We start from the raw sequence: 453,679 nt of genomic DNA, 5'->3' as shown, positions 1-453,679 counted from the left end.
GGGCGTTCTGGTCGAGGCCGGCACGGTGCGCGAAGTCTACAAGAACCCGCAACATCCCTATACGAGGAAGCTGATCGCGGCGGCACCCGGCAAGGGCGAGATGCACGAGCCGCTGAAGGGTGCCGAGCCGGTCTTGAGCGTGCGGGACGTGCGCAAGAGTTACGGTGCCTTTAAGGCGCTCAAAGGCGTTTCTTTCGACCTTCTCGCGGGCGAGACGATGGCCGTCGTCGGGGAAAGCGGTTCCGGCAAATCGACGCTCGCGCGCATTCTGCTTCGCCTCGACGAGCCGGATTCTGGAGCTGCCCTCTGGAAGGGTAGGGACCTTTTCCAGCTCTCCCCGGCCGAACTCTACAAACTGCGCCGCGACCTGCAGATGGTCTTTCAGGATCCAACCCAGTCGCTCAATCCGCGCATGACCGTTTACCAGCTGATCTCGGAAGCCTGGGTCATCCACCCGGACATCCTGCCGAGGGCCAGGTGGCGAGATCGCGTCGCCGAGCTTTTGACCCAGGTCGGGCTCGGGCCGGAGCATATGGGCCGCTATCCACACCAGTTTTCCGGCGGTCAGCGCCAGCGTATCGCGATTGCCCGGGCGCTCGCGCTCGAGCCGCAACTGATCATCTGCGATGAGGCCGTGTCCGCGCTCGACGTTTCGGTCCAGGCACAAGTCATCGCGCTCCTCGACAAGCTGCGCAAGGAAATGGGCATCGCCTTCATCTTCATCGCCCATGATCTGCCCGTCGTGCGCGACTTTGCGGACCATGTGATGGTCATGCAGAAGGGCGAAGTGGTGGAGCTCGGAACCGTACGCGAGATCTTCGAGACCCCGAAGCAAGCCTATACCCAGGCGCTGCTCGCCGCCGGGCTCGATCCCGACCCCGATGTGCAGGCGCAGAACCGAGTCACGCGTCTCAGCCGCGCCTCCTAAGTCAGACAATTCCGGAGAACACCACCATGTCGAAAAAGGCCTTCGTCGCGCTCGTCACCTGTTTCAACGAGGACGAGACGATCAATTTCGAAGCCACGCGCGCGCAGCTTCGCCGTCAGGTGGCAGCCGGCAACAACATCATGTGTGCCGGCACCAATGGTGATTTCAGCGCGCTGACCTTCGAGGAGAAGGTGAAGCTAGCTGAGGCGGTCGTCGACGAGGTTGGCGGCAAGGTCGATGTCATCGTCAATGCCGGCATGCCCGCCACTTTCGAGACGATCAAGCTGGCAAAGGAGTTCGACCGCATTGGCGTGACCGCGATCGCCGTCATCACGCCCTTCTTCATCGCCTGCACCCAGGATGGCCTCGTCAGGCATTTCTCGACGGTTGCCGATGCCGTGAAGACTCCGATCTATCTCTACGATATCCCGGCCCGTACCCAGAACCACATCGAGCCCGACACGGCCCGCAAGCTCGCCGCTCACGGTAATATCGCCGGCATCAAGGACTCGGGCGGCGCCAAGGAGACGCTGGAGGCCTATCTCGCAGTCTCTCGCGACATGCCTGGCTTCGATGTCTATTCCGGCCCCGACCATCTGGTGCTCTGGGCGCTGCAGAACGGCGCTGCCGGTTGCATCTCCGGCCTCGGGAACGCTCTTCCGGATGTCTTGGCCGGCATTCTCAGGGGTTACAACAGCGGTGACATTGCGAAAGCCGAGCGCCAGCAGGCAATTTTCACGGCCTTTCGCACCGATCTCTATGCTCTCGGTTTTGCGCCGGCCATGGTGAAGCGCGCTCTTTATCTGCAGGATACGACCGTCGGTGCCAGCCGACAGCCGGCGCTGCTGCCAGATCCGGAACAGGACGCGAAAATTGCCGAAATCCTTCAGCGCTATGGGGTCGCCGTCAGCGGCTGATTGCTTCGTCGCAAACCGGCACCTTCTTCCGTATCGCCGTTGCGCCGTGATCGCGATGCTGGAGCGCGTGCGGTTCCAGAGTCTGGACAGGTGACAGACGGTGTTCGTCAAGCTCGCGCGCAAAACCAAGAGGGATGGGGCTGTCCCACTGACGCGGTCGTCGGAGCTTCACGCCTACGTCTGTGGCCCGTCGTCATGATTTCGGTTGCGTTTACGTTCTGCGTGATGCCGCCGGTCATTGCATCTGGTGCGAGTTCCGAAACGAAGAACGCGAACCTGACGTGGGTCGGAATTGTTTCCGAAACGATGCTCGCGGTTCTGTTTTTGCTACTGGAACGCCCATCTTCGCGCCGCTGGTCGCCTAGCGCAGTCTTTTCTCTGAACTATGCGCTGTGATCATTATCATTCGACTGCAGGTAGCTGAGCACCGCATCTGTGATCATCATCTTGTGGCGCCCGTAAGTGGCGGGGTCCGACAAGTCTCGCTGGAAGATCGTGCCGAAGGTATAGCGGTTCGAAACCCGAAAGAAACAAAAGGCGCTGATCAGCATATGCACGTCGATCGCGTCGGCGCGGCGCTTGAAGACACCGGTTCTCAGCCCGCGGTCGACGATGTCCTGGATGGTCCGGATGACGGAGACGTTGAGGTCGGCGATCTCGCTTGAGCGTCTCATGTGCATTGCGTGGTGAATGTTTTCGATGCTGACCAGTCGGACGAAATCAGGATTCTGTTCGTCGTGGTCGAAGGTCGTGCCGATCAGCTGACGCAGCGCTTCGTCGGGCGGGAGTTCGGCCAGTTGCAAGTCTGATTCCAGCGACCTGATCTTCCGATAGGCGCGTTCCAGAACGGCCAGATAAAGGCCTTCCTTGCTGCCGTAATAATAGTAGATCATGCGCTTCGAGGTGCGCGTCTTCTCGGCGATTGAATCCACGCGTGCGCCCGACAGGCCAAACTCGGAAAACTCCTCCGTCGCCACATCGAGAATGTCCTCCCTGGTTCGTTCAGGATCGTTCCTGCGCGTATCCTTCGCCGTCTTCGCCATGCATCTCCACCCCGTGTCAGCCTGCACGGTCCCCTGTTCCGCGCGCCGAGCCATCTGTTCATAGAACTCCGGCCCAAAGGCTTCAAGCCTTCGCTGTGTTGACACTAACTAGTTAGTACATTATTGCTGTGATCAGGTTGGGAGGCCGCATGGTGGCAGAGGCATCATGCAGGAGTTATGGGAGCGGGCATGACGCAGCAGCGCAAAGAGGCAAGAGCCGGGTTGATTGGCTTTGGCATCCAGCGTTCGCTCACCCCGGCCATGCATATGCGTGAAGGGGCTGCTCATGGCCTTGCCTACACCTACGAACTCATCGATCTCAACGAGCTGAAGAAGACCCCCGACGATCTTGAAGCCCTGATTTCGGAGGCCGAGGCGCGGGGCTTTTGCGGGCTTAATATCACCTATCCCTGCAAGCAGCGGGTGCTGCCGCTTCTGACCGAGGTTTCAGATGACGCCCGGCGTCTCGGCGCTGTCAACACGGTCGTCCTCACGGACGGAAAGCGGATCGGTCACAACACGGACTGGTCAGGTTTTGCCGAAGGGTTGCGCCGGCAGTTGCCGGATGCCGATCTTTCCTCCGTCGTTCAGATTGGCGCGGGTGGCGCCGGGGCGGCAACGGCCTTCGCCGTGCTCCAGATGGGTGCGGGGAGGCTGACCATCTTCGACATCGACGTGGCGCGCGCCGCGGAACTCGCCTCTGACATGGCCAGGCTGTTTCCTGAGGCTTGCATCGTTGCCGGCGAAGATCTCGAAAGCGCCATGGCATTGGCCAGCGGTCTGGTGCATGCAACGCCCATGGGCATGGACAAGCATCCGGGCTTGCCCCTAGCGGCCGAGTTCTTGAGCCCGCCGCTTTGGGTCGCGGAGGTCGTCTATTTCCCATTGGAGACTGCGCTCCTGCAGGCTGCGAGGCGGCGCGGCTGCCGGGTCGCCAATGGTGGCGGGATGGCGGTTTTCCAGGCGGTCGGGGCCTTTGGCCTGTTTACCGGACTGGTGCCGAATGCGCAGCGCATGCTCGCGCATTTCGCCGAGCTCACCGGCACCGATGAGATCGCTCTGGCGCGGCTTGCCTGACGCGATAAGACTAGGCCGGCCTCTTGCGCCGGCATGAGACGTGTTTCGTCGACCGGCCCCCGCCGGTCAGGGAGAAGAGGATCCCAAAGCCCGAGGAGGGGCAGGGATAAGAGGAGGAAGACATGATGATGGAAATTTCACGCCGCCTGTTTCTGGCCGGTTCGGTCGCGCTCGGCGCAATGACGGCCGTCTCCGGGCCTGCACTTGCCCAGGAGCCGGTGGCGCTCAAGCTGTCGGCCGTGTTCTCCGAGCAGGACATTCGCGCCGGCATGGTCAAGATGTTTGCCGACGAATTGAAGGACGGCTTCAAGGTCGAGCCCTTCTTCGGTGGCACGCTGTTCAAGCAGGGGACCGAACTGGTCGCGCTGCAGCGCGGCAACCTGCAGATGGGCAATATCGCGCCGCAGGATATCGCCAAGCAGGTGCCGGAATGGTCGGTGCTGACCTCGGCCTATCTCTTCCGGGACGCCGCTCATGTTCGTGCCTTCTTTGCCAGCGAGCTCGGTGCTGAGTTCAAGAAGATGGCCGAGGAAAAGGCCGGTGTGCACATTCTCGGACCGACCTATTTCGGTGCCCGTCAGGTGGGTCTGAAGGGTGATAAGAAGATCATGACGCCTGCCGATCTCTCGGGCGTGAAGCTGCGCATGCCGGGTGGCGATGCCTGGCAGTTCCTCGGCGAGGCGCTGGGCGCCAATCCGGTGCCGGTTGCCTATGCCGAAGTCTACACCGCACTGCAGACGGGTGCGATCGACGGTCAGGACAATCCGCTGCCCAATGTCAAGAATATGAAATTCTACGAAGTCATGTCGCAGATCGTCATGACCTCGCATCTGATCGGCTACGACCTGCTGACCATCTCTGCCGAAACCTGGAAGTCGCTTTCGCCGGAACAGCAGGCCAAGGTGCAGGCTGCCGCCGACAAGGCCATGCAGTGGAGCGAAGAGCAGCACATCGCCCAGGAAAAGACGCTGGTCGAAGAGTTCAAGGCTGCCGGCCTTCAGATCTACGAGCCTGATGTTGCTGCCTTCCGGAAGTTCGCCCAGGAGAAGTATCTGGCTTCCGATCTGGCGAAGTCTTGGCCCGAGGGTATCCTCGACAAGGTCGGCGCACTCTGAGCTTATCCCATTGATACCCGGGAGCTGGAAACATTCCGGCTCCCGGCCCATCAGAAAAGGCTCGGCCTATGGACACTCGATTTGCCACCATCGGACGCTGGCTCAGGCATCGGGCGGAAAATTTGCTCGCCATGATGCTCTTGGCGATGTTCTTGATCTTCCTGCTGCAGATCTTATCCCGCTATCTCTTCAACCTGTCGATCGGCTGGACCCACGAGGCGAGCGCGGCGCTTTGGATCTGGATGGTGCTGTTTGGCTCCGCCTTCGTGGTGCGGGAGGTCGATGAAATTCGCTTCGATCTGTTCTGGGGGGCGGCGACGGCACGCGGGCTTCGCGTGATGCAGGTCATCGGTTCGGCAAGCCTCGTCGCGCTCTTCACCTGGTCGCTGCCGGCTGTGATCGATTATGTCAGCTTCATGCGCGTCGAAAGCACGGCATACCTGAAGATCCGCTTCGACCTTCTCTATTCCATCTATGTCGTCTTCGCGATTGCCATGATCGTGCGCCATCTGTGGCTTTGCAAGCTGGCGATCCGCGGCAAGGCGCCCGAGGGCTTCGACCCGACCAAAGCGAGTTCCGGCGTATGAATCTTGCCAGCCCCTTTTCCCTTTCGATCGTCGTCATCACGGTACTTGCCTTTCTCGGTCTTCCGATCGGGCTTTCGATGCTCTGCGGATCGATCCTTTATTTGGCGCTTTCAGGCGCCGACATGGGGATCGTGGCCGAGCAGTTCCTCAATGGCATGTATTCGAACTATGTGATCCTTGCCGTTCCGCTCTTCATCCTGGCAGCCGAGCTGATGAACATTGGCTCCATGACGGAGCGCCTTTTGTCATTCTGCAACGTGTTCGTCGGGCGTTTTCGCGGCGGCCTCGCTCAGGTCAATGTCGTCCAGAGCATCATTTTCGCCGGCATGTCCGGTTCGGCCATCGCCGATGCTGCGGGAACCGGCAGCATGATGCAGAAGCTGATGACGGATGGGAACCGCTACACGCCGAGTTTTGCGGCCGCGCTGACGGCAGTGACTTCGGTGATCGGCCCGATCATCCCGCCGTCGATCCCGATGGTGATCTATGCGCTCGTCTCCGATGCCTCGATCGGATATCTCTTCCTTGCCGGCATGGTTCCCGGCCTGCTGATGGCCGGGCTGCAGATGGTGCAGGTTGCGATCACCGCCCGGCGGCAGAATTTCCCGGTCGAAGAACCGGTGCCGCTGCGCGAGATCCCTGGCATTACCTGGCGGGCGCTGCCTGCGCTGTTCATGCCGGTTCTGCTGCTCGGCTGCATCTATTCCGGGATCACCACGCCGACCGAAGCTGCCGCGCTTGCCGCTGCCTATGCGTTGCTGATCTCCGCCGTCATCTATCGCAGCATCTCGTGGAATGCGCTTTACGGTGCGCTGCTGACGAGCGGCAAGACCACGGCTTCGATCGGCATGCTGATCGCCGGCGCCCTGGTGTTCAACTATGTCGTAACGATCGAGAATATCCCCGAGAGCATCAAGGCGATCCTGACGAGCTGGGAGATGTCGCCGGTCGTCTTCCTGATCTTCGTCAACATCCTGCTTCTGCTGCTCGGCTGCTTCCTCGAAGGCACGACCATTCTCCTGATCGTCGTTCCGGTCCTGATCCCGACGGCGCAGGCACTTGGCATCGATCTCGTCCATTTCGGCGTCGTCGTCGTGGTGAACATCATGCTGGGGCTTGTCACGCCGCCGTATGGCCTGCTGCTCTTCATCGTGGCGAAGATCTCGAGCGCACCGCTGCGCGATATCGTCCGCGACGCCTGGCCCTTCATTCTCTGGATGGTGTTCTGCCTCGGCATAATCACCTTCATTCCGGATACGGTTCTGTGGCTGCCGCGCCTGCTCGGTTATCAGGGCTGAGGAGACCACCATGCCGGAGCATAAGCCACTCTTCATCCTGAACGGTCCAAACCTCAATCGGCTCGGGCGCCGCGAGCCGGAGATCTATGGTCACCATACGCTGGCGGACGTGGAGTACTGGTGCCGTGAGGCTGCAGGCGAATGGCCGATCGTCTTCCGCCAGACCAATAGCGAAGAGATGCTGATCGAGTCCGTTCATGACGCGATCGATGAAGGCTCCGGGATCCTGATCAATCCGGCCGCCTTTACCTTCACGTCGCTCGCGCTTCTCGATGCGCTGAAGATGTTCAAAGGACCGATCATCGAGTTCCACATCAGCAACGTGCACAGGCGCGAGCAGATTTATCACAAATCCCTCGTCTCGATGACGGCCACGGCCGTCATGGCAGGGCTCGGGGCGACGGGATACCCCCATGCGGTCAGAGCTCTGAAGCTGCTTGTCGCGGAAGGCAAACGGTGAAACGCCAACGGGCGAAACGGAGAATGCGGCGATGAAAACCTCGATTGCGACGGTCTCGATCAGCGGCGAATTCGAAGAGAAACTCTCGGCAATCGCGCGAGCCGGTTTCGACGGGATCGAGATCTTCGAGAACGACTTTCTGGCGTTCGACCGCTCACCCGCCGAAGTCGGTCATATGGTGCGTGATCACGGGCTGACGGTCTCTCTGTTCCAGCCGTTCCGCGACTTCGAAGGCATGCCGGAGCCGTTTCGCAGTCGCAACTTCGACCGCGCCGAGCGGAAGTTCGACCTGATGGCCGAGCTTGGCACGGATATCATGCTGATCTGCTCGAACACCTCGCCGGTCTCGCTCGGCGGTATCGACCGGGCAGCAGCCGATTTCCGCGAACTCGGCGAGCGCGCGGCAAAACGCGGCCTGCGTGTCGGATACGAGGCGCTGGCCTGGGGGCGTCACATCTATGATCACCGCGATGCCTGGGAAATCGTCCGTCGGGCCGATCATCCGAATATTGGCCTGATCCTCGACAGCTTCCATACGCTGGCGCGCAAGATCGATGTCAATTCGATCCGCTCGATCCCGGGTGACCGGATCTTCATCGTCCAGCTCGCCGATGCGCCGCAGATCGAGATGGATCTGCTCTACTGGTCGCGCCACTTCCGCAACATGCCGGGCGAGGGTGACCTCGCAGTGACCCCTTTCATGCAGGCGATCGCTGCCACGGGTTATGACGGCTATCTCTCGCTCGAGATCTTCAACGACCAGTTCCGTGGTGGATCGCCCGAGGCGATCTCCCGCGACGGGCGCCGCTCGCTGGTCTATCTCATGGACCAGGTCCGGCGCATCGAGCCGGACATGCGGATCCCGGTCCCGGATATGCCTGCACGCAGTGAAGTCTCCGGCATCGCCTTCGTTGAATTCGCCGTGGGCGATGACGATGGGCGCGAACTCGAGGCTCTGCTTCTGATCCTCGGTTTCAGGACCTTTGCCCGCCACCGCGCCAAGGCCGTGACGCTGATGCGGCAGGGCGACATCAACCTCGTCATCAATCGCGAGGAGAAGGGTTTCGCCAACGCGTCCTATCTCGTCCATGGCGCCAATGCCTATGCCTTCGGGTTGATGGTCGACGATGCCGCGGCGGCTCAAGCAAGAGCGCTCGAACTTGGGTCGGAAGACTTCCGCCAGACGGTCGGGCCCGGCGAGATGCAGGTGCCAGCCATTCGCGGCGTCGGAGGCGGCATCGTCTATTTCCTCGACCAGAAGAGCGCGCTCGCCAACATTTGGGACGTCGACTTCGAAGCGGTTGTCGATCAGGAGGAAAGCCGTGCTCCCGTCGGTCTGACGCGGATCGATCATCTCGCGCAGACGACGCGTTACGAAGAAATGCTGACCTGGCTGCTTTTCTACACCTCGCAGCTTGCGACGCGGAAAACGCCGATGGTGGACATCATCGACCCGGCCGGCGTTGTCCGCAGCCAAGTTGTCGAGACGCAAGACGGAACCCTGAGGATCACGCTGAACGGCGCTGAAAACCGCAATACGCTGGCCGGACGCTTCATCGCCGAAACCTTTGGCTCGGGCATCCAGCATATTGCCTTCGCAACGGACGACATTTTCTCGACCGCTGCTGCGCTGGCGCAAAACGGTTTCAAGTCGCTCGTGATTTCAGCGAACTACTACGACGATATCGAAGCCCGTTTCGGCCTCGCCCCGGAAGTGGTCGAACGGATGAAGGCGTCAAACATCCTCTACGATCGGGACGATTCCGGCGAATACTTCCAGCTCTACTCGCCGACCTATGGCGAAGGTTTCTTCTTCGAGATCGTCGAACGACGTGGCTATGCCGGTTACGGCGCGCCCAATGCCATCTTCCGTATCGCGGCGTTGAAGCGACATCTCAGGCCTAGCGGACTTCCCCGGTGATCGGATTGCCGTCTGAACTCATCTGAATGCAAACGAGGGCCGTAATCGCCTGAGTGACGCCGTGGGGGCGTTTTGAGGTCGTCACTCTGCAGCGTTGCCTTGCGTCCCGCCATGACGACGTCCGAGGAATTCGAAGAGGCGCGCAACTGCCTCTGCGCCGGGATCGACATGCCCCTCCAGCTGTCGGGCGTTGATGTAGGCCGCCCGACCGGCCCGGGCTTTGACATAGGTGGCGGTCAAATCGGCGCCGGCGCGGGCTGCACTTGCCGCCGCGGCGAAGCCCTTGTCGAAGGCCTCGAGCGCCGGAGCCAGCGCATCCACCATCGTGCGGTCGCCGAGACGGGCACCGCCAATTTCCTGCATGCGGGCAAGGCCGGCCTTGAGCGCTTCGTGCATGCTCAGTCCGCTGGAGGCACCGTCGCCTGCGGCGGCAAAGAAGATGGCAAGCAGAACCCCCGATGAGCCGCCCATCGTCTGGCTGAGTTCCTGGCCCATGGCCCGCAGCAGCTGGGTGTGATCGGCGAGCGGCAGGCGGTCGAGGGCGTCGATCAGGGCGCGTGCAGCACTTGAAAGCGTCGAGCCGGTATCGCCGTCACCGGATTTGGCGTCGAGGGCGTTGAGGTCCTTTTCGGCCTCGATCAGCAGCTTGCAGCATTCGGTGAGGAACTGACGGGTTGGCAGGTGCTCGGAGGCGAGCGGTGCAATCGGGGTCAGGCCATCGGGCAGGGCGATGATGTTAACGGGTCGGATGGCCGAGACACCCGGCCAGGCTGCGAGCGCGACGGGCTTGGCCAGCAAGTCGAGATCAGCCTTTTCCGCCGGCATGACGGAGATCGAAAAGCCGTGCATGTCGAGCGAGGTCATCATCGGCGCCGGCCCGACGATATGCGAGATGCGCGTGCCGATCGCGGACTGCACCAGTTCGTTGACGACGACGGCCATTTCCAGGACGGAGGTGCCGCCGAGATTGTTCAAGAGAACGACATGCGGCTTGTTCTCCATGCCTGCGGCGAGTTTTGCCGTCATGGCGGCCACGGCGCCCCGGACGCCGTCATAATCGATCTGCTCGACACCGGCCTCGCCGTGGATGCCGAGACCGAGTTCGGCGCGGCCGGGCGGGATGCGGGCTTCCTTCGGGGAGCCCGGCACCGTGCAGGTGTCGAGCGAGATGCCGATCGAGCGGGTATGGGCGATTACCCGTCGCGCCGTGTCGATGACGGCATCGAGGCTCGCGCCGTTCTCCGCCATGGCCCCGGCGATCTTGTGCACGAAGAGCGTGCCCGCAACGCCGCGCGACTGCGGCAGATCGGGCAGGGCGATGTCGTCGTCGACGATCACCATGCCGACATTCAGCCCGAAGGCACGGGCCCGCTCGGCCGCGAGCCCGAAGTTCAGGCGGTCGCCGGTGTAGTTCTTGACGATCAGCAGGCAGCCCAGCGGGCCGGTCACCGCAAGAATGGCGGCCAGGATCGCATCGACGCTCGGCGAGGCGAAGACATCACCACAGACGGCCGCCGTCAGCATGCCGCGTCCGACGAAGCCGGCATGGGCCGGCTCATGGCCCGATCCGCCACCCGAGACGATCGCGACCTTCGACTTGTCCCAGTCGGATCGCACCACGACGCGGATATGGGGATAGCCGTCGAGACGGCTCAAGGCTCCGGCCGAGGCCATGAGCACGCCGTCGATCGCTTCGGTGACGGCATTTTCCCTGCTGTTGAGGAATTGAGACATGAGATCCTCCCTTAGACGAGACGCTGTCCGGCCGCGTCGAAATAAAGCGGCTCGTGCGGCTGAATTTTGATGATGTCGCCGCCCTTGAGAGCGGTATGGGCATCGGTGACGGTTATGATCGGGTGTTCCCCGAGTATGAGATGCAAACGCGTCTGATCACCGAGATGTTCGACCCGGATCACCTTCGTCTCCTGGCCCTCTCCCTGGCGAATATGCTCGGGTCTCAGGCCGATCGAATGGGCCCTGGCGGGTGTTCCCGGAAAGAGGTTTGCAGGCAGCACGTTGATGCGCGGCTGGCCGAGACGGGTCGCGGCGTAGATGCTGACCGGGGCTTCGTAGATCTCGCGCGGCGATCCGAACTGCACCAGGCGTCCCTCCTTGAGCACGCCGACATGGGTCGCCATGGTCATCGCCTCGATCTGGTCATGGGTCACAAAGAGGAAGGTGGCCCCTGAGCGGGCCTGGATATTCTTCAGTTCGACCCGAAGATCGGCGCGGAGTTTCGCGTCGAGCGAGCTCAGCGGCTCGTCCATCAGATAGATCTGCGGATTGCGGACCAGCGCCCGACCAATCGACACACGCTGCATCTCGCCGCCCGAAAGGGCGGTTGCCCGGTTGTCGAGCTTGTGGGCGATCTGCAGGACCTCGGCGATTGCCTTCACCTTCTGCTCGATCTCTGCCTGCGGCGTGCGAAGTAATGGTGATTTCAGCGGAAATTCGAGATTCTGCCGCACCGTCATGTGCGGGTAGAGGGAATATTGCTGGAAGACCATCGCGACATTGCGCTGTGCGGGCGTCAGCCCGGTCATGGACTGACCACCGATCCGGATGTCGCCGCTATCCTGTGTTTCTAGGCCTGAAACCAGGCGCAGAAGTGTGGTTTTTCCGGCGCCGGTCGGGCCGAGAAGCACGACGAAGGAGCCGTCTGGAACGGTCATCGTCACGTCGTTGAGCGCACAGGTTGTGCCAAACGATTTGCCGATGCTGGAGAGGACGACTTCAGCCACGGGTGAGGACTCCTTCATTGGCTTCGGACACGAGGGCTCTCCCGCTCTTCGCATCAAAAAGGGTGAGTGAGCGGCGATCGAATTCGAGCCCAACGGAAGCGTCCGTTCGGATCGCATCGCTCGACGCCGTTCGCGCCTTGATCTCGCCATGGGAAGTCTCGATCGTGACGATCTGGGTGGTGCCGAGATATTCGACGGCGGCCACCCGTCCGCGGAGGGCGGCCGCATCCGACAGGCGGACATGTTCCGGCCTGACGCCGAGGGTCAGCGCACCCTTGCGGCCTTCGCGGGATATGGGGACCTCGATGCGGGTTCCGCCGATCGTCACCACATTGCCTCCCTCATCGATGGCGCCTTCGAAGTCGAGGAAGGACATGGGTGGCGAGCCGATGAATTTTGCTACGAACTTGGTCGCCGGCCAGTCGTAGATCTGCTGCGGCTTGCCGAACTGCTCGATCACGCCGTGGTTCATGACGACGATCTTATCGCCCATCTGCATGGCTTCCAGCTGGTCATGGGTGACGTAGACGGTTGTCGCCCCCATGCGGTCATGCAGGGCGCGCAACTCCTCTGCCATATGTTCGCGGAACTCCGCATCGAGCGCGCCTAAGGGCTCGTCCATGAAGAAGGCCTTGGGCTCGCGCACGATCGCGCGGCCAAGGGCGACGCGCTGGCGATCGCCACCCGAGAGACCTCCGACCGGTTTATCGAGGATTGTTTCGATCTGCAGGATGCGGGCGACTTCGGCGACGCGACGATCCACCTCCGCGCGTGATACGCCTTGGCTGACCAGGGGGTAGGAGATGTTCTTGCGCACGTTCATGTGCGGATAAAGCGCGAACATCTGGAAGACGAAGGCGATGTCGCGCTCGCTGGCACGCTTCATGCCGACCTCTTCGCCGCCGATGTAGATCTCGCCACTGGTCGGCAGTTCAAGACCGGCCATCATGCGCAGCGTCGTCGTCTTGCCGCAGCCGGATGGGCCTAGCAGCATGAAGAACTCGCCATCCTCGACAGTGAAAGTGGACGACTTCACCGCATTGAAGGCTCCGAAGTCCTTGCGCAGGTTTTCAACGCGAATCTGGGCCATGACCTACTCCGGAAAATGACTGACGACGATGAACATGACGGTTCCGATCAGCGTCACCGGAAAGGAGAAGGTAAAGAGCGTCAGTGAAAGCGGCTGCATCAGCATGACCACGCCGAGCGCGATCAGGCCCGAGGCGAGCAGTTCCCATTCGGACCGGCGAAACCGGCTGAGGCGGGCAAGAAAGTTCATCATTTGCGCACGGCTCCGAAGGTGATGCCACGGAGCAGATGCTTGCGCAGCAGCACGGTGAAGATGACGACGGGCATGAGGAACAGGCTCGCAGCCGCCGCGACCGCCGGCCAGTCGATGCCGCCGCCGACCGACAGGATGGTCGGGATAAAGGGCGGCGCCGTCTGGGCATTGCCGCTCGTCAGCAGGACGGCGAAGGCATATTCGTTCCAGGCGAAGATCAAGCAGAAGATCGCGGTGGAGGCTATGCCCGTTGCCGCTTGCGGAAGCACCACTTTGTAAAACGCCTGGAAGCGGGTGTAGCCGTCGATGAGTGCCGCTTCCTCATATTCGCGCGGAATTTCGTCGATGAAACCCTTGAGCAGCCAGACCGACAGGGACAGGTTGACCGCCGTATAAAGCAGGATCATGCCGAGGTGCGTATCCGAAAGCCCGAGCTGGCGGAACATCAGGTAGATCGGGATTGCGACAGCGATCGGCGGCATCATGCGGGTCGAGAGGATGAAGAACAGGAGGTCGTCCTTGAGCGGCACCTTGAAGCGGCTAAAGGCATAGGCGGCCAGCGTTCCCAGGAAGATCGACAAAAATGTCGAGCCGAAGCCGATGATGACCGAGTTCAGGAAACGTTGCCCGAAGCGCGACGGACCCGAAATGATCATGCCTCTTTCGCGGGTAATCTTGTCGTACCAGGTGGTGGGTGCCGGCAGTTTTGCCAGGTCCTCCGCCGAGGGGCGGGACTGGGTCGTGAAGAGGTTCACATAACCTTCCAGCGTCGGCTGGAAGACGACCTTCGGCGGATAGCTGATCGAATCCGGGCCTGACTTGAAGCTCGTCGAGATGATCCAGAGCAGCGGGATCAGCGTGATCACCGCGTAAAGTCCGACCAGGATGCCGGCAAGCCACTTGGAGGCGGTCGACGGTTCGGTGACGGAATGAGCACTCATCGTTCTTTCACCTTGTTCAGGGCCTTCACGTAGATGGAGGCAAGGCCGAATACCGTGACGAAGAGGACAATCGCGTAGGCGCTGGAATAGCCGGTCCGCCATTTCTCGAAGGCCTCGCGCTTCAGGTCGATCGAGGCGAGCAGCGTCTCGTCCCCCGGCCCGCCACCGGTCAGAAGAACCACGAGGTCGAACATCCGGAAGTTCTCGATGCCGCGGAACAGGACCGCAAGCATCAGGAACGGCAGAGCCATAGGCAGGGTGATCGTCCAGAACTGTCGCCACTTCGAAGCCCGGTCGACTTCGGCTGCCTCATAGATGTAGTCGGGGATGGAGCGCAGGCCGGCCAGGCAGATCAGCATGACGAAGGGCGTCCACATCCAGGTGTCGACGATGACGATCGCCCAGCGCGCCCAGCCGCCCGGGCCGAGCATCGAGAAACTGTCAGCAGGAATGCCGGTCAGGAATTCGACAGCGTAGTTCACGAGGCCGATCTGTGGCTGGTAGAGGAAGGTCCAGAAATTGCCGACAACGGCCGGCGAGAGCATCATCGGGATGACGATCAGCGTCGTCACCAGGTCGTTGCCCTTGAACTTGCGGTTGATCAGCCATGCCAGGGAAAAGCCGATCAGCACCTGGAAGATGATCGTCCAGATGAGGAAATGGGCTGTCGTCTGCATGTTCGCCCAGGTGTCGGCGTCGGTCAGGATGCGCTCGTAGTTGCGCAATCCGACCCATTTGACCTCGGCGTTGGGCTTGTTCGCGGCGAAGTTCGTGAAGGACAGGCGGATCGTCCAGATCAGCGGAAAGATGTTGACCGACAGAAGCAGGAAGATCGTGGGGGCTACGAAGATCCAGGCGATGGCCCGGTCGCTCAAGCCCCGGATGCGTCTGGCAACCGGTTGTGGCGTCGCGCGGGCGAGGCGGTCTGCGGGTGTGTCGGTCATCATCTGGATCCGTATTGCGTTTCCAAAGAGCAGCCGCATGCGGTGCCGTGCCCCATGAGACAACATGGCAAAGCTCGGTTGTGCCGGCAGGCTTCAAGAGTTTCAGAGGTCGATGCCGGCGGCAACGCTGGCTTTGAGCTCTTCCCCGGCGTGGCCGGGGAAGAGATTGGCGCATGCCTCTGGATAGCTGTCCCGAGGCAGCCCTTCCAAGGGTCAGAGTTTGCCTTCGTCCTCGAAGGTTTCCGTCCAGTCGGCAATCAGGCCGTCCAGCGCTTCCTTCGCGGTGCCGTTGCCGGCCACGACATAGTCGTGGAAGCGCTTCTGCGAGGCCTGGAGGAGCGTCGCATAGGACGGCTCGGCCCAGAAGTCCTTCACGATCGCCATGCTGTCGAGGAAGGTCTGCGCATAGGGCTGGCTCTTGGCGAAGTTCGGGTCTTCGACGACGGCACGCAGGCAGGAGAAGCCACCCTTCGACCACCACTTGTCCTGCACGTCCTTCTGGGCAAACCATTTGATGTAGGCCAGTGCGCCGTCCATGTTGTCGGTATTGGCGACGACCGAAATGCCCTGGCCGCCGAGCTGGGCGAATTTTTCGCCACCCGGGCCTGCCGGGTTGACAAGATAGCCGGTCTTGCCGCCTCCGACATTCGGATCCGCCTCGAAGCCCGGCCAGGTGAAGGCGAAGTTCATCTGCATGGCGACCTGACCCGACTTGTAAGCGTCGATGCCTTCGCCCATGTAGGTGTTGGACGTACCCGGTGCGACACAGCAATCATAGAGAGACTTGTAGAATTCGAGGCCCTTCACAGCGCCTTCCGAATTGACGAAGCCTTCCATCTCATAGGGCTTTTCCGGATTGTCATACTTGAAGCCATAGCTATAGAGCACGTCCATCACGCCCATCGTGATGCCTTCCGAGCCACGCTCGGTGTAGATCGAGGCGCCATAGACGGTCTTGCCGTCGATATCGCGGCCCTGGAAGAATTCCGCGACCTGCTTTAACTCGTCGAAGGTGGCCGGCGGTGTCAGGTCGCGACCGAATTTTTCCTTGAAGGCGGTCTGGATTTCCGGGCGCTCGAACCAGTCCTTCCGGTAGGTCCAGCCGACCACGTCGCCGAAGGCCGGAAGCGACCAGTAATTCGGGGTGTTCTTCGGCCATTCTGAATAGCCCGTCACGGTCGCCGGCACGAAGGCATCCATCTTGATGCCTTCCTTGTCGAAGAAGTCGTTGAGCTTCACATACCAGCCGTTCTCGGCTGCGCCACCGATCCACTGGCTGTCACCGATCATCAGGTCGCACAGCTTGCCGCCCGAATTGAGTTCGTTGAGCATGCGGTCGGCGAAGTTCGGCCACGGCACAAATTCGAATTTCATCTTGATGCCGGACGAAGCCTCAAAGTCCTTGCTGAGTTCGACCAGCGCATTGGCAGGGTCCCAGGCGGCCCAGCAGAGGGTCAATTCCTTTTCGTCGGCATGGGCCGTCGCTGCGCCGAAACTCATCGAACAGGCGACCGTTCCGGCAGCAAGCAGGCCTTTCACGTAAAGCGATTTCATCATGTCATCCTCCCAGCGCCGTCCGGTTCCCAGCGGATGGCGAAACGCCCTTGCGGGCCACATGCCGGCTCCAAACCCTAATCTCTGGCCGGCCTCCTCCAGCGGAACGGGCTGCAGTGAATGCATCTCCCCCCGAACCAACAGGGAGGCTAATTGATGTGCGCACCTCAACGCAAGCAATTTTTGAGGTGCGCACATCAATTCTTGCGTTTACGACTGTTTTGAAGGAAAGCTCTGAGGCGCAAATCAGCAGGAAGTCATCATGCGTCCAACAGCGAAAGATCTGGCCGAGGCTGCAGGCGTCAGCCTTGCGACCGTCGACCGTGTCTTGAACGATCGGCCGAATGTGAGCCCGAAGGCTGCCCGGCTGGTCAATGACGCGATCGAGCGGATCGGCTTCGTCCGCAATCCTGCCGCCGTCAGCCTTGCTCGGAACAAGGTCTACCGCTTCCTCTTTCTGCTGCCCGACAGCGGTGATCTCTACCTGAGGGAATTGCTGCGCCATGTGGAGGAACTGACGAGTGCGCTCAAGGGCGACCTGACCGAAGTCTCGTATCGCCAGATCGAGACCGACGACGCGCACGGTCTCGCCAAGCTGCTTTCCAGCCTCGACAAGGAGACTGTTGACGGCGTTGCCGTGATGGCCCCGGAATCGCCCCAGGTCCGCGACGCCATGGCCCGGCTCCTGGAGCGCAACATCAAGGTCGTGCAATTCCTGTCCGGCCAGGAAAAGCTGCCCGAGGCAGACTTTGTCGGCATCGACAATTTCGCGGCTGGCGCGACCGCAGGCAAGCTGATGGGGATGCTCGCGGGTTCACAGCCGGGTAAGGTGATGGTGATTGCCGAGACCATGCAGTCGCTCGACAGCATTCAACGTCGCCTCGGCTTCGATCAGGTGATCAACAGAGCCTTTCCGCACTTGATCTGCCTTCCGTCGATTGAGACCCATGCCGACGAGGCACGCACCCGCCAAGTGGTGTCCCGGGTGCTTGCCGGTAATCGAGACGTTTCCGGCATCTACGTGCTCAGTGCCGAGGCCCGGGCGCCGATCTTGGCGGCTGCCGGAAACGTCGAGCTCGGTGGCATCGCCGTGGTCGTCCACGAGCGAACACCCTTTACGGAACAGGCGCTGCGCGACGACCTGCTCGATGCCGTGATCGCCCAGGATCCGGGCCATGCGGTGCGCAGCGCCATTCGGATCATGCGTGCCCGGTCCGACGCCCGAGAGCCGCTTGCTGCCCAGGAAAAGATCCGTATCGAGATCCTGCTCAAGGAAAACCTGTGACCGAAGTGGCGGGCAGGCCGAGAGGTCGTTCCCGCCGGACGTCCTCCCTCTTCCTTTAATACCCCAGGGCAATCCCATCCTTGCGGGACTCCGATGCCCCCGTCAGGGTGCCATGGTCCCAGTCGATCCGGATGACCTGTGCGCCACCGATCGGATCTTCCGCGGGCACGATTTCGAAACCGCGGCGAGTCAGTTCCGTGAGGGTCTCCGGCGAAACGGTGTGTTCCACCTCGACACGCGGCACCTGGCCGCCGACCGGGATCAGGCGGGGCAGGTCGATCGCATCCTGCATGTCCATGTCGTAGTCGACGACTTTAGAGATGAGATGGGCATGGCCCATGGCCTGGTAGTAGCCGCCCATCACACCGAAGGACATTTCCGTACGTCCGTTTCGAGTCACCATGCCGGGGATGATGGTGTGCAGGGGGCGCTTCTCCGGCGCGATCATGTTGGGGTGGCCACGCTTCAGCGAGAAGCTCTGGCCGCGATTGTGCAGGATCACGCCGGATTGGGGTGCGACAAGCCCGGTGCCGAAACTGTCGAAGATCGAGTTGATGAAGCTCACCGCATTGCGTTCTTCGTCGACGATTGAAATGTAGACCGTGTCGCGATGCAGCGGCATCTCGAAGTCCGGCAGTTCGGTCAGGGCGCGGGTCAAGTCGATCTTCTCGGCGAGACCGCGTGCGAAGCCCGGCGACAGCAGTTCGTCGATCGGGACATTCGCCTTAGCCGGATCGGCGATCCAGGCGTCGCGCGCGGCATAGGCGAGGCGGGTCGCTTCGATCTCTAGATGCAGCCGATCGGGGGACTGAGGTTCCAACGCGTTGTCAAAGTTGGAGAGGATGTTGAGGATCAGCAGCGCGATGATGCCCTGACCGTTCGGCGGGCATTCATGGATGGTGTAGCCGCGGAAATCGGTGGTAACCGGGTCGACATACTCACCTTTCGCCGCTGCAAAGTCCTCAAGCGTGTGCAGGCCGCCATGCGCTTTCAGATGCGAGACCATGTCTTCTGCAACGGAGCCTCGGTAGAAGCCATCACGTCCTTCCGCTGCGATCTTGCGCAGCGTGGCGGCGAGTTTTGGCTGCCGATGCATTTCACCGATCCGAGGCGCGCGTCCGTCGGGCAGGAAGATCTCGGCTGCTGCCTTGTCGGCGGCGAGAAGTTCCTCCTCCTTCGCCCAGTCGCGGTGAACGCGCGGCGTAATGGCATAGCCGTCTTCCGCATAGCGTATCGCCGGGGCCAGAACGTCTGCGAGCGGCAGGCGACCATGATCAGTATGCAGGCGGGTCCAGGCATCGATTGCACCCGGAATGGTGACGGCAGACGGTGACTGCCGGGGAACTTCGGTCAGACCGCGCTCCTCGAACCAGTCAACGGTCAGCGCCTTCGGGGTCCGGCCGGAGCCGTTATACGCCAGCACACGTTCACCACCCTTTGGTGCGTAAAGCACGAAACAATCCCCTCCGATGCCTGTCGAACCGGGTTCGACCACGCATTGAACGGCACAGGCAGCAATCGCCGCATCCATCGCGTTGCCGCCGGCCTGCAGGATGTTGACCGCCGTCAGCGTTGCGTATGGATGGGAGGTCGCAGCCATGGCTTTGGCCGAGACGGCCACCGACCGCGTCGGCTTCTCAAAATTGCGCATCCTTGTCAGTCTCCTCGTATTGTCAGTTGCACCGGTCCTCAGCTGCGGGAGCGGTATGGCGTCATGCGAACTTCCAGGTGGGCCAGTGCCCGGACAATCAGGAAGTTCAGGAACAGGTAGATCGCGCCGGCTGCCAGAAAGACCTCGATGGCGCGGTAGCTTTCGGAGATCAGGTTTCTCGCAATGCCCGTGACCTCCAGTAGCGTGATGATCGAGGCAAGCGATGTGCCTTTGACCATCAATATGATTTCGTTGCCATAGGCCGGGATCGCCTGACGAAGTGCAATCGGAAGGATCACCAGCCGGAGGGTCAAAAGGCGGGTCATGCCGAGCGCCTGGGCTGCTTCGCCCAGCCCGCGCGGGACGTTCTTGATCGCACCGCGCAGGATCTCACTGCCATAGGCGGCGGTGTTCAGGGTCAAAGCTAGGATTGCGCACCAGTAGGGTTCGCGAAACAGGCCCCAGAGCCCGATGGTCTGCAATGCAGGGCGAAACTGTCCGAGTCCGTAATAGATGAGAAAAATCTGGACCAGCAGCGGCGTTCCGCGAAAGACGGCCACGAAGGTGCGGATCGGCCAGATCAGAAGGCGATGCTCGCCCTGTTGCGCGAGCGCCAGCAGCAGTGCCAGTGCGAAGCCGAGCAGCAGGGAAGTGCCGGCCAGCTGGAGGGTGAGCGGCACGCCGGAGAAAAGTTGCGGAAGGATCTGCAAGAAGAAGCGAACGTCGATCATCGATGCAGGATCCCTCGTGAGGTGCGGGTCTCGGCGATGCGAAAGGCCTGGCCGGTGATCCCGGCAATGGCGAAATAGAGGGATGCCGCCGCGATATAGAACAGGAAGGGCTCGCGCGTGGACCCCGCACCGATCTGTGACTGACGCATCAGTTCGACGAGACCGATCACGGAGATCAGGGCGGAGTCCTTGAGAACGAGCTGCCAGACATTGCCAAGACCGGGGATTGCGTGGCGCAGGAGTTGGGGAATGATCACGAGCCGCAGCATTTGGAACCGCGACAGGGCCAGCGCTTTTGCCGCATCGAACTGCCCCCGCTCTACGGCGACGTAGGCGCCCCGATAGACTTCGGCTTGATACGCGCCTGAGATGATGCCGATGGCGATGACGCCGGTCGCAAGCGCGGGAAGGCCGACAAACCCGTCCGAGCCGAAGACCTTGGCAATCGCTGTCAAAGCCACGCTGCCGCCGTAGTAAAATAGGTAGATGGTGAGAAGATCGGGGACCCCGCGGAAAATGGTGCCGTAAACCGAGGCCAGCGATCTCGGCAGCCGTCTGGAGGACAGTCCGCCGCTTGCGCCAAGGGCACCGAAGGCAGCGCCCAGCAAAAAGCCCAACACCGATAGCAAAAGTGTCATGCCCGCTGCGCTGAGCAGGGCGAGGCCCCAGCCGCCTTCGGCGAAACCGAGCAGATACAGTTTTTCAAGCATGCGGGCGAAACCCCTTTATGTCATTGCTGCAGCCGGAGTTGCGGGAACTCCGGCTGCATCGGTTCGCCTTAATTTACTTGACCGGAGTGACGTCTGTGCCGACCCATTTCTCCGAGATGCGCTTGATGGTTCCATCGGCAATGGCCGAATCGATGGCCGCGTTCAGCATTTCCTTGAGCTTGGTGTCGTCCTTGCGCAGGCCAGCGCCGGTGCCGAGGCCGAAGACGCCCCCAACAAAGCCTGGGCCGGCAATGGTGTAATCAGCGAATTCCGGCTTGGCGAGCGTGGCCGCAAGGGCCGTCTGCTGGGCAAAGAGCGCGTCGATGCGTCCGGCGGCGAGATCGAGGTCGTGCTGTTCGGTGGTCTTGTATTCGCGGATCTCAACGGTGTCGCCGAAGTATTTCTTGACGAAATCGAGGTTGGTCGTCGCCGCCTGCACGCCGACGATCTTGCCCTTGAGCAGCGGCTTGAGCTTGTCGATGGCCGCCATCGCCGCCGCTTCATCCTCAAGCTTGAACTTTTCGGCGGAGACGCCGAGCTTGCCCAACTCGCTGTCCTTGGCAACCGCAAAGCCGGATGGGTCGACGGCATAAGGCTGGGTGAAGTCGATCGTTTCCAGGCGCTTCGGCGTGATGAACATGCTTGCCATGATGACGTCATACTTGCCGATGGTGAGGGAGGGGATGAGCCCGTCCCAATCCTGCGCGACGATCGTGCACTTGATCTTCATCCGGGCGCAGAGATCATTTGCCAGCTCGATCTCGAGCCCGTCGAGCTCACCATCGGCATTGGTAAAATTCCAGGGAGCGTAGGCGCCCTCGGTGGCGATCTTGATTTCTGTCGGTGCGCTCTGCGCATGGGCCAGCTGCCCAGATGTCAGTGTGATGAGAGCAGCCGCCAGCGCGGCCATGCGACGGATCGTCATGACTTTTCCTCTTCGTTGTTGAGCCGTTCGTGACGGCGGTTCCCCGCCCGTGCCGGATGTCGTCTCCGGCTACGGACAATCTTTCGGGCGATCTTCAGCGTCCCGGACTGGCGTAGTCGGCCAGCAGGTCCGCAGTCGCAATAATGTGTTCGCGCATCACGGCCTCGGCATGGTCCGGATCCCCGGACCGCAAGGCGTCGATCAGTGTCTGGTGTTCTTCCCGTGCCGACAGCGGCTTGTTCACATAGTCGAACCAAATGCGCATGTAGGGCTCGATGACCACATGGAGGGCCGTGATCTGGCGGATCAGTTTTGGTCGCTGGCTGAGATTGAATATCAGCGCATGAAATTGCTGATGGCGGGAAACCCAGTCGCTGCCGCCCGACCGCCCGTCACGTTCCATGCGGTCGAGCAGGCCCTCGAGCTCCTCGAAGAACTCTGCATTCATGCGCGGCGTTGCGAGCCTGACCGCGAGCCCTTCCAGCACGGACCGGATTTCGAAAGTCTCATGAATTTCGTCAAGCGTCAGCCCTGCGACGACACAGCCGCGATTGGGACGCAAAGTGACCAATCCGTCCGCTGCGAGGCGGCGAAATGCTTCGCGAACCGGCATCCGGCTCATGCCGATCTCAGAGGCGATTTCTTCCGGAATCAGCCGGTCGCCGGGTTTGTAGCGTCCGAGGCGCAACGCCCGCTGAAGGTGAACATAGGCCTCCTGCTCTGCAGTCGAGGCGAGTGGCGCATTGTTGGCGAATGAGCTCGACATTTTGTCTCACTGAATTTTTATATCCAATTATCCAATCATCGCGCCCGAGCTTCGTCAAGTGGCTTCTTCGTTCATTGCCGCCCTTACGGTTTCGTTGCGGGGATTTGGCGCGAGAATTGCTTCTGTTGGACAAGTCTTTCAGCGGGAGAAATCATTGTCCGTCCATGCGCGCTCCATTTCCGTCGCCACAACGTTACGGCTGATCGCCAAGCACTACCGCAGGCGTTCGCGTGGCTGCCGGTCTATGGTGTGACCTGACGATGTCGAAGAACTCGACCGATCTGACGATCCTCGTGATCGACGAGAATGCCATCCGGGCTTCAATCATCGAGGAGGGGTTGAACGAAGCGGGGCACGTCAATGTCAAAGTGATCCATGAGATGCAGGGCGTCGCGCGGCTGATCGAGACGATGGACCCGGATGTCATCATCATCGATATCGAGAATCCCAACCGGGACATGATGGAGCACATGTTCCAGCTCACCCGGATGATTTCGCGACCGATCGCCATGTTCGTCGACCGTTCCGACAGCGCCGCCATCGAGGCGGCCGTCGATGCCGGGGTCTCGGCCTATGTCGTCGATGGGCTGAAGAAGGAGCGCGTGAAGCCGATCCTCGACATGGCCGTAAGCCGCTTCAACGCCTTCAGCCGGCTGCAGCGCGAACTGGCCGAGGCGCGCAACGCGCTGGAGGAGCGGAAGGTCATCGAACGCGCAAAGGGCATTCTGATGAAGATGCGGGGCCTGAGCGAAGAGGAGGCCTTCGCCCTGCTGCGGCAGACCGCCATGAACGAAAAGAAGAAGCTGGCCGACATCGCCCAGAGTGTCGTGACGGCCGCTGGACTGCTGCTGTGAGCGCAGAATGGATTGGAGAATGCTGGTGAACGAGATGGTTTCGACCCAATCTGGTGACGTGTCGGTGCCTGTACCCGCCCGCGTGCATGGCAAGGAGCAGAGAGTGCTGCGAGCGGGCTACATTCCGCTGATGGACGCGTCGATCCTGATTGTTGCTGCAGAGCTTGGTTTCGCCGAAGCAGAAGGCCTGCGTCTCGAACTGGTGCGCGACGTTTCCTGGGCGAATGTCCGTGACAGGCTCGCCTTCCGCCAGTTCGACATTGCCCACATGCTCTCGCCCATGCCGGTCGCGTCCATGCTCGGGCTGGGGTCCAACCCGTCGCCCACCATCGCGCCCTTTTCCCTTGGGCGTGGCGGCAATGCGATTACGCTGTCGCTGCGCATCTTCGAGCGCATGAAATCCTTGACCGGGCTCGGGGACGACGCGGACTCGCTTGCCAATGCCAAGGCCCTCGCAGCCTTGCTGGCCGACATGCGGGCGCGCGGCGAAGCCGTGCCGACACTCGGCATGACCTATCCGTTCTCCTCGCACAATTACGAGTTCCGTTACTGGCTGGCTGCTGGTGGGATCGATCCGGATCGCGATGTCAAGCTGGTAGTGGTTCCGCCGCCGCTGACATCCGATGCGCTTGCCGCCGGCGCAATCGACGGCTTCTGCGTCGGAGCCCCCTGGAACATGATCGCTTCGGAGCGCGGCACGGGTCGCATCGTCGCGGCCAAGCAGGATATCTGGGCGCTGGCGCCTGAGAAAGTGTTGGGCCTGCGTCCCGACTGGGCGGCGGCCAATGCCGATACGGTCTCCCGTCTGATCGTCGCGCTCGATCGCGCCGCCCGCTGGTGCGATGACGCGGATAACCACAATGAACTCGCCGAGATCCTCAGCGCACCGGAATACATCGCCGCACCGACCAGCATCATCAGGAGCGTGTTGAGCGGGGAGTTCAGTCTCGACGCGCGGGGAACCAAGCGGGTCGTTCCCGACTATTTCCTCTTTCATCGCGGCGCGGCAAACCATCCCCGGCCGGATCAGGCAAGCTGGATCTACAGCCAGATGATCCGCTGGGGCCAGACCGAGTTCAGCCCGGAGGGGCTGGCGCGCGCCAGGACGGCGTTCCGCCCCGATCTCTACCGGGTCGCGCTCGGTCGCGATGCTGCGATACCGGATGAGGCAAGCGAAAAGGGAAGCCGCGGTTACGAGGGGTTCATGGATGGTGAGCCGTTCGACCCCGGCAAGATTGAGGCCTATGTCGAGCGTTTTCCAGTCCGCTCGACCTCGGCAGCGCCGTACGGGGCTTCAGAAGCTTGATAGGATGCACTGCACAAACGTGAGGCATTTGCATCCTTGTTGAGTCCTCGTAACGGGCAAGCCTCGCTCCCGCAGAGTTGCAGTTTATAGCCGCGATTGGAAAACAGCGCTTGTAAATCGCGAGTTTAGCAGTCGCCGTCTGAAACTGGCACGCTGCTTGCTTTCCTATTTTTGTCCACGGTCAACGGCGATCGCAGGACGGATGAGCGCCTTCGAGGCGCAGATAACCATCAGACAATGACGTCGCAGGCTTCTTGCTGTCCGGCTCCTCCCGCCAGGACCTCGCAGGAAAGCACGCGGCGTTTTTTCCGTTTTCCGGATCTCCGTCACACAAAGAGGGGCACTCAGTCATGACCAAGACCACAGCAACAGGCATCAGCCGCCGCCAAATCCTCAAGATCAGTTCTGCTGCCGCTCTGGCGAGCGCGGCTCGCATGGCATTTCCATCAGGCGCATTCGCTGCAAGCGCCGGGCCGGAAGTGACCGGCGTCAAGCTCGGCTTCATTGCCTTGACCGATGCCGCACCTCTGATCATCGCCAAGGAAAAGGGCCTCTTCGAGAAGCATGGGCTCCCCGATGTCGAAGTGCTGAAGCAGGCGTCCTGGGGTGCGACCCGCGACAACCTCGTGCTCGGCGGCGAGGCGAACGGCATTGACGGCGCGCATATCCTGACCCCGATGCCCTATCTGATCTCGACCGGCAAGGTTACGCAGAACAACGTGCCCGTGCCGATGTCGATCGTCGCGCGGCTCAATCTCGACAGCCAGGGCATTTCGGTCGCCAAGGAGTACGCCGAGACCGGCGTCCAGCTCGACGCTTCCAAGCTGAAGGAGGCCTTTGCCGCCAAGAAGGCTGCGGGCGGAGAGATCAAGGTCGCGATGACTTTCCCCGGCGGCACCCACGATCTCTGGATCCGCTACTGGCTGGCCGCCGGCGGTATCGATCCGGACAAGGATGTTTCCACCATCGTCGTCCCGCCGCCGCAGATGGTCGCCAATATGAAGGTCGGCAACATGGATGCCTTCTGTGTCGGCGAACCCTGGAACGAGCAGCTCGTCAACCAGGGCATTGGCTTTACCGCCTGCACCACCGGCGAGCTGTGGAAGGGCCATCCGGAAAAGGCGCTCGGCCTGCGCACCGACTGGATCGAGAAGAACCCGAACGCCGCAAAGGCGCTGATGATGGCGGTGATGGAAGCCCAGATCTGGGCCGACAGCATGGACAACAAGGAAGAGATGTCGGCGATCCTCGGCAAGCGCCAATGGTTCAACGTGCCGCCGAAGGATGTCGCCGGTCGCCTCAAGGGCACGATCAACTATGGCAATGGCCGCCTCGTGGAAAACACCGGGCTCGAGATGAAGTTCTGGAAGGACCACGCCTCCTATCCGTTCAAGAGCCACGACGCCTGGTTCCTCACCGAAAACATCCGCTGGGGCAAGTTCGCACCCGATACCGATATCAAGGCGCTGGTCGACAAGGTTAACCGCGAGGACATCTGGCGCGCGGCAGCCGCCGACCTCGGCATCGCCGCCGCCGATATCCCGGCCTCGAGCTCGCGCGGCCCAGAGACTTTCTTCGACGGCAAGGTCTTCGATCCGGAAAACCCGAAAGCCTATCTCGACAGCCTGACGATCAAGGCCGGGGCTTAGTTTGCCTGCCCCTCATCCCTCTGCCGGGAACTTTTCCCCGCAAGCGGGGAGAAGGGGCAAGTGGAAAGGCCGGCGCTCTGACTCCCCTCCCCCCGCTTGCGGGGAGAGGGTGGCGGCAGCCGGGTGAGGGGCAATCTCTCGACATGAACTGAACACCAACCGCCTAAAGGGACCACACCATGACCGCAACCGCCCGCAAGACTGATACCGCCGAGGCGACGGCCATTTCAGCCACCAGAACAGGCACGGTCGTCATGATCGCACAGCGCCCAGCCGCTAAGCTCGACATCCGGAAGCCGCTGGCGGCCATCTGTCGCAATGTATTGCCGCCGTTTGTGGTGCTGATTGCGTTGCTGGCCATCTGGCAGATCGCGTGCTCAAGTCCGGGAGCAACCCTGCCACCGCCGTCGCAGGTCTGGATCGACAGCTATGATCTCATTGCTTATCCGTTCTTCGACTATGGCTCGCAGGATATTGGCCTTGCCTGGCGGGTGCTGATCTCGCTGCAGCGCGTGGCAATCGGCTTCGGTCTCGCCGCCGTGGTCGGCGTCTTCCTCGGTGCCGTCGTCGGCCAATCGGTCTGGGCCATGCGCGGTCTCGACCCGATTTTCCAGATCCTGCGCACGGTCCCGCCGCTCGCCTGGTTGCCGCTGTCGCTCGCAGCCTTCCAGAATTCTAACCCGTCGGCGATCTTCGTCATTTTCATCACCTCGATCTGGCCGGTGATCATCAACACCGCCGTCGGCGTCCGCAACATCCCGGACGACTACCGCAACATCGCCCGGGTGCTTCGCCTCAACCCGATGGAATTCTTCATCCGCATCATGGTGCCGGCCGCCGCCCCTTACATCTTCACCGGCCTTCGCATCGGGGTTGGCCTTTCCTGGCTCGCCATCGTTGCCGCGGAAATGCTGACCGGTGGAGTCGGCATCGGCTTCTTCATCTGGGATGCGTGGAATTCCTCGCGTCTCTCCGACATCATCGTGGCGCTCGCCTATATCGGCGTGACCGGCTTTGTCCTCGACAAACTCGTCGCGCTCCTCGGCAACGTCATCACCCGCGGCACCGCGAAGAACTGAGGAGAGCGACCATGAACGCCTATCTCAAGATCGACCATATCGACAAAAGCTTTGAACGCGGCGGCCAGAAGACCGAGGTCTTGAAGGACGTCACGCTCACCATCGACAAGGGCGAGTTCGTCTCGATCATTGGCCATTCCGGCTGTGGCAAGTCCACACTGCTCAACCTCATCGCCGGCTTGACACGGGTTTCCGCCGGCGCCGTCCTCCTGGAGAACGTCGAGGTGAATGAACCTGGTCCGGAACGCGCCGTCGTCTTCCAGAACCACTCGCTGCTGCCTTGGCTGACCGTCTACGAAAACGTCAACCTTGCCGTTTCCAAGGTCTTCGCCGGTAAGAAGACGAAGGCGGAGAAGCATGAATGGGTCATGCGCAACCTCGATCTCGTCCAGATGGCCCATGCCAAGGACAAGCGTCCGGCGGAAATTTCAGGCGGCATGAAGCAGCGTGTCGGCATCGCCCGCGCGCTCGCCATGGAGCCGAAGATCCTGCTGCTCGACGAACCCTTCGGGGCATTGGACGCACTCACCCGCGCCCACCTGCAGGACGCGGTGATGGAGATCCATTCCCGCCTCGGCAATACGATGATCATGATCACCCACGACGTCGACGAGGCGGTGCTCTTGTCCGACCGCATCGTCATGATGACCAACGGCCCCGCCGCCCGCATCGGCGAGGTGCTTGACGTCCCGATCCCGCGGGTGCGCGACCGCATCGCCCTCGCCGCCGACCGCACCTACCTCAAATCCCGCGAAGCCGTGTTGAAGTTCCTCTACGAACGCCACCGCTTCGTCGAAGCCGCGGAGTAACATCAATGGCTGAGAAACTCGTCATCATCGGCAACGGCATGGCGCCGGGGCGCATGCTGGAAGAACTGTTCGAAAAGGCCCCAGGCCAATTCGACGTCACCATTTTCAACGCCGAGCCGCGCGTCAACTACGATCGCATCATGCTCTCGCCGGTGCTCTCGGGCGAGAAGGCCTATGAAGACATCGTCATCCACAATGACGATTGGTATGCCAGCCATGGTGTGACCCTGCACAAGGGCGCCAAGGTCACCGAGATCGACCGCCATGCCAAGACGGTCACCTCGGCCAACGGCATCACGGCCCCCTACGACAAGCTGGTTATCGCGACGGGCTCGCTGCCCTTCATCATCCCGGTTCCCGGCCATCAGTTGCCGGGCGTCCTTGCCTACCGCGATCTCGACGATGTCGAGAAGATGCTGGCAATTGCAGAGGGCAAGGGGAGGGCGATCGTCATCGGCGCCGGCCTGCTCGGCCTCGAGGCGGCCTATGGCCTGAAACGGCAGGGCATGGATGTCACCGTCATCCACCTGATGCCGACGATCATGGAGCGCCAGCTCGATCCGGCGGCCGCCTATCTCCTCGAAAAGGCACTCACCGAACGTGGCATCGAGATCATCACCAAGGCCAACACCAAACAGATCCTCGGCACCGATAAGGTCGAGGGCATCGAGCTGGAAGATGGCCGCGTGATATCAGGCGACATGGTGATCATGGCCGTCGGCATCCGCCCGGCCTCTAGTCTCGCCAAGGAAGCCGGAATCGCCGTCAACCGCGGCATCGTCGTCGACGACGGCATGATGACCTCGGACCCGAATGTCTTTGCGCTCGGCGAATGCGCCGAACATCGTGGCACCTGTTACGGCCTCGTCGCGCCGCTTTACGAAGCTGCCCGCGTTCTTGCCGATCGCCTGACTGGCGGCACCAGCGAATACCATGGCTCCGTCGTCAACACGAAGCTCAAGGTCACCGGCATCAATCTCTTCTCCGCCGGCGACTTCGCCGAAGCCCCGGACCGCGAGGAAATCGTGCTGCGCGATGCCTCGGCAGGCATCTACAAACGCCTCGTGCTGAAGGACAACAAGATCCTCGGCGCCGTCCTCTATGGCGAAACGGGCGATGGTTCCTGGTTCTTCGACCTGATGAAGCGCGGAACCGATATCACTGAGATGCGCGACACACTGATCTTCGGCCAGTCCTACCAGGGGGGCACCCCGCTGGACCCTATGGCGGCCGTTGCAGCCTTGCCGGATGATGCGGAAATCTGCGGCTGCAACGGCGTCTGCAAGGGCAAGATCACGGGCGCGATCACGGGGAAAGGCCTGACGACGCTCGACGGCGTGCGCGCCCACACGAAAGCGTCTGCCTCCTGCGGCAACTGCACTGGTTTGGTCGAGCAGCTGATGGCGCTGACGCTGGGCGACGCCTACAATCCCGCCGCCGTCACACCGATGTGCACCTGCACCGAACTTGGCCATGACGACGTGCGCCGGCTGATCAAGGCCAAGGGGTTGAAGACCATTCCCGCCGTCATGCAGGAACTGGAATGGAAGACCTCTTGCGGCTGTGCCAAATGCCGCCCGGCGCTCAACTATTATCTCGTCGCGGACTGGCCCGACGAATATGCCGACGATTACCAGTCGCGCTTCATCAATGAACGCGTCCACGCCAATATCCAGAAGGACGGCACCTATTCCGTTGTCCCGCGCATGTGGGGGGGCGTGACGAACGCCGCCGAATTGCGTGCCATCGCCGATGTCGTCGACAAGTTCGAAATCCCCATGGTCAAGGTGACTGGCGGCCAGCGCATCGACCTGCTCGGCATCGAGAAGGAAGACCTGCCCGCCGTCTGGGCCGATCTTGGCAAGGCCGGCTTTGTGTCAGGCCAGGCTTACGCAAAGGGCCTGCGCACCGTGAAGACCTGTGTCGGTTCCGACTGGTGCCGCTTCGGCACGCAGGATTCGACCGGGCTTGGTATCCGCATCGAGAAATTCATGTGGGGTTCTTGGACACCGGCCAAGCTGAAGCTGGCCGTCTCTGGCTGTCCGCGCAACTGCGCCGAAGCGACCTGCAAGGATATCGGCGTCATCTGCGTGGACAGTGGCTTCGAGATCCACTTCGCTGGTGCTGCCGGCCTCGACATCAAGGGCACGGACGTTCTGGGCCTGGTCAAGACCGAGGACGAGGCGCTCGAGCATATCGTGGCATTGACCCAGATGTACCGCGAGCAGGGTCGCTATCTCGAGCGCATCTACAAATGGGCAAAACGCATCGGCCATGACGAGATCCGCCGCCAGATCATGGGGGATGCCGACAAGCGCCGCGCTTACTACGACCGTTTCGTCTTCAGCCAGAAATTCGCGCAGGTCGATCCCTGGTCGGAGCGCGTCTCGGGCAAGGACAAGCACGAGTTCAAGCCGATGGCGACGATCGGATTTTCGGCGGCGGCGGAGTGACTACCTCCCCCTTGAGCGGGGAGGTCGCGCGGAACGCGCGGGTGGGGGTGATCCGCGTTAGCCCGAATGTTCACCCCACCCCGGACCTGCGGTCCGACCCTCCCCCTCAAGGGGAGGGTGAACATCCGCAAGCGCTGAACAACAAGGAGCTTACCCATGAACTGGATTGCAATCGGCACCATTGACGACATCCCGCTACGTGGCGCGCGCTGCGTGAAGACGCCTGAGGGCAAGATCGGGGTGTTTCGCACGGCCGAGAACGAGGTCTTCGCCATCGAGGATCACTGCCCCCACAAAGGCGGCCCGCTCACGCAGGGTATCGTCCATGGCAAGGCGGTGACCTGCCCGCTGCACAACTGGGTCATCTCGCTGGAAACCGGCAAGGCGCTGGGTGCCGACGAAGGAGAAGTTAAGACCATCCCGGTCCGCAACATCGACGGTCAATTGTCCATCATGCTCGAAAGCATGCTGGTCGCGGCCGAGTAAGCGGAATGACCAACGCGCGGAGCCGCAGCCATGCCCTGTGAAACCAAGACGACCTGCCCCTATTGCGGTGTCGGATGCGGCGTGATCGCCGCCGTCGATGATGAGGGCAAAGTCAGTGTCCGGGGTGACCCCGATCATCCCGCCAATTACGGCAGGCTTTGCTCCAAGGGTTCGGCCCTTGCCGAAACGCTCGGGCTCGACGGTCGCGCACTCTACCCGGAGATCCTGGGCGAGCGCACGAACTGGGACCTCGCGCTCGACATGGTGGCGCGCACCTTCAAGCAGACCATTGCCACCCATGGCCGCGACTCGGTCGCCTTCTATGTCTCAGGGCAATTGCTGACCGAGGACTATTACGTCGCCAACAAGCTGATGAAGGGCTTCATCGGCTCTGCCAATATCGACACCAATTCGCGCCTGTGCATGGCCTCGTCCGTCGCCGGCCACCGCCGTGCCTTCGGCGCTGACACCGTACCGGCCTGTTACGAGGACATGGAACTCGCCGATCTCGTCGTGCTCGTCGGCTCCAACATGGCATGGTGCCATCCGGTCCTTTTCCAGCGACTGGCAGCTGCCAAGGCTGCCCGTCCGGCAATGAAGGTGGTCGTGATCGATCCGCGCCGAACTGCCACCTGCGACATCGCCGATCTGCATCTGCCGGTACAAGCCGACGGCGATATCGCCCTATTCAACGGTCTGCTCACCCACTTGGCCGAGACCGGTACGATCGATGAAAACTACCTTGGCAGGCATACTTCAGGTTTCGCTGAAGCCCTGCTTGCCGCTTCGCATGGAAGTCTCTCAGACCTCTCCGAAGCAACCGGCATATCCGGCATGCTCATCCGCCAGTTCTTCCGACTCTTCGCCCAGACTGAGAAGGTCGTCACCTGCTATAGTCAGGGCGTCAACCAGTCCGCCGTCGGCACTGATAAGGTCAACGCCATCCTCAACTGCCACTTGGCGACAGGCCGGATCGGTCGACCCGGCATGGGACCCTTGTCGCTGACCGGTCAGCCGAACGCCATGGGCGGACGCGAGGTCGGCGGTCTCGCCAACATGCTGGCTGCGCATATGGCGATCGAAAACCCTATTCACAGGGAGCGCGTGCAGCGCTTCTGGAAGGCCCCTGTCATTGCCGACAAACCCGGCCTGAAGGCCGTCGACATGTTTGAGGCGGTGGCCGATGGGCGCATCAAGGCGATCTGGATCATGTCGACGAACCCTGTCGTTTCCATGCCCGACGCTGATGCGGTCAAGGCAGCCCTTGCGGCCTGTCCCTTCGTGGTAGTCTCCGACATTCAGAAGGATACCGACACCGCACGTCTCGCCCATGTCCTGCTGCCGGCCACCGGCTGGGGTGAAAAGTCCGGCACCGTGACCAATTCCGAGCGGCGGATCTCCCGGCAGAGGCCATTCTTACCGACGCCGGACGAGGCCCGCCCCGATTGGTGGCAATTGGCGGAAGTCGGCAAGCGGATGGGTTACTCTCGGCATTTCGCCTATGATGGTCCGGCCGCAATCTATGCCGAACATGCGGCGCTGTCCGCCTTCGAGAATAGTGGCGAGCGTGATTTCGATATCGGCGCCCATGCCGGCATCGGCGCGCCGGTCTACGAGGAATTGGTGCCGTTCCAATGGCCTATGCGGCAAGACGGGTCATCGGCTATCCGTTTCTTTGCCGATGGTGGATTTTTCACCACGGACAGAAAGGCACGACTTGTGCCGGTGACGACACCCGCTCCGGAACCAATCGATGAGCGTCATCCCTTCACCTTGAATACCGGCCGCATTCGCGACCACTGGCATACGATGACGCGGACCGGGAAGAGCGCGCGCCTCTCCACGCATATTGCCGAACCCTTCTGCGAGATCCATCCCGCAGATGCAGCTAAGGCCGGCATCGACGATGCCGATCTGGTGCGCATCGACGCCGCCAATGGCCGGTCGATCATCGTCCGGGCTCTTCTGACCGAACGCCAGATAAGGGGCGCGGTTTTCGTTCCCATGCACTGGACGGGAGAGACGGCACCGAGCGCGCGGGTCGACACGCTGGTCGCCTCCCGCAGGGATCCGATCTCCGGACAGCCGGCCCTGAAGATGTCGCGCGTTTCCGTTGTCCGCCATTTGGCTGAGGTTCACGGTTTCCTGGTCACGGCGACCCGGCCGTGTGACCTGCCATTTGGCTATTGGGCGATTGCGAGGACTGAAGGTGGTTATCGTGTCGAATTTGCGGGGGATCCACCGGCTGAGGGCTGGGAGGCCTGGCTGCGGGGCAACCTGCAGCTTGCGGATGAGTTTGAAATCTCTGGCTACATCGATCAGCGAGCCGGTGGCCACCGTGTGCTCGCCTTTCATGGAGAGACGCTTCTGGCGGCTCTGTTCGTCGCGTCCGAACCCGTTCCCGTGTCACGGCAATGGGCCGTCGATCAACTGACGGAAAGCCATCCGGATCGCGCCGCGCGCTTCGCGCTTCTCGCCGGCCGTCCGGCTGCCGGTCGGCCCGACAAGGGCGCGATCGTCTGTTCCTGCTTTTCAGTCGGGGCCAACGAGATCAATGCCGCCGCCCGCGGCGGGTGCCGTTCCGTCGAGACAATCGGTGCAGCACTCAATGCCGGAACCAATTGCGGCTCCTGCCGCCCCGAAATCAGGAGAATCCTCGATGCGACACAACCCATTGCCGCAGAGTGACGGGCAGGAGCGCATTTCGGCGCTCGCCAAGCTCCCGGTCTTTTGGAATCTTCAGGGCAAACGGGCTGTAATCGCCGGGGGATCGGATGGTGCCGCCTGGAAGGCCGAGTTGCTGCAGGCCTGTGGTGCTACGGTCGAAGTCTATTGCGAAACCGATGATTTGAGCGAGACGATGACGGCGCTCATTGCGCGCACCGACCTCCGATACCGTGCGCATCCCTGGCATTGCGGGGTCTTTGCGGGAGCCTCCCTGGCGCTGGCTGATTGCGAGACCGATGACGAGGCCCACGCCTTCTTCTGCGCAGCGCGTGCGGCTGGCGTGCCGGTCAACGTCATCGACAAGCCGGCCTATTGCCAATTCCAGTTCGGGTCGATTGTCAATCGCTCTCCGGTGATCGTCTCAATCTCCACCGATGGGGCCGCACCGATCCTTTCCCAGGCGATCCGCCAGCGGATTGAAACATTGCTACCTACGTCGCTGAAACAATGGGCAGGACTTGCGCAGTCCCTGAGAGAGGCGGTCAACCGCCGCCTGGCACCGGGTGCTGCAAGACGGCTTTTCTGGGAGCGCTTCGTGGCCCGGAGCCTTTCGACCAACGAGACGCCCACCGAAGAAGCCGCTGATGACCTGCTCGCGACGGTAGAGCAGATCGCCTCTGCGCCGCCCGTCGGGTCCGTGACCTTGGTCGGCGCCGGTCCCGGCGATCCCGAGCTTCTCACGCTGAAAGCCATGCGGGCGTTGCAGGCGGCCGATGTCATCCTGTTTGACGATCTCGTGTCGGCAGAGGTGCTGGAACTGGCGCGACGTGAAGCACGACGCTTCCTGGTCGGCAAACGCGGCGGGCGGGAAAGCTGCCGCCAGGACGACATCAACGAGATGATGCTGCGCTTCGCCAAGGCGGGCAAACGGGTTGTCCGGCTCAAGTCGGGGGATCCGATGATCTTCGGTCGCGCCGGGGAAGAAATCGCCCGGCTGCAAGATGAGGGTATCGCGGTCGATATCGTGCCCGGCATCACCGCCGCCTCGGCGATGGCTGCCTCGCTCAAGACGTCGCTCACCCATCGTGATCATGCCCAGCAGGTCCGTCTCGTCACGGCGCATTCCAAACATCGTGAACTGCCGCGCACCGTGGACTGGGCCTCGCTTGCCGGGCCAAACCAGACTTCGGTCTTTTACATGGGCGGACGCATGGCGGGCGAAATCGAGCAGCGTCTCAGGGAAAACGGCATGGATGCCGAAACGCCCGTCGTCGTCATGTCTTCCGTCAGCCGTGCGCGGGAGCGCCGCTGGGCTGGCAGGCTGGGCAGCTTGCCAGATGCCATGCTCGCGATGGGCGTTGCCGAGCCGGTCCTGATCGGTATCGGCGCTGTCTTCGGCAAAGAGGTCGAGGCCAGCGCTCGTGTCGACGGGACGACGCCGAGCGCGAGGTTCGGTGTTGCTGGGGAAGAGCGGCAGAGACGGCTGGCACGTTGATCCAACCGGCGAGCTTCAACAGAAGCGGATCCGTATCCCCTAGACAGGCTGAAGCAGATCAGCTTGTTCGGTGCTCTCGATGAACGGCCGGATGGTCGAGTTACCGTGTCGGGAATTGCTTGGCTCGCCTATTCGATCTCGTATCGCCGTGGCTGTGTCGAAATTACACGCGAGGCGATCGCGACGGCTCGCCCGAGGCTGACCTGCGGCGTCTGGTCGAGGCTGCGCCCCGAGAGGTAGCCCGCATTGAACACGTCTCCGGCGCCAATGGTGTCGATCACTTCGACCTCCGGTGCGGGCGCGCGGTGAAGCGTGCCGGCGGCATCGAGGACGATCGCTCCGCTGCGGCCACACTTTATGACAGTCTCGGCTCCGATCGGCTGGAGGGCGTGGATGGCGTTTGCTGCCGCTTCCAGGGTGTCTGTTTCGCTCAGATGCATGGCTTCGATTTCATTCAGCAGGACGCAATGACTGGCTGAGACGAGGTCTGTGAGAAACCGGCGTGCTGCGGGGGTGAACCCCTCGGTCGGCCAACCTGGGTCGATCGCGATCTTTGCTCCTCGCGCTTTTGCGTTTTCGATCAGACGCCCATAACCCTCCATCAGTCGCTCAGTTTGAAAGGCGCCCGCCAGAAGCACGGTTCCACCGGCAATATGGACAGTATCCAGTTGTGCGATTGCCTCGTCAGCCGAAAAATGGGTGAGATGTCCCCGGGTCGTAAAAAAGGTGCGTTCGCTGTCCGGGTGGGTGATGCCCACCGTCAAAGTGGTGCGTGCTGGGCACCTGACCAGGCGGCAAGTCTCCGGGGCAAAGGCTTGCTCCAGCACCGTCCCGAAGACATCTGCCCCAATAGATCCAATGAACAGGTGGGGGTGGCCGAGAGCCTGGAGCGCGAGCGCCGTGTTGCCGGCCGACCCGCCTACACGTACCTCATCCTGGTCGACAAAAACCTCCGTTCCGACGTCCGGCCATGTCGTCGGGCCGATGATGATATCGATGTTGAGGTTGCCGATGACGATGAGTGGCTTTTGAGTTTCTGTTTCCATTTTTAGGACGCTCAGGTGCGTGCCGCCTCGATGATGGCCTTGAAGAGTGCCAGATCTGCTGCCGATTCTGCAGGTGGAGTGCGGTTTTCGCCACCTGCTGTGACGGCGGCATGAAAGGCACGAAGTTCAACATCGAAGGGATCCTGGTGGAATGGTCCGAGCCGCGTCAAGCTGTTTCCGCTTTCTGTGGATGTCTGGATGTCAAGGGTCATGGGCAGGTTACGGATGTAGGGTGTCGGGTATTCGAAGGCGATGCGCTTCCAGCGCGTGTTGATTTCAAAGCCCGCTTCGAAACGAACGACATCGCCGATCATGCACTCATACAGCGCCGTGAAATGACCATAGTCCAGAAGCGCCGTAATCTGTGTGCCGCCCTGCTTGATGCTAGCAGCCCGCACGGATTTCGGCGCGCCGAACAGATCGCGCATCGCCGAGAGCGAGTGAGAGGATAGTCCGGTCAGTACGGTATAGGCCGTTCTGAGTTCCGCCGATGCGTCTGCGCCGAGTGCGCGGTCCAACATCTCCCTGCGTAGCGCGCCGCCAGCGGCTAGCATGTCTTGCGGCAGGTCGTTTTGTGGCGTGACCACCCCATCAGTCTGGCGAAAATACCAGGGTCCCTCGCAGATCACGTCGCGGACCCGCACATAGGTGATCTCTTCCATTGCCGGCAGGTTTGCCTTCGCGTCCAGGAAGGCCGGCGCGAAGCGACGCATATACCCAACCATGGCCACCTTGCCGGACGCGTCCGCCGTTGTGCTGAGCGATTGAAGGTCTTCAAGTTCCAGGCAGCAGGGCTTCTCGATCAACACATGCTTGCCAGCCTTCAGCGCTGCGCGTGCGTCCCGTCCGTGAAACTGGTCGGGGCTCAGCACCATCACCGCGTCGATGTCCGTTGCCGCGAACATGTCTTCGGCTGAATTGTAAAGTGTTTCGATGCCCCAGCGGGCGCCGATTGCCTGGCTGACAGAGGGCGAGGGGTCATAGGCGCCGGCCAGCGTATAGAGTTCGTTGAGACGCTGCAGGATTGGCAGATGAATGAGCTGTGCGACTTCGCCGAGCCCGAGCAGGCCTAATCTGATCATTATGGAAGTTCCCGTTGCTGATGGTGCGGCAAAGGCGGGTTGGCCACCGGCACCTGTTGCGGACAAATAAATACGTAAAAGAGATTTTATCAAGATGAAATCCGATAGAATGGGACTGAAGTTATCGCGTGGATGAGGATTTCCGTGACCTCTTTTCCGTAACGGGTCCTTTTGTGACGGAAAAATTGATGAAAATCAGCGTGATGTGAATTTTGCGGTATTTTGTCCCTTTCAACATTTGGGCGGATCTATTATGGTAACAGTCGGAACTTAAGGCCATGGAGATGATGATGAAGTTGGCAACGGCGCCGGACGCTTGGGGAGTTTGGTATGCTGAGGACCCTAGGCAGACGCCATGGGAGCGGTATCTGGACGAAGTGCGCGACGCCGGATTTACGGCAACCGAAACTGGTCCCTGGGGCTATCTGCCGACGGATCCCGGGCGATTGAGCGATGCGCTATCGGCGCGAGGCCTCAGCATCTGCGGCTCGGCTCTCGTTCATCTCCTGGCACCTTCTGACGCCATGCAAACCTTGCGGCCGCGACTGGAGCAGACCTGCGGCCTTTTAAAAGCGATGGGCGCGGAATGGGTCGTGTTGATGGACGACAGCGATCTTCCAGCTCCTGGCAAGGAGAGGGCGCTGTCGCCGGAAAGCTGGCGGGGCATGATCGCCAACGTGACCGAAGCTGCCCGTTACGTAGCCGGGGAGCATGGGCTCTCGCTCGTCTTCCACCCGCATGTCGGGTCCGGGGTTGAAACCGAATCCGAAGTCATCCGGCTGCTCGACGAAACGCCTCCAGAGCTCGTCGGTCTCTGCTTCGACTTCGGTCACCATGCCTATACGGGTGCCGATGCGATCTCCTTCATGAAGCGCTATGCCGAGCGCATTCCCTACTATCATTTCAAGAACGTCGATCCGGTGCTGCTCGACAAGATCCAGCGCGAAAACATCGATTTCATCACGGGCTTCCAATCGGGCGTGATGTGCGAACTGGACAAGGGGATGGTGGATTTCCGCGCGGTTGTGGATTTTCTCAGAGCACGCGACTATGGAGGCTATGTGGTGTATGAGCAGGACATGTATCCTTGCCCGCCGGATAAGCCTCTGCCGATTGCGAAACGCAACCGGGAAGCCTTGAAGGCCCTGGGGCTGTGATCGGCGGGAAGCAGGTGAGATGACGAGTTTGAATCAGGCCGGGGCAGGCTCCGGTCCGAGTGCCGGCGACGAGGGCGAAGGACGTATTGCCGGTAGCCGGATCGAAGATGCGCGGATACACAACCGGCGCCTCGTTTTCGAGACGATTTTTCAGCGGGGGCCGATCAGCCGCGTGGAGATTGCCTCCATCATCGGACTGAAGCCTCAGACCATCTCTTCCATCACCCGCGAGCTGCTTGAGCAGGGACTTATCGTTGAAGCGGGACGGTCGTCCGGCATGCGGGGACAGCCACAGATTTATCTTGAGCCAAATGCAGAAGCCGGTTTCTCCATCGGGGTGCATCTCGACCAGAATTTCTGTCACATCCTGGTCTTCGACCTGACACGCAAGGAGCGTGCCCGGCGCATCGCCCGCGTCGACACAAGCGACCCCGCGGCTGCGGTCCGTGAACTTGCGGCCGTGTTGCCGGCTCTGCTCAATTCGCATGGCCTGCCGGCACAACGGGTGTGGGGTGTCGGGCTGGTGCTGCCGACATTCGGATCGGCAGGCGACGAGTTCGATTTTTCCATGCGGCACTGGCAGGCTTGGCGCGATTTTCCGTTTGCAGACGAACTTCAGCGGCTGACAGGATTTCCTGTGCTCGTGGAGAACGATGCAACGGCTGCCGCTATCGGAGAGCGCATCCACCGGCCGGACACGCAGGAAGCCACCTTTGTCTATTATTATATCGGCCATGGCTCCGGCGCCGGTTTGATTATCGATGGCTATCCCTACAAGGGCATGGGGGGCGCTGCGGGAGAAATCGGGCTACTTCCGTTCGCGGGGCTGGGAGGTTCGCAGACATGGCCTGAGACACCGGACGAAACGGCTGCGCAGGGCGGGCTGATCTCCATCGGTGGTCTCGGTCTCGCATGCGGTCTTGGCCTCAGCCCGGAGCCGGAGCAGATCCTGAACCTGCTGGCCATTCGAGACCACAGGTTGATGGACTGGCTGGCTTCGGCCGCACGCCTGATGCGTGACGTGGTGGCCATCATCGAGGTGATGTACGATCCGGCCTTTATCGCCGTTGGCGGTGCTTTGCCGCAGCCCCTGATCGAGCGACTGGTCGACCGCGCCTATCCGTTGCGGCCGACACCTGCTGCCCGGCATGATCGTGTTCATCCGCGTCTGGTCACGGCACGGCTCAGCGAGGATGCTGCGGTAACGGGGGCGGCCATGCTGCCTATCTTCATCAACACCAGCCACAATTTCCGACATCTCTATATCCGTCAGAATCTCGCGGAGGTGCGGCCGTTCGAGATATCGGGCGGCGGCGCATGAAGAGGCCTCACGGCCTGCGTTAGTAACCGGCCGGCCGATTCATCATGCATCTCATCTTAGGCTGCACCGAGCGGTGATGCTTGCGCGGAGCTGCGTTTGGTGGCGGCGTGGCCTTCAGGCTTCATCTGAACGATAAGCGATCCGATCATCCCGGAAGATCTGGTAGCGGACAATGGACATCGGAAGTGCGGCGCCCTCGGTGATCGACGCCGTCTTCGGAGCCTGCACTTTCCACTGAACACCGTTAAGCGCTGCCGTGATCTTGATGAAGGAGCCGTAGTTCACGATGCGCAGGACGTCCGCTTTGGGTGTCATATTGCCGGCACCGAGAACAATGTCCTCCGGTCGTACAGCCAAGGTCGCTGGCCCGTCCGGGAGTGTTGCAGGTAGAGTGATGCCCCCGATGTCGATACCGCCGTTCGCCACGGTCACGTCAATCATGTTCATGTCGCCGATGAAGCTGGCGACGAAGGGGGTCGCTGGTGTGGCGTAGATGTCACCGGGCGTTCCAACCTGTTCGATGCGTCCCATGCTCATGACCACAATCCTGTCGGCGACGGAGAGTGCTTCGTCCTGTCCGTGGGTGACGAAAACGGTTGTGATGCCGAGGGTTTTCTGGATCTGTCGGACTTCTTCGCGCAGTCGATCGCGAAGATGCTGATCAAGGCTTGCGAAGGGTTCGTCCATCAAGAGGATCTTTGGCTCCAGAACGACGCAGCGTGCTATGGCCACGCGTTGGCGCTGCCCGCCCGAAAGCTGGCTGGGCCGTCGCTTGGCATAGTCCTGAAGCCCGACGAGCGCGAGGCCGGCCTCCACTTTACGGCTGATTTCCGTCTTGCTGAACCCTCGCAGCTTTAGCCCAAATGCAATGTTCTCGAAAACCGTCATATGCTGCCACAAGGCATGGCTCTGAAACACCATGGCCGTGGGCCGTTTCTCCGGCGGATCGAATGCAACGTCCACACCGTCGATCAGGACCTTGCCGGAGGTTGGCGTCTCGAAGCCGCCGATGATCCTCAGCAGCGTCGACTTGCCGGAGCCGGACGGCCCGAGCAGGCAGACCAGTTCACCATCACCGATCTTGAGCGAGAGAGGCTCGATGGCGGTCACGATGCTGTAAGTCTTCGTGACGTCGATGAGATCAAGCGTGGACATGGATGAGCCTTACAAGAATGAACAGAAACTAGCCGCCGAGACCTTTGGCGAAAGCGTCGCCACCGATCACGCGTCTGGCCAGCACGATGGCGATCAGTGAGGGAACCCAGAGCATAACCGAGAGCACCGCACCGTATTGCACCACGAGCTGATTGTTGATCATAGACATCATCAACAGGGGCATGGTGCGGATGCGGGGCGCGCCGACCAGCCAGGCGCCTTCTGTCTCATAGAAGGTCCAGACGAAGGTCATCAGCAGGGCGGCGGCGATGGTGGGGAAAGCCTGAGGCAGGGTGATGTGCCAGAAGACGCGAAGCGGGGACGCGCCGACGTCGCGTGCTGCTTCTTCCGTCTCACGCGGTATGGCACGGAATGCGGCGCTTGGCAGCCAGATCATCAGCAGCAGCGTGTTCAGAAACTGGATGATGACGACGCCCTGGAATGTCCCGACGAGATCAAGGGTCAGGAACAGCACGGCGATCGATACAATCAACGCAAAGCGCGGAAAGGCATTGGCCATCAGAAAAGACATCATGAACGCAGACTTTCCAGGGAAGTCCATGCGCGCGAATGCATAGGCCGCGGGAAGGCAGACCACAGCTGAAAGCACGGTGACCGTGGTCGACAGCTTGATCGATGTCACGAATGCCTGCCAGACCTCGGGGCGCGACACGAGTTGTTCCCAGAAGCGAAAGCCCCAGCGCGTCGGCAAGACCGAGGGGTAGAACCACTGTTCCGCAAATGCCCAGAGGAAAACGGTCGCCACCGGTAGAACGATGAAGAAGACGAGGAAAATGAGGATCAGCGGGCCGAAGACATCGTTACGCCGGGTCGTGAACATGTCAGCGCTCCTCTTTGCGTGCAGCGAGCGAGCGTATGTAGATGAGCCCCGCGAGCGAGCAGATCAGGAAGGTGATCGTCGCCTGGGTCGCTGCCTGCAGGGGATCGCGCACGGAGACAAAGGTGCGCAGCATGAAGGGTCCCATCATTTCCGGATTGGTTGGTCCGAGCATGAAGGGCATCAGGACCTGGCCAAAGAAGCCAAGGAAATTAAGGGCCGAGACGATCAGGATCGAATGACTGATCTGCGGCAGAATGATCGACCGGAAAAGGCGCAGCCTGCCGGCCCCGACATCCTTTGCGGCCTCGATCGAGGCATCGGATATGCTGGACAGTCCCGAGATCAGGATCAGCAGCGTCATCGGCATACCGTCCCAAATGAGCCCGATGACCGGACCCCAGGGCGTTGTGATCGGGGACGCGTAATGGGTCATGCCGACCGCGGCGAGCAGGCTCTGCAGCCAGCCATTCGGCCCGAGGTAGCGGATGAGCGCATAGCAGATGATGATGCCCGGCACGAACATTGGAAAGAGCGCAAGGCCCTGGATCAACGCCGCCAGCCAACCCTTGGTGAAGCGCATATAAAGGGCGATTGGCAGATTGACCGCGATAATCAGGACCAGAGCGGCAATCGTCGTCCAGAGGGTGCGAAACAGGTTGGTGAGAGAGTAGGGGTCGGTGAAGAAGAAGACGTAGCTTGAGAAATCCAGCGCTACGCCGCCTTCGGGACGCTGGTGAAAGAGCGTCCCGAAGATGGCAAGTGCGGCGGGATAGAATAGGAAGATAACGATCGCCATGACGGGAATGGCGATGAAGCCGTAACCCAGCCAGTCGATGCCATCGGTCTTTTTCGTCCCGGCCATGAGCACTCCTTAGCGAGCAATATCGGAGGCGACGTTGCGATACCAACCTTCGAACAGCTTCGGTTCCCAGGTGCCGGGGAAGACGGGGATGGATTTCGGCGCCACCTTGGAGAACTTCTCCTGAAGCTCCTTCGAGAGATTTTCCCAGCCGATCGACGGGAAACCACCCAGATCCGTCACCACCTTCTCCTGCACTTCTGCCGAGATGATATAGTCGGCGAGCTTGATCGCAGCGTCCTTGTTCAGGGCAACACTCGGCACGACGACGCCGGAGAAGCCGCCGGTAAACGCCAGATCCTGCAGCTGGGCCACCGCAGTGGTTTCCGGAACCACGCCCTGGCTCATCGCCTGTAGCGCCATGTCCGACCAGGCGACCGTCATCGAGATAGCGCCGGAGGCGAGGAGCTGGATCGAGGCGGTATTGCCGGAGGTGTATTCGCCTCCGTTGAACAGCGACGGCTTGATCTCCTGAAGCAGCGGCCAGAGCTTTTCGAACATCGGGTTCGCATAGTCGTCGGTGTAGTTTTCCGGGAGGAAAAGCTCAGGCTTCTTTCCGGTGACTTCCTGGAGGGCGCGTTCCACGAAGCAAGCGCCGGAATCCCCGAGATCGGGACGGGAGTAGGCAAACTTGCCGGGATTGGCCTTGATCCACTCGACAAGGGCAGGGAAGGTTGTCGGGACGTCCTTCACTTGCTCGGCGTTATACATCAGGACGACCTGCGACCCACGATAGGGCAGCAGGAACGGCGACTGCATGGTGACGGGGTTCACCTTGGCGTAGTTGGAAAGGCCGGCGGTTTCAAAGTTGACCCAAAGGCCCGCTTCAATGGATCCTGCAGGATAGAAGGGCGATGTGGCCTCGAGCATGTCGACTTGCGGGTCCTTCTTGGCCTGGAAGGCAGCCATGGCGCGATCAGCCAGAGCATTGACCCCCGAGCCGCCACCGCCCGGAACGAGGTTCAGGGTCAGCCCATTGTTTGCAGCCTCGAAGCCGGGCTTGATGACGTTCGTCCAGAAGTCGATGATATTGGTGTCGGAATTGAAGAAGATGTCCAGCGTGCCTTCGGCGGCTTCGGAGCTCGAAGGCTTCAAGCCTGCGGCAGCGATGGCCATGCCCGCCGCGGAAAATCTGAGAAAGTCGCGACGATCCATGCGGATAGGTGAATTCATGAAAGTCCTCCATTTGTCATGGTCCTCGCAAGTCGGCTCGCAATGACCTTGTTCCCACAGTCGATAGGATGCGATCTTGTGGCTCGCTCCCCTCTTTTTTTAAATACTTATTGTGAATTATATTGGGACTGTCAAGCGTGGCTCTGATGGATGGCCGCAGCTTGAATACATCGGAGAGGGAGTTTTCAGTGTCTCTTGGCTTCAGCTTTTCGCGCAAGTTCGCACCTGCGGGAGCGGGCTTGTTGCGCTGTTTTTGTTCTGTTGTATTTCTGGCAAATTATTGAAATAAAAGTACTATTTTCCAAAATTTTAAGGTCTGCCCAAATTGGGCAAGGGGGCCCGAATGCTCTGTGATTTACCTGTCTGTGAGCTTGCGGAAATGCGGGCAACATGTTTAATCATCGCAAGGGATTAAATATGCCGGCTCTATGTCGGCCGATGGAGATATGTTGATGAAATCCTATCGCGACCGGCAGCGCAACCTCGAGCAGCTTTCCCGCCATATGGAGGTGTGGGCCGACGAGCTGGGTGCTTTCGAGACACGCGCACTCAGCCCGTTAGGCCCGATCCGAGAACTTTCTCCAGACGGAGCAGCCTCGGTTGTAGCGCCCGGTGCGTCCTGGGCGGGCCGTTTCGGGGTGCATCGCTTTTTCCTCGATGCGCCGGTCACATTGCCAGAAGGGGCTGGTGTCGAGCTACGTCTCGACTTCGGCGGAGAAACGCTGATCCGTCTGGTAGACAGCGCGGGACGGGTGATCGACAGTTTTGCCGGCAACGAGCGTCACAAGCGCTTCGATGCGCCGCGCGGTATTGCGTTCACCATCGAAGCGCAGTCTGTCGCGCGCGGCCTTTTTGGGGTTCCGAACCGCCAGCCGGTATTGCGTGAAGCCGCCGTGCACTATTTTCATCCCGAAGTGCGCGCCCTGCGGCGCCGCATCGAGGTTCTGCGCAATGCCGCGGATACGGTCCATGACAAGGCGCTGGCGCGCGCGTTGTTCGAGGCGGGGGAGGTCGCGCTCGCCGGTTTGCGTTTGCCGACGGTTACCAAGGATGTAGGCCCGCGTCTTGCCACGCGGACCTGGACACTCGATATCTGGGAAAGGAGCTTCGAGCCGACGGACACGCCGGCTCCCGTCGGCGATGAGGCACTCGCGACCGTGGTGGCTGCGACTGCCAAGCTGGATGCGATGCTCGAAGACCTTCGTCGCGCCTATCCCAAGCAAGGGAAGGTTCTCGCCACCGGGCACGCGCATATCGACTACGCCTGGCTATGGCCGCAGCCTGAAACGGTGCGCAAGATCAACCGCACCTTCGCCAGTGTGAACTCGCTGATGCAGAAGCATCCCGATTTTCGGTTCCTGCAGTCCTCCGCACTCTATTATCGGCATATCGAAGAGGAAGATCCCGCGCTTTTCGAGCAGATCCGTGCCCGCATCGCTGAAGGGCGATGGGAGGTGATTGGCGGCATGTGGGTGGAATGCGACACCAACATGCCGTCCGCAGAGGCCTTCCTTCGTCAGTTTATTCACGGACGGCGTTATTTCCGCGACAAGTTCTCGGTCGAAAGCAAGGTGGCTTGGCTTCCCGACACCTTCGGCTTTACGGCTGCGATGCCGCAGATCATGCTTCACGCCGGCGTCGACAAGATGGTGACGATCAAGGTTTCCTGGAACGAAACAAACAAGCTCGACGACAGCCTCTTTCATTGGCAGGGCAATGACGGCTCGCGTGTCCTTGTTCACACGTTCGATGCCTACGACAATGACGGCTACAACATGCTGATGACGCCGGCCGCCCTTCAGGAGGTCTGGGACAAGCATTCTGCCAAGGACATGACAGATGCGGTGATCGCCTCTTATGGATGGGGCGATGGTGGTGGCGGCCCGGACCCGGATCAGATCGAGAGCATCCCGATCATCAATTCCATGCCGGCCATTCCCCACATCGAGCATGCCGCCATCGAACCACATATCGAAATGCTGGCCGGGCAGGCCAAGTCTCTCGCGGTCCCGGTCTGGGCAGGCGAATTGTACCTTGAATATCACCGCGCCACATTGACCACGCAGGGCCGCACGAAGCAGCTCAACAGGCTTGCCGAATACGGTCTCGTGGCAGCCGAGGCTGCAAGCGTCATCGATCGGCTCGATGGTGGAGATACACCGATGCCGGATTTGTCCGCCGAGTGGCAGATGATGCTGAGGAACCAGTTTCACGACATCCTGCCCGGCTCCTCCATTCGCGAGGTCTATGAGCAAACTGAGCCGGAGCTTGAGGCTGTGGTCGCCCGTGCGACTGCGGTGGTCGCGGATCGATTGTCGGCGATCGCAGCGCGGCATAGCGGGGCGGACGAAGGCCTTCTCGTTGCCAACCTCTCCGGGTCCGCCAAATCCGCCTTCCAGATCACGAGCGCGGACCTGCTCCCGGCATCGCTTGCCCCACAGGCGACGGTTGACGGATATGTCACCGCTGTTGATCGGTCCTTGTCGCCGCTTTCTCTTGGTTTCGTCGCAGAGCCTTCCCAGCGTACAGCCACAGCTGCCGTGGAGGGTGGTCGCTACCGACTGGAAAACGAGTTCGTTGCTATCGCGCTCGACGCTTATGGTCGCATCGACAGCTATGTGGACAAAGGGTCCGGCCGCGAGCTTATGGCGGGCCCCGGCAACCGGCTCATGCTCTACCGCAACGACCTGCCGCGCAACTTCGACGCATGGGATATCGAGCCGGGATTCGAACTTGGGGAGGAGGAGTGGCTGTCGCTTGATGACATGACGATCAGTGCCAGCGGGCCGCATCTTGCAGAAATCACGATTACCAGGAGCCATTCGGCGAGCCGGATCGTCCAGCGCCTGCGCCTCTGGTCAAATTCACCGCGCCTGGAGATCGTATCGGATCTCGACTGGCACGACCGGCGCACCTACTTGCGAGCCGCCTTCCCGGTCACGGTTCATGCGGACGAAGCGGTGTACGACCAGGCTGTCGGCGTTACCCGTCGCCCAACGCATGCCAATACGACCTGGCAGCGGGCGCAGTTCGAGGGAAGTGGCCACCGTTTCGTATCGATGTCGGAAACGGATTGGGGGGCGGTCCTCTTGTCGGCGGACAAGTATGGCTTCTCTGCCCGCAACAACGTGATGACGATCAGCCTGATACGCGGGCCAACCTATCCCGACATGCTTGCGGATGAGGGCCATCACCGCTTTACCTATGCGCTGATGGCCCATGACGGACGATGGTGGAGCGAAGCCGTGCAGGCTCAGGCGGATCTGGTGGCGGATCCGCTGCGCTTTGTGCCAGCGAGCGGGAACGGGGCTTACGAAATTCGCCCCGTCGCGTTCTCCGGCCAGCAGGTCCGCTTCCACGCGCTGAAACCAGCCGACGCCGGCGAGAACTATATACTTAGGCTTTCGGAAGTTGCAGGGCGGCGCGGGCGTTTCGGGCTCGATGTGCCGGGAGTTCCAGTTGCTGTCGATGCGATGGAAAATCCGATCGCAGCCGAGCGCCCCGCAATCGAACGTCCGTTCGGGCTGTCGAGCTTCCGTTTCGGTTGATGGCGGCTGCCGAAGGGGGCGGCTGGACGGGGTGGCAGGACCGGTGTTGTAAAGACCGGTTCTACCACCTCCTTCTATCGAGTTGATGGCCTCCTTAGAAAGTCCGTCTAACTGACGGTGGCGTTCTGAAAGTCAAATTCAAAACATTGCGATTTGCGATCGCAAATTTGGCTGGAAGTTCGGCTCGATTTGGCGATAATGCGGATGTTGAGCTGCGAGGATTGGTCGAGCGTTGCGCGACCGATCATTGCTGCTGCAGGTCGAGGCCTAGTGCGACGGTCAGGCCGTTCAGATTCGGGAAGACACATATGAACACCCTTCAGTTTTATATCGATGGCAGCTGGGTCCAGCCGAACTCCACAGACGCCATGGATATCATCAATCCTGCAAGCGGGACTGTCTGTGGCAGGCTGGCGCTCGGCGACCGGACTGACGTGGATCGTGCCGTTGCGGCTGCCGCTCGTGCCTTCGACAGCTGGAGTGCCACGACGCCGGCCGAGCGCAAGGCCGTGCTGCAACGGATCGTGGAGGTGTACCGCCGGCGCCACGACGAGATTGCAGACGCAATCACCATCGAGATGGGCGCGCCGAAGGCGCTGGCCCGTGGTCCCCAAGCGGGCTCGGGGCTGGGGCATCTCGAGGACTTCATTCGGGCCATGGACGACGTTCATTGGGAGCGCCCGCTTTTTCCTGGCGACAAATCCAACCGGATCGTGCTTGAGGCAAAGGGGGTCGCCGCGCTCATCACTCCCTGGAACTGGCCGATGAACCAGGTGACGCTCAAGGTCGGCGCCGCTTTGGCGGCTGGTTGCACCATGGTGTTGAAGCCCTCCGAATTCGCGCCGTTTTCCGCCGCGCTCTTCGCGGAAGTGCTCGATGAGGCGGGTGTCCCGGCCGGGGTGTTCAATCTTATCCACGGCACGGGTGCGGCTGTCGGCGAACGGCTTTCGAGCCATCCGGACGTTGCGGTGATTTCTCTGACCGGGTCCACCCGAGCCGGTGTCGCCGTCAGCAAGGCCGCTGCCGAAACGGTCAAGCGTGTCGGTCTGGAACTCGGCGGCAAGGGTGCCGACATCATTTTCGATGACTGCGATGTGGATGTGGCAGCCGAAGCGACCGCCCGTCACATGTTCCGTAACTCCGGTCAGTCCTGCAATGCGCCTTCGCGTATGCTGGTCCAGCGCAACGTCTATGATCGCGCCGTGGCGGCTGCGGCGCGGGTTGCCAACGAGGTTCGCGTCGGGGACCCGGCGCGAGACGGCATCGAAATGGGTCCGGTTGTCAATGCCGGCCAGTTCGGCCGTATTCGGAGCCTGATCGAAGCCGGAATCGAGGAGGGCGCCAAGCTCGCTGCCGGCGGCCCCGATCTGCCACCAGGGATCGATGGCGGCTACTTCATCCGGCCGACGGTCTTTTCCGACGTGCATAACGGCATGACGGTCGCGCGCGAAGAGATCTTCGGGCCGGTCCTCACCATTCTTCCCTTCGATACGGAAGAAGAAGCGATCGCGATTGCCAACGACAGTGTCTACGGCCTCGCTGCCTACCTCTGGACAAACGATGCTGAAAAAGCCCGTCGCGTGAGCCGCAAACTGCGTGCAGGCATGGTGCGGCTGAATGGAACGGATCTGCCTTACGGTGCCCCGTTCGGTGGTTTCGGACAGTCGGGTATCGGACGTGAGGGTGGCGTCTGGGGTATCGAGGAGTATCTCGAGGTCAAGGCGATCAGCGGCTGGCCCGACGCGGCCTGACGTCGTTGCAGCGAAGGTGTCTCTGTCTTATCCCGTCGTTCGGTGATATCGGGGACATCTACGTTGCCGGCGGCAAGGCTTCGACGTGTCCTCGGCAGACGCATCGAGACGGGAGTAAGCGGTGAAGCCACCTGCGATTATCGGACTTGGAACAGTCGACCTCACGCCTTTGCATGAAGTGGTCTACCAGCGGCTGAACAAGGCCCTAATGGCCGGACAGATCAGGTCGGGACAGAAGCTGACGTCGCGCAAGTTGGCAAAGGAGCTCGGCACGAGCGACATGCCCGTTCGTGCGGCTCTCACCAAGCTTCAGGCGCTGCGCGCACTCGAGCAATTGCCGAACGGTTCGCACGTGCTTCCGCCGATGACAAGGGAGCGTTTTTCCGATCTCGTGCAGAGCCGCATGATCTGTGAACCCGCCCTGACCGAGATTGCTGCGCGCCATATCAAGGCCGCCGATCTTCGTGCCATTCGCAAAGAGGCTTCCGCCCTGACGCAGTCGGCCCGGGATCAGGACATCGACGCTTACCTTCTTCACAATTACGAGTTCAAGTTCAGCATCTATCGCGCCGCCTCTTCCGACAGCATGCTCTTCCTCATCGAGACGATCTGGCTACAGGTCGGGCCTTTCCTCCGGCAGTTCGGCGGACGGTTTGGAGGCAATCTCTCGGGTATCCTCGAGCTTGATTATCACGAAGAGATCGTTGAGGCCCTGGCTCGCGGCGACGGCAAGGCCGCAGCCGAGTTGATGCACAAAGACATTTCCGAGGGATTTGCGTTCCTTCTGCAGAATGCCGATTTTGCGGATCCTTGACGGGGCCAACGGCCTATCCCGACTGAACACCGAGGGCGCCGAATGGGCGCTCTTTTTTTGACTCGCTGACTTCCGGCCGCTTGAAAATTGCGATCGCAGATCGTAAAAATAATTTGATCAAATTTGGAGCCGGCGATGTCGAGTGCGAAGATCTGTTTCGTGACGGTGTCATGTCGAGGATTGAGGCGACTGCCGGTCGAGCCTGTGGCCCGGGGCCCGAAGGTTGTGAGGCACAGGTTGAGCTCCCGGCCCGATGCGGTTTGCGCCGGACCGCTTCACTTGAGGCGCGCTACGGGTGCGTAGACGGCGCTGCTCTCGTTTGTCGCCTCTTTTCCGTTCTCCCCCTCCATCGCAAGAATAGGAGATTGCCTTGTCCCTCTCGAATTCCACGGTAGCGATCCGTCGCCTCGACGCAGCCCATCACCTGCATCCCTTCACCAATGCCCGTGAACTGAACGCCAGAGGTGCACGGGTCATCACCGAGTCGTCAGGGGTTTACCTGCAGGATTCCGAAGGCCATCGTATTCTGGACGGGATGAGCGGTCTGTGGTGCGTCAATGCCGGCCATGGGCGCCGTGATATCATTGACGCCATCTCCCGGCAGCTCGAAGAGTTGACCTTTTACAACACCTTCTTCAACACGACACATCCTTCGGTCGCGGAGCTCTCGGGCCTGCTGAGTGAGATCACGCCTCCCCAGTTCAACTATTTCCATTACACTGGCTCCGGATCGGAATCGAACGACACCATATTCCGCCTCGTCCGCTACTATTGGGAGCTGATGGGCAAGCCGGAAAAGAGCGTCTTCATATCGCGGCGCGGGGGCTATCATGGCTCCACCGTCGCCGCCGCGTCCCTTGGGGGCTTTGGCTCCATGCACAAGCAGGGCGGCCTCCCGATCCCGGGTATCTACCATGCCCCATCGCCGGACTGGTGGAGTTATGGCGGTGAAATGAGCCCGGACGAGTTCGGACGTCATGTGGCAGAGCAGACGCTGTCACTGATCGATGCCATCGGCGTTGATCGTGTCGGTGCGATGATCGGTGAACCGATCATGGGCGCTGGCGGCGTCATCATCCCGCCGAAGACCTACTGGCCGGTGCTGGCGGCCGGACTGAAGGAACGGGATATCCTATTGATTTCGGACGAGGTCATCTGCGGATTTGGACGCACCGGGCAGTGGTTCGGCTGTGAACTGATGGGAACCGAGCCGGATTTCCTTACCATGGCCAAGGGCATCACGTCCGGTTACATCCCGCTCGGTGCAGTTGCTGTGTCGGATCGGGTGGCCCAGGTTCTCATCGAAAAGGGCGGGGAGTTCGCACATGGCCATACCTATTCTGGTCATCCCGCCGCCTGTGCGGCAGCCATCGCGACGTTAAAGATCCTGCGCGACGAAAAACTTGTCGACCGCGTTCGTGACGATATCGGACCTTATCTGAAGGAGAAGTGGCAGACGCTCGTCGAGCACCCGATTGTCGGGGAGGCTGTCATGGAAGGCCTGATCGGAGCCTTCCAGTTTACCAGGGACAAGTCGTCGCGTCAGGGCTTCGACGAGGATGCCCGCATCGGTATGATTGCGCGCGAGCATTCCTTTGCGAATGGCCTCGTCATGCGGGCGGTCGGCGACCGGATGGTGATCGCGCCGCCTTTCACACTGAGCCATGCCGAAGCCGACGAACTTGTGGCGATCGCCAGTAAGGTGATCGACCTGACCTATGCCGATGCCAAATCCGGCGGCCTGATTGGCTAAGCGCTCGCTACGTCGCCATCATACAAAGGGATCAATGGATCGCGAGGGGACAGTTAGTGGGACTATCCCGCCGACACCAAGCGTTCCCTTCTGGGTGGACGGGAGATGACGCGGATGCCATTGCTTCTCTCGATCCGGCAATCAACCAAATGACTCAACAGGGAGCAGATATGACCGCGACAGCCTTGGTCCTGGTGGATTTTCAGAACGATTATTTCGAGGGTGGAGCCTTCACGCTCGTCGGTACCGCCGCGGCGGCCGCGAAAGCGCGCACGGTGCTTGATCGATTCCGTGCCAATCAAGAAACGGTGGTTCATATCCGCCATCATGCGGGTGAAGAAGACGCGACCTTCTTCGTTCCGGGCACGCCGGGTGCCGATATCAACACCCTGGTGTCTCCCGCCGAAGGCGAAACGGTGGTGACAAAAGCGAACATCAACGGGTTTCTCGGGACCGATCTTAAGGCGATCCTTGACGCTCAGGGCGTGACGGACCTGGTGGTCGTCGGAGCCATGAGCCACATGTGCATTGATGCCCTCGTCCGGGCGGCGTCGGACCTCGGATATGCGGTGACGGTGCTCCACGATGCGGTGGCGACCCGCGATCTGGAGTTCGGCGGGAAAACCGTATCGGCCGCCGACGTGCATGCGTCTTTCATGGCTGCACTGGCGTTCGCTTATGCGAATGTCGTGAGCACCGACGACTTCTTGAACAGCTAACGGCAGTGGCTTCGGCCGCTCTCCACAATTTCGGATGGGCGAAGCGTCACGGCACCTTCCGAGGAGGCACGCCGGGCAGGTCGGCGGGCCGCCGACCTGTCCGGCCCTAAACGCGTGCGGTTAGATCAACGCTTCCCACAGTTCGATGTAAACGTGATCCTGATCGTCGGCTTCGGCGAGCGCCGTGCCGAAGTAAACAGCCTTGCCGAGCGAGGCGTGGGGTCCTTCTGGGACCTCCAACGTCGCCCGGGTGCGTCCGTGGTAGCTGCCATCGGTTTGCCGCACCATCCTGCCGGCGTTGTTGACCATCATCGGCGTTCCATCCTCCAGTTCGATGACGTATCGTGCCTCTACGGCGTAGGAACCGTCGGGCAGAGCGATGGCGAAATCTGCTCCGCCTGGCAGGATGCGCCCAGTCAAGGCTCTGCCCTTTGCCTCACCACCGGTAATGGGGAAATAGGCGCGGACGTGGCCCTCCGTTGTTGGATACTCGATCGCAGGACCGATATCGGCGCGGATCACGCAGGCCTTGGCGAGTGTCGGCGCATCAAGGCTCCGGCCCGCGCCCAGGGTCGTCATGTCGAAGGTGATGTCTTCAGGCTTCATGGGTGATCCGTCCATTGCACACGGTCATGACGATGCCGAGCGAGGCGATTTCTTCCGCCGGCGTTGACTCGATGTCGCCCGACAACAGGACGATGTCGGCGAGCATCCCGGCTTTGAGACGTCCCGTTTTCTGTTCCATGTGGCCCGCATAGGCACCGTTGCAGGTGAAGGCCTCGAGAACCTGGTGAAGCGGAAGCCGCTGGTCCGGGAGGCCCGGGAGGTGCGGTTGCCGGGTCAGCGCCGTCTGGATGCCGAGCAGCGGGTCCACCGGCACGATCGGCCAATCCGAGGAAAATGCGACGGTCGCACCGGCCTCCGCAAGGGTGCGCCAGGCGTAGGCATGTGCTGCCCGCTCCGGTCCGATGCTGCGCGAGGTCGGTGTCTCTCCGACCGGGGCGTGAAGCGGCTGGAACGAGGCGATGACGCCGAGATCGGCAAACCGCGGCACATCGGCAGGATCGATCATTTCCACATGCTCGATGCGGTGGCGGCTGTCACGCCGACCGTTCGCGTCACGGGCCGCCTCGTAGCCGTCGAGGGCAATGCGGACAGCAGCGTCGCCGATGGCATGCACGGTGATCTGCAAACCGCGGCGATCGGCTTCAATGGCCGCTTGCCGGAAGCTCTCACGATCGAAGATGGGCTCGCCGCGCAGACCCGGACGGTCGGCATAATCGGCCAGCATGGAGGCCGTGCCGCTTTCTATCACGCCATCTACGAAGATCTTGACGCGACCGCAGCTCAGCTTGTCCCCGGTGAAATCGCGGGTCATGTCGGAGGCGCGTTCGAGCTCAGAGAGTGGCATCTCACGCGTCAGGTGGAAGGGGACCGAGGTGCGGGCCAGCAGTCCGTCTTCCTTTTCGACATCGCGCAACAGTTCGAGCAGGTGGCGGTTCCCGTCCATGTTGTGGATCGAGGTGATGCCCTTGGATGCGACAAAGCGCATGCCTGACTTGAGGATCTCCACGTCCTCCCGCCATTCCGCCTCGGTCGGCGGGATCGGTGGTTCAATGCCGGACATGCCGAACATTTCGCGTCCACCTGACGTGCGAAGTTCCAGCACCGGAACCAATGCGAATTTTTCCCGCAATTCGCCCGTGGCCAGACCATCATCGCCCATGACAACCTCGTTGCCGACAGGCAAGTCGCGTCCATGCAGCAGCCCGGCGGCTTGGAGAGCCGCAGTATTGGCAAACAGTGTATGGAAGTCGTAGGCCATGACGGCCAGTGGACGGTCCGGGCACATGGCGTCGAGGGCATGGCGGTCGAGGCGGGTGCCGGGGCCGAGCAGTTCATAATCCGCACCCTGCGCGAACAGCAGGCCTTCATCTGGACGGTCTGCGGCGAAGGCGGAGACTGCGGCCTTCATCGCCTCGAAGCCTCTGATGTCGGCGAGTTGCAGCAGGGTCTGTCCATAGGCACCGGAAAAGATGTGCACGTGACTTTCCACGAAACCCGGCATTAGGGTGGCGCCTTGAGCATCAACGACGCGGGTTTCCGCGCCGGCATGACTGCGGACTTCATTCTCATCACCGACGGCGATGATGCGGTTTCCAGCAACGGCAAGCGCATTCGCATGCGGTTTGTCCGCATCCATCGTCAGGATGCGGGCGTTGATGAAGAGCAGCGATGCCGTCATGCGGGTTGTCCTTTGCGCTTGGGAGATTTGATGCTCTGCTCATCGAACAACAGGTTCACGAGGGGCGGGATCCGCGTCTGCAAGACGGCTTCATGCTCGGCAAGGCTCTGATCTTCATTGGTGATCAGGCTGATGAAGCAGGGCATCCAGACGTCGTGAAGCAATCTCCCGATGAAGGCAGGTGAAACCTCTCCTCCCGACCGCGTATGGATGTCGAGGTCTGCGATGTATTCCGCGACCACGTTCACCAGTGCTTCTGAAACACTCTGATATTGAACGGCGAGTTCCGTGGCCGGCTGGCGAATGGCTGCCGCTTCCGCGTAGCGCCAGACCCGCTTGTCTGCAATTTCCAGTGTACGGAGCGATACACGCAGAAAAAATCCGACCAAGAGCTCTCCGAGGTCGACCCCTTCGCGCCAATGGAGGTTGCGGTCTTGTTCGCGGGCTTCGGTGGTGCCTTCACTGATCAGCGCGATCAGCACTCCGTCTTTCGACCCGAAATAATTGAAAACCGTCGGAGGCGATATGCCTGCTGCGGCGGCGATATCGGCCATTGTGGTCGCGTCGACGCCTTGCTGATCGAACAATCTCCTGGCCGCCGCAATGATTTCATCGCGCCGCTTGGCCTTCTTCCGACTTCTCAGCCCTGGTTCCCCTGGCATTACGGGGGTCGATACGTCGGTCATGTGCATTTCGCCATAAAATATTTATTACGATAAAAAATTTTATTGACTAAAGATATTTTGTCAATACGCATATTAAAAAGACCTTTGGGGAACGAGAGGCGCATGCTTGATATCCGAGAATTATCGAAGCGGTTCGGTCACGGGAACGGGACGGTCACTGCTTTGCACGAAGTCAGTTTCTCCATCGCAGAGGGCGAGTTTTTTACTCTTTTGGGACCCTCGGGCTGTGGCAAGACCACGCTCCTGCGGTTGATCGCCGGGTTCAGCAGCCCAAGTAGCGGCTCCCTGGTGCTTGACGGGGAGGACATCGCCCAGATGCCGCCCAACCGGCGCCCCGTCAACACGGTGTTCCAGAACTATGCGCTCTTTCCGCACATGACGGTGGGCCAGAACGTCGCCTTTGCACTCGAGGCGCTCGGGCGACCTCGTGCAGAGATCGATCCTGCCGTCGATGCCATGCTGACGCTCGTGCAGCTGTCGCATCTTAAACATCGAAAGAGCGTGGAACTGTCAGGCGGGCAGCAGCAGCGCGTGGCACTGGCCCGTGCTCTGGCCGCCAAGCCGCGGATACTCCTGCTCGATGAACCCCTGTCAGCTCTCGACATGAAGTTGCGCAAGGAGATGCAGGTCGAATTGAAACGCCTGCAGCGCGAAACGGGCCTGACCTTCATCTTCGTGACGCACGACCAGGAAGAAGCGCTGACCATGTCGGACCGCATCGCCGTGATGAGCGGCGGGCGCGTTCAGCAGATCGCGTCTCCCGGTGAACTCTACAAAAAACCGGCCAACCGCTTCGTCGCCGGTTTCATCGGTGAATCGAACTTCCTGACAGGTCAGGCGGCAAACGGTCTTGTCACGGTCGGAGCCGGCCAGATCGCGCTGCCGGGCGCGACAAACGGTGAGCTCACGCTGATGGTTCGGCCGGAGCACGTGGCGCTGGGGGCGAACCTTCCGAATGGGCTCAACCTCTCCGGAACCATCTCCCAAATCGTGTTCCTCGGCACGGACAGTCATGTGCATCTCGCTCTGCCCGATGGAGCTGCGCTCGTTGCTCGTGTGCAGAACAGTCTCAACGGGGATCGCAACTTCACTGAGGGGCAGGCGATCTCGATCGCGCTGCCGGCGGAGGCTCTGCGGATCATTGCCGATGAGGAGGCGCGTCGATGAAATTGTCCGAGACGTCCCGCCGCTGGGGCCTCTTGTTGCCCGCGATCGTGACGATCATGCTGTTCTCGATCCTGCCGCTCGGTGTCGTTCTACTCTATTCGTTCCTCACTCCCGGCGACTTCGGCAATGTCAACTGGATCTTCTCGACAAACGGCTGGTTCTCCGTGCTTTTCGAGCGGGACATTTTCGATGACTCCGTGACAGTGTCGGGGGCCAATCTGGCCATTCTCGGCCGTTCCGTCGGCCTTTCTCTCGCGACCACCATCATAACTCTTATTTTCGGCCTGCCGACGGCCTGGTTCATTGCCACACGACCCCTATCCCAGCGCGGGTTCTGGCTCTTCCTGATTACGATCCCGTTCTGGACAAACCTCCTGGTCCGCACCATCGCGGTTCAGGAAATGATCCGGTCCGAAGGCGTGTTGAACCGGATCCTGCTGGCGGTGGGCATCATTGATCAGCCGTTGCAGTTGATGTTCACCAACTTCGCGGTGCTGCTGGGGATGGCCTATGTCTTCCTGCCGCTGATGGTCTTGCCGGTCTATGCCGCCATCGAGAAGTTCGACTTCACACTCGCAGAAGCGAGTTACGATCTCTACGCTTCGCGTTTCTATTGCCTTCGCCGAGTCATCCTGCCGCTGGTGCGACCCGGCATCATCGCGGGCTCCATTCTGGTGTTCGTGCCGGCACTGGGAGCCTATGTCACGCCGCGCATCATGGGCGGAGGCAAGTCGATGATGCTCGGCAATCTGATCGAAATGCAGTTCGGTCAAGGGCGGAACTGGCCGCTGGGTGCGGCACTGGCGATCACACTGACCGTTCTCGTCCTGCTTGCATTGATCTGGTACACGCGCATCACCTCCGAAAAGAAGGAGCGCAGCCATGGCTGAGGGCACTTTCAGCGTCAAACGGTTGCCCGGGGCGGCATTCCTGGCAATCACCTGCTTCGTCATCCTGTATATTCCGATGGTCATCCTGGTCGCCTACTCGTTCAATTCGGGCAAGGTGATCGGCAACTGGGAAGGCTTCTCCATCCGCTGGTATGAGGCAGCGCTCCAGAACCAGGCGTTCATGGATGCGGCCGTAAATTCTCTCATCCTGGCAACGACGGCGGGGGTTCTCGCGACCATCATGGCGACAATGGCTGCTCTGGCGACCAGCCGGACTGCCGCGTTTCGCGGAGAGGGGATCGTTCATGTCATCCTGAACCAACCCCTGATGGTCCCTGAAATCGTGCTGGCGATCGCATTGCTCATCATCATCGGCCAGATCAAGCAGATCACAGGCTATACCGGGCTCGGCTTTCTCATCGCGGCCCACACCACCTTCTGCATTCCTTTTGCGTATCTGCCGATCCGTGCACGGCTGGCGAGCATGGATATCAGCCTGGAGACGGCTGCCGCCGATCTCTATGCGAGCCGTTTCTATGCGTTCAGGCGGGTGACACTTCCCCTGCTCATGCCCGGTATCATGGCCGGTTTCATGCTGGCTTTCGTGGTTTCGCTTGATGATCTCGTCATGACTGAATTCCTGAAATCTCCAGGGCAGGAAACCCTGCCGACCTATCTGATGGGTGAACTTCGGCGGAATCTCACCTCAGAAATCTACGCCATTTCCTCGCTTCTTCTTCTGATCAGCGTGCTGATCGTGGCCGGGTCATGGGTAGCAACACGAAAGAAAGACTGAACTTTCAGAGGAGAACGCAATGAACATGACATGCAGACTGGCCACCGCAGCAGGTCTCCTGTTGACGACGGCAATCCCTGCCTTTGCCGAAGGGCAGCTGAACATCTTTAATTTTGGCCTCTACACGCCGCCGGACCTGATCAAGAAATTCGAAGAAAAATACGACGTGAAGGTCACCCTCACCGAATACGATTCCAACGAGACCGCGATGGCCAAGATCGAGGCCGGTGGTCATGGCTTCGACATCGTCGTGCCCTCCGCTTCGGTGGTGCCGATCTATATCGAAAAGGGTCTGCTTCTGAAGAGTGAGCCCAATCAAATGGCGAACTTCAAGAACGTAAACCCCGAATGGGTCGATGTCGCCTGGGACAGCGGTCGCCACTATACGGTTCCTTGGGTCTGGGGCACGACAGGGGTGATGGTCAACACCAAGGTGTATAAGGGTGACATCAACACCACCGCCGTGATCTTCGATCCGCCGGAAGAGCTCAAGGGCAAGATCAATGTCGTTCCCCAGATGAACGACGTGATCGACATGGCGATCAACTATGTCGGCGGCGAGGCCTGCACGACTGACAAGGCGATCCTGAAAGCCGCCCGTGACAAGCTGATGGCTGCCAAGCCCTACTGGGCCTCGATCGACTATGCGAGCTTCGAGAAATTCATCAAGGAAGATCTCAATGCCTCGATCTTCTGGTCGGGGGCGGCCATGCGTATCCGCGCGGAAAACCCGGGCTTCGCCTATGGTTATCCGAAGGAAGGCTTTTCGTTGTGGCAGGACAACGTTGCGATCCTCGCTGACGCGAAGAATGTCGATAACGCCAAGCGGTTCCTAGACTTCATCATGGACCCGGAAAATGCGGCCCTGATTTCCAATTACACGCGTTATGGCAATGCCATCGTCGGATCTGAGAAGTTCATGGATCCCGAGTTGCCGAAGGCACCGGAGATGAATATCCCGGCCGAGTTCAAGACTGCGGCCCACTTCCAGGTGACTTGCCCGACCGATGTCCAGCAGATCTACGCCCGAATCTGGACCGATCTGACGAAGTAAGAAGAACATGATCCGGCTGGCTTCGTTGCCGGCCGGATCTTTTCTCTGCCTGCTATGCGGCCAGCGACAACCGCCGAGAACTGGTCAGAAAGCGCTGCCAAGGATCAGCCGCGGGTCAATCCATGGATCCTTTCCTCTCGCGGGTGGCAAAATGGTGCGAAATGTGCCACATGCATCCGTGGAAGGATGATCATGGAAGATGCAAACCTGAGAGATGACACGCGGCTCCGGCAGCCCAGACATCTCGCAGCCGTCATCGTAAGCCTGTTCGCGTCTCTGCTGCTTCTGTGTGGCGGTGATGTTTTTGGCCGTTTCCACCCGGGGATGTCCTCCGCCGGCGCCATCTCGCGTTCGGACAATGGGCAGGTGGTGGCCGGCGGTCATGGCGAAACACGCTTCCTGACTTCCGCCGATCAGTCTGCTCGCCCGAAAATGCGGCCCTGGGCCTCGGGCGATGGCTGTCTTGTACCGGATATTTCGACCTTGTGGATGTGTCGCCATGGCGACCTGATGCAGCGTTTCTCGGTCGCCAATACGCGCCTTGATGCGCCGCAACCCTATTGGTCGCGTGCACCACCCAAAATCCAGCTCACCGCCTGACCGTATCGCCGCCATCGATTGGATGGCTCGACCCGTTTGTACTGCGGCCTTGATGGCTGTGGTGGCAACATGCTGGATTCATAATGAAAAACTCCCTCTTGAAGGTGATGGGCTACATGCTCGTCATCCTGCTCGGCTTGCTCATCGCCTTGCCGAATGTTCTGCCCGACTCGACCCTTTCCCGACTTCCCTCCTGGATGCCGCATCAGCGTGTGTCTCTCGGTCTTGACCTGCGCGGCGGCTCCCATCTCGTACTTGAAGTGGACCGGCAGGCTCTGGTGGACGAATGGCTGCAGAGCCTTACACAGGAGGCTCGGTCGACCCTGGTCGAGGCGCGCGTGCAGACCCGCAGCGTCCGCCGCGATAGCGGTGCCGTCGCCGTGGTCCTCGCCGATCCCGCGCAAAGCCAGGCGGCGATCGAGGCACTTGCGGTGCTGAACAACCCCGCCGTCACGCTGACGGGTACGGGTTCTCCGGAACTCGCCATCACCTCGGACGGGGCGAGTACCGTGAGAATGGCCCCGACAGAGCAGGGCATCACGTCCCGCATGAGCCATGCCGTCGAGCAGAGCCTCGAAGTCATCCGCCAGCGCGTCGATCAGGTCGGCGTCGCCGAGCCGACGATCCAGCGGGTCGGCGCCGACCGTGTTCTCGTGCAGCTTCCGGGGGAGCAAGACCCGTCGCGGCTGCGTGCACTTCTCGGCACCACCGCCAAGATGAGTTTCCATCTCCTGGGCGAAGCCGGAACCGCTGGCGTCAAGATGCTGGCCGACGAGAGCGGTCGCAGCTATCCGGTACAGTCGACCGTCCTGCTGGCCGGTGACCGGCTGACCGATGCACGCGCCCAATTCGATCCGCAGGGCGGCCAGCCCGTTGTTTCCTTCCGCTTCGATGGCGTGGGGGCGGATCGCTTTGCCCGCATCACCCGAGACAATGTCGGTCGCCCTTTCGCCATCGTGCTCGACGACAAGGTGCTGAGCGCGCCGGTCATCCGTGAACCGATTACCGGCGGTGCCGGGCAGATCTCGGGTGCGTTTTCGGTCGACGAAGCCAATACGCTCGCTGCTCTGTTGAGGGCGGGTGCCCTGCCGGCGAAACTTACCGTCATCGAGGAGCGCACCGTCGGTGCCGATCTCGGCAGTGATGCGATCGAGATGGGGATCATGTCGGGTCTCGCCGGCTTTTGCCTCGTGGTCGTCTTCATCCTGAGCCTCTACGGCGCCTGGGGCCTGCTTGCCGTGCTGGCGCTCACGTTGAACGTGATCCTGACCTTTGCCGGCCTCACTCTGATCGGTGCCACGCTTACCTTGCCAGGTATTGCCGGCATCGTGCTCGGGATCGGTCTCGCCGTTGACGCCAATGTTCTGATCAACGAGCGTATCCGCGAGGAGGTCGGAAAGGGGCGAGGGGCTTTTGCCGCCATCGATCACGGCTTCTCAAAAGCCTATTCGACAATCATCGACAGCAACGTCACGGCTCTTATTGCGACCGTCCTGCTGTTCTGGTTCGGCTCCGGCCCGGTGCGCGGATTTGCCGTCACCATGGGCCTTGGCATTGCCATCTCGATGTTCACGGCAGTCTCCGTCGTGCGGGTGGCGATGGTGGCAATCGCCCGCCGCTACAAGCTGAAATCGATCACCATCAAGCCGCTTTTGCCGTTCAAGCTGATCAAGGACGGCACGAAGATCGACTTCATGAAGGCGCGATTGATCGGCATCGGCGTGTCGGCCTTTCTGTCGATTTCGTCTATCATCCTGTTCATTACGCCCGGTCTCAACTACGGCGTCGACTTCAAGGGCGGCATCCAGCTGGAGCTCTCGACGACCGGGCCGGCGGATCTTGCAGGCTTGCGCTCAGGCATCGAGGCATTGAACCTCGGAGAGGTGGCGCTTCAGGAATTCGGAGACAGCAGCCATGTCATGCTGCGCCTCGAACGCCAGCCGGGCGGTGAGCCGGCGCAGACCGATGCTGTCGAGAAGGTGCGTCAGACCATTCAAGCTCTCGATGCTTCCGCCAAGATCGAGCGGACGGAGGTGGTTGGTCCCAAGGTAAGCGGCGAATTGGCCACGGCCGGACTGACCTCCGTCATTCTCGCTTCGCTCGCGATGCTCGTCTACATCTGGGTCCGGTTTGACTGGCCATTCGCGGTCGGGGCGATTGCGACCCTCATCCTCGACGTGACAAAGACGATCGGCTTCTTCGCGCTGACAGGACTCGACTTTAATCTCACCGCGATCGCCGCGCTGCTGACGCTGGTCGGCTATTCCGTCAATGACAAGGTCGTGGTTTACGACCGCATGCGCGAGAACATGCGGCTCTACAAAGCCATGCCATTCCGGGATCTGATCAATCTGTCGATCAACGAAACGCTGGCGCGAAGTCTCTACACCTCAGCCACGGCCTTCCTCGCGATGGTGCCCATGGCGATCTGGGGCGGCAGTGCGGTGGAGAGCTTTGCTGTCCCGATGGTGTTCGGCATCTTCATCGCCGCGTCTTCCTCGGTGTTCATCGCGGCTCCGATCCTGTTGTTCCTCGGAGACTGGCGGACACGTCGGAAGGCGCGCCTGGGCGCGCGTGTCGAGGAGCAGCCGGCTGTCTGAGAACAGCGGGCGAGGCGGATTTTCCGCCTCGCCCGCGTTACTCCTGTTGCGAAAGGCAGCGCAGCCCTGGGCAGCCAGCCACGCGCAGGAAGCTCAAGCCTTCCCGCTCGAAGGCCTGCCGCAACTGCGCTTCGGTGGAGCGATGCAGACCATGCCGCTGCCCTTCGAAGTCGCGTATGGTGCTTCGCGACACATTCGATCGGCTGGCCAGGTCATCTTGGGTCCAGTTGAGATAGCCTCGGGCCGCCCGACAGAGCGCAGGCGAAAAAACAATGTCGTTATCGGGTTGAACCATGGTTAAAATTGCCCATTTAGGGTGATATTGCCTATTTAGGGTGAGATTCATTTATTTTCCAGTCTCGGGCGTGCGCGTGAGGGCTGGTCATGCCGGAGGAACGAAATTTGGGATAACGTTGGACGCTTCGACCATCCTGCTTCTGCTGCTCTTGCTGCCGTTTGTCGGCAGCCTGGCGTCGGCTTTCATCCTGAACACGACCTCGCGCGACCTGCCGGTTTTCGTGGCGGGCGCCACCACCCTTGTGACGCTGATCCTCACCGCAGCGGCCTATCCCTTCGTTCGACATAACGGCGTTCTGCGTTTCACGGCGGAATGGCTTCCGCAATTCGGACTCGATTTTTCCCTGCGCCTGGACGGCTTCGCCTGGATCTTCTCCATGCTGGTCACGTCGATCGGTCTACTGGTGATCCTCTACGCCCGCTACTACATGGGCAAGGACGATCCGATCCCGCGTTTCTTCTCGTTCCTGCTCGCCTTCATGGGCGCGATGCTTGGCATTATCGTCTCCGGCAACGTCATCCTTCTGTCGATCTTCTGGGAACTCACGAGCATCTTCTCGTTCCTGCTGATCAGCTACTGGCACACGAGTGCTGCGGCCCGCGACGGGGCTCGCATGGCGCTGACCATCACCGGCATCGGCGGTTTCTGCCTGCTGGTCGGCATGCTGCTGCTCGGCAAGATCGTCGGCAGCTACGATCTCGACAAGATCCTCGCGTCCGGCGATGTCGTGCGGGCGCACCCGCTCTATCTGCCGACGCTGATCTTCATTCTGCTCGGGGCGTTGACGAAGAGCGCGCAGTTTCCCTTTCACTTCTGGCTTCCAAATGCGATGGCGGCCCCGACGCCGGTTTCGGCCTTCCTGCATTCTGCGACCATGGTGAAAGCCGGCGTGTTCCTTTTGGTGCGCTTCTGGCCGGTGCTGTCGGGGACGTATGAATGGTTCATGCTGGTGGGGCTTGCCGGGATCTCGACCCTCCTGCTCGGTGCCTTCCTGGCGATGTTCCAACGCGACTTGAAGGGGTTGCTTGCCTATTCCACCATCAGCCATCTCGGCCTGATCACCACTCTGCTGAGCCTCGGGAGTCCGCTATCGACGGTGGCGGCTATCTTCCACATGCTCAATCATGCGACCTTCAAGGCTTCGCTGTTCATGGCGGCCGGCATCATCGACCACGAAACCGGAACGCGCGACATGCAGCGGCTGAGTGGTCTCTATCGCTTCATGCCGGCGACGGCGACGCTTGCCATGGTTGCCAGCGCCGCCATGGCCGGGGTGCCGCTGCTCAATGGTTTCCTTTCGAAAGAGATGTTCTTTGCCGAAGCCGTCGAGACCCATGCGGATTCCTATCTCGACGTCATCTTGCCCTATGTCGCGACGCTGGCCGGGGTGTTCAGCGTTGTCTATTCGCTGCGTTTCATTCACACCGTCTTCTTCGGCCCCTTGCCGCAGGACCTGCCGAAACAGACGCCCCACGAACCGCCGCGCTGGATGCGTGTTCCAATCGAGGTTCTCGTGGTCGTCTGCCTCGTCGTGGGCATCGTGCCTACCATCTCAATCGGACCTTTCCTGCAGACGGCAGTTGAGAGTGTCCTCGGCAGTCGGACCCCCGAATACAGCCTCAGCATCTGGCATGGTGTGAATGTTCCGCTGATAATGAGCCTTGTCGCGCTTCTTGGCGGCTTTGCGCTCTATGTTGCCATGCGCGACTACCTGTCCCGCAGTGAGGACGGGCCACCCTACCTCCGCCGTCTGCGGGGGCAGCGGCTTTTCGAGCGCGTGCTCGTGACGGTGTCATGGCGCTGGGCGCGTCTGGCGGAAAGTCGGCTTGGCACCCGTAATCTCCAGCCGCAGTTGCGATGGATCGTGGTCACCGGCTTCGTTGCAGCCGCCCTTCCGCTCTACCTCTCGGGCTTTGAACGCCGACCCGCCGTCTTTTCCTCCATCGATCCGGCCTTCGGTCTCTTATGGCTGATCGGCATGGCACTGGCCATCGGCGCGGCGGTCTCTGCGAAATACCACCGGTTGGCCGCGCTGATCATGCTGGGCGGTGTCGGGCTGATCGTGTGCATGACCTTCGTCTGGCTGTCGGCGCCCGACCTTGCGATCACCCAGTTGCTGGTCGAGATCGTAACCACCGTTCTCATCTTGCTCGGGCTGCGCTGGCTGCCAAAACGGAGCCTCGACCATGGCGAGGTGATGACCCTGCAGAGCCGTTTCCGCCGTTTCCGGGACCTTTCACTGGCAATTGCCTGCGGTGTCGGCATGTCGGTGGTGGCGTTTACCGTCATGACCATGCCGGTACCGGACGCCATTGCGAGCTATTTCCTGCAAAATGCCTATAGCGAAGGCGGTGGACGCAATGTCGTCAACGTGATCCTCGTTGATTTCCGCGCCTTCGATACACTCGGGGAGATCGCCGTGCTCGGTATTGTGGGCCTCACGGTCTATGGACTTCTCCGCCGTTTCCGTCCGGCCGAGGACAGCATGGAGTTGCCGGAGCAGCAGCTGACGCAAAACCGCTTCGATGCCGAACAGCCGGAGCGATCGCCTGGCGACATGATGCGCGACTATCTGCTCGTACCTTCGGTCCTGATGCAGTGGTTGTTTCCTGTCATCATCACTTTCGCCGTCTACCTGTTCATGCGCGGCCACGACATGCCCGGCGGCGGTTTCTCGGCTGGGTTGACCCTGTCGATCGCTTTCCTCCTGCAATATCTCGCTGGCGGCACGCGCTGGGCGGAAGATCGCATCCGTATCCTGCCCCTGCGATGGATGGGGGCCGGTATTCTGATGGCGGCAATTACCGGTATCGGCGCCCTGCTTCTCGGTTATCCCTTCCTTACCTCGCATTTCCGCTATCTGGAAATACCGCTGATCGGCAAGGTACCGGCCGCGTCCGCCCTGCTCTTCGATCTCGGAGTTTTCTCGCTTGTCGTCGGCGCGACCGTCCTGATCCTCGTGGCACTCGCCCACCAGTCGATCCGCATCAACCGCCTCAGGGCCCTTGATGCCAAGGGGGAGAAACGCTGATGGAAATCGTCTTGTCGCTTGCCATCGGTCTGATGACCACCTGTGGCGTCTGGCTCATCCTGCGCCCGCGCACCTATCAGGTGATCATCGGGCTGTCTCTGCTGTCCTACGCGGTCAACCTCTTCATCTTCGGCGTGGGTGGCGTGAAGAGCAACCTGCCGCCGATCCTCGAGGACGGCGTCGTCTCGACGACGCTCAGTGACCCCGTGCCGCAGGCATTGGTGCTGACGGCCATCGTCATCGGCTTCGCCACGACTGCTCTGTTTCTCGTCGTGCTGCTGGCTGCCCGCGGGCTGACCGGCAACGACCATGTCGACGGGAGGAACGAATAGCCGTGACACACTGGAGCCACCATCTCATCGTCACGCCGATCCTCTTGCCGATGATGACAGCGGCCTTGTTGCTGTTCATCGACGAGCGCAACAGAACGGCGAAGGCGCTCGTCAGCCTGGCGTCTGTCGTGCTTCTGCTCGCCAATGCCGTAATCCTGTTCGCGGTCGAGAGCGGGCCGAACAGCTTCGACAATGTCTATCTGCTCGGCAACTGGGCGGCCCCCTTCGGCATTGTGCTCGTCATCGACGGTCTGTCGGCGATGATGCTGTTGCTGACCGCGATCCTGGGTCTTGCTGCGCTGACCTTCTCGCTTGCCAAATGGCATGCGGTCGGGGCGCATTTTCACAGCCTGTTCCAATTGCTGCTGGTCGGCGTCAACGGAGCCCTGCTGACCGGCGATTTGTTCAACCTCTTCGTCTTCTTCGAAGTTATGCTGGCGGCCTCCTATGGTCTGCTTCTGCACGGCACCGGCACCTTGCGCGTCAAGGCGGGGCTTCATTACATTGCCGTCAACCTCGTCGCGGCTCTGTTCTTCCTGATCGGCGTCAGTCTCGTCTACGGCACGGCGGGTACGCTGAACATGGCCGATCTTGCGCTGCGCATGCCCGATATGGAGCCGGATCGGTTGATCCTGATGGAAGCGGGGGCCGCTGTTCTGGGCGTGGCCTTCCTCATCAAGGTTGGAATGTGGCCGCTTTGCTTCTGGCTGCCGACCGCCTATAGCGCAGCATCGGCGCCGGTCGCCGGCATGTTCGCGATCCTGAGCAAAGTCGGCATCTATGTCATCCTGCGCCTCACCATGCTGCTGTTCGGTGAGGGGCCGTCGGCCGGTTTCGGTGCCGAAATCCTGCTCATCGGCGGCATGGCGACCTTGATCTTCGGAACGATCGGGGTTCTGGCTTCCCAGGCTTTGGGGCGTCTCGCGGGTTATTCCGTGCTGGTCTCCTCCGGCACGTTGTTGATGGTTCTCGGTATCAACGATGGCGTGGTTTCGTCTGGGGCTTTGCTCTACCTCGTCAGCTCCACCCTGACGATCAGTGCCTTCTTCATGCTTATCGAGCTGGTCGAGCGCGGGCAGGACGCCGGCGCCAATGTTCTCGCGGTGACGATGGAAGCCTATGGTGATGGGGAGGAGGCGGATATTGAGGATGGCGGCGGCACGCCGATGCCGGGCACGATGGCGATCCTCGGCATATGTTTTGCAGCTTGCGGTATCCTGCTGTCGGGCTTGCCGCCGCTGTCCGGGTTCATCGCCAAATTCGCCATGCTGTCCGCCATGATGGGCACGGGATCGATCGGCACAACGCCTGACGCTGCCGTCTGGGCGCTGATCGTGCTCGTCATTCTCTCGGGTCTGGCTGCGCTGATTTCGATGACCCGGGCCGGGATACGGACCTTCTGGGGTTCGATCGAGGGCGCCGTTCCGCGCGTGCTCGTCGTGGAACTCGTCCCGATCATGCTGCTGCTCTCGCTGACGCTTGCGCTCACCATCCAGGCGGGTCCCGCCATGAGCTACATGGACACCACCATCCGAAATCTGGCGAAGCCCGCGCTTTATGTCGATGCCGTCCGCAATGCCTCTGTCGTCGATCCGCCCAATGCTGCCGGCGCGGCCAATAGCGGAGGTGCGCCGTGATCCCCCATCCGCTGCTGAGCCTATCCCTGCTCGCGATGTGGCTTCTGCTCAACGATGTCACACTCGGCCATCTGATCCTTGGTTCGGTCGTTGCCGTTTTTGGCGGCTGGGCGATGGCATCGCTCAGGCCCGACAAGCCGAAGATGAAGAAGTGGTATCTGCTGCCCAAGCTCTTCTGGCGGGTCTTTACGGATGTCGTTCGCTCCAATATCGCGGTCGCGTTTCTGGTCCTGCGTGGCAAGCGACAGACGCACACGGCCGGTTTCATCACGGTGCCGCTTCAAATCGAGCATCCGATGGCGCTCGCCATCATGGCCGTGATCCTGACCAGCACGCCGGGTTCTGCCTGGCTTGCCTATGACGGGCGCCGCAAGACGGTCCTGATCCATGTCCTCGACCTGATCGATGAGGACGCCTGGGTGGAAAACATCAAGCTCCGCTATGAAAGCCTGCTGCTGGAGATCATCGAATGAGTGTCATCATTCTCTTCACTGCCGTCTCGATCGCCAAGATGCTTCTGGCGGTTGCGCTCATGATTGCGACTGTCCGTATTTTCATCGGTCCGCGTGCCCAGGACCGCATCCTCGCTCTCGATGCCGCCTATGTCATCGCCATGCTTCTGCTCGTGACCTTTGGAATCGGCAGCGGTCTTACGGTCTATTTCGAGGCGGCACTGGTGATCGGCCTCATGGGCTTCGTGGCAACGGTGGCGCTCGCCAAATTCCTGATGCGCGGGGAGGTGATCGAATGACGATGCCGGTCGCCGACCTTCCGCTTTGGGTGGTGCTTGTCGTTTCGGTCCTGCTGCTGCTCGGTTCCGGTCTCACCCTGCTTGGTGCCATCGGGCTTTTGCGACTGCCCAATTTTTACGAGCGCATTCATGCCCCGACGCTTGGAACGAGTTGGGGCGTCGGTGCGATCATGCTGGCCTCTATCCTCTTCTTCTCGATCGTCGGCTCGCGCGTTGTCTTACACGAGATCCTGATCGGCATCTTTGTCACACTGACGACCCCGGTCACTTTGATCCTGCTCGCCCGGGCGGCTCTGCACCGCGACCGTGCCGAGGGAAACCCCTCGGTGCCGAAGGATGGGGCAGAGGCCGGCGAACAGTCCGAACCGAATTGACGACGTCAAGGACCCGGCAGCGGGGCCGGGCGGGAGAATTAGGTCCTTTTGCCTGAAACAGCTTTCTGGGTTGAAACGCTTTCGTGGTTTGTCTTGCTGATAGACGGGGCCGGATCTGAAGGCTTTGCCAAGAAGGTCGTCCAAAGGAAATGAGTTTTCTGTTGACGATTTGGTCAATTGACTATGTCTACTGAATCCATAGGCTTTCCCCACCTGATAACGGAGGAAACGGATGTCTCTCATCTCCAAAAGCCTGGTGGCCGCACTGAGCCTTGGTCTGGCGCTGTCTGGCGCAACGTCTACCTTTGCGCAGACGACGCTGCTCAATGTGTCCTATGACCCGACCCGCGAATTCTACAAGGAGTATAACGAGGCTTTTGCCAAGCACTGGAAAGCAGAGACCGGCGAGGACGTCAGCGTCCAGCAATCGCATGGCGGCTCCGGCAAGCAGGCGCGTGCCGTCATCGACGGTCTGGATGCCGATGTCGTGACGCTGGCACTCGAAGGCGACATCAATGAGATCGTGAAGCAGACGGGCAAGATCAAGGAAGACTGGCGTGGCCGGCTGGAGAACAACTCCTCGCCCTATACCTCGACAATCGTCTTCCTGGTGCGCAAGGGTAATCCGAAGGGCATCCAGAACTGGGGTGATCTGGTCAAGGGTGACGTGCAGATCGTCACGCCGAACCCGAAGACGTCAGGCGGCGCACGCTGGAACTACCTCGCAGCATGGGCCTGGGCCAACGAGGAATTCGGTGGTGACCAGGAGAAGATCAAGGCCTACATCGGCGAGCTCTACAAGCGCGCCCCGGTTCTCGATACGGGTGCCCGCGGCTCGCTGACGACCTTCGCCCAACGCCAGATCGGTGACGTGCTGCTGGCCTGGGAAAACGAAGCCTATCTGGCTGGCCAGGAATTCGGGGCCGACAGCTTTGACATCATCGTTCCGCCGATCTCCATCCGCGCCGAGCCGCCCGTGACGGTCGTTGACGCGAATGTCGATGCCAAGGGTAGCCGCAAGCAGGCGGAAGCCTATCTCGCGTATCTCTATTCCGAGGAGGGCCAGAACCTCGCCGCGAAGCACTTCTACCGTCCGTCGAAACCCGAACTGGTGAAGCCCGAGCTTCTGAAGCAGCTTCCCGACATCAAGCTTGTGTCGATCGACGACCCGCTGTTCGGCGGTTGGGCGAAGGCACAGCCCGAGCACTTTGGCGACGGCGGCATCTTCGACCAGATCTATAAGCCGCGCTGATCCTCCCGACTGCGTGTCTATGGCCCGCTTCGCTTACGCGAGGCGGGCCTTGTCGTGTTTATTCGCGATCATCTTTCGATGAAGCACAATGGGTGCACAGGCCGGCGCGCCTGCGAATGCCAATTCGGGGGCAGTATCAGTTCTCCTCCGGGCGATCGCCCAGCTCGTTCCCGGAACAAAACTCTCTCATTCCGTTGCAACTGCGTCTGATGCCAATGCCTGCCAAGGGTTTGGACGTTTTTTGAAAATGGTTTGACTAAATCAAATTCCGCTGTCACTCTCGGGTATCAGCGGAGGTTTCCATGGCATTGCGGGGAACAAACCAGGAGACGGGTCGGCCGTACAATCGACGGATTGTACTGGAGGCAATCCGGCTTCGTGGTCCTGTGACGCGCGGCGACATCGCGCGCAGTGTCGGCCTCACCGTTCAGACCGTTTCCACGATCGTCCGCGAACTCGAGGATGAGGGTCTCATCCTTTCTGCGCAGAAGGCTCCCGAAGGCAGAGGCATTCCGCCGTCGACCTTGACGATCAATCCGGACGGCGGTCATGCCCTTGGCATTCACGTCACGCCGCTCGGGATCGAGGCAGCCCTCGTCAACCTGCGGGGCGATGTGGTTGAAAGTGTGCGTCGCGATGTCCTCAACGCCGCTCCCGAAACGGCCTTCTCGGTCATTGCGGAGATGGTGGGGCAACTCAAAGAGAGCCAGCGGTGCGGACGTTTGCTTGGTGCGGGGTTGGCGCTGCCGGGGCCGTTCGACGTGGAGTCCATGAGTTTCGTCGGCTCTACCACCATGACGGGTTGGAAGGATCTGGATATACGGCAGCATCTGGCCGATGCGACGGGATTGCCTGCCTTTATCGAGAACGATATGGCGGCGGCCGCTCTCGGCGAGCAGCTCTATGGCCTCGGGCAGCAGCTGTCCGATTATTATTACCTGTTCTTCAGCGTCGGTCTGGGCGGCGCCATGATGCATGACGGAGCCGTGGTGAGGGGGGCCTGGGGGAACGCCGGTGAAATCGGCCATATCCCGGCGGTTCCTGATGGGGAGCCGTGTCCCTGCGGCAATCGCGGTTGCCTCGAGCGTTATCTCTCCCTCGATGCCTATGAGCGTCGCGGTCTGCCTGCCAGCGAATGGGTTGCGGAGGTCGCGCCCTTCTTCCGCAGCGCCGTAAGGACAATCGAAAACCTCTTCGATCCCGAGACGATCGTGCTCGGTGCGCTCGCCCCGCATGCCTTTATCGGCCAGTTGGCGACACTCGTCGACGGGCTGGACAATTCCATCTCCGCGCGGGCCAACCGGGCGATGCCGCGTGTCGTGATGGCCAGCGATTGCCAGCACGCGGCTCTGCGTGGCGCGGCGGCGCTCGCCGTCTTCGGCGTGCTCTCGCCGCGATACGGGCAAATGTTCGAAACACTGGAAAAGGGGACCGCCTGATGACCGAGAAACTGCTCGTCCTGGATAACATCCGCATGCATTTCGGGGCGATCGAAGCCCTGAAGGGCGTCAGCTTCTCGATCGGCAAAGGCGAAGTCGTGGCGCTTCTTGGCGACAACGGCGCTGGAAAATCGACCCTCGTGAAGATCATTTCCGGTGGCCTGCAGCCGACATCCGGCCGCATGCTGTTCGAGGGACGGGACTATCAGGCGAGAACGCCTGCCGAGGCGAAGGCCGCGGGTGTCGAGACGGTCTACCAGGACCTTTCGCTCTGCACCAATGTGGACGTGGTCGGCAATTTCTTCATGGGGCGCGAAATCACGCGCAAGATTGCCGGGATTCCGTTTCTCGACGAGAAGGCAATGGAAGAGGTGACCTCCAAGGCGCTCGCCAGTGCCGGCACCCGCATCCCGTCGATGCGGACGAAGGTCGAGCACCTGTCCGGCGGCCAACGACAGGCCATCGAGCTGAACCGCTTCGTTCATTGGGGCGGCAAGCTGGTCCTGCTCGACGAGCCGTTCGCGGCGCTTGGCGTCGAACAGACCCGACGGGGGCTCGATATGATCCGCCATGTCGCGAGCCAGGGCATCGGCGTCGTCATCATCACGCACATCATGCAGCAGGCCTTTCAGGTCGCTGATCGTATCGTCGTCATCCGCCACGGCGTCGTCGCCGGCGATGTCGAGCGATCCAAGACAAGCCCGGATGCAGTGATCGAGATGATCACAGGGCAAGCCCTCACTGGCGCCGGACCGGTGGGTAAAGAATGAAAAGGGGTCCGGCTCAAACTGGAGAGAACAATGATAAAGCGAATGATGCTTGCATTGCTGAGCGTTATGGTGCTCGGCCTATCCATGCTCACGACCGCTGCCGCTCAGTCGAAAGGCGTCGTCTACTACCTCGTTCCCACCTTGCTCGATGAATTCCAGACCGGATCCGTCAGTGCGCTGGAAATGTTCCTGAAGCAGACCGGTTATGAGATGAAGACGCTCAATGCCGACAACAAGACGGACATGCAGCAGTCGCAGATGAACGATGTCATCGCGTTGAAGCCCAGTGCGATCATTCTCGCGGCGGTCGACTTCAATGCGTTGAAGCCATCCATCGAAGCGGCCCGTGCAGCCGGTATTCCGGTGGTCGAGTTTGACCGTCAGATCACCTCGACCATGTCCGACTTCACCTCTGTTGCCGGTACAATCGAGATCGGTCACGTCGCAGCCGATCAGGCCGAAGCCATGCTGAAGGCCAAGAAGGGTGACGTTTCCGGCAAAATCCTGCAGGTTCTCGGCGATCCGGGCGACCCTTACACGCTCGACATCCAGAAGGGTTTCGAGGAGAAGATGAAGGCCTTTCCGGGCGTGACCATCATCTCGGTGCCTGCGCTGCAATGGGAAGCCAGCAATGCCGGCACGATCGTGTCGGACCAGATGCTGGCCAATCCCGATATCGATCTGATCTTCCTGCATGCCGCCCATCTCTCGGTCGCAGCCGTCGCTTCGCTTGAGGCTGCCGGCAAGAAGCCGGGTGACGTGATGATGATGAGCTCAAACGGCGCGCCCGTCGGCCTCGACCTGATCCGCAAGGGTTGGCTGAACACCGAAGTGGAGCAACCGCTCTATGCACAGGCGGCAGCCGTTGCGATGTTCATGGACAAGATTGTCGGCAAGCAGGAGATCAAGGCCGGCGAATATGATGTGCTTGGCCTGAAGGGCGTGGTGACCATCGAAGCCTGGGGTCCGAATATCAAGATTCCGGGTGCCGCCATCACCAAGGAGAATGTCGACGATCCGGCTTTCTGGGGCAACCTGAAGCCGCCGACCGCCACGGTCGAATCCGTCAAGTAAGACGGCTTTTCCACCCGGGGTCCGAGGGCCCCGGGACCTCCCTTCCTTCACTATGGATTGGCCGTATGCACCCGCGTAGTCGCACCACTCTCGAGTTCATTCTCGACAATCTCGTCTGGTTCATGCTCATCGTGGTTCTGGCGCTGTTTTCGGCGCTCATCCCGAACTATTTCCAGATCGGCATCTTCACCAATATCATCGAGGCGTCGAGCGTGCTCGGTGTCATGTCGATCGGTCTCGCACTGGTCATCATTACCGGACATATGGACCTGTCGGTCGAGTCCGTTGCAGCCCTTTCGGCCATGGCCGTCGGCATCCTCTTCTGCTCTGCAGGCATCGGGCTCGGGATCAAACTCAGTCCCGAATGGCTGATGGTTCCGGTGTCGCTCTCGATCGCGTGCGCCATCGGGGCGCTGATCGGGTTGTTCAACGGTTTCCTCATCGTCAAGCTGAAGATGAGCGCCTTCATCATCACGCTCGCCTCCTTCATCTGGGTGCGCGGGATCGTGCTCGCCGTCTCGGGCGGGCGATCGGCCCAGGATCTCGACCCGGCCATTCGCTGGTTTGCCATCGAACGGTTCGCCGGTATCCCCCTGTCTGCATGGATTGCGATAACCTGCTTCCTGATCTTCTCGGTGATGATGGCAAAGACGCCCTTCGGCCGACATCTCATCATGATCGGCGGTAACGAGACGGCGACCTATCGCGCCGGCATCCGCGTCACCCGCAATCTGATCATCGCCTTCGTCATGGCGGGGGCGATCGCCGGGCTCGCCGGCTGGCTGCTCGCCATCCGTACGTCCGGTGCCACCGCCAATCTCGGTGTCGGCTTGCTGTTCAACGCCTTCGCGGCCGTCGTTATCGGCGGTGTCAGCCTCAAGGGTGGGGTGGGGGCGCTTCCAGGCGTCTATGCAGGGGTGCTGCTGCTCTCTTCGATCAACACGGCCATCAACCTGATGGGGTTGCCAGCCAACTATACCCAGGTCATTCACGGCTTCCTGGTGCTCGCCGCCGTCCTTCTCGACACGTTCAAACAACGGCTCCGCCAGAGGCTCGCATGACAGACAGATTGAAAGACAAAGTCGCCCTCGTCGTTGGGGCCTCCCGGGGGATCGGCAAGGCAGTCGCACTGCGTTTTCTCGAAGAGGGAGCGAAGGTCGTCATCGCCGATCACGAGGCTGAGGAAGGCCGGGATGCAGCCGAAGAACTCGGTGCCGACTTCATTCTGACCGATATCTCGCGCATGGCGGATGCCGTCGCGGCGGTATCGTTTGCCGTCGAGCGTCATGGCCGGCTGGACATCATCGTTCAGAATGCCGGGATCTATCCGTGGCAGCTCATCGAAAACACCGATCCCGATGACTGGGACCGTGTGATGGCGGTCAACCTCAGGGGCTGCTTCAACGCAGCGCGGGCCGCACTTGCGCCGATGAAGGCGCAGGGCTCGGGGAGGATCCTCTTCACCTCCTCCATCACCGGCCCCTATGTCACCAGCCCCGGTCATGGGCACTATGCAGCGAGCAAGGCAGGCATCAACGGGTTCATCCGGTCCGCGGCGCTGGAATTCTCGTCCTACGGGATCAATGTCAACGGGGTCGAGCCGGGCAATATCCTGACCGAAGCCATCCAGCTGCATCGTGGGGCGGCGTTCATCAGCAACATGGAAGCGGCGATACCGCTCGGCCGTCTTGGCTCACCGCGCGACGTCGCCAACGCCTTTCTGTTCCTCGCCTCCGATGACGCGAGTTACGTTACTGGGACGACCATCGTCGTGGACGGAGGACAGTTGCTTCCCGAGGGTGCCGATTTCCGGCTGCTGCCTCCGTAACGAAGCATGGAGGTGGCACGGCGCGATTTGCGCCGTGCCTCATCTTGATCAGAGATCGCCGAGCAGTTCGTTGACGCGGCTTTCGGCCGAGGCGAGCGCCTCGTCGACCGACTTGTCGCCGTTGACGGCAGCACCAACTTCTTCGCCGATGATGTCCTGGATCGGGAACTGGCGCTGAACCTCAGCCGGCAGCGGGCGGCCGATCTGAGCGATCTTCGCAATGTTGTCGCGATGCGGCAGTGCCTTGAATTCCGGCATGTCGAAGACGGCCTTGGCGGCCGGAAGGTGACCGGTGCGTGCCCACTGGAAGTCGTTGTCGGCGAGGAACTTGAACAGCTTGCCGATGGCGGCGATCTGCTCCGGCGAACGGTCCTTCTTCGGCATCACCCAGCTGTGGCCGTCAGCGTAGGTGCTGTCCTGGCCGGGGAAAAGCTGCGGGACAGGATAAACGGTATAGCCCTTGGAGAGGGCGGTACCGTCCTTTTCCGACTGGGCGACATAATCGCCGATCAGCCAGGTGCCGTTGACGGCAATGCCGCCTTCGCCGTTGGCAAAGCCCGAGACAGCGGCTGCGTAGTCGAGACCCGTGGTCGAGATGCCTTCATCCTTGGTCGCCTTCATCAGCTCGACGGCGGCTTTGGCTTCCGGCGTGTTGAGCTTGATGGCGGTCGGGTCGGAGAAGAAGTCCGAATTCTGCTGCTGCAGCAGGGTGTAGAGGATACGGGTATAGGAGGCCGTTTCGTTGGCCATGATCTGGATCAGATAGGGCTTGCCCGTCTTCTCCTTGAACTGCTTGCCCTGGGCGATCAGCTCTTCGCCCGACTTCGGCAGGATCGGCGTACCGTCAGCGTTGACGAGCCCGGCTTCCTTCATCAGGTTCAGGTTGACGTGGAAGAGCATTGTCCAGTTGTCGAAGGGCAGGCCATAGAGCTGGCCGTCCTTGGTCACGCCGTTGCGGCCGGCATCGGTAAAGCTGTCGGGGGTGACACCCTGTGCCGCCAGGACTTCATCGATCGGCTCGATCAGGCCGCGGCTTTGATAATCGGAAATCGCCGAGTAGTGCATCGAGACCACATCGGGTGCTGCACCAGATGCCATCTGTGCGTTGAGCTGGTCGTAGCCCGGCCACTCGACCGTCGTGACATTGACGTCGATATCCGGATTGTCAGCTTCGAACTTGTTGACCAGTGCGGTGATGATGCCGCATTCGCCGACGGCGGCGGACACGTCCGTGACCTTGCCATAGTCCGCTTCGCAGGCACCAAAAAAGCGCTGCAGCTCGATCTTGGTCTGTGCCTGGGCGGAGGCGCCATAGCCCAGCGCGATCATGGCGACGGTGGTCAGAAGAATGCGTTTCATAATGTCTCACTCCCTTAAATCGGGCTGATTGCCCTGTTGAAAAGAAACCGGCCAGCTCCTCCCCGGCCGGGCAGGCTTCACTTCACAGCGCCGCCGGAGACGGCTGTGACGATGTGTTTCTGGAAGATGATGTAGACGATGAGTGCCGGGACGCTTGCAAACACAGCCTGGGCCGCAAGGAAGCCGAGCCCCTCGCTCTGGGCGAAGTTCGACTGCGACGAGGCAAGCCCGACCGTCAGGGTGTACATTTCCTTCTTGGTCGCCGAGATCAGCGGCCACCAGTAGTCGTTCCATCCGTGCAGGAAGGTGAAGATGCCAAGCGTTGCCTGGGCCGGCAGGGTCTGCGGTAGCATGATCTTCCAGAAAATGCGCCACTGCGAGGCGTTGTCGAGCAGGGCTGCTTCGTCAATCTCTTTGGGGATTGCCCGGAAGAACTGCGTCATCAGGAAGACCCCGAAGGCGCCGGACATGCCCGGCAGCATCAGGCCGAGATAGGTGTTGTGCAGGCCGAACCAGTTGAACATCTGGTGGCGGGCGATGATGACCGCCTGTTCCGGAACGGCGAGCCCGAAGAGCACGATGATGAACAGGGTCCGCCGGAACGGGAATTCCAGCCTCGCGAAGCCGTAGCCGGCCAGCGACGAGAGGACCAGGACCATCACCGTCTCGCCGGTGGCGACGACGAGGCTGTTGAAGAACCAGCCGAAGACCTGCGAGGAATGCAGGATGTTCAGGTAGTTGGCGATCGTATAGGGCGCCCGGAACACCGAGTCCGTTCCGATCATCAGGTCCTGATTGCTCTTGATCGAGAGACCGACCAGCCAGGCGACCGGCGCCATCATGACGACCGAGAGAAGAGCGGCGCCCCAGAGCAGTGGCCGATTGGCCGTCAACACGTCTGGTTTGTAGGTGTCGTTCGAATGGCTCATGCTCCGTCCTCCGTCTTGCGCGAGGACACGACATATTGTGCCATGGCCGCCACGAGGATGATCAGGAAGAGGTATTGTGAGGCTGCCGCCGCACGACCGACGTCCCAGCGGACAAAGCCGACCTCATAGATGTACATGACGAGCGGACGCGAGGTCCCGTTCGGGCCCCCATTGGTCATCAGCTGAGCCTGCCCGAAGAGCTGGAACTGGAAAACGATCTGGATGATGGTCACCAGCATGATGGTGCGGGCGATCGAGGGCAGGGTGATCCGTGTCAACACCTTCCATGGGCTGGCATTATCGAGTGCTGCCGCCTCGTAAAGGTCCTGCGGAACTTGCTGCAGGGCGGCAAGGAAAAGCATCATCGGCAGGCCCACACACCACCAGACGGTGGCGACCCCGACGGCAAACAGTGACCAGCCTTTGGTCGAGATGAAATTGATCTGCTCGATGCCGGCCTGCGTGAAAAGCACGGAAAGAAGGCCGTCACCGGGGATGAAGACGAAGCGCCAGATGAGGGTCACGATGGTGACCGACAGCACCGAGGATGAAAAGAAGAGCCCCCTGAAGAAGCTCGTCGTGCGCGTTGTGCGATTGAGGGCGAGCGCCAGGAAGAGCCCGAGCGCCACGAGTGTCGGCACGCTCACCAGCACGAAGACGATGGTATTGCCGAGCGCCTGCAGGAAGACTGCGTCACCCGCCACGCGGATGTAGTTGGTCAGGCCGACGAAGCGGCCTGGCCCGAAGAGATCGACCTTGTGCAGGCTGAGCCACATGCCCCAGAAGAGGGGAAACACGAGCAGCGCGATGAACACCAGGAGATAGGGTAGGATGAAAAGTCCGTTGCTCCATTGGCTGCGGCGATAGCTTTCGGCCATATCACTCCGCCTCCCTCAGATAAGCCCGACCATCGGCGCCGAACAGATGGAAGGCGTGGTCATCGGCCGAAACCGTCACTCGATCATCTGCCTTGATATGCGAGCGACCGTCGGCCTCCACCACAAGCTTGGTACCGTCATCGAGCACGCCATAGACGAGAGATCGATCGCCCAGACGTTCGACCACTTCGGCCGTCAGCGGCACGCCGGGGCGTCCGTCTGTCACCACGGTGATATCTTCCGCGCGGATGCCAAGCGTAGCACCGTCATGGCTTGTCCCGTCGGTCACCTTGAAGCCGGTCTCCACGCGACCGAGGCCGGATGTGGTGACGGCAAGACCGGTAGCGGTATTCTCCCAGGCCGTAACCGGCAGGAAGTTCATAGCGGGAGACCCGATGAAGCTTGCGACGAATTTGCTGGCGGGGCGCTGATAGACATCCATCGGCGTGCCGATCTGCTCGATCTTGCGCGCGTTCATGATGACGATCCGGTCGGCGAGCGTCATCGCCTCCACCTGATCGTGGGTGACAAAGATCATCGTCGAGCCGAGGCGATGGTGGAGCTGTGCAAGTTCGAGCCGTGTGCGGCCGCGCAGGGCCGCATCGAGGTTCGACAGCGGTTCGTCAAACAGAAAGGCTTTCGGTTCCTTGACGATGGCGCGGCCGATGGCGACGCGCTGGCGCTGGCCGCCCGAGAGCTTTGCCGGCTTGCGGTCAAGCAGATGACCGATCTCGAGCGTCTCTGCTGCGGCGAGCACGCGGCGTTCGATCTCGTCCCTGGCCATCCCGATGTTCTCGAGACCGAAGGACATGTTCTGCTTCACCGTCATATGCGGATAGAGCGCATAAGACTGGAAGACCATGGCCACGCCGCGCTTGCCCGGGGGCAGTGTGTCGACGCGCTGGCCGGCCACCGAAATGGTGCCTTGCGTCACGTCTTCCAGGCCCGCGATCATCCGCAGCAGCGTGGACTTGCCGCAGCCCGAGGGACCAAGGAAGACCACGAATTCGCCCGCCCCGATCGACAGCGATATGTCGTCCAGCACGGTCAGCGCGCCGTAGCGCTTGGTCACATTGTCAATTTCAATCGAAGCCGACATGGTTTCTCCTCCCCGTCGTCGATTGGTTACTGGCCGAGCCGGATCATCCGGTAGCTGAGCGGCGCGATCTCTCCCGTGAGGCGTCCGCTCTCGACTTTGATGCCGCTGCCGTCAGCAGGCGCGACCGTCTGCTTGTCTGCACCGTTCACGGCCTTCAGCGCGTGACCTGCGATCACCTTGTCCATGGTCACCTTGCGGTCGCCGAAACCTTCCAGTGCGATGTCGAGGGTGATGGCGTCCGTCTGGTGGCGGTTGACGATGAAGAGGGTGAGGGCTCCATCCGTGTCGCTCTCAACGGCGGACACGTCGAGATAGGGAACGGTCTCGGCGAAGTCCGTCGAATAGCTCGGGCTATCGATCGACAGCTGGTAGGAGGTGCCGCGGCCATAACGGGAGGCAAAGAGGTAGGGGTAGTAGGTCGTCTGGCGCCAGGCCGGGCCGCCGGGTACGGTCATGATCGGCGCGATGACATTGACGAGCTGCGCAAGGCAGCCGACCTTCACCACATCAGCGCGGCGGATGAAGGTGTTGAGAATGCAGCCAACCTGCAGCACGTCTTCGAAATTGTAGATGTCTTCCAGGAGTTCCGGCGCATGCGGCCAGCCATCGCGGCCCTCAAGAACCTTCCGGTCTGCTTCGTTGGAATGGTACCAGACGTTCCACTCGTCGAAGCTGATATAGACGTCCTTCTTCGAGCGCTTCTTCGCCTTGGTCACCTTGATGACGGAGGCGATGGTCTCGATGTAGTCATCAAGGCGGGCGTTCTGCGCCAGATAGGCGGCGGTGTCGCCGGCGTGGTTCTCGAAATACATATGCAGGCTGATGTAATCGACGCTGTCATAGGTGTAGTCGAGAACGGTCGCTTCCCAGGCCGGATAGGTCGGCATCTTCGGTGAGGACGAGCCGCAGACGACAAGCTCAATCGACTTGTCGAAGGCGCGCATGGCCTTGGCGGTCTCGAAGGCGACGCGGCCGTATTCTTCCGCCGTCTTCTGGCCGATTTGCCAGGGGCCGTCCATCTCGTTACCAAGGCACCAGAGCTTGACGTTCCAGGGCTCCTCGCGGCCGTTCTTGCGGCGCAGATCCGACCAGTAGCTGCCGCCGGGGTGGTTGACGTATTCGAGGAAGGCACGGGCTTCGTCGAGGCCGCGAGAGCCGAGGTTCACGGCCAGCATCATCTCGGTGTTGGCGGCCTTCGCCCAATCGGCAAATTCGTGGATGCCGACCTGGTTGGATTCCGAGGTATGCCAGGCGAGATCGAGGCGGACCGGGCGCTCTTCCTTGGGGCCGATGCCGTCTTCCCAGTTATAGGCCGAGACGAAGTTGCCGCCGGGATAGCGGACCACGGGAACATCCAGTTCGCGCACGAGGTCGATGACGTCCTGGCGCATGCCGTTTTCGTCAGCCGTCGGATGATCGGGCTCGTAGATGCCGGTGTAGACCGCGCGGCCGAGATGTTCGACGAAGGAGCCATAGAGACGCGGATCGATCGTGCTGATCTTATAGTCGCGGTGAACGGTGCCGACAGCCCGCATGTGCATTTCCTCCAAATATATCCGTTTTTCGGATATCTATCATAATTGAGGATATGATACACGGGTTCGTCTGGAGGTCAATCCGGCAATATGCACGGGAAATTCCGAGGTTGGTCAGGTCTTGATGCGCAGGACGATGTCCTGATCGTAATTGCCGAAGCCGCGACCGAAGATATTGATTCCACCGGGATGTTCGGCCGTTTCAGGCACCTCGATCCGAACGCGGATCGATCGGTGGTCGAGCAATTCCAGCTCGCCGAGCGTGGTTTCCGACACGCGTACCCCGTCAATGAAGGTGCCGTTTTCCGTCACCCGGAAACTCTTCAGAACACCATATTGGCTGCCGCGCAGCTTCCACCAGTCGGGTGTGAATTTTCCGCGCCGGTCGCCGAAGTCGCCGGGCGAGGTCCAGATTGCGATGGCCTTGCCGTTGATCGAGATGGTGATGTCCGACGGCCAGTTTTCCGAGGTTCCTGGAACTTCGGAGGAGAGTTCCAGGAGCAGTTCCAGTTCGCGGATCGGAGCGCCCTTTATCCGTGCGTTGTTAGGAAACTGATAGTCCACATAGCCCCTGGTGAACCACAACAGGCCCGCTTTCATGCGATCGGGGGAGAGGAAGGTGTCGGGGTTGTCGAGATAGCCAATGATCGCATCCGGACCGCACATGCCGCAGGGGGCGTAGACGTCATAGCCGCTATAGAGGCCGACCGGCATCGAGACTTCGATAGCCTCGTCCGAAGATTCCTTCGGACGGGCAAAGGTCAGGACGATCTCGTCATGGACCGCGTGGCAGATCTTCTGGCTGCCCTTGCGCGCCTTCTGCACTTCGGTGCGGATCAGGCCCGCATCTTCCATCTGGTTGAGGTGCGTCGACGTCGTCGATTGCGGCAGTTCCAGAACTTCGGCGATTTCGTTGACGTTAAGGGGACCCCGTGCGTGCAGGAGTTCCAGAATGGAGAGCCTGGCGGGAGCGGCGAGGCTCTTCAGCACGTCCTTGCCGTCCTCCGGCGTGATCATCAAAAATCGGCTGCTCACATCGATCCTCCCCGTGATCATGGATCTATATCAGGAATTCGGGTTTGATCAACGGGGCGTTATGGTGGCAGGACAGGAATGCATGAGGAGGGGTCGCCAGCGCCCTAGACTTCAGACCGATTCTCGCTCGACCAGCAGACATTCGACCTTCAACTGGTCGTGCGAGCTGTTGAGGCCCCCGGTGATGTCGGAAATCACCTCGACGGCCATGGCGCCCATCTCGAACATCGGTAGATGGAACGTGGTCAGCGGCGGCATGGTGAACTGGGCGATATCGCGGTTGTCGAAGCCGACGACGGAAACGTCGCCGGGGACGGTCTTGCCCAGTTCCTTCAGGGCATCGATGCAGCCGAGCGCCATGAGATCGTTGGCGCAGAAGATGCCATCCGGGGGGGCTGGCAATTTCATCAGGGCATGGGTCTTCTCGTAGCCGGAAGAGGGCTCCCAGTTGCCGTAGTGAACGAGATCGGGGTCGTAGGTGATGTCGTTGCTGGCCAGCGCCTGCTTGTAGCCGCGCAACCGGTCGCGTGGATTGTCCAGGCCTTCCTGCCCGTTGATGAGGGCAATGCGCTTGCGACCGGCGGCGATCAGCCGTTCGGTCGCAGCCCGCCCGCCGGCAACGTCGCCGGGGAGGATCGATGCCAGCCTGCGCTGCTGGTCGTAGCAGTTGACGAGCACCGACGGGGCGCGGAACAACGGTTCGGGCGGTTCGATCTTGCGGGTCAAAATCGTGCCGAAGATATAGCCGACCAGCACCTGTCCATCACAGACGGAGAAGATGCCGCCATCCGGATCCTCGCCCTTGCGAAAGACGCCGAGGGTGACGATGATTCCAAGTTCCAGGGCCTTTTCGCGCGCGCCTTCAAACGCCATGGCCATCCAGGGGTCGGTGGTCAATTCATCGACGACGAAGACGATGACCCGGCTGCCCGTGTTGGCGGGCGCCGCCGATTTGTTGGACAGCCGGTAGCCGAGCTGTTCGGCGGCGTCGAAGACGCGTTTTCGGGTGGCTTCGCTGAAGCGGGCCCCGGAACTGCCGTTCAGAATGAGCGACACGGTCGCCTGCGAAACGCGCGCCAGTGCCGCTACATCCATCATCGTCGGTTTCAAGGCATTCTCCATGACGAACACCGTGTTTGCCGCAGGTCGGAACGGATGTCAGGACCTGAAATGCCTGATCCGGTCGAACGCGACAGCAACCACAATGAACGTACCTATGAACATTCCTTGCCAGAATGTCGAGATGCCTAGCAGGATCAGGGAGTTGCGGATCACTTCTATCAACAGTGCGCCGACGACGGCGCCCAGCGCGTTGCCCTCTCCGCCCGCCAGGTTTGCCCCGCCGATGACCGCGGCCGCAATTACCGTCAGTTCCATGGCCTGGCCGAGATTGGTCGTCACACTGCCAAGCCAGCCGGCCATCAGTATGCCGGCAAGGCCTGCGGTGAATGCCGAGAACATATAGATGCTGACCTTCATGCGCCGCACCGGGATGCCGGTCAGCAGAGCCGCGTTCTCGCTGCTCCCGATGGCGAAGAGGTGTTGGCCCCAGCGCGTCCACTTGAAGGCGAGCGACATTACAATGGTCATTGCGGCGAGGACGTACAACGGGTGCGGTATGCCGAACGTGGATCCGCCCCCGACCCAAATCAGGATGTTGTGGTCGGGGCCAAAGTCCCAGATCATCTTGTTGTCGGAGAGCACCATGGCGAGCGAACGCGCGGCCGAGAGCGTTCCGAGTGTCACGACGAAGGGTGGCATGCCGGCATAAGCGACCAGCACGCCGTTCAGCAATCCGACGAGAAGGGCCGCACCCAGGGCCATCAAAGCCGCCGGCAGGAAGGGGGCGCCCTCCGCCATCGTGACGCTGATAACCATGGCGCTCAGCACGACCGATGATCCTACTGAAAGATCGATCCCGCCAGAGGCGATGACGGCCGTCATGCCGATGGCGATGATGCCGACGAAAGCGAAGTTACGCGCGACGTTGAACAGATTGCGCTCGCTGGCAAAGGCGTCTGTCAGGAAAGTCAAGGCAAGACAGGCGAGGATGGCGGCGAGAAAAACCCAGAACAGTTGTAGGCTCGCGACACGCGACAGCCAGTTCCTGTGTTCGCTTCTCGAAATGACGTCTTCCAGAGTGGTCATCGTTTTTATCCTCTCCTCACGCGGTTTCTATTGCGCCGGTGATCAGTCCGGTCACTTCCTCGGGCGAGGATTGGGCCGCTTTCTTGTTTGCCACGAGTTCGCCCCGACGCAGAACGGCGATGCGATCGGAAACGCCGAAGACATCGGGCATGCGGTGGCTGATCAGAATCACGCTGATGCCCTGATCGCGAAGTCGCCGAATGACATCGAGCACTTCCGCTACCTGACGCACGGAGATCGCTGCCGTCGGTTCGTCCATCATGACGATCTTGGGCTTTGAGAGGAGGGTGCGCGCGATCGCTACGGCCTGTCTTTGGCCGCCGGACATGCGTCGCACCAGATCGCGCGGACGGGTTTCGGATTTGAGTTGTCGGAACAGGTCTGCAGCGACCCTGTTCATGTGGCCGTAGTCTACGTATCGAAAGGGTCCCAGCCGTTTCGTCGCCTCGCGCCCCAGGAAGACATTGGAGGCGGCCGAGAGGTTGTCGCACAGCGCGAGGTCTTGATAGACGACCTCTATTCCTTCCTTCTGAGCGTCGCGCGGGTTGTAGAAGCTCACTGGTTTTCCGTCGATCATCATCTCCCCGGTGGTGGGCGGAAAGTTGCCGGCGATGATCTTCACAAGCGTGCTCTTGCCAGCGCCATTGTCTCCCATCAAACCCAGAACCTCCCCCGGTTCGATCGACAAGGCGACCGAAGACAAGGCCTGGATGGCGCCGTAACTTTTTGAAATTCCATGCAAAGTGAGACGCGACACGCGTGTTCCTCCCCCATCGTTTTCTCCTCCCGCATCAGAATGCCGCTTGCCTCCCGGGTGGTCAACGACAGGCATGATATTAATGATGCTTGACTTAATATTATTACTAAATATTAATTCCAGCAACCAGGGAATGAGGGAGCCAGGGAGGCGTGGAATGAGGTTGCTTGTTACGGGCGCCACCGGAAAGGTGGGGCAGGCCTTTCTGCCTGCCTTCCTGCAAGACCCGCGCTTTGCGGGTTGGAACGTCGTGGCCCTGTGTAACAACCGGGTGATTGAGCCACGGGAACGGCTTTCGGTGGTCAAGGGGTCGGTGGCGGATCCCGAAGTGGTGTCGGCTGCGCTCAGCGGCGTGACGCATGTCCTGCATCTGGCTGCGGTCAAGGAGACACCGGAGCAGGCGATCGACGTGGCGCTGAAGGGGCTTTATCTGCTGCTCGATCGCTTCTGTCGGCTTGATGACGCCAGACAGTTCATCCTGTTGAGTGGCGATTGCGTCGTTGGGCACATCTTTCAGGATTATCCGGAGCCGATTACCGAGCAGTCGCCGCTTCGCGCCTATCCCGGCGTCTACGCCCTGACGAAGGTTCTCGAAGAGGTGATGATCGAACAGGTCGGCATCCAGTCCGGTCTCAAATGGACAACACTCCGCGCACCCTGGATCATGGAAAAAGACGATTTCCGTCATGCTTTTGCGCTTGGAGAGGAGCAGTTTGGTGGACCGCCGTGGTCGAGCTTGGTCGGTCCGCGGCGGCACGAAGAGCTTAGCAAGGGCGGGTACTTTCCGGTCATGCGCGATGCGCGTGGCGGATATTTGAAGCGCAGCTTCATTCATGTGGACGATCTCGTGCGGGCAATCTTGTCGTCGATCGACAATCCCCGGGCCTTCGGTCAGCTGTTCAACATCGCCATGGACGAGCCCGTCGATTACGGCCGCCTTTCCGAGCGAATGAGGGCTGTCGCCGGTCTAAAGCCGGCCGAGATCGATACGCCGTTCCACAGCAATTGGCTCGACAATTCCAAGGCGCGGAAAATCCTCGGGTGGAGGCCCGAGGTCGATCTCGACGCGCTCGTGGAGCGAGCCTGGAATTATCGGCGCGCGGCAGATGATCCGCGCATCGTCTGGTATCCCGGCTGAGCAGGAGGGCTTTCGCCGGCAATTTGGAGGAGGAGAAGAGCAATGAAAATGCGTTATCTGGCATTCACTGCAATACCTGTTCTCATGGCGCTGGCCGGGGAAAGCGCTGCCGAAGGAAAGAAGACGCTGGCGATTGTCGTCAAGGGTCTCGACAACCCGTTCTTCGAGCAGATCAATCTGGGCTGCAAAAAGTGGCTCTCTGAAAACCCCGACAGCGAATACGAATGCCTCTATACGGGTCCGGCATCTTCTGCGGACGAGGCGGGCGAAGTGCAGATCGTCGACGATCTCTTGAGCCGCGGCGTGGCGGCGATCGCCATCTCGCCGTCGAATGCGCCGGCCATGGCAAACCGCGTCCGCGAGATCGCGCCATCCGTTCCGGTCATGACCGTCGACGCCGATTTTCTCGAAAAGGACCATGACCTGCGCAAGACCTATCTGGGTACGGACAACTATCTGATGGGCGTCAAGATGGCAGAAGAGGCGAAGAAGTTGAAAGCAGAGGGTGGGTCCGTGTGCCTGCAGCTCGGCAACGTCGCAGCGGCCAATATCAATGCTCGCGCCCAGGGCTTCCGCGACACCATTGCGGGTGCAAAGGATGTCGAGCGTCTGACCGGCCAGAACGGCTGGACGGAGATCGAGGGCTGCCCGGTCTATACGAACGACCAGGCCGATCTCGCCAACCAGCAGATGTCGGACGTGTTTACCGCGCATCCGGATCTCGACGCCTTCATCCTGATCGGCGGCTGGGCACAGTTTGCGCCCCAGGCCTATACGCAGGTGACCGACCAGGTGATGGACAAACTCAAGTCCAAGGAGCTGATCATCGTTGCCGGTGATACCCTGCCACCGCAGACGCAGGCCTTCCGGGAAGGCCGTAGCCATGCCCAGGTTGGCCAGCGGCCGTTCGAAATGGGCTACAAGGCACCCGACGTGATGATCCAGCTCATCAAGGGCGAAAAGGTCGATGACCCGTTGTTTACCGGTCTCGACGTCTGCAACACGGAAGACCCGGGCTTCTGCAAGGACAACTGATGTGACGGCTGGGGAGCCATGCTCTCTGCGCCATTCAATCGGCATGCGGACGGTCCGGGAGGGGCCGTCCCGCATGCTGCCGTTCAACATGATGGCAGCCCATGGAGAGGGTTGCGGGAGGATAAGATGAAGAGACTATCGATCACGGCTCTTGCGGCCGCTCTCACACTCGCGGCGTCGCCGGTTTTGGCGCAGGAGAAACAGGCACTCGCTTTCGTCGTGAACGCAGCTTCCGACTTCTGGAAATTGGCGGAAGCCGGCGTCAAGGCGGCGCAGGCGGAGCTCCCCGATTTCGAGCTGCAGTTCCGCTACCCGGCTCAAGGGACCGCAGCGCTGCAAAACGCGCTGATGGACGATCTGGTGGCCGCCGGCACCGATGCGATCATGATTTCGTCGGTCGATCCGAAGAATTCGGTTGATGCGTTCAATAAGATCGCCGCGCAGATCCCGCTGTTCACGACGGACAGCGATGCGCCGCAGTCGAAGCGCATTGCCTATCTCGGTTCCTCCAACACCAAAGCGGGCATCCAGGCCGGCGAAATCGCCGTGAAGGCGCTGCCTAAGGGAGGCAAGTGCATGGGCTTCGTCGGTTTCCTCGGTGCCGACAATGCCAAGGAGCGCATCGACGGCTTCCGGCAGGCTGTCGACGGCAAGGGTATCGAACTCGTCGACGTGCGCGGCGATGATGTGGACTTTGCCCGCGCGCGCTCGAATGTCGACGACGTGCTGGCCGCGAACCCGGACATCGACTGCATGGTCGGCTTCTATTCCTATAATCCGCCGAAGATCTACGAAGCGCTCCAGGCGGCGGGCAAACTCGGCGCGATCACCGTTATCGCCTTTGACGAAGACCCGATCACCCTTGGTGCAGTCCGTGAGGGTAGCTTTGCCGGAACGGTCGTTCAGGATCCCTATCAGTGGGGCTATCAAGGCATGAAGCTGATGGCGGCTTATGTGAAAGGCGACAAGTCGCAGGTCCCTGCCGACGGGCTGATCATCGTGCCGACGCAGGTGATCGACAAGGCCAATGTCGATGCCTTCGAAAAGCAGCTCAAGGAGCGTATCGGCGGCTGATCCGGTGCCGTCGATACCCACGGTCTGCGCGGACCACGTGTCCGCGCAGACCAGTGTTCTGCTGCCGAGGAGCATCGCGAATGTCCCCCGATACCCGTATCGCTCTCGACCTCGTCGGGATCACCAAGGTCTATCCAAGCGCTGTTGCGCTGAACGGTGTATCTCTGTCCATCCGCGGAGGGGAGGTCGTCGGACTGATCGGTGAAAACGGGGCAGGCAAGTCGACCCTTATGAAGGTCCTTGGCGGTACCATCGCGCCCGACGAGGGACAAATTGTCATTGACGGCGCCCCCGTGACGGAGATGACGCCGGCGGCGGCGGTCTCGCATGGCATCGCCTTCGTTCACCAGGAACTCAATCCTTTCGCCAATCTGGACGTTGCCGGCAATATCCTGCTGGGGCGTGAGATCCATAGCGGTCCCTTCGGCTTCATCGACCGCAAGGCGATGGAAGACCGTGTTCGCCCGTTGCTGAACATGCTCGGCGCACGTTTTACCGCCTCTACGGCCGTGTCCGGATTGTCTCTCGCGGATCAACAATTGCTGGAGATCGCCAAGGCATTGTCGATCAATGTGCGTCTGCTCATTCTCGACGAGCCAACATCAAGCCTTACGCTTTCGGAAACACAGCGATTGCTCGCAGTCATCCGGCGGCTTCGCGACGAGGGGGTCGCCATCCTGTTCATTACCCATCGGCTGGCGGAAGTGGCTGAGGTGGCGGATCGGGTCGTCGGCCTCAGGGACGGTCGCAATGCCGGAGAACTACCGCGTGACGCCATCACCAAGGATGCGATGGTGCGGCTGATGATCGGACGCGACGTCAAGCAGTTCTATGTGCCACCGGATCGCGAGGGTGGGGCGATCGTGCTGCAGACGGTTGGCCTCCGGACCGCGACCTATCCGGACGCGACCGTCGATCTCGTCATCCGCAGCGGCGAAATTCTGGGGTTGGCCGGATTGGTCGGGGCGGGGCGGACCGAGCTTGCGCGCGCCTTGTTCGGTATCGACCCGGTTGTGGCCGGACAGGTGGAGATCGGTGGGCAGACGGTCGAGCCGGGTTCCGTGCAGGCTGCGATCGGGGCTGGTATCTGCCTCGTGCCAGAGGACAGGAAGACGGAAGGCCTGTTTCTCGACTTCTCGATCTGCGGGAATATCGTGATGCCGAGGCTGGAGGTTTTGGCCAAGCGCGGTTTCGTTGACGAGGTGACCGAGCGTCGGATTGCGGAGGGATTTCGCGAGCGGTTGGCAATCAAGGCGAAGCGGCTGGATCGACCGGTTGCCGAACTCTCGGGCGGCAACCAGCAGAAGGTGGTGTTGGCCAAATGGCTGGGGCTTGAACCCCGGCTTATCATTCTTGATGAACCCACGCGCGGCATCGATGTCGGTGCCAAGGCCGAAGTCTACCGTCTCATGCGTGAGTTGGCTGCGGAGGGGTGCGCTATCCTCATGATCTCTTCCGACATGGAGGAAGTGATCGGTGTGTCGACACGGGTCGCGGTCATGCGCCGCGGTGTGATCGCCGGAGTGCTGGAACGTGAAGATGTCAGCGAGGAAGCCGTTCTCCGGCTTGCCGTCGAGTAAAGGAAGGGCACATGCACAAGAAAGACATCGGGCTTGCCGTTCTCGTGGTGACCGTCGGGGCGATCGTCGCTGCGGTCAATCCGCGCTTCCTCTCCCCGATCAATCTTGCAAACACCGCCAACCTGATTGGCCTGTTCGGACTGTTCTCCATTGCAGAGGCGTTCGTCATCGTCACGGCCGGGATCGAGCTGTCGATTGGTTCGGTCATCGCGCTGCTCGGGGTCATCTTCATTGACCTGATTGCCTCCTACGGCGTGCCCTGGCCAGCGGCGCTCATCATCGTCATGCTACTGTCCGTCCTGATCGGTCTCCTGCATGGCTGGCTGATCACCCGACTGAAGCTGCAGCCTTTTGTCGTGACGCTGTGCGGACTGCTGATCTATCGCGGCGTCGCTCGCTTCTACACCAAGGACGGGACCGCCGGGTTCACCTTCGGGACCGATCTGCCGATGCTGGAGTATCTGTTCGTCGGTCGCACGGCGGGCATACCGCATTCGGTCATTGCCTTTGCCGTCTTTGCCATCCTGGCATGGGCCCTGTTGCACAGGACGGTGTTCGGACGCCATCTGATGGCGGTTGGCAAGAATGAAGAGGCGGCGCGCTATTCCGGGATCAATACGCGGCGCGTTATTCTGTGTGCCTACATGCTCTGCATGTTCCTGACTGGCGTCTCGGCAGTATTCTTTGCCATGTATACGAAGTCCGTCCAGCCATCGTCGCACGGCAATTTCTATGAACTTTACGGCATTGCCGCCGCCGTTCTGGGTGGGTTTTCGCTGCGCGGCGGGGAGGGGTCTATCGTCGGTGTTGTGCTCGGTGTCGTGTTGCTGCAGGTGCTTCAGAATCTTGTGAACCTGCTCGGCATCCCGTCCTCGCTCAACTTTGCGGTGATGGGTGCCGTGATCCTTGTCGGTGTGATCGCTGATACCCAATTTGTCGCCTATCGAGATCGCCGTCGGCAGGCGGTGGCGAGGAACGTTGCAAAAAATAGCCGTGAAGCTGTCGGACAATGACGTAGTTCTCAGCCGCCGATAGCCCGCCTGAATTCTTCCGGGTGCTGGGTTCGTCGCGGCGAAATGCGCGGGATTGTCAGGCAGAATTGAAATGGTTACGGAATGCTCCCAAGGGCGGAACAATCTGCCAAGTGGTTTGACTTGTGCCGGCTTCTTTCGAGTTTCCGGATTTGAGGCTGTGCAGCATGCCATCTCTTAGGTTCGCCAAGCGTGGCTGGCTCACAGGCTCCGGTCGCCCGAGATTACGTCGCAAGGCGATCGCGCTCTTCCTCTTCGTGGCCGTCGGCGCCGCTGTTTGGATTTCGGGATTGCCGGCACTCGCCTATTTCCAGGCAAGCCTGGTGTTCGCTGCGCCACCCGCCGGCCCGACGCTCTCGCTCGGAGACTATGAGGCTGAAGTCCAGGCACGGACGATCACCGGGCTCAGTCGGGACATTTCCGGTCTCACCTATTCTCCGACGACAGGAACTCTCTTCGCCGCTGCCAATCGGCCGCCTCGGATCGTCGAGCTTTCGACAGACGGGAAACTGCTGCGCATGATCGACCTCGATGGCGTGAAGGATCCGGAGGGCCTCACCCATGTCGAGGGTGACCGCTTCATCGTTTCCAGCGAACGCGACCAGAGCTTGCACTGGATCTCCATCGGGCGTGACGCGGCCCGGGTGACGGCCGAGGGAGAAGATCGTCTGAGCCTGAATGTGGGTGTCGTGAAGAACATGGGTTTCGAGGGGCTTTCATGGGATGCCCAACGCAGCCGACTGTATGTCGCGCAGGAAATGTTCCCCGCCCGTGTCCTGCTCGTGGAGGGGTTGGGTTCTGACGCTTCGGGGATGAGACTTGACGTCGGTGAATGGAAGCCAGGTGGGATTGCCGGCGCTTTCATGCTCGATCTGTCGTCTGCGTCGCTACACGAGAAGACCGGCAACCTGATCCTGCTTAGTCACATGTCCCGGATTCTGGTGGAGTTTGCCTCAGATGGAACGGTTCTGAGCTATCTGCCGCTTTGGCGCGGCATGAATGGACTTTCCGCCTCCATCGCTCAGGCCGAAGGCGTCGCAGTCGGTCCCGACGGCGACGTGTTCATCGTCGCCGAGCCAAACCTTTTCTATCGCTTTGGCAAACGCTCCGCCGCAGCAAAAGGGTCCTGACTTCAACAGAAGCCGTTCAACTTGAGGATCTTGTAGGCATCGATCGAAGCGCGGAGCTTGTCTTCCGAGTCCCGGTCGCCCTGGTTGACGTCCGGGTGGTAGATTTTCAGCCGCTCCTTGTAGCGTCGCCGGATCTCTTCCGGTGTCGCCTCGGGCGAGAGATCGAGTTTTTCAAAGGCCTTTGCTTCAAGAACCTTCAGCTTGCGACGCTGCAGATCTGCTGCGGCTGCCTGCCGTTCGGCGGCGCTCTTTCGGGCGTTGATCGCCTTGGCCGTACCGGAGCGGGTCTTCAGCGGCAGGGGTATTTCCTTCGACTGCGTCGTCGCGGTGCCAACGGTCGCGCGGGCTCCGCTTGCGGCTTCCCGCTGATAGCGCGCCGTAACCGGATCGGACAGGCTGGTCTGGTAGTTGTAGCCCTTGTTGTATTCCTTCACATGCTCCTGGCAGAAGAGCAGGTAAAGGCCATCGCCATCGCAGCCGACGGGTGCGCGATGGCCGCCATGCTTCTCGCATCCGTCCCATTGGCACTTGGGACCGCTTTCAACGCGTTGCGCTACAGGCTTTTTCTTTGTCGACCGGAGGCCGACGAATATTTTTGAATCAGTCGTCATCGGGCCATATAGGGCAGTCCCGCCGTGCCGGGCAAGACTTATGACGCATGGCACATATGCCGCGCTCGCCGTGTGTTGCAGTTGGGAAACGTAACCGTGCTCCATGGGCCGTTCCGCGCCGGGACGCAGCCCGGCGCGGTCATCTCAGTTATGCCGCCTTAATCAACTGAGAGCTTCCATCTTGCCGGCAGCGGGAATGTTTGGCGCGGTCTTGTTGTCGACGATGACGAGGTCGAACGTTCCATCGTCCTTGCGGCGCCACTGACCGCCGACCAGCGGTGTCTTGGTGACGTTCTTTGCGGCAAAAGGCGGAACGCCTTGACCGTTCCACTCGACATGGCCGACGATCGTATCGACCTTGGAGGCGGCAATCGCTGCGGCCACGCCTTCCGCGTCGGTCACATCGCTGACGCGGCCCATGACATCGGTTGCCATTTCGAACAGCGAATGGATGAAGCCGATCGGCTGGGCCCAGGGGCGTCCCGTCTTGGCGGTGAAGTCGGCAGCGAGGTCGGCGGCACTCTGGCCGGTGAGTGACGATTTGAACGGATGCTGGGCGGACCACCAGACCTCAGACGACAGATTGTGGCCCGCCGGTCCCAAAGTCTCGACCGATTGCGGGAAGAGGATCGCCTTTGCCACCGTCAGAGCCTTTGGCGTGAAGCCCTGCTGTTTCGCCTGGTTCCAGAAGGTGGTGAAATCAGGTGGGATGACCACGCCGGTGACGATGTCGCAGCCACCATCCTTGAAGGCGTTCACCTGGGCGGTGAAATCGTCCGTCAGGTTCTGGTAGCGGCCGGGATCGAGGAGTTCGAAGCCCGCCTGCGCGAGACCCGGCTTCAGTCCCACATTCGGGTCGCCCCAGGCATTGCCATCGGCATCGTTGGGAAACAGTCCCCCGACCTTCTTGTTGGTGTCGAGTTGGCTCCACATATTGGTGAAGACTGCGATGACATCTTCCAGACCCCAGAAATAGTGGTAGGCGAAGTCGAACGGTTTCCAGCTCTGCGGGTCGCCGGGATTACCCTGCTGTCCGATGAACCAGGGCTGCCAGGGCGCCTTCGTCGAGATGCAGGGGACACCTTCCGCTTCGCAAGTGGTCGCAACCGGATTTGTGGTTTCCGGCGTGGATGCGACGAGCATCAGGTTGATCTCGTCAGACAGGATCAGTTCCTTGGCAACGTCTGCTGCACGGTTCGGGTTGGACTGGCTGTCCTTGACGATGACTTCGAAATTCTTGCCTGCTTCGGTCGCCAGGAACGAGGCGATGTTATAGGCGTCGCTTTCACCGAAGCTTGCCAAGGGGCCCGTCTGCGGACTGACGTAGCCGATCCTGATTTTGGCGCCTTGGGCGATGGCGGGGGCCGCCAGCCCACCGAACCCATAAGCGAGGGTGCCTGCTGCGGTTGCCTTCAAGAGTTTTCTGCGCGTGATCATGCTGTCCTCCCCTTTTTGATGTTTGGTTCTCAGGCGGCGATGCGGCCAAAAGGCCGACTGCCGGCTGCAAGGTCCGTCAGTATCGCGTCAAGGGCCGCGACCTCCATCCCGGAGGCCTGATGTGGGCGCCCGGGGAAGAGTTCGCACCGAAGCCTCGCCCGCGCCCTCCCAAGCGCTTCGGAAGCTTCGGCAAAGGCCGAGACCGGGATCCAGGGATCCTGGTCCGACCCGGTGAGATAAACCGGCAGGCCGTCGAGATCGGCGGTGGGCCTCTCGTCCGTGGGCTGACCGACACGGCAGCCGGTCAGGTTGACCATGGCGCCGTTCCACGGGCCGAATTTCATTGCATATTCCAGCGACAGGCAGGCCCCCTGGCTGAAGCCGCCGAGCAGGAGCGGCTTGTCGCGGCCGCCACGCTCTCGGATGTCCTCGATCAAGGCATGCAGGTAGTCGAGGGACAGGCCCAGTTCGGTCCGCGTGCCGTCGAGAAGGGCGTCGGTTGCGCGTGCCGCATACCAGCTGTTTCCTTCGGCCCGCGGCAGGCAATAGGATACCCGGCCAACGGAGAGCCGGCCAATGACCTGCTCCATCATGTCTTCGGGCGACTGAGTGCGCCCGTGGACGAAGACGCAGAGAACCTCGGCCTCGGCCGGGGATACGCCGCAGCGATGCGGCTCGCCATGGGTTGCCATGCCGACTTCCTCCTCAGAAGTCGGCAGGTTCGAGGCCGGCGATCAGTTCCTCCCTGCGGTCTTCGAACCATGGCGGGAAGACGAGGGTCGTGCCGATCGCATCGGCCGGTTCATCCTTTGCCCAACCTCCTTCGACCGACCAGGCGATTTCGAAGAGTGCGCCGCCGGGCGAGCGGACATAGCAGGATTTGAAGTAGTTTCGGTCTTTCTGATCGGAAACGTCGGTGAAGCCTAGGCCTTCGATATGGGCTTTGAGCTTCAGCTGGTTCTCTTCGTTGCCTGTATTCAGCGCAAGGTGATGGATGGTGCCGCCCGAAAGGGTCCAGGTGCCCTGGGGACCCGTGGGCTGATGGATGACTTCCACCATGCTGGAGGGGCCGCCGGCATTGGGAACGGAGAACATCAGCCCCTCGTCGCTGTCGGCTTCCTTTTTCATGCCCATGGCGATCGTCAGGAAATCGTCCATCGAGGTTCGGTCGAACACCGCTACGGCGGCGCCATAGATGCCGCGGATGCCATGGTGCGGGCCGATGCCCTGTTTTTCATTGGTGATCGGCTCGCGCGTATCCGCCGGGCTTTCCACCAGTTCATGCTCGATGCCGCAGGGATGCGCGAGCGCGACGCGGGTGATGCCGAAACGGCTGGTCATCGAGGCCTTGATGCCGCGCTCGTTCAGCCGGTTGACCCAGAATTCCGAGGAGCCACGCGGGATCGATAGCTGGATGATCTTCGACTGGTTGGTGCCGCGCTTGCCGTAAATGCCCGGCTTTCGGAACGGGAAGGTGGTGACGATGGTCGAAGGGTCGCCATTCTTGGCACCGTAATACAGGTGGTAGACGGGGATCACACCGTCAAAGAGGACCGTACGCTTGATCGAGTGGAGACCCAGCGTCTTGGTGTAAAAGTCATAATCCTCCTGTGCGCCGTCGGTACTCAGCGTCAGATGGTGATAGCCGGAAATGTATGACATGGTTTTCCTCCTCCAAATGCCGTCGTGCGGACAAGCAGGGTCCGCAGACACGAAGCACCGGGAAACAGCCTGGAACGCGAAGACCGGCTGCAATCGTCTCCCATACCGCAGCTTGCTGCGCGTATCTCTCGAGCCCGTCATTCCTGCAGGATGTTCCCTATGCACGCAGAAGATACAGCGTCCGACGGGCTCTGTTGATAAAATTGCTTATGTCCGATATAGCAAATTGCTATGAAAATCGATGAGAGACATCTCGTGCAGCTGGCGGCCGTCGCGGAAACCGGGGGCGTGACCGAAGGCGCTGCCATGCTGGGCATGACGCAGCCCGCCGTGTCGCGCACGCTGTCGATGTTGGAACGACGAGTCGGCGAACCCCTGTTCATTCCGGGCAAACGGCCGATGCAGCTGACGCCGCTCGGTCAACAGCTGGCGATTCAGGGGCGCTCGATCCTGCTTGCCTCGCGCAAAGCGGTGGACATTGTGCGCAGCTTTCAGTCCGGGACCTCGGGACGGATCAAGGTCGGCGGCGTTCCCTTTTTCATGGACGCCGTCATCTCGCAGATGATCGGCTCCTTCCAGATGCGGGAGCGCGACATCCTTGTCGAGCAGTCCTATGGCAATATGCCCGACCTGTTGAACGAACTCGAATCCAGTCAGATCGACATGGCGATCACCCCGATCGGCAGCGCCGAACTGAGGGCCGATTTCCAATTTCAGCCGCTCCTGCCGGGGCGCAATGTATTGACCTGTGCGGTCGGTCATCCGCTGCTGCGCAAACGCACGCTCAGCATCGAAGATATCGTAACCTATCCATGGGTCGCGCCGCTGCCGGGCTCGCCGCTTGTGCTCGACCTGCATAACATCCTGATCACGCTCGGGATCTCGGAACTCGCGATCCGTTATTCCGGCGGGTCTCTTCTGTCGGTGCTGAACTATGTCGCCTCCACCGATGCGCTGGCGATCCTGCCGCATTCGGTGGTCTTTTCCTTTCGCGGGCAGGACAAGATTTCGATTGTGCCCGTCGACATTCCTCAGCCGGAACGTACGCTGGGTATCATCACGCGCCGCAAAGCCTATCCCAATCCGGCAAGCCGGAAGTTTCAGGAGCACATTGTGCGGGCGTTCAAAGACCTGAAGACGATCATCGAGCGTCACGAAAAGGCGATCGTCTGGCGGCAGGGGCCGTTTCTACCCGATCGGGATCGGTAGCGTTTACGGCTTTATCGGGATCTGTAAGCCGATCTTGATGTCGCGCAAAACCACATTGGTGTTCATGCGCTTGATCTGCGGGTTTTCCGACATCAGCTGCGCGCTGATGTCGTCGTAATGCTCGACATCGCGGGCGGTGATGATGGCGACAAGGTCAACCTGGCCAGTCACATAATACACCTGCTGAATGTTGTCCTGCCTGTCGGCCCAGGCGCGGAAGCGGGCGAGTGCATCATAATTGTCGCGCTCGATTTCCATGCCGGTGATGAAGGTCATCGGGTAGTCGGTTGCCTTGCGGGCGACAACAGCAATCTCGGCGGTTATGATGCCGTCGGAGCGCAGCCGTTTCAGTCTCCTTTGCACGGCCGATGGCGACAGACCGACTTTGTCGGCAATTGCCTCGGCCTTCATCTGGCAATCCCGCTGCAGGAGATCGAGAATGCTGCGATCGAATTGATCCAGTTGTTCGACCATGGCTCTCCTCTCCTCAACTCGTCGGGCGGCCGTTCCGCGCTCGGAAAGCACGCTTGCGGGCGCCCGCGCCGATCACGTGCGCCGGCTGCGTCTTTCTGCGGGAATTCCGCACGAAAGGCAAGAAATGCGAAGAAAACAGGCGCGGATGCCCATCTATGGTCTTGCACCATCCGAGTGATTGAAGGACCCCGATGACGACAATCGACAGCGCTGCGCTCTCCGTGACCGACCTCCACAAGAGTTTCGGCCCTCTGGAGGTCCTGAAGGGCGTGTCGGCGACCGCGAAACGCGGGGACGTCATCTCGTTGATCGGATCGTCCGGCTCTGGAAAAAGCACCTTTCTGCGCTGCATCAACCTGCTTGAAACGCCGGACAAAGGACGGATCATCGTCGGCGGCGAAGAGTTGCGCCTGAAGCCATCGCGCAAGGGTGGTCTGGAGGCCGCAGACCGCAAGCAACTGGAGCGGTTGCGCACCGGGCTCGGCATGGTGTTTCAAAGCTTCAATCTCTGGGCCCACCGCACCGTCCTGGAAAACGTCATCGAAGCGCCCGTTCATGTTCTGAAGGTCCCGCGGCGCGAGGCGATCGACAAGGCGGAAGCATTGCTTGCCAAGGTCGGGCTCTATGACAAACGCGATGCCTATCCGGCGTTTCTCTCCGGAGGCCAGCAGCAGCGCGCGGCGATTGCGCGCGCGCTTTGCGTCGATCCGGCGGTCATGCTGTTCGACGAGCCGACGTCGGCGCTCGATCCCGAACTGGTGGGTGAAGTTCTGAAGGTCATTCGCGATCTCGCAGAAGAGGGCCGCACCATGCTCCTGGTTACGCATGAGATGGCCTTTGCCCGCGATGTGTCAAGCCATGTCATGTTTCTCGATCGCGGCCGTGTCGAGGAGGAAGGGCCGCCGGAGCGCGTGTTCGGCGATCCGACCAGCGCCCGCTGCCGCGAATTCACCCGCAGTCTGTCCGGTCGTGCTGCAGGCTTCTGACCGGTCCATCCGAACACCATCCACTCAAAGGGGACAATCCGCCATGAAACTCTTTTCTCTTCTTCTCGCCGGGGCAGCATTTGTCGCAACCGCCGTGACGGCACAGGCCGAAGTCCGCTTCGGCATCATGAACGAGGCCTACCCGCCCTTCTTCGCCAAGGATGCATCGGGCAGCTGGAAGGGCTGGGAAATCGATCTGATGAACGCGGTCTGCGCCGAGATGAAAGAGACCTGCTCGATTGTTGATGTCTCGTGGGACGGTCTGATCCCGGCGCTGCAGACGAAAAAATTCGACGTCATCTGGTCGTCGATGTCGATCACCGATGAGCGCCTGAAGACCATTGATTTCACCGATAAGTACTACAACACGCCGAGCAAGCTGATCGGACCGAAGGACGCGACGCCGGGTGCTTCGCCGGAAGCCGTCGAGGGGAAGACCATCGGCATCCAGGTCTCCACCGTTCAGTCCGAGTATTTCAAGAAGTATTTCGCCGACAAGGCCGAAGAGCAGACCTACCAGACGCTGGACGAGGCCTTCCAGGATCTCGCCGCCGGCCGCATCGACTATGTCTTCGGCGACGCCATCCCGCTTGCCGATTTCTTGAAGACCGATTTCGGCAAAGATTGCTGCGCCGACATGGGAGATGTCGCGGATGACCCGGCCGTTCTCGGCGTTGGCATCGGTGGCGGTCTGCGCAAGGAAGACACCGAACTCAAGGCGAAGCTGAATGCGGCAATCGCTGCGGTTCGCGCTTCGGGCAAGTATGACGAGATCACGAAGGCCTATTTCACCTTCGACGTCTACGGCAAGTAATCGGCGGGGGCCGCAGGCGAGATGGCGACCGGATCAATGACGGCCTGGCAATTGCTGGCGCTCGAGCCTCCTGGCTGGGGCGGCGCGCTGTTGACAGGTGCGGTCACCACGGTCGCCATTTCGGCATCCGCCTTTGCGATCGGGCTCGTCTTCGGGCTCTTCGGCGCCATGGGCAAGCTCTCCGGAAACCGCCCCGTCGGTCTACTTCTGAAGCTCTATACCGGCACCATTCGCGCGGTGCCGGAACTGATCCTGATCGTCGGTCTCTATTATGCCGGCACAGACGGTCTGAACCGCCTGTTGCTCGCCTTGGGGATGCCTCCCGTCGAAGTCAATGGTTTCGTCGCGGCCGTCGCCGTTCTCGGTTTCGTCCAGGGCGCCTATATGACGGAGGTGCTGCGTGGGGCCATTCTCGCTGTTCCTGCGGGACAGATCGAGGCGGCGCGCGCGTTCGGCATGTCGCCCTTCTTGCGCTTCCGTCGGGTCACGTTGCCGGCTCTCCTGCCCAATGCGCTTCCCGGCATGGCCAATCTCTGGATGTCGGTCACCAAGGACAGCGCGCTCGTCGCGGTCGTCGGCTACCAGGAGTTGGCGCTGACCACCCGGCTCGCAGGCGCCAACACAAAGCAGTATTTTCTCTTCTTTCTGGCCGCGGCCGTGCTCTACCTCGTCATCACGCTTGCCTCCAACCTGGTCTTCCACTGGCTCGAGCGTCGTGTGCGCCGGGGTCAGCGGTTGATGACGTAAGGAGGCGCTTGTGACCTTCGACTGGCTGACAAAATACTGGCCGCTTCTGATCGACGGCGCCATCCAGACAGTGGCATTGCTCGTCATCTCCGTCGTCTTCGGCTTCATCCTGGCAATCGGCCTGGCCTTTGCGATGGTGAGTGGCGGCCCCGTCGCCCGCAATCTGGCACGCGGTTATTCGACGGTGTTTCGAGGGACGCCGCTGCTCATCCAGCTTTGGCTGCTCTATTACGGGATCGGTTCGCTGCTGCCGATGGTGCCCGGCCTGCGCCAGAGTTTTCTCTGGCCTGTGCTCAGGGAAGGGTTCTTCTTCGCGGCCGTATCCTTCACGCTGAACTATGCAGCCTATGAGGCGGAGGTTCTGCGCGGCGCTTTGCTTTCGGTGCCGAAGGGCGAGCTGGAGGCCGGCCGCGCGCTCGGCATGAGCCGTTTCCTTCTGGTGCGTCGGATCTGGCTGCCACGCGCCATCCGTACTGCTCTTCCCACCATCGCCGGTGAAGTCGTGCTGCAACTGAAAGCAACCCCGCTCGCCTTCACGGTTACCGTCATGGATCTCTATGCCGTCGCCTATAAGGTACGGCAGGATACGCTCCTTGTGTATGAGCCTCTGCTCGTCGTGACCCTCTTTTATGTCCTGCTGACCACCATCATCACCCGTGCCTTCGGCATCGTCGAGGCGCAGGTGCCGAGCCGTCGCTGAGCGATCCCGAAAGAACAGCCATGCCGAATTCCTTCGTCACGCATGCCTTGCCGTCCACCGCTGGTCCTGAGACCCGCGCGGTTGATGCTGGTCTGCTCATCGATCCGACAACCGGTGCGATTGCGCCCAACATCTCGATGTCGGTCAACAATGCACTGATGCCGGGCGACGGCGCCTTTTCAGCCGATGGCGTGGAGGACCTCGCGGCTCTCCCCTATCTCTATGCCCGCTGGACCAATCCCACCGTCCGCCAACTCGAGCAGCGGCTGGCGGCACTCGAGGGCGGCGAGGATGCGCTTGCCAGTGCGACGGGCATGGCGGCGATCGCCGGGATGATGCTCACGCTGCTGAAGGCCGGCGACCACCTGATCGTGTCCGACGTCTGTTATGCCGGGGCTGCGGAACTGACGCAGCGGGTGCTGCCGGAATTCGGTGTCGAGGTCACGGCCGTCAATATGGCGCGGCTCGACCTGGTCGAAGCGGCGATCCGGCCGAATACGCGGCTCATCCATTGCGAGAGCCCGGTCAACCCGATTCTGCGGGTCATCGATCTTGCAGCACTTTCGGTCCTCGCACGCCGAAACGGTCTCCTGGTTTCCGTGGATTCCACCTTCGCGACGCCGGTTGCCACGCGCCCCCTGTCACTCGGTGTCGATCTCGTCATTCATTCCCTGACCAAGTTCATCAACGGGCATGGCGATGCGCTTGGCGGCGCCGTCATCGGTCGGCGCGAACTCGTGGCGCAGATCCGTGGCCGCGCCGGGGTCTATCTTGGCGCCACCCTTTCGGCGCACTCCGCCTGGCTGATCATGCGTGGGATCGACACGCTCTATCCGCGCATGCGCATGGCCTCCGACACGGCGATGGCGGTTGCCGGCTTCCTCGAGAGCCATCCGCAGGTAGAGCGGGTCCTGTATCCCGGTCTGTCGTCGCATCCGCAACACGATCTGGCCAAACGCCAGATGGATATTTTCGGCGGCATGATCGGCTTTCGAACGCGTGATCCGAAGGCCACGGCCAGCAGGCTCGCGGAACGGCTTCGGGTCGTTCACTACGCCTTCTCGCTCGGCCATCAGCGTAGTCTCGTCGTCCTCCTGGACACGGACGAGATGATGGCATCGACCTATCGGCTCACAGGTGAGCCGCTTGCAGACTACCGCGCCTACGCCGGCGACGGGCTCTTCCGCCTGTCGATCGGCCTCGAAACGCCTGATGACATCATCGGCGACCTCGACCAGGCACTCACTCCCTGACCGCATCTGACGGAGATTTTCCCATGGCAGACACTCTTATCCTGGACGGCGGCATGAGCCGCGAGCTCTTGCGGCTTGGTGCCGAACTCAAGCAGCCCGAATGGTCGGCGCTGGCGCTGATGAACAGCCCCGCGATCGTTCGCCAAGTGCATGAGGAATTCATCGCCGCCGGCGCTGACGTCGTCACGACCAATTCCTACGCGCTCGTTCCTTTCCATATCGGCGAAGAGCGTTTTGCCAGGGATGGGGCAGATCTGATCGCGCTTTCGGGGCGTCTTGCCCGGGAGGCTGCGGGTGCGAGCGGCCGCAAGGTTCTGGTCGCAGGCTCCCTGCCGCCGATCTTTGGCTCCTATGAACCGGAGAATTTCGATCCGTCGCGGGTGCAACACTATCTCAAGGTGCTGGTCGACAATCTCGCTCCGCATGTCGATGTCTGGCTCGGCGAAACGCTGAGCCTGATTGCGGAAGGTGAGGCCGTGCGCGAGGCGATCAAGGCCCATCCCAAACCTTTCTGGATCTCGTTCACACTGGCCGATGACGAAGCCCAGGTTGCCGGCGGCGAGGCCAAGCTGCGTTCGGGAGAAACGGTCAGGGCGGCCGCGGAGTGGGCTGCCGGGTCTGGTGCAGCAGCACTGTTGTTCAACTGCGCCAAGCCGGAAGTGATGAAAAAGGCCGTCGAAACGGCGGCAAGCGTCTTTGCTGAGAAGAGTGTTGATCTGAAAATCGGCGTCTACGCGAATGCGTTCGAAACCGATACGGAGGAAAAGGCGGCCAACGAGGGGCTGCACGACACCCGCCAAGACCTGACGGGTGACGTTTATTCACGGTTCGCCTGCGAATGGGCAGACGCCGGTGCCACGATGATCGGCGGCTGCTGCGGCATTGGGGCCGAACACATCCACCGGGTTGCGACGGCGCTGCATAGGGTCGGTTGAGCGGGCAGTATAGGCTTGAGCTCAGACGTCGAGCGTCGTCGTGCGCTCCCAGGCGGTGAAGTGGCTGCAATAGCTGTTCCACTCGTCATGCTTGAGCTTCAGGTAGGCCTTTGAAAACTCGGAGCCGAGGGCCGACTGCAACTGCTCGTCCATCTCGTAGGCCCGCAGCGCGTCGAGGAGGTTCAGCGGCAGCCGGGGCGCATCCTTCACCGTATGGCCATCGCGGTACATGTCGATGTCGTAATGCGGGCCGGGATCGGCATTGCTTTTCAAGCCGCTCAAGCCTGCTGCGATGATGATCGCCTGCAGCAGATATGGATTCACCGCGCCGTCGGGCAGGCGCAGTTCGAAGCGGCCGGGGCCGGGTACGCGGACCATGTGTGTGCGGTTGTTGCCGGTCCAGGTGACGGTGTTGGGCGCCCAGGTGGCGCCGGAGACGGTGCGCGGCGCGTTGATGCGCTTGTAGGAATTGACCGTTGGATTGGTGATCGCGGCCAGCGCCGAGGCATGTTTCATGATGCCGCCTAGGAAGGTCTTGCCCTTGGCCGAGAGGCCGAAGGGCATGTCCTTGTCGGCGAAGGCATTCACCTTACCGTCGAGATCCCAGACGGAGATATGCGCATGGCAGCCATTGCCGGTCAGGCCCTTGAAGGGTTTCGGCATAAAGGTTGCGCGCAGCCCGTGCTTTTCGGCAATCGACTTCACCATGAACTTGAAGAAGGAATGCTTGTCGGCGGTCTTGAGTGCGTCGTCATACTCCCAGTTCATCTCGAACTGGCCGTTCGCGTCCTCATGGTCGTTCTGGTAGGGGTTCCAGCCCAGTGAGAGCATGTGGTCACAGATCTCCGCGATCACATCGTAGCGGCGCATCAGGGCCTGCTGATCGTAGCAGGGCTTCTCGGCGTTATCGTACTGATCCGAGATCGTTTTGCCGTCCGCGGAGATCAGGAAGAATTCCGCTTCGACCCCGGTCTTCACGCGAAGCCCTAATTCAGCCGCTTCCGCTACCAGCTTCTTGAGCACCACGCGCGGCGCCTGGGCGACGGGCTGGTCGTCCATCATGCAGTCGGCTGCGACCCAGGCGACTTCAGGCTTCCAGGGCAGCTGGATGACGGATGAGGCGTCAGGGATGGCGAAAAGGTCGGGATGGGCGGGTGTCAGGTCGAGCCAGGTGGCAAAGCCGGCAAATCCTGCGCCTTCCTTCTGCATATCGGCGATGGCCTGTGCGGGGACCAGCTTGGCGCGCTGGGCGCCAAAGAGGTCGGTGTAGCTGATCATGAAATATTTGATACCTCGCTCCTTGGCGAAGCCTGCCAGATCCTGTGTCACGTCGTTCCCCTGTTTTTATGGATTGAGACACATCGGTTGAAAGAAGAATGGCCGCATCCGTGGGAGTCGGATGCGGCCATTCAGGTGGTTAGAAACCTCCCTTTCCGGGATACCAGCTGGTGCCGGCAAGGGGTACCTGGGCCATGGCGGCGGCTTCCATGGTGAGCGCGCAGAGGTCCTCCGGCTCCAGGTTGTGCAGCTTGTTCTTGCCGCAGGCGCGCGCGATGGTCTGCGCCTCCAGCGTCATGACCTTGAGATAATTGGCGAGCCGGCGTCCGGCTGCGACCGGATCGAGACGGGCGGCAAGCTCGGGATCCTGGGTGGTGATGCCGGCCGGGTCCTTGCCCTCATGCCAATCGTCATAGGCGCCGGCTGTGGTGCCGAGCTTCTGGTATTCCTCTTCCCACTTCGGGTCGTTATCACCGATGGCGACGAGGGCTGCCGTGCCGATCGCCACCGCATCGGCGCCGAGAGCCAGTGCCTTTGCCACATCGGCGCCGGAGCGGATACCGCCGGAGATCACCAGCTGCACCTTTCGGTGCATGCCAAGGTCCTGAAGCGCCTGAACGGCAGGGCGGATGCAGGCCAGCGTCGGCATGCCGACATGTTCGATGAAGACGTCCTGGGTCGCCGCTGTCCCGCCCTGCATGCCGTCAAGAACCACGACATCGGCGCCGGCCTTCACGGCGAGCGCCGTGTCGTAATAGGGGCGGGCGCCGCCGACCTTCACGTATATCGGCTTCTCCCAGTCGGTGATCTCGCGCAGTTCGAGGATCTTGATCTCGAGATCATCGGGACCAGTCCAGTCCGGATGGCGGCAGGCTGAGCGCTGGTCGATGCCCATCGGCAGATTGCGCATCTGGGCGACGCGGTCGGAGATCTTCTGGCCAAGCAGCATACCACCGCCGCCGGGCTTGGCGCCCTGGCCGACCACGACTTCGATCGCGTCAGCGCGGCGAAGGTCCTTCGGGTTCATGCCGTAGCGGGAGGGGAGATACTGGTAGACGAGCTTTTCCGAATGGCCACGTTCCTCGTCCGTCATGCCGCCGTCGCCTGTCGTGGTCGAGGTGCCGGCAAGCGTCGCGCCGCGGCCCAGCGCTTCCTTGGCATTGCCGGAGAGCGCGCCAAAGCTCATGCCGGCGATGGTGATCGGGATCTTCAGCTCAATCGGCTTCTTGGCAAAACGCGTGCCGAGGACCACCGAAGTGTCGCATTTCTCGCGATAGCCTTCGAGCGGATAGCGGGAGATCGATGCGCCGAGGAAGAGCAGGTCGTCGAAATGCGGGACCTTGCGTTTGGTGCCGCCGCCGCGGATGTCGTAGATGCCGGTGGCGGCCGCACGGCGAATTTCGGCGAGTGTGTGGTCATCGAAGGTGGCGGACTTGCGCGGCGGGGTGAAGGGGTTGTGGTAGCTCATGGCCTGTCCTCGCCTCAATACGCGTCGGCATTGTCGATGTTGAAATTGTAGAGCTTGCGGGCCGAACCGTAGCGCTTGAATTCCTCGGGTTTCGCATGGGTCACGCCTGCCTTGGCGAGCAGCTCGGCAAGTTTTTCGAGATGTTCCGGGCGCATCTCCTTTTCGATGCAGTCCGCGCCAAGGCTCTTCACCGAGCCGCGAACGAAGAGCTTCGCTTCATAGATGCTGTCGCCCAGCGCTTCGCCCGCGTCGCCGCAGACAACGAGATGGCCTGATTGCCCCATGAAGGCCGACATATGCCCGATCGAACCATGGACAACGATGTCGATGCCCTTCATCGAGATGCCGCAGCGGGAGGCGGCATTGCCCTTGATCACCAGCAGGCCGCCGCGGCCGGTGGCGCCGGCATACTGGCTCGCATCGCCCTCGATGACCACTGTGCCGGACATCATGTTTTCGGCGACGCCCGGGCCGGCAGAGCCATGGATGGTGACGGTACCACCGTCATTCATGCCGGCGCAGTAGTAGCCGACCGAGCCCTTCAACTCGACGGTGACGGGTGCGTCGATTCCGACAGCGACGGCATGGTGGCCGCGCGGGTTCACGACTTCGAACAAGGTGTCGTTCGAGCCGGCGCCGAGATTGTGCAGGGCGCTGTTCAGTTCGCGAAGCGGGGTATGGGAGAGATCGAAGGTCGGCATTCAGCAAGCTTTCTTGGTATGTCGCGGATCAGGCAGCCTTTTCGTGGTCCCAGAAATAGACGGTCGCGGGCTCCGGCTCCCAGACGCGGGCCGTCTCGATGCCCGGCAGGTTGACGAGCGCGCGGTATTCCGAGCCGAAGGCGACATACTGGTCGGTCTCGGCCATGACGGCGGGCTTGCAGGCGATCGGGTCGCGCACGACGCCGAAGCCGGTCTTGGTGCCGACGACGAAGGTGAAGAAGCCGTCGAGATCGTCTAGCGCGCCGGTAAGCGCTTCGCCGAGATCCTTGCCCTTGGCCATTTCGGCCGTGAGATAGGCTGCCGCCACCTCGCTGTCGTTCTGGGTTTCGAAGGACATGCCTTCGCGGATGAGCTCGCGCCGCAGGTTGTTGTGGTTCGACAGCGAGCCATTGTGCACGAGGCACTGGTCCGCTCCTGTGGAAAAGGGGTGGGCGCCAAGCGTCGTGACGGCGCTTTCGGTTGCCATGCGGGTGTGGCCGATACCGTGGGTGCCGCCCATTGCGCGGACGCCGAAGCGCTGGACGACATCCTTGGGAAGGCCGACTTCCTTGAAGATCTCGACGCTTTCGCCAGAGCCCATGATGCGGACATTGGGACGGATCTCGGCGAGGATCGTCCGGATATTAGAAAGCTGGCTCGCATTAATCGAGATCACGGCATGGGTGCTCTTCAGGGCAATTTCGGCGTCAATTCCGGTCTTTGCCAGATCCTCGGCGAGGCCCGCAAAATCATTTTCCGGCGCTGCGGACTGGATGGTGACCTTGGCTGACTTGCCGTCCACGCCACCATAGATGGCAATGCCGGCCGAGTCCGGTCCCCGATCGGTCATGGTGATCAGCATATCCGAGAGCAGGTCACCGAGGCGAGGCTCAAGCGCCTTGTCCTTCAGGAATAGACCGACGATTCCACACATGGCCAAGACCCTCCTTATCACCGAACAAGGAGTAGCAGCGCCCAGACAATCGATCAATGCTCAGGAAACTATTTTTCCTCAGGAGTAATTATTTCTGCTGCGTGTACGAGATAATCGAGAGATATCGCGCGGGCAGTTTCACCAGTTCCTCAGGTCCATGAGGAGCATCGGCATCGAAGAACAGACTGTCGCCAGCCTCCATGCGATAAAGTCGGTCGCCATGGCGGTAAACCACTTCACCCTCAAGCATATAGAGGAACTCCATGCCCTCGTGCTGAAAGGTGGGAAAGACGTCAGACTCGGCGTTCAGCGTGATCAGATAGGGTTCAACGACGACACCGGATGTATTGTTCTCGATATGGCCCAGCAGACTATAGTGGTGACCGGCGCGGGTGCCCCGGCGCTCCAGGTTCACACCTTCCCCCGCCTTGACGAAACTTGCGGACTTCGGCTCTTCGAACCCCCGGAAAAACGCGGTGAGCGGGACCCCCAGAGCCTTCGAAAGCGACTGTAGCGTTGTGAGAGAGGGCGAGATGTTTCCATTTTCGATCTTCGACAACATGCCGACGGACATGCCGGTGGCGGCTGCAAGATCGGCCACGGTGATGCCGAGTTTCTTGCGGAAGGTGCGCACCTCGTGGCCGATCGCCATTTCGAGATTGTTGGCGCGTGGCTCGCGTACGGCATGCGGATCTTGCGCGAGCGCTGCCGCACCTGGGTTACCGCCCGCCTTGCCAGGGTTTCTTCTGTCCTTCGCGCTACTCGCCATCCCATTCTCCCCGGTTCGCCGTTCGGCTTCTAGCGGATTTTGCCGTCGGGCCAAACCGGTCTTTCAGGGTGGTGTGGGAATTCGACATTCCCAAACCCCGATGGAGTATGGGAAGTCGCGTGATGTCACGTCCGCAAGACGCGGTAGATGGCCGGGATCACCAGGACAGTCAGCAGGGTCGAGGAGATCAGGCCGAACAGGAGCGAGATTGCCAGTCCCTGGAAAATCGGGTCTGTCAGGATCACGGCGGCCCCGATGATTGCGGCCAGGGCGGTCAAGAGGATTGGCTTGAACCGAACGGCACCTGCTTCGATCAGCACGTCTGTCAGCGTGCGTCCCTCCCGGTTCGCGTGCCGAATGAAGTCGACCAGCAGAATGGAATTGCGCACGATGATGCCCGCGAGTGCGATGAAACCGATCATCGAAGTGGCGGAGAATGGCGCGCCGAACAGCCAGTGACCGCCGAGGATCCCGATAAAGGTCAGCGGAACGGGTGTCAGGATCACGAGCGGGATCTTGAACGAGCCGAACTGCGCCACGACCAGGATATAGATGCCGAGCAGGGCGATCATGAAGGCAGCGCCCATATCGCGGAAGGTCACCCAGGTGACTTCCCATTCCCCATCCCAGAGCAGTGTTGGCTCGTTTTCGCTGTGCGGTTGGCCATGCAGGGCAATGACAGGCTTCGGCAGCCCGGTCCAATCCTGCGCGTCGATCGCCTGCTGCACCGCAAGCATGCCATAGAGCGGTGCCTCGAAACTGCCGGCCAGTTCAGCCGTCACCATTTCGGCGTTGATGCCGTTGTGGCGGAAGATCGGCAGCGCCGTCATTTCGTCACGGACGCGCACGACATCTCCGAGTTCAACAACTCCCTTGTCACCCGGCAGGACATTCGCCGGCATCGGGGTGGACAGGAAACGCTCGTCGATCACTTTGTCGCTGCGAGGGCGTTCCAGGCGGATCGGTATCGGCGGGTGCCCCTCCCCACGATGGGAGTAACCGATCGTTTTGCCATTGCTGAGGATGGCGATCGTATCGAAGACGTCGCTCTCCTCGACCCGGTAGAACTCCGCATCATCTGTCGAAATGACCATACGCTTGCGCGGAGCCGCAACGCCGTAGGAGTTGTCAATGTCCACGATGAAAGGGACCGAGCGAAACGCGTCCTCCACCTTTGCCGCAACCGCGCGGCGGATTTCTGGAGTGGGGCCGTAGATTTCAGCAAGCAGCGTAGCCATGACCGGCGGGCCGGGTGGCGGTTCAACGACCTTAAGGCTGGTTCCCTGCGGAACGGAGATTGCCTTGATGCGCTCGCGGATGTCGAGTGCAATGTCGTGGCTCGTGCGGTCCCGATCATCCTTTGGCGTCAGGTTGATGGCGACATCGCCCTGATGCGATGCCGAGCGCATGTAGGACTGACGCACAAGCCCATTGAAATTGTAGGGTGCTGCTGTTGCGGAGTGGGTCTGAACGGAGATCACTTCTGGCAGGTCTAGTGCCAGTCGCGCGACCGATTGCACCACGGCATCCGTCGTCTCCATCGTCGAGCCTTCCGGAAGGTCAATGCTAACCTGAAGTTCGGATTTGTTGTCGAAGGGAAGCAGCTTTACCGTGACGTGCTTCGTATAGAAAAGTGACAGCGAGCCAAGTGTGAGCAGTCCCACGAGAGCAAGGAACACCCAGCTGCGGGTCTTGGTGGCAAGGATAGGACGTGCGGCGCTTGCATAAATGCGTCCGAGCCGACCGCCGGTTTCGTGATCGGTCCCATGACCGTGGACAGGCACGTTGCCGGCCACCTTCAACATCAACCACGGTGTTACAATGACCGCGACAAAGAAGGAGAACACCATCGCGGCCGAGGCGTTGGCAGGGATGGGGCTCATGTAAGGGCCCATCAAGCCGGAAACGAAGAGCATTGGCAGCAAGGCGGCGACGACCGTCAGAGTCGCGACTATGGTGGGATTGCCGACCTCGGCAACCGCTTCGATCGCGCTTCGGCGACGCGAACGGTCTCCGCTCATTCCCCAGTGGCGGGCGATGTTTTCGATTACGACGATCGCGTCATCGACCAGAATGCCGATGGAGAAGATCAGCGCAAAAAGCGAGACACGGTTGAGCGTGTAGCCCATCAGCCAAGACGCAAACAGGGTCAGGAGAATGGTGACCGGGATGACAATCGCGACGACGAAGGCTTCCCGCCGACCGATTGCCAGCCAGACCAGAGCAATGATGGAAACGGTCGCAAGGCCCAGATGGTAGAGAAGCTCGTTGGCCTTATCGTTGGCTGTCTGGCCGTAGTCCCGCGTGACCTCGACAACGACCTCATCGGGGATCAGCTTGCCTTTGAGGCCTTCAACCCGATCCAGAACCGCGTTCGCAACGACGACGGCATTTGCACCCGCGCGCTTGGCAATCGCAAGGGTGACGGAGGGAACGCGTTTGATCTCGTCTCCCTCTTTTATCACGGTCGAAACGAGAGCGTCGCTGGCTCCCGTGACAAGGCCGATCGTTGCCACGTCTCGGACATAGACTGGCCTGCCATCCCGTGCCGTCAGCAAGAGATTGCCTATGTCGGATGGGGACGAGAGAGTGGCACCGGCCATGACGTCGATCTGCTGCCCATTTGCACGGACCTCGCCGGCCGGGACGGCCGAGTTCGCACCGCCGACTTTCGCGGCGAGTTGCTGAAGGGTGATGCCGTAGAGCGCCAGGCGCTCAGGTTCAGGTGCGATTCTCAGAATTTCATTCGTCTCGCCAACCAGGTAGGTCAATCCAACATTGTCCACCTTGGCGATTTCGTTGCGAACCTCCCGCGCGATCCGAGTGAGATCGTTGGCTGAGACGTCACCTTGCGCGCCGGTCGCCGGCCGGAAGGTTAGCGTCGTGATGGCAACGTCGTCGATACCGCGACCCACGATTTTGGGCTCGGCAATGCCAACGGGAATCCTGTCCAGATTGGCGTTGACCTTGTCATGCACACGGAGCACGGCGGCATCCGGTGACGTGCCTACGAGGAACCGGGCCGTGACGACGACCTGATTGTCCATCGAACGGGAATAGATATGTTCTACGCCATTGATGCTCTTAACAATGGTTTCCAAAGGCTGCGTGATCAGTTTTTCCGCGTCGTCGGCTTTGAGCCCCGGTGCCTGGACGGTGATGTCGACCATGGGGACGGAGATTTGCGGCTCTTCCTCACGCGGCAGCGCCATCAACGCGACGAGGCCGAAGGCCAGCGCAGCGATCAGAAACAGGGGTGTGAGCGGCGATATGATAAAGAAACGTGTCAGATTACCGGCGATGCCCAGGTTGGCCATCGGCGTATCATCCTTTTCGGACTCTGGAAGCACCTGCTTTGTCGGATTGGTCATGGTGTCACCACGATGTCGCCTTCGGCGAGACCAGACAGGATCTCGATCGCCGCATCTCCACCAGTCTCCACGGCTTCGCCAGCGAGTACCGCGCGTTGAACGTTGCTATCGTTCTGCTTTACTGTGACGAAATCGACGCCCGCATGGGTGGTGAGGGCGGCTTTCGGGACTAAGATCGCCTGCCTTTGACCAATCGGCAGTTCGACCAACACCCGACCGCCAACGAACCGCGTTTCGAGATCTGGGACGTCGACATCCGCAGTTACCCTTCCTCCTTCAATCGAGGGATAGAGCTTGGCCAGCGTCCCGGTCAGCGGCTTGCCGGCTGCATCGATCCGGATCGGAGCGCTCTGACGTAGATCCTGTGCGTGGCGCTCGGGAATGGTCAAGCGCAAGAAGAGGCCGCCCCCGGCGATAGCGGCAATGGTTTCTCCTGCCATGACAACGGCGCCTGTTGTCACGGGGACGGCGACCACCTGACCGGACGATGGGGCTATGACGGCACCTTCGGCCGATTGCTGAATGATGACGGACCTTTGGGCTTCCGCTGCGCCAATCTGATTGGCGATCACATCGGCCTGGGTGCGCAACTGGTCCAAGCGTTGTGTGCTGGTGGCGCCGCTGCGGACCAGCCGCTCGGCCCGGTCGAGTTCCGACCTTGCGTCTTTCAGCGACGCCTGAAGGCCGGACAACTGAGCGTCGATCGCTTTTATCTGGAAGTCGAGCTTGTCGTCTTTGATCTCGGCAATGATCTCGCCCGCTTCCACGAAGTCTCCCTCCGTGACCCGCAATTCTGCAACGCTGCCGCTCAACCGAGCGCGGGCGGCCACGCTGTTGCGCGGCTGGATCTGGCCGTAGACCGCCTTCATTTCCGGAACGAGCGTGCTTTTGATGGGGAGCTCGGCTGCCTGAGCCGCCATCGCATAATGGGTAGAAAGAGCAACGGTCAGGACGACAAGAGAGTACGCTTTCATTGGCTATACCTCAGAAGGCCGCGCCTGGGCGAATGCCGAGCTTGCGAAACAGCGCGGCTGCGGGACAAAATCCGGTAAATGCCGATTGCATCAGATTAACTCCGATGAAGACCGTGAACCAGACAAATCCCGGGTGGACGAAGTGGGTGAGGAGAACCGAACACAGGACCATGAGGCCTGCGAAGGCGAGGACGGCGCGATCTACTGACATGCTATTTCTCCTAGATTTGTATCTACGACACTACGTATATATTAGGTAAAAGAAAGTCAATGCTAGTCTGAGACTTTGGAGAGGGATGCTTCCGGCCGGGTCGGCTTATTCGGCGCAGGTGCCGGATTTGCAAAAACTTTCGTAAAGGGTGCTGATCACAGCGCGCGCCGGTCCGCTTTCGATCCTATACCAAATGGTCTGACCGTCACGGCGCCCGGCGATGATCTTCTCGCGTCGCAGGAGGGCAAGGTGTTGCGAGACAGTGCTGTCTCGGATTCCAAGAAACTCCGCAAGCTGCCCCACGGAGTGTTCTCCGTCTGCAAGGCGGCAAAGAATAAGCAGTCGGTAGCGGTTTGAAAGCGACTTCAGAAGTTCGCTCGCCATATCGGCACCGGATTTCATCGATTCAGCGTCTATCTTCATATATACGAATATATATCCATCCTTCGGATATTCAAGCCCTTTCAGTCCGGTGACTTCGGCCTTGTCTCTTCAGGGCAAACCTGCCGGTAGGCGAAGTGCGTCACGGCATCGGTGTATACATTCACCGGCTATATAGGCACATTCATCAACTTTTCCGGCGTTTCCATCAATGGGATTTGACATTCTGTATACAGCGTGGCTCACTGTGAGCGTCTGAGGAGGAAGCAGATATGTCCAAACCCACGTTCCCGTTGAATGCCTGGTACGCGGCTGCCTATGATGTCGAGCTAAAGCGCTCGCTTCTGGCGCGCACGATTTGCAACAAGCCCGTCGTGCTCTATCGCAAGGAAAATGGCAGCCCGGTCGCGCTTGCCGATGCCTGCTGGCACCGCTTGGTGCCCCTGTCGCTCGGGCGGCTTGACGGCGACAATGTGGTTTGCGGTTACCACGGTCTTGAGTATGACGAAACCGGCCGTTGCGTCTACATGCCCTCGCAGGAGACGATCAATCCTTCGGCCTGCGTGAAATCCTATCCCATCGCCGAGAAACACCGTTTCATCTGGATCTGGCCGGGTGATCCGGCGCTGGCGGATCCGGCGCTCATTCCCGACATGCATTGGAACCAGGACCCCGACTGGGCCGCGGATGGGAAGCTCATCGAGGTGAAGTGCGATTATCGCCTCGTCGTCGACAATCTGATGGATCTGACGCATGAGACCTTCGTGCATGGATCTTCGATCGGCAATCGTGCCGTGGCGGAGGCGCCTTTCGAGGCAAGTCACTCCGATCGGTTCGCCTATATTACCCGATGGATGGAAGACATCGACCCACCCCCCTTCTGGCGCAAGCAATATGGCAAACCGGGCCGCGTCGATCGCTGGCAGATCATTCGCTTCGAGGCGCCGTGTACGGTCACGATCGATGTCGGCGTTGCCGAAGCCGGGACTGGTGCGCCGCAGGGCGATCGGTCGAAGGGGGTCAACGGTTATGTTCTGAACACGATTACGCCTTCCACGGACAAGACCTGTCTTTATTTCTGGGCCTTTGCCCGGAATTACGACCTGAAGAACCAGGCGCGTACGCACGAACTGCGCGAAGGCGTGGCAGGCGTCTTCCGTGAAGACGAAGAGGTTCTGGAGGCGCAGCAGCGGGCAATCGATGCGAATCCGGACCATCAGTTCTACAATCTCAACATCGATGCCGGATCCATGTGGGCCCGCAAACTGATCGACCGGATGATCGAAGCGGAGCAGGGGCCTGCACGCCTGCATGTTGCAGCGGCGGAGTGATATGACACAAGCAACGGAATCGGTGCCGAAACAACAGACGCTGAAGGCCCTTTCGGGTCTTCGCGATCTGGTGCTGAAAGGGGAAATCGAGCCGGGTGAACGACTGTCGGAAGTCGCACTGGCCGCGCGGCTTCAGGTTTCCCGGACGCCGCTTCGGTCCGCCCTACAGAAGCTGGAGCAGGAGGGGCTGGTCACGCTCATTCCGTCCGGTGGCTACTCCGTGAGATCCTTTTCCCGCCAGGATGTGATCGACGCGATCGAACTGCGCGGTGTCCTCGAAGGAACGGCGGCAAGGCTGGCCGCCGAACGCGGCGTCGATCCGAAGAGGCTTGAAGCGATTACGGCCGTGGTGGAGGCGCTGGACAGCGTGGTGACAACGGATCCATCCGCGATGGATTTCGGACGCTATGAGGCGTTGAACGCCGAGTTTCACAGGCTGCTGGCCGGTCTCTGTGGCAGCGAAGTCTTGCGGGGCGAGATCGAGCGGATGACGAGCCTGCCTTTCGCCAGCCCGAACGCGTTCGTCAACACGGAGATGGATGTCCCAACCTTCCATCGCAGCCTGCTGGTCGCCCAGGCGCAACACAAAGCGATCGTGGCGGCAATCTCGCTCAGGGAAGGGTCGCGTGCCGAAGCGCTCGCCCGGGAACATGCGCGACTGGCGCGGCAAAATCTGGATTTCGTGTTGGAGGAGCAGCCGGACCTGCGCGGCAAAGTCCTTGCGCTGGCATTGATGTCGGGGTGACCGCCGTTCGGGAGACGGTTGGTCGAGGAGAATGAGGAGGAGGAATCATGCGGTCGAAACTGGAATGGCGTCGTGCCGTGGTCACCGATGTCGAAACACCGGCCGAGGATGTGCGGGCGGTCACCTTCACCGTCGATGGTTTGCGAAGCGGTTTCGACCCGGGTTCGCACACCAATATCAAGGTTACCATTCGCGGCGAACCGGCACTGCGGACCTATACGGTCATACCCAGTGCACCGGGCACGCTGAAGATCGCGGTGAAGCTGCATCCGAACAGCCGCGGCGGATCGGCTTTCATCTGGCAATTGAAGCCCGGTGACGAAACCGAAATGACGGAGCCGGAGAACCGGTTCGAACTGTCCTGGCGGGCGTCGCACTACCTGTTGGTCGCAGGCGGGATCGGGATCACGCCCATTTACGGCATGGCGCGGGCGCTGACCGCGCGCGGGCAATCGGTCCATCTTCTCTACGCCGCACGCAGTCGTGCCCAGATGCCCTTCATTCGCGAGCTTGAAGACCTTTCGGGCCTGGAGATGACCGCTTTTCTTCAGGACGAAGGTCAGATGCTCGATCTCAAATCTGCCTTTGCTGCCCTTCCGCCGGACGGCGAAGTCTACATCTGTGGCCCTCACGGGCTGCTGGAAGCCGCCCGCACAGTCTGGGAAGAGAGCGGGCGACCGATGAGCCGTCTGAGGTTCGAAGTCTTCGGAGACAGCGGACGCTTCATTGAGCAGCCTTTCGAGGTGGAAGTGGCCGGCACCGGACGCCGCGTCAGCGTGCGCGCGGACGAGAGCATGCTTGATGCCCTCATGGAAGCTGGTGTCGACATGATCTACGATTGTCGCAGGGGCGAATGCGGCTTGTGCGCCGTGGGGGTGGTGGAGGCGACTGCAACCATCGATCATCGCGACGTGTTCTTCTCGGCCGAGGAACGTCATGCGGCAGCAAAGATGTGCGCGTGTGTTTCGCGCGTCTGCGGCGGGACAGTGGTAATCGACACCGGATACCGACGGGAGTTCGCGGCCTGACAGCGGGGCGGCCGGGCAACGCAAGAACTTGCAGTCGACGCCGCCTTGCGAATCGTCATGTTATGTTGCCGATCGCAGGGAGTGGAACCATGGACGATGCGCAGGCCGCCGCCAGACAGGGGCACCGTCCGATCCATCCCGGTGTCGAACCATATCTGATGCTCCCTGTGTGGAAACGGGGAACGGCTCTTCTTCAGCACGAGGATTTCGAAGATGCCGTATGGCAATACTGCCGTGCGATGGTCGAGCCCAGCAGCTTTCGCTGGCCGTCCAACAAGATCTTCGCCCAGAAGATGCGCTACCTCACCTGCTACATGCTGATCGGCCTCGAACGACGTGCCCGGATGGGATTGGCGCCCGCACCCAGCATCAGCGATCTGCAGGCGGTGGTGCCCGGCAGTTCTCGCCAGGTGAGCGATCTCATCGCCGGCTTGCGGGCCGGCGGCTACGTGCTCGCGGAGCGGAGCGCGTCGGATCGGCGATCGGTCGAGTTGCGGGCCACACCTGCCTTGGTGCAGGAGGTGGCGCGGTCTCCGCTTGCCTTTCTGGCTGCCTCGGAGTGTCTCCTGCCGCCGGCGTCCTCACTGGCGGGCCGTTTGCGGGCCGATCCGGTGATGCTGGCGGATGTGGTCGGCCTTTCGGTCATGCACTACCAAGAGCAGGATGCGCTCTTCGGGCCCTTCGCTACCGTGGTCGATTTCACCGGCCGAGACAGCGGTTACCTGATCCTCACCGCTGTCATGGGGGCCCATCTGTCCCAGTCCACGGGGCGGATATGGGATCTGCCGCTGAGCTATGATGCGCTCGCCCAGCGTTTTCATGTGTCGCGTCAGCATGTCGGGAACGTCTTGGCCCATGCGGCTCGAAGCGGGGTCTTCATCACCAGGGCTGGCCAACTTCAGTCGATTTCACCGGCTTTTGTCACTGAATTTGCCACTTGGAGCGCCGGCCAGATGGCGCATTATCGCATGCTGGCCGAAACGAGCCTCGCATCTGATCTGCAGGGTTGAAATTTTCACCGGCACGCGGGATTCGTACATAAATTTAGAAATTCATTAAGTGCTGGTGCGTAGAGTGATTCCAGTTGCGCACCCAAGCTATGGTCCGGCTGTGTCGAGTTGCCGGAGTCATCGATACACAGGGAAAGTGCCTGAAGCGTTCCGCGGGAGGACCCCAGATGAATACCACGTCGAATGCCGCTGATGCTCTCGAGATCATCGCGTTCCGTCTCCACCAACAGGAATTCTGCGTAAAGACCACATCCATTCGCGAAATCCGCGGCTGGGCACCGGTCACGCCCATTCCCCATTCTCCCTACGAAGTTCTTGGCGTGATGAACCTGCGTGGCACCGTCATCCCGATCGTCGATCTCGCCGTGAAGCTCGGCATGCCGGCTGCCCAGGCGACCGAGCGTAGCGCCGTCGTTGTTACCGAAGTCAACGGGATGACCGTTGGTCTGCTGGTCGACGGTGTCTCTGACATTCTGACCGTCGCAGGGAGCACGCTGCAACCGCTGCCGGCTGCGACCGGTCCAAGTGCCGCCTTCTCCGACGGCATCATCGCCCACGACAAGAGCATGATCTGCTTCCTCAGCCTGGAGCGTATGTTCGGGGAAGACGATCCGTCTTCTTGGGGCATGGCGGCCTGATCCCAGCGGCTGGCGGACTGACCGCCAGCCTGCTCCCCTCATTGAAGGGAAGCGCCATCTTGCGCGCTGTTCGTCATACTTTATTTGCCATGGTGACAGAACGAGGCACCACCTAAAGGGTGCGCTCACGAAGAATTGCGACTTTTTAAAGATTTCGAGCGCAAATCTCCTCGTATGGCGCTTTCGCAATTCCCATCTTTGGCGCAGGATGATGTCGGAGGACTATCGTGGCTACGCAATCCCCGAATACCCAGACCGAAGAACTGCTCGGGCGCCTGAAAGATGCGCTTGCCGGCACGCATGGCCGTGCCTTCTCGGCGGACGCCGTGCGGACTCTGGTGTCGCTCGAAGTCGCCGAGTGGAACGACGACTGTCGTCCCGAGGACGGCGCCGGCGAAGCCGTCCGCGCCGATGGGCCGCTTATCAATCACCGCATCCGACTCTCGTCCGAGTGACTCTCGGTTCAATTCTGCGCCGTTATGGTGCAGCTGATGCGGCGCCCCTGATACAGGGCGGTTTGATTTCCGCCGAGTTTCGAATTGTTCAGCGGACGGATCGATCCGAGTTCCCTTTCCATCTTCGTATCGTTGCTCAGGGCCACATAGGGTTCGAGCCAGGCGAGGGATGACAAGTTGGCTTTCAGTCCCGGCTTGACCGTCTGGCTCTTCCCGTTGATTTTCTGGACGAGTTTGGGATCCTTGACGGCCTCGATGGAGAAACGCGCCATCGTTCCCAGTTTGCCGATATCCGCACCTCCCTTTCCATAGCCGGCGTCACACAGCCTTGCGACGGATGTGACCAGCGGCGTCATAGCGTGCAACTGGTAATGAAGCGCATACCGCATGCGGTTCATTTCCAGCGGCAGACTGCCGTCCGGGGATGCGCCGTCGATCATGGTCTTGTTGCTCATGATCGCCCAATCCACCAAAGCCCGATCCTCGGTCAGAATACCGACTTCACCCACGCCGAGACTTGCCCAGGCGCGCAGGTTGTTACGGGAAGCGCCCTTGGTCGCCTCGTTGTCGAAGAATTCGACCGTCTCGCGGGCTCTTTTGAGAAGCCAGGACTCGATGGTTCGCTGCTTGTCGCCCAGACCCGGCACCTGGTTGCGGGCCTCGGCATAGGCAATCGCGATGCCGCCAATCCGTGAGGGAACCGACAGCTTGGCGTTGGGCGTTTTCATGTCGTTCAAAGCGTCCGCCTTGGCCCAGACATAGACGTTGTCGATGACGCAGCGCTGGTACAGGCGCCGTGTCGCGATGTCTTTCTCGGTGCCCGCTTTGATCACTTGCTTGGCGAGATCCTGGATGAATTCGTCGATCGGCTTCAGTGCTTTCGTCACCTTTGCGTCGCTGTCTTCGTCCAGATCGGAGCGGGACTTCGAAGCGGCTTCATAGCGGCTGCCGAAGCCGAGGCTCATGACGGGTTTGGGGGCGGGGAAGCAGGTCTGCTCGGCCGCTCCTGCGGTTGTTGCGCCGCCGAGCGCCGTGCCCGCAAAAACCAGCGCCGTCGCTGCGGCTAAAGCGAGCCTGCCTTCAACATCATGCTTCATCGATCAACCCTCCGTTCCTGCCTTGTTGAGCTTCAGCACGTAGGTAGCCTGCGCGTAGCCGGCCTCTGCGGCCTTGGCCATCCAGTGTTGTGCTGCGTCGAGTGCGGGCTTCGTCCCGGAGCCGTAGGCATAGGCCTGTGACAGAAGGAACATGGCTTCACCATCGCCGGCTTCCGCGGCTTTTTTCAGCCAATCGAAAGACGCAAATACGGCTTTGTCGTCTTTCGGGTCGTCACGCATCAGCTTTGCCAGTTCCCGCATGGCGACCGGCTGGCCGAGATCGGCCGCCTTTCGGTAGAGTTCCTTCACGTCGATGCGCTGGGTCACGATGCGTCGGATCTCTGGCTTCATGTTCGACAACATTACCAGCTTGTCGGTCACCGTTTCCGGCTCGGACCGGGCAACCAGATCGACGAAGATGTCGCTCGCCTTCTTCGGGTCGTAGGCCGTTCCGGTGTTGTCAGCATAATGTTTGACGAGGCGATAGAAGGCGGCCGGTTCGCCAGCCTCGCGTGCCTCGGCATAAAGTTGGAGAGCGGTGTTCTTCATGTCCGGCGCATTCAGTGCCATGTACATGTCGCCGATCTTCACCTTGCGCCAGGCGTCATCGCCGGCGATGTGCGAGGCGATGGTCAGCCAATGCTGGGCGTCTTCCGGCTCATGACGCATCGCGAATTCGGCAAGGGCCATGCTGTCATCGTAATCGCACCGCTGGGTGCTGATGGCGCGGTCGTAATAAAGCTTGCGTTCGCCTTCGCTATGCGCATTTTCCGCCAGGAGAAGCTGGGCAGCCATGTCGCCACGGTCGCGCAGGACGGCGGCATAGGTGTCGAGCGGTGACGAGAGCGGATTGAGATCCGATCCGCTGATTTCTTCCAGGAGTTTGACCGCGCGGCCGGAACCGCTCTGCGCCAGAGGGGACAGGATTTCGCGGGCAAGGGCCATGCTTTCCGCATCGCTCGCGTAATTCTTGACGAGGAAGCGGGCGAAGCTCAGACCGGCATCGACCGTCATGCCTTCGCCGGTCATCTGGATGGTTTTCCTCGCCTCGTTGACGTTGCCTTTTTCGAGGTTCTGCTTGAACTCGAGCAAGGCCGCCTCGACGGTTGCACCGCGACGCACTTCTGCCCGCTCAGCCCAGAACTTCAGCACCTGATCGGAATAGCCGGCGCCCTTCAGGTAGCGCTGGTAAATGGCCAAGGCGCTGGCGCGGCCGTAAAGCGCCTGGGTCTGTATCGCCGCGATGACGAGCGGATCCTTGAGTTCGGGCAGTTGATCAATCTGATCCGGCTCCAGATCGAGCGTCTTGTTGCCCGCACCCGCCTCGATGTTTGCCCAGTAGTCGGCCGTCGAAAAATTCGGACCCGCCGGGTCGACGCACAGATACACGCGCTGCAGCTTTGCAATCGCGTTGATGTCTCCGTTGATATGCGTAGCGTTGGTGAGCAGGTCGGCGGAGCGGGCGATCGTGGTCGGCTTCAGATCCGTGCGCAACAACAGTTCGGCCAGATCGATGCCGCCCTCGATGTCACCACGCTTGACGGCTTCTTCGAGAAGCGGGCGAACCGCCGGGGCGGATTTCCAAAGACCTTCACGCCCCTGAATGACACGGGCAAGGCGCGTGAACGCCCAGGCCGGTGGGTCGTTCCTTTCGATCAGTTTATGCACGATCTCTTCGTAGGCTGCGGCATCTTCCGGTGATGTGTCGCGGGTCGCTTCCAGCATTTGCGCCTGCTTGATCAGGCCGGCCTGGTTGCCCTGCTGCTCGGCGGTCTTGAAGTAAGCGAAAGCCTTTTGGCGATCCTGGGGCACGAGTGCACCTTCGGCGTAGAGGCGGCCCATTTCAAGGATCGCGGACATGTTGCCGCCATCTGCAGCCTTCTTCAGATATTTGACGAGAACATCGTTGTTCTTCTGCACCTTCTCGCTGAGAAGGTTGTATTCCGCGACCTTCCAGGCGGCAGTCGTGTCACCAAGATCTGCTGCGAAACGGTACCAGGCAAGACTGAGGTTGGGGTCCTGGACGACAATCTCTCCGCCGTCGTACTCCCGTGCAACACGTCCGACGCGGTCGCAGATGCCTTCGTCCAGGACACCGACCAGTGTGCCGAACGCCATGTTGACCGCCAGTTCCGGTTCGATCTGCCAGCCGTCGATCTGCTCACCGTCCTTCGTCATGCGGGCCAGATCGAGAATGGCGTCGGCGTTCCCTCCATAGGCGGCCTCGACCTTCAGTTTCAGGCCCTTCTGGCGATCGGCCGTGATGCCCTTTCCATCCAGGAGGAAGTCTGCCAGCGTGTTCAGCGAGCCGGCGCTATGGCCACCCATGTCGAGCAGTTTCTGAACCAGTCCCTGGCTCTTTACCTCGTCGGTCTGCCCCATGGCGACCATCAGTTTGACTTTGTCGAACAGGGAATCCTTTTCGCCATAGTTCGCCTTGATGGTCGGCAAAAGCTCCTGGACGCGGCTGATGACGGGTTCAAAGCGTCGGGCGTCGAGGTCGCGCAGCCGGTTCATGTCGCGCGTGATGGTATAGACCTCGCGCTTGGGCAGTCTCTTTCGATCCCAGGTCGTCCAATCCGCGATCATGTCTTCATCCCGAACGGGCGGGCTGCAGATCGGCGCCTTCGGAAGTTCGACGTCCGGCGGCATGAACCGGACGTCGATGGGTTCGCTTCTTCCGGGAGTTCCGGCGGCTATCGTCACTACGCCTGCCATCAGCAGCGATTTCGCCAGTCTTGCAATCGTCATGATAAACCTCCGGAACCTGTCTTTGCGAATTAGCGGGAAATGGTGCTCGGGACGGCCACGGCACCGACCTTGTCGCCGGCGCCGGTCACGACCACAGTGACGCCGGCAAGCCGCTTGAATTCGACCTTGTCGAGCTTGGCGATCTCCTTGTCGCCTTCGCGCACGACAAGGTCGACATTGAGCGGCGCCCTGAGCGCGACCGACTTGGACGCGCCGCTGTCGACGTCGGACACTGCTTCGGCACCGGCCTGGGGCACGAAGAGGTCGATGTCGGCCTTTTCCGTCAGGTTGTAGAGGCTGAGCGTTGCCTTGGACGGGTTCTTGGTCATGTCGTCCTCGATCGTGACGACGTCGCCTTCCGTCAGGATCGCCGAATAGAACTTGCCGGCCGCTGCCTTGACGCTGCCCTGACCCGCGCTTGCTGTCACCGCGATGTCTCCAGGGGCGACAGCAACATAGGGCGAGACGCCGTTTTCAAGCTGGTTGAAGGAGCTGGAACCGACCGTGGCGTTTGAAGCACCCGGTGCGATGACGCGGACGAAAGCCGAATTGGGATCCAGCGGTTTTGCATAGAGGCCGCCGTCATCCGCATGAGCCGGGACGCTGAACGCGAGGGTTGCGGCTACGGATGCGAGCGTGAGAATAGGGGTAATGCAGGTCTTCATGACTGTTCTCCTGTTTTGGTCTTGCAGACCGATAGAGCGGTCGTTTCGCCGACCGGGGCGTCGAAGGAGACGGAAACCTTGCCGAAGGCATCAGCCGGGATTCCGCCGAGCGAGAGGAAGTAGCGGCCGGTTGCGCGCAAGCGGTCGCCGCGTTCCATGGAGCGCGTGCGAACGGTGCCGTCCGCGCCGGTGAAGGTGAAAGTGACATTTCGACTGACATCACTGCCGATGTCGGCGAGAAGCACGTCGTCGCCGCCGAGTTTCAGGGAGGAAAGATCACCAGCAACCGTCTTTTCGTCGACCGGCTTCGCGTCTATCTGTGTCCCACAGTCGCCAAGCGATGCAGCGATGATCTCGGCCCAAGGGGCAGCCCCGAACTGACCAAGATTGTTGTAGATCGGGTTTTCCCAGATCATGAAGCGCGGGCGCTGCTCCTGGAATTCACGCGAGGTGACGTAGGAGAGGATCGAGCCGAACTGGTTGCCGCCCGAGATCGAATAGTTATCGACCGGGATGCCCGTCCAGTGTTCCAGATAGCCGGCGAAGTTGCTGATCGGCTTGTCCGAGTAACTGGTGCCGATAAGGGCTATGGTCGCTTCGTCGCCCCCCCCGAAAATGTCCATCGAGCCGGCGTCTGCCGCAGCTTCCTCGCGCACGGCCTCATAGGCATGGGCTGTTACCGTGGGTACATGGGTGACGCAGTGCTTCTGCAGGAGTTCGCGCATGCTGGAATATTCCGGTTCTGGCTTGACCTCCTGCATGGCGAAACCAACCGGCTTGACGTCCTCATACGCCGGCAAAGTCTTGATCTTGTCGGCGAGAGCCTTGGCCGCGATCCCAGCGCCATGAGCGGTCCAGTGAAAGTCGGCCTGGAAGAAGGCGTATTCGCCAAACTGGTTGCGATTGTTGTTGCGCATCGGCGTTGCGATATCGACCGCCGCGACGCCCTTCGCTTCCAGACGGCGGACCACGTCGTCATAGATCTCGGCGGCAATGTTCGCGTCAAAGCCATAAAGCGCGGCGCGGGCCGGCACCAGTTCGGGCAAGACTTGCGATTTGGTCGGAAGCGGGACGTATATCAGCGTCGTGCCGTTCTTCTCCAGCGCCTTTGCCATGGCCGCCAGATTGTCGATGGTCTGTTCGGTGAAGGCGTGCTGCAGGCGCAGGTCGGCGAGGATACGGAAGAACATGCCGTCCTTGCCCTCGATCATCTGAAGCTCCGACACCTCTTCAAGACCGCTGCAGCCGAAGGAGGAGCCGGTTTGATCCGGGTCACTGCTGCCGGCGGCAAAGGCGCTCGTCGTTGCAGCAAGGCTCAGCACCGTGAGAGCCGTCCCCACTAGATACGCTTGTTTGCGAGTTCTGGTCATTGTTGAACCTCCGCGTTGGTGCCGGTGGCCGGCTGTGTCAGTTGCGCCAGCAGGTTGCTGGCCGCCGCCTTCATCCCGACGCTGCCCTTGTCGCGTGCGATGTCGAGGTAGCGGGTCGCCTGTTCTGTCTGCTCAGGCGTGCGGCTTGGCTGTGAGAGGAGCATGACCGCCATGCGGAAGGCGGTGTCGCCGTTCTTCCTGCCGGCGCCGGATGCCAGCAGGCTTTCCAGTTCATCACGCTTTTCGCCAAAGGGGCGTCCCAGGCTGTAAAGCTCGATAAGCCCATCGACCGCGACCGCATTGCCCTTCCTGGCCTGGGCGCGGAGGGCAGCCTCTGCGCTTGCCAAATGCGACGGGGACAATTCCAGCTGATCGTTGGCGAGAATGTTCAGCATATGACGCACGGCGTAGCTGCGGCCGTCATAGGCCGCGAGCGAGAAGTAATGCAGAGCATGCGTCGCGAGTTTCGGGTCTGCCTGCTTCTGGATGCGTTCGGCCAGCTTGAAAGCACCCACGCCATCGCCGGCGTCAGCCAGAGCCTGGAGCTGCTTATAGGTGACGCGCTTGCCGGCAAGCAGGTTCTTGCGCGTCGCCTGCAGCGCGAGCGGCAGATGCGAGGCTGGCCCCATCGTCTTCTTCCTGACCGGTTTCGCCGGTTCTTCCTTCTTCGTCGAGAAGAATGGGGTCACGGCTTCGGCAGGGGCTGCCATCAGCAGGCCACCGATGAGAGCGGAAAGGAGCGCGCTCCGGGGTAAGAGCTTCCTGGCGTGATCAGACATTGCTGTCTCCCACGCCGCCATGATGACCGCCGCCACCACCCTGGCTCTTGCGTTCCCACAGCGTCGATGTACCGAGATAGCGGATCGGGAACTCCCAGACGACGACGCTTGGCTGGGTGTCCTGAAGGGCTGTGCCTTCCAGAAGATCCATCATCGGGACACCGGGCCCCAGGCCTTCCTTCGCCACGTTGACGACATCGGTCACCAGCGACTGGCGCAGGAAGTCGACGAAGGACCAGTTTTCATTGGCGCTGTAGCTGGTCCCGACCAGCATGACCGGAACCTTGGTTTCGGTACCGAAAAGATCGGTACCTGCCGCATCGGCATCGACCGCTGTCCGGTAGATCGGGATATTCTCCTGCTTCAGGCCGATGCCCGGGGCATAATCGGGAGAGGTGATGTAGGTGGTCAGGTCACCCCAGATATCGACGGGTGTCTGCCAACTCGCCGTCACTGTTTCCGGCGGCAGGGACATGCCCGATGCCTGGATCGTCGACTGGACTGCTTCGGCAGTGATCTTGGCGCCTGTGGGCGTCCAGTGGGTGTCGGATTTCAGGAAGAGTTCGCCGTACTGCTTTGCGGAGAGCATGGCGGCGCGGGTATCGACCACCGTCATGCCCTTCGCCTTCAAGGCGGCCGAGAAGTCGGCATAGGCAACCTGCATGGCATCGGAGCGCATGACGTCTGGCAGATGCTCGGCATAAATATCAGACTTCGCCGGCAAGGGGACCATCACCAGCTGGATACCGGCCTCTGCCAGAGTGGCCCTGACCTGATCGATCTTCGCGACCGCGCTGTCGATGTCGGCGGGCTTGACGCGCTTGAACTCCTCACCGGTGAAGAACCAACCGTCCTCACCGATGATGACACCCCTGCGACCGGAGCCAAGAAGGGCGTAGCGGGCATTGCCGATGACGCCGACGGCGGGGTCGCGGTGCGGCAGTTCACTCTTGTACAGCGCGTCGAGATCCCGTGTCGCCTCGCCGTCGATGACATAAGAGAGCGACAGATCGTTGACCTTGCTTCCCTTGGCATCCGTTGGCGTGTCAAGGAGCATGGTGGAGTTGGCATAGATCGCGTAACCGAAGAAGACTGTCGGCAGCAGCAGGGTTGCGGTGTGCTGGCGTAGCTTGCTCATGTTCAATCTCCCGTCAGAACTGGAAGTAGAGGAAGGGCGAGACCGATTGCTCGGAGAGCCGGGCGACGGTGACCACGAGAAGCAGGCTCATGGCGATCGGATAGGCGAGCGAGGGGCGGGCAACCGCGACACCATTGCCGGTCACCTGGAAGCCGTGGGCTTCCGCCGAGATTTCGGCATCGGTCAGCTTCTTGAAGTAGGGCTCGGCAAAGACCGCGATGATCGCCAGGACCAGGAAGAGAATGTTCTCGCGGGTGACGTTGGCGAGGAACTCGATACCGGGTGCTATACCGTTCAGGCCGAGCATGCCGCCATAGACCGTGAAGGCGCTTTCGACAGTCGCTGCCCGGAACATGACCCAGCCGATGAGCACCAGCACCAGAGTGATGGGCAGGGAGATAAGGCGCGGCGGTGCCTTTTTGGCCCAACCGGTGTAGCGTTCGATGGCCAGCCAGCCACCGTGCCAGGCACCCCAGATGACGTAGGTCCAGGCAGCACCATGCCACAGGCCGCCCAGCAGCATGACCAGGAAGAGGTTGACGTAGGTGCGGGCCGAGCCTTTGCGATTGCCGCCGAGCGGAATGTAGAGGTAGTCGCGCAGCCAGGTGGAGAGGCTGATGTGCCAACGCTGCCAGAACTCGGTGATCGACAGGCTGAGATAGGGCGTGTTGAAATTCTGCTTGAAGCGGAAGCCCATCATCAGCGCGAGGCCGATCGCCATGTCGGAATAGCCGGAGAAGTCGAAATAGAGCTGCAGCATGTAGGCGATGGCGCCAAGCCAGGATTCGACGGCCGTCGGGTTGGCCATGGAGAAGGCCTGATCGGCGATCGGAGCGACGGTGTCGGCGATCAGCACCTTTTTGGCCAGGCCAATGGTGAAGATGTAGAGGCCGGAGGTGAAAATCGGCAGCGAATGCTCGCGCTTGATGAACTGGTCGGTGAGATCACGGAAGCGCAGGACCGGGCCGGCGATCATGTGCGGGAAGAGGGCCATGAAGGCGGCGAAGTCGACGAAGCTGCGGGTCGCCGGCGTATCCTTGCGGTAGACGTCGACGATGTAGCCGATGGCGTGGAAGACGTAGAAGGACACGCCGATCGGCAGGATCAGCTGCCAGTGGTAACCGAGTTCTTCCGGGGTCGTTCCAATCAGGGCAGCAAAGCTGTCCATGAAGAAGTTCAGATACTTGAAGATGCCAAGCACGATCAGGCAGCCGATGACGCCGACGATCAGTGTCGTCTTGGCGCGGGCCTGGCCTTCCCATCGATCAATCAACAGGCCGCAGCCATAGGCCCAGGCGGTGACCGCGATGAAGAGCAGCAGGAAATCGGCGCGCCACCAGCAGTAGAAGATGTAGGAGCCGATAAGGATCGTCCACGACCGCAGGCGTTCCGGCGTCAGGTAATAGGCCGACAGGAACAGGGGTAAGAAGAGGAAGAGGAAAGTCTCGGAGGAGAAGACCATGAACTAGCTCCCAGTCTTGCAGTCAGGCCGGGATGTTGGCCCGGTTGTCGACGTTGCGTTGGGGTGGATGGTGAAGGCTTGCTGCACACCCTCGGGAGACGAGGAGGCGCGGAGAAGTGCGGGAACGTAGTTTGAGAATTCGCCGTCGAGCAGGATGGGTGACTGGCCGGCGAAATCATTGGCGTTCAGGGTCACTTCGCTGGCGGAGCCGCCAAAAACGCCCGATTTGTTGGATGAGAAGGCATTGTCGGCGACCGTGATCACCGCATCTTTCTGCTGGTCGAGGATGGAAACGCCGGCACCGGCGTTGGCGATCAGGTGATTTCTCGACAGGGTCAGCGCATCGCCTGACCGGATCTTGATGCCAACCTGGGCGTTTGAAACAACGACATTGTCGGCCACGTCGATACAGGCGCTGCGCACAACCGAAATTCCGCCGCGACCATTGCCTGCGAGGAGATTGCCGGTGATCGTGACGTCTCGAACGTTATTGGCGACGAAGATGCCGCTGCCGCGATTGCCGAGGATGATGTTGCCGGCAATCTCGACATCGGAGCTGGAATTCTGCACGTCGATCGCCTGGGCCTTTGCGGTGCCGGTCACGACATTGTCTAGAACTCGGCTGCGCGTGATGCCGCTGAAGGCGATTGCGGGACCGGCCATGTTCTGGAAGCGGTTGGCAACGATCGAGATATCGCGCGCATTTTCGAAGGTCAGCGCCCTTACGCTCACGAAACTGCTGTCGATGAAGTGGGTCTGCAACTTTGCCGGATAGAGCGCCGCGCCGATGATCGACAGCCCGCTGGTCACGCTGTTCTCACCGTAGCCAAGATTGGCGAACCGGGCCTTCTGCGCCTGGATCGCGCCGGTCATGGCGGTGGCGAGGAAAGGACGAAAGGCGGGCATTGATGCATTGGTATCCGGTGTGGAGGCCAGACCCGCCTGGTTGATGGTCAAGAGGCCGGAATTGAGAATGAACGCGCCCTCACGGGTCGACAGTTCCAGCGTCTGGCCGGGCTCCACAACCAGGGCTGCGTCCGACCAGATGACGATCGGCCAATGGGCGACATAGGCTCCACCACGACGTTCGATCGCTCCCGGATGTTGTTTCTCGGTGAGCCTTGCGAGCTCGCCGAGCGCGATCGAGCCGCCTCGAACGAAGAGGGCAGTCGCATCCTTGTCAGCAACAGCTTTCTGGGTGTCAGGCGCAAATCTTCCGCCGGTCTGGAGACGCAGCTGCGCCAGCATGAAATCCACCGGGATCGTGTGCAGTGTCGCCCGTCCCGGGACGGTGTCGAGGGGCGGGGTCTGCCGTTTTTTCCAGACGCCAATGTCCCCCAGCTCGTCGGTCAGCAGGGCGGCTGCATCGGACTTTCGGGCGTCGATCGGTGCGAGGCGCCGCCCGATATGGCCGATCGTTTCGGTCAGCCGCGCCAGACCGGCTTGACCGATCTGTTCGGCGCGGGCGCCGACAGCGGTCGAGGCCATCATCAGCGCCAGGAGAATGGGAAGACCCTTCCGCATCTTTTTCCCTCAGCTATGAACGAGTTGCAGGGTGACCGGTGCGTCGGCGACTTCGACAGCGACGTCGCAGACCACTTCCACGAGCTGCATCTCCGCTTCAGGGCCGCAATAGATGACGGCGCTGTCGCCGGCCGCGACTTCGAAGTTGTCGCCGACCCTGACCGGCCGGGTCTGGGTGCCGGTTTTCAGGAGACCGGAGCCGGTGGTCACCGTCACCATGCGATGGACGGCGGGGTTCTGTGCCATGGGCAGCATCGTTCCCGGGCGCAGCGTCATCATGCGCAGTTCATAACCCGGCCCGCTCTGGACACGGCGGACCTCGCCCCAGGCCATCTGGTTGCGCATATGCTGGGCAAGTTCGCGGCGCTTGATCGTCTCGAGCTTCTTGACGATCTGCTTGACCTGCTGTGCCTGGTCACGGGTGGTGATCAGCAGCGCATCGTCCGTATCGACGACGACCACATCCTCCATGCCGACCACTGCGACCAGTTTGCTGGAGGCGCGGACATAGGAGTTGCGGGTGTCGATGCTGATGACATCGCCGCTCAGCACGTTCCCATCCTCATCTTTCTCGGCGATGTGGTGCAGGGCGTTCCAAGCGCCGACATCGCTCCATGCGACGAGCAGCGGTGCGATGACCGTGCGCGGCGAATGTTCAAAGACGATGGATTCCGTCGGCAGGTTGGCGGCGGGAACAAGCGCTTCGGCGTTCAGATAGAGCGCATGTTCCGAGTGCCGCGCGAGCTCGAGTGCCGATGTTACGGCGTCGAAGGTCGTAGGGTCGAGCCGCTGAAATTCGCCGATCAGGACGTCGGCGCGGAAGAGGCTGATGCCGGAGGCCCAGTAGGCGCCTCCTGCATTGATGAGGGACGTCGCGACCTCGACCGGCGGCTTCTCGATGAAGCTCGAGACCTTGCGGGCGCAGGTGAGCGTTTCCAGCTCACCACCATCGACGATGTAGCCATAGCCCGTTTCCGGATATTCCGGGGGCACGCCAAAGAGGACGATATGGCCCTGTTCGGCGGCCTTGCGGGCAGCCAGTACATTGGCCGGGAGGTCACCCTTGACGATATGGTCCGAGGGGATGACGCAGATCAGCGAAGCCGGATCTGTCTTGGCGAGCATCAGGGCGGCCGCGAGCACGGCGGGGCCGGTATTGCGGGAGATCGGTTCCGCGATCACGCGGGCCGGGCATTTCAGGTCGTTCAGCTGCTGCAGAACGGTCGCGACATGGGCGCTGCTGACTGCCACGATCGGATCGGCGAAGCCGGGGGCGCGGTGGCGCTCGACGGTGGCGTGGAAGAAAGTGGTTTCGGAATTGCCGTCGATGCGTTGGAACTGCTTGGGGTGTTCCGTGCGCGAGAGGGGCCATAACCGTGTGCCGATGCCGCCGCAGAGGATGAGTGGGTGAACGTCTAACATGGCTGCTCCTGATAACTCGTTGGAGTGATTGCGCGGATGATCTGCCTAGACGTGTCGGTCAGCTCGTCGACTTGGCGTCGAACCACTGGGCGACCTTCTGCCTGGCGGCGAAAATGTGCCTGTTGATGATGCGGACAGAGACCGGTGCGCCGATCGCGGCCTCGGTGAGGTCCGCCTGTGGGGCGATCAGCGCCCGAACTTCGCCCTGATTGCCGACCGGCTTCAGGGCCTGGGCATCGCGTGCCAAGGTGCCATAGGCAACCTCACCGCCGGCGAGGCTCAGTTCAGCAATGTCGCCGGCGACGAGTTGCTTGGCCTGTTCGGCGGTGACGACCGCCTGGACCACGGGAGCGGTTGCCTTGTCGATGACCTCGACAATGGTGTCGCCGGCCATGACGGTCGAACCCTCTCCGGCGTTCATGGGGAGAACCTTGCAGTTGCAGGGCATGTTGATGCTGAGCGTCGTGCCGGAAACGGACTGGAGGGTGTAGAGGACTTCGCCGCGCTTGGCGCCGAGATTGAGATAGGAGATCTGGCCGCTGGCCACGGCCCTGAGAGCCTGGCCGCCGGTGGAGAGAACTGCCAGTTGCTGCACCTCCTTGGAGAAGACGCGCTCATAGACCAGTTTCACCGCGACACCGGCCAGCGTCAGGCTGAGCGCAACCGTTGCCACCACCTTGACGGTACGCCCGATCAAGTTGCCGATTGTGGCCTGGCCACCCTGCCTTTTGCTTCCCGCAACGGTTGCACGTTCGCGCAGGCTGATGATGCCGTCGACCGAGGTGATGTCGCCGGCGATGTGACTGTTGAGCAGATAACGCAGGGTGGGCAGATGATCGCCGGTGGGCTCCAGGAAATCGAGGCGCAATTCGCCGGTCTCGGCATGAATGCGGCTGATGCGGACATTGACTTGGAGCGAGATAGTGTAGCCGTCGAAATCGAAGCGCAGAACGGCGATGCGCTCCCGGCCTTCCAACTCCGGTCCGGCGAGGCCAGAGACGGTAGCGGAAACCAGTGAAAGGCTCTGGCCGTTGAAATGACGCCCGTCGATGACGGCGGCAAAGGGAATGTTCGTTTTCGGATGCTCGGTTCCGTTGTCCAGGAGGACCGGAAAACCGGTGGACGGCTGCGCAAAGGTTTGAGGGGCGGTGTCGCGGGCGGCTTTCGTATCGATTTCCATGGTCTCTATCCTTCGCGGTTAGATGATGTTGCCGACATAGGCCACGCCGAGGATGAGCCATCCGAGGGCAAGGCAGTGCATGTAGGTGGAGCTGAGGGCGCGCCAGCGTTGGCCGACGGGGAGGGGCTTTCCGCCGCCTGAGGTCGTCTGGCGGGTCCATTTCTGGCGATCGAGGCGGAAGAGGATGAAGCTCTTCACGACGGCACCGCCGACCTGGCTGAAATACAGCAGGAAAGGAAAGGTGATCGGGAAACTGCGGCCACGGAACGCCATGATGACGGTGCAGAAGCCGTAGCGGGTGAACATGACCCAGGCGAAATAGATGGGAAGGATCCAGGGGCTGACGAAAGCAGCTGCGAGCAGGATGCTCGCCGGACCTGCCAGCGTGGTCCAGATCGACAGTGCCTGATCAAGCACGGACCACCAGGTGAAATAGCCGATCTGGGAGGCAGGCAGGGCAAGTGCGCGGCCGTTGGTGCGCAGCATGTTGCCGAACCAGCGGGTCATCAGCACGATCGCCGAGCCGAAGAAGCTGGGATAGGGTTGGGTTTCGATCGACAGCGTGCAGAGATCCGGCAGATAGAGCATCTTGTAGCCGCGCTGCAGCAGCCAGAACCAGGTGGACTTGTCGTCGCCGGTCAGAAAGTTGACGCGACCCAGGCGCCAGTGATCGATGAAATCGTGGCGCACGAGTTCGACAAAACCCGGATCGGTGGCGAGGCTGGCGCGAAAGATCGACATGCGGCCGGTCAGGGTCAGCACCCGTTCTCCGAGGGACATGGACGACATCATGACGTGGCGCTGCGAGAAGCGGAGATCGAACCAATCGCGGAAGAGCCGGCCACCCTGCGTGTCGCTGAGTTCATCAGTCGTCACGGCGCCGACGGCAGGATCCGTGAAGAAGGGCAGGCTGCGGTCAACCACGTCGATCGGTACGCAGCTGTCTCCATCGACGAAGACCACGATATCGTTGCGTCCGGGATTGAGTTTGGCGATGGAGCGCAGCGAGGTGGCGAGGGCATCCCGCTTGCCGGTACCAGCGATCTTGTCGATCTTCAGGCCAACCATGGCCTTGCTGCCGGGATGGCGGGCGGCGACGGATTCCATCACACGACGGATGAGACGTGCATCGGCTTCGTCCACGATCGAAGCGACGATGGTCGCTCCGCCGGCTGCGGTGTAGGCCGCCTCGAAGATGGAGCGGTAGACGCGGGTCGAGATCTCGGGCGCGATCTTGTAGGTCGTTACGAGAAAATAGGCGTGATCCTTCAGGCCGCGGGCGGCATAAGCCTCGGCGGCAAGACGCCGCCGCCGAGGATAGGCGAAGTTGAGGAAGTAGGCGGCCCGCGCCAGGTTGATCCCGGCCCAGGCATAACGCCAGGCTCCGATGAGACCGACAGTGATCAGGGTGCCGGAGACCGCGGATACGGTCGGGTGGGGCACGCTGAGCGCCAGGATCGTCATGGACAGGAGATAGATGACGTGGGCCAACATCTGCGCGCTCCTTACCAGCAGATGCCCTGATAGGTGCCGGACGAGCGGATGCCGGGGCTGATACGCAGCAGGTCAACCATCGGGATCGTGTCGCTCGACTTCTGCAGCATCGGCATGGCCTCGGCATAATGATTGCCGACAAGGATGACGTCAGACGTGTCAATGAGATCGTCGAGTTCTCCGACAAGGCGGTTCTTCAGGTCGATCGCCGTGTCATTGCCGCGACCGGCGCCGCTCATGCCCTCGGCATAGGCCTGCTGGACGAAGGGGTCGTAGATCTTGAGATCATAGCCCTTGGCAATCAGGCGCGAGGCAAGGCTTGCGAGCGGGCTTTCGCGCAGGTCGTCGGTGCCGGTCTTGAAGCTGATGCCGACCATGCCGACGGTCTGGCCGCCCATCTGGGATACCATGGTCTCTGCGCGGTCGATCTGGGCCTCGTTCGCTTCGAGAACCGCATCCAGGAGAGCGCTCTCGACATGGGCTTCCTTGGCGAGGTGACGGAGTGCACGGACATCCTTGGGCAGGCAGGAGCCGCCGAAGGCGAAGCCCGGACGCATGAAGTAGGGGGAGATGTTGACCTTGAGATCCGAGCACAGGATCTTCATCACCTGTTGGCCGTCGACACCGCAGGCCTTGGCGATGTTGCCGATCTCGTTTGCGAAGGTCACCTTGACCGCACGCCAGGAATTGCTGGTGTATTTGATCATCTCGGCAGTGGCGAGCGGCACCGAATGGCAAACGCAGGGCAGTCCGGCGTTGATCTCGTGCAGGATCGCGTCGGTCCGTTCGTCGATCGCACCGAAGACGATCAGGCCGGGGTCGTAGTAATCTTCAATCGCCGTGCTTTCACGCAGGAATTCGGGATAGTAACCCACACCGAAATCGGTCCCTGCCATCATGCCTGTCGCTGCTTCGAGTGCCGGAATGCAGACCTTGTCCATGGTTCCCGGCACGATGGTCGAGCGGACAACAACCGAGTGGAAGCCATCCTTGCGGGCAATGGCAGCACCGATCGCTTCACAGGCTTTGACGACGTAGGTCAGACCTACGGAACCGTCAGCAGCGCTCGGCGTGCCGACGCAAACGAAGGAAAGATCAGTTGCAGCGATGGCCTCGTCGATGTCGAGGGTGGCGCGCAGCTTGCCGCTCGCGACCGTCATCTCGATCAGCGGCTCAAGGCCCTTCTCGACGATCGGGGTCTTCCCACGATTGATCGTATCGACCTTTGCAGAATCGATGTCGACCGCCACGACCTCATGGCCATCCTTTGCCAGGCAGGCCGCCGCCACCACGCCGACATACCCGATTCCGAAAACGCTGATCCTAGCCATCTGCTGCCTCTTATCCTGGAGGGAGGCCCGCTCGCGGACCCGCCGTTGGTTAACATCTGTTAATGTCGACCATAGGATTGGCAGCTCTTTTCCTGCAGACAAAGTCAGGAAAATTAGAGAATTGTCAGGAATTTCCCTGACAAAAATCGCATATTTTCGGAATGCATAAATATTGTAATTTAGCACAAAAAATAAGCCGCAATCTTGCGACTGCGGCTTTCTTGATGTTTTGCAATTTATATTAGTGTTGTAGCCACCCGACACTGATGGCGTAGCTGACGATGTCGGATCTAGTCCTCAAGTCAAGCTTTTTTATTGCCCTGTATTTGTAGGTCTCAACTGTCTTCGCACTCAGTTGAATGTCGGCTGCAATTTCTTTCATCGCCTTGCCTAGGGCGACATGCCGGAGCACGAATTCCTCCTTCAGCGACAATTTTCGCTGGATCGGATCCATCGCCAGTGGCCTCTGGTCGGAAAGTGCCAGGACCGTTTCGTCGATCACCACATCGCCAGCATGCACGCTTTTGATGGCTCGCAGCAGCCTTGGACTGGCAACCGATTTGGTTACCACGCCGCTATAGCCACGGGTGACATAGGTTTCGCCGGGTTGCGTGTCACGGACGTCGCAATAGGCGATCAGCTTGGCCTTGGCTCGCAGTGCGAACAGATCCATGTCACACTCTTCGAGCGTGCGCTCCAGATGCACCGGGTCTGCCACGATGACATCAGGCTCCAGCCGCGTCACGGCTTCATGCAACTTCTGGTCTCGGTTGCTGAGCGTCAGCGCCGCCAATTGACGTGTCGAGTTGACCAGGAAGTTCAACCCATCCACCAACACCGGATTATCGTCCAATACCAGAACCCTGATTTTGCCAGTGCTCTCCATTGCAGCTCCAATCTCTCGACAATGCCACAAATCCCTCGAACCCATCGGACGCTTTCTGTCGGCTCCGTGGTCCACTAGCTCTGTCCCCGATGTTCAGAGAGAACGTCAGGGGTGTCAAGATGTTGCGCTGCCGCGAAAATTAAAGGCAAATTGTTGTTGTGCAACATCGATCGGGCATGTCCGCCGTCACATTCATCAACAAAGAACAAATCAGAACAGCAGGTTGCCGAGAAGGCGTCTGGCAATCTCGTGATTGTGATCGTGTTGCACTGCAATCTTGAGCATGCTGAAACTGTTTCATTTGGAGCCAATTCGCGCGTATTCGAAGTGGATCCTGAAGGACTTACGGATAAAAAATCGGCTCTAATCGGGGCGCTGACCGAGGTGAAATGCGGCGGGAATATGGTGGTTTCGACGCGTCGCCTGCGGTTAATCGTCATCCTGTGGTCCCTTTCGAAGTTTCCGGCGGACACATTGACGTGAATCACGTGTCGCGGTGCCGGACCCTAGGGACGGTATCGGGCGAAAATGCAGCAGCGACAGATTTGTCGCTTTCTGGACAGGAAGGCGCGAGGAAATTCATCGGGAAGCGGTGCCTCCCGATATATGTAATTCACGGCTGAGTTGTGCTGTCCAGAGGTCAGGCCGCGGTTTCGAAACGTGCCAGGTTGCGCTCGGCAGGAGAGGCCGGTTTTGCGGCCGTGCCCGCTGCAATCAGTGCCAGGACGTCATCGGTGTAGTCGGAGGCGTTGGCAATCGCCTTCTCGACATTGCGTCCCTGGGTATCCGGGAGGTCGCGCAGCGGACGGCTCAGATCGAACATCTCGCGGAAGGCGGCGCGCTCGGCAATGGGCGTGTCGAGCACGTTGATCTTCTGCTCACAGAGCAGACGCTTGACTGCCTGCATGGAGCGCGTGGTGATCATGGGGTTGACGCGGGACAGGACCACCGAATGGGGAATGCGAATTCCAGCTTTCTGATCGAGATAGCGCAAGAGGTCGAGTACCTGCGCTCCACCCTGGGCGTCCATGCTGCTTCCCTGGATCGGAACGAGGACGTGGTCCGAGAGGCCGACGGTTGCGGCGAGCAGAGGTGACTGGATGCCTGGCAGGTCCACCACGACGAAATCAAACTGGCTGCGGCGCTCGTGAATGGTTTTTTGGATCGTCGGCGCCGAGACATAGGTTTCGATGGTGAAATTGGGCAGCAGTCTTGCGCCCTGATACCAGCGGGAGAACCAGCGTTGCGGATCGGCGTCGATAACGCAGACGCGATATTTGCGATGGAGGAGTTCGGTCACGAAGAGAAGAGCTGCTGTCGTCTTGCCGGCGCCGCCCTTGGTGTTGGCAAAAGTGATTACTGCCATCGCTTAATCCTGCTGCGTGAAGATCGAGCTACGAATCGCTCTCCAAGGCACAGGCATCGTGCGGGGTCAGATATAAGCAAACGTGGTTAACAAGCCATTACGAGATTTTGGGGTGTGCGTTTGCGCGAGGGCAACCGACCTCATGGCCCTGGGGCGTCTAAGTTAAATGACGGCAAAGAATGGCAGATGGATCCATGCTGCGGTGCACAACATATAATAGTACTTTTGGTCTTTACAGGTTGCGAAGTCTTGCCTATGCATAATGACAGACACCGTGGAGGCGGTGTCTTTCTTAGGGAGGACATCATGAATATTGTACGCAAACTCGCGCTTAGCGCGAGTGTGATTGCACTTAGCTGCACCGCTGCATTTGCTTCAGACCTGACCGTCGGTTTTTCGCAGATCGGTTCGGAATCCGGCTGGCGCGCTGCTGAAACATCCGTCACCAAGCTCGAGGCTGAAAAGCGCGGCATCGAACTGAAGTTCGCCGACGCACAGCAGAAGCAGGAAAACCAGATCAAGGCTATCCGTGGCTTCATCGCCCAGGGCGTTGACGCGATCCTGGTTGCTCCGGTCGTCGCCACCGGTTGGGAAGACGTTCTGACGGAAGCCAAGGAAGCCGAAATCCCGGTCATCCTGCTCGACCGTGGCGTTGATGCTCCGCAGGATCTCTACCTGACCTCGGTCGCTTCCGACCAGGTGAAGGAAGGTCGCGTTGCCGGTGAGTGGCTCGTCAAGACCGTCGGCGACAAGCCGTGCAAGGTCGTCGAGCTTCAGGGTACCGTTGGTTCCACGCCGGCTATCAACCGCAAGAAGGGCTTCGAAGAAGCCATTGCCGGCAAGTCGAACATCACGATCGCCCGCAGCCAGACCGGTGACTTCACCCGCGCCAAGGGCAAGGAAGTCATGGAAGGCTTCCTGAAGGCTGAAAACGGCGGCAAGGACATCTGCGCGATGTATGCCCACAATGATGACATGGCCGTCGGCGCCATCCAGGCCATTAAGGACGCCGGCCTGAAGCCGGGCACCGATATCCTCGTCGTCTCGATCGACGCCGTTCCGGATATCTTCGCCGCCATGGTCGCCGGCGAAGCCAATGCCACCGTGGAACTGACCCCGAACATGGCCGGTCCTGCCTTCGACGCGCTCGACGCGTTCCTGAAGGACGGCAAGCAGCCGGAGAAGTTCATCATCACGGAATCGAAGCTCTACACGCCTGCTGACAATCCGCAGGCTGAGTACGACAACCGCAAGGGCCTCGGTTACTAAGGTAACCCTCCCGGCGCGACCCCGTCATTTACAGGTGGCGGGGTCGTTGCCGCTTTCTCCCGGCATCGATCGGGGATAGTTTTCCGGGAGAGGGGGAAGAGGCACATGACCGACAATCCATCCATCGTGCTCGCGGCTGCGGGCATCATCAAGACGTTTGGCAATCATACGGCGCTGGACAAGGTCGATATCGCATTCCATCGCGGCGAAGTTCATGCGCTGTTGGGAGAAAACGGTGCCGGCAAGTCGACCCTGATCAAGATCCTGACAGGCGCCTATATCCCGGATGGCGGGACCATCACGGTCGACGGCGAAGTTGTCAATTTCACCACGCCCCAGCAGGCCCAGACGGCGGGCATCGGGACCGTTTACCAGGAGGTCAACCTCCTGCCCAACATGACCGTCATCGACAACCTCTTCATCGGTCGCCAGCCCACCAATCGCTTTGGTCTCGTCGACAAGCGCCGCATGGAACGGGAATCCCGCGAGATTCTTGCGACCTACGGCCTCGACATCGACGTCAAGGCCGAGCTTTCCACCTTTTCTGTCGCCGTGCAGCAGATCATTGCGATCGCGCGGGCGGTTGAATTGTCGGGCAAGGTTCTCATTCTCGATGAGCCAACCGCCAGCCTCGACCGTTCCGAAGTCGAAAAGCTGTTCGGGATCGTCCGACAGTTGCGCGATCGTGGTCTCGCCATCGTCTTTATCACCCACTTCCTCGATCAGGTCTTCGAACTGTCGGATCGGGTGACGGTTTTGCGCAATGGCCGTCTCGTCGGTACAGAGGCGATCGCCTCGCTCGACCGCGCCAGCCTGGTGCGCATGATGCTCGGCAAGGATCTCGCTTTCCATCATTCGGATGTGGTGGGAGAAGAGGCGGAAGTCGGCGAAACGCTGATGTCCTTCGAGGGTTTTGGCCTGTCAAACAGCGTCCAGCCCTTCGATCTCAAGATCCATCGTGGCGAAGTGGTCGGTGTCGCCGGCCTGCTGGGTTCCGGCCGAACGGAAATGGCGCGACTGATGTTCGGTATCGATCAGGCCGACAGCGGCGCGTTGAAGATTGACGGTGTGAACAAACAGGTCCGCAATCCCCGCGAGGCGGTCGAGCTCGGCTTCGGCTTCTGCCCGGAAGATCGCAAGATCGATGGCATCTTCGGCGATCTCTCCGTGCGCGAGAATATCGTGATCGCCATGCAGGCGCGGCTCGGCTGGTTCAAGGCGTTGAACCGCGACGAACAGCTCGAGATCGCCGGAAATTTCATCGAGGCGCTCGACATCCGCACGGCGTCTGCCGAGCTGCCGGTGAAGCTGCTCTCCGGCGGCAACCAGCAGAAGGTGATCCTTGCCCGCTGGCTTGCCACCGATCCGCGTTTCCTCATTCTCGACGAGCCAACCCGCGGCATCGATGTCGGCGCGCATGCCGAGATCGTCCGCATGATCAGCCGGTTGCGGGAAGACGGGCTGGCGCTGGTTGTTATCTCTTCCGAGCTCGACGAAATCGTCAGTTACTCTTCACGTGTGGTCGTCATGCGCGACCGCAAGATGGTCGCCGAACTGCACGGCGCCGACATCACCCCCGGCGTCATCGTCCAGACCATTGCCGCCCAGCCGGCGGAGGCCGAGGCATGAAAAGGCTTGCCATGTCCCGCATCATTTCCCCGCAGATCCTGGCTCTTGCCGGTGTTCTGTTCTTCAACTGGCTGGTCTTTCCCGGCTTTTTCAACATTACCTGGCAGGATGGCCGGCTGTTCGGCAGCCTGATCGACGTTATCAATCGTGGCGCCCCCGTCGCGATCCTTGCCATCGGCATGACCGCGATCATCGCCACCAAAGGCGTGGATCTATCGGTCGGCGCGGTCATGGCTGTTGCCGGCGCGGTCGCCGCAACTTGTGCGGTCTCCGGCCAGCCGCTGGTCGTGACGCTGGTTGCGGCCCTTTCCGTCGGTATCCTCTGCGGTATCTGGAATGGCATCCTCGTTGCCTATCTCGGTATCCAGCCTTTCGTTGCGACGCTGGTGCTGATGGTAGCCGGGCGAGGGGTCGCGCAGCTCATCACAGAGGGCTCGATCGTCACCTTTTCGGATCAGGCGCTGATCTTTGTCGGCACGGGCTCGCTTTTCGGCCTGCCGATGCCGGCGGTGATCGCGATTGTTCTGATGATCGCCGCGCATCTCGTCATGCGCCGTACCGCGATCGGTCTCTTTATCGAGGCGATCGGGACCAATCTGTCTGCTGCCAACTATACCGGTCTGCGCAGCAAAGTGGTGATGCTCGCGATCTATGCCTTCGGCGGCTTCTGCGCCGCAACGGCCGGCATTATCGCCGCTGCCGACATTCGTGGGGCGGATGCCAACAATGCCGGTCTGTGGCTCGAACTCGATGCGATCCTGGCGGTCGTCATCGGCGGCACGTCACTGCTTGGTGGACGCTTCTCGATCCCGATGTCGGTGCTCGGCGCCATCATCATCCAGGCGATGAACACCGGTGTCTTGGTTTCCGGCTTCCCGCCGGAATTCAACCTGATCGTCAAGGCTGGCATGATCATCATCATCCTGGTTCTGCAATCGGCCCGGATCGCCCAGGTGCTCGGACGTAAATTCGGCCCGCGCCAGCCGGCCACCCCGACGCCCCAGACTTCAAGCCAAACATCGGGACAGGCACGATGAATCCGCGTTATCGCCCTCTCGCCGCGACCACCCTCATCTTCGTGATCGCCTATGCCGTCTGTATTTTCCAGTATCCCGGCATGTGGTCGACCCGCGTCTTCGGCAATTTCCTCACCGACAATGCGTTTCTCGGCATCGCCGCTGTCGGCGCGACTTTCGTCATTTTGTCCGGCGGGATCGATCTGTCCGTCGGTGCGGTGATCGGTCTTACGGGTGTGGTGACCGCCATCCTGATCTCATGGGTCGGTATGCATCCGCTGGCCGTCTTCGCCATCGTGCTGGTTCTGGCCGCCGCATTCGGTGCCTCGATGGGCGCGGTCATCCACTTCCTGCAGGTGCCGCCCTTCATCGTGACACTCGCCGGCATGTTCCTCGCTCGCGGATTTGCCTCGGTGCTGAGCCAGGATTCGATCCCGATCGACCACGACTTCTACCGGACGATCTCCAGCCTGTATTACAAGCTGCCGGGTGGCGGGCGTCTCAGCGCCATCGGGCTCCTGATGCTCGCAACCTTCCTGATCTGCGGCTTCATCGCCCACAAGACGCGCTTCGGTTCTTATGTCTACGCGATCGGCGGCAATGCGACCTCCGCCTCGCTGATGGGGGTGCCGACGGGGCGTGTGACGATCGGCATCTATGCACTTTCGTCCTTCCTGGGCGGGCTTTCGGGTATCGTCTATTCTCTCTACACCTCGGCCGGCTATCCTCTGGCCGCGGTCGGCATCGAACTTGACTCGATTGCAGCCGTGGTGATAGGCGGAACCCTATTGACGGGCGGTTACGGTTTCATCTTCGGAACCCTGATCGGGGTCATGCTGCAGGGATTGGTCCAGACCTACATCGTCTTTGACGGGACGCTCTCCAGCTGGTGGACTAAAATCGCCATCGGATTCCTTTTGTTCATGTTTATCCTGCTCCAGAAACTGGTCTTCAACGCACAGACCGGGCGGGGCCGGCTGAAGAAGGGCCCTGCATGAGCGAGCCGGGGAGCCTTCTTCGCTCCCTGTCCGGGCGGTCGACGGCACGAAACTTCCATTCGCATGTCATCAACGAAATCGGGGCCGGAGTGATCTCCGGCCGTTATCCGATCGGGACAACGCTGCCGAACGATGCCGAACTGATGGCGGATTTCGAGGTGTCCCGCACCGTGCTGCGCGAAGCCCTGAAGACGCTGGAGGCGAAGGGGCTGCTTGAGGCCCGGCCGAAGGTCGGAACCAAAGTGGCGAAGAAAAGCCGCTGGAACCTCTATGACCCCCAAGTGCTCGCCTGGCATCTCGATGCGCCGCCGGATGCGGAATTCCTCGCGGGTCTTCACGAGGTGCGGCGCTCTCTGGAGCCGATTGCCGCAGCCGAAGTGGCGCGACGGCGGACGGCAGATCAGATCCGCCTGATGCTCTACTGGATCCGGCAGATGGAAACATCGCTGACCTCGCCGCAGAACTTCGCGCTGGCCGATTTCGAATTGCATCGCATCGTGGTCGATGCAGCACACAACCCTTTCATTCGGGCGCTTTACGGCGTCATCGAGCTTGCCCATGCCTTCGCGTATCAGCGGCTGGTCGATACGCCGGAAGAAGACGTACTGCTCGACATTCTCGGCAAGCACAAGATGCTGGTCGAACGGATCGAATATGGCGACGAGGCGGGTGCGCGGGTCGCAATGCTCGATACGATCGAGCACGACCGCCAAGTTGCCTTGCGCGGCTGACTGCGCGGATCCAGGGAGCGAGAACGCTTCTCAGAGTTCCAGGGCGTCTTTCAGTGTCCGTGTCTCGGCAAGCGAGAGATCGAGATCCGCCTCTATATGATCGATATGGTGCAGCATCAGATCCGTGGCCTCCTCGACGTCCCCCCTTTCGAGCGCGTTCAGGATCTCATCGTGCTCGTCATGACCGCAGCTCGATATGCCCGTGCGCCCGTAAAGCGCTATGACCAGCGACGAACGTGCCACCAGTTCGTCCATGAACTTTTCCAGCACCTGATTGGCGGCGACCTGGGCCAGCATCAGGTGAAAATCGCCTGAGGCCTTGATCTCTGCGCGGCGGGCAGAGGCGCCGCGTCCGGCGCGGTACCGCGCTTCCTCCTTCAAGTGTTCGCGCAGTGCTGCGATTTCTTCGGGCGTGATGCGCTCGGCGGCGGCCGCAATGATACCCGCCTCTATCAAACGGCGGGACGCGAAAACCTGGCGGGCCTCTTCCGTACTCGGATTGGAAACGAAGGCGCCACGATTGCGCTCGGTTCGGACCAGTCCTTCAAAGGCGAGCATTTGCAACGCATCGCGAACGACTGTGCGGCTTACGTCGAACAGGGTGCCGACCTCGGCCTCAGACAGCTTTGTGCCAGGCGCGAGACGACGGTCGACGATCGCATCCCGAAGGGCATCCCGGATTGCACGGGCGCGGTCTTCCTGGTTTGGGTCAAGATGTCGGCGCAACGTGCTCTTCGCGGTCATAGGTCGATTCCGTGTCGTCCTTCCTTTTTAGCCAGCATCGCACGCCAGGGGAAGACCATCGGCAAATATTGGTGCGCAGGATTGCATACAATCCGCGTCGGCAATTGATCGCAATCGATTAATTCGTGTGCATGCATTCGTGCGGGCTGCACATTCCTGCAGCGCTGCAGAGCGCGACAAAAGGTATTTCAAAGGTTTGGCGGCGTCCGGCAAAACTGGCACGGCTTATGCATCGTCTACGGCAGCAGAAGGAGCCGTCATGACGAAAGCCGCCGAGATCGAACTTGCAGCTGTCTCGAAAGTCTATGGAGCCGCCACGGCCGTGCATGCCGTCAGCCTCAAGGTGCCTGCCGGAACCTATTGCTGCCTGCTTGGGCCTTCCGGTTGCGGTAAGACTTCGACGCTCCGGATGATTGCCGGCCATGAAAGCGTGTCGTCTGGCGACGTACTTTTCGGCAACGCCAATGTGACCGATCTTCCGCCGGCCAGCCGTGGCACGGCGATGATGTTTCAGTCCTATGCGCTGTTTCCGCATCTCGATCTTGTCGACAACGTTGCCTTCAGTCTGAAGATGAAGGGTGTCGACAAGGAGACTCGGCGGCGCGAAGCGCTGGAGATGCTAAAGCTGATGCAGCTGGAGCCCTATGCGAGCCGTCGACCCGCCCAGCTGTCCGGAGGGCAGCAGCAACGTGTGGCGCTTGCCCGGGCCCTGATCACCAAGCCGGAGGCGCTGCTGCTCGACGAACCTCTGTCGGCGCTCGACCCCTTCCTCAAGATCCGTATGCGGGCTGAGCTGAAGAAGCTGCAGACTTCGCTTGGCATCACCTTCGTGCATGTAACGCACAGCCAGGAAGAGGCCATGGCGCTGGCCGACCTCATCGTGGTGATGAACGAAGGCCGGATTGAACAAGCGGCGACGCCGCGCACGGTGTTCGAGAAGCCTGCCACGGCCTTCGTCGCCCGGTTCATGGGCGATCACAACGTGCTTTCGGGACGCATTGTGGAGCGCTCCGACGAAGGGCTGTTCATCGAGGTGGTCGGTGGCGGGCGCTTCTATGCCGGCGGCACAGCACCCATCGAGCAGGACACTGCAGAGATCGCCATTCGCACCGACCACGTGCGCATCGGCTCCTCGGCGGTCGATGGTCTTGGCTTCGACGGCATCGTTTCCAACGTCGAATATCTCGGCGCCAAGGTGAAGCTGACGGTCACCACGGCCTTTACTGATGAATTTACCGCCGTGCTCAGCGATGCGGCGTTCTTCGCGTCGCCGGTCAAGGTCGGCGAGGGCGTGACCCTGTCATGGGACAAGCAGGATTCGATCGTCCTCGGACGTGTCGAGAAGTGAAACCAAAACCAATAAAACCAGGAGAACAGCAATGACTGCCAGCAAGACCCCCAAAGGCGTATCGCGCCGTACATTCCTGAAAACCGCGTCGGCGGCGGCCGGCCTCGCCGCAGGTTCGGGTGCCATCACCGGCTTCCCGACCATCTGGGCCCAGTCCAACATCACGCTGCGCCAGTTCGGCACCGGCGTTTCGAACATCAATGCGATCGCCGAGCAGTGCAAAAAGGATCTCGGTATCACGCTTGAAATGACCGCAACGGATTCCGACGCGGCCGCTCAGCGCGCCGTTACCCAGCCGAATTCCTATGACATCGCCGACATCGAATACTGGATCCTGAAGAAGGTCTATCCGACCGGCGTCATCCAGCCGATGGAAACGAAGAAGCTGAAATACTACGACAAGGTCGTACCGCTGTTCAAAACCGGCAAGCTGCTGCCGGACAGCGTCATCGCACAGGGGACGGCACCGCACACCGTCGGTTACGTCGAAAGCAAGGATGCCAAGACCTTCGCCTCGGGCGAGACCGAGCTCTTCACGATGATGCCGACCATCTACAATGCCGACACGCTCGGCATCCGTCCGGATCTGGTCGGTCGCGAGATCACCACCTGGGCCGACATCATGGACCCGGCCTTCAAGGGCAAGACCTCGATCCTCAACATTCCTTCGATCGGCATCATGGATGCCGCGATGATCTGCGAAGCCATGGGCATCATCAAGTATGCCGACAAGGGCAACATGACGAAGGCTGAGATCGACACGACGATCGACTTCCTGATCAAGGCCAAGCAGGACGGCCAGTTCCGAGCCTTCTGGAAGAGCTTCGACGAGTCGGTCAACCTGATGGCGTCCGGCGAAGTCGTCATCCAGTCGATGTGGTCACCGGCCGTTGCCGCCGTGCGCTCGAAGGGCATCGCCTGCAAGTATCAGCCGCTCAAGGAAGGCTATCGCTCCTGGGGTGGCGGTCTGGGTCTCGCGTCGCACCTTTCCGGCGCGCAGCTCGACGCGGCTTATGAATACATCAACTGGTATACCTCCGGCTGGGTCGGCGGCTATCTCAACCGCCAGGGCTACTACTCCGCCTGCATGGAAACCGCGAAGGAATTCATGTCCGCGGACGAGTGGGGCTACTGGATCGAAGGAAAGCCTGCGGCCGGCGACATTCTCTCGCCGGAAGGCAAGGTGATGGAGAAGGCCGGTGCGGTCCGCGACGGCGGCTCCTTCGAAGAGCGCATGGGCAAAGTCGCCTGCTGGAACTCCGTCATGGACGAGGACCGCTACATGGTTCGTCGCTGGAACGAGTTCATCGCGGCTTGATTTCCACCCTCCCCTTGAGGGGGAGGGTCGGAGCGAAGCTCCGGGGTGGGGTGAACGCTTCTCGTGGATCACCCCCACCCGCGGCTTCGCCGCGACCTCTCCCCTCAAGGGGGAGGTATATGCTCCCTTCTCCCCGCTTACGGGGAGAAGGTGGCGGCAGCCGGATGAGGGGCAACCTTCCCGGCCCGCTCTTTCCGAAGCGACAGGAGACCTAACATCATGGTGGAAGTGCGATTTCTGGGCGTCGGCGAGCCGAAGCCGAAGCGCGTGATCCGCGTGCCGCTCGGGCTTGTCTCCTATCTGCAGGCGACGCCGCTGGCGCTGATCCTCGGAGCATTTCTGCTCCTGCCGATCCTGATGATCGTGACCGTGTCCTTTTGGGATTACGACTTTGCCCAGATGTATCCTGACTTCGTCACGTTCAACTACACCGAGACACTCGGCTCCTGGGTCACTTGGAAGACCTATCTCAATACGCTGAAGTTTGCCGTCATCGTCTGGGCAATCACGCTGTTCGTCGGTTTCTGGGTCGCCTATTTCCTCGCCTTCCACATCCGGACATCCGCGATGCAGAGCGTGCTCTTTCTTGTCTGCACCGTGCCGTTCCTGACCTCGAATATCATCCGCATGATCTCCTGGATCCCGGTGCTCGGGCGCAACGGATTGATCAATTCGGCGCTCGTCAATGCCGGCATCATTCCGCAGCCGATCGAGTGGCTGCTCTATTCGGATTTCGCCGTGGTGCTCGCCATGGTGCATCTCTACACGCTGTTCATGGTGACCCCGATCTTCAACACCATGATGCGCATCGACCGGTCGCTGCTCGAAGCGGCGCGCGATGCCGGTGCTAGCGGCTGGCAGATCCTGACCAATGTGATCATCCCCCTGTCGAAACCCGGCATGGCGATCGGGACCATCTTCGTCGTGACGCTCGTCATGGCCGATTTCTCTACTGTGCAGGTCATGTCCGGCGGCCAGAGCGCCTCGGTGGCGCTGATGATGAAGAACCAAATGTCGCTGCTGCAATATCCCGCCGCCGCTGCCAATGCCGTGGTGCTTCTGGCACTCGTTCTGCTGATGGTCGCCGCCATCCTCCGCGTCGTCGATATCCGGAAGGAACTGTGAAGATGAATTCTGACAAGCGCCCGCGCGAATTCTATGTGCTCGCTGCCTTCTTCGCCCTCTTCGTGCTGTTTCTCTACGGACCGCTGTCGGCGATCGTTATCCTGTCCTTCCAAGGGCCAAACGGAGGGTTGACCTTCCCGTTGAACGGGGTGTCACTGCACTGGTTCGGCAACCTGTTCGAAACGCAAGCCGTTGGCGATTTCGGCGGCTCGTTCCGGCGGTCCTTCGCACTCGGACTGATGGTCATGGTCGTCACCGTTGTCGTGTCGCTCTTGGCGGGGCTTGCCTTCCGTCGCAAGTTCATCGGCGCGACCCCGCTGTTCTATCTGTCCATCGCCAGCTTGGTTGTGCCCTCGATCATCATTTCGCTCGGCATCGGCGTATTGTTCAGCCAACTTGGCCTGCAACCGGCCTGGTATTCCTCCGCTTTTGGTGCGCATCTGACCTGGACGCTCCCCTTCGGCGTGTTGATCATGTTTGCGATCTTCAACCGCTTTTCGCCGTCCTACGAGGAAGCCGCGCGCGATCTTGGGGCCAGTTCGTGGCAGACCTTTCGGCATGTTGTCCTGCCGATGATCGCGCCGCCGCTGATCGGGGTCGCCCTGTTCGGCTTCACGCTTTCCTATGATGAATTCGCTCGCACGCTCATGACGTCCGGCACCTACAACACGTTGCCGCTGGAGATCTACGGTATGACCACGAATGTCACGACGCCTGTGCTCTATGCACTCGGTACGGTGACGACGCTCTTTTCCTTCCTGGTGATCGCCGGAACGCTCGGCGTCATCATGGCCATGAACCGTCGCCGGGGCCGGGCATAGCCACATGAAGATTGCCGTCATCAATCCGAATACGACTGCCAGCATGACCGCGACGATTGCGGACGCGGCGCGCCGTGTCGCCCATGCGGATACCGAGATCCTGGCGGTTACTTCGTCCATGGGGCCGGTGTCTATCGAAGGCTATTACGACGAGGTCTTCGCTATCCCCGGCCTGCTGGTCGAGATCGCCAAGGCCGAGCGGGAAGGGGCAGATGCGATCGTGATCGCCTGTTTCGACGATACCGGGCTCGATGCGGCGCGGGCACTGGCGGGCATCCCGGTCATCGGTATCTGTGAGGCCGCCCTTTCTGCGACGTCCTTCATCGCCCAACGCTTCTCAGTCGTCACCACCATGGAGCGCTCGCGGCTGCCGGTCGAACATCTCGTGCATCGTTATGGCATGGGCAGTCGCTGCAAGGTGCGGGCGGCGGATGTGCCCGTGCTGTCGCTGGAGGATCCGAATTCGAACGCGCGGGACCGGCTTCGCAGCGAGATCTCCGCAGCGCTCAAGGACGACAGGGCCGAGGCGATCGTGCTCGGTTGTGCGGGCATGGCGGATCTGACGGCATCGCTGCGGCAGGAGTTCGGCGTGCCGGTCATCGACGGCGTGGCTGCTGCCGTCAAACAGGCCGAAAGCCTGATTGCGCAGGGCCTTTCCACGGCCAAACGCGGCGCTTATGCGAGCCCCGTTCACAAGACCTATGGCGGGGATCTCTCGCGTTTTGCGCCCCAGGCGATGGAGGCTTGAGCGTGGCGGATGACGCGGAGATCCGCGTGCTTGAGGCCGGCGAGGTCGAGGACCTTGTCGGTTGGGCAGCACTGGAGGGCTGGAACCCCGGACATGGCGATGCCGCAGCCTTCCGGTCAGCCGATCCGGATGGCTTTTTCGGATGCTTCGTCGACGGGCGGCTCGCTGCCGGAATCTCGGCTGTGCGCTATGGGTCCAGTTTCGGCTTCATCGGTCTTTACATCTGCCATCCGGATTTTCGGGGGCAGGGGCTCGGGCGGCAGGTGTGGGAGGCCGGCATGGCACATCTTGCCGACCGGGTCGTGGGGCTCGACGGTGTCGTGGAGCAGCAGGCAAATTATGGGCGGATGGGTTTCGTCTCCGCCTATGACACGCTGCGCTGGAGCATCGACCGTGTGGCGACACTCCGCTCACCGGATGCCGGTTGCCATGCTGTGCGAGACATTGATGTTCCGGAAATCCTTGCCTTCGATCGTGCCTATTTCCCCGAACGCAGGGAGAGCTTTGTTGCCACCTGGCTGCAGCCTCCCAGGCGTGCGTTTGTCTGCCGGCGTCAGGGGGCTGTTTCCGGTTATGCGGTGGTGCGGCCTTGTCTCAGCGGTTACAAGATCGGGCCGCTCTTTGCCGTCGACGGGCGCACGGCCGAGGATCTCTTGAAGATCTGCCTCACCAGTGTCACGGGTGCGGAGGTCCATCTGGACGTCCCGAGCTATCAGAAGGGTTTCGGCTATCTTCTCGGGCGCCTCGGTTTCAAAGCCGGCTTTAAGACCGCGCGGATGTATTACGGCGCGGCCCCCGAGATTCAGCGCTCCGGTGTCTACGCAATCACCAGCCTGGAGTTGGGTTAGTCGTCAGTCCGACATGCCGGATGGCGAGGCGGTGGGTAGCATGCCGCGATAAATGCCGGGTGAAGAGCCCTCGATCGGGGTGGCGCCCACGCTTCGCTGGTAGAAGTCGACAGGCCCCGCCCCGCCGATAATGGCATAGCCATAACCCTGATCCCGCATGTCGAGCAGCGTTTTCAGCAGCAGTGCGTGACCGATCCCCTTGCCACGTGCGCTCTCATCCACCCCGGTGGGGCCGAAGAAGCCTTTCATCGTGGCCTCGTGGCAAGCGAAACCTAGGAGCCTCTCGCTTTGATGGGCAATCCAGCAGGTGACGGGCTGGCGCAGGATGGCGGCTGTTGCTTCGTCCGCCCAACCGGCGCCGAAGCGGGGGCGGATCCAGTCGCAGATCGGCGTGCGCTCGGGCACGAGTGCGCGGCGCAGAACGATGCCCTGATCCGCCATGCGTTTGTCCAATGCCGGGTCCGGTGCCAGATCGTAAAGCTTCACAAGCATGTCGGCTGCCATGTCAGATCTCCCGATGTTCGGCTGCCAAACCGAGGCCGAGAATGGCCGCGCCAATCAGGCCGGGTTCGACCCGGCAGGTCGCCGGCACAACGATCGGGTGGGCGAACTTGCGCAAGATGCGTCGCCGCAGGGCCACATCAATCGCCGATATGAGGGTCGGCACGTTCGACAGCCCGCCACCGACGGGCAAGATGGTCGTGCCGGTGACATTGACGACCATGGAGAGGGCATCGGTCAGGATGTCGACATAAACGTCGATGGTGCGGGCGGCGGTCGCATCGCCCTTTTGCCAATCGATGAGAATGTCTTCGCTCGTGCGGGTCTCCTTATGCAGTTCACGATGCAGCTTCTCAAGACCGCGAGCGCTGCAGATGGCGTCGATACAGCCGATCTGGCCGCAGCCACACTGGAAACGGGGGATATGGACCGGAGGGGTGCCGGCTTCCGTGGCCTGTACGGGGCCATGGCCCCATTCGCCCGCAAAGCCGCCTGTGCTGTTGATCAGCTTGCCACCAATGACGAGGCCGCCGCCAACGCCGGTGCCCAGGATTACGCCAAAGACGACACGATGGCCACGCCCGGCGCCGATGCCGGCTTCTGCCAGAACAAAACAATCGGCATCATTTGCAATGACGACGGCAAGCCCGAGTTCTCGTTCGAGGTCTGCCTGCAGCGGCCGGCCGTGCACGCAGGGGATATTGGCAACCACGGCATGCAACGTGTCGGGATCGATCACGCCAGCGATCGACAACGCGATGCAATCGGGGCGTTTGCCGGCCTGTTCTTCCGCCGCGGCGATGAGGGCCGATAGCGTGGCGACGAAGGCGTCGAAGTCATGAAGTGGGGTCGGCTGGCGCGGGAAGGGACGGATATCTTCCGGTGAGTAGGCAACCGCGCCCTTGATCGCGGTGCCGCCGATATCAAAGCATACGATCATGCGGTGGCCCTGTCGGCGAAGGAACCCGACTTATGGACACAAGATCCGCCGATCCAGGTGGACAAGAGGTCGAGTTGTTCATCGAGCACGACGAAGTCAGCGCGCTTTCCGGCTTCCAGGATGCCGCGATCACCCGCGCCGATGGCTTCGGCCGGATACACCGTCGCCATGCGTAGGGCTTCCTCAAGCGGCAGGCCGAGTTTTTCATGGACGAAGCGGATGCAGGAGAGCATGTCGATATCCGCCCCGGCGAGGGTTCCGTCGGAAAGCATCAACCGGCCGTCGCGGCGGTAGACAGTTCGCCCGTTGAGGTCGAAACTCGTTTCCTCCGAGCCGATGGTCGACATGGCGTCCGTGACCAGGAAAATGTGCGCCGGTCCCTGTTTGGCGGCGAGCGCAATGCGCATCGAGACCGGATCGACGTGGAAGCCATCGGCGATCAGACCGCAATGAAGGGCGGGCGAGGCGAGGGCCGCGCCGACCAGGCCGGGTTCACGGTTGCCGAGCTGGCTCATGGCGTTGAACAGATGGGTCACCATCCCGGCGCCAGCATTAACATAGGGCGGGACGTCGGCACATGGCGTATCCGTATGCCCAAGGCTCACGCGGTAGCCGGCAGAAACGAGCCGTTCTACCTGCTCGGGCGACACGCTTTCCGGGGCGATCGTGATCATCGCCAGACCGAAGCGGCCGGCGACGCCTTCGAGATACGAGAGATCGGCTTCCGTCATGGGCCGGATGAGGGCGGGGTCATGGGTGCCCTTGCGGGCGACCGACAGATGCGGCCCTTCCAAATGCAGACCAAGAAAGCCGGGCAACGCCTGGGCGGCCGCCTGTTCACCTGCGGTGATCGCCTCTCGTTTCAGTTCCGGGCGGTCTGTAATGAAGGTGACCATCAGAGCCGTGGTACCGTAGCGGGCATGGGCCTCGCAGATCGTCCGGATGCCAGCTGTGCTCGGATGGTTGTTGAACAGCGCGCCACCGCCGCCATTCACCTGCAGGTCGATGAAGCCCGGGGCGATCAGAGCCACCGGCGGCCCGGATCGCGGCATGCCGGCCGGCAGGTCCGGCTGGGAGGTGATGGCGCGAATCTTGCCATCCTCTACCACGAGAGCTGAATCGGCATGCATGCGGCTGCCGTCAAAGATGCGGCGCGCGGTGACGGCAAAGGCGGCAGTCATTGGGTCTCTGTTACCTTTTTCAGCGCGACAGGCTTATCCGGGTTGAAACCCCGGGCGCGCGACAGGGATTCGATGAACCCATAATAGGGCACGATCAACGCCAGTGCATCCGTGATCGGGTGACCGGTCGCAACAAAGGGCAGGCGGTGGCCGCCTTCGCCCAGAGCCGATGTCATGAAGCAGGCCGCATTGCCCGCCGACAGTTTCGATATGGTCTGCACGATCGAGGTTTCCGCCTTGTCCCGCGCTGCGAAGCCGACGACCGGAAAGTCACGTCCCACAATCGAGACGGGGCCGTGTAGGACTTCGGCTGAGGAATAGGCCTCGGCATGCAGTTCGCAGGTTTCCTTGCATTTCAAGGCGGCTTCGGCGGCGATCGCGAGAGCGGGGCCACGTCCCAGCATGTAGAGCGAATCCGCGTGCAGAAGTGGGTCCAAGAGGGCGCTCCAGTCGAGCGCGAGGGCTTTGTTGAGGTGTTCCGGCAGCGCCGCAACCGCGCGCTCGAGTTCGCGGTCCTCACCCCAGGCCGCCAGAATGGCGAGACCCGCGACGATGGAATTAACGAAGGACTTGGTCGCGGCGACCGCAATTTCCGGCCCGGCCATGATGTCAACGGCGTGGTTTGCCGCCTCAGCGAGCGGCGAGGGCAGGGTGTTAACGAGACTTATGGTGGTCGCTCCGCCGTTCCGAGCGCCCTTTGCCATGGCGACGATGTCGGGACTTGCCCCCGATTGCGAGACCGCAAAGGCGGCGGCGTTGTGCAGCTTCATCGGTTGTTCGTAGATCGAGGCTAGCGAGGGGCCAAGGGAGGCCACGGGCAGGCCCAGCTGCAGTTCGATCGCGTATTTCAAGAAGAAGGCTGCATGGTCGGAGGAGCCACGCGCGACCGTGACGACCACGGAAGGGCTCTTGTCGCGCAGGGCTTGAGCGCAATGCGCTATTGTCGAGGCGGACCTGTCGAGGAGACGAGCGGCCGCTGCCGGAATCTCGTCGATCTCCTCTCGCATTTTCGTCGTCATATCTTTGCTTTCAATTTTGGGCTGTCAGTATTGCATTTCCGGGAGAGCGTCAGCTCTGCGGCTTCATTGGCGAGCCGATGCCGAGCTCGGCGACCAGATCGTAGGCGTCGCTGCGATAGAGGGCGGTGGACATTTCCATGACCCGCCCGGTTTCGAGATAGGCGATACGCTGCACGGAAAGGGCGGCGGATCCCGGCGGCACGCCGAGCAGCCGGGTCTCATCGTCCTTCAACAATACGGCGGAGATGCGCTGGTTGGCCCGAACAGGCCGGATGCCGGCGTCGAGCAGGCAGAGATAGAGCGAGTCCTCGATCCGGTCCGGATCGGGCAGTAGATCGTCCGGCAGGCTCGTGCGCTCCAGGGCGATCGGCATGTCGTTTGCCGTGCGCAAGCGGTCCAGGCGCGCGACGCGGGCGCCCCCGGCCAGACCCAGCATCATCGTTTCCTCGGCTGTTGGATAAAATAAGCCGCGGCCCAGCCAGCGGGAACCGGCCACCATCCCGCGTCGCCGCATATCTTCGGTAAAGGAGGTCAGCTGGCTCAACGGCTGCTGCATGCGCTGTACGGGTTTGACGACGAAAGTGCCGGAGCCTCGACGTCGTACGAGGAGGCCTTCGTCGACCAGTTCGTCAATCGCCTTGCGCACGGTGACCCGACTGATCTGCGCCGCCTCGGCAATGTCTCGCTCGGCCGGCAAGGCGTCTCCGTGCTTGAGCTGGCCGGACGCAACGGCATGTTCGATCATCATGCGCAGCTTCATATAAAGCGGCCCGCCGCGTATGGACTGAAGATCGGTCAAGGGAAGAGCTGGGGTCATGCGGCGCGTCCACCTGGGCTGTTGCCGGCAAGCAGGCGGCGTCTCAAGCCGTATGCGCAGATGTCGTCTGACATGGTGGTGTCCCGTGAACTTTGACGAAAACAATACCAACTCAAAACCTATTGCGCAAATGGTTTTGAATTATGGCTGTGCAAACATGTGCTCACCTCGAATTTCGGCTGAAATTCCAGATATTTGGCGAGATATCGTCTGATTTCTGCGAAATTGGCTTTACGATTGGACTTTGTTTGGTATTGTAAATTAACAAATGGTCCAAGGGTGTCATCCCGGCTCCCCTCGCTGCTCCAGCACTCGTGCAGGGCTCTCGCAGGAGGAAGGGTTTGGTTCGGTACCTTTGCCCGTTTCGCAGTGCCCTGAAAATGATTTTCATCATCGCGCCGAATTTTGCGGCATATGTTGACGATCTTCGTTTTTTGACGCAGTCTGCGAAAAAGAATTACGAAAGCAGGGGAATTATCATGAAGGTCGCCATAATCGGACTCGGATTCCGTCTCGGGTATCTGGGTCGGGTGTTTCGAGAGCTCGATCCGAGCTTCGAGATCGTTGGTTATGTCGATCCCGCGCCCGCCGGCATGGCCACGCTGACGGAAAACGGTGTCTCCGCCGGCGCGGCCTACGACACTCCCGAAGCTCTGATTGCTGCTGGTGGGTTCGATCTCCTGATGATCGGCTCGCCCAACCACATGCATCTCGATCACATCCGTCTGGGGCTGCAGGCCGGCCTGACGGTGTTCACCGAAAAGCCTATCGTGACCAGTGTTGAAGAGAGCTATGCGCTAGCGTCGCTGCTCAACACCTATGGTCACGACCGCCTGCTGGTCGGCCTCGTCCTGCGCTACTCGCCGCTTTACCGCGACCTCAGGAAGGCGCAGGCGGAAGGGCGCCTCGGCGATGTCGTGTCGATCGAGGCCTCCGAGCATATCCAGCCGTATCATGGAGCCTTCTTTATGCGCGACTGGCGCCGCTACGGGCGTTATGCCGGCGGCTTCATGCTGGAGAAGTGCTGCCACGACCTCGATCTTTACAATGGTCTGGTCGGTGCGCGGCCGCGTTTCGTGGCAAGCTTCGGCGGGCGCAAAAGCTTCGTTCCGGCGAATGCCCCGCAGAATTCCGGCATCAACGACATGGAGGTCTATCACCGCAAGCCGAGCGGTTGGGAAGGCTCCGACAAGGTGTTCGACAGCGATGGTGACATCGTCGACTACCAGACCGCGATCGTGGAATACGAGAATGGCGTGTCGATGACCTTCCACACCAATCTCAATGTGCCCGACGAGTTTCGCCGTTTCTGCGTGATCGGCTCCAAGGGCATGGCGGAAGGCGATTTCGTGCGCGGCTTCATGGATGTGCATGATGCCCGCACCAATGAAAAGGTCGTCGCCAACAAGTACCAAGCGCCGTCGGCGCAGTCCCATCACTACGGGGCCGACGAGCAGATGGCCGAAGATGTCATTGCCTTTGTGCAAACCGGTGCCAAGCAGCCGGTGTCGGCGATCGATGCGCTCGAAGCCGGGATCCTGGCGCTCGCCATGGACGAGGCGCGCTTCGGTCGCAAGGTCATCGATCTGCAGCCCGTCTGGCAAAAGTTCGACGCCTGCCTTCATGGTGAGACTGCCGCTGTGCGCGCGCGGTCGGCTTAAGGGGGCGGTCGGATGCAAGCTCGCCGAAGCGCCATCCTCTTTGCCTGGTTGCTGATTGCGCCGGCTCTTCTCTATATCACGGTTATCGTTGCATACCCGCTGGTCGAGACTTTCATCCTCTCCTTTACCGATGCGTCGCTGAAGAAGACGACCAACTGGGTCGGCTGGGTAAATTACGAGAAGATCTTCAACGATACCTTTGGCACGGTCATCGTGCGCACCTTCATCTGGACCTTCTTCTCCGTCTCCATCAAGATGATCATCGGTACATTCGGCGCGGCAATGCTGAACTCGGCGGTCCCCGGCCGTACGCTTTTCCGTGTGTTGACGATGCCGCCCTGGATTGTGCCCATGGCGATCGGCATCTTCATGTGGGGCTGGATGTATAACGGCCAGTTCGGCATGATTTCCGGCGTGTTGCAGCGCATGGGCCTGGTCGATGGTCCCGTTGCCTTCCTGGCCTATGGCTCGACGGCCTTCTGGGCGACGATTTTCACCGATGTCTGGATCGGTGTGCCGATGGTGACGCTCTACATGCTGGCGGCCATGCAGGCGATCCCGCAAGACCTCTATGAGGCTGCCTGGACCGATGGCGCCGGCCGCGGCTATCGCTTCCGCCGGATCACGCTACCTTTGATCCTGCCCGCCATGATCACCATGTCGATGCTGTCACTCATCGCGACCTTCAATTCCTTCGACATCATCTGGATTCTCACGCGCGGCGGCCCGAGCGGCGAGACCACCACCATGATCATCGATACCTATCACACGGCCATCGGCTCGAAGAAGTATGGCGAGGGTGCCGCACGCGCCGTGCTGATCTGCATCTTCCTGTCGATCTTCTGCTTTGCCTATTTCCGTGTGACGAGCCGGCTTTCCCAGGAGCACGCCCGATGAGCTACGACAAGACAGCCCTGATCAATCGCTACAAGTGGTATGAGCTGATCGGCATCTATGCGGGCATCGCCGTCTTCCTGACCTTCGTGCTCGCGCCTTTCGTCGAAGGTTTCCTGGTGTCGCTGAAGCCGCTCAGCCAGCTGTTTTCCTCGCCTTACCGTTTCTGGCCGGAAAACGGCTCGTTCGAAGCCTACCGGACGATGTGGGTCAGCGTGCCCGGTTTTGCCCGTTACATCTTCAACTCGTTCTTCATTTCGACCGTCGCAACTGTAGTGGTCTTGATCCTCGTCGTTCCGGCGTCCTATGCCTTTGCCCGTTTCGAATTCAGGGGAAGCGGTCAGCTCCTCGGTGCGTTTCTCGCCGTCAACATGTTCTCGGGCGCGGTTCTGCTGATCCCGCTCTTCCGGCTGATGCGGTCGCTTGGCGTGCTCAACACCTATTTCGCCATGATCGTGCCGGGTGTCGCTTTCCTCATTCCGTCCGCCATCTGGTTGCTGCGCACCTATATGATGCGCATTCCGCGCGAGCTGGAAGAGGCGGCCTATGTCGATGGCGCCGGCTATTTCTACACCTTCCGGCGCGTGGTCCTGCCGCTCGCCACGCCGGGCATCGCCGTGGTCGCCATCACGACCTTCATCGGCGCCTATGCCCAGCAGTTCATCTTCGCCCTCACCTTCAACTCCAAGACGGAATACATGCCGTTGCCGATCGGGCTGTTTGCCTATTTCGGCCGGCAGGAAGTCATCTGGAACGAGTTGATGGCCGCAAGCTTCGTCGGCATTGCGCCGGCGATGATCGTGATCTTCTTCCTGCAGCGCTATCTCGTCAGCGGCTTGACCGCCGGGGCGATCAAGTGAGCTGCCAATAAAATTCGGGTCAACCGGACGCCTTCAACCTGTCAACAAAGGGGAATTACCGATGACGAAAAAACTGACCATGCTCGCAGGCTCGTTTGTCCTGCTGGCCAGCTCGGCGCTGACGACGCTGGCTGCCGACCAGGAGATTTCCTGGATCTATTGCGGCGATAAGATCGACCCGATCCACGAGAAGTACATCAAGGAATGGGAAGGCAAGAACGAAGGCTGGAAGGTCAAGCCGGAAGTTGTCGGTTGGGAACAGTGCCAGGACAAGGCTACGACGCTCGCCGTTGCCGGCACCCCGGTTGCCATGGCCTATGTCGGCTCGCGCACGCTAAAGGAATTCGCCCAGAACGACCTGATCGTTCCGGTTCCGATGACGGATGAGGAAAAGGCTTCCTATTATCCGAACATCGTCGACACCGTGACTTTCGAAGACACCCAGTGGGGCGTTCCGGTCGCCTTCTCGACCAAGGCTCTCTACTGGAACAAGGACCTGTTCAAGGCTGCCGGCCTTGACCCGGAAACCCCGCCGAAGACCTGGGAAGAAGAAATTGCCTTCGCCAAGCAGATCAAGGAAAAGACCGGGACTGCCGGTTACGGTCTGCCGGCCAAGACCTTCGACAACACCATGCACCAGTTCATGCACTGGGTTTACACCAACAACGGCAAGGTCATCGACGGCGACAAGATCGTCATCGACAGCCCGGAAGTTCTGGCCGCTCTGCAGGCTTACAAGGACATTACGCCTTACTCCGTCGAAGGTGCGACCGCTTATGAACAGAACGAAATCCGCGCCATCTTCCTCGATGGCAAGGTCGGCATGATCCAGGCCGGTTCGGGCGCCGCCTATCGCCTGAAGGACACCAAGATCAACTGGGGCGTGGCTCCGCTGCCGAAGGGTCCGTCTGCGAAGGGTGAAGGCACGCTTCTCATCACCGACAGCCTCGCCATCTTCAAGGGTTCGGGCGTCGAGGAAAAGGCTACAGAATTCGCCAAATACATCACCTCGACCGATATCCAGCATGAATACGAGCTGCAGGGAGGCGCAGGCCTCACCCCGCTGCGCCCGGGTGCTGTCGTCGACCAGTTCGTCGCCAACGAGCCCTTCTGGAAGCCGTTCATCGACGGTATCGCCTATGGTGGTCCGGAGCCGCTCTTCACCGACTACAAGGGCTTCCAGAACGTCATGATCGAGATGGTCCAGTCGGTTGTCACCGGCAAGGCCGAGCCGGAGGCTGCCCTCAAGAAGGCTGCCGGCGAACTCGAACAGTACAAGTAATCTCGTCTGGACGAGGCTCCGCGGGCCGGCTTCGGCCCGCGGACTTTAATTGACAATGATCAGGCCGGTCGCTTTGACAGACCGGCACGCGGGGACAGAAGTCGTGGGACAGCTATTTCTCAACAAGGTGCGCAAGTCGTTCGGGCATTTCGAGGTGATCAAGGGTGTCGATCTCGAAGTGAAGGACGGTGAGTTCGTCGTCTTCGTCGGTCCCTCGGGATGTGGGAAGTCGACGCTGTTGCGGATGATCGCAGGCCTCGACGATACAACGGATGGCGACATTGTGATTGATGCCGAGCGGGTCAATGACAAGCCGCCGGTCGAGCGCGGCATTGCCATGGTCTTCCAGTCCTATGCTCTCTATCCGCATATGTCGGTCTTCGAGAACATCGCGTTTCCGCTTCGCGTCGAAAAACTCCCGGAAGAAACCATTCGGCAGAAGGTCGGGGCGGTCGCCAAGATCCTGCAGCTTGAGCATCGCCTGGAGCAACGTCCGGGCATGCTGTCCGGTGGACAGCGCCAGCGCGTTGCGATCGGCCGTGCGATCGTTCGCGAACCGAAAATCTTCCTCTTCGACGAGCCGCTGTCGAACTTGGACGCTGCGTTGCGCGCGGATATGCGCATCGAGTTGACCAAATTGCATCGCGATCTCGAAGCAACGATGATCTATGTCACCCACGACCAGATCGAAGCCATGACCATGGCCGACCGGATCGTGGTGCTAAATGCCGGCAACATCGCCCAGGTCGGTGCGCCGCTCGAACTCTATCACAAGCCGCAGAACATCTTTGTCGCGGGCTTCATCGGCAATCCGAAGATGAATTTCGTGCCGGTTACCTGTGTCGGCGTAGACGCAGCAGGCGTGACGATTTCCTACGATGGCCAGACTGTGCTGATCCCGGTCGATGGCCGTCCCGATCTCGTTGGCAAGAACCTCTCGCTCGGCATCCGGCCTGAGCATACGCGGCTGAGTGACGGTGACCTCAACATCACAGTCACGCCCGCCGTCATCGAGCGGCTGGGGATCAACACCATCGCCTATGCCTCTTTGTCCAGTGGCGAACCCTATTGCGCGCTGCTTCCGGGATCGGCCCCGGTTCGCGCCGAGCAGCCGATGACGACGGGTATCATGGCGGCCGACTGCCATCTCTTCGACGCCGACGGGCAGGCACTGGAGCGCCGCATCGACTGGCGCACGCTCGGACTTCCCGCATCGGTGACCGCCGCCGAATAATCTCCTCCCGGCCAAGGCCAAACCTGGTCCGCCCTCGGGCGGACCTTTTTTCCCTTTGACATTCGTAGCTTTAATCCGGGAAGCCATGGAATTGCGGGAGGTCGTCCAGGATCTCATACCAGGGCGCCTTCGAGCCTACGAAGATGTGCATGGAGGGCCTCATCGACGGTGTGTCGATCAAGGTACCCATTGGGACATGCACTTTCACCGTGCCGTTTTCTGCAATCCACGAATAGACCAGCGAACCGCAGGTCCGGCAGTGCATGTCGTGGATACCGTCAGGATCGCCGTGGCGAAAGAGACTGTCCCGTCCCTCTGTGACATTGAAATCCTCGACCGCCACGCCGGCAATCGGCTTGAAGGCGGAGCCCGTCGTGCGGCGGCATTTCGAGCAGTGGCAGTTGATTGCGTAGAGAAACTTCTCGGAGACCGTGTAGGCCACGGCACCGCACATGCAGCCACCCCTCAGACGCTTGGCCTTTCCGGACCTCATCTCGATTGCCATCATCGTTCTCCCGGCGTCAAACTATCGGGAAGAACGTCCGGTCTGCAAGCCGCTACCAGACCAAGCCGCGTGCGGCGACCTGCTCCACACGGGTGACGACGCCGTCACGGTGGAATGTCATGATGTCGAAGAGGTTGGACACGACGCAGGTGTGGTTTGGGATGATCCTCACCTTTTCCCCAATCTCGGGTCTGCTGCCAGCCACTTTCGAGAGGTCGACCGTGCCATGTTCTTCCGAAAGCCCTGTGATCAAGGCCTCAGGATACTCCACGATGACCCCGTAATCGGTGAAGCCGAGGAGGTCGGAGGTCAGGGCCTTGGAGCCAGCATCGAGGATGGCGCGATCTTCCGTCGGGCGAGAGACGACGGTGGCGAGGATGTGCATGGCGCAGTCGTCCAGCGTGCAGTGGCCGGAGCGGGCCATGGCGCGGTCGTTGTAGACATAGGTGCCGGCGCGATGCTCGGTGGCCGAGGTCACTTTGTGTGCGGAAAACAGGCTGGGAGTGCCGCCATTGGAGACGATGGGGCAGGCAATGCCGCGCGCGGACAGGCCGGCGATGACGGCGGCGAAGAAGGCTTCGACGGCTTCTTCGCTGTCCGCCTTGGGATAAGTGAGGATGCCGCCGAAGGTGAGCCCGGGGGCGGCGGCGATTATCTCGGCCAGCGCAATGGCGGCTTGCGGGCTCTGCACGCCGCAGCGACCGCCGCCGGTGTCGCATTCGACGAGAACAGTGAGCGGGCGCGTCTGGGAAAAGGCGCAGGAAAGGCCGCGCACGGTTACCTCGCTGTCTGCGACGACTTTCAGGCCGGAGATGCGGGCATTCAGTGCGATCAATCTCTGGTGTTTTTCGCTGCCGAGAATGTTGAAGGTGATCAGCAGATCCTCAAAACCGGCGTCAGCGAAGACCTCGGCTTCGGTAATCTTCTGGCAGTTGATGCCTTTGGCGCCGGCCTGCATCTGTGCTGCAGCGATGGAGGGGATCTTGTGGGTCTTGATGTGCGGGCGGAAGGCAATGCCGTGGCCGTCCATATAGGATTGCACCCGCGCAATGTTCGCGCCCAATCGATCTTCGTCAATCAAAGGAAGCGGTGTCGACAGACTTGAAATCGGCTGGCCAATTTTCGGGTATGGGCGTTCCATTATGCGGCCTCGCTGCCTTGGGGTGCATCATGCGGGTTTGCCATGATCGGCCAGATGTCCCGACGTACATGGCGATAGGCGGTCTTGGCCGGATTGTTGGGATAGGGCGTCCCCGCCGCACAGTAAATTATCTCGGATGCGATCTTGGAGAAAGCGGCGTAGAAATGATTGGTGGACTTGATCACCAGAAGGTGCTTTTGCGTCGGATCGATGCCGAGTGCGGTAAAGAGTGACGGGTCATAGCTCTGGACTCGCACGCTCGACAACACGATGTCGATACCGGCGAGACGAATGTGGGCGGCATCGCCAAACGGGGCGATGCTGTCGCCGAAGCGCATCTCGGCGTTGGGCACGACCTTCACCACCTTGACCAGTCCATCGACCGGATGCCCGGTGCCGGGGGCCGATTTCGCGCCAAAGCGCAGCGGGATCTCGGCGCCTTCGCCGGCTGCCATACAGATTTGCACAGCAATGGGGTCCCAGATCATACCAACGGCGGCATTGGTCACACCGCGCGCCAGCATTTCCTCTAGGATCACAGTCGCGTCTCCGGCCGTGCCGCCGCCGGGATTATCCCACATATCGGCGATGACCACCGGACCTTTGGTGATGGCGAGCGCTTGGTCGAGTGCAGCCTTTTCGTCGATCTGCGGCATCATGAAGGTGCCGCGCTTGGCGAAGAGGTCCAATCCCAGTTCGCGGGCGAGCGCCTCTCCCTTTGCGCTGTTGCCATCGGTCACGGCGATGGTCTTTGTGCCCATTTCCGGCACGTCGCCCGCCATAAAGCCATGGATGACCGAGAGCGAAAGGATCTCGGGATCATCGGCTTCCATGGCCATAAGCCTGTCAACAAAGCTGCGCATCGGTTCGCGCGATGTCGGGAAAACATCGATCATTCGGCAGTCGAAGACCGACATGACCGGCGTCACGCGGCCTTCTAGGGTGTCGACCGCGATGCGCCACAGATCTTCGGCACGATCGACGAAATCCGTGTGGGGGAATTCCTTGAAGACGACGAAGAAATCGGCCGCTGCCACGCGCTTGGCCGTGAGATGGCTGTGCGGATCGAGTTCGGCGCAAAGCAGGATATCCGGGCCGATGATCTCGCGGATGCGTGTCAGCAGGTCGCCTTCCGGGTCCATATATCCGTCTGCGACCATGGCGCCATGCAGGCCGAGAACCACTGCGTCGACCGGCATGGCCGCTTTTAACTGGCCGAGAATTTCGTCGCGCAGGCTCTCAAAGGTCTGCCGATTGACCAATCCCGCCGGGTCAGCCCAGGTCGCCGTACCCTCGATTAGCGTCCAGCCCTTTGCGGCGCAGACCTTTCGCCCAACGGTGATCGGCGCCGTGCAGAGCGTCGGGGTTGCGGGATGCTGTCCAGGCGGGGCGTAGAGCGATTCCTCAAAGGCGCGCCGGTCGATGCAGATCGGGGAGAATGTGTTCGTTTCCGTTGCAAGCGCGGCTGTGAAGATGCGCAAGGGTCGACCTCCTGAAGTGATGAACGGGAAGGGCGCCGTTATGGCCTGCCCATCGGGTTGGGCAGATAGCCGGTGAAGCCGGATATCTTCCAGCGGCCGTCGTGCAGGCGGCAGTAATAAAGTGTCTGCCAGCGCATGACATCCAGACTGCCGTCGGCCTTCCTGATGCCGCCGTCGAATTTCTTGCGCACCAGCGCGGTTTCACCCGATAGTTCGATCTCTTCCAGGGTCGTGGTGGAGAAGATCGCCCTGCGCGGGTCTTCTCCGTAACTTTGTGCGGCAAAATCCTTTGCCTGCTTCAGCCATTCGTCGCGGTAGGCGGCGAGATTGGGAAAGGCAAGGCGCCAGTTGTCTGGGTTCGGATCGCGATTGCCGCTGATGCCGATGAAGCCCTCTTCAACGAAATCGCCGGCAACCATGCTCCAGTCGGCAGCCAGGAAAGCGTCGATGTCGCGGGGCACCAGCATTTCCCAGATGGCGTGACGTGCGGTGTCGGATGCCGGAAATGGATTGAGGAAAGGATCGCGCATTTCATCCCCGTGTTGAAATTCTTTTCATGATCACCGTTTTTGTCTGGTCAAAATCCGTTTTCTATGGTGGTTTGTCAACGATCGAAGAAAATAATTTGCATGAGAGGGGCGAATGACGATCAAGCGTTACGGAGCGGAGAAGGCAGGAGCAGGCGGGCAGCGGCTTCCGTTTGCACGCGCGGTCGAGGCTGACGGCTGGCTCTATGTCTCTGGTCAAGTCGCCATGGAAGACGGGGAGATCATTCCCGGCGGTATTATTGAACAGACCCACAAGACGATCGCCAACGTGCTGGCGATCCTCGAAGAGGCCGGCTACGGCGTCGAACACGTCGTGCGCTGTGGCGTCTGGCTTGACGATCCCCGGGACTTCTGGACCTTCAACAAGATTTACCAGCAGTATTTCGGTGAGCATCCCCCGGCGCGCGCCTGTGTACAGGCGTCCATGATGGTCGATTGCAAGGTCGAAATCGACTGCGTAGCTTACAAACCCTCGAAATAGCTGAGGGGTTGGGGCATTGGATATCTTCGCGCGCATACAGGAAGAAGTGGGGCAGTTTTCTGCCTCCGAGCAACGCATTGCGGATATCCTGCTCAACTCCTTCGACTTCGCCGTGAATGCCTCGATCATCGAACTTGCGGAGCGGGCGGAAGTGTCGCCGCCAACGGTGACGCGCTTTTGCCGGCGGCTGGGTTGCCAGAGCTTTGCGGATTTCAAGGTCAACCTGGCGCGCACGGCCTATGTCGGGGTGCGCTATCTCAATCCGGAAACGAAGAGCACCGATCCCGCCGATGTGGCGACCGACGTGATCACCAAGGCCCAGAATGCCATGTTCATGGTGCATCGGGCACTCGATCCCATTGTTCTGGACAAGGTTGCGGACCGGCTCGCCCGGGCCGAAATGGTCTATGCCTTCGGCTCCGGGGGCAATTCCTCGATGATAGCAAGCGAGATCCAGAATCGCCTCTTCCGTCTCGGGTCTCGCGTCACGGCCTCTGCCGACCACAATATGCAATTGATGCTGACGGCCGCCGCGCGGTCTAACGACGTTCTGATCGGCTCGTCGTTCTCTGGGCGTAATAGCGAGCTGGTCAAGTGCTTCAGGCTCGCACGCGAGAACGGGATCACCACCATTGCGCTCACCCAGAGCCAGAGTCTGGTGGCGGAGGCCTCCGAACTTGTGATCGGCATCGACCTGCCGGAGGGCGACAACATTTTCCGGCCGACCTCCACCCGCTTTGCCTATCTCGCCGTCGTCGATGTGATCGCCAGCCTCGTCGCCTATCGCAATCGCAAGCAGTCGCAGGTGACGCTGCGCCATATCAAACAACAGCTGATCGAACACCGCGATGGCGGGGACGACCGGCAACTTCTCGGAGACTAATCCCATGCTCGCATCCTTGTCGGAGATCCGCCGTGACGCATAAGGTTGCCGTGGTAACCGGTGCTGCCGGCGATATAGGACGGGCGATCGCCAAGCGTCTGGCCGACAGCCATGACGTCGTTGTGTTGCTCGACCTCGATGGTCCGGCATTGGACAAGGCAATCACTGAGCTCGGTGGCGATCCGCGCTTCGTGCCGCTCACCTGCGACGTGACGGACGAGAAGTATCTGGCCGAGACCGCTGCTCGCGTGGCCGGCCAGGGGCTGGTTCATACGCTGGTCAATAATGCGGGTGCTGCGCGCGCCGTCAGCCTTGGCGACACCGACGGCGAGATCTGGCGCAAGGATAATGCGCTCAATCTCGAGGCTCCTTTTCTCTGCTTCCGCGCGTTTGAGGAGGCGCTCAAGGCGTCGAAGGGCGCGCTCGTCAACATTTCCTCGGTCAATGGCATGGCCATCTTCGGTCACCCGGCCTATAGCGCCGCCAAGGCTGGGCTCATTCACCTCACCAAGCTGATTGCCGTCGAATACGGTAAATACGGCATCCGCTCCAATGCGGTCGCCCCTGGCACGGTTCGCACCCAGGCCTGGGAGGCGCGCGCTGCCGCCAATCCGCAAGTCTTCGAGGAAGCCAAGCGCTGGTATGCGCTGCGCCGGATCGCGACGGCTGAGGACATCGCCAATGCCGTGTTCTTCTTGTCCAGCGATCAGGCGGCGGCCATCACCGGCGTTTGCCTGCCCGTCGATTGCGGTCTGACGGCCGGTCAGGCCGAGCTCGCCCGAACCTTCTCGCAATCCGACAATTATTGATACCGAAAAGCCAGGAGCATTCCCCATGGCAACAGCCGTTCAGTTCCGTCTCGAAAACGCGTGGCATCCGGTGGAGGGCGACGACTGCGGCGCCTTCGTCTTCACGCTGGTCAATCTCTCCGATGTGGCGCTTACCGATTTCAAGCTCGCCTACACGTCGCTGACCCGCGTCAAGGATACGCAGGAGCCGATCCTCGAGAATGCCGTCTTCCTGAAGCGCAATGCAAACTTCCATCAATTTGCGCCGCCAGCGGGCTTTGTCCTCGAACCCGGCGCCTCCTGGACCTTCCGCGTCGGCGGTCTCTGGCGCGCAGCCAAGCACCGGACGGATGGTGCGAAGTCCGCCTATATCACGCTGTCGACTGGTCAACATGCGGCTGTGGCGGTTGCTGACCTGATGCTCGGGGGTGGTGACAGCGCGCCGCCGCCGCCGCTTCTGCCGGAGGGGCAGGTCACGCAGCCTTTCGCGATGCTGCCCTGGCCGGTCTCCTCCGAGCTTGTGGCGGGCGACGGCTTGCCCGTCGCGCTCTATCCCGCCAGCGGTTCTTCTCTCGTCGAGTTGCGGGAAGTCGAAAATGTCTTGCGGCTCTTCTGCCGCCTGTTTGCCGCCGGTCATGCGCCTCTGTCTCTTGCCCCGGTGCATCAGGGGCGGGCGATCACGTTCCGTGCCGACGAGGCGCTGGGCGCCTCCGCCTACACGCTCACTTTTGCCGCTGACGGCATCACGCTGACCTATGGCGATGTCGCCGGGCTGCAATACGCGCTCACCCTGCTTGCCCAGATGCTGCATGGCGCCCGCACGCAGCCGGGTACCTTCCGCTTTCCGGTCTCGGGCACGATCACCGACAAGCCCCGTTACGGCTGGCGCGGTTGCCATCTGGATGTCTCCCGCCAATTCTACCCGGTCGCTGACGTCAAGCGGCTGATCGACATCATGGCCTGGTTCCGGATGAACACCTTCCACTGGCATCTGTCCGACGATGAAGCCTGGCGTTTGGAAATCAAGGCTTTCCCGCAGCTCACAACCATTGGCGTGCTGCGCGGACCGGACGAACCGCTCCTGCCGCAGCTCGGCAATGGCGCCGAGCCGGTCGGTGGTTTCTATGCCCAGGACGAGGTGCGCGACATCGTTGCCCATGCGGCAGCTCTTCAGGTCGAGGTGGTTCCGGAGATCGACATACCAGGCCACAGTACAGCGATGCTTGTGGCACTGCCGGAATTGGTCGATGGACAGGAAGCACCGGACAGCTATCGCTCGGTGCAGGGCTATCCGAACAATGCGCTGAACCCGGCGATCGAATATACCTATGAAGTGCTGGGCAAGGTCTTCGACGAGATGGTTGCGCTCTTCCCATCCGAGCTCATCCATATCGGCGGCGACGAGGTTGCAGCCAATACCTGGATGGCTTCACCGCTTGCGCGCAAGCTGATGGAGCAGGAAGGGATCGAAGGGACCTTCGGGCTGCAGAGCTATTTCATGAAGCGGATCCAGAAGATGCTCGCCGAGCGCGGCCGCAAGCTCGCTGGCTGGGATGAAGTCAGCCATGGCGGCGGTGTCGATCCCGATGGCACACTGCTGATGGCCTGGCAGAAGCCGGAGGTCGGGCTGGAACTGGCGCGTCAGGGCTATGACGTCGTGATGACACCGGGACAGGCCTATTATCTCGACATGGTGCAGGACGAGTCCTTCCAGGAGCCGGGTGGCAGCTGGGCCGGGACCGTGCCACCCAAGCATACCTATACCTATGAAGCGGTCGCAGAGTTCCCGTCGGAGCTTGCGCCGCGCATGCGGGGTGTCCAGGCCTGCATCTGGTCTGAGCACTTCCTGACACGCGACTATTTCAACCATCTCGTCTTCCCGCGTCTTCCGGCCATTGCCGAGGCCGCGTGGACGCCGAAAGAGAACAAGGACTGGCTGCGCTTTGCGGCCATCGTCCGCCTGAGCCCCCGCTACTGAGGATCTGAATCTCATGACTTTCCGCATCGCCGTCGGCGGTATCCATACCGAATGCTCAACCTCGTCTCCCGTCCTGATGCAGCCGGAGGATTTTCGCGTGCTGCGCGGGGCGGACCTGCTGGCACATGAATACTTCGACTTTCTCCATGCAGATGGCGTCGAGCATCTGCCGCTGCTGCATGCGCGTGCAGTGCCGGGCGGCCCAGTGGCACGTGCCACCTACGAAGCATTCAAGGCGGAGTTTCTCGACCGGCTCAAGGCGGCATTGCCGATCGACGGTCTCTATCTTGCCATGCATGGCGCCATGAATGTCGAGGGCATGGATGATGCCGAGGGTGATTGGATCTCTGCGGCTCGCGCCGTTGTCGGTCCTGATGTGCCGGTTGCGGCGAGCTACGACCTGCATGGTAACGTCACGCAGAAAATCGTCGATCAGCTCGATATCTTCGCCGGGTATCGCACGGCACCGCATATCGATGTGCGGGAGACCATGGTCCGGGCCTGGTCAATGCTGGTGCGGTCGCTGAAGACCGGCGAGAAGCCGGGCGTTGCCTGGGCGCCGGTGCCTGTTCTCCTGCCCGGTGAGCGCACCTCGACCGAGGACGAGCCGGCAAAGAGCCTTTATCTGAAGCTGCCGGAGCATGACGCCGTGCCCGGTATCTGGGATGCCAACCTGATGGTCGGCTATGTCTGGGCTGACGAGCCGCGCGGCACGGCCTGTGCCGTCGTGACGGCCGTCGATAAGGCGGCGGCGGAAAAGATCACGGCTGCAATCGCGCAGTCCTATTGGGACGCGCGCGAGGATTTCCGCTTTGGCCCGGTCACAGGTCCGCTTGAGGACATGCTCGACATTGCCGAGCGCACGGAAACACGGCCGATTATTCTGGCGGATTCCGGCGACAACCCGACCGGTGGTGGGGTGGGCGACCGGGCAGATGTGCTCAAGGCGCTTCTGACGCGGTCGATCGATGAGGTCCTGATTGCCGGCATCACGGATCGCCCCGCCGTCGAGCATTGCTTCGCAGCCGGTGCAGGCGCACGGGTATCGCTGAAGGTTGGCGGTTCGCTCGATCCGGCAAGCCCGTCAGTCGAGGTGGACGCGGATGTGGTGTTCCTAGACGATCCCGGTGCGGCGGCCGAACAGCAGGCCGTCGTCAGGATCGGTGACATTACGCTGGTGCTCGCGTCGCGGCGCAGGCCCTATCACAACATCGCGGATTTCACCCGTCTTGGTCTCGATCCGACCAAGGTTCGGCTGCTCGTCGTCAAGTCGGGCTACCTCTCGCCGGAGCTTGCGCCGATCGCCAATCCCAACCTGATGGCGCTGACGGATGGTGTGATCAATCAGGATATCGAGAACCTGCCGAGCCATCGACGTCATCAGCCGAGCTATCCCTTCGTCAAGGATTTCAGCTATACGCCGAAGGTGTTCTTTTCCACGCGATTCTCCTGAGACACTGATTGCCGTGCCGTCCATCCGGCGGCCCGAACCCCGAACCGATAGTTCTCTTCATGTTGTCCTCCTTTTCGGTGGTCTATCGCCACAAGCCGATCCGGGTCAGTGCGGCCGCGATCTTCTTCTTCGGCTTCTCTGGCGCTGCGACGTCGCCCTACATGTCGCTGATCGGCATCCGGGAACTCGGGTTGTCCGACGCCGTCTATTCGGTGCTGATCTTCCTGGCGGCGGTGGTGAATGTTTCGGCCAGCGTGACGGCGGGCATTGTCGCGGATCGACTTGGTCATTTCCGCTCACCGATGATCCTTGCTTCGATCTTCGGCATTTGCGGCTTCGGGCTTGTCTACGTGGTGCCGACGCCGGTGATGTTTGGCGTCGCGACGCTCGTTCTCATTCCGGTCTTTGGCACGATCAACTCGCTGATCTTCGCCAATGTCCGTGCTGTCTCGACCGACATGCCGGTTCGCGAGTTGATGGCGGTAAATTCTGCCGTCCGCGCGGTGCTTTCCGCCTCCTGGGTCCTGGTGCCCGGGATCGTCGGGGCGTTGCTCGTCGGTCAGCCGAGCATGCTGCCGGCCTTCCTGCTGGCAAGCCTTGCCTGTCTCGTCTGTCTCCTGCTGTTCGTGTTCGGCCTCGACCGTCGACCTCCGGCGCAGGAAGGTGAGCGACAACACTACGCCTTTTTCCGGTCCATCCGGCAGATTGGATCCGGGAGCGTGCTGCCTCGACTTTTGGCGGTCTCGCTGATCTCGGCGATGTTGCATGCCAATGGTACCGTCCTGCCGCTGATCGTTACCGGAAAAGCCGGCGGAACGCCGGCTGATGTCGGGGTTATCGTCGGTATCGTCGCCTTTCTGGAGATCATCTTCATCCTCTTCTGGGGATGGGTCGAAGCCAGAACTTCCATTCTCTTTGCAATGGTTACGGCGGCGCTGATCTATTGCAGCTACCTCGTCTTCCTCGGCCTCGCCGATCGGCCGATGGATGTCTATCTGCTGACGCTGGTGGCTGGCCTCGGGGCGGCAGGCATCATCTCGATCCCCATCACCTATCTTCAGAACCTGATCGCGGACCGGGCGGGCCTTGGCAGCTCGCTGATTGCCGTCAACATTTTTCTGAGCGGTGGCATGGCCTCTCTGATGTTTGCGCTCGGCACCAGCATCAGCGACTATGCGGGCACGGCGATCATCGCCTCGGTCGCCGGCGCTTCGGGCGTCGGCCTGCTCTGGCTGCTCGATCGGGTGCCGAAATCAAATGCACGAGGGTAAGGATCAGGTGGTCTCGACGTTCCGCAAAACAGCTTCAGAACCGCTGCTCGAGATCTGCGTCGACGACATCGACGGGCTCAATGCGGCGATTGCCGGCGGCGCTGACCGTATCGAACTCTGTTCTGCTCTTGGGTCGGGGGGGCTGACCCCCTCGTGCGGTTTCATGGCGATCGCTGCCAAGGCACCGATCCCGAGCCATGCGCTGATCCGCCCCCGTGCCGGTGGTTTCACCTATTCCGAGGCGGAAATCGCGGTCATGGAGGCCGACATCATCGCCGCTCGCGATGCAGGCCTTGCCGGTGTGGTCATCGGTGCGACCACTGCAGATGCGACGCTTGATGTCGCCGTGATCCGTCGACTGATTTCAGCAGCAAAAGGTCTCGACCTTACCCTGCATCGGGCGTTCGATGTGGTCTCTGATATGGATGCCGCGCTCGAGATTGCTGTTGCGCTCGGCTTTTCCCGCATCCTGACGTCCGGCGGTCAGCGGCATGCTGCAGAGGGGATCGAAACGCTGAGGCGGCTTGCGGTCAAAGGAGCCGAGCGTATCTCCATTATGCCCGGCGCCGGCGTGCGGCCAGAAAATGCCAGGGAATTTCTGGCAATCCCCGGCGTTATGGAATTGCATGCCTCGTGCAGCGAGGCGGTCCGGGGAGACGGCAGGCTGGTTGAGCTGGGATTTGAAGCAGACGAAAACCGGAGAACCGATGCCGAAACCGTGCGTCAGTTAAAAGCCTCGATAAGCCGGACACAGTCTTAGGCAATCAGGACGCCAGAGCCTGGGCGTCCTGCACAGCCAGACGTTTGAGGGTTTCATCGGCTGTCATCGGCTTGCCGAAGTAATAGCCCTGCACGGCACGGACGCCCAGATTTTCGAGGATTCGCAGTTCCTCCTCAGTCTCGACACCCTCCACGATCGCTTCCAAGTCCATCTCGGCGCAGAGCGCCAAAACCGACTTGACGATGTTGAAGCTCGTCTTGCGGGTGTGGATGTTGCGCACGAAGCTACCGTCGATCTTGATCTTCGTCAGCGGGAGCTTGTGGACATGGTTCAAGCTCGAATAACCGGTACCGAAATCGTCCAGTGAAATGCCGGCGCCCAATTCCCTCAGCATCTGGATCGATGCGCTGGCCTGCTCGAAGTCGTGCATCACGGCCGTTTCCGTGATCTCGAAATTGATGCGCCGCGGGTCGAAGCCGCTCTTCAAGACGATGGCGACTATTTTGAGTGTGTTTTCCGGCGCCGTAAGATCATGCGGCGAGAGGTTGAAGGAGAGATAGACCCCCTCCGGCCAGCGTGCTGCGGTCTTCAAGGCCCTTCCCAGCAGCATGCGGGTGATCAGGGTGATGCGACCGTTGTGCTCGGCCACCGGGATGAATTCCGCCGGGGAGACCTGACCGATCCGTGGGCTTTCCCAGCGCGCCAGTGCCTCGAAGCCGATGCAGATCCGACGATCAACACAGGTGATCGGTTGAAAGACCAAGGAGAGTTCCTTGTCGAGGTCCGCGGCCACCAGAGCATCCTCCACCACTTTCTGGCGATTGAGTTCGTTCGCCTGAACAGCGTTGAAAATCACCGTGCCGGCACGGTGACGGCGTTTGGCGGTATAGAGGGCATAGTCGGCGAGTTCGTAGATTTCCTGTCCGGTTTGCCCAACATCGGGATAGATGGCGAAGCCGACGGAACCCGTCACCTGAACCATGCCACTGCCAATGTTGATGCGTTCTGCGATGATTTCGCAGACTTTGGCGCCGAGCGCGGCCGCGCTATCCTCACCCACCTCGCCCTGCAGAAGCAGACCGAACTCGTCGCCACCGAGACGATAAACGGAAAGGCGCGGGTCGGCGATGGTGGAGAGGCGGTTGCCGATTTCGATCAGCACCTTGTCGCCGGCGGAATGGCCGTAGAGATCGTTGACCGGTTTGAAGCCGTCGAGGTCAATCACGCCGACTGCCAGCTTGCCACCCGAGTTGCTGGCCCGCGTGAAGGCCTCATCCAACACGTGAAAGAAGCTCCGGCGGTTGGCGAGCAGGGTCAGACTATCCAGGTTGGCGAGGCGCAGGTTCTCATCCGATAGCACCTGCATGGCCTTGTTCTGCTCCTGCAGAGCCTGCTGCTGCAGCATCAGCACGTTGCGCGATTCATGCAGCTGGCGAAAATCCCGGTAATGCGAGATCAGGATCATGATCATCGCCATCGTGACGAGAATGACGTTGACGCCGGTCGCAATGAAGGTCGGCTCGCCGGAAAGGCACATGACCACAAAGAACGGCAAGTTGACCGTCACGGTGACGATCAGGGCTGCCGAGCGTAGATGCATAAGGCAGAAGATGCAGCCGATGACGGTGATCGCCATGAAGAAAGCCACATGCGCCTTCTGGTACGGATCGCCGTAGGGGATGAGGGAGATCGACCAGGCCGTGCAGAAGACCGCGATCGGGAAGGATAAAATGTTTGTCCCGCGCAGCTGTTTGTAGGCTTGCTCAGGCGTGCGTTGGCGTTTGCGGCCCTTCAGCCAGATCAGCGAGCGCAGGGCGAACAGCGAGGTCAGAACGATCGGCAGATACAAAACGAGAAAGTCTGGCGCTGCACCCTGATGGGTCCAGGCGAGGGAAATCATGTTGGTGGACAGAATGAAATACAGGAGCGGCACCTGCTTGGAGAATGCCTCGAACTGAGCTGCCGTCAGCGCCGGATTGTGGTTCGGGACCTTGAGAAGGTCGAACCACCGTGCCAGACGCGTCTGCGTTGTCCGCTGAATGTCCACGGCTACTCGCTTCCTTTTGCTGTATCCAGTTTGAAAGATCTATATGAGACTCCGTTAAAATTGCGGAAAGCCATGTCATAAAAACCGGGGACGGTATGACCTCGCCTGACATCTTCGTTGCAGGGATACTGCGGTGCCGCTATCAGACGCTCGTTGAAGGGAGCCGCGCGTGACCAAACTTGCCTCGCATTTTCGCAAGATCACAGGGTTCAGTCTGCTTCTGGCTGCTGTGCCGGTCATGGCCCAGGAATGGCAGCCGACGGAGAAAGTCGAGCATTATAAGGTGAGCGGCGCCTCGCCGCTGGCGCTTTATCAGTCTATCGGCGAGCGTGGGCCAAAGCTTGGTGGTGGCCGCGTGATCGCCCACACAACGTTCAAGCTCACGTGGCAGCGGGATTACCAGCAGCAGGGGCGGGCCTGCGTGCTTGCATCCGCAAAACCAAAACTGATCATTACCTATACCCTGCCGAAGCCTTCTCAGAAGTTGCCGGCCGATGTGGTGGCAAAGTGGGAGACCTTCTACAACGGCATCGTGGAGCACGAGAAACTGCATGGGCAGTTCATGAAGGACCTGACCCAGCAGATCCAGGATGTGTCGATCGGTCTTAGAGACGAAAACGATCCGGGGTGCAAGAAAGTCCGTGCAGCACTCCAAGCCCAGCTGAAGCCGATTTCGGATGCGCATGTGGCGCGCCACAGCGAATATGATCAGGTCGAGATGTCACCGGGCGGTGCGGTGCATCAACTGATCCTCGCCTTCCTCAATCCCTGACCACAAAAAGGCGCCCGCATGGGGCGCCTTCCATCTGATATCAAACCCGTTCCAGGGCAATTGCAATACCCTGACCGACGCCAATGCACATAGTCGAGAGCGCATAGCGGCCGCCTGTTTCCTTCAGTTCCAGGGCTGCCGTCCCCGCGATGCGGGCGCCCGACATGCCGAGCGGATGGCCAAGCGCGATCGCGCCGCCATTGCGGTTGACGCGCGGGTCGTCGTCGGCGATGCCGAGGTCGCGGAGCGTGGCGATGCCCTGGCTCGCAAAGGCTTCGTTCAACTCGATCACGTCGATCTGCTGCTGCGTGAGGCCGAGACGGGCGAGCAGCTTCTTCGAGGCCGGGGCGGGGCCGAAGCCCATGATGCGCGGCGGCACACCGGCGGTTGCGCCACCGAGGATGCGGGCGATCGGGTTGAGGCCATATTTCTTCACGGCGGCTTCCGAGGCAATGATCAGGGCGGCGGCGCCATCATTGACGCCGGAGGCATTGCCGGCGGTAACGGTCGCGCCGTCCATCTTGTTGACCGGCTTCAGCTTGGCGAGCGCCTCCACCGAGGTCGCGCGCGGATGTTCATCGCGGTCGACGATCACGGGGTCACCCTTGCGCTGTGGCACGGTGACGGCCACGATCTCTTTCGCCAGCCGGCCATTGGCCTGCGCTTCCGCTGCTTTCGACTGGCTGCGAACGGCGAAGGCGTCCTGGTCCTCGCGGGAGACCTTGAAGTCGATCGCGACGTTGTCACCGGTCTCCGGCATGGAATCGACGCCGTATTGCTTCTTCATCAGCGGATTGACGAAGCGCCAGCCGATGGTCGTGTCGTAGATCTCGGCATTGCGGGAGAAGGCCGTTTCCGCCTTGGGCATGACGAAAGGCGCGCGGCTCATGCTTTCCACGCCGCCTGCGATCATCAGCTCGGCCTCGCCCGACTTGATCGCGCGGGCAGCCGTGATCACGGCATCCATGCCGGAGCCGCAGAGGCGGTTGATCGTGGTGCCGGTCACGGAGACGGGCAGGCCCGCGAGTAGAGCGGACATGCGGGCGACGTTGCGGTTGTCTTCGCCGGCCTGGTTGGCGCAGCCGAAGATCACGTCCTCGACGGCTTCCCAGTCAATGCCCGCATGGCGCTCCATCAGCGCCTTCAGCGGCACGGCGCCGAGATCATCCGCACGGACGGAGGAGAGCGAACCGCCGAAACGGCCGATGGGCGTGCGGATGTAATCGCAGATAAAGGCTTCGGTCATGACTTGTACTCCTTACAGCGCGGGCACGACGAGGTCGGCAACCGGACCGTCGGTATGAAGCTTGGCGCCGGTCATGGCCTGCAGCTCGTCCATGGTCATGGGGCCAAGCTTTTCGCGCACGACGAACTTGCCGTCGACGATGTCGATCACGGCATGGCTCGTATAGACGCGGGTGATGCAGCCGACGCCGGTCAGCGGGAAGGTGCAGCGTTCGACCAGTTTCGGCTTGCCGTCCTTGGTGACATGTTCGGTGATGACGACGACCTGCTTGGCGCCGTGCACCAGATCCATCGCGCCGCCGACGGCGGGAACGCCCTTGGAGCCGACGCGCCAGTTGGCGAGATCGCCGTTTTCGGCCACCTGATAGGCGCCAAGGATCGCGACATCGAGATGGCCGCCGCGCACCATGGCGAAACTGTCGGCATGGTGGAAGAAGGCAGCGCCCGGCTTTAGGGTGATCGCCTTCTTGCCGGCATTGATCAGGTCCCAGTCCTCCTCGCCGGCGGGTGGTGCCTCGCCGAAGTTCAAGACGCCGTTTTCAGTGTGAAAGATGGCTTCACGTCCCTCCGGCTGGAACTTGGCCACCATTTCCGGAAAGCCGATGCCGAGGTTCACATAGGCGCCATCGGCGATGTCCTGGGCGGCGCGCCAGGCGATCTGGGCGTTGGAGAGCTTGATGTCCTCGCGGGTGTCGATTGCAGCTGCGTCGCTCATGCGTAAACCACTCCGGCGCGGATCAGCGCTTCTTCCTGTTGCGGGTTGGCGACTTCAACGACGCCATCGACGAAGATACCGGGTGTGATCACCTGCTCGGGATCGATCTCGCCGGGCTTCACGATCTTCGAAACCTGGGCGATGGTCTTGGCGGCGGCCATGCACATCAGCGGATTGAAGTTGCGGCCGGCCATCCGATAGGTGAGGTTGCCCATGGTGTCACCGAGATGGGCCTTGACGATGGCGAAATCGGCCTTCAGCCAGCGTTCCTGCACATATTTGCGGCCATCGAACTCCGCAATCACCTTGCCCTCGGCCAGTTCCGTGCCGAACCCGGTCGGGGTGTAAAAGGCCGGGATGCCGGCGCCGCCAGCGCGAATGCGCTCGGCCAGCGTGCCCTGAGGTACCAGTTCCAGCTCGATCTCGCCCGCAAGATAGCGATCGGTGAAGGCTCGAGGGTCGGAGGAGCGCGGGAAAGAGCAGATCATCTTCTTCACGAGACCGGCGTCGATCATCGCGGCAATGCCGATGCGGCCGTTGCCGGCATTGTTGTTGATGACCGTCAGGTTCTTCGGGCCTTTGTCGATCAGGGCGTGAATGAGTTCGATCGGCGCGCCGGAGCCGCCGAAACCGCCGATCATGACGGTCGCGCCGTCGCCGATCTCGGCCACCGCATCCGCCAGGCTTGCAATTGTCTTGTCCATGGGAACTCCCGTTTCCTCTGGCTGCGGACATGCCGCGTCCTCACCAACAAATAGGTCCGCTCCACCATCGACAGCAAGCGGTTTGTGCGATAATTGATATTTGTTCGATAATCGCACAATACGGAGTGGGTATGGCGGTCGGAGAGCGGGACCTGATGGGTGGTTTTGCCAAGGGGCTGAAGGTGCTCGAAGCCTTTGGGCCGGATCATCAGCGGCTCAGCATCACGGATGCCTCTGACCTCAGCGGACTGGATCGAGCAACCGCCCGGCGTTGTCTGCTGACGCTCGCAGAGCTCGGGTATGCCGACTATGATGGGAAGTTCTTCTCGCTAACGCCGAAGATCCTGCGGATCGGCCATGCCTGGCTGTCCGCCACGCCGCTGCCGGTTCTGCTGCAACCGCATCTCGATCAACTGTCGGAACGCGTCGGCCACAGCGCCTCGGCCTCGATCCTCGACAATACCGAGATCGTCTACATCGCCCGTGCCGCCCAGAAGCGGGTCATGTCGATTAATCTGATGCCGGGGTCGCGGCTGCCGGCCTATAGCGCGTCGATGGGGCGGGTGCTGCTGGCAGCGCTTTCGGATGCCGAAGTGGACGCCATCCTTCAGGTCTCCCAGCTGAAGCCCAATACGCCGCGTACCATCACCGATCCCGTTTTGCTGAAAGAGGAGATCGCCAAGGTTCGGCAGCAGGGTTACGCCGTGATCGACCAGGAACTGGAGATCGGTCTGTGTTCGATTGCCATTCCTGTCCGCAACGATCGGGGCCGGGTGGTGGCTGCCATCAATGTCGGTGCGCCGGCTGCGATCCTGCCTGCCGCCGATCTGCCTTCCCAGTGTTTGCCGGCGATGCTGGAGATGCAGGCGAGGCTCAGGCCGCTGCTGCCGTGAGCGTCAGGCCTTAGCCGCTTCTGCTGCTGCCTCGCGGATGGTGCGCATCAGAAGGGCGAGTGGCATGGAGGGAATGGCGTCCGCCCGGACTGTCAGCCCGACCGGTCCCTTGGTCTCGCTGGTGTCGATCGGAAGTGCCGCCAGCGTCCCATCCGCGATGTCGGTCGCGACGACCCCGGTGGAAATGATCCAGATTGCGTCGGTCTGGCGCACGAAGGCGCGGCCGAAACTGTCGGAGACCGTCTCGATCTGCGTTGGCAGGCCAGAAATGCCGTTGGCGATCAGGAAGCGTTCCACGAAAGGCCGGATGATCGAAGCCCGTGTCGGCATCAACACAGGGTAGCGCTCGAGTTCGCCGAACAGATCCGACCCCGCTGACAGAAGCGGATGGCCGGCGCGGACGCAGAAGACAACCTGTTCGGAATACAGGTGCTCGAAGGAAAAGCCTGTCATCTGCTCGGGGGCCGCAAGACGTCCGACCACGAGATCGAGGTCTCCGACCCGAAGCTGTTCGAGCAGAACGGCGTTCTCGCCCGTCACGATCTTGATGCGGGCCGGCACGTCCTCTTTCAGAAACAGCGTCATCGCCTGCGGGATAATGCGGGTGGAGACTGTCGGCAATGCGCCGATCCGGATCGGCGGGGCGTCGGCATGGAGCGCATGGGACACGGAATCGAAACCCTGGCGGAGCGCGGTCAGGGCGGCGCCGGCATGTTTGAGAAAGGCTTCGCCGTAGCGGGTGATGCGGATGCCGCGACCGTCCTTTTCGAAGACGGCGACGCCCAAAACCTCCTCCAGTTCGCGGATCGTCTTGGTCACTGCAGGCTGGCTGACATGCAGGAGCTCCGCCGCTTTCATGACGCTTTTCTGGCGCGAAACTTCGACGAAGGTCTGCAGGTGGCGAAACTTCACCCGGTTGTCGATCATGAAAGCATAACCCTACGGTTAGGTGTTTCGTGGAAAACATCATTTTACCTAACCAAATCGCATGAGCAATATGGAGGCAACGGAGGAGGATCCCGTGCAGTTCGTTCAGGTCAACGGCGTCAGCCTGCATCACCAGATCATCGGTGGGCCGGGCGACAAGCCCGTCATCGTCTTCATTAATTCGCTGGGAACGGACTTCCGTATCTGGCGCGACGTGATCGTGCGGCTCGCCGGCAGCTATCCGCTGCTGACCTATGACAAGCGCGGCCATGGTCTGTCGGATGTCGGTCAAGCCCCGTACTCGATCGACGACCATGTCGATGATCTGATCGGGTTGCTGGAGCATCTGAAGGTGAGCGATGCCGTCGTCTGCGGGCTTTCCGTGGGCGGGCTGATCGCCCAGGGGCTCTACGCTCGACGGCCGGATCTGGTGAAGGCGCTGATCCTTTGCGATACGGCGCACAAGATCGGTACGGCAGTCATGTGGGCCGCCCGCATCGCCGCCATTGAGGAGAGCGGTCTTGATGGGATCGTCGATGGCGTGATGGAGCGCTGGTTCACGCCGGCCTTCCGCGAAAGCGATCCCTCCTTTCCAGGTTATCGCAACATGATGCTGCGGCAGGCGGTCGAGGGTTACACCGGCACCTGTGCTGCGATCCGCGATGCCGATTACACCGCCGCCGCCGGCGAAATTGCCGTTCCAACGCTTTGCGTCGTCGGCGATCAGGATGGGGCGACGCCACCTGAGCTTGTTCTTTCGCTGGCGAAGCTCATCCCGCGCGCCCGCTACGAAGTCATCGAGGACGCCGGCCATATTCCCTGCGTGGAGCAGCCGGAAATGCTTACCACAATCATCGAGGCCTTTCTCGCGCCCGTCATCTCAGGAGAGGCAGCCCATGGCTGATGCCCGCAGTCCATCCGATCGATACCGACAGGGTATGGCGACCCGCCGGCGTGTGCTCGGCGATGCGCATGTCGATCGTGCGTCCTCCTCTGCGACGCCGTTTGATCAGCCCTTCCAGGAGATGATCACCGAGGGTGCCTGGGGTACGGTCTGGTCGCGCCCCGGTATCAGCCCTCGCGAGCGCTCGATGATCACGATCGCGCTTCTCGCAGCTCTCGGTCACGACGAGGAAGTCGCCATGCATGTGCGGGCGACGGCCAATACCGGCGCCAGCCGTGAGGATGTCACGGAAGCCTTGATGCATGTTGCTGTTTATGCCGGAGTTCCCGCCGCCAACAGGGCTTTCAAGATCGCCAAGCACGTGTTTGATAAGATGGATGCCGGCGAGACCGGGGGAGGGAGCCATGACTGACCTGTCGAACAAGAAGCCGGAAACGGGCGCCTTCTTCCCGCGCGACCGCAACTGGCATCCGCCGGCCTATACGCCGACCTACAAGACATCGGTCCTGCGCTCGCCGCAGAAGGCGCTGCTTTCGCTCGATGGTACCAAGTCCGAAATCACGGGCCCGGTCTTCGGACACTCCATGCTGGGTGAACTCGACAATGACCTGATCCACAATTTCGCCAAGCCCGGCGAGAGCGCGATCGGCGAGCGGATCATCGTGCATGGCCGCGTGCTCGACGAGCGCGGTCGGCCTGTGCCCGGCGCCCTCATCGAGTTCTGGCAGGCCAATGCCGGCGGGCGCTATCGCCACAAGAAAGAAAGCTATCTTGCTCCGCTCGATCCGAACTTCGGTGGTTGCGGGCGCACGATCACCGACGAGAACGGCTACTATGCCTTCCGCACCATCAAGCCGGGGCCGTATCCCTGGCCAAACGGTGTCAACGACTGGCGGCCGGCGCATATCCATTTCTCGATCTTCGGCCATGGCTTCTCGCAGCGCCTGATCACCCAGATGTATTTCGAGGGCGATCCGATGATCTGGAAATGTCCGATCGTGCTGACGATCCCGGACCGTGCGGCAATCGAGCAACTCGTCGCCGCGCTCGACTGGTCGGCCACCATTCCGATGGATGCGCGCGCCTACAAGTTCGACATCGTGCTGCGCGGGCGCCGTTCGACATTGTTTGAAAATCGCATGGAGGGCAACTGATGGTCCAAGATCTCGGCTACCTCAAAGAAAGTGCCAGCCAAACGGCCGGCCCTTACGTGCATATCGGCCTCACGCCGAACTTCGCCGACATCGAGGGCGTCTATCCGGCCGATCTCGGCACTGCCATGGTCAACGACAAGACGCGCGGCGAGCGTATCACGGTGACCGGTCGCGTCATCGATGGCTCCGGTACGCCGCTCAAAGATGCGCTGATCGAGATCTGGCAGGCGGATGCCGAGGGGTTTTACAACAGTCCGTCGGAGACGCGCGGCAGTGCCGATCCGAACTTCACCGGCTGGGGCCGATGCCCGTGTGATCTCACGACTGGCGAATACCGGTTCGAGACGATCAAGCCGGGCCGCGTGCCGTTTCGCGATGGCCGGTTGATGGCGCCGCATATCTCCTTCTGGATCGTCGCGCGCGGCATCAATCTCGGCCTCAACACCCGCCTGTATTTCGGCGATGAAGAAGCCGCCAATGCCGAGGATCCGATCCTCGCGCGTATCGAGCACCGGGTGCGTGTGCCGACCCTGATTGCGCAGCGGGACGGTTCGACCTATCTCTTCGATATCCACCTGCAGGGGGAGAAGGAGACGGTCTTCTTCGATATCTGAGAAGGGCCTCGATAACAGCATGACCGCATCCGTCTTTGACCACCCGATCCTCTCTGGCCTGCTCGGCGACGAGGAAATCGGCGCGCAGTTTGCGGCCGTCGCCGAACTCTCCGCCATGCTGCGTTTCGAGGTGGCACTTGCCGAAGCAGAAGCCGCAGAAGGGCTGATCTCTGGCGCTGCACCTGCCACGATCGCCGCTTTGCAGGAGACGTTCACGGCGGATCTCGATGCGCTCAAGCAGTCGATTGGGCGTGATGGCGTGGTCATTCCGGAGCTCGTGCGGCAATGGCGGGCTACACTGGGAGAGGCGGGCAAGGATCTCCACTTCGGTGCCACCAGCCAGGACGCCATCGATACGGGCCTGATGCTCCGGCTGACGACAGTGCTGTCGATCCTCGATCAGCGCCTCGGCGCCGTCATCGCAGCCCTCGACGGTCTGAACGGGCGGTTCGGTGGCAAGTCGCTGATGGGCCGTACCCGCATGCAAGCGGCGATCCCGATCCATGTCGCCGATCGGTTGTCGAGCTGGAAAACGCCGCTTGTCGGCCATCAGGCGGCTGTTCAGGAGATGCTTTTGGCCGGTCTGCCGCTGCAGTTCGGCGGTGCTGCCGGTACGCTGGAGAAGCTCGGCGACAAGGCTGTCGCGGTTCGCGCGCGACTGTCGGACATCCTGAAGCTGTCGGACCGGCCGCAGTGGCACAGCCAGCGGGCGGTGATCGCTGAGATCGGCGGCTTGTTCTCCCAGGTCACCGGCAGTCTGGGCAAGATCGGTCAGGATCTCGCGCTGATGGCGGATAATGGTACGGCGGTCATTGGTGGCGGCGGTGCATCGTCCGCCATGCCGCACAAGCGCAATCCGGTGAAGGCCGAGGTCCTCGTCACGCTTGCGCGGTTCAATGCCGTGCAGATCTCCGGCCTGCATCAGGCGCTCGTGCATGAGCAGGAGCGATCGGGCGCTGCCTGGACACTCGAATGGATGATCCTGCCGCAGATGGCGATCGCCGCGGGGGCTTCGACACGATTGGCCATTGATCTCCTCCAGTCGGTCGAGGAGATGGGTGACCGCTGATCAGCGCTCGCCCGGATCCGACGTGTCTGTCGCGACATAGCGACGGGTTGCCTTGCGCAACACCCCGATTTGCTTTGCAAAGCCCGAGCAGGCACCGCACTTCATCAGATGCAGCCGGAGGCCGACGGTCTCACGGATGGAAAGGCGCCGGTCCAGCTCATCGGAAGCCAGTTTCGTGGCGTTTTCACACATCATGACAGGCTCTCCTTCGGCGCGAACCAGTGGCCTTCTAGGCAGTTGCGCAGCCGTAGCCGGGCACGATGCATGAGGACATGCAGATTGGTGGTGGTGATGCCGACCTCCGCACAGATCTCTGATGTTTCCATCTCGATGAATTCCCGCATCATGAAGACGCGGCCCTGATCCGGTGGCAGATGATCGAGGCAGGCTTCGAAGACGCGCCAGAAGTCCTTGCCCAGGAGCTCGATCTCCGGATTGCCCCAGTCGCTCGGCCGATTTTCTGGCGCCCAATGCCCCTTGGCGTCGAAATAACGGGGTTCGTCCTCATCCGGAAAATGGCCAAGCGGCATAGCAATCATCTGCGACTGTCGACGCTTGAAGCGGATCTGATCGGCGATCTTGTTGCGCAGGATGGCGAAGACCCAGGTGCGAAAGGCGGAGCGACCGGCGAAGGCCTTGGCGTTTCGCAGCGCACCCGCGAGCGCCTCCTGCACCGCATCTTCGGCCAGACCCGGATCGGCCAGCTGAAGGCTTGCGAATTTCAGCATGCGCTCGCGCAGTTCCGCCATGTAGACCGCATCGGCGAGAAACGGTGCCGCTGCACTCGTCCCACCGTTCAATTCGTGCTCACCCAGATTCCTCATCATGATCCCCCGGACATCGTCCGCGCCTGCCAAGATCCCGTGCGCCACACAGCGCGCTCACCTTTGTCGCGCGTCGCGATCCCGATCTTACAGCATGGACCAAAAAAATCTCATGTCAGGATCATGACCACCGCATAGGCTGCAATCACCAACAGGGTAACATTGCGCCGAAGCGCCAGATACCAGGCGGGTTGATCGCCTCTGCGGTGAATGCTGAGGTCGGCAGGCAACAGGCCGAGAAAGACCGCCACATGCAGCGCCATCGTGATGACAGGTGCGAGCGGGAAAATAAGAAGTCCGCCGATCGCCATCAGTGCGGCGACATTGCTTCCGATCAGCATGATCCTCGGATCCTGGGCGCGGATCTGTGCCTGGCTCCACAGGGTGCCCGCCATGAAGCTGGCGATCCCGGTGCCATAAGCGATGAAGGCCTGAGCAGCGAGGGCGGGTTGATAGCCGAGCACCTGCGCGAGGCCGAGCGCCCAGAAGGGCAAGGCGCCGGAATAGGTCAGGACTTTGGTGAGCGTCGGATCGCGGTACATATCAAGCTCCTTGCAGGCGTTGGGTCAGCAGTTGCGACAGCGCCTGAGCGCTCTCCACGGCCGCCTCGACCCGGTTGCCGAGACACCAGTCGCCGCAGGCGCCGAGGCCAAGGCTTGCGTCAAACAGATAGGGCTGGCCGATGGGTTTCTCGACATTGGCATAACGCCAGCGGTGCAGATCGAGCCATGGAGCAGTCGAGAAATCCTTGCCGAGAATACGGTCGAGGGATTGGAGCATCTCGGTTTTGACGGCATCACGGTCGCGCTCCAGATTGGCCTCGGCCCAGTCGTTGCGGCTGTGAATGGTGAGCGCAGTTTTCGCGGGCCGCCCCGGTTTGCTCGGTTCAACGGCGATCCAACTCAAGACGTCATCCTCGATGCGGGCAGCCTCGAAGCCGATGTCGAGTGGCTCCTCCAGGCCGATCATCAGGGTGAAACAGCCGCTTATTTCGGCAGCCTTGAGGGCGGCATGACCGCTGAAAGTCTCCGGCATCAGCCGGATGGTCTGCGGAGCGGGGGCGGTGGAGATGACGAGATCGAAGCGGCCAAGATCGTTGCCGTCGTTGTCGCCGAGCGCCCAGCCTCCGTCGGCAGCTGAAATCTCCGCCGCGGTCGTCTCCTTGCGGATGTGGAGCCCTTCAGCCAATCCATGGGCAAAAGCGCTCATGCCGGGAGTGCCGACATAGCGCGGCTCCGGTGGGCGCGTGTCGCTCACAAGGCCGTCTGCCTTCAGCGTATGAACCGATTTTGGCCAGATACCGGCATGACCGTCTGCCGCGGCGCTTTCCGCGACCGCCTTGAATGCCGGCGAGCGCGCGGTGAAATACTGGGCGCCGTGGTCGAAGGCAAAGCCCTCGCGGCGCCGGTTTGCCATCCGGCCGCCGAGGCCTCGGCTCTTTTCAAACACGGTGACCTCGGCGTGAGCGGAGAGATTGCGGGCGAGCGTGATGCCAGCAATGCCGGCCCCGATGATGGCGATGGATGTCTTCACGCGATGCCCTTCTCAAATGCTTGATGCGTTTGAGCTTTACGTTGTTCAGGCGTCGGCGGTTTTGCCATCTTCGCTCGCTTCCAGCAATGGCCGGATCAGCGGATTGGGAAAACGCCGTTTCACGGTGACGGCAAAGAAGGATTCGATCATGCCGGGGAGCGCATCGAACTCGACCAGCGTGCCGGCCTCGAGCTCGCCCTTGACGACGATCGGCGGCAGGACAGCGAGGCCCGCCCCTTCGCGGGCGAGAAGACGCATCATCGCCATGTCGTCGACTTCGGCTGCAATCTGCGGGGTAATGCCGAGACGTGCGACTAGCGCTTCGAACTGCGAGCGTACGCCACTTTCGAGCGTCGGCAGGATCACGGGATGCTCGCCCAGCAGGTCGGCGAGCGTCGCGCCGGGCTTGCCGTAAGATGGCCTGCCGATGAGACTGACCCGCTGCTGATAAACGTGCTGTGCAATGAAGGGCGTGACCGAATCCGCCATCGGCGCCTGGTTGAGCAGGACGATGTCGAGGTTCAGCGCTTCGAGCGCGCCGAGTAGCTCGCTGGTGCTGCCGGAGCGCAGGATCATGTCGACGTCGGAGCGTCCCAGGATCGGGCGCAGGAACTCCATCTGGAAGTTGCGGGAGAGGGTGGCGAGCGCGCCAATGCGTATCGCACGGCGGGTTCTGCCGGTTTCCTTCAGCGTCTCGACCAGTTCCTCGCCGGCCGAAAAGATGGTGTCGGCATGGTCGAGCGCGATCCGGCCGGCTTCCGTCAGATAGAGTTGGCGCCCGCGGCGTTCGAAGAGCGAATGGCCCAACCGCTCCTCCAGTTGCTTGATCTGGATGGAGAGTGCGGATTGCGACAGGTTCAGCCGTTCGGCCGTACGCGTGAGGTTGCCGTCATGGGCGACGGCGCGGAAGTAGCGCAGATGGTGATAGTTCAGCTCGGCCATAATTCTATTTTATAGAACGAATTTAGAGAAACAATGAATTTTTCTTGCGATCACGCCGCTGATAACAGGTCCGTGAGATAGCCGCTGCCTCCTCCCAAGCAGTGGCCCAGCCCGGAGACATCTAGTGATCCATATGCTGCCGCTTCTTGCACCGCTGCTGCTTGCCGGTGCGTCCTATTATGCCTTCAAGGCGCCAGGGCTTCGCCCGCGTCTCGCCATCCGCGTTGCGGAATTCGCCGCGCTCGGATCGATCGTCGTTGCGATCCTGTCCGGTGTGGTTCTCTATCTCGAAGGTCCGGGGACGAGCCCGGCGATCGGTTACAGCTACTTCGCGCTGGCCTCGCGGCTCGACCTTGTCAGCCTGGTGATGCTGCTGCTCGTCTCCTTCATGGGCTGGGTGGTGCTGCGATATGCCGGCACCTTCCTCGACGGGGAAGCGCGGCAGGGACCATTCACCGGCTGGATGACGGCGACACTGGCCGCCGTCCTGCTGCTCGTCCAATCTGGCACGCTGCTCCAGCTCCTTGTCGGCTGGGTCGCGACCAGCCTGCTCCTGCATCAGCTTCTGCTCTTCTACCCTGAGCGGATTGCTGCCCAGCGCGCCGCGCGCAAGAAGTTCATCGTCTCGCGCACCGGTGATGCCGCGCTGATCGGCGCCGTCATCCTGCTCGCCATTTCCTTCGGCACCGGTGACATCGCCACCATCCTTGCCGCTGCACGAGAAGGCGAGGGCCTGCCGCTTACCATCACGGCTGCTGCACTGCTTGCCATTGCCGCGCTGCTCAAGTCCGCGCAGTTCCCGACCCATGGCTGGCTCACCGAAGTCATGGAAACGCCGACCCCGGTCTCTGCCCTGTTGCATGCCGGTGTCGTCAATGCCGGCGGTTTCCTCTTGATCCGCTTTGCCGATGTCATGCTGCAGGCGCCGGTGGTGCTGGCGGTGCTGGTCATGGTCGGCGGCTTCACGGCGCTGTTCGGCAGTCTGGTGATGCTCACCCAGTCGGCGGTGAAGTCCTCGCTCGCCTGGTCGACGGTCGCGCAGATGGGTTTCATGATCCTGCAATGCGGTCTGGCTCTCTTCCCGATCGCGCTTTTACACATCGTCGCCCACTCGCTTTACAAGGCTCATGCCTTCCTCGCCTCCGGCTCCGCCATCGAGACGGTCGCCTCGATCAAGCGTCCCGGTCCGGTCGCGATCCCGAATGCCAAGGCGGTCGGACGAGCCTTCCTGCTGGCGCTGACCATCTATGCCGTCATCGGTGTGCTCTTCGGTTTCGCCGACAAGCCGCCGCAGGCGCTGGCGCTCGGTGCGATCCTGATCTTCGGTGTCGCCTATCTGATCGCGCAAGGCTTGGCGGATGCAGCGCCCCGGGCGCTGACCTGGCGCACCTCCCTGTACTCGATCTCTGCGGCCACGGCCTACTTCGCCCTGCAGCGGATTTCCGACAAGCTGATGCTCGGCACGCTGCCGGCCACCCCGCAGCCCGGGCCATTGGAATGGACGCTGATGCTGCTTGCGGTCGTCACCTTCGGCGTGGTCGCCGTTGCCCAGTCGCTCTTCCCGCTCTGGGCCTATCATCCGGCAGCGGCGGGCCTGCGCGTCCATCTCGCCAACGGCCTCTACGTCAATGCCCTCTTCGATCGCCTGCTCGGTGGCTGGACGCTTCCGCGCACCACCTCCGCAACGCCTGCTTCCGTGAAGGAGTGAACCGATGACCGAGATGACCACAATCGACACTTTGCATGGCGAAGCTCTTGCTCGGGCGGCAGATCAGGCAGTGCGGGCGATCCCGCCGGCCTGGCCGCTGACGGCGACCGTCGCCGTCAATCCCTTCCTCGGCCAGATCAGCGAAACGCTTGAACAGACCGCGGCCCGGCTGGGCCGGATCGCTGGCGTCCGGCTGGCGCTGCCACGCAAGCACTATGCCGACCTGTTCGCCAAGGGCGAGATCACGGACGACGATTTGGTGGCAGCACTCCAGTCGAGCACGCTGTTCAACCAGATCGATCTGCCGGCGCTGAAGGCTGCCCTCGCCGAAGAGCCGCAGGCGGTTGCCGCGCTCCCGACCATTGCGGAGCTTGCCGCACGGGCCACGGGCAAGGACTGGCCGGGGCTGGTCTCTGAGCGGATCGGCAGCTTCGCGGCCGGTTTCTTCGATCAGGGCCAGGCACTCTGGGCCGCGTCCCGGCGCAACGGGCTCTATGCCGCCTGGCGCGCCTTTGCCACCCACGACCTGACCCCGGAAATCATGGGCTTCAAGGGCTTCAGCATTCATGTCGACGAAACGCCGGAGACCCCGCATGGGGCGATCGAGCGGGCGGCGGTGTCGCTCGGCCTCGGCGCCGAACCCGGCACCTATTTCCATCAGCTTCTGCTGACTGTCGGCGGCTGGGCGCAATATGCGCGCCACATCCAGTTCAAGGCGGAGGTCGAGGGCCGCACGGATACGACGGCGCTCGAGCTGCTCGCGATCCGGCTGGTCTTCGAAGAGGCGCTCTATGCCCAGCACAAGACCGCCATCGAAAGCGAGTGGCAGCAGGTGCGGCGGAGCCATGCCGAGCCGGTCAGCCCTGATTTCGACACCACCATCGACGGGCTGCTGCAGATGGCGGCGGAGCGGGCCACACAACGCAAGCTCGCTGCAAAGCTCGCGGCACCCTCGACGGTCAAGGTCGCCGAGTTGCGGCCGGTCCTGCAGGCGGCCTTTTGCATCGACGTGCGCTCGGAAGTTTTTCGGCGCTCGCTCGAAAGCGTCGATCCTGCTGTCCGCACGCTCGGCTTTGCCGGCTTCTTCGGTCTGGGCGCCAGCCACAAGGGTTTTGCCTCCGACGTTGCGGAGCATCGTCTGCCGGTTCTCCTGAATCCCTCTGTCTTCAGCTGCAGTGCTGTCGATCATGATCAGGAAGCCGATCAGCAGGCTCGGTTCAGCGCGCGTGCCACCCGCGCCTGGGGCCGGTTCAAGTTGGCCGCCGTCTCCTCTTTCGCCTTCGTCGAGGCGATGGGGCCCGTCTATGCCGGCAAGCTGCTGCGTGATGGTCTCGGCTTCCACAAGAGCAAGGCACCGGATGCTGCCAAGCCGCGCTTTGCGCCGAGCCTTGATTTGGACACCCGTGCGGTGGTCGCCGAAACGGTGCTGAAGGCGATGTCGCTGACGGAAGGTTTCGGCCGCTTCGTGCTGATCGCCGGCCATGGGGCGAATGTGGTCAACAATCCCTATGCCAGCGCGCTTCACTGCGGCGCCTGCGGCGGCTATGCGGGCGATGTCAACGCGCGTCTGCTGGCCGATCTCTTGAACGATCGCGCCGTGCGGGAAAAGCTTGTCGCCAGCGGGATCACCATCCCGGCCGACACCGTCTTCCTCGGCGGCCTGCACGATACGACCACCGATACGGTGACGCTGTTCGAGAATGACCTCGAGAACGACATTCTGCCTCAAGACATCGTTCGGATCCGCCAGTGGCTTGCCCAGGCCGGCAGCCTGACGCGGGTAGAGCGGGCGCGGCGTCTGCCGCGGGCGACGGCTGACCGTGTCATCGAGCGCAGCAAGGATTGGTCGGAAGTCCGGCCAGAGCTCGGGCTTGCCGGTTGCCGCGCCTTTATCGCGGCACCGCGCACGCGGACGGCGGGCCGGTCGCTGGGAGGTCAGGCCTTCCTGCACGACTATGTGTGGAAGAAGGACGAGGGCTTCAAGATCCTCGAACTCATCCTGACGGCTCCCGTTGTCGTCGCGAGCTGGATCAGCCTGCAGTATTTCGGCTCCTGCGTTGCGCCGTCGCTCTTTGGTGCTGGCAACAAGCTCCTGCACAATGTCGTCGGTGGCATCGGTGTCGTCGAGGGCAATGGCGGCAATATGCGCGCCGGGCTTCCCTGGCAGTCGGTGCATGACGGGGAGAATTTCGTCCACGAGCCGCTGCGCCTGACCGTTGCCGTCGAGGCTCCCAAGGAGGCGATTTCAGATATCCTGAAGCGGCATGCGCAGGTTCGCGCCCTCTTCGACAATGGCTGGTTGCATCTCTTCACGCTCGACGAGCAGGGGCAGATGGCCTGGCGCTACGAGGGGCAGGGATGCTGGGTGGAATCGAGGGGTGGCGTAAACCTGGAGAGGGAACCTCTGGTGGAAGCGTGCTGAGTGTATGAAACCCAAGAAGGTTGGGCGGCAATAGCGGATTGCCGTTGTCGCCCACCCACCACCTGCGTCTTGCGTGCAGGTTACGGTAAAGCATGCGACTTCGCATGTTTCTAATTAAGTCGTTGTTAGTCTTCCCCGTCCATTCTTGAAGGGTTGATTAAGGCGTTGCATCGCATTCATTGCCATGTCTGCGTCGGAGGAGAATTCAACCGTGTTCATCGATCGCATCCTGTCCCGCTTCAATATCCAGACCAAGGTGCTGATTTTTATCCTGCCCTTCGTCATCAGCATTTCCGCCGTTGGTTTTACAGGTCTTTATGCCTCCGGACTGCTGCAGGGCCGAATCGAGATTTCGAACAGCGTATTGCAGTCTTTGAGCGGCTTCCGCGATGTCTCGGCCTCGATGACGGACTTCCTGGAAAACACCACTGCGCAAACCCGCGAAGACGTGACGACCCGGCTGAAGCAACAGCAGCAGGACCTGCAGACTACCCTGTCGCAGCTTTCCCCGGATGCCGATGGCCGTGCCGAACTGGAACAGGCTCGTGTGCTGGTCGATACGGTTGTGGGCCGGATCGATGAGCTTTGGCGTTTGCACGAGTCTGAATCGACCCTGATCGCCACGCTTCAGCAGGGGACCGCGCAGGTGGTCACGGCCCAGGAGAAGATCACGTCAGCCATGACGGACCTGGAAAAGGCTGTGCAGGCGGATGATGCATCTGCCAAGTCCATGCTGCGCGACGCCGAGGGGATCCGCAGTTCCGGTACCTTCCTCAGCGAAACCAATTCTGCCTTCACGAAGGCCAAGACACCGGACGAAAAATTCGCCGTCATTTCCAGCCGCCTTCCCGAACTCGTGTCGCGCCAGCAGATGTTGGCCAATGTTCTGCCCCAGGCAAACAAGTCGGCCGCGAAGACGCTGGAGAAGATTGCCGGTCAGCTGAAAGCGGTTCTCGACGCGAATGACCGCTCTGATGCCGTCATCACGGATCTGCAGGGCACGCTGCGCAATTTCACCCAGCTGAATTCCTACCTGGGTTTGGCTGCCCAGCAGAAAATGAAGGACGCCACCATCAAGTTCGGCGAACTGGATGCGCCGCTTGCCAAGGCGCAGGCCGTCATTGTCGATGGGCGCCAGCTCATGTCCGCCGGCTATGGTCTGCAGATCATGATGGCCCGCTTCCTGCTGGAGCCGACAGACGAAAATCGCGGTCGTCTCGATCAGCAGTTTGTGGCGCTCAAGACGTCGCTCGATACGCTTGAAACCAGCGCGGCGGATCAGCCGCTCCTCATGCAGGCTACGGCGGAACTCGCGCCCGCGATCGACAGTATGGCCGCCGCCAGCGCCGAACTCGTCAAGGTCAGCCAGGCACGCAAGGCGAGCTACGATCAGGCCGGCGTCGACCTCAATGTGATCTGGAAGCAATTGACGACCTTTGCCGAGATGCAGAAGGTTTCGGCCGGCGAGGAGCGTCGCGACGCCAACTCCATCTCCATCGGTGCCACCGGTATCGGCATCCTGATCTCCATCTTCGCCGGCATTGGCCTGGTGCTCACCTTCAAGGGCCCGATCGGCCAGATCACCGGCGCCATGCGTCGTCTGGCCGAAGGCGTGCTCGACACCAAGATCAACGGTGAAGCGCGCGTCGACGAAATCGGCGAGATGGCGCGTGCCCTCGGCGTCTTCAAGCAAAATGCGCTGTCGAAGATCGAAATTGAAAGCCGCAGCGAAGCCGAACGGGCCCAGGCCGAGGAAGAGCGTCGTCGCAACGATCTCGAGAAGCAGGAGATCGACCGCCAGATCGATTTCGCGGTCAATGCGCTCGCCACCGGTCTCGGCCGTCTTGCCAAGGGCGACATTTCGGAGACCATCGACACGCCGTTCCACGGTCGCCTGGAGCAACTGCGCAACGACTTCAACCAGTCGCTGGAGCATCTGCAGGATACGATGACGCAGATCCGCTCGAACACCTACATGATTCAGCGGAACGCGGCCGAAATGAGCAGTGCAGCCGATCAGCTTGCCAAGCGTACCGAACAGCAGGCGGCGTCTCTCGAGGAAACGGCGGCTGCCGTCGACGAGATTACCGTCACCGTCAAGTCGTCCGCCGAGCGGGCCGAGGAGGCAAACAATATCGTTGCCGATACCAAGGGTCGGGCGGACACCTCGTCTACGGTCGTTGCCAGCGCCATCGATGCCATGGGCCGGATCGAGGACGCCTCGGGCCAGATCGTGCAGATCATCGATGTCATCGACGAGATCGCATTCCAGACCAACCTTCTGGCACTGAACGCGGGCATCGAGGCCGCCCGTGCCGGTGAGGCCGGCAAGGGCTTTGCCGTCGTCGCACAGGAAGTCCGCGAGCTCGCCCAGCGTTCTGCCGGCGCTGCCCAGCAGATCAAGGACCTGATCCACAAGTCGAGCACCGAAGTCTCCTCGGGCGCAAAGCTCGTGCAGCAGACGGGCGCGGTGCTCGCCGAGATCTCCGCCAACATCATCACGGTCGCCGATCGTGTCTCGGTCATAGCCATGGCGAGCCGCGACCAGTCGAATGCGCTGGCGGAGGTCAACTCCTCGGTCAACGAGATGGACCAGATGACCCAACGCAACGCTGCAATGGTCGAAGAGACCAATGCCGCAACCCGGCAGCTCGCGGACGAGGCGGATGCGCTGATGCAACTGGTCAATCAGTTCAAACTGGCACCGGAAGGGCGTCGGCAGGCTCAGCATTCGCATAGCCGCGCGGCCTGATAGGAACGCCAGGGTTTCGAGCTGCGAGCCGCCGGGACGCCCCCGGCGGCTTTTCCTTTTCCTGAGCTCTGTCGCGCCGTCTTGGAAAGCGCCGGCCGGACCGCTATCCTTCCGCCGGAGGAGGACTGAGGATTTGACGAGCGGAACGCTACCACCCCAACGGCGACTGGCTGTCGCGCGGCGCATGATCGTCGCGCTGGTCCTCGTCCTTGTCGCGGCCAGCATCCTGCTGATGACCGTCGGAAACCGCTTCCTGACGCAGAACGTCATGGCGGAGGCATCCCTGCAGGCGGACAGTGCTCTGCGTCTGGCGACTTCGGCGCTGGCCGGTCATCTCAGTCGCTACGAGACCCTGCCGGCCCTCATCGCCGACCATGAAGACATGAAGGAACTGGTGCTGGATCCCGGCAATCCAAACCTGCGCCAAGCGGCCAATCTCTATCTGAAGGAAATCAATACGCTGCTCGAATCCTCGGACATCTATGTGATGACCATGGACGGCAATACGATTGCGGCCAGCAATTTCGACGCCCCGGCAAGCTTCATCGGAGAGAACTTCATTTATCGGCCCTATTTCTTCGAGGCGGCCGCCGGCAAGCAGGCACGCTTCTACGCGCTCGGCACGACGTCCCTGAAGCGCGGCTACTACTTTTCTTCGCCGATCGAAGTGGATGGCGCGGTGCGGGGTGTGATTGCCTTCAAGGTCGATGTCGAGGGGATCGAGACGTCTTGGCGGGGTGGTCAATACAAGATCCTCGTCCACGACCCTGAGGGCATCATCTTCATGGCCGCAGATCCGGAATGGCTGTATTCCTCGGTGCAGCCTCTCACTCCGGAGCGGCTGGAGCGGACTTCGGCTTCCCGCCGCTATGCCGATGCGGCGCTGCGCGAACTGCCGATCAAGCGCAGCACACTCGGCGAACATGTGCTGATGACTGTCAGTCAGGCCGGTGGCTCGCGGGAATATCTCGTGCTCGAGCAATATATGCCGGGCGCCGATTGGACCGTGAAGGTGCTCTTCGATACGGGCACGATCCATGCCCAGGCGCGCACCATGCTGGTTGCCATTCTCCTGTCGCTCTGCCTCTTGGGGCTGGGGCTTGCCGTCGTCATCCAGCGCCGAGCGCGACTGCAAGAGCGCATGCATATGCAGATCGAGGCTCAGGCCGAGCTCGAACGGCGGGTCGAGGCGCGCACGGCGGATCTGGCGCGGGTCAACCTGCAACTGCGCCAGACCCAGGCCGATCTCATCCAGGCCGGCAAACTCGCAGGCCTTGGCCAGATGTCGGCCGCCTTGTCGCATGAGTTCAATCAGCCGCTGGCTGCCGCCAAAACCTATGCCGACAGCGCGACCATGCTGATCGATCGCGACAGGATCCCCGAGGCGCGGGACAATCTCGGGCGGATCTCCAATTTGATCGACCGCATGGCCTCGATCTCGCGGCACCTGCGCAATTTTGCGCGCAAGCCGAACGAGAAACTCGGGCCGATTTCGATCGAGGAGGTGGTGGAGGAAACGCTCGAGATCGTCTCCGCCCGGCTCGGAACAGCGGATGCGACCTTGTCGATGAACTTCGAGCCAGGGCTGCCGAGCGTCCAAGGCGGCTCGGTTCGACTGCAACAGGTTCTGGTCAACATCGTCACCAATGCCTGTGACGCGGTCGAAGGTCTCGATGACCGCAGGATCGAGCTTTCGGCCCGGCGGGAGCAGGCACGGGTGGTCATCGAAATCGGCGATCGGGGCCCGGGTGTGCCACCGGCGATCATGGAACGCATCTTCGATCCCTTCTTCACCACCAAGGGTGTCGGCAAGGGGCTTGGTCTCGGGCTTTCGATTTCCTACAACATCATCAAGGATTTCGGCGGCAGCCTGACAGTCGGGCAGCGTGAAGGCGGCGGAGCTCTGTTTCGCATCGAACTGCTCGAAGCAGAGGCATTGAACGAGGCAGCAGAATGAATTCGGGACTGGTCTTGCTCGTCGATGACGAGGAGGAACTGCGCTATTCCACCAGCCAGGCACTCGAGTTGCACGGCCTCGAGGTCAAGGCCTATGCTTCGGCAGAAGAGGTGCTGGCCCGTGTCGGCTTCGGCTTCGATGGTGTCGTGGTTACCGACATCCGGATGCCCGGCATCGACGGGATGACGCTGTTGCATCGGATCCGTGAGCTCGACCACGAAATCCCGGTGATTCTTGTGACCGGCCACGGCGAGGTGCAGCTCGCGGTGAAGGCGATGCGCGACGGTGCCTATGATTTTATTGAGAAGCCGTTTGCCAGTCAGGCGCTGGCGGGGGTGGTGCGCCATGCGCTCGACCGTCGTTCGCTGGTGCTTGAAAACCGGCGCCTGAGGGCCGTTGCCGGCAAACGCGACGATATTGAGACGCGCCTCCCGGGGCGGACACCCGTCATGGTCGACCTGCGCTACCGTGTCCGGGCGATCGGGGCGACGGAGGCCGATGCGCTGATCATTGGTGAGACGGGTGCCGGCAAGGAAGTCGTCGCGCGCGGCCTGCACGATGTCAGTGGTCGGGCGAAGGGACCGTTTCTTGCGATCAACTGTGCCTCGCTCCCGGAGACGCTGATCGAGAGCGAACTGTTCGGGCACGAGGCCGGTGCCTTTCCGGGTGCACTCCGTCCTCGCTACGGTAAATTCGAACACGGCCGTGGCGGGACCATCCTGCTCGACGAAATCGGCTCCATGCCTTTCGATCTGCAGGCGAAGTTTCTGCGGGTCCTTCAGGAACGGACGATCACGCGCCTTGGATCGAACGAGATCGTACCGCTCGATGTGCGTTTCCTCGCAACAAGCAAGGTGGACCTGGAAGGCGAGGTGGCGGCTGGCCGCTTCCGGGCTGATCTCTTCTACCGACTGAATGTCGTGACACTTCGGGTTCCGTCTCTGGCCCAGCGGCGGGCCGATATCCCGCTGCTCTTCCTGCATCTGGTGCGCGAAGCCTGCGCCCGCTATGGGCGGGATGACATGGAAGTCGAGCCAGAGATCCTCTCCGAGATCGCCGAGCGCGACTGGCCGGGCAATGTGCGTGAACTGCGCAATGCAGCCGACCGTCTGGTGCTCGGGCTTGAAACCGGGCTCGACAGTGCGGCGGCTCTCGAAAGTGCAAATACTCGGCTTGCCGACAAGGTCGCGGCTTATGAAAAACAGCTGATCGCCAATGCGATCACGGCTCACGGCGGTGCCTTGCGGCCCGTTTATGAGCAACTCGGCATCTCCCGCAAGACGCTGTACGAGAAAATGCAGAAGCACGGGCTGGACAAGAGTCTCGCCATCGATCCGCGCGACTGACTTGCCGGATCCGGCGTCTCCCGTCGTTCGATGGGTGGAAATCCACACATCGGAAAACCGACTTGGGCGGAAACCTACCCATGTTGCGGTGCGACAGTCGAGAAAAGCTCAGCACTCTGTGCCCGGGGCAATTGTGACCCGGCCTCACCTGAAGAAGATCGGGCCATCCAATGCCGGGCGGGAGGAGCCGAACCGGCAGGATCCATCGAACCGGGAGGCTTTCATGACTTTCTTCAAGTCGCTCTTCAGCGCGACTGCCATTGCCGCAACCTTCATCGCCGCAGCCGCATCGGCTCAGACCTATCCCGAGCGCTCGATCACCATGGTCGTGCCGTTCGCCGCCGGTGGTCCGACCGATACGGTCGCACGTCTCGTCGCCGAATCCATGTCCAAGGATCTCGGCCAGCAGGTTCTTGTCGAAAACGTCGGCGGCGCCGGCGGCACGCTGGGCGCCGGCCGCGTGGCGAGCTCCGAGCCGGATGGCTACACCGTCCTGCTGCATCACATCGGCATGGCCACCAGTGCCACCCTCTATCGCAAGCTCGCCTATGATCCGCTCAATGCCTTCGACTATGTCGGTCTCGTCACCGATGTGCCGATGACCATCGTTGCCCGTAAGGACTTCGAGCCGACCGATCTCAAGGGTCTCGTCGAGTATGTGAAGGCCAACAAGGACAAGGTCACCGTGGCCAATGCCGGCATTGGTGCGGCCTCCCATCTCTGCGGCATGCTGTTCATGAGCCAGATCGAGACCCCGCTCGTAACCGTTCCCTACAAGGGCACCGGTCCGGCCATGACCGATCTGCTCGGCGGCCAGGTCGACATCATGTGCGACCAGACCACCAATACGACCAAGCAGATCCAGGGCGGCACGATCAAGGCCTATGCGGTCACATCGGCCGAGCGCCTGCCGGTGCTGCCGGATGTGCCGACCGCTGCCGAAGGTGGTCTCAACGACTTCCAGGTTGGCATCTGGCATGGCGTCTACGTGCCGAAGGGCACGCCGGCCGAAGCGATCGACAAGCTCAATGCCTCGCTCAAGAAGGCACTCAAGGACGAGAATGTCGTTGCCCGCTTCGCCGAACTGGGCACGGCTCCGTCGCCCGACGCCGATGTCACCCCGGCAGCGCTGAAGGCTAAGCTCGAAGGCGAAATCGCCCGCTGGAAGCCGGTCATCGAAGCGGCCGGACAGTACGCCGACTGATCCATCCACATCTGCGCGGATCCGGTTTGACGACCGGGTCCGCGACTTGTCGTGCCGGTCGGTCCGCCCAGGCCCGTCCGCGCCTTTTGTCGGGGGACATCATGAAATCCTTACGCTTCGACACGGCCAACCTCATCTGCGGTCTGCTGTTTATCGGTCTCGGCCTCTTCTTCGTCCTGCAATCTCTGTCTCTGGAACTCGGAACCGCTTTCCGCATGGGGCCGGGCTACTTTCCGCTCGTGCTGGCGGGTGTGCTGACCCTGCTCGGTATCGTCATTCTCGTGCAGTCCGTGAAGGTCACCGGTGAGGTGATCGGTGCGATTGCCTGGCGCGGCATGCTCTTCATCCTGCCGGCGCCGATCGTCTTTGGCCTTCTGGTGCGCGGCGCGGGCTTCGTCCCGGCGCTGTTCGTCGCCGCCTTCATCGCAAGCTTCGCCTCGGAGCGGCTGAGGGTCCCCGCGGCGCTCGCGCTGGCCGCCGGCATCACGCTCTTCTCGGTCCTCGTGTTCAGCTACGGCCTCGGCCTGCCGTTCGAACGCTTCGGCCCCTGGTTCCGTTGAGGAGGCGGCCATGGATTTCATCAGCAATCTCGCCCTTGGTTTTTCGACGGCCGGTTCCATCGAGAACCTGTTCTTCTGCCTGATCGGTGTCATTCTCGGCACGCTGATCGGCGTTCTCCCCGGCATCGGTGCCACGGCGACCATCGCCATGCTTCTGCCGATCACCTTCCAGCTCGAGCCCGTCTCGTCGCTGATTATGCTCGCCGGCATCTATTACGGCGCGCAGTATGGTGGCTCGACCACGGCGATCCTGATCAACATGCCGGGTGAGTCTTCTTCGGCGGTGACCGCGATCGACGGCTACCAGATGGCCCGCAAGGGAAGGGCCGGGGCGGCGCTTGCCATCGCGGCCATTGGCTCCTTCTTCGCCGGTACGGTCTCGACCTTCTTGGTCGCGATCTTCGCGCCGCCGCTGACATCGATCGCACTGGAGTTCGGCGCGGCCGAATACTTCTCGCTGATGATCGTCGGTCTCGTCTCGTCGATCGCGCTTGCGCACGGCTCGATCATCAAGGCGCTCGCCATGGTCGCGCTCGGTCTGCTGCTCGGGCTCGTCGGTACCGATATCTATTCCGGCACGCCCCGCTTCACGATGGGCATCACCGAATATGCAGATGGCCTGAACTTCGTTGCCGTTGCCGTGGGTGTCTTCGGTGTCGCCGAAATCCTGCGCAACCTCGAAAGCGATCGCAATCGTTCGGTGCTGATGACCAAGGTCACCGGACTGATGCCGACGCGCGATGACTTCAAGCGCATGATCTGGCCCGTGCTGCGCGGTACGGGCATCGGCTCGGCGCTTGGCATCCTTCCGGGCGGCGGTGCGATCCTGGCCTCGTTTGCCTCCTACACCGTCGAAAAGCGTATGGCGAAGAACCCGCAGGAGTTCGGCCATGGGGCGATCGAAGGCGTTGCGGGCCCTGAATCGGCGAACAATGCCGGTGCCCAGACCTCGTTCATCCCGCTGCTCACGCTTGGCATCCCTGCCAATCCGGTGATGGCGCTGATGGTCGGGGCGATGATCATCCAGGGCATCGTGCCCGGCCCGAATGTCGCCAGCGAACAGCCGGCGCTGTTCTGGGGTATCATCGCCTCGATGTGGATCGGCAACCTGATGCTGCTGGTCTTGAACCTGCCGCTGATCGGGCTTTGGGTGAAGCTTCTGACGATCCCGTATTACGTGCTGTTCCCGATCATCATGGCCTTCTGCTCGATCGGGGTCTACAGCGTCAACGGCAACATCTACGACCTCTATGCCGTCGCCTTCTTCGGTCTCATCGGCTATGTGCTCGTCAAGCTGCGCTGCGAGCCGGCGCCCTTGCTGCTCGGCTTCGTGCTCGGCCCGCTGCTCGAGGAGAACCTGCGCCGCGCCATGATCCTGTCACGCGGCGATCCGTCGACCTTCGTGACGCGTCCGATCAGCCTGACGCTGCTCTTGATCGCGCTGGCGGTTCTGGTCATCGTCTTCCTCCCGAGCGTCAAGAAGAAGCGCGAAGAGGTCTTCCAGGAAGAAGACTGAGGTCTTCATCTGGCAATTCCCATGGCCGGTGGCGACGCCGGCCATTCTTATTGTTGCGGGGAGCCGGTTTCGAAGAGCGAGGACCAGTTGTTGATGAACCGCTCACGGGTTGCCTGGTCCTGCGCCGCCAGCAAGGCCGGTCCGATGCGGATCGGCCGTCCCACGCCGGACTCGATCAGGGACATGGGACCATCGACATCCGGTGGCAGGGCCGCGCCCTCCGAGAAGAAGAAGGCTTTCTCCCGAGCGACCTTCTGGCCCCGCGCCGAGAGCAGATAATCGAGAAAACGCTGTGCAAGGCCGGGATTTGCCGCGAGCTTCGGAATGAGCGCGCCGCGCGACAGAATGAGTGCGTAATCGCGCGGGATCACCACACGGAGATCCGGATTGCGGCGCGACGCGGCATAGGCATAGGAGCCCAGCACGTTGTAGGCTATGCGAAGCCGGCCATTGGCGATTTCTCCCAGCACCTCGCTGTTGCAGCAGCGGGTGACGACCTCGGCACGGCTGAAGCTTTCCAGCAATCGCCCATAGGTCGTGGGCGCTTGAAGCGCATCGTGGAAGGCCAGCAGATAGCCGATGCCCGAGGCGCGCACGTCATAGGTGCCGATCCTGTTGCGGTAGACATCGGGCTTGGCACGCAGGAGTTCGGCGATTTCCACATGTGATCGCGGAACGTCTTCCGGAGGGACGCGTCGACCGTCGTAAACGATCACAGCCGGTTCGAATGTGAAGCCGAAGACTTCGTCGCGCCAGTTGGCCCAGTCGGCGACGCGTTCGGTCTCGGGTGAGCGATGGTCCTGGGCACACCCGTCATTGGCCAGTTTGACGAGTTGGTCGACCGATGACGACAGGAGCAGGTCGCCGGAAGCGCTCCCGTTGAGACAGGCGGCTTCGGCCTCGCGGAAGAGGTCATTGGTCACGTAGTCGTTGAACTCGACGGTCACCTCCGGTGCCAGGTGCTGGAAATCGAGGATCAGCGGTTTCATTGCATCGACGTCCGTCGCGCCTTTGACGACGAGACGCGCCTGTTCCGTGGCGATGGACGGGAAGACTGTCTGCTCGCCCTCCAGGGCCAGCGCCTGCAGAGATGTCGCCAGAAGCCCGGCGCCGAGACACAAGGTTGACTTCACGATGCGACGCACCGTCATGGCCTTTCCTTTCGCATCAACGGCAGCTCGAGCACCACGGTAAAGCCTCGTTCCGGCGTTTTTTCGCGGAAGGAGAGGGCGCCCTTGAGCGCTCCGGCAACTTCCGACGCAATGGCGAAACCGAGGCCGGAACTGCCTTCACCGGATTTCGACGAGACGAACCGCTGGGTGACATGGGCCCAGTCGGACGGCGGGATCCCGGGACCGTCGTCCTCGACCTCCACCAGGCCGAAATCGCCCCGTCGCGTAACCCGAACCTCCAGCTTGGACAAAGTGCCGTGGCGCAGAGAGTTGTCGATGATGTTGACGATCGCTTCGCGAAGGCTCAGGCCGTCGCCGAGGATGGTCAGGGTCTCATCTGGCGCTTCGAAGGAGACGACCGTATCCGGATCGATGGTAATGGGTACTGCCGCGCGAAACGCCTTGCGGGCGACATCCGTGAGGTCGAGTGGCGAAAGCTGGGCGGAATCGAAGCGGTGGATGACCATCGCGTGGTTGAGCAGTTGCGTCGTGAAGCGCGCAAGCTCGTTGGTGCGATTGCGCACTCGGCTCAGGTGGCGGCGGTCGGTCTCGGACAGCGAGTCTTCATCGATCAGGCTCACCTGCGCCGAAAGCGCGGTCAGCGGCGTGCGGATCTGGTGGGCGCTGTCGGCAATGAAGCGCTGCAGCAGTTTCAGACGTTCATCGAGGCGGCGCATGAAGTGGTTGATTGAATCAACGAAAGGCGCCAGTTCGCGGGGAACATCGACGGCCAGCGGGGTGAGATCCTGGGAGTCGCGGCGGCGCAGGGTGACCCCCAGGACATCGAGTGGCCGCAGCGAATAACGCACCGCGAGCACCGTGCCCGCCAGTGCCAGCAGGCTCATGATGATCACGAGGATCAGCGCGCGTGTCGTTAGCTCCGTCGTGAGGGCCTGGCGTGCTTCCGTCGTCTGGGCAATGAGGACATGAGCCCAGCCACCGACGCTCGGGTCCGAGATCGCCCGGCTGGTCTGGACGAGACGCACCGGCTGGTCGCGGTAGCGGGTGGTTTCAAACAGTGGCGTGCTCAGCGCATGGTCCCTGTCGGTGTTCGCAGCCAGATCATCGTAACCGGTGAGCGTGCTGCCGTCGGGGGCGATGACCCGGTAGAAAATGCGATCGCGCGAGGCCAGGCCCAGAAGTTCGAAAGCGCTGGGAGGCAGGTTCACGACAATATGCCCGTCCTCAACCACGAGGCTTTCGAGGATCTGGATCGCCGCTCCCTGCAGCAGCCGGTCATAGGCCTCGTCGGCCGCTGCGCGGGCGTAAAGCCAGGCCGCGGTCATCAGCACGGCCGCGCCTCCGGCCAGAACCAGCGCGACGCGCCAAACGAGGCGGGAGAAGAGGGACGGCTTAGTCCTCTGCATCGGACACCAACTGATAGCCCATGCCGCGCACTGTCACGATCCGGGCCTTGGCGCCCTCCAGCTTCTTGCGCAGCCGGCCGACATAGAGCTCAATGGCGTTCGGCCCCGCCGCTTCTTCGAAGCCGAACAGCTGGTCGAGAAGCTGCTCCTTGCTGAACACGCGACCGGGGCGGCTTGCCAGGATTTCGAGCAGGGTCATTTCGCGGCGTTTCAACTGAACCTCGCGCTTGCCGACCCGCACGGACCGCTGCGACCGGTCGAGGAGCACGTCGCCGCAGGCGATCACGTTGGTGGCTTCGCCGCCACTGCTTCGACGCATCAGGACGCGGGCGCGTGCTTCCAGTTCGCGGAAGTCGAAGGGTTTGACCAGATAGTCGTCTGCGCCGAGATCAAGCGCGCCGACCCGATCGTCGATTTCCGAGCGGGCCGTCAAGACGAGGACCGGGACGGGGTTCTTGTTCTGCCGAAGGCGCTTCAGGATGGAAAAGCCGTCGAGGCCCGGCAGCATCACATCCAGGATGACCAGATCATACTCGGTAAAATCGAGAATTTCCGAGGCGGTGCCACCGTCCGTCTGCCAGTCGACCGTGTGGCCGATGGTCTCAAAGCGGCGACTGATCGCCTCGCCCACGTCGAGCGTGTCTTCCACGAGCAGAATGCGCATTCCTATCGGTCGCATGTCTTTGAGCGGTGATCAAGCTGCGTCGTGCCCATCCCGCCGTTAACGGGTTTGACAGGATCGTGACAGGATTGGGGCCTATCAATGGTCAGCCGGCATAGGGAGAGAGCTTAAGCCGGCATTCGGGGAGGATCCCGACGCCATCGCCACCAGGACCACGCGGACGCTCGTCTGGCGTGAACGCCTCTTGTTGTGGCCAGGGTCGGGATTGTCCGAGGAACGCTCAGACATTCGGGAGAGAATGATGATCCGCAACACGATGAAATTTCTGGCCGGCGCCGCCCTGATCGGCCTTGCTGCCGCGACCGCTGCCGTCGCCGAGCCGACGAAGCCGGAATGCCTGGCCGGTGCCAAGCCGGGCGGCGGTTTCGACCTGACCTGCCGACTGGCTGCCAATGCCCTGCTTGAAACCAAGCAGATCAGCCAGCCGATGGCCGTCACCTATATGGAAGGCGGCGTTGGCGCGGTGGCCTATAACCACGTGATCTCGAAGCGTGCCAGCGATCCGAACCTGATCACGGCTGCGTCGTCCGGCTCCGCCCTGCTGCTCGCCCAGGGCAAGTTCGGCCAGTACGATGAAAACGCCGTCCGTTGGCTGGGCGCGCTCGGCGCCGACTTCGGCGTGATCGTCGTCAATGCCGACTCGCCCTACAAGACGATGGCTGACCTGGTTGCTGCCTATAAAGCCGACCCGACCACCTTTGCGATCGCCGGCGGCGGTGCCGTTGGTTCGCAGGACTGGATGAAGGGCTCGCTGATCGCCAAGGCTGCAGAACAAGATCCGAAGTCCATGCGCTACGTCGCGCTTGAAGGCGGCGGCGCCGTTCTGACCGCTCTCGAAGGCGGCCATGTGCAGGTCGGTTCCGGCGATGCTGCCGAAATGGGCAAGCATCACCTGGCCGGCAAGGTCCGCATTCTCGCCGTCATGTCGCCCGAGCGCCTGCCGGGTGAACTGAAGGACATCCCGACTGCCAAGGAGCAGGGTTACGACATCGAGTGGCCCGTCTGGCGCGGCTACTATGTCGGCAAGGATGTCTCCGACGCGGATTACGACTGGTGGGTCAAGGCCTTCGACGCCATGAGCAAGACGCCTGAATTCGCCAAGGAGCGCGACGCTCGCGGCCTGTTCGAATTCACCATGCTCGGCAAGGACTTCGATGATCGCGTCAAGAGCGACGTGGCGAAGTTCAAGGTCATGGCGAAGGAAGCCGGCTTCTGACCTGGCCGGGATGCCGCTCTCGGGCGGCATCCCTCTCCCCTGGGCCGATGGGTCGGGGATGCCGAACGCGTAACACCTGCCGCAGCAGAGGCTGCTGGCGTCATGACCCTGGACATCCGTCCCGTTGAACGTGGTGGTCGCTCCGGGTGCGGGAGAGAACCTATGTCTGATAACACGAGAACCACCCTGCTGATCGGGCGCATCAGCGCCCTTGTCCTTCTTCTGCTTGCCGTCGCCTATGGCATTGGCGGCAGCATGATCGAATATGCCTTCTCCTCAGATCCGCTCGGTCCACGCGTGATGCCGGTGATGCTTGCGGTTCTGCTTGGCCTGCTCGCGCTGCTCTATCTGAAGTTCCCGGGTTCGGCCGAAGGTTTCCCGACCGAATCAGCGCTTCTTCGGGTTCTCGCTGTGCCCGCAACGCTGATCGTGTGCGTTGCGCTGTTCGAGCCGCTCGGCTTTACCATCTCGATCTTCCTTCTGACGGCGGTCACCGGCTGGATTTTTGGCGCATCACCCAAGCTGTCGATCATCGCGGCCGTGGTCCACGCCGCCCTCTGGTGGTTCATTTTCTCCTTCTTGCTCGAGGTCTATCTGCCAACCGGCGCCATTTTCGGCTGACCGTCGCAGACCTGAAAGGATACTTCCATGAGTTTCGAATATCTCTGGCACGGTTTCGGCGTGGCCCTCACAGGGCAGAACCTGCTGATCGGTTTCATCGGCTGCTTCATCGGCACACTTGTCGGCGCTCTTCCGGCTATCGGGCCGATCAACGGGATCGCCCTGTTGATGCCGATCGCCTATTCCATGGGCCTGCCGGCCGAAAGCACGATGATCCTGCTCGCGTCGGTCTATTGCGGCGCCGAATATGGCGGCCGTATCTCGTCCATCCTTCTCAACGTGCCCGGTGATGCCGGTGCCGTGATGACGGCGATGGACGGCTATCCCATGGCAAAACAAGGCCGCGCCGGCGAAGCGCTGGCGCTCTCCGGCATCGCTTCCTTTATCGGCGGCATCATCGGCGTGATCGGTCTCGCCTTCTTCGCGCCACTGCTCTCTGGCCTCGCCATCGGTTTCGGCCCCGCCGAATACTTCGTCCTGATGGTCTTCGCCTTCGCCACCCTTGGTTCGATGGTCGGCTCGCAGCCCACCAAGACGCTGATCGGCTGCGTGCTCGGACTGATGCTGGCCACTGTCGGTCTCGACGCCACCTCCGGCGCCTATCGCTTCACCTTCAACGAGCCGGAACTCGGTGACGGCATCGAGTTCGTCACGCTGGTCATTGGTCTCTTCTCGATCTCCGAAGCGATGCTGATCCTCGAGCATCAGACCAATGGCGTCACCGTCATCCGGGAACTCGGTCGCATGACGGCGCGAATGTCCGATGTGATCAAGAGCATGGGAGCAACCCTGCGCGGTTCCTTCATCGGCTTCATCGTCGGCGTCCTGCCGGGCACTGGGGCTTCAGTTTCGAGCGCCGTATCCTATACCACCGAAAAGCGGATTTCCGACACCGAGGGCACCTTCGGCCATGGCGACGTCCGTGGTCTGGCCGCACCCGAGGCGGCCAACAATGCCACAGCGGCCGGCGCCTTCGTGCCGATGCTGACACTCGGCGTGCCCGGTTCCGGGACCACGGCGGTCATGCTCGGCGCGCTGATGCTCTACAACATCCAGCCCGGGCCGATGCTGCTCGTCGAGCGGCCGGAAATTGTCGGCGGTCTCGTCGCCTCGTTGTTCGTCGGCAACTTCATCCTGCTCGCGCTCAACCTGCCGCTGGTCAACATCTTTGCCCGCGTGCTGACCATGCCGAACTGGATCCTCGTTCCCGGCATCCTCGTGCTCTCGGTCATCGGCGTCTATTCAACCCATGCCTCGATCTTCGCGATTTACCTGATGCTCGCGATCGGCATTGCCGGCTGGCTGCTGCGAAAGGCCGGCTTCGACATGGCGCCGATCATTCTCGGTTTCGTGCTGGGCAAGGTGATGGAGGTCAATCTGCGCAATGCACTGGCGATCAGCGGAGGAGATATCTCCATCCTGTTTCAGAGCAAGATCTCGCTGGTGCTGTGGGTCCTTGCCATCGCGGTGGCGGTCCTGCCGGTTCTGCTCGGCTGGCGGGCGAAGCGCCGGCGCCAGCTTGCGGCCGCTGAAGCGTCTGCCCAGTAACATTCACGGCCGGCAGTCTCTGCTGGCCTGTCGCCGATCCTCCCAAGGACGAGACGCCGTGTTCTGCCCTGCAGACGCGGCGTCTATCGTTTGGGGGCTCTCATTCTCCGGCCTGCATCTGGCCTATCGTCGCAGAGGGAGGTGCCGACAGGGCTTCCATGAGCGATTTGACGATCGCTGCCCGCAGGGCATAGGTGTTGGCGGTGGTCTTCTTATGGTCCAGCCTCTGGGCCGCCACGACGAGGTTGGCACCTTGTTGCATGACGATCTGCTGCGCCCGCACCATTGCCCAGGTCTCGATTTCCGTATGGTCAGTCATGTCCGCATCCCCAGCTAAGTCATTTAGCCCGCGCCGAATCCCGAATCGGCCACGAAATCAAGCATATTTGAATAAAATGGAGTTATGAAGCGGCGCCCAAAAATGATCAGGCATAACGATTCGCAGGGGATTGCAATATTCGGAACCGCTTTCGTAGCGGCTTCAGCCTTCCTTAAGCCGTCCGTGTTTTTATCGAGGTTTGCGATAATGGAGAATGCATTGTGTCGTGTCAGGGTTGCCGAGGCAGAGCCAAATTTCCGTTAGCGTTTTCAATGGCGTTCCAGCCTATTGTCGATCTACGTTCGAAGCGGGTCTTTGCGCATGAGGCCCTGGTGCGGGGCGGTGATGGCAGCGGCGCCCATGGCGTCTTGTCGATGGTGGATCCGGCCAACCGTTACGCCTTCGATCAGCTGTGCCGGGTGCGGGCGATCGAGCTTGCGAGCGAACTGTTTCCGCGCGCAGAGAGTCCGTATCTCTCCATCAATTTCATGCCCAATGCCGTGTATGAGCCACGCGCTTGCATCCGCCAGACGTTGGAGACTGCCCGGCGCACCGACTTTCCGCTCGATCGCATCATCTTCGAATTCACCGAAGTCGAAAAGCTCGATACCGATCACATCCTCAATATCCTGCGCAGCTACCGGGAGATCGGTTTCAAAACGGCAATCGACGATTTCGGCGCAGGCTTTTCCGGCCTCAACCTGCTCGCCCGCTTCCAGCCCGACCTTGTGAAGCTCGACATGGATCTGATCCGTGGCATTGATACCGACCCGGTGAAGCGGGTCGTGGTGCGTCACACGCTGGCCATGCTGGCTGATCTCGGCATCACCGTGGTCTGCGAGGGGATCGAGACAGAGGGCGAGCTGCAGGTGCTGACCGAGCTCGGCGTCCATCTGATCCAAGGCTACTACATCGCCCGCCCGACTTTCGAGGGCTTGAGCCCCGTGTCGATCGCCGCCTGAGCGATCACCCGATGGCAAAAGGGCCGCTCGACGAGCGGCCCTCCACAACGTCTCAAGTCCGGAACGTCCTCAAAAGTCCATGCCGCCGGCCGGCAGGGCAGGGGCGGCTTCCTTCTTCGGCTTCTCGGCGATCATCGCTTCCGTGGTGATCAAGAGGCCGGCAACCGAGGCCGCATCCTGAAGTGCCGTGCGCACGACCTTGGCCGGATCGATGACGCCCTGGGCGAAGAGGTCGCCATATTCGCCGGTCTGGGCGTTCCAGCCGTAAGCGAATTCAGACTTCTCGCGCAGTTTGCCGACGATGATCGAGCCTTCGGCACCGGCATTCTCGGCGATCTGGCGCACCGGGGCTTCGATCGCCCGACGGATGATGTCGATGCCGACGCGCTGGTCGTCATTCGGCGCCTTCAGATTGTCGAGTGCCTTGACCGAGCGCAGGAGCGCCACGCCGCCGCCGGGCAGGATGCCTTCCTCAACGGCTGCACGGGTCGCATGCAGGGCATCGTCGACGCGATCCTTCTTCTCCTTCACCTCGACTTCCGTCGAGCCGCCGACGCGGATGACGGCAACGCCACCGGCGAGCTTGGCCAGACGCTCCTGCAGCTTCTCGCGGTCGTAGTCGGAGGAGGTCTCCTCGATCTGCGCCTTGATCTGGGCCACGCGACCATCGATCTCGGTCTTGGAGCCGGCGCCGTTGATGATCGTGGTGTTCTCCTTCTCGATCGACACTTTCTTTGAACGGCCCAGCATATTGAGCGTGACGTTCTCGAGCTTGATGCCGAGGTCTTCCGAGATGACCGTACCACCCGTCAGGATGGCGATATCCTCGAGCATCGCCTTGCGACGATCGCCGAAGCCCGGAGCCTTGACGGCAGCAACCTTCAGACCACCGCGCAGCTTGTTGACGACGAGGGTTGCGAGCGCTTCGCCTTCGACGTCTTCGGCAATGATGACCAGCGGCTTGCCCGACTGGACGACGGCTTCGAGCACCGGGAGCAGCGCCTGCAGGTTCGACAGCTTCTTCTCGTGGATCAGGATGTAGGGATCGTCGAGTTCGACGCGCATCTTTTCCTGATTGGTCACGAAGTAGGGCGAGAGATAGCCGCGGTCGAACTGCATGCCTTCGACGACTTCGAGTTCGGTTTCGGCGGTTTTCGCTTCCTCGACGGTGATCACGCCGTCATTGCCGACCTTCTCCATCGCTTCGGCGAGGTAGCGACCGATCTCCGTGTCGCCATTGGCGGAGATGGTGCCGACCTGAGCGATCTCGGCATTGTTGGAGATCTTGCGGGCATTGGCCTTCAGTTCGGCCACGACAGCTTCGACGGCGAGGTCGACGCCGCGCTTGAGGTCCATCGGGTTGAGACCGGAGGCTACGGCTTTCGCGCCTTCCTTGACGATGGCCTGGGCGAGCACGGTCGCGGTGGTGGTGCCGTCACCGGCGAGATCATTGGTTTTGGAGGCGACTTCGCGCAGCATCTGCGCGCCCATGTTTTCGAACTTGTCTTCAAGCTCGATTTCCTTGGCGACCGATACACCGTCCTTTGTGATGCGGGGGGCGCCGAAGGACTTGTCGATGACGACGTTGCGGCCCTTGGGACCCAGCGTCACCTTCACGGCATTGGCGAGGATATCGACGCCACGCAGCATTTTTTCGCGGGCATCGGTGTGGAATTTCACTTCTTTTGCAGCCATGGTTCACTCCTCAAAGGCAAATGATGACTGATGGTTCTCAGGCGGCTTTCTTTTCGGCAGCCTGGGCTTCGATGATGCCCATGACGTCGGCTTCCTTCATGATCAACAGCTCTTCGCCGTCGATCTTGATCTCGGTGCCGGACCATTTGCCGAAGAGAACGCGGTCGCCGACCTTCACGTCGAGGGCGACCATCTGGCCCTGCTCGTTGCGGGCGCCCGGGCCAACGGCGACGACTTCGCCTTCCTGCGGCTTTTCCTTGGCAGTGTCGGGGATGATGATGCCGCCCTTGGTCTTTTCCTCGGACGAAACGCGGCGGACGACGATGCGGTCGTGCAGCGGACGGAACTTCATGTTTTCCTCCTGGACAAACAAAAATGGAACGTCCCCAAAGGCCGGACCGGATGCGGTCCGGACGGGTTGCCGGACCCTTCAACGGCATCCGGCGCGCGAAGATTTGGTTTTTCCGTTTTTTCGTTTCAAGAGGGCTTCACGAAAAAATCAGCACTCAGTGAGTTCTGCTGCTAACATTCTGAATTCAATGAGAAAAAGATGATTTTTGTTGCCTGTCGCGAATTTTTCGGCAAACTTTTCTCGTCCATAATCAAGAGGGAAACCGCATGAATCCTTCGCATGACTTCACCCTCCAGATGGAGGGGTACGGGCTCACCACCGCGCATATCCTCTACCGCATGCCGGACTTTCGCTCCGTGCTGCAGACCTTCCTCTGGCAGGATTACGATCTGGCCCCTGATTTCCCGCAGATGACGAAGTTCCTGGAGTTCTGGCGCACCAATCTCGATGGCGACCTTCATTCGGTGCGTTTCAGCCACAAGCGCCTGATCGGCCCCAACGAATGGCGCAAGGTGGACGGAGAATTCAGGCTCCACTGAGACGAGCTGCTGGGAACAACCCCGGGTGGGCGGCGTTACGCAGCGTCGCCTAAACTTCTCCCGAGGATGCCCGCATGCCCATTCCCGTCTCGACATACCGTCTGCAGTTTCGAGGCGGGATGGACTTCGACCGTGCCATCGGCCTGATCCCCTATCTGAAACGGCTCGGCATCAGCCACGTGTATGCATCTCCCATCTTCGCCGCAACTAAGGGGTCTACCCATGGTTACGACGTCACGGATGCCAATCTCGTCGACCCTGTGCTGGGTGGCCGGGAGGGGCTTGAGCGGCTGTCGCACGCACTCAAAGCTGCGCGTCTCGGCCTTATCCTCGACATCGTTCCAAACCACATGGCGGCCAGCCTGGAAAACCCCTGGTGGCGCAGTGTCGTGACCTGGGGTGAGGTCAGCCCCTTTGCGCGTCATTTCGACATCGACTGGACCCAGAAGCTGACGCTGCCCTTTCTCGGCTCCAGCTTTGAACAGGTGGTGATGGACGGTTCGCTATCGCTCGTGCTCGATCGGTCCGTAGGAGGGCTGGCACTCAAATATTTCGACAGCCTCTATCCGCTGAACCCTCAAACCTATCCTGCCGTCTTGAGCGAAACGACCGATCCGATGGCGACGCGGCTTGCGGATTTGGGGCGTGCCGCCAACAGCAAAGAGGCCGCTGCCTTTCATCGCGCCGTACTCGACCTTTGCCAAGGTGGGGACTGCGAGGCGCTGCTGCGGACGCTCGAAACACGCGCCCGCGATGCCGATTTCCTCGTTTTCCTGCACAGCCTTCAGCCCTGGCGCCTCATGCATTTCACGGAGGCTGCACAAGGGCTCAACTATCGACGTTTCTTCGAGATCGCGGGACTGGTCGGGTTGAGGGTGGAAGACGAAACGGTGTTCAACGATGTGCACCAGACGGTTCTCGATCTGGTGCGCAGGGATGTCTTGCAAGGGTTACGCATCGACCATGTCGATGGCCTCGCCGACCCTTCAGCCTATCTTTCCAAACTTCGCGCGGCCATTGGCGAGGATGTCTATCTGGTGGTCGAGAAGATCCTGGCGCCCGGTGAAACGCTTCCTTCAGACTGGCCAGTCGAGGGGACAACTGGCTACGAATTCATTGCGTCCCAGGTCCCGGTTCTGCTTGACGCAGACGGGTTCCGTGCTGTCCGCAAGGCCTATGAGCAGGTCAGCGGCGGCGCTTCCGACATCGCTCTGGAGATGCGGGCCGCCAAGCGGCAGATGATCCGGGTGAATTTCGCCGGCGAGGTGAACGCTCTGCTGCGGCAAGGCGTGCGGCTGACCGGGTTCGACAACCAAGTCTTGCGCGGGGCGCTCGAAGAGCTGCTGCTCTGCTTTCCGCGCTACCGGACCTACGGCCGGGACGACGCCATTCCGGCTGGCGATCGCGCCTTGCTGGAGGAGGTTCTTCGCGACGCCTGCCGAAGCCTCTCCGATGACGAGGCTGATGCCGCGCGCAGTCTTGCCGCTAAGCTGAAAGGCGAGGGAGGCGCCTCCGGGCATGACCAGGATATTGCCGAATTCCGTCGGCGATTCCAGCAGCTGACTGGGCCGTTGATGGCGAAGTCCCTGGAAGACACCCTGTTTTTCCGTCACGGCGAATTCCTGGCGCTCAACGAGGTGGGGGGCGAACTGGAGCCGCCCGAGGCGGGGCTCGATCATTTCCACCAGGAAATGGCGCGGCGTGCCGAGGGGCAGCCACAAGGGCTTTCCGCCTCCTCGACGCATGATACCAAGCGCGGTGAGGATGCGCGGGCGCGGCTCTTCGCCTTTGCTGAAGACGCGACCGCCATGGCGGCGCGGATCGCGCGTTGGCGGCAGATGGCGCAGCAAGGAGTGAAGCCGTTACAGGACGGTCCGGCGCCGGAGCCGGAGATCGAATGGATGATCTTCCAGGCGCTGATCGGGCACTGGCCTGTCGATCTGCGCGCGGAGCATCGCGAAGGCGTCGCCGAGTTTGCAGAACGGGTTGTCGCCTTCGTCCAAAAGTCCCTTCGCGAGGCAAAACTCCGCAGCGACTGGAACGCGGTGAATGAGGAGTACGAGACAGCCGCCGAAGATTATGTGCGTGGTCTGCTGCTTGACCACCCGGGATTCGTGACGGAATTTGTCGGCGAGATCCAACCACTCATTGTCGCGGGCCTCGTCAATGGGCTGACGCAGACGGCGATCAAGCTGACGGCGCCGGGAATCCCGGATATCTATCAGGGCAGCGAAGGGATTGATCTCAGCTTTGTGGATCCGGACAACCGTCGCCCGCCGCCTTTCTCGACGCTTGCCCAGTTCGACCCGGATGCCCCGATCGCTTTTTCGGACCCTCAGGCTCTGGCCTCAGGCTGGGTCAAACAGGCTGTGGTCGGGCGCGGGCTTCGTCTGCGCAACCGGCTTCCCCAGCTCTTCGCGGAAGGGAGCTATGTGCCGCTGGTTGCCGCTGGACCCAGAAGCCGCCACATCGTCGCCTTTGCTCGGATGCTTGGCGAGGAGGCCGTCGTCACTGTCGCCTGCCGCCTGCCCCTTTCGATGCTGACGGAGGCTCAGGCCCTTGGGCAAGCCGAGTTCTGGGGCGATACATCGGTGGCGTTCCCTGACGGCTTGGTAGAGGTCTGCTGGCGTGATGCCCTCACGGACCGTGCCATTTGCGCGGGGGCCAAGCTGCTGATGAGCGAAGTGCTCAACGGGCAAACCGTGGCAATACTCTCAGCGGAGCGCACGTGACGGATTATCGTTGATCGCAATGAACGAGGGAACGGGTGCCGCCAATATCCTTGCTGTCGGCGGCAGCAGCCTGCACGCCGGCGCGGCACCAGCAAGGCACATGATGGGTGAAGATTTGCCTGTTGTCGGCGCGAGGGTGTGTCCAGAATGCGGCCACACCCTCAATTCGATGTCTAGTTGGTTCTCAAGCCACCGCGTTGCGGCGCTGCGGCAGGAAACTCACCAGCCTGCCGGGGTCGCTGGCCAGACGCATGCCCGCTTCTTCAGCAGCTGCAATGAAAGCTGCGCGAGCGAGTTCGGCGGCGCGGACACCGCGAAGGGCGTTCCGGCATAGACGCATCGCGCGTTCGTAAGCCGGTCCGCGCCGTGTTGGCCATTCGGCATCGAGAAAATCCAGGGCATCATAGGCGTTCTGGAAACGTCGTGTCAGGCCGCAAGGCAGTTCCAACTCCACGGGGCGGTTCCAGGTAAAATCGTATTCAGTCATGCCTTCCTCCGTATGGCACCCACAAACTCGCCAGGTTTGCGTAGAGTTCCGGAGGGGCAGTCAAATAAAATTGGTTACAGCGTTGATTTTTCAGTTGTCATTGCCGCCGTTTCCTGCTCACGCGCGGCCAGCCAATCGGCGGTCAAGTCGGCGGCTATGCGCACCGCTGCCGCGATATCTGCCCCGCGAAGGAGAGCGTGAATCACCCCGCCGCTGAAGCTGTCGCCGGCGCCGATTGTGTCGCGAACCTGCACCCGCTCTGCCGGAACCACTGTCATTTCCCGCGTGCCGTCATAGATGGAAATGGCCTCCGGTCCATCGGTCATCACGAGATGGCGAAGCCGCTCGCCAGCCAGAGTAACCGCGAGCGACCAGAGATCGGCCATGCCTCTACCGGGCACATCCGCCTTGGAGCCGATCATGATATCGGCCGGTCGCTGATCGGCCCGACGCAGCGGTAGTTGCGATACGACCAACCGTGCCCGGTCAAGGGAGGCCCTGATCGTCTCGGGTAGGAGTGGCGCATTGACGTAGAAGACGGCGTCAGAGAGGGGCCTGGCCAGAGTAAATTCCCGCGACAGGCGTCGTTCGTTCGACAGGATGGTCCGCTCGCCCTTCGGGTCGAGCAGGATGTCGGCAAAATCGGTATCGCCGGTCACGCGGGTGATCAGTCCGGTGTCCAAGCCCTGGGCGTCGAGGTCGGCCATCGCGCGATCGCCGTGGCCATCGGTCATCAGGTTCGACAGGATCGCCACCGGATGGCCGAGATCGTGCAACCGGCGTGCGGTAAAATAGCCGCCGCCACCCAGGCGCGTCTCACGGCTGCTCCAGAACAGGCGCCCTCCGGCCTGCAAAGGTTCGGTGAGCTGCCAAATGCGGTCGTGGTTGACGTGGCCGATGACAACGATGCGTTCCGCAGTCGCCGCTTTCATTCTTCGGCATCCTTGGGGACGGGGCGGCTGGACTCGCGCAGGATCAGTTCCACCGGCCAAAGTTCGGCGATGTCGGTGGCGGGGCGGCCGCTCAACATCTGCAGGAGGAGGTCGGCGATGCGGGTGCCGGCGGAGCGGATCGACGACCGCGTTGTGGAGAGCGACGGCGCCATGTTCTCAGCCGTCAGATAGGGAAAGACGTCGTCATGGGCGATGACGGAAATGTCGCGCCCAACGACCAGGTTCATCGAACGGGCGGCGCGATAGACCCCGAGGGCGGTCATCATCGAGCCGGCAACGAAGGCGGTCGGGCGTGGCCTCTGTTCGAGTGCGGAGCGGGCGAAGCGAAAGCCGATCTCGTCGGTAAAATTGCCGTGGGTCACCAGCTTGGGGTCGAATTCGACGCCGCGTTCGGCAAGTGCGGCCTTGAAGCCGGCGAGCCGATGCGTGGTGAAGGTGAGGCCCGCGCGCCCATTCAGCAATGCGATGCGCCGGTGACCGAGGTCAAGCAAATGCTCCGTGCTGCGACGGATTGCGCCCTCGTTGTCGATGTCGAGCCAGGCATGTGGGACGTCGGTGGCCGAGCGGCCATGGACGACGAAGGGCAGTTTCAATTGGTTCAACAGAGCGATACGGGGGTCATCTGGACGGGGCGAGTGGATGACGACACCATCCACGCGTCGGCTTTCGACGAGCCTGCGATAAAGCTGTTGTTCGTCACGTGCGTCGTGCTCGACCATCGGCGTGATGAGAATGTCGATGTCCTCGCCGCTCAGGCGCTCGGCCATGCCGCTCATGAATTCGGAGAACTGATAGTCGCCTGCTTTGGTCATCACGACGCCGATCGCGCCGGCACGTCCGGTCGCCAGCCGAACGGCATTGATGTTGGGGCGGTAGCCGAGACGGGCAGCCTCCTGCGCGACACGGGTGCGCGTCGCTTCGCTGACTTCCGGATACCCGCTCAAGGCGCGGCTGACGGTTGTCGGCGACAGACCGATGTGCTGGGCGAAATCCTTGAGTTTCATGCGTTCCGTTTCCTCCGTCGGGATATCCGGGAGGCTCCCCCAGATGCTTATCCCACGAGCACGCCGGATCTGGCAAGTTTCGCCCGTCGCGATTTAAAGCGATTACAATTTTGTATTTTCGTAGCCTCGTCATGGTGCGTTTGCGGGATTCGACGAGGTCATATGCTTGGGGATGGTTTGAAATTAAACATGAATATCAGTTATTTGATATGATGTCTTTGGGCATGATGGAACATGGTTTGACTCGGTTGGTGTTTTTTGCCAGTGTTTTGGAACCAAAGCGTTTTCAATTTTATTGTGGAGAGCGGAAACGGCTTTGGTTTCTCGGGAGGAGATATCGATGAAAACACTGTTGAGCGCCGCATTGATCGCGGCCACTGCGTTGTGCGGAAGCGTTCAGGCTGCGGAGATTTCGGTCGCAGCGAATTCGACCGGCAAGAACCTCGACTTCTTGCGCAAGCTGTTTGTGGAGTTCGAGGAAAAGAGTGGTCACAAGATCTCGCTCGTGACCATGCCGCCATCCAGCTCGGAGCAGTTCGCCCAGTACCGACTTTGGCTTGCTGCCGGCAACAAGGACGTGGACGTCTACCAGACGGACGTCGTCTGGGCGCCGCAGCTCGCTGACCAGTTCGTTGACCTCAAGCCGGCGGCCGGCGAGGCGATCAATGAGTTCTTCCCGTCGATCATAGAGTCCCAGACCGTCGATGGCCGCCTCGTCGCAATGCCGCTCTATACGGACGCACCGGCGCTGTTCTACCGGAAAGATCTTTTGGAAAAATACGGAAAAGACGTCCCGAAGACCTGGGCCGACATGGCTGCAGTCGCCAAGGAAATCCAGGACAAGGAGCGCGAAGCCGGCCAGAAGGATCTCTGGGGCTATGTCTTCCAGGCGAATGCCTATGAAGGACTGACCTGCAATGCGCTCGAATGGATCAAGTCTTCGGGCGGCGGCCAGATCGTCGAGCCGGATGGCACAATCTCAGTCAATAATGAGAAAGCCGCTGCTGCTCTCGATCAGGCGAAGTCGTGGATCGGCACCATCTCGCCACCCGGCGTGCTCGCCTATCAGGAAGAGGAGTCTCGTGGGGTCTGGCAGACCGGCAATGCCGTGTTCATGCGTAACTGGCCTTATGCCTTCGCGCTCGGCAATGGCGACGACAGCGCGGTGAAGGGCAAGTTTGATGTCACGACGCTTCCCGTGGCTGCGGCCGGCGACAAGCCGTCCTCGACCCTTGGCGGGTGGAACCTTGCCGTGTCCAAGTATTCGGAGGAGCAGGAAGCCTCGATCGAACTCGTCAAATTCCTCACCTCTGCCGAGGTGCAGAAGCGGCGCGCCATCGAACTCTCGAACCTTCCCACGCGTTCGGCCCTCTATGACGACGCCGACGTCGCAGCCGCCCAGCCCTTCATGCCGCAGTGGAAGCCGATCTTCCAGGATGCCGTACCGCGTCCATCCGCGACGACCAAGGTCAAGTATAACGAGGTGTCCTCGCGCTTCTGGGGCGCCGTGCACAACACGCTTTCGGGCTCCGGCACCGCTGCAGAAAACCTGGAACTGCTCGAGATCGAGCTGAACGAACTCATGGGCAACGGCTGGTGATGTTTTGGCCGGGCGGTCCTTCTGCCGCCCGGCTTCTCACCGCTTTTCGGGAGGACTGCCCATGACCGACATCCCCATCCAGAGAGACGTCCGGCCGGTTACGGCCAGAGCGACAGCCGGCTCCGATCTGAGCGCCCAGCGTACCCGCTCCGCCTGGATCTTTCTCGCCCCGACCCTTCTCGTTCTCGCCATGGTGGCCGGTTGGCCGCTCGTCCGGACGATCTATTTCAGCTTCACCAACGCTACGCTCAACAACCTCGCCGGTGCCGAGTTCATCGGCTTTAATAACTACCTCACCTGGATCACGCTGCAGAGCGGCCGCACCGTTTGGCGCGGGCTGCTGGTCGACCCTGCGTGGTGGGGTGCAGTCTGGAATACGCTGCGATTTACCCTTCTGTCGGTCTCGATCGAGACGGTGCTCGGTCTTATCGTGGCGCTCGTGCTGAACGCAAGTTTCCCCGGCCGCGGCCTCGTGCGTGCCGCCATCTTGATCCCCTGGGCCATCCCGACCATCGTGTCTGCCAAGATGTGGGCCTGGATGCTCAACGACCAGTTCGGCATCTTGAACGATATCTTCCTTAATCTTGGCCTGATCAGCCAGAAGATCGCCTGGACGGCCAATCCGGAGACGGCGATGGTCGCGGTTCTGATCGTCGACGTTTGGAAGACGACGCCGTTCATGGCGCTGCTCATTCTCGCGGGCCTGCAGATGGTGCCGCAGGATATCTACGAGGCGGCGAAGATCGATGGGGTGCATCCGGTCAAGGTGTTCCTCCGGATCACGCTACCCCTCATTCGTCCGGCGCTGATGGTGGCCATCATCTTTCGTATGCTGGATGCGCTCAGGATCTTCGACCTCATCTATGTGCTGACGCCGAACAATTCGCAGACCAAGACCATGTCGGTCATGGCGCGCGAAAACCTGTTCGAGTTCGATAAGTTCGCCTATGGGGCAGCCGCATCGACCATGCTCTTCCTGATCATCGCCTCGATTACGGTGCTCTACATCGTCTTCGGCCGCGTCAATCTTTCGGGGGATCGCTAATGCCGACTCTCGTCAAACAATCCGCCTTCTACCTGCTCGTGGCGATCATCGTCGTCATTGCCGTATTCCCGTTCTACTACGCGATCATCACAAGCCTCAAACCCGGTAGCGCGCTCTTCGACATCAGCTACTGGCCGAGGAACGTGACCTTGGGGAGCTATGAAAGCGTGCTGTCGCGCGGCAGCTTCGTGCGCAGTCTCGGGAATTCGCTGCTGGTGGCCACCGTGGTGGTCGTGCTGTCGCTGTTCCTGGCGGTGACCGCCTCTTATGCGCTCGCCCGTGTCCGGTTCCGGGGAAGGGGACTGCTGCTGCTCACCATCCTCGCGGTCTCGATGTTCCCGCAGATCGCCGTGCTCGCCGGCCTGTTCGAACTCATTCGCTGGATGGGGATCTTCAACACGCCGATCGCGCTGATCTTCTCCTACATGATCTTCACGCTGCCGTTCACCGTCTGGGTGCTCACCACCTTCATGCGGGATCTGCCAATCGAGATTGAGGAGGCGGCGATCGTCGACGGGGCCTCGTCGTGGGTGATCATCACCCAGGTGTTCATGCCGCTGATGTGGCCGGCACTGGTGACGACCGGGCTGCTCGCCTTCATCACCGCCTGGAACGAGTTCCTCTTCGCGCTCACTTTTACCTCGTCGAACACACAGCGCACCGTGCCGGTCGCCATCGCGCTGCTCTCCGGCGACAGCCAGTTCGAAATCCCCTGGGGCAACATCATGGCTGCCTCGGTCATCGTCACCGTACCGCTGGTCATACTCGTTCTGATCTTCCAGCGGCGTATCATTTCCGGCCTCACCGCCGGCGGCGTCAAGGGATAGGAGGATAACCCCATGGCCCATATCCAGCTTAGCAATATCCGCAAATCCTTCGGGGCGCTTGAGGTCATCAAGGGCGTCGACATGGAGATCCGTTCCGGCGAATTCATGGTTTTCGTCGGCCCCTCCGGCTGTGGCAAGTCCACGCTTCTGCGCCTGATCGCCGGCCTGGAGGACATCTCCTCCGGCACGCTCGCCTTTGATGGCGAGGTGATGAACCAACTGCCGCCTGCGAAACGCGGCATCGCAATGGTGTTCCAGTCCTATGCGCTCTATCCGCACATGACCGTGTTCAACAACATGGCCTTCGGCATGAAGCTTGCCGGTCAGGACAAGGCGGAGCGCGACCGAAGAGTGCGGGAGGCGGCGGACATGCTACAGCTTACCCCGTATCTCGAGCGGTTGCCCCGGCAGCTTTCGGGTGGCCAGCGACAGCGTGTGGCGATCGGTCGCGCCATCGTTCGAGACCCTCGCGTGTTTCTGTTCGATGAACCGCTCTCCAACCTCGATGCGGCCCTTCGGGTCGCCACCCGCCTCGAAATCGCCAAGCTTCATCGCAGCATGCACAGTACGACGATGATCTATGTGACCCATGACCAGATAGAGGCGATGACACTCGCCGACCGAATCTGCGTGTTGCGGGACGGAGTGGTCGAGCAGATCGGCACGCCGCTCGAACTCTATGAGAGCCCGAATTCGCTCTTCGTTGCCGGTTTCATCGGATCACCGAAGATGAATTTCCTCGATGGGCGCTTTTCGGACGAAATGGGCGCCCATACCATCGGCATTCGCGCCGAGCATCTTTCGATTGAACAAGATGGCCGCTGGCGGGGTTCTGTCGTGCATTCCGAAATGCTCGGGTCGGACAGCTATGTCTATGTCGACATCGGCACGTCCGAGCCGATCGTCGTTCGGCAGGAGGGCACCGCCACACTGAAGCCGGGTGAAAACGTCGCGCTTTCGCCTGTTGAGCATGAACTGCACCGTTTCGACCGCGATGGCCGCGCCATCGGCCGCGGCCTGATGAAAGGCGCCGCCTGAGCGCCATGATGAAATACGGTCCTCCATGGCGGAGGATCGATACTGAAGGAGAATTCAGATGACGATCAGAACAGTTGTCTGGGGTGAAAACGTTCACGAGCGGGAAAATGCCATCGTCCGGGGGATCTATCCCGACGGCATGCATTCGACGATAGCGGCAGCCCTCAATACCGACAGCGAGATCGAGGCGACCACCGCGACCCTGCAGGAGCCGGAACACGGCCTGTCGGTCGAGCGACTGGCAGAGACGGATGTGCTGGTCTGGTGGGGCCACAAGGCGCATGGCGAGGTGTCCGACGAGATCGTCGAACGCGTTGCCAAGCGTGTTTGGGAAGGCATGGGTCTGCTGGTTCTGCATTCCGGCCATTTTTCCAAGCCGTTCAAGCGGCTGATGGGTACGCCCTGCGCGTTGAAATGGCGCGAGGCGGGCGAGCGCGAGCGGATCTGGACGGTCAATCCGGGACATCCGATCGCAGCCGGCATTCCTGAAAATTTCGTGCTGGAAAACGAGGAAATGTACGGCGAGTTCTTCTCCGTTCCCGAGCCGCTCGAAACCGTGTTCATCTCCTGGTTTGCCGGTGGCGAAATCTTCCGCTCAGGGCTCACCTGGAAGCGTGGTGCCGGAAATATCTTCTACTTCCGCCCCGGCCACGAAACCTATCCGACCTATCACGATGCAACCGTGCAGCAGGTCATCCGCAACGGCGTGAAATGGGCCTACAACCCGATGCCGCATTACGGTGCCGTGCATGATGCCCCGAACGTCCCGGTCGAGAAGGCGCTCGAGCCGATCACCGAGCGCGGCCCGCGTCTCCACCAGGCCGGCGAGGAAGGCTACAAATGAGCAGTCCTATCCGGCTTCTGGTGCTGGGCACCGGCGGCATGGCCAATACCCATGCCATGAATTTTTCCACCATCACTGACGTCCAACTCGTGGCCGCCGTCGATGTCGATCTGGCGAAGGTTCGCGCCTTCGCTGCCCGGCATGACATTCCCAACACCTTCACCAGTCTGGAGGAGGCAATCGCCTGGGGCGAGTTCGATGCGGTCACCAATGTGACGCCCGATCGCATTCACTATGCCACGACGCTGCAATTGCTCGCCGCCGGCAAACATGTGATGTGCGAAAAGCCGCTGGCCGAAAGCTATGCCAAGGCTGACGAGATGGCGACGGCTGCGGAAGCCTCCGGCCTCGTCAACATGGTCAACCTCACCTATCGCAACGTGGCGCAGGTGCAGAAGGCGCGGCAGATGGTACTGGCCGGCGAGATCGGCAAGGTTCGCCACATTGAGGCCTCCTATCTGCAGAGCTGGCTCGTTTCGAAAGCCTGGGGCGACTGGGCAACCGAGAGCCAGTGGCTCTGGCGCCTGTCGACCAAACACGGATCGAACGGTGTGCTCGGCGATGTCGGCATCCATATTCTCGACTTCGTCGGTTATGGCGCGGTCACCGAGATCGATCATGTCTTTGCCCGGATGAAGGCTTTCGAAAAGGCGCCGGGCAACAAGATCGGCGAATATGATCTCGACGCCAATGACAGCTTCACCATGACGGCCGAGTTCACCAACGGGGCCATGGGTGTCATCCATGCCAGCCGCTGGGCGACCGGCCACCTGAATGAGCTTCGGCTCAGGGTGCATGGCGACAAGGGCGCGCTCGAGGTCATCCACCGGCTCGACGGCTCGCGCCTGCGGGCCTGCCTGCAGGAAGATGTCGAGAAGGCCGTCTGGCGCGAGATTGAGGTTGATCCGGTGCAGACGAACTATCAGAAGTTCATCGCCGCCATCCAGTCCGGCTATACGCAGGAGCCGAGCTTCCGGCATGCGGCCAATCTGCAGAAGATCCTCGATCTCGCCATGCTGACAGAAGTCGAGCGTCGCGAACTGGCGGTCTGACCTCCGCCGTCAAAACGAAAACGCCGCCCGAGGAGGTTCGGGCGGCGTTTCCATTCTGCGTGACCTCTCGGCCACGCGGGAGCTTGTGGTTCAGTAGCTGACCGTCACGGCTGACTTGTCCTTGGCCGACTTGACGGCCGCATCAGCGAGCGCCAGCGCGATCAGGCCGTCTTCAGCCGACGGTGCCATCGGCGTGCCGTTGTCGAGCGCGTCGATGAAGGCCGAGATTTCGGCTGCATAGGCGGCCGTGTAGCGGGTCATGAAGAAGTCGTGCAGCGGCGGGCGGGTATAACCGTCCTTGTTGGCGACTTCGATCGAAACCGGGCGCTGGTTCTCGGCCGAGACCGAGCCCAGCGAACCATGCACCTCGATGCGCTGGTCGTAGCCGTAGGATGCGCGGCGCGAGTTGGAGATGATCGCCTGGCGGCCGCTCTTCGTCGTCAGGATCAGCGAGGCGCTGTCGTAGTCGCCGAGTTCGCCAATCTTAGGATCGACGAGAACGGAGGCCGAGGCCTGGACCGTTTCGATTTCTTCGCCGAGCAGGAAGCGGGCCATGTCGAAGTCATGAATGGTCATGTCGCGGAAGATGCCGCCGGAGACCTTGATGTATTCGGCAGGCGGTGCGCCCGGGTCGCGGCTGGTGATCGTCACCATCTCGACCTTGCCGATCGAGCCCTTGTCGATCTCCTTGCGCACGGCCTGGAAATGAGGGTCGAAGCGGCGGTTGAAGCCGAGCATGACCTTGCCGCCGACTGCGCGGACAGTCTCCAGGCAGGCCTTGGCGCGTGCGACATCCAGATCGATCGGCTTTTCGCAGAAGATGGCCTTGCCAGCCTTGGCGAAGCGCTCGATCAGGTCGGCATGGGTGTTGGTCGGCGTGCAGATGATGACGGCGTCGATGTCCTTGTCGGCCTCGATCTCCTCGATCGTCTTCACCGCGCAGCCGGTCTGGGCGGCGATGGCGTTTGCGGCGTCGGCAAAAGCATCGGCAACGGCAACCAGCTTGGCGCGCTTGTCTTCGGCGATTGCCTTGGCATGCACCTTGCCGATACGGCCTGCGCCCAGAAGGGCCAGTTTCGTGACCATGATCATTCCTCCCTGTGCCCGGTCTTCTCGCAGACGAGGCGATTGTGGTGTCGTCAGGCGCTTGCGGCGAGCGCCCTGTCTCTGTTCCATTTCGCGCTGGCAAATGTGACGATTTGGAATATATGTTCTATTTTGCTAGATCGTGACACTGATCATGTCAAGCGAAGTTCAGGCAAACGGGGGCGGGATGAACGAGAGTGTCGGGCCACAGACGATCAAGGCCTTCGAGGACCGGCTGCTGGAGGTGTCGAGCACGCTGCCGAAGCGCCTGAAGCAGTGCGCCGACTATGTGGCGGCCAACAAGGACCGCATCGCCGTATCAACCGTGGCGGAGATGGCGGAAGGGGCGGGCGTGCAGCCTTCGGCCTTCATGCGCTTCTGCCAGATCATGGGTTTCACCGGCTTTTCCGAGATGCAGAAGCTGTTTCGCGAGAGCTTTGTCGGAGGTTGGCCGGATTATTCCACGCGGCTGCAGCACCTGCGGGAGATGCAGGAAGGCACGCCGTCTGCGCTTCTCGCCGAATTCGTCGAAGCCGGCCGCATGTCGCTGGAAAATCTCGTCAAAACCGTTGATCCCCAGGCACTTGAGACGGCTGTCGGGCTGCTGTCCAAGGCGCGGATGATCCATATCATTGGCCTTCGCCGCTCCTTTCCGGTGGCGAGCTACATGGCCTATGCCTTCGAGAAGATGGGCGTGCCGGCCATGCTGCACAGCGTGGTCGGGCGGCTCGACAATCACCATGCCATCCGGGAGGGTGATGCGCTGCTCGCCGTGACCTTTTCGCCCTATTCCGCCGAGACGCTGGATCTCGTGGAGGATGTCGCGAGCAGGGGGATTCCCGTGGTTGCCGTCACCGATACGGTCGTCAGTCCGCTGCGTCGGATGAATGCCACTTTACTGTCGGTCTCGGAAGTGGATTTCGGTGCCTTCCGGTCGCTCTCCGCGACGCTTTGTCTCGCCATTACTCTGTCTGTTGCCGTGGGAACGGCGCGGCAGGAAGATTGAACGTCCGTATTGAAATTCTGAAAAATAGAATTTATAGTCCATTTTGAAGAATGGCCGTTCCATTCCATGGAATGGCCGGTGGAGAGCGGGGCAGATAGATCCCGCAGTAGGGAGGACAATTTGGCTTCGCTCGATCTGATCACGATCGGCCGCTCGTCCGTGGACCTTTACGGGGCCCAGATCGGTGGTCGGCTGGAGGATATGGCCTCCTTCAACAAATATATCGGCGGCTCGCCGACCAATATCGCGGCGGGCACTGCGCGCCTCGGTTTGAAGTCGGCACTGATTACCCGCGTCGGCGATGAGCATATGGGTCGCTTCATCCGCGAGCAGCTTGTGCGCGAGGGCGTCGATGTGCGCGGCGTGAAAACCGACAAGGAGCGGCTGACCGCACTGGTGCTGCTCGGCATTCGCGACGAACACCAGTTTCCGCTGATCTTCTACCGCGAGAACTGCGCCGACATGGCGCTGTCGGAAGACGATATCGATCCGGATTTTGTCGCCGAGGCGCGCTGCGTCTGCGTCACCGGCACACATCTGTCCAACCCGCGCACGGAACAGGCAGTGCTCAAGGCGCTGGCGATTTCGCGCGAATATGGCGGGCTGACCGCGCTCGACATCGATTACCGCCCGAACCTCTGGGGCCTGGCCGGTCACGGCGATGGCGAAAGCCGTTTCGTCGAATCCGAGAAGGTGACGCGGAAATTGCAGTCGACCCTGCATCTGTTCAATCTCATCGTCGGCACGGAAGAGGAGTTCCATATTGCCGGTGGCTCCACCGATACGATCGAGGCGCTGCGCGCCGTGCGCCAGGTCTCGCCGGCGACGCTTGTTTGCAAGCGCGGGCCGATGGGCGCCGTCGTGTTCGAAGATGCCATTCCCGACAGTCTCGATGAGGGGCAGACCGGCGAAGGTTTCCCGATCGAGGTGTTCAATGTTCTTGGCGCCGGCGACGGCTTCATGTCGGGTCTGCTCAAGGGCTGGCTGACCGGCGAAGACTGGTCGACCTCGCTGAAATTTGCCAACGCCTGCGGCGCCTTTGCCGTCTCCCGCCACGGCTGCACGCCGGCCTATCCGAGCTGGGAAGAGCTGCAGTACTTCTTCCGCACTGGCATCCAGAACAAGGCGCTGCGCAAGGATGCGGCCCTGGAGCAGGTGCATTGGTCAACCAACCGCAAGGGTGACTGGTCGACCATGCGGGTCTTTGCCTTCGACCACCGCATGCAGCTCGAAGCCATGGCCAAAGAGGCTGGCGTTTCGGAGCATCGGATCGGCGCGTTCAAGAACCTCTGCCTGGATGCCGCCCTCAAGGTGTCCGATGGCAAAGCCGGTTACGGCCTGCTCTGCGACAGCCGGTTGGGTCGCGATGCGCTGTACCGCGCCGCCGGCACGGGGTTGTGGATCGGTCGTCCTGTGGAATGGCCGGGTTCGCGCCCGCTGACGCTGGAGCCGGAAATCGGTCCCGATTTTGGCGGTCTGGTCGAGTGGCCTGTCGATCATGTGGTGAAGGTTCTCACCTTCTATCATCCTGACGATACGGTGGAGATGAAGGCCGAGCAGGAGCAGACGGTGCTCAGGCTCTTCCATGCGGCGCGCCGCAATCGCCTCGAGTTCCTGCTGGAGGTCATCCCCTCCAAGGTCGGCGCCTGTGACGAGGAGACCACCGCCAAGATCATCGAGCGGTTCTATGAAATCGGCGTCTATCCCGACTGGTGGAAGCTTGAGCCGATGAAGACGGTGGCGTCGTGGGCCAATGCCTGCAACGCGATCGAGCGCAACGATCCCTATACGCGCGGCATCGTCGTGCTCGGCCTTGATGCGCCGCAGGCGGAGCTTGAGGCGAGCTTCCAGCTTGCCGCCGGCTTCGATCTGGTCAAGGGTTTCGCCGTCGGCCGCACGATCTTCGGTGATGCTGCGCGCAAGTGGCTCGCCGGTTCGCTGAGCGATACCGCTGCCGTGGAGGATATGGCCGCGCGTTACCAAAGCCTCTGTGCGATCTGGGACGCCGCGCGGCAGAAGGCGGTTTCCGCCAAGGGAGGAAAAGCATGAAGACGATCCGGCTGACCGCCGCCCAGGCGATGGTGCGTTACCTCGCCAACCAGCTCAACGAAGATGGCGTTCCCTATATCGCAGGCGTTTGGGCGATCTTCGGTCACGGCAATGTCGCCGGCATCGGCGAGGCGCTTTACGGCATCCGCGAGGAACTGCCGACCTATCGCGGCCAGAACGAGCAGTCGATGGCGCATGCGGCAATCGCCTATGCCAAGCAGCTTGGCCGTCGCCGCGCCATGGCGGTGACCTCCTCCATCGGCCCCGGTGCGCTCAACATGGTGACGGCGGCCGCACTCGCCCATGTCAACCGCCTGCCGGTGCTCTTCATCCCCGGCGATGTCTTTGCCAATCGCGGCCCCGATCCGGTTCTGCAGCAGATCGAGGATTTCGGCGACGGCACGATGTCGGCGAATGACTGCTTCCGCCCTGTCTCGCGCTATTTCGACCGCATCATGCGCCCGGAGCAGCTGCTGACTGCGCTGCCGCGCGCCATGCGGACGCTGACCGATCCTGCCGATTGCGGTCCTGTGACGCTTGCCTTCTGCCAGGACGTGCAGGCCGAGGCCTACGACTATCCGGAGAGCTTCTTTGCAAGCAAGACCTGGCGCTTCCGTCGTCCGGAACCCGATGTCGTGGAATTCGAAGCAGCGGTTGCGGCGCTGAAGGCTGCAAAGAACCCTGTCATCGTTGCCGGTGGCGGCGTGCATTTTTCGGGCGCCACTGACACGCTGAAGGCCTTTGTCGAGAAGCACCAGATCCCCGTCGTCGAGACGCAGGCCGGCAAGTCGGCACTGGCTTGGGATCATGGTCTGAACTTCGGCCCTGTCGGTGTGACCGGTTCCGAAAGCGCCAATGTCGTTTCGGAAAAGGCCGATCTCGTCATCGGCATCGGCACGCGTTTCCAGGATTTCACCACCGGCTCTTGGGCGCTGTTCAAGAACCCCAACCGGAAAATTCTGGCGCTCAACGTCCAGCCTTACGACAGCGCCAAGCATGATGCGATCCCGCTGGTGGCGGATGCGAAGATCGGGCTCGAAAAACTTTCGGCGGCGCTTGGTGATCACACGTATGCCGCACCTGATGCCGGTCTCAAGGCCTCCTGGTTTGCCAAGGCGGATGCCGTGACGGCAGCACCCACCGACAGCAATGCGCTGCCGACCGACATGCAGGTGATCGGCGCGGTCCAGCGCGCTTCGCGCGACAACACGGTTGTCATGTGCGCGGCTGGCACGATGCCGGGCGAGTTGCATCAGCTGTGGAAGTCGAAGCTGCCGCTTTCCTATCACATGGAATACGGCTTCTCCTGCATGGGTTACGAGATCGCCGGTGGTCTCGGCATCAAGATGGCCGAGCCCGATCGCGACGTCATCGTCATGGTCGGCGACGGCTCCTACATGATGATGAATTCGGAACTGGCAACGGCTGTCGGCATGGGCGTGAAGATCACGCTCGTGATCACCGATAATAGGGGCTACGGCTGCATCAACCGGCTGCAGATGGGCACCGGCGGCGCGCAGTTCAACAACCTCTATGCCCATTCGAATGTCAGCCCCATCGCCATCGATTTTGCCGCTCATGCGGCGTCGATGGGCGCGAGGTCCCACAAGGTGTCGTCGATCTCTGAGCTGGAAACAGCCCTGGACGCCGCCCGTGCAGCGACCGAGACGACTGTTATCGTCATCGATACCGATCCTTACCCGACCACCGGAGCCGGCGGTTCCTGGTGGGATGTCGCGGTGCCGGAAGTCTCCGCCCGCGCCGAAGTCAATCAAGCCCGCGTTGCCTATGAAGCGGCTCTGAAGGAAAGAACCTGATCATGATCCTTTTCGGAACCAACCCGATTGCCTGGTCGAATGACGACGACCGCCGCCTCGGCGCCCATATCAGCCTCGAACAGTGCCTGGACGAAACCGCCAAGATCGGTTTCGACGGCATCGAAAAGGGCCACAAGCTGCCGACCGATCCGGCGGGATTGAAGTCGGTTCTCGAACCGCGCGGCCTGAAATTCGTGTCCGGCTGGCATTCGCTGAACCTGCTGACCAACACGATCGAGGAAGAAAAGGCCGCCATGCAGCCCTTCCTTGATGTGCTGAAGGCCATGGGCTGCAAGGTCATCATCGTCTGCGAAACCTCGAACGCCATCCATGGCGCCGATGACACGGCTCTTGCCGACCGTCCTGTGCTTTCCGATGCCGAATGGGCCAAGTTCGGCGCCGGGGTCGAGGCGCTGGCCGAATTCTCGGCTTCCCAGGGCATCTCGCTGGTCTATCACCACCACATGGGAACGGTCGTCGAGAGCGAGGCCGAGATCGACAAGCTGATGGAACACACCGGCCCGCATGCCAAGCTGCTGCTCGACACCGGCCATTGCTTCTTCGGCGGCGGCGATCCGGAAGCGGTCGCGAAGAAATACATGAACCGCGTCGGCCATATCCACGCGAAGAATGTTCGTCCCGTGATCGCCGATCAGGTGCGGAGCGAGAAGCTCTCCTTCCTCGAAGGCGTTCGTCGCGGCGTGTTTACCGTTCCCGGCGACAGCGAAGGCGGCGTGAACTTCCCGCCGGTGCTGAAGATCGCGGCCGAGCATGGCTATCAGGGCTGGATCGTCATTGAGGCCGAGCAGGACCCGGATGTGCGCAATCCCTTTGAGTATCAGAGCCTGGGTCTCAAGTCGCTCAAGGGCTTCGCCAAGGAAGCGGGCCTGATCTGATGACACCACGAGGCGGAGCACACCCTCCGCCTCGTGTTTTGACAGATCGCGGTTTTGGGCTCTATTGCAGGCGACGTTTAAAACTCTGACTGCCGGGAGCAGACCTTGAAGTTCCAGATCCTCGATCCGACCCATCCCTTTTTCAAGCCGCTGTGGATCCGCGTTCTCTGTACGGTGTTGCCACTGGCCTGGGCCGGGGTGGAGTATTCGAACGGTGCGACCGGCTGGGCGATGATCTTCGTCGTGACCGGTCTCTATGCCGGTTACGAACTGCTGTTCATGTACGATAACACGATGAAAAAGGCGGCGGCCAAGGCTGAAGCCGAACGGGCGCGGATCGCGGCAGAGGCCGAACGCTCCGACGACGATTGAGCAAGAAACGGGAGACGAGGAATGACCGATCTGTTGCGCAAGCCTGCCGGCAAATCCGGCAAGGTGCATGACATCACGCCGGCCAGCGCTGGCTGGGGTTATGTCGGCTTCGGGCTTTATCGCCTGAAAGCAGGTGAAATCGCTGCCGAGTCGACCGGCGAGACAGAGGTCATCCTCGTGCTCGTCGAGGGCAAGGCCACGATATCAGGCGGTGGCAAGGACTTTGGCGAACTCGGGCAGCGCATGTCCGTCTTCGAGAAGACCCCGCCACACTGCGTCTACGTGCCTGCGGGTGCCGACTGGTCGGCAAAGGCGACGACGGACTGCGTGCTTGCCATCTGCACTGCACCGGCGATGCCGGGCCGCGAGGCGCAGCAGATCGGGCCGGAGGGGATTTCCTTCGTCGAGCGCGGCAAAGGCGCCAATACAAGGCATATCTATCCGATCGCCATGGAAGACCGGGATGTCGCCGATAGCCTGCTGGTGACGGAAGTCTTTACGCCCTCGGGCAACTGGTCGTCCTATCCGCCGCATCGGCATGACGAGGACAATTTCCCCGAGATGACCTATCTCGAAGAGACCTATTACCACCGCCTCAATCCGGCCCAGGGCTTCGGCTTCCAGCGTGTCTTCACCGAAGACGGCTCGCTCGACGAAACCATGGCGGTGTCGGATGGTGATGTGGTGCTGGTGCCGAAGGGGCATCACCCTTGCGGTGTGCCGCATGGCTATGAGATGTATTATCTCAACGTGATGGCCGGCCCCTTGCGCAAATGGCGCTTCGAGAACCATCCGGATCACGACTGGATCTATCAGCGCGACAGCAAGTAAGCGCCTGGAAGACGCTTTCGTCTTCACGAAAGCGTCTTCCAGGAACAATTCCAAATCCGCTTGCTGATCCTCTCCGTAGTGGGTGCACAAACGCGCCAACGATGGAGACGCTCCGATGCCGAAGTTCAGCCTTGCCCTTGTCGGGCTCGCCCTGAGCCTGCTGCCGTCCGCCGGACAGGCAGCAGACAAATTCACCTTTGAAGACTATTTCACCGGCCGCACCGAGGCGGTCGGCTCGTTCAGTGCCATTAATGGCGTGAAGCGGACCTTCACTGTGGATCTGACCGGAAAGTGGGACGGCAAGACCCTGACGCTGCGCGAGGATTTCGTCTTCGATGACGGGACCAAGGACCGCAAGACCTGGCGCTTCACCAAGACCAGCCCGACCACCTATAGCGGCACCCGCGAGGACGTGATCGGCGAGACGACCGTGCGGCTCAATGGTGCCGTCGCGCGCTTCAACTATCTCGTCTATCTCAGCTCCGAGACCCAGGGCAACAAGGTGCGTTTCTGGGACAAGATGGTGCTGCGCCAGGACGGTACGGTGTTGAACACGGCGCTCGTCACCAAGTTCGGCATCCCGGTCGCCAAGACCACCGTCGAGTTCCGCAAGCCGGGTTACTCGCACAAGACGGCAAGCCGCTGAGGCCTCAATCCTGTGACCGCTGAAGCCAACGCTCTATGCCGTTAGCGGCGGCAATGCCGGTCGCAAAGCAGGCGGTCAGCAGATAGCCGCCTGTCGGTGCTTCCCAGTCGAGCATTTCGCCTGCCACGAAGGTGCCGGGTTGAACCTTGAGCATGAAGTCGTCACCGATGGCGTCGAGTGACACGCCCCCCGCTGTGGAGATTGCTTCGGCGATCGGGCGGGGGCGCTTGACCGGGAGCGGCAAGGTTTTGATCCGTGATGCCAAATAATCGGGAGAGAGGCTGCTGACTTCAGGCACGACCTCGCGCAACAGAGCCAGCTTGACCCCATCCAGTCCCGTTGCCTTCTTCACCCGTGTCGAAAAGCTCGCCTTGGCATCCTGTCGGGCAAGGTCGGCCGCAAGCCTTTCCGCCGTCCGGCCCGGTGCGAGGTCGAGGATCAGCGCGGCCTGGCCGTCCCGGTCAAGCGCGTCTCGGAGCGCCGCCGAATGGGCATAGATCAGGCTGCCTTCGATGCCGCCCCGGCTGATGACGAATTCGCCCTGGGTGGTGCCTGCCGCCGAGGTGGCCTTGACCGATTTGACCGGCTGGCCGGAGAAGCGGGTGTCGAAGCTTTCGGAAAAATCGCAGTCGAAGCCGCAATTGGCTGGGAGGATAGGTGTGATATCGATGCCTTCGGCTTCCAGCAGCGGCACCCAGGCGGCATCTGACCCGAGCTTCGGCCAGCTTGCGCCGCCGAGTGCGAGAAGTGTGGCGTCCGCCGTCACGCGTTTTGGACCCTCTGGCGTGTCGAAGGTCAGGGCGTCAGCGTCGAAACCTTTCCAGCGATGGCGGGTGAGAATGGACACGCCCATGCCTTCGAGCCGTTTCAGCCAGGCGCGCAAGAGCGGCGAGGCCTTCATCACTTTCGGGAAGACGCGGCCGGAGGTGCCGACAAAGGTCTCCGTCCCTAGCCCCGCTGCCCAGACGCGGATCGCGCCGGGTGTCATTAGGTCCAGCACCGGGCGTAGCCTGTCGTTGGCCGCGCCATAGCGGGTGACGAAGCGGGCATAGTCCTCCGCATGGGTGATGTTGAGGCCGGACTTCCCGGCTAGCAGGAATTTGCGACCCGCCGTCGGCATGGCGTCGTAGACGGTGACGCGATGGCCCTTGCAGGCAAGATGTTCCGCCGCCATCAGGCCCGCCGGGCCGCCGCCGATGATCGCCACGCTCTTCTTCATCAGTGATCAGTCCGGCTTGAAGGTCGAAAGACGGGAGACCAGCCCTTCGATCGTCGCGCTGTCGGCATTGGCGAAGGCGAAGCGCAGGTAGTCCTGGCAGTCGTCGCCGAAATAGGCGCCCGGGATACAGAGCACGCCAGCCTTCTTCGCCAGTCTTTCCGCGACATGAGCGGAATCTTCGCCCGTGAAGGGATGGCGGATAAAGGCGAAATAGGCGCCGAGTGAGTCCATCTTCCAGGCGGGGAGCTTGGTCATCACGCCTTTCAGGGTTTCGGCTCGCTTCAGGATCTCGATGCGATTGTCCTCGCGCCAGGATTTCAGCGCCGGAATGGCCTTGGCCACAGCCGCCTGCGGTGCGCGCGGCGCGCAGATCTGCAGGTTGTCCATGACCTTGGCGATTTCCGACACGGCCCGAGTACCGGCGGTGATCGCGCCGAGGCGATGGCCGGGAATGCAGAAGGATTTGGAAAAGGAATAGAGCAGGATGAGGTTCTCTTCCCAGCCCGGGATCGACAGCAGATCATGGGGACGATCGCCGCCCGGCAGAAAGTCGCGATAGGTCTCGTCGAGGATCAGGAAGGCACCGGCTTTGCGGCAGGCCTCGAAGGCCTGGTGCAGCAGGTCCGCCGGATAGATGGCACCCGTCGGGTTGTTCGGCGAGACCAGTGCCACGGCCTTGACGCCCTTCGCCAGGACCGCCTCGACGCCCTCAATGGTGGGCACGAAGCCGGTCGCCGGATCGAGCGGGATCAACTCCCGGCGGATGCCCATCATCGCCAGCGTGGTTTCCTGGTTGAAGTAGAATGGATCGGTTAGGGCAACCGCATCGCCGCTCGCCGCGATTGCCTGTACTGTTGCCATGAAGGCCTGGTTGCAGCCGGCGGTGATGTGGATGTTCTCAGCGGTAACAGGCGCGCCATAGACGGCAGCAAGCTCGGCCGCATAGGCCTCGCGCAGTGGCGCCTCGCCTTCGATCGGGCCGTAGCCGGCATTCGCCCGAGCGGAAGCGGCTTCCGCCAGCCACGCGAAGAGATCGGGATGCGGCGGATAGCCGGGCACCGCCTGGCTGAGATCGATTATCGGGCCGCAAGCACCGTCATAGGCGCGCGCCCAGGCAAAGACCGAGGGGACCGGCGGAGCCGAGAGATCAGCGACGAGCGGATTGAAGGGGGCGGCGGGCATGGTCTGTCCTTTGTCGGTGCAATGCTTCCTCGCGAGTCGGGTCAGGCGCTGCGGCAAGAAGGCCAGTGCTACACCAAGCGGACACCCATTTCCAAGCCAATGGCGGGTTCAAGCGGTCAGCGGTGGTCCTCAAGGATCATCGCGGCCGCCTTTTCGGCAATCATCAGGGTCGGGGAATTGGTATTGCCCGAGGTGATCGTCGGCATGACCGAGGCATCGGCGATGCGCAGGCCCTTCAGGGCGCGCAGCCGCAAACGGGGATCGACGACGCTGTCCGGATCCGCCCCCATGCGGCAGGTGCCGACGGGGTGGAAGATCGTCGTTCCGATATCGCCGGCCGCCTTTTCCAATTCGGCATCGCTTTCGAGCGCTGAGCCGGGGCGGTACTCCTCCGGCTGATAGCGGGCAAAGGCGGGCTGGGCGGCGATGCGGCGGGTGAGCCGGATCGAGCGGACGGCAACGTCGCGGTCACCAGGCGTCGAGAGGTAGTTCGGCGCGATCTTCGGTTGGGCGGCGAAGTCCGGCCCCGATATATGCACCGAGCCCCGGCTTTCGGGTCTGAGATTGCAGACACTCGCCGTCATCGCCGGGAAGGGGTGAACGGGGTCACCGAACTTGTCGAGCGAGACCGGCTGAACATGGTATTCGAGATCGGCGGTCTCCTTGTCCGGGCCGGAGCGGGTGAAGATGCCGAGCTGGCTCGGCGCCATGGACATCGGGCCTGAGCGGCGTAGCGCGTATTCCAGCCCGATCATCGCCTTGCCGAAAAGGCTCGATGCACGTTCGTTGAGGGTCGGTACGCCCGTCACCTTGAAGACGAGGCGGAGCTGCAGGTGGTCCTGCAGGTTCTCGCCGACGGCAGGCACCTCGCGAACGGTCTCGATCCCTGTATTTTGCAGGATATCTCCACGACCAATACCGGAGAGTTCGAGGATCTGCGGCGAGCCGATGGCGCCGGCTGAGAGCACCACTTCACGGCTGGCGGCAAAGCGTTTCAACTCGCCGTCGTGATGCACTTCGGCACCGGTCACGCGGTCGCCCTCTATGGTCAGGCGCTTGACATGGGCGCGGGTGAGGATCGTGAGGTTGTTCCGGTGCCGGATCGGTTTCAGAAAAGCCTTGGCCGTGTTCCAGCGGATGCCGGAGCGCTGATTGACCTCGAAGAAGCCGGAGCCTTCATTGTCGCCGCGATTGAAGTCGTCGGTCTCCGGAATGCCGGCCTGTTTGGCCGCCTCGCGAAAGGCTTCAAGCACGTCCCAGCGAAGCCTGGCCTTCTCCACCCGCCATTCGCCACCGGCGCCATGCTTGTCGTCGGCGCCCCGGTGGAAGTCTTCCGTCTTCTTGAAGAGGGGCAGCACATCGTCCCAGCCCCAGCCGTCACAACCCATCTGGCGCCACTGGTCGTAGTCGCGCGCCTGTCCGCGCATATAGATCATGCCGTTGATCGAGGAGCAGCCGCCGAGCACCTTGCCGCGCGGATAGCCGATGGCGCGACCGTTGAGGCCCGGCTCGGCTTCGGTCTTGAAGCACCAGTCGGTGCGCGGATTGTTGATGCAGTAGAGATAACCGACCGGGATATGGATCCAGTGATAGTTGTCGCTGCCGCCGGCTTCCAGAAGCAGCACACGGCGCGTGGGATCGGCAGAGAGCCGGTTCGCGAGCAGGCAGCCGGCCGTGCCGGCGCCGATGACGATGTAATCGTAGGTTTCCATGCTCCTCCCCGAGCGGCCGCCTCTCAACTGTTTCGCAGGCGACCTTCCAGGAGGTCAAGCACGGAGCGTGCGGCATCCATGACATTGGTGCCCGGACCGAAGACGGCGGAGACGCCGCTCTCAAGCAGGAAGTCGTAATCCTGACGTGGAACGACCCCGCCGACGACGACGATCACGTCGTTTGCGCCCTTGGCCTTCAGCGCCTCGACCAGTTGCGGGGCGAGCGTCTTGTGGCCTGCGGCGAGCGAGGACATGCCGACGACCTGCACCTTGTTGGCGACGGCCAAGTCTGCGGCTTCCTCCGGTGTCTGGAAGAGGGGGCCTGCCACAACATCGAAGCCGATATCGCCAAAGGCGGATGCAATCACCTTGGCGCCCCGGTCATGGCCATCCTGGCCGAGCTTAGCTATCAGGATACGTGGCTTGGACGCGGCCTTGCCATAATCCTTGAGGCGGGTCGACAGCGTCTCCATTTCCGGATCGCCCTCGTATGCCTTGCCGTAGATGTCATGCACGACTTCGGGCACGGCAACGTGATCGCCGAAAACGGCGCGCATGGCATCCGAAATCTCACCGACAGTGGCGCGCGCTCGGGCGGCCTCGACAGCGGCCTCGAGCAGGTTATCCGCGCCTGTGCGGGCGATTTCGGTGAGGCGCGCGAGGGTTTCGCTGACCCGCTTCGGGTCACGCTGGCGGCGCGTCTGCTCGATGCGCTTGACCTGCGACAGCCGAACGGCGGTGTTGTCGATTTCGAGGATGTCGATCGGCGCCTCGTTTTCCAGGCGGAACTTGTTGACCCCGACGATCACCTCCTCGCCCCGGTCGACGGCGGCCTGGCGGCGGGTGGCGGCTTCCTCGATCAGGCGCTTCGGCAACCCGTCATCGACGGCCTTGGTCATGCCACCCAGGCTTTCGACCTCTTCGATCAGCGCCCAGGCTTTTTCTGTCAGTTCGTTGGTCAGGCTCTCGACATAGTAGGAGCCGGCGAGCGGATCGACGACCTTGGTCACGCCCGTCTCGTTCTGCAGGATAAGCTGGGTGTTGCGGGCGATGCGGGCGGAAAATTCCGTCGGCAGGGCAATCGCCTCGTCGAAGGAATTGGTATGCAGCGACTGCGTGCCGCCGAGCGCCGCCGACATGGCTTCAAAGGCGGTGCGGATGATGTTGTTGTAGGGGTCCTGTTCGGCCAGCGACACGCCGGAGGTCTGGCAATGGGTGCGCAGCATTAGGCTCGACGCCTTCTTCGGCTCGAATTCCTGCATGATGCGGGTCCAGAGCAGGCGGGCGGCACGGAGTTTCGCGGCCTCCATGAAGAAGTTCATGCCAATGGCGAAAAAGAAGGAGAGGCGACCGGCAAACTCATCGACATTCAGCCCCTTGGCGATGGCCGCGCGGACATATTCGCGCCCGTCGGCCAGCGTGAAGGCAAGCTCCTGCACCAGCGTCGCGCCCGCCTCCTGCATATGATAGCCGGAGATCGAGATCGAATTGAACTTCGGCATTTCCTTCGCCGTGTATTCGATGATGTCGGCGATGATCCGCATCGAGGGTTCGGGCGGATAGATATAGGTGTTGCGGACCATGAACTCCTTCAGGATGTCGTTCTGGATGGTCCCAGACAGTTTTTCGCGCGATACCCCTTGCTCCTCACCCGTAACAATGAAGTTCGCCAGGATCGGGATGACCGCACCGTTCATGGTCATCGACACCGAGATATCCTGCAACGGAATGCCGTCGAACAGGATCTTCATGTCCTCGACGCTGTCGATCGCCACACCTGCCTTGCCGACATCGCCTTCGACGCGGGGATGATCCGAGTCGTAACCGCGATGGGTCGCAAGGTCGAAGGCGACGGAGACGCCCTGCTGACCGGCGGCCAGCGCCTTGCGGTAAAAGGCATTGCTCTCCTCCGCCGTCGAGAAGCCGGCATATTGCCGGATCGTCCAGGGCCGCCCGGCATACATGGTGGCACGCGGTCCGCGCACGAAGGGGGCAAAGCCCGGCAGGCTGTCGAGATGGCCGATGCCAGCAATATCCTCTGCCGTATAAAGCGGCTTCACCGGAATGCCCTCAGGTGTCTCCCAGACGAGGCTTTCGGCGGGACGCTTCAGTTCCTTCTCGGCAAGCGCCTGCCAGTCGGCGATGGTTTTCTTGGTCATCGATGCGATCCTTATCTGAAGGCTGCGCGGTTCGGCGTTTCGCCGAGGGAAGTCAGTTTGACGGGGTTTCCGGTCGGGGCTATTCTTTGAGGCTCAACCGGAGTGCCTTGCCATGACCGTGAAAGCCTCTGTCTCGCTCTCGCCGCAGCAGGCAGCATTCGCCCGCAAGCTGGTCGAGGACGGCCATTTCCCGAGCCTCGCAGCTGTCGTCGAGCGAGGGTTGGATCTGGTGCGCGAAGAGACGGAGATGCGGGATGAGGATCAGGAGGCGTTGCGTGCTCTCCTTCTGCGACGCATGGAAGGTCCGTTTCTCTCGGAAGAAGAGAGCCGGGTGCAGATCGAAGAGATGATTGCCGAGGTGAAGGCGTCCTATGGCCTTTAGGATCGTCCGTTCTCAGGCGAGTACTGAAGATCTCAGGATCATATTCCGACACCTCATCGATAGTTATGTTGCGCTGGGAGATGAGCTCCCGCAGGCAGCCGATCGCGCGTTGCGACGCATGGATGGACTTGAGCGCGACCTGCAGTCGATCGCTCGTGCACCATATCAGGGAACTGTGACCTCTTACGCAGGATTTGAAGCTGTGAGGCACGTGACCAAGAACAAGGTGGTGTTCTATTTTCAGATCCAAGAAACGCAGAAGATGCTCCGGCTGCTCGCCGTTTTCTTCGGCGGACAGGATCACCAGCGGCATATGCTGAAGCGGCTGTCCTAGGCGGCTTTGCATCGTTTGCAGGTGTACCGCGCGGATACCCCCCTCTGTCCTGCCGGACATCTCCCCCACAAGGGGGGAGAGCGGGGTGGGGCCGGCCTTTTGCCCGAAGGGTAACTTGGATTTTGTGAGGCGTTCGCAACGCAAGCGGTCACTCTCCCCCCTTGTGGGGGAGATGTCGACGTAGCCGACAGAGGGGGGGATTCCCGCGACGGACGTCACCCCTCAAACTCCATGATCAGTTCATCCACCGCCAGGCTCTGGCCCGGCTTCACGACGATCTTCTTCACGGTGCCGCGGCGTTCGGCCTTCAGGATATTTTCCATCTTCATCGCCTCGACGGTGGCGAGCGCCTGGCCGGCTTCCACAGTCTCGCCTTCCTTCACCGCAACCCCGGTGATGACGCCGGGCATCGGGCAGAGCAGCATCTTGGAGGTATCCGGCGGCAGCTTTTCCGGCATCAGTTTGGCAAGCGCCGCGACACGCGGCGAGCGGACGCGGGCGGTCAAATCCATGCCGCGCCAGCGCAGCCGGATGGCGGGGCCCTTGAGGTCGATCTTCACCGCAAGCGTCTCACCGCCGATGTCGACGGTTGCCAGCGTCTGGCCGGGCTGCCAGTCGGTGGCGATCACCAGCTCTGTGCCGGAGGCGAGCGAGACACGGGTGTTGCCGGTGCCTTCGTTGATTTCAAGGGCATGGTCCGATCCGGCGAGGTTGACGACCCAGTCCCTGCCGAGCTTGCGGGCGTGGTTGCCGATCGTTCCCGAGATCTGGATCGCGCGCGCCTGCAGGCGATGATGGATGAGGGCGGCAATCGCGGCGAGCTTTTCGGCAGACGCGGCATCTGGTTTCACGCCGCTAAACCCGTCCCTGAACTCCTCGGCGATATAGGCCGTGGTGATTTTGCCGGAGCGGAAGCGGTCCTGGTTCATGACTGCCGAGAGGAAGGGCAGGTTGTGGCCGATGCCTTCGACCTCGAAGCTGTCCAGCGCTTCGCTCATGGCGTCGATCGCTGTGAGACGATCCGGCGCCCAGGTGCAGAGTTTTGCGATCATCGGGTCGTAATACATCGAGATCTCGCCGCCTTCGAAGACGCCGGTATCGTTGCGAACGACGGTGCCTTCTGCGGTCGTGCCTTCTGCCGGCGGCCGGTAGCGGGTGAGGCGACCGATCGAGGGCAGGAAGTTGCGATAAGGGTCTTCGGCATAAAGCCGGCTCTCGATCGCCCAACCGTTGAGCTTCACGTCATCCTGGCCGAATGAGAGTTTCTCGCCCGCCGCGACGCGGATCATCTGTTCGACGAGATCAAGGCCGGTCACCAGCTCGGTGACGGGATGTTCGACCTGCAGGCGGGTGTTCATCTCGAGGAAGTAGAACTTGTTCTGCTTGCCATCGACGATGAATTCGACGGTGCCTGCCGAGTGATAACCGACGGCTTTTGCCAGTGCCACGGCTTGTTCGCCCATAGCCTTGCGGGTGGCGGCATCGAGGAAGGGCGAGGGAGCTTCTTCGATGACCTTCTGGTTTCGCCGCTGGATCGAACATTCGCGCTCGCCGAGATAGAGCGTGTTGCCGTGCTTGTCGCCGAGCACCTGGATTTCGATATGGCGCGGCTCGGTGACGAATTTCTCGATGAAGATTCGGTCGTCGCCAAACGAGTTCTTCGCTTCGTTCTTCGAGGACTGGAAGCCTTCGCGGGCCTCTTCGGCATTCCAGGCGATGCGCATGCCCTTGCCGCCGCCGCCGGCCGAGGCCTTGATCATCACGGGATAGCCGATCTGATCGGAGATTTTTACCGCCTCGTCGGCATCGGCAATCAGGCCCATATGGCCGGGTACCGTCGAAACGCCGGCTTCGGCGGCCAGCTTCTTCGAGGTGATCTTGTCGCCCATGGCCTGGATGGCGCCCACCGGCGGGCCGATGAAGGTGACGCCTGCCTTTTCCAGCGCTTCGGCAAAGGCCGCATTTTCCGACAGGAAGCCGTAGCCCGGATGGACGGCGTCTGCTCCGGTCTGCCTGATCGCATCGAGGATCTTATCGATGACGATATAGGACTGGTTGGATGGCGCCGGGCCGATATGCACCGCCTCATCGGCCATCTCGACATGCAGCGCATTGCGATCGGCATCGGAATAGACGGCGACCGTCTTGATGCCGAGTTTCTTGGCGGTCTTGATGACCCGGCAGGCAATTTCGCCCCTGTTAGCAATGAGGATTTTCTGGATCATTTGCCTAATAACCTTCGATGTTCTTCCGCTGTCTTCATGTCGCCAAGCGCCGCCGAGGACAGGACCATTCCCACATGTGCATCCCGATGATTAGGGTTGAGCTTGAGGGCTTTTTTGAACAATCCAATCGCCAGCCCGTTTTCGCCGCGCTGTTGTAGGATGCGGCCATGATCAGCCAAAAGCGCCGGATCGTTTTTCTTGAGGCTTTCCGCCTTTTTGAAATGCCGCTCAACCGTGGTTAGAGGCGCGCCTTGAATTGCCGTTGCAACGGCAAAACCCCAGTGAATGTCAGGATTGTCGGGTTCAAACAGCCAAGCCTGGTTGAACCGTTTAATCGCCATGTCAGGATCGCCTTGCGCCACAAACTGCCAACCTAACTGGATTGCGCGATAAGTAGCTTGGCCTAGGGAGCCGCCCCCGGCTTTGCGCGCGTCTGCCAGCAGTTGCTTGTCAGCTTCGAGCTGTTGCTCGTTCTTCGTGACGCCTTCCCACATGGGGATTACCTGAGCGTTGACAAGAGAAGCATGGAGCGTGATGGCCATCACGGCCAGATATCGGCAGATGCCTGTGATCATTCTCTTTTCCTCTCGGCCACTCCAGCTTTGCTATGTCAACCCAATGTCCAGGCTTATCTTTTGTGAAACCTATTCCATGCCCTTCTTCTTCAAGCCCTTGGCCACGCTCTGCTCACTCGTGACCTCGCCGAATGCCTCCGGAAAGTTCTTCCGCGCCAGCGGCTCGTTGATCTTCAGCTTGGCGAAGTAGGATTGCGGATCGAAGCCGCGTTCGGCGGCGATCACTTCCCGCCCAAAGAGGCGGCAGAGGCGTTCGCCGTCGAGATTGCCGCGCTCGAAGGGCTCGGTGCCGAAATACTGCCAGAGCGCCTGCATGAAACCGAGGTCGGCGAGTGCCACCGTCTGGTCCATGGTGCGGTGGCGCGGCCAGTTGGTCACCGGCGTCACCTTCGGATTGGCGCGGCGGATCGTATACTGCCACTGCGTTCCAGGCAGACCGAGCGGAAAGCCCTGGTGTTTCGGCATGAGCGGATCTTTTGCCATGGGTTCACACCTCGAACACGTCTTCGAAGGATTCGGGAAAGTTCTTCCGCGCCACCTTCTCGTCGATGACCAGCATCGCCTCGTAGGACAGAGGGTCGAATTCCTTGGTGGCGGGCACCACTTCGCGGCCGAAAAGCAGGCTCAGGCGCGCGGCATCGAGATTGCCGCGCTCGAAGGGTTCCGTGCCGAAATGGTGCCAGAGCGCATGCAGGAAGGCCGCATCGATGCGGTGTTCCTTGGTGCCGGGGCGCGCCTTGCGGGGCAGCGCCTTGATCGGGGTGACGCCGCGTGGATTGGCGCGGCGGATGGTGAACTGCACACCGGTCCCCGGCATGCCGCCGGGGAAACCGCGATGTTTGGTCATGTCGGGGAGGCTTGGCATGGTCTCTCCTTACGCCGCAGCGATCTTGTCCTGCGTCTTCGTATCGAAGTCGGAGGCATCGTGGCGTTCATGCAGCTGTTCGGAGAGCGGGCCGGAGGTCTTGTTGACCATGGCGCCACGCTTCAGAGCCGGGCGTTCTGCGAGCTGCTTTGCCCAGCGCAGAACGTTCTTGTATTCGTGCGTCGACAGAAAGGTGCCGGCATCCGGATAGGATTCGTCCAGTGCCAAACGGCCGTACCAGGGCCAGATCGCCATGTCGGCGATGGTGTATTCGCTGCCGGAGACGAATTCGTTCTCGGCAAGCTGACGGTTCAGGACGTCCAGCTGGCGCTTGGCCTCCATGGCGTAACGGTCGATCGCGTATTGGATCTTCATTGGCGCATAGGAGAAGAAGTGCCCGAAGCCGCCGCCGACAAAGGGGGCCGAGCCCATCTGCCAGAACAGCCAGTTGAGCGTTTCGGCGCGGGCGCGCGGGTCGGTCGGCAGGAAGGCGCCGAATTTTTCCGCGAGATAAGTCATGATCGAGGCCGACTCGAAAAGCCGAACCGGCTTGCCGCCGTCGACAGGCGCATGGTCTGCAAGCGCCGGGATCTTCGAATTCGGGTTGATCTCGACAAAGCCTTTGCCGAACTGGTCGCCCTTGCCGATATTGATCAGCCACGCATCGTATTCAGCGCCGGTATGACCGGCCGCCAGCAGCTCTTCGAGCAGGATCGTCACCTTCTGGCCGTTCGGGGTGGCCAGAGAATAAAGCTGCAGCGGATGTTTACCGACCTGCAGTTCGACCTCTGTCTGCGCGCCTGCGGTCGGGCGGTTGATGCTGGCGAACTGGCCGCCATTGCCTTGCTCCCAGGTCCAGACTTTTGGCGGGACATAGCCTGCTGGCAGGTTCTTCTCGGGCGGGAATTTTTCGTCGCTCATGGGGGAGGATCCTTTCTCGTTCAAGGGAATGCGGTACGCCACACATATAGGCATGTCGTATCGCAATACTTCGATCGAGCTCCTTTTTGTCCGTCAATTCAAAATAATTCAGCGGTCGTTTGGGCGTGCCTCACAGCGGGATCGTGTCGTGCTTCTTCCAATGCGTGCCGACCTGCTTGTTGCGGAGGCTGGCGAAAGCCTTGGCAATACGGCGGCGGGAGGAATGCGGCATGATCACCTCATCGATGAAGCCGCGTTCGGCGGCCTTGAAGGGATTGGCGAAGTTGACTTCGTATTCCTTCGTCCGCGCCGCGATCTTCTCGGCGTCGCCGAGTTCCGAGCGGTAGAGGATTTCGGTCGCCCCCTTGGCACCCATCACGGCGATTTCGGCGGTCGGCCAGGCATAGTTAATATCGGCGCCGATATGTTTGGAGGCCATGACGTCATAGGCGCCGCCATAGGCCTTGCGGGTGATGAGGGTGACCATCGGCACCGTTGCCTGGCTATAGGCGAAGAGCAGCTTGGCGCCATGCTTGATGACGCCGCCATATTCCTGGGCGGTGCCGGGCAGGAAGCCGGGCACGTCGACCAGCGTCAGGATCGGGATCGAGAAGGCATCGCAGAAGCGGACGAAGCGGGCGGCCTTGCGCGATGAATCGATGTCGAGGCAGCCGGCCAGCACCATGGGCTGGTTGGCGACGACGCCGACCGTCTGGCCTTCCATGCGGATAAAGCCGGTGATGATGTTCTTCGCAAAGGCTTCCTGTATCTCGAAGAAATCGCCCTCGTCAGCCAGCGCGTAGATCAACTCCTTCATGTCATAGGGCTTGTTGGATGAGTCGGGGATCAGCGTGTCCAGGCGCATTTCGATGCGGGCGGGGTCATCATGGAAGGGGCGGACCGGCGGCTTTTCGCGGTTGTTCAAAGGCAGGAAATCGAAGAGCAGGCGGACCTGTTCCAGCGCCTCGATGTCGTTCTCATAGGCGCCATCGGCGACGGAGGATTTCTTCGTGTGAGTCGAGGCGCCGCCGAGCTCTTCCGCCGTGACGATCTCGTTGGTGACGGTCTTCACCACATCGGGGCCGGTGACGAACATGTAGGAGCTATCGCGCACCATGAAGATGAAATCGGTCATGGCGGGCGAATAGACGGCACCGCCGGCGCAGGGGCCCATGATCACGGAGATCTGCGGGATGACGCCTGACGCGTCGACATTGCGCTTGAAGACATCGGCATAACCGGCAAGCGAGGCCACACCTTCCTGGATGCGCGCGCCGCCGGAGTCATTGAGGCCGATCACGGGCGCGCCGACCTTCATCGCCATGTCCATGATCTTGCAGATCTTCTGGGCGTGGGTTTCCGACAGCGAGCCGCCGAGCACGGTGAAATCCTGGGAGAAGACATAGACCTGGCGGCCGTTGATCGTGCCCCAGCCGGTGACGACGCCATCGCCCGGCACCTTCTGTTCGGCCATGCCGAAATCGACAGCGCGATGGGTGACATACATGTCGTATTCTTCAAACGAGCCTTCGTCGAGCAGGACCTCGATGCGCTCGCGGGCCGTCAGCTTGCCCTTGCCGTGCTGGGCGGCAATGCGCTTTTCGCCGCCGCCGAGGCGGGCCTCCGCGCGGCGCGCTTCGAGCTGGTCCAGGATCGTCGACATGCTTCCTCCGGAATGATCTGTTTGGCTTTCAAGCCTTGTGTGACACCTAGTCCACTGTGCCGCAGAAGAAAACGGTTGAACAGGTGCATCTGTGGATTTATGAATTTGCAATGTGAAAATTGCGAATTTGCGAAATGGCCATCGGGAAACTCTTCATCGGCCGCAAGGTCCGCGACATCCGCCAGGCGAACGGGGCCACCCAGGCGCAGTTTGCCGATATGGTCGGCATTTCCACCAGCTATCTCAACCAGATCGAAAACAACCAGCGCCCGGTCTCGGCCTCGGTGCTGTTGTCGCTGGCGGAAAAGTTCGGTATCGATATCACCGAGCTTTCCTCCGGCCAAAACGACCGGCTGCTGTCGGCGCTGACGGAGGCACTCTCCGATCCGCTGTTCGAGACCTATTCGCCGAGCCTGCAGGAGCTGAAACTCGTCACCCAGAACGCGCCGGGCTTTGCCCATGCGCTGATTGCAGCCCACCAGGCTTACAGGCGCGGCAACGAGCAGTTGGCGAGCCTCGACGACCGGCTGGGGGCAGCACCCAGCCAGGAAGTGACGCCTTATGACGAAGTGCGTGACTTCTTCCACTTCGTCGACAATTACATCCACGATCTCGACCTCGCCGCCGAGCAACTTGCGACGGAACTGAAGCTCGGGGAGGGGGAGAATTACGCGGCTCTTTCAGGTCATCTTGAAGCGCGCCACGGCGTGCGCGTGGTGCGCGGCGAGGCGGGCGACGAGGCGATCCGCCGCTTCGATCCGGTGGGGCGGATCCTGACCGTCAGCCGCTATGCCTCGGCCCCCACTCGCGATTTCCAGATCGCCATCCAGATCGCCCAGCTCGCGGCTGCCACGAAGATCGACCAGGTGCTGAAACAGGCGAATTTCCGCAGTGAAGAGGCGGTCGAGATCTGTCGCATGGGGCTCTACAATTATTTCGCCGGCGCACTGATCCTGCCCTACCGCAGCTTCCTCACTGCCGCGCGGGATCTCCGCCACGATATCGAACTGCTCGCCGCCCGCTTCGAGGCCTCGCTGGAGCAGGTCTGCCACCGTCTCTCGACCCTGCAGCGGCCCGGCCTCAAGGGCGTGCCGATCTTCTTTGCCCGCATCGACCGGGCCGGCAACATCACCAAGCGGCATAGCGCCGCCCGCCTGCAATTCGCCCGCTTTGGTGCTGCCTGTCCGCTGTGGAATGCCCATCAGGCCTTCGAGACGCCGGGCCGGATCATCCGCCAGACGGCGGAAACGCCCGACGGCGTGCGCTATCTCTGCATCGCGACGCAAGTGTCAAAAGGCTCCGCCGGCTTCCGCGCCGCCAATCCGCGCTACGCCTTGGCGCTCGGCTGCGAGATCTCCTATGCCGGCGCCTTCGTCTATGCCGACGACCTCGACCTCTCCAACCGCGGCGCCTTCGACCCGATCGGCATTTCCTGCCGCATCTGCGAACGCATCAAATGCACCAGCCGCGCCGTTCCGCCGCTGAAAAGAAAGCTGGTGGTGGATCATCGGGTGCGGAACCCGATGCCCTATGAGATTGAGTGAGGGCGTTTGTCTGGTTGGGACCGGGCGCATCGTCGGTCGCATTTGGCCCGAAGCGGACATGGTCGCGTGGCTACATAGGCATGCGCCCCCTTGCTTCCGGGCCTCATCGAAGGAATGGCCCTCAAAGAGACAGCAATCACGGTCGTGGCCGCATCCCCTTTAGTAACCCAGATACGAGACGAATTTTCGCGGCTCAGGTTACTCGCAAAAGCCCATTCGATATTGCCATTGCCTATCTCCTAATAAAATCGCCGTGGAAAACACGTCTAGAAAATGGGATGTTTTCGGTCTCGCCCTTAGCTTGGCTCAAGCCTCTTTCTGGATATACACTTAACCAGCCGAGAAGCTGCGACACACCGCCAGCGGTCGGCGACGCGTTGGTTATCGACATCGTAATGCTATCGAGCCGGTAGCCCGCGCCAAAGCTTGCGGAGAGGTCTGCGGGGCTCAAACGACGGACACTTGCGGGATTTTCGATGTTATCGAATGTGACAAGCACAGGATAAAGACTGCGCGGGAGTTCCCGGGTTTGTCCGCTGCTTGCGTTCACAATTCTTGCTGCATCGATAAGACGTCGGAGGGGCAGATTCATCACAGTTTCCACTCCTGCAAAAACCTGCAATCCGCGCGACTCCGCGTCAGATATCAGCGCAAAGAGATAACGTCCGCCGCCTAAATCCACCACTGTCGCCTCACCCACCGTGTTGTAAAACGTGCTGCGTGCGTTCGGCAAAATCGAGGGTGCAGTCCACCAGGAGACTCTGACCGTCGAACTCCCGCTCCGAAGTCCATTCGGGGTGGAGACGGTCACCGTCGTCGTCTGGCTCCAGGTAAAGCTCGGATAGAACAACCTGTATCCCGAATAAGTGAGCAATAGTGCGACCACTATAGTGACCAGCCACCGCGGTACCCCTGGGAATTTGCCAGCATCCTTCGACTGCAGGTGTTCTGGCTGAGGGATGTCAGAGGTCAAGCGGCGTCTCCTGTCATGGCGAAACGTGAATTCCGAGCAGTTAGAGAGTATATCTTCCATTGGTGGAGTGTCACTCCAACCGGGGCAGATCGCGGCAATGGAGCCCATCTTGGAAGCCCCAATGTCTCCTATTGGCGCAAAGCGGTAGTTCCTACACGGCTCATGGTACCACACGATTGCCATTTTTGCTTGCAGCCAGTCGCTCAAGAACTCTAGCCTCTCCAACCCTACCCAAACAACCGCTCATCCCGCGCCACAAAAAACGCCTCCACACTCTCAGGCGCCACATCCTCCAGCGTCGCAGGCGCCCATTTTGGGTTCCTGTCCTTGTCGATGATCGCAGCACGTATGCCTTCATAGAAGTCGGGGACTTTCACCACCTGCAGGGTGCCGGCGAATTCGCGTTCGAGGCAGGTTTCGAGGTCCCTGGAGCGGCGGGCCTCGCGCAGCATCCTGAGCGTCACCTTGAGGCTGGTCGGCGATTTCGCGCTGAGGGCGGTGAGCGTTCGGGTGGCGAGGTCGGACTGTTCTTTTTCGAGGGCGGCGATTATCTCTTCCACCGTGTCGAAGGCGAAGCAGCGGTCGATCATGGCGCGGCCTTCGGAAAAGATGCCGGTCGGTCCGTCTACCGTATAGTCGCGGATGATCGAGGCCATGGTTGCCCCGAGCGCGGGTGCGGGCAGGGCGGCGATCCGCTCCAGCAGCTCGGCCACGCGGTCCTGCGGCACATACCAGTCGGCAAAGCCGGCGGTGATGGCATCCGCGCCGTTTACCGCCTCGCCAGTCAGCCCCATCCAGGTGCCGAGTTCGCCGGATGCGCGGGAGAGAAGCCAGGTGGCGCCGATATCGGGGAAGAAGCCGATGCCGGTTTCGGGCATGGCGAGTTTCGTGGTTTCGGTGACGATGCGGTGGCTGCCATGGCTGGATACGCCGACGCCGCCGCCCATGGTGATGCCGTCCATCACGACGACATAAGGCTTCCTAAAACGGGCGATGCGGGCGTTCAGGCGGTATTCGGCCTTGAGGAATGCGGATGCCTTGCCGTCGCCGGCCTTGCCGCTTTCGTAAAACATCCTGATGTCGCCGCCGGCGCAAAGCCCACGTTCGCCTTCGCCTGTGACGAGGGCGGCTGCCACTTGGCGGTCGGTCTCGAAGGCATCGAGCGCCTTGCCGAAGGCGAGGACCATGTCGTGGGAGAGGCTGTTCAGCACACGCGGCCGGTTGAGGGCGATCAGCCCGAGCGCGCCTTGTCTTCCCGTCAGGATTTCCTCGCCCTGATAGTCCGCCTCCAGATACCGCATGCCGTCCTCCCTTGTCTTTTGAGAGAGTTAGATATGCGTCGCGGGGAAAGGGCAAGGGCGTTGCATGGGAAACGCACCCCCCTCTGCCCTGCCGGGCATCTCCCCCACAAGGGGGGAGACTGGCTGAACGGCCGGCCCTCACGTTCCTTAGGAGCCGCAATGGGATCGGAAAACGCGGCGCTCCGCTCTCCCCCTTGTGGGGGAGATGTCACGCAGTGACAGAGGGGGGTATCCCCACACGACAGCCTTGAACTGCCTGAGCTGGATCAGCCGACGAGATTGCGCGGGGTTCCCGCGAGAAACAGCTCGATGTTCTCGATCAACTGGTCGGCCAGCGCCTGGATTGCCTCGCGGCTTGCCCAGGCGACATGCGGGGTGAGGATGACGTTTTCGCGTGACGCGATCCGCATCATCGGGCTGTCTGCTGCGGGCGGCTCACCATCGGTGACGTCGAAGCCGGCGCCAGCGATCTGGCCGGCATCGAGGGCTTTTTCGAGGGCCAATTCATCGACGAGGCCGCCGCGGCCGGTGTTGATCAGCAGCGGCTTGCGTTCCATCAGGCCGAATTCGCGCGCACCGATCACGCCGCGCGTTTCCGGCGTCAGCGGGCAATGCAGGGTGATCACGTCAGAGCGCTTCAGGACCTCGTCGAAGGCCGTCTGGCCGGGCTTGAGGTCTGTTGCGCCGCGACGACCGGCGGCCAGCACCGTCATGCCAAAGGCCTCGGCGATCTTTCCGACGGACTGGCCCAGAGTACCATGGCCGATAATGCCGAGCGTCGAGCCGCCGAGATCCGCGATAGGGTAATCGAAATAGCAGAATTGCGCCGCCTGCTGCCAGCGGCCCTCGATGACCGACTGGCGATAGGGCAGGATCGAGCGGCGCAGCGCCAGCATCTGCGCGAAGGTGTGTTCGGGCACCGTGTGCTTGGCGTAGTTCCTGATATTGCAGACGGCGATACCGCGCGCCTTGGCTTCCGCGAGATCGACGATGTCGGTGCCGGTGGCCGAGACGGCGATCAGCTTGAGTTTGGTGGCGCCGGCCAGGGCCTCGGCGCGGACGGGGGCCTTGTTGGTGATCACCACATCGGCATCGCGGATGCGCTCAGCAACCTCATGCGCGGCAGTGCGGGCATGGACCACCATCTCATGCGGCACGGAGGGCGCGCGGACCACGGTTTGCGGCGACAGCGTGTCGCGGTCGAGAAAGACGATGCGGATCATGGCGGACCTCCCTGCGTTGCAATTGACCTAGCCGAGCGGCTTTCGGCCAGCAAGGCAGGTCAATGGTAATCCGGTACGCCCGGCATGGTGATGAAGCCCGGAAGCGCCCGGAAACGGCGCAGCCAGCGGCGAAGGGCAGGGTATTCGTCATGGTCTATGCCGCAGTCACGCGAAAGCGCGAAGCTCGGCAGGAGTGCCAGATCGGCCAGCGTAGGGCTGTCGCCGACGAACCAGTCAAAACCTTCGATCTGCCGCAGCGTCATATGGTCGTTCATGATGCGGAAGGCTTTGCGGGCAGCCTGGAGATCGCTGTCGCTGGCGCCCTCGGGGGTAAAGAGCGCCGCCTCGCGGGCGTCGACGGCGGGTTTCAGCTCGCGGGTGGAGAAGCCCAGCCATTGCTGGACGCGTCCGAAATCTGCGGCATCGGCGGGCAGCCAGGGGCTGTCAGGCGCATGGGCGCGGACGAGATAAACGAGGATCGCGGCGGTGCCGAAGAGCCTGACGTCGCCGTCTTCGAGGATCGGCAGCGTACCGGTCGGGTTGAGCGCCAGCATATGCGGCTTTTCCTGCTCGCGGCCGGGCGCCTTGTCGACGGCGACGGTTTCGAAGGAGAGGCCGAGCATGGAGAGGAGAAGGCGGACGCGAAAACCGTTTTCGTCGAGGTGGTAATCGTAAAGCCTGATCATCACGCGGCCTCCATCGAGCGGGCTTCGATGCGGTTGCGGAGATCCGTGGCCCAGAGCGCGAGGCTGCGGCGGGTGGCCATCGAGATGTCGCCGGTGACGGTCATGTGGAGTGCGCTGCGCTCGGCATTTCGGGCCTGAGCGGCGATCAGCACGGTCGTGCCGTTTCCTTGCAGGCTCACTGTTGTGGCAGTGGTTGCGCCCAGGCTGTAACCTTCCGGCAGCGCTGTCGTGACCGCCGCAAGCGCCGCTTCCGCTGGCATGTCGAGAAACAGGCTGCGAACGGGTTCAGCCGTCTCGGGAAGTGCCGAGAGGTCCGCTGTATTTGCCCCTTCCGGTCCCATCCAGACGATGCCGGCGTGTTCGGTTGCGGCGAAGGTCGGGACCTTGATGGTCTTCGGTACATCGAGATCCGGATGGGCCGGAATGTAGCGACATTGGCCGCCCGTGTCGTAGCGCCAGCCGTGATAGAGGCAGGCGATGTGGTCGCCGCGCACGAAGCCGAAGCTCATGCGCATGCCGCGATGCGGACAGCGGTCCTCCCAGACATGGATTGCGCCCTTGTCGTCACGCCAGACGACGCGCTCCTCGCCGTTGACGAGCGTTCCGGCAGAGGTTCCGGCTTCGATGTCGGCGGAAAGAGCAACGGGGATCCAGGGAGAGGCTGATGTCATGATGCGGCCTTTGCGGGCAGGTCTTCGTCGGTTTGAAATCTCGTCACGTCGAGCACGATGCTGTCATAGGGGCCGAGGCTCACCGCCATTTCGAAGGCATCGATCAGCGCTTCCGGGCCCGACAGCGTCAGGCGACAGCGGTCCCTGTCACAGGAGGCAATGTTCAGGCCGAGTGACAGGCGGGTCGCGCGATGTTCGGCAAACGCGACAAAACCCTGCGGCTCCAACCTTCCGGAAAAGGTGAAGCCGACGGTCATCTGGTCGGCCTTTGCCGTCATCGGATGGGGATCAGTGTTGCCTTGCAATTGTGCGCGCTCTAATTTTTGGGCAATCTACCGGCGGGCGCGATTGGGTTTCAAGCGGTTTCTCCCGTGCTCCAGAGGAAAGACAGACTATGCAGAACGGTATCGACAAGGCGTCGCTCGATCAGTGGTATGTGCTCGATACCGAGGCGGTGATCCCCGTGGGCCGATCGCAGAACCGCTTGCTCGGGACGGATCTCACCGTCGTCAAACAGGCGGATGGGGCGATCGAAGTCTTTGCCGAGGGGCGGGCCGTGCCGCTGCCGCTGCGCCATCGCTTCGGCTTTCTCTGGGCGACGCTGGGTGAGCCCCAGCGCGAGATTTTTCCGCTGCCGGAAGCAGACGAGCCTGACCGACGCTACGTGCCCTGCGGTGTCGTGACCGTGAAGGCATCCGGCCTTCGCATCGTCGAGAACTTTCTCGACATGGCGCATTTCCCCTTTGTGCATACCGATGTTCTCGGTGCGGAGCCGCATACGGAAGTGCAGAGCTACAATGTCGAGATCCGGCGCGAAGAGGACGAGGTCTGGGCGACGAACTGCACCTTCTTCCAGCCACAGGCCGCGCTGTCTGCGACTGATGGCATCACCACGCAATATATGTACCGGGTGATGACGCCGTTCACGACGATCCTCTACAAGACCTGTCCGAATGCGGCCAATCGCTGGGATGTCATCGGCCTCTTCGTCCAGCCGCTCGATCCCGGCCGCTGCCGGGCGCATCCGATCATGTATCTGATCGACGATGTCTCGACGACGACGGAACTCATTCATTTCCAGCAGATGATCTTCCTGCAGGACCGGATCATTCTGGAAAACCAGCGGCCTGTGCTTCTGCCGCTTGAGCCGCGCAAGGAGATCCCGACCCGCGCGGATGCCTCGTCGATCGCCTATCGCCGCTGGCTGAAGGAAAAGGGCGTGACTTACGGGGCGACGACAGTGGCCGCCTGACTTCAGGCAACAAAAAACCCGGAAGCGGGGGGCTTCCGGGTTTCTGGCATCTAAAAACCTGACGGTCTTAGTTGCGGGTCATCCAGTCGTCGATCTCGCGATCGGCTTCTTCCTGGGTCTTGCCATAGGCTGCCTGGATCTTGCCCGACAGTTCCTTGCGCTTGCCGGCGATGACGTCGAGATCGTCACCCGTCAGCTTGCCCCACTGGGTCTGGGCCTTGCCCTTGAACTGCTCCCAATTGCCTTCGATCTGATTCCAATTCATCGGTGTTCTCCCGTGTCTGGTGAATGGTCGAGGCGTCGTGTCCTCGGCCCAGAGAACGTGGACCAGCATTTGAAGTTCCATCGTCTTCATCATCTTCTTGTTCCGGCTTGGTTGGACTCTCATGCGCTTCGGTCAAGAAATCGGCCGACGATGGAACACTCTCGATCGTCTGACGTTTTGACTGCGAACCCGATCATCAATCACCCAAGGGAGAGCAATCATGGCTCAGGTACCGAGCGCTTCGAACAACAAGATCAAGGGCGCAGCAGACAATGTCGCCGATCGCATCGATGCTGCCGCGTCCGCCAGCTCCAGCGCCAATTCGCCGGCGACCGGCAGTGATATTCAGGCCGAGCTTGAAACGCTCCGCAGCGACATCGCTGCCCTGACCCAGACCGTTGCCTCCTTCGGCAGCAGCAAGATCCGCCAGGCCGGCGAGACGTCCCAGCAGTATATGGACAGTGCCCGGGAAACCCTTGCCAATGCCGAGGAAGATCTCGAAGCCTATGTGCGCGCCAAGCCGTTGCAGTCGCTCGCTATGGCTGCTGGTGTGGGCTATGTTCTCGCTCTCCTCAGCCGGCGCTGATCATGCTGCCATTGTTTCAGCAAATCGGCATCCTCGCCTTTGGTAAGGTGAAGCCGACCGCTCGCCGCTTCACCCGCCTTCTGGTCGGTGGGGCGGTGGCTGCCGTTTTCGGTCTCACGGCCTATGTGGGCTTGCTCATTGCACTCGGGCTCTATCTCGCGGAGATGCTCGGCGGCCCGCTGGCTGCGCTGATTGTCGCAGCTGTCGCAGGTGTTTGTGCGCTCATCGTCGTGGCGGTGGTTCAATCGATGAATCGTCGCACCGAACTGAGGGCGGAAGCGCGCCAGAGAGCGGCCAAGGCGAGGCTTCCCGATCCCGTGACATTGCAGTTGCTGGCGGGGGTTCCGGCGCTCTTGAAAGGGCGTTCGCTGATCGGAGTGGCGACTGTGGCGGCGCTTGTCTATGGCGTTACCCGTCTGCAGAACTCAGATCGTGATTATCGCGACTAAGTGGGCGACTGGAGAAGGATCACGTCGAGAGAGCTTGATCCTTCCATTCGCGGTCATTTCTTTGCGTTGGTTTCTGCTTCCTGCAGGCGTTCCAGCAAATCCAGAAGATGGGCGGGCGTGCCTTCGTTGATAATGCCGTCGTAGTAACCGCGGAGCTTCGAGGCGATAAGGGCATTGGCGTTCTGGCGTTGTGTGTCGGAGCGTGTCTTTGATTTTTCCGGTTTGTCCGGAGGGGTGCCAGCCATGTTGTTCACGTTCCATTGTTTTCCCGGCCATTATCCCGGGACGAGATTGTGCGGGTGAGCATTAGCCTGATAAGTTCGATCATGCAAAAAAGTTCCGGACGACGGAACTCTTTTTTGAGCCGCGCGTTTTAGGCCGAGTCCGCACCTTAATATTCTTCGATTGGAGAACTGCATGTCCCTTACTGCCCGCGTCGCCGTCCATCTTCCCTACCTTCGGCGATATGCACGCGCCGTCACCGGTTCGCAGACCTCGGGTGACGCCTATGTAGCCGCAGTCCTCGAGGCATTGATTGCCGATATTTCGATTTTTCCCGATACCGGCAACGACCGGGTCGCGCTCTACCGGCTGTTTGTCACCATTTATGACTCGACCAAGGTGGAGCTGCCACAGATCGTTTCGCCCTTCGCCTGGGAAAAGCGTGCGGCAGCCAATCTCGCAGCAGTTCCCACACGCGCCCGCCATGCCTTCCTGCTGATCACGGTTGAAGGGTTCTCCACATCGGAAGCAGCCAGTGTTCTGGGGGTTTCGGAGGCCGAGTTCAACGGGTTGTTCAACGAGGCATCGATGGAAATTTCCCGCCAGGTTGCAACCGATATCATGATCATCGAAGACGAGCCGCTGATTGCGCTGGACATCGAGCAGATGGTCGAGGACCTCGGCCACCGGGTGACCGGCATCGCCCGCACCCATGCGGAAGCCGTCGACCTCTACAAGCGCACCAATCCCAAGATGGTGCTGGCTGACATCCAGCTCGCCGACGGCAGCTCGGGCATCGATGCCGTCAATGACATTCTCAAGGTCGATACCGTTCCGGTCATCTTCATCACGGCATTTCCTGAGCGGCTGCTGACCGGCGAACGCCCTGAACCGGCCTTCCTGGTCACCAAGCCGTTCAATCCGGACATGGTCAAGGCGCTGATCAGCCAAGCCCTCTTTTTCAACGAACGGGTATCCGAACAGGCATAAAACGCGCGATTATTATGGAATTCGGCGAAACCGCAGGCTCTTAAGCTGCGGTGGGTCGAGGTGCCGACAAACGGCGGAGCATCACACTTGGTACATCGGTTGACATGGTTTGAACCTCAGCGCGGCGAGGATCAGCTGCGTGAGTTCTTCATTACCGCACTGATCGACATGGGTGCCAGTCTGATTCTGCAGGACAGGGATGGGACATATGTCTGTATTACTACCCTGCCATCCCGGTGGAAGCTTACGCCCGGGGTCGTCCCGACCGACGAGTCCATCTTCGGAAAAGAGGTTGGCGAACGTCTGGTCGAGATGAAAGCGGGTCTCCTCAAGGCCGGGGACCGCGCGGAGCTGGAAATCGAAGCCGGCGACGACACCTTCTTCGAGTTCCGGTGCCGCATGGTGGAGATGGACGATCACGATCTTCATCTGATCACGGTGCTGATCGACAGAACGGAAGATCGGCGCCGCGAGCGGCTGCTCAGGGCGCTTCTGCGCGAGGTGAGCCATCGTTCGAAAAATCTATTGGCGATCATCCAGAGCATCGCCTCCCAGACGGCGCGTTATGCCGGGACGCTCGACATGTTCCTCGGGAAGTTCCGTGGCCGGCTGCATGCCCTGTCCCAGTCGCAGGACCTGATCACGGACTCCAGCTGGCGTGGCGCCTATTTCCGCGATCTGTTGAAGCAGCAGGTTGAGCGCTACATCCAGGAGAATGCGGATCTGGTTCACGTCTCTGGCGACGATGTGCTTCTGACGCCGAATGCTTCGCTGCATATTGGCCTTGCCCTTCATGAGCTGGCGGTCAATGCCGTCAGTCATGGGGATTTCCTGCAACGCCGCAAACCCATCTCGGTGAGCTGCCGAAGGCAGGAATTGCCCGACGGTCCGGTCGTCACGATCCTCTGGGAAGAGCCCTTCTCCGGACCCGATGACAGCAAGGATGCAAAGGCGAGCCGGTTCGGCAGCACGGTGCTGGAACGGGTCGTCCCTGCTTCGGTCAACGGCCAGGCCAAGCACGACCTGAAAAATGGGCTGGTGCGGTACGAACTGACATTCCCGCTCGAGACGTTCGACTGACCCAAATCCGCCCTGCGGCTCCTTCTCCTCCGGCTGTGAGACACGTCATGCGCCTGTTTACCTGCAGCAATTGTAGCAACGTCGTGCATTTTGAAAACACGGGCTGTGTCACCTGCGGTGCGCGGCTCGCTTTTCGTCCCTCGGTGCTGGAGATGATTGCGCTCGATGCTGAAGGTACGCCGATCCTCTCCCCTGGCCAGTCCGCGATCGGCGCGGTGGCGTCGTGTTCAAATGCGGACCTCGGCGGCTGCAACTGGCTTGTCGACGACGGCGATCCGTCCGGCTTTTGTGTCGCCTGTCGCCACAACGTCACCATTCCGGACCTCACCGTGGCCGAAAATCTGGCGAACTGGCAGAAAATCGAACTTGCCAAACGCGGCCTGTTCTATTCGCTGCTGCGCTTCCGGTTGCCGCTGCAGACACGAAGCGAGGACCCGGAAAAAGGACTGGGCTTCGCATTCCTCGCCGATGATCCGGAAGCGGAAGGTGAGGAGGGGCATGTGCTCACCGGGCACGCCGAGGGCCTCATCACGCTCAACATCGCGGAGGCCTCCGATCCAGAGCGGGAAGCGCGGCGGGTGGCCCTTGGCGAGCCGTTCCGCACCCTGCTCGGTCATTTCCGCCATGAGGTCGCCCATTACTACTGGAACGTTCTGGTCCGCGATCGTGACGCCTTCGATGCGTTTCGCGCCGTTTTTGGTGATGAGCGTCAGGATTATGGCGAGGCTTTGGAGCGACACTATGCCGAGGGGCCTCCGGCTGGCTGGGAGCTGAACCATATCTCCGCCTATGCTGCGAGCCACCCCTGGGAGGATTTCGCCGAAACCTTTGCGCATTATTTCCATATCGTCGATGCGCTCGATACGGCGGACGCTTTCGGCCTGCGCACCAATCCCGACGTGGAAACGGATGCCGTCGGCATCGAGCTGCGGCGGACATTTGACAGCTACGCCACCGGCACCGTCACATCTCTCATCCGGGCGTGGGTTCCGCTGACCTTGGCGATCAACAGTATCAACCGCAGCATGGGGCAGCCCGATCTTTATCCATTCGTGCTCTCGCAACCTGTGTTCGAGAAACTCGACTATATAAACCAGCTGATCCGGTCGTCTTCGACCAGTCAAGCCGTCTAAATCCAGCATTTCTGGAACATCTGGCTGTTTCTCCGCGTTAACGATTGAGTAACGTGGAGACCGGTCATGAACACTATGGCAGCCCTAATGGTCATCGTAGCTTGCCACCCGCAGGATGCGACTTGTCTTGAGGAGCCGGTTGCAGTGATTTCCTATCAGAGCGACGACGCATGTTTCGCCTCGCTCAGCAAGGAGCTGGCGCGGGCAAAGACCATGGCACAACTCGTCTATGGGGACTGTGTGCCGGTCGACGCGGATCTCGTTGCCGGCAAAACCATCCGTCAGGAAATCGATCCGGTGAAACTTGCCGCTCTCAAGGCGGCACCTGCAGTGGCCGGCGCTGTCGAAGCGCAGGCCCTCACGCCGCCTCTTCCAAACCGCGTGCCTATTCCCATCGAACGGTTTCAGGATATCCGATGACCTCGCCTGACCCTGAATCCGGTGCCAAGGCCGAGGAAAGCGTGGTCCAATACATCGACGCCCAGACAAGGCGTCTGGCGCAGAATGCGGGGTTGGACACGGACCTGGAATCCCAAGTGCCTCCGGGTTACGGTCGCTTCACGCAGCAGATCATCGTTGTGCTGCTAGTTGCTGCCATCGTCGCGCTGCTCTTCATCCTATTTTAATCGCGTCGCCCGCTGAACTTGTCTGCTTTTCGTCATCAGTCGAAAAAAAGGGAGGCCGCGCCTTGGCGACGGCCTCCCTTTTTGGGGCGGTTTGGACGTCAGGCCTGACGGAACAGGCGCATGGCGAGGGAAACCAGGAAGAGAATGATGAAGATGGCGAAAAGGATCTTGGCGATACCGGCAGATGCACCGGCAATGCCGCCGAAGCCGAGAACACCAGCGATCAAGGCGACGACGAGAAAAACGAGAGCGTAATAGAGCATTTGGGGTCCTCCTGTTGCGACGTCGGAAAAACGTGCCCCGCCGTTCTTTGTTCCCTCTTGCTCACACAGGCTCACAATCCATATGCTTGCGATGAAAATTTCGTTTTGCCGGGAACTTTGTGGTGGATCGGGCGTTAGTTGCCGACAATCGCTCAAACCCGTTGGACCACATGACAGAAAACTCTAAGAAAGTGACAGTGCCGGAAGGTCTGCCCGGAATGGCGGCATTCCATCCCGGCGTGTCGGCTCAGTTGCGCGAATTTTACCAGTCGGTCCAGGAAGAAGGCATTCCGCAGCGTTTCCTGGAGCTCCTGGAACGGCTCGATATGGCCGAGCGCCGTGCGGAAGAAAGCATTCAGAACAGGGAAGCTGCTCGATGACTGTTGACGCAAAGTCGAGCGACCATTCGTTCAAGCGCGATCTTCTGGCTGCATTGCCCAATCTGCGCGCTTTTGCCGTCTCTCTGACCGGGCGTCATCATGTGGCGGACGATCTCGTGCAGGACACGATCATGAAGGCGTGGGCGAAGCAGGATCACTTCGAGCCCGGTACCAACATGAAGGCCTGGCTGTTCACCATCCTGCGCAACGAGTTCTATTCGCAGATGCGTAAACGCGGTCGCGAAGTTTCCGATACGGATGGCATTTTCACCTCCCAGCTATCGACTCATCCGCAGCAATACGGATCGCTCGACCTGCAGGATTTCAAGCGGGCGCTCGACCAGTTGCCGAGCGACCAGCGTGAAGCGATCATCCTGGTTGGCGCATCGGGTTTCGCCTACGAGGAGGCCGCCGAGATCTGCGGCTGTGCCGTTGGCACGATCAAGAGCCGCATCAATCGTGCGCGCAACAAGCTGCAGGAGATCCTCGGCGTTAGCGGAGAAGGTGATTACGGGCCGGACGCCAACAGTTCAGCGGTCATCAAGAAGGCTTTTGCTGTCTGATTTCCGGCGACTGGCTGCTTCCATAACGGCGGCAGCCAGTGGCTCCGGCAGAGGTGGCTTTGTCACCACGGCATGGAGGGAGACAATGCTCTGGTTTTGCTCGTGGTCACCATATGACGAGAGAAAAACCGGCTCGGCACCCGCAGCCAAGATCGCATTCACTCTCGATACGTTCAGCGCTTCGTTTCCGGCGACATCGAGGACAACCACGTCGAATTCGCCTGTGGCGAGTTGCTCTTCCATGCGGGCAAGCGGCGCGATGGCGGCCGTACAGGCTATGGTTTCCGATAGCATCCGTTCCACCTCCATCGCGATCAGGTACTGGTTATCCGCAATCAGCACGCGGAGGGGAGATGGGGGCATGTTCACTCCTTCATTCGGGACCGCTTTATGGTCTTCGAGGGGTGGAACGTCATTTAAAAAAGACATATCGGCCTTGAAGTTCCATAAGGGAACAGTGTGGCCACACTGCGAGGTCGTGTATGGTTTCTGAACCGCGTCAAAACCCCGTTCGCGTCAGCTGTTTTGAATGCCCTTTGCGCCGGATGAAGCAGTTTCGCCCCTTCAGCGAAGAGGAACTCGAATTCGTCTCGCAGTTCAAACGGGGCGAGTTGCAGGCCGATCCCGGGACGACGGTCTTGGTGGAAGGCGCGCGAAGCGCGCACCTCTATACAGTGCTGTCGGGCTGGGGGTTCCGCTACAAGATCCTTGAAGACGGACGCCGGCAGATCCTCAACTATGTCGTTCCGGGAGATATGGTGGGCCTTCAGGGTGCCGTGATGGCCGAAATGCAGCACTCCGTGGAGGCAATGACGGCCATGACACTCTGCGTCTTCGAACGTAGCCGGCTGTTCTCCCTTTTCGAACGTCATGCCGGTCTCGGTTTCGACCTCACCTGGCTCGCCGCGCGCGAGGAGGTCATTCTCGATGAGCACCTGCTCAGCATCGGCCGGCGTTCGGCGCTGGAGCGGGCATCTTATCTGCTCGCCTTCTTGTACGATCGTGGGGTATTGGCCGGGCTGCTGGACGAAAACCGGCGCCACATCCCCGTCACGCAGATGCATTTCGCCGATACGCTCGGTCTTTCCATCGTGCATACCAACAAAACGCTGAAAAAGCTCTCCGACCGCGAGCTGATCCGGTGGCGCGACCGGGGCTGTGAAATTCTGGATCCTGAGGGGCTGCGGGCGATCGCCGGTTGGGTGCCGGGCGATTTGCGGATACGCCCCTTCATTTGAGATGATCTTGCCACAAAACAGAAAGGGCTCGCCGTCAGTGCGAGCCCTTTTGCATTGAAGGCCATAGCACCGTCTATGCTGATCAGGCCACGACGATCACGCCGGTGAAGAGTGCGATGATCAGGATGACGAGCACCACGAAGATGAGGATCTTGGCGATTCCGGCCGAAGCACCAGCCACGCCGCGAAAACCCAGCAGGCTGGCGACGGCAGCAATGAGGAGAAAGATCAGGATCCAGTGAAGCATGGGTTTGTTCCTTTCGTTGTTCCATCGGGGAAACAGGGACCGGCAACAATTGTTCCATGCGCACACCGGGCAGTGGGTCGCTGACGCAGTGCAGCAAAAATCGTTTTAAGTTTTTCTGCTCCCACGGAAAGGGACACTTGGGGCCGGATGCGGGCTGGACAGCTGCCGCCTCTTCTGCTCGTCTCCGCAGCGGAGAATCCTGTGATCTACCTCACGGGATGACGTGTGTTGGAGCGAGGGTCACGGAGATGGGATTGAAGATAGGATCGCCAAGGGAGATTTATGCCGGCGAGGCTCGCGTCGCGATGACGCCGGATAGCGCCACCCAGTTGCAGAAACTCGGCTATGAATGCGTGATTGAAAGCGGCGCCGGCAAGGCAGCAGGACTTTCGGACGACGCCTATCGCGCCGCCGGTGTGACCGTGGTTGAGACGGCCGCCGCGCTTTATGAAACGGCCGATATCATCGCCAAGGTGCGTCCGCCGGAAACCTCGGAAGTGGATCGTCTCGGCCCGGGCAAGACGCTGATCTCCTTCTTCTATCCGGCCCAGAATTCCGCTCTGCTCGAACAGGCGAAGGACAAGGGCGCGACCGTCGTTGCCATGGACATGGTGCCGCGCATTTCGCGTGCCCAGAAGATGGACGCCCTGTCGTCGATGGCGAATATCGCAGGCTATCGCGCGGTGATCGAGGCCGGTAACAATTTCGGTCGCTTCTTCACCGGTCAGGTGACCGCCGCCGGCAAGGTGCCGCCGGCCAAGGTTCTCGTCATCGGCGCGGGTGTCGCTGGTCTTGCGGCCATCGGGACCGCCACCTCGCTCGGCGCCATCACCTATGCCTTCGACGTTCGCCCTGAAGTGGCCGAACAGATCGAGAGCATGGGCGCGCAGTTCGTATTCCTCGAATTCGAAGCGACCCAGGATGGAGCGGCGACCGGTGGCTATGCCGCACCGTCTTCGCCGGAATTTCGCGAAAAGCAGCTCGCCAAGTTCCGCGAGCTGGCGCCGGAAATGGACATCGTTATCACCACGGCGCTGATCCCTGGACGTGATGCGCCGAAGCTCTGGCTTGCCGATATGGTTGCCGCGATGAAGCCCGGTTCCGTCGTGGTCGACCTTGCCGCCGAGCGGGGTGGGAACTGCGATCTGACCGTCGCTGACCAGAAGATCGTCTCCGACAATGGCGTCACCATCGTCGGCTACACGGACTTCCCGAGCCGCATGGCCGCACAGTCCTCGACCCTTTACGCCACCAACATTCGTCACATGATGACTGACCTCACACCGGCCAAGGACGGTGTGGTCGTGCACAACATGGAAGACGATGTCATCCGGGGCGCCACCGTTACCAAGGATGGTGAGATCACCTATCCGCCACCGCCGCCGAAGATCCAGGCCATTGCCGCTGCCAAGCCGAAGGAGAAGGTGAAGGAACTGACGGCGGAAGAAAAGCGGGCGCAGGAAATCGCCGCGTTCAAGACGCAGACCCGCAATCAGGTCGCGATGCTCGCCGGTGGCGGTGCGCTGATCCTGCTCGCCGGACTCTATGCGCCTGCCAGCTTCATGAGCCATTTCATCGTTTTCGTGCTCGCCTGCTTCGTCGGTTTCCAGGTCATCTGGAATGTCAGCCATTCGCTGCACACGCCGCTGATGGCGATCACCAATGCCATTTCCTCGATCATCATTCTGGGTGCGCTGATGCAGATTGGATCAGGCAACTTCCTGGTAATCATCCTCGCTGCGCTGTCGGTCTTGATGGCCGGCATCAACATCTTCGGTGGCTTCATGGTCACCCGGCGCATGCTCGCCATGTTCCAGAAGTCTTGAGTTAAGGGAGGGGACACACACATGGAATACGGATTCACCACAGCGGCCTATGTCGTCGCAGCTGTTCTCTTCATCCTGTCGCTCGGCGGCCTCTCGGGTCAGGAAAGCGCCAAGCGCGCCGTCTGGTATGGCATCGTCGGCATGGGGCTCGCGGTCCTCGCGACGCTTTACGGTCCCGGCGCCGGCAACTGGTTCGTCTCGGTCGTGATGATCGCCATCGGTGGCGGCATCGGCTGGGTCGTCGCCCAACGGGTGCAGATGACCGAAATGCCGCAGCTTGTGGCCGCCATGCATTCGCTGGTCGGTCTTGCCGCCGTCTTCATCGGTTTCAATGCCGAAATCGAGATGTGGCGGATTGCCAGCACGATCGCGGATGCGGGCATCGCCTTCTGTGACCCGGCCGTGAATGCGGTCGCTTGCGCCATCCAGGCGGGCCACACCGACCTTTTCAAGGATTTCACCGGCTTTGCGTTGAAGATCGCGGAGAAGACCGGGCCCGAGATTGCCGTCCTGAAGATCGAGGTCTTCCTTGGTGTCTTCATCGGTGCGGTTACCTTTACGGGCTCGGTCGTTGCCTATGGCAAGCTCGCCGGCAAGGTCGATGGCAAGGCCAAGAAGCTGCCGGGCGGTCATCTCTTGAATGCTGGTGCAGCCCTCGGCTCGCTCCTGTTGCTGGTGCTCTACTTCAACGGCGCGGGCAGCTGGACGCTGATCCTGATGACGCTTCTGGCGCTCTTCATCGGTTACCACTTGATCATGGGCATCGGCGGCGCCGACATGCCGGTCGTTGTCTCGATGCTCAACAGCTATTCGGGCTGGGCTGCTGCGGCCATCGGCTTCTCGCTCTCGAACGATCTCCTGATCGTCGTCGGCGCGCTGGTCGGCTCCTCGGGTGCGATCCTCTCCTACATCATGTGCAAGGCGATGAACCGCAGCTTCATCTCGGTCATCCTGGGCGGCTTCGGCGGCACCTCGGGCCCGCAGATGGAAGTGACCGGCGAGCAGATCGCCATCGATGGCGATGGCGTTGCCAATGCGCTCAACGATGCTGACTCGATCATCATCGTTCCGGGCTACGGCATGGCGGTTGCGCAGGCTCAGCAGTCGGTGTCGGAGCTGACCCGCAAGCTGCGCGCGGCTGGCAAGACCGTGCGCTTCGCGATCCATCCGGTCGCAGGCCGCCTGCCGGGCCACATGAACGTGCTGCTAGCCGAAGCGAAAGTGCCCTACGACATCGTCCTCGAAATGGACGAGATCAACGAGGACTTCCCCGAGACGGACGTCGTCATCGTCATCGGCTCGAATGACATCGTCAACCCGGCCGCCCAGGAAGACCCGAACTCACCGATCGCCGGCATGCCGGTTCTCGAAGTCTGGAAGGCAAAGCAGGTCTTCGTCTCCAAGCGCGGCCAGGGCACGGGCTATTCCGGCATCGAGAACCCGCTGTTCTACAAGGAGAATACGCGGATGTTCTACGGTGACGCGAAGAAGTCGATCGACAGTATTTTGCCGCTGATTAAGTAAGGCGGGTACGATTTGAGAAGCAGGAAAGCCGGGTGGTGACGCCCGGCTTTTTTGTTGGCTGCCGAAGCGCCCTCGTGAAAATCTGGCTTTAATAGCCGGCCTCTTTCTGATGCCTGAATGCCAGAATGCGCACGGCATCCTCCGGCTTTTCGTAGTGGTAGAGAGCGACATAGCCACTCGCGCCGAACCCAATCGTCAATTCTCGCAAGCCTGGAAAGCGTGGCAGGGGCCGTCCCCGTTCCGGGCTGCTGGCAAGGAGTTCAAACTGCCGTTTGATTTCTTTCGCTGCCTTTCCGGCGGCCTCCGGTGAGCTTGCCTCAAGAAAGCGACGGCATCTTTCCAAGCCAATCGCCGCTCCTTCCGTGACGATTACTCGTGGCACTCGGGCACCGGTTTCTCGTCGGCTGTGCCCCAGGTTTCGAGCCAGTCGCTCACCTCGTCCAGCGTCAGGTGGCGACCCGTTGCCTTGTAAGCCGTCCAGGATGCAAGTGCCTCGCGCGTGAAGGTCTCACGCGCCTCTTCCCGCTCCACATACTGCTCAATCGCTTCCAGCATCAGTCCATGCGCCGAGCGTTTGCGCTCATTGGCCAGTTGCTGCACCCGCTCTTTCAATGCGTCATCGATTTTCAGCGAGGTCGCCATGGGCGCTCCAGACTACCGGGTGATACCTCATAACAAGATAGTGGGATGGCCAAGACAAGTCCATACGAACGGAGTGACGCTGTCATCGGGCACGCATGGCTTTGAAACGCAAAACCCCGCCATGTTGGCGGGGGTTTCGTATCGGTCGCGGATCAAACATCCGCCTTGAACGTCTGCTTCTGGGTGCCAAGCCCCTCGATGCCGAGCTCGACCACGTCCCCGGCTTTCAGGAACTGCGGGGGCTTCATGCCGAGGCCGACGCCCGGAGGCGTGCCGGTGGAGATGATGTCGCCGGGATGCAGGCTCATGAACTGGCTGAGATAGGAAACAACGTGGGCAACGCCGTAGACCATGGTCTTCGACGAGCCGTCCTGCATCATCTTGCCGTTGACGGAGAGCCACATCTTGAGGTCATGCGGGTTGGCGATCTCGTCCTTGGTGACGAGCCAGGGGCCAATCGGGCCGAAGGTGTCGCAGGACTTACCCTTGGTCCACTGACCCGCACGTTCGGTCTGGAAGGCACGTTCCGAGACATCGTGAGAGACGCAGTATCCGGCGACATAATCCATGGCGTCCGCTTCGGAGACATATTTCGCGGTCTTGCCGATGACGACGCCGAGTTCGACTTCCCAGTCTGTCTTTTCCGAGCCGCGCGGGATGAGGACGTCATCATTAGGGCCGCAGATCGCAGAAGTCGCCTTCATGAAGATGACCGGCTCCGGCGGCACGGTAGCACCCGTTTCGGCGGCGTGGTCGGAATAGTTGAGGCCGATGCAGATGAACTTGCCGGTGCCGGCAACGCAGGCGCCAATACGATCCACCGTGATTTCCGGCAGCGAGGCCGGATCGATGGCCGCGATCTTGGCCAGGCCTTCCGGCGAGATGGCAGCGCCGCCGATATCGGCGACGTGGCCCGAGAGGTCACGAACCTTGCCATCCTTGTCGAGGATCGCAGGCTTTTCCTGACCCAGCGGGCCGACACGCATCAGTTTCATGGTGTTCTTCCTTCTTCAGAATTAGATCGTCCAGCCGCCGTCGATGGCAAAGGCCTGGCCTGAGGTATAGGTGGCGCCGGCGATGTAGACGGCGAGGTCGGCGATTTCTTCCGGCGTGCCGAGCCGGCCCATCGGCTGGCGCGCGATGAAGGCGGCGCGGGCCGCATCGTAATCGCCCTGGGCACGCATACGATCCTGTAACGACGGGCTTTCGACGGTGCCCGGGCAGATCGCGTTGCAGCGGATGCCCTGCGTCACGTAATCGGCAGCCACTGACTTGGTCAAGCCGACAACCGCCGCCTTGGTCACCGTGTAGGCACACCGGTTCGGCACGCCCTTCACCGAGCTTGCTACAGACGCCATGTTGATAATTGACCCTTCGCCGCGCTCCAGCATGGCCGGCAGAACCGCACGGATCGTGCGGATCATGGCGCGCACGTTGAGGTCGAAGGCAAAGTCGAGATCCTTGTCGGCCATGTCCAGAACGGTGCCGCCATGCACGACACCGGCGCAATTGAACAGCACGTCGAAGGGACCGGTCTCGGCGACAACGAGTTGCACTGCCTCGTCGTTCAGAACGTCGAGCTTGCGGGTCGTAATCCCGGCCTCGCCATCCAGCGTTGCCAGGGCGTCCGTGTTGATGTCGGTTGCCACGACCGTCGCACCGGCGCGCGCGAAAGCGAGTGCGCTGGCGCGACCGATACCCTGGCCGGCGGCCGTTACCAGCACATGCTTGTTCTTCAAAGGCAGGTTCATCCTCTTGGCTCCTCCAGCCGATCTCTCGTCACTCGACCCTTGCATATTCCGGCAGAGGATGCGAGCTTCATTCATATGCAAAACATTTATTCATGATCGTCAAGGTCACACTGGCGGGTTCAAGGAGAGAAATGCGTGACTGATCTTGACCAGGACCGCTACCGGGCGCCGGCGCTCGACAAGGGACTCGATATTCTGGAGCTTCTGGCAGGCGTCGACGGGGGCTTGAGCCAGGCTGAGATCGCCAAGAAGCTCGATCGCAGCCCCAATGAATTCTATCGGATGCTCGATCGGCTGGTGAAACGAGGCTACGTCGCACGGCTCGATGGCGACCGTTATGTCCTGACGCTGAAGCTGTTCGGTCTTGCCCAGCTGCATGCGCCCACCCGCCGGCTTGCGTCGCTGGCCATGCCACTGATGCGGCAACTGGCCGATGTCACGCAGCAGGAAAACCACATCGTTGTCTATGACCGGGGCCACCCGGTCGTGATCGCCCAGATCGAGGCCCCCAATTACTGGGGAATTTCCATCCGTGTCGGTTCTCGAATGGGTTTGTTCGACACCGGTTCGGGTCACGTGCTGCTGGCCTTTCGCAGTCCCGAAGTGCGGGCGATGATGGTGGCGGAGCATGTGGCAAGCGGCGGACCGGAGGGCCGGATGACCGAAGCGTTTGCCGCGCGACTGGAACAGATCCGTGCCCGCGGCTACGAGATGATGCCGAGCGCGCAGACGGCCGGGGTCATGAACCTTTCAGCCCCGATCGTCGGCGCCGACGGCGAGGCAATCGGGGCGCTCACAGTGCCTTACATCACGATCATCAATGCCCCCGAAGCGCCCGATATTACCCGCACGGTCGAGGCACTGACGGACACCGCCCGTCGGATCTCAGCGCTGGTGGGAGCCGGCCTCGGAGCGGAGTTCTCTGATACAGATTGACTTTCATCGGCCTTGGGAGGGGCCTGACATGATCATCGATACGCATCTTCACCTGATCTACCGTAACCGACTGACTTATCCCTGGCTCCGGGACGAACCGCAACTCGATGCCGATTTTACCTGGGAGACCTATTCACGAGAGGCAAGGCGGCTGGGGATTTCCTCGGTGCTGCACATGGAGGTGGATGTTGCACCCGGCGATATCGCCGCCGAGACCGATATGGTCCAGGCATTGTCGCACTCAGCCGGAAGCCTCCTGCGTGGCGTGATTGCCTCGTGCCGCCCGGAAGAGGCCGGGTTTGCCGCCTATCTGGAGACGCAGCTCTGCAACCCCTTCGTCAAGGGTTTCCGCCGCGTGCTGCATGTCGTTCCGGACGATGTGTCCGAGGGGGCCTTGTTCCGGGAAAACGTGAAGCGTCTCTCCGGGACGGGACTGACCTTCGATCTCTGCATGTTCCCGCATCAGGTCGACAAGGCAAAGGCGCTGATCGATCTCGCGCCCGACGTTACGTTTATCCTGGATCACTGCGGTGTGCCCGACATCAAGGGGCATGGTTACGAGAGTTGGAAGGCCGGTATCACGGAGATCGCGCAAAGAGATAATGTCCGCGTCAAGATCTCCGGTATCCCCGCCTATGGCGATCGCGAAACATGGACGCTGGAAGATCTGAAACCTTATTTCGATCACACGATCGGGGCCTTCGGTTTCGATCGGGCCATCTGGGGGTCCGATTGGCCGGTCTGCACCCTCGGTGGAGGCCTGTCGACCTGGGTCGCAACCACGCAGGCGCTCTTGCATGGCTGCACGATCGAGGAAAAGGAACAGGTCTTTTCCGAAAATGCCAAGCAGCTGTGGCGATTGGGTTAGAGGTGCTTGTCGCGCTCGGCCAGCAGTCGACGCAGATAGCCGCGCATGGCCACGATCAACGCCTCGATATCGGCATTTGATGCGGTCAGGTCCTGCAGCGCATAGCTTTGCAGAATGATGCCGTCGATGCCGATCAGCATCTGGCGACCGACGGCTCTGCCGATGCGCCGGAGTTCGTCATCGCTGTCGTCCTCGAAGACCAGATGCCCGTAAAAGTCGATATATGCATTGTACTGCCGCGCCGCGAGCCATTCGGAGCCTTTGGTGCGAAGCGCGTAAAGGGTAAGCTCGGTCTGGGCGATCTGCTTGTTGCGGGTGCGCTGGATGTAGCGCCAGCTTGTTCGGATCAGGGCTTCCACCCGGTCCTCCGGCGCCGGCGGCAGGGCGACTTCCTGGCGATAGGCCGTGTCCATTTCCGCCAGCAAGTCTTCGAGGACCGCAATCAGCAGGCTTTCCTTGCTGTCGAAGTAATAGTGCAGGGTCGCGAGCTTCACGCCCGCCGAGGCCGCGATCCGCCGAGTCGTCAGCGCCTCCATGCCGCCTTCCTCGAGCGCTTCGCGCGCGCCGCGGATAATTCGCAGACGGGTTTCAACACCTTTGCGTGTTGCACCGGCCGGGCGTCCGCGGGAAGCGTCGGCCGATGATCTGTCAGTCGCAGCGTCTGCCGCCTTGTTCATCGGCCCCCTCCGGCATCGAAGGTGACGCGACCGTCGCAGATGGTCATCACAGGCGACAGCGAGGCGATGTCGGCCGGCGGGGTGGTCTCGATGTTGCCGGAGAGCACCACGACATCGGCGAGATAGCCGGGTTTCAGGACGCCCTTTCGATCTTCCATGTATTCGACCCAGGCGCCGGTGCGGGTATAGGCGGCGAGGGTTTCGGCAAGGCTCAGGCGCTGGTCCGGCATATCGTCCGCCCAAGGCTGACGGGTCATTGCATCACCGATGCAGCTCAGGGGCGGCAGTGGCGAGACCGGCCAGTCGGTGGCGAAAACGATGGTGGCGCCGGCGTCTACCAATGTCTTCCAGGCAAAGGCATAGGGCCAACGCTCGCGACCGATATAGGTGAGGTAAGGCTCGAGCGGCAGCCCGGCCGAGCCCGGAGGATGCGTCGGCTGCATCGAGGCGATCGTGCCTGTCTCCGCAAAGCGGGGAATATCGTCCGGGTGCACGACCTCGATATGCTCGATGCGGTTACGCATGTCGCTTTTGCCATTTGTGGCAATGGAGGCTTCGTAGCCGTCAAGCACCATCCGCACCGCACCATCCCCGATGGCATGGACCGCGACCGGCATGCCCAGGCGGTTGGCTTCGGTCGCGACCGCATTGAAGGCCTCGGCGGAAAACAGCGGTTCGCCCTTCCAGCCGGGCTTGTGGGCATAATCGTCGACGAAGACGGCAGTTTCGCCTTCGGTCACGCCGTCCATGAACAGCTTGACGAAGTTGCAGCGCAGCTTGTCGGTATCGAAGCGCTTCTTCCAGGCCGCGGCCTTCTCCTCCAGATCGGAGAGCGGCATGAAGTTCTTCATGTGGTAGGGCATGCGAACCCGAACGGGCAGGCCGTCGGTCTTTTCTATCTCGTCCAGCATCTCCAGCTGATAGAGGTTGCCGTCCATGTTCTGGAACGAGGTGATTCCGAGAGACGCGCAATAGGCGAGCCCTTTCTTCAATACGGCGATATCGCCAGCGCGTTCCTCCGACGTGACGTGCGCGGGGTCACCACCGGTGCCCACACCCAGGCTTTCCCGGGCTCCGGTCACGCCCATGGAGGCAACCGGTCTGATGGCGTTGGTTTCGCGCAGTTCGCCATTGGCCAGGCCATCGTCCCCCATGACGATTTCGTTGCCGACACCCACGTCGCCGCCCTTGATGATGCCGGCCTTTTCCAGAGCGATTGTGTTGGCCCAGGCCGTGTGGTGGTCCGGCGCGTACATCAGGAAGGGTCGGTCGGCAATGATGCGGTCAAGGTGGTGGCGCGTCACCCGCTCGGTCTCGGAGAGAATGGTGTAATCTGCCGTTTGGGCAACCAGCAGCGGAAGGTCTGGATGGGCTGCCGCATAGTCGCGCACCGCTTTGTTTAGTGCATCGAAGCCCTTCACGCCGAAAAGCGAGAGTTCTCCCAGCGAAACCGAACCACCGAAGATATGCATATGGGCTTCGTTGAAGCCGGGCAGCACCGTTGCCCCTTTCGCGTCTATGATGCGGGTCTGCGCATCCGCGAGCGCAAGGATCTCGGCATTCGAACCGACTGCGGTCACTTTGTTGCCAGTCAGCGCGACCGCTTCTGCCCTGGGGCGCTCGTCATCCATGGTCAGGACGATTGCATTGTGGATGATGATATCAGCGCTCATGATTGTTCTTTCTCAGGCCTGGAATGTGATGCGACCGTCGCAGATCGTGACGGCGGGACGGACGGTGTCCATGATCTGGTCTGCGGAAACGGTTTCGATGTCCTTCGTCAGGGTCACGACGTCCGCTAGATATCCCGGCTTCAGCATGCCCTTGCGGTCCTCCATGAATTCCACCCAGGCGCCGATCGCGGTATAGGCCTCAAGCGCTTCCTCAAGCGAGAAGCGTTGGTCCTTCAGGCCCTCCTTCCAGGGCTTGCGGGTCAGAGCGTCCTGGATGCACTGGAAGGGTGAGACGGGGGAGACCGGCCAGTCTGACGCGAAGACGACCGGGGCGCCGGCTTCCTTCATCGTGCGCCAGGCATAGGCATAGTCCCAGCGATCTTCGCCGATTTTGGCGGTGGTCGGTTCGGCCGGGAAGCAGGTGCCGCCGGGATAATGGACCGGCTGCATGGAGGCGACGATGCCGAGTTCGGCGAAACGCGGGATATCGTCGGGATGGATGATCTCGATATGCTCGATGCGGTGGCGGTTGTCGTTCTTGCCGTTCGACTTCACTGCAGCCTCGTATCCGTCGAGTGTCTGGCGGATCGCGGCGCTGCCGATCGCGTGGACAGCGATCTGCAAGCCAAGCGCGTCGGCCTTCGTGGCGATCGCGTTGAAGGCCTCTGGCGCGAACAGCGGCTCATAGGTGTATCCGGGACGATCGCCATATCCGTCCAGCATGTAGGCGGTCTGGCTGTCGAGAACGCCGTCCATGAAGACCTTGACGAAATCGCCGCGCAGCATGTCGGTGGTGAATTCTTTTTTCCATTCGGCTGCCTTGTCCAGGTCGGACAGGGCCATGAAGTTCTTCATGTGATAGGGAATGCGAATGCGGCAGGAGAGCTCGCCGGACAGTTCGAGATCCCGCATCAGGCGAAGCTGATAATGGTTGCCGTCGAAATTCTGGATCGAGGTGACGCCCCAGGAGGCGCAGTAATCGAGGCCGGCCTTGAGAATTGCGCGGTCGAGGGCGAACTGCTCGGGGGTGACATTCTCCGGATCCATGCCGGTGACCATGCCGAGTTCTTCACGACCGCCGGTCGAGGCGAGTGCTGCGACCGGACCGAAGGCGTTGCCTTCGCGCAGTTCGCCGCTGGCCAGCCCGTCCGATCCCATCACGACCTCGTTGCCGATGCCGACATCCTTGCCTTGCAGCAGACCTGCCATTTCCAGCGCCATGGTGTTGGCCCAAGCGGTGTGGTGATCGGGTGCGAACATCATGAAGGGACGATTGGGCAGAATGGCATCGAGATGCTGGCGGGTGCAGGGCTCCGTCAGCGAGATGATCGAATAGTCGGCCGAAAAGCCCATCAGCAGCGGCTCGTCCGGGTTCTTAGCGGCATAGTCGAGGATCGCGGATTTCAGCGCCTCGAAACCCTGAACGCCGTGGAGGTTCAGCTGGCGCAGCGACACCGAGCCGGGGAAGATGTGCATATGGGCTTCGTTGAAGCCGGGCATCACGGTTGCCCCGCTTGCGTCGATCACGCGGGTGGACGCAATCGCCAAAGCCTCGATTTCGGCGCGCGTGCCAACGGCGAGGATGCGATTTCCGGAGAGCGCCACGGCCTCGGCGCGCGGGGCCGCTTTGTCCATGGTCAGCACACGGCCGTTGGTGATGATGATGTCTGCAGTCGCTGCCATTTCGGTGTCCTTTGATTTCATGCGGTCCAGGCGCAAAGCGCGCGGAAAAAGGCGAAGTTGTCGTGTTTCAATTCGTCGTCCAGCGGGTTCGGTTGGGACGAGAGCTTGACGATAACCGTCTCCGAGGAGGGGTCGACATAGAGCCATTGGCCGTGGATGCCGATCGCGCAGAAGGCCCCATCGGGCTCGCCCGACTGATACCATTGGCTGCGATAGCGTCCGTTGGGGAAGAAGTTGGATTTTCCGTCGACCCAGGCTTGGTGATCGCCTCTGGTCAGCATGTCGGAGAGCCAAGCGTCAGGGATGATGCGCCGGCCGTCGACCATGCCACCGTTGCGCAGCATCTCGCCGACGCGGGCGAGGTCGCGGGCGGTGACGGAGATGCCACCTGCGGCGCGCGCCGTGCCTTCGGCATCGACGGTGACGCTTGCATGGTGGCGGGCGCCGAGCGGTTTCCACAGGCGTTTGGACAGCGCATCGGCATAGCGATCGCCGGTCGCGCGCTCGATCAGCACCCCGAGCAGGTCAGAATTGGGGGAGGCGTAGAAATGCGCCCCGCCATGCGGGTGGGCGTCTTTCTGAAGGTTCAGCAGGAACGCGAGCAAGGTTTCGTTCGGGCTGGATGGGACGGCCGGGTTCCACAGCGTGGCGCGGCGATAGCGCGCATAGGCGCCGTCCGTGTTCAGATAGGCCTCATCGAAGGCGAGGCTGACGCGCATGTCGAGCACGTCGCGGATGGTGCAGTCGCCATAGGCAGAGGCTCTGGCTTCCGGCAACAGGCTGGTCACCGGGGCATCGGGGTCGATCAAGCCGTCTGATTCCAGCGTTGCGAGGACGAGGGCGGTCAGCGATTTGCTGACCGAGAATACGATATGGCGCTGATCGATGCCCGCATGGGGCGCATAGTGTTCGGCAACGATCTTGCCCGCCTTCATCAGTACGAAGGCATCGGTGTGGGCATAATCGAGATAGGAGCCGACATCCGGTTGCCCGGCCAGCCCTTGAGGCAGCGCCTGATGCAGCAGGTCGGATGCGACAGGCGCGCCTTCCGCTCTCTCTGCGGTCGCGGCAATCGCGGCGCTCGGCACCAACTCCTCGGCATGGCCGAAGCTGAAACGGCTAAAGGGCGCCGTTCGCCAGTTGGCGAGCGTGAGCGTATTCCTTTCGAAGCCATAGGTCTCGGCAAAGCGCGTCGCCATCCGTAAATGCTCCTCCTGCGGGAGGGCCGTTGGCCCTCCCGTTCTTGTCGTTCTTGTGGTTTTCGGATCGACGTTACTTCTGAATTTCGGTCCAGATCTTCGCGTAGAGCTGTGCGACCTCCGGTTCGCAGGTCAGCAGGAATTCGCCGGCCTTTTCCAGTTCGGGCGGAGCGACAAGCTCGGGTGCGTCCTTCATCGCCGGGTCCATGAACGCTTCCGAACCCTTGATGCCGTTGGCATATTTGGCGAAGTTTGACAGCAGCGCGGCATTTTCCGGTGCCATGATGAAGTTCAGGAATGCCTTGGCGTTGTCGGGGTTCTTGGCATCCTTGAGGATCGCGGCACTGTCCATGAAGACGGGATAACCTTCCTTAGGATAGCCGAACTTCACTTCCGGGTTCTGCAGGCGCGAGCGCATGATCGCGCCGTTCCAGTAGTAGACGCCGGCATAGTCACCCGTGGGCAGCTTGTCCGTGACGCTGTAATCCATGGCAAGCCACTTGGATTTCGCTTCGACCAGCTTGTCACGCACCTTGCGCAGCAGTTCCTTGTCGGTGGTGCACCACGAGCCGCCAAAGTACTTGATCGTGGCGAAGAGCACGTCGTTCATTTCCGGCGTGACGTTGATCTTGCCGACCAGTTCTTCCGGTGGATCCAGGAAGATAGCGGAGGTGTTGAGGTCACCCTTGTAGAACTTGGTGTTGACGCCGATGCCGGTCACGCCCCACTGCCACGGAACGGAATAGTGACGGCCCGGATCCCAGGCGACATCCGTCCAGCGCGGATCGACATTCTTGAAGTTTTCCATCTGGTCCGGACGGGACTCAAGCAGCAGGCCTTCGTTGATCCAGATGGGCATGTAGTTGGCGGAGGGAACGACGATGTCGAAGCCGTGGCCTCCGGCGCGGACCTTGGCGAGCGCCGTGTCATTCGAATCGTAGTCAGTCACGGTGACCTTGACGTCGAATTCCTTCTCGAACTTCTTGATCAGCTCAGGGCTGGTGTAGTCCCCCCAGTTGTAGATGTTGAGCTCGCCTGCGGCCGATGCTGCGCCCGCAAGGCTCAGCAGGGTGAGTGTGGCCATAGCCGTCGTCGTCATCCATTTCATTGTCATTCTCCGTTCCTCTCTGTTTTTAAGTCGTTGTCAGGCTTGCGGCTTGCGCCGGTTGATGAAGAAGAAGGCCACGATCAACACCGTCGACAGTGCCAGGAAGATGCTGGCGATGGCGTTGATCTCAGGCGTCGTTTCGCGTCTGATCTGGCCGAGCATGTAGGTGGGAAGCGTGTCCTGCCCGCCGGATTTGACGAATTCGGTGATGACGACGTCATCGAGCGAGATCACGAAGGCGAGCATGAAGCCGGCAATGATTGCAGGACGCAGCAGCGGCAGGGTGACGAAGCGGAACGCCCGCCAGGGGGTGGCGTAAAGATCGGCTGCAGCCCGTTCCAGGGTCAGATCCATGCTTTCGAGACGAGCGCGGATGGGAAGATAGGCAAAGGGGATGCAAAACGCCGTGTGGGCCATGATCAGGTATCCGAGGCCAGAGTAGCCGGTCCATACCTTGATGCGCGAGAAAACGATCAGAAGCGCCACGGCTGTGACGATCTCCGGCACCATCAGGGGCTGGTTGATCGCCGCATATTTCAGCGTGAGGCCGCGATACCCCTCGGTTCGCGTGGTCGCCAATGCCGCCATGGTCGCAACGATCGTTGCGAGGCCGGCTGCCCAGAGCGCGATGATCAGCGAGCGGAGTGCTGCGTCCTGTACCGCACTGTTGTGCCAGGCGGCGGCAAACCAGCGCATGGAGAAGCCGCCCCAAACCGAGAGGCTGTCGCTGGCATTGAATGAATAGGCCACCAGCGCGCCGATCGGCAGGTAGAGCGCAAAGAAGGTGAAGAGCGCAACAAGGCCAAAGCCCGGTTGGCTGCGGATGTCGAAACGACGCTCAGACATGGCCAGCTCCCGACTTCGAAGCATTGCGGACATAGAAGATGAGGGCCAGCATCACCAGAGCCATCAGCGTGATGGACATGGCCGCCCCGAGCGGCCAATTGCGGCCGGAGCCGAACTGCATCTCGATCAGGTTGCCGAGCATCATGTTCTTGCCGCCACCCAGCACGCGTGGAATGACATAGGCGCCGAGCGAGGGGATGAAGACCAGGATGGAGCCGGCAATCAAGCCCGGTTTCACCAGCGGGATGACGATCCGCCACAGCACCTGCAGCCGGTTGGCATAGAGATCATAGCCGGCCTCGACGAGGCGGAAATCGAGCTTCTCGATCGAGGCATACAGCGGCAGCACCATCAGCGGCAGGTAGACATAGGTCATGCCCAGGAGGTTCGCCACGTCGGTATAGATGATCTGCAGGGGGCTATCGATGACGCCGAGCCAGATGAGCACGTTGTTGACGATGCCTTCGTTCCGGATGACCTGCTGCATCGCGAAGGTGCGGATCAGGAGATTGGTCCAGAACGGAATGGTGATCAGGAAGACCCAGATTTCACGGCTCTTTGCAGGGCGCGTGGCGATGAAATAGGCGGTGGGGAAGCCGAGAATCAGGGTAAGGATGGTGGTGTAGAAAGAGAGTTTGAGCGATCGCCAGATGATCGAAAGATGGGCACTGGCGAGGCCGAAGGTGTCGTCGAAGATGTCGCGCTCGAAGAAGACGGAGAACCACCCCTCCATCGAGAACTCCCAGGGCTTGACGTCGCCATAGTCGCCCTTGGCCAGGAAGGAATAGACCAGCATCACGAAGAGCGGGCCGATGGCTGCGACGAAGATGATGAGAAGCGCCGGGAGGCTCAGAAGCCAGCGGTTTCGGATGTCGCGCGATTTGGCAATTTCGGGGGCCGTCTGGATCGCGCTCATTGTCAATCCTTCAGGATCTGGGCGACATCGTCGCTCACGAGAATGCCGACGGATTGACCCTCAACGTAACCGCAGCTGCCGCTACGGCTGTTCTGCTGGCGTACCGTAAACAGCGAGCCGCCGTCGAGGCGTACGTTGATGTTGGTGTCGGTGCCAAGGTAGACGATGCTCTCGATCGTGCCCTGCAGGGTGGCCTCCGGCGATGGAGCGACAATCTCGGCATGTTCTGGGCGTATGACGATTGTGACCTGACCAGAAGGCGTCGTCCGCTCCGGAAAGGTTGCCGGAATTTCGCGGCCCGAGCGCAATCTGACACTGGCTCTGTCGCCATTGACCGATGCGACCTCGACCTGAAGGAAGTTCGTCTCGCCAATGAAATCGGCGACGAAACGTTCCGCCGGACGGTCGTAGATGTCCCAGGGCGAGCCGACCTGACGGAGGCTGCCCGTCGACATGACCGCAATGCGGTCCGACATGGTGAGCGCTTCTTCCTGATCGTGGGTCACGAAGATGAAGGTGATGCCGGTTTCGGCCTGCACACGCTTCAACTCGATCTGCATTTCCTTGCGGAGCTTATAGTCCAAGGCCGACAGGGGTTCGTCGAGCAACAGGACCTTTGGCTTCGGTGCCAAGGCACGGGCGAGCGCCACGCGCTGCTGCTGGCCGCCGGAGATCTGGCTGACCTGGCGATCGCGCATTTTGGTCATGTGCACGAGTTCCAGCATTTCATCGACGCGAGACTTGATCTCTGCTGCCGGCTTGCCCAGCATTTTCAGGCCAAATCCAATGTTGTCGGCGACCGTCATATGCGGAAAGAGCGCGTAGGACTGGAAAACGGTGTTGACCGGCCTTTTGAAAGGCGGAAGCGGGGCAATGTCTTCGCCGTGCAGGAGGATTTCACCCGTCGTCGGGAAATCGAAGCCGGCGATCAGTCGCAAAAGCGTGGTCTTGCCGCAGCCGGATGGTCCCAGCAGGGTGAAGAACTCGTTTTCCCGAATGGTGAGAAAGATCCCGTCCAGCGCGGTGACCTTGTCGTGTCCTGATCCGTAAATGCGGCTGACGCCGCGGATCTCAATGGCTGCCTTATCAGATGCAGAATTCAAGCGGTGCCCCCTGGCGTTCGGGTTATGCGCAATGGACTTGGTTGCGAAGCGATGGTGGCAGTCGTCGTTGCCAATCGCGTCGGTTGGGTCTGGTCACGCAAGTCGTGTGCCAGCTCGAATGCATGTGGAGCCTCCCTCCCGTTTGAGACCGCAGAGGCCGGTAAAACACCGGATTCTGTCGATATCCCGTCGCTTCGACCGGTGTTCCCTTGTCTTCGGCGTCGTGGTCCGGTCGAGGCCACGCACCTGATTTTGGGGCATGTTGCCTCTAAATTGGTCGTATGACCATTTTTATTTTCGTGGTCCGCGAAAATTTGTGTCGACGCATGGCTGGCCTGCGGCAGGCGCTTGGCCGTGCGCTTGACATGGCTTTGTGGGGCACTCCATCCTCGGGCGATGCCATCAGGCGCTTGCGCCGATCCTACCTGCCTTGGAGTTTCCCGTGACCGATTCCACCCGTCTTGGCGCTGCGGCGCTGTCCACTGTGCTTCGATCCGGATCAGTTTCGGCAGAACGGGTCATGCAGGACTATCTGGCGCGGATCGCGACGCTCAATCCGGCGATCAACGCGCTGGTCAGCCTTCGTCCGGACGAGGATCTTCTGGCGGAAGCACGGCTGCGAGATCGGGAGCGCGCCGAGGGTGCGGTAACGGGGCCGTTGCACGGCATCCCAATCGCGATCAAGGATCTCAGCGAGGCCAAGGGTATCCGCTGCACCTACGGGTCGCCACTCTTCCGCGACTTCGTTCCGGATTTCGACGATATTCAGGTCGAACGCATTCGCGCGGCCGGCGCGATCATCATCGGCAAGACGAACACCCCCGAATGGGGTTTCGGATCGCACAGCTATAATCCGGTCTTCGGCGTGACCCGCAATTCCTATGACAAGACCAAGTCTGCTGGCGGATCGAGCGGCGGGGCAGGGGCAGCGCTCGCGGCCCGGCTCGTGCCGGTTGCCGATGGCAGCGACATGATGGGGTCGTTGCGAAACCCCGCCGCCTTCAACAACGTGATCGGTTTTCGTCCGAGCTTCGGGCGCATCCCAGCACTTCCCGGTCGCGATGCCTATCTCAATCAGCTGGCGACGCTCGGTCCGATGGGGCGCAGCGTCGAGGATGTTGTCTTGCTGCTCAATATCCAGTCAGGCTTCGACGCACGCGATCCAGCTTCTTTCGATAGCGAGCCGATCGTGCTCGATTGCGGCCTTGCGGCCAGGGGTGGGCGGATCGGCTGGCTCGGGGATTTCTCGGGTCACCTGCCGTTCGAACCGGGTGTTTTGGCCCTGACCGAAAGGGCTCTCGGGACCTTTGAGGCGTTGGGCTTTTCCGTCGAGCTCGCGACCCCCGCGTTCGACATGGAGCGGCTCTGGTGGGCCTGGACGACGCTTCGCAGCGTCTTCACGGCCGGCAGCATGCGCGACAGTTACGAAGATCCGGCCCGCCGGGGATCGCTGAAGCCGGAAATTCTCTACGAGGTGCGCAGCGGTCTTCGAGTTTCATCCGCCGATGTCTATGAAGCGTCCGCCATCCGCACCGCCTGCTACCAGGCGATGTTGAAGCTCTTCGAGCGCTTCGATTACCTCATCGCACCGGCAGCCCAGGTATTCCCCTTCGATGCGGACATTCCATGGCCGCGCGAAATTGCGGGGCGGCATATGGACACCTATCACCGCTGGATGGAGGTGGTGATCGGCCCGAGCATGGCGGGTCTGCCGGTGGCCGCGCTGCCGGCCGGCTTTTCGGACAGGGGTTTGCCGAACGGCTTCCAGTTGATCGGACCGCCACGCGCCGATGCGCGCGTGCTCTCGGTCGCAGCCGGTTATGAAGCGGCGACCGACTGGCTGGACCGAAATCCGATCCCTGATCCGAACGCCTTCGCGTAACATCTTTGCACAGAATGGTTCCAAGTAAAATTTTTTCACTCTTGAATGCGGGTGTGATTTGGCCCTACGATTTCTAACCGTGGCCAAGCCACTGTTTATCCAGTCTCGCCCCCGGTTTCGGAGGGCGGATGGTTTCCCTGAAATTACGGAACTGCGGAATTTATTTTCATGGACCTGATCTTCGACGGCCACAACGATGTTCTCCTTCGCCTGTGGCGCGGACGCAAAGACGGCGTGGATCCGATTCAGGAGTTCACCAAGGGGACAAGTGCTGGACATATCGACGGCCCTCGCGCCCGGCGCGGCGGATTGGGCGGCGGACTCTGCGCTGTTTACATCCCGTCGCCGCATGATTTTGTGCTGAAGGAGCCGGATGGGAACGGTCACTATCTGACACCGCTCGATCCGCCGCTGGAGCGGTCACCCTCGCTCGACATCGCTCTGGAGATGATCGCGATCGCCCACAAGCTCGATCGCGCCGGCGCCTGGACGCTGTGCCAGTCCACCGACCAGATCCGTCAGGTGATGGCCGACGGTGGATTTGCTGCCGTCTTGCATATCGAAGGCTGCGAGGCGATTGATGCCAACCTCGATGCGCTCGAAGTCTTTTATGCGGCTGGCCTGCGGTCGCTCGGCCCCGTCTGGAGCCGCCACAACATCTTCGGTCACGGGGTGCCGTTCGCCTTTCCGAGTTCGCCGGATACCGGCCCCGGTCTCACGGAACTCGGTCGCGAACTGGTTCGCCGCTGCAACAAGCTCGGCATCCTGATCGATCTCGCGCATATCACCGAACAGGGCTTCTGGGACGTGGCCAAGCTCAGTGATCAGCCGCTGATTGCCAGCCATTCCAACGTGCACGCGCTGACCCCTGTTGCCCGCAACCTGACCGACAAGCAGCTCGACGCGATCCGCGAAAGCCGCGGTCTCGTTGGGCTGAACTACGCCGTCACCATGCTGCGGCCGGACGGGCGCGACAATGCGGACACGCCGCTTTCGCTGATGGTCCGGCATATCGATCATCTGGTGGAGCGCATGGGCATCGATTGTGTGACTCTTGGTTCTGATTTTGACGGAGCCACGATCCCCGCCGCCATCGCCGATGCTGCGGGCAACCAGCGACTGGTGGAAGCATTGCGTGCGGCGGGCTACAGTGCCGACGACCTGCGCAAGATTTGCCGCGACAACTGGCTGCGCGTGCTGGCTTCCGCCTGGCACGAATAAGTTCATACTTGCCTGTCCATAAAAACCAAGAAGGGAACCGTACCGATGACAATGTTCGACAAGCGCCTGAAACTTCTGGCGACCAGCGCCATGCTGGTGCTCACGGTCGCGGCAGCGCCGCAGGCCTATGCCGCGACGCCTGCAGACACGCTCGTCCAGGCCTGGGCGATCGATGACATCATCTCGCTTGATCCGGGCGAAGCCTTCGAAATCTCGACGGCGGAAGTGACGGCCAACACCTACAGCAAGCTCGTGGCGCTCGATCCGGCCGATACATCGAAGATCGTCAGCGACATCGCCGAAAGCTGGGATGTTTCGGAAGATGGCCTCACCTACACCTTCAAGCTGAAGCCGAACCTGACTTTTGCCTCGGGCAATCCAATTACCGCCGCTGACGTCGCCTTCTCGTTCGAACGTGTGATCAAGCTCGACAAGTCGCCGGCCTTCCTGCTGACCCAGTTCGGCCTGACCGGCGACAACGTTACCGACAAGGCCAAGGCTGCTGACGATTCCACCTTCGTGCTCACCGTCGACAAGCCCTATGCGCCGAGCTTCGTTCTGAACGTGCTGACGGCAACCGTTGCTTCCGTCGTCGACAAGAAGCTGGTGATGGAGAACGCCAAGCCGGTCACGCCGACGGAAGAATACAAGTACGACACCGACTTCGGCAACGAATTCCTGAAAACAGGCTATGCCGGCTCCGGCCCATTCAAGATCCGCGAATGGCGCGCCAATGAAGTCGTCGTGCTCGAGCGCAATGACAACTATTATGGCGAAAAGGCCAAGCTCGCCCGCGTCATCTATCGCTACATGAAGGAAAGTGCTGGCCAGCGCCTGGCCCTGGAAAACGGTGACATCGACGTCGCCCGTAACCTCGACCCGAACGATTTTGACGCTGTTGCCAAGAAGGATGGCATCGCCACCACGTCGGCGCCGAAGGGTACGCTCTACTACTTCAGCCTCAACCAGAAGAACCCGAACCTAGCCAAGCCGGAAGTCGTCGAAGCGTTCAAGTATCTCGTCGATTACGATGCGCTCGGCGAAACCCTGATCAAGGGCATCGGCGAAATCCACCAGACCTTCCTGCCGACTGGCCAGCTGGGCGCACTGGAAGACAAGCCCTACAAGCTCGACGTCGCCAAGGCCAAGGAACTGCTGGCGAAGGCCGGTTTGCCCGACGGCTTCACCGTTACCATGGATGTACGTAACACCCAGCCCGTAACCGGTATCGCCGAAAACGTCCAGCAGACGCTCGCCCAGGCCGGCATCAAGCTGGAAATCATCCCGGGTGACGGCAAGCAGACGCTGACCAAGTATCGTGCACGCCAGCATGACATCTATATCGGCCAGTGGGGCTCGGACTATTTCGACCCTAACTCGAACGCCGAGACCTTCACCTTCAACCCTGACAATTCCGACGAAGGCACCAACAAGACGCTCGCCTGGCGCAATGCCTGGGATCCGAAGGAACTGTCGGCCAAGACGGCCGCTGCCCTTCTGGAGAAGGACACTGCCAAGCGTGCGGCCATCTACGAAGACCTGCAGAAGCAGGTGCTCGCGTCCGGCCCGTTCGTCGTGATCTTCCAGCAGACGGAAATCGCCGGCTATTCGAGCAAGGTGCAGAACTACAAGCTCGGCCCGAGCTTTGACACCAACTATGTCAACACGGTCACCAAGGAATAGTCGTCCTTGACCCAAGTTGACAGCCAGGTCGACCGGAGGCGCGCTTCGCAGCGCGTCTCCTCGATCGCCATCACCGTCGGCAAATTCCTGCTGACGGTGGTGACCACCTATCTCGGCCTCTTGGCCGTGACCTTCTTCATCGGCCGCGTGGTCCCGATCGATCCGGCGCTCGCCATCGTCGGAGATCGGGCGCCTGCGCATGTCGTCGAGCGTGTACGCGAGGAACTGGGCCTCAATCTGCCGCTCTGGCAGCAATTCATCATCTATGTCCGGCAGGCCCTGTCGGGCGACTTCGGGGTGTCGGTCCTCACCACCAATCCCGTGATGAAGGACATCGCCCGCGTCTTCCCGGCAACCATTGAACTCGCCACGGTCGGCACCATTATCGGGGCCGTGCTTGGCGTGCCACTCGGGGTGCTGGCTGCGGTCAAGCGGGGCTCGCTCGCCGACCAGATCGTGCGCGTCGTCGGCCTCATCGGCTATTCCGTGCCGATCTTCTGGCTCGGGCTTCTGGCGCTGCTGCTCTTCTATGCCAAGCTGAATTGGGTCGCCTATCCAGGTCGCGTCGACATCGTCTACGAATACAGTTTCACGCCTGTCACCGGCTTCTTCCTGATCGATGCGGCCATGCAGCGGCAATGGGATGTGCTTTGGGATCTATTCCGCCACATCATTCTGCCCGGTGGTCTGCTTGGCTATTTCTCCATGGCCTATATCAGCCGCATGACGCGTTCCTTTATGCTCAACGAGTTGGCGCAGGAATACATCGTTGCGGCACGCGCGAAGGGGCTGTCTGAGACCCGGATCATCTGGTTCCATGCGCTGCGCAATGCCGCCGTTCCCTTGGTCACCGTCATCGCGCTCTCCTATGCCGGCCTGCTCGAAGGGTCGGTGCTGACAGAGACGATCTTCTCCTGGCCGGGGCTCGGCCTTTACATCACCAATTCGCTGCAGAATGCCGACTTGAACGCCGTGCTCGGCGGGACGATCGTTATCGGATCCGTCTTCATCGGCATCAATCTTCTGTCGGATATTCTTTATCGTACGCTGGATCCGAGGACGCGCAGCCGATGACCACACCCGTCTCCGCTTCCGAACAAAGCTGGAAAGGCTGGCTCACCTCCGACCGGCCGCAATCCCGCCTGCAGGCCCGCTGTGGCCGGGCCTATATCATCTGGCAGCGCTTTGCCGAAAACCGACTGGCACTGGCGGGGCTTGCCATCCTGCTCGCCCTGCTGTTCGTCGCCGCCTTTGCCGACGTGCTGGCGCCGCATTCGCCCATCCAGGGGGACTTGCGCAATGCCCGCCTTCTGCCCCCCGGCAGCGCCGGTTATCTGCTTGGCACCGACGATCAGGGACGCGATATCCTCTCGCGTCTTATTCACGGCTCACGGCTCACCCTCTTCGTAGTCGCACTGGTCGCCGTCATCGCCGCCCCCGTCGGGCTGATCGTCGGCACGGTCGCCGGCTATGCTGGCGGCTGGGTCGACGGGCTGCTGATGCGCATCACCGACATCTTCCTCGCTTTCCCGAAGCTCGTATTGGCGCTGGCGCTCGTCGCGGCATTAGGCCCCGGCATCGAGAACGCGGTTCTCGCCATCGCCATCACCTCCTGGCCGCCCTATGCGCGTATCGCGCGGGCCGAGACGCTGACCTTCCGCAATTCGGATTTCATCGCGGCGGTACAGCTCATGGGCGCTTCGCCGTTCCGGATCGTGCTGTCGCATATCGTGCCGCTGTGTCTGTCCTCGGTTATCGTGCGCGTGACGCTCGACATGGCCGGCATCATTCTGACGGCTGCAGGGCTCGGATTCCTTGGCCTCGGCGCACAGCCCCCGCTGCCGGAATGGGGCGCGATGATTGCCTCCGGTCGCCGCTTCATTCTCGACCAGTGGTGGGTCGCGGCCATGCCGGGCTTTGCCATCCTGATCGTCTCGCTCGGCTTCAACCTGCTGGGTGACGGTCTGCGTGATGCGCTCGATCCGAAGGAGGCCGGTCAATGAGTGCGCTTCTGACCGTCGAAAACCTCCGCGTCAGCTTCCCGACCCGTACCGGCCTCGTGGAAGCGGTGCGCGGCGTGTCTTTCACCCTTGGCCGCGAACGGCTCGGTATCGTCGGCGAATCCGGGTCCGGCAAGTCGCAGACGGGGCGGGCGATCATGGGACTGACCTCGCCGCAGGCCAGGATCACGGCCGACCGGCTGCAATTCGGCGACACCGATCTTCTCAAGGCGAGCTCCGCCCGTCGGCGGTCACTGCGCGGCAAACAATTGGCGATGATCCTGCAGGATCCGAAATACTCGCTGAACCCGGTCATGACCGTCGGGCGCCAGATCATGGAGACGCTTCGCACCCATGAAAAGGTGTCGTCCAGCGAGGCGCGCAAACGGGCGCTGGCCATGCTCGAAGCGGTGCAGATCCGCAATCCGGAGCGCGTCTTCGATCTCTATCCGCATGAAGTCTCCGGCGGTATGGGTCAGCGCGTGATGATCGCGATGATGCTGATCTGCGGGCCGGAACTGCTGATCGCCGACGAACCGACCTCGGCGCTCGACGTGACGGTGCAGCTCGAAGTGCTCGCCATCCTCGACGCGCTGGTGCGCGATCGCGGCATGGGCCTGATCTTCATCAGCCACGACCTGCGGCTGGTCTCGTCCTTCTGTGACCGCGTGCTGGTCATGTATGCCGGCCGGGTGGTCGAGGAGATCGAGGCGACGCGCCTTCGCGAAGCGCAACATCCCTATACCCGAGGACTGCTCGAATGCCTGCCGCAGATCGCCGCCGACCGGCATCCCTTGCCGGTCCTTTCGCGCCAAGCGGAGTGGAAGCTATGAGGCCGGTTCTCGCCATCCGAGACATGATCGTCAGCTTCGACGGTTACCGGGCGCTCGACAGCGTCAGTGTCGACGTGGAAGACGGTGCCTCCTTCGGCATTGTCGGGGAATCCGGCTCGGGTAAGTCGACGCTGCTCCGCGCGGTCGCCGGGCTGAACTCCTTCAGCAGTGGAATCCTGTCGGTCAATGGCAGGCTCTATGAGGGCCGCAAGCGCGACAAGGAATTCTATCGCCAGGTGCAGATGGTCTTCCAGGACCCCTATGGTTCGCTGCATCCGCGCCAGACGGTGGATCGGCTGTTGCGCGAACCGCTGACGATCCACGGCTTTGCCGATGCCGAGACGCGCATCGCTCGCGCGCTCGACGAAGTGGGCCTTGGCGCCGGCTTCCGCTTCCGCTTCTCGCACCAGCTTTCCGGTGGCCAGCGCCAGCGCATCGCGATTGCCCGTGCGCTGATCCTCGAGCCAAAGGTGCTCTTGCTCGACGAGCCGACTTCGGCGCTTGATGCCTCGATCCAGGCGGAAATCCTCAACCTCCTCGAACAGGTGCGTCGAGATCGCGGGCTTACCTTCGTCATGGTCAGCCACGACCTCGCCGTGATCAGCCATATGTGCGAGCATCTGGCGGTGATGAAATCCGGCAAGATCGTCGAGACGCTCAGCGTCGAGCAGTTGCGCAACGGCGATTTCTCGACGGATTACACTCGCCAGCTGATGACGGCGAGCGAGGGTTTTCGGCGCGTCTGAGCTCGGGCTATCGAGGCAGTGATCAGGCGACGCGGTGGCCGGAGCGCCAGGCGGATTTCACGAAGGGATGGCCGTCCTGCAGGTCGACGCGGATCAGATCGGCCTTGAGGCCGGTCTTGATGGCGCCGCGATCGGGCAGATTGCCTGCGAGTGCCGGTGTCCGGGTCACCATGGCGACCGCGCTTGGCAGGTCGTAGTCGAGGCCCGGATCGGCCGCGATCATGAAGGCGGCATCGAGCATCGAGCGCGGGACATAGTCTGAAGCCAGGATATCGACGAGCCGTGCGGCGAGCAGATCCCGCACGGCGATGTTGCCGGATTGCGAGCCGCCGCGCACGAGGTTCGGTGCGCCGGCGACGATGTGCATGCCAGCCGTGCGAGCAGCTTCCGCCGCCTCCATCGAACAGGGGAATTCCGAGATCGATACGCCCTCGGCGACACCTTCCTCGATATGGGCGATATCCGTGTCGTCGTGGCTCATCAGCGGCATGGACCGCGCGCGGGCCAGCGCCACGATATCCGGTCGGGTGGTAGCGGCGATATGGCTCTTGTCGGCGACGAGGATCTTGATCTTTTCGCGCACGCGTTCCGGGCTCTCGCCGGTCGATTTGCAGGCTCTTGCCACATAGGCCTCGATGTCGCGGCTCTGGCGGATGCCGGGCAGGTGTTCCATCACCGAGATGACGCGGACGATTTCGCGGTCGATATTCTCGGCCGTCAGCTGCGGCGTCACCGGGTCGGTCAGTTCGCAGCGCAGGTGGACGAGATGTTCGGCCCGCAGCATGCCTGCGGCTTGCGCCTGCTCCAGCGCCTCGATCATCGGTTTGAGGATCTCGGCGCGCTCCGGATTGTCGGTGGTGGCCCCAACGCAGAGGCTGTCGAAGACGGTGGTCACACCGCCGCCGATGATCTGGGCATCATGGGCCAAGGCGGCGCGCATGAAATCCCAGCGCACATGGGCGCGGGGATAGAGGTGCTTCTCGAAATGGTCGGTATGGATGTCGACAAGACCGGGCAAGAGATAGTCGCCGGCGAAGTCGAGCGCTTCTGCTTGGCGTGACGGGCCTTCGTGTATTTCTACGATCTCACCGTTCTCGACCACGACAGAGCCATGCAGCACATGGTCCGGCGTCACGACGCGGGCATTGGAGAGGATCAGAACCTCACCGCGCGTGGCTTCATGGGCTCCACCCGTCGCATCCGTCTGTCGCAGCATGTCCGAGCCTCCATCCGCTTTCGTCGACAGCGTCTCTAGGCGCGTTTCATGACGCTTTGGTGTCAGTTCTGGCGAATGGCGGGATCAGGACAGCAGTTTCAGGCAGTCGTCGGCGATCACCTGTTCTTCGTCGGTGGCGATAACCCGGATCTTCACCCGGCTCTCCTCGCGGGAGATGACCCCTTCATTGCGGTCGTTCGCGTCAGCGTCGAGGAGAAGGCCGAGAAAGCGCAGGCGCTCGATTACCGAGCGGCGGATGGCTGGCTGGTTCTCGCCGATGCCGGCGGTGAAGACGAGCGTGTCGAGGCCGCCCAGCGAGGCGGCGAGCCGGGCCACTTCGCCGGCGATGCGGAAGGTGAAGACATCGAGCGCTTCACAGGCTTCTTTCGACGGCGTTTCCAGGAGCACCCGGCTGTCGGCGCTGAGGCCCGAGAGGCCGAGCAGGCCGGACTGCTTGTAGATCATCTCCTCGACCTGTTTGACGCTCAGCCCGTGCGCGTCGATCAGGTGGAAGAGCACGCCGGGATCGATGGCGCCGGAGCGGGTCGCCATGGGCACGCCGTCTATGGTCGAGAAACCCATCGAGGTGTCGCGGCTCAGGCCATGTTCGAGCGCGCAGAGGCTGGCGCCCGAGCCGAGATGGGCGACCACGGCGCGGCCACCTGCCGTCTCCGGGTCGAGCGTCTTCAGGGCGCCGGCGATATAGGCATAGGAGAGGCCGTGAAAGCCGTAGCGTTTGACGCCCTTGTCGAACCACTCGCGCGGGATGGCGAAGCGTCTGATGACATCGGATTGCGTGCGGTGGAAGGCTGTGTCGAAGGAGGCTGTCTGGGGCATGCCCGGTTTCAGCTCGGCAATCGCGCGGATCAGGCGCAGGTTCTGCGGCTGGTGCAGCGGGGCCAGCGTCACCAGGCTTTCGATGCCGGCAAGGCTCGTCTCGTCGATCCTGACCGCATCGGCGAAGAGATCGCCGCCATGCACGACACGGTGGCCGATCGCCGAGACGGCGTCGAGGTCGTAGTGTTCTCCGAGCCAGTCGAAGACCTCTTCCAGGACGTCGTGCAAGAGATCATCGGTCTTCGCTACGAGGGGCACGTCGAAGACTTGGGGTCCCTCGACCAGATGGAAGGTCAAAGGCTCGGCGCGGAAGTCGATGACGCCCTTGCCGATGCGTCTGGCGCCTTCCGGCTCGCGGGCGAAGATGGCGATCTTCACGGTGGAAGAGCCGGCATTGAAGGTCAGCAGCAGTTTCTGGCTCATGCCTTGCCACCAAGGGCTGCCGCCCGCTTTGCAGCCACGAGTTTTGCAAGCGCTGCCGAGGCAATGCGGACGCGCAAGCTGTCAGAGCGGCTGGTCAGGATGATCGGCACACGGGCGCCGAGCACCAGGCCGGCGGCATCGGCATTGGCGAAATAGAGGAGCTGTTTGGCGAGCATATTGCCGGCTTCGAGATCGGGCACCAGCAGGATGTCGGCATCGCCGGCGACGGGGGAGACGATGCCCTTGGTGCGCGCGGCTTCCATGCTGATTGCATTGTCGAAGGCAAGCGGGCCGTCGACCTTTGCCCCCTTGATCTGGCCGCGCGCTGCCATGACCGTCAGCGCTGCGGCCTCCAGTGTGGCCGGCATCTTGTCATTGACCGTCTCGACGGCCGCGAGCACCGCGACCTTGGGCTCGGCCACGCCCAGCATATGCATGAGATCGACGGCATTCTGGCAGATATCTCGCTTGTGCTCGAGTGTCGGCGCGATGTTGATCGCGGCATCCGTCACGATCAAAAGCTTGGAATAGGCCGGCACGTCCATGACATAGACATGGCTGACGCGGCGTTCGGTGCGCAGCCCAGAGCCACTGCCAACGACGGCGCCGAGCAGTTCGTCGGAATGCAGGCTGCCCTTCATGACAGAGCCGACCTTGCCGGCAACCGCAAGCTCGACGGCCAGGGCCGCTGCCGCATGGCTGTGTTCGGTGTTCAAGATCTCGAAGCCGTCGATGGAAATCCCGGCCTTTTCGGCGGCAGCGCGGATCTTCGCTTCCGGGCCGATCAGGATCGGCTCCAGCAGGCCTTCGTCGCGGATCTCGACGGCACCCTCGATCGCTTCCGGAGAGCAGGGATGGACGAGCGCCGTCTTCACCATCGGCAGGCTGCGCGCCTCGGCGACGATGGCGTCGAAGCGGTCGTGACGCTGCAGGGAGACATCGGGGGGAAGGTTCTCCGACCAGCTGATGCGCTCGATCGGTGCGCGGACTCGGGCCTTGCCGACGAGTACTGGCTCGCCGTGCTGGTTGACGCAGCGGGTGTCGAAGACCAGCGTGCGGCCGTCGCTTTCCTTGCTCATCAGCGTCACGGTCGCGGTGATCCGGTCGCCGGTCGCGATTTCCTTCCAGAATTCCAGGTCCTGACCGAGATAGACGGTGCCGGGGCCGGGAAGGCGGGTGTCGAGCACCGCCGAGATCATGCCGGCCGGGATCAGCGACTGGCCAAGCGGCACCGGATTGTTGTCGCCCGAGAGTGCCGCAAACAGCTCGATGTCATCGGGGCCGATGACACGGGTGAGGCTGGCGGCATCGCCGAGCTTCAGCTCGTCGAACATGCGGTTGGTGAGGACTGGTCTTTCCATGTCGCTTTCGTCTTCCATTGTCGAACCGTCCTCCCCCGATCCGTGTCACTTTGCAGCCGGTCTGCGTCAGAGGCATGACCGGGCTTGGCGGGCAATCTCTGCGGTGGAGGGTGGGTTGTCCTTGACTTGGGTCAAGGGTGGATGAGGCGAAAGTGGAGGGCTGGGAGCCTCTCCCCTTGTGGGAGAGGATGGAAAATCGAAGGCTTAGGCGCGCGCAAGCCGCCTCAACTTCAGATTTTCCCGGTGAGGGGATCGGTGATGGTGGCACGACGAACGGACCCCCTCACTTGCGATTTCTGATGTTTAGGCGGCTTGCGCTCGCCTAATTCATCGAAATCGCTTTCTCCCCCACCAAGGGGGAGAAAGGATCACCCCCACCTGTCACGCCAGGCCGGCTGCGCCTCCGCATAGGGCAACGCCACGGCCTCGAACACCCCGCGCGCAATGGCGCGCGCCGTTACCAGCGTGGCCAGATGGCAGAGTTCCATCCGGTCGGCTGGGCCGTTGCTTTCGCGCTTTCCCGTTGAGGCGGAAAACATCGTGTCGCCATCGAACGGCAGATGTGCCGGCAGAACGGCGCGGGCGAGGCCATCATGGGCGGCGATCGACAGGCGATGCAGTTCGGGTTTGGAAATCGCGCAGTCGGTGACCACGGCGCCGATGGTCGTTGCTGTCAGACGCAGACCCTTGATGCGCATCGCCCGATCCTCTGCACTGACATGTGCGCGTTGGCCAAGTCCGCCAAATTCCTCGCCCTCCTCGAAGGGAGCTGCCCAGAAATGCGGGCCGTCGCCGATCACCACCGAACCCATGGCATTAACGGCGACGAGGGCCGCAATCGTATGGCCCGACGAGGAAATGGCGCTTGCCGAGCCGAGGCCGCCCTTGAGGTTGGCCGTCGTCGCACCCGTTCCCGCGCCCACCGTGCCGAGCGGGAATGCGCCTTTGGTCGCGTTATGATAGGCCTCGTAGCCGAGGTCGCGATAGGGGGCGTGCAGGCCCCAGTCCTTGTCGCCGCCATTCAGCAGATCCATCAGGATCGCCTGTGGCACGATCGGCACGCGCACGGAGCCCACGGCAAAGCCGCGACCCGCAGCGCGCAGACCCGACTGCACGCCGCCGGCTGCGTCCAGCCCGAAGGCCGAGCCGCCCGAGAGCACGAAGGCATCGACCTGTTGCACCGTCATCGAGGGATCGAGCAGCGTCACGTCACGCCCACCCGGCGCACCACCGAGCACGGTGCCCGAAGCGGTCGCCGGTTCGTCGAAGACGATCACAGTCACGCCGGAGCCGAGCGCCAGATCGGTGGCATGGCCGACCGAGAGGCCGTCGATGTCGGTCAGGAGGTTGAGAGGGCCGTGTGGCATGGGGATGTCTCCGGATGGGTGGGCGGAGAGTGGCGAAGATCAGGCACGTCGTCCAGTGCGCCATGGGCTCGTCTTCGATAAGGAGCGAGCGATGCCAATTGCCAGTATGAGTGCAAGTGGTGTCAGGATACCTGTGATCCACATAGTGGAGACCGCGTCACTGCATTGGGTTCCGTTGGGGCACCCCCGGGAACCGTAGTCGGACCATGCGGCAAGTCCGGCAAAGGCCAGAAGCGCGGTTGCCATGAAACAGGCGGCAGCAAGTATCCCCAGTATGAGAGTGACAAAGGCTCTGACAAACGGCAAGTTTCGGGCTCCGGTTCGGTACGACATCATATGGTGTATGCGAGGTTGGGTCATCTCACAATCGGGCCTCGGCAACCGCATCTTTGGCCCCTCATCCGCCTGCGGGCACCTTCATCCCGCAAGCGGGGAGAAGGCCGAGGGGGGCAACCGCGCGTGCCTCCCTCTCCCCGCGCGCGGGGAGAGGGTAGGGTGAGGCGCAAAGCTGCGCGCTTTGCGGAGCCGGCATTTGCTTCTTTCTGAACGCGTGACGAGGATGGTTCAACACGTTGATGGAACAACCGCGATCCGCCCACATTTGCTCCAGCGGTAGCGGTTGACGAGCCGCCCGTACGACGCGATGTAGACCCCGAAGCCACCGATCAGGACCCCGCCCATGCAGCGTTTCAAGCACCATCTCACCCGCATCGCCTCTGCCACCGAACGCCGCGTCTGGTTGACGGCGCTGGTGGCAGCCGTCGTCGCCTATGGCCTGTTCGAACTGACCGGCGAGGTGCTGGAGGGCGAAACGCGGGCTTTTGACGAAGGCGTGCTTCTGATGCTGCGCAATCCGACCGATCCGGCCCTGCCGGTCGGGCCGACCTGGCTCACCAAGATGATGGTGGACATCACGGCGCTCGGTGGTGTCACGGTGCTGACGCTGCTCGTCACACTCGTCGTCGTCTATCTGGTGCTTCGCCGCAAATTCCGCACCGCCGCCTTCGTCACCGTTTCGATCCTCGGCGGCTGGGCCTTGAGCAGCGCGATGAAGATCGGCATCGCCCGCCCGCGACCGGAGGTGGTGCAGCATCTGGTCGAGGTCACCGACATGAGCTTTCCGAGCGGCCACGCCATGCTGTCGGCCATCACCTATCTGACGCTCGGCGCCATGCTGTCGCGCATCGAGGAGACGCCATCGCTGCGCTATTTCTTCCCGCTGGTCGCCGTCTTCCTCACCTTCATCATCGGCCTCAGCCGCATCTATCTCGGTGTCCATTATCCGACCGACGTGCTCGGGGGCTGGGCCGCGGGCACGGTCTGGGCCTGCGCAGCCTGGTTTGCGGCAAGGTGGTTCCTGGGGCGACCAAGTGCTGCATCAGATAACTTGGTTTAGTTGTCAGGCACTTGCGTTTCTTTGGTTGGGTTCTGTTTAAGGCGTTCGCCGAACTCAATGATATCTTTGACCACCAGCGATATCGCAGGCTCTTCATTAGCAATATATGAGTGGCTCTTGTCTTCTATTCGGGGAACTGGTCTTCCCTCGGCCCAATCTTGAGCTTTTCCGCTGGAATCCTTTCTCTTCTTTTTCTCAAATATATCCCTGTATCTCCTAGGCGAAATCCCTATGAAGGGTTCGAACAGCACTTTCGAGCTTGCTTCAGTTGGGGAGAAAGTGATCGAATCTTCATGAAGATCCTTCGCGTGGCTCTTCGGATACGGCTCCAGAAAGACAACCCTTCTGACGCCAGAGGATACTATGTGTTTTGCGCACATATGGCACGGAAAAGTCGTTGTAAATAAAATAGAATTCTCTAGTGGCTTTCCTTTTCTGGCTGCATCTGTAATGGCTGACATTTCTGCATGGATTATTCGACCAAACTCTATTATGTCCATCACTTTGGATTCGGATATAAGTTTTTCCGAAAGCAATTTTGAGACCTGAGTGTAGGTATCGCCTGCATCTTTGATTTTCGTAGACAAGAAGTCCAGTTTTCCGAGACGTTCAACTAAGTCATACAGCAGTTGAACTTTTCGAGCATGATTTCCGTCTTCGCCCTCTTCGAAGTCACGATGTGCTTCAATATTTGGATCGTCGCACCAATATGTTCCGCCGAATGCCTTTGGTACCTCGTTGCATCCAAGCGTAATAACCTCACCTTGTTCAGAGAATATCGCAGCTCCTATCTGCCTAGAAAGGTCCAGGGATCGCAAAGAGGCTGCCGCAGCCGTGTACATGCCATATTCACGCTTTGTCGGTGACATGCCGTTATGGCCGAAGAAAGCCTTTATGAACCTGTCGACAATTTCTTTCGTCGCAGCTACTGAACCACTGGGAACGAAGACGTCGCCCAAGTGAAACGCATCGGAAACCCTTTGTCCAAAGTCATCGTCAACCTCATGGTTGTCCCTGTCGATAAGGGTAATTGCGGTCTTTTCCGCTTCTGAATCCTCTACTAGACTTGTTCTATATTGTTTTATCTTCTTAATCAGGAGCTTTCTGCGATCGTCTGCATCTGCGAAAATTGATATCAAAACGAACTTTCGACCGTAGACCTCACGCAAAAGAGTGATCTCTTCAACGCGCTTAAACTGCCGGACGATGAATGCATGCCCCAGAAGGGGTTCATTTCTGGCATCTTTCGGATCGATATCTTCGTTGCCGTATTCCGCTCGGATGCGACGTATTTCACTGATGGCGACACATGCCAACGCTGCGTTATTCTTGGTTTCGCGCCTAACGCGATCTGCGTTCTCTATCAATGAGTGATAGCGCTCACCGTATGTCGCATCACTCGCCTTTAATGCTGGCAATAAGTCGCTGAGGACTGATGTGATGTGGATTACGTGAGACGTGTAATGGACTTTTGCCAATGCATCCTTCAGGTGGTCAATTACGGTGTCCAAATCGACGCCGATGGGGCCGACTAGTCCAATGACCAATTCGGGATTGTCTACGACAGATTTCGTGTTCAAAGCACACCTTAATTGGAACTTAACGACCACGGCGCAATTTCGATTCCGCGTGCACTCTTTTGATTGTATGGTTGAGTCGTGCACCACCGTGGAGGATATAAGATGACGGATGTAAAAACTGTCAAGAGTGGCGCGTTCTCCGATACAACCAGAGGGCAGCAACTTTGGTCGATTATGACAGATGCCGCACAGAACGTTCTTGATCGCCCTGGAAATCAGAGGGGGCCATATCTGATTAATGACAAAGATTTGAAGCTTGAAAAGCAAGCGTCCGCGCGTTGAGATCCTAACGTGCTTGCGTGCCTTTAAGGTTGCCGAAATAGCATTCGTTGGTACAGAAAAACCTGCATGCGACAAGCTTGCAGGTTTTTCATTTTTGATGAACTGAACGGCAAGAATTTTGAGGCTCCTTTAAAGGAGCGCCGTCCCCTCAATGCTTCAACGCCTTCGGATCGAGCGCATCGCGGATCGCATCGCCGATATAGTTCACGCTCAAGACCGTCAGCGAGATCGCCAGGCCCGGCCAGAGGACGCGCGAAGGGTTGATCTGCAGGAAGTTGGCGCCGTCGAAGAGCAGGCGGCCCCAGGTGGGGAAGTCGGGGGGGAAGCCCAGGCCTAGGAATGAGAGCGCGGATTCGGTGATGATGGCGGTCGCGATGCCAAGTGTCGCCGAGACCATGATCGAGGACATGACGTTCGGCAGGATGTGCTTCAAGATGATGCGGTGTTCGCGCATGCCGCTCGACTTCGCCGCCAGGATGAATTCCTGGCTCTTGATCGCAAGAACATCGCCGCGGACGATGCGGGCCGTATGCATCCAGCTGGTGATGCCGATGACGAAGACGATCAGGATGAAGATGCCGGTTTCCGGGCCGAAGGCCGCCCGCAGCGTGTCGCGGAACAGCATGATGATCACGAGCAGCAGCGGCAGAAGCGGCAGTGCCAGGAAGAGGTCCGTCAGGCGCATCAGCGGACCGTCGAGCTTGCGGGAGTACCCCGAGAGAACGCCGACCAGCGTTCCCACCACGAGCGCCAGCAGCATGGCGGCCATGCCGACGGCTAGCGAAATCTGCCCGCCGGCCAGCACCTGAGCCAGCATGTCCTTGCCGAGATTGTCGGTGCCGAAGGGATGCAGCAGCGAGGGGCCCTGGTTCTTGGCGCGGATGTCGATCTTGTTCGGGTCGATCGTGTGGATATAGGGGCCGATAAACACCGCCAAGACGATGAAGGTGAAGACGATGAGGCCGGCAACGCCGCCGGGATGTCTGCGGAATTGGCGCCAGAGCATGGGCCAGAAACCGCCGCTCTGAGGTTTTGTTGGCATTACCGGTGCGGTCCCGATGGCGGTATCAGTCATAGCGGATCCTCGGATCGAGAATGCCGTAGAGAACGTCGGCAATCAGGTTGAAGAGCACGATCAGGATCGCGAAGATGAAGGTGAGCGTCTGCACGAGCGGGATATCTGCGCCCTGGATTGCGGTGATCAGCAGCTGGCCGAGGCCGTTCACGCGAAACACCTGTTCGGTGATGATGGCACCGGAGAAGATTGTGGGCACGCCGAGCGCGATCACTGTCACGACAGGGATCAGGCTGTTGCGCAGCACATGCACCAGGAGCACGACCTTTTCCTTGACGCCCTTGGCGCGTGCCGTGCGGACATAATCCATGTTCAGGTTGTCGAGCATGGAAGCGCGCACGAAGCGGCTGATCTGCGAGACGTTGAAGAGGGTCAGCACCAGGACAGGCAGGAACATCTGCTTCACCTGAAGGACGAAGCTTTCCCAGCTGTTGACCACCAGCGTGGTGTCGTAGATCGATGGAAACCACTGCAGCCAGGAGGAAAAGATCACGATTAGCAGGACGCCGGTGAAGAAGGTGGGGACGGAATAGCCGACCATCGAGACAAAGGTGCCGATCTGGTCGAACCAGGAATACTGGCGATAGGCGGAGATGACGCCGATCGGGATCGCGATCAGGACGCCGAAGAGGTAGGAGAGACCGATGACCCAGAGCGTCTGCGGCAGGCGCTGGACGATCAGGTCGACCACGGGGCTGCGGGTCGCCCAAGAGAGGACGCGCATGCGCTCGCCGGTGCCGACCGTGATGCCGGTGATCTGTTCGAAGATGTTGAGCGGTTCATTGATGAAGAACTGCTGCAGCCATTTCATGTAGCGGATGATGAAAGGCTGATCGAGGCCCATGGCGGCACGGATCTGCTCGCGCACTTCCGGCGGAATGGTCAGCGGCAGGTCGCTCAGCGGATCGCTCGGGGCGAGATCGAGCAGGGCGAAAATGATGAAACTGATGGCCAGGAGCGTCGGAACTGCGAACAGCAGTCGCCGAACGGTGAAGGTGAACATCGGCTGGTCTCCAGACTGTCGGCAAAAATGCGAACGCCAGGCCCGCCGTTGGAGGCGGGCCCGGCGCTGAGGGCATTACTTGGCGCGCGACCAGTCGGCGACGTTCCAGAGTTCGGAGTCCCAGGCGTTCATCTTCACGCCTGCAAGCGTGTTGTTGACAGCCGAGGGCTGACCGCGGTGGATCAGCGGGATCTGGGCGACATCGTTGGAGAGCATGTCGTTCAGCTTCTTGGCGATTTCGGCACGCTTCTCGAGTTCGCCGGTCTTGCCGAGTTCCTTGACGAGATTGTCGTAGTCGGGGTTGCAGTAGCGGACGATGTTCTCACCCTGCCAGCCGGTGGCCGGGCTCGGGATCTTGTCGCACATCCAGCCGGCCATGTACTTCTCCGGGTCCGTGCCGTCGAAGTTGTTGGTGTACATCTGGATGTCGGCATAGAACTTCTGGAACGTGTCCGGCGAGGCCGGGTCGCCGCCGAAGAAGACGTTGGCGGACACGTTGCGCAGTTCGACCGATACGCCGATCTGGCTCCACATGTCCTTGACCAGCGCCTGGGTGCCCTGGCGGACCGAGTTGGTCGAGGTCTGGTAGAGGAAGGAAAGCTTGACGCCGTCTTTCTCGCGGATGCCGTCGGAACCCATCTTCCAGCCGGCATCGTCGAGCAGCTTGTTGGCGCCCTCGATGTCCTGCTTCAGGCACCAGTCGACTGCGGTTGAGACATAGATATCCGGAGCCGGCAGGATGTTGCAGGTCGGCTTGCCGTTGTCGCCGTAACCGGCTTCGTCGATGATGTCGCGGTCAATGGCGATGGAAAGCGCACGGCGCACGGCCGGGTCGGAGAGCGCCGGGTGCGGGCCTGCCTCCTTGGTCGAGCGCTTGTCGCCGAGCGAGGGGTCGACGCCGTAGGGGTTGATGTCGATACGCTCCACCTGGGTGCCGAAGGCGACTTCGATCTTGCCCTTGCCGGCCGCCATCATCTGGGCGAGGATTTCGGGCTCGACCTGCATGTTCCAGGCGTAGTCGAATTCACCTGTTTCGAGCACCGAGCGAGCGGCAGACGCCGCGTCACCGCCCCCCTTCAGCGTGACCGAGGCGAAGGCGGGCTTGGCCGGATCGCGATAGTTCGGATTGGCCTCGAAGGTCACGACGTCGTTGGCCTTGAATTCCTTGACGACGAAGGGGCCGGTGCCGATGGGGCCGAAATTGGCGGTCGTGCATTCCGGCGCCTTGGCGCCCAGGCAATCCTTGAATTGCGCTGCCTGAATGATCGGCGACTGAGCGCCGACGAAGGCACTGTAGGGATAAGGCTTCGGCTCAGCGAAGGTGACCTTGATGGTCGAGGCATCGACGGCCTCGACATTGCTCACACCTTCGAAATACGCTCCTTGAGCGCAGCCGCCGTCCGGGGCGGTGCAGTATTTCCAGGTGAAGATCGCGTCATCGGCCGTTACTGCCGAGCCGTCGGACCACTTGAGGTCGGGCTTCAGCTTCCAGGTGATGCTCTTCAGGTCGGCCGCGACACCGCCGTTTTCGACGGTCGGGATTTCGGCGGCGAGCATGGGCACCAGCGTGCCGGTCTCGTCGTAGCGGGCCAGCGGTTCGATGACCATGGAGGCCGCATACACTTCCTTGGTGCCACCCGAAAGATAGGGGTTCATGGTCGAGACGGCCTGCCAGAAGATGATCTTCAGGTCGCCATCCGTGCCGCGCTCGGCCAGGGCCGGGACGCTCGACAGGGCAAAGGCGGCAGCCGAGGCCGCCAGAATCCAGTTCCGTTTGTTCATTGTGCTCATTCCCCAGTTCTTGTTTTTTCAGGCGCGGTCGTTGCCGCTCCCAGCCTGTGATGAGGCCCGTGGCTGAACCAAATGTCAACCGTCTATCTTCTTGGATTTTCTCAAAAAATTCGCATAATACGGGAGAATTTCGGGGTGCGTAAGCCGCTCCCGACAAGGCTGTCCTCAGTCGGGCTGGTTAAAATTTAGGCCATGTAACCACACGCCTAATTTCCATGCAAGACGGAAAATTCCGGCTTGCCAAAGTGGAGGATCGAAGAAACAGTATGCGCTAAATCCCGCAGGGAACAACGACTAAAAGAGGTCTTTCATGCCCGTCATCAACCGCGCCAGCGAGCTTCAGCCGGAGGTCGCCGAATGGAGGCGGCACCTGCACCAGCATCCGGAACTCCTGTTCGACGTGCACGGCACGGCGGCCTTCGTGGCGGAGAAACTGAAGGCGTTCGGCTGCGACGTGGTCAAGACCGGGATTGGCCGCACGGGTGTGGTCGGGATCATCAAGGGCAATCGAGGCGACGGTCCGGTCATCGGCTTCCGCGCCGACATGGATGCGCTGCCGATCCACGAGGTTTCCGGCAAGGCCTGGTCGTCGAAAACGCCGGGCAAGATGCATGCCTGCGGCCATGACGGGCATACCGCCATGCTGCTCGGCGCGGCCAAGCATCTGGCAGAGACGCGCAATTTCAAGGGCTCGATCGCCGTGATCTTCCAGCCCGCCGAAGAGGGCGGTGGCGGTGCGCGCGAAATGGTGCGCGACGGGTTGATGGAGGATTTCGCCATTTCCGAAGTCTACGGCATGCACAATCACCCGGGCATGGCTGTCGGCACTTTCGCCACCCGCAAGGGCTCGATCATGGCTGCAGCAGACCAGTTCGACATCCAGATCAATGGCCGCAGCGGCCATGCCGCCCAGCCGCACAAATCGATCGATCCGGTGCTGGCGGCGGCCCAGGTAGTCGTCGCCTTGCAATCCATCGCGGCGCGCGAGACGGATCCTCTTAAGTCGGTCGTGGTGACCGTGACGAAGATCCATGGCGGCGATGCCTACAATGTCATTCCCGACGGGGTGAAGCTCTCCGGCACCGTGCGCACCTTGCTTCCGGAACTGCGCGACATGGCTGAAAGCCGCATCAAGGAGATTGCGACCGGGATTGCCATGGCAATGGGCGCGCAGGCGCAGGTCAGCTACCATCGCGGCTATCCGGTCACCTTCAATCATGCTGCCGAGACGGCCTTTGCACTCGATATCATGCGCAAGGTGGCGGGCGATCAGGCCGTCAGCGACGAGTTTCCGCCGGCCATGGGGGCGGAGGATTTTTCGTACATGCTCGAAGCACGGCCCGGCTCCTTCGTCTTCATTGGCAACGGTGACACGGCCAATCTGCACAACTCGGCTTACGACTTCAACGACGAGGCTATCCCTTATGGCATCAGCTATTGGGTGACGCTGGCGGAGACGGCGCTCGCCGCCTGAGCCGACACCACATCTCGACACGAATAAAAACAGGGGAACGGGATATGGCAGCGGTGGAACAGGGGGCGAAGGCGAGTGCAGAACCGGTGCTGTCGGTTCGCGGGCTGACAACCTCCTTCAGAATCGGCACTGAATGGCGCTCGGTCGTCCGCAACATGAACCTTGACGTTGCGGCCGGCGAAACGGTGGCAATTGTCGGCGAATCCGGTTCAGGCAAGAGCGTCACTTCGCTGTCGATCATGCGGCTTCTGCCGCAACTGACAAGCCGCATCGAGGGCAGCGTCAAACTCGCCGGACGCGAGCTTCTGAGCCTGGATGCCGAGCAGATGCGACAGGTGCGCGGCAACCAGATCTCGATGATCTTTCAGGAACCGATGACCTCGCTCAACCCGATCTTCCCGATCGGCAAGCAGATCGCCGAAGCCATCACCTGCCACCGCGACATCTCCAGCGCCGAGGCCAAGACCGAGGTGCTGCGGCTGCTCGACCGTGTGCGCATCCCGAATGCAACGAACCGCTTTGACGAATATCCCCACCAGTTTTCCGGCGGCATGCGCCAGCGCGTGATGATTGCCATGGCGCTGGCTTCGAAACCGAAGCTCCTGATCGCCGACGAGCCGACCACCGCCCTTGACGTCACGATCCAGGGCCAGATCCTCGACCTGATCAAAACGCTGCAGGACGAGGAGGGCATGGCGGTGCTCTTCATCACCCATGACATGGGTGTGGTGGCCGAAGTCTCTGACCGGACCGTGGTGATGTTCCGCGGTGAGGCGGTGGAAACCGGCACCACGGACGACATCTTCAACCGCGGCCAGCATCCGTACACCCGAGCGTTGCTGTCGGCGGTGCCGAAGCTCGGATCGATGGGTGGTCGCGACAATCCGATGCGGTTTCCCGTTATCGACATCAAGAGCGGCGAAACGCTGGTCGCGGAATCGGAAGCGGCAGGTGTCGACAAAGGCAGCCGGCCGCTGCTCGAGGTGAAGAACCTGACAACCCGTTTCGACATCCGCTCCGGGCTGCTGGGGCGGCGGAGCGGCGCGGTGCACGCGGTCGAGAACGTCTCCTTTGATCTTCGGCCCGGCGAGACGTTGTCGCTGGTCGGCGAATCCGGTTGTGGCAAGTCGACGACCGGGCGTTCGATCACGCGGCTGGTGGAGCCGACTTCGGGGCAGATCTCGCTTGATGGTTATGATGTCGGGCGGCTAGACCAATCCTCCCTGCGCAAGATGCGGCGCAGCATCCAGATGGTGTTCCAGGATCCTTTTGCGAGCCTCGATCCGCGCATGAGCGTCGGCCAGGCTGTGATGGAGCCGTTCATCGAACATCAGTTGGGAACGAAAGCGCAGGCGCGCGACAAGGCGGCGGACCTGCTGGAGCGCGTCGGTCTCTCCGCCGAGATGATGCCGCGCTATCCGCATGAGTTTTCCGGGGGGCAGCGCCAGCGGATTGCCATTGCGCGCTCATTGATGTTGGACCCCAAGGTCATCGTTGCGGACGAGGCGGTTTCGGCGCTCGACGTGTCGATCAAGGCGCAGGTGTGTAACCTGCTTCTCGATCTACAGCAGAGTTTCAATTTGGCCTACCTGTTCATCAGTCATGACATGGCGGTGGTCGAGCGGGTGAGCCATCGTGTGGCCGTGATGTATCTCGGCGAGATCGTCGAGATCGGCCCGCGCAAGGCGGTGTTCGACAATCCGCATCACCCCTATACGAAGAAGCTGATGGCGGCCGTGCCGGTGCCGGATCCGGCGCGTCGGCGGATAAAGCGCAACCTCGCAACGGACGAAATCAAGAGCCCAATCCGGCCACTCGGTTATTCGCCTCCAGTACGACAGTATCGTGAGGTTGGCGCGGGACACCTCGTTCAGATTTAGCGGTGTTTGGGGGGGAGCGGCAAGCCGGCTGATCAGGAAGATGGGCCGTTGCCGAATTCGAGCAGCGAAATCCGGGCGGTCCAGTCATATTTGGTTGCATCGACGATGGCCGGACGCGGGTGGGCGAAGCCATGGAAGAGCAGGGCATAACAGCGCGTCACGGTCTGTCCCGATGCGACGATCTGGTCGTCCCGCAGGTAACCCCGATAGGCGACCGTCGACTGGCCGCGCGGCATGCCGATCAGATCGAAGGAAAGCCGTGTAATCGCTTTGTCTGCGTTGTTCGTGAAAAAGACGGCCACGGGCAGCCCGGGGTCGACGCAGATCGTCGGATCTGCAACCGCGCGAACCGCGACGGCGGCCGCCTCATTGCTTTGACGTGCGGAATTCTCGGCCGTGAAAAACCATACCACAGTCGCGGCGATCGCGATTATCACCGCCAACCCGATCGCCAGAATGCGATTGCGCAGAAGAAGGATGGTGATCAGCGCCAGTAAAGCTGCGATCCAGACCATCAGATGCTTGCTGTCGAGTCGGACGATGTCATGAACCGAAGATAAGCTTCTTCGGGCGAAAGACAACCAAGATGCGGCGATTGCATGCGCCGGCAACGCGTCGGCTGTCCATCATTATCAGACGACAGTCTTCACCAGGCGCACGCGGGGGCGGGACGTCTTGCGCAGCGGAACCTGCAGCAAAACGGCAGGGGCTGCGATCAATGCCTGCTCGATCGTTTTCGGCAGTGTCTGACAGACGAAATCGGCGCCGATTTCAGAAGGCTCGATGCGCGGATTGTCGACGCCGTTGGCGAGCGGGATCAGAATGCCGACCCGCAGGTCCGCCTTCAGGCGCTTGATGCGGCGAACGACGAGGCGCGCATGGGCCTTGGAACTGCCGTTCAGGAACGTCACGACGACGGTCTCCACTCCTTCCATCTGCTGCGGTACGGTGGTGCGTGCCATCAGATCCGCGTGGCTGCCGATCCTGACGGTTGCACCCTCGACCTCGAGAACCTGGGCGAGCATGGCGGCTGCGGCGTCGTCCATCTCGCCCCGGCCTCCCATGGACAAGACCGATCGTCCCTCGCCCGTCGGCCATGCTTCTGCCTTCTCGACGCCAGTTTCCTCACCTCCGGTTTCGATGGGAACCTCTTCGTTTTCTTCTTCCTCGGCGATGTAGGACAGATTGTCGACGAGGGCGCGGCAGTTGGCGGAGAACATGTGCAACTGCCGTTCGGTCATCACGCCGCGCTGTCGGTCGAGTTCCGCCAGGAGAAGTGCCGGCAGTCCGACCTTTTCGTAATAGTCCGCGAGATATTCTTCCTCCAGATATTCCTCGGCGTTCTCGGTGGCTTCGCTCGGATCGCCGGCGAGGAGGCGCTGATACAGCTTCTCATGCGGTTCGAGTACGGCCTCGTTGCCGAGCAGCACATCGAGAAAGGCGAACTGCGGCACGTGGCGACCGAGCACCACGAGACAGACCGTCAGCGGGGTCGACAGCATCAAGCCCAGCGGCCCCCAAAGCCAGGACCAGAAGATCGCCGAGATGATGATCGCCAGCGGGGAGAGGCCGGTGTGAGAGCCGTAGAGCCACGGCTCGATCATGTTGTTGCTGATCAGTTCGATGGTGGCAAAGAGCGCAGCCACCCAAAGGACAAGCGACCAGCCGGGCGCAATGGCCAGCGCAAGGAACAGCGGCAGCACCATGCCGACGATCGGACCGATATAGGGCACGAAGCGGAGGACGAGTGTGAGAAGCCCCCAGAGGATGGCGTTCGGTATGCCGAGAACCCAGAGACCGAGCGTGATGGGGATCGCGTAGAGCGTGTTCACGACGAGTTGCATCAGCAGATACCTGCCGACGCGCCGGCCGGCGTCCTGCAGTGCCGAGGTGGTTCGATGGAGATCGCCGAGACCGACCAGGCGGATGAAACGATCCCGCAGGTCCTCTCGCTCGAGCAACATGAAGACGACGAGCACGACCACGAGACCGGCGGTGGCAAATGGGCTGATCAGCGGCAGGATGAGATTGCCCAGTGTCCTGATCGGATTGGTGCGGGTGATGATCTCGACGGGCATCGGATCGCGATCGACCACCGGCGGCACCGCGCTTTCCCGGCTCTGGTCGGCGTTGATCTGCAGTTCCGAACCGATGCGCTCGGCCACGCGGCTCAGGTGCTCGATCACACCGTTGCCTGATCCCGCATCCCGCAGTGCCTGGACCTTCTCGACGATATTGCGCTGATAGGTCGGAATGTTGGATGCCAGGTTCGCCACCTGGGTGGCCATGATGAAGCTGAAGAGCGCGATGGCACAGAAGGCGGAGACCACGGCGAAGATGACGGCGACGATTTTCGGGACGGCGCGTTTGCGCAGAAACGAAACGATGGGCGCGAGAGCGAAGGTCAGCAAAAGGGCAAGTGCGAGGGGAACCAGAATATCCTGGCCGACCTTGAGGATGACCGCGACCCCGATCAAGATCAGCAGAGTGCGCCCAGAGATCCGGGTGGCGGTTGTGGGATCTGCCGCATGTGGTGCAATGCCGAGCGTTTCCAAATTGCCCGTCTTCGGGTTGTCCATGATTATTCGCCCCCTTGTCACCGCGTGGCCGATTTTCGGCCGAAGCTGGCAACGCTGGCGAGATAACGGCTCTCAGCGATATTTGATCCACCGGCGGCGGACCGAATTTGATCCAATTCACAACACCGTCGGACGTGCCTTGGAGTTGCCGCTTGTCTCGGCTATCCAAGTGGTTCAACTCTCGCGCAAGCCCTCCGTCCGACAGGTGTCAGCATGTTGATCTCTCTCTACCAAATGCAGCCTCTTTCCGGTGACGTGCCGGGCAATATCGGCAAGATCGCCCAGGCCGCGATGGCCGCAGCCGAAATGGGGGCAGAGTTGCTCGTGACACCGGAACTGTGCACCAGCGGCTATGCCCAAGGCGCAGCCTTCGAGGAACTGGCCGAGGGACGGGACGGATCGATCGTCGGTGCGCTCACCGAGATCGCCGCCGATTGTGGACTTGCCATCTGCGCCGGGTTCCCTGAACGGGACGGCAATCGGGTGTTCAACTCTGCCGTGCTCGTGCGACCGGACGGCAGCAAGGAATTCTATCGCAAGAGCCATCTCTACGGCGACGCGGAACGGGCGGCTTTCGCGCCCGGCGACGAGCCACCTCATGTCTTTGAGATCGGCGGCATCAAGGTCGGCATGCTGATCTGCTATGATGTCGAGTTTCCGGAAAACGTGCGCACGCTGGCGCTCGCCGGGGCCGAACTGGTCATCGTGCCGACAGCCCTGCCGCAGGGCAATATCAGCCGGAGGATCGCCGATACGGTGGTACCGGCACGAGCGCTCGAGAACGGCGTCTTCCTCGTCTATGCGGATCTCTGCGGTGTGGAGAACGACCTTTCCTACGGTGGACGCTCTGTGATCCTGGCGCCGGACGGTGATGAATTGGCGCGGGCCGGCATGCGAGAGACACTGCTGGTGGCGGAGGTGGATACGAGTGCCTATGTCGATGCAAAGGCGCAGAACCCCTATTTTGCCGATCGGCGTCCGGCGCTTTACCGCCTCGGATAAACACGGACCGAGCGGTCGTGATTGCAGCCCGGCGGGATCGCTCCTACATCCTGTGCGATGTTCGAAGGAGACTCCGATGATTTTCGACGCCGCCGCGCTCTCCCTGCGCAACCTGTTTGCCCCGGAAACGCGCAATGTCTTCTGGAAGACGCTCGGTCTCACACTCCTCGTTCTGATCGGGCTCTGGTTCGGGCTGCGCGAGAGTTTCATCGCCTTCGTGATGCCCTTCATCCAGGGCTTCATGCCGGAACTGCCGGATTGGGCGGGATGGCTCACCTTGATCTTCGGGATCCTGGCCAGCATCGGGCTCGCGCTCGGGCTGGCACTGCTCTTGTCGCCGGTCACCGCGATCATCGCCGGCCTCTTCCTCGATGATGTGGCTGAGGTGGTTGAGAAGCGGGACTATCCGAACGACCCGCCCGGCAAGGCCATGCCGATGGGGGAGGCAATCGTCGCCTCGATCAAGTTCTTCGGCGTCGTGATCATCGGAAACCTGATCGCGCTGATGCTCCTGTTTATCCCCGGCATCAACATCATCGCCTTCTTCCTGGTGAACGGTTACCTTTTGGGTCGCGAATTCTTCGAGTTCGCTGCCATGCGTTTCCGCAGTGCCGAAGAGGCGAAGCTCCTGCGTTCGCGCCATTCCGGCACGGTGTTCATGGCCGGCTTGGTGATTGCGCTCTTCCTCGCCGTGCCGATCGTCAACCTGCTGACACCGCTCTTTGCCGCAGGCCTGATGGTGCATCTGCACAAGGCGCTGACGGCAAAGGATCCGGCGACCTCATTGCGGCAGGGCTGACGCCTCGTATTGCGCGGCGAATTCGGCGCTCGGCGGGATCGGCTTGATCACGTCGATCAGAACGCCGTTCGGATCAGCGGTGATGAAATGCCGCTGGCCGAACTCTTCGTCCCTGATGTCGAGCAGCATCGGCAGGCCGGCCTGTTTCAGTCTGTCATAAACAGCGTCCACGTCTTCGACCTCGAAGTTCAGGAGCAGGCCGGAGGCCTTCCCGCGATATGCCGACGGGACTGTTTCATGGCGGCCGTCGAGGATTGCGAGCGTTACCTTTTCGTCTTCGGTCGACTGCAGATGGACATACCAGTCGGCGGTGAAGAGCGGCTCGAAGTGGAAATGGCGTCGATAGAAGGCTGCGGTCGCTTCGACATTATCGGTCATGATGACGGGGTAGTAGCTCGTGGTCCTCATCTCTTTCCCTCCGCGATAATTTAACATACAGTCTGCATGTATCTTTGCAATTAACATACATTCTGTTTGTATGTAAAGGGGTGGCGGTGGCGCGTAATACCAGGGAAGGAACCGAGGCGACGCGTCTGGCGCTGATCTCGGCGGCAAGACGGCTCTTCGTTGAAAAGGGCTATGCCGAGACGGCAACGCCGGACATCGTGGCCGCAGCGGGTGTGACCCGCGGTGCGCTCTATCATCATTTCGAGGACAAGAAGGCACTGTTCAGGGCGGTGATCGTAGAGGAAGCGATGGCGGTCGCATCCGACATCGATCGCGGCGCTGCACCGGCTGTGACGCCGAGAGAGGCGCTGCTCTCGGGTGCTTCGGCCTATTTCGCGGCGATGGCGGTGGAGGGCCGTGCGCGGCTTATGCTGCTGGAAGCGCCGGCGGTGCTGGGTGTCGAACGGACGGCTGAGATCGACCGGGACAATGCCGAGGATCGGTTGCTTGAGGGTGTTTCAGACTGTCTCGGAGCGGCGGCATCGGCGGATGAAGTCCGCGCGCTGACAAACCTGCTATCTTCCGCCTTCGACCGTGCGGTTGTCGAAATCGAGCGTGGCGGCGATCCCAGGCTCTACAAGGCCGCGATTGCTCGCCTGATCGACGGGCTCATTCCTCGCTCGCGTTGAAGATTTGTGGTGGCAGCTCGACGAGCGGGGCGGGGACATCGCAGGTCTTTTCCGGCGACTTGCAGATGTCGGCGATGACGCAGCGTTCGCATTCGGGCTTGCGTGCCTTGCAACAGTAGCGTCCGTGCAAGATCAGCCAGTGATGGGCGTGGAAGAGATACTGCTCCGGAATGATCCGCATCAGGATATCCTCGATCTCATCCGGCGTCTTGCCGGGGGCGAGCTTGATGCGGTTGCCGATCCTGAGGATATGCGTGTCGACGGCCATGGTCGGAATGCCGAAGGCCATGGACATGACGACGTTGGCGGTCTTGCGGCCGACGCCGGGCAGCGTCACCAGTTCCTCGCGGGTGCGCGGCACTTCACTTCCGAAGTCGTCGACGAGCTTCTGGCTGAGCGCGATAACGTTTTTCGCCTTGTTGCGGTAAAGCCCGATCGTCTTAATGTAATCGCGGACTTTCTCTTCGCCGAGCGCCAGCATCTTTTCCGGCGTATCGGCCACCTTGAAGAGGGCACGCGTGGCCTTATTTACCCCCGCATCGGTCGCCTGGGCGGAGAGCGCCACGGCAACGACCAGCGTGAACGGATTGATGTGTTCCAGCTCGCCCTTGGGCTCCGGCCTCTGGATCGAGAAGCGGCGGAAGATCTCTTCCAGTTCGGCCCTGGAATAGGCCGTGCGACGGCGTGTCGCCGGCTTGCGACGGGACGTCGGATTTGACTTTTTCAAAGTTTGGGTGCTGGATTTCGGCTTCGGATCGGTCATGCAAAATCTATAGTCGGGTGCGATCATGGAAGGCAATGTCGAGCAGGCTGCGGACCAGCCGATTTTCGCAGCGGAACTGACACCTTATCGGTCGCTCGGCCGCAAGGGTTACCGCGTGCTGTTCGCGATCACCGGCGCGGTCTGTGCCGTGCATGCCGCTTTCTTCATGGCGACGGGCGCCTGGCCGATCGGCCTGTTTTTCGGTCTCGATTTCCTGCTGCTCTACGGTGCTTTCTGGCTAAATTACCGGGCGGCGCGCGCGCGCGAGGAAGTCACCGTGTCGCGCACGAACCTGTCGATCCGCAAGTTCACGCCGGCAGGGCGGATGACCGAGCACCGGTTCAAAACCTTGTGGGCGCGGTTCTTCGTGCATCGGCACGAGGAATTCGGCATCACCGCCATGCGTGTTGCGGGCGAGGGCCGGGTGACGGATATCGGCTCCTTTCTCAACCCTGACGACCGCGAGAGCTTTTCCAAAGCGTTCAAGGGAGCTCTTGCCACCGCCAAGCAACGGATCTGACTTGCCGCCGATCTTTGCAGGAATCGGGTGGTATCGACCGTCTGGTCGTGGTGAAGTCCTGATCAGATGAGGATTTCGCCATGACACTCGCCCAACAGATCGATCTTTCCCACACTACCGACATCACACCCGACGGCTCTGACTACGAGACCGTGCGGCAGGTGATCGAGATGCTGACGCTCGATTATCAAAGCCAGCCCTCGCTGGAACTGATTGCGGAGCGGCTCGGCCAGTCGCCGACCCAGTTGCAAAAGACCTTCACCCGGTGGGCAGGGCTTTCACCGAAAGCTTTTCTCCAGGCGGTCACGCTCGATCACGCCAAGCGTTTGCTCGGGCGAGAGGAGTTGCCGCTCTTGGAGACGTCGCTCGAGCTCGGACTGTCCGGGCCGGGGCGCCTGCATGACCTCTTCGTGACGCATGAAGCGATGAGCCCGGGGGAATGGAAGGCACGCGGGGCGGGGCTGACCATCCGCTACGGCTATCACCCGTCGCCTTTTGGTCTGGCGCTGGTCATGATTACCGACCGCGGACTGGCGGGGCTCGCCTTTGCTGATCCGGGTGGTGAGGTCGCGTGTTTCGAGGACATGGCGCAGCGTTGGCCGAACGCGCTTTATGTGGAGGATGTCGAGGCCACCGCGCCCTATGCGGCGCGTGTCTTCCATCCCGAGCGCTGGTCGGCGGACGAACCGCTGCGGGTCGTGCTGATCGGCTCGGATTTCCAGATCCGGGTCTGGGAGAGCCTGCTCGCCATCCCGCTCGGCCGCGCCGTGACCTATTCCGATATTGCCTGCAAGATCGGCCAGCCCACTGCCAGCCGCGCCGTGGGAGCAGCCGTCGGCCGCAACCCGATCTCGTTCGTGGTGCCCTGCCACCGGGCGCTTGGCAAGAGCGGGGCGCTGACGGGCTATCACTGGGGGCTGACGCGCAAGCGGGCCATGCTGGGCTGGGAAGCGGGGAAGGCGTGAGGGGGGCGCTTCCGGAAATGGCCGAGCTGTGAGATGATGGCGCATGCGCAACACAGTTCAACTCCCTCACGACATCAGCCGCCGGATCGACAGTCTCGTCGAGCGAAGCAATCTGTCCCGCGATCAGATCGTGGAGGATGCCCTTGCCCAGGGACGCTCGCTCGCTTGGCAAGAGCAGTGGGTGGCGGGTGTGCTGGAAGGGCTGGCCGAGGCCGATCGCGGTGACTTCGCTGGTGATACCGAAATCGAGGCCGTGTTGAACAGATACAACGCTCCTTAAAGCTATGCGTATCGTCTGGACGCGGCGTTATCTACAGGAACTCGCGGCCATCGGTGATTACCTCGTCGAACGAAACCCGGCTGCTGCCGCGCAGATCGTGAGGTCAATCCACGGGAGGGCGCTGCGGCTCCTGACGCAGAATGCTTTTCTGGGACGCCGCGGCGAAATTGAAGGGACGCGCGAACTCGTTCTCGCTGATCTAGGATATATCGTCGCCTACCGGGTGCGGGATGATCACGTCGAAGTGCTCTTCGTGCAGCATGGCGCGCGCGCCTGGCCCGAGCAGCTCTAGCCCGCCAGCCCCAGCAGTTCCCGCGCTGCCGCTTCATCCGTGATCAGCGTGTTGCACCCGATCCGCCTGATCGTCGCGCGGATGGCTCTCGCGCGGTGTGCACCGCCGGAGGAGAGCACGATGTGTTTGGCCTTCTTCAGCGTGTCCAGGTCAACCGACATCACCCGCTCGTTGATCGGGTGGGCGACGGAGCGGCCTTCCTCATCGAGGAAGTTGAACATGGTGTCGCAGACGCAGCCTGCGTCGACCAGTTCAGTCAGCGTCTGGTGGCTGATGAAGCCCTCCGAGAGCGAGGTGGAATGCGGGCCGATATCGCCGCAGGAGACGATGGCGAGATCAAGGTTCTCGGCGAGGTCGTAGATCGCCTTCAGCCCGCAGTCTTCGATCAGCGCGCGTTTTGTCGCGACACTGTCGACGAGAAGCGGGGCGAGAAACATGTAGCATTCGGCGCCGAGCTGGCTTGCCAGCCGCCAGGTATAGTCGATCGGATTGGTCTGGCGCACGGCGACGATTCCGCCGAGCAGGGAAACGACCTTGCAGTTTTCGCGGTTCGGCGGCCGAAAACCGGCGAGCGAGGCAGTCATGGTGCGGCCCCAGCCGACGCCGATCGTCATGTCATTGGTGATCACTTCGGTCAGAAACTGGCCGAGCGCCAGACCCACCGCCTTGGCAATTGCGGCAGCATCCTGGGCATCCGGTGAGGGCACAACCACGGCTTCGTCCAGGCCATAGGCTTTTTCCAGCCGAAGCGCGAGATTGACGCAATCGGCAACGCCGTCGCTGATCCAGATCTGCACCTCGGCACGTTTCCGCGCTTCTTCCAGCATGCGGATTACGGTCGACCGGCTGATGCCGAGCCTGTCTGCCACATCCTTCTGCGTCAGGCCCTCGTTGTAATAGAGCCAGGCGGCGCGGATGCGGAGCGCGGCAGCGTCCGAATGGCTTGAATGGGTGTCGCGTCGGAGTTTTGCCAAGTTTCTTCTCAGTTTCGGGAACTTCCAACCCGCACTATCGGTTTGGTTGGTACTTATGTCAAATTCAAAGGACAAATGTCTTGACTTCGCCATCATCAGACGGTGATAGTCCGGGCGACAAGGCCGTTGGTGCGCCAGCGGTCGCAACCCCTTTTCGCACAGCCGAAGGATGACCTGATGACCTCGAAACTCGAACAGCTTCGTTCCATGACGACCGTGGTCGCCGACACCGGCGACATCGAGGCCGTCCGCCGCCTGAAGCCGGTCGATTGTACCACCAATCCGTCGATCGTCTTGAAGGCACTGGGCACCGATGCTTTCCAGGAAGCCTTCCAGGAAGCGATCACGTGGGGCAAGGCCAAGGGCGGTCAGGACGCTGCCGTGATCGGTGCGATCGCCGACCGCATGGCAATCTCAGTTGGCGCTGCCCTTGCAGAACTGGTTCCGGGTCGCGTTTCGACGGAAGTCGATGCCGACCTGTCCTTCGATACCAAGGCCTCGATCGAGAAGGCCCACCAGATCGTTGCTGGCTACAAGGAACGCGGCATCGAGAAGGACCGGATCCTGATCAAGCTCGCCTCGACCTGGGAGGGCATTCGCGCCGCCGAAGTGCTGCAGAAGGAAGGCATCGACTGCAATCTCACCCTGCTCTTCTCCAAGGCCCAGGCGATTGCCTGCGCCGAGGCCAAGGTGTTCCTCATTTCGCCCTTCGTCGGCCGCATTCTCGACTGGTACAAGAAGTCGACCGGTGAGGACTACACCTCGGAAACCGATCCGGGCGTTGTCTCTGTTCGTTCGATCTACAACTACTACAAGGCCAATGGTATCGGCACGATCGTCATGGGCGCCTCCTTCCGCAATGCCGGCGAAATCGAAGCGCTGGCTGGTTGCGACCGCCTGACCATCAGCCCGCAGCTGCTTGACGAGTTGAACGCTGCCGAAGGCACGCTTGCCCGCGCGCTTTCGCCCGATACCGTCAAGGCCGAGCCGCATGTCTCGCTCGATGAGAAGGCCTTCCGTTGGGCAATGAATGAAGACGCCATGGCGACGGAAAAGCTGGCCGAGGGTATCCGCGGCTTTGCCAAGGACCTTGGCACGCTGCGCGGCCAGATCGCCAAGGCGCTGGCTGCCTGATCGGGAAACCGAACAGTTTCTACCGAGTTCGGGAATGGCCGTGGCAAAAGCCGCGGCCATTTCTTATTGTCGATCGATGGATGAGGACCGGAAGGGAGAGCAGATATGGCAATCATTGCGGGAGGCTGCGCTTGCGGCAAGGTGCGGTTCGAAGCGGAGGGAGAGCCTGAGCGCGTCGGCATCTGTCATTGCCTCGATTGCCGCAAGTATCACGGCGCGCTGTTTTTCGCCGCGGCGATCTATCCGAAAGCGCAGGTCCGGGTTTCCGGTGAGCCTCAGATGTATGACGGCCGTTGTTTCTGTGCCACATGCGGATCGCGTGTCTTCAACCGCAGCGGGGCCGAACTCGAGCTTCATCTCGGCGCCCTCGACGACATCAACGTGTTCCAACCGACATACGAACTCTGGACCATCCGGCGGGAGAGCTGGCTTCCCGCGTTTCCGGTTGAGGAGCGGTACGAGCGTGATCGGCCGGGGGAGGAGCGGCGGCAGGATTGACGGCTTGCGCCTCAGGGCCGTCTCGGTTTCCGGAAAGGATCGATGACAATCTCCGGTTCGAAGGATGGATTTCGGATATCGTCAGGCGGGGCAAATCCGGCTTCTTCCAACAGGAACCGGCCATCGACCCAGCCGGATATCCGGGGGCGTGTGACGGTGGCGATGCGGCACCAGTAGCCGCCACGGCTGTCCTTGCAGGTCAGCCTTTCGATCGGCTCGCCCTCGTCGAGCCCGTGGATGATCCTGAAATTTGGGCCGGCGCCGGAATAGACGGCCAGGCGTTGGCCAGGGGGAAGCCCTCGGACGTGCCAGAGGTAGGTGTCCATGGTCCGTCCGCTGCCATCGAGATTGGGCGCGGGAATGACCTGGGGGTCTTCAGCGTATGCCGAGCTATTCAGGGGGAGCGTCGCTGACGCCAGCGCGACAGCCATGATGGCGATCTTGCCGTAGCCGGGTCTTGAGCCTTTTTGATCGCAGCGCATCTCGTTCTCCTGATTCCGCGCCATGATACGAAGGAGAGCGGTGGGGTGCCACCGGTTTGGTCTGTCAGGGTAAACAGGCGCCCCAAATCATCATCCTCGTCCTCCGGTTGATACCTGGGACGAGGATGTTTGCGCAGCATGGAAGGGATGCGGCTTTCTCTTAATGCGCGATCATCACGTGGCGGACGGTCGTGTAGTCCTCCAGCGAGTAGAGCGAGAGATCCTTGCCATAGCCCGACTGCTTCATGCCGCCATGGGGCATTTCATTGCAGAGCATGAAGTGGGTGTTGATCCAGGTGCAGCCGTAACGCAGCTTGGCGGCGGTCTGCATGGCGCGGGAAATGTCCTTGGTCCAGACCGAGGAGGCAAGGCCGTAGTCGCTGTCATTGGCCCAGACAACGGCCTGGTCGGCGTCGGAGAAGCGGGTGACGGAGACGACGGGGCCGAAGACTTCGCGGCGAACAATCTCGTCGTCCTGCGTCGCGCCAGCAATGACGGTTGGCGTGTAGAAGAAGCCCTTGTCGGAGCCGAGCTTGCCGCCGGTGACCACTTCCATGTGCTTGTGTTCAGCCGCGCGCGTAACGAAGCTTTCAACGCGATCGCGCTGGCGCTTGGAGATCAGCGGGCCGATCTCGTTTTCGGCATCGTCGGCCTGATTGAATTTGATGGTCGACACGGCGCTTGCGAGATCTGCGACGAAGCGGTCGTAGATCTTGTCCGCGGCATAGATGCGGCAGGCGGCGGTGCAGTCCTGGCCGGCATTGTAGTAGCCGAAGGTGCGGATTGCCGAGACGACGGCGTCGATATCGGCATCGTCATGGACGATGACCGGGGCCTTGCCGCCGAGTTCGAGGTGCGTGCGCTTGACGGTCTTGGCAGCGGCCGTCAGCACCTTCTTGCCGGTCGCGATATCGCCTGTAATCGAGACCATCGCGATCTTCGGGTGGTTGATCAGCGCATTGCCGACGCTGTCCCCGCGACCGAGCACGACATTGACCACGCCTTCCGGCAGGATGTCGGCCATGACCTTGGCGAGCTTGAGTGCCGTCAGAGGGGTCTGTTCCGACGGCTTGAAGACGATGGTGTTGCCACCAGCGAGTGCCGGTGCGAGCTTCCAGGCCATCATCATCAGCGGATAATTCCACGGCGCGATCGAGCCGATGACGCCGACCGCATCGCGGCGGATCATCGAGGTGAAGCCTGGGAGGTATTCGCCGGAAACGGGCGCCTGCAGCGTGCGGATTGCTCCGGCGAAGAAGCGGTAACAATCGACGACCGCCGGGATTTCATCGTTCAGGACGGCATTGATCGGCTTGCCGCAGTTCAGGCTCTCCAATGCAGCGAAGGCGGCGGCGTCCTTTTCGATCGCGTCGGCGATGGCAAGCAGGTAGGCCGACCGCTGACCAGGCGTGGTCTGCGACCAAGTGGTGAACGCGCCTTCGGCAGCGTCGACGGCGGCTTCGACCTGGGCGATCGAGGCTTCCGGGAGATCAACGATGCCCTCGCCGGTCTTGGGGTTCAGGATCTTCTCTTCCGTCTCGGATCCGGCTTCGAACTTGCCGCCGATCAGCATCTGGGTATCCATGTCGTTCTCCCTTTTATTACACTTCAATTGCGACAGCGCCCCGCATCAGGAGGCGGCGCCGGTGGTTCATTTGCCGCTGCCGGCGATCTGGTCGGTATCGCGGGTCAGATAGTAAGCCGCGAGAATGGGCAGGAAGGTGACGATCACGACAACCATCGCGACCACATTTGTCACGGGGCGCTGACGGGGGCGGATCAGTTCTTCCAGCATCCAGATCGGCAGTGTCGACTGCTGACCGGCGGTAAAGGTGGTGACGATGACCTCGTCGAAGGACAGCGCGAAGGCGAGCATGCCGCCGGCGAGCAATGCCGTTGCGATGTTCGGCAGGATGATATGTCGAAACGTCTGGAAGCCATCGGCGCCAAGGTCCATCGATGCCTCGATCAGCGAACCCGAGGTGCGGCGGAAGCGGGCGACCGCATTGTTGTAGACGACGACGACACAGAAGGTGGCGTGGCCGAGGATGATGGTCCAGAAGGAGAAGGGGATGTCGGCGATCGAAAATGCCGAGCGAAGTGCGATGCCGGTGATAATGCCGGGCAGCGCGATCGGCAGGATCACCAGAAGCGAGATGACTTCGCGGCCGAAGAATTTCGTGCGCGCGACGGCAGCGGCGGCGAGCGTGCCGAGCACCAGCGCAATCACCGTTGCGATGCTCGCAACCTTGACCGACAGCGTCAGCGCTTCCCAGATGTCCGGGCGGTTCCAGGCGACGCCGAACCACTGAAGCGTGAAGCCCGGTGGCGGCCACTGGAAGCTCTTTTCCTCTGTGGTGAAGGCATAGACGAAGATCAGGAGGATCGGCAGATGCAGGAATGCAAGGCCGAGGCCGGCTGCAAACTTGAGACCGAAGCCAGCCGACTGGGAACGATCAGAGTGCATCGAAGGCCCCCATGCGTTTGGCGATGGTGAGATAAATGCCCATGATGACGATCGGCACGACCGAGAAGGCAGCAGCAAGGGGAATGTTGCCCGCGGTGCCCTGCTGGGCATAGACGGCCTGGCCGATGAAGAGGCGCGATGTTCCGACGATCTGCGGGATGATGTAATCGCCCATGGTGAGCGAGAAGGTGAAGATCGAGCCGGCGACGATGCCAGGGAGCGCCAAGGGAAAGAGCACGTGGCGGAAGGTCTGGCGCGGGTCGGCGCCGAGATCGCCGGAGGCCTCGACGAGGTTGCCGGGCACGCGCTCAAGGGCGGCCTGGGTCGGCAGGATCATGAAGGGCAGCCAGACATAGACGAAGACGATGAAGGTGCCGATGTAGCTGATCGACAGCGAATTGCCACCGATAACCGGGATGGCCAGTATGCCGTCGAGTAGCCAGGTGAGGTGCAGTTTCGCGAAAACCCAGTTCAGGATGCCTTCCTTGGCGAGGATCAGCTTCCAGGCATAGACCTTGACGAGGTAACTGGACCAGAGCGGCAGCATGATGCCGAGATAGAAGACGGCCTTCCAGCGGCCCTTGGCATAACGGGCTGCATAATAGGCGATCGGGAAGGCGATGACGGCGGAAGCGAGCGTGACGGCGGCCGACATCAAAAGCGTGCGCAGGATGATATCGAAATTCGCCGGCTGCAGCAGTTGGCCATAGGTTGCCAGCGTGAACTCGTAATTGATCAGGCCCGAGAACTCGTCGATCGAGAAGAAGCTTTGCAGCAGCAAAGCGAGGAGCGAGCCGACATAGATGATGCCAAGCCAGAGCAGGGGCGGCACCAGCATCAGAACCAGCAGCAGGTTGGGACGCCGCCAGAAGAGATCCGAGAGCCGCCCCATCGGGCCCTGACGCCCAGGGGTGATGGCGGGTGCGGAGATCGCCGTCATGCGGCCTCCTCCATATAATGCAGGTCAGAGGGCGACCAGGAGATGCGGATGCTCTCTCCTGTGGTCGGGGCCGGGTGACCGGCCGGCAACGATACGGTGAGGGACGTAACCGCTGTATCGACGAAGAGTTTTGTGGAAGCGCCGAGGAAGCTGGTGGAGCGAACTGTTGCTGCAACGCCGCCTTCCGACACAATGCGGATCGCTTCCGGGCGCAGGCTCGTCCAGCGGGCCTCACCACCGAGTGCCTTCATCGCGTCGGGTGCGATGACATTGGATGAACCGACGAAGTCAGCGACGAAACGGGTACGGGGCTGGTTGTAGATTTCGAAGGGCGTGCCGGCCTGAACGATCTTGCCGTCGTTGAAGACGGCGACGCGGTCGGCCATGGAAAGGGCTTCTCCCTGGTCGTGGGTGACGAAGACGAAGGTAATGCCGAGCGACCGCTGCAGGCTCTTCAGCTCCTCCTGCATCTGTTCGCGCAGCTTCAGGTCGAGTGCGCCGAGCGGTTCGTCGAGCAGGAGGACCTTTGGTTTGTTGACGAGAGCGCGGGCGAGCGCCACGCGCTGGCGCTGGCCGCCGGAAAGCTGGCCGGGCTTGCGGGCGCCGTAGCCGGGGAGTTTTACCATTTCGAGTGCCTGCTCGGCCTCGCGGTGGCGCTCGGCTTTGGCCACGCCCTTGACCATCAAGCCATAGGCGACGTTGTCGAGAATGTTGAGGTGCGGGAAGAGGGCGTAGTCCTGGAAGACCGTGTTGACGTTGCGGCGATAGGGCGGCACGCCCTCGGCGGTCTCGCCGAAGATCTCGATATGGCCTGACGTCGGCTGTTCGAAGCCGGCGATCAGACGCAGGCAGGTCGTCTTGCCGGAGCCGGAGGGCCCGAGCATGGCGAAGAATTCGCCGGGTGCGACCGTGAGATCGACACTGTCAACGGCTTTGACGCTGCCGAAATGGCGCGAGACCTTCGAGAAGGAGACGGCTGCGGTCATGGGGGCTCCAGAATTTCAGTAAGGTGCCGGCAAAACGCCAGCGGGGGCCTACACCCTCCCCTTGAGGGGGAGGGTCGGACCGAAGGTCCGGGGTGGGGTGACCCTCAGTGTTTCGAGGTGCAGTTGATCACCCCCACCCGCGCGTTCCGCGCGACCTCCCCCCTCAAGGGGGAGGTGGGATGTCACCGTCCGCCGATCACGCCGATGTAGTCGGAGACCCAGCGGTGGTAGGGCACGCATTCGCCCTGGCTGCACTTCGAAGTGGGCGTGCGCCAGAACTTGATCTTGTCGAAGTTCTCGAAGCCGTTGGTCTTGCAGCCTTCATCGCCATAGAGCGCATTGCCCTTACACGCGGCGGGAACGGAGGGAACCGTGCCGAACCATGCGGAAACGTCACCCTGGACCTTCGGCGAAAGCGAGTGCTCCATCCACATATAGGCGCAGTTGGGGTGTTCGCTTTCGGCATGCAGCATGGTGGTGTCGGCCCAGCCGGTGACGCCTTCCTCGGGGAAGGTGGAGTCGATCTTTGCCCCTTCTGCCTTCATCAGGTTGACCTGGAAGGGCCAGGAGCCCGAGGCGGCGACGCCTTCATTCTTGAAGTCGTCGATCTGGATCATGGCGTCGTGCCAATAGCGGCCAACGAGCTGGCGCTGGCCGCGCAGCAGGTCGAGGGCGGCCTTGTACTGCTCTTCGTTCAGTTCGTAGGGGTCCTTGATGCCGAGTTCGGGCTTGTGCGCCATCAGGTAGAGGGCGGCATCGGCAACGTAGATCGGGCCGTCATAGGCCTGGACGCGGCCCTTGTTGGACTTGCCGTCGGGCAGGTTCATTTCCTCAAAGACGACCTTCCAGCTCTTTGGTGCTTCGCCCTTGAAGACGTCGGTGTTGTACATCAGGACGTTGGCGCCCCAGACATAAGGCGTGCCGTAGTGAACGCCATCCTTGGTGTGCCAAGGGGCGTTCTGCAGACGCTCGTCGATGGTGCTCCAGGAGGGAATGAGTGCCGTGTTGATCGGCTGGACGCGCTTGCCGGCAACGAGACGCAGCGACGCATCGCCCGACGCGGTGACGAGGTCGAAGCCGCCTTCGTTCATCAGAGCGACCATTTCGTCCGAGGTGGCGGCGGTCTTCACCGAGACCATGCAGCCGGTCTTCTTCTCGAATTCGGTAACCCAGTCATAGTTCTTGTCGGTCTCGCCGCGCTCGATATAGCCGGCCCAGGCGACGATGGAGAGGGCGCCTTCGCCCGGTCCGAGTTCCTTCAGCGGCTCCTGAGCCACGGCGGCGGTGGTCAAACTCAGTACGGAGGCGAGGACGGTGCAGGATTTCAATATCGACTTCATCGCGAGGTCTCCCGTTTGTGAGGCCGCGTTTTTGCGGCCATTGTTCCCGGAGAGAAAGTTGCCGTGAATTAACCGCATTCGCAAATTCATTCGTCAGAATGGTGATATCGGTTTTTCCGATGGGAGGTTCGTCTCCGACCGTCGTTGCTGAACGCCCCTCATCCCCGGCGCAACGAGTTGCGCCTGAGCTGCCGCCACCTTGTCCCCGTAAACGTGGAGAAGGCCGATGGGGCCGCCGTCTCCGCCTTCTCCCCGCTTGCAGGGAGAAGGTCCCGGCAGGGGGATCAGGGCATCTTCCTTGACGCTATGTCGCTGAAGAACTCACCTTACCCGCCCACTCCGACTCGCCTCCGCAATCCCCACAAAGTCCCGTGCGGCCTGCGGAAGGCTCGAGCCCTTGCGCCAGACCATGCCGACCTGCACCACCGGAAGTGCGCCCGAGACGTCGCGGCTTTCGATCCGGTCGCCTTCCAGCGACCAGGGGCGGTAGACGAGATCCGGCAACAGCGCCACGCCGGCGCCGGTGGCGACGAGGCTGCGGACGGCCTCGACCGAGCGGGTGCGGAAGGCGACGTGCGGGCGGGCACCGAGGGCCGAGAGGAGCTTGCCGGTGTTCTCCTCGATTTCATCGACCGTCAGCATGATCAGCGGTTCGCGGGCGATGTCCTGCACGGAGATGATGTCGGCCGAAACCAGGGGATGGCCGATGGGCAGCCAGAGGCGGTAGGGCGAGGTTTCCAGGATTTCCGCCTGCAGCGCCATGCGGTCGCGCAGGTTGGAGATGACCATGACGGCGACATCGAGTTCACCGCCGATCAGCAGGTGTTCGAGATAGGAGCCGTTATCCTCGATCGCCGAGACCTCGACGCCCGGGCAGGCGCGTCGATAGCGGGCGAGCAGATCCGATAGGACGTAGCCGGCAACCAGCGAGGTCACCCCAATGTTGAGCGTGCCGCCGGTACTCGTCTGCGTTTCGGTGAAGACGTTGCGCGCGTCGGATACGCTCGCCAGAATCTTCGTCGCGTGGCGGAGAAACTGGTGGCCGTTATAGGTGATCGTCAGGCCGCGCGGGTGGCGCTCGAAGAGTTCGACGCCAAGATCGCCCTCGAGTTCCTTGATCGCTTCTGTCACCGAGGATTGTGAAATCGAGAGGTTCTGAGCCGCGCGCGTGACCGACCCCTGCTCGGCGACGGCGACGAAATACTGCAACTGACGGAATGTGAAAGCCATAACCTTTTGAAGCATGGCCCTTGTTGTGAAGCAAGGCAGCCGCCGGGGTCTTGCGCCTGAGGTTGTCAGGTTGCAAGGCAGCTGTGCAAAACTGCACTAGGCAACGCGCGGTCAGAGTGTAGGATCAAATGGCCGCGCCGTTGGTTCGTCCACGGTTCCTCTCTCGTGCAAAGCTTCCTTCGACACCATGAAATCGACGCCGCTCGGCTATCTCTTCACTTTTCTCGCGTTTTCCGTATTCGCCATTCAGGACGGGCTCTCCAAGCATTTGGGCGCCACCCATTCGCCGGTGCAGGTGGCCATGGTCCGCTATTGGGCCTTCGTTGCCTTTGCCCTCTTTCTGGCGATGCGTTCCAGCGGTGGCCTGCGCGCCGCAGTCAATACAAAGCGACCTTTCCTGCAGATCCTTCGCGGCCTTCTCTTGTTCACGCAGATTTTGGTGTCGATCGTCGCCTTTACCAAGGTGGGGCTTGCCCAGAGCCAGGCGATCTTTGCGGCTGGGCCGATCTTCGTCGCGCTTCTCTCCATGCCGATCCTGGGCGAAAAAGTCGGCTGGCGGCGATGGACGGCGATCCTGTTTGGTCTTGTTGGCGTGGTGATCATGCTGGCGCCGACCGGCGACAGTTTCAACGCCTATATCTGGCTGCCGCTCATATGCGCTGTCATGGGCGCGGTCTATGGCATCGCCACGCGGCTGGTCAGCCGCGACGATCAGCCATCGACCAGCTTCTTTTATCTGGCGATCGTCGGTTTCATCGGGTCGAACCTGCTCGGGCCCTATTTCTGGACGCCGTTCACGCCTGCGGGCTGGGGGCTGATGATCGGGCTTTGCTGCACGGGCATCATCGGCCATCTCTCGCTGATCAAGGCCTATGAAAACCTCGACGCCGTGATCGTCCAGCCGATCTCCTACTGGCAACTGGTGCTGGGCGCCATGATCGCGGTCACTGTGTTCGGCGAGATCCTGCGCTGGAACACGGTGGTTGGCGCTGTCCTCGTCGTCGGCGCAGGGCTTTTCACCGTCTGGCGGGAGTGGGTGGTGTCGCGACGCGCGCGGCGGGCAGAGGAAGTCGGCCGCGTTTAGGCGCTCGCTTCCGTCTTTCTGTTTCGCATTTGGCCGATCAGGAAAGTCACGACGAAGATGCCGCTCATGATCAGCACGATGGTCGGGGCGGGCGCACTGTCGATGAAGAAACTCAGATAAATGCCTGCGAGTGACGACGTGACCGCGACGATGACGGCCGTGACCAACATTGTTGCATAGCGCTTGGTCAGCAGGAAGGCGATCGCGCCGGGGGCGACGAGCATCGCGACCGAGAGAATGATGCCCACGGCCTTCAGGGCGCCGACGACGACGAGCGAAAGCACGGCCAGCTGACCGTAATGCAGGAGGCGCACGGACAGGCCGATCGCCTGGGCATGCTGCGGATCGAAGGCGTGGGCCAGAAGATCCTTGCGCAAGAGGACGAGGAAGGTCGTTGCAAAAAGCGCGATCAGGCCCGTCTCGATCAGGTCCGACGGCAGGATGCCTAGCATGTCGCCGAAAAGGATGTGGTCGAGATGCACGGAGCTTTCGACCTGCACATAAAGCACGAGCCCCAAGCCGAACATGCCGGAAAAGACGATGCCGAGCACCGTGTCTTCCTTGATGCGGCTGTTCTCCTTGATGAAGCCGGTCAGAAGCGCACAGAAGAGGCCGGCGACGAAGGCGCCGATGGCAAGCGGAATGCCGGCGATATAGGCGATGACGACGCCCGGCAGCACGGCATGGGAGACGGCGTCTCCCATCAGCGACCAGCCTTTCAGCACCAGCAAACAGGAGAGAAGCGCCATCGGCACCGCGATCATCAGCGTGACGATGAACGCCGTCTGCATGAAGGGCAGCTGGAAGGGGAGGAGGGCGAGTTCGAGGGTTTCGCTCATGCGGGGCGCTCCTCGGGCCGGCGATGTGGTTCTGCCGCGGCTGCCTGAGGCATGGGCTGGAGAGCCTCGCGCGCACGACTGCGCGCGGCGAGCATGCCGTGCTTCGGGGCAAAGAGGAAGGCTGCGAGGAAGATCAGCGTCTGCAGGACGACGATTATGCCGCCGGTCGCACCGTCGAGGAAATAGCTCGCATAGGCGCCGACGAAGCTGGTGCAGGCACCGATGCCAAGCGCCAGCAGGATCAGCCGCTGGAAGCGATCGGTCAGGAGATAGGCGGTGGCACCGGGAGTGACCACCATGGCGATGACGAGGAAGGCGCCGACGGTTTGCATGGCGGCGACGGTGGAGGCGGCAAGCAGGGTGAAGAAGATCACCTTTAACCGTTCGGGTTTGAGACCGATCGAGCGTGCATGGTTCTCGTCGAAGAAGGTCACCATCAGGTCCTTCCACTTCAGCGTCAGAACCAGCAGGCTGACGCCGCCGATCAGGACGAGCTGCAGCGTGTCGGCAGGCGTGATCGCGAGGATGTTGCCGAGCACGATGGTCTTGATGTCGATCGAGACGGGCGAGATCGACACCATGAAAAGGCCAAGCCCGAAGAAGGAGGTGAAGATCAGGCCGATGATCGCGTCTTCCTTCAGCTTGGTGCGCTGGTTCAGGAAGAGGATGGCGAGAGCTGCCATGCCGCCCGAGAGAAAAGCGCCGAAGGCGAAGGGCAGGCCGAGCATATAGGCACCGGCCACACCCGGCACGATGGCATGGGAGAGCGCATCGCCGATCAGCGACCAGCCCTTGAGCATGAGATAGGCCGAGAGGAAGCCACAGACGCCGCCAACCAGCGCCGACACCAGAATGGCGTTGCGCATGTAGTCATAGGTGAAGGGCTCAGCCAGGATCGCGAGCATCAGCGGCTCCCGGTTTTGGCTGACCGTAGATCACGAAGGGGCGTTCGTCGTCTGTGATGACTGTGACTTCGCGGCCGTCATCGTCGTCGTGCAGGTCGCGGCCGGCAAGCACGAAGTGGCGCAGTGCGCCGCCAAAGGCGGTCTTGAGGTTGTCTTCAGTGAAGGTGTCTTCGGTCTTGCCGGAGGCAATCACCGTTCCCTTGACGAAGATAGTCCGGTCGCAGAAATCCGGCACGCTGCCGAGATTGTGCGTCGAGACCAGCATGACGCGGCCTTCAGCGCGCAGGTCCTTCATCAGGCCGATGATCTGTTCTTCGGTGGTCACGTCGACGCCGGTGAAGGGTTCGTCGAGCAGGATGACCTGTCCCTCCTGGGCGAGCGCGCGGGCCAGGAAGACGCGCTTGCGCTGGCCGCCGGAGAGTTCGCCGATCTGGCGCTTGCGGTAGTCGGACATGCCGACGCGAGCGAGTGCTTCCTCGACCATCTGGTGGTCTCGCTTCGAGGGTATGCGCAAGAAGCTCATATGGCCGTAGCGGCCCATCATCACGACATCCTCGACGAGAACGGGGAAGTTCCAGTCGACCTCTTCCGCCTGGGGGACGTAGGCGACGAGGTTCTGTCTCAGGGCTTCGCGGACACTCATGCCGAGCACGCGGATTTCGCCGGAGGCGACGGGCACGAAGCCCATGATTGCCTTGAAGAGCGTCGATTTGCCGGCGCCGTTGACGCCGACAAGGGCAGTGATCGTTCCGGGCGGGATGGCAAAGCTCGCATGGCGCAGGGCCGTATGGCCGTTGCGATAGGTGACCGTCACATCCTCGGCGGCGATCCCCTCGCGATTGCGTCTTGCACCCGATCCCATGATCATCCGGCAAATCCCTTCACGATGGTCGAGACCGTCACCTTCAGGAGATCCAGATAGGTCGGGACCGGACCGTCAGGCTCACTCAACGAATCCACATAGAGGATGCCGCCATAACGGGCCCCGGTTTCGGCCGCGACCTGCTGGGCCGGCTTGTCGGAGACGGTGCTCTCGGAGAATACGACGGGGATCTTGTTTTCGATCACCTGGTCGACGACGGCCTTCACCTGCTGCGGCGTGCCCTGGCTGTCGGCGTTGATCGGCCAGAGATACAGTTCCTTCATGCCGAGATCGCGGGCGAGATAGGAGAAGGCGCCTTCACTGGTGACGAGGAAGCGCTCGTTTTCGGGGATTTTGGCAATCTCCGCCTTCATCGGCTCGATCTCGCCCTTGATCTTCAGCGAATAGGTGCGGGCATTGGCTTCGTAGATCGCGGCGTTGGCCGGATCGAGATCGGTCAGGGCCTTACGAATGTTCTCGACATAGATGAGTGCATTCTCCGGCGACATCCAGGCATGCGGGTTGGGCTTGCCGTCATAGGCGCCGCCAGCGATGCTGATCGGCTCGACACCGTCGCTGACGGTAACCGTCGGCACGTCGCCGAGATTGGCGAGGAATTTCTCGAACCAGGCTTCGAGGTTCAAGCCGTTGCGCAGGACGAGATCCGCGTCACGGGCTTTCAGGATATCGCGCGGTGTCGGTTGGTAGCCGTGGATTTCGGCGCCCGGCTTGGTGATGCTTTCGACATCGGCGGCATCGCCGGCGACGTTCTTCGCGATATCCGCAATAACCGTGAAGGTGGTCACGACCTTCGGCCTATCGGCGGCGAAGGACGCTCCCGGCAGCATGAGGGCCAGGACAAAGAGACTGCGGGCAAGCTTCAGCAACATCAGCGGCATCCCGTTCTTGCAAGTCATTCCTATTAAAATCTATCGCGCGCTTTACCGATGTCAATGCATTTGCAAATCATTTGCAAAAAGACCGTCTCGAAGAATGTTGCGAAGAGCTTTCCAGGTCGTGTCGAAATGGCCCGGAGGCGATTAAAGGTTCCGCAAGGAGCCTCGCTTATGCTGACCTCTAGTATTGCGTAAATGTCGGAGTGGGTGTGATGGCGGAGTTGCAAGCGTGAAGGTGCCAAAGCTTCACCTGTCGCGGAAACTCGTGCTGATCGTGGGAGGCGTGCTCGTCCTGTGCGGCGGCACGGGCGGAGCTGCCGTTTATATCGGCGCCGACACGCTGCTCGGTCCTTCCTATGCGGAGTTGAACGGGCTCGAATGCACGGAGGTGCAGACCGTCGAGATCCGCAAGAAGGACCGGTTCTGGATCCGGAAATATGTCACCACCAGCGAGCCCGGCGATGGGTTGACCCGTGTCAAGACGGCGTTGCGCGTCGCAAAAGTCGTGCAGGAAGCCAAGAAGGCGGACCTCGTCCAAGTCGTGGTTCTCGATCCGAATGGGCCAAAGGAACGTGGCCTGATGCGCGGGCGTGCGGTAGGTGCCGATGTCATCTTCGTTCCCGATCCTGCCCGTGTTCCCGAGGCGGCGACCGCACGGATGTTGACGGCTCGCTATGCCGATGGGCCGCCGGCGGCCAACGGAGAATTTTTCGGACCGAAGATCGATATGGTGGAAGACGATATCCAGGCGCTTCTGGCGAAACTGGACGACAGCACCGATTGTATCACGCCGGAAGTGGTTGTGCCGGAAGGCGAAGGTCATGGCGACAGTGGCGGCCATGGCAAGGCGGATGCGCACGGCAAGAAGAGCGAAGGTCACGGTGACAGTGGTGGCCATGGTGATGCCGGCGGACATGGCGAGGCGCCTGCCGAAGGCCATGGTGAGGCTGATGCCCATGGAAAAGCGCCGGCCGATGGCCATGGTGAAGCGCCTGCGGGTGAGCATGGGGCGGAGACGCCGGTCGCCGACCACGGCGGCGAAAGCAAGGGCTGGATGGCCTCGCTGATGGGCATGGTCGGCCTTGGCGGCGACGATGCGCCGGCCGAAGGCCATGGTGGCGCGGCTGATGCTGGCCATGGCGAAGCGCCGGCCGAAGGGCACGGGGCACCGGCCGCGGCCGATCACGGCGATGGCGAAGGTCATGCGGTTCCCGCCGACAGCGCAGGTCTGCCCTCTGATGGACACGGAGCGGAGCCCGCCGTGCATGGTGAGGCGAGCGGCGATCACGCAAAGGCACCGGAAAGCGGTGCGGTGAGCGAACACGGCGACGCGGCACAGGCAGGCGCAAGCGATCATGCGTCTGCGCCCGAACAGGATGGCGGCGACCACGGCAGCGCCGATGGACACGCCGGTGCTGCGAACGGCGAAGAGGTGGCCGCCCCGGCAGTACACGAAACCGAAGTTCCTGTGGTGGAAACGCCGGCGGATGCCGCGACGGGGCACGACGCTGCTGTGCCAGAAGAGGCAAGCCACGAGGCTGCGAGCGCAGAGGCACCTTCGGAAGACGGTGGCTGGTTCTCGTCGCTGAAGAGCATGGTCGGCCTCGGGGGCACCGACGAGCCTGCAGCCTCTGCGGAGAAGGCCGCGCCCGCCGAGACGTCCGGTGAGGCCGGTGCCGGCGGTGCCGATCACGGTGCGGCCTGGCTGGAGAAGATGCGGTCTCAGCCGATCGAGCCGGAGAGTGGCTCGGCTGCGCAGCCGGCGGCTTCGGAACAGCACGGCTCGGCTGCCGATCACGGAACGGGTACGCCGGCAGCCTCTGCCGAGCACGCCGCCGAAGGTTCGATTGCCCCGGCAGAGGACGAAGGGGTGCTGCCGCCGAAGAAAGTTCTACCGGCGGAGGAAGCCAAGGCGGGGCACTGAATTCGAGGTTCATCGACGTCAGCCACTGACGCGATCACGTTCAATCCAGGTTTAAAAACGAAGAAACCCCGGCTTTCGGCCGGGGTTTCTTCGTTCTGAAGCTCCTCCGAGTGCTCAATCCGCCTTGTTGCGGCGCGCCGGGAAGAGGATGACGTCGCGGATCGACGGGGCGTTAGTCAAGAGCATGATCAGGCGGTCGACGCCGATGCCGAGGCCGCCGGCGGGCGGCATGCCCTGGTCGATCGCATCGAGGAACTCGTCGTCGAGCTGCTTGTCCTTTTCGCCGCGCGAATGGGCCTGTTCGAGCTGCTCAACCATGCGCTTGCGCTGCTCTTCTGGGTCATTCAGTTCGGAGAAGGCGTTGCCGACTTCCCAGGCGTTGCAATAGGTCTCGAAACGCTCCACGAGGCGAGGCTCGCCCGGCACTTCCTTGGCAAACGGCGAGATGTCCTTCGGGAAGTGCGTGACGTGGCTCGGCTGGATCAGCGTGCCCTCGACCTTTTCTTCGAAGATGAAGGCGAGGCATTCGCCCCAGGTCCAGTCCTCTTCTACTGCAAAGCCGGCGGCCTTGGCGGCGGTGCGGGCTTCCTCGTCGGTCTTCATCGCCAGGAAGTCGATGCCGGTTGCTTCCTTGACGGCGTCGGGCATCGGTACGCGCTTAAACGGACCCTTGAAGGACAGCGTCTTGTCGCCATAGGCGACGTCGGTCGAGCCGTGGATGGCAACCGCGAGGCTTTCGAACAGGCGCTCGACGAGGCCCATGACGTCCTCATAGTCGGCATAGGCCCAGTAGCATTCCATCATGGTGAATTCGGGATTGTGACGGGTCGACACACCTTCGTTGCGGAAGTTGCGGTTGACCTCGAACACCTTGTCGGCAAGGCCCGAAACCAGGGTGCGCTTCAAAAACAGTTCCGGCGCAATGCGCAGATACATGTCCATTTTCAGCGTGTTGTGGAAGGTCTTGAACGGGTCGGCGGTGGCGCCGCCATAGACCGTCTGCAGCATCGGCGTCTCGACTTCGAGGAAGCCTTCACCTTCCATGAAGCGGCGCAGACCGGAGATGATCTTCGAGCGCTGGAGGAAGCGGAGCTTGGAATCCTCGTTGGTCAGGATGTCGAGGTGGCGCTTGCGGTAGCGCAGCTCGATATCGGCAAGACCGTGATACTTCTCCGGCATGGGGAGAAGCGTCTTGGTCAGCATGGTGATTTCATGGGCGTTGATGGTCAGCTCGCCACGCTTGGTGCGGCGGACCTGGCCCTTGACGCCGATGATGTCGCCAAGGTCGATCATCGGCAGCAGCGCGCGCGCTTCTTCCGGGGTCGTGTCCTTGTGGGAGAAGATTTGGATCTTGCCCGAGGCGTCATGGATGTCCATGAACATGCCGGAATTGCGCGAGGAATAGACGCGACCGGCCACCGTGATGATATCCTCAGACGTCTCGTCCAATCCCAGACCCGAATATTTCTCTGCGAATTCCGCGTTCGTCATCGTGCGGTGGAAATGCGCTGGATAGACGTCGCCGACCTGTTCGCGCAGCAGCGCGAGTTTCTGGCGGCGGACTTCTGTCGGGTCGGAGGAGAGGGCGGTTTCGGTGGTCTGTTCGGTCATGGTGTGAATGCCTCTTGCGGCTATATTCGTTTCAGTTCGCCGGTGCGGCTTGCTCGGCCAACCCTCCCCCTTGTGGGGAGGGTCGGAGCGAAGCGACGGGGAGGGGAGGCGTCTTGCTCGGGGCAAAAACCCCTCCCCAACCCCTCCCCACAAGGGGGAGGGGCTACCCTCAATTCTGTGCACCCGCCATCGCGGTCAGCACCTGAATCGCCACCTTCAACCGCTGGCGCACGACCGAGCGGCCGAGCAGTGCCATACTGTCAAACAGCGGCAGGGAGCGCTGGCTGCCGGAGACGGCGACGAAGAGGGGCGGGGTTACGACGCGGAGCTTCTTGTTCAGGCGCTCGGAGATCGCACGCAGCTCTTCCTCGATGGTCGTGACATTCCATTCGAGGATCTTTTCGAGATCCGCCTGAACGGTGGTGACGATTTCGAGCGTTTCGGCCGGGCTGGTCTTCAGGCCGCCGAAGGAGGCAGGCGTCAGGCCCACGTCGTTCGCCAGCAGGAAGCCGGCGAGCGGCGGGACTTCGCCGAGCTTGGTGACGCGGCTCTGGGCGAGCTTCAGGCCTTCGACCAGGCGGTCATTCTCCATCGACCAGTCGAGCACGCGGGCGACAAAGTCTTCCGGCGAAAGCTTCTCGCGCAGCCAGCGGCCGTTCAGCCAGTCGAGCTTCTGGATGTCGAAGATCGCGCCGGCCTTGGACAGGTTGTCCGGATCGAACTTCTCGATCAGTTCTTCCATCGACAGCAGTTCCTCGCCTTCGGCGATCTGGATGAAGAACAGGCCGAGGAAGTTCATCAGCGCTTCAGGCAGATAGCCGAGGGCCGAGTAATAGGAGATCGAGGTCGGGTTCTTGCGCTTCGACAGCTTCGACTTGTCGTGATTGCGCATCAGCGACAGGTGCATGAACTTTGGCGGCTCAAGGCCGAGATGCTTGTAGATCAGGATGTGCTTCGGCACGGAAGCCAGCCACTCCTCGCCGCGGGCGACGTGGGTGATCTTCATCAGGTGGTCGTCGACAACGTTTGCCATGTGATAGGTCGGCATGCCGTCGCCCTTCAAGAGGACCTGCATGTCGACGCTTTCCCACGGGATCGAGACATCGCCATAGACGCCGTCGTGGAAATCGCAGGAGCCTTCGGTCGGAACCTTCAGGCGCACGACATGCGGCTCGCCGGCTTCGACGCGGGCGGTCACTTCCTCGGCCTTCAGATGCAGGCAGAGGCCGTCATAGCCGGGGGGCTTGCCGGCGGCGCGCTGGGCTTCGCGCATGCTTTCCAGGCGCTCGGGCGTGCAGAAACAGCGGAAGGCACCGCCGTCGCGCAGCATCTGGTCGACGAAGGGACGGTAGATATCCTTGCGTTCGGACTGGCGATAAGGACCGTAGGGGCCGCCGACATCGGGACCTTCCGACCAGGTGAGGCCGGTCCATTTCAGCGCGTCCAGCACCTTCTGCTCGAATTCGGCCGTGGAACGGGTCGCGTCGGTGTCCTCGATGCGCAGGATGAACTCGCCGCCGAATTTCTTGGCGAAGAGGTAGTTGAACAGCGCGATATAGGCGGTCCCGACATGGGGTTCCCCGGTCGGGGAGGGTGCGATGCGGACGCGGACGCCTGATGTGGTCATGGAATTCAGCTCGTGGTGCGTGCGGGGGACCTGGCGCTTGTGCGCCCGATCGGGACAATGTGCGAAATCTGTGTGGCGGCAGGCCGGAAACGGGCGAGGAAACAATGAGGCGCGCGCCGGTTCCACCGGGTGGCCTTAGGCCATATTCAGGCCTTTGCGTCAAGAAAAACCACTGATGCCGAGGTTCTCTGGAGGCTCTCCGAAAAAATCGTCAAAAAAATCTTTAGAGGTGCGGAACCCGAAGCCCTTGCCCGCGTTCTAGTGGCAGAGCGCAGGCCGTGCCAACCGGACGCGACGGGATATGGGGAACACGGGAGTTTTTCCGGTTTCTTTCCGTGGCCAACGAAATGGCAGGCGAGCCCCTTAACCGTCCGGCCTGCGCTCTCCCCCAAGTCCCCGCCCCAAGGAAAACCTGCGTCCCGCCGACGCAGGTTTTTCTTTGCGTGTATTTGCGTTTCGAGCCGGTCAGTTGACCGGCCAGACCATCAGCAAGGCCGGCACGGAAACCAGCACGATCAAGATCGACAACGGTAGACCGAGCCTTGGGTAATCCGAAAACCTGTATCCTCCAGGCCCCATGACCAGCGTGTTGCACTGGTGACCGATCGGGGTAAGGAAGTCGCAGCCCGCACCGATCGCGACTGCCATTAGGAAGGCTTCGGGCTTGTAGCCCAGGCCGGTCGCAAAGCTCGCGGCGATCGGTGCCATGACGAGAACCGTGGCGGCATTGTTGAGGAAGGGCGTGACGGCCATCGCCGTCAGCAGGATCATGGCGACGGCACCCCAAGCCGGCAGTCCGCCGGCCACCGTGTTGAGCCAGCCGGCGATGACGTCGCTACCGCCCGATGTGCGCAGCGTGTCTGCCACGGGAATGAGGGCCGCCAGCATGACCAAGATAGGCCCGTCAACTGCTCGGTAGACTTCGCTGACCGGGATCACGCCGAAGGCCACCATCGCCAGCGCGGCGGTGAAGAAGGCCATGGCGACGGGCGCGATGCCGAGAGCGGTCGCTCCCATCGCGATAACGAGGATCGCGAGCGGAATCAGCACGTTTCGGCTGGTGCCGAGCAAGATCTCCCGCTCGGCAAGCGGTAGGCAGCCGAGTTCGGTCAGGATCGAGGGCATTTGCGCGCGCAGGCCCTGGAGCAAAACCACGTCGCCGGAGCGCAGGGTCAGTTGTCCCAGCCGCTCGCGGATGCGCTTGCCCTGCCGGCTGACGGCCAGCAGATTGACGCCGTAGGTGTGGACGAGCGACAGCTCCTGAGCCGTCTGTCCGATCAGCGGGGACCCCCGGCCGATCACGGCTTCGATCGAGGAGAGATCGCCACGTCCGGCGCGCGGGCTGACATTGCCGGCCAGGCTGAGGTTGGCCTGGGAGACGATCCGGTCCAGCGCCTCGGAAGGGCCCTCGAGCAGCAGGATATCTTCCGCGTGCAACAGGATATCCGGGAAAGGCGACAGGCGGGTCTCGCCGCGCAGCACAGCCGAAGCGGTGACCTCGCCCTCGGCGATCTTGAGCAGCTGGTGCAGCGGCCTCTGGATGAAGGGTGACTGCGGCGGTATGTGCGCTTCCGTGGCGAAGCTGGAGCCTTCCAGCGCTTCCTGCAGCGAGGGGTTCTGGTTCTCCCGGCGCGGAACCAGCCAGTAGAAGAAAATCAGGAAAATGATGCCGGCGACGGCAAGCGTCGCGCCGACCGGCGTGAAGTCGAACATGGTGAAAGGTTCGCCCGTCAGTTCCTGCCGCAGGCGGGAGACTGCGATGTTGGGCGAGGTGCCGATCTGGGTCATCAACCCGCCGAGCAGGGCCGAAAAGGCCATGGGCATCAGGAAGACTGAAGGCGGTACGTTTGAACGGCGAGCGAACTGGAAAGCCACCGGCATCATGATCGCGAGTGCGCCAATGTTCTTGATAAAGGCGGAGAGGACCGTGACGGTAATCAGCAGCAACAGCATCTGACCGTGTAGCGAAGACAGCGCCGGGAAGAACTTCTTAATGGCGAGATCAACGACGCCGGAGCGGGCGACACCGGCGCTGACGACCAGCGCGCTGCCGACGATGATCACCAGATCATCGGAAAACCCGGAAAAAGCGTCCTTGGCAGGAAGCAGGCCAAGGGAGACTGCTGCGATGAGGGCGACGCAGGCGACCACATCATAGCGGAATTTTTCCCATAGGAAGGCCGCCATCATCACGGCGATCAGGCCGAAGGCGAGGATTTGCTCGTAGGTCATGGTGCTCCGGCGGCGGGATGCGGCTCTCGATCATTGCGTCCAATGATCACCGCGGCAATGGGTTCCGTCAAACAAGAATGTCCGCCCGAAGCGCGCTTCGGGCGGAGCAGGATGCGGGAGAGCCAGCTCAGTGCAGCGTGGTCTTGCCCTTGCGGTCGCTCGCGCGTTTGCGCCGGGCGAACATGTTGAGGACCTCGACGAGCGCCGAGAAGGCCATGGCGGCGTAGATGTAGCCCTTGGGCACGTGGAAGCCCATGCCTTCGGCGATCAGCGTGGTTCCGATCATCAGCAGGAAGCCGAGTGCCAGCATGACGACGGTCGGGTTCTTGGCGATGAAATTCGCAAGCGGCGTGGCGGCCACCAGCATGACCGTAACCGCAGCGATGACGGCGATGACCATGATCGGCAGATGCGGGGTCATGCCGACGGCGGTGATGATGCTGTCGATCGAGAAGACCAGGTCGAGCAGCAGGATCTGGCCGATGGCGCTGGCGAAGGTGGTCGTGGCCGAGGAGGCGATGAAATCCTCTTCATGGTCGACCGGATCGACGCTGTGGTGGATTTCCTTGGTGGCCTTCCAGACCAGGAAGAGACCGCCGGCAATGAGGATCAGGTCCTTCCAGGAGAAGCCGTGGCCGAAAACCTCGAAGATCGGCGTGGTCAGCTGGACGATCCAGGCGACGGTGCCGAGCAGAGCGAGGCGCATGATCAGCGCGAGGCCGATGCCGATGCGGCGGGCGCGTTCGCGCATCTCTTCCGGAAGCTTGTTGGTCAGGATCGAGATGAAGATCAGGTTGTCGATGCCGAGCACGACCTCCATCACCACGAGTGTCACCAGAGCGACCCAGGCAGTGGGGTCCTGAAGAAGCGGAAGATAGTCCTGCATGTTTATGGGTTCCGTGCGCGAGGGTCAGCGACGGTGGATGTGGGGCAAAACATCGCAGTTGGCAAGGCCACCCCAGTGGCAATGCCTCAGGAAGCGTCGGGCTTGCGCCTGTATGCGGCCATAAAGACGGCGCGACCGCCGTCGATCACGCGGTCGATCTCTTCGGCCGGCGGCGTCTCGGCGATCTCGTTGAACAGGCGGCCCTTCATGTAGGCCCCCGTCACAAGCTCGATATATTGCATGGCCGCCATGGAGGTGTCGGCGATGTCGAAGTAGCCAGACTTAACATGCGCGTCGAGATAATCCTTCAGGATGGTGCGCGCATTGCTGGGCGACGACGCGAAAAAGCGCTGACAGAGCGTCGGCATGCGGTCGACGAGGCCGAGCAAAATCCGCATGGCCGGGATCATCTCGGATTGAAAGATCTGGCGGATAAAGGCCAATCCGAATTGGCGAAGGCCTTCTTCCGGATCGGGCTGATGGGCCAGCAGGTCGCGAATGCTCTCGGCGAAGAGGCCCTTGGCGCGCTCGATCAAGGCGGCGAAGAGTTCTTCCTTGCTCTGGAAGTAAACGTAGATCGTTCCCTTCGACACACCGGCTTCACGCGTGACATCGTTCATGCTCGCCGCGTCATAGCCCATCTTCATGAACACGCGGTGCGCGCCGTCCAGAATCTGGCCGCGCTTGATCGGGTCGGCGCCCGCGGCAAACCGGCCCATGCCGGCCGTCGGGGCGGCCATGGATTCCGGTATCATCTGCTGGTCAATGCTCAGTTTCGACATGATTTGTCCAAATCTTAACGCTACGCGATTGGAGTGTGCTTTCAGCTCCTTCTTGCCCCTTGATATGAGGTACGGAAGTCTATATGTCAATCGAACCGAACGGTTCAGTTCGAAAGTATTAATCCAATCCCTGGTTCTCAGCCCATGTCCGCGACGCACAGATCCACCGCCCTTCGTTCCACCTCCAGTCCCCTTGAACGGAATGAAGATGCGTCCGAGACGCAGCTCGAACCAGGGACCCCTTCCGCCGAGGCGCAGCCGGCCGCTGCGGCCCAGACGGCCACTGTCAGCGAGGCTGGGCAACCCAAGAAACGCCGCAGCCCGGTGCTGCCGGTGGTGCTCGCCGTTCTGCTCGCGGGTGCGGGTTGGTACGGCTATGAGTGGTGGACCAATGGCCGCTTCATGGTGTCGACCGAAGACGCCTATATCGAAGGTGACATCGCGATCATCTCGCCGAAGATCTCGGGTTATGTCGAGAAGGTGAATGTCGACAGCAACCAGATCGTCCATGCCGGTGACCCCTTGGTCACGCTCGATGGCGGCGATTATCGCATCGCCTATGACCAGGCCGTCGCGAGCAAGCAGAGCGCGGAACTTGCCGTCAAGCGGATCGATGCACAGATCACCGGCGGGGAGGCCAGCGTGGCGCAGGCCAAGGCCCAGCTCGGCGCGCTTCAGGCGTCCGTTCGCGGCGCCGAAATCACCGCGAAGCGGGCGACCGATCTCGCTGCCAAATCTGTCGGCACGACGGCCGATCTCGACAATGCGAAGGTCGCGCTCGATCAGGCCAATGCGAACCTCGTTGCCGGTGAAGCAGCCGTCGCTTCGGCAGAGGCCAATCTCAGCCTGTTGAAGGCGCAGCGCGAAGAAGCGCTCTCCACTGTCCGCCTGCAGGATCTCGCCATCCAGAAGGCGCAGCGTGACCTCGATTTTACCGTCCTGAAGGCACCCTATGACGGTGTCGTCGGCAACCTTGCCGTCCAGGCGGGCGACCTGGTTTCGGCGGGCAAGCGGCTCGCCGCCTTGGTGCCGACCAGTGAGCTCTATATCGAGGCCAACTTCAAGGAGACGCAGATCGCCCATCTGGTGCCTGGCTCCAAGGTCTCGATCCATGTCGATGCCTATGGCGAAGAGCCGCTGGAAGGAACCGTCACGTCGATTGCTCCAGCCTCGGGTGCCATCTTCTCGATGCTGCCGGCGGAGAACGCGACCGGTAACTTCACCAAGGTCGTTCAACGCGTGCCGGTGCGGATCGCCTTGCCAAAGGATGCGCTGGCGGGTGGTCACCTGCGCGCGGGCCTGAGTGTCATCGTCGACGTTGACACCCGCACGGCACCGGACGCGCAAGCGGTCGCTGCCAAGCAGTAAATATATCGGTCGGGTCTCGTCTGGAAAGGGCCGCCCATGGCCACGGTTACATCCCCGGGTGCTGCTCCGGTCTCGTCTGCTGCAGGTCAGTCGGGCGTCGATGAGCGCATGGACCCAAGGCGGGTCTTCGCATTTCTCGCCATGGTGTTCGGCATGTTCATGTCGATCCTCGACATCCAGATCGTTTCTGCCTCGCTGGCCGAAATCCAGGCGGGCCTTGGTGCCGGCTCGGATGAAGTCGCGTGGGTGCAGACGTCCTATCTGATCGCCGAAGTCATCATGATCCCGTTGTCGGGTGTGCTTGCGCGCATCCTGTCGACCCGCGTGCTGTTCACGATCTGCGCGGCCGGCTTCACGCTGTCCAGCGCGCTTTGCGCGACCGCCACCAATATCGAGCAGATGATCGTCTACCGGGCGATCCAGGGCTTTATCGGCGGCGGCATGATTCCCTCCGTCTTCGCGGCCGCCTTCACGATCTTCCCGCCTTCCAAGCGTAACATCGTGTCGCCCATGGTCGGGCTGGTTGCCACGCTCGCGCCCACCATCGGGCCGACGATCGGCGGCTATATCAGCCATGCCATGTCTTGGCACTGGCTGTTCCTGATCAACGTGATCCCGGGCATGCTGGTCGCGGCGGCGGCGTGGAGCCTGATCGATTTCGACAAGCCGGATCTGAAACTCTTCAAGATCTTCGACTGGTGGGGGTTGGCTTCCATGGCCATTTTCCTCGGCTCGCTCGAATATGTTCTGGAGGAAGGCAACAACAAGGACTGGTTCAACGATCAGCACATTGTCATCGGCACGATCACCATGACGGTGGGTGCACTGGTCTTCTTTCGGCGCGTGTTCAAGGCGCAGTTGCCGGTGGTTGATCTTCGGGCCTTCTCCAACGCGAACTTCGCGTTCGGGTCACTGTTCTCCTTCGTCATGGGGGTGGGGCTCTACGGGCTGACCTATCTCTACCCGCTCTATCTCGGGCGTATCCGCGGGTACGACTCCATGATGATCGGCGAGACGATGTTCGTGTCGGGCGCTGCCATGTTCCTCACGGCGCCCGTGGCCGGTATCCTCTCGAACAAGATGGATCCGCGCGCGATGATGATGATCGGGTTTGCCGGTTTTGCGCTCGGCACCTATCTCATGACCGGCATTACTCCCGACTGGGATTTCTACGAACTGCTCGTGCCGCAGATCCTGCGCGGTTGCTCGCTGATGATCTGCATGGTGCCGATCAACAATCTGGCGCTGGGCACACTGCCGCCGGACCGTATCAAGAATGCTTCCGGCCTCTTCAACCTCACCCGAAACCTCGGTGGTGCCGTGGGGCTGGCGATCATCAACACCATGCTGACGCAGCGCACCGACGATCACTATGCGCGTCTCTCCGAGCAGGTGTCGTGGAGCAATCGGGCGGCGTTGGACTGGCTGGCCAGCGTTGGCGCCAATTACGACAGCTACGGCCTCGACGGTACTGCCGTGGCCGTCAAGAAACTGTCGGGAATGGTGACCCAACAGGCCTGGCTCCTGTCCTTCATGGACGTGTTCATGGGGTTGACGGTGCTGTTCACTTGCCTCGTTTTCATGGCGCTTCTTCTGAAGAAGCCGAAGGCGGCTGCGCCCGCCGGTGCCGGACATTAGGTTGCAATAGATTTACTAATCTATTTTTGCGTGTAATTCTAGGTGGCGCACCGACATTCCGTCGGGGTGGCCAACAGAGGAGCATGCAGATGAGTGAACCAATTGCAGTGCAGAAACTGGTGGAGTTCGCCAAACGCTATACGGGGATTCGTCTAGAATCCACTGGCGCCGCGCGCGTGGACTATTCCGGGACCCTCTACAATGTCGACGGCAGCGACGGCGATCCGGAGATTGACAATTTAAGCTGGAAGGGTCTGCTGATTCATTACGGCATAAACGGGCCGTGTTACGTCACCTCTCCGCTACCAGGCGGACAGTCCACGCACCCGCAGTTCAATGTCGGGGGACACATGACCCCCAACTCCGATGGAATAGTCGATGACGGCGGCACCTGTTACCTGATGCCCTTGTGCTCCTGGCACAACAACAAGGCGCGGGATGAAACGGCATTCCACCACGACCTGACCGCCATGTTGCAACTGTCGGGTTACATGGAAGGCGATATTGCTGCGACCTTTCTCGCGCGGATGCCGGGCGACATTCCACTGCGTATCGTCGGCGCCGAGGGAAACACCGTGACCCTTCAGGCGACGGATCCCGACACCTTTGCGCAGGCGATGGCGGTGGATCGCGCGGAGCGATTACCGATTTCCTTGCCACCCTACTATCTGGCATTTCGCCAGGAGGTCGTGGGAGGGCGCATGACGTATCTCATCGAGGCGGCCGCCTTGCCTTAAGCTCATGGGTATGCCGTGATACGGTGACCCGAAAAAAACTGAGGTACGTACATCGAATTCTGATTTACGTACCTCATCCTCTGGTGTAGGAAAGGCGCCGGAGGAGAGTATGAAGCCAACCGTCCACGACATCGCAAACCGTGCGGGCGTGAGCTTGGCCACCGTCGACCGGGTGCTGAACCGGCGTCCGGGGGTGAGCGCGCGCACTCGGGAGAAGGTCGACCAGGCTGTGATTGAACTCGGTTTCGTGCGGGATGTGGCGGCCGCCAATCTTGCCAAGGGTCGGACTTATTCGCTGACCTTCCTCATTCCGTCCAACGACAATTCCTTCATGCGGGGCTTGAGGCTTGCGCTCGACGAGGCGCGAGACCGCGCCGGCGTCGAGCGCGTTGCGATCCGTCTCGTTGATGTGCCGGCCTTTGACGGGCCGGCCCTTGCCGAAGCGCTGAGGGATGCGGCGGCGGAACAGCCCGCGGGCATTGCATTCGTTGCCGTCGATGCGCCCGAGGTCGCGGCTGCGGCAGCCGATGTGGTCGCTGCCGGCATACCGTTGGTGACCCTGGTCTCGGACCTCTCGGGGTCTCAGCGCGATCACTATGCGGGTATTGACAATACAGCGGCGGGGCGCACCGCCGCCAGCCTTCTCGGTCGTTTCGCCGGCGGTCGACAGGGCAAGGTTGCCGTGCTGGCAGGCTCAATGCTGGTACGCGACCATCGTGAACGCTACGAAGCTTTCGCGTCCGTCATGGCTTCGGATTTCGCCCATCTCAACCTGATGCCTGTGCTGGAGGGGCGTGACGATCCCGATGTCGTGGAGCGGCTCGTTTCTGAGATGTTCGCGATCCAGAACGACATCGTTGCTCTGTACAGCCTTGGGGCGGGCAACCGGGGTCTCATCCGGGCGCTTCGGCGGCGACCGGAAGATCGGCGCCCTGTGGTCGTGGCACACGAGCTGACTGAAACGACGCGAGCGGCGTTGCAATCGGGCTTGATCGATGCCGTCCTCAACCAGGATGCGGGTCATGAGGTGCGCAGCGCCATTCGCGTGCTGAAAGCCAAAGCCGACGGGCTGCCGGTCGTGGCTGCCCAAGAGCGCATTCGTATCGACATATTCTTGAAGGACAATCTGCCCTGAGAGGCAGAGCAATGGGAGGTTATTCATGTATCTCGGACTGGATCTCGGCACATCAAGCGTGAAGGCCATGCTGATCGACGATCAGCAGCGTGTCATCGGTGTCGGTCACGCGGCCTTGACCGTACAGCGGCCGCATCCGGGCTGGTCGGAGCAGGCGCCGGGCGACTGGCTGCGCGCCACGGAAGAGGCCGTTGCTGCGCTCAAGGCCTCGCATCCGAAGGAACTGGCAGCGGTGAAGGGCATCGGCCTTTCCGGCCACATGCATGGCGCGACACTGATCGATGCGAAGGATCGGGTGCTGCGGCCCTGCATTCTCTGGAACGACACGCGCAGCCATGCGGAAGCAGCAAGTCTTGACGCCGATCCGCGCTTTCGCGCGCTGACCGGCAACATCGTCTTCCCCGGCTTCACGGCACCGAAACTCGCCTGGGTGAAGAACAACGAGCCCGATACCTTCAGCAAGGTGGCCAAAGTGCTCCTGCCCAAGGATTACTTGCGCCTCTGGCTGACGGGTGAATATCTCTCCGACATGTCGGATTCGGCCGGCACCAGCTGGCTCGATACCGGCAAGCGCGCCTGGTCGAGCGAGTTGCTGGAGGCCACGGGCCTGACCGTCGAGCAGATGCCGGGTCTCGTTGAGGGGACGGATCGCGCCGGCACCCTGCGCGCCGAGCTGGCGGAAAAATGGGGCCTCGGCTCCAACGTCGTTGTCGCCGGTGGGGCAGGGGACAATGCGGCCTCCGCCTGTGGCATGGGGACCGTTGCGGAAGGCCAGGCCTTCGTCTCGCTCGGGACATCGGGTGTTCTCTTTGCCGCCAACGCCTCCTATCTGCCGAAGCCGGAAAGTGCCGTGCACGCCTTCTGCCACGCTCTGCCCAAGACCTGGCACCAGATGGGCGTCATCCTTTCGGCCACTGACGCGCTGAACTGGCATTCTACCGTGACCGGCAAATCCGCGGGCGAACTGACCGGTGAACTCGGCGATGCGCTGAAGGCACCGACAGGGGTGACCTTCCTGCCCTACCTCTCGGGCGAACGCACGCCGCACAATGACGCGAAGATACGGGGTGCCTTTATCGGGCTCGGCCATGAGAGCGACCGCACGGTGCTGACCCAGGCGGTGCTGGAAGGGGTGACCTTCGCCATTCGTGACAGCCTCGAGGCACTGAAATCCGCCCGCACCAGGATCGACCGCGTGACGGCGATAGGTGGTGGTTCGCGCTCGCGCTACTGGCTGTCTTCGATTGCGACGGCACTGGACATGCCGGTCGACATTCCCGCCGACGGCGATTTCGGCGCGGCTTTCGGTGCGGCTCGTCTTGGCCTGATCGCCGCGACGGGAGCCGATCCGCTTTCGGTCTGCACCGCGCCGGAAACGGCGGAGACGGTGGAGCCGGTCAGGGATCTCACGTCGGCATATGAGACGGCCTATGGCCGCTACCGGGCGCTTTATCCAGCGATCCGAGGGATTTGAAAGATTTGCCCCTCACCCTGACCCTCTCCCCGCAGGCGGGGAGAGGGGACGGTAACGGTGGCGGCGCAAGTCCTTCTCCCCGTTCACGGGGAGAAGGTGCCGGCACGCGGATGAGGGGCCGCGAAGCCATCACCCCACCCCGGACCTTACGGTCCGACCCTCCCCCTCAAGGGGAGGGTGGTCACAACACACCAAGGAGGACTACCCATGAGCACAGGTTTCTTCGGCAATATCCAGAAGATCAAATATGAAGGCGAAGGCAGCACCAATCCGCTGGCCTTCCGCCACTACAATCCGGACGAAGTCGTTCTCGGCAAGCGCATGGAAGACCATCTGCGCTTTGCGATTGCCTATTGGCACACCTTCGTCTGGCCGGGCACGGACCCGTTCGGCGGCAATACCTTTGAGCGCCCGTGGTTCAAGGACACGATGGATGCGGCGAAGCTGAAGGCCGATGTCGCCTTCGAATTCTTTCAGCTGCTCGGCACGCCCTATTACTGCTTCCACGATGCGGACGTTCGCCCTGAGGGCAACAGCTTCGCTGAGAACACCAAGAACCTGAACGAGATCGTCGACTACTTTGCCAAGAAGCAGGAACAGACCGGGGTCAAGCTGCTCTGGGGCACGGCGAACATGTTCTCGCATCGCCGCTACATGTCGGGTGCGGCCACAAATCCGGATCCGGATGTTTTCGCTTTCGCAGCCGCGACCGTGAAGACCTGCATGGACGCAACCCTTAAGCTTGGTGGTGAAAACTACGTGCTGTGGGGCGGTCGCGAGGGTTACGAAACCCTGCTCAACACCGACCTCAAGAAGGAAATGGACCAGATGGGCCGCTTCCTGAACCTCGTGGTCGAATACAAGCACAAGATCGGCTTCAAGGGCGCGATCCTGATCGAGCCGAAGCCGCAGGAGCCGTCGAAGCACCAGTATGACTACGACGTCGCAACGGTCTACGGCTTCCTGAAGAACTACGGTCTCGAAAAGGAAGTGAAGGTCAACATCGAGCAGGGCCACGCGATCCTGGCCGGTCACTCCTTCGAGCACGAGCTGGCGCTCGCCAATGCGCTCGGCATCTTCGGCTCGATCGATATGAACCGCAACGACTACCAGTCCGGCTGGGATACCGACCAGTTCCCGAATAATGTTCCGGAAATGGCGCTGGCCTATTATCAGGTTCTGTCCGGCGGCGGCTTCACCACCGGTGGTACCAACTTCGACGCCAAGCTGCGCCGCCAGTCGCTCGACGCTGAAGACCTGCTGATCGGCCACATCGGCGGCATGGACTGCTGCGCCCGTGGTCTGAAGGCTGCTGCCAAGATGATCGAGGACAAGGCCCTGTCTGGTCCGCTCAGCGCGCGTTATGCCGGATGGGACAAGCCGGAGAACCAGAAGATGCTGCGTGGCGAGGAAAGCCTCGATGCCATCGCCGCCCGCGTCGAAGCCCAGAACGTCAATCCGAAGCCGGTCTCCGGCAAGCAGGAACTGCTGGAAAACGTGGTCAACCGCTACGTTTGATTTCGCGGTTCTCGATGAGGCAGGGGCCGGGGCGCGAAAGCGTGCCGGCCTCTTTTAGTTTCAAATGGTCGTCATCCTCGGGCTTGTCCCGAGGATCTACCGAAGTCGGCTGCAGGAGGACGGTTGATAAATGCCGAGCGGGCGCAGCGGTCGCCTGAAGCGTTGAGTTTCCAGCAGACGGCAGTGGATCCTCGGGACAAGCCCGAGGATGACGGTGGTGCGGGCGGTGCCGACCGTCACCCGATCGCGGTAATCTCCAATTCCTGGTCACCGACCGTCACAACGTCTCCCACAGCCTTGCCCATCAATCGACTCGCGACCGGCGAGACAAAGGAAATGGAGCCGGTCTTCGGGTCGGCCTCGTCCTCGCCGACGATGCGGTAGGTCTGCACACGTCCGTCGTCCCGCTCGAAGGTCACCGTGCTGCCAAAGGCCACCACGGCATTGCTCTCCGGCGCGGGGATGACCTGCGCCGTGCGCAGCCGTTCGGTTAGGTATTTCAGATCACGATAGGGCACGGCCGACTGGCGGCGGCGCTCGTTGATGTCCTCGACCGCCTGCGCGGCGAGATAGGCGGCGCGGGCATCTTCGGCTTGAGCCTCAAGCAGCCTCATGCCTTCTGCCGTCACGAGGTTTGGATGAGGTGAGATTGGGCGATCCGGCAGATGGGTTTCTGCTGCGGTCTCCGAACTCTCTTCCTTGGTGAAGGCGACACTCATGAGGGCATTCCGATTGCGGTTCTGTAAACCGACGACCATAGACAACCGGTCTTCAGACGCCAAGCCCCGCCACTTTGCGCGACCTGCTGCGGCGGGTGCGATCAAGCTGTTGACCGTGTTGAGGCGGAAGGCAGTTCGCGGAGGGGAAGGGCTAGGTTCAGCACCTGCTCGCTTCGGTGCTGGCGGCAGAAGCGCATATAGTTCAGCCGCGTGTGCAGGTCGCGGTGAAATGCGAGCAGAATGCCCTTGACGGAGCGAAACAGGGTCCTCGCTCTTTTCCGGCTGCGCTCGGCTTCGAGAAGGCTGCCGCCCAGATTGCTCGCTATCTCGCGAACGGGGTTCCCCGGGATCGACCATATGTCCAGGCCAAACTCCCAGAAGAACTTGATGTCTTCATCGACCACGCGGAACACCTTCTGCCGTTGCAGGAGACGCTTCGCTGCTTCGCGAGACAAGAGATAACCGACCAGCCCGGCGCGGGTCCGCTGCCATTTAACGAGGGGAATGCTGCCGATGTTCATCTCAATTCCCACGCCTTTCGACCGGTCGCGGGGATAGTCGAAGAGCTTGATCATGTGACGTCCGTTGGCGAGTAACGCCGGAGCCTGATCTACGGCTGCTTTAACGAGTGCGGGATCTTCGAGATGGAAATCATCCTCCAGGATGAGGGCATGCTCGCATGGGCCATCAAGCACCGCCTTCCACGCCAGGCGGTGGGTAGCATAGGCAGCAATTTCGCTGCGGCTCGGACTGTCTTTTGACCAGATGCGGGCACGGACCCGGTCGAACAACCGGTCGACTTCGGTATCGCTCCCAATATATCCCTCGACGATCTGGACCTTGTCCCGGGAGAAATGGGTCGTCGCTTGGCGGGACGCATGCTCGACCCTTCCCGGTGGTGAACGTTTGCATGTGAGAATGAGGACCGCAGTCTTGTCCGTTGTATTGGTCTCAGGATGCATGGATCACCTCGACACGCGGAAGGCCGAGGGGGATGATGCCGAGGTCGCGGGCAAGATGGCCGAATGCTTCGGTCTCGACCAAGTCGCGATAAGGCCTCTCGGGAAAATTGATCCCGGCGCGATGCACCGAAGCGTGGACGAGAAGCGCGGTGCCGCCGACGGCGTGGAGGGGGACCCGGTCGAGATAACGCAAGTCATCCAGATGCCGTCGCACCCAGTAGTCCGCCGGCGGCTGTTGGATTCCGTCATGCAGGTGGCGGTAGTATTCGGTGTCGTCGGGGTCCGCGATGTTCAAGAACGCGTTGAGATCGTAGCTTGCGCCTCCCGGTGTGGTGACGCAGTTCGGCGTGACGATCCTTGAACCAGCCGCCATGAGCGTCTGCAGAAGGTCTCGGGGCAGGCCGATGACATCCGCGTCCAGCCACAGGATCCATTCCGTATCGAGTTTCAAGGCCTGGCAGAGGATATCGTTTCTAACGGCGGAGAGACCGAGCCTGCGGCTCCGCTGATATTCGCGCTTCCAACGTTTGTTGTGATCGACACGGGGGCTGTTTCGCCGCGTGGCGATGCTTGCCACGCTTGCAAAGGTGGCTTTGTGCTCGGCGATCAGGGCGGCGACCATGTCGGAGGTGGCGTCCGTGCTGTCACCTTCGCCATAGATCAAATGCAGCCGGTCCTTTGGATAATCAAGCTCCAGAATCTGCTGCAGATTCTGGTGGATCGTTGCTGCGCCGTTCCGGACCGGAATCACTATGGCGACCGTCGGTAAGTCCGATCCCGGCTCACAAGGGGCCTGAAGGGCTGTGCGATCGATGGTCTGGCGAATGGCGTCCAAATGAAGATTGTCATTGCGGTGCAGGTGGTAGTGTTTGCGGGCCGATGACACTATCCGCCTGAGGACGCTGACTTTGCGAGGGCGGTGCCAACTGCCTTTCCAGTGGTGCTCTGAAAAGACGATATCGCTCCACTGCCCGAAACGAGAGCCAGTGGACCCCGCATGTGCCTCGGCAAACAAATGCGAAGAATGAAGCAGGAAGTCCTCTTGCTTCGGCCAGCCTGCAACAGCGGCGCTGAGCAGTATTGGTCCTGTCGTCTCAAGCACATCCCGATCACGACTAGGGTGCATCAGCCGGCAGAGATCGATGACCTTCTTCCAGAACGGGTGACCTGCGGGGCTCGCCATGGTTCCGTTGAACAGAAGCCTTGGTATGCCTCTGCGGTGGGCATGATGTTGATGCTCGGTGGGTTCTTCGCACAGGACGATGCGGTCAGCGTCTGTCAGGGGGGCCAGAGAGGTGAGGCAGCGTGTGTCGATGTCGGCGTAGACACCTCCGAAGCGATACAGAAGGCAATACCGGGCGAGATCCGCTTTCTGGACCATCTTCGGATAGCTGTCGAAAAGCGGAAGGAGATCGGGAAAATGATCCGCCATGAAGGCGCGCAGGGTTTCGTCAGACCAAAAACAGTAGGTCCAGGTTGGGTTCTCCTGTTGCCAACTTCCCGGATTTCCGAGAGATGGGGGTACGTGCTGGCTGGACCACGTCTGGTGGATCAGGCGGGGAATCTTCGGGGAGGTCATGAAACTAATACACGTATTGATAGCAGAAAGGGACGGGCGGGTTTCAGGCCGAGAGCTGCGGGATTTGGCAAATTTTGCCGATATGACCAGAAGTGGCACAGTTCTGCAATTTTTTATCGATGATTTTTCGTACCAAAAAAGGGTGGGAACTCAGTCGTCCACAGTCCTGAGCGTCCCGGGAGGCACGATCGATGCCCTGAACCGCCAAATCGAGATGGAGCAGCCTGACGCAATTGTCTTCGAAGGTGTGGCTTTGCTCGAGGCGATCGAGGCTACCCGGATGCGATATCCGTCCCTGCCGATCATCATCGATTTCCACAACGTGGAAGGCGACCTCTATCGAAAGCTGCGGCATGCCCGGGCTCCCGCATTTCTGCGCCCACTGCTCTGCAGGCTCTCAGCGAGCCAGATTCGGGCAGCCGAGCTTGCCGATCGCCGCGCGGCGGAGCTTTGCAGCATGATTTGGGTCTGCTCGGATGACGACCGGCGGCGCGTTCTGGAGTTTGCGCCGCAGTGCAAGGTGGCCGTCATTGCAAATCCGATCCCGGATCTAGGGCTTCCAGAAGAGCTTGCCTTCGAGGGTGGAAGAAACGAGGTGCTGTTCGTTGGCCATCTTGGCTACGACCCCAATAAGTTCGCGGCGCGTTTCCTTGCCAGGGAACTCGCGCCGCTTCTGGGCAAGAGGCTGCCAGAGGCGAAGCTGCATGTCTGTGGCCGGAACCCAAGCCGCAAACTGATCGATTTGCTGCGCAGCCGTGGGGTCAAGGTAACCGCAAACCCGGAGACTTTGGCTCCCGTTTACGCTGCTGCTGCCGTCACCGCGATCCCGCTCCGCCATGGAGGAGGGACCAGGATCAAGGTGCTGGAGGCGATGTCGGCCGGCTGCCCTATCGTTGCCACATCGATTGCTGTGGAGGGACTGGGAATGGAGCCTGGACGGCACTATCTGCACGCCGAGAGTGCCGAAGACTTTTGTGCCGCCATTGTGCGCGTCTTCGAAGACCCGTCACTGGAGAACGCCCTGCGCGAGACCGGCCGCACGTTCGTGCAGTCGCGCTTTTCCCCCGACGTCCGGGCTCGTGCAGTTCAGGCGGGACTTCAGCGCGTCATCGGAACCTGATCACCTGCAACGCAGGCGCAATGCTAATCTTGGCATGCAAGCTGTGCAATTTACATCTTTGACTGCTTTGCCGGTCCTGTCACCGATCCCCGCACGATGAGATCCGGCATCAGCAGGATTTCCTGGCGCTCGGTTGGCCGGTCCGAGAGCGACTTGATCAAGAGCGCCATGGCCTGGCGGCCGATGGCCGTGCGGGGTTGGCGGATGGTGGTGAGCGCGGGGTTCAGATAGGTCGCTTGGGGTACGTCGTCGAAGCCGATGACGGAAAAGTCGTGCGGCAGGTCGTAGCCACGGGCGGTGAGGCCGTTGATGACGCCGACGGCGGTGGCGTCGTTGACGCACATGAAGGCGGTCGGAAGCTGATCGCGCATGAAGAGCTGTTCGACGGCGAGTCGGCCGCTTTCGATCGTGCCTTCGCCTTCCAGCACAAAGCGCTGGTTCGGCGGGATGCGCGCGGCATCGAGCGCCTTGTCGAAGCCCTGGCGGCGGCGTTGGTGGCCAAGTCTGGTCTTGCTGTCGCCGATGAAGGCGATGGAGCGGTGGCCGGAAGACAGGAGGTGTTCGGCGGCCTTCCTCGCGCCGGCGACATCGTCGACGCCGACATAGGAGATCTTCGAGCCGAAGACGGGTTCGAACACGGCGACCGACGGCGGCAGACGCTGGCCGAGTACCTGATGGCCGAAAGGCTCGTGGCCGGTGAAGAGCACGAGGCCGGTGGCTTGGCCGGAGCTGAGGAATTTCAGATATTCCAGCCCACGTTCGGGATCGTTCTGGGTATGGCCGATGAGCACGCCATAGCCATGGGCGCGGGCTTCGTTCTCCAGCCCGATCAGTGTCGAGGAAAAATTCGGGTCGCCGATGTCGGGCGCCAGAATCAGGATCATGTTCGACCGACCCATGCGCAGCGAGCGCGCCATGGCATTGGTCGTGTAGCCGGTGATGGCAATCGCCTGATTGACGCGCTGGCGGGTGGTCTTGGCCACCTTGTCGGGCGTGTGGATCGCGCGGCTCACCGTCGCGATCGACACTTCCGCGATGCGTGCCACGTCCTCGATCGTCGCTGGTGCTTGTTCAGGCACGCGGCTCCATCCCCCTATCCGCATGGAATCGTTGGAGACCTTACCGTTCCTGTTGCGGCTGCGAAAGCCGGCAGGGCTCACATTGTCCCCATGATGCGATGATGTAAACCTTTACATCGTCCATGTAAAGGTTTACACAAGATGCCAGAGCGGTGGAGGAACCGCCGGGAGGATTGCATGACATCGGTTGGGGGTGAAGCGCGGACACCCGTGCTCGTGGCGGAGCGTATTTCCAAGTCATTTGGCGAGGTCCAGGTGCTGTTCAGCGTCGACTTCGACGTGCTGCCGGGCGAGGTTCATGCGCTGATGGGCGAGAACGGCGCGGGGAAATCGACGCTCGTGAAGATCCTTTCAGGCTTCGAGCAGGCGACGGCGGGCCGTATCCTGCTCGATGGCGAGCCTGTGGCGCTGCCGGCCAACGGTGCCGCCGAAGCGCTCGGCATCGTGCTCATACACCAGGAATTCAATCTGGCCGATCATCTCACGGTTACCGAAAGCCTCTTTCTGGGTCGCGAGGTCACGCGGTTCGGCATGCTTGATCGAAAGGTGATGCGCGCCGAGACGCGGCGGGTCCTCGATCAGCTGGGCTCGAAGATCGACGAGAATGCGCTGATCAGTTCGCTGGCTGTCGCCGACAAGCAGATGGTCGAGATCGCCAAGGCTATCAGCCGCAAGGCTCGCATCGTCTTCATGGACGAGCCGACGGCCGTGCTCTCGCGCGAGGAGACGGAGGTGTTGTTCGATCAGGTGCGCAAGCTGCGCGCCCGCGGCACCAGTTTCGTCTTCGTCAGCCACAAGCTCGACGAGGTTATGGAGTTGACGGACCGGGTGACGGTGCTGCGCGATGGGCAGTGGGTGAAGACCGCGCCGACGTCGGCACTCGACGGTGAAGCGATCGCCCAGTTGATGGTCGGCCGCGAGTTGTCGAGCCTATACCCTAACAAACACGAGCCTGACGTCGACGAGGAGATCGTGCTGTCGGTCAAGGATCTGACGACCGGCTTCGTCAAGAATGCCAGTTTCGACCTGAAGCGCGGCGAAGTTCTCGGCTTCTCCGGTCTGATCGGATCGGGACGGACCGAGCTGATGGAAGCTGTTGCCGGTCTTCGTCCCCGGCTCTCCGGTGAGGTCTGGCTCAAGGGTGCCCTGATCGATCAGCAGGATTTCCGCGAGGCGAACCGGCGCGGGCTCGCCTACATGACCAAGGATCGCAAGGGCAAGGGTCTGCTGCTCGGGGAGGGCATGACCGCGAACCTGACGCTGCAGTCGATGGACAACCACGTGCGCCACGGCTATCTCGACCCCGGCAGCGAGGCCAAGGCCATGGCGCGTGCCAAGCGGCGCTTCGACATCCGCGTGCGCGACGACAGGGTGCGCGTCGGGCGCATGTCCGGCGGCAACCAGCAGAAGCTCCTGCTCGCCAAGATCATGGAAGTCGAGCCTGACGTGATCATCATCGACGAGCCGACACGCGGCATCGATGTCGGCACCAAGCAGCAGATCTATCATTTCATTGCAGCGCTCGCCCGCGAGGGGCGCTCGATCATCGTGATTTCCTCTGAGATGCCCGAGGTGATCGGGCTCTGCACGCGGGTCGCCGTGATGCGGGAGGGCCGGATGGTCGGGCTGCTCGAGGGCGAAGACATCAACGAACAGACGATCATGCGCTACGCCGCCGGCCTGAAAAGGCAGATGGCGAGCTGATCGATTGGGAAGCCTGGCGGCAAGACCGGGCTCGGAAACCAAGACTTCAGGGTGCGCGGCCGTCACGACACGGCGCGCGGGAGGAGACGGGACAACATGACTGCCGAGACTGAAACGACCACCCCTGTCCGTGGCCGCCGCACATGGCGCGACGTCGATCTGCGCGCCGTGGCACCCTTTGCCGCGCTGCTGATCCTGTTGATCGTCGGCGCGCTGGTGAACCCGAATTTCATCGGCCTTACCAATCTCGCCAATGTCGCTACCCGCTCCGCCTTCATCGCGATCATTGCCGTCGGAGCGACCTTCGTCATCTCGTCGGGGGATCTCGACCTCTCCGTGGGTTCAATGGTGGCCTTCGTCGCCAGCCTGATGATCCTGTTCATGAATTCCGGTGCGATCGCCGATCCCGGCCTGATGATTGCAGCCGCCATGGCGCTTGCGATCATCATCGGTTCGCTCTGCGGCCTACTGAACGGGCTAATCACCACCGTCGGCAAGATCGAGCCCTTCATCGCGACCCTGGGTACGATGGGCATCTATCGAGGCCTGACCACCTGGCTCAGCCAGGGCGGTGCAATCACGCTGCGCGACCCGGCACAGCAGGAGATCTACCGGCCCGTCTATTTCGGCTCGATCCTCGGGCTGCCCGTGCCGATCGTCATCATCCTTGTCGTCACGGCAATCGCTGCCGTCATTCTCTATCGCACCCGCTATGGCCGCCATGTCGTTGCCGTCGGCTCGAACCGCGATGTCGCGCGTTATTCCGGCATTGCGGTTGACCGGGTCCGCACGATCGCCTTCGTCATCCAGGGCCTCTGCGTCGCGATTGCCGTGCTCCTCTACGTGCCGCGCCTCGGCTCGACCTCGGCCACCACGGGCATTCTTTGGGAGCTGCAGGCGATCACCGCCGTCGTCGTCGGCGGAACGGCGTTGAAGGGCGGAGCGGGCCGCGTCTGGGGCACGATCTGCGGCGCCTTCATCCTCGAACTCGTCGGCAACATCATGCTGCTTTCGAACTTCATCTCCGAATATCTGATCGGCGCCATCCAGGGCACGATCATCATCATCGCAATGCTCGTCCAGCGGTCGCTGGCGCGCAAGGCGTAAGCAAACGACCGGGCAGAGGAGGGTCGCCCGGTCCGTTCTTCAGTCGACCCTTTGTCACTTTGGGAGGAAACCAATGCACAAGAAACTGTTAGGCCTTGCCGTCGCCATGACCGCGCTGGCCTCGATCTTTACGGCCGCCGAGGCTCAGGAGACGAAGACCATCGGCGTTTCCATTCCGGCCGCCGACCACGGCTGGACCGCCGGCGTCGTCTATCACGCCAACCGCGTTGCCGAACTCCTGATGAAGGAGCATCCGGGCCTCAACGTTGTCGTCAAGACCTCGGCCGATCCGGCCACGCAGGCGAATGCCGTTCAGGACCTGGAAGTCCAGGGTATTGATGCGCTAGTCATCCTGCCGACCGATCCGGATCCGCTGGTCAACGCGATGAAGGAAGTGAAGAACAAGGGTCACTTCGTCACCATCGTCGACCGTGCGCCTTCGACCAACGACAACAGCGTGCGTGACCTCTATGTCGCCGGCAACAACCCGGCGCTCGGCAAGGTCGCCGGCGAATACATCGCCAAGAACTCGCCGGATGCCGAAGTCGTCATCATCCGCGGTCTGCCGATCCCGATCGACCAGCAGCGCCAGGACGGCTTCGATGAAGGCATCAAGGGCTCCAACGTCAAGGTTCTCGACCGCCAGTTCGGCAACTGGAACCGCGACGACGCGTTCAAGGTCATGCAGGACTACCTGACCAAGTATCCGAAGATCGATGTGGTCTGGTGCCAGGACGACGACATGGCCGTCGGCGTTCTCCAGGCCATCGAACAGGCCGGCCGTACCGATATCCAGTACATCATCGGCGGTGCCGGCTCAAAGGACATGATCAAGAAGGTCATGGACGGCGACAAGATGGTTCCGGTCAACGTTCTCTACCCGCCGTCCATGGTCGGCACGGCCATGGAGCTGACCGCTGCTGCGCTCTACGATGCGGTTCCGGTTCACGGCACCTACACGCTTGACGCAACGCTGATCACGCCCGACAACGCGAAGAACTACTACTTCCCGGACTCGCCGTTCTGATCGGCTAAGCCATGCAAGAACAATCTGCCCGGGGTTTTCCCGGGCAGATTTCCGTCCGTCCCATCATTGCGGTTGTGTCGAAATTTGATCTCCTGTAATCGTTCACGGAAACGTTGCAGGAATGCTCAGGGAGGAGAATTCATGAAGACGATCAAAGGGCCGGCGATCTTTCTCGGCCAGTTTGCAGGCGATGCCGCACCCTTCAATACCTGGGATGGGATTACCAAGTGGGCGGCCGACAAGGGCTATGTCGGCGTGCAGGTTCCGACCTGGGCCGGCCAGCTGATGGACCTGAAAAAGGCGGCCGAATCCAAGGACTATTGCGACGAGCTTGCCGGCGTTGCCCGGGCAAACGGCGTCGAGATCACCGAGCTCTCCACCCACCTACAGGGGCAGCTTGTGGCTGTTCATCCGGCCTATGACGAAGCCTTCGACGGCTTTGCGGCACCGGAAGTGCGCGGCAATCCGAAGGCGCGCCAGGAATGGGCCGTTCAACAGGTCAAGTATGCGCTGAAGGCATCGCGCAATCTCGGCATCAAGGCGCATGCGACCTTCTCGGGCGCACTGGCATGGCCGTTCATCTACCCCTGGCCGCAGCGCCCGGCCGGTCTCGTGGAGACCGCCTTCGATGAACTCGCACGTCGCTGGCTGCCGATCCTCGACTATGCCGAGGAGCAGGACGTCGATGTCTGCTACGAGATCCATCCGGGTGAAGATCTGCATGACGGCGTGACCTTCGAGATGTTCCTGGAGCGGGTGAAGAACCATTCCCGCGCCAACATGCTCTACGACCCCTCGCATTATGTGCTGCAGTGCCTCGACTATCTCGACAACATCGACATCTACAAGGACCGGATCAAGATGTTCCACGTCAAGGACGCGGAGTTTAATCCGACCGGCCGCCAGGGCGTCTATGGCGGTTATCAGGGCTGGGTGAACCGGGCAGGGCGCTTCCGCTCGCTCGGCGACGGCCAGGTCGATTTCGGCGCGATTTTCTCGAAGATGGCGGCGAATGACTTCGACGGCTGGGCAGTTGTCGAATGGGAATGCGCGCTGAAGCACCCGGAAGACGGCGCCCGTGAAGGCGCGGACTTCGTCCGGGCGCATATCATCCGTGTAACCGAAAAGGCCTTCGACGACTTCGCATCCGGCGGGACCGACGATGCGGCCAACCGCCGGATGCTGGGGCTCTCAAACTAGACGGCCTTGAGGGCGGCGATGTCGCCGCTCTCGAGGTGGGGCAGGGCGCGTTCGATCCTGTCGAGCGGCCAGTCCCACCAGGCCAGCGTCAGGAGATCATCGATTTCAGCATCCGTGAAGCGTTTGCGGATCAGGGTCGCGGGATTGCCGCCGACGATGGCGTAGGGCGGTACATCGCGGGTGACTACGGCGCGGGCGGCGATGATGGCGCCCGGGCCGATCGTAACCCCCGGCATGATCGTGGCACCATGGCCGATCCAGACATCGTGGCCGATCACGGTGTCCCGGTAGGGCAGATCCTGGTAGCCGTCGATCGTCAAAGGGCTGAAGACGCGGAAGGGATAGGTCGTCACGCCCGACATGGCATGATTGGCCGAGCTGGTGATGACGATCGCCTCGCGGGCGATCTGGACGAAGCGGCCGATCACCAGACGCTCCTGGCTGAAGGGGAAGAGATAGGGCGCAAGAATTGTCGCCGTTTCTTCCGCTCTGCCGGAGTGGGTGAAGTAGCTGCAATCGCCGATCTCCATTTTGGGATGGTCGATGACGGCAGCAAGCTGGACGGTCTCGCGATAGGGCGTGCCGTCGGCAAGCGTGATGGGATAGGGTTGTCTCGGGTCGAGAAAAGGCATGGTCGAGATCCTTGCAAAAGCATGCATTTGGCGTCGCGCTGATCGCTGACGCCGGTTTTTAATGCTTTGCCTCAGAAGAGGCGGATCTCAGATGTTCACTGTCAGGGCATCCTTCTTTACGGATGTCAGTCTAACGGATCTGGAGAGCGAACTCCAGACACCGCATTTCAAGGAGGAAGCATATGGCGATCGAAGCGAGCAAGTCGGGCGAGCGGACACCGAAGATCCGTCTGGGCATGGTTGGTGGCGGGGCCGGCGCGTTTATCGGTGCGGTGCATCGCATGGCAGCGCGGCTTGATGACCAGTATGATCTCGTTGCCGGTGCGCTATCCTCGACACCGGAGAAGTCGGTCGCTTCCGGCCGCGAACTCGGGCTCGATCCGGAGCGTTGCTACGGCTCCTTTGAGGAAATGGCGGAGAAGGAAGCGGCACGTCCCGATGGCATCGAGGCCGTGTCGATCGTGACGCCGAACCACGTGCATTTCCCGGCGGCCAAGGCTTTCCTCGAGCGCGGCATCCATGTCATCTGCGACAAGCCGCTGACCTCCAACCTGGAAGATGCCAAGGCGCTGAAGGCCGTTGCCGACAAGGCCAAGGCGCTCTTCATCCTGACCCACAATTACACCGGCTATCCGATGGTGCGTCATGCGCGCGAACTGGTTCGCTCCGGCGAGCTTGGCGATCTCCGTCTCGTGCAGATGGAGTATCCGCAGGACTGGCTGGCGGAGCCCATCGAGCAGACCGGCCAGAAGCAGGCGGCCTGGCGCACCGACCCGAAGCAGTCGGGCGCCGGTGGCTCGACCGGCGATATCGGCACGCATGCCTATAACCTCGGGTCCTTCATCTCCGGCCTCGAACTGGATGAACTGGCCGCTGATGTGCACACCTTTGTCGAGGGCCGCCGTCTCGACGACAATGCCCATGTGATGCTGCGCTTCAAGGGCGGCGCCAAGGGTCTTTTGTGGTGCAGCCAGGTGGCGACCGGCAACGAGAACGGGCTGAAGGTCCGCATCTATGGCACCAAGGCCGGCATCGAGTGGACGCAGGCCGATCCGAACTATCTCTGGTTTACACGCTTGGGTGAGCCGAAGCAGCTGATCACGCGCGGTGGAGCCGGGGCGAATTCGGCTGCGGCGCGTGTGACCCGCATTCCGTCAGGCCATCCGGAAGGCTATCTCGAAGCCTTTGCGACGATCTACACGGAAGCGGCGGCTGCGATCAATGCGGCGAAGTCGGGTGCTGCGGTCGATCCGGCGGTGGTCTATCCGACAGTCGATGACGGCGTGAAGGGTGTGGCTTTCGTCACGGCCTGTATCGAGTCGGGCAAGAAGAATGGTGGCTGGGTGAAGGTTTAAGCCCACGCGAGCGTGAATTGCCCCTCACCCTACCCTCTCCCCGCAAGCGGGGAGAGGGGGGAATGCTTGGCCAGCGGCGAGGCCTTCTCCCCGCATGCGGGGAGAAGGTGCCCGAAGGGCGGATGAGGGGCCCAGGTCCCAAAGGGCGGGGGCGATGACACTCGACCCATTCTCCCCATCACCCCACCCCGGAGCTTTGCTCCGACCCTCTCCCTCCAGGGGAGGGTGTGAAAACTGCAACGTTGCAGTTTTTTGCTTCCGCCGTCTTCACCCCGTCTTGGCTTTGCTCTAAACCGCTGAGCGACGGATAAGCGGCGGCGGTGTCCGCGCTTGCATGACGAAGGATTTACTCCATGATCGATCCCAAGGCCCTTGCCTCGCGTTTTCCCGGTGACTTCCTGTTTGGTGTCGCCACCGCCTCCTTCCAAATCGAAGGGGCATCGAAGGCGGATGGGCGCAAACCCTCGATCTGGGACGCGTTTTCCAACATGCCGGGCCGGGTCTTCGGACGGCACAATGGCGATGTCGCCTGCGATCACTACAATCGCTGGGAAAGTGATCTCGACCTGATCAAGGACATGGGCGTGACCGGTTATCGCTTCTCGATCGCCTGGCCGCGCGTGTTGCCCGAGGGGACCGGACCGATCAACGAGAAGGGGCTCGACTTCTACGACAACCTCGTTGACGGGCTGAAGGCAAGGGGCATCAAGGCCTATGCGACGCTCTACCACTGGGATCTGCCGCTGGCGCTGATGGGAGAAGGCGGCTGGACGGCGCGGTCGACGGCGCAGGCGTTTCAGCGCTACACCCGCGTGGTGATGGAGCGCCTCGGCGACCGGCTCGATGCGGTCGCGACCTTCAACGAGCCCTGGTGCTCGGTCTGGCTCAGCCATCTCTACGGCGTGCATGCGCCGGGCGAACGCAACATGGATGCAGCCCTGCATGCCCTGCATTACACCAACCTTGCCCATGGTCTGTCGGTTCAGGCGATCCGCGAAATCGCGCCCAAGGTGCCGGTCGGGCTGGTGTTGAACGCCCATGAGACGCTGCCGGGCTCCGACAGTGCCGCTGATCTTGCGGCCGCCGAACGGGCACATCAGTTCCACAATGGCGTCTTCTTCGATCCGGTCTTCAAGGGCGAATACCCGGCCGACTTCCTCTCCGCGCTCGGTCACCGCATGCCGAAGATCGAAGACGGCGATCTCGCCATCATCAACCAGAAGCTCGACTGGTGGGGCCTGAATTACTACACGCCGATGCGTGTTGCCGACGATCCGACACCGGGTGCCGAATTCCCGGCAACAGTGGGTGCGCCGCCGGTGTCCAAGGTCAAGACGGATATCGGCTGGGAGGTCTACGCGCCGGCGCTGAAGTCACTCGTCGAGCGGCTCTATGCACGCTATGATCTGCCGCCGTGCTACATCACCGAGAACGGTGCTTGCTACAACATGGACGTGGAAGGAGGCGAGGTCGACGATCAGCCGCGCCTCGATTACTACGCCGAACATCTCGACAGGGTCGCCGACCTGATCGCGGGTGGTTACCCGATGCAGGGTTATTTCGCCTGGTCGCTGATGGACAACTTCGAATGGGCCGAGGGCTACAAGATGCGCTTCGGCCTCGTGCATGTCGATTACGACACGCAGGTGCGCACCATCAAGAAGAGCGGCAAATGGTATCGCGATCTGGCGCTCGAATTCCCCAAGGGAAACTTCAAGGCCGACTGACAAAGCGGGCATCACGCCCCGCATCTTCGCCGTCATCCCAGCTTGATCAGCTTGTTGCCCGTATCGATCTCGTTTCGCTGATCGAACTCGGCGCGCGCCGTCTGAATGCGTTCGTGATGGGTAAAGACCCAGCCGCCGAGCGCCCGAATCGGCTCGCCAAAGGAGCGGCCGAGATCGGTCAGCGCATATTCCACCTTGGGCGGGACCGTCGGATGTACGGTGCGCTCGACGATGCCGTCTCGTTCCAGTGAACGCAGCGTCAATGTCAGCATGCGCTGCGAGATCCCGACGACCGAGCGCTTCAGGTCGGAGAAGCGCTGCGGACCGTCGCCTAGCATCATGATCACCAGAACCGTCCATTTGTCGCCCAGTCGGGCCAGCATTTCGCTGACAGTCTGGCATTTGTTCGGATCATAGTTGTCGCACATAATGGTTCCAATCGTTCCATCGAGGTAACCTGGTATCAAAAATGTGCCTTCTTGCACATCTCGATCGGTTCCATATCTAGGCCTGGTTACGAATTGATACCAGGCCTCGTCGATGCTGCCAACTCCCGTGGCGCCTGACAGGTCCAACCAGGAGCGACACCATGTCCGCACTCATTGAAAAGCTGAACTGGCGTTATGCCACCAAGAAGATGGACCCGAGCAAGAGTGTGCCGGAGGACAAGGTCGAGCGTATCGTCGAAGCTGCCCGTCTCGCCCCGACCTCCAGCGGCCTCCAGCCTTTCGAAGTCATCGTCGTCACAAACAAGGACGTGCGCGCCAAGATCCAGGAAATCGCCTGGAACCAGGCTCAGGTCACCGATGGCTCGCACCTGCTCGTCTTCGCCGCCTGGGACAACTATACGGCTGAGCGCATCAACCGCATGTTCGACCTCGTCAATGAAGAGCGCGGCTTCACCAACGAAGGCTGGGAAAACTATCGCCAGATGCTGCTGAACAGCTATCCCGGCCGCGATGCTCAGGTGAATTTCGAACATGCTGCCCGCCAGGCCTATATCGGTTTCGGCATGTCGGTCGCACAGGCCGCCTTCGAAGGCGTCGATGCGACGCCCATGGAAGGCTTCGATCCAGCCAAGCTCGACGAAATCCTCGGCCTTCGTGAAAAGGGTCTGCGCTCGGTCACAATCCTGCCGCTCGGATATCGCGCGGATGAGGGCGACTGGCTCGTCAACCTGAAAAAAGTGCGCCGTCCCAAGGACGAGTTCGTCTCCGTCGTCGCCTGACAGAAAAAAAACCGATTACGGGTCGGCACCTCCAGGCCGTCCCGCCAAGGGCTCCGGGAAACCGGGCCCTTTTTTGTTGGATACTGAAATTCGTCCATTAGAATTTCCGCACCAGCCGATATTTATTAGAACTGTCAGTATGTTAAGTCAAATTGAACACATTTTCTGGCAGGGTGCGGCCAAAGCCAGGACAGTATCGCATGCGGCTTCGCAGACTACATAACCGACTGAAGTCGCTTGCAAGTCGCCCGATGGCGGTGGCGGGGATGCTGCTGGTCTTTGCGATGCTGGCCGTCATGGTGACGACCCTTGTCCTGACTGCGCTCGATCGTGTTGCAAGTTATGCCAACCATCTGGACGAGGAACGCTCACGCGAAACCCTAGTCGGCGCGATCCGGACTTTCAAGTTTCAATTGGGCGCCACCCTCAATGACTATGCAGCCTGGGACGACGCCGCAGAGAACATTTACGTGGCGCCGGATCCCGAATGGGTGATCAGCAATTTCGGCGATATGACCTTCGAGAGCGATTTGTTCGATGTCGCCATCGTGTTGGACCAGGAAGGCCGCGCCGCAATGGCCTATTCGGACGGCAAGCCGCTCAAAGACGGCGGGAAGGGTTTCCTGCCCCATGACCTGATGCTGCTGTTCGATCAGGTCCGTTCCGCAAAGGTCGGCGACAATCCGCAGGCACTCGGCTTCGTGCGCACGGTCAAAGGCGTGGGAGCTGCCGGCGTTGCGCTGATCCGGAAGAAGTCCGGCGAGGTCGAGGCCGATCCGGACAAGCGCGCCTATCTTGTCTTCATTCGCCATGTTTCCCGCGATAAGGTCGAGCGCATCTCCGGCGCTTATGTGCTTCCGGGCCTTGTTCTGGCCGCTCCATCCTACCGGTCGACGCATTCCGTTACGATCGATTCACCTTCCGGTATTTCGCTCGCGTCGCTGGCCTGGACGCCGCGCGCTCCCGGCGACCTCAGCCGTGAGCAGGTTGAGCCTCTAGTCAAGGCTGCGCTGGTGCTGGTGGCGATCTACTGCATGCTTCTCTTCATTATCGGCAACAGCATCGTGCGCCGGTTGCGAACGGACGAAGCGGCAGCCCTGAAGCTCGCGCGAACCGACCGACTGAGCGGGCTTGCCAATCGCGACGGCTTACATGTCCTGCTCGATCAGGCGCTGGAACAGGCGCGCGACCAGGACAGTGACGTCGTTCTGCTCTATCTCGATCTCGACGGCTTCAAGGAAGTCAACGATTCCTATGGTCATGCGGTTGGCGATAGCCTCATTCGGGCGGTGTCTGCTGGCCTTGATGTGCTGGTGGGGGAGAACACGGCTCTTTCGCGTATCGGTGGAGACGAGTTCGGCATCGTCTTTTTCGGCGCAGATGCGGAAGCGCGTGCCGTCTCCGTCGCCGAAGCCATCCTCGACTTCTTTGGTGAACCCCTGACACTCGGTGAGCGGGTCGTGTCCGTCGGCTGTAGTCTGGGGCTCGCCCTCTCGCGTCGAGGTTCGATCGATGGCGGAGAGCTGACGCGCCAAGCGGACATGGCCATGTATGCCTCCAAGGAAGGGGGGCGTGGTCGCTGGACGGCGTATCATCCGCAGATGGACGAAGAGCGCGAAACTCGCAATCAGATGGCGCTCGACCTGCGCGCCGCCATTGAGAAGGATGAGATCGAGGTCGTCTACCAGCCGGTGGTGGACTCCTCGACGTTCGACCTTGTCAGTGTCGAGGCGCTGGCACGCTGGAACCGGGCGGGCCATGGACCGGTCTCGCCGGAAATATTCATTCCGATCGCGGAGACCAGCGGCCTCATCGACCGGCTTGGCCTCGGCGTTCTTCGCCGGTCGCTGACGCAGCTTTCGGCCTGGCCGGGGCTCAAGCTGTCCGTCAATGTTTCACCCGGACAGTTCCGCGATCCGGCCTTTGCCGGTCATGTGGCAGATCTGTTCCGAGAGACCGGAATTGATCCACGCCGGGTGGTGCTGGAGATGACCGAAACCTATTTCATCCAGAACCCCGAGCGGGCACGAAGCGTGCTCGAGCGACTTCGCAAGATCGGCCTGCAGATTGCACTTGATGATTTCGGTGCCGGTTTCTCGAGCGTCGGCTATCTGCGTCAGTTCGGTTTCGACCGGATGAAGATCGACAAATCGCTCGTGCAGTCGCTCGGTCAGGGACACAAGGCGGTCGAAATGCTGCAGGCGACCGTGGCGCTGGCGCGCTCGCTCGACGTGCCCGTGACAGCCGAAGGTGTCGAGACCGACCAGCAGGCGGTCAATCTCCGACTGGCGGGTTGCGACCAGTTGCAGGGCTATCTGTTCGGCCGTCCGTGCAGCCACGAAGCTATCGATGCGCTTCTGCAACGCCCTATGGAGCTCAGGGCCAAGGCTGCGGCACTCGCATTCGCCAACCACCGTGACAACCTGCTGCCGGGCTAAGCCGACAGCGCCCGTCGGAACAAAGCCGCCTCTTCCCGCGTCGTATGTGGAGAAGGGAGTATTGCCATGTTCACCACCGATACCTGGCTGCGCATCGTTTGCAGCATGATGATCAACGCCGTTGTCTTTGGCGCTGGTGCCATTCTGGTTCTGTCCGTCCCTGCTCTGGCCGCGCAAGCGAAATATCTGCTGCCGCTGGTGGTCGTCACGAGCTTTGTCGTCGCACCGTTCCTCGCATCCGCGGTGGCGCCGCGCATGCGCCTACGGAACTGGGGTGTTCCTGGCTGGAAAAAGGGCGACGCTCTTTCGGGATGAGCCGGTGGCCTTCAACTGCCGATGTGCTTTTCGCCCCGCTTCTTCGCCAGCGCTATCTGTAGCTGGCGCTGGCGATAACGGTCGCGATCCGCTTCCGTCCGACTTTCATAGCAATGGCTGCAGGAGACACCTTCCTCATAATGGGGATGGGTCAGTTCCTCGGCTGTAATCGGATTGCGGCAGGCGTGGCAGAGCTTGTGGTTGCCTTCCTTCAGGCCATGCGTGACAGAGACGCGCTCGTCGAAAACGAAGCAGGCGCCATCCCAGAGGCTCTGCTCTTCCGGCACTTCCTCGAGATATTTCAGAATGCCACCCTTGAGGTGGTACACCTCTTCGAAGCCCTGTTGCTTCATGAAGGCCGTTGCCTTTTCGCAGCGAATGCCGCCGGTGCAGTACATGGCAATCTTCGGCTTGTTGTGCAGGCCGGGATTGTTCTTCACCCAGTCGGGAAATTCGCGGAAGGTCTTCGTGTTCGGATCGACCGCGCCGCGGAAGATGCCGATCGCCGTTTCGTAATCGTTGCGAGTGTCGATGACGATGGTTTCCGGGTCTGAGATCAGCTCGTTCCAGTCTTTCGGGTCGACATAGGTGCCGACGATCTCATTGGGGTCGATATCCTCGACGCCCATGGTGACGATCTCTTTCTTCAGCCGCACCTTCATGCGCAGGAAAGGCATCTTGGAGGCGCGGCTTTCCTTGTGCTCGAGGTGGACGAATTCCGGCTGGCTTCGGATGTAGGCCAGCACCTTGGCGATGGCCGCATCGGTCCCGGCGATCGTGCCGTTGATACCCTCGTGGGCGAGGAGCAGCGTGCCCTTCACGCCTTCGGCCTTGCAGAGGCTCTCCAGCGGCTCCTGGAAGCTTTCGAAGCGCGCGAACTTGGCGAAGTGATAGAGGGCGGCGACGCAAAAGGCGCCGTCTTCTTCGTGGCGTGGGGCTTGATCGATCTGTGTCATGGACTGCGAAATACCGCCTCGGCCCTTGGCGTGCAACGGATTTCGGCGCGGCATACGAAGTTTGAATTCTGTCAATTTTCGCGTACCAAGCTATCCGCGCTTGGATCAGGCCGGCGGGTTGAAGACGCGGATGCGGTGACCATCAGGATCGGAAACAGTGAAGGTCCGTCCGAAATCAGCGTCGACTGGGGACTGCAGAACCGGGATACCGAGGGCTGCCCAGCGTGCATGCGTGGCGTCCACATCGGAAGCGTCCGCCGCGCGGATGGCGAGTTCGCAGCCGCCGCCGGTGAACTCAGCCTTCGGTTCCACACCGGCGCGGCTCCAGAGGCCGAGCACGAGGCCTGTCGGGAGGCGGAAGAGCGAAAAGGTGTCGGCGCGTTCGGTCGGAGGAAGGCCGAAGAGTTTTTCATAGAAATCGGCGCTCGCTGCGGCGTTTTCGACATAGAGGATGGTCATTGCGGGTGTCATCGTCATCTCCTGTTGATTGGATGACGCAAGCTTAACTCGCCCCGCTGCCAAAAAATGTCAGCATCATTTTTCGACGCTGTCGGGAATGGCGTGCTGCTGGCGCCATGCCTTGAGGAGGGCTGCCCGTCTCCGGGGGTAGCGGGTTTCACCCGCGGCAGCGCTCTCGATGCGGTCTGTGCGGAAATGGCGAAAGTTCTCGCGCAGGGTGCACCAGGCGACAAGCACGCGGACGCCGTCGAAGAAGGTGAGGGCGCAGGGCCAGACGGTGCGGCTGGAGAGGTCGCCACGCTGATCGCGATAGGTGATGGCAAGCGGCTTCTCATTGCGGAGGGCCAGGCGGAGGATCTCGAGGTCAACCCGATCCTGCACCAGCGGGGTGCCCGGGCCGACGAGCAAGGGAACGTCTGCCATGTCGCGGCGCAGATCGTCCGGCAGAACGGAATCGATCTTGGCAAGCGCGTTGCGGGCTGCCGAGGCGATCGCTGCGTCCGTGCGCTTCTCGACGAAACGGAAGCCCAGCATCAGGGCTTCAATCTCCTCGCGGGAGAACATCAGGGGCGGCAGCATATAGCCCGGCCGCAGGACATAACCAACACCGGCCTCGCCCTCGATGTCGGCGCCTTCGGCCTGAAGCGTTGCGATGTCGCGATAGAGCGTGCGCAACGAAACTCCGGTTTCGGCGGCAAGCGTCGCTCCGCTGACCGGCATGCGGTGGCGACGCAGGACTTGCAGCAGCGAAAGGAGGCGTTGCGAACGGCTCATGATCGGAGATCGCCGGAGGAGCGGGACATGAGCGTCAGTCGCTTCCGGATTTTCCGCCGAGGGCGGCTGCATGCCACAGAGTTTCGATCACGCTCGCCTCCAATCGCGGTGGGTCGGAGAAGATGTTGTCGGCGAGGGTCAAGGCGTCGCGGCGCAGATCCTGTTGCCGACGGATAATGATGGCGAGCAGGAAAGCCTGTCCTTCGCCGTTTCCGAAGAGTTCAGGTTCGCTATCGAAGAGTTCGGTCAGGATGGTCAGGTCATGCTCATGCCCGAGCAGATCGACCAGCCGTTTGGCCTCCCGGCGCTTGGCGGAAAAGGCGCTCGGCCAGAGGTCGCGCAGCAGGGAGAGGTTCATCCAATAGGCTTGGGATGTCTTGCGTAGATCGTGGAATGCCTCGCCGTGGCCCTCGCCTTTGCAGGTCTGGAGCGCATCCCGGCCCCGTTTGAGGGTCTTTCGCCAGCCTTTGGCCAAAAGACGTGCCGCCGGGCCGGTCTTGACGGGAAGCTCCAGCGCATCGAGGGCGTCGATTACGCTACGGCACTCCTCGACGACCCTTGCGACCTTGTCTTCGAGGTCTGTTTCGCTTGCGGCAATGTCGTCGCGGCGCAGTTCCAGCACCGTACGGGTGGCCTCAAGCGTCTCTCTCTCCTCCTCGCTCAAGGCAAAATCGATGAGGTGAGCCACGGTCTCCATGAGGGCTGTGGCATCGCGGATGCGAGACAGGCTGCGCGCGATGTCGCGCAGGTGCTGATTTTCACGGCTCTGGAAAGCTTTGTCGGCGTCCGCCACAAGACGCAGCAGGGCGCGGACTCGCTTGAATTTCTTACGCGCCTCGTGGATTGCTTCGTGCAGGCCGTGAGGCCGGTCGCTCAGAACGGCGATGGCGATGCCCAGTTGGTGGCGCGCGACAGACCGGACCTCGGCGGGCAGTTCCCTGGCCGGCCTAATGCGATATGGCATGCACGAGCTCCGGCCGCAGTCTCTGGGTGGCCAGGGCCTGATTGGAATAGCGCTTGTCGCCGGTGACCTCACGCCCAAGCCAGGAGGGCAGCAAAGGATCGTCCTGCTCAGAGGCCATTTCGACCTCGGCAATGACCAATCCGCGATAGGCACCCTCGAAGACGTCGATTTCCCAGGTGAAACCTTCAAAATCGACGGTGTAGCGGGTCTTTTCGATCACGTTGCCTGTGGCGAACTCGATCATCTCAAGAGCGTCTTGATAGGGGACCGGATACTCGAACTCATCGCGCGTCAGATGGCTCGTGCCAAATTTCATCGTCAGTTGCGCCGTCTCGTCGTTGCGTGTGCGGATGCGCACGGAGCGATCGGCTTCGGCGGCGATATAGGCTTGCCTGATCCTGGTTCTGGAAGTGACGCCGGTTTTCCAACCGTCGTTGCGGACGAGAAACTTGCGTTCGATTTCCTTCGCCATACGCACTCGCTCCGAAAAATTACGCATTGCAACCATAGACGAGGCCAGGCTGTTAGGAAACTGGAAAGATTCCGTGCTACGGGTCAGTCTCGACAAGTGCTCCCGCGCGCGGTAGTGAAATGCCGATCTAATCGTTTTAAAAGAGGCCTCCGCCATGGGCGAAAAAACCGCGAAGCTGCTCTCCACCCTGAAGCTCCAGCCGGTCGTTCCGGTGCTGATTATTGAGGACGCCAAGGCGGCCGTACCGCTGGCGCGCGCCTTGGTGGCCGGCGGTTTGAAGGCGATCGAGATCACGCTGCGCACCGCCGCCGCACTCGAAGCCGTCCGTCTCGTCGCCGAGGAAGTGGAAGGCGCCGTTGTCGGCGCAGGCACGATCCTCAATGCGAGCCATTATGCCGCAGCCGTCGATGCCGGTTCGCAGTTCATTGTCAGCCCTGGTACGACGCAGGAACTGCTGGACGTGGCGCGTCAGTCTGACATTCCTCTGCTGCCGGGTGCCGCGACGGCTTCCGAAGTCATGGCGCTGCGCGAAGAGGGTTACGAGGTCCTCAAGTTCTTCCCGGCCGAACAAGCCGGTGGCGCTGCCTATCTCAAGGCGCTTTCCTCGCCGCTCGCCGGCACACTGTTCTGCCCGACCGGCGGCATCTCGCTGAAGAATGCCATGGATTACCTGTCGCTGCCGAACGTCGTCTGCGTCGGCGGATCCTGGGTCGCGCCCAAGGAACTGGTCACCGCAGGGGACTGGGCCGGCATCACCAAGCTCGCGAGCGAGGCGGCCGCCCTGAAGGGCTGAGGTACTCGCCGGAACCTTCGGTCTCCGATTGTATTCAGCGTCCCGGTTCCTATCTAGGGAACGAGACGCTGAACAAGGAGACCGTAATGTTCGACGCCAAAAAACTTTTGGACCAATTCCTCGGATCACAGATGCCGGGTACTTCCGGCTCGATCGGCCAAAAGGGCACCGATCTGGTGGAGATGGCCAAGGCCAATCCGTGGAAGACCGGTGCCCTCGCTGCCGTGCTGCTCGGAACCAAGACCGGCCGTTCGCTGGGTGGCGGCGCACTGAAGCTTGGCGGTCTCGCCGTGATCGCCGGCCTCGGCTATCAGGCCTACAAGAATTATCAGTCCGGCCAGGCGCCCGAGCCGACGCAGGCCCTGCCTGAACTTTTGCCTCCGCCGAAAGAGTCTGCCTTCAGCACCGAACCGGCCGCCGTCAGCAACGATTTTGCAATCGGCCTGCTCCGGGCAATGATTGCCGCCGCCAAGGCCGACGGGCATATCGATGCGGAGGAGCGCAGCCGCATCATGGACAAGATCCACCTGTCGGGTCTCGGCGCAGAGGCGGAAGCGTTCATCGAAAGCGAACTCGCCAAGCCGACCGACATCGATGCGCTGGTCGCGTCTGCTGTGAGCGAAGAGCAGAAGGTCGAGCTCTACACGGCTTCGCGGCTCGCTATCGAGCCGGATACGCGGACCGAACGCGGCTATCTCGACATGCTTGCCGGCCGGCTTGGTCTTGCCGATGCCTTGGTCGATCATATCGAGGCGACAGTCTCCTCTGCCAAGGTCAGCCTGTAATCCCTGTGGCATCGGGGCAGGGCAGCGCCTTGCTCCGACGGTTGCCTTTGGTCGGCCGGTGGCCTAAGCCTCAGGCAATCAGTTTGCCGGAGGCCCGCCATGCGCGATCTGTCGACCTTCAAGGGATGTGCCGCTCCCCAGCCTGTTCGGCTGGAGGGGCGTTTCGTCGTCATCGAACCCTATGACCGCGCAACGCATCTGGAAGCGTTGTGGGATGGGCTCGGCGGGATGGAGATCAATCCGCTGCTCACCTATTTCACCCAGCCCGATTTCGGCGGTCTTGCCGATTTCGACGCCTGGCTGAGTGCTGTCCAGAAGGGCGGCTGGGTGACCGAAGTGTTTCGCGACAAGGCAACGGGCAAGGTGGTCGGCATGGCCAATTACATGCGGCCGGACCCGGCGAATGGCGTGGTCGAGATCGGTGGCGTGGCGCATGGGCCCGCCATGAGCCGCACGCCGCTTGCGACCGAGGCGCATTACCTCCTGGCGAAGCACGTGTTCGAAGATCTCGGCTATCGGCGCTACGAGTGGAAGTGCCATAATGAAAACGCGCCGAGCAAGGCGTCGGCGATCCGCTACGGGTTCCAGTTCGAAGGCGTCTTCCGCCAGCACATGCTATCCAAGGGCAAGAACCGCGACACTGCCTGGTTCTCGATCATCGATAGCGAATGGCCGCTGGTCGGTGCGGCTTTCGAAGCCTGGCTGGCGCCAGAAAATTTCGACGCCGAAGGTCGGCAGAAGCATCGCCTGGAAGACCTGCGTGCCCAGCGCGCGGCAACCAATCCGTCCCTCGGACAGGCCTAAGACAATAGAAAGACGCCCCTTGGAAAAGAACATCTTCAGCATCATCCTGAACGTCGGCACGGTGCTGGTCGTCGCAGCGCTCGCCTATGGCAGCTATCTCAACACGACGGTCGCCTATTCCGTCGGGATCTGCGTGCTCATCGGTTTCGTCGTCTATGCCTTCCGTTTCCTCCCGGCACCGAAGCGCCGGCCGCCTGCCGAAGGCAGCACGCCTTCTGGCGCTCCGAAGTCTCCGGCCGTCTCTGCGGCCATCGTCGTTGCGGTGGTCGTCGGGTTGATGCTGCTCCTGCCGACCATCGTGTTGGGGATCGGCGCTTATTCGCCGGAACTCGGGGCCTTCGTCGGTGCTATCGGCCTGATGGCGATGTTCCTCATCCTTTGGCTTCGCTCACGCTATCAGCGCAGCCAAGAGAACGACTAAGCCGGGCGGCGGCTCAGCCCTGCACACTTGCGGCGAGGAGCAGGGCGCCCAGCAGGATGACGAGAACGGCGGCGCCGACCTCGATGCCGCTGGCCACCATGCCCGCCCGTCGGGAACCCGGGCCGGACAGCCTCAGTGCCAGGCCCTTGGCGCCGACAGCAAGGCTTGCCAAAACTGAGACCGTGATGGCCGTGCCGAGCGCCATGGCAAATACGGACAGGACGCCCCCGAGCACCAGCCCGTTGAGCAGTGCGAAGGTCATGACCAAAAGCGCGCCCGAGCAGGGGCGCAGGCCCACGGCAATCACCGCAGACCAGGCATCACGCAGACCGAAAACGCTCATGCGCAGCAGCGCCGGGTCCGGCGCGTGGGTGATGCCGCATTCATGGCAGACGGATCCCGGGGCCAGCGCGTCGTGATCGTGGGAGACGGCGTCTGCGCGGAAGCGCGATTGTGCGACGGAGCCGTCTTTTGGCGACGTGATCTGTGTGTCCGCAGTGGCGAAGAGCGATGCCGTGACGCCCGGCCCGGGGATGGTGGCTGCGGGTCCGTCGAACAGTGATGATGCCGTCTCCGGACGGCGCAGGGCAGGGGCAAAGGAGACCCGCAACTTGCGGATCAGGAGCCAGACGCCGAAGGCGACGATCATGGCGTAACTCGCCGTCTCCAGTGCCTGGGTCGCGACGGTCATGGTGATCGCGGTGCCACGCAGCACGAAATAGGCCGAACCGACAACGGCAATCGCGACAACTGCCTGCAGCAGGGCCGAGACGAAGGCGACGAGCACGCCGCGTTTCAGTTCGATCTCATTGGCCAGCATGTAGGACGAGATAACTGCCTTGCCGTGGCCGGGGCCGGCGGCGTGAAAGACACCATAGGCGAACGAAAGGCCGACAAGGGTCGCCAGTGCCCAAGGGTCTTCGCGCATGGCCTTCAGAGCGGTGGTCAGCGATCGGTAGAAAGCCTGCTGGTGTGTGTTGATCCAGACGAGGAGATGGGCGAAGGGGCCGCCTGCCGGCTGGTAGGACGGCTCGGCCGCGCCCACTCCGAGGGGAGAGGCGGCATGGGCGATGCCCGAAGCAAGAAGCAGAGCGCCGAGCATCAGCACGATGGGTACAGCTTTGTGCTCCCGGATGCGCCTCAGCATGTCAGCTCCAGCCGGGTCGCAAAGAGCTTGCCCATGTCCGTGCCGGCGGGGTCGTTGAAAAAGGCTTCCGTCAGGTTCGACTGGTTCTGGGCGATGACCTGGTCGGGATCCGGCCGCACGACCTGATGCTTGCAGGCGGCGAAGGCCTTGCCCTCAACGACGATGTCACTGTCCTTGGCGAAGTCGATGGCCGTATAAAGGGTCGGATCGTAGACGCCGAAATTCATCCGGCCACCGATCTTCAATGGCGTCTTCGGCTTGGCAATGAAGAAGACGAGGAGCTGGTTGTCCTTGTAGTCGACATTGAAGACATCCGGCTTTGCCACCTCGGACGAGGCGCCGTCCTTGGATATGAAGGTGAAATAGCTGTAGTCGCCGAGCGATTCCCGGATCGTGTGGGCGATCTCCTGCAATTCTCCGTGGTCGAGCTTCAGGTCGCTGTTCTTGTCGAAGTCCATGAGAACGCTGGATGAGAAGACGTCATCAAAGCGCCAGACATTGCGCAGTTCCTTGACGGTGCCATCGTCGGCCGCCACGATCTCGAGCCTTGCCTCGGCGAAGATGTGAGGGTGCGACCAGGCGGGCGTGGCGAGCAACAGTCCGAGCGCTGTTACTGCGTATCCAAGGCATCCGCGCATGTAAGTCGACCTTCCCGCGTTCCGTTCCGGGTGCCCTCCGTGCCCGACGATTGGGACGAAAATGGGACCCGTTGTTCCACCCGGCGGTCAGGAATAGCGCTTGAACCATGCGTGGAGATAGTCGACGAAGGCGCGCACCTTGGCCGGCAGATAGCGACGATGCGGATAGACGGCATAGATGCCGCGATCCTTCGGGATGAAATCGTCGAACAGGGAGACGAGTTCACCCGACGCGATATAGGGGCGGGCGATGAAGTCGGGGATCATGGCGATGCCAAGGCCCGCGCGGGCGGCACGCAGTGTCGCCTGCGGGCTGTTCACCTCGATCGGGCCGCTGACACTGACGGAGATTGTCGCGCCGTCTTCGGGTTCGACGAAGCGAACGCTGTTGTGCGAGCGGGAATTGGTGTCGATCAGGAAGGGCAGGCGGGAGAGTTCGCTCGGATGCGCAAGCGGTCCATGGGCCGCGACGAAATCCGGCGTCGCGCAGGCATAGATGCGGAAATCGGAGAGCTTGCGGGCGATCATGCCTGAGTCGTCCAGCTTGGTGATTCGGATCCCGAGGTCAAAACCCTCTTCGATCAGGTCGACGAAGCGGTCTTCGGCCACGATTTCGAGCGCCAGTTCCGGATTTTCGCTGGCGAAATCGATCAGCGATTGGCCGATTTCCGCGTCGATGAAGGTGCGCGGCAGGGTAACCTTGAGCTTGCCTTTGAGGTCCGCATTGTTCTCACGCACGAGATCGGCCAGGTTGTCGATCTCCTTCAGGATGTCGGCGGCCGTGCGATAATAGGTGTGGCCCGCCTCGGTCATGGAGAACTGCCGGGTGGTGCGGTTGAGCAGCAGCGCGCCCAATTCGTCTTCCAATTCACGGACATACTTGGAAAGCAGCGCCTTTGATCGGCCCGTCTTGCGGGCTGCTGCGGAGAAGCCTTCGGCTTCCACCACGTCGATGAAGGCGCGAATTCGGGTGAGTGTGTCCATGAGGCTGTCGGTCTCCCTGTCTTTCATGATTGTGAACACTAGGGCCTGTTCGTTCAACAGATATCGCGAAAGCCCCCCAAAAACTTGGCGCTCAGGTCAAAAAAACGCTTGATTATGACGGCCGCCTTTCTTATCTCCGTGCTTGCCCAAAGTCGCACGTGCCTGTGGGTGTCCGCCGACCCTCGAACTGGGATTTATCCCTAAGGTGAGGTCATCGGTAAGGTACCTGGAACTAACCCCTCCAGTCGCTATTCCGGCCAACCGGGAAATGCGAGGACATCTTGAAGCAACGACGGTGCGGGCCTTTCTGGTTCTCTGCCGGCTTTCCATCAGCCGGGGTACTGAAGAGGCACACCATCATTGCCGGAAGTGCGGTAGGGTCTCCCTCCAATCCATGGCAGACAAAGCGGATTTATGCGCTCAGGCAAGAGTGCGTTCATCCATCGTTTCGCGCGTCGAGCGTTCGTACGGTACCGGTGTCTCCACCGACTGGTTTCGAGCGATGTCTCGCCGTCCTTTGTCCATCCGAAGCTTGGCCGCTTCGGGTATCGCTGGAATATGGAAGGTTACATCGATGACCACTGCTCGCATCCTCGACTTCATCAACACCCGACGTCCCGAAGGTCCCTGCCTCGTGGTCGACCTCGACGTCGTGCGCGACAATTTCGGTGCCTTCCGTCATGCCCTGCCGGACAGCGCCATCTACTACGCAGTCAAGGCGAACCCGGCGCCGGAGATCCTCCAGCTCCTGGCCTCGCTCGGCTCGAACTTCGACTGCGCTTCCGTTGCCGAAATCCAGATGGCACTCGATGCCGGCGCGGATGCCTCGCGCATCTCGTTCGGCAACACCATCAAGAAGGAACGCGACATCGCCCGCGCTCATGCGCTCGGCGTAAACCTCTATGCCGTCGACAGCCATGAGGAAGTCGAGAAGATCGCGCGTGCCGCTCCCGGCGCCCGCGTATTCTGCCGCGTCCTGACGGATGGTGAAGGTGCAGAATGGCCGCTGTCGCGCAAGTTCGGTTGCGTGCCGCAGATGGCCGTCGACGTGCTTGTCTATGCACACCAGCTTGGCCTGGATTCCTTCGGCGTGTCGTTCCATGTCGGTTCGCAGATGACCAAGGTCGATGCCTGGGATTCGGCACTCGCCGATGCCAAGCGCGTGTTCTCGTCGCTCGCCAAGCAGGGCATTCACCTGCAGATGGTCAACATGGGTGGCGGTTTCCCGACCAAGTATCTGCGCGACATCCCGTCGGCGGAAGCCTATGGTCGTGCAATCACCGGTGCGCTGAAGAAGCACTTCGGCAACAACATCCCGCAGACCATCATCGAGCCGGGCCGCGGCATGGTCGGCAATGCCGGCGTGATCAAGGCGGAAGTCGTCCTGATCTCGAAGAAGTCGGACAATGACGAGCACCGCTGGGTGTTCCTCGACATCGGCAAGTTCGGCGGTCTCGCCGAAACCATGGACGAAGCGATCCGTTACCCGATCCGTACCGTCCGTGACGCCGATGCCATGGAGCCCTGCGTCATCGCCGGCCCGACCTGCGATTCGGCCGACGTGCTCTACGAGAAGAACATGTATCCGCTGCCGATCTCGCTTTCGATCGGTGACGAGGTTCTGATCGAGGGCACCGGCGCCTACACCACCACCTATTCGGCGGTGGCGTTCAACGGCTTCGACCCGCTGAAGTCCTACGTCATCTGACGTTTCCCGTGCCGGCCAACCGGCACGGACCTTCACAATCATCGTCATCGCTTGGGATAGGAGGCCAGAATGGCCGCTGTTCTGACCAGCATGCGCGCGCTTTTCGCGCCGGCGCCTGCATTCGTCATCGATACCGAAACTCCGGCCGACGTCGTCGCCCGCGAGGCGCTGCTCGACCGTGCCATGGGCGCGGATCGTCGCAAGAAGTCGTCGGAGAAGATCCGCCGCAACCGGGTCCCGGCGGAGGGACTGGCTTTTGTTGCCCGCGACCGCGATGGCCACGTTATTGGAACCGTGCGCCTGTGGAACGTCGAAGCCGGCGTCAGCCGTGAGGGTAAAGCGATCGACGCTCTGCTGCTCGGACCGCTCGCTGTCGACCAGGCGCATGAGGGCAAGGGCATCGGTGCTGCGCTGATGCGTGCTGCCCTGATGGAAGCGAAGAAGTGTGGTCACGGTGCCGTGCTGCTGGTCGGCGACGCACCCTATTACGAGCGTTTCGGTTTCTTTGCCGCGAAGACGCAGCATCTCGTCATGCCGGGCCCTTTCGCGCGCGACCGCTTCCTGGCGCTGGAACTCGTGCCCGGCTGGCTTGAAGGAGCCGCCGGCATGGTTGTCGCATCCGGCCGCAAGCTGTCGCAGCCGACGACATTTCGCCGCGCCGCCTGATCTGGGCGCAGCTTTCCACTCCTGCTGTTTGCCAAGGCCGGAAATCGGGGTCGCCCACCTGCGACCCCGAGAGATACCTGCAGAGATTGGACTGTCGGTGCTCTCGTCCCTTTTCTAATGTCGCCGCAACCGGATGTGCGGGATGTGATGATGAGGGAGATTGGGAATGTGGAAAGTCATGCCGAGTGGGGTTGCGCTGGCGCTTCTCGTCAGCGGGACGGTGCAGGCGGCCGATGCGGTTCAGGTATCACCGGCGTCGCCACCCGAAGCAATCGAAGCCTCGTCGTTTTCCTGGGCTGGGGGTTATGTCGGGTTGCAGGGCGGGTACGGCTGGGGCGAGGGCGATGCGGCGGCCGGCGGCGTCACGGGTACCATCGACTTCGACGGTGGCCGCTTCGGGGGCTTCGCCGGCTATAATGTCGACCTCGGCTCTTCGATGATCGTCGGTGTCGAAGCTGACCTTGGCTACGACTGGAACGAGCGCGAGGACGGGACCGAAACGTTCGGGACCAACATCCAGGGTGCTGTTCGTGGTCGTATCGGCTACGCTGCGGAGCGCGCGCTTGTTTATGCCGCCGGCGGATGGGCGGCCACGCAGTTCAGCTATGATGACACGGGGGTCTCGATCGACGAGACGATGAATGGCTGGACCGTTGGGGCGGGTGTGGATTACGCGATCAACGATCGCCTCTTCGCCCGCGCCGAATATCGCTACACCGATTACGGCAGCGTCGATATCGGCCCCGTCAATATCGATTTTACCCAGCATGTCGTACAGGCCGGGATTGGCCTGAAGTTCTGAAGGATCCACCGCCGCGAGTCGGGCCCGGTCTCCGTCGATGACGGGCCGGGCGTGATTTTGTCGGGATGCTGCGTCGCGTCTTGCCGCCCTGTGCCGAGCGTCCGTTTTCCCAATCGTCAAGCCTGGCCGTGGCTTCCATGCCACAGTTGCCCCGTACAGACAGTTCTCTGTTCGGGATTGCTAACCTATTGATCTAGCTCAATCCGAACATGGTGGTGCAGCCTTTACCTGCGGGTGGCTTTGCCAAAACCGATGTTTAAGGAGAGAGACCATGACTGCCGCCCGCCCCCTGCGCGAACGCGCCCTTGCCACCACCGCACTTCTGATGCTCGTCGCTCCGGCGGCGATGGCTGCGGATCTCGCGCCCGCGCAGGAACCGGTCCCGCAGGCGACGATGGACGCTATCGAGGCGCAGAGCCCCTGGCAGGTTCGTGTCCGCGGTCTCGGTGTCATCACGAATGATTCCGGTTCAGTCGACCAGATCCCTGGTTCGGGGCTGTCCTACAGCGACAGCGTCATCCCCGAGCTCGATATCAGCTACTATCTGACGGATAACATCGCTGCCGAACTCATTCTCGGCACGACCTATGCCAATATCTACGGCGACGACACGATCGCGGGCCTCGGCAAGATTGGCAAAACCTGGGTTCTGCCCCCGACGCTCACCTTGCAATATCACTTCACCGATTTCGGAGCCTTCAAGCCTTATGTCGGCGCCGGTGTGAACTACACCATGTTCTACAACCAGTCCGGTGCTGCCGCGAGCGACCTCAATGTCAAGGACAGCTTCGGTGCCGCCCTGCAGGTCGGTGCAGACTACATGGTCAACGATCATTGGGGTGTGAACTTCGACGTCAAGAAGCTCTTCCTGCGTCCGGAATATGAGACGACGATTGGCGGTACGACCTATACCGGCAAGGCGAAGCTCGATCCGTGGCTCATCGGCGCCGGTGTCACCTACCGCTTCTGAAAACTACGAATTCCTGCGGAATGAAGAGGGTGATCGCCGCGGCGGTCGCCCTTTTTTCATTCGGCGGGCGTGGCGCTTCTGCCACGGGTTCACGCCGTTGTGTGACGCTTGGACATTTTTCGGTCCAGTTTGGGAACCATCTAGCACCTGGGGACTTTTGCGGCTGGGTCCGGCGAGTCCATCGCACGGGCGGGAACTCACGCACCGTACAGGTTTGTATTGTTGTGTTGTATAATTAATACACAAACAATCCTGGGATGGTGATATAAGCGACCTCGTAAACAGGAGTGACTCATATGTTCAAAACCTTCCTTCTCGGATCTGCCGCCGCTGTGGCAATTTCGACTTCGGCCTTTGCTGCGGACGCAATCTACGAAGCTCCCGCAGAGCCGCCGGTTGCCGTCGAAACCGCGCCGCAGTTCTCGTGGGCTGGTGGCTATGCCGGTATCCTGACCGGGTACGGCTGGGGTGACGGCGAAGTTGCCGGCGTCGACGAAAGCTTCGACGGTGCTCGCTTCGGTGGCTTCGTCGGCTACAACTGGGATCTCGGCAACCAGCTGGTCGTCGGTCTTGAAGGCGACCTCAACTACGACTGGAACGAAGAGACCGTCCTCGGCGCCGACGTCAAGAGCGGCATGAACTGGTCGGCTCGCGGCCGTATCGGTTACGCCATGGACCGCGCGCTGCTCTACGCAGCCGGTGGTTACACGGGCACGAACATCGAAGCTGACGGCGCTGGTGGTAGCGACGACGACACGCTGCACGGCTGGACCATCGGTGGTGGCGTCGATTACGCCGTGACCGACCGCGTCTTCACCCGCCTCGAATACCGCTACAACGACTTCGGTAGCGGCACGCTGGGCGGTGCGGATGTCGACTTCAACCAGCACGTCGTGAACGTCGGCCTCGCCGTGAAGTTCTGATCGGTCTGATCCAATGAAACGCCCGGCTATCCTTTCGGACAGCCGGGCGTTTTGCATTTCCGACGTCTGAGAGTTCAGGCGGCCGATGCTGCGTGGTTGGCAAGCGCCGATGATGTCATGCCCTCGCGGGAGACGCTGCGGCGGTTGAGCTGGAACCGGTTGACCAGCGAGGTAAGCTCCACCGCTCCTTCCGCAAGTGTGTGGCTGATCGCCGTCGTCTCTTCGACCATGGCCGCATTCTGCTGTGTCATCTGGTCGAGGCTATTGATCGCGGTGCTGATCTCCTGCAGCCCGACGGCCTGCTCGCGTGCCGCGATGGCGATTGCGTCAACATTGGTGTCGATGCGGCTCACATAGTCGCCGATCTGCGTCAGGGCTGTGCCCGTCTCGCCCACAAGCTGCACGCCTGAGGATACCTCGACACTCGATTTCTGGATCAATCCCTTGATGTCGCGCGCGGCATTGGCCGAACGCTGTGCCAGTTCCCGAACCTCCTGTGCCACCACGGCAAAACCCTTGCCGGCATCGCCGGCCCGCGCCGCCTCAACGCCTGCGTTGAGCGCGAGCAAGTTGGTCTGGAAGGCGATCTCGTCGATGACGCCGATGATCTGACCGATTTCGGAGGATGCCGACTCGATGCGTTGCATGGCCGAGACGGCGGAGCTGACCACAGCGCCGGAGGCTTCGGCACAGTTCTTCGCCTCGCGGACGAGTTCACGGGTGTCGTGGGTGCGTTCCGCCGAAGAGCGGACGGTCGCCGTCACCTGCTCCAGCGCTGCCGAGGTCTGCTCAAGGGCTGCGGCCTGCTGCTCGGTGCGGGTTGCGAGATTGCTCGATGCATCGCGCATCTCCTGGCTGTTTTCGAGCAGCCGGCGCGTTTCCTCCAGTACCTTTTCAAGGGTGGCCTGGAAGGTGGCGATTGAGTGGTTGAAGTCCTGACGCAGCGGCTCAAACCGGGCGTCGAAGGCTTCATCCAACGTGATGCGGATGTTGCATTCTGCAAGACGATGCAGGCCGGCACCGAGGGCTTCGATGACAAATCTCAGGGCTTCGGCTTCGATCATGCGATCCTGGTCTCGCGCCGCGCGCTGGCGGTCGACCTCCGAGCGTGCAGCCTCCGTCTCCGACTGCAGGCGCTGATTTTCGAGACCCGCCTGGCGGAAGACCTCGACCGCCGTCGCGATATGACCGATTTCGTCCTTCCTTCCGGCATGCGGGACGACTGTCTGTAGGTCGCCTTCCGCCATGCGCGTCATGTATTCGGTGATCTCGCCCAGAGGCTTCAAGGCGCGTCTGTGGATGAAGAAGACGGTACCCAGTGCCGTACCGATCAGCAGGATGCCGAGGACCAGTTGCAGGCGCTCACGGCTTGCGCTTTCCTCCGCTGCAAACTTTTCGCGGTCGACCAGATACTCTGTCGCCATTGCCACCAGTTCATTGACGGAGACTTCGTGGTCGTGAAACTCCGTCTTCAATCGGGTCAGAGCCGACTTGGTAGCGCTCTCATCGTTGGCCTGCAGCGCGGGCAGATAGTCGTCGCGCAGCGTGCTCCAGTAGACGTCACCTTTGGTCAGCACCTTGTCGTAGAGCTGGGCCTGCAGATCATTGGGTAGCGTCGACGTCTTCCAGTAGTCCCGACGCTCCTGATAAGCCTTCTGGAGGGCGTCGAAACGGGGAATGTTGACGCCGGCCGTATCAGGATGAAGGACGGTCTCATTGGCCAGCGCATAGGATTCGATGAGGTAGAGGGGTGGTGGAAGGATATCGGCGATCAGATCCTTGCCATCGACGATCTCTTTATAGATCGGACCATTGACCTTGAGTGTCTGCAGGGTTTTGGCTCCGATCCCTGCGACGGCCACGATACCGGCAGCGAGGGCGAGGCCCGCTGCCGTGACGACGATTTTCAGATTGAGGTTCATGGACGGCCCGCTGACGAGAACGGCGTGGCTATCGCGGCGCGCACGCGTCTGCGCGCCAGGGCGGGGCCTGCCGTCGTCTGTTTGTTTGAAACAAAAATTCTAAGGACTAATTCCTCTTCCCGCGAACACGGCTTTGTGTCTCTTGTCCGCCCCCTCAAATAAGAGGTTAAATTACTACCGCACGGTTAAGGTAAGTGTTCGATGAACGCGAATATGCGAATTTTAGCCTATTTTGCTATCGCAGGCTAAAAATCTCAATGAATGCACGCAATTAAGGGCGGTGGCTTGGCAGCTTTGTTCAATCAGCCGGCGATGTCGATGACGCCGCAGTCGCCTGCTTCCGAGCCGAAAGCCAGCAGCTTGCCACTCGAACTCCAGGCCATTGCCGTGATCGCGCCTTTGCCGGGACGACGCAGCAGCGCCTCCTTGCCGTCGGCGATCCGGACAGCCAGGATCATGCCATCGATGAAGCCGATGGCGAGCACTTCTTCCGCAGGATGGAAGGAGACGTTGGTCACCATGATGTTGGCACGTGTCCCAAGCTCGAGAGGCGCCTTACCCATCGGGCCGTCCTTGCCGGAGAATGGCCAGACGATAGCGGCCGGGGCGCCGGATGAGGCGAGCCACTTTCCCTTGGGCGACCACGACAGAGATTTCACCTTGGCAGGATAGCCGGTCATGCGCATGTGGCGGGTGTCCGAACCCTTTCCGTCGAGCTTCCAGCCGTGCAGGGCGCTTTCCTGCATCATCGTGACGACGAAGCGGCCGTCCGGCGAGAAGGTGACGCCGGTATGCGCGCCCTTCCATTCGAGGTCGACGGGCGCACCCGCTGTACCCACCCAATGCAGTGTGACGCCATTGTAGCGGGCGACGGCGACGCGCAACCCCTTGGGTGCAAAGTCGATGGCCTCGACCGTGCGCTCTTCGGTGAACTCCTTGGTCGTGCCGTCTGCGAGACGGACAAGGGTGGACTTGCCCACGGCATAGGCGATCGCCCCTTGCGGTCCGGCAGCCACCACCGAAATCCACTTGCGTGGTACATGGGCGAGTTCGGTCACGGTTCCATCATGGGCTACCCGCAACACACGGCCATCTTCGCCGCCAGTCAGCAGCGTCTGGTTCGCGGGGTCCTTGACACAGGTCAGCAGCCCGGCGTTGGCCTCCGTTACCTTCTCGCCGCCATCCAGCCGGTGAATGGCGCCGCTCGCTGCGGCGAAGACCGGTATGTCTCCGAGAAAATGGGTCGAGACAACGTGACCTTCGATATCGAGCGGCGCGACGGTGGGCATAAGAACAGGCTTTCTTTCAGGCAGAGGTCAGGCGGGGAGGGCGCTGCAACGCCCTCGATCAGGCGTTGGCTTGGCAGGCCTTGAAGCTCGCTTCCAGCTTTTCCCGGTCGAGCTCGCGGCCGATGAAGACCAGGCGGCTCTCGCGCTTCTCGCCATCCTTCCACGGACGCTGATGGTCGCCCTCGACGATCATGTGCACGCCCTGAACGACATAACGCTCCTCATCCCCCTTGAAGGCGATAATGCCCTTCAGACGCAGAATGTTCGGCCCCTGTGTCTGGGTCACCTTCTGAATCCAGGGGAAGAAGCGGTCCGGATTCATTTCACCGCCGCGCAGCGACACCGAGGTCACCGTCACATCATGGATCGGTGACGGACCGTGGTCGTGATGGTGGTGATCATGGCCATGATGGTGGTGATGGTCGTGATCATGGTGATGATGATCGTGGTGATGGTGGTGGCCGTGATCATGGTCGCAATCGGGGCCGCAGACGTGATCCGGATCATCGTGGTCCAGGAAGTGCGGATCGTTTTCCAGTGCGCGCTCAAGGTTGAACGCGCCTTGGTCGAGCACCTTGGCGAGATCGACGCCGGAGCGGGTGGTCGAGTAGATGCGGGCGGACGGATTGATCGCCCGGACGATGTGTTCGATCTGATGCAGTTCGTCGTGGCTGACGAGGTCGGCCTTGTTGATGACCACGACGTCGGCAAAGGCGATCTGGTCTTCGGCCTCGCGGCTGTCCTTGAGGCGCAGCGGCAGGTGTTTGGCATCAACAAGCGCCACCACGGCGTCGAGCTCGGTCTTGGCGCGGACATCGTCGTCCATGAAGAAGGTCTGGGCGACGGGAACCGGATCGGCAAGGCCCGTCGTTTCGACGATGATGCCATCGAAGCGGCCGGGGCGGCGCATCAGGCCTTCGACGACGCGGATCAGGTCGCCACGGACGGTGCAGCAGACGCAGCCATTGTTCATCTCGTAGATTTCCTCGTCCGACTCGACGATCAGGTCGTTGTCGATGCCGATCTCGCCGAACTCATTGACGATCACCGCGTATTTCTTGCCGTGGTTTTCCGACAGGATACGGTTGAGGAGTGTTGTCTTGCCTGCCCCGAGATAGCCGGTGAGAACGGTGACGGGTGTCGGTTTTACGGATGCTTCGGTCATGAAAGCCTCTGATGTCAGGGGGCGCCGGTGGATGCGGCTGTAATGTTGTTACCCCATATAGGCGTTCCCTTGCAGCAGTTCAAAGGCTTTCGTCAGGCTGTCGCGATGTCAAAGACTGGGAATGCGTGCACGTCTTCCATCAGTTCCAGCAGCCCGGCAACGGCGTGTGCGATCAACCGTTCGCCCTTCTCGGCCGTTGCTGCCGCCGCATTGCCGGCAACACCTTCCGGATTGAGGTCCGACATCTTCCAGCCGAAGGCATGAGGCCCGTATGCGCGCAGGTGTTTGTAGCGTGCTGCAAATTCTGATTGCCGCGAAGGGAAGGCGCGGGCCTTGGTCATGTCGACGCGGTCAGGAGCGAGTGCCAGCATGACGGAGGTCTCGATGTCTCCTCCGTGGATATCAATTGCCTTGTCTTCCGGCCTGATCCAGCCCTCGGGCTGGCCGAAACGTGTCCAGCTGGTGGCAACGACGAGCATGTCGAAGCGAACGCGTGCCTCTGTGGCGACGACGGTGAGCAGCGGGGAGTTGCCGCCGTGGGCGTTGAGCAGAACCAGCTTGTGCACTCCCGTCCGGTGCAGTCTTTCGGCGATGGAGAGCCAGCGGTGGACTGCCTCGTCGAAGGCGAGTGTCCGAGTGCCGGCAACGTCCATGTGCTCAATGGAATAGCCGATCGGCTCGACCGGCAGGATGGTGACCGGCAGTGTCTCCGGCAGGGCCGCCGCCAGACGTGTGGCGATGCCGTTTGCGATCAGCGTGTCGGTTTCGAAGGGCAAGTGCGGGCCGTGCTGTTCATGCGCGCCCAGCGGCAGGACCGCGATCCAGTCGGCTCGTTCGGCAGGCGTGAGGAAGGGATCGTTATCCTCGTACCAAGGCTTCGGTTTCGCCATCTGGCATCCCTTCCTGATCTCCGTTAAGACTTCGCACCGAATTGGACAGGTTCTCGGTCGGTGCGCCGGCAGTGCCCGTAGGTTTGAGGCGCGGGGAGAGTAATGGCGAAAAAGGACAAGGTCGACAAGGACAGGGCTGACAAGGAGCGCGGGGACAAAGAGCGCGGAGGGAAGAAGAATGCCAAGAAGAAGGAACCCGCGGCACCCGGCACACTGGCTGGCTCGATAACCCAGGTGGCGCGTGCCATGCGCACCCGCCTCTCGCACGGCCTCGCCGCGAGCGGTCTGTATCCGGGGCAGGACGGTGTAATCCAGTTGCTGTCGAACGATGACGGACTCACGCCCGGTGCGCTTGCGCAGCGTCTGGGGGTGAAAGCGCCGACGATGACCCGCACCATCGGACGCATGGAGGCGCAGGGCTTCGTATTCCGCCGGGCCGATGACCGTGACGCACGGTTGACCAAGGTGTTTCTGACCGAGGAAGGGCGCAGCAGCCTCGAACGCATTGCTGCAGCGACCGTAGATTGTGAGCGCGAGGCGACGCTCGGTCTGTCGAACAAGGAGCTCAGGACGCTCGTCAAGCTGCTTGCGGCGGTCGAAACCAATCTGTCCGGCAAGGGCTCTCCCTCCCGCATCGCCGACATGCTTGATGAAGACGATTGAAAACTCTGATTAAATTCTTTAATTAAAAGATTTAAGGGGCGCCATAACGCGAGCCGACATGCTGCGAGGGAGGAAACGTGGCACAAAAGGTGAAGCTTTCGACCATCGCGGAGTCGCTTGGTCTGTCGACAGCGACGATCTCTCTGGCTCTCCGCGACAGTCCGCTCGTTGCAGTGGACACGCGGGAGAAGATCAAGGAACAGGCCCGGCTTCTCGGCTACATCTACAACCGCCGCGCCGCCAGCCTCCGAACATCCCGCTCCGGCATTATCGGCGTGGTGGTGCACGACATCATGAACCCGTTTTACGGGGAAATCCTGAAGGCCATCGAGACCGAGCTCGATCGCAGTCGCCACACCTTCATCCTGTCCAACCATTACGACAGTGTCGACAAGCAGCGCATGTTCGTTGAGACGCTGCTGCAGCTCGGCGGCGATGGCGTGATCATGTCGCCGGCCATCGGAACGCCGGCGGAGGATGTGGCGCTGGCCGAAAACAACGGCATGCCCGCGATCTTCGTCGCACGGTCCATGGAAGGTGTCGATGTGCCGATCTATCGCGGTGACGATACTTACGGCATTTCGCTCGCGACCAATCATTTGATCGGTCTTGGTCATCGCTCGATCGCGATGATTGGCGGTACGGACCAGACTTCCACCGGCCGTGACCGCTACCAGGGCTATGTAAACGCGCTGCGAAAGGCCGGGATTGAGGTCGATCCGGGGCTACGCATTCCGGGCCCGCGCACCAAGCAGGGCGGTTTCGAAGCGGCGGTCAATTTCCTGTCGCTGCCACAGAAACCGACGGCGGCCGTCTGCTGGAACGATCTGGTTGCGATCGGCCTGATGAACGGGATCGCCCGCGCGGGCTTGATCCCTGGCCAAGATATCTCCGTCACCGGTTATGACGATCTCGAGGAGGCATCGATCGCGACGCCCTCGTTGACGACGGTGTGGAACGGTCAGGCGGAAGTCGGACGCCTTGCGGCGCGTGCGCTGCTCGACAAGCTGGCGGGAAGCCACGAACCTGACGGCATTCACCTGATCAAGCCCGAGATGCGGATCCGCCAGTCGACCGGTCCGATCCGCCGCTAGACCCCAAGGAGATAGTCCCATGTCATCGGAACGCATTGCCGTCCTCATCCCGGGGCGCATTCACCCGCGCGTGCGCTCACGCCTTGTCGATGCTTTCGATCTCGTGGAGATCGACAGGGCAGAGGATGTGGAGGGCTTGCCTGAAGAGGTCAGGAAAAGCATTCGCGGGGCGGCTGTTTCGGGCCGGTTTCCGGCGTCGTTGATCGCCGCCTTGCCCGGGTTGGAGATGATCGGGAGTTTCGGCGTCGGTTACGACGGTGTCGATGTCAAGGCGGCTGCCGCTCGCGGGATCGTGGTCACCAATACGCCAGACGTGCTCAACGACGAAGTGGCGGATACAACCATTGCCCTGCTCCTCAACACGCTCCGGCAGTTTCCCGCTGCCGAGACCTATTTGCGCGCTGGACGCTGGGAAGCGGAAGGCCCGTTTCCTCTGTCACCCATGTCCCTCAAGGGACGCCGCGTCGGCATCCACGGACTGGGGCGTATCGGACTGGAAATTGCCGCGCGGCTTACGCCTTTCAAGGTCGAGATCCGCTATCACACGCGTCGCCCGCGTTCCGACGTCCCGTATGGCTATCACGACAGCCTGCTTTCGCTCGCTGGTGCAGTCGACACGCTGATCTCGATCGTGCCGGCCACCCCGGAGACGAAAGGGTCGATCAATGCGGAGGTGCTGCAAGCCCTGGGACCTGATGGCGTCTTGATCAATGTGGGCCGCGGAGCGACCGTTGATCAACCTGCCCTCATCCGGGCGCTGGAGGATGGCACGATCGCGGCGGCCGGGCTCGACGTCTATGCGGACGAACCGCATGTGCCGGATGCGCTGATTGCCCTTCCGAACGTCTCCTTGTTGCCGCATGTCGCCTCTGGCTCCATTCCCACACGCAATGCCATGGCGGATCTGGTCGCGGACAACGTCATTTCCTGGTTTACGGAGGCCACAGTACTGACCCCTGTGCCTGAGACGCCGCAGAATTCCTGAGGTCAAAACAAGCTTTCGCCAGCCTTCGGCAAGCTTCGGGGCGCATCCTTCTTCGCCATAGCCTGTCAAAGGCAAGAGGATGCGCTTCGATGAAGGCCTATCTCCAGGTGCTGGCTATATCTGCAGGGTCTGCAGCCGTGTCCGCCGTCATTCTGTCCCTGTGGACCGGACCGGCCGCATACTCCGTCGACGATACGCCCGACCCCATCATTTCCGGTACGACAGCACCGCTCTCAAAGCTTGGTGCCATGACCGCAGGCGTGTCGCCGCCGGCCGTCTTTTCCGTATCCAATTTCTCCCGAAAAACGGTTTGTCTGGTCGAGCGTGGGGCGACGCTTACCAGCCGTAGCCGGGATTTCTTCGCGCCCCCAGATTGCGAAAGCGTTTGGCCTGGACTTGCTCGGGCAACCAACTGGACCCAGAACGAGGATGGCAGCGTCACGCTGTCCACCGTGCACGGTGCGACCGTGCTCACCCTCGTTCGAGGCAAGAGCTTTTCCTATGAAGTTGCCGATCCAGTCGAAGCCGATCTGGCGCTGCTGATGGTCCCCTGAGGCGACGCGACCGGCACGACGGTTGGGAGCAAGATGCCAGAGGCAACGACCTCGTTGAAGGGTGACGTCGAGCAGTGTCCCGAGGACGCGAGCGGATCTTAGCCGCGTGCTTCTTCCTCCGGCATGCTCGACCAAAGTCTAGTCCGAAAGACCAAGGCGCCTCGGCTTGAAAGGCTCGGTGCAACATGGTTAGCTCAAGTGTCAGTGCCGGGAGGGGCCGAGACGCTCAACCGGTCGGGGAATTTTCACAGGGAGGAACTACATGGATCGCAGATCATTTATCAAGAAAGCCGGCGCGACCGGGGCGGGCGTTGCCGCCAGCGCAGCGCTCGCCGCGCCTGCCATCGCCCAGGAAAATCCGAAGATCACGTGGCGCCTGACGTCGTCGTTCCCGAAATCGCTCGACACGATTTACGGCGGAGCCGTGGATGTTGCCGAGCACGTCAAGGCTGCGACCGGTGGCAATTTCGACATCCAGGTTTTCGCTGCCGGCGAAATCGTGCCGGGTCTGCAGGCCGTCGACGCCGTCTCGGCCGGCACTGTCGAAGCTGCGCACACCACCTCCTACTACTTCTGGGGCAAGGAGCCGACCTTTGCGATCGGCACGGCACTTCCCTTCGGCCTCAATGCCCGTATGTCGAATGCCTGGTTCAACCAGGGCAACGGCAACACCTTGATGAACGAGTTTTATGCGACTCAGGGCCTCTACGGTCTGCCGGCCGGCAATACCGGTGTGCAGATGGGCGGCTGGTTCCGTAAGGAAATCAATACGGTCGATGACCTGAAGGGTCTGAAGATGCGCATTGCCGGTCTCGCTGGCAAGGTGCTCGAAAAGGTCGGCGTCGTGCCGCAGCAGCTGGCCGGTGGCGACATCTATCCGGCGCTGGAAAAGGGGACGATCGACGCCGCCGAATTCGTCGGTCCGTACGACGATTCAAAGCTCGGCTTCAACAAGGTGGCGAAGTACTACTACTATCCCGGTTTCTGGGAAGGTGGCCCGGTCGTGCATGCCTTCTTCAACCTGGAAAAGTACAACAGCCTGCCGAAGCATTACCAGGCCGTCCTCACAGATGCCTGCGCCTTCGCCAATACCAACATGATGGCGAAGTACGATGCCAAGAACCCGCCGGCATTGAAGCAGCTTGTGTCCGAGGGCACCGTGCTGCGGCCGTTCAGCCAGGAGATCATGGAAGCCTGCTACACGGCGGCGACCGAGATCTATGCCGAGCTTTCGGCGCAGAGCCCGTTCTTCAAGAAGACCTATGAAGACCAGCTCGCGTTCAAGAAGGACGCCTATCTCTGGGCGCAGGTGGGGGAATACACCTTCGACACTTTCATGATGATCCAGCAGCGCGCCGGCAAACTCTGAGCCGAGGCTCTCGCAGACCAAAGGCCCTGGACGAGCGATCGTCCAGGGCCTTTCTTTGTTTTTACCCGTGACGCCCCGCCAAGCTGCCGGGCTGTATGGTCAGTGTCAGTTGATCACCGGCGGCTTGCTCAGGTCGATCGCCGGAGCCGGAGCCGGAGCCGGAGCTGTGGTGCCGGGCGTGCCGAAGTTCGGGCCGCTGTCGCCACCAAGCGACGGAAGGCCAAAATTCGGCTGGGTAGCGGGTCCCGTGCCACCACTGAAGCCCGGGATTTCGATCTTGACCGAGTTCGGATCGATCTTTGGACCGTGATCCAGCCACATGGTCACCGATCCCGGCCAGAAAATGATGATCGCTACCAGCAGAAGCTGCATGCCCAGCCAGGGAATAGCGCCCATGTAGATGTCCGACGTCTTCACATCCTTGGACGCGATGCTGCGTAGGTAGAAGAGTGCAAAACCGAAGGGCGGGTGCATGAAGCTTGTCTGCATGTTCACGCAAATCAGCACCCCGAACCAGATCAGATCGATACCAAGATTCTGGGCGACCGGTGCCAGTAGCGGGATAACGATGAAGGCGATCTCGAAGAAGTCGAGGAAGAAGGCGAGCACGAAGATGAAGATGTTGACGAAGATCAGGAAGCCGACAGGGCCGCCCGGGATACCCGAGAGCATGTGCTCGATCCAGCGCGAGCCATCCATGCCCTGGAAAACCAGGCTGAAGCAGGTCGAGCCGACAAGGATCATCACCACCATCGAGGTGATGCTCATGGTCGATCGCATGGCCTCGTCAATCAGCGGCCAGGTGAGGCGGCGATGCATGGCGGCAAGTGCGATGGCACCGACGACGCCAAGCGCGCCGGCTTCGGTCGGGGTTGCGAGCCCCATGAAGATCGTGCCGAGAACCAGGAAGATCAGAACGATCGAAGGCAGCATGCCGGCAAGGATCGTGCGGATCAGCTTCCAGTCGAGATCGCCACGCATTTCCTTCGGCAAAGGCGGCATCGATTTGGGCCTGATCAGCGACATGACGCCGATGAAACCGATGAAGATGGCGACCTGCAGGATCGAAGGGCCGATGGCGCCGAGATACATGTCGCCGACCGAACGGCCGAGCTGGTCTGCCAGAACGACCAGGACGAGCGAGGGCGGGATCAGCTGTGTGATGGTGCCCGAGGCGGCGATGACGCCGGTTGCGAGGCGTGGATCGTAGCCGTAGCGCAGCATGATCGGCAGCGAGATCATGCCCATGGTGATGACGGAGGCGGCCACGGTACCAGTGATCGCGCCGAGGATGGCGCCAACGATGATCACCGCATAGGCGAGACCGCCGGGAATGCCGCCGAACAGCTTGCCCATGCCTTCGAGAAGGTCTTCCGCCAGACCGCAGCGCTCCAGGATAGCGCCCATGAAAGTGAAGAAGGGGATTGCCAGCAAAAGATCGTTCGACATGATGCCGAAGATGCGCAGTGGCAGCGCCTGCAGGAAGAGTTCGCTGAAATGGCCGGTGGCAATGCCGATGATGCCGAATAGCAGGCCGACGGAGGCCAGAGAAAACGCGACCGGAAATCCGTATAGCATGAAAAGGATCATGCCGAGGAACATCGCGGGCGGAAGAATACCGTAGTCGAACACGCGTCTGCCCCCCCGGATTACTGTAGCGGTTTTTCGTAAGTTGTGTCGATAGTCGTCTCACCGGCAAGAGCCGCTATGCGCTTGATCAGTTCGGAGAAGCCCTGCAGCGTCAACAGACCGAACCCGCAAACGATCATCAGCTTCACCGGCCAGCGGATCAGGCCGCCGGCGTTCGACGAGACCTCACCCTGGGCATAGGCCTGGGTGAAAAAGGGCAGGGACAGCCAGGTGAGGAAAATGCAGGCCGGAAGCAGCAGGAGAATCAGACCGAAGATGTCGATGAGAAGCTTGCCCCTCGGGGACGCCGCTCCATAAATCAGGTCGACGCGAACATGTTCATTCTTCTTGAGGGTCAGCGATGCCCCGAGCAGAACGATGAAGGCAAACATGTACCACTGGATTTCCAGCCATCCGTTCGAACTGTAGTTGAACAAATAACGGATCGTCGCATTGCCGGCACTGATGAGGCAGCAGAGCAGAACGAGATACTCCGCGACGCGTCCCACAACGGAGTTGAGGGTGTCGATTGCGCGTGAAACCGATAAAAGGGCTTTCATTCTTCTGCCTCTCCTTGTCCCCTAGTTTGCTTAGAGCAACGGGGTCCCGCGTGCAACCGGAGCAGCCTTGACTGGGGCGCGTATGAGACCAAAGTTTCGACTCCGCCGAATGTAGACAAATCCTCGGCCAACCGAGGGAAGCTTTCACGATCTTTGCAATTCTAATGATTCCTGTGGGGCGACCTTAACAATCGCTGCCGTACAGATTTGCGTCTCGACCCGAAGCGGTGCAGATTTAATGAAGTGCTTCGTGCGTTGCTGTGGCTTAATGAGGCAACGTGACTGAACCGCCAGTCCGGCGATATGGCGGAAACTTCGATTGGCAACTGGCATATTGCGTCCAACCTTGCCGGGAGGCAGATCATGAGAGCCGAGAAGGGGCACGAGCTGAATGTGCCGACGGATGTCTATCTGTCCTTCGTCAGTTCGCTGTTCGGCAACCGGTCGACGCTGTTCACCGGCATGGTGGTGCATATCCTCACCTATCTCGTCGTCTATCTCCAGACGAATGCCGTCTTCTATCTGTTCCTCTGCGGCTGCTTTGCCACGGTCTTTGCCTATCGCATCTACTCCTTCAAACAGTTCGATCAGGTCGACAAGACGAGCCTGACACGCGAGGCCATTTCCGTCTGGGAGATGCGTTACGTGATCGGCGGTGCATCGACAGCCGCGATCCTGGGTATCGGCAGCGGCTATGCAATGCTTGCTTTCGAAGACACCTTCGCGGAGCTCGCCTGCATCGCCGTCACCATGGCCTCGATGGTCTCGGTGGTCGGACGCAATTATGGTTCGCGGCTGGCCGTCGATTTGCAGACGCTTGCCTGCTGCACGCCGATGGTGATCGGAAGCCTGCTGGCTCAGGATCTGTTCAAGGCGCTGCTGTCCCTGATGCTCATCCCGTTCTTCCTGACGACGCGGGCCATGGCCAACGGAGTTCGCGAATTCCTTTACGAGAACGTCATCGCGTCTCGTGAGATGGGGAAGATCGCCGACCGTTTCGATACCGCGCTCAGCAACATGACCCATGGCCTCCTCATGCTCGATCCGGACAACCGTATCGAGGTGATCAATCGCAAGGCCTGCGAATTGCTCCATCTTGGTGACCGCCAGCGCATTACCGGATGCGATCTCGACGTCGTCTTGCGTTATGGCGTGCGCCATACCTTCGTTGACGGGTCGATGCCGAGCCTCCTGCAGAAACAGCTGTCGCAGCTGACTCAGGGCCTTTCCAGCCGTGCGCTCATGCATTTTTCCGAAGGTCTGGTGCTTGAGTTCTCGGCCAGCCGCCGGGCCGAAGGTGGCGTCGTGCTGATCTTCGAGGACGTAACGGCGCGGGTCAGGGCAGACCGGAAGATCCTGCACATGGCGCGCTACGATGCGCTGACCGGTCTGCCACAGCGTGGTTATTTTGGCGAGCTGGTGCGCGAGCGACTGGAGCAAGAGGACGCTTTCGGTGCCTCCGTCGGCTTCATGATCCTCGACGTTGTCGACTTTAAACACGTGAACGACCTCAGGGGCCATCTGACGGGTGATCGGCTGCTGACGGCAATCGCCAATCGTTTGACCGCGCTGGTGGCCGGCCGGGCGATCGTCGGGCACCTGGTCGGCGACCAGTTCGTCCTGTTCTTCCCGAATGTCGACAATCGCACGGACCTCGAGGCTGAGATGCGGACTGTCCACGGGGCGGCCAGCGGCTATTGCGACATCGAGGGCCTGAGACTGCCGGTATCCTTTTCTGCGGGGGCTGCGATCTTCGACAGCGCGTCACTGTCGATGGAGGACTGGCCGGTCAAGGTGGACATCGCCCTGTTTGAGTCCAAGGCGCGGTCCGGTGGGCAGTTTACCCTTTTCGTCGGCGAAATGGATGCCCGCTATCTGGAGCGGCAGCGCCTCAAGGAGGATCTTCGGGCGGCGGTCGACAACGGCGATGTTACGGTCGTCTATCAACCGATGTTCTCGCCTGACGGACGGGAGATCCGGTGCTGTGAGGCGCTGGCGCGCTGGTACCATCCGGAAAAGGGAGCAATCGCCCCCAATATCTTCATCCAGATCGCCGAGGAGATGGGCATCGTTTCTGCGATCACCACCCAGGTGCTGCGGCGAGCCTGTACCGATTGTCGCACCTGGCCCGCCGGCATCGGGGTTTCGGTGAACCTTTCGGTCCACGATCTGCGTTTTGCCGACCTCGTCGATACCGTCAAGGCGATCCTCGCCGAGACGGAGCTTTCTGCCACCCGTTTGCATCTGGAAGTGACCGAGAGCAGCCTGATCGAGGAGCTGTCATCCGCGCGTGCCGTTCTCGATCAACTGAGAGCACTTGGGATCACGATTGCCATCGATGATTTCGGGACAGGGTTCTCCAGCCTCAGCTATCTCGACACGCTTCCGGTCGACGTGGTGAAGATCGACCGGTCCTTTGTCCGGGACATCGGAGAAAATCAGCGCCGGTTGAAACTGTTGCGCGGAATCGTCAGCCTCAGCCGTGGGCTCGACCTCAGCATCGTCGTCGAAGGTGTGGAAAACCACGAGCAGCTCGCGCTCTTATCCAAGCACCACTGCGCCGATCTCATTCAGGGCTATGTCTTCTCAATGCCGATCGGCGCGGCAGCTGTCATCGACCTGGCGCGCGATGTACAAACGCGTGCGGGCAAGGGCGGCGCGGTCGTCGCGTAAATCCTAAATTAATAACGTCTTGTGCTGCATCCGGTGCGGAGCAGTCTCGCGCCGTTAACCTAAAATACAGTAACCTTAATAATCTCTTAATTTTTGGGGGAGGTAATGGTTAACATTGCGTGTTAGCCCTTTGTGCGGGCGAAACGTAATGAGTAGAGGCCATGGAACTCGAAGGGTTTTCGGAACGACTGATGCGCTATCTCGACCACGTCGAATATCGGCGGGTCGAAACCAGTGAAGATCTGGAGGCGATTGAACAGCTTCGCTACAAGGCCTACAAGGCGGCCAATGTGCTGCCCGTTGCCGTGCCGAGCATGATCGACGATGCCGATTTCGATCCTCATGCTTTCGTCTTCGGCATCTATTACTTCGAAGAACTCGTCAGCACGATCCGGCTGCATCACGTGACGCCACAACATACACTGTCGCAATCTGCCGGTGTGTTTCCCGATGTGATGGACGCTTATCTCGAGGCGGGACTAACCCTCATCGATCCGGCGCGCTTCGCGGTCGATCCTGCCGTTGCCGCCGAGATGCCGGTCCTTCCCTATATCACGCTGCGTCCCAGCATTGTGGCTGCGGCCTATTTCAAGGCGGATCGCGTCTTGCAGCATGTCAGGCCCCACCACGCGGCCTTCTACAAGCGGGTCTTTTATGCCGAGACGATTGTCGAACGGCGGATGACGGAAATCTACGGGCTCGAGCTGACACTGATGGCGACCAACACCCATACCACCGGTGACAAGCTGTTGAAGCGCTATCCCTTTTTCGATTCCGGCGTGCATGAGCGCCGGTTGATGTTCGGGCGCCAGGAAACGCGGAACCGTTTTGATCCGCTCACCATCCTGCCTTCGGCGCGCCTGGTGGCCAATGGCAAGATCAGCGGTGCGATCGCGGGGTTGGATTATTGACGCAGGCAGCGAGTTGCGATTGCGCTCGGTGCGACCTTTGTGTATGCGGAAAAAGACGAAAATTCACCGTTTGCGGTGCGGGATGAGATTCTCCACCGGTGCGGCCCGCGCTTGAACTGGGAGATCGAATATGAGCGAAGAGCATACTGGTCCTGTCGAAGTCGGTGCTTCGATGGATTACCGGGAACACGACAAGACCTATGATCTGTTCATCGCCGGCGCGAAGTATGGCACCGCCATCATCGTCGCCCTGATGATCGCCATGGCTGCCGGCTTTTTCGGCGGTGCGGGCTTCCTCGGCGGTACTTTCATCTGGATCGTGCTGAGCGTTGCCGGGATCTTCCTTCTGCGCTGAAATCCCCAGGGCGCTTCTGGCGTCGGAGACATGGAAGGGTGGTCCCGTGTGGACCGCCCTTTTTTTGTTGTGTGATCCCCGATTGTTTCTCGGCACAAAAAAAACGGCGGGTTTCCCCGCCGCTCGTTCGTGTCTTGCGGATCCGGTGCGATCAGCTGGTGGTGCGCGTCCGGGCGAGGCCCTGTTTTGCCGGCTCGTATTTCGGATCGAGGCGCAGCGCGTGGCTATAGGATTTGGCCGCCCGGGCCTTGTCGCCCCGGCGTTCATAGATCAGTGCCTGGTTCGCCCAGCTCTCGGCGATGTTGCCGTTGAGCTCGATCGCGTGGTTGAAATCGGCAAAGGCGTTTTCGTCGTCGTTCAGCGCCACGTAGGAGACCCCGCGGCCGTTATAGGGTTCCGGTGCGCTCGGCGACAGCGAGATGGCCTTGGAGAAATCGTCGATCGCCTTGGCGTGGTCGCCGCGCAGCTGGTAGATCAGACCACGATTGTGATAGGCGCGGCCATCGGTGGTGTTCAGCTGGATGGCGCGGTTGAAGTCGCCGAAGGCCTCGTCGACGCGACCCGCCTGGCGGTAGATGTTGCCCCGGCCGATATAGGCAACGTCGTAGTTCGGGTTGATCTTCAGCGCGGCATTGTAGTCGGCGGCCGCTTCCACGGGCTTACCCATGTTGCGGTAGACCAGCGCGCGGTTTGCATAGGCCTGGAAGAACTGCGGGTTGATCTGAAGTGCGGTGTTGAAATCGTCCAGCGCCTGGCGGAACTGGCCGGCGCGACCATAGGCGGAGCCGCGAACATTGTAGCCTTCCGGATCGCGCGGATTGGCCTGGATAACGGCGGTCAGCGATGCGATGTTTTCTTCCGAACCCTGGGCGCGGTCGATCCGGATCACGTCCGTCGTTTCCGTTGTCGTGGCGCAACCAGCCAAAGCAAGAACGCTCATCAGCGCCGTCGCTGTAATCAGGCGTTTGCTGCTGATGACGGTGAAGACGGTCGGGAGCACGGGGCTGTCGGTCATGGAGCGCATCATCCGGCCGCTGCCAGCGCCATTTACGGCCCGGTGACAGCGTTGGTTGGTGTTGGATATCAAAAGAGCGGCGGCGATTCGTCTCGCCCCCGCCCTCATTTCACAGGAAAACGTCTAAAACGGGGCCGATCAGCGGCCGCGAGCAGCCGGCAGAAGGCCTTCGCGCTGCATCTTCTTGCGCGCCAGCTTGCGAACGCGACGAACAGCCTCAGCCTTTTCGCGTGCACGCTTCTCAGACGGCTTTTCGAAGTAGTCGCGCATCTTCATTTCACGGAAGATGCCTTCGCGCTGCATTTTCTTCTTGAGAGCGCGGAGCGCCTGGTCAACGTTGTTGTCGCGGACTAGTACCTGCACGTTTATCCCGTTCCTTTGGTTCTTTGGGTTGGTCCTTCCGTCAATGAACGTCACATCCACGGAAACAGCAAATTGCTTCGCGCGACCTTCTGAGTCTGCGCGATTGGGCTGCTGGATAACAGATCCACCCCCGAAAGTCCATATGGCGCAAGCCCTGTGGTGGATAAATTTCATGGCCTGCCGGCCAGGAACCCGACGTGTCGAAAGGTGGGTGGCATTGCGTCGCAAAACGGACGTCACGGCGCAACTTGATTTGCGAGGAGTATCATCCTACCCCAGTGCCTGAACCACAGGAGTTTAAGGCGAATGCGCAAATATTCGGTCTTTGCCGTTGTCCGTGAGGCCATGCGTGCCCACAAGGGATGGGAGGCTCAATGGATCTCTCCCGAGCCGCGGCAGTCCTATGACGTCATTATCATCGGTGCCGGCGGCCATGGCCTTGGTGCTGCCTATTATCTCGCCAAGGAGCACGGCATCACCAATGTCGCTGTCATCGAGAAGGGCTGGCTCGGCGGTGGCAATACCGGCCGTAACACGACGATCATCCGGTCCAACTATCTCTATGAAGAGAGCATGGACATCTACGAGCATTCGCTGAAGCTCTGGGAAGGCCTGTCTCAGGACCTCAACTACAATGTCATGTATTCACCGCGCGGCGTTATGATGCTGTCGCACAATGTGCATGATATGCAGTCGTTCAAGCGCCATGTGAATGCCAACAATCTCTATGGCATTGACAACGAGTGGCTGACGCCGGAGCAGGCCAAGGCCTTCTGCCCGCCGCTCGACATCTCGAAGAATGCCCGCTACCCGATCAATGGCGCAGCGCTTCAGCGTCGTGGCGGCACGGCCCGTCACGATGCAGTCGCCTGGGGCTTTGCGCGTGCGGCCTCGGATCGCGGCGTGCACATCATCCAGAACTGCGAAGTCACCGGCATCCGCCGCGGCCCGAATGGTGAAGTCACCGGCGTCGATACGACGAAGGGCTTTATCGGCGCGAAGAAGATCGGCGTCTCCGCTGCCGGCCATTCTTCCGTCGTCATGGGCATGGCGGGTGTGCGCCTTCCGGTTCACTCGACGCCGCTGCAGGCGCTCGTTTCCGAGCCGCTGAAGCCGATCTTCCCCTGCGTGGTCATGTCGAACACCGTGCATGCCTATATCTCGCAGTCGGACAAGGGCGAACTGGTTATCGGTGCCGGCACCGACCAGTACAATTCCTACAGCCAGACCGGCGGCATGCAGATCATCACGCATACGCTCGATGCCATCTGCGAGCTCTTCCCGATGTTCCGTCGTGTGAAGATGATGCGCCAGTGGGGCGGGATCACCGACAACACGGCCGACCGTTCGCCGATCCAGAGCGTCACGCCGGTTCCGAACCTCTTCGTCAATGCCGGCTGGGGGACGGGCGGTTTCAAGGCGACACCGGGGTCGGCCAACCTGTTCGCACACCTCATCGCCAAGGGCGAGCCGCACCGGCTGGCCCAGGGTCTGACGCTTGACCGGTTCCGCACCGGCCGCCTCATCGACGAGGCAGCCGCCGCTGCCGTGGCGCACTGATTTCAAGGATCGTCCATCATGCTGGTCATCAAATGCCCCTATTGCGAAGAAGAGCGTGCCGAGCTCGAGTTTCGCGCCGCCGGTGAAGCGCATATCGCGCGCCCGGAAAACATCGCTTCGATCACGGACGAAGAGTTCGCCGACTACTTCTTCCTGCGTGATAACCCGAAGGGCCTGATCTTTGAACGCTGGCGACATATCCATGGCTGTGGCCGCTTCTTCAACGCGGCCCGCGACACCATTTCCGACAAGATCCTGCTGACCTACAGGGCCGGTGAACCCATGCCCGATCCCGCGACGCTCCAGACCGCAACCGTCACCAAGGGAGAGAAGGCATGAGCGCTGCCAACCGTATTCCCGGCAAGGGCCGCTTGACGCCGGCGCTGACTGCCCGCTTCACCATCGATGGCCGCACGCTGACGGCTTACGAAGGCGATACCGTGGCGTCTGCCATGATCGCCAACGGCATGCATCTTGCCGGCCGCTCGTTCAAGTATCACCGTCCGCGCGGCATCCTGACCGCAGGTCCCGAAGAGCCGAATGCGCTGCTCGACGTTTCGCGGGACGCTGCCCGCCGCCAGCCGAATGTGCGGGCGACCGTGCAGGAAGTCTTCGACGGGATGAAGATCGAGACACAGAACCGCTGGCCGTCGCTGTCGCTCGACATCGGTGAGGTCAACAATCTGCTCTCGCCCTTCTTCGCCGCCGGCTTCTACTACAAGACCTTCATGTGGCCGAAGGCTGCCTGGCACCAGATCTATGAACCCTTCATCCGTCGCGCCGCCGGTCTCGGCCATGCGCCGAAGGAAGCCGATCCGGATCATTATGCCAACCGTTACGCCCATTGCGACGTGCTGGTGATCGGTGGCGGTGCCGCCGGTCTCGCGTCAGCGCTCGCTGCGGCCCAGACGGGCGTGCGTGTCATGATCGTTGACGAACAGCCGGAAATGGGCGGTGCCTTCCACTTCGACACGGGTGCGACCGTCGACGGCCAGAGCGGCTGGGACTGGGCACATGCCACGGTCGCCAAGCTCAAGGCCATGTCCAACGTGACCGTGCTCTCGCGCACGACGGCCTTCGGCTATCACAACCACAATTATGTGGCGCTGGTCGAACGTGTTACCGATCATATCGCCAAGCCGTCGAAGAACCAGCCGCGCGAGCGGCTGTGGCAGGTGCGTGCCAAGCGCGTGATCATCGCCAGCGGTGCAATCGAACGCCATATGGTGTTCGCCAACAACGACCGTCCCGGCATCATGCTGGCAGCGGCGGGCCGCACTTATCTGAACCATTTCGGCGTGGCCGTCGGTGCCAAGGTTGGCGTCTATACGGCGCATGACTCGGCCTACGAAGCGGCAATCGACCTGAAGAAGGCGGGCGTTTCTGTCCCCGTCATCGTCGATGCGCGCGAAAAGCCGGGCGAGGGCGTGCTCGCCCAGGCGCGTGCGCTCGGCATCGAAGTGCTGACCGGCCATGGTGTTATCGACACCGCTGGCCGCCTTCGGGTCCGCTCGATCACTATTCGCCGCACTGGCGGTGGCTCTACCCGCAAGATCGAGGTTGATGCGCTTCTGATGTCGGCTGGCTGGACGCCGTCCGTGCACATGTTCTCGCAGTCACGCGGCAAGCTGAAATATGATGCCGCAAACGACCGCTTCCTGCCGGATGTCTATGTGCAGGATTGCGTCTCTGTCGGTGGCTGCAACGGCACCGATGATCTGCAGGCACTGCTCGATGAGGCAACCGCTGCCGGTCTCTCCTCGGCCAAGGCTGCCGGTGCGACCGAGACGCCAGCCGTCTCGCTGTCCGGTGCGAATGCCTATGCCTGGACCGGCGGCATGATCGGCGCTGCCGAAGGGGCAGGGCGCGAAGACAACGTCAAGGCCTTTGTCGACTTCCAGCATGATGTCTGCGCCAAGGATATCAGGCTGGCCGTGCGCGAGGGCATGCATTCGATCGAGCATATCAAGCGCTTCACGACGAACGGCATGGCGTCCGACCAGGGCAAGCTTTCCAACATGCATGGTCTCGCCATTGCGGCAGAAGTGCTGGGCAAGGAAATCCCGCAGGTCGGTCTCACCACCTTCCGTGCACCCTATACGCCCGTCACCTTCGGCACGCTGATCAACCATTCGCGCGATGCGCTGTTTGATCCGGTGCGCAAGACGCCGATGCATGCCTATGAAGTCTCCCAGGGCGCCGTCTACGAAGACGTCGGCAACTGGAAGCGCGCCTGGTATTATCCGAAGGGCGGCGAGGACATGCATGCCGCCGTCAATCGCGAGTGCAAGACGGTCCGCGAGGCGGCCGGCGTGTTCAATGCCTCGACGCTCGGCAAGATCGAAGTCGTCGGTCCTGACGCCGCCGAGTTCCTGAACTTGATGTACACCAATTCTTGGGACACGCTGAAGCCCGGCAAGGCGCGCTACGGGATCATGACGCGCGAAGACGGCTTCATCTATGACGATGGCGTCGTCGGTCGCCTGGCCGAAGATCGCTTCCACGTGACCACCACGACGGGCGGCGCGCCGCGCGTGATGAACCACATGGAAGACTATCTGCAGACGGAATTCCCGCATCTGAAGGTCTGGCTCACTTCGACCACCGAACAGTGGGCGGTCATCGCCGTCCAGGGTCCGAAGGCGCGCGACATCATCGCGCCTTTCGTCGAGGGCATCGACATTTCGAACGAGGCCTTCCCGCATATGAGCGTGGCCGAAGGTAAGTTCTGTGGCGTGCCGACGCGTCTCTTCCGCGTCTCGTTCACCGGTGAACTCGGCTTCGAAGTCAACGTGCCCGCCGATTTCGGCGCTGACGTCTTCCGTCAGATCTGGGAGCGTGCCCAGTCGCTCGGCGCCTGCCTCTACGGCACCGAGACCATGCACGTGTTGCGCGCCGAGAAGGGCTATATCATCGTCGGTCAGGATACCGACGGTACGCTGACGGCTGACGATGCCGGCCTCTCCTGGGCGGTGTCGAAGAAGAAGACCGATTTCGTCGGTATTCGCGGCATGAAGCGTCCGGATCTGGTCAAGGAAGGCCGCAAGCAGCTTGTCGGCATCTTCACCAAGGATCCGAACGAAGTGCTGGAAGAAGGCGCGCAGATCGTTGCCAACCCGAACCAGCCGAAGCCGATGACCATGCTCGGGCACGTGACCTCGTCCTACTGGTCGGAAAATCTCGGTCGCTCGATTGCGATCGCCATGGTGGCCGGTGGCCGCGCAAGGATGGGCGAGACGCTTTACGTGCCGATGAAGGACAAGACCATCGCGGTCGAAGTGACCGACATGGTATTCTTTGACAAGGAAGGGGGCCGCATCCATGGCTGATATGTCTGTTGCAGAGCGCAAGACCGTTCTTGCCGGCTTCCAGGGCGGCAGCGCCAAGGTGCGCCTCACCCCGGCGCTTCCTGCCACCCGCGTGTCGCTGCGCGCTGGCGCCGATGCGGTCGCCGGCCTCTCCAAGACGCTTGGTCTCAAGCTGCCTGTAAAGCCGAAGACGTCCACCTCTGCCAAGGGGCGCACGGCTTTCTGGATCGGTCCGGACGAATGGTTCCTGATCGACGAGAAGGGTGATACGTTGATGGCCGATTGCGCCGCCTCCGGCGTGGTGCATTCGGCCACCGACATCACCCATCGCAACACAGCGATCATCGTCTCGGGACCGGCGGCTGCCGACACGCTCAACGCGGCCTGCCCGCTCGACCTCTCGCTCGCCGCCTTCCCGGTGGGTGCGGTGACGCGCACCGTCTTCGGCAAGATCGAGATCATCCTCTACCGTGTCGAGGAAGAGACGTTCCGGGTGGAGTGCTGGCGGTCCTTTGCGGAGTATGCGTTCGGCATGCTTGCCGAAGGTGCGGAGGATGCCTCGCTCTGAGGGGCGAGTGTTTGTGAAGGGTTTTGAGGAGGCCGGGGTGACCCGGCCTTTTTGGGATATGGTTGTGCCAGCGTAAGCATCTCGTCTTCAAGCAGATCCCGTGCTACATACATCTAATGGACAAAATGCGCAAAGTTCCAGAGATGGTTGTTCGTGACCCTAGGACCGGTGAGACCGTTGTGGTCCAAGGTGCGGGCGCCATGAAGGATAGGCCGTTGAACTTGCGAAAAGGCATCGACCTGACCAAGCCGATTGCCGAACAAGTCTCAAAGATCAAACGCAAGGGCAGATCCTGAGGATATGACGGGTGCGCTTCTCGACACCCATGCGCTATATTGGCTTGTGCATGAGCCAACTCAGCTATCTGTTGACGCAGCATTGTTGATCGGGCGAAGCCAAACCGCGAGTAGTCTCTTCGTTTCGCCAATTTCTGCCTGGGAACTGGCTCTCGCTGCACGTAAAAAGAGCAATGCACCTCTTGTGGGTCTGACGTCTCTCCCCATATGGTTCCAAGACTCATGTTCGTCTCTCTGTGCACGCGTGGCTGCCATCGATCTTGCGGTCGCGCTGGCAGCCGCCGAAGTGGTTGAGAATACAGGCCACAAGGATCCTGGCGACTGCTATCTGATCGCTGCCGCTCGGGTACTGAATGTGCCTTTGATTACTCGTGATGCAACAATCCTTGAAATCTCAGGTAGCGGCTATCTTAAAACACTCCCCTGCTGACCGCTAGATTTCCCACCCCACCCACTTCACCCAGCGCCCGTGAAAATCCGCCCGGCCGATCTCGCGCGTCTCGCCCGCCGGCCACAGCGTGAGCAGGATGGCTGCCCCGTCCGGCTTGCCGTCGGCTTCGAGTTGCAGGCGGGCCAATGGGGCGTCCAGCGTCGCGCGGCTGCCGGCGTCTGCGATCAGGGCTTCACCCTCGGCCTTCAACGCCGGCGGCAGGTATTGCCAGGCAATGGTGTGGTAGATCACATGGGCCATGCCCGGACCCGGTGTTGCCAGGCGCTTCCACAGCCAGTCGATGGCGTCGGCCTTCTCGACCTTCAGGCCGCTTTCGGTCGCCATGGCAAGCGCCGCCGCCGTGCGGTCGAGGCGGTCCTGCTGGTCGGCCCAGATGTAGGAGAAGAGCCGCAGGCGGTCGTCCTCTGACGATGGGTCGAGCGGGTTCAGGTCGCAGCCGGCGCGTTCGGTGATCTTGATTTCCGCTTGCGGTGGCGGCGGGCCTTGCCAGCGCGGGGCGAGTTCGACAGCGGAGGCCTGGCCCCAGCTGAAATCCCCGAGGTGGTAGCTGTAGCGATCCCATTGCAGGTTGAGGCCGGCGCTGGCGCCGACTTCCGAGAGGATCAGCGGCTTGCCGGTCTGTGCCGCAATGGTCAGGAAACCGGGGAGCAGGGCAGAGGAGCGGCGCACCTCGTTGGTCTGGGGTGCCGATTTCAGGCGCTCCAGCATGAAGGCTTCGTCGCGGCGCATCGCGGCCTCGATTGCGGCCCAGAGCGTGTCGTCGTCGATGGCCTGGGGCGGATAGACAGCTGCAAGTGCAGGGTCCTGGCCGGAGCGAACGAGGGCGTGCAGCGTGCCGGCGAGCCGCAGCGCCAGTGCATCGCCGGTACCGTCAGGGTTGCCTGGCCAACCGAGGACTGTTGCCCCGACCTTGGCGTCGTCTGTCAAGCGCTCTGCCGCCAGCGTGCAGAGCCGCGCGGTGAAGGGAGAGCCGAGATCGGCGCAGGCTTTCGCCTGACGGATGAAACTCTGGCGGATGATCTCGCTGCGCACGTCGCTCATTGCCTGAGGCGCCTTTCGTGTTAGACGCCTTCGGGACGATCCTTGGGGTCGAACTGGGAAATCGTGATCCAGTCGGCGGTGAGCGCAGGCTTGCGTTCGTCCTCGATCTCGACGGTCACCTCATAGGTGTTCATCAGCATGCTGGCACCGCGAAAGCGGGCTTCGGCGAGCTTGAAGGAGCCGCGGATGCGCTTGCCTGTCTTGACCGGCGACATGAAACGCAGCTTGTCGAAACCGTAATTGATGCCCATCGTCTGCTCGCGGATCTTTGGCAAACAGTTGAAGTTCATGGCCGACAGCAGTGACACTGTGAGAAATCCATGAGCAATCGTGCCGCCAAAGGGGGTTTCTGCGGCAGCGCGCACGGGGTCGGTGTGGATGAACTGGTGGTCCATGGTGGCACCGGCAAAGGCGTCGATCATCGGTTGATCGACCGTGATCCAGTCGGATACGCCAACGATGGTTCCCACGAGGCCCGGCACGTCCTTGAGCGAAATCTCTTGCGGCATGAAAAGAACCTGATCCTTCAATAATTCCCGCAAGGTACAGCCGCTTGATGTCAGGCGGAAGAGGCTAACGTCACTGGAGTCGAGAAACTCAGGTCTCGACCCAGAAATCGACGCTGCGGGCTTTCACGCTGATTTTCGTGGCGGTGCGGCCAGTCTCAAGGCGGCGCCATTTGCACTTGTCCTTTGCAGGAAGCGCGAAGTCCTTCGATTCAGTGGATCGGTTGAAGAGCACGGCAACACGGCACTCCTTGCCCGTATCGCGATCCAGGGAAGCAAGAACCATGGCGAAGGCGCCGAGATCGGGCGTTTCCCAATCGCCGACCGTCATCGGCTGGCCGTCGACATTCAGCCATGTCACGTCGCCGTTCCCGATCAGGATACTGGTGTCCATGAAGCAGGAGAAGCGCTGGCGCATGGTGGCAAGCCGGGCGGTGGTGTCGATCAGCTCTTCGTCGGCCTTCGACCAGTCGAGCCAGGTCAGCGCATTGTCCTGGCAGTAGGCATTGTTGTTGCCGCGTTGGGTGCGGCCGAACTCGTCGCCTGCCGTCAGCATCACGGCGCCCCGGCTGGCGAAGAGCGTTGACAGTAGGGCTTCGACATCCTGCCGGCGCTTTTTCAGGATCGCCTTGTCGGATGTTTCGCCTTCGACGCCATTGTTCCAGGAATGGTTCTCGTTGTGGCCGTCGCGGTTTTCCTCGCCATTCGCCTCGTTGTGTTTGTGCTCGAAGGAAACGAGGTCGTAGAGCGAGAAGCCGTCATGGGCGGCGATGAAGTTGACGCTGCGGGTCTGGCCTTGGCCGTCATGGGCGAAGAGATCGGCGGAGCCGGCGAGCGCCGTCGCAAGATCTCCTGTCGTCCCGGCGTCGCCCCGCCAGTGGCGGCGGAAGGTATCGCGGGCCCGGTCGTTCCATTCGAGGAAGGCGGGCGGGAAGCGGCCGAGCTGGTACCCGCCAGGGCCAATGTCCCAGGGTTCGGCAATCAGGATGCGATCCTCCAGCACCTCGTCCTCAAGGATTGCCCTGAGCGTCGGGGCATCCTGACGGAAGCCGTCCCAGTGCCGACCCATGATCGGCGCGAGGTCGAAGCGGAAACCATCCACACCGGCCGAAAGCACGAAGTGGCGCAACGTATCGACGATCAGTCGGCGGATAAAGGGATGGTCGCAGGCGAGCGTGTTGCCGCAGCCGGTATCGTTGACCAGCGTGCCCGGATCATCCGCCACATGGCGGAAGAGGGAGCGGTTGTCGATGCCACGCATGGAAAGCGTCGTACCATGCACATCGCTTTCGCCGGTGTGGTTGAACACGAGGTCGAGGATGACGCCGATGCCCTCGGCATGAAGGGCGGCGACCGTCTCGCGCAGTTCCTTGACACCGCCGGGCACGAGACGCGGATCGAGCGCCATCATGGCGACGGGATTGTAACCCCAGCTGTTGGTGAGGCCGAGCGGGGGCAGGTGCCGCTCATCGATCCAGGCGGTGATCGGCATCAGTTCGACCATGTCGACGCCGATGCGTCTGAGATGGGCTAGGATGGCGGGGTGGGCGAGGGCTGCGAGTGTGCCGCGTTGGGCGTCCGGCACATCCGGATGCAGCATGGTCAGCGCCTTGACGTTGACCTCGTAGATGAAGCCGCTGCGCTCGCCGAGCGGCATCATCGGCCTCAGCGGCTTGTGGGCCTTCAGGATCGCCTTCGGCATCAGGGCCGCCGTATCGATGCCGAACTGGCCGAGCCGTGGATCATGAACGAAAGGGCGGTCGAGTTCGGTCGCATAGGGGTCGACCAGCAGCTTGGATGGATCGTACCAGTGGCCCTCGGCCGGATCATGGGGGCCGTGGATGCGGAAGCCGTAGAGGGCGCCTTCCTTCATCCCCTCGACGAAAGCGTGGTGCACGTCGCCATCGCCACGGGTCATCGAGAGGCGAGTGAGTTCGCTCTCGCCCCGCTCGTCGAAGAGGCAGAGCTCTACGCGTTCGGCATGATGCGACCAGAGACGGACATCGGCACCCGTCTTGCCTATGGTGGCTCCCAGCATCGGCTTGGTCATGGATCGCCTCGTGGTCCGGTTGATTCGCTTGCCTTCGAGAAACAATAGCAGGCAAGCCGAACCGGACCAGAGCCGTTCCCATCACATGGCCTTCAGGTTCACACCCTTGACTGCCGCCTCCTTGCGCTCGCTGTAGCGATCAGTGAGGTGGTCGGAGATGTCGCGCGTCAGAAGCGTGAACTTCACCAGTTCCTCGCAGACATCGACGACGCGCTCGTAATAGGAGGAGGGCTTCATCCGGCCGTCGGCATCGAATTCCTGGTAGGCTTTGGCCACCGAGGACTGGTTGGGGATGGTGATCATCCGCATCCAGCGGCCGAGCAGGCGCATGGCATTGACCGCGTTGAACGACTGAGAGCCGCCGGAGACCTGCATGACGGCCAGCGTCTTGCCCTGGGTCGGCCTGATGGCACCGACGGACAAGGGAATCCAGTCGATCTGCGCCTTCATGATGCCGGTCAGCGTGCCGTGGCGCTCAGGGCTCACCCAGACCTGTCCTTCGGACCACTCAGAAAGGTCACGCAGTTCCTGCACCTTCGGATGGCTGACCGGCGCATCGTCGGGCAGCGGCAGGCCTGACGGGTCGAAGACTTTCACCTCGGCGCCGAAATGCTCCAACAGGCGCTTGGCCTCCATGGCCAGCAGGCGGCTGAAGGACACCTGACGCAGCGAGCCATAGAGGATCAGGATACGCGGCTTGTGGGTCGAGAAGGGGCGGCGCAGCGCCTCAAAATCCGGCAGGCGCAGGTGATCGAGATCGGCGGCGGGCAGGTCTACTTTCACATTAGACAATGCGCTTGCCCTCCGCATCGAGCACGGCTTCGCCGTCTTCCTTGACGAAGGCAGAGGTGAAGGCGTCGGCGGGAAGGATGTCGAGCACCACTTCGGATGGACGGCAAAGGCGGGTGCCCATGTCAGTGACGACAAGCGGACGGTTGATCAGGATCGGCGTCACTACCATGGCGTCGAGCAGTTGGTCGTCCGAGAGGGCGGGATCGGCAAGGCCAAGCTCTTCGTAGGGCGTGCCCTTTTCGCGGATGGCCTGACGCACGGAAAGGCCGGAGTCGGCGATCATCTTTGCCAGATCTTCCTTGCTCGGCGGTGTCTTCAGATATTCGATGACCGTGGGCTCGATGCCGGCGTGGCGGATGAGATCGAGCGTGTTGCGCGAGGTGCCGCAGGCCGGGTTGTGATAGATGGTGACGTTCATGGACGCTCCGTTCCTTCGGGTATGATCGGGGGGATTTCGTTGCGGCTCTCGGCAAAGAGCCAGGCGGCGATGGCCGCGGCGATCAGGGCGCCGGCAATCTGAGACAGTATGAAGCCGGTAAGGTCGATCGGGCGGATACCGGCAAAGGTATTGGTCAGGCTGCGGGCGATCGCCACGGCCGGATTGGCAAAGGAGGTCGAGGCGGTGAACCAGTAGGCGGCCGTAATGTAGAGGCCGACCAGCATCGGGATTGCTTCTGTCTTGAATCGCAGGCCGCCGAGAATGGTGAGCAGCAGGCCGAAGGTCGCGACCGCTTCTGCCGTCCATTGGGCGGAGCCCGTACGAACCGTCTCCGAGATCTGCAGGATCGGCAACTCGAACATGACATGGGCGATCAGCGTGCCGGCGATGCCGCCGAGGATCTGGGCGAGCATGTAAGGCAGCACGGAGGAGGCCTCCAGCTCCTTGCGCAGGGCAAAGACGAGGGTGACGGCGGGGTTGAAATGGGCGCCGGAGATCGGCCCGAGAATGGTGATCAGCACGAACAGGATCGCACCGGTCGGGATCGTGTTGCCGAGCAGGGACACGGCGACATCGTCGGAGAGACGATCGGCCATGATGCCGGAGCCGACGACGGTGGCGACCAGGATCGTGGTGCCGAGCGCTTCGGCTGTGAGGCGACGGGGAAGGTCGGTCATGGTCTTCAGCCGGCCGTCTGCTCGGCGGTTCCAATTTCCTGCAGACGTTTTTGCAGCGAGAGCTTGTCGAGGCTTGCCATAGGCAGACTGACGAAGATCGAAATGCGGTGATTGAGCATGCGGTAGGCCTCGGCGAAGGCAAAGTGCTTTTCGCTATCCGTGCCTTCGGCAGCAGCCGGATCCGGCACGCCCCAATGGGCTGTCATCGGCTGGCCGGGCCAGACGGGGCAGGCTTCGGCGGCGGCGTTGTCGCAGACGGTGAAGACGAAATCGAGCTGTGGTGCGCCTGGGACTGCAAACTCGTCCCAGTTCTTCGAACGCGCGAAGCTCGTGTCGTAGTTCATGCCCTTCAGCAACTGTAGCGTATAGGGGTGAACCTCACCCTTTGGCTGGGAGCCGGCGGAATAGGCCTTGAACTTGCCTTGGCCGAGCCGGTTGAGCAGCGCTTCGGCGATGATCGAGCGGGCGGAATTGCCGGTGCAGAGGAAAAGCACGTTGTAGATCTTGTCGGACATGGCCGGTCTCTCAGTTTGGGCGGGTTGCTTGTGGCTTCGGGCTGCAGCAGGCGAGATCGTCGATTAGTGGCTGGCAGAGGCTGGCATTGCCGCCGCAGCAATCCTTGAGCAGGTAAAGGGCAACGGCGCGGAAGCGATCGAGATCGGCGCGGTAGAGGATCGATCGGCTTTGGCGCTCGCCGGTGACGAGGCCGGCCTGCGAGAGCGTCGACAGATGCGCCGACATGGTGTTCTGCGGCACGCCGATCAGGCGGGCGAGTTCGCCGGCGGGAACGCCATCGGGTTCATGCGCCACCAGCAGGCGGAAGGTCTGCAGCCGGGTCGGCTGGGCCAGGGCGGCAAGGGCAGCGATTGTCGATCTTTCATCCATATATCCAGAATAGTGGATATGATTGCAGAGTCAATCGGGGGCATGCTGCTGGCAAAGAAAAACCCCGGTGTCGAAGACGCCGGGGTTCCGATGTGTGGGCGAAGTCCTCGATGTGGTCAGGTAATGACCGTCGGCTCGTTCATCCCCGTATAGCGCTTGATCTCAGCCACCTCTTCCGCTGCCGCGATCAGGTCGGCGAGTGCTGCCTGCGTCTCGATTGCGTGGCGGCTGGCATCGGGCTCGTAGCGCTCGACATAGAGGCGAAGCGTCGCGCCCGAGGTGCCGGTGCCGGAGAGGCGGAAGACGATACGGCTGCCGCCTTCGAAGAGGATGCGGATGCCCTGGTTCTTCGAGACGGAGTGGTCGATCGGGTCGTGATAGGCGAAGTCGTCGGCCGCCGTCACGGTCAGGCCGTTGATCCTGGTGCCGGGCAGGCTGTCGAGCTTGGCGCGGAGTGCTGTGACGAGGGCATTGGCACTCTCCGTTTCTACGCCTTCATAGTCGTGGCGTGAATAGTAGTTGCGGCCGTATTCGGCCCAGTGGCTTTCCACGATCTGCTTGACGCTCTGCTTGCGGGCGGCGACGATGTTGAGCCAGAAGAGCACCGCCCAGAGGCCGTCCTTCTCGCGCACATGGTCGGAGCCGGTGCCAAAACTTTCCTCGCCGCAGACGGTGACCTTGCCGGCATCCATCAGATTGCCGAAGAACTTCCAGCCGGTCGGGGTCTCGTACATGCCGATGCCGAGCTTCTCCGCGACGCGGTCGGCGGCGGCACTGGTCGGCATCGAGCGGGCGATGCCGGCGATGCCGTTTTTGTAGCCGGGGGCGCAGGTGGCGTTGGCGGCGATCATCGCCAAGCTGTCGGAGGGCGTGACGAACATGCCCTTGCCGACGACCATGTTGCGGTCACCGTCGCCGTCCGAAGCCGCGCCAAAGTCCGGGCCGTCGGCACTCATGACGTCGTCATAGAGTTCCTTGGCATGCACCAGGTTCGGATCGGGATGGTGGTGGCCGAAGTCTGGCAGGGGGACTTCGTTGCGCACGGAGCCTGCGGGTGCGCCGAGGCGCTTTTCGAGGATCTCGACGGCATAGGGGCCGGTGACGGCGCTCATCGAATCGATCACCACACGGAAACCGCCTGCGATCAGACTGCGGATGGCGGGGAAGTCGAAGAGTGTTTCCATCAGGTCGGCATAGTCGGCGACCGGATCGATCACCTCGACCGTCATGCCGGCGAGATCGAAGCTGCCGACCGTGTCGAGGTCGATGTCAGCGACATCGGCGATCTTGTAGCTGTCGATGATCTTGGTGCGGGCAAAGATCGCGTCGGTGATCTTCTCCGGTGCCGGGCCGCCATTGCCGATATTGTACTTGATGCCGAAGTCTTCCGTCGGGCCGCCGGGATTGTGGCTGGCCGAGAGCACGATGCCGCCAAAGGCCTTGTACTTGCGGATGACATGCGAGGCAGCGGGCGTGGACAGGATGCCGCCTTTGCCGACCAGGACCTTGCCGAAGCCATTGGCGGCGGCCATCTTCAACGCCTTCTGGATAACTTCGCGGTTGTAGTAGCGGCCGTCGCCGCCGATCACCAGCGTCTGGCCTTCGAAGCCTTCTAGGCTGTCGAAGATCGCCTGGATGAAGTTCTCCGCATAGTTTTCCTGCTGGAAGACCGGAACCTTCTTGCGCAGTCCCGATGTGCCAGGCTTCTGGTCCGCATAGGGCTTGGTGGAGACGGTCGAGATCATCGATTACTGGCCTTTCGAGACGAGGCGTTGATAAAGTTCAACATAGGATACTGCGCTCCTGTTCCAGGAGACGTCGGATTTCATGCCCTGCTTCTGCATCTGCGACCAGAGACGCTGGTCACTGTAGAGGCGAAGCGTGCGGCGGATCGCGCGGCGGAAAGCGTCGGCGGTCACGGGAGAGAATTGTACGCCCGTCGCCACGCCAGCGGCCAGCGCCGCTTCATTGGCATCAATGATCGTATCGGCGAGACCGCCGGTGCGGGCGACGAGTGGGATACAGCCGTAACGCAGTGCGTAGAGCTGGGTCAGCCCACAGGGTTCGAAACGCGAGGGTACGAGGATGACGTCGGAGCCGGCCTGCATCAGGTGCGAGAGTTTTTCGTCGTAGCCGAGCACCATGCCAACGCGGCCGCGATTGTAGGCGGCAGCCCCTTGCAGCGCTGCCTCGATAAAACTGTCACCGGAGCCGAGGATGGCCAGCTTGCCGCCAGCGCCGATGATCTCGTCCAGCACTTCAGGCAGAAGGTCCAGGCCTTTCTGCCAGGTCAGCCGTGATACGACGGCGAAAATTGGACCCTCATCCGTGTCGAGGCCGAAACGTTCGATCAATGCGGCGCGGTTGCCGGCGCGTTTCTTCAGATTGGCTGCGGAATAGCTTGCTGGCAGCAAAGCGTCGTCGGCCGGGTTCCAGACATCGGCGTCAATGCCATTGACGATGCCGTAGAGGTCGGTGCCACGGCTGGCGATCAGGCCTTCCAGCCCCATGCCGAATTCCGGCGTCAGAATTTCCTCAGCGTAAGACGGGCTGACGGTCGAGACGGCATGGGAGGTGATGATGCCGCTCTTAAGGTAGCTCAGGGTGCCGTAATATTCGAGCGCCTCGTAAAAGGCATGGCCGGGCAGTTCGAGGTAGGGAAACAGCGATCCTGCGAACTGACCCTGGAAGGCGATGTTGTGGATGGTGATGAGGCTCGGCACCTCCGGCGTCTCGGCGTAGCGCATGTAGACCGGTACCAGCGCGCTCTGCCAGTCATGCACATGAACAAGCTCCGGCTTGAAGTCCGGCAGGATGCCGGCTGCAATCTCCGCGCCTGCCTTGGAAAGCACCGCGAAACGCTTCCAGTTGTCAGGGTAATCGCGCCCATCGGTGGCCAGATAAGGGCCGCCCGAGCGTTCGTAGAGCTGCGGGCAATCGAGGATCAGGATGTCCAAGCCCTCATGCCTGGCCGAAAGCAGGGTGGCCTGCTCGCCGAGCAGGCCCTCGAATTCATGGATCTTTTTCGGTGCCTTCACCGCCTTCATCACCGCCGGATAGCCGGGGATGAGTGTCTTCGTCTCCACCCCGTGGGCGACAAGTGCCAGCGGCAGGGCGCCGGCCACGTCGGCCAGGCCCCCTGTCTTGATCAGCGGGTAAAGTTCGGAGGCGACCGAAAGGACCTTCATGGACGTGGCTAACCCAATTTGTCGATCATCGCCTGGGTGATCAGGCAAATTCCATTCTCGCTGCGGCGGAAGCGCTTGGCATCCATTTCGGGATCCTCCCCGACGATCAGGCCTTCGGGGATCACCACGCCATGGTCTATCACGACGTTTGTGAGACGCGCATGACGGCCGACCTGAACCTTCGGCAGGACGACCGCACCTTCGAGGCGGGAATAGGAATTGGCGCGCACACCGGTGAAGAGCAGGCTCTTGTAGAGCGAGGAGCCGGAGATGATGCAGTCGCCCGAGACAAGAGAGGAGATCGCCGAGCCGCGGCGGCCTTCGTCGTCATGGACGAATTTGGCCGGGGGTGTGATCTCGGAATAGGTCCAGATCGGCCAGCTCTTGTCGTAGAGGTCGAGCTCGGGGACAATATCCGTCAGGTCGATATTGGCCTGCCAATAGGCGTCGATCGTCCCGACGTCGCGCCAATAGGGCTCGCGCTCGAAATCGGAGCGGACGCAGGACTGGGCGAAGCGGTGGGCGACGGCTTTGCCGCTCTTCACGACGTAAGGAATGATGTCCTTGCCGAAGTCGCGGCTCGAGTCCGGATCGGCGGCGTCGCGGCGCAAAAGTTCCATCAGGAACTTGGTGTGGAAGACATAGATGCCCATGGAGGCAAGGGCGAAGCCCTCGTTCCCGGGAATGCCCGGCGGGTCGGCCGGCTTCTCGACGAAATCAATAATCCGGTCTGTCGGATCGACATGCATCACGCCAAAGCCGGTCGCCTCCATACGCGGCACCTCGAGGCAGCCGATGGTGACGTCGGCGCCCGAATTGACGTGCTGCTGCAGCATCAGTTCGTAGTCCATCTTGTAGATGTGGTCGCCGGCGAGGATCACCATGTATTCGGGTGCGTAGGACTCGATGATGTCGGCGTTCTGGAAGACGGCGTCTGCCGTGCCTTCATACCACTGGGTCTCCGAGACACGCTGCGAAGCCGGCAGGATATCGAAGCTCTCGTTGCGCTCGGGGCGGAAGAAGTTCCAGCCGAGCTGCAGGTGGCGGATCAGCGAGTGCGCCTTGTACTGGGTGGCGACGCCGATGCGTCGGATACCGGAGTTCAACGCGTTAGAGAGGGCAAAGTCGATGATGCGGGCCTTGCCGCCGAAATAGACGGCCGGTTTGGCACGTCGGTCTGTCAGTTCCTTGAGGCGGCTTCCGCGACCACCGGCCAGAACATAGGCCATGGCATCGCGCGACAGGCTTTTTGTTGTCTTATCCGTCATTTTCATCCTCCCCTTACTGTTCCAATTCCAGCATGATCACGGCGAGCGGCGGGAGCGTCAGCCCAGTCTTCGCCCATCCGCTTCCCGTGGCATGCGCCTCCACGCGGCCACCATTGCCTTTTCCGCTGCCGCCATAAATCTCGGCATCGGTATTCAGTATCTCACGCCAACGACCCGCGACAGGCAAGCTCAATTCGTACCGCTCGTGATAGGTCGGCGTGAGGTTGCAGATGACGGCGATCGGTTTTTCGCCGGGCGCCTTGCGCAGCCAGGCGAAGACCGAATTGTCCTGATCATCGGCAACAATCCATTCGAAGCCTTCGCCCTCGCAGTCGCGGGCATGAAGCGCCGGTTTCGAACGGTAGGTCAGGTTCAGGTCGCGGACCAGCCGGCGCATGCCCTCGTGGGGAGCGTAGGCCAACAGGTTCCAGTCGAGCGAGCGCTCCTCCGACCACTCGCCCCATTGGGCAAATTCCTGGCCCATAAAGAGCAGCTTCTTGCCGGGGTGACCCCACATCATGCCGTAATAGGCGCGAAGATTGGCAAACTTCTGCCAGTCGTCGCCAGGCATCTTGGCGATCATGGAGCCCTTGCCGTGCACGACCTCGTCATGGGAAATCGGCAGCACGAAGTTTTCCGAGAAGGCGTAGAGCAGGCCGAAGGTGAGTTCGCTGTGGTGGTGCTTGCGGTAGATCGGATCGCGGGCGAAGTAGCTCAGCGTGTCGTGCATGAAGCCCATGTTCCACTTGAAGCCGAAGCCGAGGCCGCCTTCATGCACGGGCTGCGAGACCTTGGGCCAGGATGTGCTTTCCTCTGCAATGGTCATGATGCCGGGGTGGCTTCCATAGATATGGTGGTTCATCTGCTGGAGGAAGCGCACCGCCTCCAGGTTTTCGCGCCCGCCATATTCGTTCGGGATCCACTCGCCTTCCTTGCGGGAGTAATCGAGGTAGAGCATCGAGGCGACGGCGTCGACTCGCAGACCGTCGAGGTGGAATTTTTCGGCCCAGTAGAGCGCGTTGTTGATCAGATAGGACATGACTTCCAGACGGCCGAAATTATAGATCGCCGTGTTCCAGTCCGGATGGAAGCCCTGGCGGGGGTCCGCATGCTCGTAAAGTGCGGTGCCATCGAAATGGCGCAGACCATGCGCATCAGTCGGGAAATGGGCCGGGACCCAATCCAGGATCACGCCGAGGCCGACCTTATGACATCCGTTGACGAAGCGGGCAAAACCTTCCGGTTCGCCGAAGCGGGCGCTGGGCGCATAGAGGCCCGTCGTCTGATAGCCCCAGGAGGGGTCGTAGGGGTGCTCCGTGACGGGCAGGAATTCGATATGGGTGAAGCCCATGTCGACGCAGTAAGGGATGAGCCTCGCTGCCATTTCATCCCAGGTCAGCATCGAGCCATCGTCGCGACGCTGCCAGGATGCAGCGTGTACCTCGTAGATCGAGATTGGCTGCCGGCGCTGGTCGATGCTGGCCCAATGCTTGCGATGGGCCTCATCTTCCCAGACCTGCTCCAGCTCCGGCGTGGTCATGGAGGCGTTCTTCGGGCGTAGTTCAGCGCGGCGTGCATAGGGATCGGCCTTCAGTGGCTGAAGCTCGCCATGCGGTCCGACGATCTCGAATTTGTAGGTCGCGCCGGCTCGGACGTCGGGCGCGAAGATTTCCCAAATGCCGGTGTCGCGGCGCAGACGCATCACGTGGCGGCGGCCGTCCCAGTCGTTGAAGTCGCCGACCACGGAGACACGTCGGGCATTGGGTGCCCAGACCGCGAAATGGAAGCCGTCGACGCCCTGATGCTTGATCGGATGGGCGCCCATCTTGTCGAAGAGCCGCAGATGCGAGCCTTCCCGGATGAAATAGTCGTCCATCGGACCGAGGATCGGCCAGAAGCTGTAGGGGTCCGTCACCATCCACTCGTCGTCACCACGGGTGGCGCGGTAGCGGATCGGTTGCAGGCTTGCGACCTTGACGAGACCCGAAAAGAAGCCGGCGTCGTGGCGGCGCGTTAGCTCACCGATCGCCTCACCCGTCAGAGTATGGGCGGTAACCGTCTCGGCACCCGGCACGAAGCAACGCGCGACGAAGCCGCCGTCATGCTCATGAAGGCCGAGAAAGGCGAAGGGATCGCCATGGGTGCCATCAATGATTGCCTGAATTTCTTCCGCCGACGGTGTATCCGGCTTTGGGTCGACACCGCTCTTCTTCGGCGATTTTGCCATCAGGCTCTCCAGATGTCCGCGTTATACTGGCGAATGGTACGGTCGGATGAGAACCAGCCCATGCGTGCGGTGTTGCGGATCGTCTTGGAGTACCAGCCCGACTTACCCGTCCAGATCTCGTCAACCTGACGCTGGGCCTGGGCGTAGGCGTCAAAATCGGCGGCGACCATGAACCAGTCGTGCTGGTAGATGCCCTGCATCAGGCCGGCATAACGTTCACGGTCATCGGGCGAGAAGACGCCGGAAGAGATCGAGGACAGGGCCTGCTGCAGTTCACGGGACGCGTCGATGGCGGCGCGGGGATTGTGCCCCTCTGCGCGCACCCGCCCGACCTCGTCCGCGGTCATTCCGAATATCACGATGTTTTCCTCCCCGACATGGTCGCGCATTTCGACATTGGCGCCATCGAGTGTTCCGATGGTCAATGCACCGTTCAACGCGAACTTCATGTTGCCGGTTCCGGAGGCTTCCATGCCGGCAGTGGAAATCTGTTCGGAAAGGTCGGCGGCCGGCACCATGACTTCAGCCAGCGAGACGTTGTAGTTCGGCACGAAGACGACCTTCAGCAGGCCGCGCACCGAGGGGTCATTGTTGATCACGCGGGCGACGTCATTGGCCAGCTTTATGATCAACTTCGCATTGTGGTAGCTCGGCGCCGCTTTGCCGGCGAAGAGTTTCACGCGCGGGACCCAGTCGCGTTCCGGATGGGATCTGATCTGGTCGAAGAGCGCCACCGTCTCAATGATGTTCAGAAGCTGGCGCTTATACTCGTGAATACGCTTGATCTGGATGTCGAACATCGCATCCGGATCGAGCCTTATGCCCATGCGGCCGGCGACGAGGCTGGCGAGCCGGACCTTGTTGGCCCGTTTGACAGCCGCAAACTTCTCCTGGAAAGACGCGTCGTCGGCGAAGGCGTCGAGCGCCTTCAGCTTGTCGGCGTCATCGAGGAAATCAGGGCCGATCGCTTCCTTGATCAGACTGGTCAGATCCGGATTGCACTGCATCAGCCAGCGGCGGGGTGTAATGCCGTTGGTCTTGTTGTTGATGCGGGTCGGATAGAGCTTGTGGAGATCGGCAAAGACCGTCTCCTTCATCAGCTCGGTGTGCAGAGCCGAAACGCCGTTGATCGAATGGGAGCCGATGAAAGCAAGGTTGCCCATGCGCACCCGGCGGTCGCCGCTTTCATCGATCAGCGAGATATGCCGGATCTCCTGGTCGTTGAAGCCACGGTTCTTGCGGGCGTCGAGCAGGATCTTGGCGTTGATCGCATAGACCAGCTGCATATGGCGTGGCAGCAGGCGCTCGAAGAGCGGCACGGGCCAGCTTTCCAGCGCTTCGGGCAGAAGCGTGTGGTTGGTGTAGGAGAAGGTCTTGGAGGAGATTTCCCAAGCCTCGTCGAAATTCACGCCGTGGACGTCGACCAGAAGACGCATCAGTTCCGCGACGGAGACGGCGGGATGGGTGTCGTTGAGCTGGATCGCGACCTTCTCCGGCAACTGGGCGAGTGTGTTGCCCTGCTGGAGATGGCGGCGCACGATGTCCTGCAGTGACGCCGAACAGAAGAAGAATTCCTGGCGCAGGCGCAGTTCCTGGCCAGCGGGGGTCGCGTCGGCCGGGTAGAGAACGCGGGTCAGCGATTCCGCCTTGTTGCTCTCGCGCAGCGCGCCGATATGGTCGCCGGCATTGAAGGCGTCGAGCAGGATCGGGTCAATTGGCTGGGCCGACCACAGGCGCAGGGTGTTGACGCGTTCGCCGCGCCAGCCGACGGCCGGCGTGTCATAGGCGGTGGCAATGACGCGCTCGCCCTGCTTCCAGACGTAACGCAGTTCGCCATCCGGCGCATCGATCGTCTCGACCGTGCCGCCGAAGCCGATTTCGTAGGAGCTTTCGCGGCGTTCGAATTCCCATGGATTACCGTGGGCGAGCCAGCTTTCCGGCAGCTCGACCTGCCAGCCATCGGCCATTTGCTGGCGGAAAAGTCCGTGCACATAGCGGATGCCGTAGCCATAGGCCGGAATGTTGACGGTCGCCATGCTCTCCATGAAGCAGGCGGCGAGGCGGCCGAGACCGCCATTGCCGAGTGCCGCATCCGGCTCCAGTCCGGCGATGACGTCGAATTCGACGGACAGCGAGGAAAGCGCCTCGCGGATATCGTCCATCAGGCCGAGATTGGACATGGCGTCGCGCAGGAGGCGGCCGATCAGGAATTCCAGCGACAGGTAATACACCCGCTTGCCGTTGTTCATGTAGGTGCCGCGGGTCGATTCCATCCAGGTATCGATGATCCGGTCGCGGACCACCAGGATGGTGGCTGTCAGCCAGTCGTGCGGGGTCGCGACTTTTGCGTCCTTGCCGATGCTATAGGTCAGCTTGTCCATGATCTCTGCGGCCAGAGAGGCCGGATCGGACGCGATGCGTTTGGGAAGGGGAAGATCGGCTTTGTGGGGGGTCTTGATCATCGGTCCGCCTGACTTTGCTCGTTTCGCAGGGTCCCGCCCGATCCGCTGTCGGCGGTCACCCCCTTCGCAGTCAGTTTACGCATCGATATGACACACATGCAACAGGCCCGTTGGCCGGCTGCGTGAAATTGTTCCGGATAGATTCAATCGTTTTAAGCCGCTGATTTGTCGATGATTGCCCTATTAGGGCTGAACGGCAATCGGCCGCACCCCGATGGGACACGGCCGATTGTATGCAAATTTCCGCAAACGCTTTGGAAGCGTGTCAGTTGGTCAGGCGTGTCGAGGCCTGGACTGCTTTGTCGCCAATTTCCTTGAAGGCCGCCACGAGTTCTGCGGCATTCTGCGCGTCATAATAGTTGGACGTGCTGGAGGCGCAGTATTTCAGCAGGGACTGGCCCTTGGACGGTGCCATGAAGGCGACGGTGAAGATCTGCACGCCGGCCTTCTTGGCGGTGTCGCAGGTGGCTTTGGTCTTCGTGTCGGCGCTTGAGTAGTTGTTGTCACCGTCGGTCATGAAGATGATGAACTTGCTCGGGACCTGGCCATTCTTGTTCTTGTGCGCGGTGTCTTCCGACGTTGCAGAGACGTCGCTGTAAGCCCGGGCCATGGCGTCAGAGGAATCCGTGCCACCGGTCGCGGTCAGGGCCTGGACATAAGTCAGCGCAGATGCCGTGCCCCATTGCAGGGTCGTCGGTTTCTGCATGGACGAATTGTAGGAGACCGCAGCGGTGCGGACATATTTGCTCTGCGGGTCGGCCGTGTTCAGCTGTGTCGTGAGGGACGCAACCGCGAGCTTCAGCGATTCGATCTTGGTGTAGTAGTTGGTTTGCTCGTAGCTGCAGGTCCTGGAGACCCAGTTCCGGCCCTGGTAGTAACCGCAGTCGTAGTAGACAGTCTCCTTGGGCTTGGCGTCGTTGACGGTGCTCGTGTCTTCTTCCATGGAGCCCGAACGGTCGAGAACCATGAACATCGACAGCGCATTCTTGCTTTCGGTCGTGCTCTGCGCACTCGCCGACACCGAGAGGGTTACGGTTTTCCAGCCGAGAAGGGCGGTCATGCCGTTGGTCTTCATCGTGTAGGAGCCGGTGAGCTGCACATCGAAGGTCTTGCCCCCAGTTGCGGTCGTGCGCTGGACGCTGGCGATTGCGGCCTTGTCGATATCGGCCGGCGCGGCGGCACCCGGATCGGTCGAGCTGTCTTCCTGGGGGACAATGTTGTAGAATTGCGAGGCCATGAACTCCTTGGCCAGCGCAATCGCTTCATCGTCGGAGACGTTCTTGACGGCCAGGGCGTTCGCCGCTGCCAGAACGGCCGAGTCAGCAGAATCTTGCAGCAGGGTCTTGATCTGGACCATGCGATTGAAATCGATCGCGACGCCGGCCGCCGCTGCCGTCACCGGGATCAGCAGAGCGGTGATCATGCCGAAATTGCCCGACCGGCAACCGATCAGGCGCGACAAAAGCGAGGAATGCTGTGTTTTGGTCCTAGTCATCATGTCCATCCAAACGCAGGCTATGGACGATTTATAGGGCCGGACCTGTTCCATTCGACTTAAAGGAAAAGGTAAAATTCGATGGAATGGTTGTGATTACTGTTTCACCGGGATGACATCGACGGACTGATCGGTCTTGTGACTGCCATAGCTCTTCAAAACGCCGATGACAGGCGCGACGTCGGAGTAGTCGCGGCCATAACCGACGACAATATGGTCGGTGCCGGCGGGAATGTTGTTGGTCGGATCGAGCTCGATCCAGCCGGTCAGCTTGCCGCACCAGACCCGCACCCAGGCATGCATGGCGTCTGCACCTTCAAGACGTTCCTTGCCCGGTGGCGGAATGGTCCGCAGGAAGCCACTGACATAGCCGGCGGGAATGCCCAGACTGCGCAGTGCCACGATCATCACATGAGAGAAGTCCTGACAGACGCCACGCTTCTTGGCGAAGGCTTCAGCGGGCGTTGAATCGACGGTCGTCGCTTCCGGGTCGTACTTGAAATCGCGGTAGATGCGGGTGCAAAGCTGCTCGGCGATCTGGCGCACGGTCATGCTCGGCTTCAGCTCCGTGCGGGCATAGGTGGCGATCTCGCGGTCCCGAGGCAGGCGCGGGCTGATGCCGAGAAAGTGGTGTGGCGATTCCGCGTCGAGCGTCCAGGTTTCCGCCAGTTCCTGCGGCAGCCGGTCGAGGATCGGCGAAAAGTCCGCCGGCACGGACACGGGCTGAACCATGACGCGGGCCTGCATGCGAATATCGAGCTTCTCATGCGGCGCGCGCAGGATTGCATGGCGGGTCGGATGGCGGAAGAAGTCGTCGAATGTAGCGAGTTCGTCGGGTTCCGGCGTTACGGTCACTGCGCCGGCGATCAGGCGCTGGCGGTCGGGCAGCGACAGAGGCAACAGGCGCAGCATGTGATGGGCGCCCGAGGCCGGGACCTCGTAGCGGTAACCGATGTGGAGCGAGAGATCGTACAGCATCAGGTCAATTCAGATAGGTGCGGGCGAGAATGTCGGAAAACTTCTCCAGCTCGCGCTCAAGGTTGATATAGACGTCGGCAGTCATCGCCTCAGGAGTCATCACGGCAAGACCCGAATGCAACCGCATGGCTTCGCGGAACAGCATGGACATCTGTCCGTTCACCATCGCGTTCGGCAACTGCTCGGCTTCGATGCGGATCTCGTTGAGCTGGAACAGGATCGAGCGCGGGTTAAGCGGATCAAGCGCCAGCAGGTCCGTGACAGTCAAGCGCGCCGTCGAGACGTTGTAGCGGCGACGATGGGTCATGACGTTGTCGCCGATCTCCAGCAGCATGTCGAGTGCGCCATCGGGCACATCCGGGCCGGTGAGGCGTCCGAGCAGGCGGGTCATGTGCAGGCCACGTTCGAGCAGACGACCGATCGTCAGGAAACGCCAGCCGGTGAAGCGGTACATGTTTTCATGCACCAGACCGGCGAAGCCCGCGAGCTTGCGCAGGAGGATCGTCATCGCATGGGCCGCGTCGTCGCCCGGTTTGACCCGCTCGTGGAACCGCTTGGCCGTCTTCGAGAGATCGTTCAGTGCCAGCCAGCCATCGGGCGAGAAGCGGTCGCGGATGTTGCTTGCGGAATAGACAGCGCTGTCGATGTTGCGCAACAGGCTCTCAGGCACCCCGGTCTTCGTGTCGACGTCGATGTCGGAGAGGTAATCGCTGACGAAGGCCAGAAGCGGCTGGTCCGGATTGGCGCTCTCGGCATAACGGGCGTGCCAGGCGCGCAGGATGCGCAACACCCCTTCGGCGCGCTCGATATAGCGGCCGAGCCAGAAGAGATTATCAGCGGCGCGGCTCGGCAGGCTGCCGGGCATGTTGCGGGTGAAGCTCTCTTCGGCGGGCAATAGCGAGGTACGATCAACCGGCTTGTCTGACACGATCCACACATCGGCAGCGCTGCCGCCGGATTGCATGGCGATCGCCGAGACGTCGGAGCCGCTGCCGATGCGGGCAAAGCCGCCCGGCATGATCTGCCAGCCGTTCTGGGTCCGGGCGGCAAAGACACGCAGCGACATGGGACGCGGTGTCAGCTTGCCGTCGATCATGGCCGGCGTGGTGGACAGTGTCACGACTTCCTGGCCGACGAGATTGCCGGTTTCCGCTTCCAGCCATTCCGAGATGCTGCGGCTCTGCGGGTCCTTGTAACGCGAGCCGAGGACCGAGCGCCCGTTGTCGTCGAAGAAGGGCAGGCGTGAGAAGGCCGAGCCCACAACCATACGGTCGAGATTGCGGGCGACATGCTCACGCTCAGCCTTCTGGCCGCACCACCAGGTGGCGATGGAGGGCAGCTTCAGTTCCTCGCCGAGCAGATGCCGCGAGAGCGTTGGCATGAAGGCCAGCAGTGCCCTGGTTTCGAGGATGCCCGACCCCAGCGCGTTGACGAAGGTGACGGAGCGGTTGCGCAGAGCGTCGACCATGCCGGGCGTGCCGATGTAGGAATTCTGGTCCAGCTCCAGCGGATCGGCGAATGCGGCATCGAGGCGGCGCCACAGCACGCTCACAGGTTTCAGGCCGGCGACGGTGCGAACCATGACCTTGCCATTGACGACCGTCAGGTCCTCGCCTTCCAGCAGCATGATGCCGAGATAACGGGCGATATAGGCATGCTCGAAATAGGTTTCGTTGGCAGGGCCCGGGGACAAAACGGCAATCCGGTCGTCGGCGCTCTGCTGGCGCCCTTGGAGCGCCTTGCGGAAGGCGCCGAAGAAGGAGGCGAGGCGGTGCACATGGGTTTCGGCATAGAGGTCGGAGAAGGCACGCGCGGTCGCGACGCGGTTTTCGAGCGCAAAGCCTGCGCCCGACGGGGCCTGGGTGCGATCCGCCAGCACCCACCAGTTCCCGTCGGGACCGCGGCCAATCTCGAACGAACAGAAGTGCAAATAGTGGCCGCCGGCGGGCTTGATACCGACGAGCGGACGCAGGAATTCCGGATTGGAGGCAATCAGCTGCGGCGGGAGGAAACCTTCCTGCACCAGCCGGTTTTCCGAGTAGATGTCGGAGACGATCGCCTCCAGGAGATCGGCGCGCTGCACGAGGCCGTTGGCCAGAACCTGCCATTCGGCTTCCGAGATCAGGACCGGGATATGCGAAAAGGGCCAGGCGCGCTCGCTCGATCCGCCTGCACCATAGGCTCTGTAGAACACGCCGGCATCGCGCAGATAGCGGTCAGCGCGGGCGAAACGTTCATCGAGTTCCCGCTCGTCCATCGTCTCGATGGCCGAGACGAAAGGTTGCCAGACAGGCCGCACCTTGCCCTGGGTATCGATCATTTCATCGGCCGCACCGGCGAGCGCGCGATAGCCGGCCAGGCGGGCCGTGCCATTCGCTGCCTCAGGCGGAGGAAGCTCCGCTGCCGTCTTCTGTGCCATCAATCAGATACCTTGCGGTCGTCTCAGGTCCAAAGTGTGCGGGAATTCCGGCGACACGGTCTCGGGCCAAAGGGGATAGGAGCCGGCTGTATGGCCCCATGGCTCGAAACGTGCAAGCCGACGGGCTTCCGCTTCATTCCCATTCACAGGGAAAGTATCGTAATTTCGGCCACCGGGATGGGCGACATGGTAGACGCAGCCTCCGATCGATCGGCCAGACCATGTATCATAAATGTCGAATGTTAGCGGTGTATTGACGGGCAGCATCGGATGCAGCCCGGAGGCTGGCTGCCAGGCTTTGTAGCGCACACCGGCGACGGCGACGCCGTTCACGTCGGTCTTTCGGAGTGGGACCGCGCGACCGTTGCAGGCAATCGTGTAACGGTCCGGATTGGCGGTCTCCAGCCTGACCTGCAGCCGCTCGACGGAGCTGTCGACGTAGCGCACCGTACCGCCGATCGCTCCTTGCTCGCCCATCACGTGCCAGGGTTCCAGCGCGCCGCGCAATTCGAGTTTCGATCCCTCGTAATCCACCTCGCCGAAGAAGGGGAAGCGGAATTCGAGCTGGGCGGCGAACCATTCCGGCTTGAAGTCGAAGCCGTTCTGACGCAGGTCGGCCAGCACTTCGAGGAAGTCCTGCCAGATGTAATGCGGCAGCATGAAGCGGTCGTGCAGACTGGTGCCCCAGCGGACGAAATTGCCGCCGATCGGGTTCTTCCAGAAGCGGGCGATCAGCGCACGGATCATCAGTTGCTGTGCGAGCGACATGCGGGCATTGGGCGGCATCTCGAAACCGCGGAATTCCACGAGGCCGAGACGTCCTGTCGGGCCATCGGGGGAAAAGAGCTTGTCGATGCAGATCTCGGAGCGATGCGTGTTGCCCGTCACGTCGACCAAGAGATTGCGGAAGAGGCGATCGACCATCCAGGGAAGGGGCGGCAGATGTCCCTGGTTCGGCAGAGGGATCTGCGCCATTGCGATCTCGAGCTCGTAGAGCGAGTCGTGGCGTGCCTCGTCGAAACGCGGGGCCTGGCTGGTCGGCCCGATGAAAAGGCCGGAGAACAGGTACGACAAAGACGGGTGGCGCTGCCAGTGCAGGACCAGGCTCTTCAGGAGATCCGGCCGGCGCAGGAAGGGGCTGTCGTTCGGGGTCGCTCCGCCGACCACCACGTGGTTGCCGCCGCCGGTGCCGCAATGGCGGCCGTCGATCATGAACTTGTCGGCGCCGAGGCGGCAGAGGCGGGCTTCCTCATAGATCGCCGTCGTGGTGGCAACGCAATCTTCCCAGTCATAGGCCGGGTGGATGTTGACCTCGATCACGCCCGGGTCCGGGGCAACGCGGATGACGTTCAGGCGCTCGTCGTGGGGCGGCGTGTAGCCTTCGATATGGACCGGCAGGTTCAGTGCTGCGGCTGCGCGTTCGGCCGAGGCGATCAGGTCGAGATAGTCTTCGAGTGCGGCCGTTGGTGGCATGAAGATGCAGAGCCGGCCGTCGCGAACTTCCACGGAGATGGCCGTCCGGACCCGTCCGCCGATCTCCTCATAGGACTGCCCGAGCAACTGCTGCTGGGCAATGTCGGCCTGGAAGGAGTGTTCGGGCATGACCCGGCCCTTCTCGGTCGAGAAGTCGGGCAGGGGCGGCTTCTCAATCGTCGGATCGACCGGGTTGATGTAGGGGTACCAAGAGGGCGAGATGTAGGGCAGCGAGTTCAGGGGCAGGCGGAAACCCACGGGGCTATCGCCCGGAACAAGATAGAGGCGGCCGCGGCGTGTGCTCCAGCGCTCCGACACCCAGGTGCGGCCAGAGACGCGGGACTGCCAGGCCTGGACGGGCAGGACATAACCAGCCGGGCTTGTCAGGCCGTTGGAGAAGACCTTGGCGATGCGGGTCCGTTCTTCCGGATCCTTGAGCTTCGAGTTCGAGGGATCGACATTTTCCGGGAGATTGGCTTCCTTGACGATCCATTCGGCCGGGTCCTCATAGGCCGGCATGACATTGTCCGTCGCGATATCGAGTTCGACGGCGATCGCCTGCAGAAGGCGAGCGGCGTCCTCGTGGCCCACCTTGTGGTCGCGGCTTTCCACCGCGATCAGGTCCGGATTGTTCCAGACCGGCTTATTGTCGCGACGCCAGTAGAGCGAGAAGGTCCAGCGGGGAAGGCTTTCTCCCGGATACCACTTGCCCTGGCCGTAATGCAGGAAGCCACCGGGGGCAAAGCGCTCACGCAGGCGGCGGATCAACTGGTCGGCCTTGTCGCGCTTTGTCGGGCCGACGGCGGCCGTATTCCATTCGTCGGACTGAAAGTCGTCGATCGAGACGAAGGTCGGCTCGCCGCCCATTGTGAGACGGACGTCATGGGCGCGCAGATCTGCATCGACCTTCAAGCCGAGCACATTCAGGGCTTCCCAACTCTCGTCGGAAAACGGCTTGGTGATGCGCGGATGTTCGGCAACCCGCTTCACCTGCATGTCGAAGGCAAAATCCGTCTTGGCCTCGCCGATATAACCGCCGGAAATCGGGGCGGCATTCCGGTAGTGCGGCGTGGCGGCGAGCGGAATATGGCTTTCTCCGGTCAAGAGGCCGGACGTCGGGTCGAGGCCGATCCAGCCGGCGCCGGGGATGTAGACTTCGGCCCAGGCGTGCAGATCGGTGAAATCCACCTCGGTGCCGGAGGGGCCGTCGAGCGCCTTCAGGTCCGGCGTCAGCTGGATCAGGTAACCGGAGACGAAGCGGGCGGCGAGGCCGAGATGACGCAGGATCTGGACGAGCAGCCAACTCGAATCGCGACAGGAACCACGCGCCGAGGTCAGCGTCTCCTCCGGCGTCTGCACACCCGGCTCCATGCGGATGACGTAGCCGATTTCCTGCTGCAGGCGCGCATTGAGGCCGACGACCATGTCGACGGTCCCTTGGCCGGGCGTCTTGTCCAGGGTGGCGAGAAAGGCTTGAAGTGCCGGAGAGGCCGCCTCCGGCGTCATGTAGATTGTCAGATCGTCGCGGATGTCGGCGGGATAATCGAAGGGCCATTTGACCGCTTCTTCCTCGGTGAAGAAGTCGAAGGGATTGTAGACCGTCATGTCGGCGACGAGGTCGACCTCGATCTTCAGTTCCGTGACGGGATCGGGGAAGACGAAGCGGGCGAGGTAGTTGCCGTAAGGGTCCTGCTGGAGATTGACGAAGTGGTTTTCCGGCGTGACCTTGAGCGCGTGTGAAATGACTTTCGTGCGGGAATGGGCGGCGGGCTTCAGCCGGATGATCTGGGGCCCGAGGCGGACCGGATTGTCGTATTTGTAATGGGTAAGGTGATAGATGCTTGCCTTGATCGACATTCGTTACCGCTTCGCTGTTCGCCCATGCCGCTTTTTCCGGCTTGCATCGATCTTGTGCAATGCAGCGCCATAAAGCAAGCGGCCCGGAGAGCCGAAGCGTCCGGGCCGCACAAGTTCCGCAAATTGATATTCGTCAGCTGCGGCCGAATTCGTCGACGAGACGGATGATGTCGTCCTCGCCGAGATAGGAGCCGGTCTGCACCTCGATCACTTCGAGTTGGATCTTGCCGGGATTGGCGAGGCGGTGCACCGAGCCCTGGGGGATATAGATCGACTGGTTCTCGTGCAGGACGGTCACCTTGTCGTCGATTGTGACCTCTGCCGTGCCCCGCACGCAGACCCAGTGCTCGGCACGGTGATAATGCTTCTGCAGCGACAGCTTCTTTTCCGGATTGACGAAGAGCCGCTTCACCTGGAACCGGTCACCATTGAGCACGGAGGTGTAGCCGCCCCAGGGACGAAGCGCCGTCGGATGATTCTCGGTGAGACCGGCGGTTTCCTTGTCGGCGGCCAAGAGCTTGACGAGATTGCCGACATCCTGGCTGCGGTCGAGTCGGCCGACATAGACGGCATCTTCCGAGGCGATGACGGCAACACCGTCCATGCCTTGGACGGCAAGGTGGGCCTCGCGGGACATCACCAAAGAGTTCTTCGTGTCGGAGACGGTGGCATTGCCGTTGACGACATTGCCGTTTTCGTCGCCGCCGGCGAGCTTCCAGATGGCGTCCCAGCTGCCGAGGTCAGACCATGTGATGGCGGCAGGAACCACGGCGGCATTGGCCGTCTTTTCCATGACGGCGTAATCGATGGAAATGCTCGGCGCTTCGGCAAAGGTCTCGGTATCGAGGCGGGTGAAGTCGAGGTCACCCTGGGCCTTTTCGACGGATTTTTCGACGGCTGCCAGCACCTCCGGCGCAAGCGCCTTCAATTCCTCGATCATGCGCCCAGCGGAGAAGACGAACATCCCGGAGTTCCAGGCAAAGTTTCCGCTGTCCAGCATTTGCTGGGCAACGTCGGCGTTGGGTTTTTCAACGAAGCGCGAGACTTCGTGCACGCCGTTGCCGATTTCGGGGCCGATCTCGATATAGCCATAGCCGGTCGCCGGCTCCGTGGGCGTGATGCCGAAGGTGACGATCTTGCCGCTGCGGGCGGCGTCTGCCGCGCTCGCGACGCAGGCTCGATAAGTGTCGTCGACCGTGATCTCGTGATCGGATGGCAGGATCTGGATCAGTGCGTCGCGGCCATGGCGCTGGCTGACGATGACGGCGGCTGCGGCAACAGCTGCGGCCGTGTTGCGCGCTTCCGGCTCCAGCACGATGCCGTCGAGCTTCACGTCGAGTTCACGCGCCTGTTCTGCGACGAGGAAGCGGAAGTCTTCATTGGTGACGACGAGGGGCGCGTCATAGAGGGCCTCATCGGACACGCGCATCAAGGTCTTCTGCAGCAGCGTCTCGTCGCCGAGGAAGCGGATGAATTGCTTGGCGGCAGCGGCGCGCGAGAGTGGCCAGAGACGGGTTCCCTTGCCGCCGGCCATGATGACCGGCACGATCTTGGTGCTCATGTTTCTTGCCTTTCAATGTCTGGCCGGGGCGAGTGTCCCGGCCGAATTCGCTGTGCCTGCCTCTCCTGGCGTCTGTCGGACGTCATGCGGCAGACGGTCGACGCAATCCCAACGCGGGGGCGCGGATTTTGTTACATGTTTGGCCGATGGTTCCAAGTGTGGTCCTGGATCGTCCTTAATTTCGGCTGCTGACGCGTTGCTGCCCGTCGACCGATGTGCTCAAGTTCAGAAACCTCCTGCGTTGATGCGCGGAGGTCGTTGTTCGTTCTGACATAGGAAAGTCGCAGCCCTTATGCCCACCGCTCCCCTTTTTGATGTTCCCGTCGCACCGCTTCTGCCTGTCGAGGGCGTGTCTGCCGGCTTTCCCGTGCATCGGGTCTTCTGCGTCGGGCGCAACTACGCCGCCCATGCCGCGGAGATGGGCAATACCATCGACCGGGCGGCCCCTTTCTATTTCACCAAGCCGCCGACGGGGCTGGTGCTGAGCGGCGGCACGATGACCTATCCGCCCGGCACCGAGGACTGCCACCACGAGATCGAACTGGTGATCGCAATCGGCGCGCCGGCGTTCCGGATTACGGTAGAGGAGGCGGCAGGTGTCATTTTCGGGTACGCCGTCGGCCTCGACATGACCCGGCGCGACCTGCAGCAGGCGGCCAAGGACAAGCAGCGCCCCTGGGACATGGGCAAGTCCTTCGAGGATTCGGCGGGGATCGGGCCGATCAAACGGGCGTCCGATTTCGTGCCGGGTCGTCAGCGGATCGAGCTCACTGTGAATGATGCTGTCCGCCAGGAGGGGGAGCTCTCCGAGATGGTCTGGTCCGTACCCGAGATCATCAGCCACCTGTCGCGCTACTATCACCTCACACCCGGCGACCTGATCTACACCGGCACGCCCTCGGGCGTTGGTCCGGTCCTGCCGGGCGACCGGCTGGTCGGCAGCGTCGAGGGGCTTTCGCCACTGACCGTGGCCATCGGTCCGGCGGCCTGAGGTGGAGGCTTCGCAGAGCGTTGCCGGTCCCGCACTGGTCGAGGGCCGAAGCTGCGGCACCTGTTCGCTCTGCTGCATCCTTCCTGACATCGATGAGTTCGATAAGGTGGCCAACGAGCCCTGTCGCCACTGTCTGACTGGTGGTGGCTGTGCTGCCTATGCTGCCAGGCCCGCCACCTGTCGCGACTTCTATTGTCTGTGGCGGACGGATGCATCGCTTGGGCCTGAGTGGGAGCCTTCTGTCAGTGGCATGATGCTTTACGCGCAGGGGCCACAGCTGACGGTGCTGGTCGAACCTGAACGTCCCGAAGACTGGCGGCGGGCGCCGTATCTCGGGGAATTGGAGGCGAAGGCACGGGCGCTGAAAGCGGATGGAGGGTATGTGGTGGTGTATGTGGGGGATGCGGTGACGGTGGTGGGCGCCTAGAGGCCCGCCGCCTTCTTCAGGATTTCGTCGATCCGGCTTTGCCAGCCCGGTCCGGTTGATCGAAAATGCTCGACGACTTCCGGGGAGAGACGAAGCGAGACAGGAACTTTTGTCGGGGCCTTCTGGATGCCCCGTGTACGCGGAAAGAAGACGCGCAGTTCTTCGGGCATTTCGGACGCAGGAAGGGCGCGGGCAAAATCTACCGATGTCCATTCGGGATTTTCGAGATCATCGTCTGGCTTCGACATAACGCTCAAGCTCCTTCTTATGGGCGCGCCGCAAGCTGATCGCCCTCACATGCCCGTCACGATAAGTGAAAGCGAGACAGTGCGGCAGCTCGTCGATCAGGCCCCACGCCCGATAGCGGATTTCTCCATAGGCATTTCTATCGTCTTCCAGAAGGGCGAGGATATCGAGATCGTGCGCCCGTTCGAGCGAGATCCCGTGTTTTCGCCTATTGGCTTCATCCTTGGACAGATCATACTCGATCATCATCAAATTGTATATACGATTTGAACTTTAGACGGAGTTCCATCATTGGTCGCAGAGATTAATCGCGCAACTAAAATTGAATCGCGCTGCGGCCTTTGATGTCGAGGTGATTCGAAGAGGACCTTGGCGCCAGAAGGCTTGGTTTCACCCCGAATCAAAAAGGGCTCGCCGTTTCCGGCAAGCCCTTGAAAGAATTCGAATGGTGGGCGTGACAGGGATTGAACCTGTGACCCCTACGATGTCAACGTAGTGCTCTCCCGCTGAGCTACACGCCCATCCGATGAGCGGCTTAAGACCACAAAACCTGATCGCCCGTCAATAGGCATTTTGCAGTTTTGTGAAGAGATTTTTTCAATCCCTTCGGCAGGCCTTACGCAGCAAGGAGTTTGTTCACTTCGTCGACGAGATCACGAAGGTGGAAAGGCTTGGACAGGACCTTGGCGTCCTTCGGAGCCTTCGAATCGGCGTTCAAGGCGACGGCGGCGAAGCCGGTGATGAACATGACCTTCAGGTCCGGATCGAGTTCGGTGGCGCGGCGCGCCAGCTCAATGCCGTCCATTTCCGGCATAACGATATCGGTCAGGAGAAGAGAGAAAGGTTCTTCGCGCAGGCGGTCGTAGGCGCTGGCGCCGTTGTCGAAGGAAGAAACTTTATAGCCCGCCTTTTCCAACGCCTTCACCAGGAACCGGCGCATGTCGTTGTCATCTTCGGCGAGAAGGATTTTCTGTGTCATTTAGGGACCGCTGTATTCGATTTCGTGGGACGCTCGCAGCCGCTCACTCTAGGTCCAGCCCAGTAAAGAACCGGTGAACAACGAAATCGTGAGCCTGCTCCGCCATTTCCGGGAGTATGGACTTTGCGACAGCCGACTGGCAACATGGCGAACACAACAAGTTTGTGACTTGGTAAAGAAGAGGAACTGGGGAGCGGATGACCAACGAATTCGAGCCTTTCGAGATTCGCGAACCCGCCGTCCAGACCATTCCCTTCGTGTATAACTCCCCGCATAGCGGCCGTTGTTACCCGAGTGCTTTTCTGGATGAGTCGCGCCTGGATGGGCATGCGATCCGGCGGTCCGAGGACCATTACGTGGACGAGCTCTTCTCGGCAGCGCCCAGTTTCGGCGCACCGATGCTGGTTGCGAATTTTCCGCGCGCCTATGTCGATGTGAACCGGGAGCCTTACGAGCTCGATCCGCGCATGTTTTCCGATCCGCTGCCGCCTTATGCCAACAGCAATTCGGCGCGCGTTGCCGGCGGACTGGGCACCATTCCGCGCATTGTTGCGGAAAACATGGAGATCTATGAGGGTCGGATGCCGCTCGCGTCGGCCATGGAGCGGATCGAGACCTGCTACAAGCCCTATCATGCCTGCCTGCGCAAGCTGATCGCCCGCACCCATGCCCGTTTCGGACTCGGCGTGCTGATCGATTGCCATTCGATGCCCGGTAACATCCGGGTCGCCGGCAGCGGCATCAAGCCGGATTTCATCGTCGGTGACCGCTATGGCACCAGCGCTTCGGGCGAACTGTCGCGGGCGGCGCTGCAGTTCCTGGAAGAGCTCGGCTTTGCGGCCGTGCGCAATAAGCCCTATGCCGGCGGCTTCATCACCGAACATTATGGCCGCCCGGCGCGCGACCTGCATGCGTTGCAGATCGAGGTCAATCGCTCGCTCTATATCGACGAATCGACGCTGGAGAAGCGTCCGGATTTCGACGCGCTGGCCGGGTCACTTGCAATCTTCATGGGTCAGATGGCTGATTTCGTCGCCGACTATTTCGGCGATCAGGCGCTCGCGGCCGAGTAACAGCTTTCACCAACTCTCTCTTTGCCGTTGCGTCGCTTCCCGTGGCGTGGCTGGAGGCGTGTGCTCCCCCTTTGTTTGCGCAAACTCAGGGCAAAAAAAACCGCGCACTGGGCGCGGCTTCAAGTCTAGGGAGGAAACACCCAAGGAGGGTATTTACAGTCAGAGACTGTAAGTAAGACGTTATGTGCTGCAGTGCACCATTGTCAAGTTGAATCTTGGTGCTTTTTTGGGCGTGGCGAAAAAATGCGCAATTTCATAGCGTGGGATGAATTCGTAGAGCGGCAGCTGGCGGTTTTCTTTCGGGGCGACAGGCTTTAAGACTGGCGCCACACTCATGCGACGGAACCCTTTCATGCGCCCCACCCGTGATTTCTTTTTTCGCCTCGCCGATGCCGCCAAGGCAGAGACTTTGCCGCGCTTCCGCTCCGGTTTGTCGGTGGTCAACAAGGAGGCGCAGGGCTTCGATCCAGTCACTGAAGGCGATCAAGCGGCGGAGACGGCGATCCGTGCGTTGATCGAGTCGGAATTTCCTGATCATGGCATCCTCGGTGAAGAGCATGCCAATATCCGGATGGACAGCGACCAGGTCTGGGTTATCGATCCGATTGACGGGACGCGGGCCTTCATCTCCGGCGTTCCGGTCTGGGGTACGCTGATCGGCTTCCAGGAGCATGGACGCTCTGTGATGGGGCTGATGGAGCAGCCGTTCACCGGCGAGCGCTATTTCGCCGATGGGAACAAGTCCTGGTATTTCGGGCCTGACGGCGAGCGACAGAACCAGGTGCGGGACTGCGGCAGTCTTGAAAACGCGATCCTGTTCACCACCTCGCCGCATCTCTTCCAGGGCTGGGAGGTCGCGCGTTACCAGGCGGTCCAGGATCGGGCGAAGCTCTTCCGCTACGGCGTCGACTGCTATGCCTATTGCCTGCTCGCGGCCGGCCATATCGATCTCGTCATTGAAACGGTGCTGAAGCCCTATGACGTCGGCGCGCTGATCCCGATCATCGAGCAGGCCGGCGGCGTGATCACCACCTGGGATGGCGGGCGGCCGGAAGCGGGCGGCTCGATCATTGCGGCCGGCTCCAAAGCGGTCCATGCCGAGGTCCTGGAGATGCTGAAGCGCGATTGAGCCGCAGCGTCAGGCGTCGAGGCGGCTGTCGGTCAGTTCGCCGACGGGATCGGCTTCCTCGGGTTCGCCGCCGGGAATGAAGGCAAAGAGCGCGGCCAGCGCCTGGGTGCGGTAGCGGTCCTGCTCCTGCAGGATCTCGTGGCGGGCGCCGGGAACGGGCACCAGTTGCCCGGCACGGAAATACTGCGCCAGGGATTCCTGATAATGATAGGGAACGATCGGGTCGTTGCCGGGTGCCACGATGACGGTCGGTACGGTGATCGAGGCGAGGTGGCGGGGGTCGCGGACCGCGGCAATCGCCTTTTGGCTTTCGTAGAGCCAACGGGCGGTCGGCGGACCCAGGAAAAGCTCCGGATGGTCCAAGACGAGCCGCTGGTTGCGCGCGAAGCGCTGCGGATCCGTGGTCAGCGGGTTGCCGTCGAAGTCCTTGCGGGGCTCGTCCTTGTTAAGGCAGATGCCGCCAAAGCCGCTAAAGGTTGCGAGCGTCGCCAAACGACGGATGTTTTCCGGTGAGGTCTTCTGGCCGCCGAGGCCGACAAAGGGGGCCGTCAGCACCATGCGCTCGATGCGGTTGGCCAGGCGCGGCGCCGCCTTCAGCGCGATCAGGCCGCCGGTCGAATGGGCAACCATGAAGAAGGGCAGGCGGGTGTCGGGCAGCACGATCTGTTCGAGGAAGATCTCGAGATCTTTGATATAGTGATCAAAGCGGCCGACATGACCCTTGCGCGGATCCTTGATCAATCGGTCCGAGCCGCCCTGGCCGCGAAAATCATAGGTCGCGACCCAGAAGCCGCGCGCATTCATCTCGCGGATCGTTTCGAAATATTTCTCGATGGTCTCGTTTCGACCGTGCAACAGAACGATGGTGCCGCGCGTGGTCTCGGCAGTGGATTTGAACACCGCATAGCGCAGATTGACGCCGCGATAGCCTTTGAAGTAGCCGACCAGCGGGTTTCCGGGAACGGGGTTGCCGGGCGTGGCGTGAAGTCTCGCTTCCATACTCACAACTGCCTGTCGTTTGAGCGCGTTGTCCTCGTCACGGGATAGGATGACCCCTACGAAAGGTCAAAGAAAAAAGCCGGAACCGCAAACGGAGAATGCGGTCCCGGCGAAATCGACCGGAGTGGAAGGGGCGATATCTCCGGTCCATCGGGTTCGAGACAACCGATGCCGATGGTTTAGCGGGGGAGGGCTGAACCCAGATTGAACCCGTCGTTCATGGCGGATTCATCGAAGCGAACCGGCTGTCGCGATCATCCATCTTGAATTCGCAAAACCGATTTCCCACATCGAAGTCACGGACGCCGAAAGGGTCCGGTCTCGCTGCCGCCATCGCCCAATGCGGGATGCCGGTGGTCCCATAACGCCAACGTCGCTTCCAGGAGGACACAATGCGTCACGTCGATTTTTCCCCCCTCTACCGCTCTACCGTCGGTTTCGACCGCCTGTTCACGATGCTCGACAGCCTCGGACAGCCGGAGCAAGCCCAGAGCTATCCCCCCTACAACATCGAACGCACCGGCGAGAACCTCTACCGGATCACCATGGCCGTTGCCGGCTTCGACGAAAGCGAGCTTTCGATCGAGGCACATGCCCATGTGCTGACCGTCAAGGGTGAAAAGGCCGAAGACGAAAAGGCCGAGCAGAGCGAGTTCCTCTATCGCGGCATTGCCAAGCGCGCCTTCGAGCGCCGCTTCCAGCTTGCCGACCATGTCGAAGTCACCGCCGCTTCGTTGAAGAACGGCCTCTTGCACATCGACCTTCTGCGCAACATTCCCGAGGCCATGAAGCCGCGTCGCATCTCGATTGCCGCCGAAGCGGCCGGTGCTGCGCCGAAGGCGATCGAAGCGCATGTGAACTGAGCTCAGCAGCACGCTGATCTTGAAGGCGGCGGGCGAAAGCCTGCCGCCTTTTTGCTTGGGTTTAGCGCATGCGTCTCGTCCAGGCTGTGCAGAGGAGCTTGTCGAGGGAGATCATGCCCGCCCCTTTTACCGCCAGATAGAGCAGCGGAAAGATCCAGAGCAGGCGCTGGTCGAGGATGACGCTGTCGGGAAAGCGGTCGAAGAGCGCGCCGACGGTGCCGGCATCGACCTTGTGCACGAGGATATCGGTGAGGCTCTGGACGATGATGAATCCGATCATACCGGTTGCGGCAATCCGGGTGAACAGACCGAGGACGACGAGGATCGGCAGGATCGTCTCGCCATACGTGCCGAAGATCACCATCAGTCCCCACGGAAAAAGAGCAACCGCTGAAACGTCGCCGCCCGCCGCATCCACGGCCGGAAGCGCAATCTGGTAATAGGCGCTGTCACTGATCGAGAGGAAACCTTCGAACTTTGTCATCGCCGAATTCCAGTAATAAGCAAGCAGAACCGCGGCAAAGACAAAGCGGGCTGCGAGGCCGAGGAACCAACGATCGAGAAGCCGTTCAACGTGCGCGACAACCCTGTCGTAAAGGCGTTTGAGGGAAGCAAGCTGGTGGATCATCCGGGTATCCCTGTCTCTGGAAGTCTCAAGCCGCTGAAGGCGCCGCTCGTGAGTGTAAGCGTGAGGAGGCCGGCGATATCGGCCCCGGGATCTGCGCTTTCGGCCGCGTCGCAGGCTTGTGCGAAGGTGCCTCCTGTCATCAGCGCGTCGATGAAAACAGAGGCCGCAGCCGTCAGAACCGTCACCGAGACATCATAGGCAGGGCGGGTGATCAGCACGGCTTCGGGCTGGAAAGGGTCCAGACCATCAAGCGGAAGACCCGCCCGGTCGCGACCGACGATGGTGCCCGCGGCATGGGGCAGTCTGAGCAAATGGCTGGCTGGATGAGGTTCGAACCGTATCTCGGGCAGGGTATCCTGTGCCACGTCCGCGAGGGCGAGCGGGTCAAGGGGGGCGCAGTCGGCCGCGTGAAACGCGTCCAGCCAAGCCCGCTCGACACGTGCCACGTCGGGGAGAAAGGGGAGGTCGCGGGCTGGACCGAAGGATTCGATAAAGGCCGGAAAGCTCGCGCCATAGGTAAACATCAGTGGCGAGGTCGGCAGGTTGTCCCGGACATAGACATTCGCCATGGCGCGGAAAAAGTCTTCGCTGACGAGGTTCTGGAGAGTCGGGTAGATCGCGGCGAGCGCATCGACAAGCGAGATCGTGACATTGTTGCGGTAGACGGCGAAGCGGCGGGCCACCCGTGCGCCGGATCGGTGGAGACCGGCAGGCGCGGGAAGGTCGCGATTGACGAGCGCTGCGGCGAAGTCGCCATTGGTGACGGGATCAGGACGCATGGCGCAGCCCGAGCCGTCGTTCGCCGAAGAGGTCGAGAATGGCGTCCGCCCGCTCCGCCTCTCGCCTGAGGATCGGCCAGTCCGGCACGTCATTGTCCCATTCGATGAGTGTCGGAAGCGGTCCCGTGCGGGCCAGCACCTCGCGGTAGAGTGACCAGACGACATCGTCCACGGCCCTGTCGTGGCTGTCGATCAGCAGCGGCAGGCCAGCATCGTCCTCATCCGTCGCGTGGCCGGCGAGATGGATTTCCTCGACGCCGAGCAGGGGAAAGTCGGCGAGATAATCCAGCGCGGAATAACCATGATTGGTGGCGGAGACGTGGACGTTGTTGATGTCGAGCAACAGGCCACAGCCCGTGCGTCGGGCGATGGCACGAATGAAATCCGTCTCACTCATCGTTGCGGCTTCGAAGGCGACATAGGTCGAGGGGTTTTCTAGAAGGATTTTTCGTTCCAGCACTTCCTGCACGCGGTCGATGTGGTCGCAAACCCGGTTCAGAGTGTGCTCATCGTAGGGTACAGGCAGAAGGTCGTTGAAGAAGTGATCGTCATGGGTGGACCAGGCGAGGTGCTCGGAGACCATGGCGGGCTCGTAGCGTTCGATGACAGCTTTGAGTCTTGCCAAATGATCCGGGTCGAGCCCCTTTGGGCTGCCGATCGACAGGCCGACCCCGTGGACAGACAGCGGAAAGTCCTCGCGAACGCGGCTGAGGATACGATGGGGATGACCGCCGGCGCCCATATAGTTTTCCGCATGCACTTCGAGAAAGCCGATGCGGAATTCATCCGAAAGGATAGCATCGGCATGTTGCGGCTTGAAGCCGGCGCCGCTGCGGGGCGGGAGCGTGGGCTTGATGGTCGGGATCGATTGCTGTGACGGCATGAGGTTTTCCTCGGCGGGCGGATGATCGGCCGCATCCCGGCCGCTGCGGTGCGCCGCAGGGGCCGGGACGGGAGAGGCTCAGGCTTTGGGGAGGTCGCGATCGAGGGCTTCGAGCGAACCCATGCGGCCATCGGGCAGCGCCATGGTCAGGCAGGTGCCCTTGGCGACGTATTTCCAGGAATTGCCCTGGTAATCGACCTTGGAGGTCCCGGCGCAGGTGGTGCCGGCGCCGGCGGCGCAGTCATTCTTGCCGGCCATGGCGACGCCGAAGCACTTTTCCTTTTCCTGTGCGGCGGCGGGACCCGACAGGAGGGCTGCGGCACCGACGGCCATGGTAACGGCGGCTGCGAGTGCTGCGGCATTGGTGGTGGTCTTGCTCATGATGGCTTCTCCTCGGATCGTGAAGCTGTTTCCCAAACCGGCCCGAATGGGTGCCGGCAGGGAGATCATGGCGAGCGGATCACCGATTGGAAAATCAATGATTATTGTATTCTTGTTGTTCGATATGCTTGTAAGAACGATGCTGTTCAGACGACTTCTATGAATTGATCGACTTCTTCTTCGGTGGTTGCGAAGCTCGTTACAAGACGCAGGAGCGTTTCGTTTGCACCGAGCAGATGCGGCATGTCGCGGGGCGGCAGCCAGTCGTAGACCATGGCGCCCTTGGCGCGGGCGCGGGCGACCGCATCCTTGTCGGCAACGGCGAAAACCTCGTTGGCGGTGGTATCCCAAGCGAGTCGGGTGGTGTTCTTGGCGGTCAGGCCGGCGCGCAGGCGGTCGGCCATGGCGTTGGAATGCGCTGCGAGTTCCAGCCACAGATCGTTCTCGAGATAGGCTTCGAGCTGGGCCGATATGAAACGGGTCTTTGAAAAGAGCTGGGCCGATCGCTTGCGGATATAGGGCATTTCTTCTGCCATTTCCGGCTTGAAGAAAATGATCGCTTCCGCGCACCAGCAGCCGTTCTTCGTGCCGCCGAAAGAAAGGATATCCACCCCGCGCTTCCAGGTCATTTCGGCCGGGCTGGCGTTCAGCGCCACCAGCGCGTTGGCAAAGCGTGCGCCATCCATGTGGAGCGGAAGCTTCTTCTCCTTGGCGATCGCGGCGATGGCATCCAGCTCGTCGAGCGAATAGACCGTGCCGGCTTCTGTCGCCTGCGTCACGGTGATCGCCATCGGACGACCGTGATGGACGGAGGGCACATCGAAGCGGGATACGGCGATGTCGAGCGCTTCGGGGTCGATCTTGCCGTTGTCCCCTTCGACGGGGAAGAGCCGGGTGGCGCCGGTCAGGAATTCGGGTGCGCCGCCTTCGTCGGAATTCACATGGGCATCGTAATGACAGAAGGTGACGCCGCCGGCCTTGGCGACGCTGGCGAGCGCCAGCGAATTGGCAGCCGTGCCAGTCGCCACGAAGAAGACCGCGACTTCCCGCTCGAACATGTCGTTGAACTTCGCCTCGATCAGCTTGTCGTGGTCGCTGGTGCCGTAGGCTGCGGCATAACCGGAGGCGAAGCGGGTCAGGCTTTCGGCGATCTTGGGATGGGCGCCAGACCAGTTGTCGGATGCAAAGAACATGGGGTCATTTCCTGAGCCAGGGAGGGTGTTGGGGAGATTAGGCATTTCCGCGACACGATCAATCCGGTCCGCGGCGGACCATGTCGCACGGACCGATTCCGCAAGAAGGCGAATAGCAGCGATGCTGACTTGAAATAAAATTGCGCCCCAGGCCTCTGCATGGCAATTTAGCGTCGGGCAGCCGGTTAATTTTCCGTGCGTGCCCTTGCAAGACAGGTTACATTCTGTCATAGGAATTCTCAAAATTAGGTCAGATTGATTGACCTAATTCGAGTTTCGGGACCTCGAACTCAGGTGTCATGCGGTGGTGATGTAACCCGGTCAGGGTGGGTCTCCGTCGTCTGGCGCCCGAAACTGCGAAAGGTCCCAGATCAACCTGCCCGGTCCCGCCGGGCCCCACTGGAGGGAAGGCCATGACGAACATGACGTCATCCGAAGAGATCAAGCGGTCCGCAGGCGCGGAATCGACTGGCAAGACGCCGGTCGTGCGCGCGGGTCTTCCTGCCAAACAGGGCCTGTATGACCCGAAGAACGAGCACGATGCCTGCGGCGTCGGCTTCATCGCCCATATGAAGGGCGTCAAGTCGCACCAGATCGTCAAGGACGGGCTGTTCATCCTGGAAAACCTCACCCATCGCGGCGCCGTCGGGGCCGATCCGCTGATGGGCGACGGTGCCGGCATTCTCTTGCAGATCCCTGATCGTTTCTTCCGCGAGGAGATGGCGGCCCAGGGTGTGACGTTGCCGAAGGCGGGCGAATACGCCGTCGGTCACTTCTTCTTCCCGCAGGACGAAGAACAGATCGCGCATTTCAAGAAGGTCATCGCCGAAGTCTGTCTTGCCGAGGGCCAGACCCTGCTCGGCTATCGCGATGTGCCGGTCGACAACTCGTCTTTGTCGAAGGCGCCTGACATCGCTGCCACCGAGCCGCGGCAGATCCAGGTTTTCATCGGCGCGGGGCGCGATGCTGCGACCCAGGAGCAGTTCGAACGTCGCCTGTTCCTGCTGCGCAAGGTGATCTCCAACCGCATCTACGACCAGTATGGCGGTCAGGAAACCGGCTTCTATCCGGTCTCGCTGTCGTCCTCGACGATCGTCTACAAGGGCATGTTCCTCGCCTACCAGGTAGGCGCTTACTATAAGGATCTTGCCGATCCGCGTTTCGAGTCGGCTGTCGCCCTGGTTCACCAGCGCTTCTCGACCAACACCTTCCCGTCCTGGAAGCTCGCGCACCCGTATCGCATGGTCGCCCATAACGGCGAAATCAACACGCTGCGCGGCAACGTCAACTGGATGGCGGCGCGCCAAGCATCGGTCTCCTCGCCGCTCTTTGGTGACGACATTTCCAAGCTGTGGCCGATCTCCTATGAAGGTCAGTCTGATACGGCCTGCTTCGACAACGCGCTCGAATTCCTGCAGCGCGGTGGCTATTCGCTGGCGCATGCCGTGATGATGCTGATCCCGGAAGCCTGGGCCGGCAACCAGCTGATGTCGCCTGAGCGCAAGGCGTTCTACGAATATCACGCAGCCATGATGGAGCCGTGGGACGGCCCGGCTGCCGTCTGCTTTACCGACGGCAAACAGATCGGCGCGACGCTCGACCGCAACGGCCTGCGTCCGGCGCGTTATCTCGTCACCGACGACGACCGCGTGATCCTTGCCTCCGAAGCCGGCACGCTGCCGGTGCCGGAAGAGAAGATCATCAAGAAGTGGCGCCTGCAGCCGGGCAAGATGCTGCTGATCGATATGGAGCAGGGCCGGATCATTTCCGACGAGGAGGTGAAGTCGTCGCTGGCCGGCAGCCATCCTTACCGCGAGTGGCTGGATCGCACCCAGCTGATCCTCGAAGACCTGAAGCCGGTTGAGCCGCGCGCGCTGCGCCGCGACGTGTCGCTGCTCGATCGCCAGCAGGCCTTCGGCTACACCACCGAAGACACCAAGATCCTGATGTCGCCGATGGCGACCACGGGCCAGGAAGCGATCGGCTCGATGGGCACGGACACGCCGATTTCGGCGATGTCGACCAAGTCGAAGCTGCTTTACACCTATTTCAAGCAGAACTTCGCGCAGGTGACGAACCCGCCGATCGACCCGATCCGCGAAGAGCTCGTCATGAGCCTCGTGTCCTTCATCGGTCCGCGTCCGAACATCCTCGACCATGAAGGCATGGCGAACGCCAAGCGCATGGAAGTGCGCCAGCCGATCCTGACCAATGGCGATCTCGAAAAAATCCGCTCCATCGGTCACATGGAAGACCGGTTCGACACCAAGACGCTCGACTTCACCTATGACGTCGAGCGTGGCGCCGAAGGCATGCCGGAAATGCTCGATCGCCTCTGCGAGCGTGCGGAAGCGGCCGTTCGCGGCGGCTACAACATCATCGTGCTGTCGGACCGTCAGATCGGCCCGGATCGTATCGCGATCCCGGCGCTGCTCGCGACCGCTGCCGTGCACCATCACCTGATCCGCAAGGGGCTTCGGACCTCGGTCGGCCTCGTTGTCGAGTCGGGCGAGCCGCGCGAAGTGCATCACTTCTGCTGTCTCGCAGGCTTCGGCGCCGAGGCAATCAACCCCTATCTCGCCTTCGACACGCTCACCGACATGCACAAGCATGGCGAATTCCCGAAGGAAGTGTCGGAAGACGAAGTCGTCTATCGCTACATCAAGGCTGTCGGTAAGGGCATCCTCAAGGTCATGTCCAAGATGGGCATCTCGACGTACCAGTCCTATTGCGGCGCACAGATCTTCGACGCGGTCGGCCTGTCGTCCGAGCTGGTCGACAAGTATTTCTTCGGCACGGCGACCACGATCGAAGGCATCGGCCTGACCGAGATCGCCGAGGAGACCGTCGCTCGCCACAACTCGGCCTTCGGAAAGGATCCGGTTCTCGCCAACACGCTCGATATCGGCGGCGAGTACGCCTATCGCATGCGCGGTGAAAACCACGCCTGGAGCCCGGACTCGATCGCGTCCCTGCAGCATGCCGTGCGTGGCAACAGCCAGGACCGCTACCGCGAATTCGCCGAGATGGTGAACGAGAGCAATCTGCGGATGAACACCATCCGCGGTCTGTTCAAGATCAAGTCGGCGGAAGCGCTCGGTCGCAAGCCCGTGTCCATCGACGAGGTCGAGCCGGCGGTCGATATCGTCAAGCGCTTCTCGACGGGCGCCATGTCCTTCGGTTCGATCAGCCGCGAGGCGCATACGACGCTTGCGATTGCCATGAACCGGATCGGCGGCAAGTCGAACACCGGCGAGGGCGGCGAAGAGAGCGACCGTTACCTGCCGTTGGCGGATGGTTCGTCCAACCCCGAGCGTTCGGCGATCAAGCAGATCGCATCCGGCCGCTTCGGTGTCACGACCGAATATCTCGTCAATGCCGACATGCTGCAGATCAAGGTTGCCCAGGGTGCAAAGCCTGGCGAAGGCGGTCAGCTGCCCGGCCACAAGGTCGATGCGACGGTTGCCAAGACCCGTCACTCGACGCCGGGCGTTGGCCTGATTTCGCCGCCGCCGCATCACGACATCTATTCGATCGAAGATCTGGCGCAGTTGATCTACGACCTGAAGAACGTCAACCCTGAGGCTGATGTTTCGGTCAAGCTCGTCTCGGAAGTTGGCGTCGGCACGGTTGCCGCCGGTGTTGCCAAGGCGCGCGCCGACCATATCACCGTCTCAGGCTTTGATGGCGGCACGGGTGCCTCGCCGCTCACCTCTCTGAAGCATGCGGGTAGCCCTTGGGAAATCGGTCTTGCCGAGACACAGCAGACGCTGGTGCTGAACGGTCTGCGTTCGCGCATCGCGCTGCAGGTCGATGGTGGTCTGAAAACCGGCCGTGACGTCATTATCGGCGCGCTGCTCGGTGCCGACGAGTTCGGCTTCGCAACCGCACCGCTGATTGCGGCCGGCTGCATCATGATGCGCAAGTGCCATCTGAACACGTGTCCCGTGGGCGTCGCGACCCAGGATCCGGTCCTGCGCAAGCGCTTCAAGGGCACGCCTGAGCATGTCATCAACTACTTCTTCTTCGTTGCCGAAGAAGTGCGCGAAATCCTTGCCTCGCTTGGCGTGACCAAGCTCGACGAGATCATCGGCGCTTCCGAGCTTCTGGAGAAGGACGACATGCTCGCCCACTGGAAGGCCAAGGGGCTGGACTTCTCGAAGATCTTCCACAAGGTCGATGCGCCGAAGTCTGCCACCTACTGGACCGAAAAGCAGAACCATCCGATCATCGACATTCTCGATCGCAAGCTGATCGAGAAGGCTATGCCGGCTCTCGAGGCCAAGCAGCCTGTCGTCTTCGACGTCGACATCAAGAACGTCGACCGGTCGGCCGGTGCCATGCTTTCGGGCGAAGTCGCCAAGCGGTACGGCCACAAGGGTCTGAAGGATGACACGATCCATGTCACGCTGAACGGCACTGCCGGTCAGTCCTTCGGCGCCTTCCTGTCGCGTGGCATCACCTTCGACCTCGTGGGCGACGGCAACGACTATGTCGGCAAGGGCCTCTCGGGTGGCCGCATCATCGTGCGTCCGCCGGAAAATGCCAAGATCGTCGCGGAGAACTCGATCATCGTCGGCAACACCGTGCTTTACGGTGCGATATCGGGCGAGTGCTATTTCCGTGGCGTGGCCGGTGAGCGTTTTGCCGTGCGCAACTCGGGTGCGATCGCCGTCGTCGAAGGCGTGGGTGACCATGGCTGCGAATACATGACGGGCGGCGTGGTCGTCGTGCTCGGCGAGACGGGCCGCAACTTCGCCGCCGGCATGTCGGGCGGTGTGGCTTACGTGCTCGACGAGAGCGGCGATTTCGCCAAGCGTTGCAACATGGCCATGGTCGAACTCGAGCCGGTTCCGGAAGAGGACGACATGTTGGAGAAGCTGCACCATCACGGCGGCGACCTCATGCACAAGGGCCTTGTCGACGTATCCGGCGACATGACCCGCCACGACGAGGAGCGCCTCTATCAGCTGATTTCGAACCATCTGCATTACACGGGCTCGAACCGTGCCAAACAGATCCTCGACAACTGGGCCGAGTATCGTCCGAAGTTCCGCAAGGTCATGCCGGTCGAATATCGTCGTGCGCTTGAGGAAATGGAACGCATGCGCATGGGCGTGGCTGCGGAGTGATTTAACTATCGGCGCCTTCTGTTATGAGTATTCAGCTCAGAATGGAGGCGCCGATGGGTCCAGTATCGAAAGAACACGAAGGCCAAATCATCAGAAAGGACAACCGTCGTTTCGTTGCTATTCCCGATGACTTCTTCCTTGAAGGGGACAAGATCATCATCCGCCAGGAAAGGGACGGCACGATTACAGTCCATCCTGCCGAACGAGAAGCGCGGGATGCGATGGCAGCCAGGTTCAATCCATTTGTTGAATGGGAAAATAGAACCTGGCCGGAGACGGTGCCGCCTTTCGAGTAACGAGCTGCGATAGCGGCGGAGATTGAGGAAAGTAGACATGGGCAAGGTTACAGGTTTCATGGAAATCGACCGGCAGGTGGCGAAGTATCAGCCGGCCTCCGACCGCATCCGCCATTTCCGCGAATTCACCATCCCCATGTCGGATGCAGAAGTCACCAAGCAGGCGGCGCGCTGCATGGATTGCGGCATTCCCTACTGCCATGGTCCGACCGGCTGTCCGGTGCATAACCAGATCCCGGATTGGAACGACCTCGTCTATAACAACAAGTGGGAGGAAGCGATCCGCAACCTCCACTCGACCAACAACTTCCCGGAGTTCACCGGTCGCGTCTGCCCGGCTCCTTGCGAGGAAGCCTGCACACTGAACCTTGAAGACACGCCGGTTGCGATCAAGACCGTCGAACAGGCGATTGCCGACAAGGCCTATGAGCTCGGCTTTATCGTACCGCAGCCGGCGACGATCCATACCGGCAAGAAGGTTGCGATCATCGGCTCCGGCCCGTCGGGGCTTGCCGCTGCCCAGCAGCTCGGCCGCGCCGGTCATGAGGTGCATGTCTATGAGCGCGAGTCCAAGCCCGGTGGGCTGCTGCGCTACGGTATTCCTGACTTCAAGATGGAGAAGAACTTCATTGATCGCCGCGTCGAGCAGATGAAGGGCGAAAACGTCACCTTCCATTGCGGCGTGAACGTCGGCGTCGATATCACCGTCGAGACGCTGCGTTCGGATTACGACGCCGTGCTCTATTGCGGCGGTTCTGAAACCCCGCGCGAGGCCGGCATCCCCGGTGTCGAGTTCCATGGCGTCCACGATGCCATGCCGTATCTCGTGCAGCAGAACCGGCGCGTCGGCCGCGAAAACATTGACAGCGTCGGTTGGCCTGCCGATCCGATCCTCGCCGGCGGCAAGCATGTTGTCGTCGTCGGTGGTGGCGATACGGCATCCGACTGCGTCGGCACGGCCTTCCGCCAGGGCGCCGTCAAGGTGACCCAGCTCGACATCCGTCCCCGTCCGCCGCAGACCGAAGACAAGCTCGCCGTCTGGCCCTTCTGGGCGACCAAGATGCGCACCTCGTCCAGTCAGGCTGAAGGCGCTGTTCGCGAGTTCCAGGTGGCGACGCTCGAATTCGTCGGCGAAGACGGCGTGCTGACCGGCGTGAAGTGCTGCCAGGTGGACGAGCGTCGCAAGCCGATCGCCGGCACCGAATTCATCATCAAGGCCGATCTCGCCTTCATCGCTATTGGCTTCTCCGGCCCGTTCACTGACAGCGTGCTGAAGGAACTGGACGGCAAGCTCGAGCTCAACACCGACCGTCGTGGCTCGACCAATGTCGTCGCCAATGACAAGGACTACCGCTCGTCGGTCGACAAGGTCTGGGTCGCCGGTGACGCCCGTCGCGGCCAGTCGCTGGTCGTCTGGGCGATCCGCGAGGGCCGTCAGGCCGCGCGCGCCATCGACGAGGCGCTGATGGGCGAAAGCGTGCTGCCGCGCTGAGCGGGAGCGTCATCGACGAATTACATCAAGGGTCGCCTACGGGCGGCCCTTTTGCTTTGAGCGATCAAGGCGTGGCGGTCGTCGTGACCGGGCGCTGCACATAATCCACGCGGCCGGCCGGCGGGTCGGGGAGTTTGCCGTTGCGGACAAGCATGTCGCGGGGCGTCTTGGTGCTGGTGGCGGGAAGGGGCGCGCCGCCGAGCAGTTCGTCGGCTCCGTCCAGCGCCGGGTCGAAGAGGTCGATCGGGGGCGTGCTGATGATGCCTTTGGCTTCCACCGGCGGCAGGTCGATCAGGGCCGGCAGGTTGCTGGCGTCGAGGCGGACCAGATCCGGACTGCTCATGTCGCCAAGCAGACGGCGCACGGATTTTTCCACGTAGAAGGCGAGTTTACGTTTGCCGGGAGCGGTGAAGCCGATGCCATCATTGCCGCGCAGGCGCACGGGCTGGCCGTTGATGTCGGAGCCGGTGACAATGAAGCGGCCGTCCTGGTCGACGAAGCCGTCCCAGACATCGACGAATTCGCCGCTCAGTTTTTCGACGCTCGTGCGGTAGAGCGTGTTGAGCCGTAGTGCGTCTGCGGTCATGTTCTGTGGGCGAAAGGCCGGCAGGCCGACCCATATCAGCGGGATGTTTGCTTTGGTGGCGGCCTCGGCCAGTGCCGTGACACGGCTGGCATAGGCGGTGAACCACGCGTCGGTTCGGAAATCGAGCTTCCCGGATGATGTCACCAGCTGCTGCCGGTCATTGGCGCCGATCTGGATGACGACGACACTCGGGCGGATCTCTGATATCAAGCCCGGAAGCTCACCCGTCCAGTCGTAGTAGTCCTGCCGCACGAGGCCGGAGGAACCATTGGCACGGGTCTCGATTACCACGCCCGGTGCGTCCTCAAAGGCACTCTTCAGGCCCTCGCCAAGACCACCCGCCACGAAGTCGCCGATCACCAGAACCTTCTTGGCATTGTCCAGCTTGGCCGGTGGCGGCGGGGCCGCGGGCACGGCACGGCTTGTGGGCGTGCGCGTGTCGATCGTGGTGATGCTGCCGCCGGTCTTCTTGCGGGGTCGTGGTTCGCGGATGGGGCGCCGAACATCGCGCGGCGGTACGTATTCCGGTTGGCGCGTGCCGAACAACACATCAAACAGGGTGCGGCGGCGTTCCGGCTGCTGCTGCGCCTGCGTCTCGACAGCCAGGAAGGCCGTGGCCGCAATGAGGACGGCAAGCGCAAGGCTAGCAAAGCGCGCGAGGCGGCTGAAAGAAACGCGCTGATTTGTCATTGCGATCTCCTCCCGCCGGTTGCGTCAGTTGGCCGAAACGGTGCGGCCGACGCGATGCCCGTTGTGGAGCGCGTCGGCCATCAAGTCAATCTGCGGTCTGTCGTGTCGCGGACCCGATCAGTTGCGCAGCGCTTCCAGAAGCACCCGCGACGGCTGGCCGTCGGCCGCCATGCCGAGGCGCTGCTGGATGGCGGTGATCGCGGCTTTGGAGCCGGAGCCGAAATTGCCGTCGATCTTGCCGTCGTAATAGCCGAGCGCCTGCATGCGCGTCTGCAACTCGAACTTTTCCTTCATGTCGAGCGTGCCGTCCGGGCGCGGCCAGCGCTGCTTCATGCCGCCATAGCCGGCAATCTCGTCGGCGAGCAGGCCGACGCCGAGTGCATAACTGTCGGCGGCGTTGTAGCGCTTGAGAACGAAGAAGTTCTTGGTCATCAGGAAACCCGGACCATTGCCGCCGCCCAGCATTTTCAGTTCGGCGCGCTCGGCGCCATTCTTGAAACCTTTCCCCGAGGGGCGGGCAAAACCGAGCGCCTGCCACTGGGCGAGCGTCTTGGTCTGGCCGGCGAACTTGTAGCCACCCTGTGGCACGACCGCCTCATAGCCCCAGGTACGGCCCGTCTGCCAGCCGTTCTTGGCCAGCAGATTGGCGGCGGTTGCCAGCGCATCCGGGACAGAGTGCCAGATGTCCCTCGTGCCGTTGCCATCCGCATCGATTGCATAAAGCAGGTAGCTGGACGGAATGAACTGGGTGTGGCCCATGGCGCCAGCCCAGGAACCCATCAGGTTCTTGTTGGACACGTCGCCGTTCTGAAGCATCTTCAAGGCCGCGATCAGCTGCGTGCGGGCATATTTCGCCCGCTTCTTGTCGGCATAGGCGAGCGTTGCCAGAGAGCGCGGGACATTGTGCAGGCGGTCCGGACGCTCGAGTGCTGCGCCGTAATTCGTCTCCATCGACCAGATGGCCAGAATGATGTGCTTGTCGACCCCGAAGTGATTCTCCAGCGCCTTCAAAAGTCCGGCATGCTTGACCAGCATTTCCTGGCCGATCTTGACGGTGTAGGGGTTTACGCGGCTGTCGAGATAGTCCCAGATTTCGGACTTGAATTCCGGCTGGTAGGCCGCCTTTTCCAGAACGAACTCATCCGGTTCCTTCACGCCATCAAAGGCCTTCCGGTAGGTTTTCTCCGAAATGCCGCTCTTTGCCGCGATCGGATAGAAGTCGCGAATCCATTTCTGGAATCCGGCATCGGCGAAAGCTTGCACGGGCATCATGGCCGTCGAGAGTGTCAAGGCGATTGCGCCGAGAAGGCTGGGATGGTGTCTTTTCATGGGCATCTCCCGTTCGTTCTACGGTTTGCAGCCGGAACAAAGGCTGTTCACGCAAGGTTAATGCTGTTCGGTCAACAAACCTTTACCATGTGGTCCCGGCTGCCCCCGTCTTCGGTTCGCTTTTGCGAATTCTAAGCAATTCTATGTTACTGGCCGTGACTGCGGTATGATGGCGTAAATCGATTAGATCCTCGAGGAGGAATGAGTGGTTCAGACTAAGAAGCTCCGCAAAGCCGTATTCCCTGTTGCCGGCCTCGGCACTCGCTTTTTGCCCGCGACCAAGGCGGTGCCGAAGGAGATGCTGACCGTGGTCGACAAGCCGGTCATCCAGTACGTGGTCGACGAGGCGATCGAAGCGGGCATCGAACACTTCGTCTTCGTGACGGGACGCGGCAAGGCGGTCATCGAGGACTATTTCGACATCCAGTTCGAACTCGAGCAGACACTGAAGGCCCGCAACAAGAACGCCGAACTTTCACTCCTGAGCGATCTGCAGCCGACGGCCGGTCAGACCAGCTTCACGCGCCAGCAGGAGCCGCTCGGCCTCGGGCACGCCGTCTGGTGCGCCCGCGACATCGTCGGCCATGAGCCTTTTGCCCTGCTGCTGCCTGATATGATTATGCGCGGCGAAAAGGCTTGCCTCAAGGGCATGGTCGAACTTTATGAAAAGACCGGCGGCAATATTGTGGCGGTCGAGGAATGCGCGCCCGATCAGGCGCATAAATACGGCATTGTCGGCGTCGGCGAGACGCTCGAAGGCGGCTTCAAGATCACCGAGATGGTGGAGAAGCCGGCCAAGGGCACCGCGCCCTCGAACTTCTTCATCAATGGCCGCTACATCCTGCAGCCGGAGATTTTTGAGATTCTGTCGACCCAGGAGCGTGGCGCTGGCAACGAGATTCAGTTGACCGATGGCATGCTGAAGCTCGCCCAGAAGCAGGATTTCGCGGGTTATCATTTCAAGGGGCAGACGTTCGACTGCGGCGCCAAGGACGGCTTCATCCTGGCCAATGTTGCCTTTGCCATCGAGCGCCCGGATATCCGCCCGGCCATTGAGCAGGAACTGAAGGCGATCCTCGCTGCTCTCAAGTAAGACGCATTGCCTCGACCGCCAGGCCTCAGCGCTTGGCGGTCAGGCCAACCAGGGCGGTCACCGTATCGGTGTCTCCGGACGACTTGTAGTCGTTGCGCTCATAGGTCAGATCCGCCGTCGCATCGAGATAGCGATTGACCTTCCAAGTCAGACCTGCGCCGGCATTGTAAACCGTCTTGTCGGCCGCTGCTCCCGCATCGTCGTAGCGACTCAAGGCGGCTCCACCGGTGAGGCGCGCTACCAGATTGCTTCTGATATCATGGGCCAGATTGACGTCGATGCTGTGCACGCTCCCGCCGCTCACGCCTGCCGCGGTCGACGGATCAAGCGTGGTGTCGAGCGTCACGTCGATGGACGTGCCTTCGCGTGGTGACCAGAAAAGGCTTCCATCGACAGTGACAGCGGACAGGTCGGCCAGACGACTGTCATCGAAGCGCTGCTGTTCATAGCCGACCGCGACTTCACCGCGAAGCTTCTCGCCTAAGTCGACGGTCACGCCGGTCTTTGCTCCGTAAATGTCCGCCGAACGGCGGTAACCGCTCGAATCCACGCTATCGTCATAGATGAGCTTGCCAGTCGTTGCCTCGATAAACGGCGTGATTGCGGTCGAAAGTTCGACACCCAGACGGGCGCTGATGGTCGCCCGGGTCCGGTCGCGATCGCTGCGGTCCAGGGTAGTGCCGTTTGACAGTTCCGCGTCCGAGTAGAGATATCGGCTGGCCTGGGTGGCGATCGATCCGCGCAAAAGGCCGAGGTCGCGTTCCAGCGAGACGCCCGCGTCGAACTGGTGCACGCCCGACTGGACGCTCGCTCCCGTAATCGCGTTGGGATCGTTGGTATCCTCGCGGCTGAAGCTGTATGCACCCGTGATGTTGGCAATGGTGTCGTCGGCGAGGTCCAGGCGCAGATTTGCATCGATGCGAGCGCGCGGTTTGTCGGTGCCGTCGCCCGAAAGCGTTTCCTGCCATGCGCCTTCGCCGCCGATGGTCAATTCATGGCGCGACCAGTCCGACGTCAAAGTCCCCTTGAGGCCGGTCTCGGAGAAGACCCGTCTCTCGCTGCCTGAGGCCGTCTTTTCCCGTTCGATGCCGATCTGCTGGTTCAGGGAAGGACGCAGGACAAGGGTGCCGAGCCGGATGCCCATATCCTCTTCTTCGCTGCGGCGGATGCGCGATGCAATCGGGTTGTCGAGGCGCGTTTCGCGTAGATTTTGCCGACCGAAATCCTCTTCCAAGGGAGCGATGTCGGCAGCTTGCGGGTCGGTTTCGAGGGCCGGGGGCGGCGCCGTGGCGGCCGTCGTCGTCGGATCGGTGACGGTATTGGGTGCTGTGGGATCCGTCGGACCCGTGAGAGGCTGGATACCGCTCATGTCGGGCTGGCTGTCATCGGCGGCCGCCAGCCAGTTTGTCGATCCGCTCGTTGCCTGCTGGGCAGCCAAGGGCAGGGGATAGACAAAGACATGGGCGGCCAGCATGGCGGCCATGCCGCGCAGCCCGAGACGGCCAGCGCCTCGCAATCCCGTCTTTCCATCGATCGTCATCTGTCCGCCCGGCGCTCCGTCATGCTTACCGAAACGTAATGTCTATCCTTGTTTTACATACACAACGCGGAACGGGTTAAGTGCATAAAAACGTTGAGGTCTGCCACTACGTTTGAGTTCACCAGCAAAGGTAAACACTTATGGTTAACCAACTCTAAAAGTTGAAATCTGTGCTCGCCCTGGACACCAAACGGCAATACATCGGAACTGCAAGTGCAACCTATAGGAGCATATTTATGCGGTTTCGTGTCTGGGGTATCGTTGATGGTGCCAAGTTTGATCGCACTTTTGCAAGCGTGGCCGAATGGCGTGCTGAGCGGAAGATCATCGAGCGTGTTGCTCGTCTTCGCGTACTGGGGATGGCATCCGCATGAACGCGCTGTTGACCCCAACGCTGAGAGCAAAACTGCTCGAAAACAACCGTATCGGTCGGGATACTGACCTGATACCCGTCGTAAAATGGTTCACGCCATGGGCTGGTGCCACATGGATCATTACAGAGATGGAGCAGGATGGTGATACCTGCTTTGGTCTGATGGATCTTGGCTTAGGTGAACCTGAATTAGGATACGTCAGTCTACGGGAGGTAGCCGCACTGAGAAGCAAGATGGGACAGGTGGTCGAGCGCGACTTGTTCTTTAACCCAAAACGACCCCTATCTGTTTTCTTGGCTGCCGCACGGTATCACCGCCGAGTCGTTGATGAGGACGAAGCGCTCACGCGCTTCGTCCGTTGATCTCGAGTTGTGTTGCGAGGCGGGCTTGCCTTTCCGCCTCGCGCCGTTTCTGTTGTGCGATGGAGCAATTTCTTTGCATCTCCTTGTAGGCGGGGCTTTCACGCCATGGTTGGCGACGTGCGGCTATCGCGTCAGCGTTTTTCTTTCTGGTTTCCGCTGAGCGTTGGCGTTTCCGTTCTCTGACTTCGGGAGATCGTGGTTTTCCAGGTGGTCTTCGTTGGTTCTTGGCTTGCATTGATGGTGTGGCCCAGCGAATGTTTCCCGGTTCGTAGTGGCCGTCGTTATTGATGCGATCGAGCGAAAGTTTTTCCTCGTACCGTGCGCCACATTCCCGTTCTATGTCTGCCACGTAGTTCCAGAAATCCTCACGCCAGCGTTCGCAGACCCCAATACCGCGACCTCCATAATCTTTGAACGCATGATGGTTCGGGTTCGTGCATCGGGCAATCATTTGACCCCATCGCTTGTATAGTGGGTGTCGTGAGCGAAAGATTCCCTGTTCGTTTTTCTCTGGCTTTTTTACGCAACGCATTGTTTAACCTATCTTTTTGTTTCGATAGGTTATTTATGTGTGATCTTTTCCGGTGCGGTCTCGGACATGGCGAACCAGAACTTGGTTATGTCAGCCTGAGGGAAGTCGAAGCGCTTGTTGGCCCCGGTGGTTTACAGGTCGAGCGCGATGAGCACTGGCATCCGACGAAACCACTGTCCGCTTATACGGGTGCTGCACGACGAGAACGACGCATCGTTGAACCCTGAAGAGGCAATCAAAGAAAAGCCCCATTGGAAATGAGCAATCCAATGGGGCTCTACCGTCGTCCTGGAGTTACAGCAATTGCTGCCGATTATTTATGTGCTCGTCGTGATTTCGCTTCAATTCGTCAATCCATTGCCAGATCGTTAGAAGGTTATTTCGCTTCGCAAACCTTTCCGCTGCGATCCGCGCTTTCTCTTCGGCTGTTAGTGGCTGCTTGTTTTCCATGTTTTCGTTTTAACACGGGGCATTCGTGGCAGTCATTATTTGATCTCGAAACGCTCAAAATTAGGAAGCCTTAGCCTTCACCCAAAGTGAGACGCGGAAACACGTCATAGACGCTCACGGAGCGCGAGGACGAATTCACGCTGCAATGCACGTGGATGACGCTGTTGGCGTTCCTGGTGCTTCTGGAAGTCTATGCGAATGCAATTTGTGCAAGGGAGCGCGGTTTGATCAGGCTGCCCATTTTTCTCTGACAACTAACGGCCAACCCACTTTGACGAAATCAACCAACGGGAAGAAGTACGACTTCGCCCAACGGCGAGTTCCCTGACAACCAATCGCCAACGGCATTCACGAACAAAGGATCAAGAAGTCCTCACCGTCGGAGACGAATAACCCCATGGCTATGCCATAGCCGTCAAACGGAGTTTGCCAAACCCGATGTGGCGTCAGCCAGTGCGAGTAGCCGAGTGAGCGGATCTGAGTGCCAACGAAGAACGCGAAGCGAGGTGTCAGCCGCCGTTGAAGTGTGGATTTGTAGTTGGGGCATTACGTCTATCTACTACTACGTAGTAGATGGCTGTAGTGTTCTAACTACACGTTCACGCTACTGCGTTTCATTCTATTATGGGACCAGGGTTCCCAATACCCCCTCATGCCTGTCCGAGGGCATGCATCCTCTTGACGGTTCAAGGTCCTTTATGGTCCACCTATGATTGAAATACTCACGGGGTACCTAAATGGCTAAGTGGCAACGTCACCATCAAGTCGCCGCATCTTTTCATTACCTGACCAAGGTGGTTCGCGATGAGCGTGATCCATCTGTGAAACTAGATCGGCCCTTCAGTCCGGAGGAGTTTCAGCGGATTGTAACGCGCATCTCAAACACTGCGCCACTTGATGACACCGATGAAAACGTGGTTCTTGAAATCAAGATGGGTAATAACCTCCCTTTTCTCTACCACGAAGTAGTTGACGGCTATCTTCATTTTGGAGAGTTCGAGGGCGCCTACTACGGTCAGGAATACCGAAACAATCGCCTCGGGGTTGTTCCGGCTGACAGTCTTAACATGAGACGCTTTCACTATCTCGCCACGCTGATGCGAGACGGAAAAATTCTGATCGGTGTCACATATAACGGCCAATTCGGCGATTACGACGGCCTACGATCTTGCTTCCAATACCTGCTGAAAGCGAATGGAAGCGTCGCTTCGAGGACCATTCGGAGCATTTCAGACGAATTAGGCAACGGTACTCCCGTCGAAGTTAAGTTGACATACCGGAAGGCTGCTGAGAGGCCCGAGCGTCGCAGTCTGTTCGGGAGAACCGGGGTAATTGCAATCAAGGCGTCGGATTTCGGAGATGACTTCACCGAAAGCGTGGCGCACATGGCCCAATCGGCCAGAGGGAGCACTGCCGATCGAAAGCGTTCGATTGCGCAATTGGTGAGTGAAAGTGGACTGATTGAGTTGGATGACGACGAGATCCTCGGGTGTTCAGCCATCGTTCGTGAAAATGGCAGGCAACGAACCGTCTACTTCATAGGCGAGAACAGTTTCTCGACTAAGTACCCCTTGGCTGTTGAGGTTAGTCACACCGGTTTAGCCAATAGGGAGCAGGTTAAGGGAGAGATGATACGAGTGATGCGCGAAAAAATTGTGCCGCTGCTGGCGAACTGAGACATGTTCGATCTCATAAGGGATACCTACGATACCTACCTTGACGATCGTGCTGCAAAGCATGAACGGCACTGGCTGAGGGTGTTTTTGTTTGTGATAGCGGCATTCTTCATTAGCGTCTTCGCAGATCATTCAGATGGGGCTATCTTCAACATGATGGTCACCGGCTTGACCATTCTGACCGGCTTCACATTCACCGCACTTTTCTCGGATCACTCAATGGCAGACGTCGGTTTGCCGACGCCGAAAAGTGAAACCGACGTCAACGACATTGCCCTCTTGAAGCGGTTGGCCGACAATTTCCATATACGCGCGCGATACTTCATCGTGCTTTCTATCTTTGACGTGTGTTTGCTTATCGTCTTGGCCACAGATGTGGTGGCGCCAGAAGTTATCAGTTGCGCACTGGTTGCAATCATCGGTACGGCTGGCGCTGACATTGTTCTCGTTCAAAAAGGCATGGCGATGTTGGGGAAATGGCTCAGCGGAGTGTCCGTATTTGCAGCGGTCATCATTTTCTTGGAGTGCTTGTTCACCTTTTACCGTCTTGCCGAAACGATTATAGCGATGGTTAGCAGGCGCAGAACCTACATGCGAGAAGCAAGCCGCGAACATAAATAGTCTGCCGAAAGGCAATATCAAAACTCCAACCCGGACCGGTAGCCCAACTGCTTGTCCGGGTTTTCTATGCCCCCGATCAGCGGATGAGCGTCGCGGCATAAATAGAATTGAAGACAGCACGTTGGGCAATTTTGTGCTGTGGACAAGGAGTTTATGATGACCATTCATTTCAAGCCGCGAGAAGTCCTCGCGCAAATCCAATCAGACATTCAGGGCACTGCAATCAGCCAGCCATTGCTGATCATTCTGCGTCGCATGTACGAGCGCTCCAAAGAGCGTCAAACGCAAGCCGGACACCGTTTCGAACTCACCTTCGAAGAATATCTATCCTTGATTTCCAGGGCGCGTCGTCAGCGCATGGAAAGGGAACTCAAGGCCAATACGTTCAAGCAATTCATGATGGGCTCCACGGGATACGTCCTAACTTGGAAGAGCCGAGCAGCGAAAGCCTCTGGCGTCATGAACGTACAGACCGCCGAATTCGTCAATCGCGAGAAAAGTCGACGCAACCAGCATTTCACTAAGGGCGACGCTCACACCGAAGCGTCGAAGGCCGCGATCTCTCGGGCGCTTACCGGCAGAAAGCCGTCCGAGGATACAAAGGCGAAAATCAAGGCAAGCAATCTTGGTCAAACTCGCAGCGCGGAGACGAAGGCAAAAATCAGTGCAGCGCGAAAGGGTCGTCCGATGAGCCCTGAAACCAAAGCCAAGATGGCGGAAAAGAGAGCGGAGTATTGGGCCGCAAAACGAGCAACCGAAAATCAATAGTCAATAGGAGGTAATTCACGATGAAAGGAAAATCATCAGCAAACGAAATGAGAGCAAACGCAACAAGGGAAATTTGGTCTGATCCCCAACATAGAGAGAAGAAAGTAAGTTCGATTAAGTTGGCATGGGACCAGCATAAGGCCAGCGATCAACAAATGGGCTTCTGGAAATTGCGCCACAAGCCGGAGAGCAAGCAGAAGATTTCAGAGGGGATGAGGCGCGTTTGGGCTGAGCGAAAGGCTGAACAAGCAAAACGAAATGATAGCCTCAAGCAAAAGATCTGCGATGCGATCGCATCGTTGGATAAGGCAATCAATTTTTTCAAAGCACGTTAAATTCAGGAGTTTTAAAAATGAGCATTTATCAAACCGTATTCGAAGACATTTTTAATGTTGCCGCTGCTGCATACCAACAGCATCCACAAACAATCACTCTGGACCCGATCAGCGATTTGACGTCGAAGTCGAGAGTTGAGATCCGCTATGTGCGAAAGCCCAAACTGAACGCGACGAGTGCGTTCATGGTCTTCAAGAAGGCCGACAAGAACTGGATTGGTCTTCTGCTGGCAGAAATGAAGTCCATGGTTCTCGGCCACCAAAAGGATGCCACGGTGTTGCATGGCAGTGCGAGCGCGAAAAGCACGATCAAGCGCGGTGTTCAAACTTGGTATGAATTCGTTCTGGAACTGCACCAGGACAAGATCGAGCACAAGAACGACATCAGCGAGGCCCAGGCCAAGCAGTTATCGCGCTTGGTCGATGAGTTGGGCGCTAAGGGTTTCAAACTGGCCAACTGTGGTAGTCTCGTCTTTGTGGACGAAAACGGCGATCAGTTGTGAGGTCTGCCATGACCGTGACCTTAGCCGTTCCACTGAGACAGAGTGACATTCTCATGGATGCCTTGGAGATCATGAACACGCCGTTTCCCAGCGGCGTGTCTGCGGCTGACGCGCTTTCGATCAGCGACTACGAGGATGATCTTCAATTCGCATTGCTCTACGACATGCTGATAGCCGTGCATGGTCGAGACATTCTGATGCGATTGGAGCCTGTCATCGGGCAACTAAAGGCGAAAGTCGTTGGTACTAGACGTGACCAAGACACCTGGTGCGTCGAGATCGAATTCGCCAATCACGCTGACGCGATGCTTTTCAAACTCGCTCATGCTCCCGCTTCATAACTTATGAAGGTGGGTGTCGTCGCAATCTGATGACCAAGCCGATTGCTAAAAGCACAGCGGTTACCCCTGCCAAAATGCCGACGAGGACTGCGTGATCAGGATAGCCGAGCCGGTCTGTGGTGCCGGCTGCTAGGGAAAACACGGTCGCAGCAATTAGCAATACGAGAAGAACGATCATTTTCCAACACCGATCCTTTCGATCGAAAACTCCTGCTCAGTCCCCTGGTGCCTTTTCCGCAGGTACGCAGATACCCGGAAGCCCTTCTTTGGCTTGTTGCCCGTTCTGCACGATAACCGCCTTTTCAGTTGCAACCATGCAGGCTTCTTTTGTGGAATAAACGCCCGCTTGTATGGGCCCATCTCCCATCATTAGAAATAGGACCCAAACCTCAGCAGTTCCAAACATCGCAGTTCCCTCCTACTCACCATTGGCCCTGCCAGTGATGGAATGCGCCCCTTTGTCTATCCCGCCAGCACCTCAAAAACTGTCTTCAGCGCGGAGAGGGCTTCCGGCGTAAAATAGGCGACAAATGGGGCCGATATCCAACCCACCATGCGGGGCTCTATCGACACCTTAAATCCTAGGTCTTTCAACCAAACGAATTGCATAGCAAAGCCCCATATGTCCCATCGATCGGCTTCATGCCGATTGTTGTCTGACATGAAGTAAACTGTGGCAGCGACCAGTTAATTTTCATTAACTAGTTCGCACACGCCCCATGCGTGACGCTGACAATAAACCGCTAGATTTGGGAAACGCCCGGAAAACATTTCGTTCCCAGATGTTTCCATAAACAGACGCCGGTGCTGGATTTGCAACCCCTCTCACAAAGAAATTTTTTCTGCCCGCCACTCAGAGAGCGACTACCCCGGTCACCAGTCACGAGGCCCGATATGGGCGTTCAAAAACTGCTTCTCGATTAAATACGGATGGGCAGACAAGAACTCATGATGGGTTCTCGTATAGGAGTAAGCCATCATGTTTGAAGCCATCGGCGCTTATCTCGCAGCGATTGGAATAAATGCAGGTCACCTGATCGCCGGATTAAGCGGCGCATTCACCCGTATGGTGATCAAGGGCGAAAAATTATCTTGGGAGTTAGTCAGCGGAAGTTTAGTAGGCGCGTTATGTGCGATCTACCTTACACCAGTTGTAGCGAGATGGATCGATTTGGACGTGACGGATATTGCCACGAATAACGGGTTAGCGTTTGCAATCGGCATGATCGGATTGAGTATCGCAGAGGGATTGGTAAGAGCCGCACAGCAATGGTCGCTCAATCCAAAGATCCCTCATATGGAAAGTTTCCAGCAAGCGCGTGATGCTTTCGCTATGAACCCGGAAACGACGAAAAAGAACGACGGAAATACGCCCGAGTAAATACCAGCGAAGTTTAACAATCGCTGGAGGCGCAAATGAGCGTTTATCTCTCAGCCGGTCCAGGAGCCCTTTAATGGCTCAAGCAATCGGTTCATATATGGCAGACATTCGACAGCAACGCAGACGATTACACGAATGGCAAGATTTCAAAGATCTACTCGAAGACCTCTGGCAGCAGGCATCCGAACAAGCGGCGTCACATACCCACGCTCATTTTCCGCCATGGGCCGTTGCGATGCCCAAAGACTTCGACACCATCATAGCGCAGTACCACCACTACACGGACAGCGCAGAGGTTCGGCTAAAGAAAGTCGCATCGCGAGGCCATCTGGTGGACGTGACCGGCACTGCCTTAGGGGATGATCTGCTCGCTGTTGCAGATCCCCGGCATACACCGGGAAGCCAAGCCGACAAGCACAGGATCCGGGCGAACTTGGCGCGCTACGATTTTATCGAGCGATGCGGTTACAAAGCGGAGATCCACGTCGAGAAACTGACCGTGCCGGAGTTTCAGGTCGCAGATGCTTCACTCAAAGTGAGCGACCTCAGCGACCGTTTTGTAGGAATGATCTATCACCCTGTCGTGCTGCTAGTGTTCGAAGATCCCCAGGCGGCGATGCTTTATCGCCTCAGTCTTTAGGCGGTTGCTGCTTATCGGTCGCCTGCTTCCAATAGGCGATTAAGATCCCGGCACCCACCAGGTCAAACATAACCCACGCAATCTTTGTCAGATGCACGGGAATGAAGGGGTTCCAAAGTATTGCCATGCAGCCGAACGCATAGGCCCAGCCCGTCATTTCCTTCTTGCGATCCCACTCGAAGTAGACGGCAAAGCCAGCGGTCAAGAAGACGGTGAACCTGAGAAATTGGTAGTAGCCGTAGGGCAGAGGCAAAACGCCCAATGCGAGCAAGCCCGCGCAAACTAATAGTATCTGAGAAGGATGGAATTTCATGACGGCTCCCTTGATGATCGACTTGTGGCCGGTCAACCAGCACAACGTCAAGATGCCTAGCCACGCAGGCTCCTTGCTTGACTTCAAAACAGTGAATTACCCTTAAAAGTCCTAGTGGTTGTGTTGGTCTAGTGGTGCTCGTGGCTATAGTGGGTCGGTAAAGATCCACGGGGGCGGATATTGGTTGCGAGACGTCGCTCAGAAAAAACACGTTCAGTCCTGGCTAGACTGCAGCCATGGCTGACTGCCGGTGCCGTCCTCCTGAACTTGGCGGCCACGGTAAGTGCTGCAGTCTCCGCCTATTACAGCAGTCAGCAATCAGTGTTTGTGACCGAGGCGGCAAACCGGCAGAGCCGCAATGAAGCCGTTTCAGAATTCGCTCGCGCTCACGACGCTTTATGTCGTTTGAGTTTAAGTCCGATTGATCAGGCAGAGTACGCCTCAATTCACAACAACGACGTCATCGTCCGGCTGGACTATGAGCGAGTTCGAGCGATAGAGACGAATGTCGATGTCGACGGGTACATCACGCTGTATGACAAAGCCTCGGCAGAGGTTGTCTATCACATGCAACATCTGTCAATTTGGATAAGCGACCAGGAAACAAGGTCCCTATCATCAGTGATAGATGACGCAGCCTCGAGGCAGAAATACAAGGTCAAGTTGACTGCGTCGCTGACGCCTGCCGTGGCCCTTGTCGCTCAGCACAACGTGAACTGTAGGCTCGTGCATGCTCAAGTCATCGAGTATTTGAGGAACTCCAAAAACGAGCGGCCGATCAGTGACTTCCGACGGTACGACGAAGTGGTAATCTTTCCATATTCTAAGGTCGGGACACCAGAGAAAACCATGCGGTCTTCCTGGGGCCTTCCGGGGGGCATAAACTGATTGGGGCCGGTGAGAAGATGGCAGTAACAAAGACAGGTGTCGAAAGTCCTTGGGGTGGTGATCTCCTCGGGCGGCAGAAGGATGCCGAGTTTCTGATCGAATTCCTCAAGCGCAGGCACGCCGAGCGCAAGAAGGCGGGGATCAAGGGCGCTTACGTGCTGAACGTCAATGCGGAGTGGGGTTTTGGAAAATCCTATTTCCTGCGAGGTATGGCCGAAGATCTTCGCGGGCAACATCCTGTCGTCATGATCGACGCTTGGAAGAACGACTTCTCCGATGATCCCTATACAACGGTGATCTCCGAAATCGACGCGGTGGTATCTCCATTAATTCCCAAGGGTGAGACGCAAGAGGCAACTCTGGCCCAACAGTCTTTGAGGGCCGTCAAGAAAAACGCCGGTAAAATCATAATGGCGGGGGCGAAAGGAGCCGCTAAAAAACTGGCGACAAAACTCGTAGGTGACGGATTTGAAGAGATCAGCAATCTCGTCAGCGAGAAGGAATACGCGACGGAACAGGGAGCAAAGGAGAAGACCGCTCTCGGTGCAGCAGCAGAGGCGGGCATCGAGGCATTTAGGGATGGCGTCGCGGACGTTTCTGCTGAGTTGCTCGACGCGCTGGCGACGAGGATGATCAACGACTACCAGGAGGTCAAAGGCAGCCAGGAGCAGTTCCGTAGTAGTCTGAACCAACTGCTGGAGGTACTAGAAAAAGTCAGTAGCCTGCGCCTCCCGATGTTCGTCTTTATCGACGAACTGGACCGCTGCCGACCCCCATATGCGATTGCTCTGCTGGAACGTATCAAGCACTTGTTCGATGTCGAGGACATTGTGTTTGTCGTAGCGACGGACGCCAAGCAACTGAGCCGTGCCATCACCGGCTTTTACGGCGCAGATTTCGACGGCCACAACTACCTGCATCGCTTCTTCACGCGGACATTCACGCTGCCGAATCCCACGCCT

Annotated in this window: 424 protein-coding genes and 1 tRNA gene (2 of these 425 only partly in view); 219 read left to right on the top strand and 206 right to left on the bottom strand. The window is 61.2% G+C overall.

The window, feature by feature from the left end; genetic code table 11:
• The 3 genes from ACT53S_RS13950 to ACT53S_RS13940 all read left to right on the top strand — a co-directional run.
• Window positions 1-928: the 3' portion of an ABC transporter ATP-binding protein gene (locus ACT53S_RS13950; protein ID WP_476067425.1), read on the top strand. It extends 692 nt beyond the left edge of the window; only the last 928 of its 1,620 coding nucleotides appear in the window; its start codon lies beyond the left edge, outside the window; the stop codon is at window positions 926-928.
• Between the two features lie 26 nt (window positions 929-954).
• Window positions 955-1,845: a dihydrodipicolinate synthase family protein gene (locus tag ACT53S_RS13945; protein WP_476067424.1), complete on the top strand. Its 891-nt coding sequence runs from the start codon at window positions 955-957 to the stop codon at window positions 1,843-1,845.
• 90 nt (window positions 1,846-1,935) lie between these two features.
• On the top strand, window positions 1,936-2,241 hold the full coding sequence (locus tag ACT53S_RS13940; RefSeq protein WP_476067423.1) for an efflux RND transporter permease subunit: 306 nt from the start codon (window positions 1,936-1,938) through the stop codon (window positions 2,239-2,241).
• On the opposite strand, the gene ACT53S_RS13935 is transcribed toward ACT53S_RS13940, so the two are convergent.
• A complete protein-coding gene (locus ACT53S_RS13935; protein WP_113378694.1) occupies window positions 2,229-2,888 on the bottom strand; it encodes a TetR/AcrR family transcriptional regulator in 660 nt (219 codons plus the stop codon). The two genes, ACT53S_RS13940 and ACT53S_RS13935, sit on opposite strands and share 13 nt — an antisense overlap.
• 189 nt (window positions 2,889-3,077) lie before the next feature.
• Here ACT53S_RS13935 and ACT53S_RS13930 point away from each other — a divergent pair, with 189 nt between their 5' ends.
• The 6 genes from ACT53S_RS13930 to ACT53S_RS13905 all read left to right on the top strand — a co-directional run bounded on the left by ACT53S_RS13930 (window position 3,078) and on the right by ACT53S_RS13905 (window position 9,346).
• Window positions 3,078-3,965, top strand: a complete 888-nt coding sequence (locus tag ACT53S_RS13930; RefSeq protein WP_142071096.1) for a shikimate dehydrogenase — start codon at window positions 3,078-3,080, stop codon at window positions 3,963-3,965.
• A 122-nt stretch (window positions 3,966-4,087) separates the two neighbouring features.
• Window positions 4,088-5,080 carry a TRAP transporter substrate-binding protein DctP gene (gene dctP / locus ACT53S_RS13925; protein WP_476067422.1) on the top strand — a complete coding sequence of 331 codons (993 nt, stop codon included), beginning with the start codon at window positions 4,088-4,090 and terminating at the stop codon, window positions 5,078-5,080.
• 68 nt (window positions 5,081-5,148) lie between these two features.
• The gene (locus tag ACT53S_RS13920) at window positions 5,149-5,667 is read left to right on the top strand and encodes a TRAP transporter small permease (RefSeq protein ID WP_476067421.1); all 519 of its coding nucleotides are present in this window, start codon (window positions 5,149-5,151) and stop codon (window positions 5,665-5,667) included.
• On the top strand, window positions 5,664-6,965 hold the full coding sequence (locus tag ACT53S_RS13915; protein WP_476067420.1) for a TRAP transporter large permease: 1,302 nt from the start codon (window positions 5,664-5,666) through the stop codon (window positions 6,963-6,965). Before ACT53S_RS13920 ends, ACT53S_RS13915 begins: the two co-directional genes overlap by 4 nt.
• Window positions 6,966-6,975: 10 nt before the next feature.
• Window positions 6,976-7,425 (top strand): type II 3-dehydroquinate dehydratase, encoded by a 450-nt coding sequence (locus tag ACT53S_RS13910; protein WP_113378689.1) that lies wholly within the window; start codon window positions 6,976-6,978, stop codon window positions 7,423-7,425.
• 31 nt (window positions 7,426-7,456) lie between these two features.
• On the top strand, window positions 7,457-9,346 hold the full coding sequence (locus ACT53S_RS13905; protein WP_476067419.1) for a bifunctional sugar phosphate isomerase/epimerase/4-hydroxyphenylpyruvate dioxygenase family protein: 1,890 nt from the start codon (window positions 7,457-7,459) through the stop codon (window positions 9,344-9,346).
• Between the two features lie 81 nt (window positions 9,347-9,427).
• Here ACT53S_RS13905 and ACT53S_RS13900 read toward each other — a convergent pair whose 3' ends face one another.
• From ACT53S_RS13900 to ACT53S_RS13870, 7 genes are all read right to left on the bottom strand, one after another.
• Window positions 9,428-11,080, bottom strand: coding sequence for a dihydroxyacetone kinase subunit DhaK (locus ACT53S_RS13900; protein ID WP_476067418.1), 1,653 nt, complete (start codon window positions 11,078-11,080; stop codon window positions 9,428-9,430).
• A gap of 11 nt (window positions 11,081-11,091) precedes the next feature.
• Window positions 11,092-12,087: an ABC transporter ATP-binding protein gene (locus ACT53S_RS13895; protein ID WP_476067417.1), complete on the bottom strand. Its 996-nt coding sequence runs from the start codon at window positions 12,085-12,087 to the stop codon at window positions 11,092-11,094.
• A complete protein-coding gene (locus ACT53S_RS13890; protein ID WP_476067416.1) occupies window positions 12,080-13,177 on the bottom strand; it encodes an ABC transporter ATP-binding protein in 1,098 nt (365 codons plus the stop codon). Before ACT53S_RS13890 ends, ACT53S_RS13895 begins: the two co-directional genes overlap by 8 nt.
• A 3-nt stretch (window positions 13,178-13,180) precedes the next feature.
• Window positions 13,181-13,369: a hypothetical protein gene (locus tag ACT53S_RS13885; protein WP_476067415.1), complete on the bottom strand. Its 189-nt coding sequence runs from the start codon at window positions 13,367-13,369 to the stop codon at window positions 13,181-13,183.
• A complete protein-coding gene (locus tag ACT53S_RS13880) occupies window positions 13,366-14,310 on the bottom strand; it encodes a carbohydrate ABC transporter permease (protein ID WP_476067414.1) in 945 nt (314 codons plus the stop codon). Before ACT53S_RS13880 ends, ACT53S_RS13885 begins: the two co-directional genes overlap by 4 nt.
• Window positions 14,307-15,254: a carbohydrate ABC transporter permease gene (locus tag ACT53S_RS13875; RefSeq protein ID WP_142071075.1), complete on the bottom strand. Its 948-nt coding sequence runs from the start codon at window positions 15,252-15,254 to the stop codon at window positions 14,307-14,309. The genes ACT53S_RS13880 and ACT53S_RS13875 overlap by 4 nt, the downstream gene beginning before the upstream one ends.
• 213 nt (window positions 15,255-15,467) lie before the next feature.
• A complete protein-coding gene (locus ACT53S_RS13870) occupies window positions 15,468-16,754 on the bottom strand; it encodes an ABC transporter substrate-binding protein (protein WP_476067490.1) in 1,287 nt (428 codons plus the stop codon).
• A gap of 316 nt (window positions 16,755-17,070) precedes the next feature.
• Here ACT53S_RS13870 and ACT53S_RS13865 point away from each other — a divergent pair, with 316 nt between their 5' ends.
• The gene (locus ACT53S_RS13865) at window positions 17,071-18,093 is read left to right on the top strand and encodes a LacI family DNA-binding transcriptional regulator (RefSeq protein ID WP_476067413.1); all 1,023 of its coding nucleotides are present in this window, start codon (window positions 17,071-17,073) and stop codon (window positions 18,091-18,093) included.
• Between the two features lie 55 nt (window positions 18,094-18,148).
• Here the strand turns inward: ACT53S_RS13865 and ggt are convergent, their stop codons facing one another.
• From ggt to ACT53S_RS13840, 5 genes are all read right to left on the bottom strand, one after another.
• Window positions 18,149-19,744 carry a gamma-glutamyltransferase gene (ggt, locus tag ACT53S_RS13860; protein ID WP_476067412.1) on the bottom strand — a complete coding sequence of 532 codons (1,596 nt, stop codon included), beginning with the start codon at window positions 19,742-19,744 and terminating at the stop codon, window positions 18,149-18,151.
• Window positions 19,745-19,782: 38 nt separating this feature from the next.
• Window positions 19,783-20,475 carry an ABC transporter permease gene (locus ACT53S_RS13855; protein ID WP_476067411.1) on the bottom strand — a complete coding sequence of 231 codons (693 nt, stop codon included), beginning with the start codon at window positions 20,473-20,475 and terminating at the stop codon, window positions 19,783-19,785.
• A complete protein-coding gene (locus ACT53S_RS13850; RefSeq protein ID WP_476067410.1) occupies window positions 20,472-21,185 on the bottom strand; it encodes an ABC transporter permease in 714 nt (237 codons plus the stop codon). Before ACT53S_RS13850 ends, ACT53S_RS13855 begins: the two co-directional genes overlap by 4 nt.
• Window positions 21,186-21,258: 73 nt before the next feature.
• Window positions 21,259-22,110, bottom strand: coding sequence for a lysine/arginine/ornithine ABC transporter substrate-binding protein (locus tag ACT53S_RS13845; protein ID WP_476067409.1), 852 nt, complete (start codon window positions 22,108-22,110; stop codon window positions 21,259-21,261).
• Between the two features lie 94 nt (window positions 22,111-22,204).
• Complete coding sequence (locus ACT53S_RS13840) at window positions 22,205-22,876, bottom strand: GntR family transcriptional regulator (protein WP_476067408.1); 672 nt, start codon at window positions 22,874-22,876, stop codon at window positions 22,205-22,207.
• A 260-nt stretch (window positions 22,877-23,136) separates the two neighbouring features.
• Between ACT53S_RS13840 and ACT53S_RS13835 the strand changes: the two genes are divergently transcribed.
• From ACT53S_RS13835 to cysG, 9 genes are all read left to right on the top strand, one after another.
• Window positions 23,137-23,730, top strand: coding sequence for an ANTAR domain-containing response regulator (locus tag ACT53S_RS13835; protein WP_476067489.1), 594 nt, complete (start codon window positions 23,137-23,139; stop codon window positions 23,728-23,730).
• 34 nt (window positions 23,731-23,764) lie between these two features.
• Window positions 23,765-25,036 (top strand): CmpA/NrtA family ABC transporter substrate-binding protein, encoded by a 1,272-nt coding sequence (locus tag ACT53S_RS13830; protein WP_476067488.1) that lies wholly within the window; start codon window positions 23,765-23,767, stop codon window positions 25,034-25,036.
• A gap of 350 nt (window positions 25,037-25,386) precedes the next feature.
• A complete protein-coding gene (locus ACT53S_RS13825) occupies window positions 25,387-26,685 on the top strand; it encodes a CmpA/NrtA family ABC transporter substrate-binding protein (protein ID WP_476067407.1) in 1,299 nt (432 codons plus the stop codon).
• 179 nt (window positions 26,686-26,864) lie between these two features.
• Complete coding sequence (gene ntrB, locus ACT53S_RS13820; RefSeq protein ID WP_476067406.1) at window positions 26,865-27,764, top strand: nitrate ABC transporter permease; 900 nt, start codon at window positions 26,865-26,867, stop codon at window positions 27,762-27,764.
• 11 nt (window positions 27,765-27,775) lie between these two features.
• On the top strand, window positions 27,776-28,573 hold the full coding sequence (locus ACT53S_RS13815) for an ABC transporter ATP-binding protein (RefSeq protein WP_476067405.1): 798 nt from the start codon (window positions 27,776-27,778) through the stop codon (window positions 28,571-28,573).
• A 5-nt stretch (window positions 28,574-28,578) separates the two neighbouring features.
• Complete coding sequence (gene nirB / locus ACT53S_RS13810; RefSeq protein ID WP_476067404.1) at window positions 28,579-31,026, top strand: nitrite reductase large subunit NirB; 2,448 nt, start codon at window positions 28,579-28,581, stop codon at window positions 31,024-31,026.
• Between the two features lie 156 nt (window positions 31,027-31,182).
• A complete protein-coding gene (nirD, locus tag ACT53S_RS13805; protein ID WP_476067403.1) occupies window positions 31,183-31,512 on the top strand; it encodes a nitrite reductase small subunit NirD in 330 nt (109 codons plus the stop codon).
• Window positions 31,513-31,542: 30 nt separating this feature from the next.
• Window positions 31,543-34,200: a nitrate reductase gene (locus ACT53S_RS13800; RefSeq protein WP_476067402.1), complete on the top strand. Its 2,658-nt coding sequence runs from the start codon at window positions 31,543-31,545 to the stop codon at window positions 34,198-34,200.
• Window positions 34,172-35,674 (top strand): siroheme synthase CysG, encoded by a 1,503-nt coding sequence (gene cysG / locus ACT53S_RS13795; RefSeq protein WP_476067401.1) that lies wholly within the window; start codon window positions 34,172-34,174, stop codon window positions 35,672-35,674. Before ACT53S_RS13800 ends, cysG begins: the two co-directional genes overlap by 29 nt.
• 128 nt (window positions 35,675-35,802) lie before the next feature.
• On the opposite strand, the gene ACT53S_RS13790 is transcribed toward cysG, so the two are convergent.
• Window positions 35,803-36,720, bottom strand: coding sequence for a carbohydrate kinase family protein (locus tag ACT53S_RS13790; RefSeq protein WP_476067400.1), 918 nt, complete (start codon window positions 36,718-36,720; stop codon window positions 35,803-35,805).
• 11 nt (window positions 36,721-36,731) lie between these two features.
• Window positions 36,732-37,802: a Gfo/Idh/MocA family protein gene (locus ACT53S_RS13785; RefSeq protein WP_476067399.1), complete on the bottom strand. Its 1,071-nt coding sequence runs from the start codon at window positions 37,800-37,802 to the stop codon at window positions 36,732-36,734.
• 290 nt (window positions 37,803-38,092) lie between these two features.
• Between ACT53S_RS13785 and ACT53S_RS13780 the strand changes: the two genes are divergently transcribed.
• Both ACT53S_RS13780 and ACT53S_RS13775 read left to right on the top strand, forming a co-directional pair.
• Window positions 38,093-38,959 (top strand): sugar phosphate isomerase/epimerase family protein, encoded by an 867-nt coding sequence (locus tag ACT53S_RS13780; RefSeq protein WP_476067398.1) that lies wholly within the window; start codon window positions 38,093-38,095, stop codon window positions 38,957-38,959.
• 19 nt (window positions 38,960-38,978) lie between these two features.
• Complete coding sequence (locus ACT53S_RS13775; RefSeq protein WP_113378665.1) at window positions 38,979-40,280, top strand: ROK family transcriptional regulator; 1,302 nt, start codon at window positions 38,979-38,981, stop codon at window positions 40,278-40,280.
• A gap of 114 nt (window positions 40,281-40,394) precedes the next feature.
• On the opposite strand, the gene ACT53S_RS13770 is transcribed toward ACT53S_RS13775, so the two are convergent.
• Genes ACT53S_RS13770 through ACT53S_RS13755 form a run of 4 tightly spaced genes read right to left on the bottom strand, consistent with a single transcriptional unit; the run spans window position 40,395 to window position 44,308 of the window.
• Window positions 40,395-41,435, bottom strand: a complete 1,041-nt coding sequence (locus ACT53S_RS13770) for an ABC transporter ATP-binding protein (RefSeq protein WP_476067397.1) — start codon at window positions 41,433-41,435, stop codon at window positions 40,395-40,397.
• Window positions 41,436-41,463: 28 nt separating this feature from the next.
• A complete protein-coding gene (locus ACT53S_RS13765) occupies window positions 41,464-42,276 on the bottom strand; it encodes an ABC transporter permease subunit (RefSeq protein WP_142071047.1) in 813 nt (270 codons plus the stop codon).
• 1 nt (window position 42,277) lies between these two features.
• Window positions 42,278-43,138, bottom strand: coding sequence for an ABC transporter permease (locus tag ACT53S_RS13760; RefSeq protein ID WP_476067396.1), 861 nt, complete (start codon window positions 43,136-43,138; stop codon window positions 42,278-42,280).
• A gap of 9 nt (window positions 43,139-43,147) precedes the next feature.
• Window positions 43,148-44,308 carry an extracellular solute-binding protein gene (locus ACT53S_RS13755; protein ID WP_476067395.1) on the bottom strand — a complete coding sequence of 387 codons (1,161 nt, stop codon included), beginning with the start codon at window positions 44,306-44,308 and terminating at the stop codon, window positions 43,148-43,150.
• 452 nt (window positions 44,309-44,760) lie between these two features.
• Here ACT53S_RS13755 and ACT53S_RS13750 point away from each other — a divergent pair, with 452 nt between their 5' ends.
• The 5 genes from ACT53S_RS13750 (at window position 44,761) to ACT53S_RS13730 (ending at window position 52,893) form a co-directional block, all read left to right on the top strand.
• Window positions 44,761-47,856, top strand: a complete 3,096-nt coding sequence (locus ACT53S_RS13750; RefSeq protein ID WP_476067394.1) for an alpha-mannosidase — start codon at window positions 44,761-44,763, stop codon at window positions 47,854-47,856.
• Window positions 47,857-48,164: 308 nt separating this feature from the next.
• Window positions 48,165-49,607 (top strand): aldehyde dehydrogenase family protein, encoded by a 1,443-nt coding sequence (locus ACT53S_RS13745; RefSeq protein WP_476067393.1) that lies wholly within the window; start codon window positions 48,165-48,167, stop codon window positions 49,605-49,607.
• A gap of 121 nt (window positions 49,608-49,728) precedes the next feature.
• On the top strand, window positions 49,729-50,421 hold the full coding sequence (locus ACT53S_RS13740; protein WP_476067392.1) for a GntR family transcriptional regulator: 693 nt from the start codon (window positions 49,729-49,731) through the stop codon (window positions 50,419-50,421).
• A 370-nt stretch (window positions 50,422-50,791) separates the two neighbouring features.
• Window positions 50,792-52,174, top strand: coding sequence for an aminotransferase (locus tag ACT53S_RS13735; protein WP_476067391.1), 1,383 nt, complete (start codon window positions 50,792-50,794; stop codon window positions 52,172-52,174).
• Window positions 52,175-52,344: 170 nt separating this feature from the next.
• Entirely contained in the window at window positions 52,345-52,893 is a 549-nt protein-coding gene (locus ACT53S_RS13730) for a cysteine hydrolase family protein (protein WP_476067390.1), read from the top strand.
• A gap of 120 nt (window positions 52,894-53,013) precedes the next feature.
• Here ACT53S_RS13730 and ACT53S_RS13725 read toward each other — a convergent pair whose 3' ends face one another.
• The 3 genes from ACT53S_RS13725 to ACT53S_RS13715 are packed head-to-tail and all read right to left on the bottom strand — an operon-like array spanning window position 53,014 to window position 55,824.
• Window positions 53,014-53,499 (bottom strand): DUF3237 family protein, encoded by a 486-nt coding sequence (locus ACT53S_RS13725; protein ID WP_476067389.1) that lies wholly within the window; start codon window positions 53,497-53,499, stop codon window positions 53,014-53,016.
• Entirely contained in the window at window positions 53,489-55,138 is a 1,650-nt protein-coding gene (locus tag ACT53S_RS13720) for an amidohydrolase (RefSeq protein ID WP_476067388.1), read from the bottom strand. The genes ACT53S_RS13725 and ACT53S_RS13720 overlap by 11 nt, the downstream gene beginning before the upstream one ends.
• Window positions 55,135-55,824, bottom strand: coding sequence for a TetR/AcrR family transcriptional regulator (locus tag ACT53S_RS13715; RefSeq protein ID WP_476067387.1), 690 nt, complete (start codon window positions 55,822-55,824; stop codon window positions 55,135-55,137). Before ACT53S_RS13715 ends, ACT53S_RS13720 begins: the two co-directional genes overlap by 4 nt.
• 102 nt (window positions 55,825-55,926) lie before the next feature.
• Between ACT53S_RS13715 and ACT53S_RS13710 the strand changes: the two genes are divergently transcribed.
• From ACT53S_RS13710 to secD, 6 genes are all read left to right on the top strand, one after another.
• Window positions 55,927-56,991: an ABC transporter ATP-binding protein gene (locus ACT53S_RS13710; protein WP_476067386.1), complete on the top strand. Its 1,065-nt coding sequence runs from the start codon at window positions 55,927-55,929 to the stop codon at window positions 56,989-56,991.
• On the top strand, window positions 56,988-57,881 hold the full coding sequence (locus ACT53S_RS13705) for an ABC transporter permease (RefSeq protein ID WP_113378653.1): 894 nt from the start codon (window positions 56,988-56,990) through the stop codon (window positions 57,879-57,881). The genes ACT53S_RS13710 and ACT53S_RS13705 overlap by 4 nt, the downstream gene beginning before the upstream one ends.
• Window positions 57,874-58,677, top strand: coding sequence for an ABC transporter permease (locus ACT53S_RS13700; protein WP_476067385.1), 804 nt, complete (start codon window positions 57,874-57,876; stop codon window positions 58,675-58,677). Before ACT53S_RS13705 ends, ACT53S_RS13700 begins: the two co-directional genes overlap by 8 nt.
• A 19-nt stretch (window positions 58,678-58,696) precedes the next feature.
• A complete protein-coding gene (locus ACT53S_RS13695) occupies window positions 58,697-59,731 on the top strand; it encodes an extracellular solute-binding protein (RefSeq protein ID WP_476067384.1) in 1,035 nt (344 codons plus the stop codon).
• 192 nt (window positions 59,732-59,923) lie between these two features.
• Complete coding sequence (locus ACT53S_RS13690) at window positions 59,924-60,331, top strand: hypothetical protein (RefSeq protein ID WP_476067383.1); 408 nt, start codon at window positions 59,924-59,926, stop codon at window positions 60,329-60,331.
• An 83-nt stretch (window positions 60,332-60,414) separates the two neighbouring features.
• A complete protein-coding gene (gene secD / locus ACT53S_RS13685; RefSeq protein WP_476067382.1) occupies window positions 60,415-62,931 on the top strand; it encodes a protein translocase subunit SecD in 2,517 nt (838 codons plus the stop codon).
• A gap of 37 nt (window positions 62,932-62,968) precedes the next feature.
• On the opposite strand, the gene ACT53S_RS13680 is transcribed toward secD, so the two are convergent.
• The gene (locus tag ACT53S_RS13680) at window positions 62,969-63,226 is read right to left on the bottom strand and encodes a helix-turn-helix domain-containing protein (RefSeq protein ID WP_142071575.1); all 258 of its coding nucleotides are present in this window, start codon (window positions 63,224-63,226) and stop codon (window positions 62,969-62,971) included.
• A 112-nt stretch (window positions 63,227-63,338) separates the two neighbouring features.
• Between ACT53S_RS13680 and ACT53S_RS13675 the strand changes: the two genes are divergently transcribed.
• From ACT53S_RS13675 to ACT53S_RS13620, 12 genes are all read left to right on the top strand, one after another.
• Window positions 63,339-66,260 carry a monovalent cation/H+ antiporter subunit A gene (locus ACT53S_RS13675; protein ID WP_476067487.1) on the top strand — a complete coding sequence of 974 codons (2,922 nt, stop codon included), beginning with the start codon at window positions 63,339-63,341 and terminating at the stop codon, window positions 66,258-66,260.
• Window positions 66,260-66,592, top strand: a complete 333-nt coding sequence (locus tag ACT53S_RS13670; RefSeq protein ID WP_142071019.1) for a Na+/H+ antiporter subunit C — start codon at window positions 66,260-66,262, stop codon at window positions 66,590-66,592. Before ACT53S_RS13675 ends, ACT53S_RS13670 begins: the two co-directional genes overlap by 1 nt.
• Before the next feature lie 2 nt (window positions 66,593-66,594).
• A complete protein-coding gene (locus ACT53S_RS13665) occupies window positions 66,595-68,229 on the top strand; it encodes a monovalent cation/H+ antiporter subunit D (RefSeq protein WP_476067381.1) in 1,635 nt (544 codons plus the stop codon).
• Window positions 68,226-68,702 carry a Na+/H+ antiporter subunit E gene (locus ACT53S_RS13660; RefSeq protein ID WP_142071015.1) on the top strand — a complete coding sequence of 159 codons (477 nt, stop codon included), beginning with the start codon at window positions 68,226-68,228 and terminating at the stop codon, window positions 68,700-68,702. The genes ACT53S_RS13665 and ACT53S_RS13660 overlap by 4 nt, the downstream gene beginning before the upstream one ends.
• Entirely contained in the window at window positions 68,699-68,980 is a 282-nt protein-coding gene (locus ACT53S_RS13655; RefSeq protein WP_113378646.1) for a K+/H+ antiporter subunit F, read from the top strand. The genes ACT53S_RS13660 and ACT53S_RS13655 overlap by 4 nt, the downstream gene beginning before the upstream one ends.
• Window positions 68,977-69,354 (top strand): monovalent cation/H(+) antiporter subunit G, encoded by a 378-nt coding sequence (gene mnhG / locus ACT53S_RS13650; protein WP_113378645.1) that lies wholly within the window; start codon window positions 68,977-68,979, stop codon window positions 69,352-69,354. The genes ACT53S_RS13655 and mnhG overlap by 4 nt, the downstream gene beginning before the upstream one ends.
• A 232-nt stretch (window positions 69,355-69,586) precedes the next feature.
• The gene (locus ACT53S_RS13645) at window positions 69,587-70,606 is read left to right on the top strand and encodes a sulfate ABC transporter substrate-binding protein (protein ID WP_113378644.1); all 1,020 of its coding nucleotides are present in this window, start codon (window positions 69,587-69,589) and stop codon (window positions 70,604-70,606) included.
• Window positions 70,607-70,908: 302 nt separating this feature from the next.
• Window positions 70,909-72,045, top strand: a complete 1,137-nt coding sequence (locus tag ACT53S_RS13640; RefSeq protein WP_476067380.1) for an ROK family transcriptional regulator — start codon at window positions 70,909-70,911, stop codon at window positions 72,043-72,045.
• The gene (locus ACT53S_RS13635; protein WP_476067379.1) at window positions 72,045-72,815 is read left to right on the top strand and encodes an ATP-binding cassette domain-containing protein; all 771 of its coding nucleotides are present in this window, start codon (window positions 72,045-72,047) and stop codon (window positions 72,813-72,815) included. Before ACT53S_RS13640 ends, ACT53S_RS13635 begins: the two co-directional genes overlap by 1 nt.
• 42 nt (window positions 72,816-72,857) lie before the next feature.
• Complete coding sequence (locus tag ACT53S_RS13630; protein ID WP_476067378.1) at window positions 72,858-73,889, top strand: sugar ABC transporter substrate-binding protein; 1,032 nt, start codon at window positions 72,858-72,860, stop codon at window positions 73,887-73,889.
• A 65-nt stretch (window positions 73,890-73,954) separates the two neighbouring features.
• Window positions 73,955-74,950 (top strand): ABC transporter permease, encoded by a 996-nt coding sequence (locus tag ACT53S_RS13625; protein ID WP_142073993.1) that lies wholly within the window; start codon window positions 73,955-73,957, stop codon window positions 74,948-74,950.
• Window positions 74,947-75,717 (top strand): SDR family NAD(P)-dependent oxidoreductase, encoded by a 771-nt coding sequence (locus ACT53S_RS13620; RefSeq protein ID WP_476067377.1) that lies wholly within the window; start codon window positions 74,947-74,949, stop codon window positions 75,715-75,717. Before ACT53S_RS13625 ends, ACT53S_RS13620 begins: the two co-directional genes overlap by 4 nt.
• Before the next feature lie 48 nt (window positions 75,718-75,765).
• Here ACT53S_RS13620 and ACT53S_RS13615 read toward each other — a convergent pair whose 3' ends face one another.
• From ACT53S_RS13615 to ACT53S_RS13575, 9 genes are all read right to left on the bottom strand, one after another.
• A complete protein-coding gene (locus ACT53S_RS13615) occupies window positions 75,766-77,076 on the bottom strand; it encodes an extracellular solute-binding protein (protein WP_113378639.1) in 1,311 nt (436 codons plus the stop codon).
• A 77-nt stretch (window positions 77,077-77,153) separates the two neighbouring features.
• The gene (locus tag ACT53S_RS13610) at window positions 77,154-78,005 is read right to left on the bottom strand and encodes a carbohydrate ABC transporter permease (protein ID WP_476067376.1); all 852 of its coding nucleotides are present in this window, start codon (window positions 78,003-78,005) and stop codon (window positions 77,154-77,156) included.
• Complete coding sequence (locus ACT53S_RS13605; RefSeq protein ID WP_113378637.1) at window positions 78,002-78,883, bottom strand: carbohydrate ABC transporter permease; 882 nt, start codon at window positions 78,881-78,883, stop codon at window positions 78,002-78,004. Before ACT53S_RS13605 ends, ACT53S_RS13610 begins: the two co-directional genes overlap by 4 nt.
• 1 nt (window position 78,884) lies before the next feature.
• Entirely contained in the window at window positions 78,885-79,982 is a 1,098-nt protein-coding gene (locus ACT53S_RS13600; RefSeq protein WP_476067375.1) for an ABC transporter ATP-binding protein, read from the bottom strand.
• A 26-nt stretch (window positions 79,983-80,008) separates the two neighbouring features.
• A complete protein-coding gene (gene arfA, locus ACT53S_RS13595; protein WP_476067374.1) occupies window positions 80,009-81,517 on the bottom strand; it encodes an arabinosylfuranosidase ArfA in 1,509 nt (502 codons plus the stop codon).
• A 114-nt stretch (window positions 81,518-81,631) separates the two neighbouring features.
• Window positions 81,632-82,552, bottom strand: a complete 921-nt coding sequence (locus ACT53S_RS13590; protein WP_113378754.1) for a metalloregulator ArsR/SmtB family transcription factor — start codon at window positions 82,550-82,552, stop codon at window positions 81,632-81,634.
• Between the two features lie 111 nt (window positions 82,553-82,663).
• The gene (locus tag ACT53S_RS13585) at window positions 82,664-83,674 is read right to left on the bottom strand and encodes a LacI family DNA-binding transcriptional regulator (protein ID WP_476067373.1); all 1,011 of its coding nucleotides are present in this window, start codon (window positions 83,672-83,674) and stop codon (window positions 82,664-82,666) included.
• Window positions 83,675-83,710: 36 nt separating this feature from the next.
• Window positions 83,711-84,700, bottom strand: a complete 990-nt coding sequence (locus tag ACT53S_RS13580; protein ID WP_142074004.1) for an ABC transporter permease — start codon at window positions 84,698-84,700, stop codon at window positions 83,711-83,713.
• A 16-nt stretch (window positions 84,701-84,716) separates the two neighbouring features.
• Window positions 84,717-85,457: an ATP-binding cassette domain-containing protein gene (locus ACT53S_RS13575; RefSeq protein WP_142074006.1), complete on the bottom strand. Its 741-nt coding sequence runs from the start codon at window positions 85,455-85,457 to the stop codon at window positions 84,717-84,719.
• Between the two features lie 157 nt (window positions 85,458-85,614).
• On the opposite strand from ACT53S_RS13575, the gene ACT53S_RS13570 reads away from it, so the two are divergent.
• The 6 genes from ACT53S_RS13570 (at window position 85,615) to ACT53S_RS13545 (ending at window position 92,445) form a co-directional block, all read left to right on the top strand.
• Complete coding sequence (locus ACT53S_RS13570) at window positions 85,615-86,595, top strand: NAD-dependent epimerase/dehydratase family protein (protein ID WP_476067372.1); 981 nt, start codon at window positions 85,615-85,617, stop codon at window positions 86,593-86,595.
• Window positions 86,596-86,643: 48 nt separating this feature from the next.
• Window positions 86,644-87,630: a sugar-binding protein gene (locus ACT53S_RS13565; RefSeq protein ID WP_476067486.1), complete on the top strand. Its 987-nt coding sequence runs from the start codon at window positions 86,644-86,646 to the stop codon at window positions 87,628-87,630.
• Between the two features lie 126 nt (window positions 87,631-87,756).
• Window positions 87,757-88,704 (top strand): sugar-binding protein, encoded by a 948-nt coding sequence (locus ACT53S_RS13560; RefSeq protein ID WP_113378630.1) that lies wholly within the window; start codon window positions 87,757-87,759, stop codon window positions 88,702-88,704.
• 80 nt (window positions 88,705-88,784) lie between these two features.
• Entirely contained in the window at window positions 88,785-90,284 is a 1,500-nt protein-coding gene (locus ACT53S_RS13555; protein ID WP_476067371.1) for a sugar ABC transporter ATP-binding protein, read from the top strand.
• An 11-nt stretch (window positions 90,285-90,295) separates the two neighbouring features.
• Window positions 90,296-91,297 carry an ABC transporter permease gene (locus tag ACT53S_RS13550; protein ID WP_476067370.1) on the top strand — a complete coding sequence of 334 codons (1,002 nt, stop codon included), beginning with the start codon at window positions 90,296-90,298 and terminating at the stop codon, window positions 91,295-91,297.
• A 185-nt stretch (window positions 91,298-91,482) separates the two neighbouring features.
• Complete coding sequence (locus tag ACT53S_RS13545) at window positions 91,483-92,445, top strand: SdiA-regulated domain-containing protein (protein ID WP_476067369.1); 963 nt, start codon at window positions 91,483-91,485, stop codon at window positions 92,443-92,445.
• Between the two features lie 2 nt (window positions 92,446-92,447).
• Here ACT53S_RS13545 and ACT53S_RS13540 read toward each other — a convergent pair whose 3' ends face one another.
• From ACT53S_RS13540 to ACT53S_RS13525, 4 genes are all read right to left on the bottom strand, one after another.
• Entirely contained in the window at window positions 92,448-93,056 is a 609-nt protein-coding gene (locus ACT53S_RS13540) for a J domain-containing protein (RefSeq protein WP_113378626.1), read from the bottom strand.
• Between the two features lie 162 nt (window positions 93,057-93,218).
• Window positions 93,219-94,493 (bottom strand): ABC transporter substrate-binding protein, encoded by a 1,275-nt coding sequence (locus ACT53S_RS13535; RefSeq protein WP_476067368.1) that lies wholly within the window; start codon window positions 94,491-94,493, stop codon window positions 93,219-93,221.
• Window positions 94,494-94,522: 29 nt separating this feature from the next.
• The gene (locus ACT53S_RS13530) at window positions 94,523-95,185 is read right to left on the bottom strand and encodes an alpha/beta hydrolase (protein WP_476067367.1); all 663 of its coding nucleotides are present in this window, start codon (window positions 95,183-95,185) and stop codon (window positions 94,523-94,525) included.
• 13 nt (window positions 95,186-95,198) lie between these two features.
• Window positions 95,199-96,155: a VOC family protein gene (locus ACT53S_RS13525; protein ID WP_113378624.1), complete on the bottom strand. Its 957-nt coding sequence runs from the start codon at window positions 96,153-96,155 to the stop codon at window positions 95,199-95,201.
• Window positions 96,156-96,386: 231 nt separating this feature from the next.
• On the opposite strand from ACT53S_RS13525, the gene ACT53S_RS13520 reads away from it, so the two are divergent.
• A complete protein-coding gene (locus ACT53S_RS13520) occupies window positions 96,387-97,364 on the top strand; it encodes a LysR family transcriptional regulator (protein WP_476067366.1) in 978 nt (325 codons plus the stop codon).
• Window positions 97,365-97,367: 3 nt separating this feature from the next.
• Here ACT53S_RS13520 and ACT53S_RS13515 read toward each other — a convergent pair whose 3' ends face one another.
• Window positions 97,368-97,838 (bottom strand): Lrp/AsnC family transcriptional regulator, encoded by a 471-nt coding sequence (locus ACT53S_RS13515; RefSeq protein WP_113378622.1) that lies wholly within the window; start codon window positions 97,836-97,838, stop codon window positions 97,368-97,370.
• 191 nt (window positions 97,839-98,029) lie between these two features.
• Between ACT53S_RS13515 and ACT53S_RS13510 the strand changes: the two genes are divergently transcribed.
• From ACT53S_RS13510 to ACT53S_RS13485, 6 genes are read left to right on the top strand one after another with little or no spacing between them, the layout of a single operon-like run.
• The gene (locus ACT53S_RS13510; RefSeq protein WP_113378621.1) at window positions 98,030-98,824 is read left to right on the top strand and encodes an ABC transporter ATP-binding protein; all 795 of its coding nucleotides are present in this window, start codon (window positions 98,030-98,032) and stop codon (window positions 98,822-98,824) included.
• A gap of 43 nt (window positions 98,825-98,867) precedes the next feature.
• Window positions 98,868-99,638, top strand: coding sequence for a transporter substrate-binding domain-containing protein (locus ACT53S_RS13505; RefSeq protein WP_476067365.1), 771 nt, complete (start codon window positions 98,868-98,870; stop codon window positions 99,636-99,638).
• 21 nt (window positions 99,639-99,659) lie between these two features.
• Window positions 99,660-100,385, top strand: coding sequence for an ABC transporter permease (locus ACT53S_RS13500; protein ID WP_162750578.1), 726 nt, complete (start codon window positions 99,660-99,662; stop codon window positions 100,383-100,385).
• A 10-nt stretch (window positions 100,386-100,395) separates the two neighbouring features.
• Window positions 100,396-101,085 (top strand): ABC transporter permease, encoded by a 690-nt coding sequence (locus ACT53S_RS13495; protein ID WP_476067364.1) that lies wholly within the window; start codon window positions 100,396-100,398, stop codon window positions 101,083-101,085.
• Window positions 101,086-101,105: 20 nt separating this feature from the next.
• A complete protein-coding gene (locus tag ACT53S_RS13490; RefSeq protein ID WP_476067363.1) occupies window positions 101,106-102,338 on the top strand; it encodes a trans-sulfuration enzyme family protein in 1,233 nt (410 codons plus the stop codon).
• A gap of 23 nt (window positions 102,339-102,361) precedes the next feature.
• Window positions 102,362-103,273: a homocysteine S-methyltransferase family protein gene (locus tag ACT53S_RS13485; RefSeq protein WP_476067362.1), complete on the top strand. Its 912-nt coding sequence runs from the start codon at window positions 102,362-102,364 to the stop codon at window positions 103,271-103,273.
• 21 nt (window positions 103,274-103,294) lie between these two features.
• On the opposite strand, the gene glnT is transcribed toward ACT53S_RS13485, so the two are convergent.
• The 9 genes from glnT to ACT53S_RS13440 form a co-directional block, all read right to left on the bottom strand.
• Window positions 103,295-104,602: a type III glutamate--ammonia ligase gene (gene glnT, locus ACT53S_RS13480; RefSeq protein WP_476067361.1), complete on the bottom strand. Its 1,308-nt coding sequence runs from the start codon at window positions 104,600-104,602 to the stop codon at window positions 103,295-103,297.
• Window positions 104,603-104,690: 88 nt separating this feature from the next.
• On the bottom strand, window positions 104,691-106,019 hold the full coding sequence (locus ACT53S_RS13475) for an FMN-binding glutamate synthase family protein (protein WP_113378614.1): 1,329 nt from the start codon (window positions 106,017-106,019) through the stop codon (window positions 104,691-104,693).
• A gap of 14 nt (window positions 106,020-106,033) precedes the next feature.
• A complete protein-coding gene (locus ACT53S_RS13470; protein WP_476067360.1) occupies window positions 106,034-106,720 on the bottom strand; it encodes a protein GlxC in 687 nt (228 codons plus the stop codon).
• A 28-nt stretch (window positions 106,721-106,748) separates the two neighbouring features.
• Window positions 106,749-107,654, bottom strand: coding sequence for a class II glutamine amidotransferase (locus ACT53S_RS13465; protein ID WP_476067359.1), 906 nt, complete (start codon window positions 107,652-107,654; stop codon window positions 106,749-106,751).
• An 88-nt stretch (window positions 107,655-107,742) separates the two neighbouring features.
• Window positions 107,743-108,423 carry a helix-turn-helix domain-containing protein gene (locus ACT53S_RS13460; RefSeq protein ID WP_476067358.1) on the bottom strand — a complete coding sequence of 227 codons (681 nt, stop codon included), beginning with the start codon at window positions 108,421-108,423 and terminating at the stop codon, window positions 107,743-107,745.
• A gap of 125 nt (window positions 108,424-108,548) precedes the next feature.
• Window positions 108,549-111,740: an efflux RND transporter permease subunit gene (locus tag ACT53S_RS13455; protein WP_476067485.1), complete on the bottom strand. Its 3,192-nt coding sequence runs from the start codon at window positions 111,738-111,740 to the stop codon at window positions 108,549-108,551.
• A gap of 50 nt (window positions 111,741-111,790) precedes the next feature.
• Complete coding sequence (locus ACT53S_RS13450) at window positions 111,791-112,768, bottom strand: efflux RND transporter periplasmic adaptor subunit (protein WP_476067357.1); 978 nt, start codon at window positions 112,766-112,768, stop codon at window positions 111,791-111,793.
• Between the two features lie 10 nt (window positions 112,769-112,778).
• Window positions 112,779-112,979, bottom strand: a complete 201-nt coding sequence (locus ACT53S_RS13445; RefSeq protein ID WP_113378610.1) for a YgaP family membrane protein — start codon at window positions 112,977-112,979, stop codon at window positions 112,779-112,781.
• A 105-nt stretch (window positions 112,980-113,084) separates the two neighbouring features.
• Window positions 113,085-113,402, bottom strand: a complete 318-nt coding sequence (locus ACT53S_RS13440) for an ArsR/SmtB family transcription factor (protein ID WP_476067356.1) — start codon at window positions 113,400-113,402, stop codon at window positions 113,085-113,087.
• Window positions 113,403-113,632: 230 nt separating this feature from the next.
• On the opposite strand from ACT53S_RS13440, the gene ACT53S_RS13435 reads away from it, so the two are divergent.
• The 6 genes from ACT53S_RS13435 (at window position 113,633) to ACT53S_RS13410 (ending at window position 118,567) form a co-directional block, all read left to right on the top strand.
• The gene (locus ACT53S_RS13435) at window positions 113,633-114,691 is read left to right on the top strand and encodes an aromatic ring-hydroxylating dioxygenase subunit alpha (RefSeq protein WP_113378608.1); all 1,059 of its coding nucleotides are present in this window, start codon (window positions 113,633-113,635) and stop codon (window positions 114,689-114,691) included.
• A 1-nt stretch (window position 114,692) separates the two neighbouring features.
• Complete coding sequence (locus ACT53S_RS13430) at window positions 114,693-115,436, top strand: GntR family transcriptional regulator (protein ID WP_476067355.1); 744 nt, start codon at window positions 114,693-114,695, stop codon at window positions 115,434-115,436.
• Between the two features lie 47 nt (window positions 115,437-115,483).
• A complete protein-coding gene (locus ACT53S_RS13425; RefSeq protein ID WP_113378606.1) occupies window positions 115,484-116,464 on the top strand; it encodes a PDR/VanB family oxidoreductase in 981 nt (326 codons plus the stop codon).
• A gap of 89 nt (window positions 116,465-116,553) precedes the next feature.
• The gene (locus ACT53S_RS13420; protein ID WP_476067354.1) at window positions 116,554-117,474 is read left to right on the top strand and encodes a MarR family transcriptional regulator; all 921 of its coding nucleotides are present in this window, start codon (window positions 116,554-116,556) and stop codon (window positions 117,472-117,474) included.
• 167 nt (window positions 117,475-117,641) lie between these two features.
• Window positions 117,642-118,112: a chemotaxis protein CheW gene (locus ACT53S_RS13415; RefSeq protein WP_113378604.1), complete on the top strand. Its 471-nt coding sequence runs from the start codon at window positions 117,642-117,644 to the stop codon at window positions 118,110-118,112.
• A gap of 227 nt (window positions 118,113-118,339) precedes the next feature.
• On the top strand, window positions 118,340-118,567 hold the full coding sequence (locus ACT53S_RS13410; protein WP_476067353.1) for a hypothetical protein: 228 nt from the start codon (window positions 118,340-118,342) through the stop codon (window positions 118,565-118,567).
• An 8-nt stretch (window positions 118,568-118,575) separates the two neighbouring features.
• On the opposite strand, the gene ACT53S_RS13405 is transcribed toward ACT53S_RS13410, so the two are convergent.
• The 13 genes from ACT53S_RS13405 to ACT53S_RS13345 all read right to left on the bottom strand — a co-directional run bounded on the left by ACT53S_RS13405 (window position 118,576) and on the right by ACT53S_RS13345 (window position 135,666).
• Window positions 118,576-119,664, bottom strand: coding sequence for an alginate lyase family protein (locus ACT53S_RS13405; protein WP_476067352.1), 1,089 nt, complete (start codon window positions 119,662-119,664; stop codon window positions 118,576-118,578).
• A gap of 3 nt (window positions 119,665-119,667) precedes the next feature.
• Complete coding sequence (locus ACT53S_RS13400; protein ID WP_476067351.1) at window positions 119,668-122,415, bottom strand: tetratricopeptide repeat protein; 2,748 nt, start codon at window positions 122,413-122,415, stop codon at window positions 119,668-119,670.
• 29 nt (window positions 122,416-122,444) lie between these two features.
• Window positions 122,445-123,080, bottom strand: a complete 636-nt coding sequence (locus tag ACT53S_RS13395; RefSeq protein WP_476067350.1) for an alginate O-acetyltransferase AlgF — start codon at window positions 123,078-123,080, stop codon at window positions 122,445-122,447.
• A complete protein-coding gene (locus tag ACT53S_RS13390; RefSeq protein WP_476067349.1) occupies window positions 123,077-124,450 on the bottom strand; it encodes an alginate O-acetyltransferase AlgX-related protein in 1,374 nt (457 codons plus the stop codon). The genes ACT53S_RS13395 and ACT53S_RS13390 overlap by 4 nt, the downstream gene beginning before the upstream one ends.
• On the bottom strand, window positions 124,447-125,229 hold the full coding sequence (locus ACT53S_RS13385) for a hypothetical protein (RefSeq protein ID WP_142072139.1): 783 nt from the start codon (window positions 125,227-125,229) through the stop codon (window positions 124,447-124,449). The genes ACT53S_RS13390 and ACT53S_RS13385 overlap by 4 nt, the downstream gene beginning before the upstream one ends.
• Window positions 125,222-126,367 (bottom strand): alginate O-acetyltransferase, encoded by a 1,146-nt coding sequence (locus ACT53S_RS13380; protein WP_476067348.1) that lies wholly within the window; start codon window positions 126,365-126,367, stop codon window positions 125,222-125,224. The genes ACT53S_RS13385 and ACT53S_RS13380 overlap by 8 nt, the downstream gene beginning before the upstream one ends.
• A 13-nt stretch (window positions 126,368-126,380) precedes the next feature.
• Window positions 126,381-127,829 (bottom strand): MBOAT family O-acyltransferase, encoded by a 1,449-nt coding sequence (locus ACT53S_RS13375; RefSeq protein ID WP_476067347.1) that lies wholly within the window; start codon window positions 127,827-127,829, stop codon window positions 126,381-126,383.
• A 3-nt stretch (window positions 127,830-127,832) separates the two neighbouring features.
• Window positions 127,833-129,353 (bottom strand): right-handed parallel beta-helix repeat-containing protein, encoded by a 1,521-nt coding sequence (locus ACT53S_RS13370; RefSeq protein ID WP_476067346.1) that lies wholly within the window; start codon window positions 129,351-129,353, stop codon window positions 127,833-127,835.
• 9 nt (window positions 129,354-129,362) lie between these two features.
• Window positions 129,363-130,775: a mannose-1-phosphate guanylyltransferase gene (locus ACT53S_RS13365; RefSeq protein ID WP_476067345.1), complete on the bottom strand. Its 1,413-nt coding sequence runs from the start codon at window positions 130,773-130,775 to the stop codon at window positions 129,363-129,365.
• Window positions 130,776-130,833: 58 nt separating this feature from the next.
• Window positions 130,834-131,955 carry a pilus assembly protein PilZ gene (locus ACT53S_RS13360; RefSeq protein ID WP_476067344.1) on the bottom strand — a complete coding sequence of 374 codons (1,122 nt, stop codon included), beginning with the start codon at window positions 131,953-131,955 and terminating at the stop codon, window positions 130,834-130,836.
• 18 nt (window positions 131,956-131,973) lie between these two features.
• Window positions 131,974-133,449, bottom strand: coding sequence for a glycosyltransferase (locus ACT53S_RS13355; protein WP_476067343.1), 1,476 nt, complete (start codon window positions 133,447-133,449; stop codon window positions 131,974-131,976).
• An 11-nt stretch (window positions 133,450-133,460) separates the two neighbouring features.
• Window positions 133,461-134,780 (bottom strand): nucleotide sugar dehydrogenase, encoded by a 1,320-nt coding sequence (locus ACT53S_RS13350; RefSeq protein ID WP_476067342.1) that lies wholly within the window; start codon window positions 134,778-134,780, stop codon window positions 133,461-133,463.
• Window positions 134,781-135,021: 241 nt separating this feature from the next.
• Window positions 135,022-135,666, bottom strand: coding sequence for a response regulator transcription factor (locus ACT53S_RS13345; RefSeq protein WP_113378590.1), 645 nt, complete (start codon window positions 135,664-135,666; stop codon window positions 135,022-135,024).
• A 156-nt stretch (window positions 135,667-135,822) separates the two neighbouring features.
• Here ACT53S_RS13345 and ACT53S_RS13340 point away from each other — a divergent pair, with 156 nt between their 5' ends.
• A complete protein-coding gene (locus ACT53S_RS13340) occupies window positions 135,823-136,149 on the top strand; it encodes a hypothetical protein (protein ID WP_476067341.1) in 327 nt (108 codons plus the stop codon).
• 157 nt (window positions 136,150-136,306) lie between these two features.
• Here the strand turns inward: ACT53S_RS13340 and ACT53S_RS13335 are convergent, their stop codons facing one another.
• Window positions 136,307-137,032: a ParA family protein gene (locus tag ACT53S_RS13335; protein WP_113378589.1), complete on the bottom strand. Its 726-nt coding sequence runs from the start codon at window positions 137,030-137,032 to the stop codon at window positions 136,307-136,309.
• A gap of 306 nt (window positions 137,033-137,338) precedes the next feature.
• On the opposite strand from ACT53S_RS13335, the gene ytfQ reads away from it, so the two are divergent.
• The 5 genes from ytfQ (at window position 137,339) to ACT53S_RS13310 (ending at window position 142,675) form a co-directional block, all read left to right on the top strand.
• Window positions 137,339-138,301, top strand: a complete 963-nt coding sequence (ytfQ, locus tag ACT53S_RS13330) for a galactofuranose ABC transporter, galactofuranose-binding protein YtfQ (protein WP_476067340.1) — start codon at window positions 137,339-137,341, stop codon at window positions 138,299-138,301.
• 105 nt (window positions 138,302-138,406) lie between these two features.
• The gene (locus ACT53S_RS13325; protein ID WP_113378587.1) at window positions 138,407-139,930 is read left to right on the top strand and encodes a sugar ABC transporter ATP-binding protein; all 1,524 of its coding nucleotides are present in this window, start codon (window positions 138,407-138,409) and stop codon (window positions 139,928-139,930) included.
• Window positions 139,927-140,967, top strand: coding sequence for an ABC transporter permease (locus tag ACT53S_RS13320; protein WP_476067339.1), 1,041 nt, complete (start codon window positions 139,927-139,929; stop codon window positions 140,965-140,967). Before ACT53S_RS13325 ends, ACT53S_RS13320 begins: the two co-directional genes overlap by 4 nt.
• Complete coding sequence (yjfF, locus tag ACT53S_RS13315) at window positions 140,964-141,944, top strand: galactofuranose ABC transporter, permease protein YjfF (protein WP_113378585.1); 981 nt, start codon at window positions 140,964-140,966, stop codon at window positions 141,942-141,944. Before ACT53S_RS13320 ends, yjfF begins: the two co-directional genes overlap by 4 nt.
• Window positions 141,941-142,675, top strand: a complete 735-nt coding sequence (locus tag ACT53S_RS13310) for a FadR/GntR family transcriptional regulator (protein WP_476067338.1) — start codon at window positions 141,941-141,943, stop codon at window positions 142,673-142,675. The genes yjfF and ACT53S_RS13310 overlap by 4 nt, the downstream gene beginning before the upstream one ends.
• A 30-nt stretch (window positions 142,676-142,705) precedes the next feature.
• Here ACT53S_RS13310 and ACT53S_RS13305 read toward each other — a convergent pair whose 3' ends face one another.
• Complete coding sequence (locus ACT53S_RS13305) at window positions 142,706-143,419, bottom strand: GntR family transcriptional regulator (protein ID WP_476067337.1); 714 nt, start codon at window positions 143,417-143,419, stop codon at window positions 142,706-142,708.
• Window positions 143,420-143,678: 259 nt separating this feature from the next.
• Between ACT53S_RS13305 and ACT53S_RS13300 the strand changes: the two genes are divergently transcribed.
• The 6 genes from ACT53S_RS13300 to ACT53S_RS13275 all read left to right on the top strand — a co-directional run bounded on the left by ACT53S_RS13300 (window position 143,679) and on the right by ACT53S_RS13275 (window position 149,627).
• Complete coding sequence (locus ACT53S_RS13300) at window positions 143,679-144,767, top strand: ABC transporter ATP-binding protein (RefSeq protein ID WP_476067336.1); 1,089 nt, start codon at window positions 143,679-143,681, stop codon at window positions 144,765-144,767.
• 31 nt (window positions 144,768-144,798) lie between these two features.
• Complete coding sequence (locus ACT53S_RS13295; RefSeq protein WP_476067335.1) at window positions 144,799-146,085, top strand: ABC transporter substrate-binding protein; 1,287 nt, start codon at window positions 144,799-144,801, stop codon at window positions 146,083-146,085.
• A 219-nt stretch (window positions 146,086-146,304) separates the two neighbouring features.
• Window positions 146,305-147,210, top strand: a complete 906-nt coding sequence (locus ACT53S_RS13290) for an ABC transporter permease (protein ID WP_476067334.1) — start codon at window positions 146,305-146,307, stop codon at window positions 147,208-147,210.
• A 2-nt stretch (window positions 147,211-147,212) separates the two neighbouring features.
• Window positions 147,213-148,031 (top strand): ABC transporter permease, encoded by an 819-nt coding sequence (locus ACT53S_RS13285; RefSeq protein ID WP_113375804.1) that lies wholly within the window; start codon window positions 147,213-147,215, stop codon window positions 148,029-148,031.
• 4 nt (window positions 148,032-148,035) lie between these two features.
• Window positions 148,036-148,779, top strand: coding sequence for an aspartate/glutamate racemase family protein (locus ACT53S_RS13280; RefSeq protein ID WP_476067333.1), 744 nt, complete (start codon window positions 148,036-148,038; stop codon window positions 148,777-148,779).
• A gap of 2 nt (window positions 148,780-148,781) precedes the next feature.
• Window positions 148,782-149,627: a GNAT family N-acetyltransferase gene (locus ACT53S_RS13275; RefSeq protein WP_476067332.1), complete on the top strand. Its 846-nt coding sequence runs from the start codon at window positions 148,782-148,784 to the stop codon at window positions 149,625-149,627.
• A gap of 3 nt (window positions 149,628-149,630) precedes the next feature.
• On the opposite strand, the gene ACT53S_RS13270 is transcribed toward ACT53S_RS13275, so the two are convergent.
• From ACT53S_RS13270 to ACT53S_RS13250, 5 genes are read right to left on the bottom strand one after another with little or no spacing between them, the layout of a single operon-like run.
• Window positions 149,631-150,131, bottom strand: coding sequence for a GNAT family N-acetyltransferase (locus tag ACT53S_RS13270; RefSeq protein WP_476067331.1), 501 nt, complete (start codon window positions 150,129-150,131; stop codon window positions 149,631-149,633).
• Window position 150,132: 1 nt separating this feature from the next.
• A complete protein-coding gene (locus tag ACT53S_RS13265) occupies window positions 150,133-151,068 on the bottom strand; it encodes an ROK family protein (RefSeq protein ID WP_476067330.1) in 936 nt (311 codons plus the stop codon).
• Window positions 151,065-152,249: an N-acetylglucosamine-6-phosphate deacetylase gene (gene nagA / locus ACT53S_RS13260; protein WP_476067329.1), complete on the bottom strand. Its 1,185-nt coding sequence runs from the start codon at window positions 152,247-152,249 to the stop codon at window positions 151,065-151,067. Before nagA ends, ACT53S_RS13265 begins: the two co-directional genes overlap by 4 nt.
• Window positions 152,246-153,268, bottom strand: a complete 1,023-nt coding sequence (locus tag ACT53S_RS13255; protein ID WP_476067328.1) for an SIS domain-containing protein — start codon at window positions 153,266-153,268, stop codon at window positions 152,246-152,248. The genes nagA and ACT53S_RS13255 overlap by 4 nt, the downstream gene beginning before the upstream one ends.
• A gap of 49 nt (window positions 153,269-153,317) precedes the next feature.
• Window positions 153,318-154,085, bottom strand: a complete 768-nt coding sequence (locus ACT53S_RS13250) for a GntR family transcriptional regulator (protein ID WP_113375811.1) — start codon at window positions 154,083-154,085, stop codon at window positions 153,318-153,320.
• 479 nt (window positions 154,086-154,564) lie between these two features.
• Here ACT53S_RS13250 and ACT53S_RS13245 point away from each other — a divergent pair, with 479 nt between their 5' ends.
• The 5 genes from ACT53S_RS13245 to ACT53S_RS13225 all read left to right on the top strand — a co-directional run bounded on the left by ACT53S_RS13245 (window position 154,565) and on the right by ACT53S_RS13225 (window position 160,016).
• The gene (locus ACT53S_RS13245) at window positions 154,565-155,746 is read left to right on the top strand and encodes a Gfo/Idh/MocA family protein (RefSeq protein WP_476067327.1); all 1,182 of its coding nucleotides are present in this window, start codon (window positions 154,565-154,567) and stop codon (window positions 155,744-155,746) included.
• Between the two features lie 12 nt (window positions 155,747-155,758).
• Complete coding sequence (locus tag ACT53S_RS13240; protein WP_113375812.1) at window positions 155,759-156,643, top strand: carbohydrate ABC transporter permease; 885 nt, start codon at window positions 155,759-155,761, stop codon at window positions 156,641-156,643.
• Window positions 156,640-157,500: a carbohydrate ABC transporter permease gene (locus ACT53S_RS13235; protein WP_113375813.1), complete on the top strand. Its 861-nt coding sequence runs from the start codon at window positions 156,640-156,642 to the stop codon at window positions 157,498-157,500. The genes ACT53S_RS13240 and ACT53S_RS13235 overlap by 4 nt, the downstream gene beginning before the upstream one ends.
• Window positions 157,501-157,579: 79 nt before the next feature.
• A complete protein-coding gene (locus ACT53S_RS13230) occupies window positions 157,580-158,782 on the top strand; it encodes an ABC transporter substrate-binding protein (RefSeq protein ID WP_476067484.1) in 1,203 nt (400 codons plus the stop codon).
• Between the two features lie 103 nt (window positions 158,783-158,885).
• A complete protein-coding gene (locus ACT53S_RS13225; RefSeq protein ID WP_476067326.1) occupies window positions 158,886-160,016 on the top strand; it encodes an ABC transporter ATP-binding protein in 1,131 nt (376 codons plus the stop codon).
• A gap of 70 nt (window positions 160,017-160,086) precedes the next feature.
• Here ACT53S_RS13225 and ACT53S_RS13220 read toward each other — a convergent pair whose 3' ends face one another.
• The 4 genes from ACT53S_RS13220 to ACT53S_RS13205 are packed head-to-tail and all read right to left on the bottom strand — an operon-like array spanning window position 160,087 to window position 163,673.
• Window positions 160,087-160,521, bottom strand: coding sequence for a GFA family protein (locus tag ACT53S_RS13220; protein ID WP_476067325.1), 435 nt, complete (start codon window positions 160,519-160,521; stop codon window positions 160,087-160,089).
• Between the two features lie 52 nt (window positions 160,522-160,573).
• Entirely contained in the window at window positions 160,574-161,662 is a 1,089-nt protein-coding gene (locus ACT53S_RS13215; RefSeq protein ID WP_476067324.1) for a D-TA family PLP-dependent enzyme, read from the bottom strand.
• Window positions 161,662-163,143 carry a M81 family metallopeptidase gene (locus ACT53S_RS13210; RefSeq protein ID WP_476067323.1) on the bottom strand — a complete coding sequence of 494 codons (1,482 nt, stop codon included), beginning with the start codon at window positions 163,141-163,143 and terminating at the stop codon, window positions 161,662-161,664. The genes ACT53S_RS13215 and ACT53S_RS13210 overlap by 1 nt, the downstream gene beginning before the upstream one ends.
• A 38-nt stretch (window positions 163,144-163,181) precedes the next feature.
• Window positions 163,182-163,673 carry a hypothetical protein gene (locus tag ACT53S_RS13205; RefSeq protein WP_476067322.1) on the bottom strand — a complete coding sequence of 164 codons (492 nt, stop codon included), beginning with the start codon at window positions 163,671-163,673 and terminating at the stop codon, window positions 163,182-163,184.
• Window positions 163,674-163,785: 112 nt separating this feature from the next.
• Here ACT53S_RS13205 and ACT53S_RS13200 point away from each other — a divergent pair, with 112 nt between their 5' ends.
• The 7 genes from ACT53S_RS13200 to ACT53S_RS13170 are packed head-to-tail and all read left to right on the top strand — an operon-like array spanning window position 163,786 to window position 171,305.
• Window positions 163,786-164,172, top strand: a complete 387-nt coding sequence (locus ACT53S_RS13200) for a RidA family protein (RefSeq protein WP_113375820.1) — start codon at window positions 163,786-163,788, stop codon at window positions 164,170-164,172.
• A gap of 16 nt (window positions 164,173-164,188) precedes the next feature.
• Entirely contained in the window at window positions 164,189-165,055 is an 867-nt protein-coding gene (locus tag ACT53S_RS13195; protein WP_476067321.1) for a MurR/RpiR family transcriptional regulator, read from the top strand.
• 32 nt (window positions 165,056-165,087) lie between these two features.
• Window positions 165,088-165,864, top strand: coding sequence for an SDR family oxidoreductase (locus ACT53S_RS13190; RefSeq protein WP_476067320.1), 777 nt, complete (start codon window positions 165,088-165,090; stop codon window positions 165,862-165,864).
• 25 nt (window positions 165,865-165,889) lie between these two features.
• Window positions 165,890-167,821 carry a beta-N-acetylhexosaminidase gene (locus ACT53S_RS13185; protein WP_476067319.1) on the top strand — a complete coding sequence of 644 codons (1,932 nt, stop codon included), beginning with the start codon at window positions 165,890-165,892 and terminating at the stop codon, window positions 167,819-167,821.
• 13 nt (window positions 167,822-167,834) lie between these two features.
• Window positions 167,835-169,274 (top strand): M81 family metallopeptidase, encoded by a 1,440-nt coding sequence (locus ACT53S_RS13180; RefSeq protein WP_476067318.1) that lies wholly within the window; start codon window positions 167,835-167,837, stop codon window positions 169,272-169,274.
• Between the two features lie 59 nt (window positions 169,275-169,333).
• Complete coding sequence (locus ACT53S_RS13175) at window positions 169,334-170,545, top strand: MFS transporter (RefSeq protein WP_476067317.1); 1,212 nt, start codon at window positions 169,334-169,336, stop codon at window positions 170,543-170,545.
• On the top strand, window positions 170,532-171,305 hold the full coding sequence (locus ACT53S_RS13170; protein WP_476067316.1) for a copper homeostasis protein CutC: 774 nt from the start codon (window positions 170,532-170,534) through the stop codon (window positions 171,303-171,305). Before ACT53S_RS13175 ends, ACT53S_RS13170 begins: the two co-directional genes overlap by 14 nt.
• A 4-nt stretch (window positions 171,306-171,309) precedes the next feature.
• Here the strand turns inward: ACT53S_RS13170 and ACT53S_RS13165 are convergent, their stop codons facing one another.
• A complete protein-coding gene (locus tag ACT53S_RS13165; RefSeq protein WP_476067315.1) occupies window positions 171,310-173,313 on the bottom strand; it encodes a putative bifunctional diguanylate cyclase/phosphodiesterase in 2,004 nt (667 codons plus the stop codon).
• Window positions 173,314-173,482: 169 nt separating this feature from the next.
• Between ACT53S_RS13165 and ACT53S_RS13160 the strand changes: the two genes are divergently transcribed.
• Complete coding sequence (locus ACT53S_RS13160) at window positions 173,483-174,085, top strand: DUF922 domain-containing Zn-dependent protease (protein ID WP_476067314.1); 603 nt, start codon at window positions 173,483-173,485, stop codon at window positions 174,083-174,085.
• 40 nt (window positions 174,086-174,125) lie between these two features.
• On the opposite strand, the gene pcaF is transcribed toward ACT53S_RS13160, so the two are convergent.
• Genes pcaF through ACT53S_RS13145 form a run of 3 tightly spaced genes read right to left on the bottom strand, consistent with a single transcriptional unit; the run spans window position 174,126 to window position 176,749 of the window.
• Window positions 174,126-175,331: a 3-oxoadipyl-CoA thiolase gene (pcaF, locus tag ACT53S_RS13155; protein WP_476067313.1), complete on the bottom strand. Its 1,206-nt coding sequence runs from the start codon at window positions 175,329-175,331 to the stop codon at window positions 174,126-174,128.
• A 12-nt stretch (window positions 175,332-175,343) separates the two neighbouring features.
• The gene (locus ACT53S_RS13150) at window positions 175,344-176,045 is read right to left on the bottom strand and encodes a 3-oxoacid CoA-transferase subunit B (RefSeq protein ID WP_476067312.1); all 702 of its coding nucleotides are present in this window, start codon (window positions 176,043-176,045) and stop codon (window positions 175,344-175,346) included.
• Window positions 176,042-176,749 carry a 3-oxoacid CoA-transferase subunit A gene (locus ACT53S_RS13145; protein WP_476067311.1) on the bottom strand — a complete coding sequence of 236 codons (708 nt, stop codon included), beginning with the start codon at window positions 176,747-176,749 and terminating at the stop codon, window positions 176,042-176,044. Before ACT53S_RS13145 ends, ACT53S_RS13150 begins: the two co-directional genes overlap by 4 nt.
• A 131-nt stretch (window positions 176,750-176,880) precedes the next feature.
• Here ACT53S_RS13145 and ACT53S_RS13140 point away from each other — a divergent pair, with 131 nt between their 5' ends.
• Window positions 176,881-177,642, top strand: a complete 762-nt coding sequence (locus ACT53S_RS13140) for an IclR family transcriptional regulator (protein WP_476067310.1) — start codon at window positions 176,881-176,883, stop codon at window positions 177,640-177,642.
• Between the two features lie 3 nt (window positions 177,643-177,645).
• On the opposite strand, the gene pcaQ is transcribed toward ACT53S_RS13140, so the two are convergent.
• A complete protein-coding gene (gene pcaQ / locus ACT53S_RS13135) occupies window positions 177,646-178,569 on the bottom strand; it encodes a pca operon transcription factor PcaQ (RefSeq protein ID WP_476067309.1) in 924 nt (307 codons plus the stop codon).
• A 94-nt stretch (window positions 178,570-178,663) separates the two neighbouring features.
• Here pcaQ and pcaD point away from each other — a divergent pair, with 94 nt between their 5' ends.
• From pcaD to ACT53S_RS13110, 5 genes are read left to right on the top strand one after another with little or no spacing between them, the layout of a single operon-like run.
• Window positions 178,664-179,473, top strand: a complete 810-nt coding sequence (gene pcaD, locus ACT53S_RS13130; protein ID WP_476067308.1) for a 3-oxoadipate enol-lactonase — start codon at window positions 178,664-178,666, stop codon at window positions 179,471-179,473.
• Entirely contained in the window at window positions 179,466-179,885 is a 420-nt protein-coding gene (gene pcaC / locus ACT53S_RS13125; RefSeq protein ID WP_113375833.1) for a 4-carboxymuconolactone decarboxylase, read from the top strand. The genes pcaD and pcaC overlap by 8 nt, the downstream gene beginning before the upstream one ends.
• Window positions 179,878-180,627 (top strand): protocatechuate 3,4-dioxygenase subunit beta, encoded by a 750-nt coding sequence (gene pcaH / locus ACT53S_RS13120; protein ID WP_113461867.1) that lies wholly within the window; start codon window positions 179,878-179,880, stop codon window positions 180,625-180,627. Before pcaC ends, pcaH begins: the two co-directional genes overlap by 8 nt.
• A complete protein-coding gene (gene pcaG / locus ACT53S_RS13115; protein WP_476067307.1) occupies window positions 180,627-181,241 on the top strand; it encodes a protocatechuate 3,4-dioxygenase subunit alpha in 615 nt (204 codons plus the stop codon). Before pcaH ends, pcaG begins: the two co-directional genes overlap by 1 nt.
• 19 nt (window positions 181,242-181,260) lie before the next feature.
• Window positions 181,261-182,310, top strand: a complete 1,050-nt coding sequence (locus ACT53S_RS13110; protein ID WP_476067306.1) for a 3-carboxy-cis,cis-muconate cycloisomerase — start codon at window positions 181,261-181,263, stop codon at window positions 182,308-182,310.
• On the opposite strand, the gene ACT53S_RS13105 is transcribed toward ACT53S_RS13110, so the two are convergent.
• The 5 genes from ACT53S_RS13105 to ACT53S_RS13085 all read right to left on the bottom strand — a co-directional run bounded on the left by ACT53S_RS13105 (window position 182,311) and on the right by ACT53S_RS13085 (window position 185,609).
• Window positions 182,311-182,505, bottom strand: coding sequence for a zf-HC2 domain-containing protein (locus ACT53S_RS13105; RefSeq protein ID WP_142072051.1), 195 nt, complete (start codon window positions 182,503-182,505; stop codon window positions 182,311-182,313).
• Window positions 182,502-183,134 carry a sigma-70 family RNA polymerase sigma factor gene (locus tag ACT53S_RS13100; RefSeq protein ID WP_476067305.1) on the bottom strand — a complete coding sequence of 211 codons (633 nt, stop codon included), beginning with the start codon at window positions 183,132-183,134 and terminating at the stop codon, window positions 182,502-182,504. Before ACT53S_RS13100 ends, ACT53S_RS13105 begins: the two co-directional genes overlap by 4 nt.
• Before the next feature lie 110 nt (window positions 183,135-183,244).
• Entirely contained in the window at window positions 183,245-183,676 is a 432-nt protein-coding gene (locus tag ACT53S_RS13095; RefSeq protein ID WP_476067304.1) for a DUF3429 domain-containing protein, read from the bottom strand.
• A gap of 1 nt (window position 183,677) precedes the next feature.
• Window positions 183,678-184,667 (bottom strand): NAD(P)/FAD-dependent oxidoreductase, encoded by a 990-nt coding sequence (locus ACT53S_RS13090; protein WP_476067303.1) that lies wholly within the window; start codon window positions 184,665-184,667, stop codon window positions 183,678-183,680.
• Between the two features lie 45 nt (window positions 184,668-184,712).
• On the bottom strand, window positions 184,713-185,609 hold the full coding sequence (locus ACT53S_RS13085; RefSeq protein ID WP_476067302.1) for a LysR family transcriptional regulator: 897 nt from the start codon (window positions 185,607-185,609) through the stop codon (window positions 184,713-184,715).
• A 133-nt stretch (window positions 185,610-185,742) separates the two neighbouring features.
• On the opposite strand from ACT53S_RS13085, the gene ACT53S_RS13080 reads away from it, so the two are divergent.
• From ACT53S_RS13080 to ACT53S_RS13045, 8 genes are all read left to right on the top strand, one after another.
• Window positions 185,743-187,317 (top strand): proton-conducting transporter transmembrane domain-containing protein, encoded by a 1,575-nt coding sequence (locus ACT53S_RS13080; protein ID WP_476067483.1) that lies wholly within the window; start codon window positions 185,743-185,745, stop codon window positions 187,315-187,317.
• A gap of 4 nt (window positions 187,318-187,321) precedes the next feature.
• On the top strand, window positions 187,322-189,739 hold the full coding sequence (locus ACT53S_RS13075) for a YbcC family protein (RefSeq protein WP_476067301.1): 2,418 nt from the start codon (window positions 187,322-187,324) through the stop codon (window positions 189,737-189,739).
• 211 nt (window positions 189,740-189,950) lie between these two features.
• Window positions 189,951-192,491, top strand: coding sequence for a methyl-accepting chemotaxis protein (locus tag ACT53S_RS13070; RefSeq protein WP_476067300.1), 2,541 nt, complete (start codon window positions 189,951-189,953; stop codon window positions 192,489-192,491).
• Window positions 192,492-192,675: 184 nt separating this feature from the next.
• Window positions 192,676-194,448 (top strand): sensor histidine kinase, encoded by a 1,773-nt coding sequence (locus tag ACT53S_RS13065; RefSeq protein ID WP_476067482.1) that lies wholly within the window; start codon window positions 192,676-192,678, stop codon window positions 194,446-194,448.
• Window positions 194,445-195,794, top strand: coding sequence for a sigma-54-dependent transcriptional regulator (locus ACT53S_RS13060; protein ID WP_476067299.1), 1,350 nt, complete (start codon window positions 194,445-194,447; stop codon window positions 195,792-195,794). The genes ACT53S_RS13065 and ACT53S_RS13060 overlap by 4 nt, the downstream gene beginning before the upstream one ends.
• A gap of 223 nt (window positions 195,795-196,017) precedes the next feature.
• Entirely contained in the window at window positions 196,018-196,998 is a 981-nt protein-coding gene (locus ACT53S_RS13055) for a tripartite tricarboxylate transporter substrate binding protein BugD (RefSeq protein WP_113375845.1), read from the top strand.
• A gap of 101 nt (window positions 196,999-197,099) precedes the next feature.
• Window positions 197,100-197,558 (top strand): tripartite tricarboxylate transporter TctB family protein, encoded by a 459-nt coding sequence (locus tag ACT53S_RS13050; RefSeq protein WP_476067298.1) that lies wholly within the window; start codon window positions 197,100-197,102, stop codon window positions 197,556-197,558.
• Window positions 197,559-197,568: 10 nt separating this feature from the next.
• A complete protein-coding gene (locus ACT53S_RS13045) occupies window positions 197,569-199,074 on the top strand; it encodes a tripartite tricarboxylate transporter permease (RefSeq protein WP_113375847.1) in 1,506 nt (501 codons plus the stop codon).
• A gap of 47 nt (window positions 199,075-199,121) precedes the next feature.
• Here the strand turns inward: ACT53S_RS13045 and ACT53S_RS13040 are convergent, their stop codons facing one another.
• From ACT53S_RS13040 to ACT53S_RS13030, 3 genes are read right to left on the bottom strand one after another with little or no spacing between them, the layout of a single operon-like run.
• Entirely contained in the window at window positions 199,122-200,225 is a 1,104-nt protein-coding gene (locus ACT53S_RS13040) for an ABC transporter substrate-binding protein (RefSeq protein WP_476067297.1), read from the bottom strand.
• A complete protein-coding gene (locus ACT53S_RS13035) occupies window positions 200,222-201,613 on the bottom strand; it encodes a sensor histidine kinase (RefSeq protein WP_476067296.1) in 1,392 nt (463 codons plus the stop codon). The genes ACT53S_RS13040 and ACT53S_RS13035 overlap by 4 nt, the downstream gene beginning before the upstream one ends.
• Window positions 201,600-202,277, bottom strand: a complete 678-nt coding sequence (locus tag ACT53S_RS13030) for a response regulator transcription factor (RefSeq protein WP_113375850.1) — start codon at window positions 202,275-202,277, stop codon at window positions 201,600-201,602. Before ACT53S_RS13030 ends, ACT53S_RS13035 begins: the two co-directional genes overlap by 14 nt.
• Before the next feature lie 259 nt (window positions 202,278-202,536).
• Here ACT53S_RS13030 and ACT53S_RS13025 point away from each other — a divergent pair, with 259 nt between their 5' ends.
• The 3 genes from ACT53S_RS13025 (at window position 202,537) to ACT53S_RS13015 (ending at window position 205,680) form a co-directional block, all read left to right on the top strand.
• Window positions 202,537-203,511 carry a Bug family tripartite tricarboxylate transporter substrate binding protein gene (locus tag ACT53S_RS13025; protein ID WP_476067295.1) on the top strand — a complete coding sequence of 325 codons (975 nt, stop codon included), beginning with the start codon at window positions 202,537-202,539 and terminating at the stop codon, window positions 203,509-203,511.
• Between the two features lie 162 nt (window positions 203,512-203,673).
• Complete coding sequence (locus ACT53S_RS13020) at window positions 203,674-204,132, top strand: tripartite tricarboxylate transporter TctB family protein (protein WP_476067294.1); 459 nt, start codon at window positions 203,674-203,676, stop codon at window positions 204,130-204,132.
• 27 nt (window positions 204,133-204,159) lie between these two features.
• A complete protein-coding gene (locus tag ACT53S_RS13015; RefSeq protein ID WP_113375852.1) occupies window positions 204,160-205,680 on the top strand; it encodes a tripartite tricarboxylate transporter permease in 1,521 nt (506 codons plus the stop codon).
• A 100-nt stretch (window positions 205,681-205,780) separates the two neighbouring features.
• Here ACT53S_RS13015 and ACT53S_RS13010 read toward each other — a convergent pair whose 3' ends face one another.
• The gene (locus tag ACT53S_RS13010) at window positions 205,781-205,999 is read right to left on the bottom strand and encodes a hypothetical protein (RefSeq protein ID WP_476067293.1); all 219 of its coding nucleotides are present in this window, start codon (window positions 205,997-205,999) and stop codon (window positions 205,781-205,783) included.
• Between the two features lie 272 nt (window positions 206,000-206,271).
• On the opposite strand from ACT53S_RS13010, the gene ACT53S_RS13005 reads away from it, so the two are divergent.
• The gene (locus tag ACT53S_RS13005; protein ID WP_476067292.1) at window positions 206,272-206,961 is read left to right on the top strand and encodes an EAL domain-containing protein; all 690 of its coding nucleotides are present in this window, start codon (window positions 206,272-206,274) and stop codon (window positions 206,959-206,961) included.
• Window positions 206,962-207,030: 69 nt separating this feature from the next.
• Here ACT53S_RS13005 and groL read toward each other — a convergent pair whose 3' ends face one another.
• Together groL and groES are read right to left on the bottom strand one after the other, a co-directional pair.
• Window positions 207,031-208,656: a chaperonin GroEL gene (gene groL / locus ACT53S_RS13000; RefSeq protein WP_113375855.1), complete on the bottom strand. Its 1,626-nt coding sequence runs from the start codon at window positions 208,654-208,656 to the stop codon at window positions 207,031-207,033.
• 37 nt (window positions 208,657-208,693) lie between these two features.
• Window positions 208,694-209,008, bottom strand: a complete 315-nt coding sequence (groES, locus tag ACT53S_RS12995; protein ID WP_113375856.1) for a co-chaperone GroES — start codon at window positions 209,006-209,008, stop codon at window positions 208,694-208,696.
• Window positions 209,009-209,274: 266 nt separating this feature from the next.
• On the opposite strand from groES, the gene ACT53S_RS12990 reads away from it, so the two are divergent.
• Both ACT53S_RS12990 and treY read left to right on the top strand, forming a co-directional pair.
• Window positions 209,275-209,547, top strand: a complete 273-nt coding sequence (locus tag ACT53S_RS12990) for an usg protein (protein WP_113375857.1) — start codon at window positions 209,275-209,277, stop codon at window positions 209,545-209,547.
• Between the two features lie 74 nt (window positions 209,548-209,621).
• Window positions 209,622-212,279: a malto-oligosyltrehalose synthase gene (gene treY, locus ACT53S_RS12985; protein ID WP_476067291.1), complete on the top strand. Its 2,658-nt coding sequence runs from the start codon at window positions 209,622-209,624 to the stop codon at window positions 212,277-212,279.
• A gap of 184 nt (window positions 212,280-212,463) precedes the next feature.
• Here the strand turns inward: treY and ACT53S_RS12980 are convergent, their stop codons facing one another.
• The 3 genes from ACT53S_RS12980 to ACT53S_RS12970 form a co-directional block, all read right to left on the bottom strand.
• Window positions 212,464-212,766 carry a DUF982 domain-containing protein gene (locus ACT53S_RS12980; protein ID WP_113375859.1) on the bottom strand — a complete coding sequence of 101 codons (303 nt, stop codon included), beginning with the start codon at window positions 212,764-212,766 and terminating at the stop codon, window positions 212,464-212,466.
• A gap of 74 nt (window positions 212,767-212,840) precedes the next feature.
• Window positions 212,841-213,698: a PfkB family carbohydrate kinase gene (locus ACT53S_RS12975; RefSeq protein WP_476067290.1), complete on the bottom strand. Its 858-nt coding sequence runs from the start codon at window positions 213,696-213,698 to the stop codon at window positions 212,841-212,843.
• Complete coding sequence (locus tag ACT53S_RS12970; protein WP_476067289.1) at window positions 213,695-214,723, bottom strand: substrate-binding domain-containing protein; 1,029 nt, start codon at window positions 214,721-214,723, stop codon at window positions 213,695-213,697. The genes ACT53S_RS12975 and ACT53S_RS12970 overlap by 4 nt, the downstream gene beginning before the upstream one ends.
• 340 nt (window positions 214,724-215,063) lie before the next feature.
• Here ACT53S_RS12970 and ACT53S_RS12965 point away from each other — a divergent pair, with 340 nt between their 5' ends.
• The 6 genes from ACT53S_RS12965 to ACT53S_RS12940 all read left to right on the top strand — a co-directional run bounded on the left by ACT53S_RS12965 (window position 215,064) and on the right by ACT53S_RS12940 (window position 221,129).
• Window positions 215,064-216,323 (top strand): ABC transporter substrate-binding protein, encoded by a 1,260-nt coding sequence (locus tag ACT53S_RS12965; protein WP_476067288.1) that lies wholly within the window; start codon window positions 215,064-215,066, stop codon window positions 216,321-216,323.
• A gap of 61 nt (window positions 216,324-216,384) precedes the next feature.
• On the top strand, window positions 216,385-217,368 hold the full coding sequence (locus ACT53S_RS12960; protein WP_476067287.1) for a carbohydrate ABC transporter permease: 984 nt from the start codon (window positions 216,385-216,387) through the stop codon (window positions 217,366-217,368).
• Window positions 217,368-218,195: a carbohydrate ABC transporter permease gene (locus ACT53S_RS12955; RefSeq protein WP_476067286.1), complete on the top strand. Its 828-nt coding sequence runs from the start codon at window positions 217,368-217,370 to the stop codon at window positions 218,193-218,195. The genes ACT53S_RS12960 and ACT53S_RS12955 overlap by 1 nt, the downstream gene beginning before the upstream one ends.
• Window positions 218,196-218,207: 12 nt before the next feature.
• Window positions 218,208-219,233 (top strand): ABC transporter ATP-binding protein, encoded by a 1,026-nt coding sequence (locus ACT53S_RS12950; RefSeq protein ID WP_476067285.1) that lies wholly within the window; start codon window positions 218,208-218,210, stop codon window positions 219,231-219,233.
• A 58-nt stretch (window positions 219,234-219,291) separates the two neighbouring features.
• Complete coding sequence (locus tag ACT53S_RS12945) at window positions 219,292-220,077, top strand: ThuA domain-containing protein (RefSeq protein ID WP_476067284.1); 786 nt, start codon at window positions 219,292-219,294, stop codon at window positions 220,075-220,077.
• A complete protein-coding gene (locus ACT53S_RS12940) occupies window positions 220,074-221,129 on the top strand; it encodes a Gfo/Idh/MocA family protein (protein WP_142072012.1) in 1,056 nt (351 codons plus the stop codon). Before ACT53S_RS12945 ends, ACT53S_RS12940 begins: the two co-directional genes overlap by 4 nt.
• Window positions 221,130-221,219: 90 nt before the next feature.
• Here ACT53S_RS12940 and iolG read toward each other — a convergent pair whose 3' ends face one another.
• Complete coding sequence (gene iolG / locus ACT53S_RS12935) at window positions 221,220-222,215, bottom strand: inositol 2-dehydrogenase (RefSeq protein ID WP_476067283.1); 996 nt, start codon at window positions 222,213-222,215, stop codon at window positions 221,220-221,222.
• A gap of 187 nt (window positions 222,216-222,402) precedes the next feature.
• Between iolG and ACT53S_RS12930 the strand changes: the two genes are divergently transcribed.
• From ACT53S_RS12930 to ACT53S_RS12900, 7 genes are all read left to right on the top strand, one after another.
• Window positions 222,403-223,221, top strand: a complete 819-nt coding sequence (locus tag ACT53S_RS12930; protein WP_476067481.1) for a MurR/RpiR family transcriptional regulator — start codon at window positions 222,403-222,405, stop codon at window positions 223,219-223,221.
• A gap of 120 nt (window positions 223,222-223,341) precedes the next feature.
• Window positions 223,342-225,270 (top strand): bifunctional 5-dehydro-2-deoxygluconokinase/5-dehydro-2-deoxyphosphogluconate aldolase, encoded by a 1,929-nt coding sequence (locus ACT53S_RS12925; RefSeq protein ID WP_476067282.1) that lies wholly within the window; start codon window positions 223,342-223,344, stop codon window positions 225,268-225,270.
• Window positions 225,267-227,087, top strand: coding sequence for a 3D-(3,5/4)-trihydroxycyclohexane-1,2-dione acylhydrolase (decyclizing) (gene iolD / locus ACT53S_RS12920; protein ID WP_476067281.1), 1,821 nt, complete (start codon window positions 225,267-225,269; stop codon window positions 227,085-227,087). Before ACT53S_RS12925 ends, iolD begins: the two co-directional genes overlap by 4 nt.
• A 2-nt stretch (window positions 227,088-227,089) precedes the next feature.
• Entirely contained in the window at window positions 227,090-227,983 is an 894-nt protein-coding gene (gene iolE, locus ACT53S_RS12915) for a myo-inosose-2 dehydratase (RefSeq protein WP_476067280.1), read from the top strand.
• 105 nt (window positions 227,984-228,088) lie between these two features.
• The gene (locus ACT53S_RS12910; RefSeq protein WP_476067279.1) at window positions 228,089-228,355 is read left to right on the top strand and encodes a hypothetical protein; all 267 of its coding nucleotides are present in this window, start codon (window positions 228,089-228,091) and stop codon (window positions 228,353-228,355) included.
• 21 nt (window positions 228,356-228,376) lie between these two features.
• Window positions 228,377-229,186, top strand: coding sequence for a 5-deoxy-glucuronate isomerase (gene iolB, locus ACT53S_RS12905; RefSeq protein ID WP_476067278.1), 810 nt, complete (start codon window positions 228,377-228,379; stop codon window positions 229,184-229,186).
• A 115-nt stretch (window positions 229,187-229,301) separates the two neighbouring features.
• The gene (locus ACT53S_RS12900) at window positions 229,302-229,832 is read left to right on the top strand and encodes a DUF3833 family protein (RefSeq protein ID WP_476067277.1); all 531 of its coding nucleotides are present in this window, start codon (window positions 229,302-229,304) and stop codon (window positions 229,830-229,832) included.
• Between the two features lie 4 nt (window positions 229,833-229,836).
• Here ACT53S_RS12900 and ACT53S_RS12895 read toward each other — a convergent pair whose 3' ends face one another.
• From ACT53S_RS12895 to scpA, 4 genes are all read right to left on the bottom strand, one after another.
• Entirely contained in the window at window positions 229,837-231,051 is a 1,215-nt protein-coding gene (locus ACT53S_RS12895; RefSeq protein WP_476067276.1) for a TIGR03862 family flavoprotein, read from the bottom strand.
• 6 nt (window positions 231,052-231,057) lie between these two features.
• Window positions 231,058-232,233, bottom strand: a complete 1,176-nt coding sequence (locus ACT53S_RS12890) for an aminotransferase (protein ID WP_476067275.1) — start codon at window positions 232,231-232,233, stop codon at window positions 231,058-231,060.
• Between the two features lie 116 nt (window positions 232,234-232,349).
• Window positions 232,350-233,945, bottom strand: coding sequence for a GMC family oxidoreductase (locus ACT53S_RS12885; RefSeq protein WP_476067274.1), 1,596 nt, complete (start codon window positions 233,943-233,945; stop codon window positions 232,350-232,352).
• 23 nt (window positions 233,946-233,968) lie between these two features.
• Entirely contained in the window at window positions 233,969-236,104 is a 2,136-nt protein-coding gene (gene scpA, locus ACT53S_RS12880; RefSeq protein ID WP_476067273.1) for a methylmalonyl-CoA mutase, read from the bottom strand.
• Window positions 236,105-236,216: 112 nt separating this feature from the next.
• Between scpA and ACT53S_RS12875 the strand changes: the two genes are divergently transcribed.
• Window positions 236,217-236,486 (top strand): type II toxin-antitoxin system ParD family antitoxin, encoded by a 270-nt coding sequence (locus ACT53S_RS12875; RefSeq protein WP_476067272.1) that lies wholly within the window; start codon window positions 236,217-236,219, stop codon window positions 236,484-236,486.
• Complete coding sequence (locus ACT53S_RS12870) at window positions 236,476-236,820, top strand: type II toxin-antitoxin system RelE/ParE family toxin (protein ID WP_476067271.1); 345 nt, start codon at window positions 236,476-236,478, stop codon at window positions 236,818-236,820. The genes ACT53S_RS12875 and ACT53S_RS12870 overlap by 11 nt, the downstream gene beginning before the upstream one ends.
• A 215-nt stretch (window positions 236,821-237,035) precedes the next feature.
• Here ACT53S_RS12870 and ACT53S_RS12865 read toward each other — a convergent pair whose 3' ends face one another.
• From ACT53S_RS12865 to ACT53S_RS12840, 6 genes are all read right to left on the bottom strand, one after another.
• Entirely contained in the window at window positions 237,036-239,045 is a 2,010-nt protein-coding gene (locus ACT53S_RS12865) for an acetyl-CoA carboxylase biotin carboxylase subunit (protein ID WP_476067270.1), read from the bottom strand.
• A complete protein-coding gene (locus ACT53S_RS12860) occupies window positions 239,042-239,620 on the bottom strand; it encodes a hypothetical protein (RefSeq protein ID WP_476067269.1) in 579 nt (192 codons plus the stop codon). The genes ACT53S_RS12865 and ACT53S_RS12860 overlap by 4 nt, the downstream gene beginning before the upstream one ends.
• 69 nt (window positions 239,621-239,689) lie before the next feature.
• Window positions 239,690-240,103, bottom strand: coding sequence for a hypothetical protein (locus ACT53S_RS12855; protein WP_476067268.1), 414 nt, complete (start codon window positions 240,101-240,103; stop codon window positions 239,690-239,692).
• Window positions 240,104-240,107: 4 nt separating this feature from the next.
• Window positions 240,108-240,485 (bottom strand): hypothetical protein, encoded by a 378-nt coding sequence (locus ACT53S_RS12850; RefSeq protein ID WP_476067267.1) that lies wholly within the window; start codon window positions 240,483-240,485, stop codon window positions 240,108-240,110.
• A gap of 9 nt (window positions 240,486-240,494) precedes the next feature.
• On the bottom strand, window positions 240,495-241,406 hold the full coding sequence (yghU, locus tag ACT53S_RS12845; protein ID WP_476067266.1) for a glutathione-dependent disulfide-bond oxidoreductase: 912 nt from the start codon (window positions 241,404-241,406) through the stop codon (window positions 240,495-240,497).
• Between the two features lie 130 nt (window positions 241,407-241,536).
• Window positions 241,537-243,069, bottom strand: coding sequence for an acyl-CoA carboxylase subunit beta (locus ACT53S_RS12840; RefSeq protein WP_476067265.1), 1,533 nt, complete (start codon window positions 243,067-243,069; stop codon window positions 241,537-241,539).
• A 134-nt stretch (window positions 243,070-243,203) separates the two neighbouring features.
• Here ACT53S_RS12840 and ACT53S_RS12835 point away from each other — a divergent pair, with 134 nt between their 5' ends.
• A complete protein-coding gene (locus tag ACT53S_RS12835) occupies window positions 243,204-244,613 on the top strand; it encodes a helix-turn-helix domain-containing protein (RefSeq protein ID WP_476067264.1) in 1,410 nt (469 codons plus the stop codon).
• A 232-nt stretch (window positions 244,614-244,845) separates the two neighbouring features.
• On the opposite strand, the gene ACT53S_RS12830 is transcribed toward ACT53S_RS12835, so the two are convergent.
• The 6 genes from ACT53S_RS12830 to ACT53S_RS12805 all read right to left on the bottom strand — a co-directional run bounded on the left by ACT53S_RS12830 (window position 244,846) and on the right by ACT53S_RS12805 (window position 249,745).
• Window positions 244,846-245,586 carry a hypothetical protein gene (locus tag ACT53S_RS12830; RefSeq protein ID WP_476067263.1) on the bottom strand — a complete coding sequence of 247 codons (741 nt, stop codon included), beginning with the start codon at window positions 245,584-245,586 and terminating at the stop codon, window positions 244,846-244,848.
• A gap of 227 nt (window positions 245,587-245,813) precedes the next feature.
• On the bottom strand, window positions 245,814-246,887 hold the full coding sequence (locus ACT53S_RS12825; protein ID WP_476067262.1) for an enoyl-CoA hydratase/isomerase family protein: 1,074 nt from the start codon (window positions 246,885-246,887) through the stop codon (window positions 245,814-245,816).
• Between the two features lie 266 nt (window positions 246,888-247,153).
• Complete coding sequence (locus ACT53S_RS12820) at window positions 247,154-248,110, bottom strand: D-2-hydroxyacid dehydrogenase (RefSeq protein WP_476067261.1); 957 nt, start codon at window positions 248,108-248,110, stop codon at window positions 247,154-247,156.
• A gap of 59 nt (window positions 248,111-248,169) precedes the next feature.
• A complete protein-coding gene (locus ACT53S_RS12815) occupies window positions 248,170-248,796 on the bottom strand; it encodes a glutathione S-transferase family protein (protein ID WP_476067260.1) in 627 nt (208 codons plus the stop codon).
• The gene (locus tag ACT53S_RS12810; protein ID WP_476067259.1) at window positions 248,796-249,467 is read right to left on the bottom strand and encodes a Rieske 2Fe-2S domain-containing protein; all 672 of its coding nucleotides are present in this window, start codon (window positions 249,465-249,467) and stop codon (window positions 248,796-248,798) included. Before ACT53S_RS12810 ends, ACT53S_RS12815 begins: the two co-directional genes overlap by 1 nt.
• Window positions 249,464-249,745 (bottom strand): hypothetical protein, encoded by a 282-nt coding sequence (locus ACT53S_RS12805; RefSeq protein ID WP_476067258.1) that lies wholly within the window; start codon window positions 249,743-249,745, stop codon window positions 249,464-249,466. Before ACT53S_RS12805 ends, ACT53S_RS12810 begins: the two co-directional genes overlap by 4 nt.
• A gap of 116 nt (window positions 249,746-249,861) precedes the next feature.
• Here ACT53S_RS12805 and ACT53S_RS12800 point away from each other — a divergent pair, with 116 nt between their 5' ends.
• Window positions 249,862-250,719: an aromatic ring-hydroxylating dioxygenase subunit alpha gene (locus ACT53S_RS12800; protein ID WP_476067257.1), complete on the top strand. Its 858-nt coding sequence runs from the start codon at window positions 249,862-249,864 to the stop codon at window positions 250,717-250,719.
• 67 nt (window positions 250,720-250,786) lie between these two features.
• Here the strand turns inward: ACT53S_RS12800 and ACT53S_RS12795 are convergent, their stop codons facing one another.
• Window positions 250,787-250,984 (bottom strand): CsbD family protein, encoded by a 198-nt coding sequence (locus ACT53S_RS12795; protein ID WP_113375905.1) that lies wholly within the window; start codon window positions 250,982-250,984, stop codon window positions 250,787-250,789.
• Between the two features lie 220 nt (window positions 250,985-251,204).
• On the opposite strand from ACT53S_RS12795, the gene ACT53S_RS12790 reads away from it, so the two are divergent.
• Window positions 251,205-251,570, top strand: a complete 366-nt coding sequence (locus ACT53S_RS12790) for a DUF883 family protein (protein WP_113375906.1) — start codon at window positions 251,205-251,207, stop codon at window positions 251,568-251,570.
• A 2-nt stretch (window positions 251,571-251,572) separates the two neighbouring features.
• Window positions 251,573-252,019, top strand: coding sequence for a hypothetical protein (locus ACT53S_RS12785; protein WP_142071949.1), 447 nt, complete (start codon window positions 251,573-251,575; stop codon window positions 252,017-252,019).
• Between the two features lie 53 nt (window positions 252,020-252,072).
• Here ACT53S_RS12785 and ACT53S_RS12780 read toward each other — a convergent pair whose 3' ends face one another.
• Window positions 252,073-252,264: a NepR family anti-sigma factor gene (locus tag ACT53S_RS12780; RefSeq protein ID WP_142072200.1), complete on the bottom strand. Its 192-nt coding sequence runs from the start codon at window positions 252,262-252,264 to the stop codon at window positions 252,073-252,075.
• Between the two features lie 172 nt (window positions 252,265-252,436).
• On the opposite strand from ACT53S_RS12780, the gene ACT53S_RS12775 reads away from it, so the two are divergent.
• The 5 genes from ACT53S_RS12775 (at window position 252,437) to ACT53S_RS12755 (ending at window position 256,070) form a co-directional block, all read left to right on the top strand.
• Window positions 252,437-253,231: a response regulator gene (locus tag ACT53S_RS12775; RefSeq protein ID WP_113375909.1), complete on the top strand. Its 795-nt coding sequence runs from the start codon at window positions 252,437-252,439 to the stop codon at window positions 253,229-253,231.
• 99 nt (window positions 253,232-253,330) lie between these two features.
• Window positions 253,331-254,311 (top strand): sensor histidine kinase, encoded by a 981-nt coding sequence (locus tag ACT53S_RS12770; protein ID WP_476067256.1) that lies wholly within the window; start codon window positions 253,331-253,333, stop codon window positions 254,309-254,311.
• A gap of 47 nt (window positions 254,312-254,358) precedes the next feature.
• Window positions 254,359-255,444 carry a putative zinc-binding metallopeptidase gene (locus ACT53S_RS12765; RefSeq protein WP_142071947.1) on the top strand — a complete coding sequence of 362 codons (1,086 nt, stop codon included), beginning with the start codon at window positions 254,359-254,361 and terminating at the stop codon, window positions 255,442-255,444.
• Window positions 255,445-255,510: 66 nt separating this feature from the next.
• The gene (locus tag ACT53S_RS12760) at window positions 255,511-255,864 is read left to right on the top strand and encodes a hypothetical protein (protein ID WP_476067255.1); all 354 of its coding nucleotides are present in this window, start codon (window positions 255,511-255,513) and stop codon (window positions 255,862-255,864) included.
• Window positions 255,861-256,070 (top strand): hypothetical protein, encoded by a 210-nt coding sequence (locus tag ACT53S_RS12755; RefSeq protein WP_476067254.1) that lies wholly within the window; start codon window positions 255,861-255,863, stop codon window positions 256,068-256,070. Before ACT53S_RS12760 ends, ACT53S_RS12755 begins: the two co-directional genes overlap by 4 nt.
• A gap of 98 nt (window positions 256,071-256,168) precedes the next feature.
• On the opposite strand, the gene ACT53S_RS12750 is transcribed toward ACT53S_RS12755, so the two are convergent.
• Window positions 256,169-256,333: a DUF1328 domain-containing protein gene (locus ACT53S_RS12750; RefSeq protein ID WP_082511077.1), complete on the bottom strand. Its 165-nt coding sequence runs from the start codon at window positions 256,331-256,333 to the stop codon at window positions 256,169-256,171.
• 170 nt (window positions 256,334-256,503) lie between these two features.
• On the opposite strand from ACT53S_RS12750, the gene ACT53S_RS12745 reads away from it, so the two are divergent.
• Entirely contained in the window at window positions 256,504-256,713 is a 210-nt protein-coding gene (locus tag ACT53S_RS12745) for a NepR family anti-sigma factor (RefSeq protein WP_113375942.1), read from the top strand.
• Entirely contained in the window at window positions 256,710-257,276 is a 567-nt protein-coding gene (locus ACT53S_RS12740) for an RNA polymerase sigma factor (protein WP_476067253.1), read from the top strand. The genes ACT53S_RS12745 and ACT53S_RS12740 overlap by 4 nt, the downstream gene beginning before the upstream one ends.
• Here the strand turns inward: ACT53S_RS12740 and ACT53S_RS12735 are convergent.
• Window positions 257,244-257,645 (bottom strand): hypothetical protein, encoded by a 402-nt coding sequence (locus ACT53S_RS12735; RefSeq protein ID WP_476067252.1) that lies wholly within the window; start codon window positions 257,643-257,645, stop codon window positions 257,244-257,246. The two genes, ACT53S_RS12740 and ACT53S_RS12735, sit on opposite strands and share 33 nt — an antisense overlap.
• A gap of 113 nt (window positions 257,646-257,758) precedes the next feature.
• Between ACT53S_RS12735 and ACT53S_RS12730 the strand changes: the two genes are divergently transcribed.
• Window positions 257,759-258,514 carry a Crp/Fnr family transcriptional regulator gene (locus ACT53S_RS12730; RefSeq protein WP_113375916.1) on the top strand — a complete coding sequence of 252 codons (756 nt, stop codon included), beginning with the start codon at window positions 257,759-257,761 and terminating at the stop codon, window positions 258,512-258,514.
• Between the two features lie 82 nt (window positions 258,515-258,596).
• Here the strand turns inward: ACT53S_RS12730 and ACT53S_RS12725 are convergent, their stop codons facing one another.
• Window positions 258,597-258,761 (bottom strand): DUF1328 domain-containing protein, encoded by a 165-nt coding sequence (locus tag ACT53S_RS12725; protein ID WP_113375917.1) that lies wholly within the window; start codon window positions 258,759-258,761, stop codon window positions 258,597-258,599.
• 254 nt (window positions 258,762-259,015) lie between these two features.
• Between ACT53S_RS12725 and ACT53S_RS12720 the strand changes: the two genes are divergently transcribed.
• Together ACT53S_RS12720 and ACT53S_RS12715 are read left to right on the top strand one after the other, a co-directional pair.
• Window positions 259,016-260,587: a Re/Si-specific NAD(P)(+) transhydrogenase subunit alpha gene (locus ACT53S_RS12720; RefSeq protein ID WP_142071943.1), complete on the top strand. Its 1,572-nt coding sequence runs from the start codon at window positions 259,016-259,018 to the stop codon at window positions 260,585-260,587.
• 21 nt (window positions 260,588-260,608) lie between these two features.
• On the top strand, window positions 260,609-262,111 hold the full coding sequence (locus ACT53S_RS12715; RefSeq protein ID WP_476067251.1) for an NAD(P)(+) transhydrogenase (Re/Si-specific) subunit beta: 1,503 nt from the start codon (window positions 260,609-260,611) through the stop codon (window positions 262,109-262,111).
• A gap of 88 nt (window positions 262,112-262,199) precedes the next feature.
• Here the strand turns inward: ACT53S_RS12715 and ACT53S_RS12710 are convergent, their stop codons facing one another.
• From ACT53S_RS12710 to ACT53S_RS12695, 4 genes are all read right to left on the bottom strand, one after another.
• Window positions 262,200-262,493 carry a type II toxin-antitoxin system RelE/ParE family toxin gene (locus tag ACT53S_RS12710; RefSeq protein ID WP_476067250.1) on the bottom strand — a complete coding sequence of 98 codons (294 nt, stop codon included), beginning with the start codon at window positions 262,491-262,493 and terminating at the stop codon, window positions 262,200-262,202.
• Window positions 262,481-262,753, bottom strand: a complete 273-nt coding sequence (locus ACT53S_RS12705; RefSeq protein ID WP_113375921.1) for a CopG family ribbon-helix-helix protein — start codon at window positions 262,751-262,753, stop codon at window positions 262,481-262,483. The genes ACT53S_RS12710 and ACT53S_RS12705 overlap by 13 nt, the downstream gene beginning before the upstream one ends.
• Before the next feature lie 152 nt (window positions 262,754-262,905).
• A complete protein-coding gene (locus tag ACT53S_RS12700; RefSeq protein WP_476067249.1) occupies window positions 262,906-263,748 on the bottom strand; it encodes a fumarylacetoacetate hydrolase family protein in 843 nt (280 codons plus the stop codon).
• A gap of 21 nt (window positions 263,749-263,769) precedes the next feature.
• Window positions 263,770-264,504: an SDR family oxidoreductase gene (locus ACT53S_RS12695; protein WP_113375923.1), complete on the bottom strand. Its 735-nt coding sequence runs from the start codon at window positions 264,502-264,504 to the stop codon at window positions 263,770-263,772.
• Window positions 264,505-264,639: 135 nt separating this feature from the next.
• On the opposite strand from ACT53S_RS12695, the gene ACT53S_RS12690 reads away from it, so the two are divergent.
• Together ACT53S_RS12690 and ACT53S_RS12685 are read left to right on the top strand one after the other, a co-directional pair.
• Window positions 264,640-265,440, top strand: a complete 801-nt coding sequence (locus ACT53S_RS12690) for an IclR family transcriptional regulator (protein ID WP_476067248.1) — start codon at window positions 264,640-264,642, stop codon at window positions 265,438-265,440.
• 28 nt (window positions 265,441-265,468) lie between these two features.
• A complete protein-coding gene (locus ACT53S_RS12685) occupies window positions 265,469-266,308 on the top strand; it encodes an amidohydrolase family protein (protein WP_476067247.1) in 840 nt (279 codons plus the stop codon).
• Here ACT53S_RS12685 and ACT53S_RS12680 read toward each other — a convergent pair.
• From ACT53S_RS12680 to ACT53S_RS12645, 8 genes are all read right to left on the bottom strand, one after another.
• Window positions 266,305-266,985: a TetR/AcrR family transcriptional regulator gene (locus ACT53S_RS12680; protein WP_113375926.1), complete on the bottom strand. Its 681-nt coding sequence runs from the start codon at window positions 266,983-266,985 to the stop codon at window positions 266,305-266,307. The two genes, ACT53S_RS12685 and ACT53S_RS12680, sit on opposite strands and share 4 nt — an antisense overlap.
• A complete protein-coding gene (locus ACT53S_RS12675) occupies window positions 266,982-268,658 on the bottom strand; it encodes an amidohydrolase (protein WP_476067246.1) in 1,677 nt (558 codons plus the stop codon). The genes ACT53S_RS12680 and ACT53S_RS12675 overlap by 4 nt, the downstream gene beginning before the upstream one ends.
• A gap of 12 nt (window positions 268,659-268,670) precedes the next feature.
• On the bottom strand, window positions 268,671-270,341 hold the full coding sequence (locus ACT53S_RS12670) for an amidohydrolase (RefSeq protein WP_476067245.1): 1,671 nt from the start codon (window positions 270,339-270,341) through the stop codon (window positions 268,671-268,673).
• A gap of 17 nt (window positions 270,342-270,358) precedes the next feature.
• Complete coding sequence (locus ACT53S_RS12665; RefSeq protein ID WP_476067244.1) at window positions 270,359-271,540, bottom strand: serine hydrolase domain-containing protein; 1,182 nt, start codon at window positions 271,538-271,540, stop codon at window positions 270,359-270,361.
• A gap of 73 nt (window positions 271,541-271,613) precedes the next feature.
• On the bottom strand, window positions 271,614-272,648 hold the full coding sequence (locus ACT53S_RS12660; RefSeq protein WP_142071920.1) for an ABC transporter substrate-binding protein: 1,035 nt from the start codon (window positions 272,646-272,648) through the stop codon (window positions 271,614-271,616).
• A 36-nt stretch (window positions 272,649-272,684) separates the two neighbouring features.
• Entirely contained in the window at window positions 272,685-273,494 is an 810-nt protein-coding gene (locus ACT53S_RS12655) for an ABC transporter permease (RefSeq protein ID WP_476067243.1), read from the bottom strand.
• Complete coding sequence (locus ACT53S_RS12650; protein WP_142072197.1) at window positions 273,487-274,401, bottom strand: ABC transporter permease; 915 nt, start codon at window positions 274,399-274,401, stop codon at window positions 273,487-273,489. Before ACT53S_RS12650 ends, ACT53S_RS12655 begins: the two co-directional genes overlap by 8 nt.
• Window positions 274,402-274,412: 11 nt before the next feature.
• Complete coding sequence (locus ACT53S_RS12645) at window positions 274,413-275,513, bottom strand: ABC transporter ATP-binding protein (protein ID WP_113456189.1); 1,101 nt, start codon at window positions 275,511-275,513, stop codon at window positions 274,413-274,415.
• Window positions 275,514-275,955: 442 nt separating this feature from the next.
• Between ACT53S_RS12645 and ACT53S_RS12640 the strand changes: the two genes are divergently transcribed.
• The 7 genes from ACT53S_RS12640 to ACT53S_RS12610 all read left to right on the top strand — a co-directional run bounded on the left by ACT53S_RS12640 (window position 275,956) and on the right by ACT53S_RS12610 (window position 283,878).
• Window positions 275,956-277,395 carry an amidase gene (locus tag ACT53S_RS12640; RefSeq protein ID WP_476067242.1) on the top strand — a complete coding sequence of 480 codons (1,440 nt, stop codon included), beginning with the start codon at window positions 275,956-275,958 and terminating at the stop codon, window positions 277,393-277,395.
• Window positions 277,396-277,563: 168 nt separating this feature from the next.
• Window positions 277,564-278,616 carry a dipeptidase gene (locus ACT53S_RS12635; protein WP_476067241.1) on the top strand — a complete coding sequence of 351 codons (1,053 nt, stop codon included), beginning with the start codon at window positions 277,564-277,566 and terminating at the stop codon, window positions 278,614-278,616.
• Window positions 278,617-278,661: 45 nt separating this feature from the next.
• Window positions 278,662-280,299: an ABC transporter substrate-binding protein gene (locus tag ACT53S_RS12630; RefSeq protein ID WP_476067240.1), complete on the top strand. Its 1,638-nt coding sequence runs from the start codon at window positions 278,662-278,664 to the stop codon at window positions 280,297-280,299.
• Between the two features lie 6 nt (window positions 280,300-280,305).
• The gene (locus ACT53S_RS12625) at window positions 280,306-281,373 is read left to right on the top strand and encodes an ABC transporter permease (protein ID WP_476067239.1); all 1,068 of its coding nucleotides are present in this window, start codon (window positions 280,306-280,308) and stop codon (window positions 281,371-281,373) included.
• Window positions 281,370-282,302, top strand: coding sequence for an ABC transporter permease (locus tag ACT53S_RS12620; protein ID WP_142071910.1), 933 nt, complete (start codon window positions 281,370-281,372; stop codon window positions 282,300-282,302). The genes ACT53S_RS12625 and ACT53S_RS12620 overlap by 4 nt, the downstream gene beginning before the upstream one ends.
• Window positions 282,299-283,132 carry an ABC transporter ATP-binding protein gene (locus ACT53S_RS12615; RefSeq protein ID WP_476067238.1) on the top strand — a complete coding sequence of 278 codons (834 nt, stop codon included), beginning with the start codon at window positions 282,299-282,301 and terminating at the stop codon, window positions 283,130-283,132. Before ACT53S_RS12620 ends, ACT53S_RS12615 begins: the two co-directional genes overlap by 4 nt.
• A complete protein-coding gene (locus ACT53S_RS12610; RefSeq protein ID WP_476067237.1) occupies window positions 283,129-283,878 on the top strand; it encodes an ABC transporter ATP-binding protein in 750 nt (249 codons plus the stop codon). The genes ACT53S_RS12615 and ACT53S_RS12610 overlap by 4 nt, the downstream gene beginning before the upstream one ends.
• Before the next feature lie 22 nt (window positions 283,879-283,900).
• On the opposite strand, the gene ACT53S_RS12605 is transcribed toward ACT53S_RS12610, so the two are convergent.
• The 4 genes from ACT53S_RS12605 to ACT53S_RS12590 form a co-directional block, all read right to left on the bottom strand.
• Window positions 283,901-285,094 carry an alpha-D-ribose 1-methylphosphonate 5-triphosphate diphosphatase gene (locus ACT53S_RS12605; protein ID WP_476067236.1) on the bottom strand — a complete coding sequence of 398 codons (1,194 nt, stop codon included), beginning with the start codon at window positions 285,092-285,094 and terminating at the stop codon, window positions 283,901-283,903.
• An 84-nt stretch (window positions 285,095-285,178) separates the two neighbouring features.
• Window positions 285,179-286,354: an acetate/propionate family kinase gene (locus ACT53S_RS12600; RefSeq protein WP_476067235.1), complete on the bottom strand. Its 1,176-nt coding sequence runs from the start codon at window positions 286,352-286,354 to the stop codon at window positions 285,179-285,181.
• Window positions 286,351-287,715: a bifunctional enoyl-CoA hydratase/phosphate acetyltransferase gene (locus ACT53S_RS12595; protein ID WP_476067234.1), complete on the bottom strand. Its 1,365-nt coding sequence runs from the start codon at window positions 287,713-287,715 to the stop codon at window positions 286,351-286,353. Before ACT53S_RS12595 ends, ACT53S_RS12600 begins: the two co-directional genes overlap by 4 nt.
• Window positions 287,716-288,083: 368 nt before the next feature.
• A complete protein-coding gene (locus ACT53S_RS12590) occupies window positions 288,084-289,082 on the bottom strand; it encodes a P1 family peptidase (protein ID WP_476067233.1) in 999 nt (332 codons plus the stop codon).
• Window positions 289,083-289,761: 679 nt separating this feature from the next.
• Here ACT53S_RS12590 and ACT53S_RS12585 point away from each other — a divergent pair.
• Window positions 289,762-290,478, top strand: coding sequence for a phosphatase PAP2 family protein (locus ACT53S_RS12585; RefSeq protein ID WP_476067232.1), 717 nt, complete (start codon window positions 289,762-289,764; stop codon window positions 290,476-290,478).
• On the opposite strand, the gene ACT53S_RS12580 is transcribed toward ACT53S_RS12585, so the two are convergent.
• Window positions 290,475-292,058, bottom strand: a complete 1,584-nt coding sequence (locus ACT53S_RS12580; protein WP_476067231.1) for an anti-phage dCTP deaminase — start codon at window positions 292,056-292,058, stop codon at window positions 290,475-290,477. The two genes, ACT53S_RS12585 and ACT53S_RS12580, sit on opposite strands and share 4 nt — an antisense overlap.
• Before the next feature lie 102 nt (window positions 292,059-292,160).
• Here ACT53S_RS12580 and ACT53S_RS12575 point away from each other — a divergent pair, with 102 nt between their 5' ends.
• Window positions 292,161-292,340 carry a hypothetical protein gene (locus tag ACT53S_RS12575; RefSeq protein WP_476067230.1) on the top strand — a complete coding sequence of 60 codons (180 nt, stop codon included), beginning with the start codon at window positions 292,161-292,163 and terminating at the stop codon, window positions 292,338-292,340.
• 148 nt (window positions 292,341-292,488) lie between these two features.
• Here the strand turns inward: ACT53S_RS12575 and ACT53S_RS12570 are convergent, their stop codons facing one another.
• The 3 genes from ACT53S_RS12570 to ACT53S_RS12560 all read right to left on the bottom strand — a co-directional run bounded on the left by ACT53S_RS12570 (window position 292,489) and on the right by ACT53S_RS12560 (window position 296,200).
• Window positions 292,489-293,415 (bottom strand): ABC transporter permease, encoded by a 927-nt coding sequence (locus tag ACT53S_RS12570; protein ID WP_476067229.1) that lies wholly within the window; start codon window positions 293,413-293,415, stop codon window positions 292,489-292,491.
• Entirely contained in the window at window positions 293,408-294,418 is a 1,011-nt protein-coding gene (locus tag ACT53S_RS12565; protein ID WP_476067228.1) for an ABC transporter permease, read from the bottom strand. Before ACT53S_RS12565 ends, ACT53S_RS12570 begins: the two co-directional genes overlap by 8 nt.
• Before the next feature lie 75 nt (window positions 294,419-294,493).
• Window positions 294,494-296,200: a peptide ABC transporter substrate-binding protein gene (locus ACT53S_RS12560; protein ID WP_476067227.1), complete on the bottom strand. Its 1,707-nt coding sequence runs from the start codon at window positions 296,198-296,200 to the stop codon at window positions 294,494-294,496.
• Between the two features lie 319 nt (window positions 296,201-296,519).
• Between ACT53S_RS12560 and ACT53S_RS12555 the strand changes: the two genes are divergently transcribed.
• Together ACT53S_RS12555 and ACT53S_RS12550 are read left to right on the top strand one after the other, a co-directional pair.
• Window positions 296,520-297,683: a M20 aminoacylase family protein gene (locus ACT53S_RS12555; protein ID WP_476067226.1), complete on the top strand. Its 1,164-nt coding sequence runs from the start codon at window positions 296,520-296,522 to the stop codon at window positions 297,681-297,683.
• A gap of 44 nt (window positions 297,684-297,727) precedes the next feature.
• Complete coding sequence (locus ACT53S_RS12550; RefSeq protein WP_476067225.1) at window positions 297,728-299,563, top strand: ABC transporter ATP-binding protein; 1,836 nt, start codon at window positions 297,728-297,730, stop codon at window positions 299,561-299,563.
• A gap of 32 nt (window positions 299,564-299,595) precedes the next feature.
• Here ACT53S_RS12550 and ACT53S_RS12545 read toward each other — a convergent pair whose 3' ends face one another.
• Complete coding sequence (locus ACT53S_RS12545) at window positions 299,596-300,078, bottom strand: hypothetical protein (RefSeq protein WP_476067224.1); 483 nt, start codon at window positions 300,076-300,078, stop codon at window positions 299,596-299,598.
• A 117-nt stretch (window positions 300,079-300,195) separates the two neighbouring features.
• Entirely contained in the window at window positions 300,196-302,142 is a 1,947-nt protein-coding gene (locus tag ACT53S_RS12540; RefSeq protein ID WP_476067223.1) for an AI-2E family transporter, read from the bottom strand.
• Between the two features lie 213 nt (window positions 302,143-302,355).
• Between ACT53S_RS12540 and ACT53S_RS12535 the strand changes: the two genes are divergently transcribed.
• Both ACT53S_RS12535 and ACT53S_RS12530 read left to right on the top strand, forming a co-directional pair.
• On the top strand, window positions 302,356-303,144 hold the full coding sequence (locus ACT53S_RS12535) for a carbon-nitrogen hydrolase family protein (RefSeq protein WP_476067222.1): 789 nt from the start codon (window positions 302,356-302,358) through the stop codon (window positions 303,142-303,144).
• 76 nt (window positions 303,145-303,220) lie between these two features.
• Window positions 303,221-303,943, top strand: coding sequence for a sulfate transporter family protein (locus tag ACT53S_RS12530; RefSeq protein WP_476067221.1), 723 nt, complete (start codon window positions 303,221-303,223; stop codon window positions 303,941-303,943).
• Here the strand turns inward: ACT53S_RS12530 and ACT53S_RS12525 are convergent.
• Window positions 303,926-304,351, bottom strand: coding sequence for a VOC family protein (locus ACT53S_RS12525; protein WP_476067220.1), 426 nt, complete (start codon window positions 304,349-304,351; stop codon window positions 303,926-303,928). The two genes, ACT53S_RS12530 and ACT53S_RS12525, sit on opposite strands and share 18 nt — an antisense overlap.
• 86 nt (window positions 304,352-304,437) lie before the next feature.
• Between ACT53S_RS12525 and ACT53S_RS12520 the strand changes: the two genes are divergently transcribed.
• Window positions 304,438-305,019: a TetR/AcrR family transcriptional regulator gene (locus ACT53S_RS12520; RefSeq protein ID WP_476067219.1), complete on the top strand. Its 582-nt coding sequence runs from the start codon at window positions 304,438-304,440 to the stop codon at window positions 305,017-305,019.
• Here ACT53S_RS12520 and nth read toward each other — a convergent pair.
• Window positions 305,000-305,782, bottom strand: coding sequence for an endonuclease III (gene nth / locus ACT53S_RS12515; RefSeq protein WP_476067218.1), 783 nt, complete (start codon window positions 305,780-305,782; stop codon window positions 305,000-305,002). The genes ACT53S_RS12520 and nth overlap by 20 nt on opposite strands.
• A gap of 25 nt (window positions 305,783-305,807) precedes the next feature.
• On the opposite strand from nth, the gene ACT53S_RS12510 reads away from it, so the two are divergent.
• From ACT53S_RS12510 to ACT53S_RS12495, 4 genes are all read left to right on the top strand, one after another.
• The gene (locus ACT53S_RS12510; RefSeq protein ID WP_113376477.1) at window positions 305,808-306,302 is read left to right on the top strand and encodes a DUF2244 domain-containing protein; all 495 of its coding nucleotides are present in this window, start codon (window positions 305,808-305,810) and stop codon (window positions 306,300-306,302) included.
• Between the two features lie 80 nt (window positions 306,303-306,382).
• Window positions 306,383-307,267: a methylated-DNA--[protein]-cysteine S-methyltransferase gene (locus ACT53S_RS12505; RefSeq protein WP_476067217.1), complete on the top strand. Its 885-nt coding sequence runs from the start codon at window positions 306,383-306,385 to the stop codon at window positions 307,265-307,267.
• 43 nt (window positions 307,268-307,310) lie between these two features.
• Window positions 307,311-307,547 (top strand): CopG family ribbon-helix-helix protein, encoded by a 237-nt coding sequence (locus ACT53S_RS12500; RefSeq protein WP_476067216.1) that lies wholly within the window; start codon window positions 307,311-307,313, stop codon window positions 307,545-307,547.
• Between the two features lie 4 nt (window positions 307,548-307,551).
• Window positions 307,552-307,839, top strand: coding sequence for a type II toxin-antitoxin system RelE/ParE family toxin (locus tag ACT53S_RS12495; RefSeq protein ID WP_476067215.1), 288 nt, complete (start codon window positions 307,552-307,554; stop codon window positions 307,837-307,839).
• Here ACT53S_RS12495 and ACT53S_RS12490 read toward each other — a convergent pair.
• Complete coding sequence (locus tag ACT53S_RS12490) at window positions 307,836-308,813, bottom strand: sugar-binding transcriptional regulator (protein WP_476067214.1); 978 nt, start codon at window positions 308,811-308,813, stop codon at window positions 307,836-307,838. The genes ACT53S_RS12495 and ACT53S_RS12490 overlap by 4 nt on opposite strands.
• Window positions 308,814-308,990: 177 nt before the next feature.
• Here ACT53S_RS12490 and tal point away from each other — a divergent pair, with 177 nt between their 5' ends.
• Window positions 308,991-309,947 (top strand): transaldolase, encoded by a 957-nt coding sequence (gene tal / locus ACT53S_RS12485; protein ID WP_476067213.1) that lies wholly within the window; start codon window positions 308,991-308,993, stop codon window positions 309,945-309,947.
• A gap of 105 nt (window positions 309,948-310,052) precedes the next feature.
• Complete coding sequence (locus ACT53S_RS12480) at window positions 310,053-310,445, top strand: GFA family protein (RefSeq protein WP_476067212.1); 393 nt, start codon at window positions 310,053-310,055, stop codon at window positions 310,443-310,445.
• Window positions 310,446-310,456: 11 nt separating this feature from the next.
• Here ACT53S_RS12480 and ACT53S_RS12475 read toward each other — a convergent pair whose 3' ends face one another.
• The 7 genes from ACT53S_RS12475 to ACT53S_RS12445 all read right to left on the bottom strand — a co-directional run bounded on the left by ACT53S_RS12475 (window position 310,457) and on the right by ACT53S_RS12445 (window position 317,890).
• The gene (locus ACT53S_RS12475; RefSeq protein ID WP_476067211.1) at window positions 310,457-310,927 is read right to left on the bottom strand and encodes an SH3 domain-containing protein; all 471 of its coding nucleotides are present in this window, start codon (window positions 310,925-310,927) and stop codon (window positions 310,457-310,459) included.
• Window positions 310,928-311,087: 160 nt separating this feature from the next.
• Complete coding sequence (locus ACT53S_RS12470) at window positions 311,088-312,512, bottom strand: gamma-aminobutyraldehyde dehydrogenase (RefSeq protein ID WP_476067210.1); 1,425 nt, start codon at window positions 312,510-312,512, stop codon at window positions 311,088-311,090.
• 66 nt (window positions 312,513-312,578) lie between these two features.
• Window positions 312,579-313,394: an ABC transporter permease gene (locus ACT53S_RS12465; RefSeq protein WP_113376469.1), complete on the bottom strand. Its 816-nt coding sequence runs from the start codon at window positions 313,392-313,394 to the stop codon at window positions 312,579-312,581.
• Window positions 313,384-314,334, bottom strand: coding sequence for an ABC transporter permease (locus ACT53S_RS12460; protein WP_142071859.1), 951 nt, complete (start codon window positions 314,332-314,334; stop codon window positions 313,384-313,386). Before ACT53S_RS12460 ends, ACT53S_RS12465 begins: the two co-directional genes overlap by 11 nt.
• Window positions 314,331-315,320 (bottom strand): ABC transporter ATP-binding protein, encoded by a 990-nt coding sequence (locus ACT53S_RS12455; protein ID WP_476067209.1) that lies wholly within the window; start codon window positions 315,318-315,320, stop codon window positions 314,331-314,333. Before ACT53S_RS12455 ends, ACT53S_RS12460 begins: the two co-directional genes overlap by 4 nt.
• A gap of 182 nt (window positions 315,321-315,502) precedes the next feature.
• On the bottom strand, window positions 315,503-316,660 hold the full coding sequence (locus ACT53S_RS12450) for an ABC transporter substrate-binding protein (RefSeq protein ID WP_142071855.1): 1,158 nt from the start codon (window positions 316,658-316,660) through the stop codon (window positions 315,503-315,505).
• Between the two features lie 321 nt (window positions 316,661-316,981).
• Window positions 316,982-317,890, bottom strand: a complete 909-nt coding sequence (locus ACT53S_RS12445) for a LysR family transcriptional regulator (protein WP_113376508.1) — start codon at window positions 317,888-317,890, stop codon at window positions 316,982-316,984.
• Between the two features lie 187 nt (window positions 317,891-318,077).
• Between ACT53S_RS12445 and ACT53S_RS12440 the strand changes: the two genes are divergently transcribed.
• Window positions 318,078-318,974, top strand: a complete 897-nt coding sequence (locus tag ACT53S_RS12440; RefSeq protein WP_476067208.1) for a DMT family transporter — start codon at window positions 318,078-318,080, stop codon at window positions 318,972-318,974.
• On the opposite strand, the gene ACT53S_RS12435 is transcribed toward ACT53S_RS12440, so the two are convergent.
• From ACT53S_RS12435 to ACT53S_RS12420, 4 genes are read right to left on the bottom strand one after another with little or no spacing between them, the layout of a single operon-like run.
• Window positions 318,971-319,813 (bottom strand): metal ABC transporter permease, encoded by an 843-nt coding sequence (locus ACT53S_RS12435; protein WP_113376464.1) that lies wholly within the window; start codon window positions 319,811-319,813, stop codon window positions 318,971-318,973. The two genes, ACT53S_RS12440 and ACT53S_RS12435, sit on opposite strands and share 4 nt — an antisense overlap.
• Window positions 319,810-320,718 (bottom strand): metal ABC transporter permease, encoded by a 909-nt coding sequence (locus tag ACT53S_RS12430; protein ID WP_476067207.1) that lies wholly within the window; start codon window positions 320,716-320,718, stop codon window positions 319,810-319,812. The genes ACT53S_RS12435 and ACT53S_RS12430 overlap by 4 nt, the downstream gene beginning before the upstream one ends.
• Window positions 320,699-321,586 (bottom strand): manganese/iron ABC transporter ATP-binding protein, encoded by an 888-nt coding sequence (locus ACT53S_RS12425; protein WP_476067206.1) that lies wholly within the window; start codon window positions 321,584-321,586, stop codon window positions 320,699-320,701. The genes ACT53S_RS12430 and ACT53S_RS12425 overlap by 20 nt, the downstream gene beginning before the upstream one ends.
• The gene (locus ACT53S_RS12420; RefSeq protein ID WP_476067205.1) at window positions 321,583-322,470 is read right to left on the bottom strand and encodes a metal ABC transporter substrate-binding protein; all 888 of its coding nucleotides are present in this window, start codon (window positions 322,468-322,470) and stop codon (window positions 321,583-321,585) included. Before ACT53S_RS12420 ends, ACT53S_RS12425 begins: the two co-directional genes overlap by 4 nt.
• Window positions 322,471-322,705: 235 nt before the next feature.
• Between ACT53S_RS12420 and ACT53S_RS12415 the strand changes: the two genes are divergently transcribed.
• Entirely contained in the window at window positions 322,706-324,400 is a 1,695-nt protein-coding gene (locus ACT53S_RS12415; RefSeq protein ID WP_476067204.1) for a hypothetical protein, read from the top strand.
• 114 nt (window positions 324,401-324,514) lie between these two features.
• Here ACT53S_RS12415 and lysS read toward each other — a convergent pair whose 3' ends face one another.
• The 5 genes from lysS to ACT53S_RS12390 all read right to left on the bottom strand — a co-directional run bounded on the left by lysS (window position 324,515) and on the right by ACT53S_RS12390 (window position 331,538).
• Window positions 324,515-326,011 carry a lysine--tRNA ligase gene (lysS, locus tag ACT53S_RS12410; protein WP_476067203.1) on the bottom strand — a complete coding sequence of 499 codons (1,497 nt, stop codon included), beginning with the start codon at window positions 326,009-326,011 and terminating at the stop codon, window positions 324,515-324,517.
• A gap of 169 nt (window positions 326,012-326,180) precedes the next feature.
• Window positions 326,181-327,638, bottom strand: a complete 1,458-nt coding sequence (gltX, locus tag ACT53S_RS12405; protein WP_476067202.1) for a glutamate--tRNA ligase — start codon at window positions 327,636-327,638, stop codon at window positions 326,181-326,183.
• 465 nt (window positions 327,639-328,103) lie between these two features.
• On the bottom strand, window positions 328,104-329,870 hold the full coding sequence (locus tag ACT53S_RS12400) for an SLC13 family permease (RefSeq protein ID WP_113376458.1): 1,767 nt from the start codon (window positions 329,868-329,870) through the stop codon (window positions 328,104-328,106).
• 127 nt (window positions 329,871-329,997) lie between these two features.
• The gene (locus ACT53S_RS12395) at window positions 329,998-330,756 is read right to left on the bottom strand and encodes a TerC family protein (RefSeq protein WP_476067201.1); all 759 of its coding nucleotides are present in this window, start codon (window positions 330,754-330,756) and stop codon (window positions 329,998-330,000) included.
• Window positions 330,757-330,842: 86 nt separating this feature from the next.
• Window positions 330,843-331,538, bottom strand: a complete 696-nt coding sequence (locus ACT53S_RS12390) for a TetR/AcrR family transcriptional regulator (RefSeq protein WP_476067200.1) — start codon at window positions 331,536-331,538, stop codon at window positions 330,843-330,845.
• A 144-nt stretch (window positions 331,539-331,682) separates the two neighbouring features.
• Here ACT53S_RS12390 and ACT53S_RS12385 point away from each other — a divergent pair, with 144 nt between their 5' ends.
• The 6 genes from ACT53S_RS12385 (at window position 331,683) to xylA (ending at window position 339,408) form a co-directional block, all read left to right on the top strand.
• Entirely contained in the window at window positions 331,683-332,906 is a 1,224-nt protein-coding gene (locus ACT53S_RS12385) for an HlyD family secretion protein (RefSeq protein ID WP_476067199.1), read from the top strand.
• Between the two features lie 36 nt (window positions 332,907-332,942).
• A complete protein-coding gene (locus ACT53S_RS12380) occupies window positions 332,943-334,544 on the top strand; it encodes a DHA2 family efflux MFS transporter permease subunit (RefSeq protein WP_476067198.1) in 1,602 nt (533 codons plus the stop codon).
• An 89-nt stretch (window positions 334,545-334,633) separates the two neighbouring features.
• Window positions 334,634-335,281 carry a hypothetical protein gene (locus ACT53S_RS12375; RefSeq protein WP_476067197.1) on the top strand — a complete coding sequence of 216 codons (648 nt, stop codon included), beginning with the start codon at window positions 334,634-334,636 and terminating at the stop codon, window positions 335,279-335,281.
• Window positions 335,282-335,390: 109 nt separating this feature from the next.
• The gene (locus tag ACT53S_RS12370) at window positions 335,391-336,416 is read left to right on the top strand and encodes a LacI family DNA-binding transcriptional regulator (RefSeq protein WP_476067196.1); all 1,026 of its coding nucleotides are present in this window, start codon (window positions 335,391-335,393) and stop codon (window positions 336,414-336,416) included.
• 25 nt (window positions 336,417-336,441) lie between these two features.
• Window positions 336,442-337,890: a xylulokinase gene (gene xylB, locus ACT53S_RS12365; RefSeq protein WP_476067195.1), complete on the top strand. Its 1,449-nt coding sequence runs from the start codon at window positions 336,442-336,444 to the stop codon at window positions 337,888-337,890.
• 207 nt (window positions 337,891-338,097) lie between these two features.
• A complete protein-coding gene (xylA, locus tag ACT53S_RS12360; RefSeq protein ID WP_476067194.1) occupies window positions 338,098-339,408 on the top strand; it encodes a xylose isomerase in 1,311 nt (436 codons plus the stop codon).
• A 236-nt stretch (window positions 339,409-339,644) separates the two neighbouring features.
• Here the strand turns inward: xylA and greA are convergent, their stop codons facing one another.
• From greA to ACT53S_RS12345, 3 genes are all read right to left on the bottom strand, one after another.
• The gene (greA, locus tag ACT53S_RS12355) at window positions 339,645-340,127 is read right to left on the bottom strand and encodes a transcription elongation factor GreA (RefSeq protein ID WP_113376450.1); all 483 of its coding nucleotides are present in this window, start codon (window positions 340,125-340,127) and stop codon (window positions 339,645-339,647) included.
• Between the two features lie 101 nt (window positions 340,128-340,228).
• Window positions 340,229-341,089, bottom strand: coding sequence for a glycosyltransferase family 25 protein (locus ACT53S_RS12350; protein ID WP_476067193.1), 861 nt, complete (start codon window positions 341,087-341,089; stop codon window positions 340,229-340,231).
• On the bottom strand, window positions 341,079-342,668 hold the full coding sequence (locus ACT53S_RS12345) for a glycosyltransferase (RefSeq protein WP_476067192.1): 1,590 nt from the start codon (window positions 342,666-342,668) through the stop codon (window positions 341,079-341,081). Before ACT53S_RS12345 ends, ACT53S_RS12350 begins: the two co-directional genes overlap by 11 nt.
• A gap of 64 nt (window positions 342,669-342,732) precedes the next feature.
• Here ACT53S_RS12345 and ACT53S_RS12340 point away from each other — a divergent pair, with 64 nt between their 5' ends.
• A complete protein-coding gene (locus ACT53S_RS12340; protein ID WP_476067191.1) occupies window positions 342,733-343,788 on the top strand; it encodes a glycosyltransferase family 4 protein in 1,056 nt (351 codons plus the stop codon).
• Window positions 343,789-343,838: 50 nt separating this feature from the next.
• Here the strand turns inward: ACT53S_RS12340 and ACT53S_RS12335 are convergent, their stop codons facing one another.
• The gene (locus tag ACT53S_RS12335; RefSeq protein ID WP_476067480.1) at window positions 343,839-344,891 is read right to left on the bottom strand and encodes a LacI family DNA-binding transcriptional regulator; all 1,053 of its coding nucleotides are present in this window, start codon (window positions 344,889-344,891) and stop codon (window positions 343,839-343,841) included.
• Window positions 344,892-345,044: 153 nt separating this feature from the next.
• Here ACT53S_RS12335 and ACT53S_RS12330 point away from each other — a divergent pair, with 153 nt between their 5' ends.
• From ACT53S_RS12330 to ACT53S_RS12315, 4 genes are all read left to right on the top strand, one after another.
• Complete coding sequence (locus ACT53S_RS12330) at window positions 345,045-346,571, top strand: sugar ABC transporter ATP-binding protein (protein ID WP_476067190.1); 1,527 nt, start codon at window positions 345,045-345,047, stop codon at window positions 346,569-346,571.
• Window positions 346,572-346,667: 96 nt separating this feature from the next.
• Window positions 346,668-347,678: an ABC transporter permease gene (locus tag ACT53S_RS12325; RefSeq protein ID WP_476067189.1), complete on the top strand. Its 1,011-nt coding sequence runs from the start codon at window positions 346,668-346,670 to the stop codon at window positions 347,676-347,678.
• A 73-nt stretch (window positions 347,679-347,751) separates the two neighbouring features.
• A complete protein-coding gene (locus ACT53S_RS12320) occupies window positions 347,752-348,705 on the top strand; it encodes a substrate-binding domain-containing protein (protein ID WP_476067188.1) in 954 nt (317 codons plus the stop codon).
• Between the two features lie 141 nt (window positions 348,706-348,846).
• A complete protein-coding gene (locus tag ACT53S_RS12315; RefSeq protein WP_476067187.1) occupies window positions 348,847-349,905 on the top strand; it encodes a sugar phosphate isomerase/epimerase family protein in 1,059 nt (352 codons plus the stop codon).
• Here the strand turns inward: ACT53S_RS12315 and ACT53S_RS12310 are convergent.
• Window positions 349,902-350,537: a CatB-related O-acetyltransferase gene (locus ACT53S_RS12310; RefSeq protein ID WP_476067186.1), complete on the bottom strand. Its 636-nt coding sequence runs from the start codon at window positions 350,535-350,537 to the stop codon at window positions 349,902-349,904. The genes ACT53S_RS12315 and ACT53S_RS12310 overlap by 4 nt on opposite strands.
• A 182-nt stretch (window positions 350,538-350,719) precedes the next feature.
• On the opposite strand from ACT53S_RS12310, the gene ACT53S_RS12305 reads away from it, so the two are divergent.
• Window positions 350,720-351,892 carry a Gfo/Idh/MocA family protein gene (locus tag ACT53S_RS12305; protein WP_476067185.1) on the top strand — a complete coding sequence of 391 codons (1,173 nt, stop codon included), beginning with the start codon at window positions 350,720-350,722 and terminating at the stop codon, window positions 351,890-351,892.
• Between the two features lie 353 nt (window positions 351,893-352,245).
• Window positions 352,246-353,619, top strand: coding sequence for a GH1 family beta-glucosidase (locus ACT53S_RS12300; RefSeq protein WP_476067184.1), 1,374 nt, complete (start codon window positions 352,246-352,248; stop codon window positions 353,617-353,619).
• Window positions 353,620-353,651: 32 nt separating this feature from the next.
• On the opposite strand, the gene ACT53S_RS12295 is transcribed toward ACT53S_RS12300, so the two are convergent.
• Window positions 353,652-354,047, bottom strand: a complete 396-nt coding sequence (locus ACT53S_RS12295) for a winged helix-turn-helix transcriptional regulator (protein ID WP_476067183.1) — start codon at window positions 354,045-354,047, stop codon at window positions 353,652-353,654.
• 161 nt (window positions 354,048-354,208) lie between these two features.
• Between ACT53S_RS12295 and ACT53S_RS12290 the strand changes: the two genes are divergently transcribed.
• The 3 genes from ACT53S_RS12290 to ACT53S_RS12280 all read left to right on the top strand — a co-directional run bounded on the left by ACT53S_RS12290 (window position 354,209) and on the right by ACT53S_RS12280 (window position 357,600).
• The gene (locus ACT53S_RS12290) at window positions 354,209-354,847 is read left to right on the top strand and encodes an NAD(P)H-dependent oxidoreductase (protein ID WP_476067182.1); all 639 of its coding nucleotides are present in this window, start codon (window positions 354,209-354,211) and stop codon (window positions 354,845-354,847) included.
• Between the two features lie 200 nt (window positions 354,848-355,047).
• On the top strand, window positions 355,048-357,285 hold the full coding sequence (locus ACT53S_RS12285) for a bifunctional diguanylate cyclase/phosphodiesterase (RefSeq protein WP_476067181.1): 2,238 nt from the start codon (window positions 355,048-355,050) through the stop codon (window positions 357,283-357,285).
• A gap of 66 nt (window positions 357,286-357,351) precedes the next feature.
• A complete protein-coding gene (locus ACT53S_RS12280) occupies window positions 357,352-357,600 on the top strand; it encodes a hypothetical protein (RefSeq protein WP_476067180.1) in 249 nt (82 codons plus the stop codon).
• An 11-nt stretch (window positions 357,601-357,611) separates the two neighbouring features.
• Here the strand turns inward: ACT53S_RS12280 and trhO are convergent, their stop codons facing one another.
• The 5 genes from trhO to ACT53S_RS12255 form a co-directional block, all read right to left on the bottom strand.
• Window positions 357,612-358,556: an oxygen-dependent tRNA uridine(34) hydroxylase TrhO gene (trhO, locus tag ACT53S_RS12275; RefSeq protein ID WP_476067179.1), complete on the bottom strand. Its 945-nt coding sequence runs from the start codon at window positions 358,554-358,556 to the stop codon at window positions 357,612-357,614.
• Between the two features lie 105 nt (window positions 358,557-358,661).
• Complete coding sequence (locus ACT53S_RS12270) at window positions 358,662-359,027, bottom strand: VOC family protein (protein ID WP_476067178.1); 366 nt, start codon at window positions 359,025-359,027, stop codon at window positions 358,662-358,664.
• Between the two features lie 63 nt (window positions 359,028-359,090).
• Window positions 359,091-359,789 carry a helix-turn-helix transcriptional regulator gene (locus tag ACT53S_RS12265; RefSeq protein WP_476067177.1) on the bottom strand — a complete coding sequence of 233 codons (699 nt, stop codon included), beginning with the start codon at window positions 359,787-359,789 and terminating at the stop codon, window positions 359,091-359,093.
• A gap of 34 nt (window positions 359,790-359,823) precedes the next feature.
• Window positions 359,824-360,753, bottom strand: coding sequence for a CHAD domain-containing protein (locus tag ACT53S_RS12260; RefSeq protein ID WP_476067176.1), 930 nt, complete (start codon window positions 360,751-360,753; stop codon window positions 359,824-359,826).
• Complete coding sequence (locus ACT53S_RS12255; protein WP_113376434.1) at window positions 360,737-361,225, bottom strand: CYTH domain-containing protein; 489 nt, start codon at window positions 361,223-361,225, stop codon at window positions 360,737-360,739. Before ACT53S_RS12255 ends, ACT53S_RS12260 begins: the two co-directional genes overlap by 17 nt.
• Before the next feature lie 154 nt (window positions 361,226-361,379).
• Here ACT53S_RS12255 and ACT53S_RS12250 point away from each other — a divergent pair, with 154 nt between their 5' ends.
• The 4 genes from ACT53S_RS12250 (at window position 361,380) to ACT53S_RS12235 (ending at window position 364,028) form a co-directional block, all read left to right on the top strand.
• Window positions 361,380-362,018: a 2-dehydro-3-deoxy-phosphogluconate aldolase gene (locus ACT53S_RS12250; RefSeq protein WP_113376433.1), complete on the top strand. Its 639-nt coding sequence runs from the start codon at window positions 361,380-361,382 to the stop codon at window positions 362,016-362,018.
• 86 nt (window positions 362,019-362,104) lie between these two features.
• On the top strand, window positions 362,105-362,803 hold the full coding sequence (locus ACT53S_RS12245) for a tellurite resistance TerB family protein (RefSeq protein WP_476067175.1): 699 nt from the start codon (window positions 362,105-362,107) through the stop codon (window positions 362,801-362,803).
• Window positions 362,804-362,902: 99 nt separating this feature from the next.
• On the top strand, window positions 362,903-363,607 hold the full coding sequence (locus tag ACT53S_RS12240; protein ID WP_476067174.1) for a GNAT family N-acetyltransferase: 705 nt from the start codon (window positions 362,903-362,905) through the stop codon (window positions 363,605-363,607).
• A 19-nt stretch (window positions 363,608-363,626) separates the two neighbouring features.
• Complete coding sequence (locus tag ACT53S_RS12235) at window positions 363,627-364,028, top strand: hypothetical protein (protein ID WP_476067173.1); 402 nt, start codon at window positions 363,627-363,629, stop codon at window positions 364,026-364,028.
• A 13-nt stretch (window positions 364,029-364,041) separates the two neighbouring features.
• Here the strand turns inward: ACT53S_RS12235 and ACT53S_RS12230 are convergent, their stop codons facing one another.
• The 3 genes from ACT53S_RS12230 to ACT53S_RS12220 form a co-directional block, all read right to left on the bottom strand.
• A complete protein-coding gene (locus ACT53S_RS12230) occupies window positions 364,042-365,175 on the bottom strand; it encodes a nickel/cobalt transporter (protein ID WP_476067172.1) in 1,134 nt (377 codons plus the stop codon).
• The gene (locus ACT53S_RS12225; RefSeq protein ID WP_476067171.1) at window positions 365,169-365,813 is read right to left on the bottom strand and encodes a DUF1007 family protein; all 645 of its coding nucleotides are present in this window, start codon (window positions 365,811-365,813) and stop codon (window positions 365,169-365,171) included. Before ACT53S_RS12225 ends, ACT53S_RS12230 begins: the two co-directional genes overlap by 7 nt.
• 87 nt (window positions 365,814-365,900) lie before the next feature.
• Window positions 365,901-366,797, bottom strand: coding sequence for a LysR family transcriptional regulator (locus ACT53S_RS12220; RefSeq protein WP_476067170.1), 897 nt, complete (start codon window positions 366,795-366,797; stop codon window positions 365,901-365,903).
• A gap of 574 nt (window positions 366,798-367,371) precedes the next feature.
• On the opposite strand from ACT53S_RS12220, the gene odc2 reads away from it, so the two are divergent.
• From odc2 to ACT53S_RS12195, 5 genes are all read left to right on the top strand, one after another.
• Complete coding sequence (gene odc2 / locus ACT53S_RS12215) at window positions 367,372-368,505, top strand: ornithine/lysine decarboxylase (protein WP_142071800.1); 1,134 nt, start codon at window positions 367,372-367,374, stop codon at window positions 368,503-368,505.
• A 69-nt stretch (window positions 368,506-368,574) separates the two neighbouring features.
• The gene (locus ACT53S_RS12210; RefSeq protein WP_476067169.1) at window positions 368,575-369,171 is read left to right on the top strand and encodes a GNAT family N-acetyltransferase; all 597 of its coding nucleotides are present in this window, start codon (window positions 368,575-368,577) and stop codon (window positions 369,169-369,171) included.
• 166 nt (window positions 369,172-369,337) lie between these two features.
• A complete protein-coding gene (locus ACT53S_RS12205; RefSeq protein WP_113376425.1) occupies window positions 369,338-369,973 on the top strand; it encodes an outer membrane protein in 636 nt (211 codons plus the stop codon).
• Between the two features lie 271 nt (window positions 369,974-370,244).
• Complete coding sequence (locus ACT53S_RS12200) at window positions 370,245-370,943, top strand: OmpW/AlkL family protein (RefSeq protein ID WP_476067168.1); 699 nt, start codon at window positions 370,245-370,247, stop codon at window positions 370,941-370,943.
• Window positions 370,944-371,239: 296 nt separating this feature from the next.
• Window positions 371,240-371,866: an outer membrane protein gene (locus ACT53S_RS12195; RefSeq protein ID WP_142071793.1), complete on the top strand. Its 627-nt coding sequence runs from the start codon at window positions 371,240-371,242 to the stop codon at window positions 371,864-371,866.
• Between the two features lie 74 nt (window positions 371,867-371,940).
• Here ACT53S_RS12195 and ACT53S_RS12190 read toward each other — a convergent pair whose 3' ends face one another.
• The 4 genes from ACT53S_RS12190 to ACT53S_RS12175 all read right to left on the bottom strand — a co-directional run bounded on the left by ACT53S_RS12190 (window position 371,941) and on the right by ACT53S_RS12175 (window position 377,132).
• Window positions 371,941-373,788: a methyl-accepting chemotaxis protein gene (locus tag ACT53S_RS12190; RefSeq protein ID WP_476067167.1), complete on the bottom strand. Its 1,848-nt coding sequence runs from the start codon at window positions 373,786-373,788 to the stop codon at window positions 371,941-371,943.
• A gap of 302 nt (window positions 373,789-374,090) precedes the next feature.
• On the bottom strand, window positions 374,091-375,077 hold the full coding sequence (locus ACT53S_RS12185) for a WD40 repeat domain-containing protein (RefSeq protein ID WP_476067166.1): 987 nt from the start codon (window positions 375,075-375,077) through the stop codon (window positions 374,091-374,093).
• A 58-nt stretch (window positions 375,078-375,135) separates the two neighbouring features.
• Window positions 375,136-376,242, bottom strand: coding sequence for a CobW family GTP-binding protein (locus ACT53S_RS12180; protein ID WP_476067165.1), 1,107 nt, complete (start codon window positions 376,240-376,242; stop codon window positions 375,136-375,138).
• Window positions 376,243-376,334: 92 nt separating this feature from the next.
• On the bottom strand, window positions 376,335-377,132 hold the full coding sequence (locus ACT53S_RS12175; protein WP_476067164.1) for a creatininase family protein: 798 nt from the start codon (window positions 377,130-377,132) through the stop codon (window positions 376,335-376,337).
• A 102-nt stretch (window positions 377,133-377,234) separates the two neighbouring features.
• Between ACT53S_RS12175 and ACT53S_RS12170 the strand changes: the two genes are divergently transcribed.
• The 5 genes from ACT53S_RS12170 (at window position 377,235) to ACT53S_RS12150 (ending at window position 381,797) form a co-directional block, all read left to right on the top strand.
• Entirely contained in the window at window positions 377,235-377,795 is a 561-nt protein-coding gene (locus tag ACT53S_RS12170) for a MarR family transcriptional regulator (RefSeq protein ID WP_113376418.1), read from the top strand.
• A 77-nt stretch (window positions 377,796-377,872) separates the two neighbouring features.
• Window positions 377,873-378,889 carry a LacI family DNA-binding transcriptional regulator gene (locus ACT53S_RS12165; protein ID WP_113376417.1) on the top strand — a complete coding sequence of 339 codons (1,017 nt, stop codon included), beginning with the start codon at window positions 377,873-377,875 and terminating at the stop codon, window positions 378,887-378,889.
• A gap of 19 nt (window positions 378,890-378,908) precedes the next feature.
• A complete protein-coding gene (locus ACT53S_RS12160; protein WP_476067163.1) occupies window positions 378,909-379,874 on the top strand; it encodes a 2-hydroxyacid dehydrogenase in 966 nt (321 codons plus the stop codon).
• An 89-nt stretch (window positions 379,875-379,963) separates the two neighbouring features.
• Window positions 379,964-380,428 (top strand): hypothetical protein, encoded by a 465-nt coding sequence (locus ACT53S_RS12155; protein ID WP_476067162.1) that lies wholly within the window; start codon window positions 379,964-379,966, stop codon window positions 380,426-380,428.
• Between the two features lie 262 nt (window positions 380,429-380,690).
• On the top strand, window positions 380,691-381,797 hold the full coding sequence (locus ACT53S_RS12150; RefSeq protein ID WP_113376414.1) for a TRAP transporter substrate-binding protein: 1,107 nt from the start codon (window positions 380,691-380,693) through the stop codon (window positions 381,795-381,797).
• A 105-nt stretch (window positions 381,798-381,902) separates the two neighbouring features.
• Here ACT53S_RS12150 and ACT53S_RS12145 read toward each other — a convergent pair whose 3' ends face one another.
• Both ACT53S_RS12145 and ACT53S_RS12140 read right to left on the bottom strand, forming a co-directional pair.
• Window positions 381,903-383,429, bottom strand: a complete 1,527-nt coding sequence (locus ACT53S_RS12145; protein ID WP_476067161.1) for a TRAP transporter large permease — start codon at window positions 383,427-383,429, stop codon at window positions 381,903-381,905.
• Between the two features lie 17 nt (window positions 383,430-383,446).
• Complete coding sequence (locus ACT53S_RS12140; RefSeq protein ID WP_476067160.1) at window positions 383,447-383,986, bottom strand: TRAP transporter small permease subunit; 540 nt, start codon at window positions 383,984-383,986, stop codon at window positions 383,447-383,449.
• A gap of 363 nt (window positions 383,987-384,349) precedes the next feature.
• Here ACT53S_RS12140 and ACT53S_RS12135 point away from each other — a divergent pair, with 363 nt between their 5' ends.
• The 3 genes from ACT53S_RS12135 to ACT53S_RS12125 all read left to right on the top strand — a co-directional run bounded on the left by ACT53S_RS12135 (window position 384,350) and on the right by ACT53S_RS12125 (window position 387,925).
• A complete protein-coding gene (locus ACT53S_RS12135) occupies window positions 384,350-386,659 on the top strand; it encodes a putative bifunctional diguanylate cyclase/phosphodiesterase (RefSeq protein ID WP_476067159.1) in 2,310 nt (769 codons plus the stop codon).
• A gap of 161 nt (window positions 386,660-386,820) precedes the next feature.
• Window positions 386,821-387,570, top strand: coding sequence for an N-acyl amino acid synthase FeeM domain-containing protein (locus tag ACT53S_RS12130; protein ID WP_113376410.1), 750 nt, complete (start codon window positions 386,821-386,823; stop codon window positions 387,568-387,570).
• A 130-nt stretch (window positions 387,571-387,700) separates the two neighbouring features.
• A complete protein-coding gene (locus ACT53S_RS12125) occupies window positions 387,701-387,925 on the top strand; it encodes an aa3-type cytochrome c oxidase subunit IV (protein WP_113376409.1) in 225 nt (74 codons plus the stop codon).
• A 151-nt stretch (window positions 387,926-388,076) separates the two neighbouring features.
• Here ACT53S_RS12125 and ACT53S_RS12120 read toward each other — a convergent pair whose 3' ends face one another.
• Both ACT53S_RS12120 and rpsU read right to left on the bottom strand, forming a co-directional pair.
• Window positions 388,077-388,865, bottom strand: coding sequence for a tetratricopeptide repeat protein (locus tag ACT53S_RS12120; protein ID WP_476067479.1), 789 nt, complete (start codon window positions 388,863-388,865; stop codon window positions 388,077-388,079).
• Window positions 388,866-389,078: 213 nt separating this feature from the next.
• A complete protein-coding gene (rpsU, locus tag ACT53S_RS12115) occupies window positions 389,079-389,303 on the bottom strand; it encodes a 30S ribosomal protein S21 (protein ID WP_113376407.1) in 225 nt (74 codons plus the stop codon).
• A 306-nt stretch (window positions 389,304-389,609) separates the two neighbouring features.
• On the opposite strand from rpsU, the gene ACT53S_RS12110 reads away from it, so the two are divergent.
• The 5 genes from ACT53S_RS12110 to ACT53S_RS12090 all read left to right on the top strand — a co-directional run bounded on the left by ACT53S_RS12110 (window position 389,610) and on the right by ACT53S_RS12090 (window position 395,465).
• On the top strand, window positions 389,610-390,863 hold the full coding sequence (locus tag ACT53S_RS12110) for a sarcosine oxidase subunit beta family protein (protein ID WP_476067158.1): 1,254 nt from the start codon (window positions 389,610-389,612) through the stop codon (window positions 390,861-390,863).
• An 18-nt stretch (window positions 390,864-390,881) separates the two neighbouring features.
• Entirely contained in the window at window positions 390,882-391,202 is a 321-nt protein-coding gene (locus tag ACT53S_RS12105; RefSeq protein ID WP_476067157.1) for a sarcosine oxidase subunit delta, read from the top strand.
• The gene (locus ACT53S_RS12100) at window positions 391,199-394,192 is read left to right on the top strand and encodes a sarcosine oxidase subunit alpha (RefSeq protein WP_476067156.1); all 2,994 of its coding nucleotides are present in this window, start codon (window positions 391,199-391,201) and stop codon (window positions 394,190-394,192) included. Before ACT53S_RS12105 ends, ACT53S_RS12100 begins: the two co-directional genes overlap by 4 nt.
• Window positions 394,185-394,739, top strand: a complete 555-nt coding sequence (locus tag ACT53S_RS12095) for a sarcosine oxidase subunit gamma (protein WP_476067155.1) — start codon at window positions 394,185-394,187, stop codon at window positions 394,737-394,739. The genes ACT53S_RS12100 and ACT53S_RS12095 overlap by 8 nt, the downstream gene beginning before the upstream one ends.
• 300 nt (window positions 394,740-395,039) lie before the next feature.
• Window positions 395,040-395,465, top strand: coding sequence for a PIN domain-containing protein (locus ACT53S_RS12090; protein WP_476067154.1), 426 nt, complete (start codon window positions 395,040-395,042; stop codon window positions 395,463-395,465).
• Between the two features lie 3 nt (window positions 395,466-395,468).
• On the opposite strand, the gene ACT53S_RS12085 is transcribed toward ACT53S_RS12090, so the two are convergent.
• From ACT53S_RS12085 to ACT53S_RS12000, 18 genes are all read right to left on the bottom strand, one after another.
• Complete coding sequence (locus ACT53S_RS12085) at window positions 395,469-396,527, bottom strand: DUF2332 domain-containing protein (protein ID WP_476067153.1); 1,059 nt, start codon at window positions 396,525-396,527, stop codon at window positions 395,469-395,471.
• 20 nt (window positions 396,528-396,547) lie between these two features.
• A complete protein-coding gene (locus ACT53S_RS12080; RefSeq protein WP_476067152.1) occupies window positions 396,548-397,036 on the bottom strand; it encodes a MaoC family dehydratase in 489 nt (162 codons plus the stop codon).
• Between the two features lie 88 nt (window positions 397,037-397,124).
• Window positions 397,125-399,083: a glycogen debranching protein GlgX gene (glgX, locus tag ACT53S_RS12075; RefSeq protein ID WP_476067151.1), complete on the bottom strand. Its 1,959-nt coding sequence runs from the start codon at window positions 399,081-399,083 to the stop codon at window positions 397,125-397,127.
• A gap of 81 nt (window positions 399,084-399,164) precedes the next feature.
• Window positions 399,165-399,893, bottom strand: coding sequence for an arsenical resistance protein ArsH (arsH, locus tag ACT53S_RS12070; protein ID WP_476067150.1), 729 nt, complete (start codon window positions 399,891-399,893; stop codon window positions 399,165-399,167).
• Window positions 399,868-400,293, bottom strand: coding sequence for an arsenate reductase (glutaredoxin) (gene arsC, locus ACT53S_RS12065; protein ID WP_476067149.1), 426 nt, complete (start codon window positions 400,291-400,293; stop codon window positions 399,868-399,870). Before arsC ends, arsH begins: the two co-directional genes overlap by 26 nt.
• Complete coding sequence (locus ACT53S_RS12060; protein ID WP_476067148.1) at window positions 400,290-400,991, bottom strand: aquaporin; 702 nt, start codon at window positions 400,989-400,991, stop codon at window positions 400,290-400,292. The genes arsC and ACT53S_RS12060 overlap by 4 nt, the downstream gene beginning before the upstream one ends.
• A gap of 5 nt (window positions 400,992-400,996) precedes the next feature.
• Window positions 400,997-401,506 carry an arsenate reductase ArsC gene (locus tag ACT53S_RS12055; RefSeq protein ID WP_113376394.1) on the bottom strand — a complete coding sequence of 170 codons (510 nt, stop codon included), beginning with the start codon at window positions 401,504-401,506 and terminating at the stop codon, window positions 400,997-400,999.
• 10 nt (window positions 401,507-401,516) lie between these two features.
• Entirely contained in the window at window positions 401,517-401,876 is a 360-nt protein-coding gene (locus ACT53S_RS12050) for an ArsR/SmtB family transcription factor (RefSeq protein WP_476067147.1), read from the bottom strand.
• A gap of 116 nt (window positions 401,877-401,992) precedes the next feature.
• Complete coding sequence (locus ACT53S_RS12045) at window positions 401,993-403,621, bottom strand: alpha-D-glucose phosphate-specific phosphoglucomutase (RefSeq protein ID WP_476067146.1); 1,629 nt, start codon at window positions 403,619-403,621, stop codon at window positions 401,993-401,995.
• 3 nt (window positions 403,622-403,624) lie between these two features.
• Window positions 403,625-405,064 (bottom strand): glycogen synthase GlgA, encoded by a 1,440-nt coding sequence (glgA, locus tag ACT53S_RS12040; protein ID WP_476067145.1) that lies wholly within the window; start codon window positions 405,062-405,064, stop codon window positions 403,625-403,627.
• An 8-nt stretch (window positions 405,065-405,072) separates the two neighbouring features.
• Entirely contained in the window at window positions 405,073-406,332 is a 1,260-nt protein-coding gene (gene glgC, locus ACT53S_RS12035; RefSeq protein WP_113376390.1) for a glucose-1-phosphate adenylyltransferase, read from the bottom strand.
• 13 nt (window positions 406,333-406,345) lie between these two features.
• Complete coding sequence (glgB, locus tag ACT53S_RS12030) at window positions 406,346-408,559, bottom strand: 1,4-alpha-glucan branching protein GlgB (protein ID WP_476067144.1); 2,214 nt, start codon at window positions 408,557-408,559, stop codon at window positions 406,346-406,348.
• Complete coding sequence (locus tag ACT53S_RS12025) at window positions 408,559-411,021, bottom strand: glycogen/starch/alpha-glucan phosphorylase (RefSeq protein ID WP_476067143.1); 2,463 nt, start codon at window positions 411,019-411,021, stop codon at window positions 408,559-408,561. The genes glgB and ACT53S_RS12025 overlap by 1 nt, the downstream gene beginning before the upstream one ends.
• Before the next feature lie 265 nt (window positions 411,022-411,286).
• Window positions 411,287-412,516 (bottom strand): VWA domain-containing protein, encoded by a 1,230-nt coding sequence (locus tag ACT53S_RS12020; protein ID WP_476067142.1) that lies wholly within the window; start codon window positions 412,514-412,516, stop codon window positions 411,287-411,289.
• 96 nt (window positions 412,517-412,612) lie between these two features.
• Window positions 412,613-413,494: a transglutaminase family protein gene (locus ACT53S_RS12015; protein WP_476067141.1), complete on the bottom strand. Its 882-nt coding sequence runs from the start codon at window positions 413,492-413,494 to the stop codon at window positions 412,613-412,615.
• Window positions 413,495-413,498: 4 nt separating this feature from the next.
• The gene (locus ACT53S_RS12010) at window positions 413,499-415,913 is read right to left on the bottom strand and encodes a circularly permuted type 2 ATP-grasp protein (protein WP_476067140.1); all 2,415 of its coding nucleotides are present in this window, start codon (window positions 415,911-415,913) and stop codon (window positions 413,499-413,501) included.
• Between the two features lie 3 nt (window positions 415,914-415,916).
• Entirely contained in the window at window positions 415,917-419,243 is a 3,327-nt protein-coding gene (locus ACT53S_RS12005; RefSeq protein ID WP_476067139.1) for a transglutaminase family protein, read from the bottom strand.
• A 133-nt stretch (window positions 419,244-419,376) separates the two neighbouring features.
• Window positions 419,377-420,804 (bottom strand): mannose-1-phosphate guanylyltransferase/mannose-6-phosphate isomerase, encoded by a 1,428-nt coding sequence (locus ACT53S_RS12000; RefSeq protein WP_476067138.1) that lies wholly within the window; start codon window positions 420,802-420,804, stop codon window positions 419,377-419,379.
• Between the two features lie 292 nt (window positions 420,805-421,096).
• Between ACT53S_RS12000 and ACT53S_RS11995 the strand changes: the two genes are divergently transcribed.
• Window positions 421,097-421,795 (top strand): fumarylacetoacetate hydrolase family protein, encoded by a 699-nt coding sequence (locus tag ACT53S_RS11995; RefSeq protein ID WP_476067137.1) that lies wholly within the window; start codon window positions 421,097-421,099, stop codon window positions 421,793-421,795.
• 250 nt (window positions 421,796-422,045) lie between these two features.
• The gene (locus tag ACT53S_RS11990) at window positions 422,046-422,222 is read left to right on the top strand and encodes a hypothetical protein (RefSeq protein WP_476067136.1); all 177 of its coding nucleotides are present in this window, start codon (window positions 422,046-422,048) and stop codon (window positions 422,220-422,222) included.
• Here ACT53S_RS11990 and ACT53S_RS11985 read toward each other — a convergent pair.
• From ACT53S_RS11985 to cpdR1, 4 genes are all read right to left on the bottom strand, one after another.
• The gene (locus ACT53S_RS11985) at window positions 422,219-422,470 is read right to left on the bottom strand and encodes a BrnA antitoxin family protein (protein ID WP_476067135.1); all 252 of its coding nucleotides are present in this window, start codon (window positions 422,468-422,470) and stop codon (window positions 422,219-422,221) included. The genes ACT53S_RS11990 and ACT53S_RS11985 overlap by 4 nt on opposite strands.
• Window positions 422,451-422,714: a BrnT family toxin gene (locus ACT53S_RS11980; RefSeq protein WP_476067134.1), complete on the bottom strand. Its 264-nt coding sequence runs from the start codon at window positions 422,712-422,714 to the stop codon at window positions 422,451-422,453. The genes ACT53S_RS11985 and ACT53S_RS11980 overlap by 20 nt, the downstream gene beginning before the upstream one ends.
• Window positions 422,715-422,914: 200 nt before the next feature.
• Window positions 422,915-422,989 (bottom strand) — tRNA-Val (locus tag ACT53S_RS11975).
• A 95-nt stretch (window positions 422,990-423,084) separates the two neighbouring features.
• Window positions 423,085-423,447, bottom strand: coding sequence for a response regulator CpdR1 (gene cpdR1 / locus ACT53S_RS11970; protein WP_006726917.1), 363 nt, complete (start codon window positions 423,445-423,447; stop codon window positions 423,085-423,087).
• Window positions 423,448-423,644: 197 nt separating this feature from the next.
• On the opposite strand from cpdR1, the gene ACT53S_RS11965 reads away from it, so the two are divergent.
• Together ACT53S_RS11965 and hisN are read left to right on the top strand one after the other, a co-directional pair.
• Window positions 423,645-424,520, top strand: a complete 876-nt coding sequence (locus ACT53S_RS11965; protein WP_142071737.1) for an N-formylglutamate amidohydrolase — start codon at window positions 423,645-423,647, stop codon at window positions 424,518-424,520.
• A gap of 352 nt (window positions 424,521-424,872) precedes the next feature.
• Window positions 424,873-425,649, top strand: coding sequence for a histidinol-phosphatase (hisN, locus tag ACT53S_RS11960; protein ID WP_113376380.1), 777 nt, complete (start codon window positions 424,873-424,875; stop codon window positions 425,647-425,649).
• A gap of 9 nt (window positions 425,650-425,658) precedes the next feature.
• Here the strand turns inward: hisN and ACT53S_RS11955 are convergent, their stop codons facing one another.
• Window positions 425,659-426,648 carry an alpha/beta hydrolase gene (locus tag ACT53S_RS11955; protein ID WP_113376379.1) on the bottom strand — a complete coding sequence of 330 codons (990 nt, stop codon included), beginning with the start codon at window positions 426,646-426,648 and terminating at the stop codon, window positions 425,659-425,661.
• Window positions 426,649-427,040: 392 nt separating this feature from the next.
• Between ACT53S_RS11955 and ACT53S_RS11950 the strand changes: the two genes are divergently transcribed.
• Window positions 427,041-427,511: an Hsp20 family protein gene (locus ACT53S_RS11950; RefSeq protein ID WP_113376378.1), complete on the top strand. Its 471-nt coding sequence runs from the start codon at window positions 427,041-427,043 to the stop codon at window positions 427,509-427,511.
• 61 nt (window positions 427,512-427,572) lie between these two features.
• Here ACT53S_RS11950 and ACT53S_RS11945 read toward each other — a convergent pair whose 3' ends face one another.
• The 5 genes from ACT53S_RS11945 to ACT53S_RS11925 all read right to left on the bottom strand — a co-directional run bounded on the left by ACT53S_RS11945 (window position 427,573) and on the right by ACT53S_RS11925 (window position 431,375).
• Window positions 427,573-428,139: a DoxX family protein gene (locus tag ACT53S_RS11945; RefSeq protein WP_476067133.1), complete on the bottom strand. Its 567-nt coding sequence runs from the start codon at window positions 428,137-428,139 to the stop codon at window positions 427,573-427,575.
• Complete coding sequence (locus tag ACT53S_RS11940) at window positions 428,136-428,918, bottom strand: HvfC/BufC family peptide modification chaperone (protein WP_476067132.1); 783 nt, start codon at window positions 428,916-428,918, stop codon at window positions 428,136-428,138. Before ACT53S_RS11940 ends, ACT53S_RS11945 begins: the two co-directional genes overlap by 4 nt.
• Window positions 428,908-429,774: an MNIO family bufferin maturase gene (gene bufB / locus ACT53S_RS11935; RefSeq protein WP_476067478.1), complete on the bottom strand. Its 867-nt coding sequence runs from the start codon at window positions 429,772-429,774 to the stop codon at window positions 428,908-428,910. The genes ACT53S_RS11940 and bufB overlap by 11 nt, the downstream gene beginning before the upstream one ends.
• A 105-nt stretch (window positions 429,775-429,879) precedes the next feature.
• A complete protein-coding gene (locus tag ACT53S_RS11930) occupies window positions 429,880-430,182 on the bottom strand; it encodes a BufA1 family periplasmic bufferin-type metallophore (protein WP_113376501.1) in 303 nt (100 codons plus the stop codon).
• A gap of 146 nt (window positions 430,183-430,328) precedes the next feature.
• A complete protein-coding gene (locus ACT53S_RS11925) occupies window positions 430,329-431,375 on the bottom strand; it encodes a threonine aldolase family protein (RefSeq protein WP_113376374.1) in 1,047 nt (348 codons plus the stop codon).
• Between the two features lie 413 nt (window positions 431,376-431,788).
• Here ACT53S_RS11925 and gltB point away from each other — a divergent pair, with 413 nt between their 5' ends.
• The 3 genes from gltB to ACT53S_RS11910 are packed head-to-tail and all read left to right on the top strand — an operon-like array spanning window position 431,789 to window position 438,295.
• A complete protein-coding gene (gltB, locus tag ACT53S_RS11920; protein ID WP_476067131.1) occupies window positions 431,789-436,507 on the top strand; it encodes a glutamate synthase large subunit in 4,719 nt (1,572 codons plus the stop codon).
• Window positions 436,508-436,560: 53 nt separating this feature from the next.
• Window positions 436,561-436,803 (top strand): hypothetical protein, encoded by a 243-nt coding sequence (locus ACT53S_RS11915; RefSeq protein ID WP_476067130.1) that lies wholly within the window; start codon window positions 436,561-436,563, stop codon window positions 436,801-436,803.
• A gap of 37 nt (window positions 436,804-436,840) precedes the next feature.
• The gene (locus tag ACT53S_RS11910) at window positions 436,841-438,295 is read left to right on the top strand and encodes a glutamate synthase subunit beta (RefSeq protein ID WP_476067129.1); all 1,455 of its coding nucleotides are present in this window, start codon (window positions 436,841-436,843) and stop codon (window positions 438,293-438,295) included.
• A gap of 64 nt (window positions 438,296-438,359) precedes the next feature.
• On the opposite strand, the gene ACT53S_RS11905 is transcribed toward ACT53S_RS11910, so the two are convergent.
• Both ACT53S_RS11905 and ACT53S_RS11900 read right to left on the bottom strand, forming a co-directional pair.
• Window positions 438,360-439,571 carry an SGNH/GDSL hydrolase family protein gene (locus tag ACT53S_RS11905; RefSeq protein WP_476067128.1) on the bottom strand — a complete coding sequence of 404 codons (1,212 nt, stop codon included), beginning with the start codon at window positions 439,569-439,571 and terminating at the stop codon, window positions 438,360-438,362.
• Between the two features lie 117 nt (window positions 439,572-439,688).
• Window positions 439,689-440,843, bottom strand: coding sequence for a lytic murein transglycosylase (locus ACT53S_RS11900; RefSeq protein WP_476067477.1), 1,155 nt, complete (start codon window positions 440,841-440,843; stop codon window positions 439,689-439,691).
• A 262-nt stretch (window positions 440,844-441,105) separates the two neighbouring features.
• Here ACT53S_RS11900 and galU point away from each other — a divergent pair, with 262 nt between their 5' ends.
• On the top strand, window positions 441,106-441,993 hold the full coding sequence (gene galU / locus ACT53S_RS11895) for a UTP--glucose-1-phosphate uridylyltransferase GalU (RefSeq protein WP_476067127.1): 888 nt from the start codon (window positions 441,106-441,108) through the stop codon (window positions 441,991-441,993).
• Between the two features lie 25 nt (window positions 441,994-442,018).
• Here galU and ACT53S_RS11890 read toward each other — a convergent pair whose 3' ends face one another.
• Entirely contained in the window at window positions 442,019-443,533 is a 1,515-nt protein-coding gene (locus ACT53S_RS11890) for an outer membrane beta-barrel protein (RefSeq protein WP_476067126.1), read from the bottom strand.
• Between the two features lie 370 nt (window positions 443,534-443,903).
• Here ACT53S_RS11890 and ACT53S_RS11885 point away from each other — a divergent pair, with 370 nt between their 5' ends.
• From ACT53S_RS11885 to ACT53S_RS11840, 10 genes are all read left to right on the top strand, one after another.
• Entirely contained in the window at window positions 443,904-444,269 is a 366-nt protein-coding gene (locus ACT53S_RS11885) for a DUF2958 domain-containing protein (RefSeq protein ID WP_476067125.1), read from the top strand.
• A gap of 567 nt (window positions 444,270-444,836) precedes the next feature.
• The gene (locus ACT53S_RS11880; RefSeq protein WP_476067476.1) at window positions 444,837-445,028 is read left to right on the top strand and encodes a DUF2958 domain-containing protein; all 192 of its coding nucleotides are present in this window, start codon (window positions 444,837-444,839) and stop codon (window positions 445,026-445,028) included.
• Window positions 445,029-445,988: 960 nt separating this feature from the next.
• The gene (locus ACT53S_RS11875; RefSeq protein WP_476067124.1) at window positions 445,989-446,927 is read left to right on the top strand and encodes a hypothetical protein; all 939 of its coding nucleotides are present in this window, start codon (window positions 445,989-445,991) and stop codon (window positions 446,925-446,927) included.
• Window positions 446,928-446,930: 3 nt separating this feature from the next.
• Window positions 446,931-447,548, top strand: coding sequence for a hypothetical protein (locus tag ACT53S_RS11870; protein WP_476067123.1), 618 nt, complete (start codon window positions 446,931-446,933; stop codon window positions 447,546-447,548).
• Window positions 447,549-447,704: 156 nt separating this feature from the next.
• Window positions 447,705-448,316, top strand: a complete 612-nt coding sequence (locus ACT53S_RS11865) for an NUMOD3 domain-containing DNA-binding protein (RefSeq protein WP_476067122.1) — start codon at window positions 447,705-447,707, stop codon at window positions 448,314-448,316.
• Between the two features lie 20 nt (window positions 448,317-448,336).
• Window positions 448,337-448,651, top strand: coding sequence for a hypothetical protein (locus tag ACT53S_RS11860; protein ID WP_476067121.1), 315 nt, complete (start codon window positions 448,337-448,339; stop codon window positions 448,649-448,651).
• Between the two features lie 17 nt (window positions 448,652-448,668).
• Window positions 448,669-449,154 (top strand): hypothetical protein, encoded by a 486-nt coding sequence (locus ACT53S_RS11855; RefSeq protein WP_476067120.1) that lies wholly within the window; start codon window positions 448,669-448,671, stop codon window positions 449,152-449,154.
• A gap of 8 nt (window positions 449,155-449,162) precedes the next feature.
• On the top strand, window positions 449,163-449,495 hold the full coding sequence (locus tag ACT53S_RS11850; RefSeq protein ID WP_476067119.1) for a hypothetical protein: 333 nt from the start codon (window positions 449,163-449,165) through the stop codon (window positions 449,493-449,495).
• A 979-nt stretch (window positions 449,496-450,474) separates the two neighbouring features.
• Entirely contained in the window at window positions 450,475-450,876 is a 402-nt protein-coding gene (locus ACT53S_RS11845; protein ID WP_476067118.1) for a hypothetical protein, read from the top strand.
• A 73-nt stretch (window positions 450,877-450,949) separates the two neighbouring features.
• Complete coding sequence (locus ACT53S_RS11840; RefSeq protein ID WP_476067117.1) at window positions 450,950-451,516, top strand: hypothetical protein; 567 nt, start codon at window positions 450,950-450,952, stop codon at window positions 451,514-451,516.
• Here ACT53S_RS11840 and ACT53S_RS11835 read toward each other — a convergent pair.
• On the bottom strand, window positions 451,506-451,829 hold the full coding sequence (locus ACT53S_RS11835) for a DUF6804 family protein (RefSeq protein WP_476067116.1): 324 nt from the start codon (window positions 451,827-451,829) through the stop codon (window positions 451,506-451,508). The two genes, ACT53S_RS11840 and ACT53S_RS11835, sit on opposite strands and share 11 nt — an antisense overlap.
• Before the next feature lie 905 nt (window positions 451,830-452,734).
• On the opposite strand from ACT53S_RS11835, the gene ACT53S_RS11830 reads away from it, so the two are divergent.
• Window positions 452,735-453,679, top strand: partial view of a KAP family P-loop NTPase fold protein gene (locus ACT53S_RS11830; RefSeq protein WP_476067115.1) — the 5' portion only. Its footprint extends 609 nt past the window's final position; the window shows 945 of its 1,554 coding nt (coding positions 1-945); it begins with the start codon at window positions 452,735-452,737; its stop codon lies beyond the right edge, outside the window.

Source organism: Allorhizobium sp. DMC15, assembly GCF_056314065.1.
The sequence above is the reverse complement of the archived record's forward strand: the minus strand, read 5'-3'. Positions and strand labels throughout refer to the sequence as shown.

Excerpts from the sequence above, each read along its gene's own strand:
- ACT53S_RS13945 (WP_476067424.1), top strand. The coding sequence starts at position 955 with ATGTCGAAAAAGGCCTTCGTCGCGCTCGTCACCTGTTTCAACGAGGAC.
- ACT53S_RS13935 (WP_113378694.1), bottom strand. The coding sequence starts at position 2,888 with ATGGCGAAGACGGCGAAGGATACGCGCAGGAACGATCCTGAACGAACC.
- ACT53S_RS13930 (WP_142071096.1), top strand. The coding sequence starts at position 3,078 with ATGACGCAGCAGCGCAAAGAGGCAAGAGCCGGGTTGATTGGCTTTGGC.
- dctP (WP_476067422.1), top strand. The coding sequence starts at position 4,088 with ATGATGATGGAAATTTCACGCCGCCTGTTTCTGGCCGGTTCGGTCGCG.
- ACT53S_RS13920 (WP_476067421.1), top strand. The coding sequence starts at position 5,149 with ATGGACACTCGATTTGCCACCATCGGACGCTGGCTCAGGCATCGGGCG.
- ACT53S_RS13915 (WP_476067420.1), top strand. The coding sequence starts at position 5,664 with ATGAATCTTGCCAGCCCCTTTTCCCTTTCGATCGTCGTCATCACGGTA.
- ACT53S_RS13910 (WP_113378689.1), top strand. The coding sequence starts at position 6,976 with ATGCCGGAGCATAAGCCACTCTTCATCCTGAACGGTCCAAACCTCAAT.
- ACT53S_RS13905 (WP_476067419.1), top strand. The coding sequence starts at position 7,457 with ATGAAAACCTCGATTGCGACGGTCTCGATCAGCGGCGAATTCGAAGAG.
- ACT53S_RS13900 (WP_476067418.1), bottom strand. The coding sequence starts at position 11,080 with ATGTCTCAATTCCTCAACAGCAGGGAAAATGCCGTCACCGAAGCGATC.
- ACT53S_RS13890 (WP_476067416.1), bottom strand. The coding sequence starts at position 13,177 with ATGGCCCAGATTCGCGTTGAAAACCTGCGCAAGGACTTCGGAGCCTTC.
- ACT53S_RS13885 (WP_476067415.1), bottom strand. The coding sequence starts at position 13,369 with ATGATGAACTTTCTTGCCCGCCTCAGCCGGTTTCGCCGGTCCGAATGG.
- ACT53S_RS13880 (WP_476067414.1), bottom strand. The coding sequence starts at position 14,310 with ATGAGTGCTCATTCCGTCACCGAACCGTCGACCGCCTCCAAGTGGCTT.
- ACT53S_RS13875 (WP_142071075.1), bottom strand. The coding sequence starts at position 15,254 with ATGACCGACACACCCGCAGACCGCCTCGCCCGCGCGACGCCACAACCG.
- ACT53S_RS13870 (WP_476067490.1), bottom strand. The coding sequence starts at position 16,754 with ATGAGTTTCGGCGCAGCGACGGCCCATGCCGACGAAAAGGAATTGACC.
- ACT53S_RS13865 (WP_476067413.1), top strand. The coding sequence starts at position 17,071 with ATGCGTCCAACAGCGAAAGATCTGGCCGAGGCTGCAGGCGTCAGCCTT.
- ggt (WP_476067412.1), bottom strand. The coding sequence starts at position 19,744 with ATGCGCAATTTTGAGAAGCCGACGCGGTCGGTGGCCGTCTCGGCCAAA.
- ACT53S_RS13855 (WP_476067411.1), bottom strand. The coding sequence starts at position 20,475 with ATGATCGACGTTCGCTTCTTCTTGCAGATCCTTCCGCAACTTTTCTCC.
- ACT53S_RS13850 (WP_476067410.1), bottom strand. The coding sequence starts at position 21,185 with ATGCTTGAAAAACTGTATCTGCTCGGTTTCGCCGAAGGCGGCTGGGGC.
- ACT53S_RS13845 (WP_476067409.1), bottom strand. The coding sequence starts at position 22,110 with ATGACGATCCGTCGCATGGCCGCGCTGGCGGCTGCTCTCATCACACTG.
- ACT53S_RS13840 (WP_476067408.1), bottom strand. The coding sequence starts at position 22,876 with ATGTCGAGCTCATTCGCCAACAATGCGCCACTCGCCTCGACTGCAGAG.
- ACT53S_RS13835 (WP_476067489.1), top strand. The coding sequence starts at position 23,137 with ATGTCGAAGAACTCGACCGATCTGACGATCCTCGTGATCGACGAGAAT.
- ACT53S_RS13830 (WP_476067488.1), top strand. The coding sequence starts at position 23,765 with ATGGTTTCGACCCAATCTGGTGACGTGTCGGTGCCTGTACCCGCCCGC.
- ACT53S_RS13825 (WP_476067407.1), top strand. The coding sequence starts at position 25,387 with ATGACCAAGACCACAGCAACAGGCATCAGCCGCCGCCAAATCCTCAAG.
- ntrB (WP_476067406.1), top strand. The coding sequence starts at position 26,865 with ATGACCGCAACCGCCCGCAAGACTGATACCGCCGAGGCGACGGCCATT.
- ACT53S_RS13815 (WP_476067405.1), top strand. The coding sequence starts at position 27,776 with ATGAACGCCTATCTCAAGATCGACCATATCGACAAAAGCTTTGAACGC.
- nirB (WP_476067404.1), top strand. The coding sequence starts at position 28,579 with ATGGCTGAGAAACTCGTCATCATCGGCAACGGCATGGCGCCGGGGCGC.
- nirD (WP_476067403.1), top strand. The coding sequence starts at position 31,183 with ATGAACTGGATTGCAATCGGCACCATTGACGACATCCCGCTACGTGGC.
- ACT53S_RS13800 (WP_476067402.1), top strand. The coding sequence starts at position 31,543 with ATGCCCTGTGAAACCAAGACGACCTGCCCCTATTGCGGTGTCGGATGC.
- cysG (WP_476067401.1), top strand. The coding sequence starts at position 34,172 with ATGCGACACAACCCATTGCCGCAGAGTGACGGGCAGGAGCGCATTTCG.
- ACT53S_RS13790 (WP_476067400.1), bottom strand. The coding sequence starts at position 36,720 with ATGGAAACAGAAACTCAAAAGCCACTCATCGTCATCGGCAACCTCAAC.
- ACT53S_RS13785 (WP_476067399.1), bottom strand. The coding sequence starts at position 37,802 with ATGATCAGATTAGGCCTGCTCGGGCTCGGCGAAGTCGCACAGCTCATT.
- ACT53S_RS13780 (WP_476067398.1), top strand. The coding sequence starts at position 38,093 with ATGAAGTTGGCAACGGCGCCGGACGCTTGGGGAGTTTGGTATGCTGAG.
- ACT53S_RS13775 (WP_113378665.1), top strand. The coding sequence starts at position 38,979 with ATGACGAGTTTGAATCAGGCCGGGGCAGGCTCCGGTCCGAGTGCCGGC.
- ACT53S_RS13770 (WP_476067397.1), bottom strand. The coding sequence starts at position 41,435 with ATGTCCACGCTTGATCTCATCGACGTCACGAAGACTTACAGCATCGTG.
- ACT53S_RS13765 (WP_142071047.1), bottom strand. The coding sequence starts at position 42,276 with ATGTTCACGACCCGGCGTAACGATGTCTTCGGCCCGCTGATCCTCATT.
- ACT53S_RS13760 (WP_476067396.1), bottom strand. The coding sequence starts at position 43,138 with ATGGCCGGGACGAAAAAGACCGATGGCATCGACTGGCTGGGTTACGGC.
- ACT53S_RS13755 (WP_476067395.1), bottom strand. The coding sequence starts at position 44,308 with ATGAATTCACCTATCCGCATGGATCGTCGCGACTTTCTCAGATTTTCC.
- ACT53S_RS13750 (WP_476067394.1), top strand. The coding sequence starts at position 44,761 with ATGAAATCCTATCGCGACCGGCAGCGCAACCTCGAGCAGCTTTCCCGC.
- ACT53S_RS13745 (WP_476067393.1), top strand. The coding sequence starts at position 48,165 with ATGAACACCCTTCAGTTTTATATCGATGGCAGCTGGGTCCAGCCGAAC.
- ACT53S_RS13730 (WP_476067390.1), top strand. The coding sequence starts at position 52,345 with ATGACCGCGACAGCCTTGGTCCTGGTGGATTTTCAGAACGATTATTTC.
- ACT53S_RS13725 (WP_476067389.1), bottom strand. The coding sequence starts at position 53,499 with ATGAAGCCTGAAGACATCACCTTCGACATGACGACCCTGGGCGCGGGC.
- ACT53S_RS13720 (WP_476067388.1), bottom strand. The coding sequence starts at position 55,138 with ATGACGGCATCGCTGCTCTTCATCAACGCCCGCATCCTGACGATGGAT.
- ACT53S_RS13715 (WP_476067387.1), bottom strand. The coding sequence starts at position 55,824 with ATGACCGACGTATCGACCCCCGTAATGCCAGGGGAACCAGGGCTGAGA.
- ACT53S_RS13710 (WP_476067386.1), top strand. The coding sequence starts at position 55,927 with ATGCTTGATATCCGAGAATTATCGAAGCGGTTCGGTCACGGGAACGGG.
- ACT53S_RS13705 (WP_113378653.1), top strand. The coding sequence starts at position 56,988 with ATGAAATTGTCCGAGACGTCCCGCCGCTGGGGCCTCTTGTTGCCCGCG.
- ACT53S_RS13700 (WP_476067385.1), top strand. The coding sequence starts at position 57,874 with ATGGCTGAGGGCACTTTCAGCGTCAAACGGTTGCCCGGGGCGGCATTC.
- ACT53S_RS13695 (WP_476067384.1), top strand. The coding sequence starts at position 58,697 with ATGAACATGACATGCAGACTGGCCACCGCAGCAGGTCTCCTGTTGACG.
- ACT53S_RS13690 (WP_476067383.1), top strand. The coding sequence starts at position 59,924 with ATGGAAGATGCAAACCTGAGAGATGACACGCGGCTCCGGCAGCCCAGA.
- secD (WP_476067382.1), top strand. The coding sequence starts at position 60,415 with ATGAAAAACTCCCTCTTGAAGGTGATGGGCTACATGCTCGTCATCCTG.
- ACT53S_RS13680 (WP_142071575.1), bottom strand. The coding sequence starts at position 63,226 with ATGGTTCAACCCGATAACGACATTGTTTTTTCGCCTGCGCTCTGTCGG.
- ACT53S_RS13670 (WP_142071019.1), top strand. The coding sequence starts at position 66,260 with ATGGAAATCGTCTTGTCGCTTGCCATCGGTCTGATGACCACCTGTGGC.
- ACT53S_RS13655 (WP_113378646.1), top strand. The coding sequence starts at position 68,699 with ATGAGTGTCATCATTCTCTTCACTGCCGTCTCGATCGCCAAGATGCTT.
- mnhG (WP_113378645.1), top strand. The coding sequence starts at position 68,977 with ATGACGATGCCGGTCGCCGACCTTCCGCTTTGGGTGGTGCTTGTCGTT.
- ACT53S_RS13645 (WP_113378644.1), top strand. The coding sequence starts at position 69,587 with ATGTCTCTCATCTCCAAAAGCCTGGTGGCCGCACTGAGCCTTGGTCTG.
- ACT53S_RS13640 (WP_476067380.1), top strand. The coding sequence starts at position 70,909 with ATGGCATTGCGGGGAACAAACCAGGAGACGGGTCGGCCGTACAATCGA.
- ACT53S_RS13635 (WP_476067379.1), top strand. The coding sequence starts at position 72,045 with ATGACCGAGAAACTGCTCGTCCTGGATAACATCCGCATGCATTTCGGG.
- ACT53S_RS13630 (WP_476067378.1), top strand. The coding sequence starts at position 72,858 with ATGATGCTTGCATTGCTGAGCGTTATGGTGCTCGGCCTATCCATGCTC.
- ACT53S_RS13625 (WP_142073993.1), top strand. The coding sequence starts at position 73,955 with ATGCACCCGCGTAGTCGCACCACTCTCGAGTTCATTCTCGACAATCTC.
- ACT53S_RS13620 (WP_476067377.1), top strand. The coding sequence starts at position 74,947 with ATGACAGACAGATTGAAAGACAAAGTCGCCCTCGTCGTTGGGGCCTCC.
- ACT53S_RS13615 (WP_113378639.1), bottom strand. The coding sequence starts at position 77,076 with ATGAAACGCATTCTTCTGACCACCGTCGCCATGATCGCGCTGGGCTAT.
- ACT53S_RS13610 (WP_476067376.1), bottom strand. The coding sequence starts at position 78,005 with ATGAGCCATTCGAACGACACCTACAAACCAGACGTGTTGACGGCCAAT.
- ACT53S_RS13605 (WP_113378637.1), bottom strand. The coding sequence starts at position 78,883 with ATGGCCGAAAGCTATCGCCGCAGCCAATGGAGCAACGGACTTTTCATC.
- ACT53S_RS13600 (WP_476067375.1), bottom strand. The coding sequence starts at position 79,982 with ATGTCGGCTTCGATTGAAATTGACAATGTGACCAAGCGCTACGGCGCG.
- arfA (WP_476067374.1), bottom strand. The coding sequence starts at position 81,517 with ATGCGGGCTGTCGGCACCGTTCACCGCGACTATAAGATCAGCACGATC.
- ACT53S_RS13585 (WP_476067373.1), bottom strand. The coding sequence starts at position 83,674 with ATGGAGAATGCCTTGAAACCGACGATGATGGATGTAGCGGCACTGGCG.
- ACT53S_RS13580 (WP_142074004.1), bottom strand. The coding sequence starts at position 84,700 with ATGACCACTCTGGAAGACGTCATTTCGAGAAGCGAACACAGGAACTGG.
- ACT53S_RS13570 (WP_476067372.1), top strand. The coding sequence starts at position 85,615 with ATGAGGTTGCTTGTTACGGGCGCCACCGGAAAGGTGGGGCAGGCCTTT.
- ACT53S_RS13565 (WP_476067486.1), top strand. The coding sequence starts at position 86,644 with ATGCGTTATCTGGCATTCACTGCAATACCTGTTCTCATGGCGCTGGCC.
- ACT53S_RS13560 (WP_113378630.1), top strand. The coding sequence starts at position 87,757 with ATGAAGAGACTATCGATCACGGCTCTTGCGGCCGCTCTCACACTCGCG.
- ACT53S_RS13555 (WP_476067371.1), top strand. The coding sequence starts at position 88,785 with ATGTCCCCCGATACCCGTATCGCTCTCGACCTCGTCGGGATCACCAAG.
- ACT53S_RS13550 (WP_476067370.1), top strand. The coding sequence starts at position 90,296 with ATGCACAAGAAAGACATCGGGCTTGCCGTTCTCGTGGTGACCGTCGGG.
- ACT53S_RS13545 (WP_476067369.1), top strand. The coding sequence starts at position 91,483 with ATGCCATCTCTTAGGTTCGCCAAGCGTGGCTGGCTCACAGGCTCCGGT.
- ACT53S_RS13540 (WP_113378626.1), bottom strand. The coding sequence starts at position 93,056 with ATGACGACTGATTCAAAAATATTCGTCGGCCTCCGGTCGACAAAGAAA.
- ACT53S_RS13535 (WP_476067368.1), bottom strand. The coding sequence starts at position 94,493 with ATGATCACGCGCAGAAAACTCTTGAAGGCAACCGCAGCAGGCACCCTC.
- ACT53S_RS13530 (WP_476067367.1), bottom strand. The coding sequence starts at position 95,185 with ATGGCAACCCATGGCGAGCCGCATCGCTGCGGCGTATCCCCGGCCGAG.
- ACT53S_RS13525 (WP_113378624.1), bottom strand. The coding sequence starts at position 96,155 with ATGTCATACATTTCCGGCTATCACCATCTGACGCTGAGTACCGACGGC.
- ACT53S_RS13520 (WP_476067366.1), top strand. The coding sequence starts at position 96,387 with ATGAAAATCGATGAGAGACATCTCGTGCAGCTGGCGGCCGTCGCGGAA.
- ACT53S_RS13515 (WP_113378622.1), bottom strand. The coding sequence starts at position 97,838 with ATGGTCGAACAACTGGATCAATTCGATCGCAGCATTCTCGATCTCCTG.
- ACT53S_RS13510 (WP_113378621.1), top strand. The coding sequence starts at position 98,030 with ATGACGACAATCGACAGCGCTGCGCTCTCCGTGACCGACCTCCACAAG.
- ACT53S_RS13505 (WP_476067365.1), top strand. The coding sequence starts at position 98,868 with ATGAAACTCTTTTCTCTTCTTCTCGCCGGGGCAGCATTTGTCGCAACC.
- ACT53S_RS13500 (WP_162750578.1), top strand. The coding sequence starts at position 99,660 with ATGGCGACCGGATCAATGACGGCCTGGCAATTGCTGGCGCTCGAGCCT.
- ACT53S_RS13490 (WP_476067363.1), top strand. The coding sequence starts at position 101,106 with ATGCCGAATTCCTTCGTCACGCATGCCTTGCCGTCCACCGCTGGTCCT.
- ACT53S_RS13485 (WP_476067362.1), top strand. The coding sequence starts at position 102,362 with ATGGCAGACACTCTTATCCTGGACGGCGGCATGAGCCGCGAGCTCTTG.
- ACT53S_RS13475 (WP_113378614.1), bottom strand. The coding sequence starts at position 106,019 with ATGAGCTACCACAACCCCTTCACCCCGCCGCGCAAGTCCGCCACCTTC.
- ACT53S_RS13470 (WP_476067360.1), bottom strand. The coding sequence starts at position 106,720 with ATGCCGACCTTCGATCTCTCCCATACCCCGCTTCGCGAACTGAACAGC.
- ACT53S_RS13465 (WP_476067359.1), bottom strand. The coding sequence starts at position 107,654 with ATGTGTGGAATCGTCGGTCTATTCCTGAAGGACAAGGCGCTTGAGCCT.
- ACT53S_RS13460 (WP_476067358.1), bottom strand. The coding sequence starts at position 108,423 with ATGGCGAGTAGCGCGAAGGACAGAAGAAACCCTGGCAAGGCGGGCGGT.
- ACT53S_RS13455 (WP_476067485.1), bottom strand. The coding sequence starts at position 111,740 with ATGGCCAACCTGGGCATCGCCGGTAATCTGACACGTTTCTTTATCATA.
- ACT53S_RS13450 (WP_476067357.1), bottom strand. The coding sequence starts at position 112,768 with ATGAAAGCGTACTCTCTTGTCGTCCTGACCGTTGCTCTTTCTACCCAT.
- ACT53S_RS13445 (WP_113378610.1), bottom strand. The coding sequence starts at position 112,979 with ATGTCAGTAGATCGCGCCGTCCTCGCCTTCGCAGGCCTCATGGTCCTG.
- ACT53S_RS13440 (WP_476067356.1), bottom strand. The coding sequence starts at position 113,402 with ATGAAGATAGACGCTGAATCGATGAAATCCGGTGCCGATATGGCGAGC.
- ACT53S_RS13435 (WP_113378608.1), top strand. The coding sequence starts at position 113,633 with ATGTCCAAACCCACGTTCCCGTTGAATGCCTGGTACGCGGCTGCCTAT.
- ACT53S_RS13430 (WP_476067355.1), top strand. The coding sequence starts at position 114,693 with ATGACACAAGCAACGGAATCGGTGCCGAAACAACAGACGCTGAAGGCC.
- ACT53S_RS13425 (WP_113378606.1), top strand. The coding sequence starts at position 115,484 with ATGCGGTCGAAACTGGAATGGCGTCGTGCCGTGGTCACCGATGTCGAA.
- ACT53S_RS13420 (WP_476067354.1), top strand. The coding sequence starts at position 116,554 with ATGGACGATGCGCAGGCCGCCGCCAGACAGGGGCACCGTCCGATCCAT.
- ACT53S_RS13415 (WP_113378604.1), top strand. The coding sequence starts at position 117,642 with ATGAATACCACGTCGAATGCCGCTGATGCTCTCGAGATCATCGCGTTC.
- ACT53S_RS13405 (WP_476067352.1), bottom strand. The coding sequence starts at position 119,664 with ATGAAGCATGATGTTGAAGGCAGGCTCGCTTTAGCCGCAGCGACGGCG.
- ACT53S_RS13400 (WP_476067351.1), bottom strand. The coding sequence starts at position 122,415 with ATGACGATTGCAAGACTGGCGAAATCGCTGCTGATGGCAGGCGTAGTG.
- ACT53S_RS13395 (WP_476067350.1), bottom strand. The coding sequence starts at position 123,080 with ATGAAGACCTGCATTACCCCTATTCTCACGCTCGCATCCGTAGCCGCA.
- ACT53S_RS13390 (WP_476067349.1), bottom strand. The coding sequence starts at position 124,450 with ATGACCAGAACTCGCAAACAAGCGTATCTAGTGGGGACGGCTCTCACG.
- ACT53S_RS13385 (WP_142072139.1), bottom strand. The coding sequence starts at position 125,229 with ATGTCTGATCACGCCAGGAAGCTCTTACCCCGGAGCGCGCTCCTTTCC.
- ACT53S_RS13380 (WP_476067348.1), bottom strand. The coding sequence starts at position 126,367 with ATGAGCAAGCTACGCCAGCACACCGCAACCCTGCTGCTGCCGACAGTC.
- ACT53S_RS13375 (WP_476067347.1), bottom strand. The coding sequence starts at position 127,829 with ATGGTCTTCTCCTCCGAGACTTTCCTCTTCCTCTTCTTACCCCTGTTC.
- ACT53S_RS13370 (WP_476067346.1), bottom strand. The coding sequence starts at position 129,353 with ATGCGGAAGGGTCTTCCCATTCTCCTGGCGCTGATGATGGCCTCGACC.
- ACT53S_RS13365 (WP_476067345.1), bottom strand. The coding sequence starts at position 130,775 with ATGTTAGACGTTCACCCACTCATCCTCTGCGGCGGCATCGGCACACGG.
- ACT53S_RS13360 (WP_476067344.1), bottom strand. The coding sequence starts at position 131,955 with ATGGAAATCGATACGAAAGCCGCCCGCGACACCGCCCCTCAAACCTTT.
- ACT53S_RS13355 (WP_476067343.1), bottom strand. The coding sequence starts at position 133,449 with ATGTTGGCCCACGTCATCTATCTCCTGTCCATGACGATCCTGGCGCTC.
- ACT53S_RS13350 (WP_476067342.1), bottom strand. The coding sequence starts at position 134,780 with ATGGCTAGGATCAGCGTTTTCGGAATCGGGTATGTCGGCGTGGTGGCG.
- ACT53S_RS13345 (WP_113378590.1), bottom strand. The coding sequence starts at position 135,666 with ATGGAGAGCACTGGCAAAATCAGGGTTCTGGTATTGGACGATAATCCG.
- ACT53S_RS13335 (WP_113378589.1), bottom strand. The coding sequence starts at position 137,032 with ATGGCAGTAATCACTTTTGCCAACACCAAGGGCGGCGCCGGCAAGACG.
- ytfQ (WP_476067340.1), top strand. The coding sequence starts at position 137,339 with ATGAATATTGTACGCAAACTCGCGCTTAGCGCGAGTGTGATTGCACTT.
- ACT53S_RS13325 (WP_113378587.1), top strand. The coding sequence starts at position 138,407 with ATGACCGACAATCCATCCATCGTGCTCGCGGCTGCGGGCATCATCAAG.
- ACT53S_RS13320 (WP_476067339.1), top strand. The coding sequence starts at position 139,927 with ATGAAAAGGCTTGCCATGTCCCGCATCATTTCCCCGCAGATCCTGGCT.
- yjfF (WP_113378585.1), top strand. The coding sequence starts at position 140,964 with ATGAATCCGCGTTATCGCCCTCTCGCCGCGACCACCCTCATCTTCGTG.
- ACT53S_RS13310 (WP_476067338.1), top strand. The coding sequence starts at position 141,941 with ATGAGCGAGCCGGGGAGCCTTCTTCGCTCCCTGTCCGGGCGGTCGACG.
- ACT53S_RS13305 (WP_476067337.1), bottom strand. The coding sequence starts at position 143,419 with ATGACCGCGAAGAGCACGTTGCGCCGACATCTTGACCCAAACCAGGAA.
- ACT53S_RS13300 (WP_476067336.1), top strand. The coding sequence starts at position 143,679 with ATGACGAAAGCCGCCGAGATCGAACTTGCAGCTGTCTCGAAAGTCTAT.
- ACT53S_RS13295 (WP_476067335.1), top strand. The coding sequence starts at position 144,799 with ATGACTGCCAGCAAGACCCCCAAAGGCGTATCGCGCCGTACATTCCTG.
- ACT53S_RS13290 (WP_476067334.1), top strand. The coding sequence starts at position 146,305 with ATGGTGGAAGTGCGATTTCTGGGCGTCGGCGAGCCGAAGCCGAAGCGC.
- ACT53S_RS13285 (WP_113375804.1), top strand. The coding sequence starts at position 147,213 with ATGAATTCTGACAAGCGCCCGCGCGAATTCTATGTGCTCGCTGCCTTC.
- ACT53S_RS13280 (WP_476067333.1), top strand. The coding sequence starts at position 148,036 with ATGAAGATTGCCGTCATCAATCCGAATACGACTGCCAGCATGACCGCG.
- ACT53S_RS13270 (WP_476067331.1), bottom strand. The coding sequence starts at position 150,131 with ATGGCAGCCGACATGCTTGTGAAGCTTTACGATCTGGCACCGGACCCG.
- ACT53S_RS13265 (WP_476067330.1), bottom strand. The coding sequence starts at position 151,068 with ATGATCGTATGCTTTGATATCGGCGGCACCGCGATCAAGGGCGCGGTT.
- nagA (WP_476067329.1), bottom strand. The coding sequence starts at position 152,249 with ATGACTGCCGCCTTTGCCGTCACCGCGCGCCGCATCTTTGACGGCAGC.
- ACT53S_RS13255 (WP_476067328.1), bottom strand. The coding sequence starts at position 153,268 with ATGACGACGAAAATGCGAGAGGAGATCGACGAGATTCCGGCAGCGGCC.
- ACT53S_RS13250 (WP_113375811.1), bottom strand. The coding sequence starts at position 154,085 with ATGACCCCAGCTCTTCCCTTGACCGATCTTCAGTCCATACGCGGCGGG.
- ACT53S_RS13245 (WP_476067327.1), top strand. The coding sequence starts at position 154,565 with ATGAAGGTCGCCATAATCGGACTCGGATTCCGTCTCGGGTATCTGGGT.
- ACT53S_RS13240 (WP_113375812.1), top strand. The coding sequence starts at position 155,759 with ATGCAAGCTCGCCGAAGCGCCATCCTCTTTGCCTGGTTGCTGATTGCG.
- ACT53S_RS13235 (WP_113375813.1), top strand. The coding sequence starts at position 156,640 with ATGAGCTACGACAAGACAGCCCTGATCAATCGCTACAAGTGGTATGAG.
- ACT53S_RS13230 (WP_476067484.1), top strand. The coding sequence starts at position 157,580 with ATGCTCGCAGGCTCGTTTGTCCTGCTGGCCAGCTCGGCGCTGACGACG.
- ACT53S_RS13220 (WP_476067325.1), bottom strand. The coding sequence starts at position 160,521 with ATGGCAATCGAGATGAGGTCCGGAAAGGCCAAGCGTCTGAGGGGTGGC.
- ACT53S_RS13215 (WP_476067324.1), bottom strand. The coding sequence starts at position 161,662 with ATGGAACGCCCATACCCGAAAATTGGCCAGCCGATTTCAAGTCTGTCG.
- ACT53S_RS13205 (WP_476067322.1), bottom strand. The coding sequence starts at position 163,673 with ATGCGCGATCCTTTCCTCAATCCATTTCCGGCATCCGACACCGCACGT.
- ACT53S_RS13200 (WP_113375820.1), top strand. The coding sequence starts at position 163,786 with ATGACGATCAAGCGTTACGGAGCGGAGAAGGCAGGAGCAGGCGGGCAG.
- ACT53S_RS13185 (WP_476067319.1), top strand. The coding sequence starts at position 165,890 with ATGGCAACAGCCGTTCAGTTCCGTCTCGAAAACGCGTGGCATCCGGTG.
- ACT53S_RS13180 (WP_476067318.1), top strand. The coding sequence starts at position 167,835 with ATGACTTTCCGCATCGCCGTCGGCGGTATCCATACCGAATGCTCAACC.
- ACT53S_RS13175 (WP_476067317.1), top strand. The coding sequence starts at position 169,334 with ATGTTGTCCTCCTTTTCGGTGGTCTATCGCCACAAGCCGATCCGGGTC.
- ACT53S_RS13170 (WP_476067316.1), top strand. The coding sequence starts at position 170,532 with ATGCACGAGGGTAAGGATCAGGTGGTCTCGACGTTCCGCAAAACAGCT.
- pcaF (WP_476067313.1), bottom strand. The coding sequence starts at position 175,331 with ATGACCGAAGCCTTTATCTGCGATTACATCCGCACGCCCATCGGCCGT.
- ACT53S_RS13150 (WP_476067312.1), bottom strand. The coding sequence starts at position 176,045 with ATGAGCGACGCAGCTGCAATCGACACCCGCGAGGACATCAAGCTCTCC.
- ACT53S_RS13145 (WP_476067311.1), bottom strand. The coding sequence starts at position 176,749 with ATGGACAAGACAATTGCAAGCCTGGCGGATGCGGTGGCCGAGATCGGC.
- ACT53S_RS13140 (WP_476067310.1), top strand. The coding sequence starts at position 176,881 with ATGGCGGTCGGAGAGCGGGACCTGATGGGTGGTTTTGCCAAGGGGCTG.
- pcaQ (WP_476067309.1), bottom strand. The coding sequence starts at position 178,569 with ATGATCGACAACCGGGTGAAGTTTCGCCACCTGCAGACCTTCGTCGAA.
- pcaC (WP_113375833.1), top strand. The coding sequence starts at position 179,466 with ATGGCTGATGCCCGCAGTCCATCCGATCGATACCGACAGGGTATGGCG.
- pcaH (WP_113461867.1), top strand. The coding sequence starts at position 179,878 with ATGACTGACCTGTCGAACAAGAAGCCGGAAACGGGCGCCTTCTTCCCG.
- pcaG (WP_476067307.1), top strand. The coding sequence starts at position 180,627 with ATGGTCCAAGATCTCGGCTACCTCAAAGAAAGTGCCAGCCAAACGGCC.
- ACT53S_RS13110 (WP_476067306.1), top strand. The coding sequence starts at position 181,261 with ATGACCGCATCCGTCTTTGACCACCCGATCCTCTCTGGCCTGCTCGGC.
- ACT53S_RS13105 (WP_142072051.1), bottom strand. The coding sequence starts at position 182,505 with ATGATGTGTGAAAACGCCACGAAACTGGCTTCCGATGAGCTGGACCGG.
- ACT53S_RS13100 (WP_476067305.1), bottom strand. The coding sequence starts at position 183,134 with ATGAGGAATCTGGGTGAGCACGAATTGAACGGTGGGACGAGTGCAGCG.
- ACT53S_RS13095 (WP_476067304.1), bottom strand. The coding sequence starts at position 183,676 with ATGTACCGCGATCCGACGCTCACCAAAGTCCTGACCTATTCCGGCGCC.
- ACT53S_RS13085 (WP_476067302.1), bottom strand. The coding sequence starts at position 185,609 with ATGGCCGAGCTGAACTATCACCATCTGCGCTACTTCCGCGCCGTCGCC.
- ACT53S_RS13080 (WP_476067483.1), top strand. The coding sequence starts at position 185,743 with ATGCTGCCGCTTCTTGCACCGCTGCTGCTTGCCGGTGCGTCCTATTAT.
- ACT53S_RS13075 (WP_476067301.1), top strand. The coding sequence starts at position 187,322 with ATGACCGAGATGACCACAATCGACACTTTGCATGGCGAAGCTCTTGCT.
- ACT53S_RS13065 (WP_476067482.1), top strand. The coding sequence starts at position 192,676 with ATGATCGTCGCGCTGGTCCTCGTCCTTGTCGCGGCCAGCATCCTGCTG.
- ACT53S_RS13060 (WP_476067299.1), top strand. The coding sequence starts at position 194,445 with ATGAATTCGGGACTGGTCTTGCTCGTCGATGACGAGGAGGAACTGCGC.
- ACT53S_RS13055 (WP_113375845.1), top strand. The coding sequence starts at position 196,018 with ATGACTTTCTTCAAGTCGCTCTTCAGCGCGACTGCCATTGCCGCAACC.
- ACT53S_RS13050 (WP_476067298.1), top strand. The coding sequence starts at position 197,100 with ATGAAATCCTTACGCTTCGACACGGCCAACCTCATCTGCGGTCTGCTG.
- ACT53S_RS13045 (WP_113375847.1), top strand. The coding sequence starts at position 197,569 with ATGGATTTCATCAGCAATCTCGCCCTTGGTTTTTCGACGGCCGGTTCC.
- ACT53S_RS13040 (WP_476067297.1), bottom strand. The coding sequence starts at position 200,225 with ATGACGGTGCGTCGCATCGTGAAGTCAACCTTGTGTCTCGGCGCCGGG.
- ACT53S_RS13035 (WP_476067296.1), bottom strand. The coding sequence starts at position 201,613 with ATGCAGAGGACTAAGCCGTCCCTCTTCTCCCGCCTCGTTTGGCGCGTC.
- ACT53S_RS13030 (WP_113375850.1), bottom strand. The coding sequence starts at position 202,277 with ATGCGCATTCTGCTCGTGGAAGACACGCTCGACGTGGGCGAGGCGATC.
- ACT53S_RS13025 (WP_476067295.1), top strand. The coding sequence starts at position 202,537 with ATGATCCGCAACACGATGAAATTTCTGGCCGGCGCCGCCCTGATCGGC.
- ACT53S_RS13020 (WP_476067294.1), top strand. The coding sequence starts at position 203,674 with ATGTCTGATAACACGAGAACCACCCTGCTGATCGGGCGCATCAGCGCC.
- ACT53S_RS13015 (WP_113375852.1), top strand. The coding sequence starts at position 204,160 with ATGAGTTTCGAATATCTCTGGCACGGTTTCGGCGTGGCCCTCACAGGG.
- ACT53S_RS13010 (WP_476067293.1), bottom strand. The coding sequence starts at position 205,999 with ATGACTGACCATACGGAAATCGAGACCTGGGCAATGGTGCGGGCGCAG.
- ACT53S_RS13005 (WP_476067292.1), top strand. The coding sequence starts at position 206,272 with ATGGCGTTCCAGCCTATTGTCGATCTACGTTCGAAGCGGGTCTTTGCG.
- groL (WP_113375855.1), bottom strand. The coding sequence starts at position 208,656 with ATGGCTGCAAAAGAAGTGAAATTCCACACCGATGCCCGCGAAAAAATG.
- groES (WP_113375856.1), bottom strand. The coding sequence starts at position 209,008 with ATGAAGTTCCGTCCGCTGCACGACCGCATCGTCGTCCGCCGCGTTTCG.
- ACT53S_RS12990 (WP_113375857.1), top strand. The coding sequence starts at position 209,275 with ATGAATCCTTCGCATGACTTCACCCTCCAGATGGAGGGGTACGGGCTC.
- treY (WP_476067291.1), top strand. The coding sequence starts at position 209,622 with ATGCCCATTCCCGTCTCGACATACCGTCTGCAGTTTCGAGGCGGGATG.
- ACT53S_RS12980 (WP_113375859.1), bottom strand. The coding sequence starts at position 212,766 with ATGACTGAATACGATTTTACCTGGAACCGCCCCGTGGAGTTGGAACTG.
- ACT53S_RS12975 (WP_476067290.1), bottom strand. The coding sequence starts at position 213,698 with ATGAAAGCGGCGACTGCGGAACGCATCGTTGTCATCGGCCACGTCAAC.
- ACT53S_RS12970 (WP_476067289.1), bottom strand. The coding sequence starts at position 214,723 with ATGAAACTCAAGGATTTCGCCCAGCACATCGGTCTGTCGCCGACAACC.
- ACT53S_RS12965 (WP_476067288.1), top strand. The coding sequence starts at position 215,064 with ATGAAAACACTGTTGAGCGCCGCATTGATCGCGGCCACTGCGTTGTGC.
- ACT53S_RS12960 (WP_476067287.1), top strand. The coding sequence starts at position 216,385 with ATGACCGACATCCCCATCCAGAGAGACGTCCGGCCGGTTACGGCCAGA.
- ACT53S_RS12955 (WP_476067286.1), top strand. The coding sequence starts at position 217,368 with ATGCCGACTCTCGTCAAACAATCCGCCTTCTACCTGCTCGTGGCGATC.
- ACT53S_RS12950 (WP_476067285.1), top strand. The coding sequence starts at position 218,208 with ATGGCCCATATCCAGCTTAGCAATATCCGCAAATCCTTCGGGGCGCTT.
- ACT53S_RS12945 (WP_476067284.1), top strand. The coding sequence starts at position 219,292 with ATGACGATCAGAACAGTTGTCTGGGGTGAAAACGTTCACGAGCGGGAA.
- ACT53S_RS12940 (WP_142072012.1), top strand. The coding sequence starts at position 220,074 with ATGAGCAGTCCTATCCGGCTTCTGGTGCTGGGCACCGGCGGCATGGCC.
- iolG (WP_476067283.1), bottom strand. The coding sequence starts at position 222,215 with ATGGTCACGAAACTGGCCCTTCTGGGCGCAGGCCGTATCGGCAAGGTG.
- ACT53S_RS12930 (WP_476067481.1), top strand. The coding sequence starts at position 222,403 with ATGAACGAGAGTGTCGGGCCACAGACGATCAAGGCCTTCGAGGACCGG.
- iolD (WP_476067281.1), top strand. The coding sequence starts at position 225,267 with ATGAAGACGATCCGGCTGACCGCCGCCCAGGCGATGGTGCGTTACCTC.
- iolE (WP_476067280.1), top strand. The coding sequence starts at position 227,090 with ATGATCCTTTTCGGAACCAACCCGATTGCCTGGTCGAATGACGACGAC.
- iolB (WP_476067278.1), top strand. The coding sequence starts at position 228,377 with ATGACCGATCTGTTGCGCAAGCCTGCCGGCAAATCCGGCAAGGTGCAT.
- ACT53S_RS12900 (WP_476067277.1), top strand. The coding sequence starts at position 229,302 with ATGCCGAAGTTCAGCCTTGCCCTTGTCGGGCTCGCCCTGAGCCTGCTG.
- ACT53S_RS12895 (WP_476067276.1), bottom strand. The coding sequence starts at position 231,051 with ATGAAGAAGAGCGTGGCGATCATCGGCGGCGGCCCGGCGGGCCTGATG.
- ACT53S_RS12890 (WP_476067275.1), bottom strand. The coding sequence starts at position 232,233 with ATGCCCGCCGCCCCCTTCAATCCGCTCGTCGCTGATCTCTCGGCTCCG.
- ACT53S_RS12885 (WP_476067274.1), bottom strand. The coding sequence starts at position 233,945 with ATGGAAACCTACGATTACATCGTCATCGGCGCCGGCACGGCCGGCTGC.
- scpA (WP_476067273.1), bottom strand. The coding sequence starts at position 236,104 with ATGACCAAGAAAACCATCGCCGACTGGCAGGCGCTTGCCGAGAAGGAA.
- ACT53S_RS12875 (WP_476067272.1), top strand. The coding sequence starts at position 236,217 with ATGACCGTGAAAGCCTCTGTCTCGCTCTCGCCGCAGCAGGCAGCATTC.
- ACT53S_RS12870 (WP_476067271.1), top strand. The coding sequence starts at position 236,476 with ATGGCCTTTAGGATCGTCCGTTCTCAGGCGAGTACTGAAGATCTCAGG.
- ACT53S_RS12865 (WP_476067270.1), bottom strand. The coding sequence starts at position 239,045 with ATGATCCAGAAAATCCTCATTGCTAACAGGGGCGAAATTGCCTGCCGG.
- ACT53S_RS12860 (WP_476067269.1), bottom strand. The coding sequence starts at position 239,620 with ATGATCACAGGCATCTGCCGATATCTGGCCGTGATGGCCATCACGCTC.
- ACT53S_RS12855 (WP_476067268.1), bottom strand. The coding sequence starts at position 240,103 with ATGGCAAAAGATCCGCTCATGCCGAAACACCAGGGCTTTCCGCTCGGT.
- ACT53S_RS12850 (WP_476067267.1), bottom strand. The coding sequence starts at position 240,485 with ATGCCAAGCCTCCCCGACATGACCAAACATCGCGGTTTCCCCGGCGGC.
- yghU (WP_476067266.1), bottom strand. The coding sequence starts at position 241,406 with ATGAGCGACGAAAAATTCCCGCCCGAGAAGAACCTGCCAGCAGGCTAT.
- ACT53S_RS12840 (WP_476067265.1), bottom strand. The coding sequence starts at position 243,069 with ATGTCGACGATCCTGGACCAGCTCGAAGCGCGCCGCGCGGAGGCCCGC.
- ACT53S_RS12835 (WP_476067264.1), top strand. The coding sequence starts at position 243,204 with ATGGCCATCGGGAAACTCTTCATCGGCCGCAAGGTCCGCGACATCCGC.
- ACT53S_RS12825 (WP_476067262.1), bottom strand. The coding sequence starts at position 246,887 with ATGCGGTATCTGGAGGCGGACTATCAGGGCGAGGAAATCCTGACGGGA.
- ACT53S_RS12820 (WP_476067261.1), bottom strand. The coding sequence starts at position 248,110 with ATGATCCGCATCGTCTTTCTCGACCGCGACACGCTGTCGCCGCAAACC.
- ACT53S_RS12815 (WP_476067260.1), bottom strand. The coding sequence starts at position 248,796 with ATGATCAGGCTTTACGATTACCACCTCGACGAAAACGGTTTTCGCGTC.
- ACT53S_RS12810 (WP_476067259.1), bottom strand. The coding sequence starts at position 249,467 with ATGACATCAGCCTCTCCCTGGATCCCCGTTGCTCTTTCCGCCGACATC.
- ACT53S_RS12805 (WP_476067258.1), bottom strand. The coding sequence starts at position 249,745 with ATGACGGCAAAGGCCGACCAGATGACCGTCGGCTTCACCTTTTCCGGA.
- ACT53S_RS12800 (WP_476067257.1), top strand. The coding sequence starts at position 249,862 with ATGCAGAACGGTATCGACAAGGCGTCGCTCGATCAGTGGTATGTGCTC.
- ACT53S_RS12795 (WP_113375905.1), bottom strand. The coding sequence starts at position 250,984 with ATGAATTGGAATCAGATCGAAGGCAATTGGGAGCAGTTCAAGGGCAAG.
- ACT53S_RS12790 (WP_113375906.1), top strand. The coding sequence starts at position 251,205 with ATGGCTCAGGTACCGAGCGCTTCGAACAACAAGATCAAGGGCGCAGCA.
- ACT53S_RS12785 (WP_142071949.1), top strand. The coding sequence starts at position 251,573 with ATGCTGCCATTGTTTCAGCAAATCGGCATCCTCGCCTTTGGTAAGGTG.
- ACT53S_RS12780 (WP_142072200.1), bottom strand. The coding sequence starts at position 252,264 with ATGGCTGGCACCCCTCCGGACAAACCGGAAAAATCAAAGACACGCTCC.
- ACT53S_RS12775 (WP_113375909.1), top strand. The coding sequence starts at position 252,437 with ATGTCCCTTACTGCCCGCGTCGCCGTCCATCTTCCCTACCTTCGGCGA.
- ACT53S_RS12765 (WP_142071947.1), top strand. The coding sequence starts at position 254,359 with ATGCGCCTGTTTACCTGCAGCAATTGTAGCAACGTCGTGCATTTTGAA.
- ACT53S_RS12760 (WP_476067255.1), top strand. The coding sequence starts at position 255,511 with ATGAACACTATGGCAGCCCTAATGGTCATCGTAGCTTGCCACCCGCAG.
- ACT53S_RS12755 (WP_476067254.1), top strand. The coding sequence starts at position 255,861 with ATGACCTCGCCTGACCCTGAATCCGGTGCCAAGGCCGAGGAAAGCGTG.
- ACT53S_RS12750 (WP_082511077.1), bottom strand. The coding sequence starts at position 256,333 with ATGCTCTATTACGCTCTCGTTTTTCTCGTCGTCGCCTTGATCGCTGGT.
- ACT53S_RS12745 (WP_113375942.1), top strand. The coding sequence starts at position 256,504 with ATGACAGAAAACTCTAAGAAAGTGACAGTGCCGGAAGGTCTGCCCGGA.
- ACT53S_RS12740 (WP_476067253.1), top strand. The coding sequence starts at position 256,710 with ATGACTGTTGACGCAAAGTCGAGCGACCATTCGTTCAAGCGCGATCTT.
- ACT53S_RS12730 (WP_113375916.1), top strand. The coding sequence starts at position 257,759 with ATGGTTTCTGAACCGCGTCAAAACCCCGTTCGCGTCAGCTGTTTTGAA.
- ACT53S_RS12725 (WP_113375917.1), bottom strand. The coding sequence starts at position 258,761 with ATGCTTCACTGGATCCTGATCTTTCTCCTCATTGCTGCCGTCGCCAGC.
- ACT53S_RS12715 (WP_476067251.1), top strand. The coding sequence starts at position 260,609 with ATGGAATACGGATTCACCACAGCGGCCTATGTCGTCGCAGCTGTTCTC.
- ACT53S_RS12705 (WP_113375921.1), bottom strand. The coding sequence starts at position 262,753 with ATGGCGACCTCGCTGAAAATCGATGACGCATTGAAAGAGCGGGTGCAG.
- ACT53S_RS12700 (WP_476067249.1), bottom strand. The coding sequence starts at position 263,748 with ATGAAACTGATGCGTGTCGGCCCGCTGGGTCAGGAAAAGCCTGCGATC.
- ACT53S_RS12695 (WP_113375923.1), bottom strand. The coding sequence starts at position 264,504 with ATGAACCTGCCTTTGAAGAACAAGCATGTGCTGGTAACGGCCGCCGGC.
- ACT53S_RS12685 (WP_476067247.1), top strand. The coding sequence starts at position 265,469 with ATGATCATCGATACGCATCTTCACCTGATCTACCGTAACCGACTGACT.
- ACT53S_RS12680 (WP_113375926.1), bottom strand. The coding sequence starts at position 266,985 with ATGAACAAGGCGGCAGACGCTGCGACTGACAGATCATCGGCCGACGCT.
- ACT53S_RS12675 (WP_476067246.1), bottom strand. The coding sequence starts at position 268,658 with ATGAGCGCTGATATCATCATCCACAATGCAATCGTCCTGACCATGGAT.
- ACT53S_RS12670 (WP_476067245.1), bottom strand. The coding sequence starts at position 270,341 with ATGGCAGCGACTGCAGACATCATCATCACCAACGGCCGTGTGCTGACC.
- ACT53S_RS12665 (WP_476067244.1), bottom strand. The coding sequence starts at position 271,540 with ATGGCGACGCGCTTTGCCGAGACCTATGGCTTCGAAAGGAATACGCTC.
- ACT53S_RS12660 (WP_142071920.1), bottom strand. The coding sequence starts at position 272,648 with ATGAAATGGATGACGACGACGGCTATGGCCACACTCACCCTGCTGAGC.
- ACT53S_RS12655 (WP_476067243.1), bottom strand. The coding sequence starts at position 273,494 with ATGTCTGAGCGTCGTTTCGACATCCGCAGCCAACCGGGCTTTGGCCTT.
- ACT53S_RS12635 (WP_476067241.1), top strand. The coding sequence starts at position 277,564 with ATGGACCTGATCTTCGACGGCCACAACGATGTTCTCCTTCGCCTGTGG.
- ACT53S_RS12630 (WP_476067240.1), top strand. The coding sequence starts at position 278,662 with ATGACAATGTTCGACAAGCGCCTGAAACTTCTGGCGACCAGCGCCATG.
- ACT53S_RS12620 (WP_142071910.1), top strand. The coding sequence starts at position 281,370 with ATGACCACACCCGTCTCCGCTTCCGAACAAAGCTGGAAAGGCTGGCTC.
- ACT53S_RS12615 (WP_476067238.1), top strand. The coding sequence starts at position 282,299 with ATGAGTGCGCTTCTGACCGTCGAAAACCTCCGCGTCAGCTTCCCGACC.
- ACT53S_RS12610 (WP_476067237.1), top strand. The coding sequence starts at position 283,129 with ATGAGGCCGGTTCTCGCCATCCGAGACATGATCGTCAGCTTCGACGGT.
- ACT53S_RS12605 (WP_476067236.1), bottom strand. The coding sequence starts at position 285,094 with ATGCTGCGACAGACGGATGCGACGGGTGGAGCCCATGAAGCCACGCGC.
- ACT53S_RS12600 (WP_476067235.1), bottom strand. The coding sequence starts at position 286,354 with ATGAGCCAGAAACTGCTGCTGACCTTCAATGCCGGCTCTTCCACCGTG.
- ACT53S_RS12595 (WP_476067234.1), bottom strand. The coding sequence starts at position 287,715 with ATGGAAAGACCAGTCCTCACCAACCGCATGTTCGACGAGCTGAAGCTC.
- ACT53S_RS12590 (WP_476067233.1), bottom strand. The coding sequence starts at position 289,082 with ATGCCACACGGCCCTCTCAACCTCCTGACCGACATCGACGGCCTCTCG.
- ACT53S_RS12585 (WP_476067232.1), top strand. The coding sequence starts at position 289,762 with ATGCAGCGTTTCAAGCACCATCTCACCCGCATCGCCTCTGCCACCGAA.
- ACT53S_RS12575 (WP_476067230.1), top strand. The coding sequence starts at position 292,161 with ATGACGGATGTAAAAACTGTCAAGAGTGGCGCGTTCTCCGATACAACC.
- ACT53S_RS12570 (WP_476067229.1), bottom strand. The coding sequence starts at position 293,415 with ATGACTGATACCGCCATCGGGACCGCACCGGTAATGCCAACAAAACCT.
- ACT53S_RS12565 (WP_476067228.1), bottom strand. The coding sequence starts at position 294,418 with ATGTTCACCTTCACCGTTCGGCGACTGCTGTTCGCAGTTCCGACGCTC.
- ACT53S_RS12560 (WP_476067227.1), bottom strand. The coding sequence starts at position 296,200 with ATGAACAAACGGAACTGGATTCTGGCGGCCTCGGCTGCCGCCTTTGCC.
- ACT53S_RS12555 (WP_476067226.1), top strand. The coding sequence starts at position 296,520 with ATGCCCGTCATCAACCGCGCCAGCGAGCTTCAGCCGGAGGTCGCCGAA.
- ACT53S_RS12550 (WP_476067225.1), top strand. The coding sequence starts at position 297,728 with ATGGCAGCGGTGGAACAGGGGGCGAAGGCGAGTGCAGAACCGGTGCTG.
- ACT53S_RS12545 (WP_476067224.1), bottom strand. The coding sequence starts at position 300,078 with ATGGTCTGGATCGCAGCTTTACTGGCGCTGATCACCATCCTTCTTCTG.
- ACT53S_RS12540 (WP_476067223.1), bottom strand. The coding sequence starts at position 302,142 with ATGGACAACCCGAAGACGGGCAATTTGGAAACGCTCGGCATTGCACCA.
- ACT53S_RS12535 (WP_476067222.1), top strand. The coding sequence starts at position 302,356 with ATGTTGATCTCTCTCTACCAAATGCAGCCTCTTTCCGGTGACGTGCCG.
- ACT53S_RS12530 (WP_476067221.1), top strand. The coding sequence starts at position 303,221 with ATGATTTTCGACGCCGCCGCGCTCTCCCTGCGCAACCTGTTTGCCCCG.
- ACT53S_RS12525 (WP_476067220.1), bottom strand. The coding sequence starts at position 304,351 with ATGAGGACCACGAGCTACTACCCCGTCATCATGACCGATAATGTCGAA.
- nth (WP_476067218.1), bottom strand. The coding sequence starts at position 305,782 with ATGACCGATCCGAAGCCGAAATCCAGCACCCAAACTTTGAAAAAGTCA.
- ACT53S_RS12510 (WP_113376477.1), top strand. The coding sequence starts at position 305,808 with ATGGAAGGCAATGTCGAGCAGGCTGCGGACCAGCCGATTTTCGCAGCG.
- ACT53S_RS12505 (WP_476067217.1), top strand. The coding sequence starts at position 306,383 with ATGACACTCGCCCAACAGATCGATCTTTCCCACACTACCGACATCACA.
- ACT53S_RS12500 (WP_476067216.1), top strand. The coding sequence starts at position 307,311 with ATGCGCAACACAGTTCAACTCCCTCACGACATCAGCCGCCGGATCGAC.
- ACT53S_RS12495 (WP_476067215.1), top strand. The coding sequence starts at position 307,552 with ATGCGTATCGTCTGGACGCGGCGTTATCTACAGGAACTCGCGGCCATC.
- tal (WP_476067213.1), top strand. The coding sequence starts at position 308,991 with ATGACCTCGAAACTCGAACAGCTTCGTTCCATGACGACCGTGGTCGCC.
- ACT53S_RS12480 (WP_476067212.1), top strand. The coding sequence starts at position 310,053 with ATGGCAATCATTGCGGGAGGCTGCGCTTGCGGCAAGGTGCGGTTCGAA.
- ACT53S_RS12475 (WP_476067211.1), bottom strand. The coding sequence starts at position 310,927 with ATGCGCTGCGATCAAAAAGGCTCAAGACCCGGCTACGGCAAGATCGCC.
- ACT53S_RS12470 (WP_476067210.1), bottom strand. The coding sequence starts at position 312,512 with ATGGATACCCAGATGCTGATCGGCGGCAAGTTCGAAGCCGGATCCGAG.
- ACT53S_RS12465 (WP_113376469.1), bottom strand. The coding sequence starts at position 313,394 with ATGCACTCTGATCGTTCCCAGTCGGCTGGCTTCGGTCTCAAGTTTGCA.
- ACT53S_RS12460 (WP_142071859.1), bottom strand. The coding sequence starts at position 314,334 with ATGACGGCGATCTCCGCACCCGCCATCACCCCTGGGCGTCAGGGCCCG.
- ACT53S_RS12455 (WP_476067209.1), bottom strand. The coding sequence starts at position 315,320 with ATGACCGCAGCCGTCTCCTTCTCGAAGGTCTCGCGCCATTTCGGCAGC.
- ACT53S_RS12450 (WP_142071855.1), bottom strand. The coding sequence starts at position 316,660 with ATGAAGTCGATATTGAAATCCTGCACCGTCCTCGCCTCCGTACTGAGT.
- ACT53S_RS12445 (WP_113376508.1), bottom strand. The coding sequence starts at position 317,890 with ATGGCTTTCACATTCCGTCAGTTGCAGTATTTCGTCGCCGTCGCCGAG.
- ACT53S_RS12440 (WP_476067208.1), top strand. The coding sequence starts at position 318,078 with ATGAAATCGACGCCGCTCGGCTATCTCTTCACTTTTCTCGCGTTTTCC.
- ACT53S_RS12435 (WP_113376464.1), bottom strand. The coding sequence starts at position 319,813 with ATGAGCGAAACCCTCGAACTCGCCCTCCTCCCCTTCCAGCTGCCCTTC.
- ACT53S_RS12430 (WP_476067207.1), bottom strand. The coding sequence starts at position 320,718 with ATGCTCGCGATCCTGGCTGAGCCCTTCACCTATGACTACATGCGCAAC.
- ACT53S_RS12425 (WP_476067206.1), bottom strand. The coding sequence starts at position 321,586 with ATGATCATGGGATCGGGTGCAAGACGCAATCGCGAGGGGATCGCCGCC.
- ACT53S_RS12420 (WP_476067205.1), bottom strand. The coding sequence starts at position 322,470 with ATGTTGCTGAAGCTTGCCCGCAGTCTCTTTGTCCTGGCCCTCATGCTG.
- lysS (WP_476067203.1), bottom strand. The coding sequence starts at position 326,011 with ATGACCGAACAGACCACCGAAACCGCCCTCTCCTCCGACCCGACAGAA.
- gltX (WP_476067202.1), bottom strand. The coding sequence starts at position 327,638 with ATGACCACATCAGGCGTCCGCGTCCGCATCGCACCCTCCCCGACCGGG.
- ACT53S_RS12400 (WP_113376458.1), bottom strand. The coding sequence starts at position 329,870 with ATGACCTACGAGCAAATCCTCGCCTTCGGCCTGATCGCCGTGATGATG.
- ACT53S_RS12395 (WP_476067201.1), bottom strand. The coding sequence starts at position 330,756 with ATGCAGGACTATCTTCCGCTTCTTCAGGACCCCACTGCCTGGGTCGCT.
- ACT53S_RS12390 (WP_476067200.1), bottom strand. The coding sequence starts at position 331,538 with ATGTCGAAACTGAGCATTGACCAGCAGATGATACCGGAATCCATGGCC.
- ACT53S_RS12385 (WP_476067199.1), top strand. The coding sequence starts at position 331,683 with ATGTCCGCGACGCACAGATCCACCGCCCTTCGTTCCACCTCCAGTCCC.
- ACT53S_RS12380 (WP_476067198.1), top strand. The coding sequence starts at position 332,943 with ATGGCCACGGTTACATCCCCGGGTGCTGCTCCGGTCTCGTCTGCTGCA.
- ACT53S_RS12375 (WP_476067197.1), top strand. The coding sequence starts at position 334,634 with ATGAGTGAACCAATTGCAGTGCAGAAACTGGTGGAGTTCGCCAAACGC.
- ACT53S_RS12370 (WP_476067196.1), top strand. The coding sequence starts at position 335,391 with ATGAAGCCAACCGTCCACGACATCGCAAACCGTGCGGGCGTGAGCTTG.
- xylB (WP_476067195.1), top strand. The coding sequence starts at position 336,442 with ATGTATCTCGGACTGGATCTCGGCACATCAAGCGTGAAGGCCATGCTG.
- xylA (WP_476067194.1), top strand. The coding sequence starts at position 338,098 with ATGAGCACAGGTTTCTTCGGCAATATCCAGAAGATCAAATATGAAGGC.
- greA (WP_113376450.1), bottom strand. The coding sequence starts at position 340,127 with ATGAGTGTCGCCTTCACCAAGGAAGAGAGTTCGGAGACCGCAGCAGAA.
- ACT53S_RS12350 (WP_476067193.1), bottom strand. The coding sequence starts at position 341,089 with ATGCATCCTGAGACCAATACAACGGACAAGACTGCGGTCCTCATTCTC.
- ACT53S_RS12345 (WP_476067192.1), bottom strand. The coding sequence starts at position 342,668 with ATGACCTCCCCGAAGATTCCCCGCCTGATCCACCAGACGTGGTCCAGC.
- ACT53S_RS12335 (WP_476067480.1), bottom strand. The coding sequence starts at position 344,891 with ATGCGGATAGGGGGATGGAGCCGCGTGCCTGAACAAGCACCAGCGACG.
- ACT53S_RS12330 (WP_476067190.1), top strand. The coding sequence starts at position 345,045 with ATGACATCGGTTGGGGGTGAAGCGCGGACACCCGTGCTCGTGGCGGAG.
- ACT53S_RS12325 (WP_476067189.1), top strand. The coding sequence starts at position 346,668 with ATGACTGCCGAGACTGAAACGACCACCCCTGTCCGTGGCCGCCGCACA.
- ACT53S_RS12320 (WP_476067188.1), top strand. The coding sequence starts at position 347,752 with ATGCACAAGAAACTGTTAGGCCTTGCCGTCGCCATGACCGCGCTGGCC.
- ACT53S_RS12315 (WP_476067187.1), top strand. The coding sequence starts at position 348,847 with ATGAAGACGATCAAAGGGCCGGCGATCTTTCTCGGCCAGTTTGCAGGC.
- ACT53S_RS12310 (WP_476067186.1), bottom strand. The coding sequence starts at position 350,537 with ATGCCTTTTCTCGACCCGAGACAACCCTATCCCATCACGCTTGCCGAC.
- ACT53S_RS12305 (WP_476067185.1), top strand. The coding sequence starts at position 350,720 with ATGGCGATCGAAGCGAGCAAGTCGGGCGAGCGGACACCGAAGATCCGT.
- ACT53S_RS12300 (WP_476067184.1), top strand. The coding sequence starts at position 352,246 with ATGATCGATCCCAAGGCCCTTGCCTCGCGTTTTCCCGGTGACTTCCTG.
- ACT53S_RS12295 (WP_476067183.1), bottom strand. The coding sequence starts at position 354,047 with ATGTGCGACAACTATGATCCGAACAAATGCCAGACTGTCAGCGAAATG.
- ACT53S_RS12290 (WP_476067182.1), top strand. The coding sequence starts at position 354,209 with ATGTCCGCACTCATTGAAAAGCTGAACTGGCGTTATGCCACCAAGAAG.
- ACT53S_RS12285 (WP_476067181.1), top strand. The coding sequence starts at position 355,048 with ATGCGGCTTCGCAGACTACATAACCGACTGAAGTCGCTTGCAAGTCGC.
- ACT53S_RS12280 (WP_476067180.1), top strand. The coding sequence starts at position 357,352 with ATGTTCACCACCGATACCTGGCTGCGCATCGTTTGCAGCATGATGATC.
- trhO (WP_476067179.1), bottom strand. The coding sequence starts at position 358,556 with ATGACACAGATCGATCAAGCCCCACGCCACGAAGAAGACGGCGCCTTT.
- ACT53S_RS12270 (WP_476067178.1), bottom strand. The coding sequence starts at position 359,027 with ATGACACCCGCAATGACCATCCTCTATGTCGAAAACGCCGCAGCGAGC.
- ACT53S_RS12265 (WP_476067177.1), bottom strand. The coding sequence starts at position 359,789 with ATGAGCCGTTCGCAACGCCTCCTTTCGCTGCTGCAAGTCCTGCGTCGC.
- ACT53S_RS12260 (WP_476067176.1), bottom strand. The coding sequence starts at position 360,753 with ATGCCATATCGCATTAGGCCGGCCAGGGAACTGCCCGCCGAGGTCCGG.
- ACT53S_RS12255 (WP_113376434.1), bottom strand. The coding sequence starts at position 361,225 with ATGGCGAAGGAAATCGAACGCAAGTTTCTCGTCCGCAACGACGGTTGG.
- ACT53S_RS12250 (WP_113376433.1), top strand. The coding sequence starts at position 361,380 with ATGGGCGAAAAAACCGCGAAGCTGCTCTCCACCCTGAAGCTCCAGCCG.
- ACT53S_RS12245 (WP_476067175.1), top strand. The coding sequence starts at position 362,105 with ATGTTCGACGCCAAAAAACTTTTGGACCAATTCCTCGGATCACAGATG.
- ACT53S_RS12240 (WP_476067174.1), top strand. The coding sequence starts at position 362,903 with ATGCGCGATCTGTCGACCTTCAAGGGATGTGCCGCTCCCCAGCCTGTT.
- ACT53S_RS12230 (WP_476067172.1), bottom strand. The coding sequence starts at position 365,175 with ATGCTGAGGCGCATCCGGGAGCACAAAGCTGTACCCATCGTGCTGATG.
- ACT53S_RS12225 (WP_476067171.1), bottom strand. The coding sequence starts at position 365,813 with ATGCGCGGATGCCTTGGATACGCAGTAACAGCGCTCGGACTGTTGCTC.
- ACT53S_RS12220 (WP_476067170.1), bottom strand. The coding sequence starts at position 366,797 with ATGGACACACTCACCCGAATTCGCGCCTTCATCGACGTGGTGGAAGCC.
- odc2 (WP_142071800.1), top strand. The coding sequence starts at position 367,372 with ATGACCACTGCTCGCATCCTCGACTTCATCAACACCCGACGTCCCGAA.
- ACT53S_RS12210 (WP_476067169.1), top strand. The coding sequence starts at position 368,575 with ATGGCCGCTGTTCTGACCAGCATGCGCGCGCTTTTCGCGCCGGCGCCT.
- ACT53S_RS12205 (WP_113376425.1), top strand. The coding sequence starts at position 369,338 with ATGTGGAAAGTCATGCCGAGTGGGGTTGCGCTGGCGCTTCTCGTCAGC.
- ACT53S_RS12200 (WP_476067168.1), top strand. The coding sequence starts at position 370,245 with ATGACTGCCGCCCGCCCCCTGCGCGAACGCGCCCTTGCCACCACCGCA.
- ACT53S_RS12195 (WP_142071793.1), top strand. The coding sequence starts at position 371,240 with ATGTTCAAAACCTTCCTTCTCGGATCTGCCGCCGCTGTGGCAATTTCG.
- ACT53S_RS12190 (WP_476067167.1), bottom strand. The coding sequence starts at position 373,788 with ATGAACCTCAATCTGAAAATCGTCGTCACGGCAGCGGGCCTCGCCCTC.
- ACT53S_RS12185 (WP_476067166.1), bottom strand. The coding sequence starts at position 375,077 with ATGCCCACCGTCGCGCCGCTCGATATCGAAGGTCACGTTGTCTCGACC.
- ACT53S_RS12180 (WP_476067165.1), bottom strand. The coding sequence starts at position 376,242 with ATGACCGAAGCATCCGTAAAACCGACACCCGTCACCGTTCTCACCGGC.
- ACT53S_RS12175 (WP_476067164.1), bottom strand. The coding sequence starts at position 377,132 with ATGGCGAAACCGAAGCCTTGGTACGAGGATAACGATCCCTTCCTCACG.
- ACT53S_RS12170 (WP_113376418.1), top strand. The coding sequence starts at position 377,235 with ATGGCGAAAAAGGACAAGGTCGACAAGGACAGGGCTGACAAGGAGCGC.
- ACT53S_RS12160 (WP_476067163.1), top strand. The coding sequence starts at position 378,909 with ATGTCATCGGAACGCATTGCCGTCCTCATCCCGGGGCGCATTCACCCG.
- ACT53S_RS12155 (WP_476067162.1), top strand. The coding sequence starts at position 379,964 with ATGAAGGCCTATCTCCAGGTGCTGGCTATATCTGCAGGGTCTGCAGCC.
- ACT53S_RS12150 (WP_113376414.1), top strand. The coding sequence starts at position 380,691 with ATGGATCGCAGATCATTTATCAAGAAAGCCGGCGCGACCGGGGCGGGC.
- ACT53S_RS12140 (WP_476067160.1), bottom strand. The coding sequence starts at position 383,986 with ATGAAAGCCCTTTTATCGGTTTCACGCGCAATCGACACCCTCAACTCC.
- ACT53S_RS12135 (WP_476067159.1), top strand. The coding sequence starts at position 384,350 with ATGAGAGCCGAGAAGGGGCACGAGCTGAATGTGCCGACGGATGTCTAT.
- ACT53S_RS12130 (WP_113376410.1), top strand. The coding sequence starts at position 386,821 with ATGGAACTCGAAGGGTTTTCGGAACGACTGATGCGCTATCTCGACCAC.
- ACT53S_RS12125 (WP_113376409.1), top strand. The coding sequence starts at position 387,701 with ATGAGCGAAGAGCATACTGGTCCTGTCGAAGTCGGTGCTTCGATGGAT.
- ACT53S_RS12120 (WP_476067479.1), bottom strand. The coding sequence starts at position 388,865 with ATGAGCGTTCTTGCTTTGGCTGGTTGCGCCACGACAACGGAAACGACG.
- ACT53S_RS12110 (WP_476067158.1), top strand. The coding sequence starts at position 389,610 with ATGCGCAAATATTCGGTCTTTGCCGTTGTCCGTGAGGCCATGCGTGCC.
- ACT53S_RS12105 (WP_476067157.1), top strand. The coding sequence starts at position 390,882 with ATGCTGGTCATCAAATGCCCCTATTGCGAAGAAGAGCGTGCCGAGCTC.
- ACT53S_RS12100 (WP_476067156.1), top strand. The coding sequence starts at position 391,199 with ATGAGCGCTGCCAACCGTATTCCCGGCAAGGGCCGCTTGACGCCGGCG.
- ACT53S_RS12095 (WP_476067155.1), top strand. The coding sequence starts at position 394,185 with ATGGCTGATATGTCTGTTGCAGAGCGCAAGACCGTTCTTGCCGGCTTC.
- ACT53S_RS12090 (WP_476067154.1), top strand. The coding sequence starts at position 395,040 with ATGACGGGTGCGCTTCTCGACACCCATGCGCTATATTGGCTTGTGCAT.
- ACT53S_RS12085 (WP_476067153.1), bottom strand. The coding sequence starts at position 396,527 with ATGAGCGACGTGCGCAGCGAGATCATCCGCCAGAGTTTCATCCGTCAG.
- ACT53S_RS12080 (WP_476067152.1), bottom strand. The coding sequence starts at position 397,036 with ATGCCGCAAGAGATTTCGCTCAAGGACGTGCCGGGCCTCGTGGGAACC.
- glgX (WP_476067151.1), bottom strand. The coding sequence starts at position 399,083 with ATGACCAAGCCGATGCTGGGAGCCACCATAGGCAAGACGGGTGCCGAT.
- arsH (WP_476067150.1), bottom strand. The coding sequence starts at position 399,893 with ATGCGGAGGGCAAGCGCATTGTCTAATGTGAAAGTAGACCTGCCCGCC.
- arsC (WP_476067149.1), bottom strand. The coding sequence starts at position 400,293 with ATGAACGTCACCATCTATCACAACCCGGCCTGCGGCACCTCGCGCAAC.
- ACT53S_RS12060 (WP_476067148.1), bottom strand. The coding sequence starts at position 400,991 with ATGACCGACCTTCCCCGTCGCCTCACAGCCGAAGCGCTCGGCACCACG.
- ACT53S_RS12055 (WP_113376394.1), bottom strand. The coding sequence starts at position 401,506 with ATGTCCGACAAGATCTACAACGTGCTTTTCCTCTGCACCGGCAATTCC.
- ACT53S_RS12050 (WP_476067147.1), bottom strand. The coding sequence starts at position 401,876 with ATGGATGAAAGATCGACAATCGCTGCCCTTGCCGCCCTGGCCCAGCCG.
- ACT53S_RS12045 (WP_476067146.1), bottom strand. The coding sequence starts at position 403,621 with ATGATCTCGACCGTCTCCACCAAGCCCTATGCGGACCAGAAGCCTGGC.
- glgA (WP_476067145.1), bottom strand. The coding sequence starts at position 405,064 with ATGAAGGTCCTTTCGGTCGCCTCCGAACTTTACCCGCTGATCAAGACA.
- glgC (WP_113376390.1), bottom strand. The coding sequence starts at position 406,332 with ATGACGGATAAGACAACAAAAAGCCTGTCGCGCGATGCCATGGCCTAT.
- glgB (WP_476067144.1), bottom strand. The coding sequence starts at position 408,559 with ATGGCAAAATCGCCGAAGAAGAGCGGTGTCGACCCAAAGCCGGATACA.
- ACT53S_RS12025 (WP_476067143.1), bottom strand. The coding sequence starts at position 411,021 with ATGATCAAGACCCCCCACAAAGCCGATCTTCCCCTTCCCAAACGCATC.
- ACT53S_RS12020 (WP_476067142.1), bottom strand. The coding sequence starts at position 412,516 with ATGACTAGGACCAAAACACAGCATTCCTCGCTTTTGTCGCGCCTGATC.
- ACT53S_RS12015 (WP_476067141.1), bottom strand. The coding sequence starts at position 413,494 with ATGCTGTACGATCTCTCGCTCCACATCGGTTACCGCTACGAGGTCCCG.
- ACT53S_RS12010 (WP_476067140.1), bottom strand. The coding sequence starts at position 415,913 with ATGGCACAGAAGACGGCAGCGGAGCTTCCTCCGCCTGAGGCAGCGAAT.
- ACT53S_RS12005 (WP_476067139.1), bottom strand. The coding sequence starts at position 419,243 with ATGTCGATCAAGGCAAGCATCTATCACCTTACCCATTACAAATACGAC.
- ACT53S_RS12000 (WP_476067138.1), bottom strand. The coding sequence starts at position 420,804 with ATGAGCACCAAGATCGTGCCGGTCATCATGGCCGGCGGCAAGGGAACC.
- ACT53S_RS11995 (WP_476067137.1), top strand. The coding sequence starts at position 421,097 with ATGCCCACCGCTCCCCTTTTTGATGTTCCCGTCGCACCGCTTCTGCCT.
- ACT53S_RS11990 (WP_476067136.1), top strand. The coding sequence starts at position 422,046 with ATGATGCTTTACGCGCAGGGGCCACAGCTGACGGTGCTGGTCGAACCT.
- ACT53S_RS11985 (WP_476067135.1), bottom strand. The coding sequence starts at position 422,470 with ATGTCGAAGCCAGACGATGATCTCGAAAATCCCGAATGGACATCGGTA.
- ACT53S_RS11980 (WP_476067134.1), bottom strand. The coding sequence starts at position 422,714 with ATGATCGAGTATGATCTGTCCAAGGATGAAGCCAATAGGCGAAAACAC.
- cpdR1 (WP_006726917.1), bottom strand. The coding sequence starts at position 423,447 with ATGACACAGAAAATCCTTCTCGCCGAAGATGACAACGACATGCGCCGG.
- ACT53S_RS11965 (WP_142071737.1), top strand. The coding sequence starts at position 423,645 with ATGACCAACGAATTCGAGCCTTTCGAGATTCGCGAACCCGCCGTCCAG.
- hisN (WP_113376380.1), top strand. The coding sequence starts at position 424,873 with ATGCGCCCCACCCGTGATTTCTTTTTTCGCCTCGCCGATGCCGCCAAG.
- ACT53S_RS11955 (WP_113376379.1), bottom strand. The coding sequence starts at position 426,648 with ATGGAAGCGAGACTTCACGCCACGCCCGGCAACCCCGTTCCCGGAAAC.
- ACT53S_RS11950 (WP_113376378.1), top strand. The coding sequence starts at position 427,041 with ATGCGTCACGTCGATTTTTCCCCCCTCTACCGCTCTACCGTCGGTTTC.
- ACT53S_RS11945 (WP_476067133.1), bottom strand. The coding sequence starts at position 428,139 with ATGATCCACCAGCTTGCTTCCCTCAAACGCCTTTACGACAGGGTTGTC.
- ACT53S_RS11940 (WP_476067132.1), bottom strand. The coding sequence starts at position 428,918 with ATGCGTCCTGATCCCGTCACCAATGGCGACTTCGCCGCAGCGCTCGTC.
- ACT53S_RS11930 (WP_113376501.1), bottom strand. The coding sequence starts at position 430,182 with ATGAGCAAGACCACCACCAATGCCGCAGCACTCGCAGCCGCCGTTACC.
- ACT53S_RS11925 (WP_113376374.1), bottom strand. The coding sequence starts at position 431,375 with ATGTTCTTTGCATCCGACAACTGGTCTGGCGCCCATCCCAAGATCGCC.
- gltB (WP_476067131.1), top strand. The coding sequence starts at position 431,789 with ATGACGAACATGACGTCATCCGAAGAGATCAAGCGGTCCGCAGGCGCG.
- ACT53S_RS11915 (WP_476067130.1), top strand. The coding sequence starts at position 436,561 with ATGGGTCCAGTATCGAAAGAACACGAAGGCCAAATCATCAGAAAGGAC.
- ACT53S_RS11910 (WP_476067129.1), top strand. The coding sequence starts at position 436,841 with ATGGGCAAGGTTACAGGTTTCATGGAAATCGACCGGCAGGTGGCGAAG.
- ACT53S_RS11905 (WP_476067128.1), bottom strand. The coding sequence starts at position 439,571 with ATGACAAATCAGCGCGTTTCTTTCAGCCGCCTCGCGCGCTTTGCTAGC.
- ACT53S_RS11900 (WP_476067477.1), bottom strand. The coding sequence starts at position 440,843 with ATGATGCCCGTGCAAGCTTTCGCCGATGCCGGATTCCAGAAATGGATT.
- ACT53S_RS11890 (WP_476067126.1), bottom strand. The coding sequence starts at position 443,533 with ATGACGATCGATGGAAAGACGGGATTGCGAGGCGCTGGCCGTCTCGGG.
- ACT53S_RS11885 (WP_476067125.1), top strand. The coding sequence starts at position 443,904 with ATGAACGCGCTGTTGACCCCAACGCTGAGAGCAAAACTGCTCGAAAAC.
- ACT53S_RS11880 (WP_476067476.1), top strand. The coding sequence starts at position 444,837 with ATGTGTGATCTTTTCCGGTGCGGTCTCGGACATGGCGAACCAGAACTT.
- ACT53S_RS11875 (WP_476067124.1), top strand. The coding sequence starts at position 445,989 with ATGGCTAAGTGGCAACGTCACCATCAAGTCGCCGCATCTTTTCATTAC.
- ACT53S_RS11870 (WP_476067123.1), top strand. The coding sequence starts at position 446,931 with ATGTTCGATCTCATAAGGGATACCTACGATACCTACCTTGACGATCGT.
- ACT53S_RS11865 (WP_476067122.1), top strand. The coding sequence starts at position 447,705 with ATGACCATTCATTTCAAGCCGCGAGAAGTCCTCGCGCAAATCCAATCA.
- ACT53S_RS11860 (WP_476067121.1), top strand. The coding sequence starts at position 448,337 with ATGAAAGGAAAATCATCAGCAAACGAAATGAGAGCAAACGCAACAAGG.
- ACT53S_RS11855 (WP_476067120.1), top strand. The coding sequence starts at position 448,669 with ATGAGCATTTATCAAACCGTATTCGAAGACATTTTTAATGTTGCCGCT.
- ACT53S_RS11850 (WP_476067119.1), top strand. The coding sequence starts at position 449,163 with ATGACCGTGACCTTAGCCGTTCCACTGAGACAGAGTGACATTCTCATG.
- ACT53S_RS11845 (WP_476067118.1), top strand. The coding sequence starts at position 450,475 with ATGTTTGAAGCCATCGGCGCTTATCTCGCAGCGATTGGAATAAATGCA.
- ACT53S_RS11840 (WP_476067117.1), top strand. The coding sequence starts at position 450,950 with ATGGCTCAAGCAATCGGTTCATATATGGCAGACATTCGACAGCAACGC.
- ACT53S_RS11835 (WP_476067116.1), bottom strand. The coding sequence starts at position 451,829 with ATGAAATTCCATCCTTCTCAGATACTATTAGTTTGCGCGGGCTTGCTC.